This is a genomic window from Neobacillus sp. B4I6 (assembly GCF_050434045.1).
Taxonomy (GTDB): Bacteria; Bacillota; Bacilli; order Bacillales; family Cytobacillaceae; genus Neobacillus.
This window is the reverse complement of record NZ_JBNPWB010000002.1, coordinates 2,825,740-3,287,112: the sequence shown is the minus strand read 5'-3', so window position 1 is coordinate 3,287,112 and position 461,373 is coordinate 2,825,740. Positions and strand designations below refer to the sequence as shown.

Here is a 461,373-nt window from a genome sequence, read left to right as displayed (position 1 = left end):
AGTAATGCTGCTGCGAGTTCAACACGAACGGCACCATAATAAAAGCAGTTTTACAGCAAATGAGTACCATAAACAATTTGGGCTCACTTTAGAAAGAGAAAAAATGATGAAGTCGGGCAGTATCATTATGCATCCTGCTCCAGTAAATAGAAATGTAGAAATAGCTGATAGTCTTGTGGAGTGCAAGCGGTCAAGAATTTTTAAGCAAATGGAAAACGGTGTATATGTAAGAATGGCAGCAATTAAGAGATCAATTGAAAGTCTTGAAGGAGGAAAAAATTATGAACATTCTTATTCAGAACGCATGCTACATAGCCTCTAATGGGGAAACAAAACAAGCTGATATATTGGTAGAAAATGGTGTTATTGCAAAAATTGAAACGAACATTGATGCGATTGTGGATCGGATAGTGGATGCAGCTGGGAAGTTAGTTTCACCAGGATTTATTGATCTACATGTTCATCTTCGCGAGCCTGGCGGAGAAAAAAAGGAAACCATCGCTACAGGGACACTTGCCGCAGCAAGGGGCGGGTTTACAACAATAGCAGCGATGCCAAATACAAGACCGGTGCCTGACACCAAGGAACAAATGGAATGGCTGCAAAACAGAATCAGCGAAACAGCAAAGGTAAGGGTTTTGCCATATGCATCAATTACGACTAGACAGCTTGGCCAGGAACTAACTGATTTTGAGGCATTAAAAGAAGCGGGAGCGTTTGCCTTTACCGATGATGGTGTCGGAGTTCAGTCGGCTGAGAGGATGCTAGCAGCCATGCGGAAAGCAGCAGCCAATAATATGGCAATCGTTGCACACTGCGAAGAAAACACGCTAATTAATAAAGGCTGTGTCCATGAAGGTTCTTTCTCAGAGAAACATGGCTTGAATGGTATTCCTTCCATCTGTGAATCAGTTCAGATTGCAAGAGATGTCCTCTTAGCTGAGGCCACAGGCTGTCATTATCATGTCTGCCATATTAGTACTAAGGAATCGGTTCGGGTGGTAAGAGATGCAAAACGAGCAGGCATTAATGTAACGGCAGAAGTATCACCGCATCATTTATTATTATCTGAAGATGATATTCCAGGGCTTGATACGAATTTCAAGATGAATCCACCGCTTCGTGGTGCAGATGACAGAACGGCCCTAATCGAAGGACTTCTAGATGGAACGATTGATTTTATTGCAACCGATCATGCGCCGCATACAGCAGAAGAAAAAAGTGAAGGAATGGTTCTCGCTCCATTCGGAATTGTTGGACTAGAAACTGCGTTCCCACTGCTGTATACACATTTTGTATTAAAAAATATCATCTCGCTTAACCAATTAATTGAATTTTTAACAATAAAACCAGCGGAAGCATTCGGGCTTTCATATGGAAGAATAGAAGTAGGCGCACCAGGAGATTTAGTAATCTTGAACCTCGATGAAGAATATGAAATTAAACCAGAAGAATTCTTATCAAAAGGAAAAAATACTCCATTTGGCGGCTGGAATTGTAAAGGCTGGCCTGATATGACCATAGCTGGAGGGCAAATTGCTTGGGAAAAGGGATGTGTACTAGCATGAAAAAACAGCTTATCTTAGAAGACGGTACAATTTTTATCGGTAAAGGATTTGGCAGTGATACTGAAACGATCGGTGAAGTGGTGTTTAACACAGGGATGACTGGCTATCAAGAAATCCTTTCTGATCCATCCTATTGTGGACAAATTGTAACACTAACCTATCCGCTTATTGGTAACTATGGGATTAATCGTGATGATTTCGAATCAATCAATCCGGCTGTGAAGGGATTCGTTGTTAAAGAAGCGGCTGAATTCCCGTCCAATTGGAGAAGTGAATATACGTTGAATGAATATTTTGAAATGAAAAAAATCCCGGGAATTGCAGGGATTGATACACGAAAATTGACAAGAATTATCCGCCAATACGGAACACTAAAGGGAGCAATTTGCAGTATTGAAAAAGATGCAAATCAGGTTCTACAAAAATTGCGTGGAACATCGCTTCCAATCGATCAGGTACGTCAGGTATCAACTAAAAATGCCTATCCTAGTCCTGGACGCGGGAAAAGGGTTGTACTTGTTGATTTTGGAATGAAGCATGGAATTTTACGTGAATTAAATCAGCGCGGCTGTGATGTGATCGTTGTACCATATCACACTACGGCTGAAGAAATTCTTCAATTAAGTCCAGACGGAATTATGCTGTCAAATGGACCTGGGGATCCAAAGGATGTACCAGAAGCAATCGATATGTTAAAAGGAGTATTAGGCAGAGTTCCATTATTCGGAATTTGTCTTGGCCATCAGTTATTTGCCCTGGCCTGCGGGGCGAACACCGAAAAAATGAAGTTTGGTCATCGCGGTTCCAATCAACCTGTCAAAGACTTAACTACAGGGAAAGTTGCGATTACCGCACAAAACCATGGATATACAGTTGAAGAAGAGTCAATTAAAAACACAAGATTACAAATTACTCATATTGCCATAAATGATGGAACGGTTGAGGGACTAAAACACCTAGATTATCCGGCATTTACTGTTCAGTATCATCCGGAAGCATCTCCAGGACCTGAAGATGCAAACGGCTTATTTGACCAGTTTCTTGCCCTAATGGAAGAGAACAAACAGGAGGTTACAGCAAATGCCTAAACGTACAGATATCAACTCCATTTTAGTAATTGGTTCGGGTCCAATCGTCATTGGGCAGGCTGCAGAATTCGACTATGCCGGTACTCAGGCATGTATCGCTCTAAAAGAAGAAGGCTATCGTGTTATTCTAGTAAACTCTAATCCTGCAACCATAATGACAGATACAGAAATTGCTGATGCTGTTTATATCGAGCCATTAACAGTAGAGTTTGTCAGCAGAATTATTCGTAAAGAACGTCCAGACTCCCTTCTAGCTACTCTCGGCGGACAAACAGGTCTTAATCTGGCTGTTGAGTTGTCTGAATCCGGAGTTTTAGCTGAGTGCGAGGTTGAAATTCTTGGTACTAAACTTTCCGCGATCAAACAAGCAGAAGATCGGGACCTATTCCGCAGCTTAATGAATGAGTTAAACGAACCGGTACCTGATAGTGCAATCATTCATGAATTAGCTGAAGCTAAGGCTTTTGTTGAACAGATTGGTTTCCCTGTGATTGTCCGTCCTGCCTATACTCTAGGAGGAACGGGAGGCGGCATCTGTCATAATCCAGAAGAACTTGAGGAAATCATTGCAAGCGGACTAAAGCATAGTCCTGTGAATCAATGTTTGCTCGAAAAAAGTATTGCTGGTTTCAAAGAAATTGAATACGAAGTTATGCGTGATGGAAACGACAATGCAATTGTCGTTTGTAACATGGAAAATATTGATCCGGTGGGTGTTCATACTGGGGACTCCATTGTGGTTGCACCAAGTCAGACCCTAAGTGATCGAGAATATCAACTGCTAAGGAATGTATCACTAAAAATCATTCGTGCTTTAGGAATTGAAGGGGGCTGTAACGTTCAGCTGGCCTTAGATCCAGATAGCTACAATTACTATATAATCGAAGTAAATCCACGTGTTAGCCGTTCTTCGGCATTAGCATCAAAAGCCACTGGTTATCCAATTGCCAAGCTTGCTGCAAAAATTGCCGTTGGCTTAACGCTGGATGAAATGTTGAACCCGGTTACTGGGAAAACGTACGCAAGTTTTGAACCAGCTCTCGATTATATTGTAACAAAAATCCCTAGATGGCCTTTTGATAAATTTGAATCAGGGAATCGTTCACTAGGGACGCAAATGAAAGCAACCGGGGAAATTATGGCGATTGGCCGGACGTTTGAAGAATCCCTATTAAAAGCCATTCGTTCCCTTGAGGCGGGCGTCTTCCATTTTGAATTAAATGGTGCGGAGGAAATTGATAATGAATTACTCGAGAAGCGGATTCGAAAAGCAGGAGATGAGCGTCTCTTCTACATTGCAGAAGCGTTAAAACGAGGACTAACTATAGAAACCTTGCATCAATGGAGTAAAATTGATTTATTTTTCTTGAAGAAAATGGAAGGAATTATATGTCTGGAAGCAAAAATTGCTTCTAATCCTTTTGATAACGAAATCCTTTTTGAAGCAAAGCAAAAAGGTTTTACTGATAAAAAAATCGCTGAACTTTGGAATAGTACTGAAAAAGAGATTTTTAACCTGCGCAAGAGCCTAGGGATTATCCCTGTTTATAAAATGGTTGATACTTGTGCAGCAGAATTTGAATCGGAAACACCTTATTACTATGGTACGTATGAAGAGGAAAACGAGTCGGTCGTAACGGACAGAAAAAGTGTGATTGTTCTCGGGTCGGGACCTATCCGTATTGGTCAAGGAATTGAGTTTGACTATGCTACTGTTCATTCGGTTAAAGCCATTAAGGAAGCAGGATATGAAGCAATTATTATTAATAATAACCCTGAAACGGTATCCACCGATTTCAGTATTTCCGATAAGCTTTACTTCGAGCCGCTGACGATTGAAGATGTCATGAGTATTATTGAGTTAGAAAATCCAATTGGGGTTGTGGTCCAATTTGGCGGGCAAACAGCTATCAACCTTGCCGCAGATCTTGCTGAAAATGGGGTCAAAATCCTTGGAACAAGCCTTGAAGATATAGACCGTGCTGAAAATAGAGATAAGTTTGAACATGCTCTTCAACAATTAAATATTCCGCAGCCGTTAGGGAAAACAGCCTTATCAGTGGAAGAAGCGGTGGTGATTGCCAACGAAATCGCCTATCCTGTTCTAGTCCGCCCATCCTATGTTCTTGGGGGAAGGGCAATGGAAATTGTCTACCATGAAGAGGAATTGCTTCACTACATGAAAAATGCTGTAAAAATTAATCCAGATCATCCAGTGTTGATTGACCGCTATTTAACAGGAAAAGAAATCGAAGTAGATGCCATCTGTGATGGAGAAAATGTACTAATACCTGGAATTATGGAACATATCGAGCGAGCGGGGGTCCATTCTGGTGATTCGATTGCTGTTTATCCGCCGCAAACTCTTACTGAGACAGTAAAACAAACACTTGTGGAGTATACAGAGAAATTAGCAAAGGGCTTAAACATTATCGGATTATTAAATATCCAGTACGTTCTGGCAGGGGATCAAGTCTATGTGCTTGAGGTCAATCCGCGTTCAAGCCGTACGGTTCCATTCTTAAGTAAAATAACGAATCTTCCAATGGCGAAAATAGCCACTAAAGCAATTTTGGGCGTATCGATTGTTGATCAAGGGTACATTCCTGGTCTTGCCACTGAAAAAGAAGGGGTTTTCGTAAAGGTTCCTGTTTTCTCCTTTGCTAAGCTCAAAAGTGTGGATATAACCCTCGGACCGGAAATGAAATCGACAGGGGAAGTAATGGGTAAGGATGTAACGCTTGAAAAAGCTCTTTATAAAGGATTAGTTGCTTCAGGTATGAATATCCAAAAGTTTGGGACGGTATTGTTTACTGTAGCAGATAAAGATAAACAGGAAGCCTTAAAGCTGGCGAAGCGATTTTCCGCTAACGGCTATCGTTTAATGGCAACGAGCGGTACAGCAGCTGTTTTAGAGGCGGCTGGACTAAGAGTCAAAGAGGTCGGAAAGATTGGTTCGGAAGGAAAGACTCTTTTGGATGTCATTCAACATGGCGAAGCGCAATTTATAATTAATACACTGACCAAAGGTAAACAACCGCAACGCGACGGGTTTAGAATTCGCCGGGAAGCCGTTGAAAATGGAGTTCCGTGTTTAACTTCATTAGACACAGCAGATGCTATCCTAAAAGTGATTGAGTCGATGAACTTCTCGGCTGAAGCGATGGATTCAGTGAAAAAGGAGGCTGTCTTTGCTTGATTAGAAAAGAGTTATGCAAAATCAGCAGCCAAAAAGAAATTGCTGCAGACATATATGAGCTTACTGTAAAGGGAGAATTGGTCGGACAAATTAGTGCCCCGGGTCAATTCGTGCATATTAGGGTCTCAAATGGGTGGGACCCGCTTTTACGAAGGCCCATTAGTATCTCTTCCTTCGATAAAAAACAAAAGAGCATGACCATGATCTATCGCAAGGAAGGTAGAGGAACAACAATGCTAGCAGAATTGGGTCCAGGGAAGCAACTTGACATCCTTGGACCGCTCGGCAATGGCTTTCCTGTCGATGAGGTCAGCAGAGGTGAGACAGCCTTGCTTGTTGGCGGTGGAATCGGTGTTCCGCCACTATATGAACTTTCTAACCAATTAGTCGAAAAAGGTGTAAAGGTTATCCATGTCCTAGGCTTTCAAACGGAAACGGCGGTTTTTTACGAAAAGGAATTTTTAGAAAATGGCGAAACCTATGTGACTACTGTTGACGGTTCCTATGGAAGGAAAGGATTTGTAACAGATGTCATGAAGGATTTACGATTTGATTGTATTTATACATGCGGACCAACACCAATGTTAAAGGCGATTGAACAAAGTTATTCGGATAAAAAAATGTTTTTATCATTAGAAGAACGAATGGGCTGCGGAATTGGGGCATGCTTTGCCTGCGTGTGTAAAAGTAAAGAAGACCCAACCGGAGTTGCCTATAAAAAGGTATGCAGCGATGGGCCCGTTTTTCGCGCCGGGGAGGTATTGATATGAGCTGTTTGAACATCGAATTACCGGGTTTAACACTGAAAAATCCTATCATGCCTGCCTCGGGATGTTTTGGATTTGGACGGGAGTACAGCCAATTTTATGATTTGAGTGTATTGGGCGCGATTATGATTAAAGCCACAACAGTAGAACCGCGGTTCGGAAATTTAACCCCTAGGGTAGCAGAAACAACATCAGGGATGTTAAATGCAATCGGATTGCAAAATCCAGGCCTTGAAAAAGTACTAGGCGCGGAGCTGCCTTGGCTCTCCCAGTACGATGTCCCGATTATCGCAAATGTTGCAGGTTCACTCGAAGAGGATTATGTGGAGGTTGCTCGCCGTATTTCAAAAGCACCAAATGTGCATGCATTAGAACTAAATATCTCTTGTCCAAATGTGAAAACGGGAGGAATTGCATTTGGTACAATACCTGAAGTAGCTAAGCAATTAACCCGGAAGGTAAAGGAAGTTTCCGAAGTGCCGGTGTATGTGAAATTGTCACCGAATGTTACTAATATTGTGGATATGGCGAAAGCGGTGGAAGCTGGGGGCGCCGATGGTTTAACCATGATAAATACACTTGTTGGGATGAGGCTTGATTTAAAAACGGGCAAACCGATTTTAGCCAATCGTACAGGCGGCTTATCAGGTCCTGCTATTAAACCTGTTGCCATACGGATGATTTATGAAGTCAGTCAGGCTGTATCCATTCCGATTATTGGCATGGGTGGAATTGAGTCGGCTGCCGATGTAATTGAGTATTTCTATGCAGGCGCTAGTGCCGTAGCAGTTGGAACTGCAAATTTTGTGGATCCCTTCGTATGTCCGACCATTATTGAGGAATTACCAGCTTTACTAGAAAAATTAGGCTTTGAACACATCAGTGAATGTACAGGAAGGAGCTGGAAAGAAGATGGACAACTCACTTATCATCGCGCTTGATTTTGCTAATGGCAGCGAAGTGAATCGTTTTTTGCAGCCTTTTGAAGGCAAGGAGCTTTTTGTGAAAGTTGGTATGGAGTTATTTTATCAAGAAGGCCCTTCAATCGTTCATCAATTAAAAGAAAAAGGTCATCATATTTTTCTGGATTTAAAGCTTCATGATATTCCGAACACTGTGAAAAGTGCGATGAAGGGGCTTGCCCGATTGGAATGTGACTTAGTTAATGTTCATGCTGCCGGGGGAAAAGAGATGATGGCAGCTGCACTTGAAGGACTGGAGGCAGGGACTTCTGCAGGACGGAAACGACCTGATTGCATCGCGGTAACACAGTTGACGAGTACATCAGAAGAGCAAATGAATAAAGAACAGCTCATTCCTGTTTCATTGGAAGAATCCGTTTTACATTATGCGTTACTTACAAAAGAAGCTGGCCTGGACGGTATCGTCTGCTCTGCATGGGAAGCTGCTTTTATTAGGGAGAAAGCTGGGCAATCGTTTTTGACCGTATGCCCAGGAATTCGCATGGAGTCTGATCAGGTTGGGGATCAAAAGCGAGTGGCTACACCGGAATTTGCGAGAAATTCGGGGGTAAGTTCTATTGTTGTAGGGCGTTCAATTACTCGGTCAGTTGACCCAGTGAAAAGCTATGAAAAATGGATGGAAGCATGGAAGGGGATACGACAATGAAACACGTGATTGCTGAAAGATTATTAGAAATTAATGCGGTTGCCTTAAAGCCACAGGATCCATTTACTTGGACATCAGGGCTCCGGTCACCAATCTATTGTGATAATCGGTTAACACTCTCATTCCCGGCCGTTAGAAGAGAAATTGCTGCTGGCTTGCAAAAACTCATCCTTGAGAATTTTTCAGAAGCTGAAGTTATTGCTGGTACGGCGACAGCTGGGATCCCACATGCAGCGTGGGTGAGTGAGCTAATGGATTTACCAATGTGCTATGTTCGTTCAAAGGCAAAGGGGCATGGCAAAGGAAATCAGATTGAAGGCAAGGTTGAATCAGGTCAAAAAGTTGTCGTTGTTGAGGATTTAATTTCAACAGGGGGCAGTGTGATTACGGCAGTTCAAGCATTACGGGAAGCAGGCTGTGAAGTGCTTGGAGTTGTCTCCATTTTTACATATGGGCTGGAAAAGGGAAGAGAACTGCTTCAGGAAAACGGGATTAAGAGTATTTCTTTGACTGATTTTCCGACATTAATAGAAGTAGCGATTTCAAAAGGCAACGTTACGGCAGAGGATCAGAAAAGTCTGCTTTTATGGAGGAAAGATCCATCTGAATGGAGCAAACAGTTCGTTGAAACAGATTCGCTGATATAATCGAAAATACGCTGATAAAATGAATTTAACGCTGATAAATCATGTGATTTCGCTGATAAACAGGTAATATCCGCTGATAAATAGAAAAAGAGGGCATCCAAGTTCTACTGGGTGCCCTCTTTTCCTTCTATTTCTTCAATTTCAGCACCAATTCTTCATCCGGCGTTACATAAACCGTCTGTTGATTGTCATAAATCACAAATCCAGGCTTTGCACCGCTAGGTTTTTTAACAAACCGGACCTTCGTAAAGTCGACAGGAACAGAGCTTGAATTCCTCGCTTTACTATAATAAGAGGCTAAAACGGCAGCCTCACGAATCGTCTCATCAGATGGTTCCTTGCTGCGTATCACCACGTGTGAGCCGGGAATATCTTTCGTATGGAGCCAAATCTCATCCCTTGCTGCCAGCTTATTTGTTAAATAGTCATTTTGTTTATTATTTTTTCCAACGATGATATCCGTCCCATCTGTAGATAAGAAGTGATCTAAAATTGGTTTAACATTCTGAGCCTTTTTCAATTTCTTTTTCTGCCGCTCGCGGATATAGCCACCCTCAACTAATTCTTCACGAATCTCTTGAATATCCTTTGGAGAGGCAGCTTGTACCTGCTGTAGTAAATTATCAAAATAAGCTACTTCGACTTGTGCCTTTTCAATTTGATCAACGACAATTTCAACTGCATTTTTTGCCTTTTGGTATTTTGAAAAATACTTTTGGGCATTTTCAGATGGTGTCTTTCTGGGGTCAAGCGGAATTAAAATCGTTCCACCAGATTCATCATAATAATCGAGAACTTCAATATCACGCATCCCTTTCTTAGCAGCATATAAATTGGCAGTTAACAACTCGCCAGAGCGTTGATATTGATCAGCCTTTTCTGCTTCTTTCAGAGTAGCCTTCAGTTTGTTAATTTTCTTTTCATTCTTTTCTTTTTCATTTTGAATAAATCGTTCAATATCATTTCCTTGCTGCTTTACCCGGTCTCTTTCCGCTTTGCCAAAATAAAAACGGTCAAGCAATTCACTTAGTGTAGGGAAGGTCTTTATTTCTCCTTTTAGATGCTCAAGGGGAAATAAGTAAAAAGCGTCCTTACCGCCCGACGATATAATCGAAGGAGAAATCTCACCGGTTTCCACCTTTTTAATCATACGAATAAACGTTCCCGGTATTGTAGAACGATTGGCTAGACCACTTTGGAATATAACTTCCTTGGCAAAAAGGGGAGAGATCCCTGCAAATTGCTCAACTAATTGGCGGTCGAGTTTTCCTGCATTGTAATCAATTTTTCTTAATAGTTCATCTTCGCTCGAATGAAACGGATTTTGCTTATGCTGTTCTGGTGGAAATACATAAGGTTGTCCTGGCAAAATGGCCCTGTGGCTATTAACGGCAAAGGAAACATGTTTGATACTATCAAGAATGACATTTCGTGTTTTATCTACCAGTACGATATTGCTATGCCTGCCCATAATTTCAATAATTAATTGTTTATAGCTAATATCACCAATCTCATTTCTGCCCTTTATTTCAAGTACTATCATCCGGTCTGTTTCTACTTGATATATATCCTCTAAAATATACCCCTCAATATGTTTCCTAAGCAGCATACAGAACATCGGGGCTTCACTAGGATTATCGTATGCCTCATTCGTGAATTGGACCCGCGCATAGCTAGGGTGTGCTGATAAAAGCAGCTTTTGATTAACTCCATTCGCACGAATCGTGAGAATTACTTCATTTTTATAGGGTTGGTGAACCTTATTGATCCGTCCGCCCTTCAAGGAACGAACAAGTTCATCGACCATTGCTTTTGTAAATAAACCATCAAATGACATGGAAAACATCCTTTACTACATTCATATGAATTAATTATAGCTTACTAAAAATATACTGTCTTATTTTTACTCTGTTAAACGTGCCCGTTGATTTCCGCTCCAATCAATAGGGTTCCATTTATTCTCTAATTTATCTTTCACTATATCATAGCATTTTTTTGGACGACCCTGAATAAGCTTTCTTTAGAGCAGGTATTTATAGGTATTTAAAGGGGGAAGTGAGATGGTCGGATGAAATTCCATGAAATGCAGATAGAACAAGTAGAAAAGTCTCTAGAAACCGACTTTTCTTCTGGATTATCACAGGAAGAAGTAAAAAAGAGAATTAATTTGCACGGACTAAATGAGTTGGACGAAGGAGAAAAGCAATCAGCTTTACTCTTATTTTTTAGTCAATTTAAGGATTTTATGGTCTTAGTTCTTCTCGCAGCTACCTTAATCTCCGGATTGCTTGGCGAATATATTGATGCCATTGCTATTATTGCCATCGTCATTATCAATGGCTTTCTTGGTTTTTTTCAAGAAAGGCGGGCAGAGAAATCTCTACAGGCATTAAAGGCATTATCTGCACCACAAGTCTCTGTGCTCCGGGATGGTCAGTGGATCAAAATTCCTTCGAAAGAAATTGTGGTAGGGGATATTTTGAAGTTTGTTAGTGGGGACCGTATCGGTGCCGACGTCCGTGTGATTGAGTCAAAAAGTTTAGAAATTGAAGAATCAGCGCTTACAGGAGAATCCGTCCCTGTTTCCAAGCATATAGAAATCCTGACTAACCCTAACCCTGGCATAGGAGATATGGAGAATATCGCATTTATGGGTACGATGATTACGAGGGGAAGCGGGATAGGAGTCGTCATTGCAACAGGTATGAAAACAGCAATGGGACAAATTGCAGATTTGCTTCAAAATGCAGAGGCGCAAGATACTCCATTGCAACGCCGCTTAGAGCAGCTGGGAAAAATACTAATTACAGTAGCCTTACTATTAACTGTTCTGGTTGTAGTGGTTGGAGTTTTGCGAGGCCACGACATTTATGAGATGTTTTTAGCAGGTGTTTCTCTTGCAGTTGCGGCCATACCTGAAGGGCTGCCGGCAATCGTGACAGTGGCATTATCCCTCGGTGTGCAAAAAATGATTAAGAAAAATGCCATTGTCAGGAAATTGCCCGCGGTAGAAACACTTGGCTGTGCTTCGGTCATATGTTCAGATAAAACGGGAACAATGACACAAAACAAAATGACGGTTACCCATTTATGGAGTGGGGGTCAAACTTGGACAGTTGATGGGGTAGGGTATCAGCCGCGAGGGAATTTCTATAGAAATGAACGCAATATTAATCCTAAAGATGAAAAGGCATTGCAGCAAATGCTGATTTTTGGGATGTTATGTAATCATTCAGATTTAGTCATTAAGGATGATGATTATATTCTTGACGGAGACCCAACCGAAGGGGCACTGTTGGTAAGTGCAATGAAAGCAGGTTTTGATCGTCCCAAATTATTAGATGAGTTTACGATCATAAATGAATTCCCGTTTGACTCAACCAGAAAAATGATGAGTATTCACGTTAAAGACAAGCAGGGACGGCATTTTATAGTCACAAAAGGGGCACCGGACGTCATTTTAGATATTAGTGAATCCGTTCTTTGGGACGAGAGAACACAATTTTTAAATAAAGAGACACAAGTGAAGGTTCAGGAGGCAATAAATGGACTCGCATCACAGGCACTTCGAACGATCGCGATTGCCTTTAAACCAATACAGGCTAATACGATTATTTTAAGTGAACGAGAAGCTGAGAAAAATTTAACGCTTATTGGTATTCAAGGAATGATTGACCCGCCGAGACCTGAAGTGAAAAAGGCTGTAAAGGAATGTAAAGAAGCAGGTATTAAAACTGTCATGATTACGGGTGACCATGTCATCACTGCAAAAGCGATTGCCTCCCAACTTGGAATTATAACGAATAAAAGCAAGGTCATTGATGGGAATGCATTATCTGAAATGACAGTCGAAGAGCTTGAAGAAATAGTCGATGATGTTTCAGTTTTTGCTAGGGTTTCACCAGAGCATAAACTGAAAATTGTCAAAGCATTACAAAATCGCGGACATATTGTCGCTATGACGGGTGATGGTGTGAACGATGCGCCAGCTATTAAAGCCGCTGATATTGGAGTCGCTATGGGGATTACCGGGACAGATGTCGCCAAAGAAGCTTCCTCTCTTATCTTGTTGGACGATAACTTTGCCACGATTAAGGCTGCGATAGTGGAAGGCAGAAATATCTATGAAAATATTCGTAAATTTGTTCGATACTTGTTGGCTTCTAATGTTGGTGAAATTTTGGTCATGTTGTTTGCGATGATTTTAGCGCTGCCTCTGCCGCTTATTCCTATCCAAATCCTCTGGGTGAATTTGGTTACTGATGGGTTGCCGGCTATGGCACTAGGGCTCGATCGACCTGAAGAAAATGTAATGAAACGTAAACCCCGCAGTCCAAATGAAGGTGTTTTCTCGCGAGGTCTGGGCTGGAAGGTTGTGTCACGTGGCTTCCTAATAGGGCTGGTAACATTACTATCCTTTATGATTGTTTACAATAACGATCCTGCCAAGTTGCAATATGCACAAACTGTTGCCTTTGCAACACTTGTCATGGCTCAGCTGATTCATGTGTTTGATTGCCGCAGTGAGAAATCAGTGCTCTCGAGAAATCCTTTCGGAAATCAGTACCTTGTTTGGGCCGTTTTATCTTCACTTGCATTGATGTTTGTCGTTATTTATTACCCGCCATTACAGCCTATTTTTCACACACTGCCGGTAGCAGCTAAGGATTGGCTGTTGATTGTTGGTTTATCATCGATACCAACTTTTTTACTAGCCGGGTCATTTTTGTTAAGAAAAACAAAATAAAGTGTGTTATAATCCAAAAGGTAATAGATTCCACTCTATTACCTTTTGTCTTTTTTGAAAAATATAGCTAGCCGATCAATTTTTCAGAAGATTGGATGTGCACAAAAATGGTTATAAGTATGACAGGCTTTGGAAGAGCTAAAACAGAATCAGATTGCTTCTCTGTCAATGTGGAAGTAAAAACAGTGAACCACCGTTTCTGTGAAATGAATATCCGCATGCCAAGGCAGCTTTTAAAAATAGAAGATAGAATGAAAAAGAAACTTAATCAGTATATCCGCCGTGGAAGGGTAGAAGTTTATGTTAGCTTAGAGGGTGAAGGCGTCGTAACCCGCAAAGTCATCGTGGATTGGAAACTGCTAGATGAGTATTATCAATTTATCAAACAGGCTCGTGAAAAATATGATGTTGAAGGAACGTTAACACTTCAGAATTTGCTAAGTAGAAGTGAACTTTTACATATTGAAGAAAGTGAAGCTGGCAATGAAGAACTTGATAATCTAGTTCTGGCTGCAACAGAAGAAGCTGCCAGGTTTTTAACACAAATGCGGATGGCAGAAGGTGAAGAATTAAAAAAGGATTTGCTCGCCATTTTATCTCAATTAGAATCACATGTTTTTGAACTCCAGAAATTTGCTCCACTAGTTGTTCAATCCTTTAAAGAGCGTTTAACAAAAAGAATGGAAGAGTTTGTTAATGGGCAATTGGACGAAACGAGGATCTTGACGGAAGTCGCCGTTTTTGCTGATAAAGCAGATATAAATGAAGAAGTCACACGATTAAAAAGCCATTTTCAACAATTCTTGCAAACCCTTGAGAGCATGGAACCAATTGGAAGAAAATTGGATTTTATCGTCCAGGAAATGAATAGAGAAGCAAATACCATTGGTTCAAAAGCAAACGATTCAAACATTGCTAAAAAGGTTGTAGATATTAAAAGTCTACTTGAGAAGCTAAAAGAACAGGTTCAAAATATCGAGTGAACCTTGTTTAGAAACTGTTTGAGACGGTCAAAATATATTATTAATGATTGGATGAGTACCATGTCGATAAAATTAATTAATATTGGATTTGGAAATATCGTTTCTGCCAATCGAATTATTTCAATTGTCAGCCCTGAATCTGCTCCAATAAAAAGAATTATTCAAGATGCCCGGGACCGGGGAGCATTAATTGATGCCACATACGGTAGGCGGACACGAGCGGTGATTGTTATGGATAGTGATCATGTTATTCTATCAGCTGTACAACCTGAAACGGTAGCGCACCGCTTAGCTGATCGTGATGAAATAATTGATGAAGGGTAGGATTTATGAAATGCAGGAAAAAGGATTGCTGATTGTACTTTCTGGGCCCTCCGGGGTTGGAAAAGGAACGGTTCGGAAAGAAATTTTTTCCCATCCGGATACAGCTTTTGAATACTCCATTTCAATGACAACCCGCTCACCTCGAGATGGGGAGATTGATGGAGTGGATTACTTTTTTAAGTCAAGAGAAGAGTTTGAACAATTAATTGAACAGGGCAAACTGTTAGAGTATGCCGAATTTGTCGGGAATTATTATGGTACCCCTGTTGACTATGTTCGTTCCACTCTGGATGCTGGAAAAGACGTCTTCTTAGAGATTGAAGTAAAGGGTGCCCGTCAGGTACGAGAAAAGTTCCCTGAAGGTTTATTTATTTTCCTTATGCCGCCAAGTTTATCTGAACTAAAGAATCGGATTGTAACAAGAGGAACGGAAACAGATGACATCATACAAAACCGCCTGCTTTCAGCTCGCGAAGAAATTGAAATGATGGAATTATATGATTATGTTGTTGAAAATGATCAAGTGGAGCGCGCCTGTGAACGCGTGAAATCCATTGTTACTGCGGAGCATTGCCGCAGAGAACGTGTTGAACACCGCTATAAAAAATTGCTGGAGGTTGAATTATAATGTTATATCCTTCTATTGATTCGCTGCTTGAGAAAATTGATTCGAAATACTCGCTTGTTTCCGTAGCTGCGAAGCGCGCTCGCGTGATGTCCCAGGTAAGAGATGAAAGATTGCCAAAATACGTTTCCCATAAACATGTTGGAAAAGCACTAGAGGAAATATACAGCGGTGAACTAACCTACCGAATTTCTAATAAAGCAGACACATCTGCTGAGTAGTCTTAAATAGTTATTGATTGACAGTAAATTTCTGAGAGAAGGCCTGACAAAAGGGGAAATCCTTACATGTCAGCCTTTTTTATTTTGGTTATCCTCGTTATGTAGAATTTGTCGAATTACGAGTGGAAAAAGGTGAAAAATTGCATTTATTCTAGCATAATAAAGAAAGAGTGAAATGAACGAGAAACGGGGGAATCCAATAATGGTACAGGATAAAAAAATATTATTATGTGTTACAGGCGGAATCGCCGTATATAAGGCAGCGGCACTAACAAGTAAGCTTGTTCAGGCTGGTGCTCATGTAAAAGTCATTTTAAGTGAATCTGCACAGAAATTTGTTACCCCATTAACTTTTCAGGCGTTATCCCGTAATGAAGTATATGTTGATACCTTTGACGAAAAAAATCCGCGTGTCATTGCCCATATTGATTTAGCTGATTGGGCGGATTTAATCCTTGTTGCTCCTGCTACAGCAAATACGATGGGAAAAATAGCTGGTGGAATAGCCGATAATATGATAACAACGGTCCTGCTTGCAGCAACCTCACCAGTCTGGATTGCCCCTGCGATGAATGTGCATATGTACGACCATCCTGCTGTGAAAAAGAACCTCTCAATATTGGCTGAGTACGGATATCAATTTATTGAACCAAGTGAAGGTTATCTTGCCTGTGGATATGTAGGAAAGGGCCGTTTGGAAGAGCCGGAAAAAATCGTCCAGCTCGTACAACAATTTTTTACCGATCAATTCCAACAAACCTTAAGAGGAAAAACAGTTGTGGTTACAGCGGGGCCAACACGGGAGAAGATTGATCCTGTTCGTTTTATTTCCAATCATTCAACAGGGAAAATGGGTTATGCCCTTGCAGTTGAGGCAAAAAAACAAGGTGCCCATGTTGTATTAGTTTCGGGACCGGTTGGGTTGCCGGCTCCATTAGGTATGGAAGTGGTGAAGGTCGAGAGCGCTGAAGAAATGTTCAATGCTGTGTTGAAGTATTATGACTCTGCGGATGTAGTCATTAAAACAGCCGCCGTTGCCGATTACCGTCCAAAAATTACATTTGATCATAAGGTAAAGAAACAAGCCGGTGACTCGAGTATAGAGTTGGAACGAACGAAAGATATCCTGCTTGAGTTGGGTAAGAGAAAGAAGAACCAAGTGCTTGTAGGCTTTGCAGCTGAAACTGAAAATGTTGAAGAATATGCAAGGAAAAAATTAAATGCGAAAAATGCGGATATGATCGTTGCAAACAATGTGAAAGCGGAAGGGGCAGGGTTTGGGACAGATACAAATATTGTCACACTTTTCAAACGGTCTGGCTCAAATATAGATTTACCGATTATGTCAAAAAGTGATGTAGCAAAAAGGATTATCAAAGAAATTACTTCCTTATTGAAGGATATGGATGAAAATGGAAATAGCTAGTGTGATTGTGGATGTACCGGCAAAACAAACGGATAGAGCGTTCGATTATTTAATTCCAGAGCAGTGGTGGGGAACAATCCAGCCGGGAATGAGGGTAATCGTTCCGTTTGGTCCGAGAAAAATCCAAGGATTTGTCACATCGCTTAAAACACAATCTGAATTTAAAAAATTAAGAGAAATTATCGAGCCCATGGATCTTGAGCCAATCTTAAACAAGGATTTACTTGACCTGGGTGACTGGCTAACTGAGAATACACTTTGTTTTAAAATCTTTGCTTTTCAGGTTATGCTTCCAGCCGCGTTAAAAGCTAAATACGAAAAAAAAGTGAAGATTACTGCAGGGGTGGAGGCTGCTGATTTATCAGAACCCCTTCAAACTCTTTTTGAAAACAATCCAATGATTGACTGGGAAGATGCTTTGAATAATGGAGTGGTTCCCTTATTACAAAAGGAAGCAGCAAAAGGTAAACTTGAAGTCCTTTACATCGTTAAGGAGAAGGTCAAAAAGAAACAGCGTAAGTTTGTCCGCCCACTTGTATCTCTTTCTGAATTGAAAGATGAAGTAGTACGATTTCCAGCAAAAGCTGAAAAGCAAAAACTAGTATTGAGCTATTTTATCAATCATTTCGAACCAGTCGAATTGAGGCAGCTTGTCGCTGAATTAAGTACGACATCTTCAACTGTTAAGGCACTTGTAGAAAAGAAACTTCTTACTGAGTATGAAATGGAAGTTTACCGCGATCCGTTTGAACATAGGACCTTTAAACGAACAAAGCCCTTACCATTAACAAATTCCCAACAGACCGTGATTGGGCCGATTCTAAACGCGATTGAATCAAATCGACATGAGGTATTCTTGCTCTATGGTGTAACAGGAAGCGGAAAAACCGAAATTTACCTCCAATCCATTCAAGAAGTTATTGAAAGAGGACAGGAAGCAATAGTGCTTGTACCAGAAATATCGCTCACTCCCCAAATGGTGAATCGTTTTAAAGGGAGATTTGGGGACTTAGTGGCTGTTTTGCACAGCGGTTTGTCAGCTGGAGAAAAATATGATGAGTGGCGGAAGATTCAACGTAAAGAAGTAAAAGTAGCTGTAGGAGCAAGATCAGCGATTTTTGCCCCATTTGAGAACTTAGGAATTATTATTATTGATGAAGAGCACGAAACAAGTTATAAGCAGGAGGATATGCCTCGATATCATGCTAGGGATGTTGCAATTGAAAGAGCTAAAACGTATAACTGTCCAGTTGTGCTCGGAAGCGCTACCCCATCACTCGAGTCGTTTGCCAGGGCTCAAAAGAAGGTGTATCATCTATTATCGCTCCCTAACCGGATGAATAATCAAACCCTGCCCTCAGTAGAGATCATTGATATGCGTGAGGAGCTTCGTGACGGAAATCGGTCAATGTTTTCACGTAAGCTTTTTGATATGCTAAAGGACCGAATAGAAAAAAAACAACAATCGGTTTTATTTTTAAATAAACGGGGTCATTCGTCATTTGTAATGTGCCGGGACTGCGGTTATGTGATGAACTGCCCAAACTGCGACATATCGCTTACCTACCACCGAGTAAATGAACAAATGAAATGCCATTATTGCGGGTATGAAAGCCATGTTCCTAAGCAATGCCCGGAGTGTTCCAGTGATTATATTCGGTATTTTGGGACTGGTACTCAAAAGGTAGAGGACGAGCTTGGTAAAATTCTCCCAGAAGCAAGGGTTATTCGGATGGATGTTGATACAACTGGTCGAAAGGGCTCACATGAACGATTATTAACTGACTTTCAGAATGGCAAAGCAGATATTCTCCTCGGGACTCAAATGATTGCAAAAGGGCTGGATTTCCCAAATATCACCCTAGTTGGTGTGCTTTCGGCTGATACGATGCTGCATTTACCTGATTTCCGTGCGTCTGAAAAAACCTTTCAATTATTAACACAGGTAAGCGGAAGAGCGGGACGTCATCAATTGCCGGGGGAGGTCATCATTCAGACCTACACCCCTGAACACTATAGTGTCGAACTTGCGGGAACACAGGATTATGATCTCTTTTACCAAAGAGAAATGATGATTCGAAAAACCCATCATTATCCACCCTTCTATTATCTGTCCCTCATAACAGTCAGTCATGACCAATTGATGACTGTCGTTACAGCGACAGAGAAAATTGTTAATTATGTACGTTCACAGGTTTCAAAGGATGCCGTCGTTTTAGGACCTGCAGCCTCGCCGATTCCTAGGATTAATAATAGATATCGCTATCAATGTCTGATAAAATACAAGCGGGAACCGAACTTGACAAAAATGTTAAAAACCATCTTGGATCAACACCAGAAAGATACTAAAAGCGGCTTATTGGTTTCAATAGATGTAAATCCATTTATATTAATGTAAGTTAGCCAAAGGTAACCTGGTCATCAAAGGTTATTATTTCGCATTTTTGGTGAAAATGTAAGCAATTAATAAATTTAAAACGCCTATATAAGAATGGAATTATTGGGGGAAATAATTTGCCTATACTCAAAGTAATAAATTACCCTGCTGAGATACTTGAGCAGACTTGCAAGCCAGTGATTAAGTTTGATAAAAAGCTTGCAAAAATACTTGATAATATGTATGACACGATGATTGAATTTGATGGGGTGGGACTAGCTGCTCCTCAAATTGGATTGGACGCACGCATCGCAATTGTTGATATCGATGATGAATTAGGGACAATCGAAATGATTAACCCAGAAATATTAGAAACATCCGGTGAACAAACTGGACCAGAAGGTTGTTTAAGTTTCCCTGGATTATTCGGTGAAGTGACAAGGCCCAATTTTGTTAAAATTGAAGCATTTGACCGTAAAGGCAGAAAATACACATTAGAAGCAGAAGAATTCCTAGCAAGGGCGATTCAACATGAAATCGATCATCTGGACGGGATTTTATTTACATCTAAAGTGACGAGATATCTCGAGGAAGATGAGTTAAAAGGAGTAGAAGTTGAATGACGAAAATTGTTTTTATGGGTACTCCAGATTTTTCTGTGCCAATCTTACAACAACTGATTAAAGATGGATATGATGTCATTGGAGTAGTTACACAACCAGATCGACCGGTGGGAAGAAAAAAGATTTTAACACCTCCCCCGGTTAAGGTAGAAGCCTTGAAACATTCTATTCCTGTCTTTCAACCAGAAAAAATCCGTCAAGAAGAAGAACTTGAAAAAATCCTTTCCTTGAATCCAGATTTAATTGTTACTGCTGCGTTTGGGCAAATCCTACCCAATAAGCTGTTAGAAGCGCCTAAATACGGTTGTATAAATGTTCATGCATCCCTGCTCCCAGAACTTCGTGGTGGTGCTCCTATTCATTATGCCATTATGCAAGGAAAACAAAAAACAGGTGTTACCATCATGTATATGGTTGAAAAATTAGATGCTGGGGATATTTTAACAAGTATTGAAGTCCCAATTGCTGTAGAGGACAATGTTGGTACATTGCACATTAAATTAAGTACAGCCGGGGCTAAATTGTTGGCAGAAACCTTGCCGCTTCTTTTGGAAGGCCGTCTGACGCCTAAGCCTCAAAACAATGAAGAAGCCACATTTGCTGCCAATATTAAGCGAGAACAAGAAAAAATTAATTGGACAAAATCAGGTGAAGAAATCTTTAATCATATCCGTGCTCTAAATCCATGGCCAGTTGCGTTTACAACCCTGAATGGCCAGGTCTTAAAAATTTGGCGGGCAGAAAAGGTATCTGGACAGAATGTGGAAGTACCTGGAACAATTATTAATATAGAATCGGATGGCTTTTCGGTATCAACCGGTAATGAAACAGCAATCAAAATCATTGAACTTCAGCCCTCTGGAAAAACAAAAATGATGAGTGAACAATTTTTACGGGGTTCAAAAATTTCAATAGGCACCAAGCTGGGAGAATAAAATGACATCAACAATAAATAATGTACGGGCAATCGCAATGGATAGTTTAGTTGCTATTGAGAAAAACCAATCTTACAGCAATTTACTTCTTAATAATACAATTGAAAAACACGAATTGTCTCCTAAGGACGTCGGACTGCTAACGGAATTGACGTATGGAACCTTACAAAGAAGAATGGCACTTGACTATTATTTAGAGCCTTTTGTCAAAGATAATAAAAAGTTAGCCAATTGGGTTCATCATTTACTTAGACTAACGCTTTATCAAATGATTTATCTCGATCGAATTCCGGACAGAGCAGCGATCTACGAAGCAGTAGAAATTGCCAAAAGTCGTGGTCATAAGGGGATAGCAAGTTTGGTAAATGGAGTATTGCGGAGTATTCAAAGAGAAGGGCTCCCATCCATGGAGGAAATCACGGACCCAAACAAAAGACTATCACTTGAAACTAGCCACCCAGAATGGCTAATTACCCGATGGGTAAACCAATTTGGCTATGAAAAAACAAAAGAAATGTGTGAAGTAAATCTAACAGCACCATTGCAAACAGCTAGAGTTAATCTCACGAAAATTTCAAGAGATGAATGTGTTGCAATCTTAGAAGAAGATGGTTTTCAAATCGAGAAAAGTCCAATTATTCCTGAGGCGATCAGATCGTTAAAGGGGAATTTAGCGTCTACTATTGCTTTTAAATATGGAATGTTTACTATTCAAGATGAAAGCTCAATGCTCGCCGCCTATGCATTAGGAGCAAAGCAAAACGAATTTATCCTTGATGCTTGTGCAGCACCAGGTGGTAAAAGTACACATATCGCTGAAAAAATGGATAATACGGGAGAAGTTGTATCGGTTGATCTCCATCAGCACAAAGTCAGATTAATCAATGATAATGCCAAGCGACTAGGGTTAGAAAATATAAAAACAAGCGTTTCTGATTCCAGACAAATACAGGAAAAATTCAACAAAGAATCATTTGATCGTATCCTTCTGGATGCTCCGTGCTCGGGTCTTGGAGTAATGAGGAGAAAGCCTGATATGAAATACACAAAAACAGAGAAGGATATTGAGAGGTTAAGTACGATCCAGCAAGACTTATTAATGTCCGTATCCCCTTTATTGAAAAAGGATGGCATCCTTGTCTATAGTACTTGTACAGTAGATAAAGAGGAAAATGAATACACGGTTAAGACATTCCTAAAGAATAACCCTGAATTCGAAGGAGATTTATCATTTAAAAACAGGATGCCTGAAGCTATCCAACCATTGATTACAGGTTTTGATGTACAGATATTCCCACAAGATCTTGGGTCAGATGGGTTCTATATTGCAGTTTTAAGGAAGAAGGTGTAACAGTTGGAACAATTAAATACAACTGAGACAAACACAGCTAAGGAAATTAAGAAGAAATCAATTTATTCATTACAGCTTAACGAATTAAAGAATTGGCTGACTGAAAATGCTGAAAAGGCATTCCGTGCCGAACAAATCTATGAATGGCTTTATAAAAAACGAATTACATCATTTGAGGATATGAGTAATGTATCAAAGGGCTTAAGAGATAAGCTTGCTGGCCATTTTGAATTAACAACATTAAATACGGCGATTCAACAAACATCATCTGATGGAACCATAAAATTCCTTTTTGAACTTCAAGATGGGTACTCCATTGAAACGGTGCTAATGCGTCATGATTATGGAAACTCCGTTTGTGTTACGACACAGGTAGGCTGCCGAATAGGGTGTACTTTTTGTGCCTCTACATTAGGCGGCTTAAAAAGACACTTAGAGGCAGGAGAGATTGTCGCACAAGTTGTAAAAGTTCAGCAAACACTTGATGAAACAGATGAGCGTGTAAATTCAGTTGTTATCATGGGAATTGGTGAGCCATTTGATAATTATGATAATATGTTATCATTTTTAAAAATAATCAATCATGAAAAGGCTCTTAATATCGGAGCACGTCATATAACCGTATCAACAAGTGGTATCGTTCCGAAAATTTATCAATTTGCAGATGAAAATACACAAATTAATTTTGCTATTTCTCTACACGCTCCCAATACCGAATTACGTTCAAGGCTAATGCCTATTAATAAGGCTTATAAACTAGATGACTTAATGGAAGCAGTAAGGTATTATATCGATAAGACAGGTCGTAGAATAAGCTTTGAATATGGACTTTTTGGCGGTGTAAACGATTCAGTCGAGCATGCTGAAGAGTTAGCTATATTATTAAAAGGATTAAAATGTCATGTGAATCTAATTCCTGTAAACTATGTTCCTGAAAGAGATTATGTACGGACTCCACGAGACAAAATTTTTGCTTTTGAAAAAACATTGAAAAACCGAGGTATTAATGTAACCATTCGCAGGGAGCAAGGTTCAGATATCGCTGCAGCATGCGGGCAACTTCGTGCAAAGGAGCGGAAAGAGGAGACGAGGTGACAAAAGTGAAGGCTGTTTTTAAAACGGACCAGGGTAGAGTACGCCAGAATAATGAGGATAGTGGTGGTACTTTTGTTAATCGGGATGGACACCGACTTGCCATCGTAGCAGATGGCATGGGCGGTCACCTTGCCGGTGATGTTGCTAGTAGTATGAGCGTTACGCATCTTCAAGAAATGTGGGAGAAATCTGAAGGAATTCATACAGCAGATCAAGCCGAAGCATGGCTGAAAACCCATGTTCTCCAGGTTAATCAATTATTGTTTGACCATTCAAGAAGTCACGTGGAATGCGAAGGTATGGGTACTACTATAGAGGCAGTGATTGCTTCTGAAAATTTTACAACGATTGCACATGTGGGGGATAGTCGTTGTTATATCTTAAATGATACTGGCTTCCAGCAGCTAACTGAGGACCATACACTTGTGAATGAGTTAGTCCGAACTGGACAAATCACAAAAGAGGATGCAGAACATCATCCCAGGAAAAATTGGATATTAAGAGCGTTAGGAACAGAACAGGATGTAAAGATCGATATAAAAACGATAATGTTCGAAGAAGGAGATTTTCTCCTTTTATGTTCTGATGGGTTGTCAAATAAAGTCAACGAACAGGAAATGGTAAGTATTCTTCAAAATGAAGAATCACTTGAACAAAAGGCTTCCACATTAATTAATATTGCAAATGATAACGGTGGAGAAGACAATATTACCCTGATCATATTAGAATATGCTAATGATTTTGAATTGGGTGATGAGCAGTGATTATTGGGAAAAGAATAAGCGGCCGCTATAAAATTCTTAAAATGATTGGCGGAGGCGGAATGGCCAATGTCTATTTAGCACATGATATGATACTGGACAGAGAAGTTGCCGTGAAAATGCTCCGCCTTGATTTTGCCAATGATGAAGAATTTATTCGACGCTTTCATAGAGAAGCACAATCTGCCACAAGTCTTACCCATCCCAATATCGTTAGTATTTATGATGTGGGTGAAGAGGATTCTCTTTACTATATTGTTATGGAATATGTGAATGGGCAAACATTAAAGCAATACATAAACCAGCATTCATCACTCCGTGTAGAAAAAGCATTAGACATAATGATGCAATTAACATCTGCAATTTCCCATGCCCATCAAAATCATATTATTCATCGTGATATAAAGCCGCATAACATTCTAATTGATCCTAATGGCAGTGTGAAAATTACTGATTTTGGGATAGCCATGGCCTTAAGTGCGACAAGCATTACCCAAACAAATTCTGTGTTGGGTTCTGTCCACTATTTATCACCGGAACAAGCTCGTGGGGGAATGGCTAATCGGAAATCAGATATTTATTCACTTGGGATTGTCATGTTCGAAATTTTAACAGGCAGGCTTCCATTCTCAGGGGAATCAGCCGTTTCGATTGCATTGAAACATCTACAGTCAGAAACACCTTCTGTTAGAAGGTGGAATTCAACTATACCGCAAAGTGTAGAGAATATAGTCCTAAAAGCAACGGCAAAGGATCCATTCCATCGTTATAACAGTGTCGATGAAATGGAGGAGGATTTAAGGACGGCACTAAATCCAGAAAGAATGGATGAACCGAAGTTTATTATTCCAATTGATGATGAGGCAACAAAAGCCATTCCAATCATAACAGATGACCGTCCACATAAAAACCTTGATGAAACATTAGTGCATAGTAATGATAAAATATTGCCTGCCAAAAAGGATACACCTAATAAGGAGAAAACTAGTAAGAAAAAGCGGAAAAAATGGCCGATGATCTTAATTTCGACTTTCCTTATACTTTCCATTCTCGGACTATTAACAGTTACATTTTTACCTGATTTATTGTCTGCTAAGGACGTCAAAATACCTGACGTAAGTGGGATGGATGTTGATGATGCGATTTCTGAGCTTCAGCTCAGCGGAATAGTGGTTGACAAACAGGTTGAAATTCCTGATGATCTGGTGGCTGAAGGAAAGGTTATCAAGACCGACCCCGAAATTGGCAGTACAGTCAAGGAGAACGCAAAAGTTAATTTATATATAAGTACTGGTAAAGAAAAAATTGAGCTATCTAATTATGTTGGCCGGATATATGATGATATTTTCCGTTTATTAGAAGACAGGGGTTTTAAAGATATTTTGAAAACTGAGAAAATACGATGAGAGTGAACCAGGAACCATTATTAGCCAAAACCCTTCAGGAGGTGAAGAAATTATTCCTGAAGATACTGTATTAGAATTTGAAGTCAGTAAAGGACCTGAAATAATTGTCCTAAGGGACCTAACCGAATACAATTTAAAAGGGGCCGAGGATTATGCCTTATTAGTAGGGCTGACTTTAAATGTCTCAGAAGAAAAATATGATGAAAAAATTCCTGCGGGCATGGTAATTTCACAAACACCAAAGGCTGGAACAGAACTGAAAAAAGGCGATAAGGTATCAGTCATTATTTCAAAAGGAAAAGAAGAAAAACCGCCCAAAACGGTAGTTAAAGATATAACAATTGATTATGAACCGACTGTCCCAGTGCCAGTGCCAGGAGATCCTGTTCAAAAACAAGAGGTTTTAATCTACATCGAAGATATGAATCATAGTATGACGGAACCTGCCGAATCATTTTTTATAACTGAAACGACAAAAAAACAAATAGAACTTACTATTCCATATGGCGGAAAAGCGGGCTATAAGATTATTCGTGACAGCAAGGTGATAGCAGAGGACGTAATTAACTATCCAGAAACAGAGTGATTAATATTACTATGCTCTTTTATCCAATCAGTTAACAGAATTTTGAATGATAAGTTGATGTTTTGCGAAATGAATGACAAGGAGTGTGGCTATGCCTGAAGGGAAAATTGTTAAAGCATTAAGCGGTTTCTATTATGTTCTTGATGATGACAAGTTGATCCAATGCCGTGGTAGAGGGATATTTAGAAAGAATAAAATTACCCCCCTCGTTGGAGACGAAGTTGTTTTTCAAGCAGAAAATGACTTGGAAGGCTACATTATGGAAGTGAAGACACGAAAGAACGAATTGATTCGTCCCCCCATAGCGAATGTAGATCAAGCGATCCTTGTGTTTTCGGCTGTTGAACCAGATTTCAGTACCGTTCTTTTAGATCGTTTCCTTGTGCTAGTTGAATTTAATCGGATTGAACCGCTTATTTGTATCACTAAAATGGACCTCACAAACGATGAGCAGCAAAAGAAGATTAAGATTTATGCAGAGCAGTATTCGTCTGCAGGGTATAAAGTAATCCTAACTTCTTCCGAAACCGAAGCAGGGGTTGAACTGTTAAGTCCACACATTGATAATAAAATATCTGTTTTTGCTGGTCAGTCAGGTGTAGGAAAATCATCTTTGCTAAATGTCCTTAGACCTGATCTTGATTTGAAAACAAATGATATTTCGTCGCATCTTGGCCGTGGAAAACACACGACAAGACATGTGGAGTTAATAAAGATTGGAAATGGATTAATAGCTGATACACCAGGCTTCAGTTCATTAGAATTTACCAATATTGAAGCCGAAGATTTGACTTCATGTTTTCCTGAAATGCAAAGAGCAAGTGAGAATTGTAAATTCCGAGGATGCTTGCATGGGACCGAACCGAAATGCGGTGTGAAACATGCAGTTGAATCAGGTGAAATCCCTAAGTACCGATATGAACATTATCTGGATTTCCTACAGGAGATAAAAGATAGAAAGCCGAGGTATTAAAGATGGTAAAAATAGCACCTTCGATTCTTTCCGCCGATTTTTCGAAATTAGGTGAAGAGATTATTGCTGTTGAAAAAGGTGGAGCAGACTATATTCATGTCGATGTCATGGATGGTCACTTTGTACCAAATATTACGATTGGTCCGCTCATTGTTGAGGCCATTCGTCCGATTACGAAGCTGCCACTTGATGTACACCTAATGATTGAAAACCCTGATCAATATATTGAGGCATTTGCCAAAGCTGGAGCCGATTTTATTACCGTACATGTGGAAGCATGTCGTCATCTTCACCGCACAGTCCAAAATATTAAATCCTTTGGTATCAAGGCGGGTGTTGTTTTAAACCCAGCAACCCCCGTGGAATCCATTCAGCACATAATTGGAGACATTGATATGGTATTATTAATGTCGGTTAATCCAGGGTTCGGTGGGCAAAAATTCATACCAGAGGTACTTCCGAAAATAAGAAAAGTTAAAGAAATGGCAGAACAAAAAGGCTTAGACATTGAGATTGAAATTGACGGCGGTGTTAATTCAGAAACGGCAAAGCTATGCATGGAAGCCGGCGCAAATGTACTTGTTGCAGGTTCGGCTATTTATAATGAAGAAGATTATGCCAAGGCAATTTCGCAAATAAGAGGTTAATGATAAGAGCCAGCTTTAGCGCTGGCTTTTTGCATATGGAAAAGGAGTTAGTTTTATGATTATTAATATTCTAGCCGGAGGACCTGAAAGCCTATTACCTGATTTAACAGAGTATCTAGAGAAAGATGCAGTTTGGGTCGGAGTTGACCGAGGTGTCTATCATTTGTTAAAAAGAAATATAACTCCGGTCATTGCCTTTGGTGATTTCGATTCAGTATCATCTGAGGAATTAATGTTTATTGAAGAACGTGTAGTAGAATTGAAGAAGTATAAGCCGGAAAAAGATGAAACAGACATGGAGTTAGCCCTCAATTGGGCACTTGATCAGAATCCAAGTATGATCCGTATGTTCGGTGCAACTGGGGGGAGACTTGATCATTTATTTGCCAATGTGCACTTATTGCTGAATCAGTTCAAAGCCAAAAAATCGGCTGATATCTGCTTGATTGACCGCTATAACATCATTTTTATTAAAGAACCTGGGCACTATACAATTGAAAAAATAAACAAAAAAAAATATATTTCCTTTGTTCCTTTAACACTTAATGTCCGCAATCTCACCTTAGAAGGCTTTAAATTCCCTTTGGAAAATCGTCATATTTCAATGGGCTCAACACTATGTATTAGTAATGAACTTATTAGTGAATATGGTACTTTTTCATTTTCTGAAGGCATATTAATAGTGATAAGAAGTCACGATTAATATGCAAAACAATTTGGTACTGATTTCGTTCGTTTGAATAAAATGGTAGGGCGTTCGAAAAAAGTTGAGATGAATAAGCTGGGGAGATTTGTGAGGAGGGACAGTATGAAATTCTATACGATTAAACTGCCGAGATTTTTAGGCGGACTTGTCCGTGCGATGATTGGGGCGTTTAAAAAGAACGAATAGCATGGGTTTTTATCTAGATATTCTTTTCATTAACGAATGGCACCCGTTTAATTTGGGTGCTTTTTATTTGGTTAAATAGGGTTGTAGAGTAATTGTACTTTTTGTATATAAAGAAAAGACATCCTCAACGGATGCCTTTTCCATATTAAACGCGTTCTACTTTACCTGATTTTAACGCTCTTGCAGAAACCCAAACACGTTTAGGCTTTCCATCAACAAGAATACGTACTTTTTGTAGGTTAGCACCCCATGTACGCTTATTTGCGTTCATAGCGTGAGAACGTGCGTTACCAGTTGTTGTTTTCTTTCCAGTTACAACACATTGACGTGGCATAATGATTTCCCTCCTTAACTACCAAAAGCTTTATACAGCTATCTTTAAGATCCTCATCTGAAAAAAGAAAATTGATTGAACAAATTTTCTAGACTTGAGATACCTTAATAATTTATCATACAACTTATTTGATTGCAATAGTTACCTTTCAAGAAAAAAGCCTTGACATCCCTATTAATTAAATGCACTTATATTAAACAGGCAGGAATAACTTTCAATATTGCATTGACTATAGTAAAATGACTGTAGTCAAGGAGCAATTTTTTCAAGAGGGGGAACGATTCATGTCCATTGAATTAAAAACAAAGTTCGGACAAATTGATATTTCAAACGAAGTAATCGCGACCATCGCTGGAGGAGCGGCAATCGAATGCTATGGAATTGTCGGTATGGCCTCAAAGAATCAAATTAAAGACGGAATTACGGAAATACTACGAAGAGAAAATTTCACTCGAGGCGTGATCGTCCGCCAAGAAAATGAGGCATTACATATTGATATGTACATTATTGTTAGCTATGGAACGAAAATTTCCGAAATTGCCCACAACGTGCAATCAAAGGTTAAATACACCCTCGATAAGACTGTTGGACTTGCCGTTGACTCGGTGAATATTTACGTTCAGGGAGTTCGAGTGACGAACCCTTAAGTTTGTGTAATGAACCTCAAGTAGAGGAGGAAAGTTTGTGTCAATAACAGCTTTAGATGGAAAACGTTTTGCCGAGATGGTGATTCAAGGTGCAAATCATTTGGCTGCAAATGCAAAAATGGTTGATGCACTAAACGTTTTTCCCGTGCCCGATGGTGATACTGGAACAAACATGAATTTATCAATGACATCAGGGGCGAAAGAAGTAAAAAATAATGTTCAAGAACATATTGGTAAAGTTGGAGTAGCCCTTTCTAAAGGATTGCTGATGGGGGCTCGCGGAAATTCAGGAGTGATCCTTTCACAGTTGTTCCGTGGTTTTTCTAAGGCAGTAGAAATGAAAGCGCAAATTTCAGGGAATGATTTTGCCCATGCCCTCGAGGCTGGAGTAGAAACTGCGTATAAAGCAGTAATGAAGCCTGTTGAAGGAACCATTTTAACTGTAGCAAAGGATTCAGCTAAAAAGGGCGTACAAGCTGCCCAGAATTCAAATGATATTATTGTAATTATGGAAGAAGTTTTACAAGAAGCAAAAGCTTCATTAAAGCGCACTCCTGATCTGCTTCCAGTGTTAAAGGAAGTCGGTGTTGTCGATAGTGGCGGACAAGGTCTTGTGTTTGTTTACGAAGGATTTCTTGCGGTATTAAGAGGCGAAAAACTTCCCGATACCCCTTCTGCATCTCTTTCTATGGATGAATTGGTTAATACTGAACACCACAAAAATGTCCAAGGACATATTAACACGGCAGATATTGAATTTGGATACTGCACCGAATTTATGGTTCGCTTTGAACAGGAAAAGACAGCCAAGCATCCTTTCAGTGAAGGGGTTTTCCGAACTGACCTCAGCAAATTAGGTGATTCTTTATTAGTCATAGCGGATGAAGACGTTGTAAAAGTCCATATACATTCCGAACAACCTGGCGAAGTATTAAGCTACGGACAAAAGTACGGAAATTTAATAAATATGAAGATTGAAAACATGCGTCAACAACATACCAATATAGTTGGTGAAACACATATTGCACCCGTTGCTGTACAACAGAAGCCTCCAAAAGAGCAGCAAGAATACGGAATTGTAGCGGTTTCCATGGGAGCAGGAATTGCAGATTTATTTAGAAGTATTGGCGCCCATGCCGTAATAGAAGGCGGGCAAACGATGAATCCAAGTACGGAGGATATCGTGAAAGCTGTTAAGGAAGTTAATGCTAAAAAGGTATTTATTTTACCTAATAATAAAAACATTATTATGGCAGCCCAGCAGGCAGCCGATGTGGCAGAAGAAGATATTTATGTCATACCATCTAAAACTGTCCCTCAAGGACTTTCGGCCCTTTTAGCTTTTAATCCGTCAGCGGAACTTCACGCCAATGAGTCTGCAATGAATGATGCCCTAAAACACGTAAAGACTGGTCAAATAACCTTCGCTGTACGAGATACCCAGATTGATGGTTTAGAAATCGAGAAAGATGATTTTATGGGTATTGCTGAGGGGAAAATTGTGGTAAAGAACAAGAACAAAGGAAAAGTAGCTGAAGAATTACTTTCACAAATGCTCGCAGACGATTCAGAAATCTTGACCATCATTTATGGGGAAGACGTTAGCGAAGAAGAAGTAAATCAGCTGACACAGTTTGTGGAAGAGACTTATGAAGATGTAGAAGTAGAAATCCATAACGGCGGGCAGCCGTTGTATTCATTTATCTTTTCAATTGAATAATGAACCGCTAAAATAGAAGGGGAGTTCCCTTCTTTTTTTTGTAAAAAAGAAGTTAGAAAAAGTAAATTTAAAAAAAATCAATAGATATGGCTTAGTGGGGGAGTCGGGTAATAGTGAATCCACATCTTAATCAATCAATAACTGTCATTAAGGGAATTGGTGAAGAGACTGCTGAGATTTTTTCAGAAATGAAAATCTTTACGATACAAGATTTATTGGAATATTTTCCTTATCGTTATGAAGATTACCGCCTTCGTGAAATAACAGAGGTACAGCATGATGAGAAAGTAACAGTGGAAGGGAAGGTTCATAGCGAGCCTTCTCTTGTCTATTATGGAAGGAAGAAATCCAAACTAATGATCCGACTTTTCGTTGGTTCTCATTTAATCAAAGTAGTCTTTTTTAACCAACCCTATTTGAAAAATAAAATCATTATTAATGAAACGATAACGGTCACAGGAAAATGGGATGCCCATCGGCAAACGATCACTGCAAATGAAATGCAGTCAGGCACAAACGCCAAGACAAAGGATTTTGAGCCTGTGTACTCATTAAGAGGGAAATTAACAACAAAGGGAATACGAAAATTTATCAGCATTGCTTTCCAGCAATATGGACATTTTATTGAAGAAACACTGCCAGCAGCATTCATAAAAAAGTATCGCCTTCTTGATAGACAGGGGGCAATAGAAGCAATGCACTTTCCGAGCAGCCAAGAGGCTGTGAAACAGGCACGAAGGCGCATTGTTTATGAAGAATTTCTTATGTTTCAACTAAAAATGCAGGCCTTAAGGAAATTTGAACGGGAACATTCCCCAGGAATTTGCCAAAACTATAACGTTACTCAGGTAAAGGGTTTTATCAATAGTCTTCCATTTCCGTTAACAAATGCTCAATCACGGGTTGTCAATGAATTGTTAGCGGAACTAAAATCACCCCTACGCATGAATCGATTGTTGCAAGGGGATGTTGGTTCGGGGAAAACTGTAGTGGCTGCAATTGGTTTATATGCCAGTGTAACAGCAGGTTACCAAGGTGCTCTAATGGTACCAACAGAAATTTTAGCAGAGCAACATGCGCAAAGCTTAAAAAGCATGCTAGAACCTTTTGATGTCAGATGCGAGCTTTTAACGAGTTCTATTAAGGGTAAACGGAGAAAGGAAATCCTTCATGAACTGGCAGAAGGAAATGTTGATCTATTAATTGGTACGCACGCTCTCATACAGGATGAGGTCACATTCAAAAGACTCGGTTTTGTCATTACCGATGAACAGCATCGCTTTGGGGTCGAGCAGCGAAGAGTGCTCAGGGAAAAAGGCGAGAATCCTGACGTTCTTTTTATGACTGCGACACCGATTCCACGAACACTTGCAATCACGGTGTTTGGTGAAATGGATGTTTCTATTATTGACGAGATGCCAGCTGGCCGAAAATCAATTGAAACTTACTGGGCAAAGCCGGAAATGCTTGAGCGTGTACTTGCCTTTGTTGAAAAAGAATTACAAAAAGGACACCAAGCCTATGTAATTTGCCCGCTTATTGAAGAATCAGAAAAGCTTGATGTCCAAAACGCAATCGATGTATTTAATACTTTAAGCCAATACTTTCAAAACCGTTATAAAGCAGGTCTTATGCACGGGCGTTTAAGTTCGGAAGAAAAAGACTCCGTAATGAAGTCGTTTAGTACCAACGAAGTACAGGTGCTTGTCTCAACTACAGTTGTTGAGGTTGGTGTTAATGTTCCAAATGCGACCATGATGGTTATTTATGATGCTGAAAGATTTGGCCTGTCTCAGCTTCACCAGCTTCGTGGACGTGTTGGACGTGGCAGCGATCAATCCTACTGTATTTTGCTTGCCAGTCCTAAATCAGAAGTGGGCCAAGAAAGAATGCGGATCATGACAGAAACAAACGATGGATTTGTTCTAAGTGAAAAGGATTTAGAACTCAGAGGTCCTGGCGACTTTTTTGGCAGAAAACAAAGCGGTGTTCCTGAATTTAAGGTTGCAGATATGGTTCATGATTATCGGGCACTAGAAACAGCGAGAAGTGATGCGATGATGCTTATCCAATCAAAAACCTTCTGGACTGCGGAAGAATATCAATTTTTAAGAAAAATGCTTGAAGAATCAGGTGTATTAGAAGGGGAAAAGCTTGATTAATAAAGTTTTTTTCCCTTTAAATGAATTCCAGAATAAAAAAAGCAGATGCTATGTATAAAAAACAAACTCTTGCAATCTGCTAATTCAAATTTTATACTACTATTAGTACCTAGTCATAAGATCTCGGACGGTGTAAAAATTCATGAGAAAAAGTAAAAAAGAGCGCCAGCAATTGTTAACCTCGACAATAAAAGATAATCCATTTATTACTGATGAAGATTTAGCTGAAAAATTCCAAGTAAGTGTACAAACAATCCGTCTTGATCGGTTAGAATTATCAATCCCGGAACTACGGGAACGAATTAAGACTGTTGCTGAAAAACGATTTGATGATGAGGTCCGCTCCCTACCGCTTGAAGAAGTCATTGGTGAAATTATTCATATAGAATTAGATCAAAATGCCATTTCGATTTTTGATGTAAAAAAAGAACATGTGTTTATTCGTAATAACATTGCCCGTGGTCATCATGTATTCGCACAGGCAAATTCCCTAGCAGTAGCTGTCATTAACGATGAATTGGCGTTGACAGCAAAGGCGAATATTCAATTTAAGCGTTTAGTAAAATTAAATGAGCGTGTCATAGCCAAGGCAAGAGTAACAAAAATCGATGGGAACTTAGGCAGAACAAGTGTCGAAGTGACAAGTTTTGTAAATAATGAACTTGTTTTTACCGGAGAATTTGAAATGTACCGTTCGAAAAATCGGTAAAGGATGAGGAAAAAAATGAACCTAGCAATTGATGCAATGGGCGGCGACAATGCTCCAAAGGAAATCGTTTTAGGCGCACTAAAAGCTGTACAAGCATTTTCTGATATACATATTACCCTTGTCGGGGATGAAAATAAAATTAAAGAAACGTTAACTGATCATGAACGGATTTCTGTTATACATACAACCGAAGTGATTCTCGGAACAGACGAGCCTGTAAAAGCAGTTCGCCGCAAAAAGAATGCTTCCATGGTGCTAGCGGCCCAGCAGGTAACAGATGGATTGGCAGATGCATGTATCTCTGCAGGAAATACAGGTGCCTTAGTCGCGGCAGGCCTTTTTGTGGTTGGCAGGGTAACTGGGATTCACCGCCCGGCCTTAGCACCAACGCTTCCGACCATTGGCGGCGAAGGCTTCCTTTTACTAGATGTCGGGGCCAATGCTGAGGCCAAACCAGAGCATCTATTGCAATATGCATTGATGGGTTCCATTTATAGTGCAAAAGTAAGAGGAATTACACAACCAAGAGTGGGTCTATTAAATATTGGCACAGAGGAAAAGAAAGGGAATGAACTTACCAAGCAGGCCTTTGAACTATTAAAAACGGCTAATATCAATTTTGTCGGTAATGTGGAAGCAAGGGATTTACTTGATGGTGCAGCTGATGTAGTTGTTACCGATGGATTTACGGGTAACATGGTGTTAAAGACGATTGAAGGAACGGCACTGTCCATGTTTAAAATGTTAAAAACGGCTTTAATGAGCAGTTTTACAAGTAAGCTAGCTGCCGCTGTGTTAAAACCGAATCTTAAAACTTTAAAGAATACAATGGATTATTCCGAATATGGCGGTGCTGCACTGTTTGGTTTAAATGCACCTGTAATTAAGGCTCACGGATCTTCGAATGGGCAAGCTATTTTTAGCGCCATCCGGCAAACGAGGGAAATGGTAAGTAACGATGTTGTTGGATTAATTAAAATGTCAACAGAAGAAGCGAGTATTGCCAAAGTAGAACGGTAAAGGAGTATTGAAATGAAGAAAATAGCATTTGTGTTTCCAGGGCAAGGGTCACAAGCCGTCGGGATGGGGAAAGAGTTAGCAGAGAAACACTCCGAGGTAATGGATTATTTTAAGAGAGCAGATGAAAAGCTTAACACTCAACTGAGTAAACTTATATTTGAGGGACCAAAAGAAGAATTGACAATTACCTATAATACACAGCCAGCCCTTTTAACAACAAGTATTGCTATATTGGAATACTTCCAAAAATCTGGGATTAAAGCTGATTTTGTTGCTGGACACAGTTTAGGTGAATATACGGCCCTTGTTGCAGCGGGCACCTTTACTTTCGAAGAAGGGGTGTATGCTGTTAGAAAACGAGGCGAATTTATGGAAAGTGCTGTACCTAACGGGGAAGGATCGATGGCTGCTGTGCTGGGTCTTGATCGCACTCCGCTATCAAATGTGACGGCAGAAATCAGTGATGCTGGTTTTCCTGTGTCCTTAGCAAATTTAAACTGCCCAGGTCAGATTGTAATTTCAGGTTCGAAAAAAGGGGTAGAACTTGCAGCCGTGAAAGCGAAAGAAGCAGGGGCAAAAAGAGTGCTTCCATTAGAAGTAAGCGGTCCTTTTCATTCCGTGTTAATGAAGCCAGCAGCAGTTCAATTGCGTGAAGTATTGGATGAAATTGAAATGAGGGATGCTAGGGTCCCAATCGTAGTAAACGTTTCTGCTGAACCAATCAGTTCTGCCTCAGAAATTAAGGATAAGTTAATTGAACAACTTTATTCCCCGGTACAATGGGAAGACTCCGTTCGAAAAATGATTGATTTGGGTGTCGATACATTCATTGAAGTGGGTTCTGGGAAAGTTCTATCAGGCTTAATCAAAAAAATTGATAAAACAGTGTCAACGTATTCTGTATCGGACGAGGAAAGCGCACAAGCTGTAATAGATGCGTTAAAGGAGGAAAGACTATGAATCTTGAAGGAAAAGCAGCCCTTGTAACAGGTGCATCAAGAGGTATTGGCAGAGAAATCGCTCTTGAACTTGCACGACAAGGAGCAAATGTAGCGGTTAATTTTTCCGGCAGTGAAGCCAAAGCAAATGAGGTTGTTGATGAAATAAAGGCACTTGGGAGAGAGGCATTCGCTGTAAAATGTGATGTTTCAAACTCAGGAGAAGTCGCAGAAATGGTTAAGGGAACGATAGACCGCTTTGGGAAACTTGACATTCTCGTCAATAATGCGGGTATTACCAGAGATAATTTATTAATGAGAATGAAAGAAGAAGAATGGGACGACGTAATTAATATCAATCTTAAAGGTGTCTTCCTTTGTACAAAAGCAGTAACAAGACAAATGATGAAGCAACGGGTAGGACGCATCATTAATATTGCATCGATTGTTGGTGTAAGTGGGAATCCAGGACAGGCAAACTACGTGGCGGCAAAAGCTGGGGTCATTGGTTTAACAAAAACAACGGCTAAAGAGCTGGCATCTCGCAATATTACCGTAAATGCCATTGCACCAGGCTTCATCACAACGGATATGACCGAAAAATTACCTGAAGATGTAAAAACAGAAATGTTAAAACTGATTCCTTTAGCAAGATTAGGAGAGCCTAAAGACATCGCCAAAATCACCGCATTCCTTGCTTCTGATGATTCTGCCTATATCACAGGGCAGACACTTCATATTGATGGCGGCATGGTAATGTAATTTTAATAAAAACAAGGTGTATTATTTTGTTGAAATACTCTATAATAGCTTGAGGGGAGGTGAACAGGCATGGCAGAGGTATTAGAACGTGTAACAAAAATCATCGTTGACCGCTTAGGCGTGGATGAATCTCAAGTTAAACTTGAAGCTTCATTCAAAGATGATCTTGGAGCTGATTCCCTTGACGTAGTTGAACTAGTTATGGAATTAGAAGATGAGTTCGATATGGAAATTTCTGACGATGATGCTGAAAAAATTAGCACAGTTGGTGACGCTGTTAATTACATACAAAGCACGAAGTAATCGTTGGATTTATTCACAAAAGCTCCGTTTTCAAACGGAGCTTTATTCTGTAAAATAGAACTTGGCTTCCAACTGTGATGCCAAGTTTCTTTGCGTTTTGCTAAATACTTTTTTTAAACTTATACTTGAGTGGTGTGTAAATTATTTAATGCAAGGTGGAGACGTTTTATATGCGCAGAAATAATAATGAAAAAGATTTAAATAATCGCGCAAAAGAAAATCTATTTAAGGGTTTTCAAAATACGATTGGTATTACGATTGAAAACGAGAAATTATTAAAACAAGCTTTTACTCATTCATCTTATGTGAATGAGCATCGAAGAAAGCCTTTTGAAGATAATGAGAGGCTTGAGTTTTTAGGAGATGCCGTTCTTGAGTTAACTGTTTCACAATTCCTATACAAAAAATATCCTACGATGACAGAGGGAGAATTGACGAAACTTCGGGCTGCAATTGTTTGCGAGCCATCTCTTGTGTCATTTGCCAACGAACTGAACTTCGGAAAATTAGTTTTGTTGGGTAAAGGGGAAGAGATGACAGGCGGAAGGGAGCGTCCCGCCTTACTAGCAGATGTTTTTGAAGCGTTCATTGGAGCTCTTTATTTGGACCAAGGAATTGAAACAGTCATTAAATTTCTCGAGAAAATAGTTTTTCCTAAAATTAATGCCGGTGCTTTTTCTCATGTGATGGATTATAAAAGCCAGTTACAGGAACTCATTCAACGGGATGGGGCAGGCGCTATTGAATATCGTGTTCTTCAAGAAATTGGGCCTGCTCATAATAAAGAATTTGTATCGAAAGTTTCGTTGAATGGCAAGGAATTAGGTGTAGGTACGGGAAAATCAAAGAAGGAAGCCGAACAACATGCCGCCCAAATGGCTCTCGACATATTAAAGGAAAAAACAACTTAGAAATGACAAAATGTTTGCAAGTAGTCCAGCTTGTATGCATAGGGAGGATTTAGAAATGTTTTTAAAACGGTTGGACATTATTGGCTTTAAGTCCTTCGCTGATCGTATTGGAGTTGATTTTGTTCCAGGCGTAACGGCTGTGGTAGGTCCAAATGGCAGTGGGAAAAGTAATATTACCGATGCTATTCGTTGGGTATTGGGTGAACAGTCGGCCAAATCGCTTAGAGGCAGTAAAATGGAGGATATTATTTTTGGGGGTAGCGATACCAGAAAACCCCTAAATTTTGCTGAAGTAACATTAACCTTGGATAATCAGGATCAAGGCGTGTCACTTGATTATAACGAAGTAAGTGTCACAAGGAGAGTATCCCGTTCAGGTGATAGTGAATTCTTGATAAATAAGCAACAGTGTCGTCTTAAAGATATTATCGACTTATTCATGGATTCTGGGCTGGGGAGAGAAGCATTTTCGATAATTAGCCAAGGAAAAGTGGAAGAAATCTTAAATAGTAAAGCAGAAGAACGAAGAACCATATTTGATGAGGCAGCTGGAGTACTAAAGTATAAACATCGAAAGAAAAAAGCAGAAGTAAAACTGTTTGAAACACAAGACAATTTAAACCGTGTAAATGATATTTTACACGAACTTGAAAGCCAAGTAGAACCATTAAAAATTCAGGCCTCGATGGCAAAAGATTTTCTGGAGAAGAAAGAGGAACTAGAAAAATTTGAAGTTGCCTTAACAGTGTATGAAATTGAAGATCTTCATCAAAAATGGGAGGGCCTTTCCAAGCTGTTGAACGAACATCAGGAGGAAGAACTTAAAATCTCTTCTGAATTGCAAGTAAAGGAAGCAAAAATAGTTGAAAAAAGAGATCAAATGACAGCATTTGATGAGTCAATCACCGACCTGCAGAATGTTCTTCTTCATGCTACGGAGGAGTTAGAAAAACTGGAAGGCCGAAAAGAAGTCTTAAAAGAACGAAAGAAAAATGCTTCACAAAATAAAGAACAGCTTCAAACGAACATTTCGGAACTAAATGAAAAAATTAGCCAGCTAAAAATGAATCGCGACATCCTTTCAATGTCTGCCGAGGATCTTGGAAAGCAGGTCACCGAATTACAAACTCAATTAAGGGGAAAACAGGCGAAACTGCAGTTATTCACCGAAAATATTGAAGATAAAATAGAGAGTTTAAAAAGTGAATATATCGAATGGCTAAACGATCAAGCGAGCGCAAAAAATGAAATGAAATACATTGAACAGCAGCTGGAACAGCAGGAAAGAAGAAGTTCACGACTTGATGTTGAGAATGACAAGTTTATTGAGGAACGGCAAATCGCCAAGGATAAAAAAGCTGCGATCCAATCAGCATTAGACGAAGTACAACAAAAAATAGAAGATCAAGTAGGAGCTTTTCGAGAAAAGCAGCGTAAGCTTGAGACAACAAGAAATAATTATCAAAAACAAGAAAAGACACTGTATCAGGCATACCAAATTCTCCAACAGGCAAAGTCAAGAAAAGAAATGCTCGAAGAAATGGAAGAAGATTATTCAGGCTTTTTTCAGGGAGTAAAAGAAATTCTTAAAGCACGTGGGAAAAACTTAAAGGGAATTGAGGGAGCGGTTGCCGAGCTTGTGACTGTTCCGAAACAGTATGAAACTGCATTAGAAACATCCTTTGGCGGGGCTTTGCAGCATATCGTCGTTGATAATGAACAAAATGGGCGGACAGCAATCCAATATTTGAAACAGAATTCTTTTGGCCGTGCAACCTTCTTACCGTTAAATGTCATTAAGGGAAGACCGTTGTCTTCCGCGCAAATAGCTTCCATCCAAAATCATCCATCCTTTGTTGGAACAGCCGTAAGTCTTGTTAAATTTGATCAAAAGTACTCGGAGGTTATGAGCAGTCTGCTTGGGAATGTTGTCATTACAAAAGACTTAAAAGGCGCCAATGAATTAGCGAAAATTCTTCAATACCGCGGCCGTTTGGTAACGATCGATGGTGATATCGTTAATCCTGGCGGTTCAATGACAGGTGGTGCCATTAAACAAAAAAACTCATCCTTATTAACTCGTAAAGGAGAACTTGAGGAATTAAAAGAGAAGTTAGTTGTGATGGAAGAAAAAACGATCCATCTAGAACAACTTGTAAAGTCATTAAAAGAAGATGTTCATCGAATAGAAAAGCAACTTGAAGAAATGCGCAAAGATGGCGAAGAGTTGAGATTAAATGAACTTTCTTTGAAGGGTGACCTTCGGCAAGCAGAGCTCGAAGAAAAAAATATCAATGAACGCTTAGCTATTTATGACCTTGAAAAAGGGCAATTTTCTGATGAGAAAACAACCTTAACAAATAGAAAAAAAGAATTAGCCATTGCAATGGAGACATACAAAACAACGATAGATAAGCTTGAGGCGCAAATAGCGAAGCTTACCGAACAAAAGTCGAGTGATTTGACTTCGAAAGAGACTCTAACTATTGAAATAAATGATTTAAAAGTAGCGTTTGCTTCTAAAAATGAACAGTATATGAGCACAAAAGAACGGTTGACACTTCTGCTAACAGATTTAGAAGAGAGTGAACAAAAGCATGCTCTTTATACTGAAGATCTTAATCTGTTAAGTTCGGAAATGACAAACAGTTCATCAGGTGAAGAACAGTTAGAAACAGCTGCAATTAGAAAACAACAGGATAAAGAAGCTGCATTACAGTTAATTACGGTTAGAAGAGAAGAACGTTTGTCCTTAAAGTCCGCCTTAGAAGACTTAGAAGTGGAAGTTAAAGAACTAAAAAGACTCCACCGAGGAATGATTGTCGTTTTAAAAGACGAGGAAGTAAAAATCAACCGCTTGGATGTCGATCTTGAAAACCGTTTTGCACGGTTAAGAGAAGAATATCTTTTATCGTTTGAAGGTGCAAAGGAACAATATCCATTAACGATATCGATTGAAGAAGCGAGAAAAAAGGTCAAACTTATCAAACTGGCCATTGAAGAACTTGGTAATGTCAACATTGGTGCGATTGAAGAGTATGAGCGTGTCTCTGAACGGTATGAGTTCCTGAATGAACAGAAGAATGATCTCCAGGAAGCTAAAGAAACCCTTTATAAGGTTATTGACGAAATGGATGAAGAAATGAAAAAACGCTTTGAACAGACCTTTAATGGAATTCGTGAACATTTTGAGCCGGTATTTAGAACCCTTTTTGGTGGGGGGAGAGCCGACCTCGTTCTAACTGTCCCAGGTGATTTGTTAAATACAGGTGTCGAAATTGTTGCGCAGCCACCGGGTAAAAAACTGCAAAATTTAGGTTTATTATCAGGTGGTGAACGTGCATTAACTGCGATTGCGCTACTTTTTTCTATTTTAAAGGTACGGCCCGTTCCGTTCTGTATCCTTGATGAGGTAGAAGCAGCATTGGATGAAGCCAATGTCCAACGCTTCAGCCAATACTTAAAACGATATAGTAAGGAGACGCAATTTATTGTGATTACCCACCGCAAAGGAACAATGGAGGAAGCAGATGTGCTTTACGGGGTAACTATGCAAGAATCAGGTGTTTCAAAGCTTGTATCTGTTCGCTTAGAGGAAACAAAAGAGCTTGTTGAATCTTAAAATTAGGAAGTGAAAAAATGAGTTTTTTTAAAAAATTAAAAGAAAAAATCACAAAATCCACGGATACGGTGACAGAGAAGTTTAAGGAAGGTCTTACAAAAACAAGGGATAATTTCTCAGGAAAAGTAAATGACCTTGTTGCCAGGTACCGTAAAGTAGATGAAGACTTTTTTGAAGAATTAGAAGAAATCATGATCCAGGCTGATGTAGGCTTTGATACAGTGATGAAACTGATTGAAGAGTTGAAAATGGAAGTTAAACGCCGGAACATCCAAGACCCACAGGAAGTACAAAGTGTAATATCCGAAAAGTTGGTTGATATCTACAATGCGGGTGAAGAACAATCCTCAAAATTAAATATTCAAGAGGATGGGCTGACAGTCATTCTATTTGTTGGAGTTAATGGGGTTGGAAAAACAACAACGATCGGTAAGCTTGGGTACAAGTTTAAGAATGAAGGAAAGAAAGTACTATTAGCAGCAGGTGATACTTTCCGTGCTGGTGCGATTGAACAACTTGAAGTCTGGGGAGAAAGAGTCGGCGTCGATGTTATTAAGCAATCGGAAGGGTCTGACCCTGCCGCGGTTATGTACGATGCCATACAGGCAGCTAAATCTCGTAAAACAGATATTTTGTTATGTGATACCGCTGGCCGCTTGCAAAACAAAGTGAATTTAATGAAGGAGCTTGAAAAGGTAAAACGTGTGATAGAAAAAGAAATTCCTGGTGCCCCACATGAAGTAATTTTAGTCCTTGACGCAACAACTGGTCAAAACGCCCTGATCCAGGCAAAAACCTTTAAAGAAGTGACAAACGTTAGTGGAATTGTTCTTTCAAAATTAGACGGAACGGCAAAAGGCGGAATCGTCCTTGCTATCCGCAATGAATTAAAAATTCCTGTGAAATTTGTTGGTCTCGGCGAAAAAATGGATGACCTTCAAGAATTTGAAGCGGAAAAATATGTGTATGGTTTATTTGCAGATGAAGTGGAAAAAGCAGATTAATGGATGTAAAGGTATTATCTTGACAGATAATCTCTGACCTTGTAAACTACTTATGTAAAGGCTTTTCACTTAACATGCGCATTGGAGGGGATTGCATGCTTGAAAAGACGACACGAATGAACTATCTTTATGACTTTTACCATTCGTTGTTAACCCCAAAGCAGCAAAGCTATATGTCTCTCTATTATCTAGATGATTACTCTTTAGGAGAAATTGCCGAAGAGTATGATGTAAGCCGCCAAGCCGTTTATGATAATATCAAGCGGACGGAGGCAATGCTCGAGGAATATGAGGAAAAGTTGCTATTATTTCAGAAATTTCAAGAGCGCAGCAAACTTTTAAGAAATGTAAAAGAATTGCTCAATGAGGATCACCCTTCAAAGCAGGCAATGTTAGAAGCTGTTGCCGAGTTGGAGAATTTAGATTAGGAGGCGGCATGAATGGCATTTGAAGGATTAGCCGACCGACTGCAAAATACAATTCAAAAAATCCGTGGAAAAGGGAAAGTTTCAGAAGCGGATGTAAAAGAAATGATGCGTGAAGTACGTCTAGCTTTACTAGAAGCAGACGTAAACTTCAAGGTTGTTAAAGATTTTGTGAAAAAGGTCAGTGAACGTGCCGTTGGGCAGGAAGTACTGAAAAGCTTAACACCTGGACAACAAATTATTAAAATCGTTAATGAAGAATTGACGGAATTGATGGGTGGAGAACAAAGCAAAATCGCGGTGTCAAATCGTCCGCCAACGGTCATTATGATGGTCGGTTTACAGGGTGCTGGTAAAACAACAACATCCGGAAAGCTTGCCAACTTGCTTCGCAAAAAGTATAACCGTATGCCATTGCTTGTTGCTGCAGATATTTATCGGCCTGCTGCGATCAAGCAACTTGAAACACTAGGAAAGCAATTAGACATGCCAGTTTTCTCACTTGGTGATCAAGTAAGCCCTGTCGAAATTGCAAGGCAAGCCATTGCAAAAGCAAAAGAAGAGCATCATGACTATGTCCTTATTGATACCGCCGGCCGACTTCATGTTGATGAAGCATTAATGGGTGAGTTAAAGGACATTAAGGAACTGACTAAACCTGATGAAATCTTCCTAGTCGTTGATGCCATGACTGGTCAAGATGCAGTCAATGTGGCCCAAAGCTTTAACGAACAGCTCGGATTAACTGGGGTTGTGTTAACAAAGCTGGATGGTGATACCAGAGGCGGGGCGGCACTTTCAATCCGGGCAGTAACGCAAACACCAATTAAATTTGTCGGTTTAGGCGAGAAGTTAGATGCACTTGAACCTTTTCACCCTGAACGTATGGCATCTAGAATCCTTGGTATGGGTGACGTGCTGACATTGATTGAGAAGGCACAAGCCAATGTTGATGAAGAAAAGGCTAAAGAGTTGGAACAAAAAATGCGGACAGCTACGTTTACGCTGGAGGATTTTTTGGATCAGCTTGGACAGGTTCGTAATTTAGGTCCGCTTGATGAACTATTAAAGATGATGCCTGGTGCAAACAAGATTAAAGGGTTAAATAATCTTCAAATCGATGAAAAGCAAATTGCTCATGTTGAGGCAATCATCCGTTCAATGACGACTCTTGAAAAAAATAATCCAGAAATCTTGAACGCCAAACGGAAAAACCGAATTGCCAAAGGCAGCGGTCGTTCTGTAACTGAAGTAAACCGTTTGTTAAAACAGTTTGAAGATATGAAAAAAATGATGAAACAAATGACTGGAATGCAGCAAAAAGGTAAGAAAAAAGGTGGATTTAAACTTCCTTTCAAGCCGTTTTAAGCTGTATAAAATTGGTAATACTGTATGTAAAGAAAAAACACTTTACAAACTATAAAAGAATTGATATTATACTATCTTGTGTGAAACTATTCGGAGGTGCTTATTTAAAATGGCAGTAAAAATTCGTTTAAAACGTATGGGAGCAAACAAAACTCCTTTCTATCGTATCGTAGTAGCAGATTCTCGTTCACCACGTGATGGACGTTACATTGAGATTGTAGGAACTTACAATCCAGTTACACAACCAGCTAAGGTTGACATCAACGAAGAATTAGCTCTTAAATGGTTACAAGACGGTGCTAAACCATCTGATACAGTACGTAACCTTTTCTCTAATCAAGGCATCATGGAAAAATTCCATAATGCAAAATTAAGTAAGTAACTCAGGGACGACGATGAAACAATTAGTCGAAACGATTGTTAAGCCCCTAGTTGATTTTCCAGAAGACGTTCGTGTGGATGTCGTGGAAGATGACAACCGTGTAACCTATCAGTTATTTGTTAATAAAACAGATATGGGAAAAGTTATCGGTAAGCAGGGGCGCGTTGCAAAGGCCATTAGAACTGTTGTTTATGCAGCAGGATCATCACAACAAAAGAAAATTTTTCTAGAAATTGGTGAATAGCTTTTTGCATCTAGATAAAAGGGAGGAATTATTTCCTCCCTTTTTTGCTATAAGAAAAGCAGAAGCGCCCGTTTAGCGAAGTCTCACTAGCCGACGGGCGCTGGCTAGACAGTTCTCAAAGTTCAATGAACGAGGGAGGCATTTCTTTGCAAATCATTCAAACTGTTGTGGTAAAACAAATTCTAACGGAAAATAGTAAGAAAAAATTAGCTGACCATTACGAGGCACAAAAGCTGCAGTATCAAAGGGAGATTAGTCAGCTTCAATTTGAGTTGAAGCGCTTGGAAAAAAACAAGGGATATTCACCTGGAGCATTAAAGAATCATTTTGAAAAAGAAATCAATAAACGTTTGGAAAAAGAAAAGCTAATTGAGTTTCAAATCGAACAATTACATATGCTGCCATTAGGCAGTGAGTTAAAGGAAAAGGAAGTACAAGCCCTCGTTGAAATTAAGATAGGTGACATATGGGACGGGCGGATTGGGCAACCTACAATTATCATAAAAGACGGAATAATAGAAGATATACGCTAGAGGTGTAAAGCTATGGAAAAATGGTTTAATGTCGGAAAAATTGTAAACACACAGGGGCTAAAGGGGGAAGTCCGAGTTATATCAAAGACTGACTTCCCTGAGAAACGCTATAAGGCAGGAAATGTATTATATTTGTTTATGCCTAATTCTAGTTCGCCGATTGAACTAACAGTTAAAAGCCGCCGAACCCATAAAAATTTTGAATTACTTACATTTGAAGGTTATAACAATATCAATGAAGTAGAAAAGTTTAGGGATGGAATTCTAAAAGTACCTGAAACACAGCTTGGTGCATTAAATGAGGATGAATTTTATTACCATGAGATTATTGGATGCCTTGTTGCTACAACAAAAGGCGAGGAGCTTGGAAAAGTTTCTGAAATTCTATCTCCTGGTGCCAATGACGTGTGGGTGGTTAAAGGTAAAGGCGGCAAAGAAATACTAATCCCTTATATCCATGATGTGGTCAAGAAAGTAGATGTGAAAGAAAAAGTCATACTAATCGATCCAATCGAAGGATTACTTTCATGATGCAAATAGATATTCTCACCTTATTTCCGGAGATGTTTACCGGGGTACTGGGACAATCGATTTTGCAAAAGGCTGCTGAGAAATCTGCGGTCAACTATAACGTCGTCAATTTTCGCGGGTTTGCTGATAATAAACATTCAACTGTAGATGATTATCCCTACGGCGGCGGAGCTGGTATGGTATTAAAACCGCAGCCCATTTTTGATGCTGTAACAGCCCTCAAGGAAAAAGCAAAAGGTACGAATCCACGGGTGATTCTTCTTTGTCCGCAGGGTGAACGATATGAGCAGCGGAAAGCGGAGGAATTGGCAAAGGAAGAGCATTTGATTTTTATCTGTGGGCATTACGAGGGTTATGATGAACGAATTCGTGAGCATGTAGTAACAGATGAAATCTCAATTGGTGATTATGTCTTAACTGGCGGTGAACTTGGTGCGATGGTTATCGTTGATAGTGTAGTCCGACTCTTACCAGAAGTGCTGGGAAATCAAGAATCTCATATGAAGGACTCTTTCAGCACAGGACTGCTTGAGCATCCTCACTACACAAGACCTGCTGATTTCCGGGGACTAAAGGTTCCAGAAGTTCTATTATCAGGTAATCATAAATTAATAGAAGAATGGCGTAATAAAGAAGCGTTACGGCGAACAATTTTAAGACGTCCAGACCTACTTGAGAAAATAGAATTGACGAATGAACAGGAAAAATGGCTTAAAGAAGTAAAAAAAGAATACGAGTAGTATTGCGCGAGTTTACCGATTATGGTATGATACTACTTGTGACTTGAGCTGATATGAATCAGATTGTGGTCTTATAACGATGTTCCGCTGCAATATAATTAAGAGTTTGATGTGCATGAGCGTCTGTTGGAAGGAGTTGAAAACGATGCAAAAATTGATTGAAGAAATTACAAAAGAACAACTTCGTACTGATCTTCCTGCTTTCCGTCCTGGTGACACTGTGCGTGTACACGTTAAGGTTGTCGAGGGTACTCGTGAGCGTATTCAGTTATTTGAAGGTGTTGTAATTAAGCGTCGTGGTGGTGGAATTAGCGAAACTTTTACAGTTCGTAAAATTTCTTACGGAGTAGGCGTTGAGCGTACTTTCCCAGTACACACACCAAAAATTGCGAAGCTAGAAGTACTTCGTCGCGGTAAAGTTCGCCGTGCTAAGCTTTACTACTTGCGTAACCTTCGTGGTAAAAAAGCAAGAATTAAAGAGATTCGATAATATGAAAAGAAAAAGAGCTTGCTCGGGAGCAGGCTCTTTTTTTTATATAATCGATTTGATGCCCTTGTAATATTAAATTATGAGTTTATAAATTGGTGCTGATTTTTTAACAAATTATTAAAGTTTGATTAAAAATATGATCCCATCGTGTTAAAATTATTGAAATTATGTAAAATAAATTTTATAAAACATTTTTTTACGGAGAATGGCGGGGATTGTTATGACAAAAAAGAAAAATGAACTCTGGGAATGGACAAAGGCCCTTTTGATTGCTGTCATATTAGCTGCAGTTATCCGGTACTTCCTTTTTGCTCCAATCGTTGTCGATGGTTTATCGATGATGCCGACATTGAAGGATCAGGATCGAATGATTGTAAATAAGTTTAGTTATAATATTGGTGAGCCAAAGCGATTTGATATCATTGTCTTTCATGCACCAGAACAAAAGGATTACATAAAGCGCGTGATTGGATTGCCTGGCGACACAATTGAGTATAAAGATGATACATTATATGTTAATGGAAAAGCGTATAAAGAGCCATATTTGGATAAATATAAAAAAGAAGTAGAGGATGGACCGTTAACAGATCCATTTACCTTGGAAGAAAAAATAGGACGTAAAACAGTTCCGGAAGGTGAATTGTTTGTTATGGGCGACAATCGCCGCTTCAGTAAAGATAGTCGGCATATTGGGACCATTTCCTATGATAAAATTATCGGTAAAACCAGTTTCGTTTACTGGCCGTTAAATGATGCACATATCGTAACAGTGAAATAGAATTGTACTATCTAGCTTCAGCGCCTAGCCCCTCGATGGTCTACAGCCAATCCGTCATGAAGGTTAAAAAGCAACCTTCCTGCCAGCTTGTCTTATGCTTGTCGGGGCTGGTCAAGGCGCTTACGCTTTTAAGGGAGGTGGCCAAGCATGACGATCCAATGGTTTCCAGGCCATATGGCTAAGGCTCGCAGAGAGGTCACGGAAAAGTTAAAATTAGTAGATATTATTTTTGAATTAGTGGATGCGAGGATTCCCTATTCCTCGAGAAATCCGATGATAGATGAAATCATTCAGCATAAGCCAAGGCTTGTCTTATTAAATAAGGCTGACATGGCTGATAAAGAAGCAACAAGGGAATGGATTGAGTTTTTTGCGAATAAAGGTATTAAGGCACTCGCAATAAATTCTCATGCGGGAGAAGGCATGAGAGACATTGCCAATGCTTCAAAGGAAATATTGAAGGAAAAGTTTGACCGTTTAAGAGCTAGAGGTGTCAATAATCCAAGAGCGATCCGAGCGATGATAGTTGGAATTCCTAACGCTGGTAAATCGACGTTAATCAATCGATTGGCAAAGAAAAATATCGCTAAAACAGGAAATACGCCTGGTGTAACAAAGGCCCAACAATGGATTAAAGTGGGGAAGGAAATGGAACTGCTTGATACCCCCGGGATTTTATGGCCAAAATTTGAAGACCAAGAAGTCGGCAAAAAACTTGCCGTTACAGGCGCAATCAAAGATACGTTATTAAATCTTCAGGATCTTACTGTCTATACTCTTAAGTATTTAGAACGAGCATATCCAGATCGTTTAAAAGAACGGTACAATCTTGATACCCTTCCTGAGGATGTTGTAGAGATGTTTGACAAAATAGGAGTACTGCGTGGATGTCTTATGGCTGGTGGTATCGTTGATTATGATAAGGTTTCAGAATTGGTCATCAAGGAAATTAGATCAGAAAAGTTTGGTCGGATTACATTTGAACGACCGACTGATTTTTTGGTTGAATAAAGAAAAATATAGCTTAAGCTCTCCTAGGCGGAGAGTCTTTTTTATGTAATAATTTACCACTATTTATTGTAGGCAATTTAGCCGTATATCTTGTAAAATAAATTGAGTGAAAGTAAAGGAGCGTTCTAAATGAAATATCGATCTGCATTTGATATTATTGGTCCCGTCATGATCGGACCATCTAGCTCTCATACCGCAGGCGCAGCGCGAATTGGCAGGGTAGCAAGAACCTTATTTGGTCAGCTGCCAAAGAAAGCCATCATCTCATTGTACGGTTCATTTGCAAAAACCTATAAGGGACATGGAACAGACTTTGCCATAGTGGCAGGGCTGTTAGATTTTGATACTTTTGATGGACGGATGCCACAATCCTTAGAAATAGCAAAACAAATGGGTTTAGAGGTGATCTTTTGTATTGAAGAGGCTGTGATGGATCATCCCAATACCGTAAAAATTAATTTATATAATGATGATAACGAACTCGAATTAGTTGGGATTTCAATTGGCGGGGGTACGATTGAGATAACAGAGTTAAATTCCTTTCCGTTGAAGCTTTCCGGTGAACATCCCGCAATCTTGGTTGTTCATCAAGATCGATTTGGTATTATCTCAGCAGTAACAAGTGTGTTATCAAAAAATCAAATAAATATTGGTCATATGGAAGTTTCTCGATTAGAAAAAGGAGAAATGGCTTTAATGGTTATTGAAGTTGATCAGAAAATTGATGAATTAGTGATAGAGGAACTACATCAACTTTCAAGTGTATCGCAAATTATTCGTATGGTGGAATAGACCATTAATTAGCCAGCGGGAGGTGTCATTATGTTTAGAAATGTAGCAGAACTTGTTCAGATGGCAGAGAGTAATCAAGTAAAAATAGCGGAAATTATGATCCGGCAAGAAATAGAAGTTTCTGGCCTTTCTAGAGAAGATATTATTGCTAAAATGGATAAGAACTTAACGATTATGGAACAAGCAGTGGAAAGAGGACTTAACGGTGTGTACTCACATACAGGCCTTACCGGTGGAGACGCAGTATTGCTCCAAAACTATATTAAAAGTGGCAAGGCGCTGGGGGGGACCATTTTATTAGATGCCGTCAGTAAAGCGGTGGCGACCAATGAAGTGAACGCTGCAATGGGCGTAATTTGTGCAACGCCAACAGCTGGTTCAGCAGGTGTCGTACCAGGTACATTATTTGCAGTAAAAGAAAAATTAAATCCAACCCGACAAGAAATGATTGAATTTTTATTTACCTCAGCGGCTTTCGGATTTGTTGTCGCAAATAATGCCTCTATTTCTGGTGCGGCAGGGGGATGTCAAGCAGAGGTAGGCTCTGCAAGTGGTATGGCTGCAGCTTCGATTGTAGAATTGGCTGGTGGGTCACCTAAGCAAGCTGCAGAAGCGATGGCAATCACATTGAAGAATATGCTTGGATTAGTTTGTGATCCTGTAGCAGGCTTAGTTGAAGTTCCTTGTGTGAAAAGAAATGCAATGGGTGCATCCAATGCCATCACGGCAGCAGATATGGCACTTGCTGGCATTACAAGCAGAATCCCCTGCGATGAAGTCATTCATGCGATGTTCTTAATTGGCCAATCCATGCCATCTGCCTTAAGGGAAACAGCGGAAGGTGGTCTTGCAGCGACACCGACAGGAAGAAGACTTGAACAAGAAATTTTTGGCACAAGCAAAACATTCAAACTAAAAGACTTAGTTATATCCTAACGGAATGAAATAACACCCAAGTTCATCTCGAATATTGGGTGTTATTTTGTTGTTTTTTAACATAATGACCAAGATAACAATTACAATGGGTGATAAGATGAAACAATTAACAATCGCAGAAATTGAACGACAATTGGAAAATATATTAGTAGAAACTGATCCATTCTTGTTGGGTATTCTTCAAGATGAGCGGAAGGGTGTCCAACAGCTGGTACATAGATGGAGTAAGAAATTTGCGGAGAATCATCGACTAAAAGAAAAGTTTGTTGAAATGAATGTCTATGAGCATAAATGGCGCAAAAGAGGATATGAGAAGATTGCCGGTATCGATGAAGTGGGTAGAGGGCCTCTTGCAGGTCCGGTAGTTGCAGCAGCTGTCATTTTGCCAAAAGACTTTTACTTAGCAGGGATAGACGACTCTAAGAAGCTATCTGAAAAAAAACGCTTGGAATTCGATTCGATTATTAGAAAAGAAGCGATTGCCTTCAGTATTGCAATGATCCATGCCAAGGAAATAGATGAAATTAATATTTATGAAGCTACAAAAAAAGCTATGAAAGCTGCCATCTCATCCTTAGATCCAAAGCCGGATTTATTGCTTATTGACGCCATGAAGCTGGAAACCCCCTTTACCTCTGAATCTATTATTAAGGGTGATTCAAAAAGTATCTCTATCGCCGCCGCTTCGATTATAGCGAAAGTAGCAAGAGATGATTTGATGAAGGAAATTTCACAGACCTATCCAGTCTATGGATTTCAACAGAACATGGGCTACGGAACAAAGGAACATATCGAAGCCATCCAAAAACACGGAATAACTTCTTATCACAGAAAAAGTTTCGCACCTGTAAAGGATTTTGTTTAATTATCAAACACAATAATAAAAAACAGGCAATGCCTGTTCAGGCTGTCGAGAAACTTTCGACAGCCTCTTATTTTCTACAATAACTTTAACCATTCACCGCGTTAATTTGTTATAATATTATTAATATATAGGCTTTGCAACATGTCTGTTGATTTGCGCTCCAGGCACTTCGCTTTCCGCGGGCGTGCCGGGGAGCCTCCTCGGCGCTGAAGCGCCTGCGGGGTCTCCCCTGCCCCGTACTCCCGCAGGAGTCTGCGTGCCTTCCGCGCAAATCAACAGAGCTGTAAAATCAATAATACACTGCTCTTAACACAACCAAACAATAAAAAATCAAGTGGTGAAATCTATGTTTAAACCAAGAGTATCTACCCAAAGTGAATATGAATTTGTTTCTATTGATGAATTGGTTCCTGACAATCACCTTCTTCGTTTAATCGATAAATATATTGATCTTTCATTCCTTCTTGAAATGTACGTCCTTATTATAGTGATGATAACGGACGCCCTTCCGATCCCACTATTCTATTTAAAATGATGTTTATTGGTTATATTTATGGCATCCGATCCGAGCGACAATTACAAAGAGAAATTGAAATGAATGTTGCCTACCGCTGGTTTTTAGGCCTGAAATTTAAGGATCCTGTTCCACCACTCAACGATTAGTTGGAATCGCCAACATCGTTTTAAAGGTACCGATATCTTTCAGGAAATATTTGATGAGATTGTTCTCCAGGTAATGAATCACAAAATGGTAGGTGGTCGTGTCTTATTTTCGGATCATTGCAACACAATTAGCAAGGCTAGAAAAAGTGTGTTGCAATTCTTTAGGTTGATTACCTCCCTGTTGATTTCCGCGGAAGGCACGCAGACTCCTGCGGGAGGACGGGGCTGGGGAGACCCCGCAGGCGCTAGCGCCAAGGAGGCTCCCCGGACCACCCGCGGAAAGCGAAGTGCCTGGAGCGGAAATCAACAGGCCCATTAGCAGGTACAATGAATAATTAAATGCTGAGAATAAAAAATTGCCGAGAAAAATACCCTTTCTCGACAATCTGAACAGGCAGTGCCTGTTTTTTTATTATTGTAGAAAACAAATTATACCAAATAAGGTGTGGATTTCCTTGATTTATCCAAAAAAACGATTGATTATTCTGAATATTTTTAAGATGTATATAATTTTTTAGCATAATGGTAGACAAGGTAACTGTCATTATATAAAATGAAAACGGAGTCAGTTTTTAGAAGAGTTTGAATAGGAGGATGGGAAATGAATATCCATGAGTATCAAGGGAAAGAGATCCTCAGAAAATACGGGGTAGCAGTTCCGAATGGAAAAGTAGCATTCACTGTAGAAGAAGCAGTGGAAGCAGCGAAAGAACTAGGCACACAGGTTTGTGTGGTAAAAGCACAAATCCATGCTGGCGGACGGGGGAAAGCCGGTGGTGTTAAAGTTGCAAAAAACCTTGAAGAGGTTCGTACATATGCAAGCGAAATCCTCGGCAAAACACTTGTAACACACCAAACAGGTCCTGAAGGAAAAGAAGTCAAGCGCTTGCTTATTGAAGAAGGCTGTGACATCAAAAAAGAATATTATGTTGGTTTAGTATTAGACCGTGCTACTTCACGTGTTGTCCTAATGGCATCTGAAGAAGGCGGAACGGAAATTGAAGAGGTTGCTGAAAAGACTCCAGAGAAAATTTTCAAAGAAGAAATTGATCCGGTCGTCGGATTACAGCCATTCCAAGCTCGCCGAATTGCGTTCAATATTAATATTCCAAAAGAATTAATTAATCAAGCTGTAAAATTTATGACCGCTTTGTATAATGCTTATATCGAGAAAGATTGCTCGATTGCAGAAATTAATCCGCTCGTTGTTACAGGTGACGGTAAGGTAATGGCTCTTGATGCAAAATTGAACTTTGACTCAAATGCCCTATATCGTCAGAAAGATGTACTAGAGTACCGTGACCTTGAAGAAGAGGATGCAAAGGAAATTGAAGCATCTAAATATGATTTAAGCTACGTTGCTTTAGATGGAAACATTGGCTGTATGGTTAATGGTGCAGGACTTGCCATGTCAACGATGGATATAATTAAACATTACGGCGGCGATCCCGCAAACTTCCTTGATGTTGGGGGCGGCGCGACAGCTGAAAAGGTTACAGAGGCATTCAAAATTATCCTTTCTGATCCAAACGTAAAAGGTATTTTCGTCAATATCTTTGGTGGAATCATGAAGTGTGATGTTATTGCTGAGGGTGTAGTAGAAGCAGCTAAGCAGGTTGGACTTAGTGTTCCACTTGTTGTTCGCTTAGAGGGAACAAATGTTGACTTAGGTAAGAAAATCCTATCAGAGTCAAGTGTAGACATTATTGCTGCTGAATCCATGGCTGACGGCGCACAAAAAATCGTTTCATTAGTGAAATAGGATCGAAGAAAGGGGAATTAACGTGAGCGTTTTTATTAATAAAGATACAAAGGTTATTGTTCAAGGGATTACAGGATCAACAGCCCTGTTTCATACAAAGCAAATGCTTGAATATGGTACACAGATTGTTGGCGGTACCTCTCCAGGAAAAGGCGGGTTGGAAGTAGAAGGAGTTCCTGTTTTTAACACGGTTAAAGATGCTGTTAACGCAACTGGTGCAACTGCATCCGTTATTTACGTACCGGCACCATTTGCTGCAGATGCGATTATCGAAGCGGTTGATGCAGAATTGGATCTTGCTATCTGTATCACTGAACATATTCCGGTATTGGATATGGTTAAAGTTAAGCGTTATATGGAAGGTAAAAAGACTCGCTTAGTCGGTCCAAACTGTCCTGGTGTTATTACAGCTGATGAGTGTAAAATCGGCATCATGCCTGGTTATATCCATACAAAAGGCCATGTAGGTGTTGTATCACGCTCTGGAACATTAACATACGAAGCGGTTCACCAATTAACACAAGCCGGATTAGGCCAAACTACTGCTGTTGGTATCGGCGGCGACCCTGTTAACGGAACAAACTTCATCGATGTATTAAAAGCATTTAATGAAGATCCTGAAACATATGCTGTAATTATGATTGGTGAAATCGGCGGTACTGCCGAAGAAGAAGCAGCTGAGTGGGTTAAAGCAAACATGACCAAGCCTGTTGTTGGCTTCATCGGTGGACGTACAGCGCCTCCAGGAAAACGTATGGGACACGCAGGTGCGATTATTTCAGGTGGTAAAGGTACTGCAGATGAAAAAATCCGCGTTATGAACGAATGCGGTATTAAAGTAGCTGACACTCCATCTGTGATGGGTGACACATTAATTGAAGTATTAAAAGAACAAGGTTTGTACGAAAAGTGTAAAACCCACTAATAATTGTGCAACTAGATAATTTCAGATAGTCCCTCAAAAACGAGGGGCTATTTATTCTAATTTTATATCTATAGGGAGGAAAATATTTAAATGGATGAATTCAAAGAAAAACTTATTTCCTTGTTGCATTACCCCAATATCTCCTGGGACACCGTTTTACAAATGCTAAAAAAAGACCCGACACTACAGAACTTATATCAGTTACAAAAGCAATCCCCTCAGCAAACATGCTTATTTCCACCCACTACCAATAACCCTTCAGAAAAGTCTTCTAGCGTACCTCTTCATCCTGACATTATTCGCGATCAAATTCGTCAATACAAAACAAATGAGATTACAGTCATTACTATTTTAGATAAGGAATATCCACCATTATTAAAAGAAATATATCAGCCGCCATGGGCACTATTTACTAAGGGGGATCTCTCGCTACTTGAAACAGACCCCAAACTTGCGGTTGTTGGTTCACGGCAAGCGACTCAATATGGGAAAAATGCAATTCGGTTGATTTTTCCAGGTTTAATTGACAAAGGTGTTCTAATTGTTAGCGGCTTAGCACGGGGAATTGATGCCATCGCACATGAATATGCAATAAAAAATGGAGGAAAAACAATAGCTGTGATTGCTGGTGGTTTCTATCATATCTATCCAAAGGAAAATACGAGCTTAGCCCTAGAAATGATGAAAAACCAGCTAGTTCTTTCGGAATACCCTCCAGATACTAAGCCGCTTAGATGGCATTTTCCATCTAGAAATCGAATTATTAGCGGTTTGTCAAAAGGGACATTTATTATAGAAGCAAAACGAAAAAGCGGATCACTCATCACGGCGAATTTTGCAGTAAATGAAGGAAGAGATGTATTTTCCTTGCCTGGAAGCATTTTTAATCCATATTCTATCGGGGCCAATGAATTAATTCAACAAGGAGCTAAACTTGTAACCGGTGCAGAGGATATTTTAGAGGAAATTAGATAAGACTCTTATCTAAAGAAATTTTGCTTAAAAATCGTTAATTTTGAAGGTTTTTATGAATAAACGGAGAATTTAGCTAAAAAAGGTTGCATTATTTTCTAATTTGTTATACATTTTCCAACAGATGTTCGAAAAAAAGAATATTTGGAAATGGAATAAATAATATTCATATTAATATATAAAGAAAAACTTGGGATAGGGCAGTTTTGTAAAGTATTTTCTCCGGTCTAATTAGGTAAAACTGGAATTTAGGAAAGCTTCTCAAATGATTAGCACCTTAGAAACAGCATTTGCCAGATTCGGGGCGCTTCTACACTTTCCCTCTTAAGGAGGATTTTTAAATGGCAGATTTTCTTGTAATCGTTGAATCGCCAGCAAAAGCGAAAACGATCGAACGATATTTAGGGAATAAATATAAAGTAAAAGCATCAATGGGACATATTCGCGATTTGCCACGGAGCCAAATGGGGGTCAATGTAGAAAATAGCTATGAACCAAAATATATTACAATCCGCGGAAAAGGTCCTGTTTTAAAAGACTTAAAAACAGCGGCAAAAAAAGCAAAAAAAATCTATCTGGCAGCTGACCCGGATCGCGAAGGGGAAGCAATTGCATGGCATTTAGCCCATAGTTTATCTGTCGATATTAATTCAGATTGCCGGGTGGTTTTTAATGAAATCACAAAAGATGCAATAAAAGAGTCGTTTAAACATCCTCGGCCAATTAATATGGATTTGGTGGATGCTCAGCAGGCTCGTAGGATTCTTGACCGTCTTGTTGGGTATAATATCAGCCCGTTGCTCTGGAAGAAGGTAAAGAAAGGTTTAAGTGCAGGCCGGGTTCAATCTGTTGCCGTCCATTTAATTATTGTTAGGGAAAAGGAAATCAAAGCCTTTGTCCCTGAAGAATATTGGACGATTGATGGAGAATTTTTAAAGGGGAAAGACCATTTTAGTGCCCAATATTTTTCTTTAGCTGACAAACGAAAATTTGAACTGAAATCTGAACAAGATGTCCAAACCATTTTAAAACAAATGGATGATAATAAATTCAAAGTTGTATCTGTTACCAAAAAAGAAAGAAAGAGGAACCCAGCACCGCCCTTCATAACATCATCATTGCAACAAGAAGCAGCCAGAAAACTTAACTTCCGAGCAAAGAAAACGATGATGCTCGCACAGCAGCTTTATGAAGGGATTGAGCTTGGCAAAGAGGGTACGGTTGGTCTCATTACATATATGAGAACGGATTCAACACGGATTTCTGAAGTCGCTCAAACAGAGGCGGCTAATTACATCCGCTCAGAATATGGTGAAGATTATTTAAAAGATGAACAAAGAAAAGAGAAAAAGCAATCGAATGCCCAAGATGCACATGAAGGGATTCGACCAACCAGTACTTTAAGGGATCCCAATAGTTTAAAAACATTTTTATCAAGAGACCAACTCCGATTATATAAATTAATCTGGGATCGGTTTTTAGCTAGTCAAATGGCTCAGGCCGTCATGGATACAATGAGCGTAGATTTACAAAATGGCAATGTCCTTTTCCGAGCAAATGGCTCAAAAATTAAGTTTCCTGGTTTCATGAAGCTTTATGTTGAGGGATCAGATGACCAAGTGGATGAAAAAGACAGAATGCTTCCTGACCTTAAGGAAGGGGATGAAGTGTTTAAAAAGGATATCGAGCCAAAGCAGCATTTCACTCAGCCACCGCCAAGGTACACGGAGGCAAGACTTGTTAAGACACTTGAAGAGCTTGGTATTGGTCGCCCGTCTACATACGCACCAACCCTTGACACGATTCAAAAGCGGGGCTATGTGGCACTCGATAATAAAAGATTTATTCCAACCGAGCTCGGTGAAATTATCGATGAGTTGATTTTAGAGTTTTTTCCAGATATTCTAGATGTCGAATTTACAGCGAAAATGGAACAGGGCTTAGATAATATCGAAGATGGAAAAGTACCTTGGGTCAATATTATCGATGAGTTTTATCAAGATTTTGAAATTCATTTAAAAAAAGCAGAAGAAGAAATGCAGTCTGTTGAAATCAAAGATGAACCAGCTGGTGAAGACTGTGAGAATTGTGGAAACCCTATGGTTTTTAAAATGGGTCGCTACGGAAAATTTATGGCTTGCAGCAATTTTCCAGATTGCCGAAATACAAAACCGATTGTTAAAGAAATCGGTGTTACCTGCCCTAATTGCAAAGAAGGACAGATCATTGAGCGTAAAAGTAAGAAAAAGCGACTCTTTTACGGTTGCACACAATACCCTGAATGTGAGTTTATCTCTTGGGATAAACCATTACCAAGGGAATGCCCAAAATGTGAAGGGCTGCTTGTTGAAAAGAAATTAAAAAAAGGTGTTCAAGTTCAATGCGTTAATTGTGATTACAAGGAAGAACCGCAAAGTTAAAGTGAGAGTGGGCATAGTCCACTCTCTTCGTTATTTGCATAAAACTTTTTTCTTTTTCATTCGTATAGTACAATGCAAGATGGACTTAAAAGTGGGAAAAGTATTGATAGGTACGTGCACTACCTTTTATTTACATAAAACCATGGTATCTATTAGGAGGATTCTAAATGAAAGATGTCACAATTAACGTAATCGGTGCGGGATTAGCTGGAAGTGAAGCCGCATGGCAGATTGCGAAGCGTGGAGTAAAAGTTCGCTTATATGAGATGCGACCAGTGAAGCAAACACCTGCACACCATACAGATAAATTTGCAGAATTAGTTTGTAGTAATTCATTACGTGCCAACACACTAACAAATGCAGTAGGGGTGTTAAAGGAAGAAATGCGAAAGCTTGATTCCGTTATTATCGCTGCAGCGGATGCTTGTTCTGTTCCAGCAGGCGGTGCGTTAGCTGTTGATCGTCATGAATTTGCCGCCAAAGTAACAAATTTGGTTAAAAACCATGAAAATGTTACGGTTATTAATGAAGAAGTAACTGAAATTCCAGAGGGAACAACAATCATTGCAACGGGGCCGCTGACAAGTCCAGACCTTTCAGAGCAACTCAAAGGGCTAACCGGTGAGGATTACCTTTATTTTTATGATGCTGCAGCACCGATACTTGAAAAGGAAAGCATAGACCTAGAGAAAGTTTATTTAAAATCCCGCTATGATAAAGGGGAAGCTGCCTATCTTAACTGTCCAATGACTGAAGAAGAATTTAACCGTTTCTATGAAGCGCTTATATCCGCTGAAACTGTTCCAGTAAAGGAATTTGAAAAGGAAGTCTTTTTCGAAGGGTGCATGCCAATTGAAGTGATGGCGTCACGGGGAAAGAAAACAATGCTTTTCGGTCCGTTAAAACCAGTTGGTTTAGAGGATCCCAAAACAGGAAAACGTCCTTTTGCCGTAGTACAACTCCGTCAAGATGATGCCGCGGGCACACTTTTTAATATTGTCGGTTTTCAGACACATTTAAAGTGGGGTGCGCAAAAGGAAGTTATACAATTAATACCGGGGTTAGAAAATGCAGAAATTATTCGATATGGTGTGATGCACCGGAATACATTTATCAATTCTCCCAAGGTTCTAAAAGCAACTTACCAATTCCGTAATCGTGAAGATTTATTTTTTGCTGGTCAAATGACTGGCGTTGAAGGATACGTAGAATCTGCTGCTAGCGGTTTAGTTGCTGGTATAAATGCAACGCGTTTAATACAAGGAATGGAGCCACTTGAATTTCCTGAAGAGACCGCGATTGGAAGCATGGCCCGATATATTACTACGACGAACGCTAAAAATTTTCAGCCAATGAATGCTAACTTTGGTTTATTTCCAGAGCTGCCGGTAAGAATTAAAGGAAAGCAGGAGAGGAATTTAGAACACGCAAATAGAGCGTTAGAAACAATTCAGAACTTTGTGAAAGTTTTGTAAAGTTTATTGCAAGGGGATACGAAGTATGTTACGATTTAGTAGCCCTTGCGAGATGAATATTATGACAAATATGAATGTTTTTTTAAAGTTAATTATTGGGTATTTACAAATAGATTTTAATTACTCAAAATATACACTTGAATCCTAATCAACATGACATCAGTAAAATTTCTTATCTTCATGGTTGAAATAACCCATAAAGTAATGAGGTCAAATATTCCAGTTAACATAGTCAGTTTTCATAACTTTCATGTAAATGGTAGTTCACCTGTTACATACTTATCTGCGAAGTAATGTGAATAGAAATCACTCCAAAGGGAGGCTCATCTTAATGAACCAATTTCATGCGACAACGATTTTTGCAATTCATCATAATGGTGAATATTCTATGTCAGGTGATGGACAAGTGACATTTGGTAATGCGGTAGTGATGAAGCACACAGCAAGAAAAGTAAGAAAGATATTTAATGGAAAGGTATTAGCAGGTTTTGCAGGTTCTGTTGCAGATGCTTTTACTCTTTTCGAACTGTTCGAGGGAAAATTAGAAGAATTTAACGGAAACCTTCAAAGAGCTGCTGTTGAGCTTGCCAAAGAGTGGCGAAGTGACAAAGTGCTCAGGAAGCTTGAAGCGATGCTAATTGTTATGAATCGTGAATATTTACTGCTTGTTTCAGGAACGGGAGAAGTAATTGAACCTGACGATGGAATTCTTGCGATTGGTTCAGGTGGAAATTATGCATTATCTGCTGGACGTGCTCTAAAGAAATACTCAGGAGACTATTTATCTGCAAAGGAAATAGCAAAAGCTTCTTTAGAAATAGCAGCTGAAATATGTGTCTATACGAACCATAACATTATTGTTGAAGAGCTATAACGGGAAGGAGACTAATTATCATGGGAAAAACAACTAATTTAACCCCTCGTCAAATTGTTGAAAAACTTGATCAATATATTATTGGACAAAAGGATGCTAAGAAAGCGGTTGCTGTTGCCTTAAGAAATCGCTACAGAAGAGGATTGTTAAATGAAAAACTTAGGGATGAAATTATCCCCAAAAATATATTGATGATAGGTCCGACTGGAGTTGGGAAAACGGAAATTGCCAGAAGGATTGCCAAAATTGTGGGTGCCCCTTTTATTAAGGTGGAAGCTACTAAGTTTACTGAAGTAGGCTATGTTGGGCGAGATGTAGAATCCATGGTTAGAGATCTTGCTGAAACCTCTGTTCGTTTAGTAAAAGAGGAACGGATGCAAAGTGTGAAGGAACGTGCAGAAGAGAATGCCAACAGCAGGCTAGTTGATTTGCTTGTGCCATCAGCCAAAAAAACGAGTAACTATAAAAACCCGCTAGAAATGTTATTTGGAGGCGGGAATACATCAACTGAACCAGAAACACATCAAGAGGATTATTCGATTACTGAAAAACGAAAAATTGTCAAAGAGAAATTAGCACTTGGTCAACTAGAGGAAGAAATCGTTACGGTTGAAGTAGATGAGCAAGCTCCATCCATGTTTGATATGCTGCAAGGCTCAGGGATTGAACAAATGGGAATGAATATGCAGGATGCCCTAAGCAGCTTTATGCCAAAAAAACGCAAAAAGCGAAAATTGACTGTCCGTGAAGCTCGCAAGGTGCTGACAAGTGAAGAGGCTTCTAAGCTTATTGATATGGATGAAGTAAATTCTGAGGCCGTTTATCGTGCGGAACAAGCTGGTATTATTTTTATCGATGAAATTGATAAAATCGCTAGTAAAAATTCGGGAGGCTCTTCTGCAGATGTATCCAGAGAAGGGGTCCAAAGAGATATTTTGCCTATAGTTGAAGGTTCAACAGTAGTGACCAAATATGGGTCAGTAAAAACAGACCATGTATTATTTATTGCTGCTGGAGCATTTCACATGGCGAAACCTTCCGATTTAATTCCAGAACTTCAAGGGCGTTTCCCAATTCGTGTAGAACTAACAAAGCTAACTGTGGAAGATTTCTTCAGAATCTTAATCGAACCAGATAATGCCCTTATTAAGCAATATCAGGCATTATTGGAAACAGAAGGTATACAAATTGAATTTTCTGACGATGCTATTCGTAGAATTGCCGAAGTTGCATTTGAGGTGAATCAAAATACAGACAATATTGGTGCAAGACGTCTTCATACGATTCTCGAAAAGCTTTTAGAAGACTTATCTTTTGAAGCTCCAGAAATTTCGATGGAGAAGATAACAATTACACCACAGTATGTCGACGATAAACTTGGTGCTATTTCGAAAAATAAAGATTTAAGTCAGTTTATCTTATAAAAATGAACGTCTGATCATCCCATGTATGAAGAAATGTTCATTTTTTAAATACCCTAAAATGTAGTATTTGAAGATTAATTAATAATTTAATAATGGTTGTAGTTATTAGGAGGAAGAAACAGATGGATTTACTTACAAAAACGAGAAAAATTAATGTTTTATTACAAAAAGCAGCAGGAAAGCCAGTTAACTTTAAGGAAATGTCGGTCACTTTAAGTGAAACGATTGAAGCAAATGTGTATATTGTTAGCCGTCGTGGTAAACTTTTAGGGTTCTCTATTCATCAGCAAATTGAAAATGAAAGAATGAAAAAGATGTTTGAGGATCGTCAATTCCCTGAGGAATATACAAATGGTTTATTTAATATTCAAGAAACCTCATCAAATCTTGATATTGAAAGCCAATATACTGCTTTTCCAATAGAAAACAGAGATTTATTTAAAGAAGGTTTAACTACGATTGTTCCAATTATTGGCGGCGGGGAACGCCTTGGCACGTTAATTCTTGCAAGATTACAAGAAAAGTTCCACGATGATGATCTAATCCTTGCAGAATATGGTGCAACAGTTGTAGGTATGGAGATTTTACGAGAAAAGTCTGAAGAAATTGAAGAAGAAGCTAGAAGCAAAGCAGTGGTTCAAATGGCTATTAGTTCATTATCATATAGTGAACTTGAAGCGATTGAACATATCTTTGAAGAATTAAATGGCCGTGAAGGCTTATTGGTTGCTTCGAAAATAGCTGATCGTGTTGGTATTACTCGTTCTGTTATCGTTAATGCACTAAGAAAACTTGAAAGTGCGGGGGTAATTGAATCACGTTCCCTAGGGATGAAAGGAACATATATCAAAGTTTTAAATGATAAGTTTCTGATGGAACTTGATAAATTAAGATCAAATTAATCATAACTAATCCCCAGCTAACTGGGGATTTTGTTTTTTTATTAAACTAATGCTTGATTGTTATTATTACATATGCTATATTATTTCATGGTGTTAATACACACGCTCATTGATTTAATCAGATGGTGCTGTTCATAACAGTTTCTGTTTAAAGATGAGGTGAGCGGAGGAAAACAAACCATTAGGAGGAAAAATCATGTCAGTCATTTCTATGAAGCAATTGCTTGAAGCTGGTGTACACTTCGGACACCAAACTCGCCGTTGGAACCCTAAAATGAAGAAATATATCTTCACAGAGCGTAACGGTATCTATATCATTGACCTTCAAAAAACAGTTAAAAAAGTTGAAGAAGCTTATAACTGGGTAAAGGAACTTGCTGGTAACGGCGGAACAGTTCTTTTTGTTGGTACAAAAAAACAAGCTCAAGATTCTGTTAAAGAAGAAGCGGGCCGTTCTGGTATGTACTATGTTAACCAACGTTGGTTAGGTGGTACTTTAACAAACTTTGAAACAATTCAAAAGCGTATTGGCCGCTTAAAAGATATCGAAAGAATGTCTGAAGACGGAACTTTTGAAGTATTACCTAAAAAAGAGGTTGTTCAATTAAAGAAACAACAAGAGCGTCTAGAGAAATTCTTAGGCGGCATCAAAGATATGAAACAACTTCCAGATGCACTTTTCATTATTGACCCTCGTAAAGAGCGTATCGCGGTTGCAGAAGCTAAGAAATTGAACATTCCTATCGTAGGTATTGTTGATACAAACTGTGATCCAGACGAAATCGATGTAGTTATTCCTGCGAATGACGATGCGATTCGTGCGGTTAAGCTTTTAACAGGTAAAATGGCAGATGCTATCCTTGAAGCTAAACAAGGTGAAGAAGTACAAGTTCAGGCTTAATTAAATCAAAAGGTGATAAGAGGGAGACCCTTTATCACCTTTTTTTAAAGAAGGTTTTTATTGGAAAGTTTTAGAATAGCTGTCATTGGCTAAGATATGGATACATAGTAAAATAAAGGAGGAATTTACATTATGGCAATTACTGCTCAAATGGTTAAAGAACTACGTGAAAAAACTGGTGCAGGTATGTTGGATTGTAAAAAAGCACTAACTGAAACTGATGGAGATATGGACAAAGCAATTGATTTCTTACGTGAAAAAGGGATTGCATCTGCTGCTAAGAAGGGTGACCGTATTGCTGCAGAAGGTTTAACTTATGTTGTAACTGAAGGTAACGATGCAGTTATTCTAGAAGTAAACTCTGAAACTGACTTTGTTGCGAAAAATGAAGCGTTCCAAGCTCTTGTAAAAGATCTAGCTGCACATCTTCTAAAGAACAAGCCTGCAACTGTTGAAGAAGCATCTGCTCAAACGATGGAAAATGGTGCAACTGTTGCAGATCATATCAATGCTTCTATTGCTAAGATTGGTGAAAAATTAACACTTCGCCGCTTTTCTGTTACATCAAAAACAGACAATGATGCATTTGGAGCATATATTCATATGGGTGGCCGCATTTCTGTCCTATCAGTACTTGAAGGCACAACAGATGCGGATGCTGCGAAGGATGTTTCAATGCATATTGCTGCACTAAAACCAAAATATGTTTCTCGTGACGAAGTTTCTCAAGAAGAAGTTGAGCATGAGCGTCAAGTATTAACACAACAAGCACTTAACGAAGGCAAGCCTGCAAAAATCGTTGAAAAAATGGTTGAAGGCCGTCTTGGAAAATATTTTGAAGATGTTTGTGTACTTGATCAAACTTTCGTTAAAAACCCTGATCAAAAAGTACGTCAGTTTGTTGAATCTAAGGGTGCTACAGTCCGTGAGTTCGTCCGTTACGAAGTCGGAGAAGGTATCGAAAAACGTGAAGATAACTTTGCTGAAGAAGTTATGAATCAAATTAAAAAATAATCAAAAACTATTCTCTAGCATAAAAACAAAATAGTTTTAAGGGAATGTTAATGAAATAGGTTTTTAAATAGGGGACACGGTGTGTTCCCTTTTTTAAAAAGAATTAATTACATAATGGAGGTTTATATGAGCGGTCCTAAGTACAAACGCGTAGTATTAAAGTTGAGCGGAGAAGCACTTGCAGGTGAATCGAGCTTTGGAATTAAACCTTCTGTGATCAAATCGATTGCCATTCAAGTTAAAGAAATAGCAGAGCTTGGTGTAGAAGTTGCTGTCGTTGTCGGTGGCGGTAACATTTGGCGCGGAAAAATTGGCAGTGAAATGGGTATGGACCGGGCAACTGCAGATTATATGGGGATGCTTGCAACGGTTATGAATTCTTTAGCACTGCAAGATAGTTTGGAGCACTTAGGAATTGAATCACGGGTGCAAACCTCTATTGAAATGCGCCAGGTGGCTGAGCCTTATATTCGACGCCGTGCAATTAGGCATTTAGAAAAAAAACGGGTAGTCATTTTTGCGGCGGGTACAGGAAATCCATATTTCTCAACGGATACAACCGCTGCACTCCGAGCAGCGGAAATCGATGCTGAAGTAATCTTAATGGCAAAGAATAATGTCGATGGAGTGTATTCTGCAGACCCTCGATTAGATGCAAATGCTACTAAATATGAAGATTTGTCTTTCTTAGATGTTCTTAAAGAAGGATTAGCAGTTATGGACTCTACTGCCTCCTCCTTATGCATGGACAATGATATCCCATTGATTGTTTTCTCGATTATGGAGCAGGGGAATATTAAACGAGCCGTTATGGGGGAAAAAATAGGAACAATTGTTAGGGGGAAACATTAATGCCAAAACAAGTCATCTCTACCATTAAAGATCGTATGACAAAAGCGATTCAGTCATATTCGCGTGAGCTTGCCAGCATCCGTGCGGGGAGAGCAAGCGCTTCGTTATTGGACAGAATTACAATTGATTATTATGGTGCACCAACACCTGTAAACCAAATGGCTGGAATTTCAACACCTGAAGCTAGGCTTATTGTTATTCAACCATATGATAAATCCACCCTTGGGGATATTGAAAAAGCAATTCTTAAATCTGATTTAGGATTAAATCCTACCAACGACGGTATGGTAATCCGCCTTGCTATTCCACAATTGACTGAGGAGCGCCGCAAGGAGTTAGTAAAATTGGTCAAAAAGGAATCAGAAGAAGCGAAGGTAGCTATCCGTAATATCCGTCGAGATGGTAATGACGAATTAAAGAAGCTAGAGAAGAATGGTGAAATTACTGAGGATAGTCTTCGCGGTCATTCGGAGGATATCCAAAAACTTACCGACGAATTTATTAGTAAAGTTGATCAAATTACAAAAGACAAAGAAAAGGAAATTTTGGAAGTTTAATTAATAAATAAGAACCCTCTGTTTAGGGGGTTTTTCACTATTTTATTATGTATTTTGGGGATATTTGATTGTTCCCTGAAAGTTGTCTGAACATTATTCTTAATCTCTGTTTTTTTACATAAGTTAAATATTAGAGATATCTTTTTGCTTTTTTGGTATGATAAAAACATGCTACCCCGAAATGTCCATTACATAACAACACACATGCTTCAATGGAATTGATATATGATTTAATTTTCGGAGGAAATGATTAACTAATTGGAGGAGCAATGTTATGTTTAATAAATTAAGGCTTGGGAAGAACCGAAATAACACTTCCACACTCCGAAATAAAATAGAGGAAATAAAAAAATCGCCTGTTCCTGAGCATGTGGCAATTATTATGGATGGCAACGGACGTTGGGCTAAGAAACGGGCATTACCACGTATTGCTGGTCACCATGAGGGCATGAAGGTTGTTCGGAAAACAACGAAATTAGCAAATGAGCTTGGCGTTAAAACCTTAACATTGTATGCTTTTTCAACTGAGAATTGGAAAAGGCCAAAAAATGAAGTCGAATATATTATGAGTTTGCCTGATGAATTTTTAGGAACATTTTTGCCGGATTTAATTGAGGAAAATGTTCAAGTGAAAATGATGGGCTATAAAAATCAACTTCCAGTACATACACTGCGTGCAATAGAAAAAGCTATAGAAGAAACAAAAAATAATGATGGATTAGTATTAAACTTTGCATTAAATTACGGGAGCAGGGCTGAGATTCTTGATGCTGTGAAGCAAGTCTTAAATGACAGCAAAAGTGGTAAACTAAACGAGACGGAGTTAGACGAAAAGGTCTTTTCTTCCTACTTAATGACTGCTAATTTTACAGACCCAGATCTTTTAATCCGTACTAGTGGTGAAATCCGCTTGAGTAACTTTATGCTTTGGCAGTTGGCTTACTCAGAGTTTTGGTTTACAGATGTCTTATGGCCAGACTTTAATGAAGAACATTTACTTGAAGCAATTGAAACGTTCCAGAATCGGCAGCGTCGGTTTGGTGGCATATAGAACAACAAAGGTGTTGAAATATTAGATGAAGCAAAGAATCATAACAGGAGTCATTGCAGCTGCACTATTTTTACCAATTGTCTATTATGGTGGATTTCCACTTGTAATATTAACCTACTTTTTAGCGACAATCGGATTGTATGAGTTATTAAAAATGAAAAAACTTACTATTTTTTCGGTTAATGGTGTGTTAGCACTTTTATTTCTGTGGGTGTTGCTCTTTCCTGAAAAATATTATCCCATATTCGATTCCTTTTATTATTCAAAAATAGAGATATGTATTGCATTAATTCTTTTGTTATTAACTTACACCGTTATTACCAAAAATCAATTTACATTTGAAGACGTTTCTTTTTCTATCCTATCAGCCATTTATGTAGGTATTGGCTTTTACTTTTTCTTTGAAACGAGGCAGGATGGGGGACTTGTCTATATTTTGTATTCTTTATTTATGATTTGGGCTACTGATTCAGGTGCTTATTTTATTGGAAAAGCTCTTGGTAAAACAAAGCTATGGCCCGAAATTAGCCCGAATAAGACAGTTGAAGGGTCGATTGGCGGAATCGCCTGTGCAGTTGTTGTGGCTGTCATATTTGTACTCCTCTCAAACATTAACGTCGGTCTTTTAACTTTAATGGGAATTACAATCGTCCTTTCCGTTTTTGGACAAATTGGTGACTTAGTTGAATCAGCCTTTAAGCGTCATTTTAATGTCAAAGATTCTGGTACAATCTTGCCAGGTCATGGTGGAATTCTTGATCGATTTGACAGCCTATTATTTGTTTGGCCCTTGTTACATTTTTTTCACCTTTGGTTATAGAGCGCGTGCGCTTCACATTTAGGAGTTGACTTTTTATTGAAAACCATTAGCTTATTGGGTGCAACCGGATCGATAGGAACCCAAACCTTAGATATTATCCGTGAGCATCCATCTGAATTTACATTAGCAGCCTTTTCTGTGGGTAAAAATATCGAGTTGGCTCGAAAAATGATTGTTGAATTTCAGCCTGAGCTTGTTTCTGTACAAGACTATCATGACTGTAATACATTAAAAGCAGAATTTCCTAATATTAAATTCACTTTTGGTCAGGAAGGACTAATCGAGACAGCAGTTTATGAAAAAGCCGATATTCTTGTTAACGCAGTTCTTGGAAGTGTGGGGTTAAACCCGACTTTACAAGCGATTGAATGTGGGAAGATAATCGCTATTGCCAATAAAGAAACACTGGTTACTGCAGGTCATTTAGTTATGGATGCGGCTAAAAGAAATAATGTACCACTCCTTCCGGTCGATAGTGAACATTCTGCCATTTTTCAAGCCTTGCAGGGGGAAAAGGAGAAAAACATTGAAAGATTAATTCTAACTGCTTCCGGCGGGAGCTTTCGTGACCTCTCTAGGCAAGAATTGAAAAATGTTACCGTGGAGCAAGCACTAAACCATCCAAATTGGTCGATGGGGGCAAAAATCACAATTGATTCGGCATCAATGATGAACAAAGGTTTAGAAGTAATTGAAGCTCATTGGCTTTTCAATATGCCATATGAAAAAATTGATGTACTGCTTCATAAAGAAAGCATCATCCATTCAATGATTGAGTTTCACGATAGCAGTATCATTGCTCAGCTTGGAACACCAGATATGAGAGTGCCGATTCAATATGCACTCACCTATCCTGATCGTTTGCCATTGCCTTCATCAAAACGTTTGGATCTGGCAAGGATTGGGAAATTGCATTTCGAGGAAATGGATGCCGCGAGATTCCGCTGTCTTGGTTTTGCTTATGAGGCTGGGAAAAAAGGTGGATCGATGCCAACGGTATTGAATGCAGCGAATGAAGTGGCCGTGGCAGCTTTTCTAGAAGGGAAAATTCGGTTCTTGCAGATTGAAGATTTGATTGAGAAAGCCCTAACCGCCCACCAAATCACGGAACACCCTAGCCTAACTTCAATCCAAGAGATAGACAAAGAAACAAGAGAATATGTTCATTCACTCCTGTAAGAAAAACGGAAGCGCAAGTAAAAGAATCTCTCTTATCCTGAAAAAAAAGGTGGTTTTATTTTGACTACAGTTATTGCCTTTATAGTGATTTTTGGCGCACTCGTATTCTTTCATGAATTAGGTCATTTGATTTTCGCAAAAAGGGCTGGTATTTTATGCCGTGAATTTGCAATTGGTTTTGGCCCAAAAGTATTTTCCCATAAAAGAGCGGAGACAACCTATACCATTCGGTTACTTCCGATTGGTGGATTTGTGCGCATGGCTGGAGAAGACCCGGAAATGATTGAAATAAAGCCTGGTTATCGTATTGGCTTGTTGTTTGATAAGGATGAAAAAGTAAATAAAATCATCTTAAATAATAAAGAGAAGTTTCCTAATTGTCGGATCGTTGAAGTGGAATATGCTGATATCGAAAAGGATTTAGTTATTAAAGGATTTCCTGAAGATGAAGATGAAGTATTAAAAACCTTTATCATTGACCCAAAAGCAGTCATCGTGGAAAATGGAATCGAGTCACAGATTGCTCCAATTGACCGTCAATTCGGATCAAAAACATTAGGACAAAGAACGATGGCTATTTTTGCTGGTCCGATGATGAATTTTGTACTTGCATTCATTTTATTTATTATTATTGCTTTTATACAGGGGGTACCTACGAATGAACCTAAGCTAGGTGAAATAACTCCTGATGGGGCAGCGATGGCTGCTGGTCTTAAAAAAGGTGATCTCATCCAGACGATTAATGGTTCAGAAATTTCGAGTTGGTCTGATGTAGTGGAGGTCATTCGGAAAAATCCAAATGAAAAGCTCGAATTTTCTATTCGCCGTGACAAAAAGGATTTAGATATCACGGTAACCCCAATTGAAAAAACGGTTGAAGGAAAGAAAATTGGGCTTATTGGTGTTTATAGTCCTGTTGAAAAGTCTCCTATTCAAGCAATTAAGGCAGGTTTCACAGAAACCTATTTTTGGACGAAACAGATTTTTGTAATGGTTGGTAAATTAGTCACTGGCCAATTTTCAATTGATGCACTTTCTGGTCCTGTTGGTATTTACCAAGCAACAGATTCTGTAGCTAAATCGGGTATTTATTATTTAATGAAATGGGCAGGGATTTTAAGCATTAACTTAGGTATTATGAACTTATTACCTATTCCCGCTCTTGACGGTGGAAGATTAATGTTTTTTGCTGTCGAAGCTGTTAGAGGCAAGCCGATAGACCGTCAAAAGGAAGGTATGGTTCATTTTATAGGATTCGCCCTCTTAATGCTGCTCATGCTTGTTGTAACTTGGAATGACATTCAAAGGTTTTTCTTGTAGTATGTAATCTTTAATTTATTTTGGGGGCCGTTAAATACGGTCCCTATTCTATTTTTAAAGAAAACTAATTAACTAAAATGGAGAAATTTTTCTGTCGAATAAAGCCGAATCATTTTGAGTCATATGATATAATTACTTTTTGACGAGATAAAAAAAGCGATATTTAATAGATGGGAGAGAGAACGATGAGCGAACATGCCCTAGGCAAAAAAGAGCGATTCCAACTCTTGCTCCAGCAGCTGCAATTGATCGAGGATGCTGTTGTAGTGCATTTCAACAATGCGCAAATTGAAAGGTTATTAGTTGAAAAAAAAGCTAGAAAGTGGCATTTTCAATTTTTATTCGAAAATATACTTCCCTATAATGTTTATGTAATGTTTACGTCACAGCTTGAACGGACATTTTCAAACATTGCAACGATTTCCTTCCATATAAATGTAACAAATCAAATTATTTCACCGGAATTATTACGAGATTATTGGAGTTATAGCATTCAGCAAATTGATGGAATTGCTCCGCCGCTTTTAAAACTATTACATGAACAACTTCCCGAAGTGAACGGTAATAAGCTTACAATTTCAGTTCGTAATGATACTGAGGGACAAGCACTAAAGCGGAAATATGGCGAGACGATCGCTAAAATCTATCAATCATTTGGATTTCCCAATTTATCGATTGAGACAGTAATAAAAAGTAACGAGAAAAATGAAGAATATCAACAATTTCTTCTTGCAAAGCAAAAGGAAGATCAAGAACGCGGACTTCAAGCAATGGTTGAATTGCAGAGAAAAGAAGCTGAAAAGGATCAGGCATCTGGTGATCTTCCATCTGGACCGCTTACTATTGGTCTTACCATTAAGGATAATAATGACTTCCGAAGTCTGATTGATATTGTTGATGAAGAAAGACGAATAGCTGTAGAAGGGTTTATCTTTGATGCGGAAATACGTGAACTCAGGAGCGGCCGTTCCCTGCTGACCTTCAAAATAACTGATTACACAAGCTCTATTATGGTAAAAATGTTTTCACGCGATAAAGAGGATGCAGCCCTGTTCCAGCTTGTCAAAAAAGGAATGTGGGTAAAAGTTCGAGGCAGCATTCAGAATGATACCTTTGTTCGTGACCTCGTGATGATTGGAAATGATATTAATGAAATTAAGCCTGTTGGCCGAAAGGATACTGCACCCGAAGATCAGAAACGTGTAGAACTCCATCTTCATACACCGATGAGTCAAATGGATGCAGTCACACCTGTTAGCACACTGATTGCACAGGCAAAAAAATGGGGACATAAAGCAATTGCAGTAACCGATCACGCGGTTGCACAATCATTTCCTGAAGCGTATGGTGCTGGGAAGAAAAATGATATTAAAATTCTCTATGGGGTTGAAGTAAATTTAGTGGATGATGGGGTGCCAATTGCCTATAATGACGCACATCGTCAACTAGCTGAGGATACCTATGTTGTATTTGACGTTGAAACTACGGGACTATCAGCGGTGTACAATACAATTATTGAGCTTGCTGCTGTGAAAATACATGACGGGGAAATCATTGACCGCTTCGAATCCTTTGCCAATCCTCATCACCGTTTATCGGCAACAACAATCAACCTCACTGGAATTACCGATGATATGGTCCAAACCGCTCCAGAAATTGAGGAAGTTCTACGGAATTTTAGTGATTGGGCTGGTGATGCTGTTCTTGTAGCCCATAATGCTTCCTTTGATATGGGTTTCCTCAATGTCGGATATAGAAAAATAGGCTTTGAAAAGGCTAGGAATCCTGTTATTGATACACTTGAACTTGGAAGATTTCTCTATCCAGAGATGAAAAACCATCGTTTAAATACACTAACTAAGAAGTTTGATATTGAATTAACCCAACATCACCGCGCCATTTATGATGCAGAGGCAACCGGTTATCTACTTTTGAAAATGTTAAAGGATTCCCTCGAAAAAGGAATTGAATACCATGACCAGTTTAATGATAATATGGGGAAAGGAAATGCCTACCAACGGGCACGTCCCTATCACTGTACACTTTTAGCCCAAACACAAGCGGGATTAAAAAACCTTTTTAAACTCGTATCTATATCACACCTTGAATATTTTTATCGAGTTCCTAGATTACCAAGATCTGTTTTGCAAAAATACAGGGAAGGGATTTTAGTTGGCTCCGGTTGTAATAAAGGTGAGGTATTTGAAGGGATGATGCAAAAATCCCCAGAGGAAGTGGAAGGTGCTGCCCGTTTTTATGATTATCTTGAAGTCATGCCGAAAGAAGTAAATGCACCGTTGATTGAAATGGAATTGGTGAGCGATGAAAAAGCAATGGAGGATATTATTGCGAAAATCATTACGCTTGGTGATAAATTAGGATTGCCAGTTGTTGCAACTGGAAATGTCCATTATCTTAATGAAAATGATAAAATTTATCGAAAAATATTAATTAATTCCCAGGGAGGAGCTAACCCGCTAAATCGCCATGAACTTCCCGATGTTCACTTTAGGACAACCAATGAAATGCTTGATGCTTTTTCATTTTTAGGAAAAGAGAAAGCAAAAGAAATTGTTGTAACTAACACGAATAAAATTGCGGATATGATTGAAGTCATTAAACCAATTAAAGACGATTTGTATACACCGAAAATTGAAGGCGCCGATGAAGAAATGCGTGAAATGAGTTATTCAATGGCGCGGAGAATTTACGGTGACACCTTGCCGGAAATTGTGGAAGCCAGGTTAGAAAAGGAATTGAAAAGTATTATTGGGCATGGATTTGCTGTTATTTATTTAATTTCTCATAAGCTTGTTAAAAAGTCCTTGGATGATGGTTACCTTGTAGGCTCAAGGGGGTCTGTTGGTTCATCACTTGTAGCAACAATGACAGAAATTACCGAGGTAAATCCACTACCACCGCATTATGTGTGCCCAACCTGTAAACATTCAGAGTTTTTTAATGATGGTTCTGTCGGTTCAGGTTTTGATTTACCTGATAAGGATTGCCCGCAATGTGGCGGGAAATACCATAAGGACGGACACGATATTCCGTTTGAAACGTTCCTTGGTTTCAAAGGGGACAAAGTTCCCGATATCGATTTAAACTTTTCTGGTGAATACCAGCCGAGGGCCCATAATTATACAAAGGTCCTGTTTGGTGAGGATAATGTATTCCGCGCTGGGACGATTGGTACAGTCGCAGACAAGACCGCTTTTGGATATGTTAAAGCATATCAACAGGATAACAATCTACAACTGCGTGGTGCCGAAGTAGAACGCCTTGCTTCAGGCTGTACGGGTGTTAAAAGAACAACGGGTCAACATCCAGGTGGTATTATTGTTATACCTGATTACATGGATGTTTATGATTTTTCACCGATTCAATTCCCGGCAGATGATAGAAATTCAGAATGGAAAACAACACATTTCGATTTCCATTCCATCCATGATAATGTCTTGAAGCTAGATATCCTCGGACATGATGACCCGACCGTGATTAGGATGCTTCAGGACCTGAGCGGAATGGATCCGAAAACAATCCCTACAGATGATCCTGAAGTCATGAAAATCTTTAGCGGGACCGAGTCATTAGGCGTAACAGAAAAGCAGATCATGTGTAAAACTGGAACACTTGGTATTCCAGAGTTTGGAACTCGATTCGTTCGGCAAATGCTTGAGGATACGAAACCAACAACGTTCTCTGAACTTGTTCAAATATCGGGGTTATCACATGGTACCGATGTATGGCTTGGGAATGCCCAAGAATTAATCCATAATAAAACATGTAATCTTAGTGAAGTTATTGGCTGTCGTGATGATATCATGGTTTACCTTATTTATCAGGGACTGGACCCATCCTTTGCTTTTAAAATTATGGAATCAGTTCGTAAGGGTAAAGGCTTAAGTGAAGAAATGGAAGCAGAGATGCGGAAAAACGAAGTTCCAGAATGGTATATCGACTCTTGTAAGAAGATTAAATACATGTTCCCAAAGGCCCATGCTGCTGCATATGTACTTATGGCAGTTAGAATTGCATATTTCAAGGTACATCTGCCGCTCCTTTATTACGCCGCTTATTTTACTGTCCGCGCGGAAGACTTTGACATTGAAGCAATGTCGCGCGGTTCAGAATCGATACGTGCAAAAATAGAAGAAATAAATGCAAAAGGCCTAGAAGCATCTAACAAAGAAAAAAACTTATTAACGGTTTTGGAACTAGCACTTGAAATGACTGAAAGGGGCTTTGTTTTCCAGAACTACGATTTATATAAATCTTCATCATCCGAATTCATCATTGAAGGCAATACCTTAATACCGCCGTTTAATTCGATTCCAGGCTTAGGAACGAATGCGGCCTATAATATTGTCAAGGCAAGGGAATCAGGAGAATTTTTATCCAAAGAAGATTTACAGCAACGAGGAAAGGTATCTAAGACTATCCTTGAATATTTAGACAAGCAAGGGTGCCTATCATCCCTTCCAGAGCAAAACCAGCTTTCTCTGTTTTAACTTGGATTATCATCTAGCTCCAGCGCCTAGGGGCTCGAGTCATAAGCCAATCTCTTCGGAAGGCAAAAAGCGCCTTCTGTCAGCGCTTGTCTTATGCTGGTCGCCCCTGATCAAGGCGCTTCCGCTTTTGGGCGCTATTTGCATTAAAATGTTGGTTATGGTATAGTTTTATTGGAAATACTAAGAAATACTCTCGTGATCAAGAGTGGGGAAACCCGCTCTTTCGTTTTTGTATAAATCTTTTTTCTTAGTAACTTGATAAAACTCTCCGTGAACTACATACAATATGGGTGAAATTTTCGGAAAAGGAGGTAAAGGCATGAGCAAGGTAACGGAAGTTGTAGAAGAGCTGGCTACGCCTATTTTTCAAGAGCTTGGTTTGGAATTAGTGGAAATTGAGTATGTGAAGGAAGGAAAAAGCTGGTTTCTTCGCGTATATATCGATAAAGACAACGGTGTTGATATTGAGGATTGCGGACTCGTTAGCGAAAAACTCAGCGAAAAACTCGATGAGCTTGATCCGATTCCCCATAACTATTTTCTTGAAGTTTCTTCACCTGGAGCAGAGCGTCCATTGAAAAAAGATAAAGATTTCCAAAAGGCAATAGGTAAAAGTGTCTTTATCAAAACTTATGAACCGATTGATGGGGAGAAAAGCTTCGAAGGGACATTATTAGAATTTGATGGTCAACATTTAAAAATCGAAATGAAGCTTAAAACCCGGAAGAAGACAATTGAAATTCCCTATGAAAAAGTAGCCAACGCGCGATTAGCTGTTACTTTTTCGTAATGAAATTATAGATGAAGGATAGGGGGATACAAAAAGATGAGCAGCGAATTATTAGATGCTCTTACAATACTGGAAAGAGAAAAAGGTATTTCCAGAGATGTTTTAATTGAAGCGATCGAAGCAGCTCTTGTTTCGGCATATCGCCGAAATTTTAATCAAGCCCAGAATGTTCGGATTGATTTAAATTTACAGACAGGATCAATGCGCGTTTTTGCTAGAAAAGAAGTGGTCGATCAAGTATTTGACCCTCGTCTCGAAATTTCCTTAGAGGATGCGAGACAAATCACACCGAATTACCAAGTTGAAGATATTGTTGAAATGGAAGTTACACCCAAGGACTTTGGGCGGATTGCAGCTCAAACTGCCAAGCAAGTGGTTACTCAACGTGTAAGAGAAGCAGAACGCGGAATTATTTATTCGGAATTTATTGACCGTGAAGAAGATATTATGACTGGTATTGTTCAAAGACTCGATTCTAAATTTATTTATGTAAGTCTCGGGAAAATCGAGGCATTATTACCTGTAAACGAGCAAATGCCAAATGAACGTTATAAGCCTCATGATCGAATTAAAGTATTTATTACAAAAGTTGAAAAGACCACCAAGGGGCCGCAAATATTCGTATCTCGAACACATCCTGGTCTCTTAAAACGTTTGTTTGAAATTGAAGTTCCTGAAATTTATGATGGAACCGTTGAAATTAAGTCAGTTGCCCGTGAGGCAGGGGATCGCTCGAAGATTTCTGTCCACTCGGATAATAATGAGGTAGATCCAGTTGGGTCTTGTGTTGGACCTAAGGGTGCGAGGGTTCAAGCGGTTGTTAATGAATTAAAGGGTGAAAAAATCGATATTGTTAAGTGGTCAGCGGACCCAGTAGTGTTTGTGGCAAACTCACTTAGTCCCTCAAAAGTATTAGATGTTATGGTTAACGAGAATGAAAAAGCAACAACAGTTGTAGTTCCTGATTATCAGCTTTCATTAGCAATCGGGAAACGAGGACAAAATGCCCGCCTAGCAGCAAAACTAACAGGCTGGAAAATTGATATTAAATCAGAAACTGAAGCACGTGAGAATGGAATTTATCCACGTGAAGAAACCATTAGGCTTTTTGATGATCAAGTTGATACTGATTTCGATTATGAAGAAGAGTTGGACTAAAAAGTGAGGTGAATGATGAATGAACAATCAGAAAAAAGTTCCTATGCGCAAGTGTGTTGCAACCGGTGATATGAAACCGAAAAAAGAACTTGTTCGCATCGTTCGCTCAAAGGAAGGGGAGGTATCCATCGACCTGACGGGGAAGAAATCCGGAAGGGGTGCTTACCTTTCAAGGGACAAGGAAGCTGTCTTACTAGCCAAGAAAAAAAATACCCTATCTAATCACTTACAGGTTTCTATAAATGATTCGTTATACGAAGAGCTACTTGAGCTTATAGAGAAGGAGAATTGACAATCCAAATGAAACAAAATCAATGGATGTCATTGCTTGGCTTGGCCAATCGAGCACGCAAAATCATATCAGGTGAGGAGCTTACCGTGAAGCAGATTCAAAGCGGAAAGGCGCATCTCATTTTATTATCCGCAGATGCTTCTGCAAATACGACAAAAAAGATTACTGATAAGTGTAATTCGTATGAGGTTCCATATAAAATTGTGGAAAATCGTCATCTTCTTGGTCAAGCAATTGGCAAGGAAGCCCGCGTTGTTGTAGCTGTTCTGGATGATGGATTTGCCAAAAAAATGGTAACGTTGCTCGATTAAATCTAGCGGGGGTGAAAAGATGAGTAAAATACGTGTATATGAGTATGCAAAAAAACACAACATTTCAAGTAAAGATATCATCACAAAACTAAAAGAAATGAATATAGAGGTCTCCAATCATATGGCAACAATAGAAGAAGCAGAAGTTAAAAAGCTTGACGAAACATTCAGTAAAAAGGATAACAAGGCGCCACAGCAAAACACAGAGAATAAACAAAATGGACAGCAGCAACAACGAACAAACTCTCGTCCAACTCAAGCGCAGCGCCAAAACCAAAGACCTGCACAGTCAACGCAAAGGCCGCAAGTTCAGACGAAAACTCCTAAAGCATTTGAAGAAGCTGCTGATAAAAATGCCGCTCCTAGCAAGGTAAAAGTTGTTTCTCCTCCAAAGACGGTCGAAGGCAAAAAGCAAAACCAGGAAAATCAATCCAAAGAAAATAAGGTTTTCAGCAATGCTGATAAAGCTAAAGCCAAGCCTTATAATAACAATCAAAATCGTAATAATAATAATAAAAATAAGAAAAAAACACATACACCAGTTCAACAAGCCCAGCCACAGAAGAAAAAAGAGAAGGAGCTTCCAGCGAAAATTACTTTCAGTGAATCTCTAACTGTAGGCGAATTAGCAAAGAAGATTTACCGTGAGCCTTCAGAGATTATTAAAAAGCTCTTTTTACTAGGTGTCATGGCCACAATTAATCAAGTCTTAGATAAAGATGCGATTGAATTGATTGCAAGCGAATATGGGGTTGAAGTGGAAGAAGAAATTAAAGTTGATACAACAGATCTTGAAGTGTACTTTACTGAGGATTCAGAGGATTCTCAAGTGGAAAGACCTTCTGTTGTAACAATAATGGGTCACGTTGACCACGGTAAAACAACCTTGTTAGATTCCATCCGTAACACAAAGGTTACAGAAGGTGAAGCGGGGGGAATTACCCAGCATATTGGTGCCTATCAAGTGGTTGAAAACGGGAAAAAGATTACCTTCCTTGATACACCAGGACACGCTGCCTTTACGACAATGCGTGCACGTGGTGCTAAAATAACTGATATTACCATCCTAGTAGTAGCTGCAGATGATGGTGTAATGCCGCAAACAGTTGAAGCAATCAATCATGCAAAAGCTGCAGAGGTTCCAATTATTGTAGCAGTTAATAAAATGGATAAAGAAGCTGCAAATGCTGACCGTGTAATGCAAGAATTAACTGAACATGGATTAGTATCAGAAGCATGGGGTGGAGATACTATCTTTGTACCACTTTCTGCAAAAACGGGAGAAGGCATTGACACCCTTCTAGAAATGATATTACTCGTTAGTGAAGTTGAAGAATATAAAGCGAATCCAAATCGTAAAGCCGTTGGTACTGTTATCGAAGCACAATTAGATAAAGGGCGTGGATCCGTTGCAACCTTACTTGTCCAAAACGGTACACTAAAAATTGGTGATCCAATTGTTGTTGGTCATACCTTTGGTCGTGTCCGTGCAATGGTGAATGACAAAGGACGCCGTGTCAAAGAGGCAGGTCCGTCAACTCCTGTTGAAATAACTGGACTTAATGACGTGCCACAAGCTGGAGATCGTTTCGTTGTGTTTGAAGACGAAAAAACTGCACGTCAAGTTGGAGAATCACGAGCTCAAACAGCACTGGTAGCCCAACGTGGTGAAAAATCCATTGTTAGTCTAGAAACGCTTTTTGATCAATTAAAGCAAGGTGAAATGAAGGATTTAAACATCATTCTTAAAGCGGATGTTCAAGGGTCTGCTGAAGCCGTTGCCGCTTCTCTTCAAAAAATAGATGTTGAAGGTGTTAACATCAAAATTATTCATAGCGGTGCTGGAGCAATTAATGAGTCGGATATTAGTCTTGCTGCTGCGTCTAATGCCATCGTCATCGGTTTTAACGTTCGCCCTGATGTAAATGCGAAACGTGCAGCAGAAGCGGAGAAAGTTGACGTTCGTCTTCACCGTATAATTTATAAAGTGATTGAAGAGATTGAAGCAGCAATGAAAGGTATGCTTGATCCTGAATTCCAAGAAAAAATAATTGGTCAAGCAGAAATCCGTCAAACCTTTAAAGTTTCAAAGGTAGGAACAATTGCTGGTTCATATGTAACGGATGGTAAAATTACTCGCGACAGCGGTATTCGTTTAATTCGTAACGGTGTTGTCACTTTTGAAGGTAATATTGATGCGTTAAAACGATTTAAAGATGATGTAAAAGAAGTTGCCCAAGGTTACGAATGTGGTATTACAATTAAAAACTTTAATGATGTTAAAGAAGGGGACATCATTGAAGCATACGTAATGGAAGAAATTGAACGTAAATGATCATCGGTGTGGCCGAATGTGAATGTATGATCTATGATGCTCATTCTTTAAAAGAGAAACGGGCTGTCCTTCAACGAATCCTTACACGCTTAAAACAGAAATTTAATGTTTCTGTATCAGAAGTTGGCTTTCAGGATATGTGGCAACGAACGAAAATTGCCATAGTTGTCGTAACTTCCACGCGTGTATCGACGGAACATGAGTTGCAAAATGCTTTGAAATTAATCGACTCATTTCCAGAAATAGAGAGAACGATCACCGAGATTGAATGGCTTTAAGTTAAGAGGTGAATGTGATGAGCCACAGAGCAAATCGTGTTGGAGAACAAATGAAAAAAGAACTAGGTGACATCATCGGTCGCAAAATCAAAGATCCACGTATTGGTTTTGTGACGGTTACCGACGTTGAAGTAACAGGAGATTTACAACAGGCGAAAGTGTATATTTCCGTATTAGGTGATGAAGAGCAAAGGGAAAATACCTTAAAAGGGCTGGCCAAAGCAAAAGGTTTTATTCGGACCGAAATTGGCCACCGTATTCGCCTTCGTAAAACACCTGAAATCATCTTTGAATGGGATGAATCTATCGATTACGGGAATCGAATTGATACACTTCTTCATCAACTGCATAAGGATGAAAAGCCTTTAGAAAAAAGTGAAGAAGAATAATTGGATAGACATTGTCTATCCTTTTTTTTCGATAATTTTTTGATTGGAGGATTTTAATTGGAAGGAATATTACCGTTATATAAGCCTGCGGGTTTGACATCCCATGATTGTGTGTTTAGATTGCGAAAGATTTTAAAAACAAAAAAGGTAGGGCATACGGGTACTCTTGATCCAGACGTAACAGGAGTGCTTCCAATTTGTATAGGGAAAGCAACAAAAGTTGCTGAATACATAACCGATGCGGGTAAATCGTATGAGGGAGAAGTAACAATTGGTTTTTCGACTACTACTGAAGATGCTTCTGGTGAAATTGTGGAGCAGAAACCAGTGGATCGGACCATTCGACGAGAAGAGATTCTCCAAGTTTTTCATTCAATAACCGGTGAAATTGAACAAACACCTCCTATGTTCTCGGCAGTAAAAGTTGGAGGGGTCCGTCTATATGAATATGCACGGAAGGGTATAGAAGTCGAACGTCCCACTAGAAAGGTAACGATTTATTCCATCGAATTATTAGATGACCGTGATGAATTTATCGGTGAAACTGTACAGTTTAGGTTTAAGGTCAGTTGCAGTAAAGGGACCTACATCCGGACTTTAGCGGTAATGATTGGTGAAATTCTGGGCTTCCCTGCACATATGTCCTTTTTACAAAGAGTTCAATCTGCTGCTTTTTCATTGGAGGATTGTTTGACGTTTGATGAAATTGAAAAACATATGGAGGCTGGGACAATTTCAAGTGTATTAAGGCCTTTAGAAACAGCACTTTCTCATTTGCCGAAATTCCTAATTAATGATAAAGTAGCAGAGAAAGTGAAAAATGGCGCATTATTACAAATGCCAGAGCATTTAAAAACTAGTAACGGACCGATTGTCACTGAAACTGCTGATGGACTAGCTCTTGCTATTTATTCAAAACATCCAAGCAAGCCAGACCTCTTTAAACCAGTTAAAGTGTTACGTAATGATTTAGAAGAAAAAGGTACGGTATAGAAAAGGTGAGTTTCATTGGAAGTAATTAAGCTTAGATTTCCATACGATATAACAAATGTTGAATTTCCGCCCCTAGCAATGGCTATGGGCTACTTTGATGGAGTGCACCGTGGTCATCAACAGGTAATTCTTGAGGCAAAAAGGCATGCTGAAGAAAAAGGTATTTGCAGTGCGGTCATGACATTTGACCCCCATCCTTCGGTAGTGTTAGGGAAAATGGAACAGCAGATACAGTATATTACTCCATTATCTGAAAAAATAAAAATTATCGAAGAACTTGGTATTGATTATTTATTTATCATTAACTTTACTACTGAATTTGCCAATTTGCTTCCTCAGGAATTCATTGATCAATATGTTATTCGACTAAACGTAATGCACGTAGTTGCTGGTTTTGATTTTACCTATGGGCGTATGGGAAAGGGGACGATGGAAACATTGCCCTTCCATTCAAGAGATCAATTTTCTTATTCGGTCGTTCCAAAGTTTACTCAAGGTGATCAAAAGGTTAGTTCAACTAGAATTAGAAACTTGCTTAAAGAAGGAAAAACAGACGCGCTTTTATCACTTCTTGGACGATCTTATACAACATCGGGCAAAGTCATTCATGGTGATAAACGAGGCAGGACGATTGGCTTTCCAACGGCGAATGTTGACTTAAATGACGATTACATGATCCCGCCGACCGGCGTATATGCAGTAAGAATGAAAGTTGAAACCCAATGGTACAATGGAGTCTGTAATATTGGTTATAAACCAACATTTAATAAGGAAGCCTTACATCCTTCTGTTGAAGTTCATTTATTTGACTTTAATAAAGATATCTATGGTGAAGAAGTGGTCATTGAGTGGCATCTTCCCTTACGTAAGGAACAAAAATTTTCAGGGATTGAAGAGCTCGTTGCACAAATTGAAAGAGATAAGCAAAATTCACTAGAGTATTTTAAAAAACAAGACAATCTTCCACATTCTCACTTATAAAAGGCGTTTTTCCTACAATAAACTTCGTTATAGCCTTGCTTTTTGATGTGAAAAGTTGTATTCTTATTAACGTATTAAAAATAACCTCTACTTGGCAAGACGAATCACCAACGCTTGCTCGGTACCAGGGGATTTGTAAAATTTAGGAGGTGAATCCGGATGGCAATCACTCAAGAACGTAAAAATGAACTTATCAATGAGTTTAAAACTCATGAAAGCGACACTGGATCTGCAGAAGTTCAAATCGCTGTCCTTACAGAATCAATCAACAATTTGAATGAGCACTTACGTACTCATAAAAAAGATCACCACTCACGTCGCGGTCTTTTGAAAATGGTTGGTAAACGTCGTAATCTTTTAACATTCCTACGTAACAAAGATGTTCAACGTTACCGTGTGTTAATTAATAAGCTTGGTCTACGTCGTTAGTTTACAGAAGCGGGATTATTCCCGCTTTTTTATTAGCTTTAAAAAGAGGAAAAGAAAATAAAGAATTTTTTATACATATTTTTAAGTCATGACTTTTTTGTGCATACTATTAAGGTGATTTCGCATTTAAACTATAGCTTTCTAAGCTTTTTAATAATAGTTAGATTTAGAATGATGAGTACAGCGGAAGTGAAAATTTTCGCATCATCCTCCTAAGTGATTTAGATAGAGAGGGGTAAAAATATGGAACAATTGAAACATGAATATTCCATGGTTTGGGCAGGCCGTAAATTAACTGTCGAAATTGGACAATTAGCAAAGCAAGCAAACGGTGCAGTCTTGGTACGCTATGGAGATACAGCAGTATTGAGTACGGCAACAGCCTCAAAGGAACCAAAAAACTTAGACTTTTTTCCATTAACAGTTAACTATGAGGAACGTTTATATGCTGTCGGAAAAATCCCAGGCGGCTTTATTAAACGTGAGGGTCGCCCGAGTGAAAAGGCAATTTTGGCAAGCAGACTAATTGACAGACCGATTCGTCCGCTATTTGCTGATGGCTTTCGTAATGATGTACAAGTTATTAGTATTGTCATGAGTGTGGATCAGGATTGTTCTACCGAAATGGCTGCAATGTTCGGATCTTCGTTAGCACTTAGTACATCAGATATTCCTTTTGAAGGACCGATTGCTGGTGTTATCGTAGGACGGGTTAACAATGAATTTGTTATTAACCCAACTGTAGAACAAGCTGAAAAAAGTGATATCCATTTAACTGTTGCAGGTACTAAAGATGCAATCAACATGGTAGAAGCAGGTGCGTTAGAGGTTCCTGAAGAAACTATGCTAGAAGCAATTATGTATGGCCATGATGAGATTAAACGGTTAATTGAGTTCCAAGAGAAAATTGTCGTTGAAATTGGCAAACCAAAAAGAGAAATCAATCTTTACGAAATAGATAAGGAACTTGAGGCAGAAGTAAGGGAAATATGCGAAGCTGATATGGTAAAAGCCATTCAGGTCCAAGAAAAGCATGCCCGTGAAGATGCCATTAAAGAAGTAAAAAACCAAGTGATTGCCAAATTTGTGGAACAAGAAGCTACAGATGAAGATATGAAGCAAGTAAAGCAAATATTGGACAAGATTGTAAAAGGTGAAGTTCGCCGATTAATAACAGTGGAGAAGATTCGTCCTGATGGCCGAAAAATTGATGAAATCCGTCCGCTTTCTTCACAAATAAGTATTTTACCACGTACCCACGGTTCTGGACTTTTCACACGTGGACAAACTCAGGCCCTAAGCATTTGTACTCTCGGCGCAATGGGTGATGTACAAATTCTTGATGGTCTTGGAATTGAGGAAGAAAAGCGCTTTATGCATCATTATAACTTCCCTCAATTCAGTGTTGGTGAAACTGGCCCAATCCGAGGACCTGGTCGTCGTGAAATTGGTCACGGTGCCCTTGGTGAACGTGCCCTTGAACCAATTATTCCATCTGAAAAGGATTTCCCATATACCATTCGACTTGTATCTGAGGTACTTGAATCTAACGGTTCCACTTCGCAGGCAAGTATTTGTGCTAGTACATTAGCGATGATGGATGCAGGTGTTCCGATTAAGGCTCCTGTAGCAGGAATTGCAATGGGACTTGTAAAATCTGGAGAACATTATACTGTTTTGTCTGATATTCAAGGAATGGAAGACCATCTTGGAGATATGGATTTTAAAGTAGCAGGTACTGCTAAAGGGGTTACTGCACTTCAAATGGATATAAAGATTGAAGGTCTTTCTCGTGAAATATTAGAAGAAGCCCTCCAGCAGGCAAAAGTTGGCCGAATGCACATCTTAGATTCAATGCTTGCTACCATTACGGAACCAAGAGGAGAACTTTCTCAGTTTGCACCTAAGATTTTAACCATGTCAATTAACCCAGATAAGATCAGGGACGTTATCGGACCGAGCGGTAAACAAATCAATAAGATTATTGAGGAAACTGGCGTTAAGATTGATATCGAGCAGGATGGTACCGTATTTATTGCCTCTACAAATCAAGAAATGAACCAAAAGGCAAAGAAAATCATCGAAGATATTGTTCGTGAAGTTCAAGTAGGCGAAATGTATCTTGGTAAGGTAAAACGAATTGAAAAATTTGGAGCCTTCCTGGAAATCTTTGCGGGTAAAGATGGTCTCGTTCATATATCTGAACTTGCCGAAGAACGAGTAGGTAAAGTAGAGGATGTTGTTAAGATCGGGGACGAACTTCTAGTGAAAGTAACCGAAATTGATAAACAGGGCCGTGTAAACCTTTCACGTAAAGCTATTTTAAAGGAACAGCGTGAAAAGGCTGAAAATCAATAACAAGAGACTCGGGACATTTAATCTGAGACGATAAGGAAGTCAGGGGACAAACCCTGGCTTTTTTCCGTGTATGATTTTTAATAATTCTCTCTATATTCTTTAGAATCAGCGGCGAACAGTATCCTGAAGTTCTACCTTGTCCCTCCTATACATAATCTGTATGGAAAGGGGGAAAGTTAATTGAAAAAGGTATTTATCCTCATTGGTATTTGTTTAGCAGTTTGGATCGCCGTGGGTAATCCTTTTATAAAAAAGGAATCAGCAGTGCCAACAGCAAAAAAGTCAGACCCTCTTTATCAAAGTATTGTTAAAAATGCCCCTACATATGAAATACCGCCTATAGATGCGACTATTGATAGGGTCTGGAAGGCAATTCCGGGCTATAATGGGCGAGAGGTTAACATTGCAGCTTCCTATAAGCATATGAAAGACAAAGGTGTTTTTAATGAAAAGAACCTTGTCTTTACCCAGAAAAAGCCAAAGGTTCACCTTGAAGATTTGCCGCCAGCTCCAATTTATAAAGGTAACCCTAATAAACCAATGGTAACGTTTATTATTAATGTAGCGTGGGGGAATGAATATTTATCGGAGATGCTTGCTACTCTTAAAAGACATAATATAAAGGTTAGTTTTTTTTTAGAAGGAAATTGGGTCAAAAAAAATCCCGATCTTGCTAAAATGATTGTCAGTTCTGGTCATGAAGTGGGGAATCATTCCTATTCTCATCCTGATATGAAACAATTGACGGCTGGAAAAGCAAGGGAACAAATGGTGAAAACGAATGAAATTATAGAAGCGGCTACAGGGGAGAAATGTGTTTGGTTTGCTCCGCCTAGTGGCAGTTTTCGGGATGAGACAATAAAAGTTGCCAACGAATTAAAAATGATGACGGTTATGTGGACCGTTGATACGGTTGACTGGAGAAAACCATCACCAGATGTACTTATAAATCGTGTAATGACAAAAATTAATAATGGCTCAATGGTCCTTATGCATCCAACAGAAGCCACTGCGAAATCGCTCGATCGTTTAATCACGCAGATCAATCAAAAAAACCTTGAAATTGGAACAGTTTCTGAGTTAATGAGCGAAGAAAGAGTTGAGTAATAATCACAGTAAGATATACTGGGAATTGGAGAAAAAACATTTTACTAAGTATAATAATAGATGGAGTATAAGCAGCTTCTGTATATAGACTGGAGGAAGTCGATGATTAATAAATATACTTGCCAAAATGGAGTTAGAATTGTTTTAGAAAATATCCCTACTGTACGTTCAGTTGCAATAGGAGTATGGATTGGTACGGGTTCAAGAGATGAGAACCCACAAAACAATGGTATTTCGCATTTTCTGGAACATATGTTCTTTAAGGGTACTACCACAAGGTCTGCTAAGGAAATTGCCGAATCCTTTGATAGTATTGGCGGACAGGTGAATGCGTTTACTTCAAAGGAGTATACCTGCTATTATGCAAAAGTCCTTGATACACATTCCCAATTTGCACTAGATGTGTTAGCTGATATGTTCTTTAACTCCACTTTTGTGGAAGAGGAACTAAACAAAGAGAGAAATGTAGTCTTAGAAGAAATAAAAATGTACGAAGATACTCCAGACGATATTGTTCATGATTTACTTAGTAGAGCAGTGTATGGAGATCATCCACTAGGATATCCAATACTAGGTACAGAGGAAATACTTAATACGTTTACTGGCCAAACGTTAAAGGAATATATTCATGAAAGGTATACTCCTGAAAATGTTGTTATCTCAATCGCAGGTAATGTATCTGAAACATTTATTAAAGAAGTCGAAAAGTATTTTGGATCCTATAAAGGTGCTAACAACCAAGCAATTGAAAATATACCTACCTTCCATTCGAATCGAATTTCGCGCAAGAAAGATACAGAACAGGCCCATTTATGTATTGGTTTTGAAGGATTAAAGGTTGGGCATGAAGACATCTACAGCTTAATTACATTAAATAATATATTGGGCGGCAGCATGAGCTCGAGATTATTTCAGGAAGTCCGTGAGCAAAGGGGATTAGCCTATTCAGTTTTCTCTTACCATTCAGCTTATCAAGATAGTGGAATTGTGACGCTTTACGGTGGAACAGGTTCTAAACAGCTGAATGTACTATTTGAAACCATCCAAGAAACACTTAATAAATTAAAGCAAGAAGGGATTACTGAAAGGGAATTAACTAATAGTAAAGAGCAGCTTAAGGGCAGCTTGATGCTAAGTCTTGAAAGTACAAATAGCAGGATGAGTCGTAATGGTAAAAATGAACTTTTATTAAAACGTCATCGTTCACTGGATGAAATTATTGATCAGATTGATGGAGTTACCAAAAAAAGTGTGGACGAAATGACAAAGGCCGTTTTTACAGACAACTATTCCGTGACTTTAATTAGTCCAGACGGAGAATTTCCGAATACATTATCGTAAATAAAAAGAGGTAATCCATGCTGATGGATTACCTCTTTTTTGTTGTCCTAGATACTAAAGATCCACTTAACAGCGCTTGTGCTTTTCTTAGTCTAAATAGGGACTTCCATTTATAAACTATTAATAAGGGGCAAATGAAGGGGGGATCTTGTATTGAGGTTAAGTGAATTAAGTGGAAAGGAAATTGTTGACGTAAAAAAGGCAGAACGGCTAGGTGTACTTGGACAAACGGATTTAGAGATTAATGAAGGCACCGGACAAATTCAAGCACTGCTAATACCTTCAATTAAATGGTTTGGCTTACGAAAACAAGGGGAAGAAATCAGAGTTCCTTGGCAGCACATTAAAAAGATAGGATCAGATATGATAATAATCGATGTACCGGATGAAGATTAATACCACTTCAGCAAAAAAAGCCCAAGCGAGTATCAACTTGCTTGGGCTTTTTTATTTAGTATGTATGGAAAACTCACCGAATGAAGTTAACCTACATAAGATGGTGAAGTGATATATAGAAAAGGAATTCTTAGTAGGATTTTTAAAAAGAAGAAGGTGAATGTTTTCATGCTGACAGGGATGCAGATTGCCGTGATTGGCGGGGATGCCAGACAGCTGGAAATCATCCGTAAGTTAACTGAATTAGATGCGAGATTATCGCTTATTGGTTTTGAACAGCTTGATCATGCTTTTACAGGTGCAGTCAAGGAAAAGCTGGATGAGGTGGACTTTTCAACAGTGGATACCCTGATCTTGCCAGTGCCTGGTACAAATTTAGAAGGGCAGGTAGAAACAATCTTTTCAAATGAAAAGGTTATTTTGACAGGGGATTTACTCTCCAAGACTCCAGAACATTGTACGATTTATTCAGGAATCAGCAATGCTTATTTAAATGGGATTACCAAGCAAGCTAAACGGACTCTTATTCAGTTATTTGAAAGGGATGATGTAGCCATCTATAATTCAATCCCTACAGTAGAAGGGACGATTATGATGGCGATCCAACACACTGATTTTACAATACATGGGTCGAATATTACGGTTCTAGGGTTAGGCAGAGTTGGTATGAGTGTGGCGAGAACATTTGCAGCCCTTGGAGCCAAAGTTAAGGTAGGGGCTAGGAAAAGTGAACATTTGGCAAGAATCACTGAAATGGGCTTAACACCGTTTCATTTGAAGGATTTGGAAAATGAAGTAAAGAATACTGATATATTAATTAACACAGCACCACATTTAATCGTAACAGCGATGGTTATTTCTAAAATGCCATCACATACGCTCATTATTGACCTTGCATCAAAGCCGGGAGGAACTGATTTTAGATATGCGGAGAAAAGGGGAATAAAAGCATTGCTTGCCCCGGGATTGCCAGGGATTGTTGCACCAAAAACAGCCGGCCAAATTCTGGCAAATGTTCTTGCTCAACTGCTCCAAGATGATTTACGAAAGCGAAAGGGGAAAGTGAAATGAGTTTAAAGGGTAAAAGAATTGGCTTTGGCTTAACTGGCTCTCATTGTACGTACGATGCAGTATTCCCTGAAATAGAAAAATTAGTTCAAGCCGGTGCTGAAGTAATGCCAGTGGTAACTTTTACAGTTAAAAATACAGACACCCGGTTTGGTAAAGGCGAGGATTGGATCCAGCGAATTGAAGATTTAACAGGAAATAAAGTCATAGATTCGATCGTCAAAGCCGAGCCTCTAGGACCCAAAATCCCTCTTGATTGTATGGTCATTGCTCCATTAACCGGTGTATCAATGAGTAAATTTGCCAACGCAATGAACGATAGTCCAGTATTAATGGCTGCGAAAGCAACATTGAGAAATTTAAAGCCTGTTGTACTCGGAATTTCGACTAACGATGCACTTGGATTAAATGGAGTAAACTTAATGAGGCTAATGGCAACAAAGAATATTTATTTTATTCCCTATGGCCAGGATGACCCAATAAAAAAGCCAAATTCAATGGTAGCAAGAATGACGTTACTCACAGAAACAGTCGAAGCTGCGATCGAAGGGAAACAAATTCAACCAGTGTTAGTAGAAAGATATAAAGATTCTGACTAATTATCCCCCCTCATTCATCAAAAAAGGTTATTTCTTTAAAGGAATATGGTAAAATAAATTATTCTATCATCAGTGGGGAGTTTCATTACCCACTGATGAGATAATAAAAAATATGAATAACATGCTGGCAGCTATATAAAGGCCAATTCCTTTTTGAAATATAATGACCAGCTAGTATGGAAGGGGAACCTGTAATGAATCAACAAAATGGATATCACGTTGCTGTTGTTGGAGCAACAGGAGCAGTAGGACAACAAATGATTCACACTTTAATAAAAGAGAACTTCCCAATCAGAAAACTTACTTTATTATCATCCGCACGTTCAGCTGGTAAAAAAGTGGAGGTTAATGGTCAGGAATATATCATTGAAGAAGCAAAGCCTGAGAGTTTTGAAGGGGTCGAGATTGCCTTATTCAGTGCGGGCGGGAGTGTATCAAAGGAACTTGGTCCAGAAGCTGTTAAACGTGGTGCTATCGTGGTGGACAACACTAGCGCTTTTAGAATGGATGAGAATACACCATTAGTCGTTCCTGAGGTGAACGAAGCGGACCTTCACCATCAAAATGGTATTATTGCTAATCCCAATTGTTCTACCATCCAAATGGTTGTAGCACTTGAGCCAATCCGTCAACAATTTGGTTTGAAAAAAGTTATTGTTTCAACATATCAAGCTGTTTCAGGATCTGGTGCCGCTGCTGTCGAGGAGTTAATGGAACAAACTCGTTCAATCTTAAACGGTGAAGTATATGAGCCTAAGATTTTACCTGTCAAATCAGATAAAAATCACTATCAAATTGCTTTTAATGCAATTCCACAAATTGATAAGTTTCAAGACAATGGATATACATTTGAAGAAATGAAAATGATTAATGAAACAAAAAAAATCATGCACTTACCAGAATTACAGGTTTCCGCTACTTGTGTAAGACTACCAGTAGCAGTAGGTCATTCTGAATCTGTTTATTTTGAAATTGAAGCGGATGACATAAGTGCGAATGACATTAAAGCATTATTAAAAGATGCCCCCGGTGTTATTTTGCAGGATGATCCGGAAAATCAACTATATCCTATGCCTGCGAATTGCGTTGGGAAAAATGATGTATTTGTTGGACGGATTAGAAAAGACATTGATGAGCCTCGTGGTTTCCATATGTGGGTGGTTTCTGATAACTTACTCAAAGGAGCAGCTTGGAATTCTGTTCAAATCGCAGAAAGTTTAGTTAAATTAGGTATTGTAAAATAAAGTTACATCAAAAAGGCAGGTTTTGGTGTCACCATGAAAATTATTGTTCAAAAATTTGGCGGTACATCTGTAAGAGATGAAAAAGGTAGGAAATATGCGGAAGGCCATATCGAGAAAGCTTTAGCTGATGGCTATAAAGTGGTTGTAGTTGTCAGTGCGATGGGAAGAAAAGGTGACCCTTATGCTACGGACACATTACTTTCATTAATCGATGGGAACTTAAGCAAAATCTCAAAACGGGAACACGACTTATTATTGTCCTGCGGTGAGATTATTTCTAGTGTCGTTTTTGTAAATATGTTATTGGAAAAGGGTATTAATGCTGTTGCATTAACGGGCGCTCAAGCAGGCTTCCGAACAAACAACGACCACACAAATGCAAAAATCAATGAAATGAAATGTGACAGGTTGCTAAGTGAGTTGGAGAAAAATGATGTTGTTGTGGTTGCCGGTTTTCAAGGAGCTGCAAAAAATGGCGATATTACCACAATTGGTCGTGGCGGAAGTGATACCTCAGCTGCAGCTTTAGGTGCTGCCCTTAATGCAGAATGGATAGATATTTTTACTGATGTGGAAGGAATTATGACAGCCGATCCACGCATTGCAGAAAATGCACGGCCACTTCCCATAGTAACTTACACAGAAGTGTGTAATATGGCTTATCAGGGTGCAAAGGTCATTCATCCAAGAGCAGTTGAAATCGCAATGCAGGCAAAAGTACCAATTAGGATTCGCTCAACCTACTCAGATAATTTAGGAACCTTGGTAACCTCATTAAATAAAAATAATCGTGGCAGTGACATAAAGGAACGAGTTGTAACTGGAATCGCTCACGTTTCAAATGTTACGCAAATAAAGGTATTCGCTAAAAAGGATCAATATTACTTGCAAGCAGAAGTATTTAAGGCGATGGCCAATGAAGGAATCAGTGTAGATTTTATCAATATTTCGCCAAACGGAGTAATCTATACAGTAACAGAGGAAATGACCGATCGAGCAATACAGGTTTTAAACAAATTAGGTCATGATCCTGTCGTAGAGCGTCATTGTGCAAAAGTTTCTGTTGTTGGTGCAGGGATTGCCGGAGTTCCTGGAGTTACTTCGAAAATCGTAACGGCCTTATCGGATCATGGAATTCGGATACTACAATCTGCAGATAGTCATACTACGATTTGGGTACTTGTAAAGCAGGAGGACTTGGTTAAATCCGTAAATGCCCTTCATGATGCTTTTCAATTAGAAGAAGAATCATTTGAATTTAATCTTTCAGATTTATAGATGATTCCACCAATTCAATGGTAAATCCTTATAAATGAATTCGAAAGAGAAAATGAGTGTTTTTAGTATGCTGGATTGTATTGAGAGGAGTAAGAATATGGTTCATTTTGGGCGAGTATCGACGGCAATGGTTACCCCTTTTGATAAAAAAGGACATATTGATTTTGCCAAGACCACGCAATTAGTGAATTTTTTAATTGAAAATGGAACAGAGTCACTTGTGGTTGCTGGAACCACTGGTGAATCCCCAACGTTAACTAAGGAAGAAAAGTTGGCATTATTTGATCATGTTGTAAAAACGGTAAAAAAGCGGATTCCCGTAATAGCAGGAACAGGAAGCAATAATACTTATGCATCTGTTGAATTGACAAAAAAAGCTGAGCAACTTGGCGTGGATGCTATAATGGTTGTCGCACCCTATTATAATAAACCAAATCAGGAAGGTCTATATCAGCATTTTAAAGCCGTTGCAGAAGCTACATCCCTGCCGGTTATGGTCTACAACATCCCTGGCCGGTCTGCAGTTAACATCCTTCCCGAGACGATCATTAGACTTTCTAAATTAGCTAATATTGTTGCAGTCAAAGAGGCAAGCGGGGATTTAAATGCAATGACACACATCATTGCCAATACGGATGATGATTTTGTTTTATATAGTGGGGACGATAGCCTGACAATCCCTGTTCTTTCCATTGGCGGTGCAGGCGTTGTTTCGGTTGCTTCACATGTGATTGGAAATCAATTGCAAGAAATGGTAAAGGCATTCTTTAATGGTGAGAATGAAAAGGCTGCAAAGTTGCATCAGCATCTCCTCCCTTTCATGCAAGGTTTATTTACTGCTCCTAGTCCTGCGCCTGTTAAAACAGCCTTACAGGTAGCTGGATTAGACGTTGGATCAGTGAGGCTTCCTCTCGTAGGGCTAACAGAACAAGAACGTGCAGCGTTAATTACTTTATTAAATAAGTTATAATGACTACCTAAAGCCAACCGAAGGATCATTCGGTTGGCTTATTTTTTGTTTAGAATTAGCATAATTATTATAAATGTTGGAAAGGTTTTCAGAAATCTAGTATAATAACTCTAACTGATCTCGATCGGAAATTAAAAAGCGGAAGCGCATGTTAACGGCGTATACTCGTTTCAACTTAGGAGGATTTACAATTTGGTACAGAAAATAAATAATTCCATTAAGTTAATTACACTTGGTGGTATAGGAGAAATCGGAAAGAATATGTATCTTGTTGAGGTGGACAAGGACATATTTATCATAGATGCCGGCTTAATGTTCCCCGAGGAAGAAATGCTTGGCATAGATATAGTAATTCCGGATATTACATACTTAAAAGAAAATAAAGACCGGGTAAAAGCAATTTTCTTAACTCATGGCCATGAAGATCATATAGGGGCTTTATCGTATGTACTTCGTCAATTAGATGTCCCTGTCTATGGAACCAAGCTAACACTTGCCCTTGCAAATGCTAAACTTAGAGAACAAGATTATTTTGGTAAAACAAATTTTATTGAGGTGGATTCGGATACGATTATTAACTTGGATGCTGTTGATGTAAGCTTCTTTAAAACCAATCATAGTATCCCTGATTCTGTTGGTGTTTGTATACATACCTCTGAAGGGATTATCGTTTATACTGGTGATTTTAAATTTGATCAAGCGGCTACAAAGCTTTATAAACCAGAAATTGGGAAGATGGCATCCATCGGAGAACAAGGGGTATTATGTTTGTTGTCTGATAGTACAGAAGCAGAAAAGCCGGGGTACACCGCATCTGAAGCAATTGTTGAGCGTGAAATGTCAAATGCTTTCTATAATGCACCGGGGAGGATTATTGCTGCTTGTTTTGCTTCAGATATAAATAGAATCCAGCATATTTTTAATGCAGCAAATGAGAATGGACGAAAAGTCGCAGTGGTAGGGAAAAGTCTTGAAAGAATTTATCATATTGCCCTTGATTTAGGATATTTAGAAGTAGCAGAGGATTTAATCATTCCTATTAGTGAGATAAAAAATTATCAAGACCGAGAAATAGTCGTATTAATGACTGGAAGTCAGGGTGAACCTATAGAGGCATTACAGAAAATGGCAAAGCAAATTGATAAAGTGGTTAATATTCAAAAGGGAGATACCGTTTTAATCGCTGCTTCACCTCTTAGGGGTAGTGAAGTATTTTTATTCAAGACTGTTGATATGCTCTTTAGAGCCGGGGCAAATGTTATATCAGGTAAAAGAACCATCCATGTATCAAGTCATGGAAGCCAAGAAGAATTAAAATTTATGATTAACTTGATGAAGCCGAAATATTTAATACCTGTTCACGGTGAATACCGGATGCTAAAGGCTCACCGAAAATTGGCTATGGAATGTGGACTTACCGATGAACAAATCTTAATTCCAGACCGTGGTGATATCCTTGAAATGAAAGAAGGGAAGCTTGCCCTTGCTGGAAAGGTTCCATCTGGGAATATACTAATTGATGGAATTGGTGTTGGTGATGTTGGAAATATAGTCCTTCGCGACCGAAGACTTTTATCGCAGGATGGAATTCTTATTGTGGTAGTGACCTTAACAAAACAAGATCGGAAAATAGCTGCAGGACCGGAGATTATCTCAAGAGGCTTTGTTTATGTTCGTGAATCCGAAAAATTGATGGATGATTCAACAAATCTAGTTCGAGACATTGTAGAAAGAAATATTGCAAAAGATTCTTTTGAATGGTCAAGTTTAAAGCAGGATATTAGAGAAGAATTAAACCGAAATTTATATGAAAAAACAAAAAGAAGACCAATGATTCTTCCAATAATTATGGAAATCTAAAAAAGCTAAACCTATATCATAAATGGAATATTACTCTTAATAAAAAGCACTGGGGATCCAGTGCTTTTTATTTTAAGCATGAAATTACCTCCTACAGGTAAATACTAAACTATATCATGCTTGAAGGGAGTATTAGGATGAATAACGACATACAAAAAAATGAATCTGAAAACCAAGAAGGCGGGGAGCCTCAAAAAGAGGAAAAACCTTCTTCTGCATTGATAGAAAAGATTCAGCAGCTAGGACAAACCAATGTTCCACAGCTTTCAACTGATTCTAAAATTCATTGTCTGACCATTATTGGTCAAGTTGAAGGACATCTAGCACTGCCGCCACAAAATAAAACAACAAAATATGAACATTTATTACCTCAACTCGTTGCAATAGAACAAAATCCAAAAATTGAGGGGGTCCTTATTATTTTAAATACGGTTGGTGGCGATGTCGAGGCGGGTCTTGCAATATCCGAAATGCTAGCGACCCTATCGAAGCCGACCGTTTCAATTGTATTAGGAGGAGGGCATTCAATAGGGGTCCCAATTGCTGTTTCCTGTAACTACTCCTTTATTGCGGAAACCGCAACAATGACGATCCATCCGATCCGATTAACTGGCCTGGTGATTGGCGTTCCAGCAACCTTTGAATATATAGATAAAATGCAAGAGCGGGTTGTCAATTTTGTAACAAAGCATTCCAAAATTACTGAAGAAACATTTAAAGATTTAATGTTTGCTAAAGGTAATTTAACCAGAGATATAGGGACAAATGTCATTGGTGTTGATGCCGTAAAAACAGGTCTCATCGATGAAGTTGGCGGACTTGGGCAGGCAATGAAAAAGTTAAATGAATTGATAGATCTTCATAAAGAAAAGAATGAAGTGTTGATTCAATGATTCTTTATACGATGATGCCACCAGAACTCATTTTTCCATATGAGGCCAGTTCACCTAGCAATCAACAAATGGCAAGCTATCAAGGAATTCCACTCCTAGTCGAGTCTCTAGATGGGCAAAATGTTCAAGTTATCCGAATTCTGAGCACGGATCCACAGCATTATATGGATAATCAAATATGCCCTGGCGCAAAAATTTCTTTCGCGAGCCTGGAAGGATTGTCCGCATTGCAATAGTAGATTATGGTATAATCAGGGTAAGATACAAGAGCAGCCTGAATGGCTGCTTTCTTCCTTTTAACTCCTTTTACTAAAGGATGTAATATAAAAAAGGATTAAATATACCATAATGAAACAACAAGGTGATTAGATGGCAAAGAAAAAAAGAAGACAACCAAAAAAGAGAGATAACCATTTGAAAAAGACCGTTCAATTTGAATTATCCGCACTGGCTCTTTTAGCTATTGCGATCATATCAATAGCTAAGCTTGGTGCAGTTGGGAAGGCAACCGTTATCTTCTTCCGTTTTTGGATGGGAGAATGGTATATGCTCAGTTTAATTGGGCTTGTTGTGTTAAGCGTTTATTTGATGTGGAAACGGACTATTCCTTTTTTCTTCCATATTAAATTGGTTGGAAGTTATTTTATTACTTCTGCTATTCTGCTTTTAAGCCATGTCACCCTATTTCATTTGCTAACAAATGATGGGAAATTTAAAGATCCTAGTGTAATCAGTAATACATGGGAATTGTTTATGATGGAACTTAGAGGTGAAACAAGCACCACCGATCTTGGCGGGGGAATGCTTGGGGCAGTTTTATTTGCCTTATTCCATTATTTATTCGCTGAAACAGGTACGAAAATTATTGCATTTATTTTCATTTTAATTGGAATTATCTTACTTACCGGTAAATCATTTGGAGATTTCATCGGGAAAATCATGATTGTGATGGTTGATTTTTCAAAAAGTCAATGGGATGCCTTTAAAACGGATATGACAGATTGGAAACAAAAACAACGAGAGCGAAAAGCAGAAAGAATCACACAAAAAAGAAAAGAGCAGGAAAATCGTGAACAAAATCAGCCTGTCTTAACTGCAGAAACTCAACCACTCCAAGAGGAAATTAGACCATCTGAGCCAATTATATCAAGTTTTGCCGATAAGGCATATGTGGAAGAAGAGGCCAAGGATAAGAATCACCGAGAAGATACAAAGGATGGAAAAGGAACTTCTGAAGAAAATGAGGATAGTATCCCGCCAATCACCTTTACGGAAGTAGAGAATATTGCCTATGAGCTGCCACCACTTCGATTGCTCAATTTGCCAAAGAAAACAGATCAGAGTGGAGAATATGAACAAATTCATGCAAATGCGGCAAAGCTAGAGAGGACATTTCAAAGCTTTGGCGTGAAAGCACGAGTAACACAGGTCCATTTAGGACCAGCTGTAACAAAATATGAAGTTCATCCTGACGTAGGTGTAAAGGTAAGTAAAATTGTCAGTTTAAGTGATGACTTAGCCTTAGCACTAGCTGCTAAGGGGATAAGAATTGAAGCGCCGATTCCTGGTAAATCCGCCATTGGTATTGAAGTTCCTAACTCTGAGGTCGCTGTAGTTTCGCTTCGCGAGGTATTAGAAGCAACACAAAATGACAAGCCTGACTCCAAGCTTTTAATTGGCTTAGGCCGGGACATTACAGGTGAAGCTGTTTTAGCTGAATTAAATAAAATGCCCCATTTACTTGTTGCAGGTGCAACTGGAAGCGGAAAAAGTGTTTGTATAAATGGCATTATCACGAGTATTTTAATGCGAGCAAAGCCCCATGAAGTGAAACTAATGATGATTGACCCGAAAATGGTTGAACTCAATGTTTATAATGGAATCCCTCATTTGCTAGCACCTGTTGTAACGGATGCAAAAAAAGCATCACAAGCTTTGAAAAAAGTGGTAAATGAAATGGAAAGACGGTACGAATTGTTTTCTTACACGGGTACACGTAATATTGAGGGCTATAATGACCACGTAAGAAAGCATAATTTAGAGGAAAATGATAAACAGCCACTACTGCCCTTTATTGTGGTAATTGTTGATGAGTTGGCTGATTTGATGATGGTTGCCTCGTCGGATGTAGAAGATTCGATTACTCGCCTTGCTCAAATGGCGAGAGCAGCGGGAATTCACTTAATCATTGCCACGCAACGGCCATCCGTTGATGTAATTACTGGGGTAATAAAGGCAAATATTCCTTCCAGAATTGCCTTTGCAGTGTCAAGTGCAACCGATTCAAGGACAATTTTAGATATGGGTGGTGCGGAAAAACTTTTGGGAAGAGGGGATATGTTGTTCCTTCCAGTTGGAGAATCCAAACCAGTTCGTGTTCAAGGTGCGTTTCTGTCAGACCAAGAAGTCGAGGACACGGTTGAATTTGTTATTTCCCAACAGAAAGCACAATACCAAGATGAGATGATCCCAGATGACATTCCTGAAGTAACAGGTGCGGTCGATGATGATATATATAATGATGCAGTTGAGTTAATTATTGAAATGCAAACAGCATCTGTTTCCATGTTACAAAGACGGTTCCGTATTGGCTACACAAGAGCTGCAAGGCTAATTGATGAAATGGAAGCACGCGGTATCGTTGGTCCATATGAGGGCAGTAAGCCACGTGCTGTTTTACAGCCAAAACCTAAAGATAAAGAAGAACAAAGTTCATAATTGAATAAGAAGTTAGAATATAAAAGTATTAATGAAAGTCCCGAACAGGTTAATTAACTTCTATTACACAGCCTTTATTATGTTGAAGTATACAACTATAATAAAGGCTTTTTTCATACTATGAATAAATAATGAATCAAATAAAATAATAAAATAGTAGGAGGAATCAACATTATAGAACTTGATACTAAATTCTCATCATAATAATTATAATACCTGTATATATCCCCTGAAATTCTAAATAGAAAATGGGTGAAAATTCCTAGTTATATTTGTGACATTACCTCTCAGTCTTTTTCGACAAATTTTTTAATAGCTATTTATTTATCCCAAAAAAAGTGTTAATATAAATTTCGATTAGTAGAAATGATATCAGATGTCTGATGTCTAAGGAATAAGGCTGGAGGAAACAGCATGTCAATAAAATCAGATAACCGGCATTTATACTTACAAGTAATCGATCGGTTAAAGCAAGATATCGCTGATGGGGTATATAAAGAAAAAGAAAAATTACCTTCTGAGTTTGATCTTGCTAAACAGCTTGGTGTAAGCAGGGCCACCCTTCGAGAAGCATTGCGAATACTTGAAGAAGAAAACGTTATCATAAGACGCCACGGTGTTGGAACCTTTGTTAATGTTAAACCATTGTTTACTTCAGGGATTGAACAACTTAGTAGTGTCACTGCCATGATAAAGCAAGCTGGAATGATACCAGGAACAATTTTCCTTAGTTCATCAACGCAAGGTCCGACCGAAGAGGATGTTCGTCGTTTCTCTTGTTCTACAAGTGAGGAGATTTTCGTGATGGAGAGGGTAAGAACCGCAAATGGAGAACCGGTCGTCTACTGTGTCGACAAGGTACCAGAACGCATATTGCCAGAAACATTTTCCCATACAGAAGAATCCATCTTCAGTATTTTGGAAGATAAGGCAAACCGAAGGATTACATACGCGGTTGCTCAAATCGAGCCAATCGGCTATCATGAAAAAATTTCCCCAATTCTAGAATGCGAACCAGAAACTGCTTTGCTAGTTTTAAAACAGATGCATTTCGATGAAATGGATGAACCAATCCTATTTTCGGTAAACTATTTTAAAGCGGACAAGTTTAGTTTTCATGTTTTAAGGAAAAGAATTTAATTTTTTATTCTTTTTGAAAACGCAACCAGTCCTGCTATAAAAGCATTTTTACTAAATCAAACAATATTCATAGGGGGTCAATACCATGAAAAAGCGTAAAATTGGAATGGCTTTATCACTAGTTCTAGCTGCCGGTACACTTTTGGGGGCATGTGGAAAAAATGATGATACAAGTAAAGAACCAGCTACAGGTGGAGAAAAAGCAAATAAATTCTCTGTAGCAATGGTTACTGATATTGGTGGTGTTGATGACAAATCATTCAACCAATCTGCATGGGAAGGTCTTCAAAAATTCGGTAAAGACAATGGCTTAACAAAAGGTAAAGGTGGATATGATTACCTTCAATCAAAATCTGATGCTGATTATTCTACTAACTTAAATACTCTTGCACGTCAAGATTTTGATTTAGTTTACGGAATTGGTTTCTTAATGCAAGCTGCTGTAGAAGAAATTGCGAAACAACAAAAAGATTCACACTTTGCAATTATTGATGCTGAAGTTAAACAACCAAACGTTGCAAGTGTTCTTTTCAAAGAGCAAGAAGCAGCATTCCTTGCTGGTGTAGCAGCTGCTCTTCAAACAAAATCTAACCATATTGGATTTATCGGTGGGATGGAAATCCCAGTTATCGAACGTTTCGAAGCTGGCTTCTTAGCAGGCGTTAAAGCTGCAAAACCTGAAGTGAAAGTGGATGTTCAGTATGCAGGTGCATTTGATAAAGCAGAATTAGGTCAAAATATCTCATCTAAAATGTATTCTTCAGGTGCGGACGTAGTGTTCCATGCTGCTGGTGGTACTGGGAACGGTCTATTCAAAGAAGCAACTGACAGAAAAGCAAAAGATCCTAGTAAAGAAATTTGGGCTATCGGTGTAGACCGTGACCAAAACGACATGGGTCCAGATATTGTTCTTACATCTGCACTAAAACGTGTTGACGTAGCGGTACAGGATTTATCTAAAAAAGCAATGGATGGCAATTTCCCTGGTGGAGAAGTTGCATTATACGGTTTAGCTGAAGATGGAGTGGGCGTAGCGCCAATCAACGCAAAAGCAGATAAAAAAGATGCGATTGAAGCTGCAGTAAAAGAATGGGTTGAAAAGATTAAATCAGGTGCAGTTAAAGTTCCAGGAACTCGTGCTGAATTAAAGACTTTCAGTGTAAAATAATTTTTGTGAGGAATAAGCGGGATTTACATAGTGCTCGCTTATTCCTTTCTAATGAATCCTAACTGAAGAGTAGAATAATATTCTACTTTTCATTTAAGATTTAAGTGGGGAGGAATTCCCTGTTTTTTTAAAATCCGGAAAGGTCTGACCTCTTACTACTGTTGGTCAATTTTTCCTTTTACCTTATCACAGGGAGTGAGAAAAGATGGAATATGTAATTGAAATGCTTAACATCCGTAAAGAGTTTAATGGCTTCGTTGCGAATGATAACATAACCCTTCAATTAAAAAAGGGTGAAATCCATGCCTTGCTTGGAGAAAATGGTGCAGGAAAATCTACCTTGATGAATGTTCTCTTTGGATTATATCAGCCAGAACAAGGTGAAATCCGTGTTAAAGGGAAGCCGGTTAACATTGCAAACCCTAATATCGCTAATGATCTTGGAATTGGAATGGTCCATCAGCACTTTATGTTGGTTGATACCTTCACTGTCACTGAAAATATTATCCTTGGTAGAGAAATAACCTCAGCTGGTCGAATTGATCTTAAAAAGGCTGAACAACAAGTTCGTGAAATTTCAGAGCGCTATGGTCTAGCGGTTGACCCGCAAGCGAAAATATCCGATATTTCAGTGGGGATGCAGCAACGGGTTGAAATCTTAAAAACACTCTATCGTGGGGCAGAAATTCTTATTTTTGATGAACCTACAGCCGTATTAACACCACAAGAGATTAAAGAATTAATCCATATTATGAAAACGCTTATTAAAGAAGGCAAATCTATTATTCTAATTACCCATAAACTTAAAGAGATTATGGAAGTTTCTGACCGTTGTACCGTTATTCGTAAAGGTAAGGGGATTGGAACTGTAACCATAAGCGAAACAAACCCTAATGAACTTGCGAGCCTAATGGTTGGACGTGAGGTTGTCTTTAAAACGGATAAAAAGGAAGCATCCCCAAAACAAGAAGTACTTGAAATCAAGGATTTGGTTGTTAAAGACCCTCGTGGTGTTATGGTTGTTAATGGTCTTAATCTTTCTATCCGTGCTGGGGAGATTGTCGGAATCGCTGGAGTCGATGGAAATGGACAATCTGAATTTATTGAAGCAATTACAGGATTACGTAAAGCTGAAAGTGGCAGTGTAAAATTAAATGGCAAAGAATTGATCAATCATACTCCAAGGCAAATTACTGAATCTGGCGTAGGTCATATTCCTCAGGATCGTCACAAGCACGGGTTAGTATTGAATTTCCCAATTGGAGAGAACATGGTTTTACAAACGTATAATAAAAAGCCATTCTCAAAGAACGGAATCTTAAACTTTAGTGAAATATATAAAAAGGCTAAATCGCTAATAAGTGAGTTTGATGTTCGTACACCAAGTGAATACACGTTGGCACGCGCCCTTTCTGGTGGTAATCAACAAAAGGCGATTATTGGACGTGAAATAGACCGTAACCCTGACCTACTCATTGCGGCACAGCCAACTCGCGGTTTGGATGTTGGGGCAATTGAATTCATTCATAAGCGCTTAATCGAGCAGCGCGATAATGGGAAAGGTGTCTTGCTTGTATCCTTTGAATTGGATGAAATTATGAATGTTAGTGACCGTATTGCGGTTATTTATGAGGGGAAAATCGTGGCTGTTGTTAATCCAAAGGAAACTACTGAGCAGGAACTCGGATTGTTGATGGCTGGATCGAATAGAAAGGAAGCGGGTGAACAAAACTATGTTTAATCGGTTTAAAAGTATTTTAACACCAATTATTGCTGTTTTACTAGGCATCATTGTTGGAACAATTATCATGTTATTTAGTGGGTACAATCCAATTGCGGCCTTTACGGCACTTTGGAATGGCGCATTTGGAGATATCTATTATATCGGGGAAGTAGTAAGACAGTTTACTCCATATATTTTAGCCGGATTAGCTGTTGCTTTTGCTTTCCGAGTGGGCTTATTTAATATCGGGGTTGAGGGGCAATTCTTAGTAGGCTGGCTTGCAGCGGTTTGGGTAGGGGTTGCTTTTGACCTGCCGCGTATTATTCATTTACCACTTGCTATCTTAGCGTCCATAGTGGCAGGTGCGCTTTGGGCATTTATTCCTGGTCTATTAAAAGCACGTTTTCGTGTGCATGAAGTAATTGTAACCATTATGATGAACTATGTAGCCTTACATGTATCGAATTATCTTATTCGTAATGTAATCACAAATCATGGGGACAATTCAGGTCCTATTCATAAATCAGCAACATTAAGATCTGGCTGGTTGGAAAGTCTAACTGACTATTCAAGACTTCACTGGGGTATTATTCTTGCTATTATTTCTTGTTTTATAATGTGGTTCTTATTAGAAAGAACAACAAGAGGGTTTGAATTAAGGTCAGTAGGTTTTAATCAACATGCCGCACAATATGCGGGCATGAATGTTAATAGAAATATTATCCTTTCAATGGTTATTTCCGGAGCCTTTGCTGGATTAGCTGGTGCTATGGAAGGACTAGGAACATTCGAATATGCCGCTGTAAAGGGTGGATTCTCAGGCGTTGGTTTCGACGGAATTGCTGTTGCATTACTAGGTGGTAATACTGCTCTAGGTGTATTTTTCTCAGCGATACTATTTGGTGTTCTAAAAGTAGGAGCACTAAACATGCCGCTTGAAGCTGGAGTACCAAATGAATTAGTTGATATCATTATTGCGTTAATCGTATTCTTTGTTGCATCAAGCTATATAATAAGAGTATTTCTTGACCGATTCAGTAAGAAGGAGGTGAAGTAAGTTGAGTTTAATGGATATTTTAATCATTCTTATTCCATCCACTTTATTATGGGCTGCTCCTCTTGTCTTCACTGCATTAGGCGGTATTTTCTCGGAGCGTTCTGGGGTAGTTAATATTGGACTTGAAGGTTTAATGGTAATTGGGGCATTTTCGGCGATCGTATTTAACTTAACTACATTTGATACATTTGGCAGTGCTACACCTTGGATAGCATTATTAATAGCAATGGCTGCAGGAGCAATCTTTTCCTTATTACACGCGGTTGCGGCAATTACCTTCCGGGCGGACCATACGGTTTCCGGTGTGGCAATAAACTTACTCGCAACAGGACTTACCCTTTTTCTTGTAAAGCTCATTTATGATAAAGGTGAAACTGGAATTATCAGTAAGGGGTTTAGCAAAATTGATATTCCTGTTTTAAAGGATATTCCTGTAATCGGTAAAATCTTCTTCCAAAATACGTATTGGACATCGTTTCTAGCAATTTTGGTTGCCATTTTAGTATGGTTTATTGTTACCAAAACACCATTTGGTCTCCGCCTTCGCTCAGTCGGTGAACATCCGATGGCGGCAGACACAATGGGTATAAATGTCACCAAAATGCGTTATTTGGGTGTCATCCTTTCCGGAGCTCTTGGTGGTCTCGGTGGTGGAGTTTATGCACAATCTATTACGTCTAACTTCAGCCACTCGACAATCAGTGGTCAAGGTTTCATGGCGTTAGCCGCAATGATTTTCGGTAAATGGCATCCACTTGGTGCATTAGGTGCTGCAATCTTCTTCGGTTTCGCGCAAAGTATCAGTATCATTGGATCAAGTTTACCTTTCTTAAAGGAAATTCCAAATGTATACTTGTTAATTGCTCCATATGTGTTAACCATTTTAGCTTTAACTGGATTCATCGGTCGTGCCGATGCACCAAAAGCTAGTGGAACCCACTACATCAAAGGTAATCGATAATAGGTTGAAAAAAGAACCCCTGATTTTCTTTCAGAGGTTCTTTTTTGTGAAACAAAGAGTATTTGCTTGTAATGATCAAGCATGTCAAATTATAGTAATAAGTAGTATAGGTTTTATTACAAAGGAAAAGATATAAAGAAAAATGTTTACATATTGTTAAGTATGATCTTTGAACAGTTAAGGAGGAATGTAAATGGCCACTGCTACAGAAAAAATAACACAACTTAATGGGTATAAACTACACTTTATACCAACAGAAAAATATAAAACGAATACATTGATTTGGAAGATGAAAGCACCATTAACAAAGGAGGATGTCACCAAACGCGCTCTTCTTCCTCAAGTATTGCAAAGCAGCACTAAAAAGTATCCTACAACCACGGCACTTCGGTCGTATCTCGATGAGTTATATGGTGCCACCTTTTTTGTAGACCTCTCGAAAAAAGGTGAAAACCATATAATGAGTTTCTCCATCGAAATTGCCAATGAAAAATTCTTAAATGATCCTAGCCCATTATTAAAAAAAGGGTTTGAATTGTTAGCCGAAATATTAACCAATCCAAATATTCATGGTAATGCATTTGACCATGATACTGTAGAAAAAGAGAAGCGGACACAAAAACAAAGGATCCAATCAGTTTTTGACGATAAAATGCGCTACTCGAATGTCCGACTAATACAAGAAATGTGTAAAGGTGAACCTTATGCCTTAGAGGTAAATGGAGATGCGGCAGATGTGGAAGCCATTACACCTGAGAATCTATATGAATATTATAAAAACGCTTTTTTAAATGATGAAATGGATTTATATATCATCGGGGATGTAAACGAAGAAGAGGTAAAGAATTATGCTGCTGAACTTTTACATTTTGAGGGCAGAAAACCGAAAAAGTTAGTACCACAGGAAATAAACCGAAAAAGTCAGGTACAGGAAATAAAAGAAGAACAAGATGTAAAACAAGGTAAATTAAATATTGGTTATCGGACAAATATCGTCTATGGAGACCCAGAATATTTTGCCTTGCAGGTGTTTAACGGCATTTTTGGGGGGTTCTCGCATTCCAAATTATTTATTAATGTACGGGAAAAAGCAAGCCTTGCTTATTATGCGGCGAGCCGTCTTGAAAGTCACAAAGGCTTGATGATGGTTATGTCAGGCATTGATTTAAAGAATTATGACCAGGCAGTTGGAATTATTCATGATCAATTAGAGGCAATGAAAAATGGTGATTTCACAGACCAAGAACTCGTACAAACCAAGGCAGTGATTCAAAATCAAATTCTTGAGACGATAGACACATCAAGAGGACTTACGGAAATTCTATATCATAACGTCGTGGCCGATGCAAATATTAATTTGGATACATGGCTTCAAGAAATGCAAAAAGTAACGAAAGAAGAAATTGTAGAAGTTGCAAAAAAAATCGTAATTGATACCATATACTTCTTAACTGGAACGGAGGCGGGCAAATAGATGGAGAAAATAACTTTTGACCAGCTTCAGGAAGAGCTTTATCATGAAAAACTAGCAAATGGACTAAATGTATATATCTTGCCTAAAAAGGGTTTTAATAAAACCTTTGCTACCTTTACGACGAAATATGGTTCTGTTGATAATACATTTGTTCCATTAGGAAAAGAGGAGTATGTTAAAGTACCAGACGGCATAGCTCACTTTTTAGAACATAAGCTTTTTGAAAAGGAAGACGGTGATGTTTTCCAGCAATTTAGCCGTCAAGGGGCATCCGCAAATGCTTTTACCTCCTTTACACGGACTGCTTATTTATTTTCAAGCACCTCTGATGTTGAAAAGAACCTTGAAACACTCGTTGATTTTGTTCAGGATCCTTATTTTTCAGAAAAAACGGTCGAAAAAGAAAAAGGGATTATTGGGCAAGAAATCACAATGTATGATGATAATGCAGATTGGCGCTTATACTTTGGATTAATCCAAAATCTATATCAGAATCATCCAGTTAAGATTGATATAGCAGGTACAATTGAGTCTATTTCACATATTACAAAAGATTGGCTATATGAATGCTATAACACCTTCTATCACCCGAGCAACATGCTGTTATTTATTGTTGGCCCAGTGGACCCCAACAGTTTCATGAACCAAGTGAAAGAAAATCAAGCAAAAAAAGAATACAAGGATATGCCTGAAATCAAGCGCAAATTTGAAACAGAACCACCACAAGCAGCCGAAAAGAAACAAGTACTTGAAATGAATGTTCAAACGTCAAAATGCTTACTAGGTATTAAAGCACTTCATGTCGACCAAACAGGCGATGAATTGCTTAAAAATGAATTAACAATGAATGTTTTACTGGATCTATTGTTTGGAAAAAGCTCAGAAAATTATAATCAGTTGTATAATGAAGGTTTAATTGATGAAACCTTTTCCTTTGATTACACGCAGGAACAAGGCTTTGGGTTTGCGATGATTGGCGGGGATACAGGTGAACCTGATAAGCTGGCTGAAACACTAGAAAAAATGCTTTTGAAGGCTAAAAGCCAAATGATCTTTGATGAAGAGCAATTGGAAAGAGCGAAAAGAAAGAAGATAGGTGCATTTCTACGAGCGATCAATTCACCTGAATATATCGCAAATCAATTTACTCGCTATGCATTTAATGATATGAATCTTTTTGATGTTGTTCCAACACTTGAAAAAATCACCTTAAACGATGTGCAATCACTAGCATCTCAGGTGATCTCGGAAGAACGCTTTTCAGTTTGCCAAGTAGTTCCAAAGAAAAAATAGAAAAGTGAGGCGTCGTAACACGGCGCTTTTTCTTCGTATAAAAGTTTTTTTATTAGAGAGAGAGTGAAGAAATGAAATATGCACTGATCACTGGGGCAAGTGGTGGAATAGGACAAGCCATTGCGCTTAAACTCGCTGAAAAAGGCTATCATTTGTATCTGCATTATAATAAAAATGAACAAACGATTCGAGACCTAATCGAAAAACTGCAGCCATACGGTGGAGAGTATATTCCTATCCAAGCAGACTTTGGCGGTCCTAATGGATATAAGAAAGTCTACTCTGAGGTTTTTTCGCTAGACGCCATCATCCATTGCGGTGGAATCAGTCAATATGGACTTCTTATTGATTTGCAACAGTCTGAAGCAGAGGCATTAATGAATGTTCACGTACTAAATCCATTAATGCTGACCAAAGAGCTCCTGCCGAAATTACTTGTTAAAGGGAAAGGGAACATTGTCGTGATTACATCCATTTGGGGTCAAACAGGTGCGGCCTGTGAAGTGGCCTATTCTACCGCAAAGGGTGCACAAATTGCCTTTGTAAAGGCATTAAGTAAAGAATTAGCAATGAATGGCATTCGCGTTAATGCGATCGCCCCTGGTGCGATCGAGACACCAATGATGGAAAGTTTTTCACAAGAAGAGGTGGACCAGATTTCTTATGAGATACCTATGGGAAGACTTGGTCAGCCCGAAGAAATAGCAAGGAGTGTCGCTTTTTTGCTCTCAGATGAATCTTCCTATATGACAGGCCAAGTCCTTGCGTTAAATGGTGGCTGGTATACATAAAATTCACAAGTTATTCATGTATAGTTCCTTTCACTTCATCGCAAAATAAACTTGTACTAATTTAAAGGAGGGAAAACAATGTCTGTTTTAGATAACTGGAAACAGTGGGAGGACTTTCTTGCTGATCGTCTTCACCATGCACAAAATGAAGGTATGAGTGAGGGAGCAATTAATAATCTTGCCTTTCAAATTGGTGATTATTTATCAAGCCAAGTAGAGCCAAAAAACGAACAAGAAAGAATTCTTTCTGATCTTTGGTCTGTTGCTGATAAAGAAGAACAACAAGCTATTGCAAATATCATGGTTAAATTGATTCAAAATAATGGCGCCCGCTAAAAGAGAGGAGGTTTCTCCTCTCTTTTTGTATGTATAAATATATAAACTCCATTAAAGAAACGAATATCTGTGTTTTTACTTTCATCTTCATCCAAAATCATTTATTATAGGGGTTAGATGCTGAAATGCAGAAAAGTGTCGAAACTTCTTTATAGGAGGTTTATATCGTGAAAAAAGAATGGTATTTAGAATATGAGATTCAAAAGAACCGTCCAGGGCTATTGGGTGACATTTCATCCCTATTGGGTATGCTTTCTATTAATATTGTGACGATTAATGGTGTGGATGAAGGAAGACGTGGTTTGCTCATTTTAGCAAAAGACGATGATCAAATTAAACGACTAGAGTCAATTTTACATACTATGGACACAATAAAACTAATTAAACTTAGGGAACCAAAACTGCGTGACAGGCTTGCAGTTAGACATGGCCGATATATTCAAAGAGATGCTGATGATAAAAAAACCTTCCGCTTTGTAAGGAATGAACTTGGCTTATTAGTTGATTTTATGGCAGAATTATTTAAGCAGGAGGGACATAAACTGATTGGTATTCGTGGAATGCCACGGGTAGGTAAAACAGAATCGTTAGTTGCAGCGAGTGTTTGTGCAAATAAACGTTGGTTATTTGTTTCATCGACACTGTTAAAACAAACAATCCGCAATCAATTAATTGAAGATGAGTACAACGAAAATAATCTATTTATTCTTGATGGAATAGTATCAACAAAACGAGCAAATGAACGTCATTGGCAGCTTGTCCGAGAAATCATGCGTCTGCCGTCAGTAAAAGTAATCGAGCACCCTGATGTCTTTGTACAAAACTCAGAATACACACTCGATGATTTTGATTATATTATCGAGCTTAGGAATGACGCGGAAGAAGAGATTACATATGAAGTCGTTGACCAGCATAACATGTTCTCCGGATCAGATTTTGGTGATTTTGATTTCTAATAAATTGGAAGGTGTTAACAGTTGACTGAATTAGGGAATCGACTAAAAGAAGCCCGATTAGCTAAAGGATTTAGCTTGGATGATGTCCAATCCATGACCAAAATTCAAAAGCGTTATTTAATTGGTATTGAAGAAGGTAATTATGCGAGCATGCCTGGAAATTTCTACGTGCGTGCATTTATTAAACAGTATGCTGAGGCTTTAAGCCTCAATCCTGATGAAATCTTTGAAACCTATAAAGGCGAAATTCCTGCTACCTATAATGATGATTTACCCCAGCAATTGTCTAGAGTGAAAACACACAAAACAATTACTGAAGGTAATTCCAAAATATTTGATATTCTGCCAAAGGTATTAATCGGTGTTTTTGTAATTGGTGCTGCAAGCCTTTTATATTACTTTATATCAAATCATGCTGGTGGAAATTCCAATGAATCAATTAGTAAGCAGAATGAACCCGTTAAAATTGTTACATCGAAGAATCTTGAAAAAGTAAAAGCTGATGATAAAGATAATCAGAAAGTAAATGAGGAACAGAAGGATAATACAGTACAGGAAGAGGAACAAACAACGGTAGAAGAAACACCTAAACAAGAAATTACAGCAGTTCAAAGCAGCGGCAGGAATTCAACCTATGAATTAAAAAATGCAGATAAATTTATTGTGAAGTTGGTTTCTAAAGGTCAAACCTGGGTTAGTATTAAAAATGGAAAAGGGAAATCCTTTTTTCAAGGGCTTCTAAAAACAGGTACAACTGAGAGCCAGACAGAAGATTTATCAGCAGAAAGTATGGCTGTGATCAGGGTTGGAAATGCTGCTGACACTGAAATTTATGTGAATGACCAAAAGCTCGAGTATGCAGTCCCAGCGACTGCGAATGTTCAGAACATAACGATTCAATATGTTCTGAAAGACGAATAGTCATCTGTAGATGACTATTTTTCACTTTTAATAAATAAACGGAGGAAAACTATGAATATTCCGAATAGAATAACGGTATCAAGAATATTATTAATTCCAATATTTTTGATTATTATGCTTGCTCCTTTTAAATGGGGCGACATGCAACTTCTTGGGACCGTACTTCCAGTTACCCATTTTGTCGGTGCATTGATCTTCATTTTAGCCTCTGTAACTGACTGGGTTGACGGCCATTATGCCCGTAAATATAACCTTGTCACCAATATGGGGAAATTTCTTGACCCATTAGCTGACAAATTACTCGTATCGGCTGCACTTATTGTTTTAGTTGAACTGAATGATGTTTATGCACCTTCATGGTTAGTCATTATTATTATTAGCAGGGAGTTTGCAGTAACAGGTTTACGCCTCTTGCTTGCAGGGGAAGGCGAAGTTGTTGCGGCTAATATGCTCGGCAAAATTAAAACATGGGCGCAAATTGTCGCGATATCATCGCTTTTATTACATAATATAATTTTTGCAATGATACCATTCCGTTTTGATATAGTGTCATTATGGGTGGCTTTAATTTTTACTATCTGGTCTGGCTGGGATTACTTTGCAAAAAATAGTCATGTCCTAAAAAATTCAAAGTAAACTTAATTCTATTATGTTGTAAAGGAAGATGAATTGCTATGAATGCTGAGATTATTGCAGTTGGTTCGGAGTTATTGCTCGGTCAAATTGTTAATACGAATGCGAGATTTTTGTCTCAGCAATTAGCTGGGCTTGGTATTAATGTCTATTTTCATACAGTTGTCGGTGATAATCCTGACAGGCTAAAGTCTGCAATTGAAATAGCCCAAAAGCGTGCAGAGATTATAATATTTTCTGGCGGGCTTGGGCCTACAAAGGATGATTTGACGAAGGAAACGATTGCTCGTCAGCTTGGTAAAGAACTCGTTATCGATGAAACGGCGTTAGCATCGATTGAACTTTTTTTTAAGCGGACCAATCGTGTAATGACAGAAAATAACCGAAAGCAGGCACTCGTATTAGCAGGATCTCACATTCTCCCAAATGATCATGGGATGGCGCCTGGCATGGTTGTAGAATCCGGCGGTCATACGTATATGCTGCTGCCTGGCCCGCCAAAGGAAATGGAACCGATGTTTCTCCGGTATGGGACCCAGGCTCTTTCTACAAGAAACAAGTCTAACGAGAGAATTGTCTCAAGGGTGTTAAGGTTTTTTGGGATTGGAGAAGCAGCTCTGGAAACAGAAATTATTGATTTAATTGATGCGCAAAGCAATCCAACGATAGCTCCGCTGGCAGGAGATGGGGAGGTTACTTTACGACTGACAGCCAAACATGTGGACGAAAATGCAGCACAGGCTATGCTGGATGAACTAGAAAAGACGATAAATCAGCGTCTTGGTGCATTTTTATATGGCTATGATAATACGTCGCTTTTGATAGAAGTAATGAAATCTTTAAAAGAAAGAAACTTAACTATTACTGCCGCTGAGAGTTTAACAGGAGGACTATTCCAGCAAGAGTTAACATCAATTTCAGGTGCAAGTTCAGTGTTTTACGGTGGTATAGTTTGTTATTCAAATGAAGTGAAACGACAGCTATTAGATGTACAGGAAGAAACGCTTAAAACACATGGTGCGGTAAGTGAACAATGTGCTAGAGAGCTGGCCGAAAATGCTTCAAAGGTATTTAAAACCGATATTGGGATTAGTTTTACGGGTGTTGCTGGTCCTGAAGAACTTGAAGGCAAGCCAGTTGGTACAATTTATATAGGCATTGCAATTAAGGGAAAGCCGACAATTGTAGAAAAGATTACCCTTGGCGGAACAAGGGAAGCGAACCGGAGCCGTGCAGTGAAATTTGGCTGCTATTTTCTCCTTCGAATTTTAAAAGAGTCACAGAATGCTAATTAGCGTTCTGTGACTTTTTTGGATAAACAAGAATTGGGAAAAAGGTCTGACAATTGACGAAATTATCCTTTTCGGACTACTAAAAATGCAAAATGATACAAAAGGGTGGGGGATTTTCCTTTTTTTACAACGATTTTGTTTTGAAAATAAACGAATGAATGTTCGTTTTTTTACTCGACAAATATCCGAAAAGCGGTTATATTATTAGTAGGAATTAATTTAATAGATTATAGCAATTTGCTTGTGTTTATATAAGGGAGGAAAAGATTCGTGAGTAATGATCGTAAAGCGGCCTTAGAAATGGCGTTAAAGCAAATAGAAAAGCAATTTGGTAAAGGTTCTGTCATGAAAATGGGAGAGAAAACAGATACGAGGATTTTAACGAGTCCGAGTGGCTCGTTAGCACTTGATGCAGCACTTGGAGTGGGTGGATATCCTAGAGGGCGTATTATCGAAGTTTATGGTCCTGAGAGCTCAGGTAAAACTACGGTTGCTTTGCATGCGATTGCTGAAGTCCAAGCAAATGGCGGACAAGCAGCATTTATAGATGCTGAACATGCCCTTGACCCAGCGTATGCCCAAAAATTAGGTGTTAACATTGATGAGTTATTGCTATCACAGCCAGATACGGGTGAACAAGCGCTTGAAATCGCAGAAGCACTAGTACGAAGTGGTGCAATTGATATTATTGTAGTCGACTCTGTAGCAGCATTAGTTCCAAAAGCGGAAATTGAAGGCGAAATGGGAGATTCTCACATGGGCTTACAGGCTCGTTTGATGTCGCAAGCCCTACGTAAATTATCTGGAGCCATCAATAAATCGAAGACCATCGCCATCTTTATTAACCAAGTGCGCGAAAAAATTGGCGTTATGTTTGGAAACCCCGAGACAACACCAGGTGGACGTGCATTGAAATTCTATTCCACCGTCCGTATTGAAGTTCGTCGTGCAGAGGCGTTAAAGCAGGGAAATGATATTGTAGGTAATAAGACGAAGATAAAAATAGTTAAGAATAAAGTCGCTCCTCCTTTCCGTACGGCTGAAGTAGATATCATGTATGGTGAAGGAATTTCTAAAGAAGGCGAAATCATTGATCTAGGCGCAGAATTAGATATCGTTGAAAAGAGCGGGTCATGGTACTCCTATAATTCTGAAAGATTAGGTCAAGGCCGTGAAAATGCAAAGCTATACTTGAAGGAAAATCCAGATGTTCGCCTCGAAATTCAAGGGAAAATCCGTGAACATTATGGTTTAGATGGTGAAAAATTTGTCACTGAGAAAGACGATGATGAACAATTTGAATTAATAGACTAATGTAGATGAGCAAAGCTATTTATGGTTTTGCTCTTTTTTTACATAATGTTATTTTTATACCAAGTTTTATTTGTTAAAATCCAATGGATTTTAGCATTTAGGATGAATAAATGATGTCCTATTCTAAATATTTCAAAAAGCCAATAGGACTAAGCCTTGACAATGAATATTCCCACCTTTACAATTAACATGTATATTTTACATTTTTGGTATTATTACAATTCGAAAAAAGCCTTGGTGCTTGCTGTATGTTGAGTCTAAACAATGTACATGCCGACACTTAAAAAATGTAACAAAAGTTCATAGCAAGAGGAGGTGTAACGATGGAACCAATTACAATCATCTCCATTTTGCTTGGCCTTATCGTCGGTGCCGTTGTTGGCTATTTTGTTCATAAATCCATTGCTGATGCAAAAGTAGCAGGTGCAAAGAATGCTGCAGAGCAGATTCTTGAAGATGCTAAACGTGATGCTGATTCATTGAAAAAGGAAGCTTTGCTAGAAGCAAAGGATGAAATTCACAAGCTTCGGACTGAAGCAGAGCGTGAGGTTCGTGAACGAAGAAATGAAATGCAAAAACAAGAAAACCGTTTACTGCAAAGAGAAGAGAATTTAGATCGAAAAGAGGAAACGTTAAACAAGCGTGAAAATCTTTTAGAAAAGAAGGATGATTCTCTAAACCAAAGACAACAGCATATTGAAGAGATGGAAAGCAAAGTGGACGAGTTAGTACGAAAACAACAAACTGAACTCGAACGAATATCGAGCTTAACGCGCGAGGAAGCAAAAACAATCATTATTGATCGAATGGAGCAGGAACTTACCCATGACACTGCGATAATGATCAAGGAGAGCGAAAATCGTGCAAAAGAGGAAGCCGACAAGAAAGCAAAGGAAATACTTTCGTTAGCAATCCAGCGTTGCGCTGCTGACCATGTTGCGGAAACGACTGTCTCTGTCGTCAACCTGCCAAATGACGAAATGAAGGGCCGTATTATTGGCCGTGAAGGAAGAAATATTCGTACGCTTGAAACGTTAACAGGAATTGATTTAATCATTGATGATACTCCTGAAGCTGTCATTCTATCAGGTTTTGATCCTATTCGTCGCGAAACGGCTCGCTTAGCACTGGAGAAATTGGTCCAAGACGGGCGTATCCATCCGGCACGAATTGAGGAAATGGTAGAAAAATCACGTCGTGAAGTAGATGAGTATATCCGTGAAGTGGGTGAACAAACCACCTTTGAAGTGGGTGTTCATGGACTTCATCCAGATCTGATCAAAATTCTTGGTCGCTTAAAATTCCGTACTAGTTACGGGCAAAACGTATTAAAGCATTCTATGGAAGTTGCTCAACTGTCTGGTTTACTTGCCGCTGAACTTGGCCAAGATGAAACTTTGGCACGTCGTGCGGGCTTGCTTCATGATATTGGGAAAGCCATCGACCATGAAGTAGAAGGCAGCCATGTTGAAATTGGTGTTGAACTTGCAACCAAATACAAGGAACATCCGGTAGTAATTAATAGTATTGCTTCCCATCATGGGGATACAGAGGCAACATCTATCATAGCCGTTTTAGTTGCAGCAGCAGATGCCTTATCAGCTGCAAGACCAGGTGCACGTAGTGAGACGCTTGAAAACTATATTCGCCGTCTTGAAAAGTTAGAGGAGATTTCGGAATCCTATGAAGGTGTAGAGAAATCCTTTGCCATTCAAGCAGGTCGAGAGGTACGTATTATAGTTAGACCGGATTCAGTTGATGATCTTGCTGCTCATCGATTAGCACGCGATATTCGTAAGCGCATTGAAGAAGAGCTTGATTATCCAGGTCATATTAAAGTGACAGTTATTCGTGAGACACGGGCTGTTGAATATGCAAAATAAAGCGGTGCGCATGCACCGCTTTATTTTTTGCAGCACCTTATCCGATTAAATAAAGTCTGAATGTGATACAATTTATACAATAACAATTTTTTTAACGAAAGGAACAAAAATGAATCTACTTTTTATCGGTGATGTCGTCGGTTCACCAGGCCGGGATATGGTAAAGGAATATTTGCCAAAATTAAAAGAAAAATATCGTCCTCATTTTACTATTATCAATGGGGAGAATGCTGCAGGAGGCAAGGGGATTACTGAAAAAATCTATCGTGAATTCTTGGGGTATGGGGCACAGGCAGTAACACTAGGTAATCACTCATGGGATAATCGTGAAATTTTTGAATTTATAGGTACTGCAAAAAATATGGTTAGACCAGCAAATTTTCCAGAAGGAACACCAGGGAAAGGTATGGCATTTTTTAAAGTCAATGATTTAGAAGTTGCCGTTATTAATCTGCAGGGTCGAACCTTTATGGCTCCATTGGATTGTCCTTTTAAGAAAGCTGACGAATTAGTTGAAATAGCCAGGGAGAGAACCCCATATATTTTTGTTGATTTTCATGCAGAAGTAACAAGTGAGAAACAGGCAATGGGTTGGTATTTAGATGGAAGGGTCTCTGCCGTTGTGGGGACACATACACATGTTCAAACGGCCGATAACCGGGTTTTACCGGGAGGCACAGGATATTTATCTGATGTAGGGATGACAGGGCCCTATGATGGCATTTTAGGGGTGGAGAGAGAAGCAGTCCTTAAAAGGTTCCTAACCAGCCTGCCAGTCCGGTTTGAAGTGGCAACCGCAGGAAGAAATCAGTTAAGTGCAGTTATGATTGAATTAGATCGTAAAACAGGCTTAACAAAAAAGATACAGCCCATTTTAATAAATGATGACCATCCGTTTTACTCTTAAGAGCAAATTTCATTTGCTCTTATTTTTTTGTTACTAAATATCTTTGAACAGTGTCTAGCTCAAGCGCCCAGCAGCTAGTGGACTTCGCTCTTTTCCCTACGATAAGTCAACATCGAATCGCTTCGCTCTCCGTGTTTCCTTTATCTCAGTCAAAGCGCTCCAGTCCATACGCTGCTAACCGGGCGCCTCCGCTTTTCTAATTTTTTTGTCCAAGCCGGAATATGTTTTTTGACAAATGAATATAGTAGCAGTGGAATGTTATAACCTGATTTGTTCATGAAACTGCTCATGCGGGATCGGGATTTTCTAAGGAGGAGCTAGAAATGGATATATTAAAAGTTTCAGCAAAATCTAATCCTAATTCTGTAGCTGGTGCGCTTGCCGGGGTTCTGCGTGAAAGAGGTGCAGCGGAAATACAGGCAATTGGGGCGGGTGCATTGAATCAAGCCGTAAAGGCAGTAGCGATTGCTCGAGGATTTGTAGCACCTAGCGGAGTTGATTTAATCTGTATCCCTGCGTTTACCGATATTTTAATTGACGGGGAAGAACGCACAGCTATCAAACTAATTGTAGAACCACGTTGAAAGAGATAGACTATTTATAGGAGACCAAACAAAAGGACATTTACCTTTACCTTTACCTTTACCTTTACCTGCTTGTTTTACAAGCAGGTATTTTTTAGGTTATATTTCTCACTAATTGGTATTAAATGATATTGACTTATTAAAGTATTATTCTACCATAACCTTTAATAATTTTTAAAATTCAAATCATGAATGTGCATAGCTTGAATTAATATTGCAAAACGCCGTATAATGCGGATAAATCATGTCTTTTTATTTGTTATCTTGTAGAAAGCAAGTATATTTCAAATAATAAAAAAATATTCATATTTTAGACATTATTTCGCTTTAAAGGGTTGCAATTTTTAGTTCATAGGTCTAGAATTGTAAGCGTTTAGTACATAACCTTTCTACTTTTTATTAGTCTTTTTATATAAAATGGGCTAATTTCTAGTGATTTACTCGGAATAGTGCTAAACTAATAAATGGATCATCAAAACTACTTATTTTTACATATCCAAAGGGGTGTAAGTCATGATCAATCAACTTTCATGGAAAGTTGGAGGACAACAAGGGGAAGGTATTGAAAGTACTGGGGAAATCTTTGCTATTGCACTGAATCGCCTGGGATATTACTTGTATGGTTATCGTCACTTTTCTTCACGTATTAAAGGTGGTCATACCAACAATAAAATCAGAGTTAGTACTACAGAAGTTCGTTCTATTTCTGATGACTTAGATATCCTTGTAGCATTTGACCAGGAAACTATTGATGTAAACTACAAAGAATTACACAGTAATGGAGTAATCCTTGCTGATGCAAAATTCAATCCAAAGAAGCCGGAAGATACTGAAGCTACATTGTATGCGGTTCCATTTACTGAAATTGCGACAGAGCTCGGAACTTCTCTAATGAAAAACATGGTTGCAATTGGTGCAACTTCTGCTGTATTAGACTTAGATATTCATGTGTTTGAAGTAGTAGTTCGCGAGATTTTTGGTAAAAAAGGCGACCAAGTAGTTGCAAAAAATATGGATGCGATCAAAGCTGGCTTTGATAAAATGAAGGAAAATCTTGCAGCTGGCATCCAAACAATGGAGCTTGAAAAGGCTGATGGCAAAAAACGGATGTTCATGATTGGAAATGACGCTATTGCTCTTGGAGCTATTGCAGGCGGATGCCGTTTTATGGCGGCCTACCCAATTACACCAGCTTCTGAAATAATGGAATATTTGATTAAAAAGCTACCTGCACTAGGTGGTACAGTTATTCAAACCGAAGATGAAATTGCTGCATGTACAATGGCAATTGGAGCAAACTACGGCGGTGTTCGTACAATAACTGCTTCAGCAGGTCCAGGATTATCTTTAAAAATGGAAGCAATTGGCCTTTCAGGTATTACTGAAACGCCACTAGTAATTGTTGACACTCAACGAGGCGGTCCATCAACAGGATTACCAACAAAACAAGAACAATCAGACCTTATGGCGATGATTTATGGAACACATGGTGAAATCCCGAAAATTGTAATGGCTCCAAGCACTGTTGAAGAAGCATTCTATGATACAGCTGAAGCATTCAATTTAGCAGAAGAATATCAATGTCCAGTCATTATTTTATCTGACCTACAATTATCCTTGGGTAAACAAACGGTTGAACCATTAAATTATGACAAGGTTGAAATCAGACGTGGAAAATTGGTAACAGAAGACATACCTGCTAACGAAAACAATGCATATTTTAAACGCTATGAAGTAACAGAGGACGGGATTTCCCCACGTGTAATCCCTGGTATGAAAAATGGTATTCATCACGTAACAGGTGTCGAGCATGATGAGACTGGTAAACCATCGGAATCTGCTCCAAATCGAATTGCGCAAATGGATAAGCGTTTCCGTAAGGTCGAAAATATCCGCTTTAATACACCAGTATATAAAAATGTTAAGCACGAAGATGCTGATGTACTATTTGTAGGCTTTAACTCGACTCGTGGTGTTATTGAAGAAGCAATGACTCGTTTAGAGAAAGACGGCTTAAAAGTAAATCATGCCCATATTCGTTTGATCCATCCGTTCCCAACTGACGAAGTTCTTCCGCTTGTTCGTTCTGCGAAGAAAGTTGTTGTAGTGGAAAACAATGCAACTGGACAATTAGCCAATATTATGAAAATGAATGTTGGACATGCTGAAAAAATTACTAAGCATCTTAAATATGATGGTAATCCGTTCCTACCACACGAAGTATATACAAAATGTAAGGAGTTGTTCTAAATGGCCACTTTTAAAGACTTTCGTAACAATGTAAAACCGAACTGGTGCCCTGGCTGTGGCGACTTCTCCGTACAAGCGGCTATGCAACGTGCGGCAGCAAATGTAGGCTTAGAGCCAGAAAACTTAGCTGTAATTTCTGGAATCGGCTGTTCAGGACGTATTTCCGGTTATATTAATTCATATGGCTTCCATGGAATTCATGGTCGTTCACTTCCAATCGCACAAGGTGTTAAAATGGCTAATCGTGATTTAACTGTTATCGCCTCTGGTGGTGACGGTGACGGTTATGCGATCGGGATGGGGCATACGATTCATGCCATTCGTCGTAATCTTGATATAACTTATATCGTTATGGATAACCAAATATATGGTTTGACTAAAGGTCAAACTTCTCCACGTTCAGCTACTGGCTTTAAAACAAAGTCAACTCCGATGGGGTCGATTGAGCAATCAATTTCTCCTATGGAAATGGCGTTGACTGTAGGAGCAACATTTGTTGCACAAAGTTTCTCTACAGATCTAAAAGATTTAACTGCCTTAATTGAAGCCGGTTTAAAACACAAAGGATTTTCTTTAATCAATGTTTTCAGCCCTTGTGTTACCTATAATAAGGTGAACACCTATGATTGGTTTAAAGAAAATCTAACAAAACTTAGTGATATAGAGGGTTATGACCCTTCAAATCGCGAAGATGCGATGCAGACATTAATGAAGCATAATGGTCTTGTTACAGGACTTATTTATCAAAATACTGAGCGTAAGTCTTATCAAGAACTGATCACTGGCTACTCTGAAGCACCGTTAGCAAAAGCTGACCTTAATCTTGACCAAAATTATTTTGATAAATTAGTTTCTGAATTTATCTAATGATAGTAACAAAATCCCGTGACTTGACGTCACGGGATTTTCTATTGTTTTCAATCAAGTTAACCTTTATACTATAATAATGTGCGGCGAAAGTCTGGAGTCTTCATTCATCTTTTGCACAGATTAAAATCTTAAAAATTTAATAGATGAATTACGTAATATGAAAAGAAAGGGGCATTTGAACAAATGAATGAAAAACAACGTTTAGAAGGTCAGAAAGTCGAGTCTGTTAATTCTTCGGACAAAAAATCCGCCAAGGATTACAGCAAGTACTTTGAACAAGTAATTACTGCACCTTCTTTAACAGAAGCGAAGAAACGCGGAAAAGAAGAAGTAAAGTACCATAATGATTTTTCTATCTCTGAAGAATTTCGTGGAATGGGCGAGGGGCGGAAATTTTATATCCGTACTTATGGCTGCCAAATGAACGAACATGATACTGAAGTTATGGCTGGGATTTTCTTAGCATTAGGCTATGAACCAACCGACAACACGGAGGATGCAAATGTCATTCTTTTAAATACATGTGCTATCAGAGAGAACGCAGAAAATAAAGTGTTCGGTGAACTGGGCCATTTAAAGTCCTTGAAATTGGAAAAGCCTGATTTACTTATCGGTGTTTGTGGGTGTATGTCTCAGGAGGAATCTGTAGTTAATAAGATTCTCAAAACCTACCATCAGGTCGATATGATTTTTGGTACCCATAATATTCATCGTTTACCAAATATATTGCATGAAGCATATATGTCAAAAGAAATGGTTGTTGAAGTATGGTCAAAAGAAGGCGACGTGATTGAAAACCTTCCAAAAGTACGCCGTGGAAATATTAAAGCATGGGTTAACATCATGTACGGCTGCGATAAATTCTGTACTTATTGCATCGTCCCTTTCACCCGTGGAAAGGAACGAAGCCGTCGTCCAGAAGAAATTATCCAAGAAGTACGTCATCTAGCTGCACAAGGCTACCAAGAAGTTACTTTGCTTGGTCAAAACGTAAATGCCTATGGGAAAGATTTAGAGGACGGAACTTATGGACTTGGTGAACTGATGGATGAATTGCGAAAAATTGATATTCCAAGGATTCGTTTTACAACAAGCCACCCGCGTGACTTTGATGATCGCCTAATTGAGGTCCTTGCCAAAGGCGGCAATTTAATGGATCATATCCATTTGCCAGTGCAGTCAGGTTCAACCGATGTGTTAAAAATCATGGCTCGTAAATATACAAGAGAACAATATTTAGAGCTTGTTAAAAAAATCAAAGCGGCCATTCCGAATGTTGCTTTAACAACGGATATTATCGTTGGTTATCCGAACGAAACAGACGAACAGTTTGAAGAAACGATGTCCCTCTATCGTGAAGTTGGTTATGAATTAGCATATACATTTATTTATTCTCCGCGTGAAGGTACTCCAGCTGCAAAAATGGAGGATAACGTTCCGATGGAAGTAAAGAAAGCACGCTTACAACGCTTAAATGCTCTTGTGAATGAGCTTTCATTAGAAGCTATGAAAAAACATGAAGGCCAAATCCTTGAAGTTCTTGTTGAAGGGGAAAGTAAGAACAATCCTGATGTTCTTGCAGGCTACACCTCTAGGAGTAAGCTTGTAAACTTTGTTGCACCAAAATCAGTGATTGGCAAGATTGTAAAAGTAAAAATTACACAAGCAAAAACATGGTCATTAAACGGAGAAATGGTGGAAGAACTAGAACCAGCAGAGGTGAAGTAAAGTGGCGAAATATACAAAAGACGATATCGTTGCACGTGCAACTGATTTAGCACGGATGATTGCAGAAACAGAAGAAGTTGACTTTTTTAAACGAGCAGAGGCTCAATTAAATGAAAATAAGAAAGTTCATACCTTAATAGCGGACATTAAGGGATTGCAAAAGCAGGCTGTAAACCTTCAGCATTATGGAAAACCAGAAGCACTAAAAAAGGTAGAAGATAAAATTGCTTCAATTGAGCAAGAGTTGGATGAAATACCTGTGGTCCAGGATTTCAAACAATCACAATTAGAAGTGAATGAATTGCTACAAATCATTGCCTCAACCATTTCGAATACTGTAACCGATGAAATTATCATTTCAACGGGCGGCGATGTATTGTTAGGAGAAACTGGATCTAGCATGCAAAATGGCGGCGGGGCTTGTGAAGGTCACGACGATTGCGATCACGATCATTAATACTCTAGCCAGGCTTTTAACAAAGCCTGGCTTTATTTTTTTGGCTCTGATAAACTTGGCTGTTGATTTCCGCTCCAATCAACTTGGTTATAAAATCAATAATAACCTTTAATACAGCCTATTTTTAATAAATCTAATCCACCTTTATATTCCCCTGATTCCTGCCATTTTATTAACCTTCGTTTTAAGTACAGGCCAGGAAGGCACACACCTTTAAATCCCGCATAAAATGAACTATGACTAAACTTTTATCCAGTACTCATCAAAATAAAAATCACACTAGTCTTATATCATGCATACGATGAAATGAAAATGAATGAGGAGGGTTCGCGCGAAATGGGAGACTATAGAGAGATAATTACCAAGGCCGTAGTAGCGAAAGGACGTAAATTCACCCAGTCCAATCATACGATTAGCCCGGCGCATAGTCCAACAAGTATACTTGGCTGTTGGATCATCAACCATAAATACAATGCGAAAAAGGTTGGCAAGACTGTAGAGATACATGGCTCTTACGACATCAATGTTTGGTATTCATTTAATGATAATACCAAAACAGAAGTTGTTACAGAACGTGTCCAATATACAGATGTCATTAAGTTAAAGTATCGTGACCATGACTGCCTCGATGACAATGAAATAAGTGCTCGAGTGCTGCAGCAGCCTAATTGCTGTGAAGCGGTCATTTCCCCTAATGGTAACAGAATCATCGTCCATGTCGAAAGGGAATTCCTTGTAGAGGTGATTGGCGAGACTAAGGTTTGTGTTCGCGTCAGTTCTGAAGGCTGCAAGGACAATGACGATGAGTGGGGAATGGACGTAGACGATGAAGAATTCGAGGAGTTAAATCCTGATTTCTTAGTCGGCTCAGAAGAAGAATAAAACTAACTAGGAGGTTTTTACTTCCTAGTTTTTTTCTTTTTTCGTAAAAAGGATGGAAAAGTTCTGATTTTAGAATGATTAGATGCAAAAATCAGCAAGCTATTTTAAGGAGGTGTTACTATGGAACCGAGACAGCCTGGAAATAAAAATATGCCTGATTTTGAACAATTAAATGACAGAATTATCGCTGAAAGCTCTCCTTCGCCAATGTTAGTTATTAAAACAAATCTTGACCCAAAAGATGCTTCAGAAAATAATCCGTATTATCATAATACGGAAGTAAAAAACGCTAAAGCAATGAAGGAATACTTTCAGGAATAAGAAAAGCCAGGATATTAAACCTGGCTTTTCATCCATTCTGGTTTTAATAATGATAATACAAACGTATCATGAAATTGCTCATTTTGATTGATATACCCTCGTAGTAATCCTTCCTTCGAGAAGCCTAGCTTAATTAGTAAATTTAAGGATGACACATTTTCAGGGTAAACTATAGCTCCAATTCGAAATAAATCCAATTGATTAAAACTAAAGCGGATCACTTCTTTAATCGCCTCTGAACCATAGCCCATCCTCCAATAGTCGGGATGCAGCTCATAACCAATTTCTGCACGCTTATTTTTTAGATGTAAACCATTAAGACCAACAGTGCCGATGATCTTTTGATTTTCCTTTAATTTGATACCCCAGCGGATCCCACGTTTATCAACCAGGTTCTTATGAAACATATCAATTAATCTTGAAGCTTCGACAGGTAAAGTAAAACGATTTGTTCCATAAAAACGGGTCACTTCTTCTAATGATAAAATCTCGTATAGATAATCAACATGCTGATGTGTTAATTCAATTAATTTAAGTCTTTTCGTATTTAAAATGGGAAAAGTCATGGCAACCCTCTCTATTTATCCCTTTACCCGTATACTCAACAAGAGTGGTAAAAGGGGATTTCCAAATGAATACTAAATTTTTCTATTAACTAATAGTGTATAATGGCTTATAAGAAATTTCCATTAAATTTTGAATAAATTTATTGAACATTTTATCTTACATAATGGTAAGATGTGTGGAGAAAATCATTTCTTAGATTGACCCTATTTAAAAAATGAATGCCTAATAGATTAGAAGGTGTGCAAATGCAAAAAGCAGAGTATATAAATTTAATAGAAACAGAATTATTACCAAGAATACAATTAACGTCTGACAGTCCGTTTGACCCTATCATTGTAAAAAATATGTCACCGTTATGGAAAACGATCGGGCGCGGCAATTATGCTGGGGTCTTTACACTTGATGCTCATCCAGAGTGGGTGGTAAAAGTTTATGGTCGAAGCCCCGAGGAGCTTAAAAAAGAAATTGATGTTTACAAGAGGTTAGGAAACCATAAAAGTTATTCCACACTTTATGATTATGGTGAAAATTATTTAATCCTAAAAAAGCTTAACGGTATTACCTTGTTTGATGCTGTGGTAAAGGGAGTTCCAATCCCTGAAGCTGTCATAAAGGATATTGATTCAGGTTTGGATTATGCGAGGTCAGTTGGATTAAATCCCTATGATGTTCACGGCAAGAATGTCGTCATGTTTGAGGGGAGAGGTTATATTGTTGATATTTCTGATTTTTATAAACAAGGGTACTGCAAAAAATGGAAAGATTTAAAAAAAGCTTATTACAAGATTTATTTACCATATATATATAAATATCATCCGCCTATCCCATTTTTTATCGTCGATGCGGTGCGAAAAGGATATCGGATGTATCGTCGTTTGAAAAAAAAGGCAATAAAGAAAAATAAAAATTAGCGAGGTGAAATTATGGATGATCGTCAATTTCGAAACGCAATGGGAAAGTTTGCAACAGGGGTAACGGTGGTCGCAACGGAAGTGGCTGGAAATGTCCATGGAATGACTGCGAATGCATTCATGTCTGTTTCTCTAAATCCAAAACTTGTCGTAATCTCAATTGCTGAAAAAGCACAAATGCTTGAAAAAGTAAAACAAAGTAAAAGCTTTTCAGTCAATATACTTGCGGCAAATCAACAAGAATTATCAATGATTTTCGCGGGACAGTCGAAAAATCAACAAGAAATTGTGTTTGACCGCCTCGAGGGTATACCTGTTTTACCAGGAGCAACTGCTCAAATTGTTTGCGAAGTATCAGCGGAGCATGATGAAGGTGATCACACACTTTTTATTGGCAGAGTAACCAATCTTAAAGTTGAAGATTCTGAGCCATTAATCTATTTTAGTGGAAAATACCGATTGTTAGCAGAGGAGTAATTGGTGGGTTAAGCAGATTGGTTAGTTTTTTACTAATTTTTGAAAAGATTATATAAAATAGACTCGATAAGCAAAGATTATCAGTAAAATTTTACTTGATAACGATATGTAAAAAATGCCCTGAAATTTTCAGGGCATTTTTTAGTGTTTTCGCGAAATAACGACTCTAATTCTAAAAATAAATAATATTTAGAATATATTGACAAGTATTTATTAGGTATGTAGAATTACAGTTAGTAAAAGAAAGCGCTTTTTTTACCGTTTTATACAATTAAAAAAGTAATTAACGTAAAATTAAAATTTTAGTTCTGTTGTTTTGATGGCCAACAAAACAACCTGCTCGGAATTTTTGTTTTATTTTGAAAACGGATTCATTATCTATTTCAAAACATTTATGAAATGATATGGGAGGTTTAACAATGGCAGTAAAGACCATCAGCAGAAATTTTCTTAAGTTTTTGGTTGTTATTCTTGCTTTCCAAGATGTTGCTGCAGGGGTAGCAGGGTCAATAATGGCTGACATCATTAAGGCATTTCCACAATATGACCCCACAATTGTTATGTTAGTTGCTACTTTTCCAGGATTAATACAAATTGTTCCTGCTCTCTTTTATGGTAAACTTTCCAAAATGTTCAAGAAGCGAACACTATTGTTTGTCGGCTTAAGCCTTTTCATCATCGGGGGTATCCTTCCAACCTTTATTGATAACCTCTGGGTGATTATTGCAATGAGGGGGATTTTAGGTTTAGGTGTCGGGATTACCATGCCGTTGTCAGTAGATGTAATTACAGATTTCTTTGAAGGCAGAGATAGAGATTTCTTGATTGGATTTGGTACCTCAACAATTGCGTGTATCGGAGCTATTTTCTTCCAATTAGTTGGAGGGATCTTAGCGGATGCTTATGGTTGGCATTATGGTTTCCTAACCTACTTGTTCCCTATTTGGATTCTTGCGATTACAATCCTTTACCTACCCGAGCCTGAGAAGAAACAGGTATCTAAAGTCGATAGTAATCAGGCAGTCGTAAAGATTAAATTGCCAAAAGCAATCTATTGGGTAAGTCTCGGACAGGTCTTTTATTCAGCGCTTATTTTTGGCTATGTAGTAAATATTTCAGTTGTCATCCAAGCGGATAAATTAGGTAATGCCACAGAAGCTGGTTTGGCTATATCCATCTTTACCTTTGGTACTTTAATAGCTGGTTTCCTTTTTGGGAAGATAAAACACAAACTTCCAACCATGTATTTACCGCTTGCTGTTTTAATGACCGGTGTTGGAATGGCCATCTGTTACTACTCTCCAACTCTAACAATGATCTTAATTGGAAGTGTATTCGGTGGTTTTGCAATGGGAATTGGCATTCCAGGAGTATTTACTAGGGTTTCTGAGTTAACTCCAGTCGGTGCTCCTTCTAGTGTAGGTTTAGTTGTTGCAGGGCAAGGTATTGGAGGGATTTTAGGGCCTTTTGGATTTCAAGTGATTCAAAATATATTTAACCAAGATATAGGTAGATTCCCATTAGCAGTTAGTGCGATTGGATTAGTTCTGTTAGCTCTCATTTGGGCCATTTCGGTAATGAAACCGAAAAGGGATATTGAGGCTACTTTAAGTCAATAACAATCAAAAAGCTAAAATGGTGAGTGCAGAATTCATCATTTTAGCTTTTTATATGATAAAAATTACTACATGAGAGGGGACGTATGATGGGGAATTCATTACAAAGATTACAAAATAAAGTTGCGATTGTAACGGGCAGTACCTCCGGAATTGGCGAAGCAACTGCTAAATTATTTGCTGCTGAGGGTGCAAAAGTTGTAGTGGTTGGAAGAAGAAGGGAAAACGGAGAAAGAATCGTTGATTCTATCAATAGCCAGGGAGGAGAGGCGATTTTCGTACAGACAGATATGACGAACGAAGAACAAATTATAAATTTAGTAGATAGTACATTAAAGGAATTTGGTCAAATTGATATTCTTATCAATAATGCAGGGAGAATAATTGAAAAGCCATTCATTGAATTAACAAACAGTGATTGGTATGAATTCGTTGCACTTGATGCGTTTTCTTATTTTCGTGCCATGCAGTTGGTCCTCCCACATATGGAAAAACAGTCTTCTGGAAACATTGTTAATGTGACCTCTTTAGCTGCGGTCAGTGTCATGCCTACCCATGCCCTGTATAGTTTTGTTAAAGCAGGAATTACCCATATGTCAAAGGTAGTAGCTGCTGAATATGCCGGAAAAGGGATTAGGGTGAATTGCTTATTGCCGGGTGTGGTCTATACGGAAATGATTGCCGATAACCCAAATACCCCACATATGGAAAAAATCATCCCAATGGGCAGAATGTCCACACCAGAAGAACAAGCAAAAACAATTTTGTTCATGGTTTCTGATGAATCATCCTATATGACTGGTACCTCCATCGTATCTGATGGCGGTGTAAGGGGAATATAGAGCTCAATCTATCAAGCAAAGGGGGATTTAAAATGCTGTTAAAAGATAAAATAGCCGTCATAACTGGTGGAGCTAAAGGTATGGGAGAAGCAACATCAAAAAAATTCGCCGAGCAAGGCGCGACTGTAGTCATTGCCGATTTGGATTTTGATGCTGCCCGTATTGTTGCGGATAACATCCAAACAGGCGGCGGACAAGCGCGTGCCTATAATCAGGTCGATGTCACTAATCAATTGACGATTAAAGCAACAGTGGATCAGGCGATGAAGGAATTTGGGAGAATTGATATTTTAGTAAATTGTGCAGGAGGTACCTTTGGTGCCAACGGAAGCAGTGAAAATATAAATATGAATGATTGGGACAGAACTATGAAGTTAAATCTTAATGGTACCCTTAATCCAATCATGGAAATTTTACCGTACATGAAAAAACAAAAATCCGGTAAAATCGTTAATTTCTCTTCAATTGGGGCTTTTAACGCCTATACCGTTGTCCTTCATTACCATGCTGCTAAAGGAGCAGTCGAGAGTCTCACCCATAATCTTGCCTTTGAACTTGCACCGCTCGGAATTCATGCAAACGTCATCTCACCTGGTCCCATCATGACTCCTTTTTGGGACGAATTAATGCCGACTGGTCCTGAACGAGATCAATTTACAGAGGCTCTTGCCAATAAAGAAGTTCCAATGCAGAGAATGGGGACGGCTGAGGATATTGCAGGAGTCTGTTTGTTTCTAGCTTCTGGCTTATCGGATTATGTGACAGGGCAGAAGATAAATGTTGGCGGCGGCATGGGTAACATCATATCCCATAATTCTACCTTCCTATCATCTGATGAAAATAAACAGGTTAATAAATGATAGATTTGGTTATTAGTTGAAAAGCATCTCTATATTTGTCACTATGAAAGATTTGAGGAGGAGGAGATACATTGGATAAAGGTTTAAAAGTACTTAATAAGTTACCATTTCAAAAGCTGACTGCGGTAGCTTCTGCATTATCACTACTTTCAGGGTGTTCCTATAAAAATATTACTGGTCAGGAAGTAAAAGCAGAGGTTTTAAAGCAGAAAACAAATGAACAAAAACAAAAAAGCCAGCAAAAAGAAGGTGAGGACTCACCCAAACCAAATATTGTGTATATTGTCTTAGACGATTCTGGTTTTTCTGATATTGGAAGCTATGGATCCGAAGTCAAAACGCCTAACTTAGATTGGTTAGCGGAAAACGGACTTCGTTATAACAATTCGCATGTAACGCCGGTGTGTTCACCAACCCGTGCAGCTTTACTTACAGGACGGAATCCACATGATATAGGAATGTCAACAGTAGCCAATTTTGATATGGGCCCTGAATATGAAAACAAACGTGGCAGAATCTATCCGGAAGCGGGAACAATTGCTGAAGTTCTTAGCGAAAATAGCTACAATAATTACGCATTAGGGAAATGGCACTTATCCCCTTCCCACCAAGTAACTCCTGCTGGTCCTTATGAAAATTGGCCGCTAGGCAAAGGCTTTGATCGCTTCTACGGTTTTCTTGAGGACTCTGGTGATCAATATAGACCAGAATTAATACAGGATAACAGTCCGGTTGATGTACCTAAGAAGGAAAACTATCATTTCTCTGAGGATATAGTGGATCGAGCCAATCAATATGTAACCGACCAATCTTCAGTGAATCCAGAAAAACCATTTTTCCTATACTTATCTTTTGGTGCACAGCACCAACCAGTTCAAGTTCCAAAGAAATATATCGATATGTATAAAGGGGTATATGACAAAGGCTGGGATAAAATCCGGGAAGAAAGGTTTAATAAGCAGAAACAATTAGGGATTATTCCAAAAGACACTAAATTACCTGGACTTAACCCAGGAGTTAAGCCGTGGGAGCAACTTACTAATGATGAGAAAAAGGCGTTTATCCGTTTCCAAGAAACATACGCAGGCTTTTTGACGCATACCGATGAGCAAATTGGCCGCTTTATTGAGAAATTACGCTCCGTCGGGGAATTGGAAAATACAATGATTGTCTTCTTATCAGACAACGGTACCAGCTCCATGGGGAAAAATACCGGATCGATTAATCATACACTCCCATATAACGATGTACCTGAAAAATTAGAAGATGTTGTTAAGCATATCGACGATATAGGAAGTGAACGAGCTGGAGCAGAATCTCCGACTGGCTGGGCTCAGGTCAGTAATACCCCTTTTAAATTCTATAAAGCTACAACCTTTGAAGCAGGAATTCATACACCGCTGATTGTTTATTATCCAAAGGTGATTAAAGATAAAGGAGCGATTCGTAATCAGTATATACATGTAAGTGATATCACTCCCACTGTTTATGATGTATTAGGAATTGATATACCTAAGGAGATAAAGGGAGTAAAGCAAATGGGCCTTCAAGGCAAGAGTTTTGCCGATTCATTTAAAAGTTCCAAATCATTAGGAAAGGAAACACAGTATTTTGAAAATAACGGACAGCGGGCCATATATCATGACGGTTGGAAAGCGTTAACACTCCATAAGAAAGGAGACCCTTATGAAAAGGATATCTGGCAGCTTTACCATGTAGCAGAAGACTTTTCTGAAACAAATGACCTTGCGGCAAAATTCCCAGAAAAGGTAAATGAACTGAAGAAGTTATGGGAGGAGGAAGCAAGGAAATATGGAGTATATCCAATGACAGATATCGCTGGAGAAGGATTTTTAACTATCCCTGCGGATTCCATCCGTGCAAGAAATACCTTTACATTTTACCCTGGAATGTCCCGTTTATCAGAGTCAGCTTCACCATTCATTATTAACCGTACCTATTCCATCACGGTCCCAATTGAACGTGACAGCGCAACCGATGATGGCGTCCTCGTTGCTTTAGGAGGTTATGAGAGTGGTTATACATTATATATAAAAAATAACAAGCTAGTTTATGAATACAACATGGGAAATGCTGTTTATCGAATTGAATCGAAAGAAGATGTGCCTGTAGGAAAATCAGCAATCCGGTTTGAGTTTAGTAAAACTGAAGCCAACAAAGGTATTGGAAGTCTATATATTAATGGACAGAAAGTCGGAGAAGGTAGTATTGACAAAACACATCAATATAAAATTGCATTCGAAGGATTGGATATCGGTAAGGATACACTCTATTCTGTAAGCCCAGCCTACCAAAATGAAGGAACGTTCGAATTTTCAGGAGAGATTGAAAAAGTCGTCTATGAATTGAAGTAGAAAAATGAAATGAGATTAAGTAAATGAAGAAAGAAATATAAGCCAGTGCCAAGGGGTTACTGGCTTATATTCTAAGAAACGAAGGAGAATAAAAATGGAGAAAACCTATGAACAAACAAAAGGATTTCATATTCTAGCCAAACCATCAGGTCCAATTTGTAATCTTGATTGCCATTATTGTTTTTATACAGAGAAAGAAGCTTTCTTTTCCGAAAAAAGTCGTTTTCGGATGTCAGATGAAACGTTAGAGGAGTTTATTCAGCAATACATAAAATCGCAAGATGTTAATGAAATTCCGTTCGTTTGGCAGGGGGGGGAACCCACCTTAATGGGTCTTGATTTTTATAAGAAAGTGATTGAATTGCAAAAGAAGTATGGTAGCGGGAAAAGAATCACCAACTCTCTGCAAACGAATGGTACACTTTTAAATGAAGAGTGGTGTCAATTTCTGGCAAAACATAAATTCCTTGTAGGCCTTAGTCTTGATGGTCCGGAATACATTCATAATGAATATAGAGTTGACCGTGGAGGGAAACCAACATTCCATAAGGTTCAGAAAGCTTTGCGTCTATTAAAAAAATATAAGGTGAATTTTAATGTGTTAGTCTGTGTGACAAAGTATTCTTCTAAGTATCCTCTTGAAATCTATCATTTCTTTAAAGAGGAAGGAGTAGAGTTCATTCAATTCATTCCTATTGTAGAACGAATGCCGGATATGGAAGCCAAAAAAATTGGGCTTCGACATGCCACACCACCTTCCGTAAATCAGGAAGAAGCACAGCAAGCTGTTTCCACTTGGACGGTAGAAGCAGAGAAGTATGGTGACTTTCTTATCACTATTTTTGAAGAGTGGGTAAGAAAGGATGTAGGAAAAATTCTTGTAATGAATTTTGAACAAGCTCTTACCTCTTGGCTTGGACTCCCATCAACAACTTGTATATTTGCAGAAACTTGTGGAAGGGCTGCGATGGTTGAACACAATGGAGATGTGTATTCGTGTGATCATTTTATGTATCCTGAATACCAACTGGGGAATATTTTCGACAATACATTTGTTGAAATGATTGAATCTAACAAACAAAGAGCATTTGGGGAAAATAAAAAATCCTCTCTTCCGAATTACTGCAAAACATGTGAAGTACGTTTTGCGTGCAACGGAGAGTGTCCAAAACACCGCTTTCTTCAAACTCTTGATGGTGAGCCAGGATTAAACTATTTGTGTGCTGGATATAAAAAATATTTTAACCATATTCATCGATATATGAAAGTAATGGTTCAACTGATTGAAAACGGCTTACCAGCGTCTGAAATAATGGAAGTTATTAAAAGACCTCTAATCATAAAAGGGTGATACTTAAATAATTCCCTCGGTGATTATAAAACTATTTAGATTTTAAAAAAAGTATTCAGAATTTATTGACAAAGTCAAATGAACAAAGGTAAAATTATAGTTAGTTAAAGAAAACGCTTTTATTACCAATTTAACCACTATAAATGTAGTGGATACCCAATACTAGAATTTCAGCGAAGAGAATCAATGAAACTTTAAAATTATTTTTACAAAGTGAGGGTAACGAATATGACAGCAGTTGAAACAAAAAAGGTTCAAACAGGAAATTATCAAACCTTTATCCATGAAGGTGGTGACAACTCCTCTGAAACAATCATCTTTCTTCATGGAAGCGGACCAGGGGTAAGTGCTAAATCAAACTGGCAGCACATATTACCACATTTTAATGAGAAATTTCACGTAGTGGCACTTGATATTTTCGGTTTTGGCAATACCGATCATCCTGAGGCCTATCCGAAAAATGGTGTAGAGTGGATGAATGAGCGGATCAAACAGGTATTGCTGTTAATGGATAATTTAGGGGTTGAAAAGGCCAACTTAGTTGGGAATTCCCTCGGTGGTGTCATTGCCCTTCATCTGCTCATGTATGCACCGGATCGATTTGATAAAGTAGTATTGATGGGGGCTGGCGGCGGTTTAACAGAACCAACTCCAGAACTTGCAAAACTAGCAAACTTCCATAAAGACCCAGATCCAGTTGCATTCAAAAATTTATTAAGCTGGTTCTTATTTGATAAAAGGATCCTTGAAGATGAATTGGAGAACATTGTGTCTGAGCGATTAGAGCTATTTTTAAAGCCCGAAGTTCGCAGATCATATGAGGAGAATTTCTCGAAATCACATTTGTCGGATATGCTTATCCCTCCTTCAGCACTGAAACAGATGGACCATTCTATTTTACTAATTCACGGACATGGGGACCGTTTTGTACCACTCCAAAGCAGCCTATATGTAATGGACTATTTGCCAAATGCACAGCTGCATGTCTTTAAGCGCTGTGGACATTGGGCGCAAGTCGAACAAAAAGAAAGATTTATCAAATTAACATCGGATTTTTTCAATGGTGACCTATAAACTAAAACTAACACACCCTTGATCGTCATTATAATAGATTAGGATAAAACTCTAGTATATCCTAAAGTGACAATAGACACTCGCTAGCGAATTAACATATTATAGGGGTAACTAATCCTAGAAAATAGCAGGTGTATAATATGAAAATTGATAAGGCTTATCGCTATATTAAAAGATTAATTATTGAAGGAATCTGGGAACCAGAAACCTCGATAAATGTGAATGAGATTACCGAAAAACTAAATATGAGCCGGACACCCGTCCACAAGGCATTATCAAAGCTTGAACAAGAAGGATTTCTCACAATTATTCCACAAGTTGGTGTCTTCGTAAAAAGACCTGACCCAGAAGAAGTTTTAGAACGATTATTGGTTTGTGCCAATTTAGATGCATTAATGACTGAGCAGGCTGCATTAAATCTGAACGAAGAAAAATTTTGTTTTTTGGAAGAAATCTTAACAAAAATGGATAATACCAGGATATCAGCTGATGAATACTCTAGCTTAAATATTGATTTTCATCGCACTATTTATGAAGCCTCCAAGTTAACTTATACCTTTAATCTCGCGAAGACACTTTGGGACTACCTGAATTTTGTAGGAAACCCGGAAGAATTATTCACGGATGAACGACGGAAACAGTCTCAAACGGAGCATTGGATCATTTTTTATAGTCTACGAGAAAAGGACAGTAAAATGGCCAAAAGATTAATGGAAAAACATATGCGTCGAGTAGCTAAGCTTGTAGGAGAAAAATATCAGGACATTGATTTAAACCAACGTGTATTTAACTAATTCCACGGCTAATGAAAGAAGGAACTACCACTATTATTGCGGGGGGTACTCGAATGGAACAAAGCGTGTTGGACACAAAGAAAGAATTGGTAGAAAAGGCCCGATCTCTGATTCCAAAATTACGTGAATATGGGGAAGAAATAGAAAAGACTAATTCCTTACCTAAAGCGATTATTGATGATTTGCAAAATGAAGGTACGTTAAAAGTATTACGTCCACATCTATTTGGCGGTTATCAAACGGATATGCGTACCTATACAGAGGTTGTTACTGAAATATCTCGTGGAAACGGGTCGGCAGGCTGGTTTGTCGCACTTAGTAATATTAGGGATTATATGATTTCATATACGTTTGGAGAAAAAGCATTAAGCGAAATTTACAAAAAAGGGGAAGATGTCGTATTAGCTGGGAACTTTAAACCAATTAAATGTGACATTAAAAAGGTAGATGGCGGCTATTATATCGAGGAAGCACAATGGCCATTCGTTTCAGGAAGTCCACATGCTGACTGGTGTTACTTTGGGTTTCCAATCTTCGATGAAAACGGGGGCGTAGAAATGGCCATTATGGTTATTCCTCGCAACGAATTAGAGGTCCTTGACGACTGGTATGTAATGGGCTTAAAGGGATCGGGCAGTAATAGCTGTCATATTAAAAATGTGTTTGTACCAGATCACCGTGTTTCATTAGATCGTCTCGCAAGTAAAGGCGAGTACCTCATTGAGCCGCTAAAAGAAGTGGCCTTATACAGGTCTTCCTTTGTACCTTCGCTAACCTTGTCGATTGTAGCACCTGCGTTGGGACTCGCAAAGGCCGCAATGGATTTATTTATGGAAAGGCTTCCAAAGGCAGGGATAGGAAATACCTTCTATAACAAACAAGCTGAAGCACCTATAACCCATCACCAGGTGGCCCAAGCGCAGCTGAAAATTGATTCAGCTGAGATGCATCTTTATCGTGCCGTAGACAAAATTGATTCCTATGCCGCACGTGGACAGGTAATGGATAAAAATGAAATTATCAAAGTCAAAGCAGACTTTGGTTATGTAAATCAATTATGTAAAGAAGCGATTGATCTGCTTGTTGCTGGAGTGGGATCTATGTTTACTTACGAAACAAATCCGATTCAAAGAGTCTATCGTGATTTCCTAACCATGCATTTACATGGGTTTATCACACCAACTAGTTTAATTGAAACGTATGGAAGAGTATTGTGCGGTCAAGAACCGAACACTTATTTTGTGTAACAAATCGAAATGAATGTAAGCGGTTACGTGTGGATTATTAAATTTAAGGAAAATAGGGAGGTATAAGCTATGAGTTTACCAGAAATCGCAAAATTAGGGCACGTTGCTTTAGTATCAACAGATCTTGAAAAATCACTATGGTTCTTTAAAGAACTAATTGGTCTTGAAGAAACAGAGGTAGTTAACGGAACACATTATCTACGTGCATGGGGTGATTTTGAACATCATACGCTTTCAATTACTGCAGGTGAGAAGTCGTATGTAGACCACATTGCCTGGCGGACAAAACGACCTGAAGATGTTGAAGGATTTGCCCAGCTGCTAAAGGAAGCAGGGACAGAAGTAAATTGGGTTGAAGCTGGTGTAGAAGCGGGCCAAGGCAGAGCGATTCGCTTTCAATTACCAAGTGAGCATCGCTTTGAAATTTATTATGACATGGAAAAAACATTAGCAGAGCCGTCCAAACGGTCGGTATTAAAGAATCAGACTTATAAATCATGGGCACGCGGCGTATCACCGCGAAGAATAGACCATGTCAATCTCCTATCATCATTAAAGGCAAATGTCATTTCTGATTATTTAATAGAAAAGCTAGGTTTTAAAATGAGGGAATGTGTTCAAGCTCCAGATGAATCTTTAATTGGTGCCTGGTTAAGTGTCACACCATTGGTGCATGATATCGCAGTAAGCCATGATCCATTTTCACCATCGACACATCAAATTCACCATTTGTCTTACTGGCTTGATAATGCCCAAGATCTTCTTCGGGCGGCAGATATCTTAGCTGAAAATGGGATAAAGTTTAAAGGTCCTGGTAAGCACGGTATTTCGCAAGCTATGTACATTTACGTTGTCGATCCAGGCAGCGGAGTCCGCTTGGAATTGTTCACCAATGGGTATTTAATCTTTGAACCAGACTGGGAGCCTATCGTATGGACTTTGGATGAAATGGATGTTGGTTTTACCTTCTGGGGTGACCAAACGGACACACTACCAGAAAACAATCCGACGATCGAAGCATAAGAGATTAATAGATAACTTAAGATAACATATTCGGAAAAGCAGAAAGGGGTCATAAGAATGGATGATCGATTATTTAGAACCGCAATGGGGAAATTTGCAACAGGTGTAACCGTTATTGCAACAGATGTCGAGGGTGATGTGCATGGAATGACTGCAAATGCCTTCATGTCCGTGTCACTAAGTCCAAAGCTAGTTGTAATCTCGATTGGGGAAAAAGCTAAAATCCTTGAGAAAATAAAACAAAGTCAAACATTTTCAGTCAATATTTTAGCTGCAGATCAACAGGAACTTTCAATGATTTTTGCTGGACAAATAAAAGAGCCACGGGAAGTCATTTTTGATCGTCTTGATGGGAAACCAGTATTAGCTGGTGCCGTCGCCCAAATTGCCTGTGAAGTATCTGCTGAGCACATCGAAGGAGATCATACCCTTTTTATCGGCAAGGTGACTGATATTAAGCATGAAGATGCTGAACCACTTCTTTTTTATAGCGGACGCTATCGTACTTTATTAGAGGAATCAACTGTTACATCGAATTAAAAAAATCACAACCATGCTTTAATAGCATCGACATAAAGGAGCAATGGTAATGGATATTCAAAAAGCTGCTACAGCACTAATGGAAGCGGAAAGTGAGAAACAGCCGATTGCTCCCTTTACTTCATCCACAGAAGAAATTTCTGTGGATGAAGCCTACCAAATTCAGCTGCATCAAATTCATCATAAAGTGAATAAAGGTGCAGTAATTGTTGGGAAAAAAATCGGTCTCACAAGTAAAGCGATGCAGGATATGTTTAATGTGAACGAGCCTGATTATGGGCACCTTCTTAATGACATGATCTATGAGGATGGAGAGACGATTGGACTAAATCAGTTCATCCAGCCAAAGATTGAATTCGAAATCGCCTTTGTCTTAAAAAAAGATTTAAGGGGTCCTGGAGTAACAATGAATGACGTCATCGAAGCTACAGATTACATTGTACCGGCACTAGAAATTATTGACAGTCGGATTAGAGACTGGCAAATTAAGTTCGAAGATACGGTAGCAGACAATGGCTCTTCAGCAGGGGCGGTTATCGGCAAAACAACTGCTAAGATAGATAGACTTGACCTCACCAAAATTGGCATGAATGTGTTTAGGAATAATGAATTTTTGGACTCTGCTGTAAGTGCGGCTGTAATGGGGAATCCTGCTCAAGCCGTTGCCTGGCTTGCTAATGCCCTAGGTAATTACTGTATCTCTCTATATGCTGGTGAAGTTATTCTTGCTGGAGCTCTTTCAAAGGCGATAGTCATAGAGGATGGGGATATATTCAGAGCAGAATTTGAACATATGGGTTCAGTATCAGCGAGTTTTAAAAAAAACCGTTGAAAATAAAAAAACACTAGTACAAATTATGTTTGAAGACTCCTTGTATATCGCTATGTGAGGAGTCTTTATTGTAAGAAAATAAATTTTCATAAAATGAGGGGGAGATAAAATGGGTATTAAAGTTGTTAGATTTGAACATAAACAAAAAGAGCAATGGGGAGTGGTATCAGGAGATCAAATCCTCCTTTTATCAGGTACATACCAAAGTTTTCCTGATTTTTTGGCGCATGGGAAAGAAGAAGCCCGAACCATCAAGGCACAAGATCATACAGAATCTGTTTCATTAAATGAAGTGACCATTTTGAGTCCAGTGACAAAGCCAGCACGAATCGTTTGTCAGGGAGTCAATTACTCAGAGCATCGTGCTGAGACGGGAATGGAAGCTGCACGAGCTCCATTTAATATGATTTTTAGCAAAGCTGACAGTTCCCTTTGCGGAGCCACTAGTGAAATTATAAGGCCGCGCGATGTTAAACTACTAGATTATGAATTGGAGCTTGGTCTCGTAATTGGAACAGAAATCACAGAGGCGTCAGATATAACTGACGAAAACCTTCATCAGTATATCGCCGGGCTCGTGATTGTTAATGATGTTTCTGCGCGGGATGTTCAGCTTTCAGAGGGGCAATGGTTGAAAGGTAAGAGCTACCGAACTTTTTGTCCAACAGGTCCTTATCTTTATTTGCTTGACAAGGAAGAGCTGCCATTGCTTCATGATCTTGAGTTAAATCTCTGGGTGAATGATGAATTAAGGCAATCTGCCAATTCAAATCAACTGCTTTACAAACCGGCAGAAACCCTTACAGAGCTCTCGGAAATTATGGATTTATCCCCAGGGGATCTGATTGTTACTGGAACTGCAGGCGGGGTTGCTCTAAATCTAACTCCGCAAGTATTGGAACTTTTATCAAACATGGCTATTCCTTATCAACAAAAGTTGGATTTACTTGAAGAAGGACAATTAATCAGCGGCAAATACCTGAAGGACGGCGATGTCATTCGCTGCCAAATTCGTAGTTCAAATGGATTAATCGATCTTGGCGAACAAATAAATAAAGTCGTTCCAAGTATAAAGAAAAGCCATGTAAACTCCTTTTAACCCTTAAATTGAGAGGGGGAATTAATATTGAGTAACTTAGCCCAATCATATAAACCTAGCTCCACAGAAGATGGAAATAAAAAAATCCTTTCAACTTCTGCTGCTTTTGGACTCCTAAGGAAAGGATTAATAGAGAATCTAGGGACTAAAAGAGCAAAAGGGTTTCTACTTCGTTATGGTTGGAATTTAGGTGTTAGTGATGCAGAAGAAGCAATGAAAACAAGTTCATCGATCAATGACCTTCTTAATCAAGCATCGATTCTTCATTTAAGCACGGGACATTTTAGAGACATGAAGTCCGAAAGAATAATCGAAATGAGTGATTCAGAAACCATTAAATCGATCCTTGGCAAAGGAAAATGGATTGACTCATTTGAAGCAATGGAGCATATCAAGCACCATGGCCAATCAGAAGCACCGGTATGTCATACCTTGACAGGATATGCAAGCGGTTATATGTCAACTGTCTGCAGGAAGAGTGTCATTGTTAAGGAAATTAGCTGTATTGCTATGGGAGATGCTGAATGCTGCTTCGAAGCAAGACTGCAAGAGGATTGGGGAAATGAAATTCAAGAGGAACTTAAATTCTATCATGAAAGTAATATCATTGATGAACTGGAGTATACTTATGAGCAATTGTTAGAGCAGAGGAATTTTATCGAAACCGTATCTAAATTTCATAAGAAATTAACGGAAAGTGTTTCGAATGGAAGCAATCTTCAGGATATTGCTGATAGCACGTTTAAATTATTGAGAATCCCAATTTCTATTGAAGATTTAAGCTTCCAAAAAATTGTTTACTCAGGGCTAAAAGATGAGCAATATATTAGTCTTAATAACAACCTAAAAGAGAATTTAATTCGAAAAAATAGAAATAATCACAACCTGCTGCCATTATTTAATGAAACGACTAGAATAAAGACAGAAAATCAGGAACGTTTGATTACCCCTATTATTGTCCAAAAAAAAGTAATCGGATATTGCACCTTTTTTTATATAAATGAACTAGGGAAAAGCGCGGAAACGGATGTTATGTTTATTGAGAGGGTTGCCAATGCCGCCTCATTGTACCTTTTAAACGAAAAAACAAGTTTTGAAGCAGTTGAAAAAATGAAGGGGTATTTTTTAGAACAAATCCTTAAGGGGCAATTTTCCTCCAATGAGGAAATTATCAAGCGTGGCCGGCATATGGGCCTTAACCTTGAGAACCCTTTTTATATTGCCGCTATTGATTATAAAGAAAAGGGAAAGACAACCCAGAATAGCTTTGATCACTATGACCAAATATTAGAGACCATTGCCAAGTATCTCGATATCCAAGGATATAAAGCGTTAATTGGTCAGTATGAGGGTCAGATTATAATGCTCATACCCGAAACAGCAAATATTATCGCTATAATGGAAAAAATCCTGAAACATATTGAAACAACGTATTCATCTTATCGATATAAAGTCGGGATAAGCGATAAATCCGAGGATATTGAGAGTATATTGGATTATTTCGAAGAGGCATTAATTGCCTTACGGATGTCCACAGATAAAAAAATAAATGGTTTTAAAGATCTAGGGATAGTTGGTGTCCTAATAAATTCAAAAAATGTAAGCGGGATTAAGAAAATTGCAAAACAAGAATTAGGACCACTATATAAATTAAATGATGTGAAACAAAAAGAGTTACTGAAAACACTCTATGTCTTTTTATCCAATGGTGGAAAACTTCAGCAGACGATGGATGATCTTTCCTTATCTATGAGTGGTCTAATGTATCGAATCAATAAGATTGAAACGCTCATCAATAAAGATTTGCGGGATTCTTCCCAAAGCTATCAGCTCTTGCTAATTCTTGACTCACTGATGGCATTGGGAGAGTTAAAAATATAAACAACTAAGGGCAGTCCTAATCGGATTGCTCTTATTTATGGAGTTCATCATTGGATAAAAACCAACAAAAACAACTTGAAAATAGCGTAAATTCCAACAGTTTTTACTCTAGATATAATATACAGAATTTTCTAAAATGTAAAAATGTAAGCACTTTCAAATACAAGCTATTTATAGGGAGGAATTTATTTGACTCAAGGACAGTCTATTAATCTAATTGAAAAAAGCACGGTGAAGAAGACAATGAAGAGAATTTTACCATTTATTTTGCTTTTGTATGTGGTTGCCTTCCTAGACCGAGTCAATATGGGTTATGCAGCCTTACAGATGAATGCGGATTTGTCATTAACAGCTGAAGTATTTGGCTTGTTGTCTGGTCTATTTTTTATCAGTTATTTCCTCTTTGAAGTTCCTAGTAATATGATTTTGAATAAGGTGGGGGCACGGTTGTGGATTGCCCGTATTATGATTACTTGGGGAATTGTCGTTGTGTTACAAGGCTTTATCCAATCAGCAACCCACTTATATATTTTACGCTTTTTACTGGGTGCAGCTGAAGCGGGATTTGTCCCAGGGATCATACTATATTTAACTTATTGGTTCAGGGCACGTGAACGCGGGAAAGCAACAGCGCTCTTTTTTGTTGCCTTGCCATTAAGTGCGTTGATCGGTGCTCCGTTGTCTACATGGATTATGGATACAATCACATGGAGTGGTTTAGCGGGTTGGAGATGGATGTTTATCTTAGAAGGCATACCAGCTGTTCTTTTAGGTATTGTCGTTATGTTTTATTTGACCAATAAACCTGCTAACGCAAAATGGTTAACGGCAGAAGAAAAAACCTGGATTGAGGGAGAATTAGCCAAGGAACGAAAATTAAGTGCCAAGTTAAATAAAACCTCCCACCTCGGCATGTTGAAAGAGTCAAAATTGTGGAAATTAGCTTTATTTAATATCGCTGGTTTTATCGCAGTAAATGCACTTTCCTATTGGATGCCAACCATTATTAAATCTTTGTCTTCATCTTCAACGACGAACTTACAAATTGGCTGGTTAGCGATGATTCCATCGATTGTTGCGATTCCGTCGATTCTTTTTACAGGATGGAATGCAGATCGAACGAACTCACACAAATTGCATTTAGGAGCAAGTGTGTTTATTGCCATGGTTGGATTCATTGGCTGTGCATTTGTATCAAGCGTTCCACTTATGGTTTTAATGCTCTCCATTACTTCCGCTGGCTTATATGGTATATCAGGTACTTTTTATGCATATATCACTTTCTTCTTCTCAGAATCTACTGCACCTGTTGGCATTGCTTTAGTAAGCACTCTTTCCTCATTAGGCGGTTTCGTTGGTCCATATATAATGGGTGTTTTCAATTTTAATCAAGCGATGTTTATCATAGCTGGATTCCTGCTTATCAGTTTAATCACACTCACAACACTTAAATTAGCGAAGAAAGATCAGAATGAAATGGAAGACAAAATAGTGGTAGAAATATAATTAAAAAACCAATAAAAACTATCTAAAAATAGTAGGAAGTTAGATGATTTTTTCTCTAGATTAAAATTATTGAATTTTCTAAAATTTAGATAGGGTTAAAATATAAAAAGATGAAAAGGGTTACATTCTATTGGATGTTCCCATGATTGTTTTTTTACAGAAGGAGGAGAATTTCATAATGGCAAACATTACTCAACAATTAGTTAAAACGGATAACTTTGAAACATTTGTAAATCGCTCGGGTGAGGGGAATTCTGAAACTATATTATTCTTACATGGCTCAGGACCAGGTGTTTTCGCATGGGCTAACTGGCGATACGCATTAAATGCATGCGGTGAAACATATGACTGTATTGCTCCAGACCTGCTTGGCTTCGGACAGAGTGGACATCCTGAGTCAACTCCAAAGAACAGACAGGGATGGATGGACCTTTGGGTAAATCAGCTGATTGAACTGCTGGATCGCTACGGGATACAAAAGGCTCACGTGGTTGGGAATTCGTTAGGCTGTTCCATTGCATTGGAACTATTACTAGAATATCCTGAACGTTTTGGCCGGGTTGTCTTAATGGGACCTGGAGGGACACCGAATACAAAGCTAAGTTCTGAACTAGCTCGGGCAAAGGGCTTCTATGACAATCCATCCGAAAAGAAAATGCGTCAAATTATGGGCTGGTTCGTGTATGATGTGGAAAAACTTGCCCCAGAAATTGACTCACTTGCTGCTACTCGATATGAGACAGCGATGCGTCCGGAAATACATCTTTCCAACGAATCCATCTTTGCAACAGCAGCTGTCCCTGTGCCAGTAACAGCACTTAAACGGATCCAAAACCCAATCTTACTTGTTCATGGACGTGATGACATGGTTTGCTCAGTTGAATCTAGCTATTACCTACTCTCACATCTCCAGAATGTTCAATTGCATGTATACGGTCAATGCGGCCACTGGACGCAAATAGAGAACCAAGAAAGTTTTAATAATTTAATTCAAAACTATTTCTCTAGCACAATCTAAAAAACATTAGGAGCGGAGGTATAAAGATGACTTTACCAGAGATTGCAAAGTTAGGACATGTAGCACTCGTCACACCGGATTTGGAAAAATCATTATGGTTTTTCAGGGATGTCATTGGATTAGAAGTAACAGAAGAAAAAAACGGAACCTATTACTTACGTGCATGGGGCGACTTTGAACATCATTCCCTCTCATTAACTGCAGGAGAGAAAGGGTACGTTGATCATATTGGATGGAGAACGAAACGACCGGAAGATGTGGAAGGATTTGCCCAGCTGCTTGAAAAAGCCGGAACAGAGGTTAACTGGATTGAAGCGGGCGAAGAAGCCGGACAAGGAAGGGCGATACGCTTTAAACTGCCAAGCCAGCATTCTTTTGAAATTTACTATGATGTAGAAAAACCTAAAGTAGATGAAAAAAGACGTTCTGTCTTAAAAAATCAAACGTACAAAGCATGGGCGCGCGGCTGCTCCCCAAGGCGATTTGACCATGTAAATATTGCTACTTCCATGGATGTCGGTGAAATACTCGATTACTTAGGCAGCCAATTAGGGTTTAAGCTACGTGAATATGTGAAATACCATAAAACAACAACTGTCGCAGGCTGGATGAGTGTTACTCCTTTAGTGCACGATATTGCAGTTATTTCAAGACCGCAAGCAGAAACACCGAACCAGCTTCATCACATTTCCTATTGGCACGATAATGCCCAAGATATCCTAAGGGCTGCTGATATTCTTGCAGAAGAAGGCATTAAATTCATTGGTCCTGGTAAACATGGGGTATCTCAAGCGTTTTATCTCTATGTATGTGACCCTGGCAGCGGCTGCCGTGTGGAATTATTTAGTGGATCCTATTTAATTTTTGAACCAGACTGGGAACCGGTCGAGTGGACGGAGGAAGAGCACTCGATTGCTAACACCTATTGGGGAGAAACCGTAAGCGATAAGGAACTGAATAAACCAACGATCGAAGCGTGATGTATAAGCTGACTCAGGAAATAGCTTGAGTCAGCTTTTTTGAAAGCGAGGGACAGTCTTATGAAGGAAAACAAAATCTATGAAACTGATATTGTTGTAGTAGGGGCAGGGAATGCCGCAATGTGTGCTGCAATAGCTGCACGGGAAAATGGTGTCAATGTCATTGTGCTTGAAAAAGCTCCAGAGGTTGAAAAAGGGGGCAATAGCACCTTTACCCATGGCTCTATTCGTTTTGCCTACAAGGATGTCAATGAGTTAAAGCAAATTATGCCTGACCTTACACAGGAAGATATAGACATGACAGATTTTGGTTCCTATACGGAAGAAGAATTTTTTGATGATATGTGCCGTATAACGGAATATCGTACCGACCCAGAGCTTGCTTCCCTCTTAACAAGTAAAAGCTTTGAAACGATGAAATGGATGCAGTCCCATAAAGTCAGGTGGGTGCCGATTTACGGTCGCCAAGCCTTTAAAGTGGATGGTATCTTTAAATTTTGGGGCGGAATGATTGTTGAATCTGTTGGTGGAGGTCCAGGGTTAGTCGGTGCACTACACGAGGAAGCTGAACATTTAGGTGTTCAAGTATTATTTAATGCGATGGCGACCGAACTCATTCACGATGATGATGGGGTGCATGGGGTCGTTTTTAAGCATAATGGACAAACAACAGAAGTCCATGCGAAAGCGGTTATCTTAGCATCTGGGGGTTTTCATGCCAACCCGGAAATGAGAACTCGATACTTAGGTCCCAATTGGGATTTAGCTAAAGCAAGAGGGAGCCGTTTTAATACCGGCGAGGGCATTCAAATGGCGCTAAATATTGGAGCTCTTGCAGCTGGAAACTGGTCAGGCTGTCATTCAGTTGGCGGAGATCGTTATTTACCTGAATTTACAGAAGGGTTCCAAAAACTCAGCTATCCGTTTGGAGTTCTAGTAAACGCCGAAGGAAAACGGTTTGTCGACGAAGGGGCTGACTTTCGCAATTATACCTATGCGAGATATGGGAAATTGATCCTCAAGCAGCCAGGACAATTTGCATGGCAGATATTCGATGCTAAAGTAGCCGGGCTTCTACGCGACGAATATCGGGGAAGAAAGGTAACAAAGGTGAAAGCGAATACCTTAGAAGAATTGGCTGATAAGCTTGACGGTGTGGATCAGGAAGGTTTTTTAAAGACGATAGAGGAATACAATGAGGCTGTCCGTAAAGATATACCATTCAACCCCAATATTAAGGATGGCCGTTGTACAGATGGGATAGTGGTAAGAAAATCCAATTGGGCAAATACCCTGGATCAAGGTCCATTTGAAGCATATGCCGTTACGTGCGGGATTACCTTTACTTTTGGCGGCTTGAAAATAAACACCAATACGGAAGTTCAAGACGTAGTATCACAATCGATTCCAGGGTTATATGCTGCTGGGGAACTGGTAGGCGGCCTATTCTACTTTAACTACCCTGGTGGTGCTGGATTAATGGCAGGGTCGGTTTTTGGCAAAATTGCCGGTGAAAATGCCTCACGCTTTATTTCCCAAGTGAAAGAAAAAGAGGAGATGTTTTGAAGGTATAAATAGGGGAGATATAAAAATATATAAAAAATTGAAAAACTAGGATTTTTTACTATTTAGGTAGATCAATTTATAGTCATTAAAATAAACGTGTTGATAAAATGAAAAAGGGGTGCAAAATATGGTTAGCAAAGTATTGGATGAAAACAAGGCTGATTTGAACCTGTTATTAAAAGGGGCAGAAAAGGTTGGGAAAATTGCCGAATCGGAAGCACTAGAAGCAGACCAAAACAAAACAGTTTCAAAAAATGTCATTGATGCGATAAAAGAGGCACGATTATCTAAGTTGTTACTGCCAAAAAAATATGGTGAGCCACAAGTAGATTTAAGAGAATATTCCCAGATTATTCGAACGGTTGGAAAATATAATACTTCTGCTGCTTGGTTAACCTTTCTATATTCCATTCATAATAGTTTAGTAGCATTTATGACGAAAGAGGGAGCAGAAGAAGTGATAAATCAAGGAGGATTAATTGCCGATATTTTTGCTCCTATAGGGAAAGTGGAAAAGGATGGGGACGGTTTTCGGATTACAGGTAAGTATAGTTTTGTAAGCGGAATCTTATATAGTGACTGGGTGGCTCTTGCAGTGAAAATGAAACTGGGTGACAGTGAAGAGACTGAACTATGCATGCTAAATATACCGATATCTGATGTGGAAATAGTAGAAAATTGGGATACGTTAGGACTAAGAGGTACGGGAAGCAACCAGGTCATTGTCGATAATGTCTATGTTCCAAAGCACCATCTAATACGGCTTACGGTTGCCGATCGTACTGGCAGACCGCCACAGGGTTATGATAAAGACTATCCTCTTTATGATGTTCCATTTTACTCATCCTTTTGTGTCGGATTCCCAATGGTTGCATTGGGTGGTGCTGAGCGCCTACTGCAGGAATATAAGAACCGTACGGAAAAGCGGGTACGAATGGGAGGAAACTCCGCTAAGGATTCCCGTCATCAGGGAGTATTGGCTGAATTAACAATAAAATATTATGAATCAGAAGGTCTACTAGACAAATATATTTCTTTATTGGAAAACTATGAAATGGGAAAAGAAGATAAGCGTGGTGAATTCGCTGCGATAAGGGCAAAAATCACAAAGAACGTAACGGATATTGCGGTAAAGGTTTTATTGACACTTGGCGGATTTTCCATGTTTAAAGGAGATCCAATTGAAATATTCGTACGCGATCTTTTGGCAGTATGCACCCATCGATCCAATCTTTATGAAGACTCGGTTGAAGCGTTTGGAAAGACACAATTTGGCTTTGATGCTTCGATTAATGGGTAATAAGGTAACAACATCATAAAAAAGTACCTAAAACTCTTTTTAGGTGCTTTTTTATGGATTTAAAATGTAAAAAAGTTATTAAATGTGTAAATTAAATACCTCTTTACATAAAAACCAATAAAAATTATCTAAAAACTACGTTAACTCAAACGATTTTTACTCTAGATTGAAGTTGCTGAATTTTCTAAAATTACCTTATGAAACAAACTACACTTAAAAAATAACTAAAATAGATGACCAAATTAAATTGGAAAGGAAGAGATGCAATGATGACGAGTACTATTTTGGATGTACAGACTGAACTGATAGATAAGGCACGATCGTTTGTACCAAGATTACGTGAACGGGCAAAAGAGACAGAGGAAATTCGGAGAATTCCAGATGCCACAATTAACGATTTAAAAGAGTCCGGCCTTTTCTATATCCTTCGTTCAAAACAATTTGGCGGCTACCAAACAAACATGAGAACGTATACGGATATTGTGACGGAAATCTCCCGTGGCTGCGGTTCAACTGGCTGGATTGTTGCCCTATGTTGTATTCGGGAATTGATGATATCGGAATCCTTTTCTGAAATGACGCATCAGGAAATTTACGGATCTGGTGATGATATTGTTTTTTCAGGTGTATTTGAACCAAGAAAGATTCAGGTGAAAAAAGTTGAAGGCGGTTACATCATTGAAGAAGGTTATTGGCCGTTTTGCTCTGGTTCCCTTCATGCGACATGGGGATACTTCGGAATGCCAATTGTCGATGAGGATGGAAACGTCGTTGATCAAGGCTTGATTACTTTACCAATGAGCCAAGTGGAAATTACGGACGATTGGCATGTAATGGGACTTTGCGGCACAGGAAGTAACAGTATAAATATGAAAGATGTTTTTGTTCCAGATCACCGGGTTGTATCCTTTACAGATGCCATTGCTGGAAAGTTTCAATCTGATCATTTTCGAGATATTCCACTCTATAATACAGCACTATTCCCTGCGCTGGCGATGTCAATCGGTGTTCCGGGCTTAGGAATGGCGAAGGCTGCTTTAGAATTATTCATGGAAAAATTGCCAAATCGAAGAGCGGCGAATTTGGGGGTTGAATACCTAAGTGATGCTGTTACCACTCATCATCAAGCTGCAGAAGCATCGCTAAAAATTGAAACCGCTGCCATGCACTTTTATCAAGTCGCTGACCGCCTTGATGCTTGCGCTGTAAGTGGGGAGTACATGAGTAAATTTGAAAGAGTCAAAGCATTGGCCAATATCGGCTATGCGGTGCAGTCTTGTAAGGAAGCCATCGATATCTTAATCCTTGCAACGGGGTCGGCCTATGTGGGCAATGGGAACCCGATGCAAAGAATCGGACGTGACTTTGCTGCCTTATACACCCACAGAACAGTTTCGCCAATTACATCCAAAGAAAACTTTGGCCGAGAATTATGTGGTCATTCAAGCAATACGAAAAATATTTAATAATGATTGAGGCTTAGGTTAAATGATTAGGAGGGAACTGCATGGAAACGATTTATTTGAACCCGGAAAATCTAGCGGACTATCAGCAAAAAGCAAGCCTCAGCGTCATGGCCCTAGGATTTTTTGATGGTATTCATAATGGACACCGTGAAGTGATTAAAACAGCTTTTCAGAAAGCAAAAGAAAGGAATCTTTCACTATCTGTGATGAGTTTCTTTCCACATCCGAAAACAGTTTTATCCAATGGAAAGACACATGTTGATTATCTGATGCCGCTTTCTGATAAGGAAAAAATATTCTGTGAACTGGGGGTCGACATATTTTATATCGTTGAATTCGATAGAGAATTTGCGTCGCTTTCCCCGGAAAAGTTTGCAGCTAAGTATTTAGTTGATCTTGGTGTCGTCCATGCAGTTGCCGGCTTTGATTATACCTATGGTTTTCGTGGAGTTGGAAATATGGACCGCTTGATAAGTGATTCAGGCGGGATCCTCGAAGTGACGAAGGTAGATAAAGTGGAATACCAGGGGGAGAAAATTAGTTCAACCTGCATTCGAGAAAAATTGGCAAGTGGAAATATTGAGGATCTATCAGCATTTTTAGGACGTCTCTATGAAGTGGCATGTGAATGGGACGGTACTTCACTAAGTGTAAGGCCTCATTATACATTGCCTGCTCCGGGAAAGTATGTAGTAACGGTAAGAGGAGCAAATCAATCACAAGTGCTAGAAATGATTGTTACAAAAGAAAAAGAATTGATTCCGCTAAAATCTTTTTCAGAGTTAGCCGCCAATAATAATGGTGTTCTTTCTATCATTTGGCACGAACAAATCCTCGGAAAAGTGAAAAATTCTTATCAAGAGCATGGGTGGATTCAAGGAGTTGTTCAAATCGGATAACCAGAAGTTTTAATAAAAGATAATTTTAAAAAAGGGGGGCTATAAAAAGTGAATAAAACGAAAGAGTTCCAAAAACTATTACACCAACCTGGTTCATTTATCTTACCAGGTGCTTATGATGCAATGTCTGCTAGATTAATAGAAGAAATCGGCTTTCAAGCGATATACGCCACTGGTGCTGGAATATCCAATGCTCAATTAGGGTGGGCGGATGTAGGCCTGACTTCCTTAAAAGAAGTGGTTGACATTGTAGCAAGGATGACGGATGTGACGACGATTCCGATTGTCGTCGATACCGATACAGGCTTTGGTAATGCGATTAATGTTATCCGTACTGTAAGAGAGTTTGAGAGAGCAGGTGTAGCAGCGATTCAAATGGAAGACCAGGTTTCACCTAAGAAATGCGGCCACTTCAATGGGAAAGATGTTATTTCAAAAGAAGAAATGGTCGGGAAAATCAAAGCTGCTGTTGACACTAGGAGAGATGAAAATCTAGCAATCATCGCCCGTACGGATGCATTAGCCGTAAATGGCATGGAAGATGCATTGGGCAGGGCAAATGCCTATGCGGAAGCTGGAGCCGACATTATTTTTGTTGAAGCGCCGACAACCCTTGAACAATTAAAGCAAATTACCGGCTCATTAAAAGGGATCCCACAGGTAATAAATCTGGTAGAAGGCGGTAAAACCCCGCTTATTTCTTTGAAAGAGGCCGAAGAGATTGGTTTTAAAATCATGCTTTGTGCAAATACTGTCCTCCGCTCTGCCATCAAAGGAATCACAGAGTCGTTAAGAATATTAAAAGCCGAAGGTTCACATGAAAATGTTCACGAGTTAATTTGTACGTGGGAAGAGCGACAATCACTCTTTAAACTCAATCAGATTAAAGAGTGGGAAAACAAGTATGGAGAAAATCAGACATTAATTAAAAAGTGATTTTACTTTTTTAATAAATTAAGAACTTTAAAGGAGGACTTAGTTGTGAGGAGAGAAGTAGATTACGACATCGTAGTCATTGGATGTGGAGTTGCCGGGACCTCAGCCGCATTATCTGCCGCTGAAACGGCTAAAAAGGAAAATAAGAACTTAAAAATAGCTATTCTAGAACGAGCTGATTATGACCATAGGGGTGGAAATTCTCGTTGGACTGCTTCCTATATGCGGATGAAAAATCTCGATGAAGTTGCTGATAACTTCGTAGAAGACATGCTGGCTTTTTCAGACAACTATTCCGATCGGGAGTACATAGAAACTCTCGCCAAAGATGCTGGCAGCACACTTCGCTGGGTCCAGGAAAAAGGGGTTGAGTTTGACTATCTGCCAACAATGTTTTTGACCGCATCAAGGCCACGTTTGCTTCCAGTAGGCGGCGGTCGTGCCATCGTTGACACACTATCCCGCCGTGCAGGTGGACTTGGCGTAGAGATTATTTACGAGGCAACTGCTTGGAAATTACATCTTGATGACGAGGGCGTAGTGAATGGACTAATGGTGCGTGTCAAAGGTGGAACCTCACTTCAATTAAAAGTGGGAGCTGTTGTGTTAGCGTCAGGTGGATTTCAGGGAAATCAGGAGATGATGGCACAATATGTTGGCAGAGATGCTCATAAAGTTCGGACAGTAGCCGAGGGTGGATTGTATAACAAAGGTGAAGGAATCCGGATGGCAATGGAGCTAGGGGCAAAAACGGCTGGTCAATTTGATTCTTTCCATGCTGAACCGGTCGACCCAAGAAGTAAACGGGAAGAGGCTGCTGTAATGACATACCCTTACTTTATTCTAGTCGATCAGAATGGAAATCGTTTCGTTGATGAGGGGAAAACAACAGTCGATGAGCAATATGAAGAGGTTGCACGGACAATATTCCACGATCTTCCTGGTCATATTGCCTATATGATCGGCGATCAAAAGATGTATGAAATTCCAAACTATGAACGAGCTGTGGAAACCGATAAACCGGCCATTGTTGCTGATACGATCGAAGAACTGGCGGAGAAGATTGGCGTGCCTGTCGGCCAATTAACGGCTACGGTTGAATCCTATAACGCTGCTGTTCAACCGGGTGAATTTCATTGGGATAAAAAAGATGGAAAACAGGCGATTGGAATTACGCCGCCAAAGTCCAATTGGGCGATTCCGATTAATAAGGCTCCGTTTATCGCCTATCCAATTATCTGCTCCAATGTTTTCACCAACGGTGGATTAGCTACCGATACGAATGGGCGTGTTCTGTCTCAAGATCATGATCCGATTCCAGGTTTATATGCAGTCGGTGAAACGGCTGGTCTTTATTACGGGAAATATCCAGGCGGGACATCTGTGCTAAGGGGTCTTGTATTTGGCCGCCGTGCCGGTGGTCATGCTGTTGCTTACGTAACTGATTCAAAGAAACTAGAGGTTTAAGTAGTATGGTTTTCTTGAGAAAGGGTGAGGTTTTTTGGAATTAAAAGACAAGGTGGCCTTAGTAACAGGGGGAGGCAGAGGGATCGGCAGAGAGACCTGTATTCTCCTAGCGAAACAAGGCGCTAAAGTTGCTGTTTTTTCCGACAATGAATCTGAAAGCAAAGAAACTGCTGCCTATATTTCTGAGGTGGTTGGGAGCGAAGCAATCGCCCTTACCGGGGATGTTCGTTCAGAAGAGGATATAAATCAAGCAGTCCAGACAACACAAGAAAGTTTGGGTTCGATTGATATATTAATCAATAATGCGGGTGTCATGCTCCTTAAGCCGTTCCATGAAATGACGGTTAAAGAATGGGACTTTGTACAAGATGTTAATATTCGTGGAGTCTATTTATGTACTCGGGCAGTCGTGCCGCAAATGATGGAGAAAAGACACGGTGTGATCATCAATCTATCGTCGATTTGGGGAACAAAAGGCGGTCCCGACAGAAGTGCCTACATTGCTTCCAAATACGCATGTCTCGGATTTTCCAAAGCACTGGGTGAAGAATTAAAGCCATACAAAATTAGAGTGAATGCGGTCTGTCCAGGTCCAGTAAATACAAAGATGATGGATGATTTTGATGTGAATAAAGACAATTGGCTGCATCCACGTGACCTTGCTAATGTCATCGTCGATTTATGTTTACCAAAAAGTGTCGCTGTCACTGCAACCGCTATTGAAGCATTTGGTTACGGACGACCTGTAAATTTATAAATATTTCTAAAAGTTGAAAGGGGAAATCATAATGGAAAAATTAATTCCAGCTATTGAATCAAAAAATATCAGTCTAGCACTTGCTAATAAAATGTTAGAGGCTGCACTTGTTAAGGGAAAAGAACTAGGTATACCGTTTAGCATCTCAATCGTTGATCGAGTGGGGAACCTAAAAGCGTTTGCTGCTATGGACGGTGCGCCAGTATTAAGTTTGGAAATTGCTCAAAATAAAGCATTTTCTGCTGCCACCTATAATAGAGCTACACACGAATGGTACGACAGACTGAAGGATGATCCACCATTGCTGCATGGGATTGTTCACACTCCAAGACTGATTATTTTTGGCGGCGGTTATCCAATCAAAATCAATAACGAACTGATTGGCGGTGTTGGGGTTAGTGGCGGACATTATACTCACGATATGCAGGTTTGCCAGGCAGCATTAGAAGTGCTAAATAACCTAGAGTAAGAGGGTGTTGATGGATGGAAACCTATGATTTGATTATTTTAGGCGGCGGACTAGCGGGGATGTGTGCTGCTGTTGATGCAGGTGAAGCGGGTGCACACGTCCTGCTCCTTGAGAAACAGGATGAACTGGGCGGAAGTACGGTTCTTAGCTCAGGGTATATGGCCTTTGCCGGAACAGATATGCAAGAGAACGCAGGTATCATCGATTCAACCGAGTCCTTATTGGAGGACATGATTGAGGTCGGTGGCGGCGTGAATGAACAGGCACTCGTTGATACCTATGGCCAGCACCAATTAGAGACATATAATTGGCTTATTGAGCACGGTTTTGAGTTCCGCTCACTCGAAGCTGTTAGCGGTCACAGTGTTCCCCGCGGTCATATTATTGACCCACACCAAGCGATTCAGACACTAAACCGAATGGTTAAGCAGATGTCAAACGTGACCATTCGATTTAATGCTCCGGCACGAAGACTATTGAAAAATGACGATGGTCGGATTGATCGTGTTTTATATGTGGCCGAAGGGGTAGAGCAATTTGTGCATGCCTCCAAAGGGGTAATCATTGCATCAGGAGGGTTTGCAAAAAGCGAGGATCTTTTAAGGCAGTTTGCTCCCCAATTAAAGGGAGCACTAAGGATTGGCGGCCGTGGAAATCATGGGGATGGAATACGGATGGCATGTGAAAATGGGGCCTGGTTAAAGGATTTACCATACCTGAATGGGACCTATGGATTTCATCCTACAGCTGCAGGACCAGTAAAGTCTCAGGGGTTAGCCTTCTACAAGGGTGCAATCATGGTCAACCAATTTGGTAAACGGTTCGTTAACGAGTCTATTTCTTATAAACTATTAGGAAAGGCCGCTTTCGAGCAGCCTGATCAAGTTAGTTTCCAGGTTTGGGACCAAACTGTTATGGACAAGAGTGTTCACGATGACCCTCTCTATGATTTGGAATTACTGAAGCGGCGCAGGCTTCTATATCAAGCGGACACATTGGAGGATTTGGCTGACTGTATTGATGTACCACTTGAAGTTTTGGAAGAAACGATCTCCAGATACAATCAAGGAATTGAGGATGGAGAAGATCCTGCATTCGGCAGGAAGTCATTAACACATAACTATGGAAAACCAACACCAATTGAGAAGGCACCATTCTATGCATTTGAGTCGACAGTCGCGATGCTGGCAACTTATGCAGGGCTGTCTGTGAACACAGCGGCACAAGTGGTGAATCCTTACGGTGAGCCCATTCCAGGATTGTTTGCAGCTGGTGAGGTGACTGGTGGATTCCACGGAGCAGGTTACATGACCGGTAGTTCTTTAGGGAAATGTGCGGTCTTTGGACGGATAGCAGTCCAAGAGGCATTGAAAGAGGTAACAGTAAAATAATTGAATTGCATGGGTGTGGAAAGGCTCAGAATAGGATTCGCTCATGGAATGGGTGAATTCGCCCATAAAACTAAAAAATTCGCTCATAAGATTGGTGAATTCGCCCATAAAATGGTTAAATTCGCTCATAAAATTGGATTCGCTGATAGAACTGTGAAATTCGCTGATAGAACCGGAGAATTCGCTGATTTAGCTTGAGAATTCGCTCATAGACTATTAAATTTCACTAACAAACGATGAACTTACGCAAAAATAAACATGGATACACTTTTTTGAAACAAATCTAATAACAAAAACGAACTTTTTATATATATTTTCGAAAAAAGCACAAAAAGGAGGTAAATTTTATGAAAATCTGGCATCAGAGCCTAACCACGATTGACCGGGTTCCTCAATACCGAGATGCAATCATGAACCATGTGCGGAAGATTGCACGACCAGACGTGGAGGTCGTTCTACATGGCATGTCTGAAGAGACATATCCCACACATTACCCCGGGCATTTTATTACTCATTCCTACCTGCAGAACCTGCACCGGGAGCAGTTCGTTCGTGCTGCATTAATGGCTGAAGCCGCAGGATACGATGCGATGTTTATTGGGACCATTCCTGACGTAGGCCTTTTGGAGGCACGCACGCTCGTTGATATACCCGTGGTTGGTTATGGGCAAGCCTCCTTCCATATGGCATCCATGCTTGGAGACCGTATCGGAGTAGTCAATTTTTTAACCCCATTGGCAGACGAACTTAGACAAAACGCCGCCCGGTACGGCCTCGGCGAAAAGCTCGGACCTATTGTTCCGCTGGAGTCAGGCTTTGATGATGTGCTCGCAGGCTTCAATAAACCTGAGCCAGTTATTGCGGCATTTCGAAGAGCAGCCGAGACTGCCATCTCTCAAGGAGCCGATGTGATTGTCCCAGGAGAGGGGCCGATGAACGTTTTCCTTGCAACCTTCGGGATTTCAAGGGTTGGTGACGTTCCTGTCGTTGACTCATTCGGTGCCGGAATCAAGATGTGCGAATCACTAGCGGACCTAAAAAGAGTATCAGGAGTTTATATGACCCGGCGCGGCTACTACAATTCAAAACCATCAGCAGAAGCGGTTGCAAGATTACGAGAAATGTACGGATTAGACCCATACCCAAATCCTAATAACCAGCGAGGGTTAGCAGTAAGGGCAGGAGAAGAAGTAAAAGGTTAACCAAATAAAAAGACAAGAGGTGAACTAGAGATGCATATCGTCGTATGCCTAAAGCATGTTCTTGATCCGGAAATTACTCCGCGTTATTTTCAAATTGACCCAGAGACCAATCGTCCGGTGAATGGAGATTCCGACATGGTTTTGGACTCTTTTGCCGAGAACGCGCTTGAACTGGCTATTCAACTTCGAGATAAAACACCGGGTGCTACGGTGACTGCCATCTGCCTGGGTGACGAATCATCGGAGGAGGTACTGCGCAGAGCCTTTGCATTCACGGCTAATGCTGCCGTACGAATTTGGGATTCGGAGTGGGAAAATCTCGACGGTCAGGCCGTTGGACATATCCTTGCGCAAACTATCAAAACCCTTGGTGGTGCGGAGCTTGTGCTGACCGGATATCAAGCAAGTGACATTGAGGAAGGTCTTGTGGGACCGGTCATGGCAGAAGAACTTGGGATTCCTTGTGTGACGCTTGTCTCCGAACTTGAACTGGATGAAGATAGTGTGAAGTCTACTTGCGAAGCAGAAGGAGGTTATACTGTGGCGAGTGTTCCGTTTCCAGCTGTTTTTACAATTATCAGTTCTGAGGCAAATGTCCCTCGCCTCCCTAAGGTTAAAGATATCCGACTTGCGAGGAGCAAGCCAATTACTCGATTTGAATCAGATGATATTGATTTAGATCATGTGCGGTGTCAGCCGGGCGTTAAATTGGAGCGGGCCTACGTCCTAAACAGAGATGTCAATTGTGAAATCCTTTCTGGCAGCGATGGCTCAGAGCTCGCAGCTGAATTGACTGACAAGCTCTTGGCACTGAAGATTTTATAGGAGGTAGCAAACATATGTCCAATATCCTTATCTTTACAAATCAGCAAGAAGAATCACTAAGCTCGGGTGCCAAGGAAGCACTGGCATTCGGCAGTCGTTTGGCAAGTGCTACCGCCGGAAGTGTGGAAGCCGTCTTGGTTGGACCCGCGACTGCGGCTGGTGCAAAGGAAGCAATTTCCTTTGGAGCAAGCAAAGTATATACCATTAATAATCCTCTACTTTCTGAATATCAAGTTGAACTGTACGTAGATAGCCTCTTTACAGTGTTCCAACAGTCTGGTGCTGATGTATTACTCCTTTCCTTTGATAGGATGGGAAAGGATCTAGCAGGTCGACTGGCCACACGCAATGGCGCATCTGCCATAACAGAGGTGACTGATTTTAGAACTGAAGGCGGAAAGCTGACATGGGTGCGCCCAATTTATGGTGATAAAGCATATGGGGAGTATTCAACTACACGACTTAAGGTGGTTGTTGGCATTCGCCAAAAGAGTCAGGAACTAGCTGTACCTGATTTAACGCGCATAGGTGAAATCATTTCTGTTGATTACTCCGTTCCAGAGGAAGTTGTTTTAACCAAATTGGTGGTGAAGATTCAGTCGGCCTTGTCAGATATCCGTCTTGAGGATGCTACAATTATTGTCTCCGGCGGTCGAGGTCTTGGCGGACCTGAAGGCTTTCAAGATTTGCAGTCCCTTGCAGAACTACTGGGCGGGACAGTCGGTGCTTCAAGGGCAGCATGTGACGCTGGATGGGTTCCTTCTAACCTGCAGGTAGGACAAACGGGGGCTGTTGTTGCTCCAGACCTTTATATTGCGGTCGGAATATCCGGTGCCAGCCAGCATCTAGCAGGCATTACCAGTGCGAAGACCGTTGTTGCGATCAACACAGATTCAGAAGCACCCATTTTTAAACGGGCCAATTTCGGTGTAATCGCTGACTACAAAACAGTGATACCAGCACTTACGGAAAAACTGAAAAAGGTCCTTGTTTAAGGATTACACATCTAAAAGATTCATAGTCCTATTTTAAGTCCTCATTTTGGTGGGACTTATTTTTTGTTTTCTGAAAATTTGGTACAATAGGGTTACCAAAATTTTATATTCAACCTACGAATGGATAGAAAGGAGTATTAATAATGGTTTTAAAGCTTGAAAATGTTTCTTTATTACGAGAAGGAAATTGGATTATACAAGATATAAATTGGAAGATTAATAGAGGAGAAAACTGGGTTTTATTTGGATTAAATGGCTCGGGTAAGACAGCCATATTAAATTTAATAAATGCCTATTATTTCCCGACAAAAGGAAAAGTAACTGTACTGGGGATGGAATTTGGGAAAACCTATCTAAGTGAGAAACTGCGTAAACAGATCGGATTTGTCTCTTCATCCCTTCAGGAAAAATTTCATCCAGGGGATAATGCGTTTGAGGTTGTCTTAAGCGGTGCCTTTGCATCTATCGGTCTTTACGAAACACCGACAGATGAAATGAGAAAAAAGGCTGTTGAACTATTGGAGACACTTGGTTGTATAAGGTATGCGAACCGAAATTACGAAAAATTATCACAAGGAGAAAAGCAGCGTGTCTTAATTGCTCGTGCGTTGATGGCTGAACCTTCTTTGCTCATTCTCGATGAACCTACGAATGGATTGGATTTTATCGCACGCGAACAACTGTTAGAATCGATTGAAAAAATTGCAAAAAATCCCGGTGCTCCGACATTGATTTATGTAACACATCATATCGAAGAGATTTTACCAGTTTTCACTAAAACCTTATTACTAAAAGAGGGACAAGTTTTTGCAGATGGAAAGACAAGTGAATTGATATCTAGTCAAAAACTAACGGCGTTTTTCAATCTTCCTGTTCAGGTGGAGTGGAAGAACAACAGACCGATGCTTTCTAGACTACAGGTTGATGAGAAAGATAAACTCAAGGCCTATTGATGATTGAAAAAGGCGCATGAATCATTTATGCGCCAACTTTGAGTAATTCGAAAAGCGGAGGTAACTACCTTTTCATTTTGAGTGAAACTGTATAAAACTTCACAGTTTTTATGAAGATTGTAGTATATAGTGAAAGGAAGCTGAGATATTAAAATCTATCTGACTGAGAGGTTTGCAAGATGAAACGATTTTCTGTCTTTATAATGAGTCTTATTATCCTATTTATCGCGGGCTGTGGGGCATCCAATAATTTAACTGTGAAACTTACCACGCCAAAAACATTTACCCCAGGAAAAATATTTGCGATGCAATTTACCGTAGTCGACAATAAGGGAAATCCGATTCAGGGTGCCGAAGTGAGTGCCAATTTAAATATGAAAAACATGGATCACGGGACAACTCCTGTCGCTGTGGAAGAAATAAGCGACGGCAAATATATAGGAACTGCTAATTTAGCGATGAACGGTGACTGGGTAGCCTCAATTAAAGTGGAACACGACGGGGAAATGGTTGAAGACGAAAAGCAATTCTCTGTCGAAGCAAAAATATTGGAGAATGCCCATAAAGTGACCCAGGAAGTTACCTTACCAGATTTTAAGTTAATCGACGAGAATGGGAATCCAGTCACAAAACAGGATCTAATCGGAAAAACCGTCGTAATGACCTTTACTTATGTGAATTGCGTGGACCCGAATGCATGTCCGGTATTGTTGGGGAACTTTAGCAACTTGCAGAAGGATTTGAAAGCGAAGGGAAACAATACAGATAATCTGTTACTCGTTTCCGTTTCCCTTGACCCTGAAAATGATACACCAGAAGCGATGAAGGAACACGCAAAGAAAATGAATTTCGATATGTCCTACTTAAAAATGCTGACAGGAGATGTGAATGAGATTCAAAACTTGGCAAACACGCTTGGTGAACATTTTGAAGCAAAGGGTGCAGAAGTTATACATGATAACAAAACCTTTATTTTTAACTCGAACGGAAAGTTGACGCATGAATTTACAGGCAGCATCATTGATCGAAATGAACTATACCAGATTGTCAAGAGTAAAAATAAGCCTGACTCCTACTAGTTCCTGAGAAGCTTTGTTATTTCCTGAGTGGGGATTTAACAAAGCTTCTTTTTAATAAGGCCAAAATGTATGCAAGGATAATAGGGTTAAAGATTTTTGAGAAAAGCATATTTTTAAGAAAAAAGTATTGAGAGTTATCGCAGGAAAATGTATGATATGGCAAAGATAAAGAACTTTCTGATCCAAAGTTAGTAAAAAAAAGCAGCTATTAGCTAAGAATTAGAAATGATGCAATATTTGAAACTCATGCTCAATGAATCTTCCAATCATTGAAATGTAAGGGCTTTTATAAAAAATAACACTAGTGATTTTAGTAAACAGAATACACAAGTTGATAGTTTTTTGAAAGGGGATTCATAATTGAAAAAGCTATTACAAATCTATGCCTTCTTATTTTTCGTCTACTTTCTTTACTTATATAACTATCATATTAATGAGTCGCATATATCCCAACTAACACAAGGAGAAGGACAGGAGGAATTTAGTGAGAAGTACGTAATGGTTACATTCCAGTCAGGAATTGATTATTGGAAGAGCTCTTTAAAAGGGTTTGAGGATGCAGCTCAGAAATTGAATGTATCAGTTGAATACCGGGGTGCAACGCAGCATGATATACATGAACAAATTACTGTGATGGAACAGGTGATTGCCAAAAAGCCTGCGGGAATTGCGATATCCGCTATCGACCCTGACGCATTAGCTAAAACTTTTGAAAAAGCGCGGGAGATGGGTATTCCTGTAGTTTTATTCGATTCAGGTGCTGCATCGGACAAGGTGTCTTCTTTTTTGGGGACCGATAATTATAAAGCTGGTATAACGGCTGCTCATAAGTTAGTTGAATTAATTGGTAGAAAAGGAAAAGTGGCTGTCATTACATCTCCCAATCAATTAAATCATCAGGAAAGAACAAAAGGATTTTTAGACACAATTAAGAAAGAAACCACTGGGGTAGAGGTGATAGCAGTAAAAGATGGAAAGGGGGATCAGCTTGTTTCAAGCAAGGTCGCAATGAACCTCTTAAAGAAGTATCCGGATTTGAAGGGTATTTTTGCTACTGAGGCCAATGGAGGGGTTGGGGTCGGTGAAGCCGTCAGTCTCCTCAAGAAGAATCAAAAAGTGAAAATAGTAAGTTTTGATACAGATAAACAAACTCTGGATCTGATTAAAGATGGTACCATATCTGCAACCTTGGCTCAAGGTACCTGGAGGATGGGTTTTTGGTCTTTACTGTTTTTATTTGATCTCCAACATAAAAATTCTCCAATTAAAAAAAGTGAATTTTCCGATAAACCTTCAATGACTTCATATGTTGATACAGGGATTTCTATTGTTACTAAAGAAAATTTAGAAAATTACTATGCAAAGTGAGCCGCCAAGAAAATGAGAGATTCGAAGAAATTGGACAAAAAAAATTTTTTAAAAATAAGCAACCTTCCAATCCGATTTAAGTTAATTGTTCTTTTAATGTTAATCAGTATTCTGCCATCTATTGGTCTAGGGTTTCTGACAGGATGGACAGTAGACCGCATTATAGAGAGACAAGTGAACCAAAATACACTGCAGTTAATTGGTCAAGTCAATAAAACACTGGATTTCTATGCCGGTAACATGCAAAATATGAGTTATTTGATAGCTTTTAACCCGGGAATTAAACAATTTTTGTACGAGAAAAAAAGCCAGCAAAGCCAAGGGGTAAAGGATGATTATGAGATACGAACATTTCTGCAAGGGCTTACAACATTGTATCCAGAAGTAGCAGGCATTCTTGTGGTAAACAGCAATGGTCAGTACATCAGTAACGACATGTATACCCGCTCGATGAAAAGCCTCACTGAAGAGTCGTGGTATCAAGCTGCTGTGAAAAGTGAAGGGATTTTCAAAATCTTAGGGCACCCATTCAGCAGAAACATAACTAGCCATATACATTACAAGGATGACGAAGTTGTATCAGTTGTACGAGCAATTTTAGACCCTGAAACCCAGCAAGTGAAGGGTGTAATATTAATTGATATGAAGCTCAGAGTGATATCGGAAGCGACAAAAGATGTTCGCTTAGGTAAAACAGGTTATTTAATGGTGATTGACGATAAAGGCGAAAATATCTACTCACCATCCGAGCCCTTTCTTAACGAGATTCCTATTGAGTGGCTCCATTCGAATGAATCCGGGAATTTCTCTAAACAAGTCAAAGGCAATAAGCTTCAATTCATATATAGAAAGTCTCCTTTTACTGGTTGGACAACTGTAGGTGTATTTTCTACAAAAGAATCAGTATTAGAGGTAAGGGAAATTCATTTTTATGTGATTAGTTTTGTCTTCTTCGTCTGTTTGTTTGGGCTTGGGGCCTCCTATTATATATCCTATTCTATATCAAGACCAATCAGGCAACTCATGTCGTTTATGCGTAAAGCGGAATCTGGAGATTTGTCTGTCCGTTACAAAGGAGAACGAATGGATGAAATCGGGTTACTTGGCCGCAGCTTTAATATGATGCTTGTACAAATAAATAAACTTATAACACTAAATGAGCTGCAAGAGCGTCAAAAACGTGATGCTGAACTACGAAGTCTACAGGCTCATATTAAACCTCATTTCCTATACAATACGCTAGACACAATTCATTGGCTGGCCCGAAAAAAAGGTGCTGTAGATGTTGCTGAGGTGGTAGAGTCATTATCAAGACTTTTCCGCATTGGGTTAAGTAAAGGTAACGATATAATTCCTCTAAAAGAAGAAATGGAACATATTAACAGTTATTTGAAAATCCAAAAAGCCAGATATCAAGATAAATTAAATTACACCTTAAATATTGCTTCCAATGTTGAAAAGATCAATGTATTAAAGCTTGTATTACAGCCAATCGTCGAAAACGCCATATATCATGGAATTAAAGAAAGGAGAGGGCCTGGTCATATTATCGTAAAAGCAGAAGAACATGAAAGAAATATAGTTTTCCATGTAATGGATGATGGGAAGGGAATTCCTCCTGAAAAGCTTGAAGCTCTAAGAAGTAAATTGGGAACGTTATTTTCTCAATCTCAGCAATATAAGGGAAGTGAGAATTTCGGGTATGGGATGCTTAATGTCCAAGCCAGAATTAAACTGACTTTTGGTGATGCCTATGGTATATCAATTGATAGTGAATTAGGTAAGGGTACAACAGTGAAGGTTGTCCTTCCTGCCATCAGAGAAAAATGAAGCGATGAAAGAGTTCGAAAGGGGAGCAAATTGTGTGCTAAATCATTGGAATGTATTGATTGCAGATGATGAGCCGATAATACGTGAAGGAATTCGTGAATCAGTAGATTGGCAAGAGCTTCATATGAAGGTTGTAGCAGAAGCGGAAGATGGAGAAGAAGCATTCGACCTTGCCATCGAATATTCAGTAGACATATTGCTGGTAGATTTGAATATGCCAATTATGGATGGTTTGACTTTAATTAAACATGTACGAGAGAGTTTGCCAAACTGTAAAATAATAATTATTTCAGGTCATGACGAATTTACATATGCCCAAGAAGCATTACGCTTAAATGTTAATGATTATATTCTCAAACCCGCAAATCCTGATCAATTACAAAACGTCCTACAGAGTATAAGAAAACAATTGGAAGAAAGAGAACAGCAAAGTGAGTACTTAGCATTAGCGAAAGACCAAATCATAAAAAATATCCCTCTCTTACAGCAAAATTTTTGTCAGGAATGGATAAAAGGGAATATGACAGAATCTGAAATTATTAAACAACTAAAATTCTTACATTTGCCTCTAGAATGCCCGAACCAGTTTGGTCTCATCCAATGTCATGAAATTTATATCAATAAACCTTTATTGAATGAAAATAATAAACAATTATTTAATTTTACTGAAGATATCGTTGCTGAAGCACTTGAACCCTTCCAAAAAGTTGTTTTTCGTGATCCTTCAGGGTTTATATCAGTTTGTATTTGGGGAAATGTACAAGAAAATCTCGAATTATTGTTGTCAAAGAAATTAAAAAATTATTTGAACACGACACCGAATATGCACTTTGAGCAAGTTACTGGGGAAACATTTGCGATTTCTGAAATTTATAAACACTGCGAAACAATGATGTTTGAAAATTTAAAGATCTCACCGATCGTCCGGCGTGCGAGATCCTATCTTAGTGAACATTTTTCAGAAACAGATTTGACATTGGAATCATTGGCACAGTATCTGCAAGTATCCCCTGTTTATCTAAGCAGAATTATGAAAAAGGAATTAGGTACTTCTTTTGTTAGTATGATTACAAATATGCGAATCAGCAAGGCTATTATGCTGCTAAACTCCACAGAACTTTCTATTCTTGAAATTGCCGGAAAAGTTGGATATGACACACAGCATTATTTTAGTACTGCATTTAAAAAAGTAATGGGTGTATCTCCCAACCAGTATCGAAAAGGTGCAGGTTTTTCAAGTTCGATTTCTAGTAAAGAATAGGAGTAATATGGTTTAATTAGCCAAATATGAATGTACTATGGGACAGTCCAAATAAATCATTTGGACTGTTCTATTTTGTTTACGGGGAATTTCGAACAAAAAGTGCTTTCAAACCTAGAGAGTGATTTTTGTTTTTTTTAAATGAAGTATTTTTTGAAAGCGCTTCAAGTTAAGTTGTATTTTTATAAAAATAGTTGTTTTATTGAAAAGACGAAAAAATGACAGGGTGATATATTCATAGCAAGTAATAAAACTTTAACTATGAAAAAACAAAAGGGGCGATTCAGATGAAAAAGTTGTTGTCAGTAATTATGTTAATAACCTTATTATTTTCGTTGGCAGCATGTGGAAGTAAAAGTACAAGTGGAGATAGTGGATTTGTAGGACTTGCGATGCCTACAAAGTCATCGGAAAGATGGGTAAGTGACGGTCAAAATATGAAAAAAGAATTTGAAAAGTTAGGCTATAAAGTGGACTTGCAATATGCAGAAGACGTAGTAGAGAATCAGGTATCTCAAATTGAGAATATGATTACCAAGGGTGTAAACGTTTTAGTAATTGCGTCAATTGACGGTGAAGCCTTAACAGATGTTTTAGCCAAAGCAAACAAGCAAGGGATTAAAGTCATTGCATATGATCGTTTAATTAAAAATAGTAAATATGTCAGCTATTATGCAACATTTGACAACTTTAAAGTCGGTGTTCAACAAGGCTCTTATATTGAAGAAAAATTAGGTTTAAAGGCAGGAAAGGGCCCATTTAATATCGAGTTGTTTGCAGGATCACCAGATGATAATAATGCCTATTTCTTCTTTGATGGGGCAATGTCCGTATTAAAGCCTTATATTGAATCGGGGAAATTAGTCGTAAAAAGCGGTCAAAAGTCATTTGAACAAGGTGCCACATTAAGATGGGACGGTGCAGTTGCACAAGCTAGGATGGATAATCTATTAAGTGCCCACTATACCACTGACAAGGTAGATGCCGTTTTATCACCTTATGATGGAATCAGTATCGGGATCATATCATCTTTAAAAGGTGTTGGTTATGGATCAGCTACTAAACCACTTCCTATTATTACTGGACAAGACGCTGAACTAGCTTCTATTAAATCAATAATAAAAGGTGAACAGACACAAACAGTGTTTAAAGACACAAGAGAATTGGCTAAAAAAGCTGTTTCTATGGCTGATGCCGTTTTAAAGGGCAAAAAAGCTGAAGTAAATGATACCAAAACGTACGACAATGGAAAAAAAGTCGTTCCTTCATATCTGCTAGAACCGGTCTCAGTTGATAAAGCAAACTATGAATCTGTCTTAGTTGATTCTGGATATTACAAAAAGGAAGAACTAAGTAAATAATTAGTGATTTAAATGATTTAGTGACAGTTGAAGAACCGTCACTAAATCATTTTATAAAATTGCGAGGTTGTGGTGAAACATGTCAAAGATAATTTTAGAAATGAGGAATATTACAAAAGAGTTTCCAGGCGTCAAAGCACTACAAAATGTAAATTTAAAGATAAAAGAGGGCGAAATTCACGCTTTATGTGGGAGAAAATGGGGCTGGGAAATCCACTTTAATGAAAGTATTGAGTGGTGTCTATCCACATGGTTCATATACTGGGGATATTCTGTTTGGTGGAAAAGTTTGTAAATTTAAGGACATCAAACAAAGTGAAGAATTAGGGATTGTTATTATTCATCAAGAGCTGGCATTGATTCCATACCTATCGATTGCTGAAAATATTTTCCTTGGTAACGAACAAGCGAAAAATGGAATTATCAATTGGAATGAAACAGTGTTAAGGACGAGAGAACTGCTGACAAAGGTAGGTTTAAACGAATCACCAAATACAAAAATCGCAGACTTGGGTGTAGGGAAACAACAATTAACGGAAATAGCGAAGGCACTATCTAAAAATGTAAAATTATTAATATTGGATGAACCTACTGCTGCATTAAATGAACACGATAGTGAAAACCTATTAAATCTTTTATTAGAGTTTAAAAAACAGGGCATGTCAGCCATTATTATATCGCATAAATTAAATGAAATTTCCAAAGTGGCGGATTCCATCACAATTTTGCGAGACGGCCAAACCGTAGAAACTCTAGATATGAAAGTAGACAAAATTTCAGAAGACCGAATTATCAAGGGTATGGTAGGAAGAGAATTAACGAATCGCTATCCAAAAAGGGATGCGAAAATTGGAAATACTATTTTTGAAGTGAAAAATTGGAATGTCTTTCACGAAATGCATACAAATCAAAAATTAATTGATAATGTGAATATTCATATTCGTAAAGGTGAGATTGTTGGTATTGCCGGCTTGATGGGGGCAGGAAGAACAGAGTTGGCAATGAGTATCTTTGGGAAATCGTATGGAAAGAAAATAACGGGACAAATATATAAAGATAGTAAAGAAATCCATTTGAATAATGTTAGTCAGGCAATCGAACATGGAATCGCTTATGTTTCTGAAGATCGAAAGGTTAACGGGTTAATCTTGATGGATGATATTAAACAAAACATTACATTAGCCAGCCTTAAAGAGATAACCAACAAATTTGTTATTAATAAGAACCAAGAAATTATTGAATCGGAAAAATTCCGTGAAAAATTAAAAATTAAAACTCCTAGTATTCATCAGAAAACTGGAAATCTGAGTGGTGGAAATCAACAAAAAGTTGTATTGAGTAAATGGATCTTTTCAGAACCTGATATCCTGATTTTAGATGAACCTACTCGAGGTATCGATGTAGGCGCAAAGTATGAAATTTACACAATCATTAATCAGTTGGCTACAGATGGAAAAGGGATTTTAGTCATTTCTTCAGAGCTGCCAGAAATTCTTGGGATTTGTGATCGAGTGTATGTAATGAATGAAGGCAGAATAACAGGAGAAGTTTTAAAAGTAGAAGCAACTCAAGAACGAATTATGAAATATATGACCAAAAGTATGGTTTAGGGGGTAGCAAAACATGCAATCGTTAACGCATAAAACGGCTGAGAACGAAAAAGTTGCAGTTCGTGAACCAAAAGTAAATCACATTTTACAACTTTTCAAAAATAATTTGAGACAATACAGTATGATTTTGGCACTAGTTTCAATTATGATTCTTTTTCAAGTTCTAACAGATGGTATTTTATTAAGACCATTAAATATTACAAACTTAATCTTGCAAAATAGCTATATTTTAGTATTGGCAATAGGTATGATTTTAGTTATTATTACCGGACATATTGATCTATCGGTTGGTTCAATAGCAGCCTTTGTCGGAGCTATATCTGCTATTTTAATGGTTAATTATGAAGTTCCAATCTCTGCCGCAATTATAATCTCATTATTAATTGGTGCACTTATTGGCGCTTGGCAAGGGTTTTGGGTGGCATATGTCAAAATTCCTGCGTTTATTGTTACTCTAGCAGGAATGCTTTTGTTTAGAGGATTGACCATGGTTGTGTTGGAGGGCAAATCAATCGCCCCATTTCCTGAAACATTTCAAAAAATTAGCTCGGGTTTCATTCCAGATGTGTTTGGTGGAGCGAACCTTCATATTTTAACTCTTGTCATTGGAGCTCTGCTATCTGTCATTCTTATCTTCAATGAATTGAAAATTAGAAAAGCTGAAATAAAATACAATTTAGATGTTTCACCTATAGGAATTTTCATTTTGAAGATTATTGCAATAGTTGCCTTAATTAATGTATTTGTGTATGTTCTTGCTACTTACGAAGGAATTCCTAATATTTTAGTTATCTTGGCTTTATTAATATTGGCTTATCAATTTATTACAACAAAAACAATTGCAGGACGTCACATTTACGCGATAGGTGGAAATGAAAAAGCAGCCAGTTTATCAGGGGTCAAAACAAAGCGGGTTACATTCTGGGTCTTTGTAAACATGGGAGTGTTATCGGCTCTATCTGGGCTTCTATTTGCAGCTCGATTAAATGCTGCAACACCTAGAGCTGGAAATCTTTTTGAACTTGATGCGATTGCAGCATGTTTTATTGGCGGGGCATCAGCATATGGTGGAGTAGGTACGGTTCCAGGGGCTATTATTGGTGGACTTGTTATGGGTGTCATGAATAACGGAATGTCCATCCTAGGTTTAGGAATAGATTGGCAGCAAGGTATTAAAGGGCTTGTATTATTAGCTGCAGTAGCTTTTGATATTTATAATAAAAACAAATCATCATAATATACCTTATTAAATAAGAGTAGACCGCTATCTTTAAATGTTGTTTCTGAATGAAGAAACTAAGCATTGCACAATTGCTGGAAACATTAAATAAAGCCATTGAGTTAAATTTACAACAAGACTTTATTGATTTAATAGTTTATGAGTTAGATAGAAAGCAATTTAAGATTAATTAACAAAAAAGTTGACTCCATAAAAGGGGTCAACTTTTTATCATAACATCTATAAAGTGCTGAGAATAGTTGGATTTATATTGTTTTTTTCCAAGCAATAACAAGTTCACAATCGTGATCCTTTACGCCATCAATCTCTATAAAACGAAGTGTTAGGAAAGATAAATGAAAATTCCCATTGATAAGTATTTCGATAAGCGAAATACCATGCTATACTAATAAAAGTCACCAACAAAAACATTTTGAGAAGGGTTGTCTATGGTAAATGTCGAGTAGTATGATAAAAGCTTTTATTAGTCTCTTTTTGGTTTCTGTTTTATGGGGGTGTAATTATCCGGTCAGTTCCTATTTACTGCAAGGATTTTCACCAGTTTTTTTATCAACCGTTCGAATTTGCTTTACCTCACTTTTTTTGATAATCGTTGCCATGATTCATAAAGGAATGAAGCGTCCCACCATTTCAGAGTGGAAATACCTCATTGGTGTTGGAATCTTTGGAACCCTGTTAAATCAAACCTTCTACTTTACGGGTCTCCATCATACAACACCAGCTAACGCCTCATTAATAATTTCCTTGGCACCGATAGCGACAATTCTATTGGAACGAATCATCTTTAAGGTCAAGTTTACCATTAAAAAATCGGCAGGAGCCATTATTAGTTTAATTGGTGTTTTTTCAATTATTGGTGTTGCAAATGGCGGTTTGGGAATCTCATGGGGAGATTTTAACATACTAATCGCCATGCTTTGCCTCTCGATTAGTATATTATTTATCCGAGGTTTATCAAAAACTATGAACACATTTATTATTACGATATACTCAACCGTACTAGGAAGTGTACTAATGATTCCTGCTGCCGGAGTCGAAAACTTTGTGAGCGGTTCTGTCATCAGCCATTCTCTTTTTATGTGGATTTTGTTAATTTTTGCTGGGATCATGGCGCAAGGTATTGCCGGGTTTTGGTGGAATAAAGGCGTAGCTAAAGTTGGTGCAGGTACAGCTTCAATGTTCATGAATATCCAGCCGTTTGTCGCCATCCTAGCCTCTCATTTTATTTTAGGGAATCATATCTTGCTGAATCAAATCATTGGCGGTATTTTGGTATTACTAGGCGTATTTATTGCAAATATGCCATCGGCTAAAACCATGGTTTCTACTGGGTCAAATAAAGCGGTAATGTAAAGAGTCCTCCCACTGATTGGTCTAGCTGATTACTAAATAATTTTTGAAGAGACCGTGGCAGACATACACGGTCTCTTTAATTTACAGGATTATCTTTAAAATGCTTGGGGGTAACTCCTGCAAATTTCTTAAACACTTTTATAAAATAGCTTTGATCCGTAAAGTTTAATAGAGTACAAATTTCGGATAGAGAATAGGAAGTTAATATTAATAAATTTTTTGCTTCATCTATTTTCACTTTTTGAATATATTCGCTCAAAGAAACTCCTGTTTCTTTTTTAAAAAGCGAGGATAAATAATTTGGAGTCAATTGTACCAGTTCTGATAATTGAGACAATGTAATGTTTTCATATACATGGTTAAAAATAAAATTCTGACAGAGTGAGATAGGTTTAGAATACTGTTCAATTTGGCTGGTGTGAACTCTTTCAGCAAAGTCAACAAATGCTTTTTCCATTAATTTCTTTACCTCATGAATATCCTGTAATTCTTCGAGTCTTTGAATATATAAATCACTTAAGGAATAGGCGATTTCTGGATATAAACCGCCTTCCATTGCAGCTCTAGTGGCTAAGGTAATGCCTGAAATGGTTAAATTCTTTTCACTTCTTAATTGACTATTCTTTGATAGGACTCCATATTCAAATTCCTCATTAGCGATGTTCAAATAGATTAACAGTTCCTCTTTTTTTCCTTTTGTTATTGCTCCAAAAAGTTTCTTTTCAATTAAATAATCATGATGGAATTTAGTATTTTGACGTCTTAAAGATATTTCCAAATCGGGACTTTCAGTAAGAACCTCCTGATCATCCATTATTTGATTTTGTTTGATAACATAGTCTGTATCAAGTAATTGATGATAGATCATATAGTGGACAAGGATACCGGCACGTGTCAAGTCATGTAGCTTCATAACTGGAAGTGATTGATAGTAAAGAATAATGAATTCTTGATCGATAAAAAATCCAAGGTCATGATTCATCCTTCTTATCATGTCTTCAGAGTAATTAGTAAAAACGGATGGACCTCCAATAATACTCCCTTGGAATGTATCGCCACCCTGTAAATTAACAATCAAGTAATTTTCAAGTAATTTAGTCGATTTGATTATCGGGTATTCTGATGAATCATCATTCTTCATTAGCTGACTTAAATAGTCTATTTTTGCATGGTATAGTGGGTTTTGTCTATAACCTGATGATGATTCAAAAAGTAATTCACCTTTTGAATCAAGTAGGAAAAAAGGAATTTTGAAAGTCTCATTCATATGCCTGCAAATATACTCTAAGTGGTCTCTATTAAGATATGGCATGCTTAGTTAGTTCCCCTTTTAAAGTAAACGAATTTCAATATTATTTCATTTAGTTAATAAGATAATACTATTTTTCGATAAATATTACCATAACTAACAGAGATAAATTAATACAATATAAAAATAGAAAGCGTTTTCTATTAACCATATTAGGAGGTTCACAATGCGAGATATCAAACAATTAATTTCACAAATGACATTAGAAGAAAAAGCGAGCCTATGCTCTGGATTAGATTTCTGGCATTTAAAAGGGATTGAACGACTAGGGATTCCATCTCTTATGGTGACAGACGGACCCCATGGTTTGCGTAAGCAGGGAGAGGGTTCAGACCATTTGGGGATTTATAACAGTGTTCCTGCCACTTGTTTTCCGTCAGCGGCCGGAATGGCCAGCTCTTGGAATCGCGAACTCATTGAAAAAGTAGGGATAGCTCTAGGAGAAGAATGCCAGGCAGAGGATGTAGCAGTTTTGCTTGGACCTGGAGTGAATATTAAGCGTTCACCGCTTTGTGGAAGAAACTTTGAGTATTTCTCTGAAGATCCTTATTTAGCTTCAGAAATGGCGGCGGGCCATGTAAAAGGGGTTCAAAGCCAGGGAGTCGGAACATCTTTGAAACACTTTGCAGCTAATAACCAGGAGCACCGCAGGATGTCAACGGATGCTGTTGTTGATGAAAGAACATTGCGCGAAATTTATTTGGCCAGCTTTGAAGGCGTGGTCAAACAGTCCCAGCCATGGACAGTTATGTGCTCCTACAACAAAGTAAACGGTGAATACGCATCTGAAAATGAATATTTGTTAAATGAGATTCTGAAAGATGAATGGGGCTTTGAAGGCTTTGTTGTTTCCGACTGGGGTGCGGTGAATGAACGTGCAGAAGGATTGGCAGCCGGATTGGAACTTGAAATGCCATCTAGTAATGGCATCGGTGACCAAAAGATTGTCGACGCTGTGAAGAGCGGTAAATTGTCTGAAGAAAAACTCAATAAAGCAGTTGATCGATTATTGCGGATTATTTTTATGGCCGTTGATCATAAAAAAGAAAATGCTGTCTATGACAAGGATGCCCATCACCAGCTTGCTAGAGAAATGGCAAGGGAAAGCATGGTGTTATTAAAAAATGAAGAAGCTATTCTTCCGCTGAAAAAAGAAGGAACCATTGCCGTTATTGGAGAATTTGCTAAAAAGCCAAGATATCAAGGCGGGGGAAGTTCTCATGTAAAACCGACAAAGCTTGAAAACATTGTGGAAGAAATCGAAAAAACTGCTGGTAAGCACACGAATGTGTTATATGCACAAGGATACAGTCTCGACTCTGACGAAATCGATGGAGCGCTAATTGCAAAAGCAAAAGAAGTGGCGGCTCAAGCAGATACGGTGATCCTTTTTGCCGGACTTCCTGATCGTTATGAATCGGAAGGCTATGACCGCGAACATTTGCGCATGCCGGAAAACCACCGTGTATTAGTCGAAGCAGTAGCGGAAGTGAACCGCAATATCATTGTCGTGTTAAGCAACGGCTCACCGATTGAAATGCCATGGATTGGAAATGTAAGAGGTATACTTGAATCTTATTTAGGCGGACAAGCACTTGGAGGTGCCATCGCAGATTTATTATTTGGCGATGCAAATCCGAGCGGAAAATTGGCAGAATCGTTCCCTAAACAATTAAGCGATAACCCTTCTTTCTTGAACTTCCCGGGAGAAGGCGACAAAGTGGAATACAAGGAAGGTATTTTTGTCGGTTATCGATACTATGATACGAAAAAAGTTGAACCTCTATTCCCGTTCGGATTTGGATTAAGCTACACTACCTTTGAATATAGCAATCTTTCAATCAGTCAAAAAGAGATTCAAGATACCGAAACTGTGGCAGTCAGTGTAATCGTTAAAAATACAGGTGATCGAGCTGGAAAAGAGATTGTGCAGCTTTATGTAAAAGATGTAAAGAGCAGTGTCAACAGACCTGAAAAAGAGCTGAAAGGCTTTGAAAAAGTAGACTTGCAGCCAGGTGAGGAAAAAACGGTTACGTTCTTATTAAATAAGCGGGCATTTGCTTACTATAATGTGGAAATGAAAGACTGGCATGTGGAAACAGGAGAGTTTGAAATTTTAGTAGGAGAATCGTCGCAAGAGATTGTCCTTAATGAAAGCATCGTTGTTCAATCAACAGTTTCCATTAGAAAGCAGGTTCATCGCAATACCCTAGTTGGTGATTTGCTTGCTGACCCGCTTTTAGGGACGTTGGCAACGGAACTAATAAATAAACACAATCCATTCCCAGATTTAGGTGCGAATGAAGGGGATGCTGCCGAAATGATGGAAGCCATGATGAAATATATGCCTCTCCGTGCATTAGTCAACTTCAGCATGGGTGCGTTTACAGAAGAAATGCTAACAAATCTGATGGATCAGTTAAATCGATTTTCCACTAATAATGAACCCAATCTTGTAAAAAAATAGGTAAATTAATACTTTTACCCCCTTCTCACAACTAGAGGAGGGGGTAAAAAAATATGATACATTTTAGAAGGATTTTCTTAATGGAGCAGCTATTTTATGGAGTGGTCTATTATGATTAAGCTAACCTTTGTCCAGTTTGTTAAATTCAATTGTCCTTCCAATCAAAGTTTTCAATAAAGCGTACAAATGCCTTAACAACATTCCATTCCAGAGATTCCTTATGATAATACATCCACGTTCTTCGCAATATAGGATTTCCTTCTTGATCAAGTAGGTGGATTTTATGTAAATCTTCTATACCGGTAAGAACCCTGCTAGACAGGATGCCATAGCCTAAACCATTTATAACCATTTCCTTACACGTATCAACTTGGTCAACTTCTATACTAATAAAGGGCGCTTGCGAATAATTTTCACCCCACCAATGATCAATTACTGATTTTAATAAATAATCTCCTCTATATTCGATTCTAGGAAGACGAGGGAGATCCGTTATATCAATCTCATCCATTGACGCAATGCATATGTCTTCCTCAAATAATTGGTGTTTTGATAATCCCCGCCAACCATAGTCCCCTCGAACAAAGCTGATATGAACATCCTTATTGTGTATAAGTTGTGTTACGTCTCTGCTCCACCCTGTAACCACTTTGAATTCCACATGTGGATATTGCATTTTAAATAATTTCAAAACATAGGGAAGTTCATAATTCGCGAAAAAATTGGATACTCCCAATTTCAACGTACCTACCACTTCGTCACTTTCATTATTACTCATATTTTGGACATTTTCTTTAATCTTTTCATAATGAGCAAGGGCCTCCTCAGCACAATGAACAAGATATTCTCCTTGTGGGGTAAAATGCACTCCTCTGCTTTCACGAGTTACGATTTTAACGCCTAGTTCTTCCTGCATATGCTTTAATCGAGTCGTTAACGCGGGTTGAGTAAGAAATAAGAGGCGAGCAGTTTTTGTTAGATTCTTTTGATGATAAAGCACCTTTAGTATTTCCCAGTCACGATAATCCATTTTTCCACCCATCTATCTGATATAAATATTTTTTATAGATTAATATAATTTTTTAGCATTTTATTTATTTCAATTATTACATTATCCTTAACCTAAAGCAATTGATAATTACTTCACTAAATAGTCCGAAACAAAACATATAAAGTAACACAACAATGGGGGAATTAGGAATGGGAGTACAAAAAAACGAACATAATCCATGGAGGAAATTTAATGGTCCAAACCTGGGCTATGTAATCGAACAATATGAGCGGTACACGAACGGGGAAGATACCATTGATCCAAAATTAAAAGAGCTTTTTATTAAATGGGGCTCCCCTTTGTCTTTTGAGTCAAGTCATACCGAAGAAACCCTCAATAATAAATCTGTCAATCCTGCTGATTCCATAAATATACAGAAAGTACTTAAAGTGGTAAAACTGCTTGAAGATATTCGTTCAAACGGTCATTTAGCGGCAAACATGAACCCATTAGAGGGGAATCCACAAAATCAAGAGTTGTTTAATCCAGAAAAACATGGGGTAAGTGAGCAAGACCTGAAAGCGATTTCATCCAAACTTGTTTGGGAGGAGGCACCAGCAGGTATTCAAACCGCATGGGATGCTATCAACCATTTAAAGCGTATTTATACCTCCACACTAGCCTATGAATTTAACCATGTGCAACATATGGATGAACGAGCATGGTTAACTCAAATGGTGGAGACAGGTTCCTTGCATCGTTCCTTATCTAAAGAAGAACAAACGAACTTGTTACAAAGTTTGACAGAGGTTGAAGGATTTGAACAATTTTTGCATAAAACCTTTGTCGGTCAAAAGAGATTTTCCATTGAAGGCGTTGACATGCTTGTCCCCATGCTGAATGAAGCTGTGCACGAAGGTGTCGGGGATGGAGCGCGTAATGTCGTGATTGGAATGGCGCATCGCGGCCGCCTAAGTGTCCTTGCGCATGTGTTAAACAAACCATACAGAAAAATGTTCTCTGAATTTCAGCACTCGTCTGCCAAACAACAGGGTCCGTCAGAAGATTTGGTCGACATTAGTGAGGGCTGGACTGGAGATGTGAAATACCATTTAGGCCGAAATCGATTCATGGAAGGCCCCGGAAACGTTCGCGCACGTATTACTTTAGCCAATAATCCGAGTCATCTTGAATTTGTCGATCCGGTAGTCGAAGGTTTTGCAAGAGCTGCCCAAGAAGAACGAAAGTCTGCCGGTTACCCTAAGCAGGATGTTAAGAGGGCGTTTGCGATTTTGGTCCATGGGGATGCAGCCTTTCCGGGCCAGGGGATTGTAGCGGAGACCTTGAATTTAAGCGGGTTAAAAGGATATCGAATAGGTGGAACCATCCACATCATTGCCAACAACATGGTCGGCTTTACGACAGATAGCCACGATTCTCGTTCAACGAGATATTCGAGTGACTTAGCAAAAGGATTTGAGATTCCGATTGTACATGTAAATGCGGACGATCCAGAAGCATGTCTGGCTGCAGTTCGTCTGGCCTATCAATACCGAACTCGGTTCCAAAAGGACTTTTTGATTGATTTAGTTGGGTACCGGCGATTTGGTCATAATGAAATGGACGATGCAGCGGTCACCCAGCCACAGGTTTACAAAAAAATCGCGAACCATCCAACGGTAAGAGCGGTTTATTCCAAACAGTTGCAAAATAGTGGCATTCTCAAACAAGAAGAAGTTGAGCACATTAACCGCAGCGTGCAAGAAATGTTGCAGGCTGAGTTTGAAAAAGCGTCCGAGAAGAAGCAGAGTGAACCCCTTGCAGAAGTAGAGGTTCCGAGGGTGATCGCCAAAGGAATTCCACCGGTGGAAACAAGCGTGCCCCTTGATACCCTTCGTGAATTAAACCAAGATTTGCTGAAATGGCCGGATGGTTTTCATGTTTATCCAAAATTAAAGCGGATTCTGGAGCGCCGCAATTCGGCACTAGAAGAGAACGGGAAAGTAGAATGGGCGGTAGCAGAAGTGCTGGCATTTGCATCGATGTTAAAAGATGGGACGCCGATTCGTCTAACCGGCCAAGATTCTGAGCGTGGAACGTTTGCGCAGCGGCACATTGTGCTCCACGACACGGAAACAAACGATACCTATTCACCACTGCACCAGCTTCCGCAAACACGAGCTTCGTTTGCGGTTCATAATAGCCCGCTGTCGGAAGCAGCGGTTGTAGGTTTTGAATATGGATATAATGTATTTGCTCCTGAAACACTTGTCATGTGGGAAGCACAATATGGCGACTTTGCCAACACAGCACAACCCCTCTATGATCAATTTGTTTCATCCGCAAGAGCAAAATGGGGGCAAAAATCAGGGCTTATCCTCCTGTTGCCTCACGGGTATGAAGGCCAAGGTCCGGAGCATTCCAGTGCCCGTCCGGAACGCTTTTTACAATTAGCAGCTGAAAACAACTGGACAGTCGCCAACTTGACAAGTGCGGCCCAATATTTTCATATTTTACGCCGTCAAGCATCCATCTTAGGAACAGAGTTTGTTCGGCCATTGGTGATTATGACGCCAAAGAGTCTGCTTCGTCACCCGTTGGTCGCTTCTCCAGGTACTGAGCTAAGCGAAGGCCATTTCCAAACAGTAGTGGAACAGCCTCAGCTCGGAAAAGAGATAGACAAGGTAAAGCGTTTAGTATTAACAACTGGTAAGATGGCCATCGATTTGGCTGTAGAAGTCGATGCAAAGAAAGAAGATCGAAACTTAGAAGAGTTACACATCGTTCGAATCGAACAATTGTATCCATTTCCTCAGGAAAAAGTAGAAGCAATCTTGAAGCGTTACCCAAACTTGAAGGAAATCATTTGGGTACAGGAAGAACCGAAAAATATGGGTGCGTGGCATTATATCGCCCCAATTCTCTTTGATCTTGCTTCCGGGAGCCTGACAGTTGGTTACATTGGACGTCAGGAGCGTTCAAGTACGGCAGGCGGCGATCCAATCGTTCATAAAAAGGAACAAGAGCGCATTATCCAACAGGCTTTGAACTATATAGAGTCTAGTAGATACTCAGAAACAAGAAAGTGATTTTAGTTCTAACTAACCATCATCACTCACAAATTACGATAGTTGAAATACAAGCATAATAGGAGACTTACCATCATACCTAGGAGGATACACCACATGATAGAAATAAAAGTACCAGAACTGGCAGAATCCATTACAGAAGGAACCATTTCACAATGGCTCATTAACATTGGTGATAAAGTGACCAAAGGAGATAGTGTTGTTGAACTGGAAACAGACAAAGTGAATATCGAATTAAATACCGAATACTCAGGTATAGTTTCAAAATTATTAAAAGAGACGGGCGATATCGTCGAAGTAGGCGATGTAATTGCGATTATCGAAGAGAATACGGATGCAGGAGCCACTCCAGGCACTCCAACTGTTCCAGTTGCAGCTCCGGAAAGACCGGCAGAAGAAACTTTTAATCAACAAAGCAACCAACCTGAGCCAGAACTTTCGAAAGCCCTACGTCCAATTGCTTCACCAGCAGCAAGAAAATTGGCAAGAGAACGGGGAATCGATTTACATCAAGTAAGCAGCCGTGATCCACTTGGCAGAATTAGAACAGAGGATGTAAAAGCATATACACATACACCTGCGGTTAAAGAAGAACCAAAGTTGGAAAAGACCAGCCCTAAACCTGTCGTACAACAAATAGATGAAGAGTTTGACAAACCAGTAGAACGTGTGAAAATGTCCCGCCGGCGTCAAACCATCGCTAAACGCTTAGTAGAAGTCCAGCATACAGCGGCAATGTTAACTACATTTAACGAAGTGGATATGTCTGCTGTCATGGATTTACGCACTAAGCGGAAAGATGCCTTTTTTGAAAAACATGGGGTTCGACTTGGGTTCATGTCGTTCTTTACAAAAGCCGTGGTTTCGGCTTTGAAGCAATTCCCGCTTTTAAATGCTGAAATTCAAGGCGATGAATTGATTTTGAAGAAGTTTTATGATATCGGAATTGCTGTGGCAGCACCAGAGGGGTTGGTCGTACCGGTTGTACGCAATGCGAACCAGAAAAACTTTGCCGAAATCGAACAAGAAATCAGTAATCTCGGTAAAAAAGCTCGTGATAATGCCCTTACTTTAAATGATTTGCAAGGTGGAACATTTACGATTACAAATGGCGGAGTTTTCGGTTCATTAATGTCAACGCCGATCTTGAATAGCCCGCAAGTGGGGATTCTCGGTATGCATAAGATCCAAATAAGGCCAGTAGCGATTGATCGTGAACGAATGGAAAACCGTCCGATGATGTATATTGCCCTTTCTTACGACCATCGAATTGTCGACGGAAAAGAAGCTGTTAGCTTCCTAGTTGCAGTGAAAGAATTGTTGGAGGATCCTACCTCTTTATTATTAGAAGGATAAATCTTATTGATTTGCTTGTTTAATTCTAAAAGACCAAACAAAAACAGACCTTTGAGGTCTGTCAGGCTGTCGAAAAACCTTCGACAGCCTTTTAATATATGTCAATTGCAGCAATAGTGGAGCAGGTTGGCTATGATGATATCTGTTATTTTTATCGGATTTTTAAAGGAAAGTATGGGCAGACCCCCAAAGGAATATAGAAAGCTAACACTTCGGGTATAAACAAAAGTATTTAAGTATCATCACATTTTGTGCTATTGCTTACGGGTTCCATTTCCTAGTTTGCTCGATATTAGAAAATAGGCCAGCTATACCTGTTTAAATAAGCAATTACCATTGCGCCACCTTAACGGTGGCGTTTTTTTTATATCAAAAAAATGTACGTATTAACCTCAACTTGTCCCTATCAAAATGAACGCCTTTTGCATTTACTAGTAGATTTTTATTTGAAAGGAATGAAATTGTGAAAATAACAATTATTCATTTTAGCAAAAACAACTGTAAATAAAATTCTATTTAAACAAAAGAAAAGGTATAATTTTCAAACTCAATATTATGTTGTGGGAGAATTCTATACCGAGGAGTTCGATCAGCAATAAATAACCAAGTTTGTTTTTCTAAATGAAAAGGAAGGAAAGGATTATATAATAGATGAACCCAATAATAGTGGACAATTTTTCTTATTTATATAATACATTATAGTGGCAAATAAGGAGATTATAGGGAATGACCTGTAAAAATACAAATTAGGAATAAAGTAGTTCTAACTTTACGCAATATTAGAATTTTTAGCGGAAATACTTCAATTTGTAAATCATTGGAATTGATCGTGATGCCCTCCAGATACTATAAAATAAATCCTCCTTTTACGAGGAAGAGAAGATCAACAGGCGTTAATCAAACGATTACGGGGTAGAGGGATAATGCGTATGGAAGAAAGGAGTGTAATGGTATGAAACGTCAACTCATTTTAGAAGATGGTACTGTATTTGTTGGAAAAGGATTTGGCAGTGAGAAGGAATTGATAGGTGAAGTTGTATTTAACACAGGGATGACCGGCTATCAGGAAATTTTGTCGGATCCTTCTTATTGTAGTCAAATTGTTACATTGACTTACCCGCTTATTGGTAACTATGGAATTAATCGTGATGATTTTGAATCGATTGAACCAACAATTAATGGTTTGATTGTAAAAGAATTTTGCGAAATACCGTCAAATTTCCGTAGTCAATTTCCACTTGATAAATATTTAAAAGACAAAGATATTCCAGGTTTAGCGGGAATTGATACAAGGAAGCTTACAAGAAAAATCCGCGAGCATGGGATTCTAAAAGGAAGAATCTGCAGCATGGATGTAATTGTTGAAGAAGTAGTGGCAGATTTAAAGAAAGCAGAATGGACGAGAGATCAGGTGAAACAAGTATCAACAAAACGTTCCTATCCGAGTCCTGGAAGAGGTTTTAAAGTCGTGCTAGTCGACTACGGAATGAAGCACGGTATTTTACGGGAGTTAACGCTGCGCAACTGTGATGTTATAGTCGTTCCGTATGATACAACGGCAGAAAAAATATTTAATCTAAATCCGGATGGCATCATGTTAAGTAATGGGCCTGGGGATCCGAAAGAAATAACAGAAGGAATTGAAATGATTAAAGGTGTGCTTGGGAAAATACCATTGTTCGGCATTTGCTTAGGTCATCAATTGGTCGCCCTTGCATGCGGAGCAGATACAGAAAGATTGAAGTTTGGCCACCGCGGGTCAAACCATCCTGTTAAAAATTTAGAATCAAATCGCGTTGAAATTACCTCGCAAAACCATGGGTATACAGTTTGTATGGATTCTTTAGAAGGAACTGATTTATCAGTAACACATATTGCATTAAATGACGGGACAGTTGAGGGGTTAAAGCATGACAAGTATCCAGCTTTTACTATCCAATACCATCCTGAGGCATCCCCGGGACCAGAAGACGCAAACTATTTATTTGACCGTTTCATTGAATTAATGGAAGCAAGGAAGAAGGAAGGGACGAACGATGACAAAACGCTTAGACATTGAAACAATTTTAGTAATTGGATCAGGACCAATTGTTATTGGACAAGCGGCAGAGTTTGATTATGCGGGCACGCAGGCATGTATCGCATTAAAAGAAGAAGGGTACAAAGTCATTCTTGTTAACTCAAACCCAGCGACAATTATGACCGATACGGAAATGGCAGATAAAGTATACATTGAGCCGTTAACTGTTGAGTTCGTAAGCTCCATCATATATAAAGAACGTCCGGATGCCATTTTACCGACACTAGGTGGACAAACAGGGTTAAATCTTACCGTAGAACTTGCCAAATCAGGTATTTTAGAAGAGCTGGGCGTTGAAATTTTAGGAACAAAATTAAGCGCGATTGAACAAGCAGAAGACCGAGATTTGTTCCGTTCATTAATGAACGAATTGAATGAACCAGTTCCGGATAGTGAAATTATTCATACGGTTGAAGAGGGATATGCATTCGTGGAACAAGTCGGCTATCCTGTTATTGTTCGTCCGGCCTATACACTTGGAGGAACGGGCGGCGGTATTTGCCACAATAAAGAGGAATTAATTGATACTGTAACGAGCGGCTTAAAATACAGTCCTGTTACCCAATGCCTGCTCGAGAAAAGTATTGCCGGGTTTAAAGAAATAGAGTACGAAGTAATGCGTGACAGCAACGACAATGCTATTGTTGTGTGCAACATGGAAAACATCGATCCTGTTGGTGTCCATACGGGTGATTCAATTGTTGTAGCACCGAGTCAAACTTTAAGCGACCGTGAGTATCAATTATTGCGTAATGCCTCTTTAAAGATTATTCGTGCACTGAAGATTGAGGGTGGATGCAATGTTCAGCTTGCTTTAGATCCCTTGAGCTTCCAATACTATGTTATTGAGGTAAACCCGCGAGTCAGCCGGTCATCCGCGCTAGCATCAAAAGCAACAGGGTACCCAATTGCGAAACTTTCGGCGAAAATTGCAGTAGGTTTGACGTTAGATGAAATGATGAATCCTGTAACAGAAAGAACATATGCATCGTTTGAACCTGCCCTAGATTATGTAGTAACAAAAATTCCGCGCTTTCCATTTGATAAATTCGAATCGGCCAATCGTAAGCTTGGTACACAAATGAAAGCGACAGGTGAAGTAATGGCAATCGGACGTACTCTCGAAGAGTCATTATTAAAAGCGGTTCGTTCACTTGAATTAAAAGTATATCATCTAAATTTAAAAGATGCCGATCAAATCAATGACGAATTGATTGAAAAACGTATTCGTGTTGCGGGTGACGAGCGCTTATTCTACATAGGTGAAGCACTCAGAAGAGGTATAACGATTGAACAAATTCATGAGTGGAGCCAAATTGATATTTTCTTTCTTGCGAAGTTTGACAATATAGTCAAATTTGAGAAGGTTATGGAAGAAAACAAAGACGATAGAGAGGTTTTGCTTGAAGCAAAGAAAATCGGTTTCTCAGATAAAACTATAGCAAAAATATGGGGTATGACAGAACTTGAAGTTTATGAATATCGGAAAGAGAATGGAATTATTCCTGTCTATAAAATGGTGGATACATGTGCAGCTGAATTTGAATCTGAAACGCCTTATTTTTACGGTACGTATGAAGATGAAAACGAATCAGTTGTGACTGAAAAGAAGAGTGTGATCGTACTTGGATCCGGACCAATTCGTATCGGACAAGGAGTGGAGTTCGATTATGCAACGGTTCACTCCGTCTGGGCTATTCGCGAAGCCGGTTACGAGGCAATTATTATTAATAATAACCCCGAAACTGTTTCAACCGATTTTAGTATTTCAGACAAGCTGTATTTTGAGCCATTAACGATCGAAGATGTTATGCATATTATTGATTTAGAAAAACCACTTGGTGTTGTTGTACAATTTGGAGGACAAACAGGGATTAACTTGGCTGGAGAATTGGCAAGCCGAGGTGTGAAAATTTTAGGAACATCGCTTGAGTGTCTTGAGGCAGCAGAAGACCGTGAAAAGTTCGAAAAAACATTGGCATCTCTGGATATTCCGCAGCCTTTAGGGAAAACAGCAAGATCTGTAGAAGAAGCGGTTAAAATTGCAGAGACAATTGGCTTCCCTGTACTTATTCGGCCTTCTTATGTACTAGGCGGAAGGGCAATGGAAATTGTATATCAAACAGAGGAATTACTTCATTACATGAAAAATGCGGTCCAAGTACATGAGGATCAGCCGGTATTGATTGACCGTTATTTAACAGGCCAGGAAATGGAAGTAGATGCTATCTCTGATGGGGAGAATGTATTCATTCCAGGTATTATGGAACATATTGAGCGTGCAGGTGTCCATTCAGGTGACTCGATCGGTGTGTATCCACCACAAAGCCTATCAGAAGAAACAAAGGCGACAATTATTGACTATACAACAAGAATTGCAAAAGGTTTTCAAATAGTAGGTTTACTTAATATTCAGTTCGTCTTATCAAAAGGTAAAGTGTATGTATTGGAAGTTAATCCGCGCGCGAGCCGTACAGTGCCATTCCTAAGCAAAATTACACGTGTTCCAATGGCGAATCTTGCTACCAAAATAATGTTAGGAAAAACGTTACCGGAGCTCGGGCTTCAATCAGGTATTCATCCTGAAGAGAACAATGTTTATGTGAAAGTCCCTGTATTCTCATTTGCAAAGCTAAGAAAAGTAGATATAACACTTGGACCCGAAATGAAATCAACCGGGGAAGTTATGGGACAAGATACAACGTTGGAAAAAGCACTGTATAAAGGATTTATTGCTGCCGGTACTTCAATCAAGCCCCACGGGTATGTATTGTTCACAGTTGCGGACAAAGATAAGGCGGAAGCTGCTGAACTAGCTAAACGTTTCTATAACATTGGGTATCGAATCCTGGCAACAGCAGGGACTGCTGCTGCATTTAAGCAAGAAGGAATTCCTGTAAATGTTGTGAATAAAATCGAATCCGAAGAGGAAAACTTGTTAGAGGTAATTCGTAATGGTAAAGCACAGCTTGTGGTCAATACACTAACAAAGGGAAAACAGCCTGCACGTGACGGATTTAAAATTCGCCGTGAAGCAGTTGAAAATGGTATTCCATGTTTAACCTCTCTTGATACAGTAGTTGCAATTTTTCGTGTACTTGAAACCATTCGTTTCCAAACAACACCAATGCGAAGTAAATAAGAGCTTGCTTGGTTTTATGATGAAGCTAAGACAATACACAATTGATTCCATTTTTTAACACTAGGACAAAGTTGCTCTAATAATCAGAGTATTACTAGATTTTTTTCAGGTCAAATTCAAAAAGTTATTGGTAGGATAGGGAGGGATAAATATGAATAAGTCGGAAGCTGTTACTAAAAAGGAACAGAAACAAGATAACATTAAAAAATACAGTGAAGTCAATGAATTCAACCATGAAAGCAATCAAGTTGCCAAAGCGCAAAAACAAATGTCTTCACAAGAGACAACTGGAGTATTAGATCAGGAATAGTTCCGGTGCCTGGCACGCCCCGAAATCTTGTTTCACAGGTGTTATTTAATTATTTAGGAACTATACCAAGTAATTAAAAGTTAAATCAGAAAAAAACCCTTGCAATGGCAAGGGTTTTTTAAATGTCCCAGAGAGGATTCGAACCTCCGACCTACAGTTTAGGAAACTATACGATATGTATTCGCTAGTGTCAACGTTATGTCATCGCATTGTCATTGCGCATGATTGACCGACAGTGTGAGCGTAGGTCCTACGGCTTTAAATTTAATAACCTACATACGCCATTTTGCCGAATAGTCAGCGGATTGTCAATACGTGTCGTTTTAAGAGGGAAATGTTTCTATTCATATGGAACGTTTGTTCGTGTATTATAAGTAAGAAGGAGATGACCGTTATGACGATAAAAGATCGCGGTTTAATTAAATGGAATGCAGCGTCCTTTATGCCGCAAGTATTCGAAGAGCAACGCGCCATGTTTAAGGACCAAGAGCGCCAGCCAAGGCCGCTATTAAGTGAATTCGATACAGAGGAGTTTGACCAGCGGATAGCTTACGCGATGGAGTATAAGCTAGCGGTGAGGCTATCCGTGTGGACTGACGGCTTTACTACGGAGATGACTGGCCGAATACATCAAGTAGACCCTATTACGTATCAGCTCCGAATTGAGGTAAAGCCTGGCGAATATGAACGGGTGGCTTTCGAGGATGTGTGCGGAGTAGTGGTCGTAGATTAGTCGGAAAGAAATAAAAAAAGAGCGCCATATAGACGCTTAAATGATTGAGGTGTACTGTATATTATGAAGGGTTGTCTTAGACGGCAATGGACAAGCACGGAGTATTTATAATTAAATTGGTCGGGACTAATGCCGACATTACCTAGCGTATTGCTAGGATAATAATAGAAGGAACACGGAATGATTACGATTTATAACGTAAGGTGACGTAATGTGGAAAATAATAACGGTAGGCGCTATTGATTTTGACTATCGTCATTATCCTGCATATTTTGTTTTATTTGTGAGTAAGCGAGATAAAGTAAAAAAGCGCCAGGAATCGAGACCATAATGAATACAAACCAAACCGTGTTTATAAAATGAGTGTATATCCACGAAGACATGAGAGCACCTCCTAATTGTAGAATGCCCGAAACGTCTTTATCTTACAATTTGATTAATTATCAGCAAGAAGCCGCTGGCAGACGGACCGCTTCGAACTCACGGGGTTGTCGAAACGTGGGAGGATCGGACGGATAACGGGCAGCTACTCGGAAACTGAACCGGCATTCATTATACATAAACGCTGGGAAATAACGGGGCAACTGGCGGAGTATAGGCGCCACCAACCGCGTCACTATGCGGATGTATAAGAACGTGCATAACGTTATTATCTACGTAATGATTGATCGTTGATATAACAGCGTTTGTATATCGACATTATTACACGATATGATTATTTTACGTAATAATGTTGAATACGTTATACATTCGTATACAATCGGAATGGTTAGGATTTACATATCCGATAAAACTAAGCTGAAAAGTCGGAATTACCCCAAGCCGCCAAGAAAAAAGGGTGGGTTTTGACGTTTTCAACCCGCGTGCAATTTTTCGAAATCAGGTAGTTAAACTCGAAGGAAGCACAGAGCCATTTGTCGAAGTATTAAAGACGAAGGAGTGTGCGATATGAAACAAGTAATAAAACGAGGCGATATATTTTGGGCGAAACTATCTCCGGTAGTAGGTTCGGAGCAAGGTGGGTTACGACCGGTTTTAATATTGCAGAACGATATTGGTAACAAATTTTCACCGACAGTCTTAGCTACAGTTTTAACGAAACAACAAAAGAAACGGCTGCCTACGCATGTATTTCTGGACAAACGAAAGTATAAATTAACGGAAGATTCGTGGGTGCTGTTAGAACAGATTCGGACGCTTGATAAATGGCGGATTCAAGCTAAGATTTCGAGACTCGACGACAAAAAATTAGACGAAGTAGACACTGCGTTAAAAATAAGTCTCGGAATTAAAGAAGACTTATATAAATACTACCGCCACATTGTAACCGGTGAAATAGTAAGGATTAAAGCGAAGGACATCCGTTAGGGTGTTTCTTTTTATTCGGGTTACAACTCGATATCCTTATCCTTCACGTCATATTCCTCGATAAATTCCACAACGCCAAGCAGACGCTTTATGGCGTAATCCTTGCCTGCAGACTCATCCGCAACCAATTCCGCAGTTAAATTAAGGACCTCCGACTTAATCCGCGAGATCGTTAGTTTCGCCTCTAATAGTTCGTTCATTTTACCACCTCCCTAAATACCAGTATTGTTTTCACAAACTGACGCAAATATGACGATTAACCACGCTGGATATTCTTTCTATATAATAAGATTTACATTTAAAATTGGGGGTGACGAGGTAAGCGAATGGAAATAAAAAAGACGAAGTTTGTTCAGAAGAGCCAGCTTACTAAATGTAAACCGGTTAAAAGGTCCAGAGTAATGAAGCTGCGGCAAGAAAAGTTTAAAGCGATAATCAAGGTCGGCAACACAACCGGTATCATCCATTCGGAGCTAATGCGACTAACATCGGACGAAAGACGCCAATGGTTCGAAAAAGAAGCCGAACGGGGCAATCCAGTTTTGCTGGAACTTCAGAGACTCGTTCGCGAATCGTATTTTAAACGGATGCAGAGAGGTAATGTAGAATGATGGAGAAAAAGAAAGATACTGAACCAAAAATAAAAATTGTAGAACGAGTTTTCTTAGGTAAATTTAAAATTGAGGATTATCTTCAAAAAGAAGTGGAGTTACTTTTAGAAAAATATAAGAACAATTAGACCTCTGGAATGGTTCCGGAGGTCTTAAACCTATATTTATACACGTACGACGCCGTACGGTTACAACTCAATAACCTCAACGCCAATCATTGCGAACCGGTCATACCGCCTATACTTTCGCAGGCAATAGTCCGCCTATGGACGCCAACGCGCTTTCACGTTAGCTTATGCGAAGGATTTCGAAATAATGCGTGTCCAGGGCGGTCATACCGGTTCATTCATCAACTTTTTTTCTTTCGTACAGCTCCTCGACACCCACGCCTAGCAAGTCCGCCAATATGTACGCCTTATCCATCGGTATTAAACTCCGTCCAGTTTCATAATTGCGGAGCTGTTTTACCGTTATTTCTAATTTATCTGCAACGAAAGCTTTTTTGTATCCGCTTTTTTGAATTAGGTCCTCTATGCGGCTTATCAACATTAGCATCACCTATATTCATTTTATATTTTTTCGGCGTGATTCATATAGGAAATTTAAGTGGCGAAAAAGGAAAATTTTTGTTCACTTTTAGTATTACCGGTCATACCATATAGTAATCAACCGAAAGGAGGAGCGATAGGTGAGCAAGAACAAGGTTATTAAATCGGTGTCCTTTAACGTGACCAACGAAGAGGATCGCCTGTATTTAGAACGCATTGAGAACGTCAATTTTAGCGGATATGTTAAGCGGCTGATCGAGAAGGATATTCGGCAGCGGAAGGTGATAAAGTCCGATAGAGCGCCCGTTGAAGCGCCGGCTGGTCATAACGCAATAATGACTAAAGGGACGCCGTTAATATTGAAAACGGAATAGCCTCTTCCCGACTCGCTATTTCGTAACACTGTAACACGGTTGACGTTGTCAAATGTCATGACGATCGGAAAGGAGGTTTGCGTTTTGATTGAAGGGAAAGGGTTAGGCGGAAAGAAAATAAACCGCGTCAACGTCTCGCTCACGAACAAGCAAGCGTTCAAGTTGAATCGGCTGGCCACCGCATGCAACATGAAGCCGACGACGCTAGCGGGCTTATTGATCGAAAAGGGGTTGAACGATGCCGGGCTTGTCTCGGAGCTGCAGCGCGAGCATTGTACGCAATCGGCCTACCGCATCGTTGTCATTAACAATAACGGTGAGCTGAACTTCGTATTGAGCGGAAGGGAGGACGTATAATGAGTTGGGTCAGCTTTATTTCGGGTGGTATGACCGTGATATTGGTGTATGCGTTTTATTCGGTGGGCAGCGAGGATAATGAAGAGTTAATAGCGGAGGAGGTGTTGGGCTCGGACGTTGTCGTAAACGATTCAACTGGTCGATATGTAACGCTGAGTTGTCAAACATGCCGTAAATTAAAAAGGCATCGCGAGGTACGGCCGAACGTTTTCCAATGTACGAAATGCAAGCGGCATGTCGATTTAAGTGCATGAAAGAAAAAAAGCCGCGGGTTTTTCCGCGGTTTCTTCGGTTGCTTTAAAAATTTAGTACTTAAGTACATGATTGAAGTCCAGTGCTTCGTTAGTGCAATAAAAAAGCCTTACTCCTAATTGAAGTAAAGCACCCGTTAGTCCAACAAGGATTACAATTTTTTTAATCTACAAATCTTGAGATAATCGAACCATATCCCTACATTGTATGCCGTTTTCGAAAATCTCTTCTGGATAGTGCCTAATGAAAAAGTCTATATCAACACCAGTAATTCTAAAACCACATTTTTGGTAAAGGGCTAATTGTCCAATACTTGAATTTCCAGTTCCGACTTCTATGGTTCTGTATCCTTTTGACTTTGCCACTTCAATTGCATTTATTACTAGTTGTTTCCCAAAGCCTTTACCGTGCTGGGTTTCTATTAATGCAATATTCATCAACTCTACCGTTTCAGGTCTTGTCGGCAGTAGTACATAAACCCCAATAACTTGAGCACCACTTTCGGCTACAAAGCATTCTCCTTTTTGCAGATATTCCTCAACGATTACTTTAGAAGGGTCAGCTAATAACAACAAATCCATTGGAGGCTCTTCATCTAAATTTAGTTTACGTGTAAACATTTTACTCTCCCGTATATAACTGTATTTTCTTTCATTTTACCATTTCTTGTTGAACTAACCTGCCAGTTAGTTGAGGAAGAAGCACATATGAAAAAGACTTAAATTATAAAATTACTTTTTATTTTTATCTTTATCATCAAAGGCAACTTCAATTATAAATAATAATAAAACGGCAACGATTTCTGTTCTCGATGGAATTGTAATACTATTCATAAATTCATCTAATGTATGTAATGCAAGCCAAGTAAATGTGCAATCAATAACCAGTCTTGTAATAAATAATTTATATTTACCTGATATATATTGGGATAATAGCTTGGTAAAAGCTATAGAGAATAAATCCACTATAAAACCAAAAAGAAAGAAAAACATCACAAAACCTATAAGGGAGTATGGCGATGTATATCGTACTCCAAATAAACTAAAAAAACCTACAATTCCAAAGAAAATACCCCCCATAACAAACGCAATGGATAGGACAACAAGGAGTGTTAATGCTGTAATAACTAACATCTTTTCAAATAAAGTAAAATCTCGAAATCGCCTTTTTTTATTTTTTTGACTCATTGTTTTATAACAATTCCTTCTTCGTAAAATTACAAATTTTTAACACTTATCGACCAATATTATAACATACCTTCTTTTACTAACCTGCTTACGTTAGTACAACAAGCAAAAAGATCGCCGCAGCGATCTCAATCTTTAGCTCTAGCACCCGTTAGTTGAAGAAGGAAGGTTTATAGAAACCATTCACCTTGGGCAATTTTTTCTACTTTTCCTCCTACATATACGATGATTTCCCCGTTATCTTCACTTGCTTTCAAAAACAATAAGGATGGTCTTTTTATTTCATATCCTTGTTCTACACGAATATTTATTTCACTTTTTTCAAAATACCGATATTTAACTAAGTAAGAAGCTAAACATCCATTAGCACTTCCAGTAGCTGCATCTTCAGGAACACCATAATAATCTGCAAAGTCTCGAACATTTAAATCATTTTCAGAATTATATGCTTCAGGAGAAAACACCATAATGGCTTTTGCATCAGTATCTTCAATTAATTCAAAGTATTTTTCTTTATTTACGCTTACTTTTTTAACTGCTTCTAAAGATGTTAAAGGTACAACAATCACTGGAAGTCCAGTTGAAACCTCTTGGATAGGAAATCTATCATCTATGTATTCTTTATCTATACTTAAAACATCAGAAACTTTATTTGCATCTAAAATCCGACCAAAAGTTGGTTTGTTTTGTTTCATCCATAGTAATTCTTGATTATCGAACGAGACGGGAATCTGTCCGCCTTTAAAATTTAATATAAGCTTATCGGATGGTTCGGTTAATACTTCGCTTTGAATGATATACGCGGTTCCTAAAGTTGGATGCCCAGCAAAAGGGACTTCTTCGTTAGGCGTAAAGATACGAACGTCGTAACCGCTAGCTTTTTCTTTGTCAGATAAAATAAAAGTAGTCTCTGAAAAATTAATTTCCTTAGCTATTTGTTGCATCTCATCATCGGAAATGTTTCCAGCATTTTTAAAAACAGCAAGTTGATTCCCTGTATATTTTCCTTGTGAAAAAACATCAACAATGGAATAATTTATTTTCCCCATAATTTCTCTCCTTATTTGCATTTTTTGTAATATTTTATATAAGATACCATACATTTCATTTAAATTTAAGTGAAAAACATTACGATAACGGCACTAACCTGCTCCGTTAGTGAAACAAGAAAAGCCGCTAATGGCAGCTGGATCTCTTGCAATCGTTAGAAGAGTTTTTATTGTTGATATGGATTTTTAAGTACCTTTTGCATAAATAGTTCTGGATTAACAATCTGTTCAAAACCGTATTGGTTATATAATGAATGTGCATCATTAGTAGCTAACATAAATCTACGAACTCCCTGTAATTCGGAATGATTTGTGATAATACCCATTAACCATTTTGATAACCCTAATTTCCGATAATCTGGCAATATAAACACATCACATAGATAGGCATAAGTTGCTAAATCAGAAATTACCCTTGCAAAACCAACTTGTTCAATAACGTCTTTACCTACTTCACCTTTATAAACTCCAAAACATAACGGAGAATTTTCAATTGCCTTTTGTACTATTTGCTTGGGTATCCCCTTTGACCAGTAGGCTTCTTGACTCAAGAAGGTATGTATTAATGTTAAATCTAAATACTCTTTATTTGTAGAAATTGAAAATCCTTTATTAATCCACATTTCCAAAATAAGTCCCCCTATTTTTTTGAATGTTCTGCAATAAATTAAACTACTGATTTAAATTTTGTTCAACTAAACTGCTCCTTTAGTTGAACAAGAAAAAAGCTTTACTCCTTATTGAAGTAAAGCACCCGATAGTTTAAGTACAATAATTCACAAACTTTCTTGTTAAATAAGAAAAAAGGGACCTTCTTCTTGAAGAAATGACCCTTTAGTTCAACACAATATTTAATAGTTTTTTTTATGATTGAATACAGACTCATACCATCTTTGATAAAGATAAATTATTGGTAAATGACTAATAATCGCAAAATAAAGCCCCAAATTACTCATATTGTTCAACTCATAAAGTCCAAATTCTTCAAAAATAAAGGGACTAATAATAAATGCTTGTATTGCATCCAAGATGAGATTAGCTCCGAAAAATAACCAAACGTTGGGATAAAAAAAATAAAATACAAGGATGGTAGTGACGGGAAGTAGTCCATATGTAAACGATGAAATATTTGTTAGAAAAAATAAATTATTTGTTACCGTCCACCAATTCCAAACTTCCGCCATTTGGAAATAAATTGTATTCAATAAAACAGTAAAAAACGCAACTGATAAAAAATTTCTTACCCTAATTGAATTTAGTGGTACAAGTAAAAACCAAGGTACTATAATTACAATCCAGGAAAGGACTTGACCCATTGATGAACCTCCAATAATTTTTTTTATCTTTTCCTAAATTGGGTAACTCTTATTCAACAATACTGCCCGTTAGCCATCCATGAAGCGCAAAAATCGGCGCTTCACCACAGAGAATGAAAATGGTTAGGAAGTGTCAATACTGATACTGACCTTAATCCAGTCAACCCTAATCCATAGACTCATTAATTATCGCTCTCCTCTTTTTTTTAACGATTGAGCAGGGTCTTCTTAAGTAATGTCATTTTCTAATCTTGAAGAAACTTATTTTCATGGTAGTTCGAACAAGCAAAAAAAGCTGCCGAAGCAGCTACCGTTCTTCAACTCTTGCACCCGTTAGTTCAAGAAGAAATTGCGACTTTATTACTGAGTTTCTCTTCTATCCGCCGTGTAGTCTAATACGAAATAAAGGATGTACATTGAAATAAAGTAAACCACCGCCGAATAGATTGTATTCCATTCACCATAATGTAAAACTCTAATATAAACTGCATACAACTCAAGTAATACAAGAATGCATGTCCATCCCAAGATATATATAAATTTCTTAATGGCATTAGATTTCAGGGGAAAATAATTAAAAATAATAACCAGTACAGCAATCTCACCAAGGGCTACAGCTAGGTACAACCACTCTATTTGTTCTTTATCAAAATACCAGTAAAGTTTGTACTTTAAATCAAGATACAAATCAGTTACAAAATTCATTAACAACGCAAACTGTATTGTAGCTAGTAACTCGTGCCTAGTTCTTTTTCTGGGCATTTTTAGGGCAACTAAAAGAACTAATATAACTGTCACTATAAATAGCTTCACCAAGAGTAACACCTCGTTTTTTTTAAAACAACAATATCAACCATATTATCATTATTTATTCGATGAATTATTCTTCTTTAGCTAACCTGCCTAGTTAGTTTAAGTGCAAATCTTCACAATCTTTATGTGACAACTATCCAGACGAGAATTTCCTTTTCTTTTTTATTGCGGAAAAGTGCCACGATTGTACAATTTATTAAGATATGCTAGGTATAAGGCGGAAAAAATGACTTGGTGAGTGCGGGACCTTTCGTGGAGAGTTAACGAACGGAAAATCGTTGACTTTGTGCGAAGTGTCGTAGCTGCCGGCCGATTAAATGAGACGGGGAAGCTCGTCTTTTTTTATTTGCGCATAAGTGCGCGACATTCCAAACTTGCACGTTTAATAAATAGTAAGGCGCATACGAAAAAATTTAAATGAAAAGTGCTCGACTTTTAATTCTTGTGCCTATTATTTAGTGTAAGGAGAAAAAGGCACCTAGATAATTTTGTGAAAATTGTGCGAGATTAAATGTCATACGTTTAGTTTTGTATAAGAGTTATTTTTCACGAAAGTGTCCGAAAATGAAAGGTCACGCGTCAAGTTTAGTAAGGGACGAAAAAGTTCATCGAAAACTGCGCGACACTCCAAACTCGCACTTATTATTAGGTAGGACAACAAAAAGTATCAGGGGTAATTTTACTGAAAATGTGCGCTGTTTTTATTTTTCGTTCGTATTATCAAATGAAGGTGTCCGAGGTTCAATAGTCGTGCGACATAGTTAGTAAGGGTGTCCGAAAGTGATAATGGCGATTGTATCATCTATTGAAGACAATTATTTTTTCGCTAAAGGTGCGCGAATTTGTAAAGTCGTGCGTCAAACAAATTGTAAGAGTTATTTTTTGCGGAAGTGTCCGAAAAGGAAAACTGGCGCGTCATGTTAAGTAAGGGACGAAAAGGTTTATCGAAAAGTGCGCGGTTTTTATTTTTCGTTCCTATTATTAAGTGAAGGTGCGCGAGAGTGGTAAGTCATGCGACATAAAAAGTGTAAGGGTTAAACGCGGGGGACCACACAAAAATCAATTTAAGGGAGCGATTAGTAATGAAAAAAAATATCAAGTTAAGTCAGAAAGTAAACAAAGTTGAACTTTGCCACGTAATTCCATTGTCGTCAGGGCATGGAGGAACAACTGCGGGAAATATGATTCCGTTAAGAGCCGACTTAATTAGGTCTAAAGGTTCCAAAAATATTTTTGAGTGGTTCAATGCTAATAAAAGTCGATTTGGGATGCCGCAAAAGAACTTCGACAGGATGGTAGAGTGGTTAGCGTCCGCTAACGCATTAACCGCTCATGAATATCGCAACTTCGTGTATTGGTGCCATGAAAATCAACGCGATATAGACGAAGTAAAGGCTGATCAACGCCATTCAGTCGAAATATGGCGTGAAGCAACCGGCATGCAATTTCCGTTGCCAGTGTATACAGAATCTTACTAATTTAAGTAATGCCCGGCACTCGTCGGGCTTTTTAATAAAAATTTACGGAGGGGATACGATGGAAAGGAAGGTATTTAACAAAACAACGCCAACGGAAGGAGGAGCGTTTTTCATACCGCTACCGAGCGACGCCAGGCATTATATTCATCACGATAAAATGAACGCAGACAAATTATTTCTATATGCGTTAATTATCGATTATTACAATCTGAAGGAAGGCTTCGCTTTTCCGTCTATCGAAACGCTATCTGTCAAATACGGGAAGGTGCCGGACACAACGAGCAAACATCTAGACGATTTAAAGGATGTTGGGCTGATCGATTTTCCGCCTGAAAAAGGATACTATGTGCCGCTCGTTCCGTTAATCGAGGAAGAATTCTATTTGGCGTTTCCACAGGCGTGGAAAAATTATCAGACGGCCATAAAACGAAGCGATACTCGACGTAAGGCTGCGGCAGAACGGATGCGAAATTGGAGGCAGGAAAGAGGTTACACGGATTAACATGGCGATGTTCACCTAATTAACAGGTGTAACAAGCGTGTCATTTAGGTGTTAACTAGATATAAATAACGAGACTTAAAGAACAAGACTTAAAAAGATTGCGACTCATTGCATTCGTCGCTACGTTTCAGTGATTGCGTATATGGTATTAGTTGAAGAAGTTCTTTTCTAAAAGAAAACAAGAGAGATGCGTTCACCTAAATGACGGTGTAACAAATAACAGGAGGGTAAAAGGAGGAGATAAAATGAAATCAAACGAAGCGGTTATTCTAAAGATTGATAATGCGGTAACTTGGGCGGAAGCCAAGACAGAACTTAACGCTACAATGCTTAAATTACGCACGCAATACGGATTCGCACCTGCAAAAGGTATATCCCTTGAGGAAATGGATCAGCGCTGTAAGAACCTTGTAGAAGCGACGGGAGCAGCCGTTAAAAAGTACGCTATTGCTACCGGAAAAGCGCCCGATAGAATGCCGAACACATCTCCATATAAAACTTCGAAAGATTTCTCGGCTAAAAAATATGAGGGCTTGCAGGCGTTTGCCAACGTGCCAGATGAACGGCTAAAGCGAGCACCACTGCATACGGCTGAGGCAATGGGTAACCTCTTAAACTATAACGCTGATTATCTATTAAAGGCGAAACATGAGGCGGCTGTTAGGGCGAGGACACGGAAAGAATGGCAGAAGGCAGAATATGAATATGTTGAAAAGTCCGCTTATAATTTGCGTGACCTGTATGACGATTTAATGGAGCGCATGGATGCAACGGAGAATTATATTAACCCTGAAGAGTATCGTGCCGAACGTTGTAAGTGGAGGCAGTGCGGTTATTATGCATGTGATAACTACTTCCCAACAGCTGAAGATCATATGCGGAGTCATGCGTTTAATCAATCGGGGTTAAAAGTTAGGCGAAAAGATTCGAAGTATTGCTGCGCTGACTGTCGCAAGGATCAAGAGAACGCGCTTGCACGCTTGAAGAAAACAGGCACTTTATTACCGGAATATGCCTACGAGTACATTCTCGACGATGCGCGAGAAACTAGGGCCGAAAAAGAAGTCGCAACAACGTCGGAAAGGATGTCGAAAATCGCTGATTTACCGTGAAAATACTCCCTAAACTAGCCAATTATTATACAAAGGGCGATAAGCCCAATTATTATTTTGAGTCAAACAGAATATAAGGGAGGTTTTCATATTGGATAAGAATAAGGCTCGTGCCATCCGCTTATTTATGAACGAAAGCATGATGGAATTTGCCGATAGACTTGGCGTCGCTGCGAGCACCATTAACGATATAGAGCACGGACATCGAGATATCACGGACCGTAATCTCGCAAAGTTGATTCGACTGGAGTTGCAAATGCCGCCAGCGTTTTCCGATTTTTACGAACGCTTCAAAAACAACACATAGATAAAACATTTTAATTACATGTCAAGTTTATCGTAATAGAAAGGCCGGTGTCAAGTATAAAAACGAAAAAGAAACGGTAATGTCGCTTATCAGTTACTTACATGCGCTAAGTGAAATCAGTAGAAACAGCGACGTTAAGGTTCACGGTGAGATTCGACGTGTGATTGCAAAGCTTGAACGGTTACTAAATAACTAAACGGGGGATTGAACGAATGAAAGATTTAAAAAAGGAATTGCGCCAGTGCAGAATTTGTAACGAGGTGAAGCAACTTGAAACTTTTGAGATTGATAAACGATGTAACGGGCTGTATTCCAACCGCTGCAAAAGTTGCAAAACGAAATCTACAGACAAAGGTAACCACGCTTTTTATAAACTGAAACAACGCGCTGAAAAGGCCGGCAGCAAGGTCGAATTAACTCTTGATGAAGTTAAGGCACTGTTTGGTGCGTTTAGTGGAGAATGTATTTATTGTGGCGCGCAAGAGGAGCCGGATGGTTCTGCGTTTCATTTGGAGCATGTAATTCCTCGAAGCCAAGGTGGCCGCGATCATATTAGCAATCTCGTTATATCATGCAAATCGTGTAATTCTAAGAAGGGCAACAGGCCGGTAATTGATTTCTATTTATCCGAGGAAAGTTTCACGGAAGAAAACTTCCATACGCTAGTGCAGTATATCGCCCTTTCATCAGAGCAGCCGGTTAAAGAATTATTCGATAGTTTAGTCACCGACCATGCCTTGTATTTGTTTCGAAAAGAGCACGAGGTAAAAGTAAAATGATTTACAGCGATAGGCAGGGCGCTATTTATAAGTTAAGTAACGATAAAAAATACGAAATGATTTGCGAAGTTTGGAAAGAAGGGCGGCTCATAGCTGCTCTTTTTAGTTCGACAAGGAGGAGCGACGATGGACGATGAATGACTTACAACGATTAATCAAAAACAAATGCGCCACATACGACGATAAAGGCAACTGTCATCTCGAAACTGGCGCCAATGGCGATCGGACTTGCGTTTATTTCCGCGAGGATGGTGGTCGGTGTTCCTATGCTGAGCAAAGCGTCATTCCGAACGATGCAAAGATTGAGTCGCTGTATTTGGCGGAGCGGGGCGTTAAGATGTCGGGCAATTTCTGCGAGGCATGCCTTCAGCCTATCGAACGAAAAAGCAACCGGCAGCGATTTTGTAAGAAATGCGGAGAGCTTGCCGAAAAAGAAAATCGGCGTCAAAGAGACCGCGAATATAAGGAAAGAAAACGACGGTTTAAGGACTAAAATACGTGCTTTGAGCGTCAAATTAGCCTATTCTGACTGCTTTACAAAGAAGGCGATATGATAAGCCTATGTTACGTCTAAGGCGTCGCTAAATGGTGGAAAAGGAGGGACCGACAGATGAATCGTAAATACTACCGCCTCTATTACAAACGATGGGACGGCAATATCGGAGCCGGTCTTGAAGAATACGTGCCTGGCGTTACTCAAGAAATAAAAATGTTTGCCAGCGTGTTTCTAAAACAAAATACATCCGATTACGAGTTAATTTGTAGCCTTATAGATTCATATGTTGCAACGGATGGACCCGTTAAATTAATGACAACGCAGTTAGTTGACAGATACACGCTCGACCATTTGCGCACAAAGTATCCGAATATAGTATTTCGCAGGATTCGCGGCAGTCAAATAGAGAACGTGAGGAATTTAACCGACGATGCACTTAGGCGCAGGTCGACGCTGGTTGAAAAAATGGAGGATGATTCGCATGAATAAACGAAAGGCAAGCCAATAAAAGCGATGGCAACGACCATCTATGACTTGCTACCTGCCGATGTGCAGACGGCATTGTATTACATGACCATTAAAACAAAGAACAAAAAAGGGGATCGATAACATGAGTAAAGTTCAAAAAGCAAAAGAATTAGTATTTAAAGCACAGGAGTTAAGAGGAAACCGCGCAGTATTTTTACGCGATATAGCTGGTCCACTTCGCAAACAGATTAGTCAAATTAATTTAGACAATAACCTATCTCCAAGTGGTCGAATTGCAAAAGTTAAAGAGCTAAAGGAAGCAGAAACAAAGAAATTTATGCAGCAGATTGCTTTACGCAAACAAGCTTATACTCAATATTTAACCAACGCTAAGAAACTAGCGAAGGAAACAATCGAGAAGAGCTTCGTATCAGCCGATGACGCAACTCGCGCGAAGTTTAACCGTGAGTTTGCGGAACTAAAGTTTAAGATGGCTTTAAAGGACGAGAAGGGTTCCTTCAACGAGATTCAATCCTTCGTCAATAAGACGCCAGATCCTGCGTATGCTTCCTTACTTTTGGAAAACTTTCACGAATTAGCCGGTAAGTTTAACACAGGCGAATTTAAGATCGGACTTTCGAAAACATACGATAGGCTCAAGGCTGACCACACTCCGGAGGAAGTAGCGGAAGCTTTCGACGTCATTGAAACGGTAGATGGCTCGATTAACAACAAGATGTTCACGATTTTACAGCCGGGTGATAACCCCGCCGCAAACGTTGAGTATTCTGTAATCGCGGAGTTATTCACGACTGATGCAGTGCGCTATTATCAAAATCCGGAAATTTATTTCGAAAAGAATGACGAACCAATGCCGATGTTCGTTGATCCTGAGGAAGTCGTTGAAAAGCAAAAAAGCAAAGTCGACCAGGCTTACGACAGTCTTGAGGCAATTATGGAGCAAAAATTTCGAGACGGTGAACTAAAATTAGGAGGTAATCAATAATGGCGATCGAAAGAAAAGTAGTTGAAGGTGTAGGAAATAATAATGCAATAGACGTAACAGGATGGGGATTTGCTCGCGTTCAAACTGACGGCAGCAGTATCGCGATTTCATTGCAAGGAACCGGAGGATACGAAAAAGACTATTGCGATGGGGACCGTGTAATTATACCGTCCGCAATTACTTCGCTTAATGTAATCGCCTTTACTAGTGAAGCGTGGAAACTACACATGCAAAAAACGATTCCTGCGGTGAACCAAACCGAAATTAAAATGTCGATTTCAGAGTCTCGTAAGCTAACAATCGAAGGCGACGACGATATTGTTTTCCGTGGTCAAGACGTCGATCCTGCTACCGTGAGTATTTCCGGAATTAAGGACGACATAGAAAATCTAAGCAAATTGTTTATGACTGCTTTAGCGACTAAGACGGTAACTGATGCGGCTAAATACGTAAAACTAAAAGCAGCAGTATTAGAACGTTATTAGAGCGCCAAGTGTAAAGCATTTTTTATTTTGCGTTGTCGTACCACTTGCGGTAAGTCATGGCTGTTAGTGGGAGCGAATGTGGTCCTCCTGATTGGCGCTCGATTTACGTCGGGCGTCCTATTAAAAAAACGGAACACACGAACGGGACCAATGCCTCCTTCCAATAGTCTCCTAATCCTCCATTCTATTAATCGTGGTAAAATTAAATGTGAGGTGGTTTAATTGTTCGTAAAACCAATGCTATTACAAAAATCGGACCAGCCGTTCGATGACTCCGACTACATTACGGAGCTCAAACTCGATGGGCTGAGATTAATATATTCCGTAGACCAAGCGGGCAAAGTTCGCTTATATTCAAGACATAACAACGAAACCACATCAAAATTCCCCGAGTTACACAACATTAATATTCCTCCTGGTACCGTTTTGGACGGTGAGTTAATCGTCACTGATTCCGCTGGCAAGCCTGATTTCGAAGCGATGATGAGCCGGTTCATGAGTTCGAAGGATAAATCGCCGGTCAGCTTCGTTGCCTTTGACGTGATCCAGCACGAAGGAGAGCGCGTCACAAAATTCCCGTTGCTCGAGCGTAAGGAAATACTTGCGGAGCTTGTTCCGAATGATTCCGCACTGTTTGCCAAGTCGCAGTTTATCGAAGGTCACGGTGAGGCTTATTTTGACGCGATTAAGGCGCAAGGACTCGAAGGAATAGTTTTAAAGCGCAAGGATTCGCGTTACGAAGTCGGCAAGAGATCGCACTCATGGCTGAAAATCATTAATTACCAGTACGCCGATGTTTTCGTGGTAGGTTATCGCAAGCAACCAAAAGATTTCGGTTGGCTACTTGCGAATGCTGAGGGGATGTATATGGGAGTGATGGAACTCGGAGTGCCTGCGCGTGAAAAGGCGAAAGTGTACCGAGCTCCTATCACAAAAGAAACCGATGATTTTGCGTATATAAATCCGATTGGCGTTCGAGTTAAGTACCGTAATTTAACAAAGGCGGGCTTATTACGTCTTCCTAGCTTTGTAGAGTGGGTTTAACGACCCACTCTTTTTTAAAGATCTGTTATACAATAACCTTGATAATTTACCAAAAGAAAAAGGACTTTTTTGAGGACTTCTTATTTAAAAAAAGCACCCGTTAGCTGAATAAGAAAACTCGAGAAAATTATTGGTATCAAAGGAGAAAACCTCCTTTATGTCGATAATAATAGATAAAGGGGATGACCCAATGAATAAAGTTGGTTTATTAAAAAATCTACGTAATGCAAGTCGAGGTAATTTTTTTTCAACAGAGATTCCTAAAGCTACAAAAGAAGATGAAAAAAAGATTGAAGAATGGGTTGGAGAATTAGAAAGTGAAGGAAAAATCAAGTTAAGAGAATGTGTACAGCGAGAATACTCGGTTTATTTACATGGAATAATTAAGTATGCGTCCGAATAATCGGGTGCTTTTTATTGGGGTGAAACGAAAGAGGATATATCAAACCAAGAAAGCCCAGAGTAATTACTTTAGCTAAAAAAGCCCCAGCAGGTACGCCAAGGCTTAATAAAATGGGCGGTTATGATAAGATTCATTAGGTCTTTCTTTCGCGTTGTATGTATAGTCACTCGATTTTCTTTCGAGGAAATGCGAGACGGTGACCGCCATCAGTCCGATTGGCACCGTGACTGCGAGAACAAAGGACGCGTAAAGCCAGCGATATGGGTGCGGTGATTCCTCCGCGACGAAATCAATAGCGCTAATGTCGACAATCTTTAGTGACGTAATAATATAAACAGCAATGATAATACCGGTTGCTATGGCGAAATAGCCTGCCAAACATAATGCGTTTCTCATACGAATCTCCTCCCAATCCTATTGGTTAAATCGAAGTTATAGCATTATATGTAAAATATAGTTATTTAAGTCTCTAAAGTAAAAAAAAATGGAATCAACATGCAGAATTAGAAGAGTACGAAGGTCATCTGGTATAGTAGGGAAAGTAAGACGGAGATATTTTCCGCGTTTTTTGAATAAGGCCGCCCAATAAGGACGGCTTTTTTATTACGTTCGAATGCCATTGCGCTTCATAATATTACGTACAGGCGAGAACTTATTATGTTGCTCGCGAATATGCTCGCTGTCCATTTGGACATATTTTCGCGTGGTTTGTATGTCCGCATGATCGAGTATCTTTTGAAGGGTGAATATATCTCCGCCATTTAATACATAATTCCGCGCAAATGTATGGCGGAACATATGCGGATGGAGCTTCGTTATGTTTAATTTTCGCTTTAATCGATTTAACCTACGACGGAAGGCACCATCAGTAAAATCCTCACCATAAGCGTTCATAAACAACTGAGCGTCCTCTCCGAAATATTGTTGCGTTTCATCAAGCAATTGTCGCATTCTCTTCGCGACCTCGCGGCTAATAGGTATCTCGCGAGACTTCCGATTCTTTGCAATCTGAGACGGCACAGTGACCGTTAAATCTTTGAAATCAATTTGAGTTGCGGTTAATGACAGTGCTTCACCGATTCGTAGGCCGGTATCCAATAACAATAGAATAAGAGTCTTATCGCGCCATTGTGCGAATTGCCGATCGTCATAAGAGGCGAGAATGGCATCGATTTGCTCGTCCGGAATACCTGGCACCTCTTCGCGGGCATCATCGCGGACTTGCGAGATATTCTGCATTGGATTGCTCGGAATCATTCCCTCGTTAAATAAAAAGCGAAAAAACGTACTCAAACCGCGAATTCGTATATTAATAGTATGCACCGATAAACCTTTACCTCTACGCTTCCGTTGAGGGTCCTCGGCATAAGGCGTCCTTTCAGTGCGAAGGTAATTAATATAATTGCGAATATTGTCCGCGGTAATATCATTAACATTCGTAATGTCCTCGTCTAACCATTGCCGAAAGTAACGGAAAATATCATTGTATCCAGTGATCGTTCCTTGCCGAACTCCTTCCGCTGTTTTAGCGCGAATAAAGATTTCGATGGCATCCTCAATGGTATATAAGACTTCCCGAGGCTTTCGGACTTGGGGCGATGCTGTTGCTCCTCTTTCGCCAATAAACTTACGTTTCATACGGTTTTATCTCCTTCTGTAATTCAGCCGCAAGTGTCCTACGTTCACCATTCGATGTCCTACAGCGTCAAAAACCACGTCCTACAGACTACAAAAAAAAACGCTATGTCACCGCATTGTCACCGTATTGATTGACGGATGACAAACCGCGATACATAGCGCTTTAATAACGAAGATGTCCCAGAGAGGATTCGAACCTCCGACCTACAGTTTAGGAAACTGTTGCTCTATCCTACTGAGCTACTGAGACAAATAAAATAGGAACGTTATTTATTATAATTTGTTAATTCTAAAAGGTCAATAAAAAGTTGAGATTATTGAATTGGCAGGTCTCTGGCAACTTCGCTTTTTTTCGCACCCTTTTCACGGAATATCAACCAAACGATTAAACTAAGCCCAATTAATAAACCTTCCAGCGATAAAATGTACCAAGGATAGGGTCCTAATACATCTAATAAACTTGCACTGTCAGGTTTATGACTTAAGAACATATAATTTCCGTCTACCAGCTTATTGATCAACATTATAATCGGCATGAGTACATTCAAAAAGATACATAATTTTAATACAGACCAAATCGTCGGTCGGTATCCCTTTGCCCATGTAAAATAAAGCGGCACCCAGATCTCCATCAAATGTGTATAAAAGAAATGGAAAAACCGAAAATGCGGGAAATTATAATTTAATGATGGTGTTAATAACGCCTGAGATGCGCCTAATAATGCAGTGAATAATAAAATCTCATAGATTATTTTTTTCTTAGTTACCAATAAAATGACGGTTAATATCAGACTGATGCTGCACAATTCTAATGGGATGGCGTGACTCACATCCCAACTTCCATTTAAAAGCATCCAGGTATGATAAGTCGTTTCCATGATGATTAGTGAAATAGCGACCCCGATTTCCGTTCGTCGCCATTCATTAGCCTTCAATTTATCTCTAAACAGGAATAGGCAGACTGAAACTAAGAGTAAGATAGAGATAATAACAAAGTGACTTGCAGAAAACATCTCAAAATCAAAGTTTTTGTTACTTCGGCCAAACACTCCCTCCATATTACCACCACCCCTGTAGACAATAATCAAAACAATTATCAATTGTAAATTAATGCTAGTTTTACCTTAATAATTATATTCTATGGGATATGCTTTTACTCCTCTTAAGAAATTTTAATTATTTCCTTTTTGATTACGATTAGGTTTTTTCTTCCTAATAAAGTCTTCTCGAATTATGGTATAATAATTTGTCGAAGAAAATCGAAAGTCTTTATATAGTGGAGGTCATTATGGCTGCATATACGCCGATGATACAGCAATACTTAACAGTTAAGGCAGATTACCAAGATGCCTTTTTATTTTTTCGTTTAGGCGATTTTTATGAAATGTTTTTTGACGATGCGATTAAAGCTTCGCAAGAATTAGAAATAACTTTAACGAGCAGACAAGGTGGCACGGATGACCGGATTCCGATGTGCGGCGTTCCCTACCATGCGGCACCGAACTATATTGAACAACTCATTTCAAAAGGCTACAAAGTGGCCATTTGTGAGCAAGTGGAAGACCCGAAACTGACCAAAGGGATGGTAAAAAGGGAAGTTGTCCAATTGATCACACCGGGAACAGTGATGGAGGGCAAGGGGTTAAATGATAAAGAGAATAACTATATTGCCTCGATCACAAGCTTTGATGACCAAACCTATGGTTTTGCCTACAATGATATCTCAACCGGTGAAAGCCGGGTTACGTTATTATCGAATAATTTTGACGAAGTTTTAAATGAGTTAGCCGTATTAAGTGCAAAGGAAGTCGTTGTCTCTAGCAGTTTTGACGGAGAATTACAAAAAAAACTTCGTGAACGCGATGTACTAGCGATTTCGTTTGAAGATAATAGTTCAATAGATATCAATTATTCGCATTTACTTCAAGATTTGAATCAAGAAAAATTAAAGCAATCCATCGCAAGACTTTTTAACTATTTATACCGGTCACAAAAAAGAAGTTTGGACCATCTTCAGCCAGTCACTACCTATCAAATCCATCAATATATGAAAATTGATTACTATTCAAAGCGCAATCTTGAACTTACGGAAACGATTCGTTCCAAAGGAAAGAAAGGTTCATTATTATGGCTCCTTGATGAGACGATGACCGCAATGGGCGGAAGAATGTTAAAACACTGGATCGACCGACCGTTAATCAATCAGAATGAAATTGAATTACGTCAAACCATCGTTGAAGTCCTGATGTCTTATTATTTTGAGCGTCAGGAACTTCGTGAAAAGCTGAAGGAAGTTTACGATTTAGAACGATTAGCGGGAAGAGTAGCCTTTGGCAATATTAATGCCCGTGATTTGGTTCAATTAAAACGTTCTTTAATGCAGGTCCCTTACTTGAAACAAATCCTTGCAGGCATGCAGAATGAAAAAGTGAGCCAAATTGCCGATCTTCTTGACCCGTGTGAAGAGATCACAGATCTATTGGAGCAGTCGATTGTTGAAAATCCACCGCTTTCCTTAAAAGAAGGCAATATGATTCGTGATGGATACAATGCTCAGCTCGATCAATATCGTGATGCCAGCCGGAACGGGAAAACGTGGATTGCCCAACTTGAACGTGAAGAGCGTGAGAAAACCGGTATTAAATCGTTGAAGGTTGGCTATAATCGTGTATTTGGTTACTATATTGAGATTACCCGGGCGAATCTGCATCTTTTAACAGAAGGTCAGTATGAACGGAAGCAAACCTTATCGAACGCAGAACGGTTTATTACTCCAGATTTAAAAGAAAAAGAAGCATTAATTTTACAGGCTGAAGAAAAATGCGGTGAGCTTGAATATGAGTTGTTTACCGAAATTCGCGAAATTGTGAAGGAACAAATCCCGCGCCTACAGGCCTTGGCAAAAGCGATTAGTGAGCTTGATGTCTTGCAGTGTTTTGCTCAAGTAAGTGAAGACCGGCACTATATAAAACCGCAGTTTTCTATGGAAGTCCGGGTCGTTGTAAAGGAAGGCCGCCATCCAGTCGTTGAAAAGGTATTAAACGCCCAGGAATATGTTCCGAATGATTGCTTCATGGACAGCGAGCGCGAAGTCTTGTTGATCACGGGTCCGAACATGTCAGGGAAAAGTACGTACATGCGCCAAATCGCGTTAATCTCGATATTAGCCCAAATTGGCTGTAATGTTCCGGCCACAGAAGCCATACTGCCGATATTTGACCAAATATTTACCCGCATCGGGGCCGCGGATGATTTGATCTCAGGACAAAGTACCTTTATGGTTGAAATGTTGGAAGCCAAAAATGCGATTTCAAATGCGACACAAAACAGCTTAATTTTGTTTGACGAAATCGGGCGCGGAACATCTACTTATGATGGAATGGCACTTGCTCAAGCCATCATTGAATATATTCATACCCGGATTGGGGCAAAGACTCTATTCTCCACCCATTATCATGAATTAACGGTTTTAGAGGAAGAACTGGATAAGTTAAAAAACATTCACGTCAGTGCGATTGAACATAATGGAAAAGTTGTTTTCCTTCATAAAATTAAAGAAGGACCGGCTGATAAGAGCTACGGGATTCATGTTGCCCAGCTTGCAGGGCTTCCGTCAGAATTAATCAGCCGTGCCAATGAAATATTAACCGCACTCGAGCAGTCTGATATCCAACCAGACACGCCAAAAAAAGATGTGGTAAAAGTAGCGGAAGTAGTGGAGGTACAAGAACAACCTGCCCAACTATCTTTCTTTGATGAACCAAAAGATGTGAAAAAGCAGGAACTCTCCTCGAAAGAGAAACGTGTAATCGAGAAAATGAAAGAATTAGATATATTGGATTTAACACCACTTCAGGCAATTAACATGTTGTACGAGCTCCAGAAAAAGTTAAAGTAGGGGGTGAATCCGATTGGGAAAAATTATTCAATTAGATGATGCATTATCTAATAAAATCGCGGCCGGGGAAGTAGTCGAACGGCCTGCCTCTGTTGTAAAAGAGCTGGTTGAAAATTCGATTGATGCTGGCAGCACCGTGATTGAAATTGAGGTAGAAGAAGCGGGCCTCGCCAAAATCCGCATTACCGATAATGGAAATGGCATCGAGGAAGAGGATGTTTTACTCGCCTTTCAACGTCATGCCACATCCAAAATCAAAAATGAAAATGATTTGTTCCGAATTCGGACTCTCGGGTTCCGTGGAGAAGCCCTGCCAAGTGTTGCCTCGGTTTCACGGCTCGAGATGAAGACTTCTACAGGAGAAGGTGCCGGAAATCGATTGGTGATTGAAGGCGGCAAAGTCGAAACGTTTGAAAAAGCTTCAAGCAGACGCGGGACTGATATCTCGATCACTGATTTATTTTTCAACACACCTGCCCGTTTAAAATATATGAAGACGATTCATACAGAGCTTGGAAATATCACGGATGTCGTGAATCGACTGGCCCTTTCTCATCCAGAGGTGGCTTTCCGCCTCATTCATAATGATCGCAAACTGCTGCAAACGAATGGTAATGGGGATGTTCGTCAGGTGCTGGCATCGATCTACGGTATGGGGATCGCCAAGCAATTAGTTCCAATCACCGGCCATTCGCTTGATTACAAAATTAGTGGATTTGCTTCGATGCCTGAGGTAACAAGAGCCTCAAGAAACTATATTTCGACGATGATTAATGGCCGATTCATTAAAAATTATCCATTAGCCAAGGCAATTCAGGAAGGCTATCATACCTTGCTTCCGATCGGCAGGTTCCCGATTGTGCTCCTTAATATTGAAATGGACCCTTTACTCGTTGATGTCAATGTTCACCCCTCGAAAATGGAGGTCCGCATTAGTAAAGAAGCGGAACTGAATGAGCTTGTCACTTCGATTATAAAAGAAGCGTTTAAATCAAAGATCCTTATCCCGACAGCATATACAGCGGTGAAAAAGGATGTACGGAAGGAAGAACAAACTTCTTTGGTTCTGGATGAAGGTACAAGACAGGCAAATGATGAGAAAGAGTTTGAATGGAAACAACCAGTTGCAGCTACAACTATTCAGGAGACCCGTCCATGGCTGGAAGTGCCTGTTGAGACACCTGTTAATAAATTACCGAGTTTCCAGCGTGATGAAGCGACGGGTGGAAGAGACAGTTGGCAATCTATTAATCCATTTAGTGACTCAGATGACGAACCTGATGATAGTAATCAAACGATTGAACCTAATGTGAATACTGTTGAGACAGGAAATGTTTCGGTAGAGAGCAGAGTTCCACGGCTATATCCGATTGGACAAATGCATGGAACTTACATTTTTGCTCAAAATGAAAATGGCCTTTATATCATTGATCAGCATGCGGCCCAGGAACGGTTGAAGTATGAGTATTTCCGGGAGAAAGTTGGGCAAGTCCAATCAGAACTGCAAGAAATGCTTGTGCCATTAACCTTTGAATACTCGACGGATGAATTTTTGAAAATAAATGAATACCAAATTGAGCTTGAAAAGGTCGGGGTTTTTCTTGAGGAATTTGGACTAAATAGTTTTATTGTCCGATCCCATCCGCAGTGGTTCCCAAAAGGGGAAGAAAAACAAATCATAGAAGACATGATTGAACAGCTTTTATTGATGAAAAAGGTGGATATTAAGAAACTACGTGAAGAAGCAGCGATTATGATGAGCTGCAAGGCATCCATAAAAGCCAATCGGCATTTGCGAAATGATGAGATTCAAGCACTCCTTGATGATTTGAGGAAAGCATCTGATCCATTTACTTGTCCGCACGGCAGACCGATTATTGTTCATTATTCGGTTTATGAGATGGAGAAAATGTTTAAACGGGTGATGTAACTAAGAAGAACGTTCCTATTTTATTAGGGTGCGTTCTTTTTTTTTGAGTGTTGGTTAAGTGATTTTATTGAAAAGATGGATGGCTCTACGTGCCCGAAACCGGGGGTAAACATTGAATGTGGTCACGTAGAGAGGTCCTACGTGCCCGAAACCGAGGATAACCAATGAACCCGGTCACGTAGAGAGGATCTAAATGCCCGAAACCGATGATAACCAATGAACCCGGTCACGTAGAGAGGTTCACGTGCCCGAAACCGAGGATAACCAATGAACCCGGTCACGTAGAGAGGATCTACGTGCCCGAAACCGAGGATAACCAATGAGCCCGGTCACGTAGAGAGGTCCTACGTGCCCGAAACCGAGGATAACCAATGAGCCCGGTCACGTAGAGAGGCCCTACGTGCCCGAAACCGAGGGGAAATAATGAATCGGGTAACGTAGACATGCTATTCATGACGACCCAAAAGAAAAAAAGCTGCAGAAAAGGATTTTTCTGCAACTTTGATATTACTATTAATTTGATTACTATTAATATGAGTGCAATCTCTGGAAATGATCTTGCCGCCCAAGTTGCTTATTTCACAGCTACTGGGAGCTTGCTCATATACATTAGGGCCTTTCCAGTTCCTATCGCTACCGATTCTAGAGGGTTTGGGGCAAGCTGGACAGGAACAACTATCTCTTCACTTAGCCATGCCTCCATCCCATTCAATAATGCTCCACCGCCGGTCAGAATTACGCCCCTGTCGACGATGTCTCCACTGAGCTCTGCTGGGCAATCCTCTAGGGTTGCACGAATGGCTTCTAAAATATGCAATAGTGCTTCCTTGATCGCCACACGAATTTCATAGGATGATAGTTTAATCGTTTTTGGCAGTCCAGTTAATAGGTCGCGACCCCGGACATCCATGAAACGTTCTTCATGGTCAATGAGAGCAAAACCAATTTCCATTTTGATGTTTTCCGCAGTTCTTTCACCAATTAGGATATTATATTCTTTCCGAACATGTTGAATAATATCTTCATCGAGGCGGTCACCACCAATTTTAATTGAATGGCATGCAACTACCCCGCCAAAGGAAATAATCGCTACCTCTGTATTGCCTCCGCCAATATCCACTACCACATTGGCAACTGGTTCATCGACAGGTAATCCAGCACCAATTGCGGCTGCAACTGGTTCCTCAATTAAGCTGATTTTTTTTGCCCCAGCCTGTCTTACTGCATCTTGGATCGCTCTTCTTTCCACACTTGTGGAACCAGATGGAATACTAACGACGACATTTGGTTTGCGAACAGCAAAACCAATCTTTTTGGATGCATTGCGCATAATGTGTTTTAGTAATTCAGTGGTTACATCATAATCTGCGATTACGCCATCCTTCATGGGACGAATGGCGACGATTTTTTCAGGTGTCTTTCCTATCATTTCCTTGGCTTCTGTACCAACAGCTACAACATTTTTTGTCACTGTATCAATCGCCACAACAGAAGGCTCATTAATAACGATTCCTTTATTTTTACTATAAACTAGTATATTTGCAGTTCCTAAATCAATACCTATATCAAAAGTAGATAACATATTCCTTCACCTAATTTCCCTATTTTTCATTCAAAATAAGCTACGAGTTAGTCTACCATAAATTTGGGGGTGGAAAGCCTTTTGTAAATGAACCGTTATCCTTTTGTAAATTTACAAGAAAATTATCCCTATTTAGGAATAAAAGTGGATAAAATAAATTTCATGTCCAATTAACGGCATAGAAATGAACTTTTATGTATATACTAGTTTGATGTTCTACTGCTTTTAAAAATTATGTTACGATAAAGGGGTGGAAGTGGAATCATAAACCTGCTTTCACTGAAAATGGGATAAGGCAGTGTGAAAATATTGGATTCAAAACAAAAATTATTAGTGATCATCGGACCAACCGCCGTCGGAAAAACAAAGTTAAGTATCGAAATGGCTAAACGCTACAATGGTGAAATTATCAGCGGAGATTCTATGCAAATCTATCGTGGCATGGATATTGGGACGGCAAAAATCAAAAAGGATGAAATGGAAGGTATTCCTCACTATCTGATTGATATTAAAGAGCCATTTGAAAATTTTTCCGTTGCTGAATTTCAACTCCTTGTTCGGGCTAAAATAGGTGAGATTGCTAAAAAGGGAAAGCTGCCCATTATTGTCGGTGGAACAGGGTTGTATATACAGTCCGTCATTTATGATTATCAATTTTCTGATGTACCAGGCGATGAGTCCTATCGTCTTAAGCTAGAGGAAAGAGTCAAGAAAATAGGGAATGAGGCACTTTATAAAGAATTGTTGGAGGTGGATCCAGGTAGTGCTTCACAAATCCATCAAAATAATGTAAGAAGAGTCATTCGCGCACTTGAAATCTTCCATCTTACAGGTAAGACGATGCAAGAATTCCAAAGCACACAACAACCAGATCTTTTGTACAATACAGCAATAGTTGGTTTATCGATGGAACGCGAGAAACTTTATGAGCGCATTAATTATCGAGTGGATTTAATGATGGAGGAAGGGCTTATCGAGGAAGTAAAAGGTTTGTATCAAAGGGGTTTGCGCGATTGTCAATCGATCCAAGCAATTGGCTACAAAGAAATGTATGCCTATTTAGAAGGTAGAGTACCTTTAGAAGAGGCTATAGAGAATTTAAAACAAAATTCAAGAAGATACGCAAAAAGGCAATTAACTTGGTTTCGGAACAAAATGGAGGTATCATGGTTTGATATGACCAATGTGGAGGACACCTCAAAAAAAATAACGGAAATTTCACGTTGTGTTGAAGGAAAGCTTAAAGTAAAATCGAATACATATTAGTAGAGATAAAAGAGGAGGAAATACAAATGAAAACAACAATCAATATTCAGGACCAATTTTTAAACCAGTGCCGCAAAGATAACATACATGTTACCGTCTTTTTACTTAACGGTTTTCAATTAAGAGGCCAAATTAAGGGCTTTGATAATTTTACAGTTCTTTTTGAATCAGAAGGAAAGCAACAATTAGTATATAAGCATGCTATTTCAACTTTTGCACCGCAAAGAAACGTGCAGCTTGAACTGGATAACCAATAAGTCATAGTTAGGAGCCCATTCATTGGGCTTTTTTTATTTATTATAAAAAACTTTTTTAATGAAATTCAGGGAGTTTGAATACATATAAAATGAAGGATTATGCTTTCCTTTGTGCAAATAATCAGTTCAGAATGTAAATTCTGAGTGGCCATAAAAACTCATCATATAAACTGTTGGTAAAAATGAGAGGTGAAAGCTTTGGACCAACCCATCAGAATGAAAAGTAACGGCCAAATAAGAGTAGTTCTCAATTCACAAATAGGGAAAACGATGACAAAAGAGTTACCTGACTTTCAGGTGGTTCCAAAGGACATTCCACCTGAGCATTCGGCTCTAAAGGAAATTGAAGAGGAGTTAGGGGCTCTTGTTGGCATGGAAGAAATGAAAAAGATGATAAAGGAAATTTATGCATGGATTTACGTGAATAAAAAACGTGAGGAAATGGGTTTAAAAGCAAGAAAACAAGCCCTCCATATGATGTTTAAAGGAAATCCTGGAACAGGTAAAACAACAGTCGCTAGATTAATAGGTAAGTTATTTCAAAAAATGAGCGTTTTAACAAAAGGACACTTAATAGAGGCAGAACGTGCGGACCTCGTGGGGGAGTATATTGGTCATACAGCACAGAAGACAAGGGATTTAATCAAGAAGGCCCAAGGGGGGATTTTGTTCATCGATGAGGCTTACTCATTGGGGCGCGGCGGTGAGAAGGATTTCGGCAAAGAAGCAATCGATACATTGGTTAAGCATATGGAAGATAAGCAGCATGAGTTTATTCTTATCCTTGCTGGATACTCCCGTGAAATGGAGTATTTCTTGACCCTTAATCCTGGACTCCATTCACGCTTTCCATTAGTTATTGATTTTCCTGACTACAATATAAATCAACTAATGGAAATTTCGGCGAGAATGTTAATCGAAAGAGAATACACGTTTAGCCATGAGGCGGAAAAAAAGTTAAAAGAACATTTAATATGGGTTAAAGCGGTATTAAGTCCAAATAGTTTTTCAAATGGAAGGTATGTACGAAATATCATTGAAAAATCGATCCGCGCCCAGGCCATGAGGCTGCTCATGTTAAATAGTTATGACAGGCATGAATTAATGACAATTAGAAGTAATGATCTTGTGTTTGAAGAAGATTAGAGACAAAAAAACGGCAGATTCTAAGCAATCTGCCGTTTCTATTTGGATTAGTTATTAATTGGCCTCAAATTTACGTATCGGCAGCTTCCAATCAAAGGTATAGGAAAGGACGCGTAAAACCGTCACAAGGAAAAAGAGAGAATACAATTCCCAAGAATGCGTCACGATCTTAAGTCCGATAAATAAGCCTGTCAATATCGCCCATATTGCATAGATTTCCGATCGTAGGACGATTGGTTTTCTTCCTGCCAATAAATCACGAATAATCCCGCCGCCGATTCCGGTTAGCACCGCTGCAACAATAACTGCACTAAGCGGATGATTCATTTTAACGGCGTAAAGAGCACCTTGGATGGCAAAGGCGGAAAGGCCAATTGCATCAAATAGGTTCCCCCATTTTTGCCAGTGTTTTAAGAGGTTGCTTGGAAATAAAAACACAGCTGTTATGGATAATAAGGCAATTTGAAAAAATAACCCTTGTTCCCAAAGTGCTGATACAGGTACACCGATTAATAGGTTTCGAACCGCCCCGCCGCCAAAAGCGGTGACAATACCTAAAATGTATACGCCAAAAATATCATATTCCTCTTCCATCGCAACAATGGCCCCACTAACGGCGAAGGCGATTGTTCCAATCATACTTAAAACTTCCCATGTCATCTATCCGAATTCTCCTTGAAATCTATATTTTATATAACACTATGAAAAAAGTAATAAAATTGTTATTTGAAAACAGTAAGATTATATCAAGATGTGGGGAAATTACAATAAGTTTTTTCTAATGTTGGGCAAATTAGAGTATACAACCTTTTTTTGTTATGATGGGAGATAGAAGATTACGGAAGGAACGATGCCTTATGGAACAAAAAGACACGAAAGAGAAGGCGATCCTCGTAGGCTGTCAAACCAATGGGGATACGGATTTGCGTTTTCATTATTCAATGGAAGAGTTAGGTGCACTAACAGAAACCGCTCAGGGTGAAGTATTGAAATCAGTCGTTCAAAAACGGGACCGGCGCCACCCAGCTACCTATATAGGTAAAGGGAAAGTGGAGGAACTTAATGTCCTGGTGGATGAACTGGAGGCAGATATAGTCATTTTTAATGACGAGCTATCACCCAGTCAAAAAAGAAATCTCTCTACGGAAATAAATGCCCGAATCATCGACAGAACCCAGCTCATCTTAGACATTTTTGCACAAAGGGCTCGCTCCAAAGAAGGGAAATTACAGGTTGAACTTGCCCAATTGCAATACATGCTTCCTCGTCTTGCGGGTCAGGGAACTGCATTATCCCGTTTGGGGGCTGGGATAGGAACAAGAGGTCCTGGTGAAACAAAGTTAGAATCAGACCGCCGGCATATCCGCCGCAGAATCGATGAAATTAAAACCCAACTTTCCGTCATCGTTCAGCACAGGGATCGATACAGAGAAAGAAGAAAGAAAAATAAAACCTTTCAGGTCGCTATTGTCGGTTATACCAATGCCGGTAAATCCAGTCTTTTCAATCGTTTATCCGAATCAGAGTCGTACGAGGAAAATCAATTGTTTGCCACCCTAGATCCAATGACACGAAAATTGATTTTACCAAGTGGTTTCCTAGCCTTGATTACCGATACGGTTGGGTTTATACAAGATTTACCGACAACACTTATTGCTGCATTTCGATCGACGCTTGAGGAAGTCAAGGAAGCTGATTTGCTTCTTCATGTGGTCGATATGTCCAACCCAGATTATTTCCATCACGAAAAAACAGTTAAAAAGTTGCTTGAAGACTTGGAAGTTAAAGATATCCCGCAAATAACAGTATATAATAAAAAAGATATACAGCATTCAGATTTTGTCCCAACCGCTGATACACCGACCGCGTTTATTAGCGCATTTGATGCAGAGGACCGTCAAGCCTTGAAACAGCAAATGGAGAAGGTAGTTATGGAAATGATGGATTCTTACGAAGTTCAGATTCCGTCCACAGAAGGAAAGCTGCTTTCTTTATTAAAAAATGAGACAATATTAAGAGAGCTTGTATTTGATGAAGAAGATCAATTCTATCGATGCAAAGGATATACACTTCAGGATCATCAAATTACAGGACAATTAAAGAAATTCACAATATAGATAGGAGTCACAACATGTTTCAACAGTTAAAAAATGGGGAAAAGCTTCAGCCGTTGGTAGAGGAAGTTGAACAACAAATCGCTAAAGTACATAAAGAAATAGACAATAGAATCGAATCAAATCAATTTCGGGTATTAAAAAGCTTTCAAAACAAAAGAGTGAGTGATTCACATTTTAATCCGTCGACAGGGTATGGCTATGACGATCATGGCAGGGATACACTAGAAATGGTCTATGCAGACGTCTTTGGGGGAGAAGCAGGACTTGTTCGTCCGCAAATAATCTCTGGCACACATGCCATTTCCATTGCCTTATTTGGAGTTCTTCGACCTGGGGATGAACTTCTATATATAACGGGCAAACCCTATGATACGCTTGAAGAAATTGTTGGACTTCGTGGGAACGGGGTTGGCTCATTAAAGGAATTTGGAATTTCCTATGATAGTGTAGCTCTGACGAATCAAGGTGGAATTGATTGGGAGGCTGTCTCAAAGAAAATAAAACCGAATACAAAAATGATTGGCATTCAGCGTTCCAAGGGCTATGCCACAAGACCATCTTTTACGATTGCAGAAATTGCAGAAATGATCACGTTTGTCAAAGAAATTAAACAGGATGTGGTCGTATTTGTAGATAATTGCTATGGGGAATTTGTTGAGGAGACCGAGCCTTGTCATGTCGGTGCGGACTTAATCGCAGGGTCACTAATCAAAAATCCAGGCGGAGGGATTGTGAAGACTGGCGGCTATATTGTTGGTAAAAAACAGTGGGTGGAGGCATGTTCGTATCGAATGACTTCACCAGGGATAGGAGCCGAAGCAGGAGCGTCCCTCTATAGTCTTCAAGAAATGTATCAAGGTTTTTTTCTTGCCCCCCATGTGGTTGGCCAGGCATTAAAAGGGGCCGTTTTCACAGCAGCGATGTTGGAGAAATTAGGCATGAATTCTTCTCCGAAATGGAATGCTAAAAGGACGGACTTAATTCAGTCTGTCCAGTTTGATGACCGAGATAAAATGATTGCTTTTTGTCAGGCCATTCAATTCGCATCACCGATTAATTCTTATGTCACACCCCATGCCAGTTATATGCCAGGGTATGAGGACGATGTAATTATGGCAGCAGGTACTTTTATTCAGGGGGCGAGCATTGAACTCACCGCAGATGGACCGATTAGACCACCATATGTTGCCTATGTACAAGGTGGTTTAACCTATGCACACGTAAAGATGGCTGTTTGTCTGGCCATAGACCACTTAACGGATAAAGGATTAATCGAATTGTTTTTGGAGAACAGCTAAGTGTCCAATTATTTTAAAAATTTTAATGTAAGAAAACCTAACATATCATTGACAACTTTTCTAACACAAAATATAATAGTATTATAATCAACCCGAGGGGAGGAGGAATTAGATGAGTGGAAAGGAAATTCGCCGTTCCATGCCACTGTTTCCAATCGGAACAGTCATGCAACTAACGGAACTCACAGCCAGGCAAATTCGTTACTACGAAGAACACCAATTGATTTCTCCAGCAAGAACCGAGGGGAATAGACGTTTATATTGTTTAAATGATATTGATAGGCTTCTAGAAATTAAGGATTTAATTGATCAAGGTGTCAATATGGCTGGCATTAAACAATTGTTCCTAGTAAAAGCGCAACAATCAAACATTCTTGAGCAACAAACAGAAAAGACTAAGCGCGAATTAACAGATGAACAGCTTAGAAAGCTGCTACGCAACGAAATGATGCATTTAGGTCGAAACAATCGATCCTCTTTACGTCAAGGAGATATGTCAAGATTCTTTCATTAATGTGGAAGTTTTCTTTTTAAAAAATAGGAGGTAAGGAAATGGCGAAGTATTCAAGAGAAGATATTAAAAGATTAGCGGTCGAAGAAAACGTGAAATTTATTCGTTTGCAATTCACAGACATCCTTGGAACTATCAAAAACGTGGAGATTCCAATAAGCCAATTAGAAAAAGCACTTGATAACAAAATGATGTTTGACGGTTCTTCAATTGAAGGTTTTGTACGTATTGAAGAATCTGATATGTTACTATATCCTGACCTTAACACATGGGTTGTATTCCCATGGACAGCAGAAAAAGGGAAAGTTGCCCGCTTAATTTGTGATATTTATACTCCAGAAGGAAAACCATTTGAAGGAGATCCTCGTAATAACTTAAGAAGAGTATTAAAAGAAATGGAAGAGTTAGGTTTCACTAACTTTAACCTTGGACCTGAGCCGGAATTCTTCTTATTTAAATTAGATGAAAAAGGCGAACCAAGTTTAGAGTTAAATGACCAAGGCGGATATTTTGACTTAGCACCAACAGATTTAGGTGAAAACTGTCGTCGTGATATCGTGCTTGAGTTAGAAGAAATGGGCTTTGAAATTGAAGCTTCTCACCATGAGGTAGCACCAGGTCAGCATGAAATTGACTTTAAATATGCAGATGCATTAACAGCATGTGACCAAATCCAAACGTTCAAGCTAGTTGTTAAAACAATTGCTCGTAAACACGGTTTGCACGCAACATTCATGCCAAAACCGTTATACGGAGTCAATGGATCTGGAATGCACATGAACCTTTCATTATTTACAAATGGAGAAAATGCATTCTATCAGCCAAGCGGCGACTTAGAAATGAGCGATACAGCTCGTCAATTTATTGCAGGTATCCTTAAGCACGCTCCAGCCTTTACAGCGGTAACAAACCCAACTGTAAACTCTTATAAGCGTCTTGTTCCAGGTTATGAAGCACCTTGCTACGTTGCTTGGTCAGCTAGAAACCGTTCACCATTAATTCGTATTCCTGCTTCTCGTGGATTAAGTACACGTGTTGAAGTAAGAAGTGTAGACCCATCTGCTAATCCATACCTTGCAATGGCTGTACTTCTTAAAGCTGGCTTAGACGGAATTAAAAATAAATTAACTCCGCCGGCACCAGTTGACAGAAACATCTATGTAATGAGCAAAGAAGAAAGAATCGAAGAAGGAATCATCGATCTTCCAGCAACATTAGCTCAAGCATTAGATCAACTGAAAGCTGATGAAGTGATTGTGTCTGGTCTTGGCGAGCACATTATGGAACACTTCCTTGAAGCTAAAGAAATCGAATGGGATATGTTCCGCACAGTCGTTCACCAATGGGAACGCGATCAATATATGAGCATGTATTAATATTATCTAAAGCCCTGGCGCCTGGCGTCAGGGTTTTTCTATGTCGCGCTTCTTTTCTTAGATTCTCTCAGTGAAAAATGCCATCCATTGGCTACCCGGTTTTTCCATTAAACAATTACGGTAGCCAATAAGCCTGATTGTCGACCCAAATTGCTCCTTCTCAACGACTTCGAACGTCAATAACTTCAATGGCTCTTTTTCCAATTAGGCATCCTAGATCATTCTAAATAAAATTAATAGGAATAGAATAGAAAAAGAGGTGCTTGATGTTCTTTAAAAATTCACAATTTTTACGGTTTACTTAATCCTAAATAATATATGCTTAAGTTGTAAACATTTGGGAGGTGCTCTAAATTGTATAAACTGCAAATTTGTAATGCTCTAACCCAAGAAATACTACGAGAAAAGACGTATAAGAAGCCTGATCTTATTTTAAGTTTGATAGAATCAGGAACAAAAGGTCAGGAATGTTTCCTATTTGATGAACAGCGCAAGACCTTGAAAGGAACGTATGTTACACATTCCAGTTTTAATGAAGGGGACACGAAAGTATATAAAGTGCTTTTTAAGGTAAAACTATCTGAAATACAAGCAAGAATAGCGAAATAGGCATTAAAGGAGTGGCTTATGGCTGCTCCTTTTTATTTTGAGTATTAATGCAGCTCTTCTGGCATAGAGACAACAGTACGAGACAGACCTCACTATTATTCTTCTGGAACGTCACGTAGGAATTCTTCTGGAAAGGTCACGTAGTTCGCCTCTAGGTGCCCCACCTCGTAGGAATTCTTCCGGAAAGGTCACGTAGTCCGCCTCTACGTGCCCACCTCGTAGGAATTCTTCCGGAAAGGTCACGTAGGCTGTCTCTACGTGCCCCACCTCGTAGGAATTCTTGCGGAAAGGTCACGTAGTTCGGCTCTACGTGCTCCAACTCGTAGAAGTTCTTCCGAAAAGGTCACGTAGTCCGCCTCTACGTGCCCCACCTCGTAGGAATTCTTGCGGAAAGGTCACGTAGTTCGCCTCTACGTGCCCCACCTCGTAGGAATTCTTCTACAACGGTCACGTAGCCCCACTCTATCCCGGATTCTGTAATTGCTTCAGCTTGAGGTTGATTAGCCACAACAAAAAAAGAGCCGGCACGTGTATGCCAACTCTCTTAAACTTAATGAATATGTCGGTAAACCCCAATGACTTTACCTAAAATCGAAACATTCCTTAAGATAATAGGGTCCATTGTAGAATTTTCCGGCTGCAGGCGTATGTAATCTTTTTCCTTGAAAAATCTTTTACAGGTGGCTTCATCTTCCTCGGTCATTGCTACAACAATATCCCCGTTATTAGCAGTTGGCTGCTGTTTCACAATTACATAATCCCCGTCTAGGATCCCAGCTTCTATCATACTCTCACCCATGATTTCTAACATGAAAACTTGTTCATCTGCAGGTGCAAGACTTTCTGGAAGCGGAAAATACTCTTCCACATTTTCAATCGCTGTAATCGGGAGTCCTGCCGTTACTTTCCCAACCACTGGAACATTGACAACTGTATTTCTTGGTATATGTGCAGCAACATCTGCTTCTAATATTTCAATTGCTCTTGGTTTTGTGGGATCCCGTCTAATAAGTCCTTTGCTTTCCAATCTTGCTAGATGTCCGTGAACAGTAGAACTGGATGCGAGTCCAACCGCTTCTCCAATTTCCCTTACTGAAGGGGGATATCCTTTACTCTTAACCTCACTTTTAATGAAGTCTAAGATATCTTGCTGCCTCTTTGATATTTTAGCCATGATAAAATCCACCTCGCCTGGTTAATGTTGTCTTTATTATAACATGTTCGTATTTTTTATACAAACATAAGTTCGAAAATACAGTTGACAACAAACAAACGTTCGATTTATAATAAAAATAATAAAACGAACATACATTCTTAAAGAGGTGTTATTTATGAAAAAATTATGGAACAAATACTCCTATGCTATTACTCTTATTATTTTAAGTTGTTCACTTTCAATCATATTATCATTCCAACATCATTCGAACGCGCAAGATGATTATTTAAAGGTTACAATCACTGAAGGAGATTCACTATGGGAAATCTCTGATCAATTTTCGGGTCAACATTCATTATCAAACAAGGAATTTGTTGCTTGGATAAAAAAGCATAATGAATTAGATGATGATCAAATTTTTCCAGGTGAAGAAATTATCATTCCGGTGAGTAAAGAAGTCTCATCTACAAATGAATTTGCTAGCGCCGTTGGTGAATAGAAAGGAACTTTTATGAAAGCAATTATATACTGCCGTGTCAGCACAAATAAGGAAACACAAGAATCTTCGTTAAAGCGCCAGGAAGAGGAATTAACGCAACTAGCTAACACCTATCACTTTGAGATTGATAGGGTAATTAAAGAAAAGGCTAGTGGTTATGATTTCAATCGTGAGGGGATATTTCAATTATTAGAACTAATTAGAGATAAGCAGGTACAAGCCCTCTTAATTCAGGATGAAACACGACTCGGTAGGGGGAATGCCAAAATTGCACTCTTGCATTGCATTTTAAAAGAAAATATTAAACTTTATAGTATCTCCCATAGTGGAGAATTACAGCTTTCAGAATCGGATTCCATGGTTTTGAACATCGTAAGTATGGTTGAAGAGTACCAACGTAAACTACATAATGCAAAAATCAAACGTGGAATGAAGCGAGCAGTTCAGAATGGTTATAAACCTGAAAAAAACTTAAAAAATCTTGGAGAAGCCTCCGGTCGTGAGAAAATTGAAGTTCCGATTGAAGAAATTGTCCGGTTAAGAAAAAATGGATTAATTTTTTCAGAAATAGCTGCTACACTTAGAGGTTTTGGCTATAACATTTCTAAAGCCACGGTTCATAGAAGATTCCAGGAATATATTGAATCACAAGAAGAGTAGACCTTTTGCCTTGTCATTAGGTTTTTTTTTTAGTAAAATCAGGTGTCATGTAAATAGTTTGAAAGGAAGGTCTTGGAATGCTTTCAAAAGAAAAGATGGCTAGAATTAATGAGCTGGCACGAAAAGCAAAAGCAACGGGATTGACTGAAACAGAAGCGAAAGAGCAAACTAAATTAAGAAGTGAATATTTGGCTACTTTTCGTTCGAATATGCTTGATACCCTTACTAACACCAAGTTTATTGATCCGGAAGGAAATGACGTTACACCGGAAAAAATCAAGGCTAGGAAAAAAAATACACTTCACTAAAAGTTCAGGAATACATTTTTTGTATTCCTATTTACATATACTGACTATTTTTGTGTAAAAATAAAAAAATAGTGACTTTTATTTCTTATTATTATGCTATTTGTTGAATAAAAAACGGTAGCGATATAAAATTGAAAATGTATTTAGTAACCTTGTGATTAGGAAAGGATGTAATTCATGTTTAATACTATTGATGATTTATCTGTAACCTCCATTCGAACGCTTTCCATTGATGCGATCGAAAAAGCAAACTCAGGACATCCAGGAATGCCGATGGGTGCAGCGCCAATGACCTATACTTTATGGACGCGTTTCTTGAACCAAAATCCAAAGAATCCACAGTGGTTTAACCGTGATCGTTTTGTCTTGTCAGCAGGTCATGGTTCAGCGTTGTTATACAGCATGCTTCACTTGTCTGGTTTCAACTTAACAATGGATGACTTAAAGCAATTCCGCCAATGGGGCTCTAAAACGCCTGGACACCCAGAGTATGGTCACACTGAGGGTGTAGAAGCAACTACTGGTCCACTTGGACAGGGGATTGCAATGGCAGTAGGAATGGCAATGGCAGAACGCCATGTTGCAAGTGTTTATAATAAAGATAAATATGAACTTGTGAACCATTTTACATACAGTATCTGTGGAGATGGAGATTTGATGGAGGGTGTATCTGCTGAGGCAGCGTCGCTAGCAGGACACTTGAAATTAGGGCGATTGGTAGTCCTTTATGATTCAAACGATATCTCACTTGATGGAGACCTTGATAAGTCGTTCTCAGAAAGTGTCAAAGATCGCTTCCTATCATACGGATGGCAATATGTTCGTGTCGAAGACGGCAATAATTTAGAAGAAATTGCAAAAGCTCTTGAAGAAGCTAAAAACGATCTAGACAGACCAACGATGATTGAAGTAAGGACAGTAATTGGATACGGTTCACCAAACCGTGCGGGAACTTCAGGTGTTCATGGCTCACCCCTTGGAGCAAATGAATTAAAACTTACTAAAGAAGCCTATAAATGGACTTTTGAAGAAGATTTCCATGTACCACAGGAAGTCTATGACAACTTCCAGAAGCTGATCGTTGAAAATGGCGAAAAAAAGGAAAAAGAGTGGAATGATCTTTTCGCTCAATATAAAAAAGAGTACCCTGAACTAGCTACTCAGCTTGAACAAGCATTAAATAATGAACTTCCTGCTGGTTGGGATAAAGAAATCCCTGTATATCCAGAAGGAAAAAGCCTTGCAAGCCGTGCCTCTTCAGGTGAAGTATTAAATGGTATTGCTAAGAATCTACCTATTTTTATCGGTGGATCAGCAGACCTTGCTGGTTCGAATAAAACGATGATTAAAGGTACGAAAGATTTTATGCCTGGTTCCTATGAAGGCCGTAATATCTGGTTTGGTGTTCGTGAATTTGCGATGGGTGCTGCAATGAACGGTATTGCTCTTCATGGCGGCGTAAAAGTATTTGGCGGAACATTCTTTGTCTTCTCTGACTACTTGCGTCCTGCCATTCGTCTAGCAGCGTTAATGGGATTACCTGTCACTTATGTCTTTACCCATGACAGTATTGCTGTTGGGGAAGATGGACCAACACATGAGCCAGTTGAACAGCTTGCAGCATTACGTGCCATGTCAGGATTATCAATCATTCGTCCTGCAGACGGTAATGAAACGGCAGCGGCTTGGAAACTTGCAGTTGAGTCTACCAACAAACCAACTGCACTTGTTTTAACTCGTCAAGATTTACCTACATTAAAAGGAACGGATATCAATGCGTACGAGGGAGTTTCTAAAGGGGCATATGTGGTGTCTCCTTCAGAAAGAGAAACTCCAGATGCGTTGTTATTAGCAACTGGATCAGAAGTAAGCCTTGCAGTGGAAGCTCAAAATGCGCTTGCTGGAGAAGGTGTTCATGTTTCGGTTGTAAGTATGCCTTCATGGGATCGATTCGAGCAGCAATCTCAAGAGTACAAAGACTCTGTTCTGCCAAGAAGTGTGAAAAAGCGCCTTGGAATTGAAGTGGGAGCATCATTTGGCTGGCACAAATACACTGGTGACGAAGGCGATGTTCTTGCTATTGATCATTTCGGAGCTTCAGCACCAGGAGAAAAGATTATGGAAGAATTCGGGTTCACTGTAAACAACGTAGTTGCACGTGTAAAAGCACTTCTGCAAAAATAAAATAATGAGATTTTAGGGAGAGCGGAAATCATCCGTTCTCCTTTTTTGATGGTATAAAGGGTCAAATTTCAACAATATTATGAACAAAGTTAATTTTTGCAGGAAAATTCAACAAATCTACCGAATTTATAGAAGAATAGTTTAGATTCCTGCTAATCGACAAAAATAGTGAAAGTTTTTGCCGCCGTAAGACATATGTTTCGTTAATCTTTTTTTATAATAGTAAAAAGGGTAATCAACGAAGGAGAGAACAGTGGTGAGAAAATATCAGCTATATTTAATAGAAGATGAATTTGCGACCCATTACTTCGGAAGAGAACGATTGTTTTTTCGGCTTTTTCAGGAACATCGAAAAGCAAACGGCGAACTTAAATTTATTACACAAAAACAAATTTCCTATATAACAAAAAAGGTTGAGGTTCTAAAGATCCATCAACTTATCCAAAAGCAGCTTGGAAAAATCAAGGGATTTAAAGCTGAGCATGGTGCATATTCAATTGAATTAAGCGGAAAACTAAGTACGGCAAAGTTAGAGGTTTTTCAAGACTTAATTACAATCGAGGCACAAGGCAGCTATGAAGCTGAGACGGCTTTTTTTGAAGTTCTAAGAAAATGTGAGACTTCCTTTTTGGCACTTGACCTTGAACATCAGCGATACGGTTGGTTAAAGCCGATAAAGGAAAGAAAATTTATCTAATTGCAGATATTGTCTAATCGTGTTTTATTTAGTACACTGTATGGTAGACAACATGAAGGAGGAAGTTGAATATGGTTTATTACATTCTAGTTGGTATACTAGCATTAGCAGCTGGTGTAGCACTAGGATTTTTCATTGCTCGTAAATATATGATGAGCTACTTAAAGAAAAATCCGCCAATCAATGAACAAATGTTAAAAATGATGATGATGCAAATGGGACAAAAACCATCACAAAAGAAGATCAACCAAATGATGGCTGCCATGAACAAACAACAATCAAAATAAAACGGACTAGCACTCATATAGATGGGTGCTTTTTCGTGCTGATAACAATATTCTAAATCTTTATTATTTTATAAAAATTTGGTAAAATTAAACCTCAGTCCGTTGGATTATTTTTCCGAATAACTTTAATTATCAAACGTATTCAATTTTTGGCAGATCGATTACTCGTGATTTGGGGGCGGTTTAATGAAAGTATTTTTAGAATTAGGCTGGTATTTTAAACAGGAGAAAAAAGCATATATATCCGGGATTTTCCTCCTAATGCTTGTAGCAATATTGCAACTGGTGCCGCCTAAGATCATAGGAATCATAGCTGACCAAGTTAAGAATGGGACAATGACAACGGGAATTCTCTTGCAGTGGATGGCCGTATTAGTTATTGTTGCCCTTGCAATGTATTTCCTTAGGTACTACTGGAGAATTATGATTTTTGGATCATCAGTTAAGTTAAGTAAGTTGCTTCGAAATCGGCTGTATCATCATTTTACAAATATGTCGCCATCATTTTACCAAAAACGTCGAATAGGGGATTTAATGGCACATGCCACCAACGATCTGTCAGCCATTCAACAAACAGCGGGCGTAGGCGTGCTAACCTTCGTTGATTCTCTTTCAACTGGCGGGTTTGTTATCTGTGCAATGGCATTTACGATTAGCTGGAAATTAACATTAATCTGTTTAATTCCGATGCCCTTTATGGTAATCCTTACAAGCTGGTTTGGGACAATGCTCCATCGAACCTTTTATCAGGCACAGGAAGCATTTTCGTCATTAAATGATAAAACTCAGGAAAGTATTACTGGGATTAAAGTGATTAAGACGTTTGGCCAGGAAAAGGAAGATATCGAGGATTTTCGGAAGCAATCAGAAGATGTCGTCCAAAAAAATATCACCGTCGCAAAAATTGATTCTCTCTTCGATCCTACGATTTCGATAATTGTAGGTATTTCCTTCTTCTTATCGATTGTGTTTGGTGCAAAATACGTGCTTAATGGGGAACTAACAATCGGGCAATTACTCTCGTTTACTACATATTTAGGTTTACTTATCTGGCCGATGCTTGCATTTGGCTGGTTATTTAACATTGTTGAGCGAGGCAGTGCTTCCTATGACCGAGTTTCCATGCTCCTTCAAGAAAAAGAAGATATAACCGATAAGGAAGGGGCCATAAACGTGGTGCCCGCAGGTGATATTGAATACAAACTTTCTAGCTTTACCTATCCTGGGGAAACCACACCGGTTTTAAAGGATATATATTTTTCGATATATACCGGCGAGACGGTAGGCATAGTTGGTAAAACCGGTGCTGGTAAAACCACTCTTTTAAAACTGCTCATTCGTGAGTTTGATAGTTATCAAGGTGAGATTAGATTTGGAGGGAAAACTCTGCAGGAATACAAGCTTGAAAAATTACGCGAGGCCATTGGTTATGTACCGCAAGATCATTTCTTGTTTTCAGCCTCTGTTAGTGAAAATATCTCCTTTACAAACCACGGGGCATCAATAGAGGAAGTCGAGAATGCCGCTAAGCTTGCAAATATCCATACTGATATCCTTCAATTTACTGAAGGGTATCAAACGGTTGTTGGAGAGCGTGGGGTATCCTTATCGGGCGGGCAGAAGCAAAGGATTTCGATTGCCCGGGCTATTTTAATGAAGCCAGAAGTGTTAGTACTCGATGATTCCTTATCTGCAGTAGATGCAAAAACAGAAGAAGCCATTCTTTCAGCATTAAAACAGAATAGGGAAGGAAAAACAACCATCATCACTTCACACCGATTAAGTGCCATTCAACATGCAAATCTCATTTTGGTTCTTGAGGATGGAAAGATTGTGGAAAGAGGTACACATGAAGTATTGATGGAATCGGGTGGATGGTATAAGGAAATGTATTTACGCCAGCAGCTAGAAGAGTTGGTTGAGCATGGAGGGCATTAAGATGGACGAAAAAATTCAGCTTACAGAACGTGAACAAAGAAATATTTTATTCCGTTTGCTTTCCTATACGAAGCCACATAAAAAAACGATTGTTTTAGCATTTATCTTCTTACTATTAACAACCATCGGTGATATTGTTTTACCGATTATCGTAAAAATATTTATCGATGATTATTTAACTCCTGGGAAGCTAGAGTTTCAGCCACTTCTGATCCTAGGTTCCACGTACATGTCAATCCAAATCATTAAAGCGATTGTCATGTTTTTTCAATTGGTTAAATTCCAGGAACTGGCTTTGAAAATTATCCAACAGCTGCGCATTGATGTTTTTTCTAAAGTACAGTCGCTCGGGCTAAAGTATTTTGATAAGACCCCAGCAGGAAGTATCGTTTCAAGGGTGACCAATGATACGGAAGCCATTAAAGACATGTTTGTTACCGTTATTGCAACGTTTATCCAAGGTGGATTTTTATTATTAGGTATTTTTATTGCGATGTTTATTCTGGACATCAGACTTGGCTTATTATGTGTCGTGATTCTTCCGTTATTATTGTTTGTCATGAACCTATACAGAAAATTAAGTTCACGATTTTACCTTGATATGCGCGAACGGCTGAGCCAATTGAATGCCAAGCTCAGTGAATCATTATCTGGAATGGGAATAATTCAAGTGTTTCGGCAGGAAAAAAGACTACGAGAAGAATTCGGAGCTATTAATGAACAACACTATCAGGCAGGAATGAAAAATATCAAAATAGATGGCCTCCTGTTAAGACCAGCGATTGATTTAATCTATATTTTGGGCTTAATCATTGTATTAAGTTATTTTGGAATAACGTCTTTTAACCATGTGGTGGAAATCGGCGTGTTATATGCCTTCATAAATTATTTGGATCGTTTTTTCGAACCGGTTAATCAGATGATGATGAGGCTTTCCTTGTACCAACAAGCGATTGTCGCTGGCTCGCGTGTTTTTAAACTGTTAGATGAGGAAGAATTAGCACCAATACAAAAAGAAGAGCAGACCAATTCCATTGAAAAAGGAATGATTGAGTTTAAGAATTTAAGTTTTTCCTATGATGGAAAACGAGATGTGCTAAAATCTATTTCCTTCATGGTAAATCCTGGTGAAACAGTCGCACTGGTTGGCCATACCGGAAGTGGAAAAAGCTCGATTATCAATTTGTTATTGCGTTTTTATGAGTATGAACGGGGGGACATTTTGATTGATGGTCAATCGATTCGGAACTTCACAAAGACAGAACTCAGGGAGAAAATGGGCTTAGTATTACAAGATCCATTCTTGTTCTACGGAACGGTGAAGGATAATATCCGCCTTCATTCGAATGACATGACGGATGAACAAGTCGAAGAAGCAGCAAAGTTTGTCCAAGCCCACACCTTTATTGAAAAGTTGGAGGATGGCTTTGAACATAAGGTTGTCGAGCGTGGTACCACATTTTCAAGTGGTCAAAGGCAACTACTCGCTTTTGCCCGAACGATCGCCGCTAATCCCAAAATATTGGTTCTCGACGAAGCGACCGCCAATATTGATACAGAAACAGAAGAAGCCATTCAAACCGCACTTGCCAAAATGCGAAAAGGGCGAACGACTATAGCCATTGCGCATCGCCTGTCAACCATTCAGGATGCTGATTTAATCTTAGTATTGCATCAGGGGGAAATTGTTGAAAGGGGAACCCATCAACAACTGCTTGCCCAGGGTGGCTTGTACCATAAAATGTTCCTTTTGCAAAACGGAGCGGTAGAACGTCTTGAGGATGTTGTGAATTAATGGAAAAAAGCCTGGCGATTTGCCAGGCTTTTTTCATTATATAGGTCTATTGTCTATTTCTAATGATGACGACATACAACGTCTTTCTTTTAACTAGCTGATGAAGGCATCTTGTTTATATATACTCTATGATATTCATTTAAGAGATGATCAAGTTCCTGGCTGTAGCGAATTGCAACGGAGGATGTCAAGCCGTTGGTGATGGCGACTTGAATTAATTCAGCTCGTTTTTTTTCAATTAATGTAACCAAATCATTTTTTGTCACGGCCGATGTCCTTTCCGGAGTAACTCCTAAATTATGGTGCAAATAGACTACTAATATATTAAAATGACATTGGTTTTACTAGTATAACCTATGATGTAAATTTTTTCAAAGACATTTGTAAATAAATATCCAACGAATTTATGCATATATTTTATGGAAGAGGCATTTCAGTGGAACAAAAAAAGGCGGCGACACAAAATATTCAAGTTAACCATTATCATTTATATCAAACATTTGTTAGAATATAAACGTATCGACTATAGTGGGAGTGTTAATATGTCAGATGTAAATATATTTTTAGCCTTAGGGGCAGGATTTTTAAGCTTTATTTCTCCTTGTTGTTTACCACTTTATCCTGCATTTCTCTCGTACATCACAGGTATGTCTGTTGGGGAGCTAAAAAGTGAAAACGCCATGCTTCAGAAGCGGAGTCTACTCCACACATTATTTTTCCTTTTAGGCTTTTCGATTATTTTTATTGCGATTGGATTTGGAACTTCGTTTCTAGGAAGCTTTTTCTTACAGTATAAAGATCTTATTCGTCAACTAGGCGGAATTTTTATTGTTTTCTTTGGTTTAGTGATCGTTGGGATTTTAAATCCGAAGTTTATGATGAAGGATCGCCGAATTGAATTTAAAAATCGTCCTTCAGGTTATTTTGGTTCTGTTTTAATTGGGATGGCATTTGCCGCGGGATGGACGCCTTGTACAGGTCCGATTCTTTCGTTTGTTATTTCCCTAGCAGCCACAAATCCAGGTTCAGGTATGATGTATATGATTGCCTATTGTCTAGGCTTTGCCATACCATTCTTTATTCTTTCGTTCTTCCTTGGGCGCATGACTTGGATTAAGAAGAACAGCGGAAAAATTGTTAAAATTGGTGGTTACATAATGATTGTAATGGGAGTTGTCCTATTCTTTGACTGGATGACTAAAATCATTACTATTTTTTCAGGAATGTTTGGTGGCTTTACGGGGTTCTAATGTAAACACGAAAATGATAAATATATAAAAATATTATATTTTTTGAAAGGGAACTTCCTTAGGAGGTTTTTTCCTTTTTTTGTATCGATCACCTGTGTGTTAGAATTGGGAACATTTTATCATGAGTTAATTTTTTTCAAATGAATTTATTTGCGATATAATGGGTTAGTAAATAAATTAGATAAGGAATGAATCTAATGAACATAGTTCTTGCTTCTTCAATTGGAGCGGTATTTATGGGCACCCTGGCCTTGGTAGTCCGGATGAAAGCCGCAAAGAAACCCACGAATGCTCGTAAAATAATTCTACCTCCATTTTTCATGTCGAGTGGGGCTTTAATGTATATAGATCCGCAATTTAGACTGACTGGAGCAGAAATGATCGAGGCAGCGATTGTGGGGATGCTATTCTCTATCTTACTTATTAAAACTTCAAAGTTTGAGATCCGCGATAACGATATTTATCTAAAGCGATCTAAGGCATTTTTCTTTATTTTGATTGGTCTATTAGTTGTTCGCCTTGTTATGAAGTCCGTTCTAAGTGCAACCATTGATTTTGGAGAATTAAGCGGCATGTTCTTCTTCCTTGCCTATTGTATGATTGTCCCATGGCGGATTGCGATGTATATGGACTACAAAAAGTTGTTTAGACAACTTCATGGTGATAAGCAATTATAATTATGTGAGAGACTGGTCCTTTATTGGGATCAGTTTTTCTTTTTAGGATTTGTTGGATAATGTTATTGAATTGTGGAGGGAATAGTTTGATAGGGACCGGGTATTGGCTATAGAATTCAGGGGAAATTAATGAAAAGTGTCTTCAATAAGGGCTATTGACCACAAAAGGCTGGAAAAAACAGTGAAAAGTGTCGCCAATAAGGCCTATTGGCGACAAAATTTAGGGGAAAACAATGAGAAGTGTCTCCAATAAAAGTTATTGGCGACAGAAATCAGAAAGAAGATGTGGAAAGAGTCGCCAATGAGGGCTGTTGACGACAAAAGTTAGGAAAAAACTATGAAAAATGTATCCAATTCCAATGGAATCCGTTGATGACAAAATAAAAAACCATCTATTAGCTAGACGGTTAAAATAGATGCTCAAAAGGAGCAACATCAATTCTATTTTCAAAAAGCTTTTTTCGTAAAAATTTATGATCCCTTTTTGGTGTGGCTTGAATATAGCCACGAATGACGAGGTCTTGAGTAATTTTTGATGCCTTTTCTCGAAGGGCGATTTCGCCAATTTTTCCGGCAATCTTATGTCTGGCAACATCACGGAATAATTCGGGAACAGGGCTTACTAAATCCTCTAGGAGTTCTTTCTCCTCGGGCCCCCACAAGTGCCGCGATTCATTTACATAATGTTCTTCCCAATCCATAACTGATTTGCCATCTTCTTTCGGCATCTTCTTCAAAAACTTTCGGAACATAAAAAATCCACCAATGGCAAATGACCCAACTAGGAAAAATACCCAGAACAGGATAAACCATAGAAACCAACCATGAAGCATATCTATTCACCTACAAGATAACTATTTTTCTTATTATTATAGTCTGTTTTTATGAATTAAGACAAGTATTGGACAAAATTGAATGAAATTACACTTAAGATTTTAATCAAGAATCTAATCATAGTGAATGCGCGAAACAGGTAATGGTTCTGTAGTTTCCTGATGAAAAGCTTGTCGAAAAAATGACAAGTACGCTGATTCTATTGATTATCACCATATTCCATAGTAATATAATAACAATAGATAGGGAAGCGAAGTAATTTGTTTTTTTCGCCAAATGACTGTGTTACTGTAGTCCAAACATCTTGATATTTTCCATCCATGGGGCTGAATGGGGTACTGGTGTCCTCCACAGTCTTCAAAACTGCTTGAGACCTGCGTGCCAGGTCTGGTGGGTTCGATTCCCACACAGTCCCGCCATTAAGTCAATTGTATCAAGGGTTTTCGCAACTTTATTTTGATCAAAGTTTTTACATTTGCCTTCACAGTCTAACGCCTATCTACTGGCAAGACTGTAGAGGGACTGTTGTCGAGACTGTAGAGAACGTTTCCCTCAACCTCCAAATAATTATTCATTGGAGGTTATTTTTATGCAAACAAAGGTAATGCCAAAAAAGGTTAAGCCAAAACTAGGGAAGATTAGAGAAGGTAGTAAAACGAAAAATAAGGCTGATTCAAATATCCTGACATTGGATGAGATGTTTCATAAATTTATGGCTGCTAAGAAAACAGAGGGACTAGCATCTAGGACACTTGATGAGTACTACAATAACTATGCCTATCTCAAGGAGTTTCTTGGCAATGATATGACGAACGAGAACGTCACTACAGAAGATTTCCAAGGATATATAGGGTATATGCTTCATGACAAAGAACTTTCTCCTATGACAGTTAATATTCGCATTCGTAATATGAGAGCATTCATTAGATACTGTCATAAGAAGGAATGGATTAATGAGCCTATCCACGAGGATTTCAAGCCAATCAAAACCCCTGAAGATACTTTAGAATCATTCACACCTGATGAAGTTATGAGGATGTTGGATGTCATTGACGATTCAACATACACTGGATTCAGAAATAAAGTAATCATTTATGTGCTTTTAGATACGCTTGTTCGAATCTCTGAACTTTGTGCAATGAAGCGGAGGAACGTAAACCTAGAGAAGGGTGAAATATTCCTTGAAGCCATGGACACAAAGACTAGAAAAGCTCGAATCGTGCCAATAACAGAACCTACAATAGAATTACTGAAAGAGTATATGGAGATTACCGATGATTTTGGGGATGAACATTTATTCTTAACTTATGATGGACACGAAATAAATCATGCTACAGTCAGAATTGACTTGAGAGACCTCGGAAGGGAAGCGGGGGTTAAAAAACGTGTCAGCCCCCATACATTCCGTCATACTGGAGCGTTATGGTATATAAAAAATGGTGGAGACCCATTTAGCCTACAAAAGACTTTAGGACATACAGATATGAGCATGACACGAAAATACATTCAGATGAGCAATATGGATGTCCAAGGACAACATAAAAAATTCTCACCTATCAATAATTTAGTATAAAATTGAAAATTGGGTTTGGGCAGTCACTTTCAGAGGCTGCTTTTTCTTTTGTCGGAAAGAATAGCAAAGTATGCGCTCGCTTGAAGTTACGAGCAGGCTTCGTTCTAACAGATTCAATTCATGATTATGTTGTGGTTTTATAAGGGGAATTTTAAGGCATTCACTTTTTTAGTGGCTGCCATTTTTCGCCTGGCAATTTTCTGATATTTGCTTTCCTTTTCCCCTTTCAATCCCTTAAAAATATTTGAATAAGGCTTTTTATTTTTGCTTTTTCTTCTTTTTTCAAAAGCCTGTCCTGAAAAAATATTGGATGATTGGATTCCAGTAAAAAATCAAGTGCGAACGGCTCCTGTTCTTGCTCTGCTAGTGACAATTCTATATCTTCTTGTCTATTTTTTTCGCTTTTTATTTTAATAAAATCAGATGCGTCAATATATCCTGCCGCTGCCATTAAATTTTCATATGGTTCATCTAAACCTTTTGCCAATCTTTCTATAATTTCTGGAGAAGGTCTATCCCGTTTGCCGCTTTCAAGATGTGAAATATACATAGCAGAAACACCAGATAATTCCCCAAGTTTATTCATTGAAAGGTTTTTTTCTTCTCTTTTCTTTTTGAGATAATCTGCAAAGTTTTTCATTAATAATCACTCTCCCTTTTAATTACAATTATAAACAATAATTTATATAGTGTAAACAATAGTTTGTATAAATTATTGTTTATAGTGGTATAATGTTTTTTATAAACTATAGTTTATGATAAAAAAGCGTAAAATGTTTTAAAAAATACACCAAGGAGGAATAAGCAAATGCTTAACATTTCTTTAGACGAAAATGAATTAAAGAAATTATATTTAGAAGAAGTCCGTAAACGTGTGGATGAAATTGAGGAACAGAAGTTGTTAATAGATGTCAATGAACTATGTAATATGCTTTCTTTAAGCAGACCAACTGTAGAAAAATTATTTATATACAATCCGAATTTTCCTTCATTGCGAGTGGGTAAGAAGTGGTTATTTCCTCGTAAAGAAGTAGAGGAATATATCAAACGTTGGTCAATTGATGTTAGAAAGAAAGGTGGTGTTGTAGAGTGCGATTAAATTTAGAAGAAAGAAAAGGAGCACTTCAACATGGAAACAGGTTTTTCCTTAACTGTTACTGCATATACTGACGGTTTTAATCATAAAGCCACTAAAGAAGACACGGAAAAAATAATGAGTTATATGAAAAAAGCGAACCTTTATTTTTCGGAACCTCGTTATAAATCTTTTAAAAATTTTCTTGCAATATTGGAAGAAGGAAAACCACATGTTTGTGCGAGCTGGTTTGGCTCATCCATTGTGCAAGGTGAGATTAAGAATTTTAGCTGCAACCTATTTTATTTTGATTTTGATGAAGGAATTACCGATTATGAAGAATTTGAAAGAAAAGCAAAAGAGCATTTTCATATTATACAAAGATCTTCTTCTTGGACAGAGCGAAAGCCAAAATACCACTGCTACAATATTTTGAATGAGTATATTTATGATTTGGAACACTGGAGGCAAGTTTATGAATCGTTATTTGAAATGTATGAAGAGGAATTTGGCTTAAAATTAGATGGTTCTATTCATCCAACAAAGCTATGTTATGCAGGTTTAAGCGACTATGTAATTCATAATGATTTACCGTTTTTAGAAGTAGCAGAGCCAGAGAAAAAAACAAAAGAGCCAAAAAAAAGTACTTTTATTCAAGCCAGCAGTAATAATCAGGAATTTGATTTTCGTCTTTTTAAAGAATGCATTGTCAAATTAACAGAAACAGAAATTTTGCTTACATATAAGCATTGGATAAGATTCATTCTTGTTTTATGTAATTTGTTTCAAAAAGGAATGATTACCGAGGAACAAGCGTTGGAAATCCTTTCGATTATCGATGATGGTAACGGTAAATCGCTTGAGAAATTCGAATATGAAAAAGAAAAATCGACTGATTGGACATTTGGAACCATCGTTTATTACTGTAAAAATGCGGGTATTTATGAGATTCAAAATGTGACAAAGGCATATTTTGAATTTATTCCTCCACCTTTTTATATCGTGGGAGATGCTTTATGTAAAATAATTGTGAAGAAGGGGAAGGAAGGCGAAAGTGTAGAAGAATTAATCACGGTATCTCGTATGGCTCCTCATATTTTAAGAAAGCTGTCCAATGTTGAAAACAATACTGTGAATTATGAAATTGCTTGGAAAGACAATGGAAAGGAAATAAAAGAAGTTGTTCCTGCTGCTGTGCTTTCCACAAAAAAAGAGCTGCTTACATTAGCAGCAAGTGGATTTTCTTGTAATGATGGAAATTGCAAAGATTTAATCAAATATTTAGATGAATATCAGGCATATAACCAAGTAAATCAGGCTTATATGGTGGAACGGTTAGGTCATATCGAAGGTGAATTTATCCATCCTTTCCGATCGCAAGGTGTGGTAATCGTTCCAAGTGATTTTGGCGAGAAACAATTACTTGAAGCATTTCAAGTAAAAGGAACCGTGGAAACATGGGTTAATGAAGTGTTTAACCGAATTAAGGCTTATCCAAAAGCATTATTCCTAGTTTTAGCATCATTCGCATCTGTCATACTGCATGACTTGAAATTAACACCTTTCATTGTAGACCTATCAGGAAGCACTTCACAAGGCAAGAGTACAGCTTTACAAGTGACTAGAACTGTTTGGGGAAATGAAGGATTAATAAATGAGTGGAACGCTACTAAAGTGGCGATTGAGCGTAAAGCAGGCTTTTTGAACAGCTTTCCACTTTACATGGATGATACCAGAAAAGCCGATGAACGGATTTTGCAAAATTTGGTTTATCAATTTTCTGGCGGACGTGCAAAAGGTCGAGGAAGTGTAAGTGGTTCTCAAAAAGAATTGACTTGGAATAACATTCTGATTAGTACAGGAGAAGTGCCATTAACGGAACATGCAAGGAAAGCCGGAGGAGCGGCGGCAAGGGTTATTTCTTTAGTTGATGAACCTTTTGGTAAGGTAAAAGATAATTTTTTTTCTGAATTATATCAAGCACTAGAAGAAAATTACGGGGCAGTGGGGTTGGAATTTCTGAAGTATTGGAAGGATGCAAAAAATGATTTGCTACCGGAGTTTATAAACCTAACAAACCACTATATTCAAAAGGCAAAGGGTGATGAAGTTTTAACAAGGTTAAGTAGGAATTTTGCAGCTGTTCATTTTGCAGGCACAGTATTATCAAAATTGCTGAATATTCAAATGGATTTAACTTTGTTGAATCGGCTATTTGATGAAATGGCAGAAGAAAACAAAGCGATTGATAAGCCAAAGCAATTGCTGGAAGAAATTTTATTTAAGCTCGATTCAAATCGTAAATATATAGCAAATCATTACACGCCTGATACAGTTTGGGCGATTTACAAATATGATACAGTGTGCCTTACACCTGATTTTTTAAGACAAGAACTTGGAGCAGAAGAAAAAATGCTTCGGAAGGAATGGCAAAAACGTGGATTTACTCAAAAGCATCTCACTAAAGACGGGAAGGAAATTGATTATAAACAGGTAAAGCATAGGCATTGCAAATATAATGCTGTGATTGTAAATAAAGAATTTTATGAAAAAACAGGGCTTGATTTTGAAGAAGATTACGATCAAGAAGAAGATTCGGATCAGTAGCCTTGCATAATTGAAGGGTACAAGCTTGAAAGGGGGTGAAAATATGAGAGAAACAACCGAAGAAGAAAAAGAACTTTTTGAAGCGCTTGAAAGAAAATATGGCGGCAAAGTAACAGTGCAGCAATTTTTTGAAACGCTTGAAGAATTGGGCTTGATGCTAGAAGGAAAATAAAAAGGCGGTTTGCAGCATGAATTACAACATTATATCTAGTGGCAGCAAGGGCAATTGTGTGATTATCAATGATGTAATGGTTGATTGCGGCATCCCTTAATGGTAATAGAAAGTACTAAAGGTACCAAAACATTAATTATAAAAATAAATTTTGGTACCTGATAAAACATTGATATATCAAGGGTTATTATAACAAAGTACTAAGAGTACTAAAAGTACTAAGGAAAATAAATATACATATATAGGACATTTTTAATCCTTTATAAATATTTGTATATAAGTATGTGTTTTTTAAAAAAGTGGTACTAATAGTACTTTGGGTACTCAACAGGAAAAAACCTTGATATAGCAAGGTTTTGGCATATTACATAGAAAAAAATACGTAGTACCTTTTTGGTAACCAACGTACCCTTTGTTAGGAGGAACAGCAATGTACACTTTTAATTGTCATGTTTGCAATGATGAATATTCACTTAACCTTGACGATCACGAATATTATTCGATTGATGAATTAATTGAAATGGCATTACGAGTTTCAGCAATGGAACTGAAAAAACCATGGATTCAAAAAAATGGATTACTTTATTGTGGTTCTTGCAAGCATAAAGGCGCTAAGATATATGAATTTAAGCGGCCTACTCAAAGCCTTGGGAAAAGGTTATAAAAACAACCAAGTACATCTTTAAGTGTGATCTGAAGAAACATAGACACCAAGGGGAGGAAGTGTTCACTGCTCTGTAATTCCTTCTCTTGTTTTAACCTTTTTAGTATAAGTAAGGTACTTTGGTAGTTCAATTTATTCAAATAATTGCATTACCTTCTTGTCTCTTAAATCTGATTTTAGGGGTAATTCTTAATGCAAACAAAAGTATTTAGTATGCGTAAAAAGCCATTAAAATACACAAAATAAAATAAATGAAAATGACAAGAAGTGCGGTGAGAATAGTGAAAAAAGATGAGGAGATAATAGCTCTCATTGATCAAGGCAGAAGGGCTTATTATCGCCAATATCGGCAGAAACCAGAAAACAAGGCAAAAGCTAGACAATACCAGGACAACTTTTTTCTTAAAGTAGGTTTAGAGCAATTGAATTCTAAAGACGTTAAAGCGAGTAATAGTCATTGGGAAAGAAAAGCCCATGAGTGAACATGTTTATAAAATTGTAGGTTCTCCATCTAAGAAAATTACAGCATTGAAAACAAAATATAATTTTAAAGAGATGAAAAGGGCAAGGTGGAAACGTGAAAATAAATAATTTAAATGTGCTAGAAAAAGTTCAAGGATTTGTAAGACCTCCAGAAGAGAACCTGATCGGCTTTTCACTCAGTTATCAAGATGTCCAGGCGTTAAAAAGCTTAATCAGTCGTTGGAATTTATACGGAAAAGCAGATACTTATGCTGAAACCATACGGAAGGCGATCGATGAAAGGTATAGCCTTAAAGAAGTGACGCTGTCAAAGACAGGGCGGCATAATAACCAAGGCACGGTCTGGCTTGAGAAGGATGTACGGAAAGCTTTGATAAAAGAAGCAAATAAATTAGGATTGAATCCAGCTGATTATATTCGTGGAATCATTTATAGTCTTAACCAAAAGTTCACTCAAGAAGAAATAGCAGAGCGTGAACGCCAAAATAAACTCAGGCATGATAATAGAAAAATACCAGTACAACTACTACTGGATAAAGATTTACGTGAGAAGTTATATAAGCGTTTTGATAATGAGCTGAAGGACAAAGATTTGCGGGAGAAAGTGAAGAGAAGACCGTCACTTCAGAACGAAACTACAGTAGAAGATCGAATGCTACAAGAAGTTCTAACAAATCATTTATTAAAAATCTTGAACGAATAATTTTGTTCCTTATAAAGTCCTCCCGGGGATCGACCTTTTTAAAACAGCGTGGGATAACCGGCGCAAAGGGAAGCTTTTCTAAATACGCAGCATTTTTCAAAAAAAGTTGAGGTGACATTATGTGCAAGATTGTGAACCAAACCAAAGCAAATATGCAGCGGCTGGGAATCTACAGACCAGAATTTGACCAGACCATTCAAATTTATTCGGGCTTAATCGAGCAATATAATGATCTCTTAAGAGAAGTTAAAAAGTCCAGATTTAAAGTGAGTGAACCGACTACACGGAATAATGAAAGCATGAAAAAAAGTCCTCTCATAGGTGTTTTAGAAAGCTTGCGGAAAGATATTTTGACTTATTCAAATTGCTTGGGGTTAACTCCTGTTGGGTTAAAAAAGATAACTGATAGTATGAAGAATGAAAATAAGAAGTTAAGTAAATTGGAAGAGGCACTAAGTAATTTAAATTAAAGGAGGTGTGTAAAATGGTGTCTTACCAAGTTCATCGTTCAGCCGAATATCAGGATCAACGTGAATCACAGTTAAACGTCTTTAAAAAAACGAAAGGCATCCTACAAAAACGGCTGCAAAAGTTAAAAGTCCAGGCTTAAAAGCTACTGTTTAATTTCAAGTGCTTTTGATTTTTAATTGTAAACATACCTCCAATCTTTTGGCAGCTATTTTAAGTAGCTGCTCTTTTTAAGTTCACCTATTCCTGTAAGTGATGAACAAAAAAGGCCAGAATAGACCTTGAAAGCCGGATCATTTTGGAAACGAGTGCGATTGTGAGGAATAAAACATAAAGAGCAGCCGTGAAGGTTGCTCTTATTTTATATTAATGGTTCTTTTTTTTGTCCTTTTTTGGTGTTAGAGAAGATTCGGTGCTGGGACCTCTTCTCATTGCATCTGTAGTACGCTCTAAAATGTCAAGGCCAATGTCAAGGCCACCGCCGCCACCTCGGCCTCCTCCTCCTGTTTCGCCAGAAACACCTGTCTCTCGTCCAGGTCTCATACCGCTTTCAATTGGCATTATCGTTCACCTCCTATACATAATGTGTGGAGTTGGACGTAATAAAAAAGCTGGGAAAAACTTTTACAAATAATATTATATAAGCTCGAAGGACATTTATTTCTTTTTTGAAACAAAAGGACAGGGAGGGAGAAATAAATGATCCAGATCATCATCTTAATCGTCGAGCTTATCATTGCAATCATTAATTTGATGTGTCACATTTGCAGGTGCAATAAGTTCCAGTGACCCACCAGTGAAAATATGAAAAGACTGGGAATTTACCCAGCCTTATTGTTTATCAACTTTGATACAAACAGTTCCCCAGTGGCTCGTACCTATTGTACCGTCAGGACCTTGATCCCATATTACATTTTCAACAGTGTAGGCAGTCCGTTTGACATTATGTTCATCTAGGATGTCATAGATTACTTTCATTTGTATATCGTATAACGCCCACGGTGAAAATTGAATGTTATCAATCTTTATCCAACCGTTTTCAAATCGTGCGTTACCAAAGCCGTAAGCATTTGTATTTTCAATACTTGCTTTATTGATATCATTTACAATTGCATTGATTTCTTCTAAAGAAACGGTATCTACAGTTGGAGTCTCAATGTCAACCTCTGGTGGTGTGACCTCGGATTTGTGTGGGTTGTTTATACCATTCTCCCATCCGTAGTGGTTCCCGTTGTTTGTTCCAGCAGCAAACGCTTGTGTCCCCATTGATAAAGCCATTGCTCCAGCAAGAATAATTCCTGATAATTTTTTCATTATATGTTATTCCCCCTAAGAAGAAAGTAAGTCTTTGTTTTTTTATCTTAACAGGGGCTATATTACCATGAATGAAGTACTATATGTTTGGTATGTTTGTTACAAAATTTCCAGTTTGTGGGATATCGTTGTGGCAGCTTTTCTTATTTCACTAACGAAGCAGGTTAGTCAACAAGAAATGGTAAAATGAAAGCAAAATACAGTTATGTAGGGGAGAGTAATATGGTTATTCGCAAACTAAATATAGATGAAGAGCCCCCAATGGATTTGTTGTTATTAGCTGACCCTTCAAGAATGATCGTTGAGGAATATATGCAAAGGGGAGAATGCTTTGTAGCCGAAGCTGATGGTCAAATTATGGGGGCTTATGTACTTCTCCCGACACGACCTGAAACAGTGGAGTTGGTGAATATTGCAGTCATAGAAACCCAACACGGCAAAGGTATGGGGAAACAACTAGTAATGAATGCAATTCAAGTAGCTAAGTCCAAGGGATACAGAACCATAGAAGTGGGTACTGGAAATTCAAGCATCGGACAATTAGCCCTATACCAAAAATGTGGTTTTAGAATTACTGGAGTTGATATAGATTTCTTCATTAGGCACTATCCAGAAGAGATTTTCGAAAATGGTATACAGTGCAAGGATATGATTCGATTATCTCAAGATTTGTAGATTGCAAAAGGAAATCCTTAGTTTCACTAACGGGTGCGATGATTTAATAACAAACTTTACTTGGTGGTGGTTAGATTAGATAAAATGGAAATATATGAGGAATTGAAATCATTAAAAGAAAGTTTATACAACCCGTTTCCTTATAGAGATACTGATAAGATACAGGAGGATTTCAATAAGGAACTTTCCGAGGAGGATTGTCTGACAGGAAATTTAAACACATATTGGATGAATATTGCAGGAAGCCTAAGTTATGTCTTGAAAGGAAATTCAAAAAGTATTCCCCAAGGTCAAATAGAATGGCTTCATTTATCTTTCTTTGATATTTTTCATCAATATCGCTTTTTAGAAGAAAAAATGGCTAATTATCCAACATTTTATGAAGAGTATTTGAAGAATGAAAAGGCACGAAAATTATTATTAGATTATTTATCTTAACTAATCCTTGTTCAGCTAACGGATGCGTTAGGTGAATAAGAAAACAAAAGACCACTTAAATGTTGGTCTTAATTTTTGTTTACATACAGAACGTTCGTTCGTGTGTAATTATAACAAAGGAGATGATTCATTAATGACAATACGTGACCGTGGTAAATTGAAATGGCAGTCGGCTTCCTTTATACCGTTAGCATTCGAAATGACAAGCGAAATGTTCAAGGACCAATGGAAGGCTAAGCCAATATTAGACGAATATCAAGCGGAGGAGTTTGACCTGCGCATAGCATACGCAACAGAATACAATCATGCTGTAAAGCTGACGATATGGGCTGACGGATTTACTCACGACATTACTGGGTGTGTTCATTACGTTGATCCGATAACTCATGAGCTGCGGATAGAGGTGAAGCCTGGAGAATTTGAACGGGTGGCATTCGATAGTGTAGTGGGAGTGAAGGTTTTGATTGAACCAAAGAATTAGTGGAGATTCCAAATATTTTCTTTTAGGTAGATTGCGCTAAAGGGGGCGATACTTCAAGAAGGAGGTCGCCTTTTTTCTTTTTGCACAATTAAGATTGTAAACTATCGGGGCAGGTTAGCTAATTAAGGTTTGGTATAATTTCACTCCCTTTCGGAGATTAATGGTAAAAACCACAAAAGGTGAATTTAATGAATAACTATACGAATGATAACACCGCCAGACGTTATAAGGCTGATATTAGCATATTTGGCACGACCCTAATCCATTTACGAAACCCTTATATCGTTGCTTGGTGGTCAGCAGCTTTCCCAGGATTCGGACATATGATGCTGTGTAAATATCCAAGAGGATATGCATTATTTATCTGGGAAGTAGTTGTAAATATTAAAGCACATGTGAATCTTGCCATGATTTACTCATTTCAAGGAAATATATCGATGGCAAAGGAGGTGTTGGACACTAGATGGTTACTCATGTATATCCCCGTGTATCTATTTGCGATTTGGAATAGTTATCGGACAACGGTTGACTTGAACAAAATTTTTATTTTAGCTGACCTTGAAGACCACCGTTTCAACTCATTTAGTATAGGACCAACAGGAATTAATTATTTAGATAAGAGAAACCCTATAGCTTCTATTATGTGGTCACTATTTATTCCAGGGCTAGGGCATCTTTATATACATAGAATTTTGACAGCTATTTTTATTATCTTTTGGGTAGTAGTCTTTTTTTATCAATCCCATGCACTTGAAGCGGTTTCCCTTTTGTTCTTAGGAAAGGTCAAGGAGGCTTCCGCTGCTTTAAACCCGGAATGGCTGTTATTCCTTCCATCTCACTATGGATTTGCTGCTTTTGATTCCTATATGGATACGATTGAGAATAATAAACTGTATGAAAAAGAACAAAGAAGGTATTTAACGGAAAATTATCAAGATACAGGTTTCCAAATACTAAAAGGTCTAAAAGTGAAGTGAAGTGAAGTGATGTGTTTGCAACTTTTTTCAACTTTTGAAAATAACGCATTTTTAGAAATGGCAATTTCAACTTTAGAGAAAAAAGGGATTAAAAAGGAAAATATATTTGCTGTTCCACTGGATAATCGAGAAGAAGACCGTAAAATTTTTGATACCATACATCGCTCAGACGGTACAAGCCTTATTGATATCGGTATGGGGCTTGCCACAGCGTTTTCAGTTATTGGAGCAAGCATAGGATTTAAATTAGTTTGGGGTCCAATTTATTGGGGACTGATAGGTGCATCTGTGGGGTTTATTCTTGGCTTAACTATTCGGCTTTTTATGGAGTTAGTTATAAAAAAAAATAAAAGGGTTTTAAAAGGCAAACATTCTGAAATAATTTTAATTGTTGATTGTGAAGAAACGCAGGCTGAAATAATTGAGGATATACTTTGGAATCATTTTGCAATAGGTGTGGCAAAAGTAAAATGATAAATCAATATTTGTTGACCATGTATAAAACTAAAGATTGTGAAGGAAAACTAAAATAACCCTTATTTTAAAAAAGCTATCGACAGTCGCTATGCTCAGAAATAGAATATATTTTCCAACCTTCTTTTGTCTTTTCTAAGATTATTTCACCGCAAAAGGTTGTTTTCTCGTCATTATTATTTGTATGTATTAGCTTGTAATGGGCATATGAAATATAAGTCTTTATTGCCATAACATCAAACTCTAACAAATCTACATGACCAAAATTCCCAATATTCCCCCTTATAAAATCTTTATCGCCATAAGTTGCTTTAATAAAATAATCGTTTAAAGTTTGAATATAACCTTCGGCATCTTTTTCATTTATTGCAGTAATCATTGACTTAACAGTGGAGGATATCTCTTTTTCCTCGGACTTATCAAACCCTGTTAGCAATAAACTGCAACTAAAAAGCAGAATAATTAGAAGTTTCATCTTCATATAATTCACTCCAATATACGAAGCCTTTCCAGACCCTTGTATAATGGAGTTTTCTCAATTTAGAAGGGGTTTATGCTAGGTTTCCATATTTCAAAAAGTCGAAAATATTTGAAAAAAAAATAGCCGAGGTAATTTACCCCGGCTTAGGAATATTATGTTATAATCCCTTCTTCTAAGTTTCTCCATAGGTGATGGGCTTCCCTGGCAAGATGTTCTAATAAGTCTGGCGGTGCAGTTGTAATTGCCGCACACTGCTTGATTAAAGTATCTAATTCTAATTTAAATGCTTCTAAATCCTTAGCTTCTAAAATAACCATTTGCCTAAAAGCGTTTAAAGCTGGCAACAACTCAGTGCGTGGTTTTCGTACTATTGTTCTTAGGGCATTTGCTTGGAGAAAAAGTCGTTCAAACTTCTGTGTCATTCTTCTTACTCTTTCTTGTAGTTCATAATTTGTTGGATCTAAATAATGCTGTACAAAAGCAAGATGGTCAGCCATTTGTCTCAACCAAAACGTACTCTCATGTATGACTGCATCCGCTATTAAAACTTGACCGCCAGTTTGCATTAAACTTAGTACTTTCTGGGATTCTTCAGCTTCTCTTATCATATGATCCATAAGTGCTACTGGCGTTGAAACAATTACTGAACAGTGTAAAGCCTGATTCATTCCAGTGATAAGAAAATTACGAAATTCACTTATAGCTTGCTGAGATTCATTAATCAAAATACCAAGATCCCCCTGTTTTGCTTCCGCCCGCTGCCATATCCCTCCCAAACTCTGAACCATACTCTGGTTTGCACGGGCTAATTCTAATTCATGATGACTTATTTCTCTATCAAAAAATCGACCATGGTCAAAATTATTCCGTAACCAAAAGGCTACTATCCCAAAGGCATCCCTTTCGTAGTTATCCATATACCCCATAACCTCTACCTCCTAATTATAGGACCAATATTTTAAATAAAGTGCGTGACCGGTTTACTAAAACTTCATCAATGGATTATATTCGCATTTTGCGATCTTTATGTTGGGCTTCTCTAAAATTATTTTGGGCTTATAGAAAGCGAAAAATTGTTGGGGAAAATAATCAATCATTCGAGTTGGAGGCTTATAATTAATTGATTAGCCAACCTCACATACCACCGTACTAACGGTTCAGAATACGGCGGTTCAATCAGCCAAGGGAAGGAAAGAGGAGATATTTTAATCGTTGAATCAGAAGGAGAAATCTTGAAATACCTGGCAATTGTTGAAGGGTAATCAATTTTGTATATTACCAAACAATCAAAGTATGTGAAAAGATATACTTAAACTAAAGGGTGCGATTGCTCAACAAGAGTAGTCGCTTCTTATGCTAATGAGGTAAAATTCTTCAAAAATAGATGTAATTTAATGGTATTATATAGATGGAAAATTGGATAAAAACATCAGTTTTGAACACTTATGATAGTTCCAAAGCAGAAGTGTGAGGATGTGTTTAAAGGATTTTTCTTATAATACATTTAGAAATTTCTTTTCTAAGAGAAATAAAAATGCTCAGTAAATCAAAGTTGAAGATAGAAAACCTAGTAAAGTGAAATGAGGGGGAGAAGATGAAACTTAATAATTTGTACAATTTTAAAAATTCGGTGAAGCATTTTCTTGATGTTGATGCTCTTAAATTATCAACGGATATATCTTCAGTTGATATTGGTAAATTGATTTGGGTTGAACCTTTTAATTTTAGAGTTAAAAAGCAAGAAGATAGGTATCGCACCCTAAAAATGCCAAACATTTTAAATTTTGTAGTTGCTTATGAACATTTTAAGGATTTATCAAATTTTGACACCATTCAAAACTTAGATCCTTCACATAAACGCTTATCAGCAAACATTGATACTGGGGATTTTGTATCTGGAGAATACGAAAGGCAATTAGAGGAGGATTTTAATAAATTAAGCGTATATGACCAGCTGCTTAAAATGGATATAAAGGAATACTACGGAAGGATATATACCCATTTAATAAACTTTGAAGAACATGAAGAACGATTCCTATCCAATATGAATCAAGGAAAAACAAATGGCTTAATAATGGGGAATTACTTGTCATTATATTTCGCAGAAAGTAACTTGAAAAATATTAGTAATGACATTGAAGAAGAAATTAGAAGAGCAAGGATTGACTGCGAGTTCTCCTATTTCTCTGATGACTTTTACTTTTTCTGTAATAAGAATGATACTGATGAAGTAACAAGGATTTTTGATAAGGTGTTGGAAAAATATGAATTAGAAAGAAATGATGATAAAAAAGAGGTTTGGACATATGAATCTTTCAATAATTACAACTTAGTTGCAAGGTACTGGAAAAAATTAATTGCCCATTGTAATGTAAGATTCGACAAGGAAAAAGATAATAACAAGCTATATTTTATTAACCAACTTGTTTTTAGAGTGTCAAAATTGAATGATGATAAACTTAAGAAAGTCTTTATAAATAATTTTTTTAAGACAAAATATTTTAGAGAGTTAGACCTTGAGAAATATCAAGTTAAGGGTTATGATTACCACCAACTATGTTTTCTCTTTAACTTATCTCCTGAGACTATGTTGTATTCAATCGATAAATTTAATGATATGAGTAATTTTAATAACAATAACTTACATAAATTTTTCCATGTTAGATATAGAGAAGTACTTAAAACGCCATTTAATGAAGAGCAATTATATTTTTATTACGCAATAAAAATATTTGGTTTTACAGATATATTGATGGAAAATAAAAGTAGCGTAATCGATACAAACAATCAAATATTAATTTCATATTACCTAAAAGATGGGTACTTTGAAAAAGAAGAAATTGATAAATTAAAAGAAAATGTTAATGAACAATACTGGTTTCAAAATTATCATCTAATATTGTATTCTTCTGATTTATTAGATGACTTAGAAAACAGCATTGTTAAATATTTAATTCCTAAAAAGGTATTCAAGGAGAAAAAAGAGAATTCTCGGGAGAAAAAAAAGAACTCTTATATGGAGTTTTACAGGGAAAATATATCATCAGAGCTTCCCATAATCAGAGATATACCAGATGTTCTTGCTGAAATAGAAGAGTACTTAGCATTGAGAATAGAGGAAATGGAGGAGGGCTTTGAAGCTGAAGAAGCTGAAGATATGGATATATAAGTGATTTAGTCGGGTGACAGGAGAATAGTCTTTTAGAGTATATGTAAGTCAATTAACAGAGGTCATAGGGCCCACTTACTGCTGATTGGATAATATTTTAATTTGTAATAAGTAAATATTTATTCTAGAATGGAAACTGTAGAGGTTGGAGGAAAACGGTCTAAAAAACTATCAATAGACTGCCGAGACCCCTTGATATTATTGGGAAATCTTCAGCTGAATTGACCACTGGTCCCATACACAGTCTTCAAAACTGCTTGAGACCTGCGTGCCAGGTCTGGTGGGTTCGATTCCCACGCAGTCCCGCCAACAATTAATTCTCACCACCACAGTCTTTTGCTCATTTTGAACGAATCTGTGTGAAACAGAAAACATGATATTGTGTGCGTTAAGAGCCTTCAAATTATAAATTTGGAGGTTTTTTGTTTGAGAAAAGGTATTCGAGAACATGGAAGGGATTACCCTATTCAGCTAAAAAAGTCGGAAATTTGATATAAGAAGTCGTTTTTACAGTAGGAAAGGGCTTTCAGTTATTTTATAGTAATTAAACAGGTGTTTAGATAACTTTAAAGGGGAGGAAAAAGTAAAGAAAAAGTTAGAACGAGAAATTTATATTTTTAACCCTTCTGATTAATTCCCTTACTAAGATAGGAAGGGTTATTATTTGTTTTTGACACCCATAATTTACCCATAGTTGACGGTATTGCCTGTCCGGAAGTGGACGAGTATAATGTCCACGTATAATTCCGGAGAAAGGAAAAGACGCCTCCCATTATGTATAACTGCGCCAACAGTTATACGGGAGACGTCCCACAAAAAACACTATGGTCATTGTATCAGATTACAAACTTATTGAAAAGAACAATACGGGAGTTTTTAGTTAGGGGTGCGGGGAGGATTCCCTCTCCTTGTTGTGGAAAAAGCATGAGTGTAATTGGGACTAGAGATAGAAAATCAAAAGAAAGATCTGGGGAGACTAGAGTTTATAATATTCGCAGATTAAGATGTGGTAATTGCGGTAGTATTCATCATGAATTACCAGATTTTTTGGTTCCTTATAAGAGATACGAATCAAATTGCATAGAAATGGTTCTCTCGAACCCCTCTAATCACGATATACCTGCAGATGAATCAACTCTTTTTCGTTGGTCTGAGTGGTTTAAAAGTTTTGTTGATTATTGGCTGGGTTGCCTTGTTTCCATCATGCTTCAAACTAAACAGGAAAATATCCCTTTGAATTTGACGTCCGCAACTTCAGAGACCGCACTTCATAGATTAGGACAGTTGGTTGGGGATGCGCCAAGATGGCTGGCGCGAATTGTCCGACCTATTGTAAATATTAATTTTTGGGTACATACCCGTTCTGCATTTTTGTCCGCAGAGGGTTGATTTACACTCATGGTAGACACATTGAGAGGAGTGTTACCATGAGAGATCAGAAAAAAGCAGAAGAAATTGCAGTACAGAGGTTCCAGCTTATTGCACCCCTACTAGCAGAAGGTCTTGACGCTGGAAAAGCCAAGCAACTGAAGGAGCAAATTTGTAAGACCAGCGGTCTTTCTGAAAGGACAATAAGACGTTACCTGTCACAGTATCGTATCGAAGGTTTCGGAGGATTAAAACCTATTGGGAAAACAGCACAAACCAAACCAGAGGCTATTCCTCCACATTTATTAGAACAGGCTATTCTCCTTAGAAAGGAAGCTCCTAGTCGTAGCGTTGCTCAAATTATTCAGATACTTGAGTGGGAGGGCTTGGCAGAACCTGGTCAACTTAAACGTTCTACCCTTCAAGAGAAATTAACGGAAAAAGGATATAGTTCTCGTCAAATGAGGCTTTATTCTCAATCAGGAGTAGCTGCGAGACGATTTCAAAAAAGACATCGTAATCAGTTGTGGCAATCTGACATTAAGTATGGTCCGTATTTGCCCATTGGTCCCAATGGAACTAAAAAGCAGGTATTCCTTGTAGCTATTATAGATGACGCAACACGTTTTGTTTTACATGGTGCGTTTTATCCGACCCTTGATTCCAAAATTGTAGAAGATGCTTTTCGACAAGCTGTACAAAAATATGGTGTACCAGAATCTGTTTATTTCGATAATGGAAAGCAATATCGAAATAAGTGGATGTCGCGAACATGTTCTAAGCTTGGTACACGACTTATTTTTGCAAAACCCTATGCGCCTGAATCAAAAGGTAAAATTGAACGATTTAATAGAGTTATAGATTCTTTTCTTGGTGAAATTGCCCTTGAAAAGCCAAAAACATTGGACCGATTAAATGAACTGTTCCAATCTTGGCTTACCGAGTGTTACCAAGAAAAACCTCATTCAGCACTTGGCGAGAAAATTAGTCCGCAGTCGGCATTCCGTAGTGATCGCAAAGCAATTCAATTTATTGATCCTGATAAATTAGCTAATGCCTTTCTACATTGTGAGTCACGTAAGGTAGACAAATCTGGTTGTATAAGTTTTATGGATCAAAAGTATGAAGTTGGACTTACTTTTATGGGTCGTCAAGTTGACGTTGTGTACGATCCTTCGGACCTAGAGGAATTAACTATTGAGTATGAGGGGTACACCCCTTGGAGAGCGCGGAAGCTTGTCATCGGTGAAAAGGCAGGAAAACGACCAGCATTACCTTCGCATCTTCAACCACAAGAAGCAGATTCATCTAGATTATTAAAAGCAGCCGAACAGAAAAACCAAGAACGGCAAAAGGGTATGACTCCAGCTGTATCCTTCCGTGCAATTTGGAAGGAGGACGAAGAAAATGTTTGAAGAGGCTTATGGGATGGAAAACACTCCTTTTTCAAGGGATATACCAACCGATAAATTATACGATTCTCCTATGATGCATGAAATACTTGGCAGGCTTAAGTACTCGGCTGAGAGACAGCTTTTTGCTGTTTTAACAGGTGATTGTGGTACCGGTAAAACGACCACTATTCGAAAATTTGTGGATCGATTAGATAAAGGTAAATATCAAGTCCTCTATTTGTCCGATTCAAAATTAACTCCTCGACATTTTTATAAGGGATTACTTGAACAATTAGGCTCTGAAGCAAAGTTTTATAGAGGTGATGCCAAACGGCAACTCCATCGAGAGATAGAATTGATGAGAGGAATTCGCGGTATTCAGCCAGTGGTTGTGGTAGATGAAGCTCACCTCTTAGATCGTGAGATGCTTGAGGAGGTTAGGTTTCTGCTTAACTTCAAAATGGATGCACAAAGTCCAATGGCACTTATTCTTGTAGGGCAGAGTGAATTATGGGATCGACTTCGTCTTCAATCATTCTCAGCTATACGACAAAGAATTGATATCCAGTTCAAATTGGGGCATTACGATCGTGCTCAGGTTGGTGAGTATGTAGAAAAGCATTTAAAATTCGCAGGAGTGGACCAACATTTCTTTTCTGACGCTGCTTTGGATGAAATTCACCGCTTTTCTGGAGGAGCCGCAAGGCTCATAAATAAGTTATGTACTCATTGTTTAATTTATGGATCTCAGAATGGATTTAGGATTGTAGATGACCACATGGTTAAGAGGGTGATTGAGGGAGAATTTTCGTGATTCTCCCTTTTTTCAAAATTTCATTTGGACACTGAGCTCGTCAAACTATGGACATCTAATTTCGTCAATTTCTGGACTATATACCATATCAATAACAATTATTTTTAATCTTCACTAATACTTTCATGGATCTCTTTTTTTAAAAATACCTTCCAATTATTGTTGATTCATTATTTTTATATTTTCGCAATCTTTTTACAACGATAATGTATAATAGAAAATTATATTAATAAAGTTGTAAATCAGGAGGAACACATATGAAACCGCTTAAACCAATTTTTAATTCATTAATGTTTAAGCTCTTTTTGACTATTTTCCTCATAATCGGTCCATTAATCATCTTTCATATTATTAATAATTATTATGCTAATGAAGTAATTCGAAGCCAAGTGGCTCAATCTAACAAAAATATGCTGAATATTTATATGGATCAAATCGATAAGAGTTTGGAAGGTGTTGGAAATTATATATTTCAACTTTCCGCGAATACCGATTTATATTTCCTTCAATATCATGAAAACTTTGATCTTAACGACTACGAAGAGGCAAAAATAAGATTGTTTAATTCTATCAATAATCAATCTTATTTTTATACAGCAATTGACTCTATTTTTCTTTATTCATCATCCTATAAAGATTTCCTATATACTCAGAAAAATGATGAAGATTTTACAGACCGTATGAATGCAACGGATGAAATTCATGAATTGCTTGAGAAAAAGCCCGAAAATCTTCTTGAAGGCAAATGGAACTTATGGAAGGGAAAGAAAAATTATTATTTACTATACTATTTAAATATAGATGGAGTCTACGTAGGGGCTTGGGTAAATGTGAACAATTTGATTAAGCCTTTTAAGTATATTGATTTTGGAGAAACAGGTAGAGCCCTGCTTGCAACTTCCGAATTGCAGCCTATCACCAATAAAAAATTTATAGAAGATGAAAAAATAGACTTAACATTGAAGGGAAATAAGTTTGTAGTGTCTGGGGAAAATGACCGCTTTATGGTCATGAAGGAAAAATCATCAAGTGGTGATTTTTATCTTTTAGCATTGATACCAGAAAGTGAAATTTTAGAGAAACTTCCTTTTTTACAAAGAATTTCATCGGTTATTTCTATTGGAGCTGTTTTGTTCTTATTTCTATTTATCTTTATCATGAGAAAGGTTTTTCTTCAACCAATAAATCGTATTGTTTCAGCCATGAAAAAGCTTCGTGAGGGTGATATGGAAGTACGGCTTCCTATGAACCATAATTCTACGGAGTTTGAAGTGATGAATGGGTCCTTCAACCATATGATATCGGAGATAAAAGACTTAAAAATCAATGTTTACGAAGAAAAGTTAAATTTACAAAGGGCGGAACTAAAGCATTTACAATTACAAATTAACCCGCACTTTTTCCTTAACTCATTAAACATTATTTATAATCTTGCAACAGTTAAAGATTTTGCCATCATTCAAGAAATGTCCAAATGCCTAGCCAATTACTTTCGGTTTATGTTTCGTAGTAATTCGTATTTCGTTAGCTTAGAAGAAGAATTAAATCATACGGAGAATTATATAAAGATTCAACAACTTAGATTTCCAGAAGCTATCAATTATGATGTGGAAGTATCTTCAGAATTGATGAAATGCAATATACCGCCTTTGGTCATTCAAACGATTGTTGAAAATTCTATTAAACATGCTTTTAATATGGATGAACCGATTGAAATTAAAATAACTGTTAAAAAAGACAATGAAGACCCCGGTTTTATGGAAATTAAAATCCAGGATACTGGTGAAGGATTCCCTGAAGAGGTTTTATGGAGTTTAGAAAATGACGAATCACTTACAAACCAGAATGGGGAACGAATTGGACTTTGGAATGTTAAGCGACGGTTGAATTTGTTATATGAAGGGTATGCTCATATACACTTTTCAAACGAACAAGGAAAAGGTGCAACAGTCCGCATGAAGGTACCGATATAAAAATTCCAATAAAGGAAAGGGGTATGATGATGAATCAATTTCATGTACTTATCGTTGATGATGAAATTCATTCAATTAGAGGCGTTCAGGCGGGTGTTGATTGGAAAAAGCACCATATCTCTACTGTTTATACAGCCAATAACATGAGGCAGGCACAAGAGGTGTTTTTAAATAATAGGGTGGATCTTTTGCTTTGTGATATTGAAATGCCTAAAGGATCGGGAATTGACCTTTTAAAATGGGTCAGGGAACATTACCCAAGTACGGAAGCGATTTTTTTAACGTGTCATTCAGATTTCGGATATGCAAAGCAAGCATTGCAGTTGAAAAGTCTCAACTATTTACTCAAACCAGTCGATTATCAAGAGCTGGAAGGTGTTATTCACAATGCCTTGGAAAAAATTAAAAAGGATCAGGATACAAAACTGGTGGAGGAGTCTTACCATCAATTGAAGAAATCGCACCAATCTGTCATGAAGGAACGATTCTGGTTAGATCTCATTCACCAAGTTGTCCCTTCTACCATTGACAAGATTAATGAGCATAAGAAGTACCATCATTTATCGTATACGGAGTACACAACTTTTTTGCCCATTTTATTTCATGTTCAACGTTGGAAAAAGGAACTGTCGGTCCATGAAGAAAAATTAAGGGAGAATGGCCTTCAGAATGCAGTAAATGAAGAAATTTCCAAATCCAATATGGATGCCCATGTGGTAAATTTGGGAACTGGTTATATTTTGGTCATTTTGCCCCTAGTAAAAGCAACAAACATCGAGGAGCAAACATGTAATTTTAATGATTTTATTTCTCGATTTGCTCTATATTTCTCATGCGAACTTTGCTGTTATATTGGCAATCAGGTTCCTATCGAGGAGGTAGTAAGCATGGTTCACTTGTTGCAGGATCTTGATCGTAACAATGTAACCAAGAGTAACCAGACCATTGTGTATAATAATAAAAAAAAGGATTCATGCTCGATTCCGTTGCTACCTGTTTATTGGTCGAGTTTAATGAAAAGTGGTCCAAAGGAAAAATTGTTGGATGCAATTAATCAATATTTTAAGGATTGGAAAAAATCAGATGATGATATAACCGCACAATCACTTCATTTATTTTATCAGGATTTTTTGCAATTGGTTTTTTATGTGCTCCAAGTAAAAGGGATTCAGGCAAATCAGGTTTTTTCACAAAACTTGCTGACTGAAAAGCCTGTTAAAGTGTTGAAATCGTTGGATTTTCTACAAGATTGGGTTATTTATATTGCGGATGTAGCCATGAATCAGCTTCATGTTCCTCAAGAAAAAGGTTCTGTAGTTAACATTGTTAAACAATATATTCAAAACCATCTTGGTGAACAGAGGTTAACACGAGAAGAAATTGCAAATTATGTTTATCTCAATCCTGACTACTTAACAAGACTTTTTAAAAAACAAACAGGAGTATCTATATCCGAATACTTGCAACAGCAGCGTATTGAATATGCAAAAAAACTATTGGCTGGAACAAATTTACCTGTAAGTGAAGTGGCTTTATCTGCTGGATATTCGAATTTTTCCTATTTCTCTACTATTTTCAAAAAGGCAACTGAATTAAATCCAATGGAATATCGAAAAATGGCACTCTCCTTAGATAAGTCGTAATAACAAAAATAAAATGTCGTTTTTTTAGTAAGTGTATTTCTACCCATCCTCTATACTAAAACTAGATAGTTGACAACGCTTTCAAAAAGAGTTTTCAACAGATCAAAAAGAATAAGGGGGAAAGAAAGTTGAAGAGTATTAAGTCATTTACAAAGTTTTTAATGATTATTATGTCTGTGCTTTTGGTTTTGGCTGGGTGCAGTTCCAAGGAAAGCGGTACAAGTAAAAAGGACGGAACTAGCTCCAATAATAAGCCATATGAAATTACAATGGCTTATTTAACATTAAATACCAAAATAGATGAACTTCCATTGGTTCAAGAAGAAATTAATAAAATTACTAAAAAGAAGATTAATGCTACGGTAAAATTAGTCCCAATAAGTGGAGCTGCATGGCAACAGCAACAAAATTTAATGTTAACAAGCAACGAAAAGTTGGATTTAATCATGTCTTCATCATTCTATGGCTACAATACACAAGCAGCAAAAGGTCAATACCTTCCATTAGATGATTTGCTCCAATCACATGGTCAAGGAATTTTTAAAGTGGTTCCTAAACATCTTATAGAAGGTAATAAAGTTAACGGGGAAATATACGGTATTCCAAGTATACGAGACTGGGGTTCTTATTATGGCTTTGCTATGAGAAAGGATTTAGTCGACAAATATAAGATTGATCTTTCTCAAATCAAAACATTTACGGACTTGGAAGATGTCTTTAAAATGGTCAAAGAAAAAGAACCAACATTAACACCAGTAGTCAACACATCAATGGGAACATCGGTTGCCACCGCAATTACTGCTGGAAAATTTGATGTGCTAGGGGACAACCTTGGAGTGGTGTCATTTAAAGATAAGAAAATTGTAAATATGTTTAAAGACCCGCAATATGTAGAAGCTGTTAAATTAGCACGAAAGTGGTTCCAAGAGGGTTACATCATTAAGGATTCAGCCACATCAAAAGAATCTGCCGCCAATCTTGTAAAAGCAAATAAAGGATTTGGCTATTTCGCTAAAATGAAGCCAGGTTTTGATGTCCAGGAGAAGGGAATAACTGGCTATGAAATGGTTTCAGTAAAATTAACGGATGTTTATTCGTACACAGATGCAGCCACGGGCTTCAACATGTCTATTGCGAGAAACAGTCAAAATCCTGAAAAAGCGATGGAATTTATCAATTTACTATATACTGATAAAGACATTATGAATTTACTAGATCTTGGCGTGGAAGGTAAACATTATGTGAAAAATTCGGATGGAACCATTAAATTGCCGGAAGGCGTTAAGGAATCAAAATATGCATTTAACCAGTGGGAAATTGGAAATAACTTCTTGACTTTTCCTTGGGAAGGAAACCCTGCAAATTACTGGGATATAATGAAAGAACATAACGATTCAGCTATTTTTTCTCCAGCATTTGGCTTTACGTTCAATCCAGATCCAGTAAAAACTGAAATTGCTGCATCGACAAACGTATTAAATCAGTACAAGCTAGGGCTTGAATCAGGTACTCTAAATCCGGAGAAAAGTTTGTCGGAATTTAATAGTAAGCTTAAAGCATCAGGTCTGGGGAAAATTATTGCGGAAAAACAAAAACAATTTGACAAGTGGAAAGAGAAGTAAGGAGAGAAAAGAGAGCTAGTGGTGCTAGCTCTCTTTTTTTCACTGGCTTGTCTGTCTTGAGATGGATTTCACGTTCCCAATAGTCGGATAAACGAAAATAAGAAGTCGTATTATGGGTAGTTTCAATAGAACTAGTTTAATAAAATAAAATTATAGCAAGAAATGAAAGTTATTTGTAAGCGGAAACATTTTAATCAGCAAGGGGGAAAAAGGATGTCAGAAGTGACAGTAAAGAAAATGAAAGCAAGCATCCAGGCGATACCAGCTAAAAAGGTAAATAACAGGATGATCAAGTTTAAAAGATTTTTACCTCTTTTTATCATGATGGTACCTGGGTTAATTTATTTGCTGATCAACAATTATTTACCGATGTTCGGATTGGTCATTGCTTTTAAGGATGTTAACTATGCGAAAGGAATCTTCGCAAGTGATTGGATAGGCTTTAAAAACTTTGAGTACCTATTTAGTTCAAGAGATGCCTTTGTTATTACCCGAAATACCATTCTCTATAATGGAGGATTTATTATCTTAAATACGATACTGGCGATTGGAATAGCCATAATGCTCAATGAAATTAAAAATAAGCTCGCGAAAAGCTTTTATCAAAGTGTTATTCTATTGCCATTCTTGATCTCGATGGTTATTGTCAGTTATCTGGGATTTGCCTTTTTAAGTGAAGATGTGGGTTATCTGAATAAAACGATTCTGCCTTTACTTGGGCTGGATGGAGTTTCATGGTATAACGAAGCAAAATATTGGCCCTATATATTAACCTTCATCAATTTATGGAAGGGTGTCGGATTCCTATGTGTCATTTATTTGGCGGCTATTATCGGGATCGACCAGGAGTACTATGAAGCAGCCACTTTAGATGGGGCGAATAAATGGCATCAAATTATTCATATTACCATTCCATCGATTATGCCAGTCATTATCATGATGACATTACTGTCAATAGGACGAATTTTCTACTCTGATTTTGGTTTGTTTTATCAAGTACCAATGAACTCAGGGGCAATCTACGATACCACGAATGTTATTGACACTTATGTTTACCGAGGTTTAATGCAGCTTGGGGATATCGGGATGTCCGCTGCAGCCGGCCTATATCAATCCATCGTTGGATTTGTACTGGTCCTGATATCCAATTATCTCGTCCGCAGAAAAAGTAAAGACAATGCATTATTTTAAGCAGGAGGTAAGGAAGAATGTATAAATCTGATCGAATAACACAATGGGTTTCCCATATCTTTTTAATCGTACTTGCAGCAGGCAGCATTATTCCCTTTATAATTCTTTTATCTTCTTCTCTAACAGGTGAAAAGGTCATTTTGAAGGATGGTTATTCCTTTTTCCCTAGGGAATTTAGCTTTGCAGCTTATGAGTATTTGTTAAATAATTCTTCAAGTATTTTAAGGGCCTACGGTATTACAATTTTCGTAACTGTATTTGGAACGGTTGTTAGTTTGGCTATAACTGCGTTTTTGGCCTATGCACTTTCACGCCGAGATTTACCTTACAGAAATGTTTTTGCTTTCTTTGTATTCTTTACCTTATTATTCAACGGTGGACTTGTACCAACCTATCTGGTTTATACACAAATCTTTGATTTGAAAAATACGATTTGGGCTTTAATTGTACCTGGTCTGCTTATGAATGGTTTTAACGTATTATTAATGAGAACATTTTTTATAACTTCCATTCCAGAGCCTGTGATTGAATCAGCACGGATGGATGGAGCAGGTGAATTCAGGACCTTTTTCTCCATAGTCCTGCCTTTATCACTGCCTATTTTGGCAACGATTGGATTACTTCAAACCATTCATTATTGGAATGACTGGTTTAACGGTCTCATTTATATTACCGACCCACAACTATTCAGTATCCAAAACATTTTAAACAGGATGCTTGCGGATATTCAGTTTTTAGCGACCAGTGATTTGGGTTCAAACGCCAGTCAGGCAGCTTCGGAAATTCCTTCAACAGGTGTACGGATGGCGATTGCTGTTGTAGGGGTATTACCGATTTTAATTGCGTATCCATTTTTCCAAAAATACCTTGTAAAAGGAATTGCATTAGGCTCTGTAAAAGGATGATATATTTGTCTAAGAGTAGCCCTATCTTAGGGCTATTTTCCTCAATATGATTGAGTCATTGCAGCGATAAAGGAAGGAGTTATCCTTAATGGAAGGTTTTATGAAGGGCATTCATCGTGTTTCCGAGTGGGGTATGAGATTAATGTATGTAAACGTGATTTGGATTGTCTTCACGTTTCTTGGTCTAATTGTTCTAGGTTTTTTTCCTGCGACAGCAGCGATGTTCGCCGTTGTCCGAAAGTGGGTAATGAAGCAGGATATTCATGTATTTAAAACGTTTTGGACGGTTTATAAAAGTGAATTTCTAAAAAGTAATGGTGTCGGTTTAATTCTGATCGCGTTAGGAAGTTTCCTATACTCTAATATAAAGATAATAGAAGCCATATCGTTACCAATATTCAAATTACTTTATATTCCCAATGTTATTTTGATTTTTATTTTCTTCTTTACCTTATTTTATATTTTTCCCGTCCTTGTACATTTTCATGTGGGGGTAAAAGGAGTCATTAAAAATGCGGTTATCCTAATGACGACCAATCCAATCGCAACCTTTATAATGGCTGTGTTTACAGGGATTTTCTTTTTTATAACATTTAAGCTTCCTGGATTAATTCCATTTTTTAGTGGAAGTGTCCCTGCATTTTTACTTATGTCTTTATGCAATTATACATTCAAAAAATATCATCAAAAGTCGGATTTATGAAAATAGGTAGTCGTAATTGGAATAGTGGAAACAATGCGAGTGTCTTAAAATGAAATTAAAAGGTAGTTAACTTAGAACAAAAGTAATATTAACCGTCATATCAAATTATGAAAGCGTTAAACATTTATTAGGAGGATTCTATGAAAAGAAATATTAGACAATTAATTGAAAAAATGACACTTGAAGAAAAGGCGAGTCTTTGCTCAGGTTTAAATAATAAACTAAATGATGTATTAGATAATGTTTAAGAAGATTTAATCATACGAAACTATTAATTTACTATCAAATTTACTAAACAGATCTATGATTATAAAAAAGGAGAATGAAGATGTTATATCCTATCGTAACTGAAACACGCAGTATCATTGATTTAAACGGGATTTGGAATTTTAAGCTTGATTCGGGAAATGGTTTTCAGGAAAACTGGCAAAATTCCAAATTGACCGAAGCATTCAGCATGGCTGTTCCATCCTCTTTTAATGATATTGGAGTAAATTCAAATATACGCGATCATGTTGGATGGGTATGGTATGAACGGGAATTTTCTGTTCCGTCTATACTTCAATCTGAACGAGTGGTTTTGCGATTCGGTTCGGCCACTCATCTAGCTAAGGTTTATGTCAATGGAGAGCTTGTTGTCGAGCATAAAGGTGGCTTCTTACCGTTTGAGGCAGAATTAAATAAGTTTTTACAAAAAGGGAAGAATCGATTAACTGTTGCTGTTAACAACATTGTTGATTACTCGACATTACCAGTTGGCACAATAATAGAAAAGGATATTCCTGGTGTTGGCAAAGTAATACGCAATCAGCCAAATTTTGACTTTTTCAACTACGCCGGTTTGCACCGTCCAGTGAAAATTTATACAACACCGACTATTTATGTTAAGGATGTATCGATTGTAACGGATATAGAGGGCCAAGTTCACTATTCAATAGCGGCATCCGGCACAGTACAAGTAAAAGTAAAGACCATAGACGAATCTGGAATCGTAGTAGGTGAGGCTGAAGGAGTTGCTGGCACCATCAACATTCCAAATGTAAGACTATGGGAGCCATTAAATGCCTATTTGTATACACTTCAGGTAGAGCTGAAAAAAGATGGGGAAATGGTTGATATTTATGAACAGCCATTTGGTGTTAGAACAGTAGCGGTTAAAGATGGAAAGTTCCTTATTAATAATAAGCCATTTTATTTCAAAGGCTTTGGCAAGCACGAAGATACACCGATTCATGGAAGAGGCTTTGATGAGGCTGCTAATGTTATGGATTTCAACCTGATGAAATGGATGGGAGCTAACTCATTCCGTACAGCACATTACCCATATTCAGAAGAAATTATGCGCCTTGCTGACCGCGAAGGTTTTGTCGTCATTGATGAGGTACCTGCAGTTGGTTTGCACTTGAACATGTTGGTGGTTTTTTTGGGTGGACCCAAACGGGATACCTGGAAGGAGCTTAAAACCTTCGAACATCATCAGCAGGTGATCAAGGAACTAATCAATCGTGATAAAAACCATCCTTCTGTCGTATTGTGGAATATAGCCAATGAAGCTGCAACCGAAGAAGAGGGAGCATATGAATACTTTAAGCCGCTAGTCGAGCTTGCTAAAGAACTGGACCCGCAAAAACGTCCTGTTACCATTGTTACTGAAATTCAATCTTCACCTGAAAAGGATCAAATAGCGGAATTACTGGATATCCTTGCCTTTAACCGATACTACGGCTGGTATGTTGATGGGGGTGATTTAGTTTCAGCTAAAGAAAAGCTTCGAGCTGAGTTTAATGACTGGATTAAAAGGTGCCCGGCAAAACCATTTATGATGACAGAGTATGGCGCTGATACGGTAGCAGGATTACACGATGTAGAACCTGTCATGTTTACGGAAGAATATCAAGCAGCGTTTTATAGAGCAAACCATGAAGTGTTTGATGAATTTGATCATTTCGTTGGTGAACAGGTATGGAACTTTGCTGATTTTGCAACGGGCCAAGGAATTGTTCGGGTTCAAGGAAACAAAAAAGGCATTTTTACTCGCGACCGGAAACCAAAATATGCTGCACATGAGCTGAGAAAACGTTGGACAGAAATACCTGATTTTAACTATAAGGGATAAAACCAAGCCTATCATATGCTCATAAATAGTTGTTTAATATAAATATTTTGTTTGAATAGTGGTGAGCCTTATGGAAATTGGTGTTGCTGCTTATCTTAAGAAGATAAATAAAAGTTTGGTCTTAAGTAAAATTATTAAGCATGAGTTGATCTCTAGGGCAGAATTAGCAAATATCACAAAACTAACAAAGGCAAAGATTTCTTCACAGGCAGCGGAGTTATTTACCAATTACGTCACCTTCACTGGTGGCGTTTTTATTTATACAAAAATTAAAGAAAGCCCTATATTCAAGGGCCCAATTGTCGTGTAAAGTATCGATAATTAATTCTTAGAGTTTTCCTCAATTTTATGAATATACACGACACCGCTCGTTACAACTGAACCATTTGTTTCACCGCAATGGGGGCAATTTATATACTCACGCTCTTTGCCTCCAGGGACATTCATTTCCGTAACTTGGAAATAAAACTCTTTTTCACATTTTTTGCAGTTCATCAAAAGACATCCCTCCGTGTACTTTTATTAGTAACTCAAAGTATATATTCGCCAAGTTGTAAGCGTTTTCCTTCTTAATATTATTAATTGACGGAATTATAGAGGACATTACGAGTATACCTACCGGGGGTATATGAAGGTAGTTGGGATTCGAGGTGTAGCGATAGGGTTCCGATTCACTAGCACGAGGCGCCTGGCGTGGATGACCGTCTCGAACTCGAGGGGGTATCGTATGGACTTTCCTAATTAAGACATGTTTAGTGTAAAGTATTTTGTAAAGCACAAATTTCATAACTTAGGAGTTGGTAAAATGATTACATTTGAGAATGAGAGAGGTTTAGTTTTAAAGTAAAAAGAATCGCTACACGTATATTCACTAAAGGGCATAATATTAAAGAAAATTATAATTGTTTTATAAACCACACAATCATATAATTGTATGAAAAAGGATGCGTATTATGCCGATTAATTCGTTTGAAAACTATCCGATGAGCTGGAAGCCATCGATTGATAAAACTAAAAAGCCAATTTATCAAACACTCGCAGGGCAATTGGAACAGGATATTTTAAACGGAGTTTTATTACCAGGAACAAAACTACCCCCACAGCGAGAACTGGCCGATTATTTAGATTTAAATTTGAGTACCATTTCAAAAGCGTTAAAAGTGTGTGAGTTAAAGGGATTGTTAAGTGCCTCCGTGGGAAGTGGCACATTTGTATCGTATGATGCGTTATCGAATTCGTATTTACTTGAAGATACAAAGCCGAAGCATTTAATTGAAATGGGAGCGACACTACCAGATAATGCTTCATACGAGCCACTACTACTCCAGCTGAAAAATATGCTGCAAGAGACAGATTATGAAAAATGGTTTGGTTATGGTCGAGCGGGGGAAAGTCTCTGGCAAAAGGATGCAGCTATAAAGGTAATCCGAAGAGGTGGATTTGAAACAACCGTTGATCACATTTTATTTGCAAATGGTGGTCAAAATGCGATTGCTGCTACACTGGCAAGTCTTTGTAAGCCTGGAGATCGCATTGGTGCTGACCATCATACCTACCCTGGCTTAAAAACGATTGCAGCGATGCTTAGTGTGCAAATAGTACCGATAAAGTCAGAGAACAATGAAATGAGTCCAAATGCCTTTGAATATGCGTGTAAAAATGACAATATTAAAGGCATATATTTGATCCCAGATTATCATAATCCGACAGCTTGCTGTTTGTCTGTCGAGAATCGAAAAACGATTGCAGCAATTGCCAAAAAGTATAATCAGTTCATTATCGAAGATGCGACCTATCAACTCCTCAACGAAAAACCACTTCCAGCAGTCGCATCATATGCACCAGAACAAGGTATCTATATTGCGAGTTTATCGAAATCAATAGCACCGGGGTTACGCCTAGCCTATGTAGCAGTGCCGAGTCGATTCAAGGAGCCAATTTCAAAGGCACTTTATAATCTAAATATATCGGTTTCCCCATTATTAGCAGAATTGGCGGCACGTACAATTGTATCGAATCAATTTGAAAACATCATTAAGGTTCATCGGGAACAAACGATTCGTAGAAACCAAGTCGTAAATCAATATTTGTCAGACTATACCTGTTTAGGTACTGAAACAGGTATCTTTCGTTGGTTACTATTACCGGGCAAAATCACTGGTACGGAATTTGAAAGGGTAGCTGCACAAAATGGGGTACAAGTGTATGCGGCGGAACGATTTGTGGTTGGAAATAGTTGTCCAGAGCGGGCTGTAAGAGTTTCGATCTGTGCTCCACAATCACTCGAAGAGCTTGAGCAAGGATTGATAATCCTTAAACGTTTACTAAAAGAACTTACATAATATTATTTGCCATACAATTAATATTGTATGGATTTTTGTGTTTTTTGGGTCTTCCTTTTCTCGTGCACTGATTGCAAGCGTGATAAAACGAACAAAGACAATTCGACCCTTGATTACTTTTCTGGTTGTATCTGCGCCTAATCCTACCACACCTCCAAGGAAGGACAAATTTTATAAAAATATTGTAAGCGCTAACAGAAGGAGGGATTCTTCCTTCATCTTCGCTTTTTATCAAGAAGGTAAACTTGTGAAGGGGGACAGAGTGTTTTTTCCTGGCAAGGTTCGTCGAGGTGTTAACATTATCTGTTTACCATATAAAAAATAAAGTGAAATGCACAAAGTAATGAGGAGGAAAATGAAATGAGTAAAAAAATACACGTACAGTCCTAGGAGAAAGAAGACTTGAAGAGAGGTCTGTCAAGACTTCATATCCAGATGATAGCCATAGGGGGCTCAATTGGAACTGGTCTCTTCTATGGTTCTTCCTGGGCCATTAGCAGAGGGGGACCAGCAGTTCTGCTGACATATTTACTTGTTATTGGAAGTCTATAATAATGGTTATTTTAGCATAGATTATGTGAAGGAAATTGTTTGCCATGCAATTATAATATTGTACGGTTTTTTGATGCGTGTTAAAATGTTTTAAATCTAGTTGGAGAGTAATCAGAGTAAGGTCTAATAAAAAATAACTGAAAATTCAGGGTATTTTAGAGCATAGGTGGCTATTAAACTTTTTAAAATAATAGTTTAATGTAATCCATTAATAAAAATAAAAAAGGAATGATTATAAATGGAAAATAAATTTGCTGATAGAACTAATTTAGTAAAACCTTCTGAGACACGTGAAATATTAAAAGTAACAGAAAGACCAGAAGTTATCTCTTTTGCGGGAGGCCTGCCAGCTCCAGAGTTGTTTCCTGTAGAGGCTCTTAAGAATGCATGCAATGCTGTATTGAATGAAGAGGGTGCGGCTTCTCTTCAATATAGTACGACTGAAGGATTTATTCCTTTAAGAGTAGCTATTAGTCAAAGGATGAAAGTTATTGGGATCGACTCTCCTATTGAAAATGTTCTTATCACATCAGGGTCCCAGCAAGCAATCGACCTTACTGGAAGGATATTTATCAATGAGGGGGATACGATTATTTGTGAAAGCCCTACCTATCTTGCAGCCATTAATGCATTCAAGTCATACAATCCCAAATTTGTTGAAGTAGCTATGGATGATGATGGTATGGATATGGATCAGCTAGAGAAAACGCTGCAAGAGCATCCTAACACGAAATTTATCTATACGATTCCAGATTTCCAAAACCCTACAGGTCGCACATTAAAGCTAGAAAGACGAAAGAGAATAATAGAGCTCGCTAATCAATATGATGTACTGATTGTAGAGGATAATCCCTATGGAGCGATCAGATTTGCTGGAGAGGCACTCCCGCCTGTGAAATATTTTGACACTGAGGGTAGAGTAATTTATATCAGCACCTTTTCTAAGATTTTTACTCCCGGTCTTCGACTTGGGTGGATTTGTGCAGACGAATCTTTCATTGAAAAGTACGTTGCTTTTAAGCAAACAGCTGACTTACATACTGACAGCTTTGCTCAAAGAATTACAGCTAAGTATTTGGAACTTTACGATATCGATGAGCACATTAATAAAATCAAAGCTGTTTATAAAGAAAGATGCACAGTCATGTTATCTTGCATTGAAGAATTTTTCCCAAAGAATTTGTCTTACAGTAAACCAGAAGGTGGATTATTTATTTGGGTTGAGTTTCCTGAGTCTGTTGATTCTAGGGAATTATTCGCTGAATGTTTGGCAAATAATGTTGCGTTTGTTCCTGGTACCCCATTCTTTCCGAATGGAACAAAGAATAATGCTTTACGTTTAAATTACTCGAATATGCCTAAAGAGAAAATTAGGCAAGGTATGAAGCGTATGGGAGAAGTGCTACATCGTGAATTAGAAAAAGAAACAATTCTTTTATGATTCAGAGGTCACAGTCTGACCGAGGAAGACACATAGAAAAAAAGGTCTTGTGCCCCAATCATGAAAACACATTTTTTCAAATATGGAAAGCTCATTTAAAAGGGAGCAATATAAAAAGGAATAACCTTTCGAAAGTACATTTATACAACATAGACACAGTCAGAAGGAGGACAAAATATGTTAAAGTTCTGTAATTATTGTTGGTGCGGGTTTAAGTGGCCTACGTGCTGCATCACTACTTACTCAACAAGGGATTAAATGTAGGGTACTAGAGGCTAGAGATAGGATTGGTGGCAGGGTTTTGAGTACTTCTGATCCAAACAGACCTGACCTAGGCAAATTTGACCTTGGCCCCACGTGGTTTTGGCCACAGTATGAGAGCCATATTGCTAACCTTGTAAAAGAACTAAATTTAGAAACTTTCGAACAATATAAAAAAGGCGAAATACTTATTGAACGATTCCAAATCAAGCCACCAGAGCGATGTGTGCTGAAGGAAAATTCTGACGAAAGATGGGTCCGATTGACTGGAGGTGTGCAGTCTCTTATTGATGCTCTAGCAGAGACTATTCCCTCAGAAATAGTTGAGCTAGAAACGCGAGTTAAGAAAATTCAGCTGAATGAAGCTAGTGATATCACAGTTGAAGCAGAGCTTTCTGATGGAAAGAGAAAAAAATTCCTGCAGATGCTGTTATTTTGGCATTGCCACCTCGTCTTGTGGCACATTACATTGAATTTTCGCCTTCCCTCCCTCCAAATCTTATGACTGACATTGTAAACAAACCTACGTGGATGGCGGGACAGGCCAAGGTAGTTGCAGTCTATGATCGTCCCTTCTGGAGAGAATTGGGACTTTCTGGATATGTATTGAGTGCCGTTGGTCCCTTAGAAGAAATATATGATGCCTCTCCTAATAAAGGCCCTGGTGCATTATTTGGTTTCTTCGGAATGCCTCCAGAAGCACGTAAAAAAATGGGTCAAGATAAAATTTTAAAATTGGTTGTTGACCAGTTAGTTAAGCTCTTTGGAAGTGAGACTAAAAATTTAAAGGCTCTTCTTTATAAAGATTGGTCCAGCGATTCTGAAACCACTGTTGAGGAAGACTTAAGTCCTCTTAAAAATTACCAGAGCTATGGTCCACCACCAGTAGAAGGTGTATGGGAAAAGAAAATTATTTTTGCTGGTACAGAAACGAATTCAGAATATAGTGGACATCTTGAAGGTGCCCTTCAGTCCACTGAACAGGCAGTTTTTGAAATCATTCATTTAAATAACAAGCCTTTATGACTCGATTTTTGATGAGTATCGTATCTGAACTATAGTTTTGAATATTTCTGGAGGAAATCTTTAAAGGATTTAAATAATATAATAGAAGAAATTTATCCCGTTCCAAGGATAAATTGTAATGTTTATTTTATTCTTAGAAAGGAGTACTATAATGCAATTTTTCTTTGATCACCTTGTTTGGTTCTTTAAGAAACCAGAGAAAGCAATTTCACCGTTAAAACAAAGAGGGCTTCATGCGGTGAAGGGGGGCCGTCATGAATCTTGGGGAACATATAATACCCTAACCTATTTTGGCTTAAGTTATATTGAATTTTTAGGAATTGAAAATTTATCAATAGCTGAAAAACATGGTGAAAATCGATTGATTACGCAAATCGTTGAACAGCTAGCAAAAGAAAGTCGGGAAGGCCCTGCGAAAGTAGCGATCCAAACAAATCAAATTGAAGAACTATCAATAAAACTTAAAGCAGAAGGACTTACAGTATATGGGCCGCTTAATGGGGAGAGAGTCGTGCTGATGGTCAGGTAATCAGGTGGTCATTGTTATTCCCTGAATACGCGGAAAACAAGGTTTCTTTACCATTTTTTATTGAATGGGAAAAATCAGATGAAGAAAGGTATTCGGATTTAGAGGAACAAAGACTCATAGGGTCACAAATATTAGGTCAGCCAAAATTGGAAAGTGTTGGTTTTGTCGTAAATAATTTGGATAAAACATTAGAAATTTGGAGCAAATTGTTTAACCCTAAACTAGGCGAGGAATATATTGATACGGAAATCAATGCACGTTGTAGAATTTTAGAATTGAACAGAACTAATTTATTATTTTGTACACCAACTGGAGATGGTCCGGCTGCTAAGGTATTAAAAGAAAAAGGGGAGACCCCTTTTTTAGTAAACCTTACTGACACGAATCAAAGTCACTTTTTTGAAATGTTGGATGGTTATTGGAGGTTCCAGTAATATATTAAAACCATTATATAATAAATTACAGATTGAGATTGAATATGCTCCTTTTATATTGGCTTGCAAAATACCCGATACGGTTCACCGTAACGTATCTAAATCGATTTGGTGGGGAAGAGTAAGAGTCTCTTCCCACATCCTAACTATTATGTTTTAAGTGATTCTCTGGAATTCTCTGACGTGATGAAGGATAGCAGGGTTGAATAAGACGACATAAAAAAGATGATTTCATCATATTTATCATTAATGAGAGGTTAAAGAGGTGAATACATGTTACGCAATGTTGGCAGAAGACTCATCTGGTTTTTAATCGGAAGTACGATTTTTGCTACATTTATCGGATTTACCCTATTTAAGGCTGGCCTCATATCATTTCCAGGTATTCCTAAATCCCAAAGTGCAATGAATAATAAACATCGTAATCGAAATAGAAGAGTTGGTAGAATTCGAGTTACTTAGAGATATGATATCGTTAGCTTCAATAGTGTCTATGTAGTATTTCCTTGGAGTATAAAATGCTGCACATTTTTCTTACTGTAACATTATTTCGGAAAAAACAAGTCAAACTTTCGAAGACTGCCAGATTTTTAAAGTTCATAAGAGGTTTGGGCTTCTTGCATCGCAATGTGCGAAAAGCCCAAACCTTTAATATATTTGTATCTTTACTCCTGTGATACAAAACCGTGAGTAAGAAAGTAATAGGCACAGTTATTTGGAAAGCCTTCAAAACCGTATCCATGCTCGTTGTTCTTCCCGTGGTTTTTGTTTTTCCGTAGCCTAGTCTTCTTAAGGTGCTTCCCCGGCAGTCAAATCCAAAACGAATTCATTAGGGATGCAGCGTGACCCCCCAGATGAACTCTGAAGCAAATCACAAATCTTTGGTGGATGCGGCGATTGAGCCACAAATTCCAATAGATTCTTGTGCACTTTTTCATACGAATATTTTTGCAAGACCATATGCCAGCCATCCAGCTTCTTTTGATCAAAATGAAACTTTTCATAATAGACTTCAATTAGTTCCATTAAATTATAAATCTCTTTTTTATTCATCAAAGTTAAAATCCTCCTCAGACATTCTCTTCTTTCTTTCCTGTTGATTGAGATAAGATTCAAATTTTGTTCCAAACAACGTCTCCGGCCTTAGAAACCTATTCCAAGCAGGATCAGACTTCCATTCAGCTGTCTTTAAATCAATGACTCTTTTAAATTCCTCAAAGGTAAAACCTTCTCTATATCTCGCATGAATCATTTCCCTCGTTTTAATAGAACCTGGTTTAAAGTTCTTTCCTGTTATCTCATTCAAATAGTTGATAATTTCAGCATATGGTATCTCCTTTTTTACGGAAGAACTGACAGTTGTTCCCTCCGTATTCTTAACCTCTTCCTCCGGTGCATTCTCCTCAATAGGCTTAGCTGGACGTTCCAAAATGCTATCCTCTAGCTCTTTCACTTTTTCATAGTCAATGCTGTACCATTTTGTCTTATCTATTTTCATCTCATTCCAGTTATTTGATAGAAGTAATCCCATCATCTCCAACGAGCGAATCGTCCGCTTAATCGTACTCACTGACCAAAATGGTAGCTGCTTCTGCCACTCCTCATACGTGTTATACACCCAGGTTCTCTCCTCAATAACATGTTTGCTGATTCCAAGCCAATAATGAATTTGCTGCAGCACCACTGCCTCATTTACACCAATTTTAGCTGCCAAACTAGGAATAATCATCAATGGACTTTCAGTTATTAACAACCTGCTCATCTGAATCTCCCCTTATAGCACTTTTCATGAAGGAACCTTGAAACGGTCATAGGACGCCAACAACCAACCGATTGGTCCTTTCAAGTGTTATATATAGAAAAAAATGCAAAAAGGACACACTATTTATAAATATTTTTGCTTTGATGGAAATGGAAATGAAAGGGGTCATATTATTTTTTTCTCTGAAGTAATCTTTGAAGTAATCTATTGAAGTAATCTATGGTATTGCTCGGGTCAACGCGAGTATCTCTTTGTGTCAATCTGCACCTTTCAAAACGTCAGGATGAGCGAATCAACTTGTTCATTTTGCCCGGATGTAAAACTCAGGAAAGTGGTATTCTTTTTGAGATTATTGAACACAAGAAAATACAAGGCGGTAAAAACTTGATATAACAGCATTTCCGGAAAATATTACAAATTTGTGACAACATTGGTTTTTTTTTCAATTTTAAGTAATAGTTTAGTAGAATTGAAACATAATAATTAATACTACCAGTTTGTAAGCTTCTTACTAACAAGAGACATAATTATCTGCTGCTTAATTCACAAGAACAGGGAGGAGAAAAACGTATGGATGCTAATATTGGAAAGTGCCCGTTTCACGGCGGCGCTGCTAGTAACAATTCTAGGGGTACGTCTAATCGAGACTGGTGGCCAAACCAGTTGAACTTGAACATTCTCCATCAGCATGACAGAAAATCTAACCCTATGGGAGAAGACTTTGATTATGCAGAAGAATTTAAAAAGTTAGACTACTATGCCCTTAAACAGGATCTTCGCAATTTAATGACAAACAGTCAAGATTGGTGGCCAGCTGATTATGGACATTATGGTCCATTCTTTATCCGTATGGCTTGGCACTCCGCAGGTACATATCGTACTGGAGACGGCCGTGGTGGTGGTGGTACTGGCACACAGCGTTTTGCTCCACTTAACAGTTGGCCTGACAACGGTAACCTCGATAAAGCTCGTCGACTACTTTGGCCGATTAAGCAAAAGTATGGCAACAAGATTTCTTGGGCTGACTTATTTATTCTTACAGGTAATGTCGCTATTGAATCAATGGGTGGAAAGACATTTGGTTTTGGTGGAGGACGCGCAGATGTTTGGCATCCAGAAGAAGACATTAACTGGGGTACTGAATCAGAATGGTTAGGTGATAAGCGTTACACAGGTGATCGTGAGCTTGAGAACCCACTTGCAGCCGTTCAGATGGGCCTTATCTATGTTAACCCAGAAGGTCCAAATGGTAATCCAGATCCGATTGCAAGTGGTCGTGACATACGCGAAACCTTTGCACGTATGGGAATGAACGATGAAGAAACAGTAGCATTAATAGCCGGCGGCCATACTTTTGGTAAGGCACATGGTGCAGGAGATGCTGCTCATGTTGGTCCAGAACCGGAAGCTGCTCCAACTGAGGCACAGGGCTTAGGTTGGTTAAGCACACACGGCAGCGGTAAAGGGCGTGACACCATCACCAGCGGTATTGAAGGTGCTTGGACTGCTAATCCAACACAGTGGGATAATGGTTACTTTGATTTATTGTTTGGATATCAATGGTGGCTTACAAAGAGTCCTGCTGGTGCATATCAGTGGCTTGCTGTAAATCCTGATGAGAAGGATCTTGCACCGGATGCAGAAGATCCATCCGTTAGTGTTCCGACTATGATGACTACCGCTGATATGGCATTGCGATATGATCCAGAATACGAAAAGATATCTCGTCGTTTCCATAAGAATCCAGAAGAGTTTGCTGATGCATTTGCTCGTGCATGGTTTAAACTAACACACCGTGACATGGGGCCTCGTTCAAGATATCTAGGCCCAGAAGTTCCAAAAGAATTACTTATCTGGCAAGATCCTATACCGGCTGTTGAGTATGAATTAACAGATACAGAAGTTGAAAAGATCAAAGTTATGATCCTGGACTCAGGACTTACTATCAACGAACTAGTCACAACTGCATGGGCCTCAGCAAGTACCTACCGCGGCTCAGATATGCGTGGCGGTGCAAATGGTGCTCGTATCCGTCTTGCTCCACAGAAGGATTGGGAAGTAAATCAGCCTGAACAACTTACAAAAGTACTTACTGTACTAGAAAGCATTCAAAGTCATCTAGGAAAGAAAGTAAGCATGGCTGACTTGATTGTACTTGGTGGTAGTGCCGCAATAGAAAAAGCTGCAAAAGATGCAGGCTTTGATGTATCTGTTCCTTTCGCTCCAGGACGTGGCGATGCAACCCAAGAGCAAACTGAATTAGAAAGTTTTGCAGTGCTAGAACCTATCGCTGATGGTTTTCGCAACTATCAGAAGGACCAGTATCGTGTAAGTTCGGCAGAGCTGCTAGTTGACAAGGCACAACTTCTAGGCCTTACTGCACCAGAAATGACTGCTCTTATTGGCGGTATGCGTGTTTTGGGTACTAACTACGGTGGCACCAATCATGGGGTTTTCACTGATCGTGTAGGGACACTTACTAACGACTTTTTTGTTAACTTACTTGACATGGGGGTAGCGTGGACGCCTGTTGGCGGTGACGTATTTGAAGGACGTGATCGCAAGACAGGAGTAGTAGTACGTACAGCAACTAGTGTTGACCTAGTGTTTGGTTCAAACTCCGTTCTACGTGCCATAGCAGAGGTTTATGCTCAAGATGATAACAAAGAGAAGTTTGTGCGTGATTTTATAGCTGCCTGGGTCAAGATTATGAATGCTGATCGCTTCGACCTTAGGTTGAAGAAAGCTCAACTATTAGGCTTTTCAAAGTAACAAAGCCCGGGACTTTACGTAAAGGAAGAAGTAGCAAAGGTAAATTACAGAAATGAAAAATATAAAAAAAACTAATTAGAGTAAAAAAAATAGGCTCATTCCTTTGAACACAAAGGGTTGGGCCTGTTTGGAGATATTATTACGTTTGAACGGACTTTAACAGTAAGGGATGTTGAATTTTTTACAGAGATATCAGGTGATGAAGGAATACAACAAAAACCATCCTATATTGAATGGTTTTTATCTTTATCATAATTTGATGATGTACTTGAGTGTGTTAATATACGGTCTAATACTTTTTCAGTAAATGGCATAAAGTAATTAAGTATTAGCCCCCCTAAACAAACGGTTAATATAGTCCCAACGCCAATTGGTCCATTTAAAAACATTGCCATTATTAAGAATACGAGGTAAATGAACGTTTTCGAAAAAAATATATTTGTTCTAGTTAATTCTTGGATGATTAAGGTTAATCGGTCAACTGGAATCGGTGCAAAATTTGTGTGTAAATATGTTGCGGTTCCTAATCCTATAACAACTAAGCCGATTCCAAAACAAACAACTTTGCTGTACCATAGTTCAGGTGTTATCAAATTGTGCAATAAAAAAAGCCACATATCAATACCAATACCCGTTATAAATGCTGTTAACAACCCCAAAACTTCTGGTCTTTGTCTTTTTAAAAATGAATTACAACCTATCAATAGTAAAGCTATTATTATTTCCCAACTTCCCACAGTAAGCCCCACATTTATGGACAGTCCTACCAAAAGTGCATCAAAAGGCGAAGTTCCAAGGTCTGATTGAATAGTGAAAGAAATACCAAGGGTTAATATTAAAATTCCTAATACATAAAAAACATATTTCACTTTACTCGACCTCTTTATCAATATTTACTAGACAATTCTTTGAGCATTAGAATATGTGGGATACCATCTTCCATAAAGATATTAGATGAAGTACGATAACCAAGTTTTTTATAAAAACCTTCCGCCTGTGTTTGTCAATGTAATTTAACCTGCGAGGCTCCCCGTTCTTCCGCGATTTCTTCTAACGCTTTAATAATGATTTTTCCAAGTCCAAATTTACGATAAGGTTCGAGGATGCAGATTCTTTCCAATTTACCTACTCCATCAATAAACCTTATCCTTCCCGTTCCGACTGGTTGTTCATTGTAATGGACTAATATGTGTTCGCAAAGTCCATTCAGTGTATCAAATTGATCAAATTCATCTTCTAGTGGTACGCCTTGTTCTTTCACAAATACTTCTTTCCTTATTGCAAATGCTACCCTTAAATTTTCATCAATTGTTGCTCTTTTTGCATTCATTTTTATCAGTCCTTTTAAATTAAATTGTCTATCATCATTTTGTTGCAAATGCAATAAAATTAGGTTAAATTTAATTTATATCACTTTTATAGTAAATGCAACAAAAAGTATGGGTTAAGGAGTTAATTATGAAGGAAATTCTTCGTGAAATTGGAATGATAGCAAGGGCATTAGATTCTATAAGTAATATAGAGTTTAAAGAATATGACCTTACAAAGGGACAGTATTTGTACCTGGTGCGAATATGTGAAAACCCAGGAATCATTCAAGAAAAGTTAGCTGAGATGATAAAAGTAGATCGAACAACAGCAGCTCGTGCTATAAAAAAACTTGAAATTAATGGCTTTATTGAAAAGAAAGAAGATCAACATAACAAAAAAATAAAAAAACTCTTTCCAACAGAGAAAGGGAAAAATGTTTTTCCTTTTATAAAAAGAGAAAATGATTATTCCAATATCGTTGCATTAGAGGGATTTTCCGAAAGAGAAGTAGAAACCATTTTCAACCTTCTTCAAAGAGTAAGAAAAAATATAGAAAAAGACTGGGAATTTGTAAAAAAGGGAAACAAGAGAAATTATTGATTATATGAAGGAGCGACATATTTAAATGACTATAAATATAAAAAAGTGTACCGTTGAAGATTCACACAAACTTCAAGAAATTAGTTATGAAACATTTAATGAGACATTTAAGCATCAGAATTCACCCGAAAATATGAATGCCTATCTGGAAAGGGCATTTAACTTAAAACAATTAGAAAAAGAATTATCCAATATTTCTTCGCAATTCTTTTTTGTTTATTTTAATAATGATGTCGCTGGATATTTAAAGGTCAATACCAATGATGCTCAGTCTGAAGAAATGGGTGATGAATCACTTGAAATCGAGAGGATTTATATAAAGAACAAATTTCAAAAACATGGGCTTGGTAAATATCTGCTAAATAAAGCTATGGAAATTGCGATGGAACGTAATAAAAAGAAAATTTGGCTAGGCGTATGGGAAAAAAATGAAAATGCTATTACTTTTTATAAGAAAATGGGGTTTGTTCAAACTGGAGCCCACTCTTTTTATATGGGTGATGAAGAACAAATGGACTTTATAATGACCAAAACACTCATATAACTTTTTTTGAAAGGTGGATTATTATGTATATTCCAAAATTTTTTAAGGTCACAAATGTTGATGAAATTTGGGATTTTGTTCAAAAACACTCTTTTGGAACGATTGTCACAACAGAGCAAGGGAAACCAATTGCCACTCATTTGCCTTTGGGGTTAAATAAAAAAGGTGATGATTACTATATTACTGGGCATTTGGCTTATGGAAATCCTCAGTGGAGAACATTTGAAACCTGTGAAGATGGGCTTGTTATGTTTCAGGGACCGAACGCTTACATTTCTTCTTCTTGGTATGGTCATGAAGAAGTACCAACATGGAATTATCAAGCCGTCCATATATATGGTAAAGCAAGCATTTTAGAGAAAGATGAATTAATAGAAGAATTAACAATAATGCTGGAAAAATATAAAGAAAATCGTGAAAATCCAGTTTTATGGGATAAACTTTCTCCTGAACTATTAGAAAATCAACTGCAAGGTATTGTTGGTTTTAAGATTAAAGTTGAACAAATCCAGGCTGCATATAAATTAAGTCAGAACCGAAATGAAACGGATTATATTAACATCATTGATAAATTACAAAATGAAGGAAATCCAAATTCGAAACAAATGGCAGAACTGATGGAAAAGAGATTAAAAAATCACATATAAGCTCACTTTTATTCAACCCTTACCATTTTTTCCATCCTTTTTCGTGCCATCCACTTATTCCTTTAGGAAGCGGGTATAGCGAATCCATATAATAAAAGCCCGAAATCATAAGATTTCGGGCTTTTATTATATGAAAGAAGGTGATGGAAATGTCACTCGCTCACTTTGATGATATTTATCAAATCTGTTGTGGAATGGAAGTGGAAGAAACATTAAGGAAGGCAAAGCTTTCGAATGAACGGTTAAATCTCATGAAAGCTCATTTTCCAAATGACTTTCGATGGTGGGAAGAGGCAATTAGAGAGAGTTTAAACGAAAAAGAAAGAGAGGTATTTTATGTCTAAAAAGAATACTAGGTGATCATCCCCCGTTTGTTCCGAATCAAGGAATGATGGGGGATTATTTTTTTGTTTTTTCGCGACAATCCTTTATTTTCCAACCTATAAAGAAACTTAAACGGAAGATTATGATTTTACACCGATAAAAATACAGCCAACTCCGATGAAAATCCAGACTATTTTGGCAAATGAAATATTCCCCGTCAATCCCAGAACACCAATTGTAGTCGTTAAGATGAGAATAATAGGGCCAACGAGTGCTAGAGAACTATTAACTAAAAGGGCCTTTTCAACTGAATTAAACTTAATCATGAGTATAGCTGCAAGTATTTCAATACTTCCTGAAAGTACTCTTAATAAGGCCATTCCCAAAACGGCTATTTCAATAAAAATAAACATATTCTCCTCCTATGTAATACTGTTCATCCCTCATCCGTATATGTTTACTATGCGAATAGAGGGACAAGAACTTAACGAAATGCATATCCATGGGACGTCAAAAAAGACAAGATGAGGCCTATCCCTAGAGGGCATAAATCCCTTGGTATCCAAAATATATACCCAACACGATTAATGAAACTCAGGAAACAATAGAGATAGCGATTAGACTCTTGTACATTTTATGAGAAAAATTAAGACTCATGCCAAAAAACGAATAACGGCAACCAATACGCCATACATGAACTGAGGTAATATCAATTTTTCCCTTAAGAGTTTGTGGGCAATCTCTTACCATTGAAATCTTGTAACTGGAGAAAGCTATAAAAAATCTCATAACCTTATTAATGTAATTGTTAAAAAGGACACACCTGAAGAACAAATTTTGCATTTCGCACAAGAGCAAATTAAGAAACAATGGTTAAATTAAAAAAAAGCCCGTGATTCGGCTGGGGTTATTTGGAGAAAAACAGTTATTGATTAAATTATAAAACAGGTATTGACATTATCTTGAATTCAAGATATATTAATTAAAGATATTTAATTAGGAGGTGTGAATATGGAAAGGAAATGTACTAACCATCCATTTTTGCTACTAATGCAAACCTCAAAAGGCATTCAGGAACGAATAAGAGACGAAATGTCCAAAAATAATCTTAGTATTACCGAGTTTTCTGTTTTAGAGGTACTTTTCTACAAAGGGAAACAAACCATTCAGCAGATTAGAAATAGAATCCTGACCTCTAGCGGCTCGATGACGTATGTTATTGATAAACTTGAACAAAAAGGAATCATAAAAAGGAATGACTGTAGAGAAGACCGGCGGGTTATTCATGTAACCTTAACAGCTGAAGGAATGGAAATGATGGAAAACATCATGCCGAAGTATCAAGACATGGTTAATTCTATTTTTGAAGATTTAACAGAAGATGAGTCCGAGTTGATGGTCCATTGTTTAAAGAAAGTTAGAAACAGAGTGGAATAATATATTTTTTAAATTAATATCTCGAAGTCGAGATAAGTAGAAATAGGAGGTAATAAAATGATGAGTATTGGATTATTAATTATAAGGGTAGTCGTGGGTGTGTCATTCATGGCTCACGGTGCACAGAAATTATTTGGCTGGTTTGGCGGTTACGGCTTAAAGGGAACAGGAGGCTGGATGGAGTCGCTCGGTATGAAACCAGGTGTGATGATGGCCCTCATGGCAGGATTAGCAGAATTAATTGGGGGATTATTGTTTACATTAGGACTTCTTACTCCCCTTGCAGGAATCATGATTGCAGCTACAATGGTAATGGCAATTGTAAAGGTTCATGCTTCTAATGGCTATTGGGCAACACAAAATGGATACGAATATAATTTGACGTTGATAGCGGTTGTAATTGGTATAGCATTAATTGGACCTGGAAAATATGCATTGGATGCTTTTTTATTCTAAAATATCTCGAATTAGAGAATCCCGATTTTTAATAGTATCAATAATTTAATTATTGAATAGAGATCATAATTTTAAAAGGAGTGTTTCAAAATGAGTAAGAAAACAATGGGTATTCATCATATCACTGCAATTGTAGGACATCCACAGGAGAATGTTGATTTTTATGCAGGTGTTTTAGGATTACGCTTAGTGAAACAAACAGTAAACTTTGATGACCCTGGAACGTATCACCTTTATTTCGGTGATGAAGGAGGAAAACCAGGAACCATCATTACATTCTTCCCTTGGGCAGGAGCTCGTCAAGGAACCATTGGTGATGGTCAAGTAGGAGTTACCTCTTATGTTGTTCCAAAAGGTTCTATGGAATTTTGGGAGAACAGGCTAGAAAAGTTAAAGGTTTCATTTACGAAAATGGATCGATTCGGTGAGCAATATTTGGAATTTGATGATCCACATGGCCTTCACCTTGAAATTGTTGAAAGAGAAGAAGGAGAAGTTAATAATTGGAACTTTAGCGGGGTAACTCCAGAGGTCGCCATCAAAGGGTTTGGCGGAGCTACTCTATTATCAACACAGCCCAATAAAACGGCTGACTTGTTAGAAAATGTTATGGGACTTGAATTCGTAGGTAAAGAAGGAGATTTCGCCCGTTATCGTTCTTCAGCTGAGATCGGAAATGTTATTGACCTGAAATTAACTCCGATTGGACGCGGAAGAATGGGTGTGGGGACCGTACATCACATCGCTTGGCGGGCTAGTGATGACCAGGATCAATTGGAATGGCAAAAGTATGTTGCAGGAAATGGATATGGCGTCACCCCAGTACAAGATCGAAACTATTTTAATGCCATTTATTTCAGAGAACACGGAGAAATCTTATTTGAAATTGCAACAGATCCTCCAGGCTTCGCTCATGATGAGTCACAAGAAACCATGGGAGAAAAATTGATGTTGCCTGCACAGTATGAACCAAAAAGAGAACAAATTGAACGCGGATTACTGCCATTTGAAGTAAGAGAACTAGACTGATTATACGAAAAGGAATGATTTCTTTGCTTTCAATTGATCCAGCCTTAATGTCTGAAAGAGAAAATTATAAGTTTCTAATAGGAAGCATCATACCTAGACCTATTGCTTTCGTGACAACCATTTCAAAAGATGGCGTTTTAAATGGTGCACCATTTAGTTATTTTAATATCGTCTCATCCAATCCGCAGATGATTTCATTATCAATTCAACGTTCAGCGGGGAGTCAAAAGGATACAGCGAGAAACATCATCGAATCCAAGCAATTTGTGGTCCATATTGTTGACGAACATAATGTTGAAAAAATAAATAAGACGGCTGCAAGTCTTCCTTCTGATCAAAGTGAAGTTAAGTTAGCAAACTTGACTTCAGTAGATAGTGTAAAAATTTCGGTACCAGGTGTGAAGGAAGCAAAAATTCGAATGGAATGTTTATTAGAGCATTCCTTAGAATTGGGAAGTTCGGATAGTCCTGGATGTGATTTTATTATAGGAAGAGTGGTTCAATTTCATATTGAAGATGAAATTTATGAAAATGGAAGAATTGATGCTAGAGGTTTAGCTGCAGTAAGTCGATTAGCAGGGAATAATTACGCCAAAATCGGTGAGATTTTTGAAATAGAAAGGCCTAAATAACTTCTTACCCACCAGGCTTTTCAGTGGATGAACCAGTCGCTAAACTTGGGGAAAAACTAATGTTGCCATCTTGGCTAGAGTCAAAAAGAGAAGAATTAGAAGAAACCTTACCGCCTGTAGAGGTTCGAGTTCTGGAGGGAGATAAATAATGAAACATATATTCAATAAGGGGCAAAATCAAACAAAACCCACGTTGTTATTGCTTCATGGTACAGGAGGCAATGAATTAGACCTGCTGCCACTTGCAGGAATAATTGATGATGAGGCAAATGTACTAAGCGTTCGTGGGAATGTATTAGAAAATGGAATGCCTCGATTTTTTCGCAGATTAGCATTAGGGATATTTGATGAGGAAGATCTTATTTTTCGAACAAAAGAGTTAAACGAGTTTCTAGATGAGGCCTCCGAAAAGTATGATTTTGATCGAGATAATATTCTTGCGATAGGTTACTCAAATGGAGCTAATATTGCTGCGAGTTTATTATTTCACCATCAAAGTGCTTTAAAGGGTGCGATTCTTCATCATCCCATGGTGCCGCGAAAAGGAATTGAACTACCTGATTTAACTGGGAAAGCAGTATTTATTGCAGCAGGTACCAATGATCCAATCTGCTCGCCATTAGAATCTTCTGAATTACAATCTTTATTAGAAAAGGCAAATGCGAATGTAGAAATTCATTGGGAGAATAGAGGTCATCAATTAACCTCTCAAGAAGTTGAAGCCGCAGCTCAATGGTATCAAAAAGGTATAAACTAAAAGTAAAACTTTCTGTTGGTTTATTAGGAAATGGACAAATGGCGGGATATGAGTTGGATTTAGCATTTTTAGCAATGGCAGTTTATCTTGCAATCAATGGAAGCAAGATATTATCAGTTAGTGACTTGATTTTTCAAAAGGATTCAATTGAGTTAAAAAAAGCTGCTTAATATTGAAAGATAATTTTAAAAGAAAGCTAATCGGAACCTTTCGATTAGTTTTTTAATTACATAGAAAATACTTTTATACTTGAAGGAATAGTAAATACTTCCTAAAGAAATAATAGGTAGGAAATTATTTTTCTCTGCTTGTTTTGATGGGGTTTTACAGAACATTGTAAAACGGGAGCATATCAAATTTTGATTCACATCGGAGGATGTTTTTATGGAAAAGAAACTGTTGAATTTACTTACTGCTTTGTGTGTGGTTTCCTTGCCATTTTTATTTAAAGGATCTAAAATGCGAGAAAATCTTGTTGTTTTTTTCTCAAAAGGAGTCATTGCAACTCTAATTGATGCTTTTGTGGTAGGTACCAAAAGACTAGAATATCCAGTTCGTCCTTTTCCAAAAATTTTTAAGACAAACATCATTTATGACCTATTGTTTTTCCCGCTTTTAAGTGTTATATGGGTGAAACTGACTTATAACGATCATTTAGGCAAAATACTTTTGAAAAGTTTACTTTTTAGTGTTCCCATGAGTATCGGTCAATGGTGCTTTGAAAAGAATTCCAAGTTATTCAAATGGGAAAAATGGACAATATTTCATACCTTTACCAGTGTAAATTTTACTTTGTTTACGATAAGAGGTTTCGTTGGATTATTAAAAAAATTAGATAAGGTAAAGAGTGCTTAAGTTTTTAGAGCTAATACAATTCAAGAGATGGACGCTATTTTATTTGTAACTCCTGAATATAATCGTTCTGTACCAGCTGTAATAAAGAATTCTCTTGATGTAGGATCCCGTCCATATGGAGCAAGCGTATGGAACGGCAAACGGCAATGTTTCAGCATTATTTGATGAAAAGGGCAAAATTAAAGATAATGAAACGGTCCAAATCTTACAAACATTTGTCAATGTGTTTGTTGATTTGATTAAAAGATATCAAGCATAAGGAAATTCTAGGAAAGAAAGAGTTGGAGCATATAGCAGAAGAAATCCTGTTATATATTCCAACTTTTTGTTTTGAATGGAAGAAATAAAGCTCGATATTCATGACTAAGAAATTCAGATAAGGAGTGACGGAATTGATTCAAATTTGTCCTGCAGGTACACGATACACAGTAAAAAATGAATGGCTGGAGAGTAATTTAAGTTTTTCTTTTGGTGAGTATTATGACACTTCCAATATCCGATTTGGTCCACTGCGTGTGTTTAACGACGACACCGTCCAAGGTGGTCGCGGCTTTGGAATTCATCCGCATCGGGAAGCGGAAATTGTTTCTATCGTATTAAAGGGGCAGCTAAAACATGAAGACAACTTGGGGAACTCTGGAATTATCAGCTACGGAAATATACAGCGAATAAGTGCTGGAACGGGAGTGCTTCATTCTGAATTCAATGCTTCCAATGATGAAGAAGTCCGATTTTTACAGCTATGGTTTTCACCAAATGAAAAAAAGTTAACTCCATCCTATGAAGATATCTCATATGATGTTGAACAATTACAAAATAACTTATTACCTGTAATATCCCATAATGCCTCCGAGCGGGTGGCAGGAATTCATCAAGATTTAACCCTTTATTTATCAAAGTTGGATGGAAATAAGACATTGAACTTTCAACAGGAAGAAGGCAGAAAGATTTACATCTTTACTATAGAAGGAGAAATTTCAATTAATAAGGATTCCATTTTACAATCCCAGGATGCGGCACGGATCACAGACATCCATGAAATTACGATCCAGGCAAATCAAGATAGTTTCTTTTTATTAATTGATTTACCTGGGGGTGAATTTTAATGTTAATGATTCGTCACTCTATAGGCAGCCGATTGCTTTGTCAAACTACTAATTACCGTATTGAAAAGCAAGACGATCGTTGGCTGATCTCCTTATCTGTTGATGAAGAAACTGCTTCGACTGTTTTAGATTTTCAGGATGAGTTAAATATATTTGAAGCAAAGGAAAATGAAAAGACTTGGTATTACTCCTCTGATTCACAAATTAATTTTCAACCTAATGAAAAACAATTGGTGATCCTTGCAGATCATAAAACTGTCTATCCGACTCAATGATTAACTCTATTAAGTTGAGTAAATATAAAAAGTCTGATGGGATTTACAAGCTCCTTTATTTTTATTAGAAAGAAAGGATGTCTACAATGACAAACAATTTATATGAAAAAGGAAATTTTAAAAATCTTAGTAAACTTAAAGAATTAGCACCAGAACAGCTTGAAGCTTTTTCGGATTTTAATACGGCGGTCATGACAGATGGTGCACTGAGTAAAAAGGAAAAAGAAATCATAGCGGTTGCAATTGCCCATTTAACGGAATGCCCCTATTGTATTGATTCACATACACGACGTGCAAAAGCTGAAGGAGCATTACTTGAAGAATTAGTAGAAGCCATCTTTGTTGTAGCAGGAGTAGAAGCAGGTGGGGTAGTAACCCATAGTACTCATATACATAATGCGATGGATGCAGAAGCAGAGGATTCACTTTATAGACGTTCAAATCTAAAAAACCTTGGTCAATTAAATAAATTTTCTCCTGAAGGCTTTAAAGGTTATTCTACGTTTAATAGAACAGCAATGAAGAAAGGCAAATTGAGTGGAAAGTTTAAAGAGATTATTGCTGTGGCAGTTGCTCATGCCACGCAATGCCCATATTGTATAGATGTCCATACGAAAAATGCCATGAAGCTAGGATGTACAAATGAAGAGCTTGCAGAAGCAGTAATGGTTACTTCAGCATTACTTGCAGGAGGAGCTTATGCACATATCGCAAATTTGATACAAAGCTATGGTGATTAATAAAAAGGTATGATAAAAAAAGCCGACTCTCATTCCTGATTAATGGAAGGTGGAGTCGGCTTTTTTCCTTTATTTATGCTCAAGGTATTTTTTACTCATTGTTGGTTTAATCAATGCCTCTTTAGGTGCCATGTACAGAAATATTTGAAGGGCATGTCATATTTCGACCTTTCTACCACGGAGATAGCAGATAGGGCATATATATAGACTTCAATTGAATTGCTTAAACCACCCGCTGGCGATTACCCATGTAATCTCTAAAATTTTATGTATTTATCTAAATTTATTGTCGGATATGCAAATTAAAATGGAAGAAACTAATTTATATGAAATATTGAATTTTAAAAACAGGGGCGTAATAAATTATGATTGAAATGTGGACCATTCTTTTGGCAATTGCAGTTGGAGGAGCCTTTATAGCTGAAAAAATAAATCAGCCTTACCCAACCCTTCTTGTAATTGCAGGACTTTTCATAGGGGTGCTTAATATTCCGACTTTGGAAGGGATTAAGCATCATGTAACGAGTGATGCGTTTTTCCAAACTGCAATTATAACAATTTTCTTATCAGCATTGTTGGGAGAGGCTACCCTAAAAATGCCATTCAAAGAACTGACAAAGAACAAAACAACAATTTTATTATTATCTCTTCTTGGAACATTTCTTACCTTTTTATTAGTTTCAGCAGCCTCCGTATTCTTCTTACATTTATCCCTTCAAGAATCTCTTATATTCGGAGCTGTTATGTCAGCCACTGACCCCATTTCAGTTCTGACGATTTTTAAATCAATTAAAGTAAATGAAAAATTATCCATTATTGTCGAAGGGGAAAGTTTAGGGAATGATGGTGTGGCGGTTGTTCTTTTTAAGATTGCCCTTGTAACTACGTCTATAACAGCTACTGGTGTCTTTGAGGCTTCAACAGAGTTTCTAAGGGTTGTTTTGGGTGGAATAATTGTAGGTGCTGCATTTGGCTTTTTAGCTTCACGAATTACTCGTCTAATTGACCAGCATTTAATTGAGATTGGCTTATCCATTGTCCTCTTTTACGGAGCTTACGAACTAGGGGAACACTTTCATTTTTCAGGTGTTATTGCAGTAGTTGTTGCAGGTTTAATTTTTGGTAACTACGGAAAGAGAATTGGAATGTCTGAAAACACTCTTCGTGAAATGGATTCGTTTTGGGAAGCTATTGCATTTCTTTCTAATGCTTTGATTTTTTTTATGGTTGGATTAGAGATTGTTCGAATAGGTATTAATGGGAAATGGGCAGTTGTGATAGGAAGTATTGTAATTGTTGTTCTTTCACGAATTGTAGCTGTATTTGTGAGCTTAGCCTTTGAGGGAACAATTCCATTTTCGTGGAAGACTGTTATTGGTTGGGGAGGGCTAAAAGGTTCTTTATCCATTGCACTTGTTTTATCGATTACACCTAATTTTCAAGGAAAAGATTTGTTATTAGCAATGACCTTTGCAAATGTTCTGTTTTCCTTACTTGTGCAAGGAACAACTATTAAATTTCTTGTTAATAAATTAAAAATTTAGTTTATCCATAAATTCATTATCTAAATTAAAAAAAAGAAATAGCTTGCAATCAATTTCTGAAAGCAAAGCTTTGTTTTTTAAAAAAATCAACACATTTATTAAACAGAGCCTTTTTTAAATAAAACAACTTTCATTTACTGCTATTTCGGTCAACCATGTAATGCACGACAGGGGATTGATAATGTCTAGTTGCTTCTAAGGCGATAGGTGGCTTCTGACCAGTTTCTTTCTATACTTCCTTCAGAAACTCTACAAGTAAACTAATACCTTCAACAGTATATAATAAAATGTAATTAGAGGGTGAGGTATGCCGAGAGTAAAACACACAACTGATGACGTAGAATTATTGGGAAGAATGATGAGAGCGGAAGCAGAGGGTGAAGGCGAGCAAGGAATGTTAATGGTTGGAAATGTTGGTGTCAATCGTATTATGTGCAATTGTATGGTTTTTAAAGACATTAGAACAGTCCATAACATGGTCTATCAAATCCAAGGTGGAAACTATTCTTTTGAATGTATTCAGAAAGGCTATTTTTATCAGCGAGATAGATTACAAGAAAAAAGATTGGCAAAAAAAACTTTAGATTATTATCGGTTTCATCCTTCTCCTGGGTCCTCCTAAAGTATGATGGAATTAGGCAACAAATGATTCCTAATGTAAACCGTTTTTTAGATAAAAATGAAACAGCCTGAATTCGTGTCAATATAGAAATCAGGCTGATTTATAATGATTGTATAAGAATTTTTAGAGACTAAGAAACGTAAGCAATGATAAAAGAAATGATGTAATAATAATGGCTATAAGTGGACGAATTGCTTTGGTACGTAATTCTTTCAAGCTAATATTTAAACCTAATCCGGTCATGGACATTGTTAACATAAATGATGTACCGTATGCAATATTAGACATCAATGTTTTTGATACCACTACCTGATTACCAAGGATATAGCTTCCCACAAAACTCATAACGATAAAACCAATTAAAAACCATGGAAACTCGAATTTTGTCTCCCCTTCTATTTTTCCTTTCTTTTTCATCCAAAGCATAAGGATAAAGCAAACTGGAATTAATAGAAATACTCTTGCAAGTTTGGCAAGTAATGCTTGAGCAAGAGCATCCTGGCCTGCTGGGGCAGCAGCTAAAGCAACATGGCCGATCTCGTGTAGGCTGATTCCAACCCAATTTCCGTAGTTTATAGGACCAAAAGATAAATAAGGAAATATTAACGTATAGATTATTGAAAACACTGTGCCGACTAATGCGATGATGCCGACTCCCATAGCTGTATCCTCATCTTTTGCTTTTATAATTGGCGATACGGCCGCGATGGCAGCCGCACCACAAATGCCTGTGCCGAGACTTAATAATAAAGAAAGATTAAAATCGGCCTTCAGCCATTTTGCAAGGGTCATAAGGACAACGATTGAAAAAATGATCGTTATTGACCCTCTTAGTAATAGTGGAAATCCCTGATGAAATATCACAATCATATTAAGCTTTAATCCATAAAGTATGATAGCCAATCTCAATAATTTTTTTGATGAAAATTGAATACCAGTACGTAATTTTTCTGGATATCCAAAAACCTGTCTATAAACCACAGCTAGTAAAATAGCACACGCAAGAGGTCCAATATGATTTAGACCTGGAAGCGCTGCCAAAATAAAACCTAACACGGCTATAATCAATGTAAAACCAATTCCAGAAATCAAAGAAACATCTAGCTTTTTTGCCGCTTTTTTTTGCTGATTCGGACTGGGAATTATTAATACTTTTTGTTCCAATGTTTTTCAACCCCTTATTTGGATTCTATATAATTTATCGTAACTAATAATTTACAATAAGGAAAATAAATGATTATTATAGTTATAATAAGTAAATACGATAGTAAGAAGGAGAACAGATGGATCAACTATTATTTGTATTTATATCTGTAGCTGATAAAAGAAACTTTTCCAGAGCAGCGGAAGAGCTTCATATGACTCAGCCTGCAGTCAGCCAGCAAATTCAACAATTGGAAAAATATGTAGGTGCAAAACTACTTCTCCGAACAAATAAAAGTGTGCAGCTAACTAAAGCAGGAGAAATAGTCTATTTGCATGCTAAAGAAATAACGGGTTTATACAAACGAATGTCGAAGTTAGTGAATGAATTAAATAACGAGCCAACAGGACCATTAAAAATTGGCGCCAGCTATACCTTTGGAGAGTATGTATTACCACATATACTTGCAAGAATGAAAAACCTATTTCCTAATATCATCCCTTCGGTACAGATTGGCAATACAAGGGATATTGCTAAAGCAATTACAAGTCATGAGATAGATGTAGGAATTGTTGAGGGAGAAATTTCTCAACGAAATATATATATAAAATCCGTTTCCACCGACCAGATGTATATCGTAGCAGGGGGTAAATATCCAATTTATTTCAATAAGGAAGTTACACGGAGACAGGTAGAACAAGAGAATTGGATTGTCCGTGAAGAAGGTTCTGGGACAAGAGAGGCAACAGAAACATTATTTCAATCATTACAGATACGTCCTTCCAGGTTAATGGAGTTCGGCAGTACACAACTTATAAAAGAAGCAGTTGAAGCCGGACTTGGCATTAGTTACTTATCTGAACTTACTGTAAAAAAAGAAAGAATGCTTGGTACCATTCAAGTATTAAATGTTAAAGGGACACCGATAAAAAGAAATTTTTCAGTTATAACAGAATCTGTGGAATTGCATACGAAATCTATGAACTTATTTATTGAGTTAATAGAAAAATATCTAAAAAATCAATTATTACAATAGCTCTATTTTATAAATTAATCAAAAATATAAAAAAGACAAAGCTCTGAAGTGACCCCCATAACCGCACAGTGATTCCTCCACTCGTGCGGTTTTTTTTTTGGTTTGGCTTTTCGTTGGCAACATTTACATAGATATTTGTCAAAAAATTCGAATGTATGGACATCTCTTTTAATAAAGTAAAAGTAAACGGGCGAAAAAAGGCTTTTAGCCGGAAAACAGCCGGCAAGTTTCATATTACGTAAAGTAAAAAAATATGTGCTTTTTAAATAAAAGGGAGGGGTAAAATGCTGCATATTGTAGCCTGTATCAAGCAAGTGCCTGACACCAAAATTATCAAGATGAACCCAAAAACAAACACGATGGACCGCAGGACGGCGCCTGCGATATTGAATCCGTATGATGCACATGCAGTTGAAGAGGCGGTTCGTCTAAAGAATAGGTATGGGGGAATCGTATCTGTTGTAACAATGGGGCCGCCTCCAGCGGTTACCGCAATTAAAAAGTGTATTGAAATAGGCGCCGATGAGGGTTATTTAATCACGGACCGCCGGTTTGCGGGAGCTGATACATTGGCAACGAGCTATGCCGTGACAAAGGCGATTGAAAAAATAGGAAAACAACAGCCCGTAGATTTGATCATTTGCGGAAAAATGTCCATTGATGGAGATACCGGGCAAGTCGGACCCGGAATTGCACGAAGGCTCGATATTCCACCGCTGACTTCTGTGAACAAAGTAGTGGAAATTAATCAAGAAGATGGATATGCCATTGTCCATCGCAAGTTGGAGGATGGATATGAAGTCGTTCGATCCACATTGCCGTGTTTGTTTTCCGTTGAAAAAACAATCAATGAAGTGCCGTATTCTCCGTTTCCCAACATGATAAAAGCTGCCAGATATAAACCTCATATCTGGTCTGTTGATGACCTGGAAGAGGTTGATGTGAAGCAGCTTGGTTTGAAGGGATCTCCAACGATTGTTTCCAAAGTTTGGGCTCCACAAAAGCCGGCAGGGGGAACCTTCCTTGAAGGCAACCCAACGTCACAAGTAGAGCAATTGCTCTCAGTCCTTCTTGAAAAGAAAGAACTGTTTGAAACAAAGGAGGGAGTGTAATTGGATTTCCAAGATTATAAAGGTGTTTGGGTGTTCATTGAACAAAAAGATGGAGTGGTGGCTTCTGTATCCCTTGAACTATTGGGTGCCGGCAGAAAGTTGGCAAACAAACGGGGAGTGGAATTGGCCGGTATTCTAATCGGGGAAAATGTTAAACATTTAACGAAGACCGTTTTTGAATACGGAGCAGATACAGTGTATGTATATGATCAACCCATCTTTAAACATTACAGGACCGAGTCCTACATGAAGGCGCTGCTGGAATGCACGGAAAAATATAAACCAGAAATTATCCTCTACGGGGCCACCTCAACAGGAAAAGACCTGGCAAGTGCGGTAGCCACCGATATGCCGACAGGTTTAACGGCGGATACGACGGAGCTGGATGTTGAAGAGGAAACAGGGTTACTATTAGCGAGCAGGCCGGCTTTTGGCGGAAATATTATGGCAACCATTTTATGTAAAAAATATCGACCCCAAATGGCGACAGTACGCGCCAAAGTCATGAAAGCTCTTACTCCTCAATCAGGGAGGACGGGCAAGACGGTTGAAGAAACAATATCCCTAAAGGAAGAAGATATTCGGACAAAAGTCTTGGATATTGTAAAGGAAACTGTAAAGAAAGTAAGAATCGACGAAGCGGATATTATTGTTGCAGGCGGAAAAGGATTAGGGAGTTACGAGGGGTTTCAGTTAATACACCAATTAGCAGAAACTCTTGGAGGAGCGGTTGGTGCCAGCAGGGATGTGGTGGAAGCGGGTTGGATCGATCACCCTCATCAAGTAGGGCAAACCGGTGTGACGGTAACGCCAAAAATTTATTTTGCAATTGGAATTTCCGGTGCGATTCAACATATTGTGGGAATGAAAAATTCCGGTTTAATTATTGCCATTAATAAGGACAAAGAAGCCCCCATTTTTCAGAACTGTCATTATGGAATTGTTGGCGATGCCTTTGAGATTGTTCCTATACTAATCGAACAGTTTAAAAAGGCTTTATCCAGAGACAAGGTAAGCAATACCAGCGCAGGTTGATGTAATGATGCCGGGGCGAGAAACATAAAATAGAAATTCTCAAAAAGGTCGGAGACGTAAGTTCCCAGAATGAATTATTTGTTATTCACAATATCTCTATAATAAAGCCTCACGGTGAATTTTCACTCATGAGGCTTTTTCCTATATATGCCTATAATTGAAGCCTAATGAAATCTGAAATAGATGGATAAATAAAATAGCTAATTGGAAAGATAAAATAATTAAATGGGGATATTTTATGGTAAAAGCTGCATTTTGCCATCATTCTCTTTAATTCCATTCTTAAGTGCAGACAAAAAATAATTAATGATATTTGGCTGTTTACAATCCTTTTTAGCTACTGTTTTATACTATAGTTGAGTTCAAATACAAGTTGGTTAAACAATATCAGTAAACAGGAGATTTAAATGGAAGATACACTTATACCCATTCTGAGAACAGGTTTCAGCTTTTTGCTTTTAATACTTGTTACTCTGGTTATTGGAAAGCATATTAACTCTCATAAAAACCACTATAGCTTTGCCTTATCCGTTACAATTGGTTCCTTTATAGCGAACATGGGGTTTGATACGAATTTAAAGTTCAAAGAAATTCTAATTTCATTTCTTGTATTAGTTTTAATGTTTTATTTGTTCATGGTGTTATCTTCTAGGAGCCGAAGTTTTAGAAAATGGTTATCTGGTAAACCAACACTGCTAATAGAAAAAGGAAAATTACTAGACAATAATATGAAAAAGGTAAAATTCTCGATTGACGACCTTAATCAGCTTTTAAGGGAAAAGGATATCTTTAATATATTTGAAGTGGAATACGCATTACTAGAAGTGAGCGGGGAATTATCCATTCTTAAAAAGATACCGTTTCAAAATGTAATAAAAAAAGATTTAAATTTGCCCAATTCATCAGAGTCGCTGCCAGTTGAACTAATTATGGACGGGAAAATCATCGAAAAGAACGCTACCAGCATCTATAACCGTGAGTGGATTGAAGCTGAATTCAAAAGAAGAAATTTACGAATAGAAGAAATTTATTATGCTGTAGTTAATAGCGGTGGTTACCTTTTTGTAGACAAATATGAAGATAAAATAACTTCACCTACAGATGTTGAATAATTTGGAAAGGCTAAGTGAGAATAGGAAGGCAACCATTCGGTATATACGAACAAAAAATCCCCGGAATTTGTCAAAAGGGGATTTTTTGTTTGCATAGGAAAATCACAGTTAGTTAACAACTTCTAAAAAGGTCCAACTGGTATAATCGCTTTTTTATATTGATTTCCTATTATCCTTACTTAAATGAAAAAGCATATACATCTGCTTAGCGAGAAATTGCGGTGTATAAGGCAGGTCCTTACGCAACCAAGCTACGATCGTGCCGATAAGAGCTGAAGAACCATGCCAAATAGCAATATCCCTTTGGATATCGGTAGTAGCGAGCAAGGCGTCTATCTCCGTTCTCTCTGTTATTGATTTCGTAAGGATTTTTAATAACCGCTCTGTAAAGATTGGCGTTCGTGTGGAACTAAGAACCACTTTATAGAATTTAGCATTCTCGGCTATATGCTCAAGCAGGTTCACAAGCTTCAATGAATCAATTTCTTCAGCGGATTTCATGTTTGTTGTCGTACTCAGCATAATGCACTCAATATCCTCGGCCATTTCCTGTGCCATTTTCTCCATCAAGTCTTGTATATCATGATAATGCAGATAAAACGTAACACGGTTGATGGTTGCGCGTTCCGCAATCCGATTAACCGTTATTTTATTAATTTCCATCTCCTGCAGCAAATCTATAAAAGCGTCCTTGATTAATTGGCGCGTACGAAGTATACGAGGATCTACTCGTGGAGTTGCATTATCCTTCATGTTTAATCACCCTTCCCATTTGAAAATTTACAATTATTTTAGTTGTGTCTATTCTTTTCAGCATTAACAACAAAACTGAAAAGAATGATAACTAATCTACACTTCTTAAGAAATTGTCTGTTGTCAGAACCCACTATCTTATTATAATGTAATTTATATAATGTTAATTATTAAACACATTGTAAAAAAAGTCTATATTCAAGTTAGAAAGGATAGGAGAGAATTGAAAAATAATCCTAAAACTGTCACAAATTCGCCCCAAAAAGGACCTATTATGTTCATTATGATATTAGGGGCTTTCATTGCAACCTTAAACCAAACACTCATGAGCGTCGCTACTCCTGAATTAATGGTTGAATTTAAAATCACAGCTGCAACAGCCCAGTGGTTAACAACAGGTTACATGCTGGTAAACGGTGTCTTGATCCCCATTACCGCTTACTTAATGCAGCGGTTTACCACACGTCAGCTTTTTCAAGCGTCCATGTTTATCTTTCTAGCTGGGACCATCGTTTCTGCTATTGCAACGGGATTTCCTTTATTATTGACCGGACGCATGATTCAGGCGGCTGGTGCAGGAATCATCATGCCGCTGCTTACGAATGTCATTCTGACCATCTTTCCTCCGAACAAACGAGGAGCAGCCATGGGGATGGTCGGGCTTGCGATTATTTTCGCCCCAGCCATTGGTCCTACCATAGCCGGCTATATTATTGAAAACTACAAATGGGAAACAATGTTTTACGGAATGATTCCATTTGCTATCGTTGTTATTGTACTGGGATTCATTTTTCTCCGAAATGTATCTGATCGTATCAAGACAAAACTGGATATCCTAAGTGTTGTCCTCTCTACCATTGGTTTTGGTGCCCTACTATATGGTTTCAGCCGAGCTGGAAGCCTTGGATGGTCAGACATGGAGGTACTAAGTACGATCGCAGTAGGCATCTTGGCCCTAGCACTCTTTTCATGGAAGCAGATGAAATCGCAAAATCCGCTGCTTGACTTGCGTGCATTCAAGTATAATATGTTCTCCTTAACGACCATTATCAATATCGCGGTTACGATGGTGATGTATGCAGATATGATGCTGCTTCCGCTTTACCTTCAGAATATCCGTGGTTACACAGCCATTGAGTCCGGTCTTCTCCTTCTTCCAGGTGCGCTGATAATGGGCTTCCTTATGCCAGTTACAGGGAAGTTGTTCGATCGCTTTGGCGCAAAATGGCTAACTGTTATCGGAATGATTATTACCATTCTGACAACGATGGGCTTTACCAACTTGACAGATTCGACAAGCTATACCTTTTTGGTTCTGATGTCAACAGGGCGTCGCATTGGGATGGCCTTGATGATGATGCCTTTACAGACGGCTGGTTTGAATCAATTGCCACAAAAGTTAAGTGCTCACGGAACAGCCATAAGCAATACCATTCGGCAAGTGGCTGGTGCCGTCGGAACTTCACTTCTCGTTACCGTTATGTCAGACCGAACGAAATCACATCTGCAGGATATGGCTCCTAATGCAGCTGCTAAAGGCTTTACCCAAGGGCAGCTTATTAAGGAAGCCACCATTCAGGGTATTAATGACGCCTATCTTGTCATTATTGGGATCGGCATCATCGGATTACTACTTTCCTTCTTTATAAAGAAGGTAAAACAAGCTTCCGAAATAGAGCCCAAAGCAACTTTGGGAAAGGTACCACAAAGAAGCTTGGAAACTACCTAACTTAACCAACATCCATTGTATGGAGAAGTTTAATAGAGTATTAATTTAGTACATTTATAAATGTGTTAAAACCGTCGAGATTTATCTTGACGGTTTTTGTTTTTTTAGTTTATGAAACATTGTTCTTAAACTAAACCAGCAAATAGTTTGTCAACATTTTTAATAAAAAGATTAATAACCTCATACGTTTTTAATTTGTCATAATACTCGACGATATGATTGTGTCCGCTACGTCTGACGATTTAACAATATTAACTTCCAATAGATGTTAGTTTTACTTCTGTTGCCACTAAGTACATGCTCCTCCAATGAAATCCTATCAAAACAAATTATAAGTAAAATTTTAACAATAAATATCAATATATTATTTTGTTTTATATTTTTGTATAATACATAACAAGAGTCTATACATCGGGATAAAATGCGTATAACTGTTGGGAAAGCCCAGTAAATGTCACTGATAACATCCTTTTGAAAGGGTATTCATCATTGTAAATAAATTTTTTACTTCAAATTAACAGGAGGGATAGATCATTTATTGGTTTTTTAGAAACAAATCTTTATATTTTAAGCTTATTTGTATATTTATAACAATTATCTTACTATCTATAACCATCTCAACAGCACTACCAGCTCATCAATATTCAAAGCAGATTGAACAGCAAGCGAATGTTCATACGAGGAAAGATATTGAGCAAGTGAAAAAAAATATTGAGTCACATATTAAGGAATTAGAAAATATTACAGAGTATTTAAGCAGGACCGAAAATGTAAGCGATTTTTTGCTCGTTCAAAAGTCCGCTGCTGGTCTGCAATCTAAAATAAAAACGCAGATGAAAATGTATACGGATACACACCCAGAGATTGCAGGGGTTTTAATAGTTAACAAGTCCGACTTGTTAATAAGTAATGAAATGTCCAGAACGACAAGGGATCCTCTAACCAATGCGAGTTGGTATAAGCAAGCAGCTAATGCTCCTTCTGTGATTCATTTGGAAAGCAGGCCAATCGGCAGGAACCTCACCACAAGTCCAAAATACAGCGCGGATGAAGTGCTGTCAGTTACCAAAGCGGTCATAAATGAAAAAACAGGTGAGGTTTTGGGAGTTATTCTGATAGATTGGAAGCTTGATACAATTAATAATGAAATCCGGAACATGGGCTTTGGTGCGCATGGATTTGTATACGTTATAGATGAACAGTCTCGTATAGTGTATACCCCAGTTAATAAAATCGTTTATCGTATAAAGGATTCTTGGTTCAATAATAGAAAATCAGGAAGTTTTATTAAAAACATTCAAGATACTGATTTCCAGGTGATGTATGACTACTCTGAATATACTAGATGGAAGATTGTTGGAGTTTTCTCAATTAATGAAACCCTTGCTTTTATAAAGGATATGAGATGGACTGCTGGAATTATTGCAATGGTTGTGCTGATTCTGGCAATTTTTGCAGCCGCTTTTTTCACATCGTCGATTACAAGGCCTCTCAGTCAACTTAGCTCACTAATGAAAAAGGCAGCACAAGGAGACTTGGACAATAAATTTGAAAGTAAAAATGAAGATGAAATTAAGCAGCTTGGAGACAGTTTTAATAGCATGATTGAATCGATTAAAAACCTTCTCAATCTCATTAATTTGATAGAGAAACGAAAGCGTGAGGCAGAGTTAAAGGTTCTGCAAGAGCAAATTAAGCCTCATTTTCTTTACAACACATTTGATACCATTAAGTGGATGGCCATGGAATATCAAGCAAAGGACATTATGGACGTGATTGATGCGTTGACAAAACTTTTTCGGATTGGGTTGAGTAAGGGAAAAGAAAGTATAAAGGTATCAGAAGAGATTGAGCACATAAAAAGTTATCTGATTATTCAGATGACTAGATATGAGGATAAATTTGATTATGTTATCGATGTACAGGAGGAGGCTAAAGAACTTTTTGTTCTCAAACTCATCTTGCAGCCTTTAGTAGAAAACTCGATTTATCATGCGATTAAAACCAAGAGAGGTCGAGGAAAAATATTAATTCAAGTAAAGATCATTGATAACAAGCTATTTCTAAGTGTAACGGATGATGGAAATGGAATGAATCCAGAAATGATAACAAAATTAAATCAACGTCTGCAAAAAACAGGGATGATTGGCGGTGCAGATTCGGGTGGATATGGCATGTTGAATGTAAATGAAAGAATTAAGCTCTCTTTTGGAAATGACTATGGTTTAATCGTACACAGCATAGAAAATAATGGAACAACGGTAGAGATTTGGCACCCAATCGTCCGAGAGGGGTAAAGCTGATAGGTTTTTCTTTCATTTTATTAGGGGGAATGGAAATGTTGAAATTACTTATTGCTGATGATGAACCTAAAATCATTAGAGGGTTGAAAAAATCTCTGAATTGGGATGAATGGAATATACAAATTGCAGGTGAAGCTCAAGATGGGGAGACTGCATTTGAATTAGCCCTGGAGGTTAAGCCTGATATTCTTTTTTTGGATATCAATATGCCTTTCCTTAATGGATTGCAATTGATTGGAAAACTGAAAAAGGAGCTGCCTTCTTCCATTATTATCATAATCAGTGGACATGATGAATTTTCTTACGCACAAGAGGCCCTTCGATTAAATGTATTTGAATACTTACTAAAACCAGTTAATCCTAATGACCTGAAAAGAACTGTTACCAAAGCGGTCAACCATTTGAATGAATCTAGAAGAAGTAATCAATTGGTCCAATGGATGAATGAGCAATTGGAAGAGAATGTCGATTTGGTTAGAAACAGCTTTCTCTGCAAGTGGGTTAAAGGGCAGTTAAATGAAGAGGAAATTCATAAGCAGCTCCACTATTTTCGTCTGGATTGGGAAAAAGTTGGGATTTTTGTAATTAAGCCAAACAGGATAGCTGTAGAAGGAAATATCGGAGATGCTTGGGAAATGGACCTATTGTTTTTTAGCATGCAAAACATTATCGATGAATTACTCGATGCTTTCGAGCCACGTGTTGTTTTCCGGGATGAAAGCAATCATATCGTAGCAATGATACCTACGGAAGAGTTAGAGCCAATGGATCTGTTATGTGACCAATTTGAAGAGGTTATCGAAAAGTTGACAGGTAAAAAAATAATGATAACCAAAAAAGTTGTAGAAAAGCCACCAACCGAAATCCCAGATGTTTATAGTAATTTCATCAAAGAGCTTAACGAACAATCTATGATTATGCCAGTGGTTATTTTGGCTAAAAGATATATTGAGAGACATTACTACAAACAAGATTTAACCCTCCAGGAAGTAGCTCAAGAAGTTAATGTTAGTCCAAGTTATTTAAGCCGGCTTTTAAAGGAAGAATTAGGTTCTTCCTTTATCGATTACTTAACCCAAGTCAGGATTCAATATGCGATTAAATTTATGGAAAACCCATCATACAAAATTTATGAAATTGCGGATAAAGTCGGTTATAATACTCAGCATTATTTTAGTACAGCTTTTAAAAAGGTAATGGGTGTATCTCCTTCTAATTATGTTAAGGAGGTAGGGCATTAGTGAAAGCCGGGTTTCGGATTAAGAAAAGATATTGGATGACAATTTTAGTCTTAATAATCCTTGGATGGTTTGGCTTTAAAGCAGCGCATGCTTCTCACAAGTCGAATGAAGGGACAAAATTTGTTATAGGTGTGTCCCAGGCAAATTTAACTGAACCTTGGCGAGTCGCTATGAATAATGAAATTAAAAGTGAATCAGATCGATATAAAGATTTGCATGTGATTTATACTGATGCAGCTCATAGTATTGATAAACAGAAGCAAGATATTAATAAATTACTTGATTTTGGGATTGACTTGTTGATTATCTCCACTAATGATTCCAAAAGTTTAACACCTATAATCGCTAAGGTGCATAAAAAAATACCGGTTATCGTCTTAGGTCGAGCAATCGACGGGTATGATTATAGCTTATTTATTGGACCAGCCAATGAGGTCATTGGCAGAAACGCCGGGCAATTGGTGGCAGATCTGGCTGGAGATAAAAAAGTAAATTTAGTAGAAATACAAGGACTCTCCCAATCACCTCCAGTGATTGAAAGAAGTAAGGGCTTCAATGAAATAATCGAAAATCATCCTAATATTCACCAGGTGGATACGATAGTTGCAGATTGGAATCGAGATAAAGCCGAAGATGAGGTCATAGAGAGGCTAAAAAAGAACCGCAAAATCAATTTCGTCTTCGCACATAGTGATGCAATGGCTCTTGGGGTACATAGGGCATTAGAAAAAAAGGGAATTCAAGGAGTTAATATCATTGGCGTGGATGGACTAGAAGGTGATGATGGAGGACTTGATTTGGTTAGACGTAACATTTTGAAGGGGACCTTCGCCTATAGGACTGGTGGCAATGAATCAATTCAGTATGCGATGGATCTTTTACAAGGCAAATCTGGTATTCCCAAAAAAATACTTTTGCGTGTGAATAAAATTACGAAAGAAAATGTGGACCAATACGTACAAACAAAACAAAATACATTTGATGAACCTAAAAAACTAAAAAAACATATTGTTTTAGGATTTGTACAAGTGGGCAAAGAGAGCAGCTGGAGAGCGGCAAATTCCTCCTCGATTAAAAAAGCTGCCCAAGACTTTGACATTGATCTTAAATTTAAAAATGCGAATCAAAGTATAGATAATCAAATTGAAGCTATTCGAAACTTTATTAAGGAGCGGGTAGACGTTATTGCATTTTCGCCGGTTGTCCAAACCGGGTATGAAGAGGTTTTAAGGGAGGCTAAACGGGCCGGAATTCCTGTTATCTTGACGGATCGTGAATTGGACTTTAATGATGATTCACTTTGGCTGACTTCTATTGGCTCCGATTTTCAAGAGGAGGGTAGGAGAGCTGCGAGATGGCTTCTAGGATTTACCAAAGAAGTAAAGAAGGATATTAATATCGTAGAATTGCAGGGAACACAGGGGTCTTCACCAGCGGTTTATCGGAAAAGGGGATTTGAAGAACTGCTAAAAAGTAATACAAACTATCACATCATCGCTTCCCAATCAGCTGATTTTACGAAAGAGGCAGGTAAACGTGTCATGAAAGAGATGTTGGAAAGGTATGGGGATAAGATTCAGGTCGTTTACTCCCATAATGATGACATGGCACTGGGAGCGATTGAGGCAATTGAAGAGGCTGGGAAAAGGCCTGGGAAAGATATTTTGATTATTTCAGTAGATGCAACCAAAGAAGCATTTAATGCCCTATTTTCAGGTAAATTGAATTTGACGGTGGAGTGTAATCCATTATTAGGACCTGAATTAATGAAAGTGATATTAGATTATCAAGAAGGAAAAGAGATTCCAGTCAAAATCGTTACAAAGGAAGGGATTTTTAGTCAAGACAACGCCAAACGGGAATTCATTAATCGGGCATATTAATTCTTGAACTATACAAAGAACTCGAAAAATAACAAAAAAAGATATAAATCAAAAACCTTTGAAGTTTTCTATAAAATTAAAACATCTAGTGAATAGACCTTGAAACCACGTTAAAAGTGGTTTTAAGGTCTATTTTTCTTTTTTGTATACTTAGTTAAACTAGTAAGCAAAGTTTCTATTGATAAAATTTTGCTATAAAAATAATGTGTTGTATTTTATAAAATATCGTAGATTTTTATAAAGATTGTCTACAACTGATTTGATATACTCTCACATATGAAAGCGTTTAAATATTATTTTTTAAGGAGGTATTACACAACCCTATGAAAAAAGTAGTTTCGAAAATTATGTTATCAACACTACTATTATCATCCTTTTCAACTGCAGCCTATGCGGATAACCCTATCATTAAGGATAAGTTCACCGGAGACCCGGCTGCGCTCGTTCAGGGTGACAAGGTTTATCTCTATGCAGGACACGATGAAGCGAGTGCGGGTGGAAATTTTTATTACATGCCAGAATGGGTCATTTATTCTTCAACTGATATGGAGAATTGGAAACAAGAAGGTTCACTTAGCGTCAAGGATACCTTCTCATGGGCAAGGGAAGATGCCGCATGGGCGAGTCAAGTAATCGAGAGAGACGGTACCTTTTATTGGTATGTAGCCACTAATAATAAGGACGGTAGTGGATATTGTATTGGTGTAGCTACCTCCCAAAGTCCAACTGAAGGGTTTAAGGACGCACTTGGAAAGCCATTGATTACCAATCAAATGACGACCTCTAACATTTCATGGGATGATATTGATCCTACAGTATTGGTGGATGATAACGGACAGGGGTACCTATACTGGGGAAATTCGTATCCATACTATGCAAAGCTCAAACCGAACATGATCGAGCTAGACGGAGATATTCAAAAGGTTACCATCAATAACTTGAAAGGTGGTTTCACAGAAGCTCCGTGGATTCATAAACGGAATGGCAAATATTATTTATCATTTGCTCATAATTGGCCAGAAGGACTAGCTTATGCAATGAGTGAGAGCCCTACCGGTCCATGGGAATATAAGGGAATGCTTATGGATCCGTTCACCTCAGACCCTAATGATAAAAAGAATAGTAATACTAGTCATCAATCCATTATTGATTTCAAAGGAAAGTCGTACATTATTTATCATACCGCTGCTTTGCCAACTGGAAGTTCATACAGACGCTCAGTCTCAATTGATCGATTATACTACAATCCCGACGGCACAATAAAAAAAGTTGTCCCTACTTCCACAGGCTTGGATGGTGAAGGACAGAAGCTGCAGTCGTACAGTTTCCTAGACCGCTATATTAGGCACTATAACAATGATGCACGGATTGATCCTTTAGACGTATTAAATATTTCAAATTTTGATGCCAGATGGCAGATAGTCCCTGGACTAGCGAATTCAGGAGAGGAGTATGCTTCCATTCAGTCTGTGAATAAGCCAGGATTCTATTTAAGACATAGTAATAATGACCTCGCACTCGTAAAAAATGACGGTACTGATTTATTCAAAGCTGATGCCACATTTAAAAAGGTGCCTGGTTTTTCGGATCCAAACTGGGCTTCCTTTCAGTCATATAACTTCCCGAATTTATTTATTAAGCAAAAGGATTACTTATTGAAGTTAGAGCAAGTGAATACCGAAGGAGATAAAGAGAATGCAACTTTTAAGATGTCAGAAGCAAATGTAAAGGATGTCCAACTGAATATTGATAGTCTTACACTGCAACAAAATAATGAAAGCAGTTTGTCTGCTGTTGTATTACCAAGTAGTGTACTTAATCAAAAAGTGACTTTTACATCCAGTGATCCTAATGTCGTATCCATTTCTAATTCTACTTATAATCCTGAAGATGGAAAGACAACCGTTACAATTGCTGCGAAATCTCCGGGTAAGGCTGATATTATTGCTACAACCGACGAAGGACAATTCGCTGATTCGGCTACTATTACTGTAGAAAAACAGATGCCTACAACTATAAAGGATTTAAAAATATCTGTGAATAATAGAAAAGTTCTAATCGAAGGCTATTTGACCAAGAAAAAAGGGCTGGATGTAGCCGTTAGAGTTACAGCGCCAAATGGTAAATTGGATTATCTTGATCAAATTACCACGGAAGACGACGGTAAATTCAGTTATGTCTTTACACTTTCGAATCATGCAGCTGGTAAATATGATGTCAGTCTCGGTGCTGCAGACTTAAGTGAAATAGTGAATACCAGCTTCCAATATAAGACCGGACCACAAAATCAATGAATATCTTGAAATACTTAACTAGGTATCTAAGCACTAGTTTAGGAGAAACAATCTAATAATCTAAAAAGTCAATCTTATGTAAGAATCATAAGGAGGGATTAAATATGAAGTTAAAAAAAACAATTCATTGTGTACTGGCAGTTACACTTTTGTCGGTTCCAACAACGATTATTCCTTCGTGGGCAGCTACAATAACACCAGAAACAACAAGTACTGTTGACCAGGCAACTGGGAGTACTTCAGTAACGGAGGAAGGTCTCACAACTTGGTATAAATTCGATCAATTAAACGGGACATCAATAACTGATGCCTCTGGTCATGGCAAGGATGCCACCGTTATGAACGGGGCTTCCTTGGCTACAGTGGCAGGCAGGACCGGTATTGATCTTGAGCATACGAAAAGCCAATATGTCCAATTGCCAAAAGGTATTATGAGTACACTGGATGATTTCACCATCTCCACATGGATATATCTGGATTCAAAAACAGGAAATTGGACTCGAATTTTTGATTTTGGAACCGGAGCTAATGCAGGGAAAATTTTCCTTACAGAAAACCTGTATTTGGATGTAGTAGGACGAGTGGCAGATGCCACTCCGAGTGCCCCGAAGGTCAGTGAATGGACGCATATCGCTGTCAGCAAATCAGGAACAGCTTACACAATCTATGTTAATGGCAAGGTTGGTGCGACTGGAACTACAACCAAGAAACCATCTGATTTTGGAGAAACCGCCTATAACTATATTGGAAAATCGAATTGGCCTGATCCTTATTTTGACGGTAAAGTGAGTGATTTCCGCATCTATAATAGAGGATTGAGTGGAGAAGAAATCCAGCAGGTTGTCTCTGAATCTATGACGGATCAAGAAGCCGTTGGGAAAATTGCAGGAACATTGAGCGTCGATGATACTTCAAAAGTAATTCAAGATTTAAAATTACCTGTGATTGCTGACTATGGGGTATCGATCTCTTGGAAATCGGATTCTCCTTCTGTTATTTCCGATACCGGTGTAGTGACAAGACCTGCAAAAGACCAAAAGGATGCAAGTGTTACCTTGACAGCGACAATTAGCCGGAATGGGTATTCAGAAACGAAAAACTTTACGGTCACAGTGCTGGCTGACAATATCGTATCTATTGAAGACGTAAATCTGAGAACAATGGTAGATTTCCCACCTAAGTTTCCTAAGAAGGTAACAGTACACTATTATGATGGTCATACCGAGCAACTTGATGTAGATTGGAACTCTATTTCAAATGATGATTTCTCACAGACTGGGAAACTTGAAGTCAAGGGCTCTGTCTATGGTACCAAAATTCAGCCTGTTGCCAATATAAGTATTACTAAGATTGCTAAAGTTGACGAGGTGAACGTTAAGACAAAACAGGGCACCGCGCCACAGATTCCATCTACTGTAGATGTACATTATAGTGACGGATCCACTGGAACACTTAATGTGGATTGGGCAGAAGTGAACAAACAAGATTATACTAAAACTGGAACCTTTACCGTTAAAGGGGAGGCAACAACCTATGAATATACTGACCCATTGATTGAGCAAAGAGCAGATCCTCACATTTTTAAGCATACTGATGGCTATTATTATTTCACAGCATCGGTTCCTGAATATAACCGCATAGTTTTGCGGAGAGCAAAAACTCTTCAGGGCCTTGCCACAGCAGAGGAAAAAGTAATTTGGACCAAACATGCTACAGGGGATATGGGAGCGCATATTTGGGCTCCTGAAATCCATTTTATCGATGGAAAATGGTACATTTACTTTGCAGCGGGAGCAGCGGAAGATATTTGGAAAATCCGTCCATATGTTCTCGAGTGCGGAGATGCGAATCCACTTACAGGAACATGGACAGAAAAAGGCATGATGCAGAAACCAGCAGGCAGTACGGCCTTCACCAATTTTTCCTTAGATTCCACCACATTCGAGAACAATGGCAAACGTTATTTCGCCTGGGCACAGAAGGATGGCGGAAATTCGAATCTTTATATCGCTGAAATGAGTAATCCATGGACAATTACAGGGAAACCGGTTATGATCTCCACTCCGGATTACGCTTGGGAAAGACAGGGATTTTGGGTCAATGAGGCACCGAGTGTATTAAAGCGGAATGGAAAAATATTCATGACTTTTTCTGCAAGCGCCACCGATGCTAACTATTGCTTGGGGTTATTGACCGCTTCGGATACTAGTGATCTATTAGATCCTAAGTCATGGAACAAATCGCCAGAACCAGTGTTGAAAAGCGATGAAACAACGGGCCTTTACGGACCGGGACATAATGCCTTTACTGTAGCGGAAGATGGGAAAACGGATATCCTGGTTTATCATGCCCGCTCCTACAAAGATATTCAAGGGGATCCCCTGTATGATCCAAACCGGCATACTAGGGTGAAGAGAATAACATGGAATGCTGATGGTACACCGAATTTCTCAAGTGTTCCTGTAGATGGAGCCGTACCTGGACCTGCTATTTCAGTAAAGGCGAATGTGACTGTCGATGACAATGCGGAATTTTCGGTCGTCACTGATTTTAGTTCAAAACAACTACATCCGAAGGAAAAATTAAGTGCTAAAGTTCAGGTTACGAGCAACAAGAGCACTGCTCAGTCTATTTTAGTGACAATGGCTCTGTACGACAGTGATAATCAACTGGTGGACATCCAGTCTCTGACCCAAAGCATCGCAGCTGGTTCTAAGTCTTCTTTCTCTTTGAGCATGAAGATGCCTGCCAAAGTGGATGGTCACAAAGTGAAGGTCTTTGTGTGGGAAGGAAAAGAAATTGAATCCTCTTCACTAAAGCCTGTATCGTCACCAAAAGTTTTGCAATAATAAAAAAATCAGGGCTAAGCTATGCTAGTCCTGATTTTTTTGTATGATAGGGTAGGCTCAATCTATCGCATAGGACATCAAACAAATTGAAGAATTAGGATTGTTAAAATAAGCCAGAATGATCATTAAATAGACCCCAAAAACTACTAAATAGTAGGTTTGAGGGTCTATTTTTTTATTTTTAAAAAAATAATCACTTAAATATTATATTTTCTAATGTAAAAAAGAAAGCGGAATATTATAAAAAAACGCATTTCATTGAAAATACATCACTAGAGTAATTATTTATAATAAACATAGATTCAAATTAATTAAGGGGGAAGTCATATGAAAAAATTTAAAAAATTGTTTACTGCATTAATTTCAACGGCAACTACGATCTCATTAATGACAGGATGTGCTGCCGGGAACAACCAACAGGCGAGTAGTGGTTCAAGTGGTGGGAAAGATGGGAAGATTGTCGTTGGTTTTTCACAAGTAGGAGCTGAAAGCGAGTGGAGAACAGCTAATACTAAGTCAGTCAAAGAAAGTGCAGAAAAAGACCCACAAATTGAATTAAAGTTCTCAGATGCCCAGCAAAAACAGGAAAACCAAATTAAAGCAATCCGTTCTTTTATTGCTCAGAAGGTGGATGTAATCGCTTTCTCTCCTGTTGTTCAAACAGGTTTTGATACAGTTCTTCAAGAAGCGAAAACAGCAGGTATTCCTGTTATATTAACTGACCGTGCTGTAGATGCCGATCCATCCCTTTATAAAACGATGATTGGATCAGATTTCGTTGAGGAAGGCAAGAAAGCGGCACAATGGATGTTGGACAATGTAAAAACGGATAAGCCGGTAAATATCGTTGAGCTCCAAGGAACGGTAGGTTCTGCTCCTGCCATTGACCGAAAAGCTGGTTTTGAAGAAATAATCAAAGATCATACCAATTATAAAATTATTAAATCTCAAACAGGTGACTTTACCCGTACTAAGGGTAAAGAAGTAATGGAAGCATTCTTAAAGTCTAATGGAAAAAATATCAATGTTGTATATTCTCACAATGACGATATGGCAATCGGTGCAATTCAAGCGATCGAAGAATATGGCTTAACTCCAGGGAAAGATATCAAAATCATTTCTGTTGATGGTGTAAAAGGTGCTTTTGAGGCGATGATGGCTGGCAAGTTAAATGCCTCTATTGAATGTAACCCATTATTAGGAGAACAGTTGATGCAAGCCATTAAGGATGTTAAAGCAGGTAAAGAATTACCAAAGTGGATTAAGACAGAAGAAGGCATCTTTGATACAACTAATGCAGCAAAGGAATTCCCTAATCGACAATATTAAAAGCTTTTTTAGATATAGGAGCTCTCTTATTAGGGAACTCCTATATTACTCATAAAATAAACAAAAGGAGCATTAAAACAATGTTCATACAAGAGAAACCAATTCTATACATGGAAGGTGTCACAAAGTCCTTTCCTGGAGTGAAGGCTTTGTCTGACGTTAACTTTACTCTTCGTAAAGGAGAAGTTCATGCTCTCATGGGTGAAAACGGTGCAGGTAAATCAACGTTAATTAAAGTGCTAACCGGAGTCCACAATTTAGATGGAGGTACCATCCTTTTCGACGAACAGAACATTGAGCCGAAATCTCCGCTAGATGCCCAAAATATTGGAATCAGCACCGTTTACCAGGAAGTGAATTTATGCCCTAATTTGACAGTAGCAGAAAATATTTTTATTGGCAGACCACCGAAAAAAGGCGGCAGAATCGATTGGAAGTTAATGAACCAAGAATCACAAGAAATCCTGAAGCGAGTAAATCTCGATATTGATCCGACTAAATTACTCTCTTCTTACTCTGTTGCCATTCAACAAATGATTGCGATTGCTCGCGCAGTTGATATTTCAGCAGGTGTATTAATCTTGGATGAACCGACCGCGAGTTTGGATGAAAACGAAGTAAAACAGTTGTTTAAGATCATGCGTAAGTTGCGTGATGAAGGAATGGGAATCGTATTTGTCACACATTTCTTAGATCAAGTTTATGAAATAACGGATCGTATCACAGTCCTTCGGAACGGTAAACTCATTGGCGAGTACAAAACGAGTGAATTATCTAGGATAGAATTAGTAACTAAAATGGTTGGTAGAGAAATCGATGAAAAAGAACACAGCAAACAAAACAAAAGTATAGTTTCTTCATTAAAGAAAAAGGAAGAACATTTCTTAAAAGCTGTCAGTCTAGGAAAAAAAGGTACGATAGAGCCATTTGATCTGGAAATGAAAAAAGGGGAAGTACTTGGTCTTGCTGGTTTACTTGGTTCCGGCAGGTCTGAAATTGCTAGACTGATATTTGGAATTGATAAAGCAGACGATGGTGTCATTTATATAGATGAAAAAAAGATTTCGGCCATGTATCCTAAAAAAGCTATACAACAAGGGATGGGATTTTGTCCGGAAGATCGTAAAAAAGAGGGCATCATTGGAGAATTAACTATCAGGGAAAACATGATTCTTGCTCTTCAGGCTAAAAGAGGCATATTCAATTATATCTCTAGAAAAGAACAAGAGGAAATCGCTAATAAATATATTAAAATGCTGCGAATAGCTACCCCATCTATGGAACAACAAATCAGAAATCTAAGTGGAGGTAATCAACAAAAAGTGATTCTTGGCAGATGGCTGGCAACCAATCCGAAATTGCTTATACTAGATGAACCTACTCGTGGAATTGATGTAGGAACTCGGACGGAAATTCAAAAATTAATACGAACACTTGCTAATGATGGTATGACGGTTTTGCTTATTTCCTCCGAATTGGAAGAATTAGTAGCTTGTTGCGATCGGGTAATTGTTTTGCGTGACCGTTCTCCGATTGGACAGCTTCGCGGAGAGAATATATCAGAAAGTATTATTATGAAAACTATAGCAGGAGCTGGCGCAAATGTTTCTTAATCAATGGAATAAACTGAGGCATTTAAAGGTATTTTGGCCTTTAATGGCCCTCTTAGCATTACTTATATTTAATTATTTTTTTATACCAGGTTTTTTTAACATCGAAATCAAGAATGGTCATTTATTTGGAACCATAATTGACATATTAAATCGGGCGGCTCCGCTTATTATTGTATCTATTGGTATGACCTTAGTTATTGCAACAGCTGGTGTGGATATCTCGGTTGGAGCTGTTGTGGCGATATCAGGTGCAATGGCAGCTTACCTGATCGGAGGAACTCTGGTTGTTAACAATGGAGTTCAAGAGTATGTAAGTGATACGCCTATGGCGCTAGCCATCCTTGCTGCCCTTGGTGCTTCCGTCCTTTGCGGAATGTGGAATGGCGCATTGGTGTCTAAAATAGGTGTTCAACCAATGGTAGCCACCCTTATCCTTATGACAGTTGGACGGGGAATTGCGCAGCTGTTCAGTGAAGGACAAATTATCACTGTCTACTATAAACCGTTTAGCTTTTTTGGTGGTGGATACTTTTTAGGAATACCGTTTGCTATTTTTGTTGCCGCTGTATTGGGGTTACTAGTTTACTTGCTTATGAGAAAAACCGCAATGGGATTGTTTTTAGAGTCGGTAGGAGGAAACATGGAATCCAGCCGATTTACTGGGATTAATTCGAAGAAGATCATCTTCTGGGCTTATGTAATCTGTGGTTTGTGCGCAGGGATCGCAGGAATCTTGATTAGTTCGAATGTGAAGAGTGCAGATGGAAATAACGCTGGATTATGGATGGAGTTAGATGCAATATTAGCAGTCGTCATTGGTGGTACTTCAATGAACGGTGGAAGGTTTTTCCTATCAGGTACCATTATCGGTGCTCTTTTCCTTCAAATGTTAAAAACAACAATTTATTCCACTGGAGTTCCTCCTGAAAGTATACTCGTGGTGGAAGCAATTGTAGTAATTATTGTATCGCTTGTACAATCGGAAAAATTCAGAAGCTTATTTATCTTAAAAATGGGCAGCAAGCGTAAGAAGGGAGTAATTCAATCCAATGAGAAACATGCTGCGAGTTAGTCAATTAAATATCACGTTAATTTCGACCATCATTCTATTTCTTTCCTTATTTAGTGTAGGTTCTTTTCGTTATACGGGCTTTTTATCATCGCAAGTCTTTCTGAATCTATTTATCGACAATGCTTTTTTAATCATCATTGCTACAGGATTAGTATTTGTCATATTATCTGGTGGAATCGATTTGTCAGTAGGATCGGTTGTTGCGCTAACCACTATGGTGTCCGCAAGTATGCTTCAGAAAGGTGCAAACCCGGTTATTGTTATGGTTGTAGTTCTTTTAATGGGAATCATATTTGGATTTGCACAAGGATACATCATTCAGCGTTTTCAATTGCATCCTTGGATTGTTACATTAGCAGGTTTGTTTTTGGCCAGAGGACTTTGTTATTTTATTAGCATTGAATCTATTACTATCACAGATCCTTTATTTACCAAGATATCTCACTATAAGATTATGCTGGGTGGCCAATATTTTATTTCCATTAGTGTATTGATTAGTATTGTGTTTGTATTGGCAGCCATGTATGTGGCTAAATATACAGAGTTTGGTCGGACTGTTTACGCCATTGGTGGAAACGAACAATCGGCTATGCTTATGGGACTGCCTGTTGTAAGAACTAAAATTCTTATATACGCTATCAGTGGCTTTAGTTCTGCCCTCGGAGGCTTGGTTTTCACCTTCTACATGTTGTCTGGATATGGGCTTCACGCATTAGGTCTAGAAATGGATGCCATTGCAGCATGTGTCATAGGTGGAATCCTTTTAACCGGCGGGTATGGATATGTTGTTGGTCCAATGTTTGGCGTGCTGAGTATGGGAGTAATTCAAACCATTATCATGTTTGAAGGTACACTCAGTTCATGGTGGACAAGAATTGTAATTGGAGTCTTATTGTTTGTTTTTATCGTACTTCAACGCATAATCGTCATTCAGAGTGAAAGAAACAAAACGATTATTAAAAGAAAAGAAAGAAAAGCACTCGCTACCTGAATCAACGATAGAGGGAAATCTGAAGTGAATTTACTATAATAAAACCATTTTGATCAGGAGGGGAAACATGAACAAGAGGAAAAGGCTTTCAACTTTTTTATTAACCTTCATGCTCTTTAATGCCGTATCAGGAATAGTTCCGAAATCCACATTTGCTGAGGAACCAAAAGAAGTAAAGTTAATTCTTGATTATGATATGAACAATATTGAAGGTACAACAGTTAAAGATAGCACTGGGAATTTTGATGGAAAGCTGGTGAATTTCCAAAACGCTGACCTTATTAAGGGGACAGATGCAGGAGTTATAAGCTTTAAAGGCGGTTCTACTAGTTCATATATTGAAATGCCTAAAGGTGTCTTAAATAATTTGGATAGTATCACCGTTTCTTCTTTGGTGAATTGGAAGGGTGTTAATGAAGCCGAATGGTTATATGCGTTAGGTCAGGACAGTAACAAATATTTGTTTACGACGCCGAAGCGTAACTCGGGTGACCGCTCTTCAAGAGCAGGACTCGGGATAACAAGCTGGATGAATGAAGCAGGTGTAAATGCGACAAATGGGCCATTAAAGTCGAGTGAATGGAAGTTGATAACTACTGTTATGTCAGGTGTAGAAAAAACGATAAAGCTGTACATTGATGGGGTTGAAGTGGGTACTGGTTCTACAAACGGTTATACATTAGCACAAATCAACAATGTTAATGGAAGAAGTGGTTTTATTGGGCGTTCATTTTATTCTTCTGACCCGTATTTTGGAGGAATGATCGCAGATTTTAAAGTGTTTGATGGAGCTTTGACAGCAACAGAAGTAAGTAAACTAAAAGAAGAAGCTGATAAAAAAATTGCTGCCATGGATGGACTACTGCTAAATCACGCTGCTGAAAAATTAGATTACTCCATTTTTATCAATCAGAACCAAAACAAAGACGAAATTAATTCGGATTTATCTTTCCCTAAAAATGGGGCATTTGGAACATCCATCACTTGGGAATCACAAAATCAAAACATTATTACAAATGATGGTAAAGTTAATAGACCTTCTTATGAAAATGGTGACCAATCGGTAGGAATTATAGCTACTATATTGGAAGGTACAAAGACTTTGACAAAAGAATTTACCGTTACTGTATTAAAGAAACCTCAAGATTCAGTGACCGTTCGAATGGATGCAGAGGATTTGAAAGTTCATAACATTAATGATGTTCGCGGCAATCTAACTTTACCGAAATCGGGAGCTAATGGTTCTATGATCACATGGAAATCAACTGACCCTTCCATCATTACACCAACTGGAGAAGTGAAACGTCCTGGAAATGGTGTAGGAGATAAAATGGTTAAATTGACAGCAACTCTCACATTACACAAGGAATCAATCACAAAAGCATTTTTAGCTAAAGTGAAAGAAATGCCGAAAAAGGAGAACTATGAAGGATACGTCTTCAGTTATTTTACAGGAGAAGGTTATTCGAATGGTGAACAAATTTATTTTGCCTTAAGTGAAGGAAACAATCCACTTAAATGGCAGGAGTTAAACAATGGGGCGCCAGCAATCACTTCTAATTTGGGTGAAAAAGGACTTAGAGATCCATTTATCATTCGTTCCCCTGAAGGTGATAAGTTCTATTTAATTTCCACAGATTTAAAAATTAATGGAGATTGGAATTGGGACAGATCCCAAAGGACAGGCAGCCGCTCTATAATGGTGTGGGAATCTACTGATTTAATTAATTGGTCAGAGCAAAGAATGGTAGAAGTATCTCCAAAAGAGGCTGGAAATACATGGGCTCCGGAAGTTACGTATGATGACACGACTGGTGAGTATATTGTGTTCTGGGCTTCCAAATTGTATGACAATGAAGCGCATAGCGGCTCTACTTACAACAAAATGATGTATAGCAAAACAAGAGATTTCCATACGTTTACGGAACCAAAAGTTTATATGGATTATGGATATTCAGTTATTGATACCACCATCATTAAGGATGACGGAAAAATCTATCGTTTTACAAAAGATGAAAGAAACAACACGACATCTTCACCAAACGGTAAATTTGTTTTTGGAGAAGTTGGGGATTCGGTTCTTGATCCTACTTTTGATCTTATTAAAGAAGGGATTGGAAAAGGATCAATCGGTGCAGGTGAAGGACCTACCATTTTTAAATCGAATACGGAAGAAAAGTGGTATATGTTTATTGATGAATTTGGCGGTAGAGGGTATGTTCCTTTTGAAACAACCAATTTACAGTCTGGTGAGTGGAAGATGTCAACAAACTATAGTTTACCAGCACGCCCTCGCCATGGAACCGTAATGCCGATTACAAAACGGGAACATGAAGCATTACTTGCAAATGTTCCAACAGTCAAGAAGCAAGAGCCCGTTCAACAAGTACCACGCGTTACTGTGGATAAGGAAAAATTGGAGTTAGCAGAAGGAAAAGCTGCACAGTTGACTGCAACAGTAACACCTGAGAGTGTTGTCAATAAAGATGTTCTATGGTCCAGTAATAATGAAGAAGTAGCAGTAGTGGATGAAACGGGTAAAGTTACTGCGAAAAAAGAAGGTACTGCAAAGATTAGTGTAACAACAGTCGATGGTGGTAATATGGCTGTTAGTGAGGTCATCGTAGAGAAACAGAAGGACTTAACACGTCCAGAAGGGCATTTTACGATTAATACTGGTGCGGAATTTACAAAAGATCCGAATGTGACTCTATTGCTTGAAGCAAAAGATGATTTAAGCGGAGTGAACCAGGTTCGCTTTTCCACGAATGCTAAGGACTGGACAGAGTGGGAAGCGTATAAGACAGTTAAAGAATTCACCTTGCCTTCAAGAGATGGGGAGAAAACAGTTTATGTTGAATTTAACGACCATGCTGGAAATGTAAGTGAAACGTATCAACAAAAAATAATACTTGATACGACTGCTCCTTTGATTCAATTTATCGGTAATGAAGGTACGTATCCTGTTGATGCAAAGATAGCGATTTCCTGTAGTATATCGGATGAAGGGTCAGGGGTTGATTCCTCTAATTGCCCTAGTACTGAAGGATATGCGTATAACTTCGGCATTGGTGTTCATACAATCTCAGCTTCGGCTACTGACAAGGCGGGGAATACAGCAGTAGCTGAAAATAAGTTTACCGTAACTGTTGATTTTGATAGTTTAAGCCGATTGACCCAATCTTTTGTAAGTAAGGATGGGGTGTCGCATTCACTTGTTGCAAAACTCCAGTCGGCAAAAGAAGCGGCCGCTAAAGGTAACAAACAGGCCGTAGACGGTAAACTTAAGGCGTACGTAAATGAATTGTCAGCCCAAAGCGGGAAAGCAATTACTGAACAACAGGCAAATATTTTGATTGATTTGATGGATAATCTCTTATTTAAATGAAAATACATCAGTTAGGAATTTTTTTATAGTGAACATGTAGTTAAATACGTTATGAATTAATGATTACGAGTGCCCATAAACAGGAAAACCAAATTAAATCAAGACATAATGAAAGGAGAAAAAGGAGGTACGGTACGTGTTACTGTTTAAATTGGTACAAACCGAAAAGAAAATAATGGAATACCAGCAGGCGATGTATGACTTAGCAAAAGTAAGTGGACTAAATGATCCGCATGTATTATCTATAAGTCAAAAGTTAGATAAAGAAATTCTGTTTTTTCAAAAAAATTCAATAAATATACCCAAAGTACCTAAATACAAACCAGTAGTCAGGTTTTAACAATTAGTAGGAAGCATTCTGTAAAATTACAGGGTTTAATAACTTTAATAATTATATATACTCATATACTGATTATTTAGTGATAGGATGACTCAGAAGGTAAAGTATTCTATTAGTGTTGATTACGGAACAGAAGAGTTAATGTGTAGTTAAAAAATTTTAATATAAATCCATAGTGATATTACCCCCTTTTAATTGGAGGGGATTTTTTTATGGCAAAAAAACAATGTGTGTTAATTTTATGATAATCGGTAAATAATTTACCGAAATTATATAAATCAAGTAAATTATTTATTGTTAATATTTAGTTTTATTTAACTAGTCCGCTAATGTATTTATTCACTAATCTTAATTTATAAACAACTTTAGACAAATAATAGAGAAGAATATATAATCATTATGAGGAAAAAACATGAAAAGAGGAGAAATAATGGATATAAAACGGCAAAATGTCGATTTTGGTAATTCGGTCTTTCAAACCCTTGTGGACGGTTATTATTTTGAAATTCCTACAAATGTAGTAGAAATAACGAGGGAAAAGGCAGACGGCCACTTTCCGTCTACCTTCCATGATCCCCAATCCCTTCTTCAAAGTTTACTCATTTCAACTACGATAGACGGTGTTGAGAAATATTATTTGGTGGGCGATTCAGCGGAAAAACAAGTGTTAGGAAACAGTCATATCAACAAACTTCATGATAAAACGGAATCTGAGATTCCCTATGTGATGTTCCTGGCGTCAGTTGCTTATTACAATGTATTAAAAGGAAACGACAAAGAAGATAAACGAGTGAACATTAATTATTTTTCTACTATGCTTCCAATTTGGTTGCTTAAGAAAACGAACAAGTTCAGTGATATGCAAAATAAAATGGCAAGCCGATTTGAAGGGGAGCACCAAGTAACGATTTTAACACCAGGATTTGAAAGAGTTGTATCCATTCATGTCGAAACAAGCAAATGCCGGATTGAAAGTGAAGTTGCTCGTTGGGCAATTAAAAAAGATTTTGATTTACAAGATCGAGAGGAAGCAAATTCATTTCTAAACTTTGAAACTCTAATTGTGGATTTAGGAGGAGGGACTGTTGATCTTGCGTTGCTTCAAGCAGGACTTCAAGCTCCTAAGAGCAGGGAATCATTAAATTGCTTCGCCGACATTTCGTATCTAAAACACATTGAGAAACTAAGAAGTGAAAAGTTACTGGAGTACTTTGATGATGTTCGTTCACTAGAAGAATTCATTATCAATAACATTGAAAAAACAAAAATGGAGCAGAGGGATGGAAATAGCGGTAAAAAGGTTGATCTCACTGAGCAAATCCATGAGTCATTAAGGGAGTACACGCAAATTTTAATAACGAAAATTGAAAACACATTCCCGTCACCTAAAGATAAGGTCTATAAATATGTTTATATTGGTGGAATTGCCGGCATCCTGAAACAATTCATCCAAGAATCGATCGATATAAGGTATGGAGTCGAAATTAGAGAGCAACATCATCTATTCCTTCAAGATACAAGAAAATTAAATTTATACGGTCTAGAAATAATAAGCAGGCATGAAACAAACGTAGTTTTCGCCTAAGAAGAGGGAGGAGAACATATGAGCAACAAAGATTATCTTCATGGGGAGAAGTCTGCTTTCGGATTAGACAATATGTATTCACATCTAGGTGCACAGATGATTGCACCATTTTACGCACTATCGAGCCTTTTTTTAACTGCTGTTAATCTCCAAACGGATGTGGGCAAATTAATGAATAAGGAATCAGGAAGTAAGGACCAACGTATAATGTTTACTTTAGAAACTTCGAAAATTTCTCCAAAGGTCCATTCAATTCTTGAGCAAAAGGCAAAAGAAAATGAGCTGGAGGATTATATAACGAAGCTTGTTGAGCAAGATGTAGAAAAATTGGACAAAGAAGAAGAGACCATAACTGTATTGGATACACTTCGTAAAGAATTTTTAGGTAAGATCAACCTACTTAAACAAGAATTCGCTTCACGTGTTGTTGTAGATCCTAATGAGATTGGATCCGGGCAAGCATACGAGCTGCGGAATTTTGTAAAGAAACTCGGTGAGCAAAAATTAGACAAGGAAGAATTCCAAACGTTGTTAAACTCCCTTCGAAGCGATTTATTAGATGAAATTAGCTTGCTTAAAAATGAGCTTGCTTTCCGTCCTGATGTTCCTTCCAATCCAAATAAGCAAAATCCTCCTGTAGAACCTGCGGAGGTAGTGACGGATATTAAAGAAGGACAATTACTCGAAAGTGATCGAGTAAAAGGGACTATTGAAGAAGTCATAGATATGGATTTTTAAATATGAAATAGCGGAGTGATGCTCTGCTACTTTAATAAAACGTCCAAGAGATTCCTCTTGGACGTTCGTTGTAAACGGAAGAAGGAACCAACTTCTGTACTCCACAAAAAGTTTGCAAATCCTAAAATCTTTGTTAATCTGACCGTTGTTCCAGCCAATCTCCTATTGTTGGATAAGTGACTTTTGTTGCTTTAGAGCCAAATGCTACAGATACTTGTCCGGTTGGAAGAGAAATATGCGTTTTATCTTTGCTGTATATTACTTTCATTAACGCTTCCACCAGGTGCGGCTGGGCAATATGATCTCTTTCAGCAGAAAAGTTAGGGTAAATATGTGAAGAAAAAGTATATACTTTATAAAATAACTAATTGACAAGCTTCTCATATAGGTGTAAATTACATATAGTGTTTTTTATTAATTAGGAGGCTTTTTATAATGGAATTAAACAATGAGTTCGTTACTAATTTTGGTGAATCTCTATTAAACATTTGGACAAACAGTTTGGACAAGGTGACCGATTCTCAAAAAGAAATAGAAAATCTTTTGCTTCAAGCATTTACAACACAAAAAGAATCATTGGAGAAAATTGCTGAAGGAATGGACTTTATCCAAGAACAACAGAAAAAATTAATTGCAGATGTTCGCGATTATGTAATGCAAAATGTTGAAACAGTTTACGGTGAACAAGCAAGCCAAACTTTCGAAAAGTGGTATGCTCAACTAGATGAAATAAATAACCGTGTTCAACAGTTAACCTCCACTCCATACAAAGAAAGTTTAAATTTATTAAATCAGTCACAAGGGCAGTTCCAACAATCGATTAAAAATAGTATCGAACAGCAAAGAAAGATTCGTGAAGAGGCTGTAAATCAATTTAAAACTGCACAAAAAGGATTTATGGATTTATTTGAATCCAACACAAAAGTGGCATTTAATTTGTTTAAGTAGAACAGCGAATTTTCGCTATTATATTTACAATGTACATATAATATATATATCCTACCACTGAAGGGGCAATGGTAGCCACCATTGTGGAACGTAATTAAAATATAGTTCAACAATTTGATTATTTTCAATGCTGGCCTTCTAATATCCTTATCTTGCTCTCATATTTTGGAATATTTAATACTTCTATCATTCTGGGAAAAGATACTAGTCAGATGACGTTAAATGATATTATTCAAGACTTTGTTCATGTTATTGAAACAAAAACGAAGGCGATAAATAGTTATAATGGAAAGAACGTCCTTCATATTAAGAATAATGCTTTATTTTGGAAGGTAAAGTCTGTATTTCGTTCTGCTATTTTTTATTAAATTCTATTAAATATGAGAAATTTTTTTGTTTTATAGACTAACAAAGATTTCCTTTTTGTTTAAATCACAATGATAAAGAAATTGGAGAAAATATACCTTAATCTTTATCAACGGGTGCAAAGAAAGGAGTTGCCATTTGGCAGCTCCTTGTTGTGTTAATAAGCAGTTTAGCTGAACCAGAATTTCGCATTATATTCGATCCTCTGTAGTGGAAATCTTGGCTGCAAGGATGGAAAACGGGTGCTTTGGTCTTAGAACAAAATGGACGAGTCTTTTGTGTTTTTATATACCAATTAATATTCTAAACAGGAATTTTCTATTATAACCGTAAACACAAAACTATAATTCTATAGGGTGTGGTTTGGGCGGGGATACTTTTTGTGGCAGGTCCGTATATAACAATTAGATCTCTGTTCGCAGGGGTTCTTGAAAAGAGTTGCCCATTTGTTAATACTATTTGAGTATATGGAGAAATATTTAATCGTAATTGTCCATCACTACTCTCCAACTCACTATTAAAATAATCTACTTTTACATTCTGATATGGGCTATCTTTTACCATGATAAGTGCTTGATATTGTGGAGGGTAAATAAGTAGAGCAGGTGCATTTCCGTCATAATATCCAGTCACGTGATCTCCTACTGCCACCATTACATGGTCAACAAAGTAAGTTGTGGGTGACACCACGAAATTTACTAATGCTCCCAATCCGTTTTCTACAGATATTAATTTATAACAGCCTTCACCTTCACCATTTTGACCTGTAAAAAAATCACTAATATAATAGTCATAGGAAGTTGAAAAAATTTACATTCAGTTTTCGGAAAATTATAAATATTGAATCAGACCTGTAGATAATAACCAAACTTTCGCACCTAGATGATCATATGACCTAACTTAAAGTAACATAAATTAACACTAGGAGGAGCTATTTTGTCATTAAGCCATGAGATTGTACATGCTATTCGTCAAAGACAGAAAAAAGGATTGCCAGAGGAAATTCGTGAAAAGGTGATTCTTCATATATGCGATACAATTGCCATTTCCTTAGCTTCTTATAAAGGAGCACCTATCGCTTTAAAATCTATAGCGGGTCTTTCTATTGGTGTAAAAGGTGGGGCGGGTCGAGTAATAGGAAGTGAGCATCGATTACCTCCAGCCTATGCTGCATTTGCTAATACGGCTTTAGCACATGCTTTAGACTATGATGATATTAATGATTTAGCTAGAATCCTTCCAACCCCTATTACATTAGCTGCCGCATTAGCAGCTGCTGACGCTGAGGATTCAAGGAGTACGGATCTTATTACTGTAGTTGCACTAGGAAACGAGTTATTGTGTCGACTGGGATATGCAATCGAACCCAGGGGTACTGGTACGGATTCCAAATGGTTCTTAAGTCAACTGTTTGGTTATTTAGGTGCAGCCATAACTGCTGGACTGGTCCTTGGATTAGATGATAATGAGTTAGTTAACGCCTTAGGACTGGCATATATGCAAGTAGCTGGCGGTAAGGAACCCGGTGTTGGTACTGGTTCCCAAGCTAGATCAATTTATCCGGCATTTTCATCAATGGGAGGTGTTCAAGCAGCATTATTAGCCCGAGAAGGGGTGACAGCACCTGCAAGTTGTCTGGATGGGAAGACGGGTCTCTTTCTAAATTATTTTGGGAAGAATTTAAATGAAAAACAACGAAGCGTATTATTGAACTCTGAAACATGGGCGTTTTCCGATACATCTATTAAACTTTATCCTAGCTGTCGTTACTCACATCCCTTTATTAAATCTGCCCTTGTACTTCGGACCCATTGTAGGCATGATGAAATTGACCAAATTGTGATAGGGGTAAATGAAACAGCGAATATGTTATGTCAACCACTTGCGGATCGTTGTCATCCTAAAACATTACAAGATGCTAAATTTAGTATTCCCTTTATTGTGGCATTTACATTTGTGCATGGGAGTGTTCACTTGAATAATTTGACGGAGAGGGCCCTTATGGATACCGAAGTGTTAGATTTATCTAATCGTATAAAAATTGAGCAAACACAGGCTGATACGCCTGGAATTCCTTTAGGTGATATTAAGATAGTAACCGCTAAAGGTACAAAAAGACATATAGAACGGATTTACCCTGAAACATCGTTTGATGAAGTTAAGAAGAAGTTTATCGAATGTTGTCAGTATGCAAACGTAGCCGATCCTGAAATGCTGTGGGATACGTTAATCAATAATCTAGATTTTGATGAAGTGAATAGATTACCAATGATTATTCATTAGTTCTTAAGGATCAGTCCCCCAAAGGAGTAAAGTATTACTCCTTTGGGGGACTGATCCTTTTTGTTGTCGTTGATTGACTCCAAATCTCTATGCAGACAACATTATATCAAGAAAATTTCAATTACCAACCATAACTCAACTAGTTTATAATAAAAGGATATCCAAATTGGGTAGTAGGAGTCTATTTCTATGACACTAAGAGATTAAAGTAGGTGAATTATTATCGATATCATTGAAACTAGGGTAAGAGGTTTTATTGCTGATATTCAACACCCAAAACAAAAAAAGAAAATAAATATAAACGATTTGGAAATTCAGTTGCGCAAGCTTTTGGATGATTATTTTGAAATGGACGGCTATTCGTTGTTTTATCGTGCCATTGAAACATTGCAAGCGGAAGGACAACTGATTCCTATACCAAATAATCAATACAATGGAAGAAGCCCAGCGCTTGCCTTATATTACTGGGTTAATTTAAAAGTTCAAACGCTCAAATGGGATCGTTTCGAGATGATGAAATTAGGTGATCAGTTTGATTTTTCCTTTTATGAACGGCATCCCGAATGGCAAACGAAAGACGAGTGGAATCGAATCCAACATGTTTATACTTTTCTCCAATCCAATCAGGAAAGGGAAAACGTGTCATTTGAAGAAAGAAGTCTGGAGCTCTTTGGTCATGAAAAATTCTTACTAGACAATGATAGCTATCCGGATGGAAAAGGGTTTTTAGCTAGAATTGGAGTATCTGAAGAGCAGCTTAAAATGGTGAATTACGGGGAGCCTTTTGTATTTTGGATGAAACAAGGGAAAGAAATAAAAGATATTCAGCGGATTCTGATCGTCGAAAATCTATCATTCTTTCATACTTCCATTAAGTTATTGGAAGCCAATCAACTCGATTATGAACCTGAACTAATCATATATGGTGAAGGGACTAAAATCGAACGGAGCTTTTCCTTTTTCTTCAGAATGTTTCCGCCCAAACCCTATTTTTTCTATTACGCAGGAGACCTTGATGCCGCGGGATACGGGATCCTCATTCGGCTTATCGAAAAATACTCGGATTGCTGTATTCAGCCTGCTTTAAAAATATATCGCAAAATGCTTCAATGTCTAGAACAAAGGAATGACCAGAAACAAGGCCAAACACAAAACATCAAATACCGTGATGCATTCTTTCAATGGTTTACGGAAGAGGAGCAAGCCTTATTAATGCAATTTTGGCAAGAAAATAAGCGAATCCCACAAGAAGTCTTAAACATAGAAACATGGAGGCGATGGATGTGAACGAATCATGGGAAGGATTCGCCCAGCGTATGCAACGATTAAATCCACTGTTTGAGCTTGGTAGGGGAATGGAAGTGGGTGAGCTTAAACCTCATATCCAAACCATTCTCATGCAAGTGCTCCTGACCATCTTTTATAGAGAATTAAATGATGATGATCATAGACGCAAGTCAGATATCAAGTATATGGTGGAAGATTCCATTAAGCAAATGAAGCTTTTAGCAGACGATAGGCAAATTGAACGGATAACAAGCGGGCTCCTGTATCAGGGGAAAGAAGAGTATAGTAAACCGTTTGAAGCCTTATATTACGATGAAATAAGACAATCCTGGGAGACTCAGGTCTTCCGATATGTCACAATGGATGAATTATATACGAATTTAGAGATGGGCGGATCCATTGTTTATAAACTCACGGATGTTGCTCAGGAAATGATTTTTATGAGCAGGGAAATGGCTGAGGAATTCTCGATAACGATTGAACAACTCTACAGTATGCAGCTGATTAAAAATGGAAATTTTAGAAAAGCTACTCGAAACCTCGATCACCTCATTTCACGAGTAAACCGCTTAATGGCAAAGGAATTCTCCTTTCAAAAGGAAATGATCAACAATCCCAAAATCTTATTGATGGAAGAGGAATGGCAAAGGGCTGACAATCGTGTGGAAATTGAAAAGCAATTTGAAGAAGAAAAAAACCACTTCCGTACCATCACTAGTATGATTGATAAAACAAAACGAAGGAATGAAGAAGATGATTATATTCAGAAAGAATTGATTCTTCTCCAAGAAAAAATTGGCCATACAAGGCAATTGCACGATCGTTTTGCTAAGCTGGTTATTCAAAATATTTCCTATGAAATGAAATTAAAAGTGGAAAACCCTTCCTTGTTTTGGGAAAACAGTTTGGTCTCCTTTCGAGAGCATATTTATGAAAATGGGTTCATGAAGAATGGAATTCAAACTTTTACGGAAATCGAAACGGTGCTTTCTCCTTTATTTTCACCGAAGAATGAATTTATTTTGCCTCTTGATTGGATTTGGGGTGAGCAAGAATTCGATGAAAAACAACTAACCGATGCCGTAATTGAAGAGGAGGCAGAAGAAAGCATTACGCGTCTGCGAGTGACGAACTGGGAATCTGTTATTAAGGCATGGAGTTATGTTTTTCAATTCTTACAAACAAACGGAGAGTTTTCGTTAGCTGATTTAGCAGAGATGCCATTAGAAGTACAGGATTTATGGTTTGAAGAATCTGAAACGATTGACTTGTGGATGATGTTCGATAAAAAGCCACTGAAGGTTCAAGTGCTGTATCGAAAGGAAGAAACATTAAGCGATGAGAGGGAAATTCTTCTTTATAAACTAATGAAGGAATATCCTCAATTTCAAACTTTTGAGGGCACAAAAATCTTTACCGAGTTTGATCATAAAGCGGAGCCTTTCTTATGGTATCAAACGAAAATGACCCCTTTTAAACTATGTGTACAGGAGGAGAAAGGATGAATGCAGAAACGATCAAAAGAGCATCTGCTGTCTATTTTACTCTATTAAAAGATAAAGTAATCGACGAGAATAGTGAACACTTCCAGACTTATTTCGATCCGGAGGTGCGACAGACGGTTCTTTTATTAGCAGACGAATCTGGTACATATATCATTGAATCGCCAAAACGCATCCAATTAGTTGTCCAGCCAACCGGTTCCGTCTATGCTACGAATTTTACCCATATGAAAGAAAAGCATCGGCAAATCGAAAATAAGAAACATTTTCATCTTATTAGCGTTGTCATTATGTCATTTTTAGCGGCCATCGATCGCAACCAGGCTGCAAAAATTCGCACGAAGCGGGAAGGGATTAGCTATTACGCATTAGAACGGCAAGTCAACGACCTAATGATTCAATGGGATAGTATTCTTAAAGCTAAACCGACCTTCGGAGAAGACGAACGAATTGATATGAAGGAAGTTGTAACCATCTGGAAATACATGGAGGTTGACACGGACGACTATGGAGTAAAAAAAGGCAATAGACGGACAAGAATCGGTTTAATTGCCGGCGCAATGCGTTTATTAGAGACGGAGGGGCTGATCGTCATTCTTGATCGGGACGATATAGCTAAGGTGATACCAAAACAAGAGCTTTTTGAGCGAATTGAATACCTGTATCACGATTATGACCGTTATGAATTTTTTAAAAAATTAATGACATCAAAGGAGGATGAGCATGCCGAAGATTCATCGAATTAGAATTGTTAACCTGAAGTATGATGGCATGCAAAAGCAATATAAAGATACCACTTTTAATTTTCATAATGATGAGACATCAACCAATGGCCTCATTGCGATGATGAATGGGGGTGGGAAAGGTGTGTTCCTTCAAACGATCTTCCAAATACTCAAACCTGGGACTTCGTGGGGGAAACAAAACAATCGTTATTATCAACAGTTCTTCTTTAATAATAAAGAACAATTTATTCCATATACATTTCATGTACTTATTCAATGGGAATTGGATGGAGCTGACCGCCGGCATCTGATTACGGGAGGAATGTTCTCAGCCGAACAACGGATCTCGATGAGTGAAGAAAGTGGAAATGAAAGTAAAACATTGGAACAGGAAGCAAAGATCCTCCCTACTATTACCTTTTATACGAGAGAATTTGAACGGAAAGAAGAGGCAGCGCTTGACCATATTCCACTCTACGATAATGATGAGGTTGCTGAAATCGAAAGTTTAAAGGACTATTTAAAATGGAATGGATATGACGTTTACCGAGATACGAAGAAGCACTATCGCATCCTTGATACATACGGAATTAACCGTAAAGACTGGGATATTATGAAAGATATTAACAAGGATGAGGGCGGCGTTGGGAAATACTTTGAGGGAGCGGAGGATGATCATTCCCTGTTCCAAAAACGAATTGTTCCAACTGTTAGTCAAGTCTTGCTCAGGACGGAACATCAAAAGAACGATCTTGTGGAGATTTTCAAGAGTCAGGCAAGTATCGCTAAGGACCTGCCTGTTCTCTTAAAAAGAGAGCAAGCCCATAAAGAGTTTTTAGAAAACATTGTCCCTTTTGAAGAGCATCTAGCTAAAGGTGTTGAACATAAAGAAATTGTTCAAGCAAGTATACAGGCAGGAAGACAACTGCTGGGTGCTTTAGAGCATTTGAAGCAAACGGAAGAGGAAATGCAGCTTACTTTAGAAAAAGACATGGAGAAATTAATCCTAAGGCAAGCAGAACTACGCTATCAAAAAGACAACCTGGAGTATGCAAAAGCTCACAGAGAAGTTATGGATTGGGAAAAGAAATTAGTGGAAGAAAGGAAGAAGCATACTTCCTTACAAGCCATCGTTCTAGAGAAACAGGAGCGAAAAGAAGCGTTAGTATTTCAGGCTTTATTGAAAGAGTGGAGTGAAAACGAACAAACCATTCGCTCTCTTTCCCAGCAGATAGCCACATTGGAACAAAATAGTGGCTTAGAGCAAGTGAATCAAAGAATGGAAGAAATCAAACAAGAAGCTAAAAAGCAATGGGAGCAGTCCTATTTATCCATACAAGAAGCGATTAAGCAGTATGTGGGATATCAAAAGTTCTTAAAGAAAAAAGGAACGGAGCTGTCGCAACAGGATAAACAAAAGACAAAAAAGATTGCTCAGCTTAGTACTGAAATTGATTTTCTTTACACGCAGATGCATGCTTTTGAGTCGAAAGAAGCGGCACTAATCCAAGCATTTGGCGACCGCTTAAGCTATGACTTAATGGGCTTAATCGAAAGTCTTTTTAAACAAATTGAAGACAAAAAGGCTAGACTAGTAGAGGTGCAAGCAAAAGATAAAGAATCTAGTGAACGGCAAAACCAACTTGCGACTTCACATGGTACCCTCGTCCAATCGATTCAGTTTTCAGAAGAAAAATGTGAAGAATTAAACCTAGCAAATGAAGAGCAAATGCAAAGAGAAGCAAAATTATTGGATAAACTTCATGGTTTATTAGATGATGCCACAGCGCCGTTTACTCACTCGCTCTTATCGAAGTATTCTATACAAATAGAAGAAATACTAAGCAATAATCGACAACAAGCTGAACAAATTAAAAAAGACCTATGGGAAACACAACTCGACCATTCCTTAAACGATGAGCCCTTTTGGGTCGCAAATAAAGATGTAAAAGAATTAAAGGAATGGATCGATGAGAAGACTGGCATTGATGTGTTTTATGGTACCCAATTTCTCCAATCCTTACGTGCTGAGGACCTAGCGAATAACCTTATGAAGTATCCACTCCTTCCATACGGTTTGGTCGTAAGCGGGCAGCAATGGCAAAAAATAAATCAGCAGGTTCTTTCCGGAAGAATGTTCAAAAGTCCTGTTCCGATTTTCTTGCGGGAGGAAATGAACAGCGAATATCATCAAACTTCCTTTGTGATCATTAACGGAACCGAGCAAGAGCTATTAACGGATAAAAACCAATTCACCAACTGGAAAATAAAGATTGCTAAACAAATAGAAGAAAAGAAAGATACACTCCTTGAAATTGAAAAAACAGAAACCTCCTTACGTCGTGTTTTAAAGGAAATCGATCGATTTTTATCAAGCGATCTTTCTATTGATATCGAAAAAGCTCTCAATCAGGAACAAAACGCGCTTCTTTCTAAGAAAAAAAATTTACAGGAAATCAAAGCACAAGAAGAAAAAGAAAAAGAATTGCAACTTCAGCTAAAAGAACAGCTGGAGAATACAAAAAGTAAAATAGAAAAGCTTACAAAAGATGTGGAAACATTAGAGGATTTTGATCAAGAAAAAACTCTTCATCAAGAAAATAAACGAGTGAAATTAGAGAAAGAGAAACAAAAGGAAGCCTTAGGTTCTCAGCAGCAAGAAATAGGAAAAGAGCTCCAAAATACAGTTGAACTGCAAAACCAGTGGAATCAAACGTATTTAGAATGGAAGCTGACATCCGAACAAACTATAAAGGAGATCAGGTTCTTTATAGAAGAAGCGGTTTTTCCTACTGATGAAAAAGCAGATCCATGTGATGAGGTCCCTCATCTTTCATCACATTTATTAGAAAAGATAAACGGAAGTATTGGAGAGCTAAAACAGCTCCAGAAATCAAAGGAAGAACAGGCTAAAGAATTACTCGTTATTCAAGCAAAAAAAGAAACCGAACAAAAGCAGCAAAAGAAATTAGAGAAAAAACTCAATGCTCATGATGAGGGTTGGAATAAAGCTCCAGAACCAGATGAACCTATCAGTATCTTAGAAAATATGCTGCAAACCGCACAGAAGGAAGCGAAGGCAGCGGAAAAAGAAGAACGTGTACAAGGAACTGCTGTAACCGTCGCGGAAACGTCCTTAAAGCATGCAACTGAACAACGTGAAAAGTCAGGAAAGAAAGTCGAGAAGCATGAAAAACAGCCTGAAGAATGGGCAGATCTTGACTTAGTGGTAAAAGAAGTAGAAATTAAAGACCAAACAAAGTTGACGAAAGAGGAAGTAAAGCAGGCTGAGAAACGCAAAAAAGAAACTGAAAATAATATTACTGGCTATGAAGGAGATTTATTAACCTTATCCGTAATCCTAAAGGAAGAAGCGGGAGTATTTACGAATGAGGATGTAGAAAAAATTAAGACTCAAGGCAAAGCATGTATCTTATCCTGGTGTGAAGATCATCAAGCAATACAGGAAGAGGGGCAAGAGAAGCATGCGAAAATCGATCAATCCCTGCGCAATTTAAAGCTCACGATAGAAGGAAAAGATTGGGAGATTCGCTTTAAAAATGAAATATTAACCACACTAGACCATATGGATACAAGGCATTATACACATATCCAGAGCATCGTTAAAAACATGAAGCGTTTTTCACAAAGTGGGTTGGAACAATTAGAACGCGACAAAGAAAGGGCAGAAAAGGCTCAAAACTTCTGGGCAAGCCGTGCCAGCATGAAAGTGATGAGCATTTCAGAGGCGATTCGTTCGATGGTTGCGAAAATGAAGCTGAAAAATGAACGAGGATCCTTTCCGCTCGTTCAGCTCAAAGAAGACATCTTACCTAAAAAGGCGGAAGATATCGAACCACTGCTAAAGCAGCATTTTGTAGCTGCTATTAACAAAATCACTAAACAATTTGATATGATTGATGATCATAATCGCGCCTTAGACGAAGAAATAAAACAACTGATAAGTGATGAGCAAATTTTATTTGTATCACTCCGAAATCGATATCCTGAGCTGCTCGTCTATAATATGCGAACGGATAATGCCTTTATGTACGGGAAACCTCAAAGAGAGCATTATTCAACCTGGCAGACTATTAATCAAGGTTCTAGGACGAAATCCGATGGCAGCGGCGGACAGAAGTTATCAGCTCGAATGGTGATGATGATGATGTTATTATCCGTTAAAAGCGAAACAGATCAAAGCTGGGTGCCTTTAGTTTGTGATAATCCGTTCGGACAAGCAGCATCGGCACACGTCCTTGACCCGATTTTCGCCGTGGCCGAAAAACTAAAGTTCCAATTCATTGTTGTCACTCCGCCCGAACTGGTGAAAACAGAAATCAGCCAAAGATTTGATTCCTATTATAAATTGGACTTCATTCGTGAAAAAGGAAAAGAAATTGTTTCGGACACGATTGTTCCAGCCTTTCGGATTTACCAGGGAGAGGCAGTCCTTCAATAAGGTAACACAATGATAGAATCGAGGATTAGGGGAAAAAATCTCACTTTCTGTATAGAAGGTGGGATTTTTATTTGTATTAGGGAAAACGTGTAATAAATAAGAAGACCACGGTGCAATACCGAGGTCATCAGTTAGCGGCATAGGCCCTTTTATTAAGCTGTGTCCATATTATGGGTATAATTCAGTTCTCATCGATCCTAGCGAGCAAAAATAATTAACCTCTTATTACTTTGATAAAAGTTTTAATTTAATAACTTCGTCGTATTTTGTACACGATACAAAGCATCCTCTTATTTTCTAGTAACAACGACAATAATGTAATTCTTTTTTATAAAGAAATAACACCTAAAATTAGTGCGGCTAATACCATCACCGTAGTGGTTCCTAGTGCCCATTTAATTAAGAATCTCTGTAAATCACTAAATTCAATTCCTACCATACCTATTAATAAATGTGCGGCTGCTACTAAAGGACTTAGAACGTGGACAGGCTGTCCCAATATGGCGGCACGGCCGATTTCGGCAGCGCTAATGCCATAAGACTCGGCGGCTTGGGCAATAATCGGAAGTACCCCAAAATAAAAGGCATTATTTGACATAAAAAAAGTAAAAGGAGCGCTTAAAAAAGCCACGATTACTGGTAAATGCTGCCCCAATGCTTCAGGAATCAATGACACTAAAGTAGTAGCCATGGCATCAATCATTTTCGTTCCTGACATAATACCTGTAAAAATACCAGCTGCAATAACAATGGAGACGACCGCTACTGCGTTGCTTGCGTGTGAAGAGATTCGTTCTTGTTGCTCTTTTATATTTGGATAATTAACTAATAAAGCAATAGCAAATGCAACCATAAATAAAATCATGAGTGGAATAACATCCATAATTAACAAAACTAAAAGAATGAGGGTTAAAGCAAAGTTAAACCATACCAGTTTTGGACGGCGATAGTTAAACTCCATTTTTGCATCCATTTCAGCCGTACTGGCCACTTCTCGAAATGCATCAATATCTATAACTCCAAGTCTCCTGCGTTCCATTTTTCCGAAAATAAAGGATATAACCAGAACCCATAAAAGCCCAAAGCCCATGACAGGAATGAGTGGCAGAAACAGCTCAGATGAGTCAAGTTTCAATGAAGTCATCGCCATTGCAGAAGCTCCACCCCAAGGAGTCATATTCATTACTCCCATTGAGGACATGGCTACTCCTGCAAGAATTAGAGGATTCATTCTTAGACGTTTATAAAGCGGAAGCAGGGAAGAAACCGTAATCATATAGGTTGTGGTTCCATCACCATCTAAAGCAACCATCATCGACAGGACAGCTGTACCTACAACAATTTTTAAAGGATCACCTTTGACGATTTTTAAAATTTTGGCAATAAGGGGTTCGAATAAACCAGTATCAATCATCAGTCCAAAGTACAAAATGGCGAAAAAGATCATAATGGCGGTAGGGGCAATAGCTTTTACCCCCTCAAACATCATCGTACCCAAATCATTCGCATAACCCCCTATTAGACCAAATAGGATGGGAATGAGCATGAGGGAGACAAGGGGTGTTAGCCGTTTTGACATAATTAAATACATAAAAACTGCAACCATAGAAAATCCCAAAAAAGATAGCATACGTTAAATCCTCCTTTGTTATTAATTGTGGGTTCAACAAATCTTAGTAAATAACAAATTATTTTTTACTTAAATTTTTTCATAGAGTAAAGTAAATTAATAACAAGACTAGAAGAGTGTACCCACTGTTCACTAATTGATAGCGCTTTCTAAGAAAGATTAACATGTTGATATTCAAAGGAATATATAAAACAAATAATTTTAATTTTTTCCATAAATATCTTTTTTTTTATTTTTTTCACGTAAAAATCTAAAATTTCTGCGAACTCACATAATAACAAACATTAAAATTGATAGAATTGAACCTAATATTAGAATAGTGCTATTATTGATATATAATATGAACAATCACATCTTCTGAGATATTTAGCGAGGGGAAACCAGTTGGGCAAAAAAATAAAAAAACCACGACTGTTAACACAAATGGTTGTATTTTTTTCCACTATTATTTTAATTACTATTGTTTCTGTAAGTGCTCTTTTTTCCATGATGATTGACGATATGATTAAAACTTCATTGGGTAACCAGGCTATGGCAGTAGCGAAGATGACGTCTCAAAAGGAACATATTATCGATGCATTTAAGGAGCCCAATCCTTCTTTAACTATACAGCCCATTGCAGAAGAAATACGGAAATCCACAGGAGCCGGCTATGTAGTAATTGGCAATAAAGAAAATATTCGGTACTCTCACCAGATAACAAAATATATAGGAAAGCCGATGGGTTCAAGCAACAAACTGGTATTTGAAAATAATGCCTCCATTATATATGAAGGAACTGGAATTTCAGGAAAGGCGATTAAGGCAAAAACCCCTATTTATAATAAGGACGGAGAAATAATTGGTGTATCGTCCGTTGGTTTCTTAACCTCAGAAGTAGAGGGAAAAGTACATAGCTACCGTCTTAAGTTACTTCAGTTTTCTATTTTTATTTTGTTATTTGGGATAACTGGGGCAGTTATTATATCAAAGAGGGTAAAGAAACTAATTTTTAACCTTGAGCCAGAAGAAATATCCTTTTTGTTTAAAGAAAAAGAAGCTACCTTAGAATCAATTAGAGATGCCACTGTTGCAGTCAACATAGACGGTGAAGTAACTTCCATCAATAAACGGGCAAGAGAGTTGTTGAAACACGATGAGATCGAGAAGGGGATGAGAATTAAGCATAGCCGTCTACACGCTCTAATAGAATCCGTAATGGGCAGTCAACAAAATATTATTAATCAAAAGGTAATTTTTGGTGACCAATTAAATTTGGTTGACGCATCACCGATTCTGGAGAAACAAAGAACACGAGGTGCCGTATTAACCATCCGGCCTGTTTCCGAAATAGAGGAAATTATAGATGAGATTTCAAAAGTACAAAACGTTTCTGACCATATCCGCGCGCAAAATCATGAATATTTAAATAGATTAAACACTATTTATGGATTGATTACCCTTGAACAGTATGACGAAGCAAGGGAACTTATTTCAGAAGAAGTCAAAGAACGTCAAGATATTGTGGTTTTTTTAACTTCTTCAGTTAAAGATCCTTTTATTGCGGCTTGTCTGCTTGGAAAAATAAATCGATCAAAGGAATTAAAAGTAGAACTTGAAATCGATAAAGACAGCAACCTGGAAGATATCCCCTCTACATTAAATACTAAATTATTTGTATCCATACTTGGTAATTTAATAGATAATGCCATGGAGGCAGCTGTTCGGGCTAATTCTAATGGCGCCTATGTAAAAGTTTCCTTCACAGATATTGGAAGCGATATCATTTTTGATATAGAAGACAACGGTAAAGGTATCCCTGAAGAATGGCAGGAGATGATTTTTATTCAAGGATTTACGACAAAAGAAGGAGAAAATCATGGACTAGGACTAGCCATTGTTAAAAATGCCTTAAAAAAACTGGATGGGGAGATTTTTATTTCTACAAGTGATTCAGGCGGAGCTCAATTTACAATCGTTTTACCAAAAGGCAGCTAAGAGAGGGGTATTAAGGATGACCAAGGAACTAATCAAAGTAATGATTATAGAAGATGATGAAACAGCGGCTAAAATTTATGAAAAATTTACTGATAAAGCAAAAGGATTTCAAGTAGTCGCCATTGCAAATACGGGGAAGCAGGCACTTGATATGTTGAATGTATTTACTCCCGATCTTATTTTGCTCGATGTCTTTCTTCCTGATATGAATGGGACAGATTTATTATGGGAGATTAGAAGAAAACTGAGAAGTATGGACGTAATTATGATAACAGCAGCTAATGATGTTGGCACTGTAAGCGAAGCAATCAGGGGAGGAGCATACAGTTACATCCTTAAACCCATTATGATAAACAAGTTTCTTGAAGTGCTGGAACAGTTCAAAGAGACTAGAGAAAAACTAGTCAAATTAACAATTGTTGAACAGGAAGATGTTAACGATTTTTTTAGAGTAAAACAACCACGGGAAGCGGTTTTAGCCCAGGAGGAACCACCTGAAATACTGCCTAAGGGAATTGATAAACATACATTAAAAAAAGTCAGGAAACAAATAAAGGATATAAATGAAAACATAAATGCAGATGATTTTTCAAAAATAATCGGAGCCAGTCATTCTACTGGCAGGAGATATCTTGAGTATTTAGTTGCAATTAATGAGATGGAAGTAGAAGTTATTTACGGAACCATAGGACGCCCTGAAAGGAGATATCGGAAGAAGTAATCTGGGCATTTTTTCTTAGAACAGTTCATTATTTTAGAAAGAATAAACCCGACTAAGATTGTGCACGCCTTAATCGGGTTATTTTTATTTTCATTTGCTTTTCTTGCCAAACTCCATGTTTTCAGCACAAGAAGTGAATGAGGAATTAAACATATTTCTTGCTGAATATTCAGCAAGCCAATCAGGTAATGTATTTCGTTGGTTAGATGCGCGTTCGTGTTCAATTCTCTCCCGTCCTTTCCTCATCCATTTTTGTAATGTTTCTGGAAAATTATTTTCTTCAAAAGAGAATACCGCAATTTCAGCAATCGCAGGTGGAAAAGGACTTTTTCGAATGTGGTTTTTCACCTTCGCCATTACCTTTTCATAATCCATTTCAGAACAAAATTGGAACCATTGCTGGACTGTCTCGTCCTTAAAAATGCAGTTGGGATAAACCGATTCAATAAGTATTAAAAGTTTGACTACCTCTTCCTTGGTCAATGCGATTCCTCCTCTAATATAATTTTCCCTTCATGAATCAGCCATTCCACCCGGTCAGACATGGATTCCTTTTTTGACTTTTTAGGCTGTTTGCCGCTTTTCTACGCTTCTAGTATTGACTTGATGGCCTTTTCGCAAAACAACGCGCTGTAAGTTATAATAAAAGTGGATGGTTAAATTTATGATAATTTGGATGGTAATTAATTATTATGAACATTGGGCTTTTTTAAAGTTCATAACAAACGATTAATAATATTAATAAAGAAACATAATAGTTAGACTACATTACATAATAAGGACTGAAATATATGGATTGGAAACCAGATCGCCAAGCCAAAAAAGCTATCTATAAACAACTTGCTGATTATATCGAAAATGGAATTGCAGATGGTACTTTTCCTCCAGATAAACCATTACCTTCTGAAAGAAATTTAGCTAAGGACCTTAACATAAATAGAAGTACAGTAGTTGCAGCATATGATGAATTGGAGTCCAATGGACTAATACAAAGGAATAGAGGAAGCGGGACGACCATAAGTAAAGATATCTGGGGAATTACCAAGAAACGTATACCGAACTGGAACAGGTATATTGAAGCAGGTTCGTTTTTACCTAACTTGCCTATAACACAGAGGATAAGGAAGGAAGCAGTAAAACAGAAGTTAATCAATCTAGCTAGCGGCGAACTGTCAGAGGATCTTTTTCCGCTTAAATACTTAAGTGAGATTACTTCTTCTAGATCGTTTATAGGAAGCTTAGGTTATGATCACCCGCAAGGAAACGCAATATTAAGAGAAACGATTGCAAAGCATGTTAAGCAATATAGAAAAATTGAAACAAATCCTTCATCCATTTTAATTACATCTGGGGCACAACAAGCATTGCACTTGGTGGTTCAATGCCTATTAAAACAAGGAGATGCAGTTGCATTGGAAGATCCCTCATATAACTATAATCTTCCGATTTTTAAATCAGCAGGACTGAGACCTTATTTCATACCTGTAAACCAAGATGGAATCAACCCAGATGACTTACTTTCATTACATAAAAAGCATCGAATCCGAATGATATTTTTGAATCCTGCTTTTCAAAATCCAACAGGAGCTTTACTTCAGGAAAAGCAACGGAAAGCGATCTTAGAAATTTCTTCAGAACATGGTATACCCGTGGTTGAGGATGATCCTTATAGTTTAACCTCGTTTACAGGGGAAAAGATTTCTACTCTAAAATCAATGGATATTAACGGAAATGTCTTATATATTAGCTCTTTAACAAAGATCGTTGCTTCTGGATTAAGAATTGGTTGGATTATAGGACCCACACCTGTTATTGAGAGATTATCCGATGCGAAGCAGCAAATTGATTTTGGTCATGCAAGTTTTACTCAGTGGATCGCAAATGATTTTTTAGAATCGGAAAATTTCCATTCTCATATCGAAAATTTAAACAAACAATTAGAAAAGAGAAGAGACCAAATTATTACTAGTCTTATATTTTATTTAAAGGATAAAGTTGATTTCTCCATCCCTCAGGGAGGAATTCATATATGGTGCAGGATAAAAAAAGAGGTGAATGAAATGCAATTACTGGAGGAATCAATCAGCAGAGGAGTTATTTATGTCCCAGGTTACACGATGGGGTCCAAAAAAGGTTTTGTTCGTTTTACATTTGCTAGGGAAAATGAAGAATTAATACATGAAGGAATTAAAAGGTTTGCGGAGGCACTAGGGTCTATTTAATACTTAAAGTTTGAAAGGATCATGTTCTTAGTATTACCCTAACATTCATTTCGGCAAATCCATTTCAGTTATGTTATAATACTATCAAATCAATGATAAGCGCTCGAATTTTAATTTTTTTATTTAATATATTTCTAGCAAATATATTTTGAAATTCACTTTTCAATTAATACCCAAGCAGCTGAAAGTCCATTCCTCTCAAGAAACCACGGTATAAGAGCGGTAATCAAATAATTTTATCAAGGAGTGAATTAAATGGTTATTCGAAGTAAAGCCGATGTTGAGCTCTTTTGTGAGAGGTTTGGTGATTTGGCCAGCTGGGATGGTTCGAAGCACTACATTGCCCTACAAGATGATCAAAACAACGGCACTGTTACATTTATGCGATATCCTGATGGCACGCTTACTGCACATAGGAAGTATCAAGCTTTTTGGGATATAAATGAGCTTCCGGTTGATAATAAAGATATATGGCGGTATAGAAAAGTGCTAAACAGTTACTTGAAAAATTTCAAAAGTTATTAAAGGCGACTCCAATTTCAGGGTCGCTTTCTTCGTTTTCTAGTATCAATATGTGATAAGCTCTCCTCCATTACACAATAACCCAAATTTAGATATTCAGCATAATTCTTATCCTTTCCATAGATAATATAACTAATTAATAAAAGGAGATGATGAGGATGAAAACTAAGGATGATTTTCTAACTGGAGCAAAAGTAACAAAAGATAATCAAATTTATGGAACACCTAATAGTAAAAGTAAAAATGGTACCGGTGACTCACCAAATGATAATACTGAAAAGAATAAAAAGGGACTTGATCGTTAAATAAACAGCCAAGATATTCTTGGCTGCTTTTTTTCACCATTAAAACGGATGGTAATTTCAATTTATTCCAAACACAAGTACCAGGAGATGGAAGCTATGTCTGCTTTTTGTCCGGAAATATGGCCGGAGGAACCGACCCCTGTTAACCTTGAAGATTGCCATGAATGCGGTCTTTATAAGCACGGATCACGTATGGTCTGGGGAGAAGGAAATCCAGAAGCGCCTATAATGGTTATACTAGATAACCCAGGAGCCAGAGAGGATCGAGAAGGGAATCTAATTGTTTGCGGAACAAGACAAACATTACAACAAGCTGCCAGAGAAGTTGGCTTGAAGACGGACGACCTTTACGTGACTTTTATCCTAAAAAGAAGACCGGTGCGTGCTTATGAAAAAGATCATGTGCGCCAAACCTGTATGGTTCATTTAGAACAACAGATACTACATAAAAAGCCCAATCTTATTCTATGCTTAGGAAATGTAGCCGTCCAATCCTTTTTTCAAAATTCTGAAGTTGATGTTAAGACATTGCGAGGTACTTGGCACAATGTTCATGGATATCAGACAGCGGTGGCTTACCATCCGTTGGCTGTAAGGCGGCGTCCTAACTTATGGTCTTTGTTTTTAAGTGATTGGGCGTTTGTTGCAGAGCGCTACCATAATTTGAATTTTTAGTAGATTTACTGAAAAAATGATGTACACTCTAAATAAAGAATTAACCAAAATTGAAAAGTTATAAATAAAAAAAAGGGAGTTCGGGAGAAAAATTTCCGAACTCTTTTTTTCTGTGAAATACGTTTATTACCTATGTTGTTTCCCAAGGAACTCCTATCAAATTTGGCATCATTCTTCTATTTAATCGAGGCTCTACACACAATAATGGATGAATAAAGAAGATTGCTTTTTGCCGATTTGCTTCTTAAAAAAAGGGATGAAAAATTAGTGAACTAGGAACAGGTTCTGCTATTATGAAAGCAGCATCTAGTTCCTTGAAAAAACTATCGTTTGAACTATACGGTAAAAATCCAAATATTATTTTTGCAGACTCAGATCTTGATGAAGGAGTTGAAACGACGATTAAATCAAGTTTCATTAACCAAGGTGCAGGGGATTCATTTACGGCAAGATTCGCACACATTGGGCAGGTAAGCGTCCATTTTTAAAAACGGAGAAAAGGAGATACCAATATTATGAGTCAATACAAGGATATTGCCAATTACCTTGTTTCAGCGGAGGAAGATCGGCGTGAAGTTCCGAAGGTAACAGTGAACATGAAGCCGGATTTATCGGTGGAGGAAGCGTATCTTGTTCAACAAGAAATCGTAAACCGCAAATTAAATGAAGGAAGAAGAATAGTTGGTCCTAAGATGGGCTTAACAAGCTTTGCCAAAATGAAGCAAATGGGCATTGAAGAGCCTATTTATGGATATGTGTTTGATTATATGTTGATAGAAAATGGCGGTAAAGTCCGTTTAAGTGATTTGATCCATCCGAAAGTGGAAGCAGAGATTGCATTTGTGATAGGAGAAGATATTGAAGGCCCAGGCATAACAGGCGCCCAGGTTCTCGTAAAAACGGAATACGTTCTTCCAGCGTTGGAAATTATCGACAGCCGTTATGAAAACTTCCTGTTTACTTTACCGGATGTGATTGCTGATAATGCCTCAACGTCACGAGTTGTGTTGGGCACCACCTTAAAAAAACCGGAACAATTTGAACTGGACCTTGTCGGAGCTACGCTTACGATTAATGGTGAAATCAAGGAATTGGGCGCAGGGGCTGCTGTCCTTGGCCACCCAGCCCACTCTGTGGCGATGCTTGCCAATATGCTGGCAAGAAAGGGTGAAAAGGTTCGTAAGGGTGACGTGATTATTACTGGCGGCATTACTGCTGCCGTTAAGTTGAACTTTGGCGATGTTGTCAGCGGGAAATTTGATGGTTTTGGCGAAGTGTCTTTTACCGTGACAGATTAATAATTGTAGAGAGCAGGGATTTTCATGCCTATTATTCATGTGCAAATGATGGAAGGTAGACCGAAAGAAAAAGTAGCTGAATTAATTCGCAATGTCACGACCACCGTATCTGAAACATTGGATTCACCGAAGGAGAATATAAGAGTTCTCGTAACCGAGATTCCTAAAACGCATTGGGGAAAAGCTGGGGAGCCGGTTGAAAAATAGAAAATGACTGAGCATGGTGGTAAAACCGTCATGCTTAAATTTAATACTATTCTGAAAGCGGTTCCTGGGGGAGGGGAAATGGCTTGTATTCGAAAATAAGAAAGATAATTAGAGTACAAAAAACCGACTTCCATTAGGAAATCGGTTTTTTACGTTATCAGTAAGTAACCTTTAGTTTGAAATTAAATTAAGGCAACACTAGTGTTATCTTTTATATGTTGATATATATTGATAGCTAAATGAATATTAAATAATGGTTGACTTTCATTCAAGTCCGTTAATAGAATTTCCTCAATTCGTTTTAAACGATAGCTTAAGGTATTTGTGTGAATATGTAAAGAATCAGCCGTTTTCTTTATGTTTTGATTTTGGTCTAAATAAACAATCAGAGTGCTTAACAGTTCGCCTTTTCTAGATTGTTCATATTCAATGAGGGGACCTAATACTTCATGGATAAAATCAATCAATTCTTCCTTTGAATTTTGTAAAATAAACCTCTGAACGCCAAGGTCTGTATAACTAAGAACTCTATGATCAAAACGATAGTTTTTGAGAAACTTTATGCACTTTGTCGCTTCTACAAATGACTCGTGGACAAAAATAAGCCCTTGCTTAATTCTTCCAATCCCAATTGATACGTCTATCTCTCTATATTTATTTTTAATCTCATGCTGTAAAATTTTTGCAAGTTCTTTTAATTCAGCAATAATATTGGACGAAGAAACTCTTGAATGCAAGGATAGAAGGGCAACGATTTGATTTTCATCCCTTACTGCCATTACTTGCGAGTTCCTCCCAAGTAATGTATTGGCCATATGGAGTAAATTCCTTATGAAGTGGTCGCCGATTACCTTTTGCTCGTTTAACTTATCCTCAAAATTAATAAGTATGGCAACATAGTTTCGGTTAGGGTCAAAATTTAAATTTTTTGCTTTCTGAATAAGTGCTTCATCGATCTGTCCTGAAAAAAGCTTGGTCACGAATTCCCCTCTTAAACGCTGCTGTGTTTCAAAAACGGCTTGCTCTTTTCCCAGTTCAAGTGAAATGACTGTACAAGCATGTTCAAGAGCAGCGATATCCACCTCATTCATTTTTTGTTTTGAAAGGATGATAAGCCCGCCTAGAGACTTTAATTTGGACCCAAGTGGCAATACAACTAATTGATACATTTCATCATTTAATGTTATTTCGGAAACGGTATGTGAGTTTTCAAGTGTTAGGATAATTTGTTTTGCATACGCTTTCATATACTCGGTCATTTCAATTGAAAAGGAAGAAGAGCAGGCAGAAGCCCTAAGTTCACCTATTTCATCAAAGAGAAACATATGTTGTCCTATTGTTTTATGTATAAAATTCATTATCGACTGAATTCCTTCTCCATTTACAACGAGATTGGCCAGGTTCCTATGTATTTCGATTGAATGGGAAAGCTTCTGAACCATTTTTTCCTTCTCATAATAAAGACTGGATTTTTCCAAGGCAACTGCTGCTTGGTGGCCAATCGCTTCTAATAGATTAATATCCTCTTGCTTAAACTGCAAAGATTGTTCAAAAGAGTCCAATGTAATCACGCCAATACATTTTCCGTTTTGTAAAATAGGTGAAGAAATGACAGATGTAAAATGAAAATTACTCGGAATAGACTGATCCAATAAATCTCTGTTATATGGCGTTAATGTTGACAGCGCCTGTTTAATTTCTACCTCATCCCAAAAAATGAGACATTTTTTTGCAGCAAAAGACATCCCAGTCATAGATTCACCGCTAACTAGTTTAATTTGCCTAAATATATGTGGATAAAATAATCCTTGAGCTGATTTTGCGATGAGTCGATTCTGGCTTTTGTCAAAAATCCATATAGAGCCTCCTCCTGCCGCTTCAACGACAGATATCGTTTCATTCATGATTGAATCAAAGATCGTATCAATATCTAAATTGGAATTGATAACGTTTGACACATGGATTAAGGACTTTAGTTGCCGATGAGTTAAGGTATCTTGCATCTGTCATCATCCTTTCTCTACGATTTTTTACATTTCATCCATTTTCCTGTTTTTGTGTAAAAGACACAAATTTTTCATAATAATATTCATGAAAATGTACATAGCATAATATTCATAATGATTATATTCTTATTATAAGAAAGTTATGAAAATAATGAAAGGAGTTCAGCGTAAAGATATGTAGTGGTGGCTTAATTTTTTTCGCTTAAAACAATCAGAATATTTAGAAAGGGGTTGTAGAAAAATGAATTTTGATTTAACGAAAGAACAAGAGATGATACGCAAGTTAATTCGAGATTTTGCTGATGCAGAAGTTGCACCTGGTGCAGATGAACGTGATCGAACGGGGGAATTCCCTAAGGAAATTTTTGCAAAATTAGCAGAGTTAGGGATCATGGGTCTGCCTTTTCCTGAACAATACGGTGGTGGTGAGGCTGACACGATCAGCTTTGCAATTGTCGTTGAAGAACTTAGTCGTGTTTGTGCATCAACAGGAATTACATATTCAGCACATATTTCATTGGGAGGAGCTCCACTTAATTTATTTGGTACACATGAGCAAAAAGAGAAATACTTAACACCAATTTGTACGGGAGAGTCTTTTGGAGCATTTGGATTGACTGAGCCGAATGCAGGCTCCGATGCAGGGGGAACCCAAACAACAGCAGTTCTTGATGGAGATGAGTGGGTCATTAACGGCTCAAAATGTTTTATTACAAATGCAAGCTATGCTAATCACCTTGCTGTGACAGCGGTAACAGACCGCTCAAAAGGAATCAACGGAATCAGCGCATTTATTGTTCCTACAAAAGCTCCAGGATTCACTGTAATCGACAACTACGAAAAAATGGGTCTGCATGCCTCAAATACTACAGAACTTATCTTAGAGAATGTAAGGGTTCCTAAAGAAAATCTGCTGGGAACAGATGGAAACGGTTACAAACAGTTTTTAGCTACGCTTGATGGCGGAAGAATTGGAATCGGTGCTATGGCTGTAGGTATTGCTCAAGGGGCCTATGAAAAAGCTCTTCAATATGCAAAAGAAAGAAAACAGTTTGGAAAGAGTTTAGCCAACTTCCAGGCAATCCAATTTAAATTAGCTGACATGGCAATGAATATTGAATTAGCCCGGAATATGGTTTTTAAAGCAGCTTGGTTAAAGGATCAAGGAAGAGCTTTTAAAAAGGAAGCGGCATTTGCGAAATTATTTGCTTCGGAAATATGCATGAGAGCATGTGATCAAGCCGTTCAAATTCATGGCGGATATGGATATATGAAGGAATATCAAGTGGAGCGATTCTTCCGTGATGCGAAACTCTTAGAAATTGGTGAAGGAACATCTGAAGTTCAACGAATGGTTATTGCCAAACAAATTGGATGTTAATAAATTTTTTATAGGATTGGCTGTGTTAAAGGTGATGGTTGATCTTAAAGACTACGTTGATTGGAGCGGAAATCAACAGCCTAGTAGAGACATAGTGATGAAATAAAAATTGTTAAAGGAGCCATTACATGGATATCAGTGGAATTTTACAAGTAGTTTCAAATAGCAAACTCATCTATCCAGAAGAAGAAAAAGTTCGTTCAACCTCCATTGGGAGCAGTGAAGCATATCATGAACTGCTTAAACAATCACAAGAAGATCCTGCTAAATTTTGGGATCGTGCAGCCCGTGAACTTGTTTGGTATGAACCATGGGATGAAACCATTAGTGGACAGCTCCCCGATTTTCGCTTTTTTGCCGGCGGCATTAGTAACCCAAGTGTAAATTTACTTGATCGGCATATCGAAAATGGGGCAGGAAACCGGACTGCTCTCATTTGGGAGGGTGAAAACGGGGACACCAAATTTTACACGTATAATATGCTTCTTGCTGAAGTAAATCGTTTTGCGAATGTTCTTAAATCATTTGGTGTAAAAAAAGGTGATTGTGTTGCTATTTTTCTTCCCAATCTGGCAGAAGCCTTTATTTCCGTTTTAGCTTGTTTTCGAATTGGTGCTATTTACAATACAATTTTCTCAGGATATTCGGAAAAATCATTGACAGACCGTCTCATCAATTTTGAGCCAAAAGTATTAATCACTGCGGATGCAACTGAACGTCGGGGTAAATTCATTCCTTTAAAAGAAAAAGTTGATCATGTTGTACCATTTATTCCATCGATCGAAGCAGTCATTGTTGTTGACCGATTAGGTTCAGAGGTTCAAATGAAAGATGGCCGGGATTACTGGTGGCATGAGCAGACAAAAGCGGCAAGTATCGTTTGTGAACCAGAGAGAATTGAAGCTAATGAGAGCGGTATTGTGTTTTATACAAGTGGTACGACAGGTAAACCAAAAGGCGTCGTGCATTCCGGCATGGCTTTTGTCACACAGAATTACACATATGCCAAGTATCATATGGATCACCATCAAGACGATGTTTTCTGGTGTACCGCGGATATCGGCTGGTTAACCATGCATATTTGGGGAATTACAGGTGCCTTAGCGAATGGTGTAACAACCGTTGTCTTTGAAGGGGCTGTTGATTATCCAGCAAAAGATCGTTTTTATCAAATCATTGAAAAATACAGGGTGAATAAACTGTTTACTGCCCCAACAGCATTAAGAATGTTAAAAAGTATGGGAGAAAAGGCATTAGAGAAATTTGATTTATCGTGCCTCGATGTCATTTCCCTTGTTGGAGAACCTTTCGATCCGGAAACCTGGCATTGGACATATGAAGTTTTAGGAAAGAAGAAGGTATATATTAATAATACTTGGGGCCAAACCGAAACAGCAGGATCGCCTATAGCTGGAGCAGCTTGGCTGACGCCGATGAAACCAGGTTCCTCAGGTACTGCCTTTTTAGGTGCGGTTATGGATATCGTTGATGTAGAAGGCAACCCAGTTAAACCTGGTGTCTTAGGAAATCTGGTTATTAGAAAACCATTTCCTATGCTATGTCGGACACTTTGGAAAGAACCAGAACGATATTACGCATCCTATTATAGCCAAGTGGATGGCTGCTATTATGCCAGCGATCTAGCTTTATTAGATGATGATGGATATTTATGGGTAGTTGGCCGTTCAGATGACGCATTTAATGTAGCAGGACACCGCTTAAGTACAATGGAGATGGAGAGTGCTGTACTTGAATGTGAGGGTGTTTCTGAAAGCGCCATCATTGGGATCCCAGATGAAATTAAAGGAGAAGTTCCGCTCGCATTTGTCCGTTTGGCCGATGGCTATGAAGGAACAGAGGAATTAAAACAACAAATAAATAATCACATCATTCAACAAATTGGTAAGATTGCAACCCCAAAATCAATTATTTTTACAGATATGTTGCCGAAAACAGTCAGCGGAAAAATCATGCGCCGTTTATTAAAGGAAATTGTTGTATCAGGAAAGGTTTCCGGCGACATTACAGGACTAGAAGACCCGACGACGGTTGCACAAATCCAAAAAATAGTTGCTGAAAGGTCATCAGTTAAATAGTTATTAATTAGAGACAGTCATTTGTCAGGAAAATCACCGGCAAATGACTGGTTCCATATTACTAGATTAAGAGTTAAAGATAAACGTAAAGAATGTTGCAAAATGAATAATTAGATTTTTACATATCTCCTTAATCATCACAGTTTAGGCATTTGTAATGCTGACGAGTTTTGAACCTTCTTAAATAGAAGATAGAAAGGGTGGAAAGGCATGTTCAAAAAAGTTTTAATTGCTAATCGTGGCGAAATTGCTGTCCGTGTAATCCGTACATGCAAAGCCTTAGGGATTACGACAATTGGAGTTTACTCAGAGGCTGATACGGATGCTCCCCATGTAAAAATGGCAGATGAGGCCTATTTAATCGGAGGTTCCCGTGTAGCAGAAAGCTATTTAAATATCAATAAAATTCTAGAGGTCGCTCAGGTTTCAGGAGCGGAGGCTATTCACCCGGGATATGGCTTGCTGTCTGAAAATACGGACTTTGCCCGCCGCTGTGAGGAAGCAGGACTTGTATTCATCGGGCCTTCTCCAGAGGTTATTTCTAAAATGGGAAGTAAGATTGAATCACGCAAAGCAATGGAGGGAGCAGGTGTTCCTGTCGTTCCAGGAATTACCTACCCACTGGCAGATGAAGAGGAAGCGGTAGAGGCGGCGGGCCGCATCGGCTATCCCGTTATGCTAAAAGCCTCCGCAGGGGGTGGCGGAATTGGAATGCAGGTGGTCCATAACGGGGATGAGATCCGAAAAGCATTTGCGGGGAACCAAAAGCGGGCTACTGATTTCTTTGGCGATGGAGCAATGTATATTGAAAAATTTGTTGAAAATCCAAGACATATTGAGATTCAAATCTTGGCAGACAGTTTTGGAAATACCGTTTACCTTTGGGAACGTGAATGTTCGATCCAACGCCGTCATCAAAAAGTCGTAGAGGAAGCCCCATCATCGTTTATTACTGAAAAAACTCGTACCAAGATGGGGGAGGCTGCAGTAAAAGCGGCCCAATCAATTGGGTATAAAAATGCAGGAACAATCGAGTTCTTAGTTGATGAAGAGCAAAACTTCTACTTTCTTGAAATGAATACTCGCTTACAAGTAGAGCATCCGGTTACGGAAGAAATTACAGGTTTGGATTTAGTTGAAAAACAATTACAAATTGCTGCAGGTGAAGCTCTGAAATTTTCTCAAGAAGACGTAAAACGTGAGGGTCATGCCATTGAGGTTAGAATCTATGCGGAAGATCCCAAAACATTTTTCCCTTCACCTGGAAAAATAACAAAATTAGAGTTGCCGAACGGTCCTGGAGTTCGACATGAATTAGCCATTCACGGTCAATCCGCAGTCACCCCTTTTTATGATCCAATGATTGCTAAGCTTGTCGTCAAAGGCTGCAATCGTGAAGAGGCAATAAATCGTCTGCAAGCTGCATTAGCTGATTATCATATTGAAGGTATTAAAACAAATATCCCAATGCTGCAAGAGGTTATTGCCCACTCGGCATTCCATTCAGGTGATACGACAACAGACTTTGTTAACAAGTATTTAAAAACTAAAAAAGAAAATAACGTAAAATAGGAGGAATTATCATGAGTGAAGTAATTGCAGTCATGGCAGGAAATGTATGGAAGGTATTAGTTAAAGCTGGAGACCAGGTAGAAGAGGGCCAAGATGTAGTGATTTTAGAATCGATGAAAATGGAAATTCCAATTGCAGCTGAATTCGATGGAACGGTGAAAGAAGTGAAAGTGAACGAAGGCGACTTTGTTAATGAAGGCGACGTCATTGTAGTAGTTGAATAAAGCCTGGATAAAGGTGGAAAGGAGATGAAACAATGAAGTGGCCGGAAGGTGTAACGATTAAAGAGGTTGGTCCTCGTGATGGATTGCAAAACGAAAAGGCATTTATATCAACAGAAGATAAAATTGCTTGGATTAATCAATTGTCAGATAGTGGACTAAAACATCTTGAGATTACCTCTTTTGTTAATCCCAAATGGATTCCTGCACTTTCAGATGCAGTTGCTGTTGCTACTGGCATTACCAAAGTGCCTGGTGTCACCTATACAGCACTCGTTCCTAACCTTCAAGGTTTGGAACGGGCATTTAAAGCGAACATTGATGAAGTAGCAGTGTTTATGTCAGCAAGCGAAACACATAACCTAAAAAATATCAATAAAACGATTGGCGAGACTTTCCCTGTGTTACGGGATTTGGTCAGAGAAACCATTTCAGCAGGAAAATTAAGCAGAGGTTATGTTTCGACAGTTTTTGGCTGTCCCTATGAAGGGGATGTTGATATCGATGCGGTCATAAGAGTGTCCGAAACATTATTTGAAATGGGTATTGCAGAGTTGTCTCTCGGGGACACAATCGGTGTGGCAAATCCAAAGCAAGTTCAAAATGTGTTGGAAGTTTTATTGAAAAGATTTCCAGCAGATAAATTAGCGATGCATTTTCATGATACACGTGGAACGGCTTTGGCCAACATCTTAGTATCGTTAGAAATGGGAATTACCATTTTTGATTCTTCGCTTGGCGGCCTAGGTGGTTGTCCTTATGCGCCTGGAGCATCCGGAAACGTGGCAACAGACGATTTACTCTATATGCTTCACGGGATGGGAATTCACACTGGTGCTGATCAACAAAAGCTGCTTCATGCATCCCAATTCATTCAGGAGAAACTTGGCAGACCTTTACCAAGTAAAAGTTTTCAAGCCGCGAGTTCCAAGCTGAGTGGAAAGCTTGGAAATGCTTTGTGAGAAAGGTGAGATCATGAGTAAAACAATATTAGTTAACAAGATGGAAAACGGAATCGTGATGATTACTTTAAATAGGCCGGAAGCTGCTAATGCTTTATCCTTACAGATGTTAGAGGGGCTCAAGGACGCCATTCTTACCAGTAAATATGATCGATTAGTCCGCTGTATCATCATTACAGGGGCTGGGGAGAAAGCTTTTTGTGCGGGAGCTGATTTAAAGGAACGAGCTGGAATGGATCCGGTTCAGGTGAGGAAGACGGTTTCTTTGATCCGTGAAACTATCAACTCTCTAGAATCATTACCCCAACCGGTCATAGCGGCAGTGAACGGCGTTGCTTTTGGGGGAGGAACTGAACTAGCGCTCGCTTGTGATATCCGTATTGCCTCTGAAACTGCGAAACTTGGACTGACGGAAACATCATTGGGAATTATTCCTGGTGCAGGAGGAACACAGCGTTTACCAAGATTAGTAGGAAAGGGACGTGCAAAAGAGCTGATTTTCACTGCAAGACGAATTGATGCAAAAGAAGCCCTTGAAATTGGATTAGTAGAGTATACGGTCCCTGTTGAAAGCTTAATTGATAAAGCATTAGAAATTGCAGGACAAATTGTTCAGAATGGCCCGATTGCCGTTGCACAAGCAAAGTTTGCAATCGATAAAGGCTATGATGTAGAAATAAACACCGGTCTGGCCATTGAGCAAAATGCCTATGAAGTGACGATGCCAACAAAAGATCGTTTAGAAGGATTACAGGCTTTTAAGGAGAAACGCGCCCCAATCTACAATGGTGAATAAGAAAACTAGATTAATAGGAGGAAAAATAATGACAGTGGATATGAAACCTCTACAACAAACACTGAATGATCGAGTCGAACAAATCAAAAAGGGCGGAGCTCCCAAATATCACGAAAAAAACCAAGAGCAGGGAAAACTGTTCGTCCGCGAGCGTTTATCATTATTATTCGATCCTGGCTTTGAACTGGAAGATGCGCTATTTGCAAACTGCATGGCGGGGGATCTTCCTGCAGATGGTGTTGTGACAGGGATGGGCAAGATTAATGGCCAGCTTGTCTGTGTGATGGCTAACGATTCAACGATCAAAGCCGGTTCTTGGGGAGCTCGGACGGTTGAGAAAATCATTCGAATCCAAGAAACAGCTGAAAAACTTCGAGTACCATTATTATACCTGGTAGATTCTGCTGGAGCGCGGATAACGGATCAGGTGGAAATGTTCCCTGGGCGTCGTGGGGCAGGAAGAATCTTTTACAATCAAGTAAAACTTTCAGGTAAAATTCCTCAGATTTGTATTCTGTTTGGACCATCTGCTGCTGGTGGAGCCTATATTCCAGCTTTTTGTGACATTGTTATTATGGTTGATAAAAATGCATCGATGTACCTGGGATCACCGAGAATGGCCGAAATGGTTATTGGTGAAAAAGTAACCTTGGAGGAAATGGGCGGCGCTCGCATGCACTGTTCTGTTTCAGGCTGTGGTGATGTTCTTGCAAAAAATGAAGAAGAAGCCATTTCAATGGCAAGAAACTATCTTTCTTATTTCCCTGCTAATTTTTCAGAGAAACCGCCAGTTCGTGAGTCTGTGGCTCCTAAACCATTGAAAAAACCATTAGAAGAGCTGATTCCGGCTAATCAAAATGCACCATTTAATATGCATGATCTAATAAACGGGATTATTGATGAAGACTCCTTCTTTGAGATCAAAAAACTTTTTGCTGGCGAACTTATTACAGGACTTGCCCGCATGGATGGAAAACCTGTCGGAATCATTGCCAATCAGCCGCGTGTTAAAGGCGGGGTATTATTCCACGATTCAGCAGATAAGGCCGCAAAATTTATTAATCTTTGTGATGCCTACCATATTCCCCTTTTGTTTTTAGTTGATGTGCCTGGATTTATGATAGGTACAAAGGTAGAACGGGCAGGAATCATTCGTCATGGTGCGAAAATGATTTCAGCAATGGCTGAAGCAAGTGTTCCAAAAATTTCTGTTATTGTACGTAAAGCATATGGAGCTGGTCTTTATGCAATGGCTGGCCCTGCATTTGAACCGGATGCTTGTCTTGCATTGCCTTCTGCTCAAATTGCGGTTATGGGACCAGAAGCAGCAGTTAATGCCGTTTATGCTAATAAAATTGCAGAGCTTCCTGAAGATGAGCGAACCGCATTCATAGAACAAAAACGTGAGGAATATAAAGAGGACATTGATATTTACCATTTAGCTTCCGAAATGGTGATTGACGGTATTATTCCAGCAAACTCATTGCGTAAAGAGCTTGTTAATCGTTTTGAGGCATACACTTCAAAATATCTCATTTTTTCAGAACGAAAACACTCTGTATATCCGGTCTAATTTTTAACAGTTAATTTCAAATGTAAGAGACTATATTTTAATAAGGAGGCAGACCTGTGAAGAATGGAAAAATTGTAAACTCATTTGTGGAAGCAATACAAGATATTTCAGATGGCGATACCATCATTGTTGGTGGTTTCGGACTGTGCGGAATCCCGGAAAAAGCAATTCTTGCCCTAAGAGATCAAGGAACGAAGGATTTAACAATCGTTAGTAATAACTGTGGCGTTGATGATTGGGGGCTTGGTCTGCTACTTGCAAATAAGCAAATTAAGAAAATGGTTTCATCGTATGTCGGTGAAAATAAAATTTTTGAAAAGCAGTTTTTAAGCGGTGAGCTTGAGGTCGAACTAGTCCCTCAAGGAACGCTTGCTGAACGAATTCGTGCCGGCGGCGCCGGAATACCTGGTTTTTATACGGCTACTGGGGTGGGAACTCCAATTGCAAAAGGAAAAGAGCACAAGGAGTTTAATGGAAGAACCTATTTATTAGAAGAGGGAATTGTCGGTGATTTTGCCCTGGTGAAAGCCTGGAAGGCCGACCCGCTTGGAAACCTTGTTTTCCGAAAAACATCACGCAACTTTAATCCATTGGCTGCAATGGCCGGGAAAATTACAATTGCAGAAGTCGAGGAAATCGTTGAGGTAGGAGATTTAAATCCAGAAGAAATCCATACGCCAGGAATCTACGTTCAACGTGTGCTGCTCGGAACTAACTATGAAAAACGGATAGAAAGACGTACAGTAGTACAAGCCTAATAGTTTAAAAGAGACAAGGAGTGAGTGGATTGAAGGATGCGCGATTAACCATTGTAAAACGTGCGGTTCAAGAAATTCAGGATGGAATGAACGTAAATTTAGGGATTGGGATCCCTACCCTTATTGCCAATGAAATTCCAAGCGAATACAACGTCTTGCTTCAATCAGAAAATGGCTTATTGGGCATTGGACCTTATCCGGTTGAAGGGACAGAAGACCCCGATTTAATAAATGCGGGAAAAGAAACGGTAACTGCTGTGCCTGGTGCTTCTTATTTCGACAGTGCAGAATCATTTGCAATGATTCGCGGTGGTCACATCGACCTTGCTATCTTAGGGGGAATGGAAGTTTCTCAAACAGGAGATTTGGCTAATTGGATGATTCCAGGGAAGATGGTCAAAGGAATGGGCGGAGCCATGGACTTAGTAAACGGCGCAAAACGTGTTGTGGTTATTATGGAACATGTTAATAAGCACGGAGAATCAAAGGTCAAAAAAGAGTGTACACTTCCCCTTACTGGAAAAGAAGTGGTCCACCGTTTAATAACAGATTTGGCTGTATTTGATTTCACTTCTGAAGGAATGGTTCTCGTGGAAACCCAAGACGGAGTATCGGTTGAGGAAGTTATTGAAAAAACAGAGGCCTCATTTAAAATTGGTGTCGAATTACTAGTTAAGTAAAAGGGGTTGAGCAAAATTTTATAGAAACAATTGAGGCAGTTTCCTACCGTTAGGATTATTATTTTATTGAACTTGATGACCAAGATTAAGTTGTTGAAGAGATATTTTTTAGAGCTGTCCTTAAGGCAGCTTTTTTTTGATGAAAGGATTAGGTTATAGATTAAAAATTTATACAAATGTTTAATTATTGGTTTTTTTGTCCATAGTTTTTAAGTAAATCATTTTTATGGAGGGTAATAAACGTGGGAGAATTTACAAAAGAAATAGTACCATTACCCGAGGAATTTTATGTTCAGCCCACGCTTGACCTGGCAAAGGCATTGCTTGGATGCCTCCTTGTAAAAGAAACGAATGAAGGAATGACAGCAGGATATATTGTAGAAACAGAGGCTTACATAGGTCCTGGTGACCGGGCTGCACATAGCTACAATAATAGAAGGACGGCAAGAACCGAGGTCATGTTCCAACGGTCCGGCCTGGCCTATACCTATGTTATGCATAGGCACTGCCTCTTCAATGTGGTTAGCGGCGGTGAAGAAAATCCTGAAGCCGTTTTGATTCGTGCCCTTGAACCGCGAGATGGTCTCGAGCTTATGAAAATAAGGAGGGGCATTGAAGAACTTTCAAAATTGACAAATGGCCCTGGCAAACTAACAAAATCATTGGGCATTACCATGGAGGACTATGGACGTCCCCTCAGTCCTCCACGATTATTTATTGCCAAAGGCTTTTGTCCAGAAAGCATATCAGTCGGAAAAAGGATAGGAATTGATAAATCTGGTGAAGCCCGTGATTATCCATGGCGATTTTGGGTTACTAATAATCAATATGTTTCACGGCATCAAAAGTCTGAGTATGTAATTGTCTGAACAGTAAAAAGGACTTAACTCGTTGGTTAAGTCCCTATAATAAATGGATTCGTTATTTTCCTTAGTAATTATTAGGCTTACAGCCAATAATTCATTCCTTTCCTAAAGTTTATTTATCGAAAAGGATTATCCATTTAATCCTTTTGTTTCGATTTTACTAGTATGAAGTTTTTTCCGAAAGGACAATCCTAATCAACACCTCCTCAACATTAAATTGGATGGGTTCTGATCACCTGGACCGATGAAATCTAATTCGGCAGGAGAAAATACTTTAACTTTTCTTTTAACGTCCTCCAAAGGAATTCGGATCGGCTCAAGAACTTCATGATCCTGAAAGACATTACCTCCCGTGATTATTCTCTTTTTCTTCCTCCTTACGAAGGCATTCCTATTTTTCTTGCTATCTTTGTTAACAGTGACACGCTCTTTCACTTTCTCATTAAGTATTAATAGTCCTTTCTCGGTTTGGAAAACTTCTTCTTCAATCGAAGCGACTATTCCGATTTCACGTTTGTTTACGACCAAGATGAAGTTATATCCGGTTTCAGTTTTCTTTTGTAAAATGTTAACTTCATCTGTGATAAACGTGACGAATTCTTCGGGTTCTTTCGTGTGTGAGTCTTGAGAGTTTTCTTTTTGCTTAATGACTCGATAATATGCTTTTGCTCCAATTCCTTCATCTGTAAAATCAAAAGGTTTTATACTCTGGGTGCGTACAAAGAATAATTGATTTACCTTCTCTTTACCGTTTAATTGGACACATAAAGCAACATCTTCTTTCATCACCGTTCCTTCTTCGTGAGAAAGCATAGGTACATTCATTTTCATCCCCGGAAATTGAACGAAGATGTAACTGAAGTTTTTCTTAGGCTGCACATTCGAAAGTCTCATAAACTCACAACCTTTCCGATTTGTTACAAGATTATTTTCCTTGTAGGTGTATAATTCAATATCGTTCTTCACATTCCTGTATGATTAGAAAGAGTTTTCATCGTCACTTTCTTATGAAATGCGATGGATCCTCCTAAATTATGAGTAAATCTCCTATCGAAACATGTAAATGATATAATTCTGCTTTCTAAAACGACAATTTACAGCCTATTATTGAGTATATTTTATAAATCCTGTTTCATCCTTTTTTTGGATTTTTTTTAGGTTGTGCACTATTTGGAAGGATATGGCTAAAAAAGTAAGGATGTCAGTGCTATTTTCTCGAGTTTGAATGACATTCCTGTATACAGCAAAATACACTGTTTTTTTGACTTTGTGTGACCTTGTATTCAATGATAAGATGAAACCTACGTAAAAGAACAATTCGCCCAGGGGAAAAAAACTGAAAGGAATGATTTGTTATCAATCATTTACAATTAAGTTATACGAGCGAAATGGAAAAAGCGATGCATAGTGCTCATGGTGTAGGTTATGAAGATTACAGAAGACATCATACAGTGAGAATGAGAGTCGAAAAACGCCGTAAAAAGGATTATATTAATTGTCGTAGAATGGTTGCTGATTTAGACCGGCTTGTTCATTTTAATAATCGATTAAAGGCATGAATCAAAGTGGAAACCAATGTGAATGCACACTGGTTTCCTTTTTTTGATTAAAAGCAAAAATAAATAAGAAAAATTCCTCATCCTTGTCTTATTTAAGGGTGGTTTTTTTCCCATTTATTAAACTTATAAATAGGTTAATCTTAACTGGACAAGAAAATTTAGGTCCAGTAGACTAAAAACTAATTCATAATAAATACCTTTATTATCATAAGAGGTCATACAAGCAACTTTAATTAGAGGGGTAAGTTTGCTCTGAAATAATTAGAAAGCAATAGTAAAATTTCCTGTCACCTAATCTACTATAGCGGAGGAATGAACATGTTAGAATTTGATACAAATATGGACCAACTGGCCAAGATTAAAGTCATTGGTGTTGGCGGCGGGGGAAATAACGCCGTGAATCGTATGATTGACGAAGGCGTTGAAGGTGTAGAATTTATTGCCGTTAATACAGATGCACAAGCTCTTAATCAATCAAAAGCAGCAGTCACGATGCAAATTGGTACAGCATTGACAAGAGGTTTGGGAGCAGGGGCTAATCCAGAAGTAGGTAAAAGAGCTGTGGAAGAGAGTAAACAGCAAATTAAAGAAGTGTTAGCAGGTGCAGACATGGTTTTCGTTACAGCCGGTATGGGCGGTGGTACCGGCACAGGTGCAGCGCCTGCCATTGCTGAAATTGCCCGCAATCTTGGTGCCCTGACAATTGGAGTTGTCACACGTCCGTTTAAATTTGAAGGCCGCAAGCGTGCATCTAACGCAGAAACTGGAATTAACGAAATGAGGGAAGCAGTAGACACTTTAATTATTATTCCCAACGATCGCTTATTAGAGATTGTAGATAAAAAAACACCCATGATTGAAGCTTTTCGTGAAGCCGATAATGTACTACGCCAGGGTGTTCAAGGGATTTCCGATTTAATTGCTGTGCCAGGGTTAATCAACCTTGATTTTGCTGACGTGAAAACGGTCATGTCCCATAAGGGAACTGCCTTAATGGGAATTGGTATTGCTAAAGGTAAAGATCGTGCAGTTGAGGCTGCGCAGAAAGCCTTAAATAGTCCCTTACTTGAAACTTCTATCAATGGAGCTCATGGTGTGATCATGAACATAACTGGTGGAAATAATTTAAGTCTTTTTGAAGTACAGGAGGCAGCCGATATAGTTGCTTCTGCTTCTCATGAGGAATTAAATATGATTTTTGGTTCGGTCATTAACGAAAACTTAGATGAAGAAATTATCGTAACTGTTATTGCCACTGGATTCACTGAGCAAGAGGAGATATTAGCACAACCGCTTTCCCAGCCATCAATGGAAGAAATGTCTAATCCATATCAAAGGGAAAAACGTACACAGCGTGAACCAATAAACCGAGGCGAACCAGTTCAAGATTATGAAAGACACTCAGAACAGTCAGAAGAATCTCTGAATATTCCAGCGTTCTTGCGCAATCGAAAAAAACGATTTTTATAAATTTAACATCTGCATTTTCAAATGTAGGTAGAGAAATACATAGTACTAAGACCCAAATTCATTAATCACAGAAACCCTGCCTGTTATAGGTTGTTTAAGAGGTTGCTAACATTAGCAACCTTTTTTAAATGTTTCGAAATATAGTACTGGCCAATATGGAGCCATCTTAGGGATCATGGGGATAGGGATGGGGACAGCCGTTGTTTTCTACTTGTTATCCTTCTTACTTAAGGAAACCGCACCGGTAAAAGTATCTTGTGATATTTCAGAAGATTCAGGAATTAATATATCTCTTTAAATTAAATAAAGGACGCTTTCATAATGTGTTGGAAAATACATTACGAAAGCGTCTTCGTGTTAACTTTAAAATAATTTCTACACTTGTTATTTTTTCAATGTAGTGGTTGAACTTCTAATCACAAGTTCAGGCTCGTATACGATGGATGGAGGAATGTTTTCCTTCTTTTCGACAGCAGCAACAATCCATTTTGCAGCATCAATCCCCATTTGCATTTTTGGATGGGTTACTGATGTTAGTTTTACATCTGATGCCTCTGCTAAAAAGGAGTCATCGTAGCCAACAATCGAAACATCCTCAGGAATACTTAATCCACGTTCTCTTAACATATTTAATATTTGTAAGGCCAGTTGGTCATTGTAACAAACAATTGCTGAAGGGATTGAATCTGCATTGAAAAATTTTTCTAATCGTTCTAATAATCTGCTATCTTTTTCTTCGGTGGTAAAGGTAATCACCATCTCCGGGAAAAATGTAATGCCATGCTCTCTGAAAGCGCGGATAAAGCCCTGCATACGATTTACCCCTTGGAGGTCATCCGTTTTAAAAAGTCCAACTATCTTTTCATGTCCTAATTTAATTAAATGTTCAGTAGCCGCAAATCCACCGTGTTCATCATTCACAATGATATGAGGAGGCATAAGCTGAGGATAGAATTGGTTAATCATTAAGTATGGGATATGGTTCTGTTCTAATTCCAGATAGTAATGAATGTTAGGATTGTAATTGCTGCTTTTAGTAGGCTCAACAATAAGACCGTCAATGTTCCTGCTTAACATCGTTTGTAAACATTGTTTTTCTTTCTCAACATCATTATCCGTACATGCAAAGGTTAAAGAATATCCCTCAGCTGTTAAATATGATTCAATTCCTTTGATAATGGAAGGGAAAATATAGTCAGAAATGTAGGTGGTTATAACTCCGATATTTTTTCCATTACTCGATTGATGCTGGATTTGAGGCTTTTCATTCTCCAACTTATTGGAACAAAAGGTTCCAGCACCTTGTTCTCTATATAGCCATCCCTCATGAACCAAATCCCCGATAGCTTGACGAATCGTATGTCTGCTTACACCAAACATTTTGACAAGTTCATTTTCAGAATAAATCTTATCCCCAGGTTTTACCTGACCGCTAGTTATCCATTCTGTTATCTTTTCCTTTACCATATTATATTTAGTTTGTTGAGCCAATTGGATTACACCACTTTCAACTTGGAAGCAAGTTTATTTACTTATGCGTACAACATGTTTAATAAAATAATATTAACAAAAAAACAAGAGATTGACCATGAGATAATTTACTAGCATTATACGTACAAGTCGCGACTGATCTATTATTTGTGATGCTTTTGGAATTTGTATATATCAAGCTTTTGAATAGGTATCCTCAGATTGCACAGTGTAAAGCTATATCGAAAATCATGTTATAATAAAGTCGAGCTATGTTCCGTAATAAGGCAATAATAAAAAAGAAAAGGAGTTAATAAAATGATTAAAGTTGTATGTAAAGCAAAACTAAAACCAGGTGTAAAGGTAGAAGAATATTTTCTATTGGCAAGAGAAGTTGTGTCAGAAACCAGAAAAGAAAAAGGCTGTATAACTTACACACTTCATCAAGATATCAATGATCCGACCATCCTAACTATGCTCGAAGAATGGATGGATGAAGAGGCTTTAAATCAACATAATAAAAGTGAACATGTTATGAAAATTGTTCCAGAGCTTAGAAAACTTCGAGAAAGTACAGAAATCAACCTTTATAGAGAAGTAAAATAACCCCCGATGGAAAGGAAAGTACTTACATATTCTTCCTGTCCCAGGCACCTTCCTCCCATGAGGATGGTGCCTGATTTAGAATAAATGTGAAAAAATATGCTTTCTAAAACGACAATTTATAGACTATTCGCTAAATTATGTATTAAAATGAATTTTATATATTATAGCTTCACGAAAATAATATAGGAAACCCTAGTTAGCAAATTTTATCGGATAGTAAAAACTTTTAATATAACCTTGGAGGATGCTATGAACTTTGTTAGTACACGCGGAAATGTAAATAAAATTGGTTTTATTGATACAGTCTTAATGGGATTAGCTAATGATGGGGGACTATTAGTCCCTGAGAAAATCCCACAAATTCCTGCAAATAAGTTAGAAGCAATGTCCCAGTTAACTTATCAGGAACTAGCATACGAAATCTTTTCCTATTATGTTGATGGTGAAATTCCAGACAATGAGCTAAAGGCTTTAATCGAGAAAAGCTATGCAACCTTTCGCCACCCAGAAGTAACACCTGTTCAAAAGCTGAAAGAAAACATGTATGTGCTAGAACTGTTCCATGGTCCGACCTTTGCTTTTAAAGATATTGCTCTGCAATTCTTAGGGAATTTATATTCCTATGTATCAAAGAAAACAGGTGAATCAATTCATATTCTCGGTGCTACTTCTGGGGATACGGGTGCATCAGCGATTGAGGGTGTCAGAGGAAAAGAAGGCATTCGCATTTGCATTTTGCACCCACATGGCAAAGTAAGTAAGGTACAAGAATTACAAATGACAACTGTTGATGACAAAAGTGTTTTGAATTTAGCCATCAAAGGGACGTTTGATGATGGTCAAAGAATCATCAAGGAATTGTTTGCAGATGTGGATTTTAAAAACAAATACCATATGCGTGCGATCAATTCCATTAACTTTGTTCGTATAATGGCGCAAACAGTTTATTATTTCTATGCGTATTTCCAAGTAACAAAAGAGACAGGTTCAGAGAGTGTTAACTTCAGTGTGCCGACTGGAAATTTTGGAGATATTTTTGCTGGTTATCTTGCAAAGAAAATGGGTCTACCGATTGGTAAACTAATCGTTGCGACCAACGAGAATAATATTTTAGAGGATTTTATCTCTGATGGAGTGTACAAGCCTGGTGAATTCAGGAGCACCTATAGCCCTTCTATGGATATCCAGGTAGCAAGCAATTTTGAGCGTTATTTGTACTACCTGCTTGGAGAAAATCCAGACGAAGTGTCTACCTTAATGGAGAAATTCAAGTCAGAAGGAAAAATTGTCGTGAACGAGGAGCAGCTCCGCCAGGTAAAAGAGGATTTTGCAGCACATGGAGTTGAAGGGGAAGAATGCTTACAAACAATTACGAAGTACCATGCTGAAACTAGTTATTTATTAGATCCACACACCGCTTGTGGGGTCGCTGCATACGAAAGTTGTAATAAACCTAGTGAGGTTTGTGTCACACTTGCAACTGCTCACCCAGCAAAATTTAATGAATCCATCGAACGTTGTGATATTAAGCAGACATTTCCTGAACAAATAAGTCAATTGTTTAATAAACCACAGCATCTAGAAGTTGTTGAGGCGGATAAAGATGAAATTGTACTTAAATTAGAAAAGCTTTTTAGTTTTTCTGCTAAGTAAATATTTAAATTAGGTTCATGGTATAGAATCAAGAACTATAGTTTACATTAATAGTCCACAAAGATGAAGAATGATAATGAAAAGGGATTTTTAATCGGCTGAATGGGTACTGGTGTCCTCCACAGTCTTCAAAACTGCTTGAGACCTGCGTGCCAGGTCTGGTGGGTTCGATTCCCACACAGTCCCGCCATTAAGTCAATTGTATCAAGGGTTTTCGCAACTTTATTTTGATAAAGGTTTTTATATATTCCCTCACAGTCTCACGCCTATCTACTGGCAAGGCTGTAGAGGGACTGTTACAGAGACTGTAGAGAACGTTTCCTTCAACCTCCAAATAATTATTCATTGGAGGTTATTTTTATGCAAACAAAGGTGATGCCAAAAAAGGTTAAGCCGAAACTAGGTAAGATTAGAGAAGGCAGCAAAAACAAAACTAAAGCTGATTCAAATATCCTGACATTGGATGAGATGTTTGATAAATTTATGACAGCTAAAAAAACAGAAGGATTAGCTTCTAGGACACTTGATGAGTACTACAATAACTATGCCTATCTCAAGCAGTTTTTTTGCAATGATATGACGAATGAGAACGTCACTACAGAGGATTTTCAAGGATATATAGGATTTATGCTCCATGATAAGGAGCTCGCACCTATGACAGTCAATATCCGTATTCGTAATATGAGAGCATTCATTAGATACTGTCATAAGAAGGGATGGATTAACGAGCCTATCCATGAGGATTTCAAGCCGATCAAGACACCTGAGGATACGCTAGAATCATTCACACCTGATGAAGTCATGAGGATATTGTCTGTCATTGACGATTCAACATACACCGGATTCCGAAATAAAGTAATCATTTATGTGCTTTTAGATACACTAGTTCGAATTTCTGAACTTTGTGCAATGAAGCGTAGGAACGTTAATTTAGAGAAGGGTGAAATATTCCTTGAAGCAATGGAAACAAAGACTAGAAAAGCACGAATCGTGCCCATAACAGGACCGACAATCGAATTGCTTAAAGAATATATGGAAATTACAGAGGATTTTGAGGATGAGCATTTATTCTTAACTTATGATGGACACGAAATAAATCATGCTACGGTCAGAATTGACTTGAGAGACCTCGGAAGGGAAGCAGGGGTTAAAAAACGTGTCAGTCCTCATACATTCCGTCATACTGGAGCGTTATGGTATATAAAAAATGGTGGAGACCCATTTAGCTTACAAAAGACTTTAGGGCATACAGATATGAGCATGACACGTAAATACATTCAGATGAGCAATATGGATGTACAAGGACAACACAAGAAATTCTCACCTATTAATAATATAATGAACGTGAATTAATCAAGCAATTGCAATTATTTTATTATTTTGAAATTTTAAGAAAGAACTTGAGAACTTACAGTAGCCGCTGTGGGTTCTTTTTCTTTTAGGGTAAAAAGCCATTTTTTAGCGAAATGTCTTTTTGTTTTGCTAGAAATTTGACCATGCTAGATTATAACTGAAAAAATATGGAGGCTCTTTTAAATGAATAAATTCAGTGAACGATTAACTAGCGAAGAAAAAGAAAAGCTGCTAGTAAGTGCGCAGCCATTATTAAAATTTATGAGGAAATTCTATCAGCAAAATCAGGATGTGCTTGATAAAACGGACGAATGGGAAGCCATTATTGGATTAAGTCTAGAAGAAATGGACGAGCTGGAATTATGGGAGGTAATACAACTCGTCCGTGAAAAAATGACACCAAGGGAAATTGAAATATTGGATAGCATTATCCCTCAACTATATATTATACCTAATAATAAACTGGCTAATGAATTGCCAAAACCGGATGTTCCGTACAATGAGCCTTTTAATATAAAAGTTAATAACGACAAGGAAAAACAAGTTCTAAATCCTACAATTATCAACTATGATGATGCAAATATACAAATTGCCGAAAAAGATAAACGGTTTACGAATTATGATCGTTGTGTACATAATGCAGTTTGCAGTATTTTTGAAGCTGGGAACACAAATTTTACTCCTGACCAAGTATATCGCTGCATGAACGGATTAGATGATTCTCAATATGTCAGTCCTCAATCCATAGAAATAATCACAGCTAGCCTAGATAAGTTAATGAGAACTTATCTCAAAGTGGATTATACCAATGAAGCGAGAATGTACAGAAGAAATCTTGTTGAAGAATATATTGTTGAAGGCTATATCTTGCCTGCTACGAAAATAACAGTCAAAGCTGGCGGACATAGAAGAATCGGTTATAAGTTTAATGGAAAGCCTTTATTATATGAGTATGCGCAAGTATCCAGACAAATTGCAACCGTACCAAGCAAATTATTAAAAACGAAAGATGTTATTCGAGCAAATCCAGAAGTAAACATAATTAAAGAATATCTTTTGCGCCGAATTGAGCAAATGAAAAAAGCTAAGGGCAAAAAACAAATAAACAGAATTTTGTTCGAAAAAATTTATTATGAAACAGGCGAATTAAAACCAAATAAGAAAAAAGCATTGAGAATTAGAAATACAGCAAAAACGTTGCTAACAAAATTCAGCGAAGAAAAATACATTAAAGGCTTTAAATTTTACGAAAAAGGAATAGAAATTTCTTTTTAGAATAATTACAGTTGCCTGCAATAACTGGGTACCTACCTGCAATAATTGGGTACCTACCTGCAATAACAGGGTACCAGTGCACTGTGGGAAAATGTCCTTCCGCCTTACTCTATCAAGGCTTCGAGCGATTAAAGAAAAATCCTATAAGTATTATAAGTTATATAGCAAAGGAACCGGCTCTGAATATCGCCGGTTCCTTTTTGGTTATGATTCATTTTGAAAGGAAGGTGGGAAATGATGAAAAAATGTTCTGATTGTAAAAAGTTGCAGAATGAAAACGAACAATTGAGAACCGAATTAAAAATGATTTATGAAATGTACTATGAACTCACAGACGAAAATTCAGGATTCATTAAACGGAGAAACATTTAATGAAAGAACAGACAAAAATGTAAAACAATAATTCCATTATTACCGTGATTATTTTCAAAAAAAGTGAGGTTTAAGCATTGAAACTAGAAGATTTGATAAAAGAAGTTGATATTTTGTTCTTAATTGAACAGAAGCTGATCGGTAAGCTTAAACGGGAAGGGAAAATATATCGAGTTAATCCGTGTCCAGTATGCGGACACAATGACCATTTCACCGTTTATCCTGAAACAAACAGTTATACAAGCTTCAGCAAATGTTGCAAAGGTGGCAGCGTTTATGATTATTTGCTGGAAGTAGAAAGATTGACGGAAGATGAAGCGTACAAGAAGTTGTTAAAATATTACGAATACCAAACAAAATGGGGAGGAAGTTCATATATAAGAACAAGAGATGAACCAAAAAATGAAAAAAAGACTCCTTCACAGTCAAAACCGGAAGGAGCAAAGAAAAAAGATAATCATACAAAATACATTAACCAATTATATAAAAATACAACAGAAGAAGGCAATCAGCACTTTATCAATCGTGGGATTCCTCATGAACTGATTGAAAAATACAAATTATGTATTGGACAAATAGATAATCGAGAATGCATGGTTTTGCCTGTATGGGAAAAAGGGAAGGTCGTTTATTATACGGTACGTTTTTTAGATGATAAGGGACCGAAATATAAAAATGCTTCAGGAACGGCGCAAATATTCAATGTAGATTATTTAAAAGACCCTGAAATATCAATCGTTTTCATTACAGAAGGGATATTTGATGCTTTATCAATGGAAGCAATGGGATACAAAGCAATTGCTATAGGCGGTGTTCAACATGCAGAAAAGCTGAAGGAAGCTATAAAAAAGGCAGATTGCAATGCTGTTTTCTTAACTGCTTTTGATAATGATGATGCAGGGCAGGAATGCAAAGTAAAATTTGCTTATAAGGCAATTGAGATACCAAAACAGTTTAAAGATATTAATGAATGGTATTGGCATAGCCTTCAGAACGCACAGGAAACCCAAAACACCGTTTTAGAGATTAAGAATAATATTGATGCTCAATTAGATACAGCAGGGCAGCCTGATGCTGTGAGTGATTATTTAGACAGTGCTTTTCATTCAGATATCAAAGAATTTTTAAGCTATAGGAGCAAAAAAACAGGATTCGATAATCTTGATTTTGAAATGAAAGGGTTGTTCCCAGGGCTTTACGTAATAGGTGGGATTTCGTCAGTAGGGAAAACAACCTTTACTCACCAATTATGCGATCAATTAGCGGATCAGGGGAACCATGTTATTTATTTCAGCTTGGAACAGAGTAAATTTGAAATGGTAAGCAAAAGCATAGCGAGGACAACAGCAATAATTAATTTGGACGATGCTGTTTCATCGGTTCAGATAAGAGGTGGCGATTCATCCATTGCCATTAAAGAAGCGATTAAAAAATATCGGAAAACAGCAAGAAATGTAAGCATAATAGAAGGCAATTTTAATACCGATGTTAAGGTGATTCGTGAATATGTTGATGCTTATCGAAAAGCTAATAAAGTGAATCCAGTTGTTGTAGTGGATTATTTGCAGATTATGCCTGCTATTGATCAAAGAATGAGCGATAAACAGCGGATCGATATGAATGTAACGGAATTGAAACGCATGAGCCGTGATTTTTCTTTAACCGTTTTTGTAATATCCAGTTTGAATCGTGGGAATTATTTGACCCCTATTGATTTTGAGAGCTTCAAGGAATCTGGTGGGATTGAATATACAGCCGATGTTGTCTGGGGTTTGCAGCTAGAAGCCATCAATGAACCAATATTCGATAAGGCTAACAACATAAAGGAAAAGCGTGAAAAAATTAAAGAGGCAAAAAATGCCGACCCTAGAGAAATTGAACTTGTGTGTTTAAAGAACCGAAACGGAAAGCCTTCTTTTGGTTGCAGCTTTCTATATTGGGCTAGATACGACTTTTTCGAGCCTAATTTTTATGCATTTGATAAGTTCTACAAAATAAAAACGATATAAAGATACCCTCTTTCAATAAAGAAAGCTTCCCAAGGATTCAGAGAATACAGGCAAAAGCTTTTTATTATATGAAACGGCGGAATCAGGAAAATGAATTGATTGAATTGTATAAAAACTAGATTTTATTAAAGGAGCGCTAAAAATGAAATGTGAATTTTGTTTTAATCATCAAGCAACTTGGGCTTTTTTAACTGAAAAAGACTTAAGGGATATTTGCAGCTTGTGCTTAGAAACTGAAATTGAGGAACGGGGTGGCGACCTTGATTGTTTAGAGTTTTATGAACTTTAATGAAAATTGAAAGAGATGATTTCAATGTATGATATTCGATTATGAGCAGCAAATAATTCTGCAGCAGGGTATCGACATCATTTCAGCTATAAAAATTAAAGAAGGTGAAAATGAATTGAATATAATAGCAATTGAAACAGAATACAAAGGCTTTAAATTCAGGTCAAGATTAGAAGCACGTTGGGCAGTATTTTTCGATGCAATGGACATTATATGGGAATATGGCGAACCTAAAAAAATAGGCAACAAACATATATATTTGCCTGATTTTTATCTGCCTGAAAAAAAATCGTGGATTGAAATAAGTGATAAGACACCTAAAGCTGAAGATTTAAGAAAATGTGAGGCTTTTGCCGAGCGACAATTAAAAAATAATGATATCGATTTTAGATTGTTAGTAGGAGATATCCCTAAAGCAACTTCTGATTTTGGGGTGATTGACCTGTTATTAAAAAACATGACCAAACCTATAAAAGCAGACAGGGAGGTCAGCATGTTCTTAAATAACCTTAAAGGCATTAAAGCATATAAGCTTTTGCCAGAAACTAAAGGGAGGATTTTTTACGGACTTTGGGATGATCAGCCTGAATTAGGATCAACGTTAATGAGAACAAATTGGATAATAGGTGATGACTATAGAAAGGTAGAAAGAGCATTAAATAAAGCACGGGAGGCACATTTTTGAACAAGGGGAATCATTTTTGATATCCCGCAAAGTACAAAATACTATAATTGAATCACGTATTATCGACTACCTTTTGAACCCCTAAATTTTAGCTAGGGGTTCTTTTTAATGATATACAAAAGTATATAGTATGCATAAAAATCACAAAAATTATGCAAAATAAAATAAACAAAAATGACTAGAAGTGCGGTGAAAAATTGTGAAAAAAGATGAGATTGCATCGCTCATTGATCAAGGCAGGCGGGCTTATTATCGCCGATATAGGGAGAAACCAGAAAACAAGGCAAAAGCTCGGAAATATCGAGACAACTTTTTTCTTAAACGGGGCTTGGAACAATTAAAATCTAAAGGAGATAAAGCAAGTGAAAGTAAATAATCTAAATGTTGCAGAACAACGTACAACTCGATACACGATTCCACCAGAAGAAAACTTGCTTCCAATATTTTTAGGAGCCGAAGATGTACAAGCATTAGGTAGATTAAGAAGCCGTTGGAATCTGGTTACTCATGAGGAAACGATTAAACGAGCAATAGACGAAAGGCATTGCCTTAAAGAATTGACTATATCAAAGATGAGCAGGCACGCTAATAAAGGCATGGTGTGGCTTGAAAAAGGTTTACGGAAAAAAGTAATAATGGAAGCTGCTGAATTAGGGATGGATGCAGCTGATTATGTTCGGGGTATCCTTTATAGCCTTGATCAAAAATTAATGCTTGATGCTATCGCAGAACGTGAACGCCAAAATAAAATCAGGCATGACAATCGAGTCCTTTCTTTTACAACATCAGTGAAGCCAGATGTTCGGGAAAAGCTTTATAAGAAGTATGGAAGATTGACTGATAAAGAATTAATGAAAGCAGTGCAAAAGAATGCTGGGGATTGGCTGACTGCGTTGAAATAGTCCCCCCAGGTCTTTAATTAAAATTAAGCTCATGGGAATACTGGCGTAAAGGGAACCATTTCTAATTGTGCAGCATTTCTCAAAAGAAGTTGGAGGTGACATTATGTGCAAGATTGAAAACCAGACCAAAGCAAATATGCAGCGACTGGGCATCTACAGACCGGAATTTGACCAGACCATTCAAATTTATTCGGGCTTAATCGAGCATTATAATGACATCTTAAGAGAACTAAAAAAGTTGAAATTTAAAGTAATTGAACCAACAACACGGAACAATGACAGCATGAAAAAAAGTCCTCTCATTGGCGTCTTAGAAACCCTACGAAAAGATATTTTGACTTATTCAAATTGCTTAGGGTTAACTCCTGTTGGGTTAAAAAAGATCACTGATAGTATGAAGAATGAACAAAAGAAATTAAGCAAATTGGAAGAGGCACTAAGTAATTTTAATTGAAGGAGGTGGACAAAATGGTGTCATATCAAGTTCATCGATCAGCAGAGTTTCTGGATCAACGTGAATCAAAATTAAAAGGCTTTGAAAAAACGAAAGGCATCCTGCAAAAACGGCTGCAAAAGTTAAAAGGCAAGGTTTAAAATCTTCTGCTTTATTTCAAGTGATTTTTGCTATTTTTACTTGCAAACAAACCCTCCAATCGTTAGCAGCTATAATATAATAGCTGCTCTTTTTATTGAACTAACGTAAGCAGGTTAGTTTAAAAACAAATGAGCTTGAGTTTATATAAAAAGTACATAAACTTATGCTACAATGAAGGGAAAATTGTTACATAAAAGGTCCAACCAAAAGGCTAGACCGGACCATATAAGAATAAATAAATGGAGGAGAATATGGAGTTAGACCAACGATATATTAAGCTAAAAGAATTTCAGGATTTGTTTGAAAATATATTTAGTAAAACTAAAACACAATATAATTTTTTCCCAAAGACAAAGTACAATCTTAGTGATGGACACATACTTATTCTCACCTATCTTTATAGAGTAAAGACATGTAAAGCATCAGATATTACTAAATACTTAGGAATTACTTCAGGTGGAGGAACGGTTCTTACTGACACATTACTTAGACATAATTTAATTAATCGTCTTAGATTAAAAGAAGACAGAAGAGTGGCTCAGATATCGTTAACGACTGAAGGGAAGGAGATTGTGGATCAAATTATCAAAAACAGAGCAACAGCATTTGTTGAACTTCTTCATGATTTGGAAGAAACAGAAATTGATCAAATGTTAAGCGTATTTCGTAAACTTAATAAGAAATTAAAATAATCACAAACCGCACTAGTTTATAATTGATAAAAGTTCTCATTGACTACTGACATATTCCTATGTTAACCTTACTTACAAATAATATATTATTTAGTAAGATAATTATTAAATAAGATAAAGGAGGGATAAAATTTATGTTTATCAATCAAGCACAGTTCGAAGGTGACAAGTTCAATGAGGATAAAATCATTGTAAAGATAAAAAACACTATAGACCAAACGAAAGATGTTCAAGGATTGTTAGCATTAGAATGCTGGAAGAAGGAAAGTAATGACCTTGTAGAATATGTACTTGTAACAAAGTGGACAACTAAAAAGGAATTTATTACATGGTTATCAAGAGAAGAACATGTTAACGAGCATAAGGAAATGAACAAACAAAAGAAACAAGGAATCAGCGAAAAATCAATATTGAAAAAGACCATTCTCCAATACGAGGCAGTAGAGGTTACTGAACTTTTAAAAAATTTGTAAGAAAGAGTATAGACTTTGGGGTAAGTTATGAAAATTAATATAAAATATAAACAAGCTATTTTTGCTTTATTAATGTCTTTTAGTATAAGTTTATGTATTTCATTTATTTTGGTATCTATAAACTTTGGATATAGTAGTCTTTTTTTACCTTTATGGCTAAAAATATGGGGGCAAGCATTTATTTGTGCTTTCTTTGGAGCTTACTTTTTCCCAAGAGTAATACAAAAAATTATGGTGAAAATTGTTTTTATAGAAAAACCTCCAAAAAGTACAAAACCGTTGCTTTAACTTGATTATAAAATTTATATAGTAAATAAAGGTAAAGGGGGCATTCCTTTAAGTTTGCAGTTTTCTTATTAGCAGTTACTTTTAAGATTAGAAATATTGTAGGATTCGCACTTTCATTTGAAATAATGTGAAATTTTTAGTGCGATTTATATGTGAAATTATTTACATAATTACTGGGAGGGATTTCTTATGTCAGTGAATTGGGTATCTGAAAGACAATACCAAGATATTATTTATCAGACATATAAGGGTATAGCAAAAATTTCAATTAATCGTCCACAGGTACATAATGCATTTACACCAAAAACTGTAATGGAATTAATTGATGCATTTTCCTATGCACGTGATGATGCAAATATTGGTGTTATCATTTTAACAGGAGAGGGAGAAAAAGCATTTTGTTCAGGCGGTGACCAAAAAGTCCGTGGACACGGAGGATATGTAGGGGAGGATAAAATTCCTCGCTTAAATGTATTAGATTTACAGCGTTTAATTCGCTTTATACCAAAACCGGTTATTGCAATGGTTGCTGGTTATGCAATTGGCGGCGGTCACGTACTTCAAGTTATATGTGACTTAACAATTGCTGCTGATAATGCCATTTTCGGTCAAACAGGACCGAAAGTAGGTAGTTTTGATGGAGGGTATGGTGCAAACTATTTAGCACGGATCGTTGGACATAAAAAAGCACGTGAAATCTGGTACTTATGCCGTCAATATAATGCACAAGAAGCTCTTGAAATGGGACTTGTCAATACAGTAGTACCGTTAGAACAATTAGAAGAAGAAACGATTAAATGGTGTGAGGAACTGTTAGAAAAAAGCCCGACAGCTCTTCGCTTCTTAAAAGCAGCTTTTAATGCTGATACAGACGGACTAGCAGGTATACAACAACTTGCTGGTGACGCTACACTTCTCTTCTACACAACGGATGAAGCAAAAGAGGGACGGGATGCATTCAAAGAAAAACGTAACCCAGACTTTAAGCAGTTTCCACGTTTCCCTTAAGGTTTCAAAAAATACTTAATGTAAAATCATTGGGTGTTTATTGTTTTACTTTGAAAAGTACATTATATCGTGATGGATAATCATATAATTATTTTCAGATGCCCTAACATCGAATAGTGTTTTAGTTTGTGAAAGATTCTACTTAAACTATAGGGTGCTTTAATTGAAGATGGAATCTAAAGACCGCTGTAAAGGTGGTCTTTAAATTTATTTACATATAGAACATTAGTTCGTATATAATGGTATCAAAGGAGATGATTCATAATGACAATACGTGACCGTGGTAAAATGAAATGGCAGTCGGCTTCTTTCATACCGCTAGCATTCGAAATGACCAGCGAAATGTTTAAGGATCAAGCTCGGACTGCTAAGCCAATATTAGACGAACATCAGACGGAAGAATTTGACCTGCGTATAGCATATGCCACAGAATACAACCATGCGGTAAAGCTTACCGTATGGGATGAGGGGTTTACTCACGACATTACAGGCCGTGTTCATTACTTCGATCCTATTACACATGAGCTGCGGATTGAGGTGAAGCCTGAACAATTTGAGCGGGTGACATACGATATTGTTGTCGGAGTCAAGGTTTTGAATTAAACGAACATCAAACATTGAGTCAGCCTTATATGGGTTGGCAATTTTTTTTATTAAGGACAGGTCGGTGTATTCACGTTCTAATTCTCGCCTTATTAAAGAAAAGCGGCAGGAGGGTTTAATTCCTATGCCGCTTTATTTGCTTACATCTTAATTCGAATTATGACCATATGGGCACTGTTCCAGGTTTTCGCTTGTAAAGCGTCTCGCGTGCAACCGTTGTTACAGGTATGTACAGATTTATATTTACGTGTTAGTCTTAATTAGGTAATTTCTTCCTTCTGAGTGATGGAAGAGGGAAGAGTCTCAAGGAGCGAATACTGGAAACGGCTGACGGAGCTCTGATCGTTCTGGATATGTGCTAGAAGCTTCACATTCCCACCGTCAGGCGATTTTGTGTTGCTTTCAAACCGCCCGAGATACCCCGTTTCCCGTAGCCCGTCTTTACTCTCAATTGTTGTTTATTATTTCTGGAGGTATTTTATGAGAAGAAGGTATTTAAGGGGTTCTGCTAATTCAAAAAAAGAAGATGCACCAAAATCCATTATATCAGATGCAACACTCGTCTTAGCATGTATTACAGGATTCGGTTATTGGGTCGCCTTCTCTTATGAAAAGGGGTATAAATCATATTACGAACTAAATGAGATATTTATTACTGACATTGGTATTAAGGAAATATTAATTTCTATAACTGCTATTTCCACATTACTTCTAGTTATCCAACAGGCTACTTATATTTATAAGCAATTAACACCCAATAAAAGCGTAAATCCCATCGTTTCCGCTTTTAGATATAAATTTGTACCAATTGCATTCCTGCTTTTTATTGCAGCTCTTATTATTCCAGGCAGTGTACATAATTTAATTTACTTAGTTATTGCATGGATTCTCATTGCAATTTGGCTTTTTTTATTTATCCCTTATGTTTACCATTGGAAAGTAAAAGGCTATAAAAATAAGATGGCACTCTCAGTTTCTAAAATAGATACTACTCCCTTAATTGAGAGGACAAAAAATATTTATAATATGAACAAACCTGCCTTTATTTTGTTAATAATTCTACTTGTTTTTTTATCATCAAATATTGCAAGTTTATATGGGGTTCGCCAAGCAAGTAACGAAGAAAATTACTTGGTTATACATCAGCATAATCATGATTACGCTGTACTTGATAATAATGATGGGAATTATATTCTCGCTCCACTAAATATTAAAAAAGCGATAATAAAGCCCAATTTTTTGATTATAGAAGGGAAATCAAATTTTACCAAACCTATTATTTTCAAATCAATGTATTTTAAAGATGGTTTAAAAGTAAAAAGATAATTGCCAATTGCCAATGATTAATTACGAAAGCCCCTCTTGAATCAGATGGGCTTTTTTATATTTACAGTAACTTTACAATTAGGCTCTCTTGAAATCAATTTAATTTTAAATTAATATATAAGCAAATAGTTATATGATGATTTGAAGGAGATATGTAATTCTTTTATGTCATCATTGACCAATATGAAAAGAACCTAAATAGACTTTATCCACGTAAAACAAATAAGTAAATTACTATTTACTTATATTAATTAAGAGGAGGTGGTTTTCGTGTTGAAATCGATGATTGATTTAGAGCGTTCTGCAAACATATTAAAACTATTAGGGGATAAAACAAGATTAAGCATAGTGGCTATTTTGAAACAACGTGAATGCTGTGTTTGTGAGTTTCTTGAAGTGTTCGAAATGAGTCAACCATCCATTAGTCAGCACCTTCGAAAATTAAAAGATGCTGGGATGGTTAGGGAAGAACGAAGAGGGCAGTGGATTTACTATTCCCTTAACCAACAAAGTGAGCTATATGGAATGATACAAGATATTTTAGAACATGTACCTGATCAAACAGAGAAAATCAAAATGATTGAAAACAGCAATCCCACACTCCGATGTGGTTGTTAGTTTTTATTTAATTAGGGAGTGAGAAAATGAGTAAGACAGAAAAGAAACGTCTATCGTTCCTGGATCGATACCTAACGCTTTGGATTTTTCTTGCTATGGCAATAGGAATTGGATTAGGATTTGTCTCTCCAGGATTTGTCGATAGTATGAACAGCTTGCAGATAGGAACAACATCGATTCCACTTGCAATTGGTTTGATTTTAATGATGTATCCTCCATTGGCGAAAGTTCGTTATGAGGAAATAGGGCGAGTATTTAAAGATGTAAAAGTATTAGTATTATCCCTTGTACAAAACTGGATCATTGGACCAGTTCTTATGTTTTTATTAGCAATTATTTTTCTTCCTGATAAACCAGAGTATATGGTTGGTCTCATAATGATTGGTTTAGCTCGTTGTATTGCGATGGTCATTGTATGGAATGATCTTGCAAAGGGGGATACGGAATATGCAGCAGGTTTAGTGGCATTCAATTCTATATTCCAAATGCTTTTCTTCTCCGTGTATGCGTATGTGTTTGTAACCATCATCCCTGAATGGATTGGAATTCAAGGGGCAGTTGTAAATATAACGATGATAGAAGTAGCTAAATCAGTTTTCATCTATCTTGGAATTCCTTTTATAGCTGGTATGATTACTCGTTTTACGTTGGTAAAGGCTAAAGGTAGACAATGGTATGAAAAAGTGTTTATACCTAAAATCAGTCCTATTACATTAATTGCTTTACTATTTACGATTATCCTTATGTTCTCGTTAAAAGGGGAGGCTATTGTAAGCTTGCCATTAGACGTAGTTCGTATTGCAATTCCTTTATTAATTTATTTTGTAATAATGTTCTTTGTTTCCTTTTTCATGGGAAAGAAAATTGGAGCAAACTATCCTGTAACAACAACCCTTGCTTTTACAGCAGGAAGTAATAACTTTGAATTAGCGATTGCTGTAGCTGTTGGAGTATTTGGTATCCATTCAGGCGCAGCGTTTGCAGCCGTTATCGGACCGCTTGTAGAAGTACCAGTTATGATTGCTTTAGTAAACGTGGCGTTATGGTTCAAAAGAAAATATTTTAAAGAACATGCAGCTTAAAACTAATAATGAAGGTGGAAACCAATATGGATAACAAAAAAACAATTTACTTCTTATGTACAGGGAACTCTTGCCGTAGCCAAATGGCAGAAGGTTTGGCTAAAAAGCATCTAAGTGATGAGTGGGAAGTTAAAAGTGCTGGGCTTGAAGCTCATGGATTAAACCCTAATGCCGTAAAAGCAATGAAAGAAGCAGGTATCGATATCTCAAACCAAACATCTGATGTTATCGACCCTGAAATTTTAAACAATGCTGATTTGGTTGTCACGCTATGCGGACATGCAGCAGATCACTGCCCAGTAACTCCTCCTCATGTAAAACGAGTGCACTGGGGTTTTGATGACCCTGCAAAGGCAGAAGGAACTGAAGAAGAAAAATGGGCATTCTTCCAACGTGTCCGAGATGAAATCGGAGATCGCATTAAGCGTTTTGCTGAAACTGGTGAATAACAGGATTGAGTAGCCAGGAGATTTTTACTCTCCTGGCTTTAATTATTAAGCAATTTTATTACTTTATTATAAAGAAGTGGATTAAAATAAATAGGTAAAACAAGCAGGAGGGAATGGACATGAAAATCACTGATGAAGCACGTGATGAATTTAAAAAAATGTTCAAAGAAGAGAACGCTAATAACATTCGTATCTTTTTTGATGGCTTTGGCTGAGGACAGCCGAGGATTGGACTGGCTCTGGATGAGCCAGCAGCAGACGATATTATCGTCACAATAAATGATATAAAAGTAGCAATCGACCCAATTATTGAACCAAACACAGAAGACCTTATCCTTGATCGTAGTGGAAATGGGTATGGGATTTCGATGATCGGTAATACGGGAAGATGCTGTTAAAAAGACCTTTACAGGTCTTTTTTTATTTTTTCTGTAGTTCATGAAATGCAGCCAAAAATTGTTGATACGTTTGTAAGCCGTATTCCTCAATGTTAGAATGAAAAAATAACTCCATAGCTATTTCTTTTGCTTGCTCAATCGTACAATTTCGTGAAAGTCTAATTAGGTTTAAATAAGATAAAAAATACTCCTTCTTTAATGCACCTGCATGATTCACGGTCATACAATTATCCCCCTAAAAAAGGGTCTCTTCCTAAAATGAGACCCTTCGTTAACTCATTAAAGTATTTCAAGAACAGCATTTAGTTGTATTTTTGCTTAGAGCCGTCGTTGAACAACACTCCACTTTTTCATCTTTTGGTTCATGTGTGCAACAAGAAGAAGCATTTTCACTGTTAACTTCAACATCTGCTTTTGTATAGAAAAACTCCCACTCGTTTCCATCAGGGTCAAGAATCCAAAATTTATCTTGTATGGCATAGCAGCATGTGGTGTTTATTTCTTCGTATTGTGTACGAATACCGTTTGCTTCGAGTCTATTCTTGTGAGCACTAACCTCATCTGTGCTTTCAACCTGAATACCAAAATGTCCTACTTGATTTCCACTTACTTCATCTCGAAGATTAAGGGTAAAGTTTAATCCTGGTGTTTGAAGAAGAAACTTTGCATAATCAGGCTTTAATTTAACTGGTTCAACTCCAAAAACTATACTATAGAACTTGATGGATTTTTCTAGGTTAGTAACATTAAGACCAACATGTGCATATTTCATTTAAATTTCCTCCTAAAAATTTATTTTGATTAATCATCAATAATATGATTGGGATTTATTCTTTAAACAACGGTTTAACAGGCGCAACAGCAGCAATTTGGTTGTACTCTTGATGACTTTCGACCTTCATTCCATTTCTTTACGACTTTTTCAAGGAATGTTTCCTTTTGGATGTCTCCAAATTTCCAAGCATTTTGGGCTTTCATTTCCGTTTCCTCCTGACGTATTTTCATGGTTTGATATACTCCATACTCGTTAAACACGATAAATCCCTCCTATTTATCAAAGAACTAAGAAATTAAAACAGGTAAGATTGAAAACTGGTAAAGTGGACAGTAAACGGTTCAAAGTGAAAATTTATTGACTACAAAATAATCCCTCCTTTCATTTACTTGCAATTTGCAAGTATTGATTTTTAATAAAAGAGCAAGTGATTCTTGCTCAAATTAATGGTTTACAACAAACAGTGGATTTTGACATTGCTTCGTTTAGTAATTTTACTGATTTAATAACCATTTCTCGTTCAAATTCGCTCATATGTGAAAATACTTCATTTAAGTATTGATTCATTTCCGCATTAATTTTAGCAGCAACATAATTTCCTTGTGTAGTTAAAGTAAGAATTGAAACACGTCTATCATCAGGAAGAGGCGATTTTTTAACCAGTTCCATCTTTACTAGTGTTTGTATTTGGCGACTAAATGTGGTTATATCCATCCCCAGAGTATCAGCAACCTGTTGCATTGAAGGTTTATCATTACGGAAAACTTCATAAAGGATATGACTCTGTACAAGGGATATTTCAGTTTCACCTATTTGACAACAGTTTTTATTTAAAAGACCAAATCGCCTTGTCATAACTTGGAACAATTCTCTCACGTTTTCCATTATTTTCACCTCTGATTTATTTATATACAAATTATTTGCAAATTGCAACCAATATTTCTTTAAAAATTGAAAATTTTTTATATAATGGTTGTAAGCCAATAAAAATCTAGGGGGTAAAGTAATGAAAGAGGAGTTTAGAACAAGACTAGCTTCAATAAATGATCTGGAGTCTATTTTAAGAATTTATAATCAAGGGATTGAAGATAGGATTGCTACGTTGGAGGAAGAACAAAAGGATATTGGATACATGACAGAATGGTTTAACAACCATAACGGGCGGTTTACGGTCATAGTAATCGAAAAAAACGGTGAAATAGTTGGATGGACTTCATTAAATCCTTATTCAAATCGTTGTGCCTATGCAGGAGTAGCCGATTTATCAATTTATATTAGAAGGGATAACAGAGGAAGAGGAGTTGGATCACTATTATTAAAGGAAATCGAGTGTGCTGCGATACTGAATCAATTTAATAAAATTGTTCTATTTACATTCCCTTTCAATAACCTGGGGCAGGGTCTTTATAGAAAAAATGGATATAGAGAAGTCGGGGTATTTAAGAACCAAGGGAAATTAGATGGACACTTTGTCGACGTAATGATTATGGAAAAGATACTTACTCCTTAATTCTTAGGATATTGGATAATATTTTTAATTGAACTAATTAAATATTTATTCTAGAATGGAGGCTGTAGAGGTTGAGGGAAAACGGTCTAAAAAACTATCAAGAGACTGCCGAGACCCCTTGATATAACTGGAAAAATCGGGGCTGAATGGGTACTGGTGTCCTCCACAGTCTTCAAAACTGCTTGAGACCTGCGTGCCAGGTCTGGTGGGTTCGATTCCCACACAGTCCCGCCAGGTCAAATCATCAATGTGGATGATGGTTATACGAGCTTTAAAAGCTGGTAGTAATATGCCGTAAGGGTGACTCATAAGCAAACTAATTAAGTTATTTGACGTGTCTTTAAGTAAAAATATTGTCAATAAGAGAATGGTGGCGTTGGAAAGAATTCCAGGCCACCATTTTTATATGACGGGCCTTAGCGTTCGTTAAAAAAGAGCTAATCGCGATATTGATTACTGTAGAAAAGTACCTTTAACACCCCTAATAGTCAAAAAATAGATCCATAATTAAATTTTATTCATTTTATTGTTTATATGCAATTGACGAAATGTGATCTATATGTGTAAAATACATATATAGTAATTTTGTTGAGGTGTAGTCATGACAAACTCTAAAAATAATGTTACTCCATCTAAGAACTTTATCCTTCCATTTATATTATTGCTTCTTAGTAGGATGTCACATCATGGCTATGAACTAAATCAAAAGCTTCAAGCTTTCGGTTTTCACACGCTTGACCAAGGAAATTTGTATCGTTTATTGAGACAACTAGAGAATGACAATCTTGTGCAATCTGAGTGGCATACAAATGGAAGCGGTCCTGCCAAAAGATGTTATTCAATAACTGATGTTGGTAAAGCGTACTTAAAGAGTCATGCTAGACAACTCGAGATATACCAATCTATGCTCGATCAATTTTTTAAAATGTATTCTAGTTTTCTTGAGCTCTACATACCTCCGTTTCATAGGGAGGATAAAATAGAGAAATTTACAAAGTAAATGAGGAGGAACGAAGATGGTCCAAAAGTTGATTCATCAAAAAGAAGAAGTCCTAAAAAAGGAAGTTAAAAAAGTGGAGGTTCCGAAAGTTGAGATTCCAAAAGTAGAGGAGCAAAATGAACCAAGCTATGTTACGGATTCATTTATTGAAACATTTTGGGATCAATTTGAAGGTGCCGTATCTCGTACAAGAGATTATAGAGAACAACGCCAAGACCTTTATTTAGAGGCTATAAAAGAAACAACAAAGTTCAATGGAGTATACCTCAAAACATTAAAGGGTCTTTTTGAGCAAGCAACAAAATTAAATGGCGATTTGCGTAAAGGGTTATTCCAAAACAACATTTTTAAAACAAATGAATCTACTCATGAAGTTACTGAATCTTTAACAAGTCATGTAAGTGAAGCAGCTAGTAAATTAGAGGAGCTTTATTTAACTCCAATTAACTCAGCCTTTGATTTATTTGAAAGAACTGAGAAGCTTTTTGAACAAAATAGCGAGGCATTCATTGAATATACAAATGAAGCACTGAATGCTTGGGAAGCTGTCACAGACAATTATTTAAAACAAGCTAGAAAAACTCATCAAAATATTGCCCATCAATTAGAAGATAGCGTGCGTGTACTTGTTGCTCCAAGTAAATAATGTACATATCTAAAGGAAAACACATTCTTAATCGGATGAGCCCTTCTTTGTTAATAAATATCCCATATTGCAAAAAAAAAGCAGCTTTACCTTCACGGCACGCTGCTTTTTTTATTTCTTGATTGCTGATGACATTTTATAACGGAGTATTCCCTCTTCATATTCTTACTTAAAGAAGGTATTTGAGTAAAGTGGAGTGAGACAAGTATGCATAACCTTAGCACTGAACAATTGCTAGAAGCATTTAATTCTGCTAGTAAGTTAAATCTTTGTAAAGACTTTATTCTGCTATTGGCTAATGAGTTAAACACACGATTTATTAATGAATCACCCATAAATGATTATAGAAAAATTTTAAATCAGTATATTAAATCAGATTAGAATTTGAATATAGTAAAATATTTTTTTTCGTAGATATGAGTAATGTTTATTAATCATAGATTACTTGCACCCTAAGAGGAATTTTTAGACTTTCAGTTAAATTTATTTATTCTTTATTAAGAGATCTTCCAAGAATAAGTTGGGTTTTGCCGTTTAGAATTAAAATTCAGCATTCTATTAAATGGAGGAAGTTATATGAATGAACAAGAAAAAACTATATTTATGAGTGAACAAGAAAAAACTTTACTATACAAAACTTCTATCATTTTAAGAAAAGATACAAGCAAGATGAGTTTAAACGATATTATAGAAGAACTTGTTCATGTTATAGAATCAAAACAAAAGACGCCAGATTGCCAAATCAAGAATAGAAATTGAGCAAGCGAGACTATTAACCTTACAATTGAAATGAAGCAATATTAGGTAATAACAGCCCTATCCATTTAAACTTGGATGGGTATTTTTCGTTATCTAGGATTTCGATTTCCGTAGTACACCCTAAAGGAAAAGGGAACCGGTCTTGGACTAATGATCTGTCATAAAATTATTAAGCAGCATCATGGCAGAATTAGCTATCAAAGTAAAGTGAATGAAGGTACGTTGATTGAGATTAGGTTACCGTTAGCGGTTTAGTTATAAATCCTGAAATTTGCCGTGAATAAATTATAACTTTTCTCATCAACTTAAGAATAACATTAGAGGAGGAGGTGTAATAAGTGTCGCGGAACTTTTATCAGTACTTCACCATAATTTCTTTAGGCATGGTCTTTTTACTAATGATGTCATCCTGCAGTTATTCACAAAGAAAAAATGGTAGTCTAAATAGTGCTCGAGAAAATACTTACAGTATCGAAAAGCCATCGCCAGAGAAAATGCAGGATTTTCATCCAGGTTATTCAGAAACAGTCGACCAGAGAGTTCAGGTACATAATATTAATAAAATTCCTCGTGAAGTTTTAGGCTTTTACACAGAACAGGAAGGCAGTTTTCCAGGTTCTCAACCTACATTTAACTCGCAATTCAACCATATAAGCATCATTGCACCCTTTTGGTACAAGCTTGATGATAAACGTCCAGGCAGTCTGATAGACTCCGTTACAGCTGCTCATAAGAAAAAGGTTATTCTAAGCGCTCATGAAAAACAGGTGAAGGTATATCTAGTTGTTCACAACCTCTTTTATGAAACCACGGAGAAGGGTAAGCAAGTAGCGAGTAATGTACTCGATAACGATAAAAGCCGGAGTGTTTTCATACAAAATTTACGAAATGAAATAAATCAGTTCAGTTATGACGGTATTAATATAGACATGGAAAATTTGTATTTGACAGACCGAGATTCTTTTAGCCTAATGATTAAAAAATTGTCTGATACACTGCATCGTGATGGAAAACTAGTGACGGTTTCCGTCCCGGCAAACACAGGTGATTCGCGTGCTAATCCCTGGTCACCGTGGTTTGATTACGCAAAACTTGGTCTATTTGCAGATCGGTTAATGATTATGACCTACGATGAACACAACGCAAACACAACACCCGGGTCAACGGCGTCGGTTGATTGGACAGAAGCAACGATTCGTTATGCTTTGAATAAAGGAGTCCCTAAATCAAAAATTTTACTCGGTATCGCTGGTTATGGATGGGACTGGGACAAAACAGCTAAAAAGGCTTTATATAGCTCCTATGCACTGTTAATGGAGCATAAAACAAAATATAAAGCTGAAATTTTGTGGGACCCTCGTACGCAAACACCTCATTACAATTATGTAGATGAAAAAAACCATATCCACGAGGCTTGGTTTGAGAATAGTGACAGTCTGAGGTCTAAACTAAACCTTGTAGAAAAATATAACTTACAAGGAATCGGGATTTGGCGACTCGGTTTAGAAGACCCTATGTATTGGAAAGCCATACTCGAGACACTAAAAGTAAAAAAATGATGATCTATGAATGAATTTTCCCTACAGAAAGTAAGACATATAAATAAGCAGATCCAATGAATCTGCTCAGATTGTCGAGAAAAGTTCATTTTCTCGGCAATGTTCATTTTAATTTCTCTTTCTAATTGTCTTTCTGAACGAATACCAAACGGGGCAGGGGAGACCCCGCAGAAGCGAAGCGACGAGGAGGCTCCCCGGCACGCCCGCGAACCGCACGCGCCTGGAGCGCAAATCAACAGACAAGTTGAAAATCCTAGATATTAAAATTATTTTAACTAAGGTCCTATATTACTATTAGAATAGTAGCTGAGGTAGAAAGAAATGGTAAATATGGCTTTAGAAGTTTTTTCGTAATCGGGATACTATAAAGATATAATTACAGCATATTAATGTACTTATGAATACTATTTATCCATATAAAGGTAGGATGTAAAAGGAAATAATGATACCACTGGATGAAGTAAGTTCTTAAAAGGGAGTTATAGTAAAATGCTTTATATAAGGAACATTGAAAAGATCATAAAAGATACATTAGATAAGCATCATTTAAATATTGACTATGAAATTAACAATAATCTCACTGTACCTATGAGTTATAACGTATCGACAAATACTATAAAATTTAATTATCTACAAGTTAACGGTTATATCAACAAAATTAGAATTAAAGAGATAGATGAAAACTTTGTTAGAATTATTCTTTATCATGTGATTGGGTATTACTTGGATTTTAAAAAAAACAAACATGATCTTAGGATTCTAATGTATGGTGAAGATGAAGAAATAGAGAAGCTTAAATCTGAAATTGAAACGAATGCTTGGGAATACGGGAGAACATTGGTACCGGAACAACTGTTACTGTCATATGATAAAGTACGTGAATTAGATAAAACTTTAATAAAGGGCCAATTAACCAATATGTAATCATCATTTTACTTATGGGGTTTTGTAAGGAAAACTTCTTTTTCGTCGTTAATCAACTATCTTAGCTTTTTAAAATATATTACTCGTGAGGTGGAAAAAATTGGAGGCGGATGCTGTTTTTGAAGGTGGTGGGGCTAGGGGAATTGCTTTTATTGGAGCGATTCAAGCAATGGAAGAGGAAAAAGTAGAATGGCAAAGATTAGCTGGAACATCAGCAGGAGCTGTAATCGCTGCTCTTTTGGCAAGCGGCTACAAAAGCTATGAAATTAGAGATCATTTGAGTAAACTAGATTTTTCAAAGCTACGAGGTAGAACGTACTTGAATCGAATTCCGATTTTTGGTACCTTATTAGAACTAATGATTCATCTTGGAATTTATAAAAACGATTACTTGGAAATCTGGATGGATTCACTTCTTTTAGAAAAAGGAATTAAGACATTTGCGGATCTACCAGAGGAAAAATTGAAGATAATCGCTTCTGATGTTACGAATGGCCAAATGCTTGTTTTGCCAGATGATTTGGATCGGTATGGGATGACTCCTGCTGATTTTAAGGTTTCAACCGCAGTTATGATGAGTGCCTCTCTCCCATTTTTCTTCCGTCCGGTTATTTGGAAATCAAAAGACCGTAAAAAGTCCTACATTTTAGATGGTGGTTTACTAAGTAACTTTCCAATATGGATATTTGATACGGAAAACCCTCGGTTTCCAACGTTCGGCTTCCGTTTTGTGAAAGATAAAGTTAACATAGATCCAGTAATACCAACGCCCCTCCACCTTTTTAAAAATATATTTAAAACGATGATTCAAGCCCATGATCTACGACATTTGAACAAAGAAACGATTGAACGTACCATTCAAATTCCAACTGGTGACATCAACGCTACTGATTTTGAATTGGATAAGGCTGAAATCGATTTTCTCTATATGTCAGGCTATTCTTCTACAAAAGAATTTTTATCGAAGTGGGATTTTGAACAATATAAGGTTAAAAGAATGCAAGGATTAAAGTATAAGTAGTTGAAAAGGCCATTTCTCGAACTTTATTTAGAAAATAGATTAAAAGTGAATGTAATCAGGTGCACAATAGCAAGAGCACCTAATAGATACGTACCGATATAGAGTAGTACTTCCATTAGTTTCCTCCTCAATTTTTTACACTTCCATACTTAAGTCATTATAAACAAGGTATATTGAAAAAGTTGTCGATATTCCTCATTTTAAATGAACTGTTAACTTCTTTTAATAAAAGAAAAAGATTTTCATTGTTTGACTTATGTTTGTAAAAAAAGCCATGCTATTCTAAGCACGGCTTTTCTCATTTCCACCATTTCCACCATTTCCTTTGCTCGGCGACTGCGATTTGCTTTCTGGTTTCTTCCTCAATCATTTTACTTCGTTCCTTCTCCAGTTGCTCCATACGTTCTACATACTTCAAAATTAGATTAATCTTCTCTTCTTGCCTAGCCTCCCGTACTGCCTTCTCCTTCAAATGTTTGATTAATTCTAAGTTTACTTGATCCAAATGTTCTATACGATCCAATAGCTCTTCAGTGTTAGTATTTTGCTCAATATCCCCGTCATTAGTTGTCTGTAACGGCACCACTTCCGTAAGGGTTACCGTTTTATATTCTTCAGAGGTCCATGTCATCACTGCCTCGGCTGAACGTTCCATCGTCATACCCTCTTGCTTACTGAATTCGATTAATTTGCGGAGAGTGATAACATCTTTATCTATATAGGTTCTATGTCCTCTATTATTACGCTGAACTTGATACCCATGTCCTTCTAAGAGAATGGCATACTTCCGTAATGTACTACCATCAATTCCAAGCAATTCCTGTACGTCACTAGGTGAATATATTATCGTCATAACACTACACCTCCAATTTAACACTTCTATAAAACGCTGAGAATTCCTTTTTTTATTAGAATTTTTTTCTGAATGAAGTATAGGTCATGCACAATATGGAAGGAATGTCTAAACCATATCAACGGGAACAACGTTTACAACGTGAACCAATAAACTATGGTGAATCGGTTCAAGATTATGACCGATACTCAGAACAGCTAGAAGAATCTCTGGATATTCCATACCGAATTGCTTGTGGATCTTTTAATTTGGATGATTATGATAAAAGTTCTAAATATATATAACCTTTTCTAAAAAAGTTAGAATTTAAAAAAAACGGAATAAAAAATACAATAAAAAGTGTAAAGATGATTTAAAAAATCTTATAGGGGGCAAAAGGAAATATAAATTTAAGAATGTTTACTTCAAAAATGTAACCGGTATCAATTTTTTTAATGATTAAAAAATAGGGGGACATGATCAATGAATGTTTGGCAACCAAATAGCCCATTAGGGGGATTACCATTTATTTAGAATGCAAGTTCAAAACGTGAATCAAGCTATGACCTAACAGGGGGAAATAGAGATTTTGTTGAAGTTGAACCTGGTACAACTGCAGTAATGGCTGATATCAAAGGAGCTGGGTGTATAAAACATATTTGGATGACAACAAGATGCTATGCTCCACAATATTTACGGAAACTTGTCCTAGAAATGTATTGGGATGGGGAGGAAAATCCAAGTGTAAGAGTTCCTTTTGGTGACTTTTTTGGAATAGGGCATGCAACCTGTAAGCACTATGTTTCCCTTCCTTTGAGTATGATCATGGGTGAGAAAAGAGGGACTAAATGACCATTTGCTGCATCAATGAACTGTTATTTTCCAATGCCATTTGCTGATGGTGCTAAAATTCAATTAATCAATGAAAGTGAAGAAAAAATAGAGAATTTGTTTTATTATGTAGATTATGAATCATATGACAGCAAGGAACAAATTCCGGATGATCTTGGAAGATTTCATGCCACCTGGAACCGTGAAAACCCTTGTGAAAAGGTAGTGTTTAACAGTGATATTGAAAACCCGGCACCATGGGACCTTCCAGGTAAAAATACAACGGGTGATGAAAACTATGTCATTCTAGATGCTGAGGGGAAAGGGCATTATGTTGGATGCGTATTAAACATTGATAATTTTGATGCCTCCAATCAAGAGTACACATGGCCAGGCGAAGGTGATGATATGTTCTTCATTGATGGAGAACAATGGCCGCCATCCCTCCATGGTACAGGGACAGAAGACTACTTTAATGCAGCATGGGGTTTCCCTAGTGGAGAATATGCCGGTCCTTATCATGGCGTATCTTTAGGAAGCGATGTACAAGAGCACTTTGGAAAATGGAGCCTATACCGTTTCCATATCGAAGATACAATCCGTTTTAACAAATCGATTCGCGCAACGATAGAGCATGGCCACGCAAATGATCAAGGAAATGATTATTCTAGTGTTGCTTATTGGTATCAACTGGAGCCTCATAAACCACTTCCGGAGCTTCCTCCAGTAAAAGAACGCCTTCCTAGAAGATGGCCAGAACATGGGTTGTGGGATCGATAATTTAAATCAAAAATTAAGGGGGCTGTAAAGGGTGAAGAAAAAAGGAATTCTAACGATTATTTCTCTACTTTTAGTATTATCTGTCTTTTTATCGGGATGTTCGGAAGAAAAAACAGGAAGTTCAGAAACAAAAGGTGACAATAAATCCATTACTGTTCTTGTTGAAGGGGGAAGCCCGGCATTTAAGGTAGCAAAAGAAACAGCAGCGGAATTTAAACAGAAAACAGGGTATGAAGTGAAAATTGAATCGGTTCCCTATACCGGAGTTTATGACAAATTAAAAGCTGAGGTAGCTTCACAGGCAGGAGCTTTCGACGTTGCAACCATTGATATTCTTTGGTTTCCTGCTCTTGCTGGTGGACTTTTACCCTTAGATGATCTAATCGTAGATGACGTTAAAAATGATTTATTTCCAGGTCTAGTAGAAGGCGGAAGCTATAATAATGAAGTTTATGGAATGCCTGTATGGACGAATGCAAAAAATTTAATCTATCGGAAAGATCTATTCGAAGATCCAAAGAATAAAGCTGATTTCAAAGCAAAATATGGCTATGATTTACATCCGCCAACAACATGGGATGAATATAGAGATACAGCAAAGTTTTTTACTAGAGATACCGATAATGATAAAAAAGTTGATATGTACGGAACAACGGTATTTGGTGCGAACAATGGGGATGCAGTAGCTAGCTGGCTTGATCATGCTGCTCAAGCAGGTGCGAAACCCTTGGTAGTTGGTGATAATGGCAAAGTTCTTGTAAACACGAAACCGTATGTTGATTCATTACAATTTTTAGTTGACCTTTTAAAGAAGGATCAATCGGTTCCAGCAGGAGCACTTGAAATGGCATCTGCTGAAACTTCTGAGCTATTTTGGAATGGAAAATCTGCAATGATGCTAGCATGGGGTCACTTTTATGTCCCTTCAAATGACCCAAAACAATCAAAGGTGGCAGGAAAAGTAGGAAGTGCCCCAATGATCGGTGGAGGAGCAGGAATAGGTGCAGTACCAGGTCCATGGTATCAGGTTATCCCAAGTTCTTCAAAAAAACAGGAGATCGCCAAAAAGTACCTGAACTTCATTTATGATAAGAATGAACTATTTATGAAATCATTGGGAGTAGCAGCCAGAAAATCTGTTTTTGAAAATTATAGCACGAAAAATGGTTATGAGCATTTGCAACCGCTTATGACAACATTAAGCGGACCACAAACTCAAAATCGACCTGCTATTAAGGAATGGCAGCAAATTGAAAGTGAAGCACTCATCCCAGCCGTGCAATATGCACTTTCAGGAGAAAAGACACCACAGGAGGCACTTGATTGGGCAGCGGGAGTAATAAAAGATCTATTGCCGCCACAATAAAATGAATATGTTTTGATAGAACCTTTTCATGGGCCCATTATTCCATGAAAAGGTTCTTATCCAAAAAATATAGTTTAAAAGATTAATAGAAAGGAGTGGATTTCATGAGAATGAAAAATGGGGCATTATCGACCATGTTTTTCTTTCCTGCAGGTATCTTTATGTTGGTGTTTCTGGTCTATCCAATATTACTTTTAATCAGAGATAGTTTTTATAAGATAGATTTAATAAATCCTTCATTAAGAGAATTTGTCGGCTTTGCTAACTATACAAGCTCGTTGACTTCCTCACGATTTTTAAAAGCACTTTGGAACACAGTGGTTTATATAGGAGTAGCGGTGTGTATCGAGTTTATCTTAGGTCTGATCCTTGCATTGCTCCTAAGTAATGCTTTCAAAGGAAGCCAATTTATTCGGACACTATTGTTAAGCCCACTAATGTTAGCACCTTTAGTAACAGGATTAATTTGGAAATTCATGCTTAATGATCAATTCGGCATCATCAACTGGGGGCTTTATAAACTAGGACTCCTCTCTGACCCACATCAAATACTCTGGTTATCCGACTCCCGTTTTGCACTTTATTCTACGATTATTGCAGATATTTGGTTAACAACACCTTTCATAATGCTCGTATTATTAGCAGGTATTAAAGGAATCCCCATTAGTTTATATGAATCTGCTGAAATAGATGGGGCTAATAAATGGCATAAGTTTCGTTACATTACATTTCCTTCGCTTATTCCGGTAGCAACAGTAGCATTACTAATTCGTATTATTGATGCTGCAAGAACCTTTGATATTGTTTGGGTGCTTACACAAGGGGGACCAGGTTTTTCTTCTGAAGTGCTAAGTACATATATGTATAAGACATTAACTCGTTATGGAGAAGTCGGGCAGTCTAGTGCAATGGCGGTAATCTTTATAATCATTTTATTAATCCTAAGTTCTTTCTTCATTACAAAAATGTGGTCTCCTAGGAAAAGACATGGATAAAGATAAGAGAGGTGAAAGATAGAATGGCCCATATGCCAATAAAAGAAACAATGGTAGGAAAACCGGTTTGGATCACTAATTTTTATTATAAACATAAAATATGGACGATGATTATATTTTTGGTCACATGTTTACTGGCTTTATTATTCTTAGGTCCGTATATCTATCTATTGTTAACGTCCTTAAAACCATCCGCCGAGGCAGTTACTGCACCACCGAGGTTATGGCCTTCGAAATTTTCGCTAGAAAATTATAAAAACATGCTAAATACCTTACCGATAGGGAAATATTTTTTGAATAGCTTAATTACTGCAGGCGCTAGTACCATTTTAAGTGTATTTTTTGGTGCAATGGCTGCATATGGAATCTCTAGGTTCTCTTCCATTACTGGAAATTACTTTTTGTTATTTACCTTAGTGATAAGAATGGTACCAATGATTAGTATTGCTATACCGATGTATATGATTATAAAAAGTATGGGCTTAATTGATACCCATTTGGCCTTAATATTGGTGTATACCAGCTTGAATGTACCGTTTGCCATTTGGTTATTAATTGGTTTTTTTGACTCGGTTCCTAAAGAATTTGATGAAGCGGCTAGGGTGGATGGATGCAGCTGGATCGGTTCCTTTATACGCATTATTCTTCCTGTTTCACTCCCTGGACTGGCCACAACAGCTATCTTTACCTTTATGTTGGCATGGAATGATTTCTTGTTCTCGTTACTTATGACCAGTACGAAAGCAAAAACGGCTACAGTAGGAATTTCAGAATTTTTAACAGCTTATAATCTTGATCTAGGGCCAATGACAGCTGCTGCCATCTCATTTAGTCTACCTGTAATGATATTTTCCTTTTTCGTTCAACGTTACATTGTAAGCGGTATGACATTAGGAGCTGTTAAAGAATAACTTTATTTATAATCGATAGTGGAATTCATATTCAAAGCTTAAAATTTTTTAGACTGGTGCGGGTGATGCTTTCTTAGGAGGGATTATTCATAAATTAATAGAATATAATGTATATCCTTCCTATTTGAAGTTTATTGGAGGTGGTTGGAATGGAAAAGTTTGCTAATGCTGTTGCTTCCATATCTGTCACAAGAAAAGGAGGTATTCCTAGCATGCCTAAACTTGAAGAAGTGTAGGATCTATTGTACCGCGAAGATGGAGGGAACGTAAAACTACTCACCCTGGATATCTATCAATTAAAGAGCATTTGGTCATAGGGATTTAGATCAACTTAAATCGAAATATGAGAAATTTAATGCGTTATCATGGACAAAATTTTTAAACTGGAGAAACCACATGCCTAAACTAATGAGACTTATCGACTCTCCAATCAAGCGTAAAATTATCTTATTAGCTTTGTTTTCAGCTCTAATACCTTTACTTGTTATTGGTCCTTTTACGTTCATTTATTTTAATAAAGTAATAGAAAATAAAGTATCTACAACCATTAATAACTTTTTAAATATAGTCGATTGGAATATAAATGCATTTGTAGGCAATGTAGAAAATGTATCTAATGGTATCTTTCTTTCAAATGAAATTCATGCATATTTAACTTATAAAAAAACAGATCCAAAGTTATACAGATTAGAGACTTCATCCCTAGAAAACCTAAATAATATAACGGTAGTAAACAATCCTTTTATTAATGCCATTTATGTTGGTAATGAAAATCACGGCTTTTTGAAAATAAACCGTGGGGAACGGAATATTAAAAATAACATCTATCAAACAATAAAAAAGTCCAATATCTATCCGCATTTGATTAATGGCCAATGGCAAGGTGAATGGTTAAATGGTAGTGATTTAAAACTTGTTAAAGATAGTAACCATTCTTTACTTTATGGTAGAAATATTAGAGACCTTGGAACGAAGGAACAAATGGGGTTAGTACTTATAGATCTTGATCAATCTTATTTCGAGAATATGTTTAAAAATAGTAATCCTCCTGGAGATATTTTGGTGTTAGATGGGGATAAAATTTTGTTCTCGAGTAGTGATCATAGTTTCTCTCCCTCTCAGGTAGCTAAAATAATTCAAGGGCGTGGTAAAAGCGGGACAATTAAAAAAGTGATGAATGGAACGCAATATTTCTTTAATTATCATACAAACAAGAAAACCAATTGGGATGTTGTAAGTATTATCCCATATAAAAATATTGTTCGTGAGGTAAATCAACTTCGATTAATAACGATCTCTTTATTAGTGCTAGCGCTCATATTGTCCTTGATCATAGCCTTATTTATAACTAGGAGAATTACAAAACATTTAAGTTTGCTGCGAATGGTTACTGAAAAAATGGAAAAGAGAGAGACTGTAGTAGGTATTCATTTTAATAATGAGGATGAAATTGGACAAATTGGGAACCGAATTGTTCATCTTTATAACTGGAATAATGATTTAACCAAAAGGTTATTTAAATCACAAATAAAGGAAAAAGAAGCAGAGCTATTAGCCTTGCAAAGCCACATTAATCCGCATTTTTTATATAATACTTTGAACACTATTTTTTGGATGGCGGAGAAGTTAAAAGCGAAGCAGATTGCAAAAATTGCAATTAATTTGTCAAAAATCTTTAAACTTACATTAAATGATGGAAATCATATTACCTTTGTTAAAAATGAAATGGAACAAGTTAAAAGTTATCTGGATATCCAAAATATTCGTTTCGACCATAAAATCATCTATACATTTAATATCGAACCTGAAATCATGGAAGAAAAAATCATTAAATTGCTGTTACAGCCCATTGTAGAAAACTCTGTCTACCATGGTTTAGAACAACAGGAAAGAGGAACCATCATGATTGAAGGCTATAAACAGCATGACGGTTTAGTTTTTAAGATTAGTGATACTGGAGAAGGTTTTGACATGAACGAGGTGGATATTAACACAAAGGGTTATGCTTTGAAAAATATAAATGAACGATTGAAACTTTTTTATGGAAAAGAATATGGATTAAAGATCGAGAGTGAAATAGGAAAGGGAACGACCGTTTATCTTAAGATTGGCCTGAATAATGACGGAATCATCCATGACAATTTTTAAGGGGTTTTCTATTATGTATAAACTTTTAATTGTTGATGATGAAAAAATTGTAATTGAAGGCTTGAAATCAGCAACTAACTGGAAGGAACATCACATTGAAATTGTAGGATCGGCTTCTGACGGAGAAGAAGCCTTTAAAGAAATTATTAACAAAAAGCCTGACATTGTTTTAGCCGATATAAGAATTCCAAAAATGAATGGATTGGATTTAATAAAAGAAACAAAGAATCTTAATCTAGAAACTGTTTTTATCATTATTAGTGGGTATTCAAAATTTGATTACGCCAAAAGGGCCATTCAACTCGAGGCAATTGACTATCTGGTCAAACCAATTGAGGTGGATGAAATTGTTTGTTCTATTAAAAAAGCCATTTTAAAACTTGAAAAAATAAAAAATGAAAAACAAACAACTGAACGGATTAATGAATATCAAATTGCATTAGAAGAAAAACGTGTTCTTGATTACATCTTAGGACATAGATTTGTTGACCCTGAAATAGACCAAAAATTAAATCGTTTTTCTTTTTTAAACATCGGATTGAAAGGGTTTACATGGGATGATTCAAAAGAGACTGAAAAACTTCAGGTCCCATTAGGTTGTATGAAAAATCTATTGGAAAACAGGGGAATTGAGAGTTTCATTTATACGATTGATAGTCAAATTGTAATCATGTTTTCCAATTCCAGTTTTGAGATTAGGAATGACTTGGTTCATGATCTTGTGTCATTGATTTTTCATGATATCAAATTAAAACCGATTGTTGGAATCAGCAATGTATATGAAAATATTTCGGAAATAAAGAAAGCATACAGTGAAGCAACAGAAGCATTGAAAAATGGAATTTTTTCAAACCAGTTAGTAACATATTATAAAGAATTAGAAACTTTTAATCATTCATTTGGAAACAGTATTATCGAAGAAATTAATCAATTTTTTAATGAAAAAAACCCAAATCTTCTTAGTAGAATGAATCTTTTCATGGCCAAAGTTTTTCTCGATTGTAAAAAGAGTAACCTGTCCCCGGAAAAATCAAAATATGTATGTTTTAAAATAGTTAATCATTTTTTGGAATATATCGAAAGTGAATATGAAGTAAATAAAAGTGGTGGCGAAAGATATTTATTATACGAAGAGTTAAATCTATTACAGTCTTTGGAAGAAATCAGAGATTGGCTTGAACAATTTATTGATCAATCAACTGAATTTTTAAAGGAGAACCACGTGTCCTATAATGAAAAACTAATCATCGACTTAAAAAGTTTCATAAATACTAATTATAAGGAACCCATCGTTTTAGATGACTTAGGTAAGTTGTTCCATAAGAACCCTGCGTACCTGTGCAGTTTGTTTTCTAAGGCAGTTGGTAACACCATCTTTGAATATATTACAAATGTTAGATTGAATAATGCCAAGAAATTACTAAGAAGCTCAAATTTAAAAGTATCAGAAATTTGTAAACAAGTAGGCTACGAAAATCAAAAATACTTTAATCAAGTATTCAAGAAAAATATTGGAACAACCCCAGGTTTCTACCGTTCACAACACATACTAAAGTAAATGTTGGTGGAGTGTTATTTGTGGAGTCCACCTATGAATGTGCTTAATTGTAAATAATTCAATAAAGCCATCGGAGGCGAAGGGAAAATGAATCGACGAAAGAAGAGATTACGAAACATCTTCACAAAAATGGCAGCAAGACTTATTTTTTAGTGAATTTTCCTTCTTTGTTCATAAGAACCAATTGAAAAGAATAAACATCAAAATAGTGTGGGTATTTTTTTCTAGGAGGAATAAACATGAATGATGTCCTTGAAAGAACAGCAAAATTTGAACACCGTTTTTGGCTCCAAATATTAGGTGATCATTCGAGGTTTATTTTCGAAGCTCTTGCACCTGTTCAAAAAGAGGAAATTGAGAAGGCATCATCTTTTATTCGAGTTTTTGACAAACTTCTGGAGCGTGCAAATTCCTCAGATTTAGTGCCATTCACAATTGAAGCTGAAACAGAGGTTATAAGATTACGGAAATTTAAATTGGACTTATTAAGTAAACATCTGATAGGGAAAATAAAAATTCACCTTTCGCCAACCTTTATTAATCATATGGTCAATGAATTAGAGGAATACTTAAGAATTTTAATACACCTAAAAGCAGGGGATGCTCCTCCTGTTTACCATGAACTACATCATCATCTTTTATGGTTATTAGATGCTGCAGGTCATTCAGAGGCAATTTCCTTTAATTTAGATAGTGTTGAAAAGAAACTCATTGAGAAAAGTAATACATTTAGGAAGAGTTTTGAAGATTTTTACTTGAAATCAGTTGAACTAGCAGGATATTTAAGAACTAATTTGACTTCGTTCCCTGCTTTATCAAAAATGAATTCAGACAGCCAGTTAGAAATAAAATTATTTCAAAATTTTCTACATGAAATAGAAGAACTCAGACTAAGTAAGCAAGCATTAGGAACATTCGCCCCCCTAATGGCGGATCATATGTATCGTGAAGAATGTTATTATCTTATGAAATTAGCAGAATCGGCAAATCTTGACTCACCCAATTGTGATCCTGCTAAACCTCGACTTAAGGAATAATTCAATGAGAAATAAAAGGGAAACACAACCACAACCACAACCAATGATCGGTCAAGCATGGACTGGTAGACATGTGATCTTGCTTCACTGTACAAACAATAATCAATTAATAAATCTTTATAAAAGTTTCCATGCTCCGTTTGAGCCTCCACGTCAAAATTGCGCAGAAACTTTGTCGCAATTACTGAGTATCGGATATCGTGTTATGGCGATTACGCCCATCTCAGCAAATCATATTCAATATTTTTTGGTACTAGGAGATTAAAGATGCAGAACCAACGATTGCGATAAAAATGAACCCAATCTTTTGCAGTGGGTTCATTTTTTGTTTCTCTATTAATCTAGATTCTCTGAAATTAATTATTGACAAAGTGATTGAATACTACTAAAATTAGAAATTATTTAACAATAATTTAGTTTGTGAGATAAGATGTAATAATGCATAACTTTTTTTAGCTGGGGATTTTGAACCATTTGTTCTTCAACATAAATTAAATACTAAGCAAGCTATGATTGCTATGGATCAAACTATAGCAGGAGCAGCTTCTGGAGAGACCGCAGGAAATCTGCGGCGCCGAAGGGTTCACAATCTCAGGCAAAAGGACAGAAGAGTACGAGTTTTATTTGTTATTCTGACAAAAGAGTAATGGATATTATTTGTTATTCTTATGACCGAAGAGATTGGAGAAATTCCAATCTCTTTTTTCATGGAGTTTAACCCTTTGTTCATGTCTTCACAAAGTGAACAAAGGAAATTATTACTAATGAGGGGGCAAATGAAGTGGCACAACAAGAATTAAAACGAGATTTAAAAAATCGGCACGTACAACTGATTGCGATTGGAGGTACGATTGGTACAGGTTTATTCCTAGGTTCAGGAAAAGCCATTCAGTTAGCAGGTCCATCTATCATTTTTGCCTACTTAATCGTGGGAATCGCATGTTTTTTTGTAATGAGGGCATTAGGAGAGCTTCTTTTATCAAATAAGGGCTATCAATCATTTACGGACTTCGCCGAGGATTATATTGGACCTTGGGCTGGTTATGTAACTGGATGGACGTATTGGTTTTGTTGGATTATGACAGCAATGGCTGATATTATTGCTGTTGGTGTATATGTGCAATATTGGTTCGATATCCCACAATGGGTACCTGCAATAGTCTGTTTAATTCTATTATTGGGACTAAATTTATTAACAGTAAAGCTATTTGGAGAATTAGAGTTTTGGTTTGCTTTAATCAAAGTGATCACCATTCTTGCTTTAATCATCATAGGAGTCATTTTGTTAATTATTGGATTTCAAACAGATTCAGGAACGGTTACAGTAAAAAATCTATGGAGCCATGGTGGTCTTTTCCCGAATGGAATATTAGGTTTCTTACTTTCTTTTCAAATGGTTGTATTTGCATTTGTAGGTGTTGAATTAGTAGGTGTATCAGCAGCCGAAACATCCAATCCACAAAAAAATATCCCATCTGCAATAAATAAAATACCTTTAAGAATACTGTTTTTCTATGTGGGAGCACTTATTATCCTTTTATGCATCAATCCATGGACGCAACTGAATGCAGCAAACAGTCCTTTTGTAAAAACGTTTAGTTTAGTTGGTATTCCGATTGCTGCAGGAATTATTAATTTTGTCGTCTTAACATCAGCTGCGTCTGCCTGTAACAGTGGATTGTTTTCAACGAGCCGCATATTATTTAATTTAAGTAATCATCAACAGGGACCAGCGAATTTTGCTAAATTAAATAAAAATCATGTACCGAGTAACGCATTATTTATATCTGCACTTGTTCTATCTGTCGGAGCTCTTTTAAGTAAGCTGATTCCAGAACAAGCCTTTGGGATCGTGACAACGATCAGTGCGATTTGTTTTATTTGGGTCTGGAGCATTATCTTAATTTGTCATCTGCGATATAAGAAATCACGCCCAGATTTACATGAAAAGTCGATTTTTAAAGCACCGTTTACACCATTTATTAATTATCTTGTTCTCACGTTATTTGCATTTATTCTCATTATTATGCTATTTGCAGAATCAACTCGTGTCGCTTTATTAATGACACCATTATGGTTCATTCTTTTATTCATAGTGTATTCATTTAAAAGGACAAAGGGAAAAAATATTAAAATATCTGCGTAAAGTAAAATTCTTGCAATATATTAAAAATATTGTCACTTGATTGGTATCATGATACTATTAGATGAAATTAAATTCCTTTAATTTGGTCCAGAGAGGCCAAAAAGGCAAAAATAAACTTCATATATACTAATTAAGTATATGAATGCCCTTTTGTCCTTTGGATGAAAGGGCATTTTATTTTTGCCCATTATCTTTTAATCAAAGTCCTGTGAGGCTTGAAAGGAGAACGACAAAAATGGATTATCGTAAAAAAACAGTAGTTGCATCAGTAGCAGGTTTAACATTAGAGGGCATGGATATCATGTTTATCTCCTTTGCGATGTCGATGATTATTGCAGAGTTTCATATTGACATGGTTGCTGGCGGTCTTATTTCTTCGATTACCAATTTAGGAATGCTCGCTGGAGGAATCATTTTCGGTATCTTAGCAGATAAATTTGGGAGAGTTAAAATATTTACCTATACGATTCTACTATTTGCTATCGGGACGGCGTTAACTGGTTTAGCCGTAAATATTGAACAAGTATACATCTTTAGGTTTATTGCTGGCTTAGGCGCAGGTGGGGAATACGGTATTGGTATGGCGCTTGTTGCTGAAGCATGGCCAAAGAATAAACAAGGACGCGCTTCTTCTTATGTTAGTATCGGTGCACAATACGGTGTGATTCTGGCTGCTCTTCTTAGTGCCATGATCCTGCCTGCTTGGGGATGGAGAGGATTGTTTTTCATCGGATTGGTTCCGGTTATATTCGCCTTTATCGTCCGAAAAAAATTAGACGAATCACCCGTGTGGCTGGCATCACAAAAGAAAAAACAACTTGTGCCAAAGCAAGGGAATTTAAAGCAATTGTTTGCTACTCCAAGAACTTCTGTTACGACTATTGCTTTAGCTATTATGGCAACGGTCCAAATTGCAGGTTATAATGGCTTGATGATTTGGCTGCCATCCATGCTTCAACAATCCCAGGGATTATCAGTTTCAAACTCGGCTCTTTGGACGATTAGTACAGCTGCGGGAATGATTGCAGGTATGTTAACTTTTGGACAGTTTATGGATCGACTTGGAATGAAGCAGTCATTCGGAATCTTCTTATTCGCTTCCGCAATCGCAGTCTTTTTATACTCCTTTGCGTCAGGAAGTGCGGGTCTTTTAATCGGCGGTGCGATTGTAGGATTCTTCTCGAATGGAATGTTTGCTGGTTACGGTGCATTAATAAGCAATTACTATCCAGTAGAAATTCGTAGCACAGCAACCAATACTATCTTTAACTTCGGTAGAGCATTAGGGGGATTATCTCCTATTTTAGTAGGATATATCCTGCAGCATGCTAATGTGACGATCGCAATGGGATATCTTGCTGTACTCTACTGTATCTCCTTTATAGCAATGGTTAGTTTGAAAAAAAGAAAAGATAATCAAGATCAAAACATTACTTTATCTAAAGCAGTGTGAATTGACTCTTATAGCTTCTTCATAAAATAATAAAATCTACACTAAATTGAGGCTACAAACCAAATTGGATTTGTGCCTTCTTTTTATGGAGATTGTTCGCTAATTTTTCCTGATTCTTTAATTCTAAGGACTCTTTTTCCTGATAAATGGTATTGTTGGTGTCATTATAACGTCCCCAAACATACACTCTTCTTAAAGATGGGTTGGAAATTAGACGTTGAGGAGAGGACAAATTGAAATTCGAGATGCAAAAAGCGAATATGTTGGCTGAAAATATCAAGGGTTTTATAAAATATGTTCAGAAAAGCCATGAAAATAAAAACAGCTTTAGGTATAATCCGGATAAATTGTTTCAAATAAAACTCCTAATTGAGGAGTTTAAGTTTCAAATAATAGCAGATGAACTTTTAAGAATAAATAAGTTTTCTTGGGATGAAAAGTACACGTATTATTTAGTTGATCAATTTATAGAAGGAATCAAGATTATTGATGAATACATCCATAATAACTACAATGATTTATTTCTCTTAACGGCTAGAGTTTACACATTAAAGGATCTCAGTCAAACATTTAGCAGGCAGGGAAAACTGTATCATTGGTCCTAAGACCTCCTTTTTTAACTAAGGCATTGGTATTAATAAAGCCAATGCCTTTTCATTTCGTCAAATAGGAATTAAATACGGAACCTACAAAGTAACCATACCTGCACAAAATACAGGAACAAAAGTGAAGGGTATATTGTATATACTCAGATTGTCAAGAAAGGGTATTTTTCTCGACAATTTTTTATTCTCAGCATTTAATTATTCATTGTACCTGCTAATGGGCCTGTTGATTTGCGCGGAAGGCACGCAGACTCCTGCGGGAGTACGGGGCAGGGGAGACCCCGCAGGCGCTTCAGCGCCGAGGAGGCTCCCCGGCACGCCCGCGGAAAGCGAAGTGCATGGAGCGCAAATCAACAGACATGTTGCAAAGCCTATATATTAATAATATTATAATAAATTAACGCGGTGAATGGTTAAAGTTATTGTAGAAAATAAGAGGCTGTCGAAAGTTTCTCGACAGCCTGGGTATATTGTATATACTATTATTATTTGATTATAAGAATTTTCAGGAAATAGGTTGACACCCTCTGACAAACCATGATATAAACACAATAAGAAAATTTTAGTACTTAAATGCATAAAAGTATGAAATAATAATGAGAAAAGCAGAATAAACAGGGGGAAATGACGATCATGGAAACTCGTAGTAAAATTTTAGACTGTACCATTCGTGATGGAGGATTAGTTAACAATTGGGATTTCAGTGTCGAATTTGTTCAAGACTTGTATAACGGCCTAAGTGAAGCTGGAGTTGAATACATGGAGATTGGCTACAAAAATTCTCCAAAGCTTCTTAAAGCGACTGAGCCCAATCCATGGCGATTTCTTGACGATAACTTCCTGAAAGAAATTATCCCTGTCAAAAAGTTCACGAAGCTATCGGCTTTAGTTGATATTGGCCGTGTAGATCCCAATGATATTCTACCTCGTGAACAAAGTGTTTTAGATATGATTCGAGTAGCGTGCTATATCCGTGAAGTAGATAAAGGCTTAGAACTTGTCCAAATGTTCCATGATTTGGGATATGAGACGTCACTGAACATTATGGCATTATCAAGTGTTCCTGAACAACAGCTGATTAAAGCTTTTGAATTGGTGAAGGAAAGCCCTGTAGATGTGGTCTATATCGTTGATTCCTTTGGAAGCTTAGACCCTGTAGATATCGAGCACCAAGTGAAAAAGTTCAAAGCGTTGATCCCTAACAAACAGCTTGGAATTCACACACATAACAATATGCAGTTAGCTTTTGCCAATACATTAACTGCGATGCGAAATGGGGTTACATATCTCGATTCGTCTGTATATGGCATGGGTCGGGCAGCAGGTAACTGTAACACAGAACTTCTTGTTAGCTACATCCAAAAATCAAGCTATGAGATTAAGCCGGTTCTTGGAGTCATTGAGAAGCACATGCTCGAAATGCGTGAAAAGTGGGAGTGGGGCTATATCATTCCTTATATGATTTCAGGTGTTCTTAATGAACATCCACGTGTTGCCATGGCTTACCGTGATAGCGCTGACCGCGATCAATTCGTGGATTTTTATGACAAGGTAACATCACCTGAAAGTACAGTGGCTACAACTTTAAAATAGGTTAAATTGCTTAAAGCACCTCTATATTTGAGGTGTTTTTTTATTAATTAAAATGGCTGTGTTAAAGGTCATTGTTGTTTTTATAGCCAAGTTGATTGGAGCGGAAAGCGAAGCGCCTGGAGCGGACATCAACAGCCAAGTTAAAAAAGAAAAGATTAATGAAGGTATTATTTACTATGCGCGGAATTATAATATGAAAGGAAATATTATACTTTTTGAGTCTAAAGATGTTATTTTATGATTATAAATAAATATATTTTGATAGTTTTTAAAGAAAAACGCTTGGATTTATCATCTCGGTTTGAATTATATTGCAAAACATGTATAAGACAACCTTAAGAAGAGGTAATGTACAGTATGGATGAGGAGTTAATAAAAAATGCCGATGCATGTTATCAGCTAGCTGAGCAGAAGGCTGCTCATTATTTTAAATCACTTAATAAACAGGTCATGCAAAAGACCTTTGTTCCAGTCCTAACAAAAGATATTCAATCTTGGAAACACAACCATATTCATCATCATTCAATCCTATCCTTTTTTTCGCGTGGAAAAGGAAAACCTAATACTCAAGGGTATCACAAGTATATCCAATGGCTCGATTACACCGGCAAACTTGATAATTACTTGGATCGTAGTATTTCCTATATTTTCATGCGGGACCTAGGCAAAGCCTTGGACTCAGCTGAGACACAGACCAGGATACGGCGTGTAGTTAACAGTTTAAAAAATAACCTGACACAGTCTTTTGCTACAAACAGCGGAGTCAAAACTGAGACGTTTAGCATGGCCGGGTTGTATCGAATCGCCCAGAAGGAAGGCATCGAGTCCACGATGATCTGGTTACTAAACAAATTAAAGACTGTATCATCCAATATTCCAATGGGAATGGATGCTGAGAATGCTCAGCGAAAGCTCATTAAAATTATTGCTGGGGTAATTATGCATGAGGTGGAAGAGATGGGCGATGAGGTATCGCCTGAAGAAAGAAGGCAGAAACTTGATGATGCTATTAGGCTAGGCTATTGCTATGGTTTGACCTATCCATTTATTGACGATCTTCTCGATGCCAAAGTCTTATCTGCCAAAGAGGAAAAACAATATTCCGATTTAATTCGTACCACCCTTATCACAGGAACTGTGCCGGAATTGGGTGAGTGGACGGGGAATAACGTAAACCTGATCCGATTTATTCATTCAGAACTCCGCGATGCCTTTGAGTATATTAAATCTCATTTGCGTCCAGAGACCAGCAAAAAATTTTTCGAGCAGGCCTATGTGTTTTTTAATTCACAGGAAGTGGACCGTGTAAAGGATCTATCCAACGCAAATTACACGAATGAAGAGTTATACATTCCGGTCATTTTAAAATCCTCTTCTTCCCGATTGATTGTCCGCTCAGTTATTAGTGCTCCGGAGGATGAAGGCTTTGACACCCGAACATTCTTTTATGGCATATACAACCAGCTTGCGGATGATTTTGCAGATATGTATGAAGACTTGAAGGAGGGCAGGGTAACCCCCTATACCTATTATCTGAAATATCATGATAAGCGAATCGATCTTATCAATCCCTTTGAATTATACTGGACGGTCATCTCCAATTTGATCCATAAGGTATATCACTCAGATAGCAAGGCCTGTGAGGTGATTCTCGATCGTGCAATAAACGGCCTGAAGCGATTTAAAGAACGAATGGGAACTAAAAAATACAACGAAGTTATGAAACTATTTTTTTCAGGAAATCCAAAATTTAATCGTGTGATTCAAAATATGGTTTGGAAAGCTGATGATGTCGATTTCTTTGATAAACTACTTCGTGACCATATGATTACAACTCTGAAAAATGAACGGAAAGAGCGGGAAGGGTTTTTAGACATTGTTGAAACTGTTCGTAAGGAGATCAACCACATCTTAAAAATCCCTAAAATCGAAGAAGTTGAGCAAATAATTGATGCTGCCAATTACAGTCTGGAAGGTGACGGGAAGCGATTGAGACCAATAATGACCTGGGTCATGGGCGTTAACGAATTTGGACTTAATCAATCTGCAATCGTGCCACTACTGAAATCATTGGAATATATGCATACCGCATCCTTAATCTTCGATGATTTGCCATCACAGGATAATTCTTTAACCCGTCGGGGCCGTCCAGCGCTACACTCGGTTTATAACATTGCCATCGCAGAATTAACTGGACTGTTTCTTACCCAAAAGGCCATTGAGGAACAAGCCTCTCTTGACCAATTCGATTCGAAAGCGGTGCTTAACTTGATCCAATACTCAGCTCAAATGACAGCGGTTATGTGTAAGGGACAGGCGATGGATTTGGATTCTAAAGGGAAACAATTGACACTGGAACAATTGAATTTGATGTGTTTTTATAAAACCGGAATAGCATTTGAAGCTTCCCTAATCATGCCTGCAATCCTTGCTCATGCAAAGGAGTACGAAATGGATGCTTTGAAAAAATTCGCCCAACATGCTGGTATTGCGTTTCAGATAAAAGATGACTTGCTTGATGTGGAAGGAGATCAGATCTTACTCGGAAAACCGATTGGCAAAGATGCTGAAAACAACAGCTCTACTTTTGTGTCAATCCTAGGTCAGGATGGTGCTAGAAAAGAGATGTGGGAACAGTACTGTCTAGCAATGGAAGCGTTGCAAGAGATGCCACGCAATATCACTTTTCTGAAGCATTTATTAAATTATATAGTTAACCGCGACCATTAATAGTTTGTCATATTGTTATATTTAGAAGATGTTTAAACCATTGTTTGTTTGACTTGACGTTTTGTCCTGGCAAATGCAATAAAATCACAAAGTTCCTCTTCAGTTAATGGTATATCATCGAGATAAATTAAACTGTTACCCGACTGTAAAATGCTGTTTAATTCAACCTGTATTTTTTCTTCGTCGACCCGATTTAAGAGAAAATCAACTGATGTATCAAATAATTCGGCCATTTGAGATAAAGCATGTAAAGAAGGCTCTCTATACCCTGATTCATAGCCTGCATAGGTACTTTTGGCAATGCCCAGCTGATCGGCTGTTTCCTGCATTGACCACTTTTTAAGTTTTCTAAGGTTTACTAATCGTTTTAACACTCTCGTTCCCTTCCCCCATGTTTGTTTGCTTGATTATATCATAGAAAAAATCGATTAAAAAGAAATATATACGCGATATGAAAACAATGATTGATTTTATTATCATAATAGCTTTATAATCAGTTATATTCATTCGCAAAACGCGTACGGTCAGAAATAAAAGTAAAGCGGGGGATAAGGATGAAAAAAATATTATTACTTGCAACAGGGGGAACAATCGCATCGGTGGAGGGCAATGAAGGTCTAGTTCCTGGAATGTCTCCTGATGAATTACTCCGATATTGCCTGAATGTATCTGAATCAATAGAGGTAACGTGCAAAATTCTTATGAATAGAGATAGTACAAATATGCAACCAGAACATTGGGTTATGATGGCAAATGCAATAGCCGATAATTACACTATGTATGATGGATTTGTCATTACTCATGGTACTGATACACTAGCTTATACTTCCTCAGCGTTATCCTATATGCTGCAGGGGTTACAAAAACCTGTTGTGGTAACTGGATCCCAAGTTCCAATTAGCTTTAGTCGAACCGATGCCGTAAAAAATGTTGCTGATTCGATTCGATTTGCTTGTGAAGATATTGGTGGGGTTTTTGTTGTCTTTGATGGACGAGTTATAATTGGAACCCGTGCAGTCAAAATTAGAACGAAAAGTTATGACGCTTTTGAAAGTATTAACCATCCTTATGTTGCATATATAACTGGGGACAATGTTAATTACTATTTCAAACCGGAGAAGATGCATCAAGAATTAAGTGTAGATACATGTATTTCTCCTGATGTATTTGTTTTAAAATTGTTTCCAGGAACGAAGCCTGAAGTATTTGACTTTGTGAAAACTTGCTATCGAGGCGTCATTATTGAAAGTTTTGGTAATGGGGGACTTCCATTTGAGGACCGTAACTTATTACCTAAGATTAAAGAATTAACTGAGGCTGGTATAACCGTTATCATTACTACTCAATGCTTAGAGGAAGGGGAAGACCTTTATCTCTATGAGGTTGGAAGGAAGGCAGCACAATATAATGTCACACTATCAGGTGATATGAACACCGAAGCTATTGTTTCTAAGCTTATGTGGGCGCTTGGAAAAACAAATGATTGTAAAGAAGTAAAGAGGATTATGGAAACTCCTATTTCCTGGGATTTAACAACTGATAACGAAAAAGTAGAATGAAGACCGTTTAATTATTTGAACGGTCTCATTGCTACGAATGGCTGTTTGTATGAATCAATTACGTCCTTTTATTAGAATAAACATCTCCAAAAAACAACTAGGAAATTGGTACTGAAAGCGTCCTGCTCACTCAAATTCTATTCTCTAGTGGACTTCTATTATAGTCTTTTTTATCCATTCACTTTATATATTTACTCCTATAGTATAAATAATAAATGCAAGGAAAGAAGGAAGATCGTGAACACGGATCAAGCTTTTGATTTGTTAATGGAAGCAGGAGTCACAGAAGATACTAGTATTCAAACGGTTAGACGGTGGCTCCGTGAAAGAAAGATTAGCTACGAGGGAACAGGACAACGGGATTCAGGATACATAATTGAGAATTCAGATCAAGTTTTTAACATGTTAAAGGATGCAGGTGTAACCGATAGCATCGCATTTCAAATTGTTCGTCGCTTGCTGCGTGAAGGTAAGATTCAAACCGTGGGGACTGGAAATCGGAAAACAAATAACCAGCAAAATGAAATTGATTCAAAGCAATTTATAATTAGTCCGTCAGATCAAGAAAAGGTCGTCCACCAATTGAAAATAAGAATAAAAGCACAGGATGAACATATAAAAGGGATTGAACATCTACATAAGACGTCTGTAACCAATTTAATTAAGCAAAGAGATATTTTAAATAAAGAAATTGCCAACCTAAAGAATGAGAAAAGTGAATTACAAAAGGAAACCAAGAAATTACTTAAAGAAAATATTGATTTAACTAATGAATTGTTAAAATTAAAAGAAGAACTTTTTAAAGGAAACAAAAGAGGTACTGATAAGACAAATGACGTTCCCCCTTCTTCACCTAACACGAATGATTATCGTCAAAAATTAGGTCTTTCAAAAATGGCGAGCGATAAAGAAGTTTTAACCAGATATAAAAAATTATTAAAAATAACTCACCCAGATCACGGCGGTAATGCAACAGCCTTTCATTTCATTAAAACCGATTATGATTATTTTAGAAATAGTATCAAATTGAAATAGATTGGGTTCGATTGTCAATAACTTCTATTGACGACCGAACCCAATCTTTTTTCATATCTTATGACGCCAATTCCCCTATTGACGACCTTTTTGTCCTTGCTATAAGTTTTAGAAACAAGAAAAATTAAATAAAAAATTTATTAAGAAGGAAGAATGATAAGAGGTCTTTTCGCTCATTAAGTATGATCTAACTAATATTATTAATATTAAAGTAATTAGCATTTGGGAGGAACATCATGAGGCAAAAGCTTAAGGAAAAAATGCTATGGGTATTCTTGTTTCTAGTAGTTCCCGTCTTAATTTTTGGAAATTTCTTTGCTAGAGCTACAAATAACGAAAACACACACAAACACATAATTACCGTTTATCTGGCCGGAGATTCGACTGTTTCTGATTATTCCATCTCGTTAGCACCCAGGGCAGGCTGGGGACAGGTTTTAAATCGGTTTTTCGATGATAAGATTGTCGTAAAAAATGAGGCCTCACCTGGCAGGAGTACAAAAAGTTTTATTGATGAAGGGGGACTCAAATCAATCTTAGATCAGATGGAGAAGGGGGATTATCTGTTTATTCAATTTGGTCATAATGATGAAAAAAAAGAGGATCCAACTCGATATACGGAGCCCTATTCAACCTATAAAAGCTATTTAAAACAATATATTGACGGTGCCCGCGCTAAACAAGCCATTCCTGTTCTAGTGACACCTGTTGAACGCCGGCATTTTTATGAAGATGGAAGTGCACGTGATACTCACGGGGAGTATCCTGCTGCCATGAAGGAACTTGGAATGGAAGAAAATGTACCTGTCATTGACCTTACTGCCAAAAGCAAGGCATTGTTCGAGAAGGTTGGACCAGAAGAAACGAAGAATATTTTCCTTTGGCTTGATGCCGGAGAGAATGTTAACTATCCAGATGGAGTTCAGGATAACACTCATTTCCAGGAGGCTGGTGCTGAGAAGACTGCCCGTCTTGTGCTTGAAGGCATCGAGGAATCAAAGCTAGTACCGCTTTGTAATCACATTTTGAAATAAGGAAGAAAAAATTAAGTGAGGAACTATCATGTGATAGTTTCAGATTGTCGAGAAAGGGTATTTTTCTCGGCAATTTTTTATTCTTAGCATTTAATTATTCATTGTACCTGCTAATGGGCCTGTTGATTTCCGCTCTAGGCACTTCGCTTTCCGCGGGCGGTCCGGGGAGCCTCCTCGGCGCTAGCGCCTGCGGGGTCTCCCCAGCCCCGTCCTCCCGCAGGAGTCTGCGTGCCTTCCGCGGAAATCAACAGGGAGGTAATCAACCTAAAGAATTGCAACACACTTTTTCTAGCCTTGCTAATTGTGTTGCAATCTTTTTCATATTTTGGCAGGCTGCCGTAAGGAGAGCCTGTTCGCTTGCTTTCTTCAATCCCCGTAACCGGCAATAGTGAAGCCCGTGCAGCTCTTTTGAGTCTGCGAAGCTTCGCTCAATTTTTTCCTTTCTAAATTTATAAAGCATTTTTCCAGATTTAGATAAGCGATTTTCCCTTACCTTTTCCTTGTGCTTATCCCAAACATGACGTGTCACTACTTTTACCTTATTTTTGGAGCGTGTACATTGGGAAAGAAGTGGGCAGTTCTCACATTTCTTCGAATCAGACTTATATTCTTTATAACCCTCACGGTTTGTTGTACTGTAGGGTAATTCTTGATTATTAGGACAAACGTATAGATCTCGTTTATTAGCGTTAGCCTTTAAATGAGTAGAATCCGAAAATAAGACACGACCACCTTCCATTTTGTGATTCATTGCCTGGAGAACAATCCCATCAAATATTTCCTGAAAGATATCGGTACCTTTAAAACGATGTTGGCGATTCCAACTAATCGTTGAGTGGTGTGGAACAGGATCCTTAAATTTCAGGCCTAAAAACAAGTGGTAGGCAACATTCATTTCAATTTCTCTTTGTAATTGTCGCTCGGATCGGATGCCATATATATAACCAATAAACATCATTTTAAATAGAATAGTGGGATCGGAAGGGCGTCCGTTATCATCACTATAATAAGGACGTACCTTTTCAAGAAGGAATGAAAGATCAATATATTTATCGATTAAACGAAGAAGGTGACTGTCAGGAACCAATTCATCAATAGAAACAAATTCATATTCACTTTGGGTAGATACTCTTGGTTTAAACATAGATTTCACCACTTAATTTTTTATTGTTTGGTTGTGTTAAGAGCAGTGTATTATTGATTTTACAGCTCTGTTGATTTGCGCGGAAGGCACGCAGACTCCTGCGGGAGTACGGGGCAGGAGAGACCCCGCAGGCGCTTCAGCGCCGAGGAGGCTCCCCGGCACGCCCGCGGAAAGCGAAGTGCCTGGAGCGCAAATCAGCAGACATGTTGCAAAGCCTATATATTAATAATATTATAATAAATTAACGCGGTGAATGGTTAAAGTTATTGTAGAAAATAAGAGGCTGTCGAAAGTTTCTTGACAGCCTGAAACTATCATGTGATAGTTTCTTTTTTTCTCAAATGGGAGGCCTTCCACAAAGAAATCTTCTAATATAAGATATAATGTACATTGTAGTTATCCATTCAGTTTAACAAAGAGGGGGAAAACAGCCTGAAAACAAGAAAAATATCACTCCAGACCAAAATATTTGGGCTGGTCCTATTACTGGGATTATTGTTGATCCTGCTGCTGACCACATTTTTCAGCTATATGGAAAGTAAACAAATAGAGGAAAATAAGGGAAGGCTGGCACTGGAAATCTCTCGAACGGTTTCATTCATACCGCCCATTATCACCGCCTTTCAAACAAGTGACCCATCGAAAACAATTCAGCCCATCGCCGAAAAGATTCGCACTGAAACTGGTGCTGAATTCGTTGTTATAGGAAACAAAAATGGAATAAGATATTCGCACCCTTTAAAATCTTTGATCGGGAAGAAAATGACAGGCGGAGATAACGAAAGGGCCATTAAAAATCAGGAATATTATGTATCTAAGGCAAAGGGGTCACTTGGACCTTCAATTAGAGGTAAATCTCCTATTTTCAACAAAAAGGGAGAGGTAATTGGAATCGTTTCTGTTGGATTTTTGCTTGAAGATATCCATCAGCAAATCTTGAAAACTGTCACCAAGGTACTTCTTGTTTCACTCTTTGCTGTTTTGATTTCACTGATCGGTAGTATCTTGCTAGGACGGAATATCCGTAAAGATACAATGGGGCTTGAACCTTATGAGATTGCCGCACTTTATAAAGAAAAGAACGCAGTACTTCATGGAGTAAAAGAGGGGATTTTAGCCATAGATAATGAGGGCTACATAACGATGATGAATCAACCCGCCAAAAGACTTTTACATATTAAGGGATCTGTCCGCCATCTAAAAGTAGATGGGTTGTTTCCTTCTGACTATTTATATGAGGTATTAAAATCTGGAAATCCACAAGTTGATAAAGAAATGGTCTGGAAAGATAAAACAGTGATCGTCAACTGTACGCCACTCTTTGAAGCGTCTGGGATAAGTGGAGTGGTTGCTTCGTTTCGTGATAAAACAGAAATTGAGCAAATGGTAAACACCCTATCAGAAGTAAATAGATATTCGGAAGATCTGCGTGCGCAAACACATGAATATTCCAATAAATTATATGTGTTATTAGGTCTTCTTCAGCTAGGAGAATATGAACAGGCAATCGATATGATTCAAACGGAAACACAGGTATTGCAATTTCAGAATTCTATTGTTTTTAACCATATTAAAGATACGAAAGTACAGGCCATCCTTTTAGGGAAACTTGGAAAAGCCTCAGAAAAGAAAGTAAAGTTTGAGGTTGTATCGGACAGCTATTTAGAGGCATTGCCATCCCATTTTAAGCTATCCAATCTAATAGTCATTCTTGGAAACTTAATAGACAATGCCTTCGAAGCTGTCTTTGGTTTCGATTCTCCGACAGTTAAATTTTTCGTTACTGATATAGGTAGCGATATCATTTTTGAGATTGCTGATAATGGGAAGGGACTTACTGAAAAAGAAATTCCGCTTCTATTTGACAGGGGCTATACTTCTAAAAAAGGAGCTGAGCCTAGGGGATTTGGCTTATCGAATGCTGAGGAGGCAGTGTTAGATATGAATGGGATGATTGAGGTGCAAAGTACCCCGGAAAGTGGGACTGTCTTTACAGTTTACCTTCCAAAGGAATACGAGAGGAGACAAACACTTGAATAGGATAAAAGTAGCCATAGCTGAAGATGATTTTCGAGTTGCCGATATCCATGAGAAATTTTTAACAAAGTTTAATGAAATTGATGTTGTTGGTAAATCATTGAATGGTGATCAGACCCTTCAAATTCTGATGGAGAAAACCCCTGATTTATTGATTCTCGATGTGTATATGCCTGATATGCTCGGATCCGATCTACTCCCAATTATCCGAGAGCGTTTTCCAAGGGTTAGTATAATTATGATCACAGCAGCGACCGATAAAGTTTTCCTAGAAAAAGCATTAAGCTACGGAGTAGAAAATTATTTGATTAAACCTGTAAATAAGGAAAGATTTGACGAAGTCATTTTAGAATATATAAAAAAACACTCGCTCCTAACTTCCAGACAAGATGTAGACCAGAATTATGTTGACCTCCTGTTTGGTAATAAAAAGATTGAAAAGGTGGGAAGGGGCACAGGATTACCTAAAGGAATTGATGAAATCACACTTGGAAAGGTGAAAAACGCACTTCAGATTAATAACCAAGGCCTTTCCGCTGAAGAAGTGGGAAAGGAAATTGGGGCATCCCGAATTACTGCACGCCGATATTTAGAATATCTATCCTCCATTAAGGAAGCAAAAGCGGAGGTGGTTTATGGTATTGTCGGGAGGCCGGAAAGAAAATATTATCCTGTTTAGTAAGGGTGCCTAAAGGCATCCTTTTTTAATGTGTAAACCATTAAAGGAAACTCCAGTAGTCAGAAAGGATTCTACCGTGAACAATATGAACAAAATATAGATTAATGTACGATAATAACTTTATTTTGGAAACGTTTTCACCTTAGAATATTTAGATTATTATTAATTTACTAACAAAAGGGGTGAAAGAGATGCTGGCAACTTTAGGATTTTTAATGATTATTATTTTTATGGTATTAATTATGACAAAACGCTTATCCGCAATGATTGCTCTAATGGTGATACCTGCTGTATTTGCATTGATAGGCGGATTCGGAAAAGAAATGGGACCAATGGCACTTGAAGGTATAAAAAGCGTGGCACCAACAGGAATCATGATTCTATTTGCGATTCTCTTCTTTGGAATCATGATAGATGCAGGGGTTTTTGATCCTATCATTTCGACAATCTTGAAATTCGTAAAAGGGGATCCCGTAAAAATAGCGATTGGAACAGCAGTTCTTGCGTTAATAATCTCTCTTGATGGTGACGGAACAACTACATATATGATCACCATTTCTGCCATGCTTCCTTTGTATAAACGTATTGGCATGAAACCATTGGTACTTGCAGGGATCGCTGTATCATCTTCAGGTGTTATGAACCTTCTTCCTTGGGGAGGACCAACAGCTAGAGCAATGACAGCATTACATCTAGAGATGGGAGATATTTTTACTCCCGTAATTCCTAGTATGGTTGGGGGAGTGTTGTTTGTATTATTTATGGCCTACTGTCTTGGTAGAAAAGAGCGTAAACGGATAGGTGTTATGGAAATTGATTATAGCACATTGTCTTTGATGGCAGCTACATCTGAGGCTGCTTTCCTTAAACGTCCCAAATTGATTCTTGTAAACTATCTGCTAACTATTCTGCTTTTAGTTGCACTAATCCAAGAAATGCTGCCTACAACGGTATTATTTATGATTGGATTTGCAATTGCGATCACCATCAATTATCCAAATCTAAATGAACAAAAAGAACGGATTATGCACTACGCTGATAATGCACTATCAGTTGTGTCAATGGTTTTTGCTGCAGGTATTTTTACAGGTATTCTTTCTGGGACAAAAATGGTTGATGCCATGGCAACTACGATGATCTCTCATATTCCAGATGCCTTGGGCTCCCATTTTGCTATTATTACTGCGATTATTAGTGCACCATTAACATTTTTTATGTCCAACGATGCATTTTATTACGGTGTTTTGCCATTACTTGCCAAAGCAGGAAGTGTATATGGAATTGATCCGGCTGCAATTGGACGAGCGTCACTCATGGGGATGCCAGTACATTTATTAAGTCCTCTCGTACCTTCGACTTACTTATTAGTCGGTATGGTTGGAGAAGAATTCGGTGACTTGCAGAGAGCATTCTTTAAATGGGCATGTGGATCCACAGCGGCTATGATTTTTGTTGCTATAATTTTGTCCATTTTTCCCTTTTAATTAAAATTTGCTGAATTCTCATGAAAATCATTTAATAATTTGACTGGAGATGAATGATTATGTGGATACTCACTGTCTATTCAGAAGGAAAAATCCCTGCGTTGTTTGAATATAATACAGAAAAAGAAGCTTTAGAAGCTTTTAATAAAGTAAAAGGTTGTAAGATTCTCTCAGAGGTTATTTACTATAACGATACTAAAATATCTTAAACTTTCAAGTATATAGGTACTATTAAACAGACTGTGTAACCTCTTTGCTTTGTTGGAAACTCCAACTAAGCAAGGAGGTTTCTTATGTATCAATATGCTGCAGTCTAGCAGTCCCGCTGCATTAGGTTTTAATTGGAGGGAAATTTTTGAGTGTTTTACTTCTTATCATATTAAATGTCATTCTACCTGTTTTTTGTCTTATTGGAATTGGTGCGTTTTTACATCGAAAAATTACATTTGATATGAATACATTATCAAAATTAAATAACTATTTGCTCATGCCTGCTGTAAGTTTTGTCAACATTTATCAGACTAAAATGGAGGGAGAAACAGTCTTAAATATTCTTACTTTCTTAGTAATCCAAAGTCTTTGTCTTATTTTCTTCAGTACCATCATATCTCGATTAGCCAAATTTGATAATAGACTATCTTCGACCTTCAAAAACAGTGTGATACTAAACAATTCTGGGAATTTTGGGTTACCTGTAAGTCAACTTGTATTTCAGCATAATCCACTTGGTTTATCCATCCAAGTGGTGGTAATGATTTATCAAAATCTTCTTACCAATACATATGGGTTGTTTAATTCAATAAGAGTAAATTACAAAGGTTTACAAGCAATGAAAGTATTTATGAAAAATCCAGTTGTTTATGCCTTTTTGTTAGGTTTGGTTTTTAATTCACTTTCTATCAAAATCCCAAAATACTTGTGGACTCCGATTGAAAATATTTCAAATGCCTTTGTGGCTGTGGCACTGGTTACGCTCGGTGCACAAAGTGCTTTTTTAAAAATAAATCGATTCTCCATCTCACTTATTCTAAGTCTCTTTGGCCGTTTAATACTTTCTCCCTCCATCGCGATGATCATTATATTACTTTTAAAATTGGATGGAACGACGGCACAGGCTTTATTTATTGCAAGCTCGTTCCCAACTTCAAGAAACAGTGCTCTTTTCGCTTTAGAATACGGAAATCACCCAGAATATGCAGCACAAGTGGTCTTATTGTCTACATTACTAAGCATGATTACTGTGACTACGGTTGTATATTTGTCGACAATATTATTTTAATCGTTCGAAGACTAGTGGAACAGAAGCAGGAACCCTTTATGGCGCCTGCTTCTTTTATCTATAGAGATAACATTAATACATCCAAGTTCGAAATGTCGATTGCACCAGAGTCTCGGATAGCTTTTAATTGATTAATATCTAGGATGTCAATTGTACGGGTTGATATTTGGATCCATTGTTGGCTTTTCCATTTATTCAGTATTTTATTAACCGTTATTCTAGAGGTACCTATGTAACGGGCAAATGACGTTTGGTTGATTGAAAAATTACCATTTTCGCTTACTAACTTTAATAGGAAGTGGGCCATTTGCTGCTCAACAGGCGAATTAAGAAAGGAAATAATTTCTGCAAGAATCCTAAATTTATAGATTAGTGAGTTGGTGAAAATACACGCTGCCTCAGGATGTTCCTCGCAAATCATGAATAAAGTCTCATCAGAAAAAAAATAGATCTCAGATGAACTACTCGAGGTGGCTGAGGTTAAATAGGGTTCATTTTTCACACCGTGCTCCCCAAATAGCATTCCTTCTGGTACATAATTCACCGTCCGTTCCACACCTTCTTGTGAGAGAAGGGTTATCTTTATCCCACCCTTAGATAAGTAGAAAAAACCCTTGCCTTCACTTCCCTGATGGTAAACAACTGAATTTTCCTCAATCTCTAGTTTTTTTCCATATTTTAAAAATGGGCTCCACGAATATCGAAGATTTTTCATATTATCACCTTACCAAGAAGCTTTTTTAATTCATCAGGTTTCTTTATTAAAAACTTCTTACCACGACTCTCAATAATTTCTTCAGCTTTCCATTGTTTTATAATCTTATATAAGGTGATTCTCGTTAAACCTGTGCATTTTGTAAGGTCTTGTTGTGTGAGAGGAACTTCGTAATTCTTAAATTCGTAACAAATATTTAGTAGTATCACCGACAGTTGCTGTTCTGGTGTGAGAGAGTCCAAATAAATTTTATCAGCTAATATGTGCATTTTATGAATAACGGTTTTGATAAAAATGTTAAGTATAGAAGGTTGAGCTTTAATTAATTTTTGAAAATGTTCACATGAGAAAAAATAGAGAATAGAGTCATTTACTGCCGTTGCGGTAGTAAAATGTGGCTGTCGGTCCATCGCTTGAACTCCTAATAGCTGCCCTGGAATAGTGATGTTTAACAAACGCTCTTTTCCAATCGAAGTGGTAGTCGTTACTTTAATTAATCCCTTTTGGATATAATAAAATCCATCCCCGAGCGTCCCTTGCTGGTAAATAGCTGATTTCTCTTTGAAGAATTGTCTAGTACCAAACTGCAAGCATGATTCCCAATTAATATCACTGTCAAACAAGATTGCCAACTAATCAACTCCTAAGTGAAATGTATGTAAAAAGACAATAAAACTGTAAATCTAGGAAATATGTAATTAATCAAATGCTATAAAATAGTGACACTAAATTGTTAACGCTTACATATGAATGCAAGGAAAAAGTTTATATGCGTTAACCACTTAACAACAGTGTAAAAGATTAAAGATAGAAAATCAATATTGGGTGGATGAAGTCTAGCATATATAAAAAGAAAAGCAACTCATATCATTTGTATTTAGAATGATGTGTGTTGCTTTATTTGTTTCAATAAAATGAAAATTTTATTTTTTTAGAAAAAATGTTAATCAGACTACAATGACTCAACAAAATCAATTTTATAATGAAAATATGAAATAGAAGGAGGATGTTTTATGGGAATTCGTACAGGAGCACAGTATATCGAGGCGTTAAAATCCCGAAATCCAGAAGTTTGGTTATCAGGAAAAAAAGTGAAAAATATCTTTGAAGAGCCTGTTTTTCATCAGCCAATTCTTCAAATTGCAAAACTATATGATATGCAGCATGACTCCAAGTATCAAGAGGACATAACTCATTTTTGTGAAGAAACGGGAGAAAGAATCTCGAATGCATTCTTGGTCCCAAAAAGCTATCAAGATTTAGAAGCACGGAGAAGAACGTTTGAAGAGTTTTCCAAAGCGACGTTTGGTTTAATGGGAAGGACTCCTGATTTCTTAAATGTGGTCGTTACATCCATGGCGAGTAATTCAGAGTTCTTGGACAAATACAATCCAGAATGGGGAAAAAACATTCGATCGTATTATAAGCATATTCGCGATAATGATTTATTTTTAACTCATGCAATTATTAATCCGCAAAATGACCGCAGTAAATCGTCACACGAACAACAGGATATGTTCACCCATTTAGGTGCTGTTAAAGAAACACCTGATGGCTTAATTGTAAGAGGAGCGAAAATGTTAGCTACCCTTGCACCGATTACTGACGAAGTAATTGTTTATTCTTTTCCTGGATTTAAGCCTGGTGATGAGCGCTATGCACTTGCGTTCGCACTACCACTTGATACTCCAGGTCTTCGCATTATCTGCCGTGAAGCAATGCAGGATGGGACGCGTTCTGTTTATGACCACCCATTAGCATCAAGATTCGAAGAAATGGATGCGGTCTTAGTCTTTAATGATGTTTTAGTACCTTGGGATCGTGTATTCCTGTATAACAATGTTGAAGCAGCAAATTTACTTTATCCGAAAACAGGAATCGCTCAGCAGCCAGCCCATCAGTCTGGTGTAAGAGGGTTAATCAAACTACAATTTGCAACCGAAGTGGCTTGTAAAATCGCCGACTCCATCGGTGTTGATGCCTACCTAAATGTACAAAATGATTTAGGAGAATTAGTCCAATCGGTTGAATCAATTAGGGCATTACTAAGAATTTCAGAGTATGAACATGAAGTAACTGCTACTGGGGAAGCGATGCCAGCCTATGCACCACTAGAAACAATTCGGGGATTGCTTCCAAAAATGTACCCACGTGCGATTGAAGTGATCCAAATCATTGGTGCAGGTGGCCTACTAATGTCTCCAACAGATGCCGATTTCGAGAATCCGGAATTAAGAGAGGATCTAGAGAAGTATTATCTTGGAAGAGAGGGAGTTTCAGCAGAAGAACGCGTTCATCTCTTTAAGCTAGCATGGGATTTATGTGGCGAGGCATTTGGACAAAGAGTTCTTCAATACGAACGCTATTATACTGGCGATCCAATTCGTAAAAGAGCGATTTTCTATAACAACCACAAAAAGCAGAATTCCTTTGAGCTGGCTGATGAAGCAATGAAAATATTTAATCGAAAAAATGAGGTTACAAGCTTATAAAAGTAAATCAAAAGTAAGAGGAGGTGTGAACGATGCAAACGCTAAAAGATGGAGTTTTGACATTATCTGGTTCGGTGATTGCCATTGGTGCTTTTGATGGAGTCCATAAAGGACATCAAGCCGTGATTAAGCAAGCTGTGGAAAAGAGTCGGGTTTATCAGGTTCCTAGCGTTGTATATACTTTCGACCCGCCTCCTCGAAATTTTTTTAAGGGAGTTCAAATTTTGTCACCAATTCAGGAAAAGGTCAGCAGGATAGCGAAGTTAGGTGTGGATTATATCATCGTTGCCAGCTTTGATGAATGGTATGCCACCCGTCCCCCTGAAGATTTTATTTGTGAATTATCTATGCTTAACCCGGTAGAGATTTCAGTTGGTTCTGATTTTCATTTTGGAAAAAACAGAGCTGGGGATGTAAATCTTTTAGAAAAGTATTTTCATATTAATATCACTCCCCCAGTTTATTGTAAGGGCGGAAAACTTATTTCATCGACAAGAATCCGTCAGTTAATTGCAGAGGGAGATTTCCAGCAGTCCTATTCATTACTTGGAATGTAAACTGGAATATAGTAAATGAGTTTATGTGATAACTACTCAGCATTAGAAGGGGGTTCACTCTATGAAGTTATTAGGAATTTCAGGCACAATTATTGGAGCAAAGACAAGTATTGTTGTTCAAAAGGTATTAGAGGAAGTCAAGAAACATAATCCAAACGTTGAAGTAGAATTGTTGGATTTAAGAGATTATGATGTGCAGTTCTGTGATGGACGAAATCCTTCAGCCTATACAGGTGACACGAAAAAAGTTCTCGATATTGTTAATTCTGCTGACTTCTATATTATCGGAACTCCGATTTTCCAGGGATCATTAGCAGGTCCACTCAAAAATTTATTTGATTTAATTAATCCACAGGATATTCGCAACAAAGTAATTGGTTTTGTTGCAACAGGTGGAACGTACCAGCATTTCCTTGTGATTGAAAATCAATTGAAGCCAATCGCAGGATTTTTCCGGGCTTTTGTGGCACCAGGTTATGTCTATGTCAATAATGATCATTTTAATAAAGAAAATGAAATTATCGATTCTGAGGTTCTTACTAGAATTACTGCGTTAGCCAAAGAAGTCGTCTTCATGCAGGAGGCATTAAAATCAACAGAGGAAAAATTTGCAACAATAAATGGATAAGCTTTTGTATTTAAAGTTGAGAGGAGAAGATTTTATGACAAACCCATTAAAACCAATTAACCTTTGGGGATTTATTGAAGAAAATAAGGATTTACTTAAGCCGCCAGTAAATAATAAAGTAGTTTGGAAGAATTCTGAACTAATGTTCATGGTCCTCGGAGGTCCAAACAAACGACGTGATTTTCATGTGGACCCATCTGAAGAGATATTTTATCAATTAAAAGGTGATTGCTACGTTGAAATTATTAATGGGGAAGGTAAAAGAGAAGTAATTACGGTGAGAGAAGGAGAAGTATTTCATCTCCCTCCAAATGTTCCCCACTCCCCACATCGGGTCGCTGATACAATTGGAATCGTTATTGAACGTGACAGAGCTGAAGGGGAATTAGAGGATTTTGTTTGGTTCTGTGATGAATGTGATCATGAAATGCACCGAGTTTCCGTCCAATTAACGAATATCGAAGTGCAGGTAAAAGAAGCAATTCATGGATTTAACAGTAATTTAGAATTGCGAACTTGTAAGAACTGTGGACACATCATGGCCGAAGAAGCGAGTGAATGGAAATGCGAGTAGATTTTCATACACATATCATTCCTGAAAATTTTCCAGACTTTACGAAAAAGTACCAAAACGATAAGTGGCCAGTACTCCAGCCTACTTGCTCTTGCGGTGCTAATATAATGGTGGCTGGGAAGGTTTTTCGAGAAGTGACCGACCAAGTTTGGAGTCCAGAAAAAAGGTTTCACGATATGGATGTAGAAAATGTAGATATACAAGTTTTATCGCCAATTCCTGTAACGTTTTCCTATTGGGCGCCTACAGAAGAAGCGGTAGTTATGGCTAGATTTCAAAATGATTTCATCGCTGAAACAGTAGCCCAGCATCCCACCAAGTTTATTGGTTTAGGGACGGTTCCGCTGCAAAATGTCGAAGAAGCGATTCGTGAACTAGACCGCTGTATACATCAACTTGGCTTAAAAGGGATTGAGATTGGCACAAACATTAATGGCAAAAATTTAGACGATGAATCATTAATTGATTTCTTTGCGATGTGTGAGAAATGGAATGTTCCAATATTTGTTCATCCATGGGAAACACTGGGTGGAGATCGTTTTTCCTCCCATAACTTAATGTATACGGTTGGAATGCCAAGTGAAACAGCATTGGCTGCAGCAAGTCTGATCCTAGGAGGTGTCATTGAGAAATTTCCAAAACTTAAAATTTGTTTTTCTCATGGAGGCGGGTCACTTCCTTACATTCTCCCTAGACTTGATCATGGTTGGAATGTTTGGCCGCATTTGCAGCTCACGGCGCATCCTCCAAGTTTTTATGCCAAGAAATTTTTCTATGATTCAATCGTAAATAACCCTGTAAATATTAAATTCTTAGTCGAAAAATTTGGTGCTGAACAAGTCATCATGGGATCGGATTACCCATTCTTACTACGGGAAACTCCACCAGGGAAGATTATTGATGACACCTTAACACTAAGCGAAGAACAGAAAAGAGCAATGTTAGGTGAAAATGCACTAAGATTTTTAAATATACCGGTTAATTTATTAATTTAATAGGAAATGAGATGAGAAGATGATAGACAAGGTGATCACCCCAGAGGAGAGATTAGAGGAACTTGGATTAAAGCTTCCAGCACTCCGGCCCGCATCTGGTAATTATGTAAGTTGTGTTCGGACAGGGAATCTTATTTTCACATCAGGACAAGGTACAGATGAATACCGTGGAAAACTTGGTGAAGATGTATCGATAGAAGTAGGCTATCAAGCAGCAAGACAATGTATGCTTAATCTATTAGCAGTAGTCAAAAATGAACTGGGTGACCTTAGCAAAGTGAAAAGGATTGTTAAAATCCTTGGTATGGTTAACAGCACGCACGATTTTAAAGACCATCCTAAAGTAATGAATGGATCCTCCGATTTGTTGGTAGAAGTGTTTGGTGAAAAGGGAAGGCATGCGAGATCAGCAGTAGGGATGTCCCAGCTGCCACACAATAACGCTGTTGAAGTTGAGATGATTGTAGAAGTTGAGGATGGTGATCTCGGTGAGTAAAGTCCTAGAAAAACAACTTCAAATTAACGATGCCAAGCTTTTTATTAATGGAGAATATGTAAGCGCTATTTCAGGAGAAACCTTTGGCACGACTAATCCAGCCACGAATCAAAAATTAGCTGCTGTCGCTAGTGCAAGTGAGCAAGATGTAGAAAGAGCGATTCAGGTCGCAAAGCGTACCTATGATAGTGGTATTTGGAGTAAAATGCCAGTCGAAGAAAGAGCAAAGATCTTGTGCAGAATGGCAGATCTTGTCATGGATCGTGTCGAAGAGTTAGCGCTAATTGAAACATTAGATGTGGGTAAGCCCATTAGAGAAAGCAGAGATTTTGATATCCCGCGTGCCGCATCAAACTTAAGATTCTTTGCAGAAATGGCAAAATACATTAATCACGAGCATTACGAACAATCCAAGCATATGAGCTATACCAAATATTCACCAGCAGGTGTCACAAGCTTGATCATTCCTTGGAATTTACCATTCATGCAAATGACTTGGAAAGTCTCAGCTGCGTTAGCTGCTGGTAATACGGTGATCGTTAAGCCTGCTTCCTATACACCACTCAGTGCGGTCATGTTGGGTGAAATTGCCAACGAAGCAGGATTACCGCCAGGCGTGTTGAATATACTAACAGGTCCAGGAGGAACAGTAGGAACGGCAATGACCACTCATCCATACGTTCGCAGGATTTCTTTTGTAGGGGAGAGTTCCACTGGTAAAACAGTTATGAGAAATGCAGCATCCCAGTTAATTCCGGTATCATTAGAATTAGGTGGTAAATCCGCCAATATCGTATTTGAGGATGCCGACTTAGATGAAGCAGTCGCAGGCTCAATTGAAGCAATTTTTAGAAATCAAGGGGAAATCTGCTTAGCCGGTTCTCGACTATTGGTGCAAGAATCGGTTTATGATAAATTCCTAGAAAAATTTGTTACTGCTGCTAAGAACATCAAAGTGGGCGATCCATTGGATGAAACTACGGATATGGGTGCACTTATATCAAAAGGTCACTTAGAAACGGTTGACAACTATGTGCAAATTGGAATTTCTGAAGGTGCGAAACTTGCTGCAGGCGGTAAGCGTGTGGCAGGATTGTCACAAGGAAACTTTTACGAGCCAACCGTGCTCTATGATGTAAATAACAAAATGAGAGTTGCACAGGAAGAAATCTTTGGCCCGGTATTAGTCGTCATTCCATTTAAAACGGAAGAGGAAGCGATTCAAATTGCCAACGATTCGATTTATGGTTTGGCAGGAGTCGTTTGGTCAAATGATTTAAGACGTGCACATCGAGTAGCTTCTCAAATCGATTCAGGCTTATTCTGGATCAATTGCTGGTACTATCGTGATTTAAGAACGCCATTTGGTGGTTCAAAGGCGAGTGGTATTGGTCGGGAAGGCGGACGTCATAGTTTTGAATTTTACACGGAGGCCAAGACGATTACAATGAAATTATAAGAATAAAAGTAAAGGGTGGCTGAATGGCCACTTTTTATCTATTAATATAGAAAAGGAAGGTGTAGGAAGAAATGGGATTATTAGTGGAAAAGATTGCAAAAGAATTAATCGACGCAGAAAATCATCAATATTCTGTCGCACCACTAACGGAGCGCTTTTCCGAGTTGGATGTAAGCGATGCCTATCAAATCCAACTCGAAATCATCGGTAAAAAGTTAGAAGAAGGACATAAAGTGATTGGGAAAAAGGTTGGACTAACAAGTAAAGCAATGCAGCAAATGCTTGGCGTCGATGAACCTGATTACGGCCACCTTTTAGATACTATGAAAATAGCCGATGAAGCAACGATAAAAATTGCTGATTTTATCAGTCCGAAGGTTGAGGCGGAAATTGGTTTTATTTTGGAAGAAGACTTAGTTGGTCCAAATGTGAATTATCTAGATGTGTTAATGGCAACAAAATATGTAGTTCCAACCATTGAGATTATTGACAGCCGTATTTCAGATTGGAAAATCAAGTTGGTTGATACGGTGGCAGATAATGGCTCGTCAGCAAGAGTAGTCGTTGGGAAAAAGCTGAGCAAGATTGCAGGCTTGGATTTGCGAGCCCAAGGAATGGTCCTTTATAAAAATGATGAGCTTATGGCTTCGGGAACTGGAACTGCTGCTCTAGGACACCCCGCCCAAGCCGTCGCATGGTTAGCCAATAAATTGCATGAATTTGGGATTACTCTTAAAGCAGGTGAGTTAATTCTTCCCGGAGCACTTTCTGGTGCGATTGCAGTAAAAGAAGGTGACACGATACTAGCAGATTTTGGCCCATTAGGTAATGTATCTGTAACATTTAAGTAAGTAAGTTTTTTCTCGAATAAAAATTATTAAAAGTGGAGGTTCCATTATGACAATATTGCAGGGAACAGAACAAGAAATCGTAGGCTACCTATTAGCTGCAGAAAAGGAAAAGCGGGAAGTCGAAAAAATCACCACTAGTTACCCTGACTTAACATTTGAGCATGCTTATGAAATACAACAAAAATTAATCGAGCAAAAAGAAACAGGAGGGACTTCGCCGAATTGGAGTGAAACTCGGTTTAACAAGTAAGGCAAAGCAAGAGATGATGGGTGTCCATGAAGCCATCTACGGGTATTTAATGGATGATATGCTTGCACCTGAATGGGAACCAGTCCAATTTAGCAGTTTTATTCATCCCAAAGCAGAACCGGAAATTGCTTTCTTGATTAATGAAGACATCCAAGGGACAAGCGTTACAGCCGAAGATATTTTAAAGGTGACGAAATATGTGGCACCAGCGATCGAAATTATTGATAGCCGTTATTTAGATTTCAAGTTTACTCTCGTAGACGTCGTTGCGGATAACTGTTCTTCCTCCAAATTTATAGTAGGGAACAAATGGGTATCGCCGGATGCTCTAAACCTGAAAGAAATTGGCGTATACATGTCTAAGAATTCAGAGGTTGCAACAACTGGGACCAGTGCAGCCGTATTAGGAGATCCAGCTGCTGCGGTTGCTTGGGCTGTAAACAAGCTCGGAGAAACTGGGCGGGGATTGAAGAAAGGTGATATCGTTCTTAGCGGTGCGATAACGGAAGCGATTAGCTTTCAACCCGATGATACGATTTTGGCACAATTTGCAGATCTAGGCAGTGTCTCATTCTCTTGCAAATCATAGTTCCCTTCATGCCCTAATTAAAATGACACAAGATTCGAGGAGGAATAATATGCTTTTCACTTTAGAGTATGCAAAACAATTGGATCAAGAAGATATACTTAACAGATTTCGAGAAGAATTTTACATAAAGCCGAATTCCATTTATATGGACGGGAATTCATTGGGGTTGCTTTCGAAAAGAGCAGAACGGACGCTGTTGGAGTCCTTAAATGATTGGAAAGAGCATGGAATTGATGGTTGGATGAGTGGGAACCACCCTTGGTTTTTTTTATCGGAAAAATTAGGAGAGATGATGGCTCCTTTAGTAGGTGGTTCAGCAAATGAAGTGATTGTAACCGGGTCCACAACCGTCAATTTGCATCAGTTAGTTGCTACTTTTTATAAGCCAGAAGGAACAAGGACTAAAATTTTGGCTGACGAATTAACCTTTCCATCAGATATTTATGCACTTCAAAGTCAGCTGCGTATTCATGGATTTGATCCCGATACACATCTTATTCGTGTAAAAAGTCGGGATGGTCGCTTTTTAGAGGAAGAAGATATTATCGAAGCGATGACTGATGAAATTGCGCTTATCATTTTGCCGACAGTACTCTATCGAAGCGGCCAAATCTTGGATATGAAGCGTCTGACAGCTGAAGCGAACAGAAGAGGGATATTAATCGGTTTTGATGGATGTCATTCGATCGGAGCAATTCCGCATTCGTTTAGTGAATGGGGTGTAGATTTTGCGTATTGGTGCAATTATAAACATTTAAATGGTGGTCCGGGTAGTGTTGGAGGTTTATATGTGAATTCTAAACACTTTGGCACAGCCCCTGGTCTTGCCGGCTGGTTTAGTTCCAAAAAAGAGAAACAATTTGACATGGAGCATTCTTTAACACCGGCTGATTCTGCAGGAGCCTATCAAATCGGGACACCACATGTGTTGAGTCTTGCCCCTTTACTTGGCGCGTTGGAGATTTTTGCAGAAGCAGGGATTGAAAAAATCCGCGCTAAGTCACTTAAAATTAATCAATTTCTAATGAACCTACTTGAACAAGAGTTATCTGATTTGGGATTAAAAATAGGAAACCCTGTCGAAGATGTCCGTCGGGGTGGTCATGTAAGTTTAGAGCATAAAGAAGCCGCACGTATTTGTAAAGCGTTGAAAGAAAATGGTGTCATACCTGATTTCCGTGCTCCAAACATCATTCGTCTTGCGCCAGTTGCCCTTTATACCTCGTATAAAGAGGTTTGGGAAGTGGTCCAAATTCTTAAGAAAATTATGACTGATAAGCAATATGAAAAGTTTAAGAATGAACGAGAAGTTGTTGCTTAACCTAATGGAACGAGGAGGAATTATATGGCGAACAATAAAACTCATTTGAAAAATGGAAATGGTTCAGAAAATGGGTTGAAGCGTGAATTAAAAACAAATCAACTTACAATGATAGCTATGGGATGTGCGATTGGAACGGGCCTTTTCCTAGGAAGTGGACTTGCCATTAGTACAGCTGGTCCTAGTGTATTAATCAGTTATGCCATTGGTGCTTTCATTGTCTTACTTTTAATGGGATGTTTATCAGAAATGACTGTTGCCCATCCAACATCAGGGTCGTTTGGTACTATTTCTGAGAAGTATATTAGCCCGTTCGCTGGTTATCTTGTCCGCTATTCCTATTGGATTGCAAACGTACTTGCTGTTGGGGTAGAGGTAAGTGCAATCGCGGTATATATGAAGTTCTGGTTTCCAGATGTGCCTGGGTTTGTCTGGATATTATTGTTCGCAGCTGTTTTGATTTATGTAAATGCAACAAGTGTAAATACATTTGCAACATTTGAGTATTGGTTTTCAATGATCAAAATTAGTGCCATCGTGGGATTTATTCTCCTTGGAGCCTACGTTTTCCTTGGAGGTTCGGCTAAGCCGGATATGGGACCTGAAAACTTTGTGAATGACGGAGGTTTCTTACCGTTCGGCATGTGGGGAATGTGGGTCGCTATCTTTATTTCACTTTTTAGCTTTTTGGGTACAGAATTGATCGCAGTTACTGCTGGGGAAGCGAAAGATCCAGATGTTGCCGTGCCGAAAGCTCTGAAAGCAACCGTCTTCCGTTTATCGACATTTTATATTATTACTCTTGGCATCATGTTAATGATTGTTCCGTGGAAAACAGCAGGAGTTGAGGAAAGTCCTTTCGTAAAAGTGATGGAACTCTTAAATATTCCAGGCGCTAGTGGAATTATGAATTTTATTATTTTAACAGCCGCTCTTTCGGCCATGAACAGTCAGCTTTATGCATCTACTAGAATGATGTTTTCATTATCTAGAGGAAATCATGCACCAGCCTTTTTAGGACATTTAAGTAAAAAAGGCGTTCCATTGAGTGCTCTTGCCATTTCTACATTGGGGATTTTTCTTGCAGCTGCAGTAAATGCATTATTTCCAGATTCTTCCTACGCTTTTATGATGGGAATTTCTATGTTTGGTGCCATCTTCACATGGTTTATGGTGTTTGTTTCCCATTTATTTTTTAGAAAAAAGTGGGAGAAGTCAGGCGGTCGTAAATTACCAGTAAGGATGATTGGTTTTCCTTATTTGACGATTGTTGGAGCAGTCCTTCTCCTTAGTTTAATGATCACCACTTGGTTTACAGGTTTTAAAATCATGCTACAATTCGGTGTTCCTTGGTTACTGTTTTTATCTGCAGCCTATTTTATTTTTAATAAAAGAAGAAACAATCCTGAAAAGAACGAGTCAGATGCTATTCTTAACAAAAAGGTAAATTAACGTGGTAAATTCTCATAAATAACTTAACTACAATAGAATGATGGAGGTCTAATACAATGAATTCACAAGAAAAAAACACAAATAATGGACTAGAGAAAACGATTCAAACAGATTTTCAAAAAGCGATGTCATACGGGGATTATCTCCATCTTGATAAAATCTTATCCAGTCAGCATCGGCAGTCAGATCACCATGATGAAATGTTATTTATCGTTATCCATCAAGCTAGTGAATTATGGATGAAGTTGATTATTCATGAATTGTCTGCGGCGATTGAGTATATTCAAAACAACGATTTGGAGCCATCATTCAAAATCCTGTCGCGTGTTTCAAGAATTCAGCAGCAATTAATTCAGTCATGGAGTGTTCTATCGACGCTGACGCCTTCTGAGTATTTGGAGTTTAGGGATAAATTGGGTCAATCGTCAGGATTCCAGTCTTATCAGAACCGTTTGATTGAATTTGCATTAGGAAATAAAAATGTTCATACACTAGCAGTCTATCAGCACCAAACAGAGTTATACGAAAAAATGCAGGACGCTCTTCATCAACCTAGTATTTATGATGCTGCAATAAATGCTCTTGTTGCACGTGGTTTACCTATTGATCATGAGGTTCGCCATCGGGATTTGTCCAAAAACTATGAGCCGAATGCTAGTGTCGAAGAAGCATGGCTAACAGTCTATCGAAATGTCGATCAATACTGGGATTTATACGAGTTGGCAGAGAAGTTAGTAGATATTGGCAATCAACAGCAATTATGGCGCTTTAATCATATGAGTACGGTGGAAAGAATCATTGGTCATAAGCAGGGGACCGGTGGGTCGTCTGGTGTGACCTATTTAAAAAGAGTCCTAGATCAGCAATTTTTCCCAGAGCTGTGGAGTTTAAGAACAAAGCTTTAGATTGAAAAGGATGGGGTACAATAGGCCGCAAAACCTTGTTTTGCGGTTTTCTTATAAGATTAATAGGTGTTTCTGATTCCCGTAAAGAGGGAAAAATCGGCACTAAACTACTTTTAGCCCAAATTGTAATATCTTTAACAAAATTGTAATTTGTACAAGCCCTTCCGACATAGGATACACGGATGAGTATTTATGTCGTATTGGAGGGGTTAGATTGCAAAAAAAGTGGTTAATTCTTTTTGTATTTGCTTTTTTTATGTTGTCTAGTTTTTTTGTTGGTGTCCCGACAGGTTCTGCAGCTTCCAGTGGAAAATTTATTATCATTAACAAGACTATCAATCGGCTCGCATACTTTGAAAATGGTAAGTTTATAAAACAGTTCAAAGTAGGAACAGGGAGAAAAAAATCGTATACACCAGAAGGCAGGTTCAAAATTGTAGTTAAGATTAAGAACAGGCCATACTATAAGGGGCATATACCCGGTGGAGACCCTCGAAATCCACTCGGTAACCGCTGGCTCGGTTTAAATGCTCGTGGAACTTGGGGGACAACATATGCGATTCATGGTAACAACAATCCAGCCTCCATTGGAGGGTACGTAAGCAGCGGCTGTATTCGGATGTATGATAATGAGGTAGAATGGCTATTTAATCAAGTTCCAAATGGTACCACAGTCATCATCACATCGTCAGGGAAATCTTTCAATGCAATTGCGACAGCCAATGGGTATAAAGTTAATGGCGGGTCTAGTGCACCATCTGTTCCTGTTAGTTCCAGTGGAGAAATCCTTAAAAAGGGCAGTCGGGGTCCTGCCGTCCAAGAGCTTCAGCGCAAGCTGACCTCACTTGGATACAGTACGAAAGGTGTAGATGGTGTCTTTGGAGCAAACACAGATAGTGCCGTCCGCAAATTTCAACAGGCCCGTAAATTAACAGTTGATGGGGTTGTGGGGCCAGCCACGAAAAAAGTGCTTGGAATTAAATAATAAATATAAACTAGTTGCTCCAATTGATGAGCAACTTTTTTTTGTATAACAATAAAAACAAAAACACTTTATTATTACCAAAAATAAAACGGATGAAAAAGAAGAAAATTACACAAATTTAATATAAAAACCTTTACATAGAGTAAGATTTTAAATTTTTGGAGGTAATGGTATGAGTCGATTGGACAGGCTCAAGATGGAGAAAGTGGAACCGAAACATTGGAGGCAGTTCAACGAGTTATTGCGTTATGTGTTCCAAGTGACCAAAAAAGACTTACAAACAGTGGGTTGGGAGGAACGTGAAATAGCATTAGCAAAACTGCCTGTTTTGGAACAGGCAGATGTGTTGGGTTGGTTTGATGGTGAAAAATTAATCTCCCAAGTAGCTGTCTATCCCTTTCAAATAAATATTTTTGGACGAACATTTGAGATGGGAGGCTTGACAGGTGTAGGCACCTATCCGGAATACGCAAATTTGGGATTAATGAATAAGTTGATTTGGCAAGCGCTTGCAGATATGAAAGAAAGAAAACAATCGATTTCCTATTTATATCCATATTCATTACCTTTTTATCGGAAAAGGGGTTGGGAGATCATTTCCGATAAGATGACCTTCGAAGTCAAAGACTATCAATTGCCTAAGGTAAAAAAAGTGTCAGGCTATGTTGATCGGCTAACTACCGATCATCCTGATATTAAAACGGTTTACAAACTCTTTTCTAGTAAACGACATGCCGCTATGATTCGAAATAATTTGGCCTGGGAGGAGTATTGGAGATGGGATTTGGAGGATTTAACAGCAGCTGTTTATTATGATAGTTCCCACCAGCCCCAAGGGTATTTGTTGTACTGGATTTCACATGATGTGCTTCATATAAAAGAAATGGTCTATATGAATGAAGAGGCACGGATTGGACTCTGGAATTTCATAAGTGCCCATTTTTCTATGGTTTCAAAAGTTTTAGGGGCCATCTATACGGATGAACCATTGGCATTTTGGCTGGAAGACGGGGATATTAAAGAAACAATCGCACCCTATTTTATGGCAAGAATTGTGGATGTTAAACAGTTTATAAATCAATACCCGTTTAGAGAACCAGGCATAGATATAAACCTGACGATTTTGCTTAATGATCCACTACTTGAGTGGAACCAGGGGTTATTCACACTCCATGTTTCCGCCACAGGTCAGGGAGAACTAACTCAAAGTGAGGATCAGCCTCTAGTGGCTGTTGATATCCAGACACTGACGACAATGTTACTCGGGTACAAACGACCATCCTATTTGGCAGCTATCGGCCGATTAACCAGCAATGACCAAACCGTGGAGATATTGGAAAATTTAATTGAACGACAGACTCCATATTTCTCAGATTATTTTTGAATTAGATAAAGAAACAGTTAATTTCCTCTTTCGAAAAAATAAGAAAGAGGATTTTTATTAATTAATTGTTAAAAATAAATATACCAACAAAGGGCAAATATAGTTTATTATTATGGAATAATATTTTTATCTTAAAGGAGATTTTTAATGAATTTTTCTGCCAAACAAATTGTCTTTATTAGTTTTATGCTTTTTTCAATGTTTTTCGGTGCAGGTAACCTTATATTTCCACCTTTTCTGGGGCAATCAGCGGGTACTCATCTTTGGACAGCTCTTGCTGGTTTTATAGTTTCAGCTGTTGGACTACCTATTTTAGGCGTTATAGTGGTTGCAAAGGCAGGAAGTTTTAACGAGCTAAACCAAAGGGTTCATCCTTTTTTTGCTTTCATTTTCCCATTTTTGATTTATATCGCTATCGGACCTGGACTAGCTATTCCTCGTGCAGGGAGTCTTGCGTTTGAAATGGGGTTAGCTCCTTTTTTGCCAGAACATTTAGTAGGCAACCCTGTTTCTTTGTTAGTGTATAGCATCATCTTTTTTGGATTAGTGGCATGGTTGTGTATGTTTCCGTCGAAACTTATTGACCTTTTCGGGAAATTATTGACCCCTATTCTTTTGGCTTTAATTACGATTATTTTTATAAAGAGCTTAATTGACCCAATAGGTTCATTTGCAGTACCGAAGGGAAATTATGAGACAAACCCTGTATTTCAAGGGGTGTTAGATGGTTATTTAACTATGGATGCACTGGCTGCTTTAGCTTTTGGTATCGTGATAGCAAACACATTAAAAGCACAAGGTGTCCACGACGACAAGAAAAGATCTTTATACATGATGTACGCAGGATTAGGTGCTGGATTGCTGCTAACCGTGATTTATCTAATATTGGGGTATTTAGGGGCGGCAAGTTCGTCATTAGGACAAACGGAAAATGGGGCACAAATATTGACCAATGTAATGACTCATTTATTTGGTCAAAGCGGCACCTTTATTTTAGGCATAGTCTTTACAATTGCATGTTTCTGCGTGTCAATTGGTTTAGTTACTTCCTGCAGTCAATTTTTCGCAAATGCCATACCAAAAATAGATTATAAGAAGTGGGTTATTATCTTATCTGTTCTGAGTACCGCCATTGCAAATTTAGGATTAACGCAAATATTACAGATTTCTGTTCCGATACTTGGGATGATCTACCCATTGGCGATCGTAATTATCTTTTTAGGGCTCATCGATGATTTTATCAAAAGATATCCGCAGATTTATATCTTTGTTGTAAGTTTTGTTGCCCTTTTTAGTATCATAGATACGATTAATAAAACTTTCCTTGCAAATAAATGGAGTGGGGTACTTGATATTCTTCCTTTTTACATGGAAGGACTTGGGTGGATTATTCCTGCCCTTATCGGTTTAGTTGTAGGCTTTCTTTTTGGAATGTTTAGGGGAACCTCTTCGGAAGATAGAATAAAACAATAACGGTTAAATCTTCTTCATAGGATGAACAAGAAAAAACACGGCAGTGAACTAGGGCACTGAAAAAGTCTCTTAAAATTAGGTTGTGTGTCTAAATTGGCTGTTGATTTCCGCTCCCGGCGGCTTCGCTTTCCGCGGGCGTGCCGGGGAGCCTCCTCGGCGCTTTAGCGCCTGCGGGGTCACCCCTGCCCCGTACTCCCGCAGGAGTCTTCGCCGCCTTCCGCTCCAATCAACAGGTTCTTATATTAGGCTTAAAGCTTAAATTTTAAAAAAGGTATAATGCCTCATTATTAAGGGGATTATACCTTTTTTGCTCTATAATTATAGTATCAATTTTAAACGGGTGGGTGCTATGATACAAAATCAACAAAAGGAACAGTTAAACCTTCTAAAAGAAACAGTTACCGACGATATCGAACATTTGCAGAGCTCTGAAGATAAGGATGCAAAAGTAGGTCATAAAACTGCTGATTCCTCATAACCCTTCTGTATCACAAGTTTTTCGCACTAAGGAAGATGAATTTGAATTTAATAAAGATGCTGGAATGTATGTTTGTAAAGCTGGACACTTGGCTGTAAGAAAAGCTCGACAAGGAAAAAAAGGGGTAGGTAAAAATCAAGTTGATACCTACTATTTTGACATAGAAAAATGTTAAACACTGCCCGTTTAAAGAGGGATGTTATAAGGAAGGGGCTAAAAGTAAAACTTATTCTGTAAGTACAAATCAAATGAACATACAGGACAAGCAAAATTTCAAGAAAGCGAGTATTTTAAAGAAAAATCTAGAGAGCGCTATTAAATAGAGGCTAAAAATAGTTAATTAAAACACAGACACGGGTACGATGTTGCAAAATCCTCGGTTCTAATTGGCATGGAATTGCAAGGTGCCATGGCTATATTTACGGTGAATTAAAAAAAGAATATTGGAACTTATTGATTAAGATGAGGGGCAAAATGCCTCCTTTAGACTAAAAAAGACGACTCAAAATTCAAATTTTGAATTTTAAAGTCGTCTTTTTTTGGTGATGCTATTTAGGTTTTTTAAAAACTGAAGGTTTTTCAGTGCCCTCCAGTGAACAGCCGTGTTTTTCTTATATTAAAAATCGGAAAAGAGCCGATTGAGGTTATTGACGACTGATAGTGAGGAAAAAGGAAGGTTACTATAGTCAATAGGGGTTATTGACGACCGAAAGTTAACCGGCACCCTTTTACAAAAATCTACGATTGTTTTTTATCAGTTTTCTTCTCACTAAGAGCACGATAAATTTGCGTATACATACTGCCTTGAACAATATTTTGTAGGAAAAAGTCTCCAATAAGCTTTAAGTATTCCTCATCCTCAAACATTTTTTTGTTTTGTAATTCCATTTCAGCTAAGCCTTCATATTTGGTAAGTAGTGCGTATGTATGATCCTCACCTGAAACGGGTGTTAAAATCTCCACATTTTGATCATAATTCTCATTTCTGAATGTTTTTAGTTCCTTTAAATTTTCAATACCTTCTTGGAATTTATCCTGTTTGATCTCAAATGTCTGATACACAAAAATTGCCACTGGCAGCATCCCCTAGTTTTAATTTTACAAACTTATCATTACATTTCCCTTAGATTCAAAATTTATTCTTCAATCAATGCTCTTTCATTAAAGCTGTAGGTTCCACGTTGGAAATGGAAATATTTCGTTCCATTTAAAAATCTCCTCTGGTGAATAATATCAATAGAAAACCTAGATATGAAAGGATTAGGTGGAAAAATGGAATCATACCAACCAGGACAAATCGTTCATATAATTATTCGGAACCCGCATGCACAGGATGTAGCCAATATCCAAGAAGCCGCAGTTGTGCAGAATCCTGAGAACCCTGATCAACTAGCACTTTTTGTCTACGAAACCTATTACCCCTTAACAGATGAAATTGCGGTTTATTTGTCGGCAAATGAGGCGGAATCTGCTTATCAGGAGGCGTTTGGAATGGCAGAGATGGGGGATTATTATGGTTAAGCCTTTTGTTCCTCAACTCGTTTACGTTGAACCAAGTGCACTGGAATATCCACTTGGGAAAGAGTTAATTGCCAAATTTGAACATATGGGCATTGAAATAAGGGAAACAACTTCACACAATCAAATAAGAAATTTACCTGGCGATAATGATTTTCAAAAATACCGCACCGCCAAATCCACGTTAGTCATTGGGGTAAGGAAAACATTAAAGTTTGATACCTCCAAACCATCTGCAGAATATGCCATCCCGTTTGTGACAGGATGTATGGGCCATTGCCATTATTGCTATTTACAGACAACTATGGGCAGTAAACCTTATATTCGTACCTATGTCAATCTTGAAGATATTTTTGAGGCTGCAGAGAATTACATGAAAGAACGTGCACCTAATCCAACCAGGTTTGAAGCCTCCTGTACATCCGATATCGTAGGCGTTGACCATTTGACCCATACATTAAAAAAGGCGATAGAGTTTTTCGGACAATCTGAATATGGCAAGCTCCGCTTTGTAACTAAATTTGCTCATGTGGACCATTTACTTGATGCTAAACACAATGGAAAAACTCGTTTTCGCTTTAGTGTCAATGACGATTATATTATCAAGAACTTTGAACCGGGAACATCAAGACTGCCCGATAGAATAGTGGCAGCAGGTAAAGTGGCAGGCGCTGGGTTTCCTTTAGGTTTCATTATTGCCCCGATATATCTACACGAGGGATGGAAGGAAGGATATAAAGAAATGTTAGAAAAGCTGGAGGCGGAACTTCCGGAGTCAGCTAAACAGGATTTAACCTTTGAAATGATTCAGCATCGTTTTACAAAACCAGCTAAGCGTGTGATTCAAAAAAATTACCCGATGACAAAACTTGAACTGGATGAGTCAAAAAGGAAATGGAAATGGGGACGTTACGGGATTGGTAAATTCGTCTATACGAATGAAGAGCAAGAAGATATAAAAGATACTCTTGGCAGATATATTAACACCTATTTTCCGCAAGCAAAAATAGAATATTTCACATAGAAAAAGAGGGATTCAATTTGAATCCCTCTTCATCTTATGATTCAGTTGCATCTCGATTAAACGATGTCACTTGTTTTTCGCCGCTTTCATTAAGTTCGCTATCTCGTTTTATACGACCTTTGCCAACAGCAAGAGCCACAAAAACCCCGACTGCGATAAAGATGAGCCCTGTCAAGAATACCGTAGAAAAAGAATCTGACCATGCTATTTGAATGGCATGAATAACGCTTTTCTGAATTTCTTCTGGCATTTTTAATAGACTCGGATTAAGCAGCAAACTAAATAGTGAATCCGTTTATTCTGAAAGAGCTTGTAATGCTTGGTGAGCTATTGGATTTTCAGCATCATTAGCTGCAGTAACCATTTTTCCTTTAAGCGTGTGATTCATAATAGAATTTAAAACGGTAATCCCAATTGTTCCACCTATGGAGCGAAAGAAGGTGGAAGCTGATGTAACAGTTCCCAGTTGGGATTTTGGAAATTCATTTTGAATAGCAATCATTAATGTTGGCATCACTAAGCCCATACCTAAGCCAAGAACCACCATATACGCATAAGCAGTAAATTCGTTTGAATCGATGCCCATTGTACTCATTAAAAAGAATCCTAAAGCACCAAGAAGCATACCTGAAGTTAATACTGTACGGAAAGTAAATCTCAATAACAACTGACCGCCAACAACACTGGCAGCGATCATGGCAATCATCATTGGAGTCATTGTAGATCCAGCCTGGGTTGGTGAAACGCCAAGAATACCTTGCATATACATAGGTACGAACATAATCGCACCAAACATCCCAAGACCAAGCAAAAATCCTAATGCATTCATTGTTGCAAAAATTCGATTTTTAAAGAATGAAAGGTCCAGTATAGGTTCAGCAGCTTTTCGCTCAATAAATCCGAATATGATAAGCAGTAAAATTGAACCACCGAAAATTAGGATGGATGTGGTTGAAGCCCATTCAAATTTATCCCCGCCGAATGTTAAACCAAGTAATAATAATACGATCGCAGGAATTAAGGTGATTATCCCTAAATAATCGATATTAACTTTGTCTTTTTTCTCAATTGATTCGTGCTTTAATCCCATAAAGATTAAAATAGCGGAAAGTAGTCCAAAGGGAACATTAATTAGGAAAATCCAGTGCCAACTAATGCTATCCACAATAAGTCCGCCTAAGAAAGGACCGATAACTGAACTTAACCCAAACAACCCACCAAAAATCCCTTGCCATTTAGCCCGTTGTTCAGCTGTAAAGATGTCCCCAATGATTGTCTGAGAAAGGGGCATAATCATCCCGCCGCCGATACCCTGAAGACCTCTATAGATGACTAGTTGTTCCATAGATGTTGCAGTGGCACAAAGACCTGAACCAATAATAAAGATAATGGTTCCAAGTAAATAGAGGAATCTTCTCCCGTAAAGGTCAGATAGTTTTCCAACTATCGGAACCACTGTTGTTGAAGTAATCATATAAGCTGTTGTAACCCACGCAAATATGGTAAAGCCATTTAACTCAGAGATGATTGTAGGCATTGCAGTTCCTACGATTGTTTGCTCTAGTGCACTGAAAAACATACCGATAATTAAACCGGTTATGACTAATTTTGTATTTATTCTTTTCTCTTCTATCGCCATAATTATTTCTCCTATCTCGATGTTATAAAAAGACTAATGACTATATCGTCATAAAATATACACTATAACTGGCCGGTCAGTCAATCATTTTCGCATCGAGAGGAAATATGTATCCATTTCCTCTATAACTCAAAACCATAAAAGGAAGCAATTTCGTTCCTGTATTTTTCAAGTGATGAAATTCCTTTAAAGTTTGAAAGCATTCCTTTTATTACTGGAATACGTGGGCTTTTCTTGGTGATTTCCTCTTCAAGGACCTCAATTGAGATTTCTAACGCTTCTTTATTTTCCATCTGCTCTATTTCAGTTCTCATTTTTTGAACGATCGTAATTACATTAGTAGTTTCAAAACAATGCTTGGAACTTTTTAATATTTTCCCGAGTTTCTGCTCAGTTATGAAGGGTTTATCTGTGGTAATCTCTTTTACAATACTATCCATCCTTTTCAATAAAAAGTGGGATAGTTCCTCAATCTCAAACTCCTTTGGTTCGAGTATTAATAACCCTAAATAGGATTTAAACAAACCCTCAAGAATTAACGCAAGATCAATTGAAAAAGTTTCCGTGTCCGGTCCATAAATAGAAACTAATCCTTTACGATATAATAAATGAGATTCAAAGCGCTTTTTGAAAAAAAGTTTCTTAATTTCTTCATTTCTTGGGATGGCTTGTTCTTTGGAGAGCATGATTAAAAACTCTTTATGTCCAATAAAGGTTCCGAAAAAAGCAGTGAGTTGCTTGATGAATTTTTCTCGGGGAGATAAACCCTGGTTTTCAAAATCTAACAGACTTGAATCGATGGTCTCGAATATATATTCCAATATTGCGTGTAATAAATCATCCTTTGACTTAAAATGTAGGTAGAAAGCTCCTTTAGAAATACCGCTTTCTGTTGCAATTTCTTGTATTGAAGTAGAGGAAAAACCTTTTTGAGCAAAAAGCTTCATCCCTGATTTTATGATTACTTTCTCCTTTTCCGTCAAAATAAACCCTCCATTAATTGATTTCCCTATTTTAAAAATTTATTATCATTGACTTATGACCGATTGGTCAGTATTATTATGTCTAATGTGACCGTATAGTCAATCCTATTCCAATCAAACCAAAATGTCAACAAGGCATAATAAGGAGAGAAGTATGAAAAAAATCATTAAGTTTTCATTGAAAAACAAATTTGCCGTATGGCTGTTAACCATTATTATTACAATTGCTGGATTGTATTCAGGAATGAACATGAAACTCGAAACTATTCCAAATATCAACACACCACTTGTTTCAATTTTGGCGGTATATCCAAGTGCGACGCCAGAACAAGTTGCTGAAAAAGTTACAGAACCAATTGAAAAACGAGTGAAGAATTTAGACGGGGTTTCTGTTGTTAGTTCCTCTTCGTTTCAAAATGCTTCATCTATACAAATAGAATACAATTTTGATAAAGATATGGAAAAAGCTCAAAATGAAGTAAAAGAAGCATTAAGCAATTTAGAACTTCCTGATGGAGTGGAGGCACCAAAAGTTTCCCGGATGAGTTTCTCAAGCTTTCCAGTCATGTCCTTAAGTATTACAAATTCAGAACAATCTTTGGCAGGATTAACAAAAACAGCTGAAGAGGAGATCATTCCAGAACTTGAGGGTGTTGAAGGAGTATCAACCGTTCAAATATCAGGGCAGCAAGTTGACGAAGTTCAATTGAAATTTGATGAAACTAAATTAAAGAAATATGGATTAACCGAAGAAACAATAAAGAATTTAATTAAAGCTACAGACGTTAAATTTCCATTAGGTTTATACACATTTAAAGATACGCAAAAGTCAGTTGTCATCGATGGTAATGTGACATCGATCGATGACCTAAAAGCAATAAAAATTCCCGTAGTTCCATCTACAGGTGCACCACAGCAAGGAATGACGGGTGGTCAACAAAGTCAGGTACAACAAGGTATGACAAGCGGCCAAGTTAGCCAAGGCAATCAAATAGCACAGGTTCCACCTTCGATTCCTACTGTAGACCTTAAAGATATAGCAACAATTGAAGTAGTAGGGAAAGCCGAATCTATTTCCAGGACAAATGGTGAGGAATCAATCGGTGTGCAAATTACTAGTGCACAAGATGCAAATACTGTAGATGTTGTTAACGCAGTAAAAGAAAAACTAAGTGGTTTTGAAGCTAAGATTGATGGGTTAAAAGTAACAACGATTTTTGATCAAGGGAAACCAATCGAAGAATCGGTTGCAACAATGTTAAATAAAGCGATATTTGGTGCAATCTTTGCCATGATTATCATATTGCTTTTCTTAAGAAATTTTCGGACAACAATTATTTCAGTCATTTCTATTCCTTTATCGATATTAATAGCTATTTTACTTCTTAAACAAATGGATATTACGCTAAATATGATGACACTCGGGGCAATGACAGTTGCGATCGGTCGAGTTATTGATGATTCAATTGTTGTCATCGAAAATATATTTAGACGAATGTCTCTTAAAAATGAAACGCTTAGTGGTAAGGAATTAATTGTGGCGGCCACTAGAGAAATGTTTATGCCGATCTTTTCTTCAACGATTGTAACAATTGCTGTATTCCTGCCATTAGGATTAGTAAAAGGTCCAGTAGGGGAGATGTTCTTACCATTTGCATTAACAATCGTCTTCGCATTAATGGCTTCTCTTTTAGTAGCCATTACAATTGTACCAATGATGGCTCATTCTTTATTTAAAAAAGGGATATCATTAAAACAAGAGCATGTTGCAAATAAACCTGGTAAATTAGCTTCTAATTATAAAAAGGTTCTTAATTTTTCGTTAAACCATAAAATTATTACCTTTGGGTTAGCTATCTTACTGTTAGTTGGCAGCTTGTTCCTTGTACCGGTCATTGGGGTAAGTTTCCTTCCTTCTGATGAACAGAAAATGGTTGTTGCCACATACAAACCGGCACCAGGCCAAACATTGGATGAAGTTGAGAGGATTGCAACAGAAGCAGAAGAATTTTTTGAGGAAAGAACAGGAGTAAAAACCATTCAGTTTTCTGTTGGCGGAGAAAATCCAATGAATCCAGGGCAAAGTAATTCTGCCATGTTTTTTGTTGAATATGACAAAGATACTAAAAACTTTTCACATGAAACCGAAAAGGTTATCAATGACCTAAAGAAACGAAAAGATAAAGGTGAATGGGCAAGCCAAGATTTTTCTGGCATGGGATCATCGAATGCTCTAACGTTTAACGTCTATGGTGACAATATGGATGAAATTGAACCAGTCGTGAACAATATATCGAAGATTTTTAAGAAAAACGAATCCCTTAGAAATGTGAAAACGAGTATCTCGGATACGTATGAAGAATACACATTAGTTCCTAATCAGGAAAAGTTAAGTCAATTAGGTCTTACTGCAGCACAGGTTGGAATGGGCCTAGCTGGAAATGGCCAACGTCAAGTATTGACAACGATTGAAAATAACGGCAAAGAAATGAATGTCTATCTAGAGGTTGAGAAAGATGAATATGAAGATATTAATGAATTGACAGATAAAACGCTTCAATCCCCTATGGGTATGACAGTTCCGATAAAGGATGTCGTCGACGTAAAAGTAGGAAACACTTCTGACACGATTACAAGGCGTGATGGCCGTATTTATGCAAGTGTAAGTGCAGAAATTACCACTAAAGATGTATCAAAAGTTTCGAAGGCAGTTCAAAAGAAAGTAGATACGTTAAAAATGCCATCGACCGTGGATATATCTGTCGGCGGTGTTTCAGAAGATATTGCTGAATCCTTTACACAGTTAGGCTTAGCAATGCTTGCAGCCATTGCAATTGTTTATCTAGTTCTCGTTATTACATTTGGTGGAGGTTTAGCACCACTAGCGATTCTATTCTCGTTGCCATTTACCATTATCGGTGGGTTATTAGGATTATTGATCGCTGGCGAAACCTTAAGTGTTTCAGCAATGATTGGCGCCTTGATGTTAATTGGGATTGTTGTAACGAATGCAATCGTATTAATTGATCGTGTCATTCATAAAGAAAATGATGGATTATCGACACGAGAAGCCCTTCTTGAGGCAGCCGGGACACGTGTTCGCCCAATTCTTATGACAGCAATTGCGACAATAGGTGCACTTATACCACTAGCAATCGGTATGGAGGGAAGTGGACTTATTTCAAAGGGATTGGGTGTCACTGTTATCGGTGGACTGACAAGTTCTACCCTGCTTACATTAGTAATTGTGCCAATTGTCTATGAAACACTAATGAAAATGAAGCGAAAAGAAAAGAAGCAAGTAGAGAAAGTTTTATAAGTAAGCAATGGTAAAACTTATTGTTGATTTTGGCACCCTGTTGATTGGAGTGGAAGGCGCGAAGACTCCTGCGGGAGAACGGGTCCGGGGAGACCCCGCAGGAGCGCAGCGACGAGGAGGCTCCCCGGACCGCCCGCGAACCGCACGCGCCTGGAACGGAAATTAACAGGCAAGTTTAACGGTACCTAAAAGTAAAATAAAATGAATAGAAACTGATTCTCCGTTAACGCATCATTAACGGTAGGGTCAGTTTCTTATTTTTTTACCGAGTCCTTGACATTTAAAAAAAAAGGAGTATAGTAATGTTCTTGTGTTGCCCAATTTGATTATTTTTAAAATATTCATGGATTGTTCATATTTAAATGCTAATATAGATGATAGACTATTTGGAAACAGTATCTACCCATTAAATTTAAAATAATGACTAAAATTATATAATAATAGACTACAAGGCAGGTGCTATATGAATAACGTATTTCAAAAAGGTCAAAGTATTTTTAATAAATATGTTGGCTTTTTCTTTTTGACTGTATTTTTCCTATGGATAAAGACATATATCGTTCAATTAACACAATTTGACTTAGGGATAGAAAATTCTCTTCAGAAGTTTCTATTATTTATCAATCCGCTCGGATCTGCCTTACTTTTCTTAGGACTTTCTTTCTTTTTAAAAGGGAGAAAAAAGTATATTGGGCTGATTGTCATCGATTTTCTTTTATCGATTTTATTATATGCGAATATCATATTTTACCGTTTCTTTAATGATTTTATTACTCTACCAACATTAACGCAGACACAAAATTTTGGCGATGTAAGCGGAAGTGTGACGTCCCTATTAAAACCATATGATTTCTTATTCTTCATTGATATCATTATTTTGGCTGCCTTACTTGTTTTACGTTTTGTGAAAATTGATGCTAATGACATGAATCGCGGAAAAGTCGCAGCATTATTCTCAATGGCTCTTGCGATTTCTAGTGCGAATCTAGCCCTAGCTGAAACAGACCGCCCTCAATTATTAACCAGAGGATTTGACCGTAATTATATTGTGAAGTATTTAGGTATGTACAATTACACCATTTATGATGCAGTTCAAAGTACGAAAGCATCAGCACAAAGGGTTATGGCGAGCAGTGATGATATTACTGAAGTCGTTAACTATACAAAATCGAATTATGCAAAGCCAAATCCAGCTTACTTTGGTGCTGGAAAAGGAATGAATGTAATCTATCTTCATCTTGAATCAATGCAAAACTTCCTTATTAATTACAAGTTGAATGGGGAAGAAGTAACACCATTTTTAAATTCATTAACGAAAGATCAAAATACGCTTTACTTTGATAATTTCTTCCATCAAACAGGTCAAGGTAAAACATCTGATGCTGAATTCATGTTAGAAAATTCATTATATGGATTACCACAAGGATCAGCATATACGACAAAAGGTTTAAACACATATGAAGCTGCTCCCGCAATACTAGGTCAGCAAGGCTATACGTCTGCTGTATTTCACGGGAATTCAGGAAGCTTCTGGAATCGTAATGAAATTTATAAATCATTTGGTTTTAACAAGTTCTTTGATTCAAACTACTATCAAATAGATTCTAAAGATCTAGCAGAGTATGGACTGATGGATAAGCCATTTTATGAACAATCGATTCCACTTTTGGAATCTTTACCAGAGCCATTCTATACAAAATTTATTACCGTATCGAATCATTATCCGTACCCGATTAATGAAGAAGACGCAACGATTGCACCAGGTACAACGGGTGATAAATCGGTTGATGGGTATTTTCAAACTGCACGATATGCGGACGAAGCATTGAAGCAATTCTTTGACTACTTGAAAAAATCAGGATTATATGATCATTCGATTATTGTCATGTACGGTGATCATTATGGAATTTCAGAAAATCATAATAAAGCAATGGCACAGGTAATGGGAAAAGAAATTACACCATTTGAAAATAGTGGATTACAGCGCGTGCCATTATTTATTCGTGTCCCAGGAATGGAAGGTGGAGTAAACCACGAATACGGTGGTCAAATCGATCTTCTTCCAACACTTCTTCACTTGCTTGGAACGGACACAAAAGAATATGTCCAATTTGGAACCGACCTATTATCTAAACAGCATGATGATGTAGTTCCTTTCAGAAATGGAGGCTTTGTAAGTTCAACTATCACCTCTATTGATGGTAAGTTCTATGATTCCAAAACGGGAATGAAATTAGATAAAGCTAAAACCGAAGAAGCTAAGAAAGATCAGAAAATCGTCGAATATAAATTAAAGCTATCAGATAAAGTTGTAAATGGAGATTTATTACGTTTCTACAAACCTGAAACGTTTATTCCTGTCGACCGATCAAAATATAACTATAATCCCACGACTGATGTGGAACCCAATAAGTAAGTAAAACAAAGAGGGCTGCCTAAGTAAATTTTCTTAGGCAGCCCTCTTTGTGTATTTCGTTTCTATTTCCTGAATCTTTTCCTGTAGATAGTGGAAGATAAGATCATGGACTACTAGTGAAAGGTGGGGGAAATAGTGGGGAAGATTTTTCATATTTACCAAACGGATTGGAGAAATATATTTAGAGTTCCAACTGTAGTTTTGTTAATTGGGGCACTAATGATTCTGCCTTCTGCCTATGCATGGGTTAATATCAAATCGATGTGGGACCCTTACGGCAATACATCGGGGATTCGGGTGGCTGTTAGCAACGAGGATGAAGGAGCGGAAATTCGTGGGAAGAAATTTAATGTTGGAAATGATACTGTAAAAAGCCTAAAAAAGAATCACCAGCTTGGTTGGGTTTTTGTGAAACGGATCGATGCACAGAGTGGCGTAGAGAAAGGGCATTACTATGCATATCTCATTATCCCAAAGGATTTTTCAAAGAAACTTACGAGTATTTTAGAAGTGAACCCCCAAAAACCAAACATAGAGTTCGCTGTTAACGAAAAAATCAATGCCGTGGCGCCGAAAATTGCAAACTCAGGGGCATCGAGTGTTACGGCGCAAATTAGTCAGGCGTTTATTAAAACGGTGGGGAATGAATTATTCTCTGTATTTTATAGAGCAGGTATTGAGCTTGAGCAAGCATTGCCTTCCATTCATAATGTTGAGAAACAAATCTTTGAATTGGAAAAAGCATTACCGCAGATTGAGGAAATGGGAAAACAGGCGATAGAACTGGAGGAGAGGCTGCCCGAAATACAAGCAAAGGGACAGAAAATTATTGAACTTGAACAAAGAATACCCGAAATCCAGCAGGCCGGCACCAGTATCTTAAAGGTTGAAGCTAGTTTGCCACTTTTAAAGGATGTCGGGGACAAAGTGATCGTATTACAGGGGAAACTTACTGATATGCAGCGTACCACCGATATCATTTCAGAAGTAGTCTCGAATTTAAATGAGATAGAAACGAAACTTAAACAAGCAATCGATAGCGTAAAGGATACAAAACAGGTGGATACTACAGCAAATCAAGAGCAATTAGACCAATTGTACGAGGAGTTAGTAAAAATCCATAGTAGCATCCATGAAACTCGGACTGGCATTCAACAGAAAGTGGACGAAGCAACCCGGGTTATAAATTCAGCAGCCTTATTTTTTAAAAATGATTTGCCCAGGGTTGAACAGAAACTACATAAGGCGGCTGATTTTGTGCGGAATGATTTGCCAAAAGTGGAGGAAGACATTCGAAGAGCAAGGAACCTTGTTCAAACAAGGCTTCCCGAACTTGTAAAAGTTGTTCATAAAGCAGCGGACTTAGCTCGAAATGACTTACCAGGATTTGAAACAAAAATTAGAAGCGCGGCCGATAAAATCCGTAAGTTTGAAGGCAGTGTGAATATAAATGATTTAATCCAATTTCTTAAACATGATCCTCAAAAAGAAAGTAACTTTTTATCGAGCCCAATCCTATTGAAAACGAAAAGGTTATTTCCTATCCCGAATTATGGATCGGCGATGACCCCCTTTTATACGATGCTGGCTCTATGGGTCGGAGCCACTCTCCTGATTGCTTCCTTAAAAGTAGATGTCGATGACCCTGAGAATAAATACAAAAGCTACCAAATCTATTTAGGGAGGCTGCTAACATTTGTGACGATCGGCATCTTCCAAGCAGCCATTGTAGCTCTGGGTGATTTGTTTTTAATTCACACGTATGCTGTGGACAAACTTTGGTTTGTACTTTTAAGCATTTTTATCAGTATCGTGTTTGTAACGATTACGTATTCCTTATGTTCGGTGTTCGGAAATATTGGAAAAGGTTTAGCAATCCTTTTCTTAGTCCTGCAAATATCTAGTTCGGGAGCGCCGTTTCCAGTTAGTTTGACCTCTTCCTTTTTTCAAAAATTAAACCCCTTTATGCCGTTTACGTATGCGGTAAGCATGCTCCGTGAAACGGTCGGTGGAATGATCAAAGAGGTGGTTTTTAAAGATATCCTTTCATTAATTGTCTTTGTATTCATTAGTTTTCTTGTAGCACTGATATTAAAAAAACCATTAAGCAAACGGATTCAACAAACAGCAGAAAAAGCAAGGACGACTAAGATTATTCCTTAGATAGGTTGTATATTTTTATAACTAAGTAAAACAATATTAGTTATGGAGGTGGGGCTTGTGGTAAGTGGCCAGCCAAATTTGATTAAGAATAGTCTTCTATCTTCCTCACTAATTGAAAACATTGCTTCTATTAAGAACATGTTCGAATCCTGTGAAGATATCGAATATAAACACATGGACATTTCAAATGTTGAAGGATGTTTAATCTACCATCCAGGAATGGTCGACCTTCAATTGTTAACCGAAATCGAAAGTCATGTCGTAACCATCAATGAACATCACACAGTCAGAACAAAGCAGACCACTCAAAATGTCATAAAAAAGAATTTTTTACCTGTTAGTGTAAAACAATCAAACAATATAGGTACGATTGTTGAGAAGTTGTTAATAGGAATTACAATATTATTGATTGATAATGAAGACCAGGCATATATGCTGCAAACGGCTAAATATACGGGCAGAGCCATAACGGAGGCTGTTACTGAACGAACTGTTCGCGGGCCGCGTGAGGGTTTTATCGAGGATTTAGACACAAACCTAGCGCTTGTACGTAAACGGATACGAACTCCACAATTAAAAGTAAAATTTCTAACCCTGGGTCGACAAACCAATACAAAAATAGGCATTTTATATATGGCTGGAATTGCTAGTGAGGAAATTGTCCAAGAAATAAAAGACCGGCTTTCCAAAATAGACATTGATGGAATATTAGAGAGTCAATATATTGAGTCTCTAATCCAAGATTCAAAGCGGTCTCCGTTCCCAACCATTTACAATACTGATCGTCCAGATAAAGTATGTGGGAGCTTACTTGATGGAAAGGTCGCCATTATCATTGATGGGTCTCCCTTTGTATTGACAGCACCTGCCCTTTTTGTGGAATTCCTCCACACCAGTCAGGATTATTACGATAGTTCGCTAGCTGCAACAATGGTTCGTTGGGTCCGATTTTTGGGGCTTTTTGTAACATTAATCCTTCCTGCTTTTTATGTAGCATTGACCACCTTTCATCCCGATTTATTACAAACAACACTTCTATTGAGAATTGCCGGGAGCCGTGAAGGTCTTCCATATCCCGTTTTAATTGAAGCGATCTTTATGGTCATGACTTACGAACTGATTCGGGAAGCTGGCTTGCGAATGCCTAAAACGTTTGGGAGTCCAATAATAATCACTCTTGCTTTAGTTATCGTTGGCCAAGCAGCCGTGCAGGCTGGAATTATTGGGCCAGTTTTAAGCATTGTTGTTTCGATCACAGCGTTAACATCATTTATTATGCCAAACTATGCGTTTCACCAAATAATTAGAATGTTAGGCATTCCCTTGCTTATTTTGGCTGGTTTTTTTGGATTCATGGGTATCATTATTGGTCTGATGTTCGGCTTAACCCATGTTATTAGTCTGCGTTCTTTCGGTGTTCCCTATTTTTCGCCAGTATCACCTGCATTCTATCAGGGCTGGAAGGATGTCTTTATTCGGGCTCCTTGGTGGGGAATGAAGTCGCGTATTCCAGGTATGAATATCAACAATTTCCACCGAAGTGGAGAGGCTTCTTCATCATCAGTAGGCAGTAAGGAGAAAAAGGATGAGTAATATCAGTAAGTTTAGATGTTTAATAATCATTGTTATTAATTCTTTTTTGCTTATTTCTTTAACAGGCTGCTGGAGCTCACATGAGGCAGAGGAAATTGCAGTCACTGATATCATGGGAATTGATATCAATGAAAAAGGAGAATATGAAATCACAGCATCCATTGTAAAGACTTACCAAATATTTTCGTTAACATCAAAAAATAATTCGGATGGAAAAGGTGAGAATTCTTTAATTATTTCTACAACCGGTAAAAGCATAGTCCAAGCTATTTCCAGATTATCTAGTTCAATCCCGAAAAGACTTTATTTTGGACACATGAATGTACTTGTTTTGGGAAACACTTTTGCTTCTAAGGAAAACTTGGAGCAAAGTTTAGATTATTTTAAAAGAGAAAATGATTTTCGTCCGAATTTGCAACTTTATGTAACAAAAGGGAAGGCAAAGGATATTATTACCACAAAACCAGAGTTAAAGCCAACACTTGGTTTGGAAATAAGAGGCATGTTTGCGACGAATCGGTATGCCACATCTTCAATGGTCAAAGACCTTAGTAAATTTTCAGAGGCATTAAGCAGTGTTTCAACGGAACCTTATACAGGGGTACTATCTACCTCAATTAAGAATGATGAATTAGCTAAAACAGGAAAAGTGGAACCCATTGCAAAAGAAAGTAGTAAAAGTCTGATTCCTCAGGAAAGTAGAGAGGCTTCACTAAGTTTAAACGAAACAGCTGTGTTTAAAAATGGGAAATTAGTTGGATACTTGAATAAAGAGGAGACGAATGGCCTATTGTGGCTTAAAGGAGACCTAGTTAAAGATGTGATCGTTGCTCCTTGTGGAGATGGGCCAAGTGAAGGGAACACTAGTCTCACCATAAGAAAGGTAAACACCTCAATTTCACCTGAAAAGAATGATTCGAAGATTGTTTTTCATGTTGATATTCATGCCGACGGTGAAATCAGTGAGATAACCTGTTCAACCCCTTCTATTTCAAGTAATTATTTAGCTAACCTAAATCGCCAGGTTGAAGGAATAGTAAGAAAAGAAATAGATGATTTGTTTAGAAAGATTAAATATGACTGGAATACAGATATCATTGGCTTTGGTGACCAATTTAAACGGAAATATCCTGAAGATTGGAGGGGAATGGCTTCGTCATGGAAAAAGGATGGTTTTAAAGATACAGACATCGATATAAACATAGATTTTTCCATAACAAGATTCGGCTTACAAAAAGGAACTACATCAGAATAGAGGGAAAAAATGAAAACGTTATTCTTCTTACTATTTATCATACTAGTAGGTATCACAACAGTTTTTCATCTATATACTTCCTGGAAAAAGAAAGAGAAAAAAGTGATGTTTATTCAAATGGGTATCCTGGGATTAGCAATTGTTTTAGGTGGTGTGTTGATATACGAATTCCAGCTTCCATCCTTATCAAAATTATTTAATACAATAAGCCCGTTTTAGTATGATTGGAGGGAATTTCCTATGATTGAAAAGGGAAGAATTAGTAATATTCAGGCTTCTATGTTAGCGATCACTTCTTTGACGATCATCGGGCATTTAATTATTTTGACGGTTGTGATGGCACATAGTAAGCAAGATGGGTGGATTGCAGGAATATTCGGAAGTGCACTGGGGCTCATTGGAATAGTCTCGTTGGTTAAGCTTTCTCAGCGATTTCCAGGCTTAACTTTAATTGAAATTCTTTTTCAGCATTTCTCTTGGATTGGGAAAATACTGGGATTCCTATATTTGTTTTATTTTTTTATCATGGCATGTTTGGCAACAAGACTCTACGCGGAGGCTTATAAAAGAATTATGATGGAAACACCAATGTGGGCATTTATTACGGTGATTCTTCTATTATCAATCTATATCGTTCATAAAGGTCTTGAAACATTAGGAAGATTGAACCAGGTGATGTTGCCGGTTTTGGTCATTTTCGCCATAGCTGTTGTAATCTTAACCATAAATGAAAAAAAGGATTATACCAACCTCCTGCCTTTTTTAGGTAACGGGTTATACCCCGTTTCTTTGGGCTCGCTTACCGTAATGGGGTGGTTTGGTGAATTTGCAATAATGGGAATGGTTTTACCGTATGTTCAAAATCCAAAAAAACTAATGAAAACAGGGATTTATAGCGCACTTTTAACATTGATCTTCTTTTTAGGGCCTATCACAGGGCCTATAGCACTATTTGGGCCAGAGGAAGCCGCGAAAATGGCTTTTCCTACTTTTTCGGAAGTAAGGTATATTGAAGCAGGCGATGTAATCAATCGCTTTGATGCCATTGCGATTCTCTTTTGGACGGTTGGATTAATGATACGTATTTCTTTATTCTTCTATGGGCTGTGCCTTGGGACCGCACAAATATTCAAAACCGATACATACAAACCTTTTATCATTCCATTCGGATGGTTAATCGGTGTAGGTGCCGTACTTTTCGCCAAGAACTATTCCGAAATAAATGAATTTCTGTTTCAGTCATATGTCCCCTTAAATATTCTAATGGGAGCGGCTCTACCACTTCTATTCCTATTCATTACAATGATGCTGAAAAAGAAAAAAACGGTATAAGAACTGGTCTTCAGTTCCTTGGATAGGACTAGGCAGACATTCGAATGAATGTCTGCCTCTTTTTAATTTTGGAACACTCTAGGATTTTTTAAATATTATAATAAATTATATTGACAATTCCTATGCGTATGGTAGGATTAATCTTAATTTAACAATTCAATGAGTTTTTTAAAGGGAGGCGAATCATCTGGAAGGTTCAGAATGGCAGGAAGTAAAGGAACATATTGAACGTATGCTGGACACATTAAAATATGGATCTATTACACTAGTAGTTCAGGATGGAAAAATAGTACAAATTGAGAAAAATGAAAAGGTTCGTCTTCAATCAAATAAAATTCGCTGACTAGAAAAACTTGAGGCGGTCTACACCTTTTTGGGTGGGAGACAGCTTTTGTATTTTGACAAAGGGGGTCCCTAGAGGATGACAAGAACAGTGACTTATAATAATTGGAGTGAAATCTCGGAAAACTTCTCTATTCAGGATGAGACAAAGGGTGCCAGGTCTGTTTTAGAGTGGGCATATAGCAATTATCCTGAAGGGAAAATTATCTATGCATCCAGTTTTGGTGCTGAAGCAATTGTATTAATCGATTTGATTTATCAGGTAAAAAAAGATGCTCAGATTGTTTTTTTAGATACAGGGCTCCACTTTCCTGAAACGTATGAAGTGATTGATAAGATTGAAGCTCGTTTTCCAGAGTTACAAATCGAGCGAAAAACCCCTGATTTGAGTTTAGACCAACAAGCAGCAGAATATGGCTCGGCATTATGGAAACGTGATCCAAACCAATGCTGCCAAATCAGAAAGGTCATCCCTCTGCGCGAGGCATTGACTCCAAAAGATGCATGGATTTCAGGTCTTCGGAGAGAACAGTCGCCAACAAGGAAGGATACGCAATTCGTTAACAAAGATGATAAATTTAAAAATATAAAAATCTGTCCATTAATTCATTGGACGTGGGATGAGGTTTGGGCGTACATCAGGGAAAGAGATCTCCCTTATAACCAATTGCATGATCAAAACTATCCAAGTATTGGCTGTTTCCCATGTACACAGGCCGTCGGAACAAATGGTGATTCCCGAGATGGGCGTTGGACGGGCAGCAGTAAAACGGAGTGCGGTTTGCACTCTAAGTAAAGGAGGTCATTCCTACGCTTACCATAATTGCGGTTTCAATAGGATTATTTTTTGCAGTAAATATTGGTGCTAGTGGCGCTGCAGCGTCGATGGGTATATCCTATGGAGCCGGTGTAATAGCAAAAAGAAAGGCATTGGCTCTTTGTGCCATTGCAGTTTTCCTAGGTGCTTGGCTAGGTGGAGAGGAAGTCGTAAAGACTATTGGGAGCGGGATTGTCCCTAGCAGTACATTTACGACGGCGATTGCCTTGATTGTGCTTGCCTCAGCAGCATTATCATTATTCCTTGCCAACATTTTTGGGATTCCTCTTTCGACCAGCGAAGTGGCAGTAGGATCAGTTATTGGAGCTGGTGTAGTCTATCAATCGGTTTTTGTAGGCAAGGTTTTGTGGATAGCAATGTTTTGGCTGCTTACTCCTTTTGCTGCATTTGTTATTGCCATTTTGGCTGCATCACTGTTGAGGCGACCATTCATTAAAACATGGATGGATAAGTCAAAAGCTGGTCCTATATTAGCAATCATTGTTGTACTTATGGGCTTGTTTGAAGCCTTCTCCGCTGGAATGAATAATGTAGCAAATGCAGTTGGACCACTTGTTGCCGCAGGATTAATGCATAAGGGAGATGCGGTCATCTGGGGCGGTCTAGCCGTTGCACTCGGTGCATTCTTTCTCGGAAACCGAGTGCTTGAAACCAATGGGAAAAAAATAACGACTCTCAGGATAGAAGAAGGTTGTGTAATTTCTGGTACTGGTGCAAGTATTGTTACTGCTGCCTCTCTTTTTGGAATTCCGGTCCCATTAACGCAAATTACCACTTCCTCCATAATCGGAATTGGTTATGCTAAATATGGGAAGGCAGTCCTAAAAAAGGATATCGTGGTTCAACTACTAACTGTTTGGATTGTTTCTCCTGTTTTATCGATGGTGCTTTCATACACCATTATTCAATTGGTGATTGAACAAAACTTCTATCCAATTATTGCAATGATAGGTGTTCTAATCTCCGTTTTTGGTGTGATGTTCCTAATGAAGAAAACACCTTCGAAGGTAGTAGTCCCAAATACAAAAGTAGCGAATAAATTAAAATTTGTAGAGAAAGGTTGATCAAAATGTCATACTTACCAAAACCTCATGGAGGAAAACTTATTCAAGCATTCGACCCCAATTACGATCTAACCACTATCGAAAAGGAAATTGAAATTGATGCGATTGCATTAAGTGACTTAGAATTAATTGGTATCGGATTATTCAGTCCTTTAAAGGGCTTTCTTGGACAAAAAGACTATGAATCTGTCGTGAGCAATATGCGTTTAGCAGACAATACCATCTGGTCTATCCCTGTAACCTTACCCGTATCTTACGGTGTTGCTGAAACACTTGTGGAAGGAGAAGAGTACAAACTTTCATTTAACAAGGAAGTCTATGGTGTTATTCGGGTTTCAGAATGGTATGAACCTGATTTAGACAAAGAAGCACTTGAAGTATATAAAACAGAAGAACTTGCCCACCCTGGTGTGAAACGTCTTTACGAAAGAGGACCTGTTTACGTTGCTGGGGAAGTTGTACTCGTAAAAAAAGCCGAAAAAGGAGTATTCGGTGATGTGTGGTTTGAACCGAAGGAAACACGGGCTATTTTTGAAGAAAAGGGCTGGAAGACTGTTGTAGGTTTCCAAACAAGAAATCCTATTCATCGTGCACATGAGTACATTCAAAAAGCTGCCCTTGAAACAGTCGATGGCTTGTTCGTCAACCCGCTTGTAGGCGAAACAAAGTCAGATGATGTCCCTGCGGATGTCCGTTTGAAAAGTTACCGCGTTTTACTTGAGAATTATTACCCTAGCGAACGAGTTCAACTTGGTGTGTATCCAGCAGCTATGCGATATGCAGGACCAAGGGAAGCCATTTTCCATGCACTTGCCCGTAAAAACTTTGGCTGCACTCATTTTATTGTTGGTCGTGACCACGCAGGAGTTGGAAACTATTACGGAACTTACGATGCCCAGCATATTTTCAGTAATTTCACAGAAGAAGAACTTGGTATCAAGCCTTTGTTCTTTGAACATAGCTTCTACTGCAATAAATGCGAAGGAATGGCTTCTGATAAAACTTGTCCGCATAGCAAGGAAGACAGAGTGATTCTTTCTGGAACAAAGGTAAGAGAGATGCTGCGAGCAGGAGTACTTCCACCGGCTACCTTCAGCCGCAAAGAAGTTGTTGAAGTGTTAATCGAGGGAATGAAAGAAAAAGCAACCGTGTAAGGAGGAAAAATAAATCAATGTCTAAACCAACGAATATTACTTGGCATGAAACATCTATTTCCAAAAAAAATCGGCGTGAAAAAAATGGTCACGGAAGCTGTGTACTCTGGTTTACGGGACTCTCAGGATCGGGAAAATCAACTATCGCAAATGCTGTATCGAACGAATTGTTCCGTCAGGGGATCAATGAATATGTCCTCGATGGTGATAATATTCGCCACGGTTTAAACAAGGATCTTGGTTTTTCCGATTATGACCGAACTGAAAATATCCGAAGAATTGGCGAAGTTGCCAAGTTGTTTGTCGACAGCGGCAAAGTGGTGACCACCGCCTTTATTTCACCATTTCGCTCTGATCGTGAGCAAGTGCGGGCTTTATTTGAAGACGGTGAATTTATTGAAGTTTTTGTCCAATGTCCAATCGAGGAATGTGAACGTCGCGATCCCAAGCAACTCTATGCGAAAGCGCGTCGTGGCGAAATTAAAGACTTCACGGGAATCGATTCACCTTATGAAGCGCCAGAACAACCGGAAATCACCCTCCGTTCTGATCAGGTAAGTGTGGAAGAGGCAGTGGAACAAGTCTTTGCTTATTTAAGAGAGAAAAAAATTATCTAAATGATGAATAAAGGAGCAGCGAGAATGAGAGGGATTCTTTACATTGGCCACGGCACACGCTCAAAAGAAGGAGCAGCAGAAGCAAATTCCTTCATACATAGAGTAATGGAACGAATTGATGTTTCCATTCAGGAAATGAGCTTTCTAGAGTTGACCGAACCAAGTATTGAGGAAGGCTTTCGGCGCTGTGTGATTAGGGGAGCGACGGAAATTACAGTCATTCCCCTGTTCTTGTTGTCAGCGGGTCACATTAAAGAAGATATTCCTCAAGCACTGACTTCTCTTCAGAAGCGGTTTCCGAATATCGAAGTGAAAATAAGGAATCCTTTTGGTGTCCAGGGGAGGATTCTCGATGGAATTGCTGAACTCGTTAGGAACACTGTCGTAGATTTATCTTCGGAGGATTCCATTTTAATTGTTGGAAGAGGAAGCAGTGACCTTAGCATTCACACTGCCTTCGCACAGATATCTGAAGGGATTCAGGAACGCCTTAGGACGAAACTTGTTTCTGTTTGTTATTTGGCTGCTACTGAGCCCAAGTTCCCAGTAGGTCTTGAGGTTATTTCCAAAAAATCAACTGGAAAAATAATCGTTGTTCCTTATTTATTATTTTCCGGTCTACTTTTAAAGGAAGTCGATCAAAAGGTCAGCATGAGACAAAATCTAGGTCAGCAAATTATCCACACAGGTTCGCTTTGCAAACATCGAGTCATTGAGGATATCATCATTGAGCGGGTTGCAGAATGTTAAAAATACTCTGATTATTGTAAATGCACATTAGCTAATAGTCCAATGGATTATTAGCTATTTCTTTGGAATCAAATTATATAAATGATCTCAAAACATGAACTGAAGTTCACTTTTTAATAGGATAAATGTTATAATAAAGGTGTAAATGTAAATATCTCTTACATAAATAAATCTATTAGAAGAGAGGCTAAAGCAGGGGATAATAAAATGGTAAAATCTAACGAAAAGATGTGATTATGTGACAGAACTTATGAATGAAAAAATTCAACACCGCAAGTTACCACTTCGAAAAGTTATTCTTCGAACCATCGCTATTACAATCGGAGCCATTCTTATGGCTACCGGGTTAGAAATTTTTCTAGTTCCTAACCATGTTATTGATGGCGGCATTACAGGTATTTCAATTATGCTTGCCCATATAATTGGATGGAAATTAGGGATCTTCATCTTCATATTAAACTTGCCTTTTGTTTATATGGGATATAAACAGTTGGGGAAAACCTTTGCATTTTCTACTGTTTATGGAATAATCGTTTTATCTATTTTTGTATCATTTTTCCACCCGATTCCAGCTTTTACTGATGATATTCTCCTTGCTACTGTTTTTGGAGGGATGATTCTGGGTATGGGTGTAGGAATCGTTATCCGAAATGGCGGAGCGTTAGACGGGACAGAAATATTGGCACTTGTGATCACTAAAAAGGTCCCATTTTCAGTTGGCCAGATCATCATGTTTATCAATATCTTTATCTTAGGAGCTGCCGGTTTTGTGTTTAGTTGGGACCGGGCAATGTACTCTTTGTTAGCCTATGTTATTGCATCTAAAGCGATAGATTCTGTTGTTGCAGGATTAGAAGAGTCCAAATCTGTTTGGATTATTAGTGATGAAGCAGAAGAAATTGGAAATGCTATCAATGCCAGACTGGGAAGAGGGGTAACTTACATTAAGGGTCAAGGTGCTTTTACTGGAGATAGCAAGAAGGTCATTTTCAGTATTATCACGAGGTTGGAAGAATCTAAATTAACCACAATTGTAGAGGATATTGATCCGACAGCCTTTTTAGCTATAGCAGACATTTCAGAAGTCCGCGGAGGCCGATTTAAGAAAAAGGATATTCACTAACAATAAATAAAAGGATCTGCAAATGAATCACAGATCCTTCAACTAGTATTAGTGGCCTAAACCAATATCATCTACATGCTTCACATGTTTATTATTAACCCAGATAAAAAGGACCGAAACGATGACAAACCCTGCTCCAACAAGAAATGGAACACTTGGATTATAAATTTCGGCAAGTTTTCCGGCAGTAAAGGGAGCAATCGCGCCTCCAATAAAACGGAGGAAGCTATAAGCAGCAGAGGCCGTTGATCGTTCAACGGGGGCAGCATTCATCACGGCTGTAGTGATGAGTGTATTGTTATTTCCTAATAACGCACCTGCTAGGATAACAGCGGCAATGATCACCCACTGGGTTGATGTCCATATACCCATTGAAACCAAAAGGAGAGCAAACAAGGTTAACATCATACACATCGATTTTATGGTTCCAAACCATCCGGAAAGTTTTGGAGCCATAAATACAGAGGTGACAGCCAGTAGGATACCCCAGCCAAGAAATACGAAGCCTAATCCGTGTTCATCCAAGCCCATAACGAAAGGTGCATATGCCAGCAAGGTGAAGAAGCCAAAATTGTAAAGGGCAGCTGCAATACCGAACACTAACAGTGAACGATGCTTTAAAGCGCGAAATGGATCTAATAATGAAGTGCGAGCTTTTACCGCATTTTGAGCAGTTGCTTTTGGCATTAGGATGAAAAGGCCAATAAAGGCAATAACCATCAAGGTGGCGACCCCAAGAAACGGGCCACGCCATGACATCGCGCCAAGCCAACCGCCAAGTAGCGGGCCAACTGAAATCCCTAGTCCGATTGCAGCTTCGTATAAAATGATTGCTTTTGCCGTTCCACTATTTGAGAGGGAAACGATCGCAGATAAAGCCGTTGCAACAAACAGTGCATTTCCAAGGCCCCAGCCGCCTCGAAGCCCAACGAGTGTCCAAATACCATTTGAAATACCGCCAAGTGCCGAAAATACCGCAATGATTACGATTCCAGAAAGTAACGTCCATTTGATGCCAAGCCTTGTTGAGATTACCCCAGTAATAAGCATGGCAACTGCCATAACGGCATTATAGCTAGTGAATAGTAAGGTTACTTCAGTTTGTGTGGCATTTAATTGTTCGGCGATTGCCGGTAAAATAGGATCAACAAGACCCAACCCCATGAACGCGATAATACTTGCAAAAAAAACAGCCCAAACTGCTTTTGGCTGGGTAAGTAAACCAACCTTTTTACCGATTTCCTCCGATTTGTGTGGCTGCATTGTTAATTTAGATTCTGGTCTTGGTGACATCTAATTTCCCCCTGTATTTTTGTTTCCATCCTTTTTAATTAGTTGTATGATGAAAGTATATAATTGTATTATACAATCAATTTCCACTGCGTCAATAGTGCTTTTGCAATGAATGTAAGGTTGAGATTACATATCATAGAGTACATATGTTATCATATTTGTTATATAGAAATAAGGTTGACAGTGAGGAAGGAAAGAAATGGATGAACATTCATTAGAAATGATCGAACTTGAACTAGCAATTCTGATTCGCCGAACTACTTCAATTTCGAACAATAAAAAATTCGGGAATCTTGATAGATCTGCCTATTTAATCCTTCGCCGCATCAAATCGAAGGGGGCAGTAGGGGTTAAAGTTTTGGCGGAGGAATTCAAGTTAGATATATCTACAGTCAGTAGACAGGCAGCAGCTTTAGAGCATAAAGGTTATTTGTATAGAATTCCCGATCCATTGGATGGGAGAGCTTACACTCTTCAGTTAACTGAACAGGGTACAAATGAATTATTCGATTATAAACAGGCACGTTTGAAGCGAATTACCGAACTATTAGAAGACTGGACTGATGAGGAACGCAAATTATTCGGGATACTTTTGGAAAAATTCAATCAGTCATTTAATACCTAAATTTTTATAACTGTTTTTTATAAAGGGTAGGAGAAGATAATTATGGACACTAAAAGAATTGAACAAGACTTCTTAGGAAAAAAAGAAATACCAACAGATGCTTACTATGGTATTCAAACACTTAGGGCAGTTGAAAATTTTCCAATTACAGGTTATCGAATTCATGAAGATTTAATAATAGCGATTGCGATGGTTAAAAAAGCGGCTGCAATTGCCAATATGAATACGAAGAGGCTGTATAGTGGACTTGGCAACGTTATTAGCCAAGCGGCTGATGAAATGATTGAAGGTAAATGGAACAATCAGTTTATCGTTGACCCGATCCAAGGTGGAGCAGGGACATCAATGAATATGAACGCTAATGAAGTGATTGCCAACCGTGCACTAGAATTACTTGGTCATGAAAAAGGTGCTTATATGCATTTAAGTCCCAATACACATGTTAATATGTCGCAATCAACGAATGATGTATTTCCTACAGCTATTCATATAGCAACACTCAGATTACTTGAAAAATTGCTAGCGACTATGCAGGATATGCTTAAGGTCTTTAAGGATAAAGCTAAGCAATTTGAAAACGTTATTAAAATGGGTCGGACCCATCTTCAGGATGCCGTTCCGATTCGATTAGGTCAGGAATTTGAGGCTTACTCTCGAGTGCTTGAACGGGATATTAAACGGGTCCATCTTTCACGGGGGAATTTATATGAAGTGAACATGGGAGCAACAGCAGTTGGAACAGGATTAAATGCAGACCCAAAATATATACTAGATGTGGTTAAACAGCTTACAGAAATCAGTGGATTACCGTTGGTCAATGCAGAACATTTGGTTGATGCTACGCAAAATACGGATGCTTATACCGAAGTTTCAGCAGCATTAAAGGTGTGTATGATGAACATGTCTAAAATCGCTAATGACCTTCGGTTAATGGCATCAGGTCCTCGTGCAGGCCTTGCTGAGATTTCCCTTCCAGCCCGTCAGCCAGGATCTTCGATCATGCCTGGAAAAGTAAACCCTGTTATGCCGGAACTGATTAATCAAATCGCCTTTCAGGTGATTGGAAACGACCATACCATTTGTCTAGCTTCAGAAGCAGGCCAGCTTGAATTGAACGTCATGGAACCTGTATTAGTCTTTAACCTACTTCAATCTATTAGTATTATGAACAACGGATTCCGATCGTTTACGGATCATTGTCTTGTAGGGATTGAAGCTAATGAGGCTCGCTTAAAAGAGAATGTTGAAAAAAGCGTAGGTATTATTACAGCGGTTAATCCACACCTTGGTTATGAAGTGGCAGCGAGAATCGCTAGAGAAGCAACTATAACTGGCAAGTCTGTTCGTGAATTATGCCTGAAATATGATGTCCTAAGCGAAGAAGAATTAGATCTTATTTTGAATATATATGAAATGACCAAACCGGGAATCGCAGGTGCTGCTCTTTTAGAAAAAGATTAAAGTTCTTTTTACAAAAATATTATTCTTTTAAATAAGGAGTGCCTGACACCGGAACATTTACGAATGGAGTGTCAGGCACCATTTTTTTTACTGTAATAAGTCGCTCAATGGAACCAGTTGGTACCCTTGGGCTCTTAGCCATGGGATTACTTGATTAACAGCATCCGGCGTATTTATTCCGCCGATATGCATGAGGATGATGTCACCGTTGCTTGCTCCAGTTTTAATCCGGGAGATGATTACCCCAGTAGCCGGCTGCTGCCAGTCTATCGTATCCAGTGACCACTGGATGCTGTACGGGTACCCAGCTTCGCCAGCTGTTTTAAGAGCGGATGAATTATATGATCCGAATGGAAAGCGAAAATACGGCTGGGGTGATTTTCCCGTTGCATTCTTGATTGCTTCTTCAGCTTTGATAATATCCTTTTTAAATGCACTAGCTGTCGTTTTTACTGCGTCCGGATGGGAATAAGAATGGTTACCTATATCATGTCCTTCATCGGCAATTCTTTTGGCGAGGTTTGGATATTTCACAACCCATTTACCAGTAAGGAAGAAGGTGGCTTTGACATTATGCTTTTTCAACACATCGAGTATCCCAATGCCCACTGCATCACTACCGGCATCAAAAGTTAATGCGATTTTTTTCTGCTGGAGGCTGCCGTTTGAAATAATCACAGATGAAGCTGTTGTAGGTGGGGGATCCTGCCTTGGTGGATCTGCAGGTTGTGCCGGCTCTACATTCTTCCCATAAAGCTTCAATATTTGACCCACATAGATGACATCGGAGGGGAGACGGTTCCATTGCTTTATTTTTTCTACAGTCACATTTGCTCGTTTGGCGATGGAGAATAAGGTATCGCCTTTAACGACCTTGTAGTCAACTGTTTCGTTATCACCCACAATAATTTGTGCGGGAGTAGTAGGGTTAGGTTGATTAGGTTCTTCTTTTGCAGGTTCTTCGGATGGAGGGTTTACAATGTCGGGTGGATTTTCATTTCCTGAATCGGTTCCATTATTTTGTCCGGAACCTGAGGGTATCTCTGTTTTAGGAGAATCAACTGTTTCTCCACTCCTAAGGGCAGGCAGGTTCCTATCGTGAAAAAACAACAGGAAAACAACGCATAGCAAACATATTGTTGCGAGAGTATAATAAATTCCTTTTCCTCTTGTTCGATGGGCATGTGAAATTACTCCTAAAACAAGAGATACTGAAAATAAAAGAATGCTAACAAGTATTAAGATTTCTGCCATGGTAATTCCCCCTTTATTTTCGTTCTGACCAGGGTGCAGAAATCGTTTAGTACAAGGAATAATTTGGTGCTGAAGTCGAAGAGGGGACTAAAGTGGTATTGATATATAATTGATTTCTGCTTTAATTATACCATATGAGGAAATGGGCTTAGATGCCACGCACCTTTAAAAAAAGCCTACGATTTATACAAACTTCATTTTGTTTATTATTTTTATATTATTATTTCCAACTTTTTTGCAGGAAATTGTAAATAAAAATGGAATAGAATAGGAGAGTCATATGAAACAAAATACATTGGGTATCGTCTAACTATTTATAGAAGGGCATAGAGCTATAAAAAAAGGGGTCAAGTAGGATAAAATGGCGAAGCAAAATTGGGTAATTTCACTTTTAGTAGCAGTTTGTTTAATAGGAACTGGATGTACGGAACAAACCGCAAAAGAAAAAGAGGCAAAGGCAGCAGAAATTCAACAAAAGATTGTAAAAGAGAAAAAATTACAAGAAGAAAAAAAACTGGCAGAAACAAAGAAACGTGAAGAAGAACGAAAACTGGAAGAAGCAAGGCCTGTATATGTAAATATTATTGATCCGAACACAAAAGACAAGGTAAAAACTTTTAATACGAAGGATTTAGGGTATATAACGAATCCTGAAAATTATAAAGTTGAAATTGCTAAATTGACTAGAGAATTAGCGCGGGGAACTGAATCGAGACCTGGGTACGACAAACGAATGGTTCTTGATAAACTGGATGGAAATGGTCAGGTGATCAAAGGAATACCTCAAACAATTCTTGATGAAGAAGAATTGGCTGAAAAGATTATGCTGGCTTCTGAAAAAGGCGGCGATGTAGAGATTCCTTTATATATTAATGCGAGTGGATATAAAAACGAAGACGCGGCCCATTTAGATGAAGTGGTAATTGCCTCATATACTACTTATTTTAATAGTGGTGTTGTGGGAAGAACGAAAAATATTGAACTATCGGCAGAAGCGATAAATAATGTCATCCTTGGAACGAATGATTATTTCTCATTCAATACGACTGTTGGCCCAAGTGATGCGGGGCACGGGTACCAAAAAGCAGCAGAGATTAATTACGGGAAATTAGTCGAAGGATATGGCGGAGGCATTTGCCAAACTTCTTCTACTTTGTATAATGCAATCGATCAACTAGCTGTAACTTATGTAGAAAAACATCATCATTCCTTAAAGGTCGGTTACGTGCCAAAAGGAAGAGATGCTACCGTATCCTATGGCGGCAAAGATTTTAGATTTCAAAATACATCTGGTGTACCTTTAATATTAAAGGCAATTGTAAGAAATGGGTCTCTAACAGTAGAGGTAAGGACATCAACAGCCTACCAAGACCAAGTAAAGAAGGGTATCTAGCTAGTAAGAATGTGAAGTTTGCCACATGAAAAGATGCCATTAAAGACAGACAGAATCCCTTCATTGAACCGAGAAAACGGGTTTGAGGAAGGGATTTTTTGTTTATTTTTAATTGATTACCGTTTTACGGTATTACCTCATTTCCTCCCAATCTGTATATTGACCACTGCCTTGACATCCCGGGCATTCAAACGAATTAAAGTATGCAAATTCATTATAAGGGTACACGGTATAGCCTCGACCATAACAATCAGGACATTTGCCCTGGTCTTTCATATTCGAGACATGATTCTGGTATTTAGTCTCTTTCCACTGGTTAAAAGAGTTGAGTAGTCCCATTTTATTCACCTCATCTTTTTTCTTCTTAGTATGGAGAAAAAATGGAATTATTATGCTTGTATTATTTTATTGCAAATAGGGAAACGATTGAAATATACAATTTTCCATTTATCAAACTTCAATACTTTTCTATAATAATTTTATGTAAATACAGTCATTTTTGTGAATGGTTTTACAATGGAAATAAAAAAAGTGGAAAGCATCATTGCTCTCCACCTTTATAAAATCATGTACATCCTATTTCCCAGAAATATTTAATTTCTTCATTCGATACTGTAAGCTTTGCCGACTTAGTCCAAGTAGTTGGGCTGACTTAGAAACATTAAAATTATTTTTAGTTAATACATGGTCAATATAAGATTTTTCAAATAACTCCATTTGTTGTTTTAAGGGAACAGCTATCTCTGCATTTTCTTTTATAAAGTTATCAACTGTAGAAAGAGGGATCATTCTTTCTTTCATCTGCATTTTGCTTCTATATTGGTAGGGTAAATGGGTGTACATGATCCATTCTTCATCGATCATAATATTCATAGCTGCTTCAATAATATGCTCAAGCTCACGAACATTGCCCAGCCAGTCATACTCAAAGAAAGACTGTTTAACTTCCTCTGACAAACCTTTTACATTCATCTGAAAAAGTTCATTGTATTTTTCAATAAAGTTTTGGACTAATAATGGTATATCTTCCTTGCGATCTTTTAAGGGTGGGACAAAAATAGTTACTACTCCAAGCCGATAATATAAATCTTTACGCATCCGATTATTGGCAATAGCATCGATCGGATCTTCATTCATATTGGCAATAACCCGTACATCAACAGGTGTATCCTTCGTATCACCTATTCGCCGAATGGTCTTTTCCTGAAGAACACGAAGTAACTTTGCCTGAAGATTTAAATTTAATGAATTAATCTCATCTAGCAAAAGTGTTCCACCATTGGCCTGTTCAAATAATCCGGGGGTATCGACAGCACCCGTGAAGGCACCACGCTTTGTCCCAAATAGGAGGCTTTCGATTAAATTATCAGGAAGGGCTGCACAGTTTTGAGAAATAAATGGTGCAGATAATCGCCCGCTCCCGTTGTGAATACTTTGGGCAAAAAGTTCTTTCCCGGTACCTGTATCTCCGACAATCAAAACATAGGAGGAAGTTCGGGTAGCACGTTTAGCAGATTCGATTACTTCCTTAATGGCACGGCTATTTCCGATGATTTTATCAAACGTGTATCGGGTTGATCCTTTATTCATATTGCCTTTAATTAATCGCTCTAGTTTTGTAACATCATTGGCAATTTCAACTGCTCCTTGGAGTTTTTCTTCCGAATAAATTGGGATAGTATTGTTTATTGTCGTAATTTCTCGACCTTTATTGTTAAAATAGGTTTGTTTTACGTTACTCGTTTTTTTTCCTTCGTGCAGCGCTTTTACAAGAGTACTAGATTGATCATCTTTAAACATAAACACATCTAATAGGTTTTTATCAATAACGTCATGAAGGTCCATCGATTCCATTTGCATCATTTTTTTATTATATATAATCGTTTTTCCCGTCTCATCTACGGCATGGACACCAACATCCACCTCGTCCAAAATCCGTTTATACATTCGATTTACATAAAGTAAGTAATTGGCGTTTTGTATAGTTTTCTCCATCGTGATTCATTCCCTTTGTTTTATCCCTTATGCACCTATTTAACCAAATAAAACGTAATAATGCAAAATATTTTTGCAGTTTCGTAGAAAAACCGTGAAAATTTGCAAAGAATATTGGCGTTTGTCAGATTAATTCTCAATTTGGTAACTTTTGTTAGATAAATATTCTTTCCTTTTTTGTGGAAAAATTATTTTGGCGGTATAGGTGCAAAATATTTATTAATCATGCAAAAATATTTTGCCTATTTGTTCAAAAAATGCTCACAAATCGGCATATTAATTTTGGCATGAAACTTGCATTTTAATATTTTGAAATATAGCGATAATTTAGAAATTATTAGCTAGTATTAGCTCTTGAAAATAGGCTACTATTTCCGTATAATTTCTAATGCAAAAGGTTTAATTTGTAGAGCTGCCAGTTTAGGTAGAAAATTATCCTATTATTTTGTGTTAATAAGGTTTGAAAGCGCATTCTTTAAGGGGAAAAGGGGGATATTTTATGAATTTGCAAGAAAATAATTCAAATCATGAATTAAAAAGAACGATGAAGTCGAGACATTTATTTATGATCTCTTTAGGTGGGGTAATTGGATCAGGTCTTTTCTTAGGTTCAGGCTACACGATTAGCCAAGCAGGACCAACGGGTGCTATTCTTTCTTATATTGTCGGCGGTTTGATCATGTTTTTAACCATGCTATGTCTCGGTGAATTATCTGTTGCCATGCCGGTATCTGGTTCATTTCAAACGTATACCACGAAATTTATTGGTCCTGGAACTGGATTTGCACTTGGATGGCTTTATTGGTTAGGCTGGTCTGTAACTGTAGCATTGGAGTTATTATCTGCAGGACAGCTCATGCAAAGATGGTTTCCTCACTCCCCTATTTGGATTTGGTGTGCGATTTTTGCTATTGTATTATTCTCACTGAATGCACTCTCAGCACGCGCGTTTGGCGAAACCGAATTTTGGTTTTCAAGTATTAAAATATTTGCTATTATCGCATTTATCGTTCTTGGTGGAGCGGCGATGTTTGGTTTAATTCACTTGAAAGGTGGACAACCAGCACCGTTTTTCTCTAATTTCACTGCACATGGTTTATTACCACATGGTTTTTCTGCCTTAATTATTACAATGATTGCAGTTAACTTTTCGTTTCAGGGCACAGAATTAATCGGGATTGCTGCAGGCGAAAGTGAAGAACCTGAAAAGACCATTCCGAAATCGATTAAACAAACAGTTTGGAGAACGCTATTTTTCTTCGTTTTAGCGATATTTGTATTAGCCAGTTTAATTCCTATGAAACAAGCTGGAGTCGTGGAAAGTCCATTTGTTGTCGTGTTTGATAGTATTGGAATCCCATATGCAGCAGACATTATGAACTTTGTTATTCTGACGGCGTTACTTTCTGTTGCAAACTCAGGACTGTATGCAGCAACACGAATGTTGTATGCCATGTCTAAAGAGAAAATGACTAGTCCTGCACTTGCAAATGTAAATAAACAAGGAGTACCAATCAACGCGCTTGTTTTGACGATCGGGATCGCTTTATTATCCTTACTGTCAGGCTTCTTTGCCGAAGAAACAGTATTTGTTTGGCTGCTTTCCGTCGCAGGATTAGGTGCCCAGGTCGGTTGGATTTCAATCACAGCTTCACAAATTGCCTTCCGTAGAAAATTCATCCGCGAAGGCGGAAATGTAAAGGATCTTAAATTCAAAACGCCACTTTTTCCAGCTCTGCCAATCATTGCCTTAACCTTAAACGTTATTGTATTGGCAAGTTTAGCGTTTGATTCAGAACAGCGTTTGGCTCTGTATCTTGGGGTTCCGTTTGTAGCAGCCTGTTATTTAATTTATCATTTTAGAATTAAAAAGAACCGCCAACAAGATGGTGAAAGTGAACAAGAATTACAACTGCATGAAAATAAAAAAATGATTATTTAGTTTACCATGTTAAAAACACTTGAAATTGAGCTGCACCTGAATTGTTGGACACTAATCTAACAATAAGGGGTGCAGTTTTTTTATGGTTAAATATAATGCTGAGGATAAATTAAAGCAATATTCAAATACTATTTATCGAGGTGATGAAGATGGGAAAATGGAATGAACAGGCGGCACCCAATAATAATTTGCCACCGAAGACAATCAAGCAAGGTGAATTAGTTGGGAACGAAGCAAAACATGAGTTTTCAGAGGAATTATCTGATGGTGGAGAACGTGACCAAAACATTAAGGTTCTGAGAAATAACGGAAGAGTAAAATAGGATTCATTTTAGGTAGTGGTGATTAAAAAATTACCACTATTTTTTTATAAGCTCTTTACAATACAATTCCTTTGTTATAGAATTTCTATGTACCTAATATATCTAGGTAGGTGATTAAATGTTTAACCGCGAATTAGTGAAAGGCAGTACTTCCTTAATCCTGCTTCAATTATTAAACGAACGGGATATGTATGGCTATGAATTAGTAAAAGAGCTTGAACAGCGCAGTGATAATGACTTAAGTGTTAAAGAAGGAACCTTGTATCCGGCACTTCACAAGCTTGAAAAGCAAGAGTACATTGAGTGTTATTGGCGGGAGCAGGAAAAGGGACCAGCACGAAAATATTACAAGATAACCACGGCTGGAAAGGAATTATTAGGTAAAAAAACACGTGAATGGCAGGACTTTGTTAAAGTGATGAACAAAGTGATAGGGAGATCGAAGCATGGAACGGCCGAAGAATAGGTTTCTTGAACAACTGGCAAAAGGGCTGGGAACTCAATTAGATAAAGAGGAGATTCTCCGTGAATATGCGTCACATATCGATGAAATTCTAATGGAATCGGAATGTCAGGATGAGGATACGGTTTTTGACCTGATTGTATCCCGGCTTGGCAGCCCTAAAGAAATTGCACAGGTGTGGAGAGAAGAGTTTTCTGTCACTCCAAGTAATATGAAATGGGTGTTTATCCTCTTAAATGTTCTTTTTTTTGGAGGAGGCAGTTTACTAACCTTGGCTCACAATATCTATCCGTGGGAATGGCTTTCGGTTACATGGAATCACTTAACCTCGATTCCAACCTTAATTGCTGTTTTGTATATGTTTTTTTGGGCCTTATTAGGATATGAAATCGGAAAGGGATTTGGGCATAATGGAAGAGTGCTCCTTAGAAAAACGTTTTTACTATCGCTTATTCCTAATTTGCTATTAATGATCCTAACAGTTTTTCATATTATTCCACATTCTTGGTTCGCCCCGTTATTAACCAAAACATTCATTATAGCTTGTATCATTTTTACCATCATCCTATACCCGGTCAGTTGGATTGGCTATCGATGGGGGAGAAAAGCGTCGATATAAGCAGTTTTTTTTTGCTTAACTACCTAGTAAAACTATATATATAGAATTTCTATACAAAAAGAGGGATGAAGATGGAAATGAAAATTACTAAATCTGATTGGATCTTTTTAGTCTTATGTTTATTGCTTGGAATTTTAGGTGAAGAAGCTTTCTTTCGCAGTGAGATAGGGATCTCCTATTTTGTGTTTATTTCAGTTTTTTACTCGGTGTTTATTTGGCGCTACCGACGCTTTCAATTTTCACATCAACGATTGGGTTATCTAATTCTTTGTTGTATTTGGCTGCTATCAGCCAGTTATTTTTTAAATAATAACGTGCTATTTTATGTTTTAAATATACTGGTGATCCCTGGGTTAGTTATCTTTCATTTAGTGTTAATCACCAGTCCGAATAATTTTCAATGGAATAAACTAACCTTGGTTACTTTTGTATTTACTAAGTTAATCCAAGCACTAAAATATAATGCTAGTTTCGCTGCCTTGTTTGGAAAGGGCTTTAAACAAGGTGTTAATAAGGACAAATTTTTAGTATGGAAAAAAATAATCCTTGGAATAGCGATTTCACTGCCAATCCTCTTTGTCGTATTGAATTTACTAATTTCGGCAGATTCTCAGTTTGAGCAATTAATAGGCGGCATTCCACAATGGTTCCAAGTCATTACTGTTGAACGTGTTATGAGACTAATTGTTATGCTAATCTTAACCGCCGCCTTCTTTGGATTTATGCAAATCCTATATAACAGACATATGAACGTAATCAAACAAAAGTCAAATGAGCAACGGATTCAGATGGATGGAATTATAACAATCACGGTTCTTGTCATCATCAATGCCGTTTATCTTTTGTTTACGGTCGTACAATTCAGGTATTTTTTCAGTGGAACATTACAAGCGGATTTTACCTTTGCTGAATATGCTAGAAAAGGATTTTTCGAGCTCTTATTTGTAACACTCATCAATTTATCGATTACGGTAATCGTGTTAACCTTTGTTAATCGTGCAACAAGTTTCATGCGGAGAGCGACGCAAATCATGCTGACCATCCTCGTCCTTTCGAGCTCTGTAATGCTCAGTTCCGCCTTCCTAAGGTTAAGTATGTATGAAGACGCGTACGGGTTTACGTTCACTAGGGTGCTGGTGCATTCGTTTATGATTTTCCTAGTTGTCATCTTTACGTATACACTAGTGAAGATTTGGGTGGAGAAGCTGTCGTTATTTCACTTTTATTTTATTACTTCATTAATCTACTATACAGCGATTACAGTTATTGACTTGGATAAAATCGTCGTGAAAGAAAATATGAACCGTTACGAGACCAGCGGGAAAATTGATGTTCATTACCTTAATAACTTGTCATATAGAGGGGTTTTAGGCTTAATAGACCTTTATGAAAAAGATAAGAATATACCTGAACTAAAAACAATATTACTAGAGCGAAAAAAGGAAGCACTTGCTGAAAGCTTGCCGTGGCAATCGTATAATCT

The 461,373-nt window shown here is 38.0% G+C and carries 430 protein-coding genes, 3 tRNA genes, 16 pseudogenes and 1 riboswitch (2 of these 450 cut by a window edge); of the genes and pseudogenes, 389 read left to right on the top strand and 60 right to left on the bottom strand.

What is annotated here, in order from left to right; translation table 11 throughout:
* From QF028_RS18265 to pyrE, 8 genes and pseudogenes are all read left to right on the top strand, one after another.
* Window positions 1-322: the end of an aspartate carbamoyltransferase catalytic subunit gene (locus tag QF028_RS18265; RefSeq protein WP_429472411.1), read on the top strand. 620 nt of this gene lie to the left of the window's left edge; the window shows 322 of its 942 coding nt (coding positions 621-942); the start codon falls outside the window, past its left edge; it ends in the stop codon at window positions 320-322.
* Window positions 282-1,568, top strand: a complete 1,287-nt coding sequence (locus tag QF028_RS18260; RefSeq protein ID WP_429467540.1) for a dihydroorotase — start codon at window positions 282-284, stop codon at window positions 1,566-1,568. Before QF028_RS18265 ends, QF028_RS18260 begins: the two co-directional genes overlap by 41 nt.
* Window positions 1,565-2,682: pseudogene (locus QF028_RS18255) on the top strand (carbamoyl phosphate synthase small subunit). The gene QF028_RS18260 and the pseudogene QF028_RS18255 overlap by 4 nt, the downstream one beginning before the upstream one ends.
* Window positions 2,649-5,855 carry a carbamoyl-phosphate synthase large subunit gene (carB, locus tag QF028_RS18250; RefSeq protein WP_429467538.1) on the top strand — a complete coding sequence of 1,069 codons (3,207 nt, stop codon included), beginning with the start codon at window positions 2,649-2,651 and terminating at the stop codon, window positions 5,853-5,855. Before QF028_RS18255 ends, carB (QF028_RS18250) begins: the two are co-directional and overlap by 34 nt.
* The gene (locus tag QF028_RS18245) at window positions 5,852-6,625 is read left to right on the top strand and encodes a dihydroorotate dehydrogenase electron transfer subunit (protein WP_429467536.1); all 774 of its coding nucleotides are present in this window, start codon (window positions 5,852-5,854) and stop codon (window positions 6,623-6,625) included. Before carB (QF028_RS18250) ends, QF028_RS18245 begins: the two co-directional genes overlap by 4 nt.
* Complete coding sequence (locus QF028_RS18240; protein ID WP_429467533.1) at window positions 6,622-7,563, top strand: dihydroorotate dehydrogenase; 942 nt, start codon at window positions 6,622-6,624, stop codon at window positions 7,561-7,563. The genes QF028_RS18245 and QF028_RS18240 overlap by 4 nt, the downstream gene beginning before the upstream one ends.
* Entirely contained in the window at window positions 7,535-8,251 is a 717-nt protein-coding gene (pyrF, locus tag QF028_RS18235; protein ID WP_168242735.1) for an orotidine-5'-phosphate decarboxylase, read from the top strand. The genes QF028_RS18240 and pyrF overlap by 29 nt, the downstream gene beginning before the upstream one ends.
* Window positions 8,248-8,898, top strand: a complete 651-nt coding sequence (pyrE, locus tag QF028_RS18230) for an orotate phosphoribosyltransferase (RefSeq protein WP_215000292.1) — start codon at window positions 8,248-8,250, stop codon at window positions 8,896-8,898. The genes pyrF and pyrE overlap by 4 nt, the downstream gene beginning before the upstream one ends.
* Window positions 8,899-9,025: 127 nt before the next feature.
* Here the strand turns inward: pyrE and QF028_RS18225 are convergent, their stop codons facing one another.
* Window positions 9,026-10,735: an Rqc2 family fibronectin-binding protein gene (locus QF028_RS18225; protein WP_429467529.1), complete on the bottom strand. Its 1,710-nt coding sequence runs from the start codon at window positions 10,733-10,735 to the stop codon at window positions 9,026-9,028.
* A 231-nt stretch (window positions 10,736-10,966) separates the two neighbouring features.
* Here QF028_RS18225 and QF028_RS18220 point away from each other — a divergent pair, with 231 nt between their 5' ends.
* From QF028_RS18220 to spoVM, 17 genes and pseudogenes are all read left to right on the top strand, one after another.
* Window positions 10,967-13,645, top strand: coding sequence for a calcium-translocating P-type ATPase, SERCA-type (locus QF028_RS18220; protein WP_429467527.1), 2,679 nt, complete (start codon window positions 10,967-10,969; stop codon window positions 13,643-13,645).
* Between the two features lie 107 nt (window positions 13,646-13,752).
* Window positions 13,753-14,628, top strand: a complete 876-nt coding sequence (locus tag QF028_RS18215; RefSeq protein WP_429467524.1) for a YicC/YloC family endoribonuclease — start codon at window positions 13,753-13,755, stop codon at window positions 14,626-14,628.
* 60 nt (window positions 14,629-14,688) lie between these two features.
* Window positions 14,689-14,952, top strand: a complete 264-nt coding sequence (gene remA, locus QF028_RS18210; RefSeq protein ID WP_026566410.1) for an extracellular matrix/biofilm regulator RemA — start codon at window positions 14,689-14,691, stop codon at window positions 14,950-14,952.
* Window positions 14,953-14,962: 10 nt separating this feature from the next.
* Entirely contained in the window at window positions 14,963-15,580 is a 618-nt protein-coding gene (gmk, locus tag QF028_RS18205) for a guanylate kinase (RefSeq protein ID WP_214731260.1), read from the top strand.
* Window positions 15,580-15,798, top strand: coding sequence for a DNA-directed RNA polymerase subunit omega (gene rpoZ, locus QF028_RS18200; protein WP_215000299.1), 219 nt, complete (start codon window positions 15,580-15,582; stop codon window positions 15,796-15,798). Before gmk ends, rpoZ begins: the two co-directional genes overlap by 1 nt.
* Window positions 15,799-16,000: 202 nt before the next feature.
* Window positions 16,001-17,224: a bifunctional phosphopantothenoylcysteine decarboxylase/phosphopantothenate--cysteine ligase CoaBC gene (gene coaBC, locus QF028_RS18195; RefSeq protein WP_429467521.1), complete on the top strand. Its 1,224-nt coding sequence runs from the start codon at window positions 16,001-16,003 to the stop codon at window positions 17,222-17,224.
* Complete coding sequence (priA, locus tag QF028_RS18190) at window positions 17,211-19,622, top strand: primosomal protein N' (RefSeq protein WP_429472409.1); 2,412 nt, start codon at window positions 17,211-17,213, stop codon at window positions 19,620-19,622. Before coaBC ends, priA begins: the two co-directional genes overlap by 14 nt.
* A gap of 116 nt (window positions 19,623-19,738) precedes the next feature.
* Entirely contained in the window at window positions 19,739-20,224 is a 486-nt protein-coding gene (gene def, locus QF028_RS18185; RefSeq protein ID WP_429467518.1) for a peptide deformylase, read from the top strand.
* Window positions 20,221-21,159 (top strand): methionyl-tRNA formyltransferase, encoded by a 939-nt coding sequence (gene fmt / locus QF028_RS18180; protein WP_429467515.1) that lies wholly within the window; start codon window positions 20,221-20,223, stop codon window positions 21,157-21,159. Before def ends, fmt begins: the two co-directional genes overlap by 4 nt.
* 1 nt (window position 21,160) lies before the next feature.
* Complete coding sequence (gene rsmB / locus QF028_RS18175; protein WP_429467513.1) at window positions 21,161-22,510, top strand: 16S rRNA (cytosine(967)-C(5))-methyltransferase RsmB; 1,350 nt, start codon at window positions 21,161-21,163, stop codon at window positions 22,508-22,510.
* Between the two features lie 3 nt (window positions 22,511-22,513).
* On the top strand, window positions 22,514-23,605 hold the full coding sequence (gene rlmN, locus QF028_RS18170; RefSeq protein WP_429467511.1) for a 23S rRNA (adenine(2503)-C(2))-methyltransferase RlmN: 1,092 nt from the start codon (window positions 22,514-22,516) through the stop codon (window positions 23,603-23,605).
* 5 nt (window positions 23,606-23,610) lie between these two features.
* Window positions 23,611-24,369, top strand: coding sequence for a Stp1/IreP family PP2C-type Ser/Thr phosphatase (locus QF028_RS18165; RefSeq protein WP_410888175.1), 759 nt, complete (start codon window positions 23,611-23,613; stop codon window positions 24,367-24,369).
* Window positions 24,366-26,358: pseudogene (gene pknB, locus QF028_RS18160) on the top strand (Stk1 family PASTA domain-containing Ser/Thr kinase). The gene QF028_RS18165 and the pseudogene pknB overlap by 4 nt, the downstream one beginning before the upstream one ends.
* A 91-nt stretch (window positions 26,359-26,449) precedes the next feature.
* Window positions 26,450-27,331, top strand: a complete 882-nt coding sequence (gene rsgA, locus QF028_RS18155) for a ribosome small subunit-dependent GTPase A (RefSeq protein WP_429467509.1) — start codon at window positions 26,450-26,452, stop codon at window positions 27,329-27,331.
* Between the two features lie 2 nt (window positions 27,332-27,333).
* Complete coding sequence (gene rpe, locus QF028_RS18150) at window positions 27,334-27,978, top strand: ribulose-phosphate 3-epimerase (protein ID WP_088086347.1); 645 nt, start codon at window positions 27,334-27,336, stop codon at window positions 27,976-27,978.
* A gap of 55 nt (window positions 27,979-28,033) precedes the next feature.
* On the top strand, window positions 28,034-28,681 hold the full coding sequence (locus QF028_RS18145; protein WP_429467506.1) for a thiamine diphosphokinase: 648 nt from the start codon (window positions 28,034-28,036) through the stop codon (window positions 28,679-28,681).
* Between the two features lie 105 nt (window positions 28,682-28,786).
* Window positions 28,787-28,870 carry a stage V sporulation protein SpoVM gene (spoVM, locus tag QF028_RS18140; RefSeq protein WP_007087787.1) on the top strand — a complete coding sequence of 28 codons (84 nt, stop codon included), beginning with the start codon at window positions 28,787-28,789 and terminating at the stop codon, window positions 28,868-28,870.
* 145 nt (window positions 28,871-29,015) lie between these two features.
* On the opposite strand, the gene rpmB is transcribed toward spoVM, so the two are convergent.
* Window positions 29,016-29,204: a 50S ribosomal protein L28 gene (gene rpmB, locus QF028_RS18135; protein ID WP_026566424.1), complete on the bottom strand. Its 189-nt coding sequence runs from the start codon at window positions 29,202-29,204 to the stop codon at window positions 29,016-29,018.
* Between the two features lie 284 nt (window positions 29,205-29,488).
* Here rpmB and QF028_RS18130 point away from each other — a divergent pair, with 284 nt between their 5' ends.
* The 88 genes and pseudogenes from QF028_RS18130 (at window position 29,489) to QF028_RS17695 (ending at window position 124,448) form a co-directional block, all read left to right on the top strand.
* Window positions 29,489-29,851 carry an Asp23/Gls24 family envelope stress response protein gene (locus QF028_RS18130; RefSeq protein WP_088086349.1) on the top strand — a complete coding sequence of 121 codons (363 nt, stop codon included), beginning with the start codon at window positions 29,489-29,491 and terminating at the stop codon, window positions 29,849-29,851.
* Window positions 29,852-29,888: 37 nt separating this feature from the next.
* On the top strand, window positions 29,889-31,571 hold the full coding sequence (locus tag QF028_RS18125) for a DAK2 domain-containing protein (RefSeq protein ID WP_429467503.1): 1,683 nt from the start codon (window positions 29,889-29,891) through the stop codon (window positions 31,569-31,571).
* Between the two features lie 113 nt (window positions 31,572-31,684).
* A complete protein-coding gene (recG, locus tag QF028_RS18120; protein WP_429467500.1) occupies window positions 31,685-33,733 on the top strand; it encodes an ATP-dependent DNA helicase RecG in 2,049 nt (682 codons plus the stop codon).
* A gap of 142 nt (window positions 33,734-33,875) precedes the next feature.
* Window positions 33,876-34,442 carry a transcription factor FapR gene (gene fapR / locus QF028_RS18115; protein WP_088086352.1) on the top strand — a complete coding sequence of 189 codons (567 nt, stop codon included), beginning with the start codon at window positions 33,876-33,878 and terminating at the stop codon, window positions 34,440-34,442.
* 15 nt (window positions 34,443-34,457) lie between these two features.
* On the top strand, window positions 34,458-35,462 hold the full coding sequence (plsX, locus tag QF028_RS18110; protein ID WP_429467497.1) for a phosphate acyltransferase PlsX: 1,005 nt from the start codon (window positions 34,458-34,460) through the stop codon (window positions 35,460-35,462).
* A gap of 12 nt (window positions 35,463-35,474) precedes the next feature.
* Window positions 35,475-36,422 (top strand): ACP S-malonyltransferase, encoded by a 948-nt coding sequence (fabD, locus tag QF028_RS18105; RefSeq protein WP_429467494.1) that lies wholly within the window; start codon window positions 35,475-35,477, stop codon window positions 36,420-36,422.
* Entirely contained in the window at window positions 36,419-37,162 is a 744-nt protein-coding gene (fabG, locus tag QF028_RS18100) for a 3-oxoacyl-[acyl-carrier-protein] reductase (protein WP_215000327.1), read from the top strand. Before fabD ends, fabG begins: the two co-directional genes overlap by 4 nt.
* Before the next feature lie 69 nt (window positions 37,163-37,231).
* Window positions 37,232-37,465, top strand: coding sequence for an acyl carrier protein (gene acpP / locus QF028_RS18095; RefSeq protein ID WP_026566432.1), 234 nt, complete (start codon window positions 37,232-37,234; stop codon window positions 37,463-37,465).
* 170 nt (window positions 37,466-37,635) lie between these two features.
* The gene (rnc, locus tag QF028_RS18090; RefSeq protein WP_215000329.1) at window positions 37,636-38,376 is read left to right on the top strand and encodes a ribonuclease III; all 741 of its coding nucleotides are present in this window, start codon (window positions 37,636-37,638) and stop codon (window positions 38,374-38,376) included.
* Window positions 38,377-38,431: 55 nt separating this feature from the next.
* Window positions 38,432-41,998 (top strand): chromosome segregation protein SMC, encoded by a 3,567-nt coding sequence (gene smc, locus QF028_RS18085; RefSeq protein WP_429467491.1) that lies wholly within the window; start codon window positions 38,432-38,434, stop codon window positions 41,996-41,998.
* Between the two features lie 17 nt (window positions 41,999-42,015).
* Window positions 42,016-43,002, top strand: a complete 987-nt coding sequence (ftsY, locus tag QF028_RS18080; protein WP_168242757.1) for a signal recognition particle-docking protein FtsY — start codon at window positions 42,016-42,018, stop codon at window positions 43,000-43,002.
* A 95-nt stretch (window positions 43,003-43,097) separates the two neighbouring features.
* Window positions 43,098-43,430 (top strand): putative DNA-binding protein, encoded by a 333-nt coding sequence (locus QF028_RS18075; protein ID WP_215000334.1) that lies wholly within the window; start codon window positions 43,098-43,100, stop codon window positions 43,428-43,430.
* A 12-nt stretch (window positions 43,431-43,442) separates the two neighbouring features.
* A complete protein-coding gene (gene ffh, locus QF028_RS18070) occupies window positions 43,443-44,795 on the top strand; it encodes a signal recognition particle protein (protein WP_429467488.1) in 1,353 nt (450 codons plus the stop codon).
* Between the two features lie 109 nt (window positions 44,796-44,904).
* Window positions 44,905-45,177, top strand: coding sequence for a 30S ribosomal protein S16 (gene rpsP / locus QF028_RS18065; RefSeq protein ID WP_215000338.1), 273 nt, complete (start codon window positions 44,905-44,907; stop codon window positions 45,175-45,177).
* 13 nt (window positions 45,178-45,190) lie between these two features.
* The gene (locus tag QF028_RS18060) at window positions 45,191-45,421 is read left to right on the top strand and encodes a KH domain-containing protein (protein WP_088086362.1); all 231 of its coding nucleotides are present in this window, start codon (window positions 45,191-45,193) and stop codon (window positions 45,419-45,421) included.
* 146 nt (window positions 45,422-45,567) lie between these two features.
* Window positions 45,568-45,954 (top strand): YlqD family protein, encoded by a 387-nt coding sequence (locus tag QF028_RS18055; RefSeq protein WP_429467486.1) that lies wholly within the window; start codon window positions 45,568-45,570, stop codon window positions 45,952-45,954.
* A gap of 12 nt (window positions 45,955-45,966) precedes the next feature.
* Entirely contained in the window at window positions 45,967-46,485 is a 519-nt protein-coding gene (gene rimM, locus QF028_RS18050) for a ribosome maturation factor RimM (protein ID WP_215010244.1), read from the top strand.
* Window positions 46,482-47,225: a tRNA (guanosine(37)-N1)-methyltransferase TrmD gene (gene trmD, locus QF028_RS18045; protein WP_429467482.1), complete on the top strand. Its 744-nt coding sequence runs from the start codon at window positions 46,482-46,484 to the stop codon at window positions 47,223-47,225. The genes rimM and trmD overlap by 4 nt, the downstream gene beginning before the upstream one ends.
* A 145-nt stretch (window positions 47,226-47,370) precedes the next feature.
* Window positions 47,371-47,715, top strand: coding sequence for a 50S ribosomal protein L19 (gene rplS / locus QF028_RS18040; RefSeq protein ID WP_026566443.1), 345 nt, complete (start codon window positions 47,371-47,373; stop codon window positions 47,713-47,715).
* Window positions 47,716-47,935: 220 nt separating this feature from the next.
* Window positions 47,936-48,493 (top strand): signal peptidase I, encoded by a 558-nt coding sequence (gene lepB / locus QF028_RS18035; RefSeq protein ID WP_088086366.1) that lies wholly within the window; start codon window positions 47,936-47,938, stop codon window positions 48,491-48,493.
* Window positions 48,494-48,640: 147 nt separating this feature from the next.
* Window positions 48,641-49,504, top strand: coding sequence for a ribosome biogenesis GTPase YlqF (ylqF, locus tag QF028_RS18030; RefSeq protein WP_215010243.1), 864 nt, complete (start codon window positions 48,641-48,643; stop codon window positions 49,502-49,504).
* Between the two features lie 129 nt (window positions 49,505-49,633).
* Window positions 49,634-50,296 (top strand): L-serine ammonia-lyase, iron-sulfur-dependent subunit beta, encoded by a 663-nt coding sequence (gene sdaAB / locus QF028_RS18025; protein ID WP_215000348.1) that lies wholly within the window; start codon window positions 49,634-49,636, stop codon window positions 50,294-50,296.
* Between the two features lie 30 nt (window positions 50,297-50,326).
* On the top strand, window positions 50,327-51,232 hold the full coding sequence (gene sdaAA / locus QF028_RS18020) for an L-serine ammonia-lyase, iron-sulfur-dependent, subunit alpha (protein WP_429467477.1): 906 nt from the start codon (window positions 50,327-50,329) through the stop codon (window positions 51,230-51,232).
* 97 nt (window positions 51,233-51,329) lie between these two features.
* The gene (locus tag QF028_RS18015) at window positions 51,330-52,097 is read left to right on the top strand and encodes a ribonuclease HII (protein ID WP_429472406.1); all 768 of its coding nucleotides are present in this window, start codon (window positions 51,330-51,332) and stop codon (window positions 52,095-52,097) included.
* A gap of 346 nt (window positions 52,098-52,443) precedes the next feature.
* Window positions 52,444-52,905, top strand: a pseudogene (locus QF028_RS18010) (transposase); the annotation flags it as partial.
* 456 nt (window positions 52,906-53,361) lie between these two features.
* Window positions 53,362-54,522: an ADP-forming succinate--CoA ligase subunit beta gene (sucC, locus tag QF028_RS18005; protein WP_410888819.1), complete on the top strand. Its 1,161-nt coding sequence runs from the start codon at window positions 53,362-53,364 to the stop codon at window positions 54,520-54,522.
* A gap of 22 nt (window positions 54,523-54,544) precedes the next feature.
* Complete coding sequence (sucD, locus tag QF028_RS18000) at window positions 54,545-55,447, top strand: succinate--CoA ligase subunit alpha (protein ID WP_429467474.1); 903 nt, start codon at window positions 54,545-54,547, stop codon at window positions 55,445-55,447.
* Between the two features lie 90 nt (window positions 55,448-55,537).
* Window positions 55,538-56,422, top strand: coding sequence for a DNA-processing protein DprA (dprA, locus tag QF028_RS17995; RefSeq protein ID WP_429467472.1), 885 nt, complete (start codon window positions 55,538-55,540; stop codon window positions 56,420-56,422).
* Window positions 56,423-56,760: 338 nt separating this feature from the next.
* A complete protein-coding gene (gene topA, locus QF028_RS17990) occupies window positions 56,761-58,839 on the top strand; it encodes a type I DNA topoisomerase (protein WP_429467469.1) in 2,079 nt (692 codons plus the stop codon).
* Between the two features lie 167 nt (window positions 58,840-59,006).
* A complete protein-coding gene (trmFO, locus tag QF028_RS17985) occupies window positions 59,007-60,314 on the top strand; it encodes an FADH(2)-oxidizing methylenetetrahydrofolate--tRNA-(uracil(54)-C(5))-methyltransferase TrmFO (protein WP_215000362.1) in 1,308 nt (435 codons plus the stop codon).
* A gap of 331 nt (window positions 60,315-60,645) precedes the next feature.
* Window positions 60,646-61,188 (top strand): ATP-dependent protease subunit HslV, encoded by a 543-nt coding sequence (gene hslV, locus QF028_RS17980; protein WP_429467466.1) that lies wholly within the window; start codon window positions 60,646-60,648, stop codon window positions 61,186-61,188.
* A 20-nt stretch (window positions 61,189-61,208) separates the two neighbouring features.
* On the top strand, window positions 61,209-62,612 hold the full coding sequence (gene hslU, locus QF028_RS17975; protein ID WP_214714564.1) for an HslU--HslV peptidase ATPase subunit: 1,404 nt from the start codon (window positions 61,209-61,211) through the stop codon (window positions 62,610-62,612).
* A 122-nt stretch (window positions 62,613-62,734) separates the two neighbouring features.
* Window positions 62,735-63,514 carry a GTP-sensing pleiotropic transcriptional regulator CodY gene (gene codY / locus QF028_RS17970; protein ID WP_168242771.1) on the top strand — a complete coding sequence of 260 codons (780 nt, stop codon included), beginning with the start codon at window positions 62,735-62,737 and terminating at the stop codon, window positions 63,512-63,514.
* Between the two features lie 196 nt (window positions 63,515-63,710).
* Window positions 63,711-64,415: a 30S ribosomal protein S2 gene (gene rpsB, locus QF028_RS17965; protein ID WP_088086379.1), complete on the top strand. Its 705-nt coding sequence runs from the start codon at window positions 63,711-63,713 to the stop codon at window positions 64,413-64,415.
* Between the two features lie 132 nt (window positions 64,416-64,547).
* Window positions 64,548-65,429 carry a translation elongation factor Ts gene (tsf, locus tag QF028_RS17960; protein ID WP_098933009.1) on the top strand — a complete coding sequence of 294 codons (882 nt, stop codon included), beginning with the start codon at window positions 64,548-64,550 and terminating at the stop codon, window positions 65,427-65,429.
* Window positions 65,430-65,555: 126 nt separating this feature from the next.
* Window positions 65,556-66,281 carry a UMP kinase gene (gene pyrH / locus QF028_RS17955; RefSeq protein WP_168242772.1) on the top strand — a complete coding sequence of 242 codons (726 nt, stop codon included), beginning with the start codon at window positions 65,556-65,558 and terminating at the stop codon, window positions 66,279-66,281.
* Window positions 66,281-66,838, top strand: a complete 558-nt coding sequence (frr, locus tag QF028_RS17950; protein WP_215000366.1) for a ribosome recycling factor — start codon at window positions 66,281-66,283, stop codon at window positions 66,836-66,838. Before pyrH ends, frr begins: the two co-directional genes overlap by 1 nt.
* Window positions 66,839-67,112: 274 nt before the next feature.
* Complete coding sequence (locus QF028_RS17945; RefSeq protein WP_429467459.1) at window positions 67,113-67,889, top strand: isoprenyl transferase; 777 nt, start codon at window positions 67,113-67,115, stop codon at window positions 67,887-67,889.
* Between the two features lie 25 nt (window positions 67,890-67,914).
* On the top strand, window positions 67,915-68,709 hold the full coding sequence (locus tag QF028_RS17940) for a phosphatidate cytidylyltransferase (protein ID WP_215000368.1): 795 nt from the start codon (window positions 67,915-67,917) through the stop codon (window positions 68,707-68,709).
* Window positions 68,710-68,745: 36 nt separating this feature from the next.
* Window positions 68,746-69,888: a 1-deoxy-D-xylulose-5-phosphate reductoisomerase gene (gene dxr / locus QF028_RS17935; protein ID WP_429467456.1), complete on the top strand. Its 1,143-nt coding sequence runs from the start codon at window positions 68,746-68,748 to the stop codon at window positions 69,886-69,888.
* Between the two features lie 60 nt (window positions 69,889-69,948).
* Window positions 69,949-71,208 carry an RIP metalloprotease RseP gene (rseP, locus tag QF028_RS17930; RefSeq protein ID WP_429467453.1) on the top strand — a complete coding sequence of 420 codons (1,260 nt, stop codon included), beginning with the start codon at window positions 69,949-69,951 and terminating at the stop codon, window positions 71,206-71,208.
* A 185-nt stretch (window positions 71,209-71,393) separates the two neighbouring features.
* A complete protein-coding gene (locus QF028_RS17925; protein ID WP_410888838.1) occupies window positions 71,394-75,719 on the top strand; it encodes a PolC-type DNA polymerase III in 4,326 nt (1,441 codons plus the stop codon).
* A 319-nt stretch (window positions 75,720-76,038) separates the two neighbouring features.
* Window positions 76,039-76,509: a ribosome maturation factor RimP gene (gene rimP, locus QF028_RS17920; RefSeq protein ID WP_429467450.1), complete on the top strand. Its 471-nt coding sequence runs from the start codon at window positions 76,039-76,041 to the stop codon at window positions 76,507-76,509.
* Window positions 76,510-76,545: 36 nt separating this feature from the next.
* The gene (gene nusA / locus QF028_RS17915) at window positions 76,546-77,667 is read left to right on the top strand and encodes a transcription termination factor NusA (RefSeq protein ID WP_215000376.1); all 1,122 of its coding nucleotides are present in this window, start codon (window positions 76,546-76,548) and stop codon (window positions 77,665-77,667) included.
* Between the two features lie 19 nt (window positions 77,668-77,686).
* On the top strand, window positions 77,687-77,959 hold the full coding sequence (rnpM, locus tag QF028_RS17910; protein ID WP_088086390.1) for an RNase P modulator RnpM: 273 nt from the start codon (window positions 77,687-77,689) through the stop codon (window positions 77,957-77,959).
* 8 nt (window positions 77,960-77,967) lie between these two features.
* Window positions 77,968-78,270, top strand: a complete 303-nt coding sequence (locus tag QF028_RS17905; protein ID WP_088086391.1) for a YlxQ family RNA-binding protein — start codon at window positions 77,968-77,970, stop codon at window positions 78,268-78,270.
* Window positions 78,271-78,289: 19 nt separating this feature from the next.
* On the top strand, window positions 78,290-80,605 hold the full coding sequence (gene infB, locus QF028_RS17900; protein WP_429467446.1) for a translation initiation factor IF-2: 2,316 nt from the start codon (window positions 78,290-78,292) through the stop codon (window positions 80,603-80,605).
* A complete protein-coding gene (locus QF028_RS17895) occupies window positions 80,602-80,883 on the top strand; it encodes a DUF503 domain-containing protein (RefSeq protein WP_088086393.1) in 282 nt (93 codons plus the stop codon). Before infB ends, QF028_RS17895 begins: the two co-directional genes overlap by 4 nt.
* A 17-nt stretch (window positions 80,884-80,900) precedes the next feature.
* Window positions 80,901-81,272 carry a 30S ribosome-binding factor RbfA gene (gene rbfA, locus QF028_RS17890; RefSeq protein WP_088086394.1) on the top strand — a complete coding sequence of 124 codons (372 nt, stop codon included), beginning with the start codon at window positions 80,901-80,903 and terminating at the stop codon, window positions 81,270-81,272.
* A gap of 57 nt (window positions 81,273-81,329) precedes the next feature.
* A complete protein-coding gene (truB, locus tag QF028_RS17885) occupies window positions 81,330-82,265 on the top strand; it encodes a tRNA pseudouridine(55) synthase TruB (protein WP_215000380.1) in 936 nt (311 codons plus the stop codon).
* 15 nt (window positions 82,266-82,280) lie between these two features.
* Window positions 82,281-83,246: a bifunctional riboflavin kinase/FAD synthetase gene (gene ribF / locus QF028_RS17880; protein WP_429467443.1), complete on the top strand. Its 966-nt coding sequence runs from the start codon at window positions 82,281-82,283 to the stop codon at window positions 83,244-83,246.
* 159 nt (window positions 83,247-83,405) lie between these two features.
* Window positions 83,406-83,675 carry a 30S ribosomal protein S15 gene (rpsO, locus tag QF028_RS17875; RefSeq protein ID WP_026566475.1) on the top strand — a complete coding sequence of 90 codons (270 nt, stop codon included), beginning with the start codon at window positions 83,406-83,408 and terminating at the stop codon, window positions 83,673-83,675.
* Between the two features lie 243 nt (window positions 83,676-83,918).
* Complete coding sequence (pnp, locus tag QF028_RS17870; protein WP_429467439.1) at window positions 83,919-86,033, top strand: polyribonucleotide nucleotidyltransferase; 2,115 nt, start codon at window positions 83,919-83,921, stop codon at window positions 86,031-86,033.
* 180 nt (window positions 86,034-86,213) lie between these two features.
* A complete protein-coding gene (locus tag QF028_RS17865; protein WP_429467436.1) occupies window positions 86,214-87,140 on the top strand; it encodes a polysaccharide deacetylase family protein in 927 nt (308 codons plus the stop codon).
* A gap of 102 nt (window positions 87,141-87,242) precedes the next feature.
* The gene (locus QF028_RS17860) at window positions 87,243-88,481 is read left to right on the top strand and encodes a M16 family metallopeptidase (protein ID WP_429467433.1); all 1,239 of its coding nucleotides are present in this window, start codon (window positions 87,243-87,245) and stop codon (window positions 88,479-88,481) included.
* 153 nt (window positions 88,482-88,634) lie between these two features.
* Window positions 88,635-88,877 (top strand): YlmC/YmxH family sporulation protein, encoded by a 243-nt coding sequence (locus tag QF028_RS17855; protein ID WP_429467432.1) that lies wholly within the window; start codon window positions 88,635-88,637, stop codon window positions 88,875-88,877.
* A 168-nt stretch (window positions 88,878-89,045) separates the two neighbouring features.
* On the top strand, window positions 89,046-89,948 hold the full coding sequence (dpaA, locus tag QF028_RS17850; RefSeq protein WP_168242784.1) for a dipicolinic acid synthetase subunit A: 903 nt from the start codon (window positions 89,046-89,048) through the stop codon (window positions 89,946-89,948).
* A complete protein-coding gene (gene dpaB / locus QF028_RS17845) occupies window positions 89,945-90,544 on the top strand; it encodes a dipicolinate synthase subunit B (protein WP_026566481.1) in 600 nt (199 codons plus the stop codon). Before dpaA ends, dpaB begins: the two co-directional genes overlap by 4 nt.
* Window positions 90,545-90,738: 194 nt before the next feature.
* Window positions 90,739-91,788 (top strand): aspartate-semialdehyde dehydrogenase, encoded by a 1,050-nt coding sequence (asd, locus tag QF028_RS17840; protein WP_429467427.1) that lies wholly within the window; start codon window positions 90,739-90,741, stop codon window positions 91,786-91,788.
* Between the two features lie 33 nt (window positions 91,789-91,821).
* Window positions 91,822-93,066 (top strand): aspartate kinase, encoded by a 1,245-nt coding sequence (gene dapG, locus QF028_RS17835; protein WP_410888852.1) that lies wholly within the window; start codon window positions 91,822-91,824, stop codon window positions 93,064-93,066.
* A gap of 97 nt (window positions 93,067-93,163) precedes the next feature.
* On the top strand, window positions 93,164-94,036 hold the full coding sequence (gene dapA, locus QF028_RS17830; RefSeq protein ID WP_429467425.1) for a 4-hydroxy-tetrahydrodipicolinate synthase: 873 nt from the start codon (window positions 93,164-93,166) through the stop codon (window positions 94,034-94,036).
* Window positions 94,037-94,228: 192 nt separating this feature from the next.
* Window positions 94,229-95,896 (top strand): ribonuclease J, encoded by a 1,668-nt coding sequence (locus tag QF028_RS17825; protein ID WP_429467422.1) that lies wholly within the window; start codon window positions 94,229-94,231, stop codon window positions 95,894-95,896.
* A 137-nt stretch (window positions 95,897-96,033) separates the two neighbouring features.
* Window positions 96,034-96,789, top strand: coding sequence for a ClpP family protease (locus QF028_RS17820; RefSeq protein WP_429467419.1), 756 nt, complete (start codon window positions 96,034-96,036; stop codon window positions 96,787-96,789).
* Window positions 96,786-97,025: a YlzJ-like family protein gene (locus tag QF028_RS17815; RefSeq protein WP_215000399.1), complete on the top strand. Its 240-nt coding sequence runs from the start codon at window positions 96,786-96,788 to the stop codon at window positions 97,023-97,025. The genes QF028_RS17820 and QF028_RS17815 overlap by 4 nt, the downstream gene beginning before the upstream one ends.
* 133 nt (window positions 97,026-97,158) lie before the next feature.
* On the top strand, window positions 97,159-99,507 hold the full coding sequence (locus QF028_RS17810) for a DNA translocase FtsK (protein ID WP_429467417.1): 2,349 nt from the start codon (window positions 97,159-97,161) through the stop codon (window positions 99,505-99,507).
* Between the two features lie 414 nt (window positions 99,508-99,921).
* Entirely contained in the window at window positions 99,922-100,647 is a 726-nt protein-coding gene (locus QF028_RS17805) for a GntR family transcriptional regulator (protein ID WP_429467415.1), read from the top strand.
* Between the two features lie 85 nt (window positions 100,648-100,732).
* Window positions 100,733-101,815 (top strand): BMP family lipoprotein, encoded by a 1,083-nt coding sequence (locus QF028_RS17800; RefSeq protein WP_429467413.1) that lies wholly within the window; start codon window positions 100,733-100,735, stop codon window positions 101,813-101,815.
* A gap of 205 nt (window positions 101,816-102,020) precedes the next feature.
* Entirely contained in the window at window positions 102,021-103,556 is a 1,536-nt protein-coding gene (locus QF028_RS17795) for an ABC transporter ATP-binding protein (protein ID WP_429467410.1), read from the top strand.
* Window positions 103,549-104,595 carry an ABC transporter permease gene (locus QF028_RS17790; RefSeq protein ID WP_429467408.1) on the top strand — a complete coding sequence of 349 codons (1,047 nt, stop codon included), beginning with the start codon at window positions 103,549-103,551 and terminating at the stop codon, window positions 104,593-104,595. The genes QF028_RS17795 and QF028_RS17790 overlap by 8 nt, the downstream gene beginning before the upstream one ends.
* A gap of 1 nt (window position 104,596) precedes the next feature.
* Entirely contained in the window at window positions 104,597-105,556 is a 960-nt protein-coding gene (locus QF028_RS17785; RefSeq protein ID WP_088086413.1) for an ABC transporter permease, read from the top strand.
* Between the two features lie 193 nt (window positions 105,557-105,749).
* Window positions 105,750-107,030: an EF-P 5-aminopentanol modification-associated protein YfmF gene (gene yfmF / locus QF028_RS17780; RefSeq protein WP_429467404.1), complete on the top strand. Its 1,281-nt coding sequence runs from the start codon at window positions 105,750-105,752 to the stop codon at window positions 107,028-107,030.
* Window positions 107,031-108,323, top strand: coding sequence for an EF-P 5-aminopentanol modification-associated protein YfmH (gene yfmH, locus QF028_RS17775; protein ID WP_168242799.1), 1,293 nt, complete (start codon window positions 107,031-107,033; stop codon window positions 108,321-108,323).
* A 71-nt stretch (window positions 108,324-108,394) separates the two neighbouring features.
* On the top strand, window positions 108,395-109,114 hold the full coding sequence (ymfI, locus tag QF028_RS17770) for an elongation factor P 5-aminopentanone reductase (RefSeq protein ID WP_429467402.1): 720 nt from the start codon (window positions 108,395-108,397) through the stop codon (window positions 109,112-109,114).
* Window positions 109,115-109,192: 78 nt separating this feature from the next.
* Entirely contained in the window at window positions 109,193-109,450 is a 258-nt protein-coding gene (locus QF028_RS17765) for a DUF3243 domain-containing protein (RefSeq protein ID WP_215000413.1), read from the top strand.
* A 164-nt stretch (window positions 109,451-109,614) separates the two neighbouring features.
* Entirely contained in the window at window positions 109,615-110,406 is a 792-nt protein-coding gene (locus QF028_RS17760) for a DUF3388 domain-containing protein (protein ID WP_088086418.1), read from the top strand.
* A gap of 21 nt (window positions 110,407-110,427) precedes the next feature.
* A complete protein-coding gene (locus QF028_RS17755) occupies window positions 110,428-111,327 on the top strand; it encodes a helix-turn-helix domain-containing protein (protein WP_410883348.1) in 900 nt (299 codons plus the stop codon).
* Window positions 111,328-111,378: 51 nt separating this feature from the next.
* The gene (gene pgsA, locus QF028_RS17750; RefSeq protein WP_215000417.1) at window positions 111,379-111,963 is read left to right on the top strand and encodes a CDP-diacylglycerol--glycerol-3-phosphate 3-phosphatidyltransferase; all 585 of its coding nucleotides are present in this window, start codon (window positions 111,379-111,381) and stop codon (window positions 111,961-111,963) included.
* 38 nt (window positions 111,964-112,001) lie between these two features.
* Window positions 112,002-113,255 carry a competence/damage-inducible protein A gene (locus QF028_RS17745; RefSeq protein WP_429467398.1) on the top strand — a complete coding sequence of 418 codons (1,254 nt, stop codon included), beginning with the start codon at window positions 112,002-112,004 and terminating at the stop codon, window positions 113,253-113,255.
* A 267-nt stretch (window positions 113,256-113,522) separates the two neighbouring features.
* On the top strand, window positions 113,523-114,566 hold the full coding sequence (gene recA, locus QF028_RS17740; RefSeq protein ID WP_088086422.1) for a recombinase RecA: 1,044 nt from the start codon (window positions 113,523-113,525) through the stop codon (window positions 114,564-114,566).
* A 323-nt stretch (window positions 114,567-114,889) separates the two neighbouring features.
* Complete coding sequence (rny, locus tag QF028_RS17735) at window positions 114,890-116,449, top strand: ribonuclease Y (protein ID WP_168242803.1); 1,560 nt, start codon at window positions 114,890-114,892, stop codon at window positions 116,447-116,449.
* Between the two features lie 109 nt (window positions 116,450-116,558).
* Window positions 116,559-117,356: a TIGR00282 family metallophosphoesterase gene (locus tag QF028_RS17730; protein ID WP_168242804.1), complete on the top strand. Its 798-nt coding sequence runs from the start codon at window positions 116,559-116,561 to the stop codon at window positions 117,354-117,356.
* A gap of 323 nt (window positions 117,357-117,679) precedes the next feature.
* On the top strand, window positions 117,680-117,940 hold the full coding sequence (spoVS, locus tag QF028_RS17725; protein WP_026566505.1) for a stage V sporulation protein SpoVS: 261 nt from the start codon (window positions 117,680-117,682) through the stop codon (window positions 117,938-117,940).
* Window positions 117,941-118,453: 513 nt separating this feature from the next.
* Window positions 118,454-120,190: a 2-oxoacid:acceptor oxidoreductase subunit alpha gene (locus QF028_RS17720; RefSeq protein ID WP_429467393.1), complete on the top strand. Its 1,737-nt coding sequence runs from the start codon at window positions 118,454-118,456 to the stop codon at window positions 120,188-120,190.
* Window positions 120,191-121,057 carry a 2-oxoacid:ferredoxin oxidoreductase subunit beta gene (locus QF028_RS17715; RefSeq protein ID WP_214714479.1) on the top strand — a complete coding sequence of 289 codons (867 nt, stop codon included), beginning with the start codon at window positions 120,191-120,193 and terminating at the stop codon, window positions 121,055-121,057. It abuts the gene before it with no gap.
* Between the two features lie 186 nt (window positions 121,058-121,243).
* Complete coding sequence (miaB, locus tag QF028_RS17710) at window positions 121,244-122,788, top strand: tRNA (N6-isopentenyl adenosine(37)-C2)-methylthiotransferase MiaB (protein ID WP_429467389.1); 1,545 nt, start codon at window positions 121,244-121,246, stop codon at window positions 122,786-122,788.
* Between the two features lies 1 nt (window position 122,789).
* Window positions 122,790-123,245 (top strand): RicAFT regulatory complex protein RicA family protein, encoded by a 456-nt coding sequence (locus tag QF028_RS17705; RefSeq protein ID WP_088086428.1) that lies wholly within the window; start codon window positions 122,790-122,792, stop codon window positions 123,243-123,245.
* Window positions 123,246-123,581: 336 nt separating this feature from the next.
* Complete coding sequence (locus tag QF028_RS17700) at window positions 123,582-124,127, top strand: outer spore coat protein CotE (RefSeq protein ID WP_088086429.1); 546 nt, start codon at window positions 123,582-123,584, stop codon at window positions 124,125-124,127.
* 120 nt (window positions 124,128-124,247) lie between these two features.
* Window positions 124,248-124,448, top strand: coding sequence for a hypothetical protein (locus QF028_RS17695; RefSeq protein ID WP_168242806.1), 201 nt, complete (start codon window positions 124,248-124,250; stop codon window positions 124,446-124,448).
* A 14-nt stretch (window positions 124,449-124,462) separates the two neighbouring features.
* On the opposite strand, the gene QF028_RS17690 is transcribed toward QF028_RS17695, so the two are convergent.
* Complete coding sequence (locus tag QF028_RS17690) at window positions 124,463-125,014, bottom strand: GNAT family N-acetyltransferase (protein WP_429467385.1); 552 nt, start codon at window positions 125,012-125,014, stop codon at window positions 124,463-124,465.
* Between the two features lie 246 nt (window positions 125,015-125,260).
* Here QF028_RS17690 and QF028_RS17685 point away from each other — a divergent pair, with 246 nt between their 5' ends.
* From QF028_RS17685 to QF028_RS17490, 40 genes and pseudogenes are all read left to right on the top strand, one after another.
* Window positions 125,261-125,926 (top strand): serine/threonine protein kinase, encoded by a 666-nt coding sequence (locus tag QF028_RS17685; protein ID WP_429467383.1) that lies wholly within the window; start codon window positions 125,261-125,263, stop codon window positions 125,924-125,926.
* 12 nt (window positions 125,927-125,938) lie between these two features.
* Entirely contained in the window at window positions 125,939-126,403 is a 465-nt protein-coding gene (locus QF028_RS17680) for a flavin reductase family protein (protein ID WP_429467380.1), read from the top strand.
* A gap of 419 nt (window positions 126,404-126,822) precedes the next feature.
* The gene (locus tag QF028_RS17675) at window positions 126,823-128,022 is read left to right on the top strand and encodes an MFS transporter (RefSeq protein WP_429467378.1); all 1,200 of its coding nucleotides are present in this window, start codon (window positions 126,823-126,825) and stop codon (window positions 128,020-128,022) included.
* 83 nt (window positions 128,023-128,105) lie between these two features.
* The gene (locus tag QF028_RS17670; protein ID WP_429467376.1) at window positions 128,106-128,861 is read left to right on the top strand and encodes an SDR family NAD(P)-dependent oxidoreductase; all 756 of its coding nucleotides are present in this window, start codon (window positions 128,106-128,108) and stop codon (window positions 128,859-128,861) included.
* 32 nt (window positions 128,862-128,893) lie between these two features.
* Window positions 128,894-129,721, top strand: coding sequence for an SDR family NAD(P)-dependent oxidoreductase (locus QF028_RS17665; RefSeq protein WP_429467374.1), 828 nt, complete (start codon window positions 128,894-128,896; stop codon window positions 129,719-129,721).
* A 71-nt stretch (window positions 129,722-129,792) separates the two neighbouring features.
* Window positions 129,793-132,096 carry an arylsulfatase gene (locus QF028_RS17660; RefSeq protein WP_429467371.1) on the top strand — a complete coding sequence of 768 codons (2,304 nt, stop codon included), beginning with the start codon at window positions 129,793-129,795 and terminating at the stop codon, window positions 132,094-132,096.
* 94 nt (window positions 132,097-132,190) lie between these two features.
* Complete coding sequence (locus QF028_RS17655) at window positions 132,191-133,447, top strand: anaerobic sulfatase maturase (RefSeq protein WP_429467368.1); 1,257 nt, start codon at window positions 132,191-132,193, stop codon at window positions 133,445-133,447.
* 228 nt (window positions 133,448-133,675) lie between these two features.
* On the top strand, window positions 133,676-134,521 hold the full coding sequence (locus QF028_RS17650; RefSeq protein WP_429467365.1) for an alpha/beta fold hydrolase: 846 nt from the start codon (window positions 133,676-133,678) through the stop codon (window positions 134,519-134,521).
* 140 nt (window positions 134,522-134,661) lie between these two features.
* Complete coding sequence (locus QF028_RS17645; RefSeq protein ID WP_410883370.1) at window positions 134,662-135,315, top strand: GntR family transcriptional regulator; 654 nt, start codon at window positions 134,662-134,664, stop codon at window positions 135,313-135,315.
* Window positions 135,316-135,368: 53 nt separating this feature from the next.
* Window positions 135,369-136,562: an acyl-CoA dehydrogenase family protein gene (locus tag QF028_RS17640; RefSeq protein ID WP_429467363.1), complete on the top strand. Its 1,194-nt coding sequence runs from the start codon at window positions 135,369-135,371 to the stop codon at window positions 136,560-136,562.
* A gap of 69 nt (window positions 136,563-136,631) precedes the next feature.
* Entirely contained in the window at window positions 136,632-137,585 is a 954-nt protein-coding gene (locus tag QF028_RS17635) for a VOC family protein (protein WP_429467361.1), read from the top strand.
* Window positions 137,586-137,642: 57 nt separating this feature from the next.
* A complete protein-coding gene (locus tag QF028_RS17630; RefSeq protein ID WP_429467358.1) occupies window positions 137,643-138,125 on the top strand; it encodes a flavin reductase family protein in 483 nt (160 codons plus the stop codon).
* 49 nt (window positions 138,126-138,174) lie between these two features.
* On the top strand, window positions 138,175-138,957 hold the full coding sequence (locus QF028_RS17625) for a 2-keto-4-pentenoate hydratase (RefSeq protein ID WP_429467355.1): 783 nt from the start codon (window positions 138,175-138,177) through the stop codon (window positions 138,955-138,957).
* Between the two features lie 109 nt (window positions 138,958-139,066).
* Window positions 139,067-140,056: a fumarylacetoacetate hydrolase family protein gene (locus QF028_RS17620; protein ID WP_429467353.1), complete on the top strand. Its 990-nt coding sequence runs from the start codon at window positions 139,067-139,069 to the stop codon at window positions 140,054-140,056.
* 27 nt (window positions 140,057-140,083) lie between these two features.
* Entirely contained in the window at window positions 140,084-141,937 is a 1,854-nt protein-coding gene (locus QF028_RS17615) for a XylR N-terminal domain-containing protein (RefSeq protein WP_429467350.1), read from the top strand.
* A gap of 189 nt (window positions 141,938-142,126) precedes the next feature.
* Window positions 142,127-143,443 (top strand): MFS transporter, encoded by a 1,317-nt coding sequence (locus QF028_RS17610; protein WP_429467348.1) that lies wholly within the window; start codon window positions 142,127-142,129, stop codon window positions 143,441-143,443.
* 178 nt (window positions 143,444-143,621) lie between these two features.
* Entirely contained in the window at window positions 143,622-144,461 is an 840-nt protein-coding gene (locus QF028_RS17605; RefSeq protein WP_429467345.1) for an alpha/beta fold hydrolase, read from the top strand.
* Window positions 144,462-144,487: 26 nt separating this feature from the next.
* A complete protein-coding gene (locus QF028_RS17600; protein WP_429467343.1) occupies window positions 144,488-145,441 on the top strand; it encodes a VOC family protein in 954 nt (317 codons plus the stop codon).
* A 60-nt stretch (window positions 145,442-145,501) separates the two neighbouring features.
* Window positions 145,502-147,007, top strand: coding sequence for an FAD-dependent tricarballylate dehydrogenase TcuA (gene tcuA, locus QF028_RS17595; protein ID WP_429467341.1), 1,506 nt, complete (start codon window positions 145,502-145,504; stop codon window positions 147,005-147,007).
* Window positions 147,008-147,134: 127 nt separating this feature from the next.
* The gene (locus tag QF028_RS17590) at window positions 147,135-148,307 is read left to right on the top strand and encodes an acyl-CoA dehydrogenase (protein ID WP_429467338.1); all 1,173 of its coding nucleotides are present in this window, start codon (window positions 147,135-147,137) and stop codon (window positions 148,305-148,307) included.
* A 266-nt stretch (window positions 148,308-148,573) separates the two neighbouring features.
* The gene (locus QF028_RS17585) at window positions 148,574-149,773 is read left to right on the top strand and encodes an acyl-CoA dehydrogenase family protein (RefSeq protein ID WP_429467335.1); all 1,200 of its coding nucleotides are present in this window, start codon (window positions 148,574-148,576) and stop codon (window positions 149,771-149,773) included.
* Between the two features lie 41 nt (window positions 149,774-149,814).
* Window positions 149,815-150,672, top strand: a complete 858-nt coding sequence (locus QF028_RS17580) for an adenylyltransferase/cytidyltransferase family protein (protein WP_429467333.1) — start codon at window positions 149,815-149,817, stop codon at window positions 150,670-150,672.
* A 48-nt stretch (window positions 150,673-150,720) separates the two neighbouring features.
* On the top strand, window positions 150,721-151,608 hold the full coding sequence (locus QF028_RS17575; RefSeq protein ID WP_429467330.1) for an isocitrate lyase/PEP mutase family protein: 888 nt from the start codon (window positions 150,721-150,723) through the stop codon (window positions 151,606-151,608).
* Between the two features lie 45 nt (window positions 151,609-151,653).
* Entirely contained in the window at window positions 151,654-153,075 is a 1,422-nt protein-coding gene (locus QF028_RS17570) for an FAD-binding protein (protein ID WP_429467327.1), read from the top strand.
* A 34-nt stretch (window positions 153,076-153,109) separates the two neighbouring features.
* Window positions 153,110-153,832: an SDR family NAD(P)-dependent oxidoreductase gene (locus QF028_RS17565; protein ID WP_429467325.1), complete on the top strand. Its 723-nt coding sequence runs from the start codon at window positions 153,110-153,112 to the stop codon at window positions 153,830-153,832.
* Between the two features lie 31 nt (window positions 153,833-153,863).
* Window positions 153,864-154,301 (top strand): GlcG/HbpS family heme-binding protein, encoded by a 438-nt coding sequence (locus QF028_RS17560; protein WP_215000475.1) that lies wholly within the window; start codon window positions 153,864-153,866, stop codon window positions 154,299-154,301.
* A gap of 14 nt (window positions 154,302-154,315) precedes the next feature.
* A complete protein-coding gene (locus QF028_RS17555; RefSeq protein ID WP_429467323.1) occupies window positions 154,316-155,692 on the top strand; it encodes an FAD-dependent oxidoreductase in 1,377 nt (458 codons plus the stop codon).
* 347 nt (window positions 155,693-156,039) lie between these two features.
* The gene (locus QF028_RS17550; RefSeq protein WP_429467321.1) at window positions 156,040-156,894 is read left to right on the top strand and encodes an aspartate/glutamate racemase family protein; all 855 of its coding nucleotides are present in this window, start codon (window positions 156,040-156,042) and stop codon (window positions 156,892-156,894) included.
* A 30-nt stretch (window positions 156,895-156,924) separates the two neighbouring features.
* Window positions 156,925-157,719 carry an electron transfer flavoprotein subunit beta/FixA family protein gene (locus QF028_RS17545; protein WP_429467319.1) on the top strand — a complete coding sequence of 265 codons (795 nt, stop codon included), beginning with the start codon at window positions 156,925-156,927 and terminating at the stop codon, window positions 157,717-157,719.
* Window positions 157,720-157,733: 14 nt separating this feature from the next.
* Entirely contained in the window at window positions 157,734-158,714 is a 981-nt protein-coding gene (locus QF028_RS17540) for an electron transfer flavoprotein subunit alpha/FixB family protein (RefSeq protein WP_429467316.1), read from the top strand.
* A 143-nt stretch (window positions 158,715-158,857) separates the two neighbouring features.
* Window positions 158,858-159,667, top strand: a complete 810-nt coding sequence (locus QF028_RS17535; RefSeq protein WP_410883729.1) for an ABC transporter ATP-binding protein — start codon at window positions 158,858-158,860, stop codon at window positions 159,665-159,667.
* A gap of 179 nt (window positions 159,668-159,846) precedes the next feature.
* A complete protein-coding gene (locus tag QF028_RS17530) occupies window positions 159,847-160,746 on the top strand; it encodes an SCO family protein (RefSeq protein WP_429467314.1) in 900 nt (299 codons plus the stop codon).
* 360 nt (window positions 160,747-161,106) lie between these two features.
* A complete protein-coding gene (locus tag QF028_RS17525; protein ID WP_429467312.1) occupies window positions 161,107-162,114 on the top strand; it encodes a substrate-binding domain-containing protein in 1,008 nt (335 codons plus the stop codon).
* A 12-nt stretch (window positions 162,115-162,126) separates the two neighbouring features.
* Window positions 162,127-163,944 carry a cache domain-containing sensor histidine kinase gene (locus QF028_RS17520; protein ID WP_429467309.1) on the top strand — a complete coding sequence of 606 codons (1,818 nt, stop codon included), beginning with the start codon at window positions 162,127-162,129 and terminating at the stop codon, window positions 163,942-163,944.
* Between the two features lie 34 nt (window positions 163,945-163,978).
* Window positions 163,979-165,205, top strand: a complete 1,227-nt coding sequence (locus tag QF028_RS17515; RefSeq protein ID WP_429467306.1) for a response regulator transcription factor — start codon at window positions 163,979-163,981, stop codon at window positions 165,203-165,205.
* Window positions 165,206-165,492: 287 nt separating this feature from the next.
* Window positions 165,493-166,566: a multiple monosaccharide ABC transporter substrate-binding protein gene (gene chvE / locus QF028_RS17510; protein WP_429467303.1), complete on the top strand. Its 1,074-nt coding sequence runs from the start codon at window positions 165,493-165,495 to the stop codon at window positions 166,564-166,566.
* Between the two features lie 79 nt (window positions 166,567-166,645).
* A pseudogene (gene mmsA, locus QF028_RS17505) lies at window positions 166,646-168,176 on the top strand (multiple monosaccharide ABC transporter ATP-binding protein).
* A gap of 121 nt (window positions 168,177-168,297) precedes the next feature.
* Window positions 168,298-169,413, top strand: coding sequence for a multiple monosaccharide ABC transporter permease (mmsB, locus tag QF028_RS17500; RefSeq protein WP_251028053.1), 1,116 nt, complete (start codon window positions 168,298-168,300; stop codon window positions 169,411-169,413).
* 50 nt (window positions 169,414-169,463) lie between these two features.
* Window positions 169,464-169,589 (top strand): sporulation histidine kinase inhibitor Sda, encoded by a 126-nt coding sequence (sda, locus tag QF028_RS17495; protein WP_142292227.1) that lies wholly within the window; start codon window positions 169,464-169,466, stop codon window positions 169,587-169,589.
* 262 nt (window positions 169,590-169,851) lie between these two features.
* Window positions 169,852-170,769 (top strand): DMT family transporter, encoded by a 918-nt coding sequence (locus tag QF028_RS17490; RefSeq protein ID WP_215000500.1) that lies wholly within the window; start codon window positions 169,852-169,854, stop codon window positions 170,767-170,769.
* Between the two features lie 76 nt (window positions 170,770-170,845).
* Here QF028_RS17490 and QF028_RS17485 read toward each other — a convergent pair whose 3' ends face one another.
* On the bottom strand, window positions 170,846-172,081 hold the full coding sequence (locus QF028_RS17485; protein WP_429467300.1) for a helix-turn-helix domain-containing protein: 1,236 nt from the start codon (window positions 172,079-172,081) through the stop codon (window positions 170,846-170,848).
* Between the two features lie 163 nt (window positions 172,082-172,244).
* On the opposite strand from QF028_RS17485, the gene QF028_RS17480 reads away from it, so the two are divergent.
* The gene (locus QF028_RS17480; protein ID WP_429467298.1) at window positions 172,245-174,545 is read left to right on the top strand and encodes a glycoside hydrolase family 3 C-terminal domain-containing protein; all 2,301 of its coding nucleotides are present in this window, start codon (window positions 172,245-172,247) and stop codon (window positions 174,543-174,545) included.
* 145 nt (window positions 174,546-174,690) lie between these two features.
* On the opposite strand, the gene QF028_RS17475 is transcribed toward QF028_RS17480, so the two are convergent.
* Window positions 174,691-175,575: a LysR family transcriptional regulator gene (locus QF028_RS17475; RefSeq protein ID WP_410883424.1), complete on the bottom strand. Its 885-nt coding sequence runs from the start codon at window positions 175,573-175,575 to the stop codon at window positions 174,691-174,693.
* Window positions 175,576-175,745: 170 nt separating this feature from the next.
* Between QF028_RS17475 and QF028_RS17470 the strand changes: the two genes are divergently transcribed.
* From QF028_RS17470 to QF028_RS17440, 7 genes are all read left to right on the top strand, one after another.
* Window positions 175,746-178,625, top strand: coding sequence for a 2-oxoglutarate dehydrogenase E1 component (locus QF028_RS17470; RefSeq protein WP_429467295.1), 2,880 nt, complete (start codon window positions 175,746-175,748; stop codon window positions 178,623-178,625).
* A 96-nt stretch (window positions 178,626-178,721) separates the two neighbouring features.
* Window positions 178,722-179,981: a 2-oxoglutarate dehydrogenase complex dihydrolipoyllysine-residue succinyltransferase gene (odhB, locus tag QF028_RS17465; RefSeq protein WP_429467293.1), complete on the top strand. Its 1,260-nt coding sequence runs from the start codon at window positions 178,722-178,724 to the stop codon at window positions 179,979-179,981.
* A gap of 98 nt (window positions 179,982-180,079) precedes the next feature.
* Window positions 180,080-180,181, top strand: a complete 102-nt coding sequence (locus QF028_RS17460; protein ID WP_429467290.1) for an AraC family transcriptional regulator — start codon at window positions 180,080-180,082, stop codon at window positions 180,179-180,181.
* A 752-nt stretch (window positions 180,182-180,933) separates the two neighbouring features.
* Entirely contained in the window at window positions 180,934-182,040 is a 1,107-nt protein-coding gene (locus QF028_RS17455; RefSeq protein WP_410883430.1) for a carbamoyl phosphate synthase small subunit, read from the top strand.
* A complete protein-coding gene (gene carB, locus QF028_RS17450; RefSeq protein WP_429467286.1) occupies window positions 182,018-185,203 on the top strand; it encodes a carbamoyl-phosphate synthase large subunit in 3,186 nt (1,061 codons plus the stop codon). Before QF028_RS17455 ends, carB (QF028_RS17450) begins: the two co-directional genes overlap by 23 nt.
* A gap of 151 nt (window positions 185,204-185,354) precedes the next feature.
* A complete protein-coding gene (locus QF028_RS17445; protein WP_214718423.1) occupies window positions 185,355-185,513 on the top strand; it encodes a hypothetical protein in 159 nt (52 codons plus the stop codon).
* A 394-nt stretch (window positions 185,514-185,907) separates the two neighbouring features.
* The gene (locus tag QF028_RS17440) at window positions 185,908-186,246 is read left to right on the top strand and encodes a YolD-like family protein (RefSeq protein WP_429467282.1); all 339 of its coding nucleotides are present in this window, start codon (window positions 185,908-185,910) and stop codon (window positions 186,244-186,246) included.
* A 236-nt stretch (window positions 186,247-186,482) separates the two neighbouring features.
* Here QF028_RS17440 and QF028_RS17435 read toward each other — a convergent pair whose 3' ends face one another.
* Complete coding sequence (locus tag QF028_RS17435; RefSeq protein ID WP_429467280.1) at window positions 186,483-186,629, bottom strand: hypothetical protein; 147 nt, start codon at window positions 186,627-186,629, stop codon at window positions 186,483-186,485.
* Window positions 186,630-187,194: 565 nt separating this feature from the next.
* On the opposite strand from QF028_RS17435, the gene QF028_RS17430 reads away from it, so the two are divergent.
* Window positions 187,195-187,614 carry a type II toxin-antitoxin system PemK/MazF family toxin gene (locus tag QF028_RS17430; RefSeq protein WP_429467277.1) on the top strand — a complete coding sequence of 140 codons (420 nt, stop codon included), beginning with the start codon at window positions 187,195-187,197 and terminating at the stop codon, window positions 187,612-187,614.
* A gap of 20 nt (window positions 187,615-187,634) precedes the next feature.
* Here the strand turns inward: QF028_RS17430 and QF028_RS17425 are convergent, their stop codons facing one another.
* Window positions 187,635-187,814, bottom strand: coding sequence for a hypothetical protein (locus QF028_RS17425; protein WP_429467274.1), 180 nt, complete (start codon window positions 187,812-187,814; stop codon window positions 187,635-187,637).
* A 407-nt stretch (window positions 187,815-188,221) separates the two neighbouring features.
* Between QF028_RS17425 and QF028_RS17420 the strand changes: the two genes are divergently transcribed.
* Complete coding sequence (locus QF028_RS17420; RefSeq protein WP_429467271.1) at window positions 188,222-188,353, top strand: hypothetical protein; 132 nt, start codon at window positions 188,222-188,224, stop codon at window positions 188,351-188,353.
* A 214-nt stretch (window positions 188,354-188,567) separates the two neighbouring features.
* Here the strand turns inward: QF028_RS17420 and QF028_RS17415 are convergent, their stop codons facing one another.
* Window positions 188,568-188,774 carry a helix-turn-helix transcriptional regulator gene (locus QF028_RS17415; protein WP_256358576.1) on the bottom strand — a complete coding sequence of 69 codons (207 nt, stop codon included), beginning with the start codon at window positions 188,772-188,774 and terminating at the stop codon, window positions 188,568-188,570.
* A 139-nt stretch (window positions 188,775-188,913) separates the two neighbouring features.
* Between QF028_RS17415 and QF028_RS17410 the strand changes: the two genes are divergently transcribed.
* The 3 genes from QF028_RS17410 (at window position 188,914) to QF028_RS17400 (ending at window position 189,758) form a co-directional block, all read left to right on the top strand.
* Complete coding sequence (locus QF028_RS17410; protein WP_429467268.1) at window positions 188,914-189,147, top strand: hypothetical protein; 234 nt, start codon at window positions 188,914-188,916, stop codon at window positions 189,145-189,147.
* Window positions 189,148-189,231: 84 nt separating this feature from the next.
* The gene (locus QF028_RS17405) at window positions 189,232-189,504 is read left to right on the top strand and encodes a hypothetical protein (protein WP_429467265.1); all 273 of its coding nucleotides are present in this window, start codon (window positions 189,232-189,234) and stop codon (window positions 189,502-189,504) included.
* On the top strand, window positions 189,504-189,758 hold the full coding sequence (locus tag QF028_RS17400; RefSeq protein ID WP_429467263.1) for a hypothetical protein: 255 nt from the start codon (window positions 189,504-189,506) through the stop codon (window positions 189,756-189,758). Before QF028_RS17405 ends, QF028_RS17400 begins: the two co-directional genes overlap by 1 nt.
* A gap of 165 nt (window positions 189,759-189,923) precedes the next feature.
* Here QF028_RS17400 and QF028_RS17395 read toward each other — a convergent pair whose 3' ends face one another.
* From QF028_RS17395 to QF028_RS17370, 6 genes are all read right to left on the bottom strand, one after another.
* Window positions 189,924-190,376, bottom strand: coding sequence for an N-acetyltransferase family protein (locus QF028_RS17395; RefSeq protein ID WP_429467261.1), 453 nt, complete (start codon window positions 190,374-190,376; stop codon window positions 189,924-189,926).
* A gap of 111 nt (window positions 190,377-190,487) precedes the next feature.
* Window positions 190,488-190,943, bottom strand: a complete 456-nt coding sequence (locus tag QF028_RS17390) for a YrvL family regulatory protein (protein WP_429467258.1) — start codon at window positions 190,941-190,943, stop codon at window positions 190,488-190,490.
* 170 nt (window positions 190,944-191,113) lie between these two features.
* Entirely contained in the window at window positions 191,114-191,992 is an 879-nt protein-coding gene (locus QF028_RS17385; RefSeq protein WP_429467256.1) for a PhzF family phenazine biosynthesis protein, read from the bottom strand.
* A 167-nt stretch (window positions 191,993-192,159) separates the two neighbouring features.
* Window positions 192,160-192,615 (bottom strand): GNAT family N-acetyltransferase, encoded by a 456-nt coding sequence (locus QF028_RS17380; RefSeq protein ID WP_429472403.1) that lies wholly within the window; start codon window positions 192,613-192,615, stop codon window positions 192,160-192,162.
* Window positions 192,616-192,843: 228 nt separating this feature from the next.
* Window positions 192,844-193,308, bottom strand: a complete 465-nt coding sequence (locus QF028_RS17375; RefSeq protein ID WP_429467254.1) for a hypothetical protein — start codon at window positions 193,306-193,308, stop codon at window positions 192,844-192,846.
* Between the two features lie 360 nt (window positions 193,309-193,668).
* Window positions 193,669-194,106, bottom strand: a complete 438-nt coding sequence (locus QF028_RS17370) for a CBO0543 family protein (protein ID WP_429467251.1) — start codon at window positions 194,104-194,106, stop codon at window positions 193,669-193,671.
* A 1,097-nt stretch (window positions 194,107-195,203) separates the two neighbouring features.
* On the opposite strand from QF028_RS17370, the gene QF028_RS17365 reads away from it, so the two are divergent.
* From QF028_RS17365 to QF028_RS17315, 11 genes are all read left to right on the top strand, one after another.
* Complete coding sequence (locus QF028_RS17365; RefSeq protein WP_429467249.1) at window positions 195,204-195,599, top strand: hypothetical protein; 396 nt, start codon at window positions 195,204-195,206, stop codon at window positions 195,597-195,599.
* Between the two features lie 58 nt (window positions 195,600-195,657).
* Window positions 195,658-196,101, top strand: a complete 444-nt coding sequence (locus tag QF028_RS17360; protein ID WP_429467247.1) for a helix-turn-helix domain-containing protein — start codon at window positions 195,658-195,660, stop codon at window positions 196,099-196,101.
* Between the two features lie 245 nt (window positions 196,102-196,346).
* On the top strand, window positions 196,347-197,213 hold the full coding sequence (locus tag QF028_RS17355; protein ID WP_429467245.1) for a hypothetical protein: 867 nt from the start codon (window positions 196,347-196,349) through the stop codon (window positions 197,211-197,213).
* Between the two features lie 91 nt (window positions 197,214-197,304).
* Window positions 197,305-197,520 carry a helix-turn-helix domain-containing protein gene (locus QF028_RS17350; protein WP_429467242.1) on the top strand — a complete coding sequence of 72 codons (216 nt, stop codon included), beginning with the start codon at window positions 197,305-197,307 and terminating at the stop codon, window positions 197,518-197,520.
* Window positions 197,521-197,732: 212 nt separating this feature from the next.
* On the top strand, window positions 197,733-198,299 hold the full coding sequence (locus QF028_RS17345; RefSeq protein ID WP_429467240.1) for an HNH endonuclease: 567 nt from the start codon (window positions 197,733-197,735) through the stop codon (window positions 198,297-198,299).
* 133 nt (window positions 198,300-198,432) lie between these two features.
* Window positions 198,433-198,792 carry a hypothetical protein gene (locus QF028_RS17340; protein WP_429467237.1) on the top strand — a complete coding sequence of 120 codons (360 nt, stop codon included), beginning with the start codon at window positions 198,433-198,435 and terminating at the stop codon, window positions 198,790-198,792.
* A 117-nt stretch (window positions 198,793-198,909) separates the two neighbouring features.
* On the top strand, window positions 198,910-199,284 hold the full coding sequence (locus QF028_RS17335; protein ID WP_429467234.1) for a hypothetical protein: 375 nt from the start codon (window positions 198,910-198,912) through the stop codon (window positions 199,282-199,284).
* A gap of 121 nt (window positions 199,285-199,405) precedes the next feature.
* Window positions 199,406-200,269 (top strand): hypothetical protein, encoded by an 864-nt coding sequence (locus tag QF028_RS17330; protein ID WP_429467232.1) that lies wholly within the window; start codon window positions 199,406-199,408, stop codon window positions 200,267-200,269.
* On the top strand, window positions 200,269-200,754 hold the full coding sequence (locus QF028_RS17325; protein WP_429467230.1) for a hypothetical protein: 486 nt from the start codon (window positions 200,269-200,271) through the stop codon (window positions 200,752-200,754). The genes QF028_RS17330 and QF028_RS17325 overlap by 1 nt, the downstream gene beginning before the upstream one ends.
* Window positions 200,755-200,976: 222 nt before the next feature.
* The gene (locus QF028_RS17320) at window positions 200,977-201,798 is read left to right on the top strand and encodes an ATP-dependent DNA ligase (RefSeq protein WP_429467227.1); all 822 of its coding nucleotides are present in this window, start codon (window positions 200,977-200,979) and stop codon (window positions 201,796-201,798) included.
* A gap of 190 nt (window positions 201,799-201,988) precedes the next feature.
* On the top strand, window positions 201,989-202,201 hold the full coding sequence (locus tag QF028_RS17315; protein ID WP_429467226.1) for a hypothetical protein: 213 nt from the start codon (window positions 201,989-201,991) through the stop codon (window positions 202,199-202,201).
* Window positions 202,202-202,303: 102 nt separating this feature from the next.
* Here QF028_RS17315 and QF028_RS17310 read toward each other — a convergent pair whose 3' ends face one another.
* From QF028_RS17310 to QF028_RS17295, 4 genes are all read right to left on the bottom strand, one after another.
* Entirely contained in the window at window positions 202,304-202,597 is a 294-nt protein-coding gene (locus QF028_RS17310; protein WP_429467224.1) for a hypothetical protein, read from the bottom strand.
* A gap of 207 nt (window positions 202,598-202,804) precedes the next feature.
* The gene (locus tag QF028_RS17305) at window positions 202,805-203,839 is read right to left on the bottom strand and encodes a tyrosine-type recombinase/integrase (protein WP_429467221.1); all 1,035 of its coding nucleotides are present in this window, start codon (window positions 203,837-203,839) and stop codon (window positions 202,805-202,807) included.
* Between the two features lie 176 nt (window positions 203,840-204,015).
* Window positions 204,016-204,089 (bottom strand) — tRNA-Arg (locus QF028_RS17300).
* A 64-nt stretch (window positions 204,090-204,153) separates the two neighbouring features.
* Window positions 204,154-204,897: a TIGR02206 family membrane protein gene (locus QF028_RS17295; protein ID WP_429467219.1), complete on the bottom strand. Its 744-nt coding sequence runs from the start codon at window positions 204,895-204,897 to the stop codon at window positions 204,154-204,156.
* Window positions 204,898-205,127: 230 nt separating this feature from the next.
* On the opposite strand from QF028_RS17295, the gene mutS reads away from it, so the two are divergent.
* Window positions 205,128-207,737 (top strand): DNA mismatch repair protein MutS, encoded by a 2,610-nt coding sequence (gene mutS / locus QF028_RS17290; protein ID WP_429467216.1) that lies wholly within the window; start codon window positions 205,128-205,130, stop codon window positions 207,735-207,737.
* A gap of 13 nt (window positions 207,738-207,750) precedes the next feature.
* Window positions 207,751-209,667, top strand: coding sequence for a DNA mismatch repair endonuclease MutL (mutL, locus tag QF028_RS17285; protein WP_429467213.1), 1,917 nt, complete (start codon window positions 207,751-207,753; stop codon window positions 209,665-209,667).
* A 574-nt stretch (window positions 209,668-210,241) separates the two neighbouring features.
* Here mutL and mreBH read toward each other — a convergent pair.
* Window positions 210,242-211,249, bottom strand: coding sequence for a rod-share determining protein MreBH (gene mreBH / locus QF028_RS17280; protein ID WP_088086524.1), 1,008 nt, complete (start codon window positions 211,247-211,249; stop codon window positions 210,242-210,244).
* Window positions 211,250-211,558: 309 nt separating this feature from the next.
* Between mreBH and miaA the strand changes: the two genes are divergently transcribed.
* The 3 genes from miaA to spoVK all read left to right on the top strand — a co-directional run bounded on the left by miaA (window position 211,559) and on the right by spoVK (window position 213,918).
* A complete protein-coding gene (gene miaA / locus QF028_RS17275; RefSeq protein ID WP_429472401.1) occupies window positions 211,559-212,515 on the top strand; it encodes a tRNA (adenosine(37)-N6)-dimethylallyltransferase MiaA in 957 nt (318 codons plus the stop codon).
* Window positions 212,516-212,541: 26 nt separating this feature from the next.
* Complete coding sequence (gene hfq, locus QF028_RS17270) at window positions 212,542-212,772, top strand: RNA chaperone Hfq (RefSeq protein ID WP_088086525.1); 231 nt, start codon at window positions 212,542-212,544, stop codon at window positions 212,770-212,772.
* Between the two features lie 198 nt (window positions 212,773-212,970).
* Window positions 212,971-213,918, top strand: coding sequence for a stage V sporulation protein K (gene spoVK, locus QF028_RS17265; protein WP_088086526.1), 948 nt, complete (start codon window positions 212,971-212,973; stop codon window positions 213,916-213,918).
* A gap of 54 nt (window positions 213,919-213,972) precedes the next feature.
* Here spoVK and QF028_RS17260 read toward each other — a convergent pair whose 3' ends face one another.
* Window positions 213,973-214,578 (bottom strand): trimeric intracellular cation channel family protein, encoded by a 606-nt coding sequence (locus QF028_RS17260; RefSeq protein ID WP_429467208.1) that lies wholly within the window; start codon window positions 214,576-214,578, stop codon window positions 213,973-213,975.
* Window positions 214,579-214,775: 197 nt separating this feature from the next.
* Here QF028_RS17260 and hflX point away from each other — a divergent pair, with 197 nt between their 5' ends.
* The 4 genes from hflX to glnA all read left to right on the top strand — a co-directional run bounded on the left by hflX (window position 214,776) and on the right by glnA (window position 219,220).
* Window positions 214,776-216,035, top strand: a complete 1,260-nt coding sequence (gene hflX / locus QF028_RS17255; RefSeq protein WP_429467206.1) for a GTPase HflX — start codon at window positions 214,776-214,778, stop codon at window positions 216,033-216,035.
* Window positions 216,036-216,049: 14 nt separating this feature from the next.
* Window positions 216,050-217,333 carry an aminotransferase class I/II-fold pyridoxal phosphate-dependent enzyme gene (locus tag QF028_RS17250; protein WP_429467203.1) on the top strand — a complete coding sequence of 428 codons (1,284 nt, stop codon included), beginning with the start codon at window positions 216,050-216,052 and terminating at the stop codon, window positions 217,331-217,333.
* A 112-nt stretch (window positions 217,334-217,445) separates the two neighbouring features.
* Window positions 217,446-217,847 carry a MerR family transcriptional regulator gene (locus tag QF028_RS17245; RefSeq protein ID WP_215000541.1) on the top strand — a complete coding sequence of 134 codons (402 nt, stop codon included), beginning with the start codon at window positions 217,446-217,448 and terminating at the stop codon, window positions 217,845-217,847.
* A 38-nt stretch (window positions 217,848-217,885) separates the two neighbouring features.
* On the top strand, window positions 217,886-219,220 hold the full coding sequence (gene glnA, locus QF028_RS17240) for a type I glutamate--ammonia ligase (RefSeq protein WP_215000543.1): 1,335 nt from the start codon (window positions 217,886-217,888) through the stop codon (window positions 219,218-219,220).
* Between the two features lie 57 nt (window positions 219,221-219,277).
* Here the strand turns inward: glnA and QF028_RS17235 are convergent, their stop codons facing one another.
* The gene (locus QF028_RS17235; RefSeq protein ID WP_429467200.1) at window positions 219,278-219,424 is read right to left on the bottom strand and encodes a hypothetical protein; all 147 of its coding nucleotides are present in this window, start codon (window positions 219,422-219,424) and stop codon (window positions 219,278-219,280) included.
* Window positions 219,425-219,574: 150 nt separating this feature from the next.
* Here QF028_RS17235 and QF028_RS17230 point away from each other — a divergent pair, with 150 nt between their 5' ends.
* Window positions 219,575-219,829: a hypothetical protein gene (locus QF028_RS17230; protein WP_214716003.1), complete on the top strand. Its 255-nt coding sequence runs from the start codon at window positions 219,575-219,577 to the stop codon at window positions 219,827-219,829.
* A 550-nt stretch (window positions 219,830-220,379) separates the two neighbouring features.
* On the opposite strand, the gene lexA is transcribed toward QF028_RS17230, so the two are convergent.
* Window positions 220,380-221,003: a transcriptional repressor LexA gene (lexA, locus tag QF028_RS17225; protein WP_168242900.1), complete on the bottom strand. Its 624-nt coding sequence runs from the start codon at window positions 221,001-221,003 to the stop codon at window positions 220,380-220,382.
* A gap of 157 nt (window positions 221,004-221,160) precedes the next feature.
* Between lexA and yneA the strand changes: the two genes are divergently transcribed.
* The 8 genes from yneA (at window position 221,161) to QF028_RS17185 (ending at window position 229,353) form a co-directional block, all read left to right on the top strand.
* Entirely contained in the window at window positions 221,161-221,484 is a 324-nt protein-coding gene (gene yneA / locus QF028_RS17220; protein WP_429467197.1) for a cell division suppressor protein YneA, read from the top strand.
* A 12-nt stretch (window positions 221,485-221,496) separates the two neighbouring features.
* Window positions 221,497-222,144, top strand: a complete 648-nt coding sequence (locus QF028_RS17215) for a YneB family resolvase-like protein (protein ID WP_429467195.1) — start codon at window positions 221,497-221,499, stop codon at window positions 222,142-222,144.
* 77 nt (window positions 222,145-222,221) lie between these two features.
* Complete coding sequence (locus QF028_RS17210) at window positions 222,222-222,452, top strand: DUF896 domain-containing protein (protein WP_088086536.1); 231 nt, start codon at window positions 222,222-222,224, stop codon at window positions 222,450-222,452.
* Between the two features lie 177 nt (window positions 222,453-222,629).
* The gene (gene tkt / locus QF028_RS17205) at window positions 222,630-224,636 is read left to right on the top strand and encodes a transketolase (RefSeq protein ID WP_429467192.1); all 2,007 of its coding nucleotides are present in this window, start codon (window positions 222,630-222,632) and stop codon (window positions 224,634-224,636) included.
* A gap of 256 nt (window positions 224,637-224,892) precedes the next feature.
* Complete coding sequence (sirA, locus tag QF028_RS17200; RefSeq protein ID WP_215000553.1) at window positions 224,893-225,333, top strand: sporulation inhibitor of replication protein SirA; 441 nt, start codon at window positions 224,893-224,895, stop codon at window positions 225,331-225,333.
* Window positions 225,334-225,404: 71 nt separating this feature from the next.
* The gene (locus QF028_RS17195) at window positions 225,405-225,620 is read left to right on the top strand and encodes a YneF family protein (protein WP_215000555.1); all 216 of its coding nucleotides are present in this window, start codon (window positions 225,405-225,407) and stop codon (window positions 225,618-225,620) included.
* A 186-nt stretch (window positions 225,621-225,806) separates the two neighbouring features.
* A complete protein-coding gene (locus QF028_RS17190; protein WP_429467189.1) occupies window positions 225,807-227,558 on the top strand; it encodes an ABC transporter transmembrane domain-containing protein in 1,752 nt (583 codons plus the stop codon).
* A gap of 1 nt (window position 227,559) precedes the next feature.
* Window positions 227,560-229,353, top strand: a complete 1,794-nt coding sequence (locus QF028_RS17185; RefSeq protein ID WP_429467187.1) for an ABC transporter ATP-binding protein — start codon at window positions 227,560-227,562, stop codon at window positions 229,351-229,353.
* Window positions 229,354-229,442: 89 nt separating this feature from the next.
* Here QF028_RS17185 and QF028_RS17180 read toward each other — a convergent pair whose 3' ends face one another.
* A complete protein-coding gene (locus tag QF028_RS17180; protein WP_098932905.1) occupies window positions 229,443-229,619 on the bottom strand; it encodes an aspartyl-phosphate phosphatase Spo0E family protein in 177 nt (58 codons plus the stop codon).
* A gap of 276 nt (window positions 229,620-229,895) precedes the next feature.
* On the opposite strand from QF028_RS17180, the gene QF028_RS17175 reads away from it, so the two are divergent.
* Window positions 229,896-230,603: a cytochrome c biogenesis CcdA family protein gene (locus tag QF028_RS17175; protein WP_168242909.1), complete on the top strand. Its 708-nt coding sequence runs from the start codon at window positions 229,896-229,898 to the stop codon at window positions 230,601-230,603.
* Window positions 230,604-230,800: 197 nt separating this feature from the next.
* Entirely contained in the window at window positions 230,801-231,280 is a 480-nt protein-coding gene (locus QF028_RS17170; protein ID WP_369449406.1) for a CcdC family protein, read from the top strand.
* Between the two features lie 407 nt (window positions 231,281-231,687).
* Here QF028_RS17170 and QF028_RS17165 read toward each other — a convergent pair whose 3' ends face one another.
* On the bottom strand, window positions 231,688-232,113 hold the full coding sequence (locus tag QF028_RS17165; RefSeq protein ID WP_098932902.1) for a DUF2621 domain-containing protein: 426 nt from the start codon (window positions 232,111-232,113) through the stop codon (window positions 231,688-231,690).
* A gap of 323 nt (window positions 232,114-232,436) precedes the next feature.
* On the opposite strand from QF028_RS17165, the gene QF028_RS17160 reads away from it, so the two are divergent.
* Together QF028_RS17160 and QF028_RS17155 are read left to right on the top strand one after the other, a co-directional pair.
* A tRNA-Sec gene (locus tag QF028_RS17160) sits at window positions 232,437-232,533 on the top strand.
* 170 nt (window positions 232,534-232,703) lie between these two features.
* Window positions 232,704-233,687 (top strand): tyrosine-type recombinase/integrase, encoded by a 984-nt coding sequence (locus tag QF028_RS17155; RefSeq protein WP_429467184.1) that lies wholly within the window; start codon window positions 232,704-232,706, stop codon window positions 233,685-233,687.
* Window positions 233,688-233,913: 226 nt separating this feature from the next.
* On the opposite strand, the gene QF028_RS17150 is transcribed toward QF028_RS17155, so the two are convergent.
* A complete protein-coding gene (locus tag QF028_RS17150; protein WP_429467182.1) occupies window positions 233,914-234,327 on the bottom strand; it encodes a helix-turn-helix domain-containing protein in 414 nt (137 codons plus the stop codon).
* A 168-nt stretch (window positions 234,328-234,495) separates the two neighbouring features.
* Between QF028_RS17150 and QF028_RS17145 the strand changes: the two genes are divergently transcribed.
* The 8 genes from QF028_RS17145 to QF028_RS17110 all read left to right on the top strand — a co-directional run bounded on the left by QF028_RS17145 (window position 234,496) and on the right by QF028_RS17110 (window position 240,001).
* Window positions 234,496-234,786, top strand: a complete 291-nt coding sequence (locus tag QF028_RS17145; RefSeq protein ID WP_429467180.1) for a helix-turn-helix domain-containing protein — start codon at window positions 234,496-234,498, stop codon at window positions 234,784-234,786.
* Between the two features lie 30 nt (window positions 234,787-234,816).
* Window positions 234,817-237,369 (top strand): DUF927 domain-containing protein, encoded by a 2,553-nt coding sequence (locus tag QF028_RS17140; protein WP_429467178.1) that lies wholly within the window; start codon window positions 234,817-234,819, stop codon window positions 237,367-237,369.
* A gap of 43 nt (window positions 237,370-237,412) precedes the next feature.
* Window positions 237,413-237,541, top strand: coding sequence for a hypothetical protein (locus QF028_RS17135; protein WP_429467176.1), 129 nt, complete (start codon window positions 237,413-237,415; stop codon window positions 237,539-237,541).
* 430 nt (window positions 237,542-237,971) lie between these two features.
* On the top strand, window positions 237,972-238,205 hold the full coding sequence (locus QF028_RS17130; protein ID WP_429467174.1) for a hypothetical protein: 234 nt from the start codon (window positions 237,972-237,974) through the stop codon (window positions 238,203-238,205).
* Window positions 238,206-238,486: 281 nt separating this feature from the next.
* Window positions 238,487-238,687 (top strand): hypothetical protein, encoded by a 201-nt coding sequence (locus QF028_RS17125; protein WP_429467172.1) that lies wholly within the window; start codon window positions 238,487-238,489, stop codon window positions 238,685-238,687.
* 95 nt (window positions 238,688-238,782) lie between these two features.
* Complete coding sequence (locus tag QF028_RS17120; RefSeq protein ID WP_429467170.1) at window positions 238,783-239,391, top strand: hypothetical protein; 609 nt, start codon at window positions 238,783-238,785, stop codon at window positions 239,389-239,391.
* A 119-nt stretch (window positions 239,392-239,510) separates the two neighbouring features.
* Window positions 239,511-239,861, top strand: a complete 351-nt coding sequence (locus QF028_RS17115) for a P27 family phage terminase small subunit (protein ID WP_429467168.1) — start codon at window positions 239,511-239,513, stop codon at window positions 239,859-239,861.
* Window positions 239,862-239,875: 14 nt separating this feature from the next.
* Window positions 239,876-240,001, top strand: a complete 126-nt coding sequence (locus QF028_RS17110) for a hypothetical protein (protein ID WP_429467166.1) — start codon at window positions 239,876-239,878, stop codon at window positions 239,999-240,001.
* Between the two features lie 224 nt (window positions 240,002-240,225).
* Here QF028_RS17110 and QF028_RS17105 read toward each other — a convergent pair whose 3' ends face one another.
* Window positions 240,226-240,420, bottom strand: coding sequence for a hypothetical protein (locus tag QF028_RS17105; protein WP_429467164.1), 195 nt, complete (start codon window positions 240,418-240,420; stop codon window positions 240,226-240,228).
* Between the two features lie 270 nt (window positions 240,421-240,690).
* Window positions 240,691-241,173 carry a hypothetical protein gene (locus tag QF028_RS17100; RefSeq protein ID WP_429467162.1) on the bottom strand — a complete coding sequence of 161 codons (483 nt, stop codon included), beginning with the start codon at window positions 241,171-241,173 and terminating at the stop codon, window positions 240,691-240,693.
* A 67-nt stretch (window positions 241,174-241,240) separates the two neighbouring features.
* On the opposite strand from QF028_RS17100, the gene QF028_RS17095 reads away from it, so the two are divergent.
* From QF028_RS17095 to QF028_RS17070, 6 genes are all read left to right on the top strand, one after another.
* Window positions 241,241-241,363, top strand: coding sequence for a hypothetical protein (locus tag QF028_RS17095; RefSeq protein WP_429467160.1), 123 nt, complete (start codon window positions 241,241-241,243; stop codon window positions 241,361-241,363).
* 32 nt (window positions 241,364-241,395) lie between these two features.
* On the top strand, window positions 241,396-241,848 hold the full coding sequence (locus QF028_RS17090) for a GNAT family N-acetyltransferase (protein WP_429467158.1): 453 nt from the start codon (window positions 241,396-241,398) through the stop codon (window positions 241,846-241,848).
* 84 nt (window positions 241,849-241,932) lie between these two features.
* Window positions 241,933-242,286: a YxiJ family protein gene (locus QF028_RS17085; RefSeq protein ID WP_429467156.1), complete on the top strand. Its 354-nt coding sequence runs from the start codon at window positions 241,933-241,935 to the stop codon at window positions 242,284-242,286.
* A 31-nt stretch (window positions 242,287-242,317) separates the two neighbouring features.
* Entirely contained in the window at window positions 242,318-242,767 is a 450-nt protein-coding gene (locus QF028_RS17080; RefSeq protein ID WP_429467154.1) for a YolD-like family protein, read from the top strand.
* Between the two features lie 188 nt (window positions 242,768-242,955).
* On the top strand, window positions 242,956-243,744 hold the full coding sequence (locus QF028_RS17075; protein ID WP_429467152.1) for a hypothetical protein: 789 nt from the start codon (window positions 242,956-242,958) through the stop codon (window positions 243,742-243,744).
* Between the two features lie 15 nt (window positions 243,745-243,759).
* Entirely contained in the window at window positions 243,760-244,218 is a 459-nt protein-coding gene (locus tag QF028_RS17070) for a hypothetical protein (protein WP_429467150.1), read from the top strand.
* A gap of 76 nt (window positions 244,219-244,294) precedes the next feature.
* On the opposite strand, the gene QF028_RS17065 is transcribed toward QF028_RS17070, so the two are convergent.
* Complete coding sequence (locus QF028_RS17065) at window positions 244,295-244,699, bottom strand: hypothetical protein (protein ID WP_429467148.1); 405 nt, start codon at window positions 244,697-244,699, stop codon at window positions 244,295-244,297.
* Between the two features lie 152 nt (window positions 244,700-244,851).
* Entirely contained in the window at window positions 244,852-245,625 is a 774-nt protein-coding gene (locus tag QF028_RS17060; protein ID WP_429467146.1) for a DUF2935 domain-containing protein, read from the bottom strand.
* Window positions 245,626-246,293: 668 nt separating this feature from the next.
* Between QF028_RS17060 and QF028_RS17055 the strand changes: the two genes are divergently transcribed.
* From QF028_RS17055 to QF028_RS17000, 12 genes are all read left to right on the top strand, one after another.
* A complete protein-coding gene (locus tag QF028_RS17055) occupies window positions 246,294-247,868 on the top strand; it encodes a hypothetical protein (RefSeq protein ID WP_429467144.1) in 1,575 nt (524 codons plus the stop codon).
* Between the two features lie 774 nt (window positions 247,869-248,642).
* Entirely contained in the window at window positions 248,643-249,257 is a 615-nt protein-coding gene (locus QF028_RS17050; protein WP_429467142.1) for a DUF6431 domain-containing protein, read from the top strand.
* A 38-nt stretch (window positions 249,258-249,295) separates the two neighbouring features.
* Window positions 249,296-250,651, top strand: a complete 1,356-nt coding sequence (locus QF028_RS17045) for a DDE-type integrase/transposase/recombinase (protein WP_429467140.1) — start codon at window positions 249,296-249,298, stop codon at window positions 250,649-250,651.
* A complete protein-coding gene (locus tag QF028_RS17040) occupies window positions 250,644-251,444 on the top strand; it encodes an ExeA family protein (protein ID WP_429467138.1) in 801 nt (266 codons plus the stop codon). Before QF028_RS17045 ends, QF028_RS17040 begins: the two co-directional genes overlap by 8 nt.
* 257 nt (window positions 251,445-251,701) lie before the next feature.
* Window positions 251,702-253,417, top strand: a complete 1,716-nt coding sequence (locus QF028_RS17035; protein ID WP_429467136.1) for a sensor histidine kinase — start codon at window positions 251,702-251,704, stop codon at window positions 253,415-253,417.
* 23 nt (window positions 253,418-253,440) lie between these two features.
* Window positions 253,441-255,060, top strand: coding sequence for a response regulator transcription factor (locus QF028_RS17030; protein WP_429467134.1), 1,620 nt, complete (start codon window positions 253,441-253,443; stop codon window positions 255,058-255,060).
* Between the two features lie 128 nt (window positions 255,061-255,188).
* A complete protein-coding gene (locus QF028_RS17025) occupies window positions 255,189-256,682 on the top strand; it encodes an ABC transporter substrate-binding protein (RefSeq protein WP_429467132.1) in 1,494 nt (497 codons plus the stop codon).
* A gap of 285 nt (window positions 256,683-256,967) precedes the next feature.
* Entirely contained in the window at window positions 256,968-257,873 is a 906-nt protein-coding gene (locus QF028_RS17020; protein ID WP_374103847.1) for an ABC transporter permease, read from the top strand.
* A gap of 17 nt (window positions 257,874-257,890) precedes the next feature.
* The gene (locus QF028_RS17015; RefSeq protein WP_429467130.1) at window positions 257,891-258,778 is read left to right on the top strand and encodes a carbohydrate ABC transporter permease; all 888 of its coding nucleotides are present in this window, start codon (window positions 257,891-257,893) and stop codon (window positions 258,776-258,778) included.
* 88 nt (window positions 258,779-258,866) lie between these two features.
* Window positions 258,867-259,481 carry a YesL family protein gene (locus QF028_RS17010; protein WP_429467128.1) on the top strand — a complete coding sequence of 205 codons (615 nt, stop codon included), beginning with the start codon at window positions 258,867-258,869 and terminating at the stop codon, window positions 259,479-259,481.
* A 328-nt stretch (window positions 259,482-259,809) separates the two neighbouring features.
* A complete protein-coding gene (uidA, locus tag QF028_RS17005; protein WP_429467126.1) occupies window positions 259,810-261,597 on the top strand; it encodes a beta-glucuronidase in 1,788 nt (595 codons plus the stop codon).
* Window positions 261,598-261,667: 70 nt separating this feature from the next.
* Window positions 261,668-261,907: a hypothetical protein gene (locus tag QF028_RS17000; RefSeq protein ID WP_429467124.1), complete on the top strand. Its 240-nt coding sequence runs from the start codon at window positions 261,668-261,670 to the stop codon at window positions 261,905-261,907.
* Between the two features lie 11 nt (window positions 261,908-261,918).
* On the opposite strand, the gene QF028_RS16995 is transcribed toward QF028_RS17000, so the two are convergent.
* A complete protein-coding gene (locus QF028_RS16995; protein WP_214731345.1) occupies window positions 261,919-262,095 on the bottom strand; it encodes a hypothetical protein in 177 nt (58 codons plus the stop codon).
* A 455-nt stretch (window positions 262,096-262,550) separates the two neighbouring features.
* Here QF028_RS16995 and QF028_RS16990 point away from each other — a divergent pair, with 455 nt between their 5' ends.
* The 7 genes and pseudogenes from QF028_RS16990 (at window position 262,551) to QF028_RS16960 (ending at window position 268,644) form a co-directional block, all read left to right on the top strand.
* Window positions 262,551-263,939: a PLP-dependent aminotransferase family protein gene (locus QF028_RS16990; RefSeq protein WP_429467122.1), complete on the top strand. Its 1,389-nt coding sequence runs from the start codon at window positions 262,551-262,553 to the stop codon at window positions 263,937-263,939.
* A 435-nt stretch (window positions 263,940-264,374) separates the two neighbouring features.
* Window positions 264,375-264,491: a hypothetical protein gene (locus QF028_RS16985; RefSeq protein WP_429472398.1), complete on the top strand. Its 117-nt coding sequence runs from the start codon at window positions 264,375-264,377 to the stop codon at window positions 264,489-264,491.
* A gap of 238 nt (window positions 264,492-264,729) precedes the next feature.
* A complete protein-coding gene (locus tag QF028_RS16980) occupies window positions 264,730-265,932 on the top strand; it encodes a PLP-dependent aminotransferase family protein (protein WP_429467120.1) in 1,203 nt (400 codons plus the stop codon).
* Window positions 265,933-266,125: 193 nt separating this feature from the next.
* Window positions 266,126-267,219, top strand: a pseudogene (locus QF028_RS16975) (flavin monoamine oxidase family protein).
* A 151-nt stretch (window positions 267,220-267,370) separates the two neighbouring features.
* Window positions 267,371-267,748 (top strand): VOC family protein, encoded by a 378-nt coding sequence (locus QF028_RS16970; protein ID WP_429467118.1) that lies wholly within the window; start codon window positions 267,371-267,373, stop codon window positions 267,746-267,748.
* Between the two features lie 11 nt (window positions 267,749-267,759).
* The gene (locus tag QF028_RS16965) at window positions 267,760-268,182 is read left to right on the top strand and encodes a hypothetical protein (protein ID WP_429467116.1); all 423 of its coding nucleotides are present in this window, start codon (window positions 267,760-267,762) and stop codon (window positions 268,180-268,182) included.
* Between the two features lie 273 nt (window positions 268,183-268,455).
* Entirely contained in the window at window positions 268,456-268,644 is a 189-nt protein-coding gene (locus tag QF028_RS16960) for a hypothetical protein (RefSeq protein WP_429467114.1), read from the top strand.
* 327 nt (window positions 268,645-268,971) lie between these two features.
* Here the strand turns inward: QF028_RS16960 and QF028_RS16955 are convergent, their stop codons facing one another.
* Together QF028_RS16955 and QF028_RS16950 are read right to left on the bottom strand one after the other, a co-directional pair.
* Entirely contained in the window at window positions 268,972-269,238 is a 267-nt protein-coding gene (locus QF028_RS16955; RefSeq protein WP_429467112.1) for a hypothetical protein, read from the bottom strand.
* A complete protein-coding gene (locus QF028_RS16950) occupies window positions 269,228-269,944 on the bottom strand; it encodes a conserved phage C-terminal domain-containing protein (RefSeq protein ID WP_429467110.1) in 717 nt (238 codons plus the stop codon). Before QF028_RS16950 ends, QF028_RS16955 begins: the two co-directional genes overlap by 11 nt.
* A 570-nt stretch (window positions 269,945-270,514) precedes the next feature.
* On the opposite strand from QF028_RS16950, the gene katG reads away from it, so the two are divergent.
* Entirely contained in the window at window positions 270,515-272,716 is a 2,202-nt protein-coding gene (katG, locus tag QF028_RS16945) for a catalase/peroxidase HPI (protein ID WP_429467108.1), read from the top strand.
* A gap of 224 nt (window positions 272,717-272,940) precedes the next feature.
* On the opposite strand, the gene QF028_RS16940 is transcribed toward katG, so the two are convergent.
* Entirely contained in the window at window positions 272,941-273,585 is a 645-nt protein-coding gene (locus QF028_RS16940; RefSeq protein ID WP_429467106.1) for a YczE/YyaS/YitT family protein, read from the bottom strand.
* Window positions 273,586-273,602: 17 nt separating this feature from the next.
* Window positions 273,603-274,046, bottom strand: a pseudogene (locus QF028_RS16935) (GNAT family N-acetyltransferase).
* Between the two features lie 128 nt (window positions 274,047-274,174).
* Here QF028_RS16935 and QF028_RS16930 point away from each other — a divergent pair.
* The 4 genes from QF028_RS16930 (at window position 274,175) to QF028_RS16915 (ending at window position 276,162) form a co-directional block, all read left to right on the top strand.
* Window positions 274,175-274,627, top strand: coding sequence for a MarR family winged helix-turn-helix transcriptional regulator (locus QF028_RS16930; protein WP_215000600.1), 453 nt, complete (start codon window positions 274,175-274,177; stop codon window positions 274,625-274,627).
* 25 nt (window positions 274,628-274,652) lie between these two features.
* Complete coding sequence (locus tag QF028_RS16925; protein ID WP_429467104.1) at window positions 274,653-275,171, top strand: GNAT family N-acetyltransferase; 519 nt, start codon at window positions 274,653-274,655, stop codon at window positions 275,169-275,171.
* A 23-nt stretch (window positions 275,172-275,194) separates the two neighbouring features.
* The gene (locus tag QF028_RS16920; protein ID WP_429467102.1) at window positions 275,195-275,818 is read left to right on the top strand and encodes an FMN-binding negative transcriptional regulator; all 624 of its coding nucleotides are present in this window, start codon (window positions 275,195-275,197) and stop codon (window positions 275,816-275,818) included.
* A 149-nt stretch (window positions 275,819-275,967) separates the two neighbouring features.
* Window positions 275,968-276,162, top strand: coding sequence for a hypothetical protein (locus tag QF028_RS16915; protein ID WP_429467100.1), 195 nt, complete (start codon window positions 275,968-275,970; stop codon window positions 276,160-276,162).
* Between the two features lie 120 nt (window positions 276,163-276,282).
* Here the strand turns inward: QF028_RS16915 and QF028_RS16910 are convergent, their stop codons facing one another.
* Window positions 276,283-276,555: a YqhV family protein gene (locus tag QF028_RS16910; protein ID WP_168242978.1), complete on the bottom strand. Its 273-nt coding sequence runs from the start codon at window positions 276,553-276,555 to the stop codon at window positions 276,283-276,285.
* A gap of 382 nt (window positions 276,556-276,937) precedes the next feature.
* On the opposite strand from QF028_RS16910, the gene QF028_RS16905 reads away from it, so the two are divergent.
* From QF028_RS16905 to QF028_RS16835, 15 genes and pseudogenes are all read left to right on the top strand, one after another.
* Window positions 276,938-277,024, top strand: coding sequence for a BA3454 family stress response protein (locus tag QF028_RS16905; protein ID WP_429472396.1), 87 nt, complete (start codon window positions 276,938-276,940; stop codon window positions 277,022-277,024).
* Between the two features lie 129 nt (window positions 277,025-277,153).
* On the top strand, window positions 277,154-277,579 hold the full coding sequence (locus tag QF028_RS16900; RefSeq protein WP_429467098.1) for a MarR family winged helix-turn-helix transcriptional regulator: 426 nt from the start codon (window positions 277,154-277,156) through the stop codon (window positions 277,577-277,579).
* A 57-nt stretch (window positions 277,580-277,636) separates the two neighbouring features.
* On the top strand, window positions 277,637-278,035 hold the full coding sequence (locus QF028_RS16895; protein WP_168242983.1) for a DoxX family protein: 399 nt from the start codon (window positions 277,637-277,639) through the stop codon (window positions 278,033-278,035).
* Between the two features lie 90 nt (window positions 278,036-278,125).
* Entirely contained in the window at window positions 278,126-279,064 is a 939-nt protein-coding gene (locus tag QF028_RS16890) for a ring-cleaving dioxygenase (RefSeq protein ID WP_215000611.1), read from the top strand.
* 23 nt (window positions 279,065-279,087) lie between these two features.
* Entirely contained in the window at window positions 279,088-279,696 is a 609-nt protein-coding gene (locus QF028_RS16885; RefSeq protein WP_429467095.1) for a flavin reductase family protein, read from the top strand.
* Window positions 279,693-279,845, top strand: a pseudogene (locus QF028_RS16880) (ring-cleaving dioxygenase); the annotation flags it as partial. The gene QF028_RS16885 and the pseudogene QF028_RS16880, both read left to right, overlap by 4 nt.
* The gene (locus tag QF028_RS16875; RefSeq protein ID WP_429472394.1) at window positions 279,842-280,453 is read left to right on the top strand and encodes an alpha/beta hydrolase; all 612 of its coding nucleotides are present in this window, start codon (window positions 279,842-279,844) and stop codon (window positions 280,451-280,453) included. The pseudogene QF028_RS16880 and the gene QF028_RS16875, both read left to right, overlap by 4 nt.
* Window positions 280,429-280,623, top strand: a complete 195-nt coding sequence (locus QF028_RS16870) for a hypothetical protein (RefSeq protein WP_429467093.1) — start codon at window positions 280,429-280,431, stop codon at window positions 280,621-280,623. The genes QF028_RS16875 and QF028_RS16870 overlap by 25 nt, the downstream gene beginning before the upstream one ends.
* Before the next feature lie 214 nt (window positions 280,624-280,837).
* Window positions 280,838-281,308 (top strand): CBO0543 family protein, encoded by a 471-nt coding sequence (locus tag QF028_RS16865; RefSeq protein WP_429467091.1) that lies wholly within the window; start codon window positions 280,838-280,840, stop codon window positions 281,306-281,308.
* Between the two features lie 30 nt (window positions 281,309-281,338).
* A pseudogene (locus tag QF028_RS16860) lies at window positions 281,339-281,567 on the top strand (NAD(P)H-dependent oxidoreductase); the annotation flags it as partial.
* 133 nt (window positions 281,568-281,700) lie between these two features.
* Window positions 281,701-282,414 (top strand): pirin family protein, encoded by a 714-nt coding sequence (locus QF028_RS16855; RefSeq protein ID WP_429467089.1) that lies wholly within the window; start codon window positions 281,701-281,703, stop codon window positions 282,412-282,414.
* Entirely contained in the window at window positions 282,414-282,689 is a 276-nt protein-coding gene (locus QF028_RS16850) for a hypothetical protein (protein WP_168242991.1), read from the top strand. The genes QF028_RS16855 and QF028_RS16850 overlap by 1 nt, the downstream gene beginning before the upstream one ends.
* Before the next feature lie 86 nt (window positions 282,690-282,775).
* Window positions 282,776-283,429 (top strand): carboxymuconolactone decarboxylase family protein, encoded by a 654-nt coding sequence (locus QF028_RS16845; protein ID WP_429467086.1) that lies wholly within the window; start codon window positions 282,776-282,778, stop codon window positions 283,427-283,429.
* A 365-nt stretch (window positions 283,430-283,794) separates the two neighbouring features.
* Window positions 283,795-284,973: a cation:proton antiporter gene (locus QF028_RS16840; protein WP_429467084.1), complete on the top strand. Its 1,179-nt coding sequence runs from the start codon at window positions 283,795-283,797 to the stop codon at window positions 284,971-284,973.
* 307 nt (window positions 284,974-285,280) lie between these two features.
* Window positions 285,281-285,577 (top strand): annotated as a pseudogene (locus tag QF028_RS16835) (cell wall hydrolase); the annotation flags it as partial.
* A gap of 141 nt (window positions 285,578-285,718) precedes the next feature.
* Here the strand turns inward: QF028_RS16835 and QF028_RS16830 are convergent.
* Window positions 285,719-286,738, bottom strand: a complete 1,020-nt coding sequence (locus QF028_RS16830; protein WP_429472392.1) for a YeiH family protein — start codon at window positions 286,736-286,738, stop codon at window positions 285,719-285,721.
* Window positions 286,739-286,878: 140 nt separating this feature from the next.
* On the opposite strand from QF028_RS16830, the gene QF028_RS16825 reads away from it, so the two are divergent.
* The 4 genes from QF028_RS16825 (at window position 286,879) to QF028_RS16810 (ending at window position 291,034) form a co-directional block, all read left to right on the top strand.
* A complete protein-coding gene (locus tag QF028_RS16825; protein WP_429467082.1) occupies window positions 286,879-287,775 on the top strand; it encodes a LysR family transcriptional regulator in 897 nt (298 codons plus the stop codon).
* Window positions 287,776-288,059: 284 nt separating this feature from the next.
* Window positions 288,060-288,887, top strand: coding sequence for an electron transfer flavoprotein subunit beta/FixA family protein (locus QF028_RS16820; RefSeq protein ID WP_098932255.1), 828 nt, complete (start codon window positions 288,060-288,062; stop codon window positions 288,885-288,887).
* Window positions 288,888-289,922, top strand: coding sequence for an electron transfer flavoprotein subunit alpha/FixB family protein (locus tag QF028_RS16815; protein ID WP_429467080.1), 1,035 nt, complete (start codon window positions 288,888-288,890; stop codon window positions 289,920-289,922). It begins immediately after the preceding gene.
* Window positions 289,923-290,329: 407 nt separating this feature from the next.
* A complete protein-coding gene (locus QF028_RS16810) occupies window positions 290,330-291,034 on the top strand; it encodes a DUF421 domain-containing protein (protein WP_429467078.1) in 705 nt (234 codons plus the stop codon).
* A gap of 153 nt (window positions 291,035-291,187) precedes the next feature.
* Here QF028_RS16810 and QF028_RS16805 read toward each other — a convergent pair whose 3' ends face one another.
* Complete coding sequence (locus QF028_RS16805) at window positions 291,188-291,787, bottom strand: TetR-like C-terminal domain-containing protein (protein WP_429467076.1); 600 nt, start codon at window positions 291,785-291,787, stop codon at window positions 291,188-291,190.
* 274 nt (window positions 291,788-292,061) lie between these two features.
* Between QF028_RS16805 and QF028_RS16800 the strand changes: the two genes are divergently transcribed.
* From QF028_RS16800 to QF028_RS16735, 14 genes are all read left to right on the top strand, one after another.
* On the top strand, window positions 292,062-293,516 hold the full coding sequence (locus tag QF028_RS16800; protein WP_429467074.1) for a DHA2 family efflux MFS transporter permease subunit: 1,455 nt from the start codon (window positions 292,062-292,064) through the stop codon (window positions 293,514-293,516).
* Between the two features lie 530 nt (window positions 293,517-294,046).
* A complete protein-coding gene (locus tag QF028_RS16795) occupies window positions 294,047-295,813 on the top strand; it encodes a cache domain-containing sensor histidine kinase (RefSeq protein WP_429472390.1) in 1,767 nt (588 codons plus the stop codon).
* A gap of 41 nt (window positions 295,814-295,854) precedes the next feature.
* Entirely contained in the window at window positions 295,855-297,060 is a 1,206-nt protein-coding gene (locus tag QF028_RS16790; RefSeq protein ID WP_429467072.1) for a response regulator transcription factor, read from the top strand.
* The gene (locus QF028_RS16785; protein WP_429467070.1) at window positions 297,060-298,943 is read left to right on the top strand and encodes a substrate-binding domain-containing protein; all 1,884 of its coding nucleotides are present in this window, start codon (window positions 297,060-297,062) and stop codon (window positions 298,941-298,943) included. Before QF028_RS16790 ends, QF028_RS16785 begins: the two co-directional genes overlap by 1 nt.
* 323 nt (window positions 298,944-299,266) lie before the next feature.
* Window positions 299,267-301,237, top strand: coding sequence for a family 43 glycosylhydrolase (locus QF028_RS16780; protein WP_429467068.1), 1,971 nt, complete (start codon window positions 299,267-299,269; stop codon window positions 301,235-301,237).
* A 104-nt stretch (window positions 301,238-301,341) separates the two neighbouring features.
* Window positions 301,342-304,086 (top strand): family 43 glycosylhydrolase, encoded by a 2,745-nt coding sequence (locus tag QF028_RS16775; protein WP_429467066.1) that lies wholly within the window; start codon window positions 301,342-301,344, stop codon window positions 304,084-304,086.
* Window positions 304,087-304,413: 327 nt separating this feature from the next.
* Window positions 304,414-305,415, top strand: coding sequence for an ABC transporter substrate-binding protein (locus QF028_RS16770; protein WP_429467064.1), 1,002 nt, complete (start codon window positions 304,414-304,416; stop codon window positions 305,413-305,415).
* An 80-nt stretch (window positions 305,416-305,495) separates the two neighbouring features.
* Window positions 305,496-307,028, top strand: coding sequence for a sugar ABC transporter ATP-binding protein (locus tag QF028_RS16765; protein WP_429467062.1), 1,533 nt, complete (start codon window positions 305,496-305,498; stop codon window positions 307,026-307,028).
* Entirely contained in the window at window positions 307,018-308,100 is a 1,083-nt protein-coding gene (locus QF028_RS16760) for an ABC transporter permease (protein ID WP_429467060.1), read from the top strand. The genes QF028_RS16765 and QF028_RS16760 overlap by 11 nt, the downstream gene beginning before the upstream one ends.
* Window positions 308,078-309,091, top strand: a complete 1,014-nt coding sequence (gene yjfF / locus QF028_RS16755; protein ID WP_429467058.1) for a galactofuranose ABC transporter, permease protein YjfF — start codon at window positions 308,078-308,080, stop codon at window positions 309,089-309,091. Before QF028_RS16760 ends, yjfF begins: the two co-directional genes overlap by 23 nt.
* 67 nt (window positions 309,092-309,158) lie before the next feature.
* A complete protein-coding gene (locus QF028_RS16750) occupies window positions 309,159-312,479 on the top strand; it encodes an immunoglobulin-like domain-containing protein (RefSeq protein ID WP_429467056.1) in 3,321 nt (1,106 codons plus the stop codon).
* Between the two features lie 136 nt (window positions 312,480-312,615).
* The gene (locus QF028_RS16745) at window positions 312,616-312,819 is read left to right on the top strand and encodes an aspartyl-phosphate phosphatase Spo0E family protein (RefSeq protein WP_429467054.1); all 204 of its coding nucleotides are present in this window, start codon (window positions 312,616-312,618) and stop codon (window positions 312,817-312,819) included.
* Window positions 312,820-313,249: 430 nt separating this feature from the next.
* Window positions 313,250-314,404: a hypothetical protein gene (locus QF028_RS16740; RefSeq protein ID WP_429472388.1), complete on the top strand. Its 1,155-nt coding sequence runs from the start codon at window positions 313,250-313,252 to the stop codon at window positions 314,402-314,404.
* An 18-nt stretch (window positions 314,405-314,422) separates the two neighbouring features.
* A complete protein-coding gene (locus tag QF028_RS16735) occupies window positions 314,423-315,142 on the top strand; it encodes a hypothetical protein (RefSeq protein ID WP_429467052.1) in 720 nt (239 codons plus the stop codon).
* Window positions 315,143-315,275: 133 nt separating this feature from the next.
* On the opposite strand, the gene QF028_RS16730 is transcribed toward QF028_RS16735, so the two are convergent.
* Entirely contained in the window at window positions 315,276-315,410 is a 135-nt protein-coding gene (locus QF028_RS16730) for a hypothetical protein (protein WP_429467050.1), read from the bottom strand.
* A 167-nt stretch (window positions 315,411-315,577) separates the two neighbouring features.
* Here QF028_RS16730 and QF028_RS16725 point away from each other — a divergent pair, with 167 nt between their 5' ends.
* Window positions 315,578-316,090: a hypothetical protein gene (locus QF028_RS16725; protein WP_429467048.1), complete on the top strand. Its 513-nt coding sequence runs from the start codon at window positions 315,578-315,580 to the stop codon at window positions 316,088-316,090.
* A 687-nt stretch (window positions 316,091-316,777) separates the two neighbouring features.
* On the opposite strand, the gene QF028_RS16720 is transcribed toward QF028_RS16725, so the two are convergent.
* Window positions 316,778-317,266: a hypothetical protein gene (locus QF028_RS16720; protein WP_429472386.1), complete on the bottom strand. Its 489-nt coding sequence runs from the start codon at window positions 317,264-317,266 to the stop codon at window positions 316,778-316,780.
* A gap of 126 nt (window positions 317,267-317,392) precedes the next feature.
* Here QF028_RS16720 and QF028_RS16715 point away from each other — a divergent pair, with 126 nt between their 5' ends.
* From QF028_RS16715 to QF028_RS16695, 5 genes are all read left to right on the top strand, one after another.
* Window positions 317,393-318,739, top strand: coding sequence for an MmgE/PrpD family protein (locus QF028_RS16715; RefSeq protein WP_429467046.1), 1,347 nt, complete (start codon window positions 317,393-317,395; stop codon window positions 318,737-318,739).
* A gap of 318 nt (window positions 318,740-319,057) precedes the next feature.
* The gene (locus QF028_RS16710) at window positions 319,058-320,026 is read left to right on the top strand and encodes a Wadjet anti-phage system protein JetD domain-containing protein (protein ID WP_429467044.1); all 969 of its coding nucleotides are present in this window, start codon (window positions 319,058-319,060) and stop codon (window positions 320,024-320,026) included.
* Window positions 320,017-321,531: a hypothetical protein gene (locus QF028_RS16705; RefSeq protein ID WP_429467042.1), complete on the top strand. Its 1,515-nt coding sequence runs from the start codon at window positions 320,017-320,019 to the stop codon at window positions 321,529-321,531. Before QF028_RS16710 ends, QF028_RS16705 begins: the two co-directional genes overlap by 10 nt.
* Window positions 321,528-322,274, top strand: a complete 747-nt coding sequence (locus QF028_RS16700; protein WP_429467040.1) for a DUF6063 family protein — start codon at window positions 321,528-321,530, stop codon at window positions 322,272-322,274. Before QF028_RS16705 ends, QF028_RS16700 begins: the two co-directional genes overlap by 4 nt.
* Window positions 322,252-326,715: a hypothetical protein gene (locus tag QF028_RS16695; RefSeq protein WP_429467038.1), complete on the top strand. Its 4,464-nt coding sequence runs from the start codon at window positions 322,252-322,254 to the stop codon at window positions 326,713-326,715. The genes QF028_RS16700 and QF028_RS16695 overlap by 23 nt, the downstream gene beginning before the upstream one ends.
* 328 nt (window positions 326,716-327,043) lie before the next feature.
* Here QF028_RS16695 and QF028_RS16690 read toward each other — a convergent pair whose 3' ends face one another.
* Window positions 327,044-328,345, bottom strand: a complete 1,302-nt coding sequence (locus QF028_RS16690) for a CitMHS family transporter (RefSeq protein WP_429467036.1) — start codon at window positions 328,343-328,345, stop codon at window positions 327,044-327,046.
* Window positions 328,346-328,729: 384 nt separating this feature from the next.
* On the opposite strand from QF028_RS16690, the gene QF028_RS16685 reads away from it, so the two are divergent.
* The gene (locus tag QF028_RS16685; protein ID WP_410883644.1) at window positions 328,730-330,322 is read left to right on the top strand and encodes an ATP-binding protein; all 1,593 of its coding nucleotides are present in this window, start codon (window positions 328,730-328,732) and stop codon (window positions 330,320-330,322) included.
* Between the two features lie 16 nt (window positions 330,323-330,338).
* The gene (locus tag QF028_RS16680; RefSeq protein WP_410883646.1) at window positions 330,339-331,043 is read left to right on the top strand and encodes a response regulator; all 705 of its coding nucleotides are present in this window, start codon (window positions 330,339-330,341) and stop codon (window positions 331,041-331,043) included.
* Between the two features lie 90 nt (window positions 331,044-331,133).
* Here QF028_RS16680 and QF028_RS16675 read toward each other — a convergent pair whose 3' ends face one another.
* The gene (locus tag QF028_RS16675; protein WP_429467033.1) at window positions 331,134-331,526 is read right to left on the bottom strand and encodes a replicative helicase loader/inhibitor; all 393 of its coding nucleotides are present in this window, start codon (window positions 331,524-331,526) and stop codon (window positions 331,134-331,136) included.
* Window positions 331,527-331,834: 308 nt separating this feature from the next.
* On the opposite strand from QF028_RS16675, the gene QF028_RS16670 reads away from it, so the two are divergent.
* The 4 genes from QF028_RS16670 (at window position 331,835) to QF028_RS16655 (ending at window position 334,767) form a co-directional block, all read left to right on the top strand.
* Window positions 331,835-333,265 (top strand): PLP-dependent aminotransferase family protein, encoded by a 1,431-nt coding sequence (locus QF028_RS16670; protein WP_215003464.1) that lies wholly within the window; start codon window positions 331,835-331,837, stop codon window positions 333,263-333,265.
* Between the two features lie 255 nt (window positions 333,266-333,520).
* Window positions 333,521-333,790 (top strand): hypothetical protein, encoded by a 270-nt coding sequence (locus QF028_RS16665; protein ID WP_429467031.1) that lies wholly within the window; start codon window positions 333,521-333,523, stop codon window positions 333,788-333,790.
* A 155-nt stretch (window positions 333,791-333,945) separates the two neighbouring features.
* Window positions 333,946-334,092 carry a hypothetical protein gene (locus QF028_RS16660; protein WP_168243078.1) on the top strand — a complete coding sequence of 49 codons (147 nt, stop codon included), beginning with the start codon at window positions 333,946-333,948 and terminating at the stop codon, window positions 334,090-334,092.
* Window positions 334,093-334,188: 96 nt separating this feature from the next.
* Window positions 334,189-334,767, top strand: coding sequence for a uracil-DNA glycosylase (locus QF028_RS16655; RefSeq protein WP_429467028.1), 579 nt, complete (start codon window positions 334,189-334,191; stop codon window positions 334,765-334,767).
* Between the two features lie 133 nt (window positions 334,768-334,900).
* Here the strand turns inward: QF028_RS16655 and QF028_RS16650 are convergent.
* Window positions 334,901-335,028 (bottom strand): annotated as a pseudogene (locus tag QF028_RS16650) (amidohydrolase family protein); the annotation flags it as partial.
* Window positions 335,029-335,036: 8 nt separating this feature from the next.
* Between QF028_RS16650 and QF028_RS16645 the strand changes: the two are divergent.
* From QF028_RS16645 to QF028_RS16635, 3 genes and pseudogenes are all read left to right on the top strand, one after another.
* A pseudogene (locus tag QF028_RS16645) lies at window positions 335,037-335,195 on the top strand (aldehyde dehydrogenase family protein); the annotation flags it as partial.
* An 87-nt stretch (window positions 335,196-335,282) separates the two neighbouring features.
* Complete coding sequence (locus QF028_RS16640) at window positions 335,283-336,065, top strand: 2-keto-4-pentenoate hydratase (RefSeq protein WP_429467026.1); 783 nt, start codon at window positions 335,283-335,285, stop codon at window positions 336,063-336,065.
* A gap of 24 nt (window positions 336,066-336,089) precedes the next feature.
* Window positions 336,090-336,272: a 4-oxalocrotonate tautomerase gene (locus QF028_RS16635; protein ID WP_088086684.1), complete on the top strand. Its 183-nt coding sequence runs from the start codon at window positions 336,090-336,092 to the stop codon at window positions 336,270-336,272.
* A 182-nt stretch (window positions 336,273-336,454) separates the two neighbouring features.
* On the opposite strand, the gene QF028_RS16630 is transcribed toward QF028_RS16635, so the two are convergent.
* Window positions 336,455-338,275, bottom strand: coding sequence for a helix-turn-helix domain-containing protein (locus QF028_RS16630; RefSeq protein WP_429467024.1), 1,821 nt, complete (start codon window positions 338,273-338,275; stop codon window positions 336,455-336,457).
* A gap of 244 nt (window positions 338,276-338,519) precedes the next feature.
* Here QF028_RS16630 and QF028_RS16625 point away from each other — a divergent pair, with 244 nt between their 5' ends.
* From QF028_RS16625 to QF028_RS16580, 10 genes are all read left to right on the top strand, one after another.
* On the top strand, window positions 338,520-339,659 hold the full coding sequence (locus QF028_RS16625; RefSeq protein ID WP_410883661.1) for an acyl-CoA dehydrogenase: 1,140 nt from the start codon (window positions 338,520-338,522) through the stop codon (window positions 339,657-339,659).
* A gap of 128 nt (window positions 339,660-339,787) precedes the next feature.
* Entirely contained in the window at window positions 339,788-341,755 is a 1,968-nt protein-coding gene (locus QF028_RS16620) for an acetate--CoA ligase (protein ID WP_429467022.1), read from the top strand.
* A 210-nt stretch (window positions 341,756-341,965) separates the two neighbouring features.
* Window positions 341,966-343,327, top strand: coding sequence for an acetyl-CoA carboxylase biotin carboxylase subunit (locus QF028_RS16615; protein WP_429467020.1), 1,362 nt, complete (start codon window positions 341,966-341,968; stop codon window positions 343,325-343,327).
* 11 nt (window positions 343,328-343,338) lie between these two features.
* Window positions 343,339-343,551, top strand: coding sequence for an acetyl-CoA carboxylase biotin carboxyl carrier protein subunit (locus QF028_RS16610; protein ID WP_088086689.1), 213 nt, complete (start codon window positions 343,339-343,341; stop codon window positions 343,549-343,551).
* Between the two features lie 32 nt (window positions 343,552-343,583).
* The gene (locus QF028_RS16605; protein WP_429467018.1) at window positions 343,584-344,510 is read left to right on the top strand and encodes a hydroxymethylglutaryl-CoA lyase; all 927 of its coding nucleotides are present in this window, start codon (window positions 343,584-343,586) and stop codon (window positions 344,508-344,510) included.
* A gap of 13 nt (window positions 344,511-344,523) precedes the next feature.
* On the top strand, window positions 344,524-345,306 hold the full coding sequence (locus QF028_RS16600) for an enoyl-CoA hydratase (protein WP_429467016.1): 783 nt from the start codon (window positions 344,524-344,526) through the stop codon (window positions 345,304-345,306).
* Window positions 345,307-345,334: 28 nt separating this feature from the next.
* Window positions 345,335-346,879: an acyl-CoA carboxylase subunit beta gene (locus QF028_RS16595; RefSeq protein ID WP_429467014.1), complete on the top strand. Its 1,545-nt coding sequence runs from the start codon at window positions 345,335-345,337 to the stop codon at window positions 346,877-346,879.
* A 56-nt stretch (window positions 346,880-346,935) separates the two neighbouring features.
* Entirely contained in the window at window positions 346,936-347,637 is a 702-nt protein-coding gene (locus QF028_RS16590; RefSeq protein WP_215003444.1) for a CoA transferase subunit A, read from the top strand.
* A gap of 29 nt (window positions 347,638-347,666) precedes the next feature.
* Window positions 347,667-348,317 carry a CoA transferase subunit B gene (locus QF028_RS16585; protein WP_429467011.1) on the top strand — a complete coding sequence of 217 codons (651 nt, stop codon included), beginning with the start codon at window positions 347,667-347,669 and terminating at the stop codon, window positions 348,315-348,317.
* Window positions 348,318-348,559: 242 nt separating this feature from the next.
* The gene (locus QF028_RS16580) at window positions 348,560-349,186 is read left to right on the top strand and encodes a DNA-3-methyladenine glycosylase (protein WP_308162553.1); all 627 of its coding nucleotides are present in this window, start codon (window positions 348,560-348,562) and stop codon (window positions 349,184-349,186) included.
* Between the two features lie 192 nt (window positions 349,187-349,378).
* Here QF028_RS16580 and QF028_RS16575 read toward each other — a convergent pair whose 3' ends face one another.
* Window positions 349,379-350,077, bottom strand: coding sequence for a hypothetical protein (locus QF028_RS16575; RefSeq protein WP_429467009.1), 699 nt, complete (start codon window positions 350,075-350,077; stop codon window positions 349,379-349,381).
* Window positions 350,078-350,571: 494 nt separating this feature from the next.
* On the opposite strand from QF028_RS16575, the gene QF028_RS16570 reads away from it, so the two are divergent.
* Window positions 350,572-350,742 carry a hypothetical protein gene (locus QF028_RS16570; RefSeq protein ID WP_168243092.1) on the top strand — a complete coding sequence of 57 codons (171 nt, stop codon included), beginning with the start codon at window positions 350,572-350,574 and terminating at the stop codon, window positions 350,740-350,742.
* 318 nt (window positions 350,743-351,060) lie between these two features.
* Window positions 351,061-352,212, top strand: coding sequence for a cell division protein FtsZ (ftsZ, locus tag QF028_RS16565; RefSeq protein WP_215003436.1), 1,152 nt, complete (start codon window positions 351,061-351,063; stop codon window positions 352,210-352,212).
* Window positions 352,213-352,596: 384 nt separating this feature from the next.
* On the opposite strand, the gene QF028_RS16560 is transcribed toward ftsZ, so the two are convergent.
* Window positions 352,597-353,703 (bottom strand): GntR family transcriptional regulator, encoded by a 1,107-nt coding sequence (locus tag QF028_RS16560; protein WP_429467006.1) that lies wholly within the window; start codon window positions 353,701-353,703, stop codon window positions 352,597-352,599.
* Window positions 353,704-354,000: 297 nt separating this feature from the next.
* Here QF028_RS16560 and QF028_RS16555 point away from each other — a divergent pair, with 297 nt between their 5' ends.
* From QF028_RS16555 to arsC, 21 genes are all read left to right on the top strand, one after another.
* A complete protein-coding gene (locus QF028_RS16555; protein ID WP_215003434.1) occupies window positions 354,001-354,288 on the top strand; it encodes a putative quinol monooxygenase in 288 nt (95 codons plus the stop codon).
* A gap of 249 nt (window positions 354,289-354,537) precedes the next feature.
* Window positions 354,538-355,941, top strand: coding sequence for a threonine synthase (thrC, locus tag QF028_RS16550; protein ID WP_429467004.1), 1,404 nt, complete (start codon window positions 354,538-354,540; stop codon window positions 355,939-355,941).
* Between the two features lie 360 nt (window positions 355,942-356,301).
* Window positions 356,302-357,294, top strand: coding sequence for a tyrosine-type recombinase/integrase (locus QF028_RS16545; protein WP_429467002.1), 993 nt, complete (start codon window positions 356,302-356,304; stop codon window positions 357,292-357,294).
* Between the two features lie 183 nt (window positions 357,295-357,477).
* Window positions 357,478-358,569 carry a hypothetical protein gene (locus QF028_RS16540; RefSeq protein ID WP_429467000.1) on the top strand — a complete coding sequence of 364 codons (1,092 nt, stop codon included), beginning with the start codon at window positions 357,478-357,480 and terminating at the stop codon, window positions 358,567-358,569.
* A gap of 234 nt (window positions 358,570-358,803) precedes the next feature.
* Window positions 358,804-358,941 (top strand): hypothetical protein, encoded by a 138-nt coding sequence (locus QF028_RS16535; protein WP_429466998.1) that lies wholly within the window; start codon window positions 358,804-358,806, stop codon window positions 358,939-358,941.
* A 77-nt stretch (window positions 358,942-359,018) separates the two neighbouring features.
* A complete protein-coding gene (locus QF028_RS16530; RefSeq protein WP_429466996.1) occupies window positions 359,019-360,950 on the top strand; it encodes a DnaB-like helicase C-terminal domain-containing protein in 1,932 nt (643 codons plus the stop codon).
* Window positions 360,951-361,092: 142 nt separating this feature from the next.
* Window positions 361,093-361,239 (top strand): hypothetical protein, encoded by a 147-nt coding sequence (locus QF028_RS16525; protein ID WP_429466994.1) that lies wholly within the window; start codon window positions 361,093-361,095, stop codon window positions 361,237-361,239.
* 28 nt (window positions 361,240-361,267) lie between these two features.
* A complete protein-coding gene (locus QF028_RS16520) occupies window positions 361,268-361,924 on the top strand; it encodes a hypothetical protein (protein WP_429466992.1) in 657 nt (218 codons plus the stop codon).
* Between the two features lie 199 nt (window positions 361,925-362,123).
* The gene (locus QF028_RS16515; protein WP_429466990.1) at window positions 362,124-362,300 is read left to right on the top strand and encodes a hypothetical protein; all 177 of its coding nucleotides are present in this window, start codon (window positions 362,124-362,126) and stop codon (window positions 362,298-362,300) included.
* Complete coding sequence (locus QF028_RS16510) at window positions 362,287-362,826, top strand: hypothetical protein (protein WP_429466988.1); 540 nt, start codon at window positions 362,287-362,289, stop codon at window positions 362,824-362,826. The genes QF028_RS16515 and QF028_RS16510 overlap by 14 nt, the downstream gene beginning before the upstream one ends.
* A gap of 103 nt (window positions 362,827-362,929) precedes the next feature.
* Window positions 362,930-363,280 (top strand): P27 family phage terminase small subunit, encoded by a 351-nt coding sequence (locus tag QF028_RS16505; protein ID WP_429466986.1) that lies wholly within the window; start codon window positions 362,930-362,932, stop codon window positions 363,278-363,280.
* A 14-nt stretch (window positions 363,281-363,294) separates the two neighbouring features.
* The gene (locus QF028_RS16500; protein ID WP_429466984.1) at window positions 363,295-363,420 is read left to right on the top strand and encodes a hypothetical protein; all 126 of its coding nucleotides are present in this window, start codon (window positions 363,295-363,297) and stop codon (window positions 363,418-363,420) included.
* Between the two features lie 252 nt (window positions 363,421-363,672).
* The gene (locus QF028_RS16495; protein WP_429466982.1) at window positions 363,673-364,113 is read left to right on the top strand and encodes a MarR family winged helix-turn-helix transcriptional regulator; all 441 of its coding nucleotides are present in this window, start codon (window positions 363,673-363,675) and stop codon (window positions 364,111-364,113) included.
* Window positions 364,114-364,247: 134 nt separating this feature from the next.
* Entirely contained in the window at window positions 364,248-364,586 is a 339-nt protein-coding gene (locus QF028_RS16490; RefSeq protein WP_429466980.1) for an antibiotic biosynthesis monooxygenase family protein, read from the top strand.
* A 27-nt stretch (window positions 364,587-364,613) separates the two neighbouring features.
* A complete protein-coding gene (locus QF028_RS16485; RefSeq protein ID WP_429466978.1) occupies window positions 364,614-364,874 on the top strand; it encodes a DUF2798 domain-containing protein in 261 nt (86 codons plus the stop codon).
* Window positions 364,875-365,063: 189 nt separating this feature from the next.
* The gene (menB, locus tag QF028_RS16480) at window positions 365,064-365,882 is read left to right on the top strand and encodes a 1,4-dihydroxy-2-naphthoyl-CoA synthase (RefSeq protein ID WP_429466976.1); all 819 of its coding nucleotides are present in this window, start codon (window positions 365,064-365,066) and stop codon (window positions 365,880-365,882) included.
* A 264-nt stretch (window positions 365,883-366,146) separates the two neighbouring features.
* Window positions 366,147-366,485 (top strand): YolD-like family protein, encoded by a 339-nt coding sequence (locus tag QF028_RS16475; protein WP_429466974.1) that lies wholly within the window; start codon window positions 366,147-366,149, stop codon window positions 366,483-366,485.
* A gap of 480 nt (window positions 366,486-366,965) precedes the next feature.
* The gene (locus QF028_RS16470; protein ID WP_429466972.1) at window positions 366,966-367,811 is read left to right on the top strand and encodes a hypothetical protein; all 846 of its coding nucleotides are present in this window, start codon (window positions 366,966-366,968) and stop codon (window positions 367,809-367,811) included.
* A gap of 282 nt (window positions 367,812-368,093) precedes the next feature.
* Window positions 368,094-368,429, top strand: coding sequence for an ArsR/SmtB family transcription factor (locus tag QF028_RS16465; RefSeq protein ID WP_429472384.1), 336 nt, complete (start codon window positions 368,094-368,096; stop codon window positions 368,427-368,429).
* Between the two features lie 26 nt (window positions 368,430-368,455).
* On the top strand, window positions 368,456-369,511 hold the full coding sequence (arsB, locus tag QF028_RS16460; protein WP_429466970.1) for an ACR3 family arsenite efflux transporter: 1,056 nt from the start codon (window positions 368,456-368,458) through the stop codon (window positions 369,509-369,511).
* A 26-nt stretch (window positions 369,512-369,537) separates the two neighbouring features.
* Complete coding sequence (gene arsC, locus QF028_RS16455; RefSeq protein WP_429466968.1) at window positions 369,538-369,960, top strand: arsenate reductase (thioredoxin); 423 nt, start codon at window positions 369,538-369,540, stop codon at window positions 369,958-369,960.
* Window positions 369,961-370,380: 420 nt separating this feature from the next.
* Here the strand turns inward: arsC and QF028_RS16450 are convergent, their stop codons facing one another.
* The 4 genes from QF028_RS16450 to QF028_RS16435 form a co-directional block, all read right to left on the bottom strand.
* Window positions 370,381-370,581, bottom strand: a complete 201-nt coding sequence (locus tag QF028_RS16450) for a hypothetical protein (RefSeq protein ID WP_429466966.1) — start codon at window positions 370,579-370,581, stop codon at window positions 370,381-370,383.
* 66 nt (window positions 370,582-370,647) lie between these two features.
* The gene (locus QF028_RS16445; RefSeq protein WP_429466964.1) at window positions 370,648-371,130 is read right to left on the bottom strand and encodes an ArsI/CadI family heavy metal resistance metalloenzyme; all 483 of its coding nucleotides are present in this window, start codon (window positions 371,128-371,130) and stop codon (window positions 370,648-370,650) included.
* Between the two features lie 74 nt (window positions 371,131-371,204).
* A complete protein-coding gene (locus tag QF028_RS16440) occupies window positions 371,205-371,393 on the bottom strand; it encodes a hypothetical protein (protein ID WP_429466962.1) in 189 nt (62 codons plus the stop codon).
* 178 nt (window positions 371,394-371,571) lie between these two features.
* Window positions 371,572-372,018 carry a MarR family winged helix-turn-helix transcriptional regulator gene (locus tag QF028_RS16435; protein ID WP_429466960.1) on the bottom strand — a complete coding sequence of 149 codons (447 nt, stop codon included), beginning with the start codon at window positions 372,016-372,018 and terminating at the stop codon, window positions 371,572-371,574.
* Window positions 372,019-372,139: 121 nt separating this feature from the next.
* On the opposite strand from QF028_RS16435, the gene QF028_RS16430 reads away from it, so the two are divergent.
* The 10 genes and pseudogenes from QF028_RS16430 to QF028_RS16385 all read left to right on the top strand — a co-directional run bounded on the left by QF028_RS16430 (window position 372,140) and on the right by QF028_RS16385 (window position 378,552).
* Complete coding sequence (locus QF028_RS16430; protein ID WP_429466958.1) at window positions 372,140-372,643, top strand: arsinothricin resistance N-acetyltransferase ArsN1 family A; 504 nt, start codon at window positions 372,140-372,142, stop codon at window positions 372,641-372,643.
* A 138-nt stretch (window positions 372,644-372,781) separates the two neighbouring features.
* A tRNA-Sec gene (locus QF028_RS16425) sits at window positions 372,782-372,877 on the top strand.
* A gap of 367 nt (window positions 372,878-373,244) precedes the next feature.
* Window positions 373,245-373,643 (top strand): helix-turn-helix transcriptional regulator, encoded by a 399-nt coding sequence (locus QF028_RS16420; protein ID WP_429466956.1) that lies wholly within the window; start codon window positions 373,245-373,247, stop codon window positions 373,641-373,643.
* A 28-nt stretch (window positions 373,644-373,671) separates the two neighbouring features.
* Complete coding sequence (locus QF028_RS16415; protein ID WP_429466954.1) at window positions 373,672-374,289, top strand: hypothetical protein; 618 nt, start codon at window positions 373,672-373,674, stop codon at window positions 374,287-374,289.
* 207 nt (window positions 374,290-374,496) lie between these two features.
* The gene (sda, locus tag QF028_RS16410) at window positions 374,497-374,670 is read left to right on the top strand and encodes a sporulation histidine kinase inhibitor Sda (RefSeq protein ID WP_429466952.1); all 174 of its coding nucleotides are present in this window, start codon (window positions 374,497-374,499) and stop codon (window positions 374,668-374,670) included.
* Window positions 374,671-374,865: 195 nt separating this feature from the next.
* Complete coding sequence (locus tag QF028_RS16405) at window positions 374,866-375,048, top strand: hypothetical protein (protein WP_429466950.1); 183 nt, start codon at window positions 374,866-374,868, stop codon at window positions 375,046-375,048.
* Between the two features lie 114 nt (window positions 375,049-375,162).
* Window positions 375,163-375,303, top strand: a pseudogene (locus tag QF028_RS16400) (ATP-binding protein); the annotation flags it as partial.
* A gap of 83 nt (window positions 375,304-375,386) precedes the next feature.
* Entirely contained in the window at window positions 375,387-376,607 is a 1,221-nt protein-coding gene (locus tag QF028_RS16395; RefSeq protein WP_429466948.1) for a glycosyl hydrolase family 18 protein, read from the top strand.
* Window positions 376,608-377,096: 489 nt separating this feature from the next.
* Window positions 377,097-377,531, top strand: a complete 435-nt coding sequence (locus QF028_RS16390) for a hypothetical protein (RefSeq protein ID WP_410883700.1) — start codon at window positions 377,097-377,099, stop codon at window positions 377,529-377,531.
* Window positions 377,532-377,631: 100 nt separating this feature from the next.
* Complete coding sequence (locus QF028_RS16385; RefSeq protein WP_429466946.1) at window positions 377,632-378,552, top strand: patatin-like phospholipase family protein; 921 nt, start codon at window positions 377,632-377,634, stop codon at window positions 378,550-378,552.
* A 298-nt stretch (window positions 378,553-378,850) separates the two neighbouring features.
* On the opposite strand, the gene QF028_RS16380 is transcribed toward QF028_RS16385, so the two are convergent.
* A complete protein-coding gene (locus QF028_RS16380; RefSeq protein ID WP_429466944.1) occupies window positions 378,851-379,405 on the bottom strand; it encodes a MerR family transcriptional regulator in 555 nt (184 codons plus the stop codon).
* An 86-nt stretch (window positions 379,406-379,491) separates the two neighbouring features.
* Here QF028_RS16380 and QF028_RS16375 point away from each other — a divergent pair, with 86 nt between their 5' ends.
* From QF028_RS16375 to QF028_RS16315, 13 genes and pseudogenes are all read left to right on the top strand, one after another.
* Window positions 379,492-379,689, top strand: coding sequence for a hypothetical protein (locus QF028_RS16375; RefSeq protein ID WP_429466942.1), 198 nt, complete (start codon window positions 379,492-379,494; stop codon window positions 379,687-379,689).
* 316 nt (window positions 379,690-380,005) lie between these two features.
* Window positions 380,006-380,995: pseudogene (locus tag QF028_RS16370) on the top strand (glycoside hydrolase family 172 protein).
* Window positions 380,996-381,026: 31 nt separating this feature from the next.
* The gene (locus tag QF028_RS16365) at window positions 381,027-382,361 is read left to right on the top strand and encodes an ABC transporter substrate-binding protein (RefSeq protein WP_215003413.1); all 1,335 of its coding nucleotides are present in this window, start codon (window positions 381,027-381,029) and stop codon (window positions 382,359-382,361) included.
* A gap of 104 nt (window positions 382,362-382,465) precedes the next feature.
* On the top strand, window positions 382,466-383,356 hold the full coding sequence (locus QF028_RS16360) for a carbohydrate ABC transporter permease (RefSeq protein ID WP_251033046.1): 891 nt from the start codon (window positions 382,466-382,468) through the stop codon (window positions 383,354-383,356).
* A gap of 293 nt (window positions 383,357-383,649) precedes the next feature.
* The gene (locus QF028_RS16355; protein WP_251033045.1) at window positions 383,650-384,267 is read left to right on the top strand and encodes a carbohydrate ABC transporter permease; all 618 of its coding nucleotides are present in this window, start codon (window positions 383,650-383,652) and stop codon (window positions 384,265-384,267) included.
* Window positions 384,268-384,663: 396 nt separating this feature from the next.
* Window positions 384,664-386,415 (top strand): sensor histidine kinase, encoded by a 1,752-nt coding sequence (locus QF028_RS16350; protein ID WP_429466939.1) that lies wholly within the window; start codon window positions 384,664-384,666, stop codon window positions 386,413-386,415.
* Window positions 386,416-386,428: 13 nt separating this feature from the next.
* Entirely contained in the window at window positions 386,429-387,973 is a 1,545-nt protein-coding gene (locus tag QF028_RS16345) for a response regulator (protein ID WP_429466937.1), read from the top strand.
* Window positions 387,974-388,212: 239 nt separating this feature from the next.
* Entirely contained in the window at window positions 388,213-389,010 is a 798-nt protein-coding gene (locus QF028_RS16340) for a DUF2935 domain-containing protein (RefSeq protein WP_429466935.1), read from the top strand.
* A 536-nt stretch (window positions 389,011-389,546) separates the two neighbouring features.
* Window positions 389,547-389,627, top strand: a riboswitch (glycine riboswitch).
* Window positions 389,628-389,791: 164 nt separating this feature from the next.
* The gene (locus QF028_RS16335) at window positions 389,792-391,156 is read left to right on the top strand and encodes an amino acid permease (RefSeq protein WP_429466933.1); all 1,365 of its coding nucleotides are present in this window, start codon (window positions 389,792-389,794) and stop codon (window positions 391,154-391,156) included.
* A gap of 235 nt (window positions 391,157-391,391) precedes the next feature.
* Complete coding sequence (locus QF028_RS16330) at window positions 391,392-392,609, top strand: MFS transporter (RefSeq protein WP_429466931.1); 1,218 nt, start codon at window positions 391,392-391,394, stop codon at window positions 392,607-392,609.
* Between the two features lie 233 nt (window positions 392,610-392,842).
* Window positions 392,843-393,214, top strand: coding sequence for a hypothetical protein (locus QF028_RS16325; protein ID WP_429466929.1), 372 nt, complete (start codon window positions 392,843-392,845; stop codon window positions 393,212-393,214).
* A gap of 633 nt (window positions 393,215-393,847) precedes the next feature.
* Window positions 393,848-394,807 carry an aldolase catalytic domain-containing protein gene (locus QF028_RS16320; protein ID WP_168243114.1) on the top strand — a complete coding sequence of 320 codons (960 nt, stop codon included), beginning with the start codon at window positions 393,848-393,850 and terminating at the stop codon, window positions 394,805-394,807.
* Between the two features lie 348 nt (window positions 394,808-395,155).
* Window positions 395,156-397,537, top strand: a complete 2,382-nt coding sequence (locus QF028_RS16315; protein WP_429466926.1) for a polyprenyl synthetase family protein — start codon at window positions 395,156-395,158, stop codon at window positions 397,535-397,537.
* A gap of 32 nt (window positions 397,538-397,569) precedes the next feature.
* Here the strand turns inward: QF028_RS16315 and QF028_RS16310 are convergent, their stop codons facing one another.
* Window positions 397,570-397,911 carry a helix-turn-helix domain-containing protein gene (locus QF028_RS16310; RefSeq protein ID WP_410883718.1) on the bottom strand — a complete coding sequence of 114 codons (342 nt, stop codon included), beginning with the start codon at window positions 397,909-397,911 and terminating at the stop codon, window positions 397,570-397,572.
* A 180-nt stretch (window positions 397,912-398,091) separates the two neighbouring features.
* Between QF028_RS16310 and QF028_RS16305 the strand changes: the two genes are divergently transcribed.
* From QF028_RS16305 to QF028_RS16295, 3 genes are all read left to right on the top strand, one after another.
* Complete coding sequence (locus QF028_RS16305; protein WP_215003398.1) at window positions 398,092-399,096, top strand: asparaginase; 1,005 nt, start codon at window positions 398,092-398,094, stop codon at window positions 399,094-399,096.
* Between the two features lie 237 nt (window positions 399,097-399,333).
* Window positions 399,334-400,131 (top strand): hypothetical protein, encoded by a 798-nt coding sequence (locus tag QF028_RS16300; protein WP_429466924.1) that lies wholly within the window; start codon window positions 399,334-399,336, stop codon window positions 400,129-400,131.
* A 236-nt stretch (window positions 400,132-400,367) separates the two neighbouring features.
* Window positions 400,368-401,165 carry a rhamnogalacturonan acetylesterase gene (locus tag QF028_RS16295; RefSeq protein ID WP_429466922.1) on the top strand — a complete coding sequence of 266 codons (798 nt, stop codon included), beginning with the start codon at window positions 400,368-400,370 and terminating at the stop codon, window positions 401,163-401,165.
* Window positions 401,166-401,424: 259 nt separating this feature from the next.
* On the opposite strand, the gene QF028_RS16290 is transcribed toward QF028_RS16295, so the two are convergent.
* Complete coding sequence (locus QF028_RS16290; RefSeq protein ID WP_429466920.1) at window positions 401,425-402,309, bottom strand: transposase; 885 nt, start codon at window positions 402,307-402,309, stop codon at window positions 401,425-401,427.
* A gap of 432 nt (window positions 402,310-402,741) precedes the next feature.
* Between QF028_RS16290 and QF028_RS16285 the strand changes: the two genes are divergently transcribed.
* The 5 genes from QF028_RS16285 (at window position 402,742) to QF028_RS16265 (ending at window position 407,788) form a co-directional block, all read left to right on the top strand.
* Window positions 402,742-404,349 carry an ATP-binding protein gene (locus QF028_RS16285; RefSeq protein ID WP_429472382.1) on the top strand — a complete coding sequence of 536 codons (1,608 nt, stop codon included), beginning with the start codon at window positions 402,742-402,744 and terminating at the stop codon, window positions 404,347-404,349.
* Window positions 404,342-405,025 (top strand): response regulator, encoded by a 684-nt coding sequence (locus QF028_RS16280; RefSeq protein WP_429466918.1) that lies wholly within the window; start codon window positions 404,342-404,344, stop codon window positions 405,023-405,025. The genes QF028_RS16285 and QF028_RS16280 overlap by 8 nt, the downstream gene beginning before the upstream one ends.
* A gap of 191 nt (window positions 405,026-405,216) precedes the next feature.
* On the top strand, window positions 405,217-406,509 hold the full coding sequence (locus QF028_RS16275; RefSeq protein ID WP_429466916.1) for a CitMHS family transporter: 1,293 nt from the start codon (window positions 405,217-405,219) through the stop codon (window positions 406,507-406,509).
* Window positions 406,510-406,568: 59 nt separating this feature from the next.
* Window positions 406,569-406,718, top strand: a complete 150-nt coding sequence (locus QF028_RS16270) for a hypothetical protein (RefSeq protein WP_179195770.1) — start codon at window positions 406,569-406,571, stop codon at window positions 406,716-406,718.
* 146 nt (window positions 406,719-406,864) lie between these two features.
* Window positions 406,865-407,788 (top strand): AEC family transporter, encoded by a 924-nt coding sequence (locus tag QF028_RS16265; RefSeq protein WP_215003389.1) that lies wholly within the window; start codon window positions 406,865-406,867, stop codon window positions 407,786-407,788.
* Between the two features lie 58 nt (window positions 407,789-407,846).
* Here QF028_RS16265 and QF028_RS16260 read toward each other — a convergent pair whose 3' ends face one another.
* Together QF028_RS16260 and QF028_RS16255 are read right to left on the bottom strand one after the other, a co-directional pair.
* The gene (locus QF028_RS16260; protein ID WP_429466913.1) at window positions 407,847-408,503 is read right to left on the bottom strand and encodes a Crp/Fnr family transcriptional regulator; all 657 of its coding nucleotides are present in this window, start codon (window positions 408,501-408,503) and stop codon (window positions 407,847-407,849) included.
* On the bottom strand, window positions 408,500-409,135 hold the full coding sequence (locus QF028_RS16255; protein ID WP_410883297.1) for a Crp/Fnr family transcriptional regulator: 636 nt from the start codon (window positions 409,133-409,135) through the stop codon (window positions 408,500-408,502). Before QF028_RS16255 ends, QF028_RS16260 begins: the two co-directional genes overlap by 4 nt.
* 381 nt (window positions 409,136-409,516) lie before the next feature.
* Here QF028_RS16255 and QF028_RS16250 point away from each other — a divergent pair, with 381 nt between their 5' ends.
* The 16 genes and pseudogenes from QF028_RS16250 to QF028_RS16175 all read left to right on the top strand — a co-directional run.
* A complete protein-coding gene (locus QF028_RS16250; protein WP_429466911.1) occupies window positions 409,517-410,995 on the top strand; it encodes a 4-hydroxyphenylacetate 3-hydroxylase family protein in 1,479 nt (492 codons plus the stop codon).
* 32 nt (window positions 410,996-411,027) lie between these two features.
* Window positions 411,028-411,552 carry an FAD synthetase gene (locus QF028_RS16245; RefSeq protein WP_429466909.1) on the top strand — a complete coding sequence of 175 codons (525 nt, stop codon included), beginning with the start codon at window positions 411,028-411,030 and terminating at the stop codon, window positions 411,550-411,552.
* Window positions 411,553-411,613: 61 nt separating this feature from the next.
* Complete coding sequence (locus QF028_RS16240) at window positions 411,614-412,180, top strand: NADPH-dependent FMN reductase (RefSeq protein ID WP_429466907.1); 567 nt, start codon at window positions 411,614-411,616, stop codon at window positions 412,178-412,180.
* Window positions 412,181-412,214: 34 nt separating this feature from the next.
* The gene (locus tag QF028_RS16235) at window positions 412,215-412,754 is read left to right on the top strand and encodes a 3-hydroxyanthranilate 3,4-dioxygenase (RefSeq protein ID WP_215003378.1); all 540 of its coding nucleotides are present in this window, start codon (window positions 412,215-412,217) and stop codon (window positions 412,752-412,754) included.
* Entirely contained in the window at window positions 412,745-413,749 is a 1,005-nt protein-coding gene (locus tag QF028_RS16230) for an amidohydrolase family protein (RefSeq protein ID WP_429472380.1), read from the top strand. Before QF028_RS16235 ends, QF028_RS16230 begins: the two co-directional genes overlap by 10 nt.
* Window positions 413,750-413,771: 22 nt before the next feature.
* Window positions 413,772-414,245, top strand: coding sequence for a RidA family protein (locus QF028_RS16225; protein ID WP_168246059.1), 474 nt, complete (start codon window positions 413,772-413,774; stop codon window positions 414,243-414,245).
* A complete protein-coding gene (locus tag QF028_RS16220; RefSeq protein ID WP_429466904.1) occupies window positions 414,226-415,704 on the top strand; it encodes an aldehyde dehydrogenase in 1,479 nt (492 codons plus the stop codon). The genes QF028_RS16225 and QF028_RS16220 overlap by 20 nt, the downstream gene beginning before the upstream one ends.
* Window positions 415,705-415,775: 71 nt before the next feature.
* Window positions 415,776-416,555, top strand: coding sequence for a 2-keto-4-pentenoate hydratase (locus QF028_RS16215; RefSeq protein ID WP_429466902.1), 780 nt, complete (start codon window positions 415,776-415,778; stop codon window positions 416,553-416,555).
* 46 nt (window positions 416,556-416,601) lie between these two features.
* Window positions 416,602-417,394: pseudogene (locus tag QF028_RS16210) on the top strand (2-keto-4-pentenoate hydratase).
* 49 nt (window positions 417,395-417,443) lie between these two features.
* Window positions 417,444-418,715, top strand: a complete 1,272-nt coding sequence (gene kynU / locus QF028_RS16205; RefSeq protein ID WP_429466900.1) for a kynureninase — start codon at window positions 417,444-417,446, stop codon at window positions 418,713-418,715.
* 24 nt (window positions 418,716-418,739) lie between these two features.
* A complete protein-coding gene (locus QF028_RS16200; protein ID WP_429466898.1) occupies window positions 418,740-420,167 on the top strand; it encodes an amino acid permease in 1,428 nt (475 codons plus the stop codon).
* Between the two features lie 56 nt (window positions 420,168-420,223).
* Window positions 420,224-421,072, top strand: a complete 849-nt coding sequence (gene kynA, locus QF028_RS16195) for a tryptophan 2,3-dioxygenase (protein ID WP_410883277.1) — start codon at window positions 420,224-420,226, stop codon at window positions 421,070-421,072.
* A gap of 214 nt (window positions 421,073-421,286) precedes the next feature.
* Complete coding sequence (locus tag QF028_RS16190) at window positions 421,287-422,057, top strand: L,D-transpeptidase family protein (protein WP_429466896.1); 771 nt, start codon at window positions 421,287-421,289, stop codon at window positions 422,055-422,057.
* A gap of 172 nt (window positions 422,058-422,229) precedes the next feature.
* The gene (locus QF028_RS16185; protein WP_215003353.1) at window positions 422,230-423,441 is read left to right on the top strand and encodes a GNAT family N-acetyltransferase; all 1,212 of its coding nucleotides are present in this window, start codon (window positions 422,230-422,232) and stop codon (window positions 423,439-423,441) included.
* A 147-nt stretch (window positions 423,442-423,588) separates the two neighbouring features.
* Complete coding sequence (brnQ, locus tag QF028_RS16180) at window positions 423,589-424,914, top strand: branched-chain amino acid transport system II carrier protein (protein WP_429466893.1); 1,326 nt, start codon at window positions 423,589-423,591, stop codon at window positions 424,912-424,914.
* A 367-nt stretch (window positions 424,915-425,281) separates the two neighbouring features.
* A pseudogene (locus tag QF028_RS16175) lies at window positions 425,282-425,853 on the top strand (transposase); the annotation flags it as partial.
* Window positions 425,854-426,130: 277 nt separating this feature from the next.
* Here QF028_RS16175 and QF028_RS16170 read toward each other — a convergent pair.
* Window positions 426,131-426,475 (bottom strand): hypothetical protein, encoded by a 345-nt coding sequence (locus QF028_RS16170; RefSeq protein ID WP_374103871.1) that lies wholly within the window; start codon window positions 426,473-426,475, stop codon window positions 426,131-426,133.
* A gap of 189 nt (window positions 426,476-426,664) precedes the next feature.
* Between QF028_RS16170 and QF028_RS16165 the strand changes: the two genes are divergently transcribed.
* Together QF028_RS16165 and splB are read left to right on the top strand one after the other, a co-directional pair.
* The gene (locus QF028_RS16165) at window positions 426,665-426,913 is read left to right on the top strand and encodes a transcriptional regulator SplA domain-containing protein (protein ID WP_410883270.1); all 249 of its coding nucleotides are present in this window, start codon (window positions 426,665-426,667) and stop codon (window positions 426,911-426,913) included.
* Window positions 426,906-427,934, top strand: coding sequence for a spore photoproduct lyase (splB, locus tag QF028_RS16160; RefSeq protein ID WP_410883267.1), 1,029 nt, complete (start codon window positions 426,906-426,908; stop codon window positions 427,932-427,934). Before QF028_RS16165 ends, splB begins: the two co-directional genes overlap by 8 nt.
* A 34-nt stretch (window positions 427,935-427,968) precedes the next feature.
* Here the strand turns inward: splB and QF028_RS16155 are convergent.
* Together QF028_RS16155 and QF028_RS16150 are read right to left on the bottom strand one after the other, a co-directional pair.
* Window positions 427,969-429,573, bottom strand: a pseudogene (locus tag QF028_RS16155) (MDR family MFS transporter).
* Between the two features lie 122 nt (window positions 429,574-429,695).
* Complete coding sequence (locus QF028_RS16150; RefSeq protein ID WP_429466890.1) at window positions 429,696-430,556, bottom strand: TetR/AcrR family transcriptional regulator; 861 nt, start codon at window positions 430,554-430,556, stop codon at window positions 429,696-429,698.
* A 154-nt stretch (window positions 430,557-430,710) separates the two neighbouring features.
* Between QF028_RS16150 and QF028_RS16145 the strand changes: the two genes are divergently transcribed.
* From QF028_RS16145 to QF028_RS16080, 14 genes are all read left to right on the top strand, one after another.
* Entirely contained in the window at window positions 430,711-433,875 is a 3,165-nt protein-coding gene (locus tag QF028_RS16145; protein ID WP_429466888.1) for an efflux RND transporter permease subunit, read from the top strand.
* Between the two features lie 463 nt (window positions 433,876-434,338).
* Entirely contained in the window at window positions 434,339-436,291 is a 1,953-nt protein-coding gene (locus QF028_RS16140; protein ID WP_429466886.1) for an LTA synthase family protein, read from the top strand.
* Window positions 436,292-436,426: 135 nt separating this feature from the next.
* Window positions 436,427-438,454 carry a YhgE/Pip family protein gene (locus QF028_RS16135; protein ID WP_429466884.1) on the top strand — a complete coding sequence of 676 codons (2,028 nt, stop codon included), beginning with the start codon at window positions 436,427-436,429 and terminating at the stop codon, window positions 438,452-438,454.
* Window positions 438,455-438,511: 57 nt separating this feature from the next.
* A complete protein-coding gene (locus QF028_RS16130) occupies window positions 438,512-440,047 on the top strand; it encodes a spore germination protein (protein WP_429466882.1) in 1,536 nt (511 codons plus the stop codon).
* A complete protein-coding gene (locus QF028_RS16125) occupies window positions 440,040-441,302 on the top strand; it encodes a Ger(x)C family spore germination protein (protein ID WP_429466880.1) in 1,263 nt (420 codons plus the stop codon). Before QF028_RS16130 ends, QF028_RS16125 begins: the two co-directional genes overlap by 8 nt.
* A 9-nt stretch (window positions 441,303-441,311) precedes the next feature.
* The gene (locus tag QF028_RS16120; RefSeq protein ID WP_214712941.1) at window positions 441,312-441,521 is read left to right on the top strand and encodes a hypothetical protein; all 210 of its coding nucleotides are present in this window, start codon (window positions 441,312-441,314) and stop codon (window positions 441,519-441,521) included.
* Window positions 441,522-441,542: 21 nt separating this feature from the next.
* A complete protein-coding gene (locus tag QF028_RS16115) occupies window positions 441,543-442,634 on the top strand; it encodes a GerAB/ArcD/ProY family transporter (protein ID WP_429466878.1) in 1,092 nt (363 codons plus the stop codon).
* A gap of 187 nt (window positions 442,635-442,821) precedes the next feature.
* Entirely contained in the window at window positions 442,822-442,977 is a 156-nt protein-coding gene (locus tag QF028_RS16110) for a YezD family protein (RefSeq protein WP_285289242.1), read from the top strand.
* Window positions 442,978-443,055: 78 nt separating this feature from the next.
* Window positions 443,056-443,772, top strand: a complete 717-nt coding sequence (locus QF028_RS16105; protein WP_429466876.1) for a phosphoadenylyl-sulfate reductase — start codon at window positions 443,056-443,058, stop codon at window positions 443,770-443,772.
* A gap of 8 nt (window positions 443,773-443,780) precedes the next feature.
* Window positions 443,781-444,878, top strand: coding sequence for an inorganic phosphate transporter (locus QF028_RS16100; RefSeq protein ID WP_308161867.1), 1,098 nt, complete (start codon window positions 443,781-443,783; stop codon window positions 444,876-444,878).
* Between the two features lie 5 nt (window positions 444,879-444,883).
* Window positions 444,884-446,032 carry a sulfate adenylyltransferase gene (sat, locus tag QF028_RS16095; RefSeq protein ID WP_215003324.1) on the top strand — a complete coding sequence of 383 codons (1,149 nt, stop codon included), beginning with the start codon at window positions 444,884-444,886 and terminating at the stop codon, window positions 446,030-446,032.
* A 17-nt stretch (window positions 446,033-446,049) separates the two neighbouring features.
* Window positions 446,050-446,649 carry an adenylyl-sulfate kinase gene (gene cysC / locus QF028_RS16090; RefSeq protein WP_429466874.1) on the top strand — a complete coding sequence of 200 codons (600 nt, stop codon included), beginning with the start codon at window positions 446,050-446,052 and terminating at the stop codon, window positions 446,647-446,649.
* Between the two features lie 24 nt (window positions 446,650-446,673).
* Window positions 446,674-447,399: a sirohydrochlorin chelatase gene (locus QF028_RS16085; protein ID WP_429466872.1), complete on the top strand. Its 726-nt coding sequence runs from the start codon at window positions 446,674-446,676 to the stop codon at window positions 447,397-447,399.
* A gap of 238 nt (window positions 447,400-447,637) precedes the next feature.
* Window positions 447,638-448,522: a YitT family protein gene (locus QF028_RS16080; RefSeq protein WP_429466870.1), complete on the top strand. Its 885-nt coding sequence runs from the start codon at window positions 447,638-447,640 to the stop codon at window positions 448,520-448,522.
* 48 nt (window positions 448,523-448,570) lie between these two features.
* On the opposite strand, the gene QF028_RS16075 is transcribed toward QF028_RS16080, so the two are convergent.
* Complete coding sequence (locus tag QF028_RS16075) at window positions 448,571-449,785, bottom strand: MFS transporter (RefSeq protein ID WP_429472377.1); 1,215 nt, start codon at window positions 449,783-449,785, stop codon at window positions 448,571-448,573.
* 229 nt (window positions 449,786-450,014) lie between these two features.
* Here QF028_RS16075 and QF028_RS16070 point away from each other — a divergent pair, with 229 nt between their 5' ends.
* Both QF028_RS16070 and aspA read left to right on the top strand, forming a co-directional pair.
* Window positions 450,015-450,440, top strand: coding sequence for a MarR family winged helix-turn-helix transcriptional regulator (locus QF028_RS16070; RefSeq protein WP_215003315.1), 426 nt, complete (start codon window positions 450,015-450,017; stop codon window positions 450,438-450,440).
* Between the two features lie 42 nt (window positions 450,441-450,482).
* Window positions 450,483-451,901 (top strand): aspartate ammonia-lyase, encoded by a 1,419-nt coding sequence (gene aspA, locus QF028_RS16065; RefSeq protein ID WP_429466868.1) that lies wholly within the window; start codon window positions 450,483-450,485, stop codon window positions 451,899-451,901.
* Between the two features lie 87 nt (window positions 451,902-451,988).
* Here the strand turns inward: aspA and QF028_RS16060 are convergent, their stop codons facing one another.
* Entirely contained in the window at window positions 451,989-453,155 is a 1,167-nt protein-coding gene (locus tag QF028_RS16060) for a polysaccharide deacetylase family protein (protein WP_429466866.1), read from the bottom strand.
* 361 nt (window positions 453,156-453,516) lie between these two features.
* Between QF028_RS16060 and QF028_RS16055 the strand changes: the two genes are divergently transcribed.
* Entirely contained in the window at window positions 453,517-454,548 is a 1,032-nt protein-coding gene (locus QF028_RS16055) for a VanW family protein (RefSeq protein ID WP_429466864.1), read from the top strand.
* Between the two features lie 576 nt (window positions 454,549-455,124).
* Here QF028_RS16055 and QF028_RS16050 read toward each other — a convergent pair.
* Entirely contained in the window at window positions 455,125-456,543 is a 1,419-nt protein-coding gene (locus QF028_RS16050) for a sigma-54 interaction domain-containing protein (protein WP_410883241.1), read from the bottom strand.
* 499 nt (window positions 456,544-457,042) lie between these two features.
* On the opposite strand from QF028_RS16050, the gene QF028_RS16045 reads away from it, so the two are divergent.
* The 5 genes from QF028_RS16045 to QF028_RS16025 form a co-directional block, all read left to right on the top strand.
* Window positions 457,043-458,485 (top strand): amino acid permease, encoded by a 1,443-nt coding sequence (locus QF028_RS16045; RefSeq protein ID WP_429466861.1) that lies wholly within the window; start codon window positions 457,043-457,045, stop codon window positions 458,483-458,485.
* Window positions 458,486-458,634: 149 nt separating this feature from the next.
* Entirely contained in the window at window positions 458,635-458,808 is a 174-nt protein-coding gene (locus QF028_RS16040; protein ID WP_410883237.1) for a hypothetical protein, read from the top strand.
* A gap of 118 nt (window positions 458,809-458,926) precedes the next feature.
* On the top strand, window positions 458,927-459,274 hold the full coding sequence (locus QF028_RS16035) for a PadR family transcriptional regulator (protein ID WP_429466859.1): 348 nt from the start codon (window positions 458,927-458,929) through the stop codon (window positions 459,272-459,274).
* On the top strand, window positions 459,255-459,890 hold the full coding sequence (locus QF028_RS16030; RefSeq protein ID WP_214712893.1) for an HAAS signaling domain-containing protein: 636 nt from the start codon (window positions 459,255-459,257) through the stop codon (window positions 459,888-459,890). Before QF028_RS16035 ends, QF028_RS16030 begins: the two co-directional genes overlap by 20 nt.
* Before the next feature lie 71 nt (window positions 459,891-459,961).
* On the top strand, window positions 459,962-461,373 hold the 5' portion of the coding sequence (locus QF028_RS16025) for a DUF4153 domain-containing protein (RefSeq protein ID WP_429466857.1). 49 nt of this gene lie beyond the right edge of the window; 1,412 of the gene's 1,461 nt are visible here — the first part of the coding sequence; the start codon lies at window positions 459,962-459,964; its stop codon lies off the right edge, out of view.

Coding starts and splice junctions, on each gene's coding strand:
- QF028_RS18260 (WP_429467540.1), top strand. CDS start 282: ATGAACATTCTTATTCAGAACGCATGCTACATAGCCTCTAATGGGGAA.
- carB (WP_429467538.1), top strand. CDS start 2,649: ATGCCTAAACGTACAGATATCAACTCCATTTTAGTAATTGGTTCGGGT.
- QF028_RS18240 (WP_429467533.1), top strand. CDS start 6,622: ATGAGCTGTTTGAACATCGAATTACCGGGTTTAACACTGAAAAATCCT.
- pyrF (WP_168242735.1), top strand. CDS start 7,535: ATGGACAACTCACTTATCATCGCGCTTGATTTTGCTAATGGCAGCGAA.
- pyrE (WP_215000292.1), top strand. CDS start 8,248: ATGAAACACGTGATTGCTGAAAGATTATTAGAAATTAATGCGGTTGCC.
- QF028_RS18225 (WP_429467529.1), bottom strand. CDS start 10,735: ATGTCATTTGATGGTTTATTTACAAAAGCAATGGTCGATGAACTTGTT.
- QF028_RS18220 (WP_429467527.1), top strand. CDS start 10,967: ATGAAATTCCATGAAATGCAGATAGAACAAGTAGAAAAGTCTCTAGAA.
- QF028_RS18215 (WP_429467524.1), top strand. CDS start 13,753: ATGGTTATAAGTATGACAGGCTTTGGAAGAGCTAAAACAGAATCAGAT.
- remA (WP_026566410.1), top strand. CDS start 14,689: ATGTCGATAAAATTAATTAATATTGGATTTGGAAATATCGTTTCTGCC.
- gmk (WP_214731260.1), top strand. CDS start 14,963: ATGCAGGAAAAAGGATTGCTGATTGTACTTTCTGGGCCCTCCGGGGTT.
- rpoZ (WP_215000299.1), top strand. CDS start 15,580: ATGTTATATCCTTCTATTGATTCGCTGCTTGAGAAAATTGATTCGAAA.
- coaBC (WP_429467521.1), top strand. CDS start 16,001: ATGGTACAGGATAAAAAAATATTATTATGTGTTACAGGCGGAATCGCC.
- priA (WP_429472409.1), top strand. CDS start 17,211: ATGGAAATAGCTAGTGTGATTGTGGATGTACCGGCAAAACAAACGGAT.
- fmt (WP_429467515.1), top strand. CDS start 20,221: ATGACGAAAATTGTTTTTATGGGTACTCCAGATTTTTCTGTGCCAATC.
- rsmB (WP_429467513.1), top strand. CDS start 21,161: ATGACATCAACAATAAATAATGTACGGGCAATCGCAATGGATAGTTTA.
- rsgA (WP_429467509.1), top strand. CDS start 26,450: ATGCCTGAAGGGAAAATTGTTAAAGCATTAAGCGGTTTCTATTATGTT.
- rpe (WP_088086347.1), top strand. CDS start 27,334: ATGGTAAAAATAGCACCTTCGATTCTTTCCGCCGATTTTTCGAAATTA.
- QF028_RS18145 (WP_429467506.1), top strand. CDS start 28,034: ATGATTATTAATATTCTAGCCGGAGGACCTGAAAGCCTATTACCTGAT.
- spoVM (WP_007087787.1), top strand. CDS start 28,787: ATGAAATTCTATACGATTAAACTGCCGAGATTTTTAGGCGGACTTGTC.
- rpmB (WP_026566424.1), bottom strand. CDS start 29,204: ATGCCACGTCAATGTGTTGTAACTGGAAAGAAAACAACAACTGGTAAC.
- QF028_RS18130 (WP_088086349.1), top strand. CDS start 29,489: ATGTCCATTGAATTAAAAACAAAGTTCGGACAAATTGATATTTCAAAC.
- fapR (WP_088086352.1), top strand. CDS start 33,876: ATGAGAAAAAGTAAAAAAGAGCGCCAGCAATTGTTAACCTCGACAATA.
- plsX (WP_429467497.1), top strand. CDS start 34,458: ATGAACCTAGCAATTGATGCAATGGGCGGCGACAATGCTCCAAAGGAA.
- fabD (WP_429467494.1), top strand. CDS start 35,475: ATGAAGAAAATAGCATTTGTGTTTCCAGGGCAAGGGTCACAAGCCGTC.
- fabG (WP_215000327.1), top strand. CDS start 36,419: ATGAATCTTGAAGGAAAAGCAGCCCTTGTAACAGGTGCATCAAGAGGT.
- acpP (WP_026566432.1), top strand. CDS start 37,232: ATGGCAGAGGTATTAGAACGTGTAACAAAAATCATCGTTGACCGCTTA.
- rnc (WP_215000329.1), top strand. CDS start 37,636: ATGCGCAGAAATAATAATGAAAAAGATTTAAATAATCGCGCAAAAGAA.
- smc (WP_429467491.1), top strand. CDS start 38,432: ATGTTTTTAAAACGGTTGGACATTATTGGCTTTAAGTCCTTCGCTGAT.
- ftsY (WP_168242757.1), top strand. CDS start 42,016: ATGAGTTTTTTTAAAAAATTAAAAGAAAAAATCACAAAATCCACGGAT.
- QF028_RS18075 (WP_215000334.1), top strand. CDS start 43,098: ATGCTTGAAAAGACGACACGAATGAACTATCTTTATGACTTTTACCAT.
- ffh (WP_429467488.1), top strand. CDS start 43,443: ATGGCATTTGAAGGATTAGCCGACCGACTGCAAAATACAATTCAAAAA.
- rpsP (WP_215000338.1), top strand. CDS start 44,905: ATGGCAGTAAAAATTCGTTTAAAACGTATGGGAGCAAACAAAACTCCT.
- QF028_RS18060 (WP_088086362.1), top strand. CDS start 45,191: ATGAAACAATTAGTCGAAACGATTGTTAAGCCCCTAGTTGATTTTCCA.
- rimM (WP_215010244.1), top strand. CDS start 45,967: ATGGAAAAATGGTTTAATGTCGGAAAAATTGTAAACACACAGGGGCTA.
- trmD (WP_429467482.1), top strand. CDS start 46,482: ATGATGCAAATAGATATTCTCACCTTATTTCCGGAGATGTTTACCGGG.
- rplS (WP_026566443.1), top strand. CDS start 47,371: ATGCAAAAATTGATTGAAGAAATTACAAAAGAACAACTTCGTACTGAT.
- lepB (WP_088086366.1), top strand. CDS start 47,936: ATGACAAAAAAGAAAAATGAACTCTGGGAATGGACAAAGGCCCTTTTG.
- ylqF (WP_215010243.1), top strand. CDS start 48,641: ATGACGATCCAATGGTTTCCAGGCCATATGGCTAAGGCTCGCAGAGAG.
- sdaAB (WP_215000348.1), top strand. CDS start 49,634: ATGAAATATCGATCTGCATTTGATATTATTGGTCCCGTCATGATCGGA.
- sdaAA (WP_429467477.1), top strand. CDS start 50,327: ATGTTTAGAAATGTAGCAGAACTTGTTCAGATGGCAGAGAGTAATCAA.
- QF028_RS18015 (WP_429472406.1), top strand. CDS start 51,330: ATGAAACAATTAACAATCGCAGAAATTGAACGACAATTGGAAAATATA.
- sucC (WP_410888819.1), top strand. CDS start 53,362: ATGAATATCCATGAGTATCAAGGGAAAGAGATCCTCAGAAAATACGGG.
- dprA (WP_429467472.1), top strand. CDS start 55,538: ATGGATGAATTCAAAGAAAAACTTATTTCCTTGTTGCATTACCCCAAT.
- topA (WP_429467469.1), top strand. CDS start 56,761: ATGGCAGATTTTCTTGTAATCGTTGAATCGCCAGCAAAAGCGAAAACG.
- trmFO (WP_215000362.1), top strand. CDS start 59,007: ATGAAAGATGTCACAATTAACGTAATCGGTGCGGGATTAGCTGGAAGT.
- hslV (WP_429467466.1), top strand. CDS start 60,646: ATGAACCAATTTCATGCGACAACGATTTTTGCAATTCATCATAATGGT.
- hslU (WP_214714564.1), top strand. CDS start 61,209: ATGGGAAAAACAACTAATTTAACCCCTCGTCAAATTGTTGAAAAACTT.
- codY (WP_168242771.1), top strand. CDS start 62,735: ATGGATTTACTTACAAAAACGAGAAAAATTAATGTTTTATTACAAAAA.
- rpsB (WP_088086379.1), top strand. CDS start 63,711: ATGTCAGTCATTTCTATGAAGCAATTGCTTGAAGCTGGTGTACACTTC.
- tsf (WP_098933009.1), top strand. CDS start 64,548: ATGGCAATTACTGCTCAAATGGTTAAAGAACTACGTGAAAAAACTGGT.
- pyrH (WP_168242772.1), top strand. CDS start 65,556: ATGAGCGGTCCTAAGTACAAACGCGTAGTATTAAAGTTGAGCGGAGAA.
- frr (WP_215000366.1), top strand. CDS start 66,281: ATGCCAAAACAAGTCATCTCTACCATTAAAGATCGTATGACAAAAGCG.
- QF028_RS17945 (WP_429467459.1), top strand. CDS start 67,113: ATGTTTAATAAATTAAGGCTTGGGAAGAACCGAAATAACACTTCCACA.
- QF028_RS17940 (WP_215000368.1), top strand. CDS start 67,915: ATGAAGCAAAGAATCATAACAGGAGTCATTGCAGCTGCACTATTTTTA.
- QF028_RS17925 (WP_410888838.1), top strand. CDS start 71,394: ATGAGCGAACATGCCCTAGGCAAAAAAGAGCGATTCCAACTCTTGCTC.
- rimP (WP_429467450.1), top strand. CDS start 76,039: ATGAGCAAGGTAACGGAAGTTGTAGAAGAGCTGGCTACGCCTATTTTT.
- nusA (WP_215000376.1), top strand. CDS start 76,546: ATGAGCAGCGAATTATTAGATGCTCTTACAATACTGGAAAGAGAAAAA.
- rnpM (WP_088086390.1), top strand. CDS start 77,687: ATGAACAATCAGAAAAAAGTTCCTATGCGCAAGTGTGTTGCAACCGGT.
- QF028_RS17905 (WP_088086391.1), top strand. CDS start 77,968: ATGAAACAAAATCAATGGATGTCATTGCTTGGCTTGGCCAATCGAGCA.
- infB (WP_429467446.1), top strand. CDS start 78,290: ATGAGTAAAATACGTGTATATGAGTATGCAAAAAAACACAACATTTCA.
- QF028_RS17895 (WP_088086393.1), top strand. CDS start 80,602: ATGATCATCGGTGTGGCCGAATGTGAATGTATGATCTATGATGCTCAT.
- rbfA (WP_088086394.1), top strand. CDS start 80,901: ATGAGCCACAGAGCAAATCGTGTTGGAGAACAAATGAAAAAAGAACTA.
- rpsO (WP_026566475.1), top strand. CDS start 83,406: ATGGCAATCACTCAAGAACGTAAAAATGAACTTATCAATGAGTTTAAA.
- pnp (WP_429467439.1), top strand. CDS start 83,919: ATGGAACAATTGAAACATGAATATTCCATGGTTTGGGCAGGCCGTAAA.
- QF028_RS17860 (WP_429467433.1), top strand. CDS start 87,243: ATGATTAATAAATATACTTGCCAAAATGGAGTTAGAATTGTTTTAGAA.
- dpaA (WP_168242784.1), top strand. CDS start 89,046: ATGCTGACAGGGATGCAGATTGCCGTGATTGGCGGGGATGCCAGACAG.
- dpaB (WP_026566481.1), top strand. CDS start 89,945: ATGAGTTTAAAGGGTAAAAGAATTGGCTTTGGCTTAACTGGCTCTCAT.
- asd (WP_429467427.1), top strand. CDS start 90,739: ATGAATCAACAAAATGGATATCACGTTGCTGTTGTTGGAGCAACAGGA.
- dapG (WP_410888852.1), top strand. CDS start 91,822: ATGAAAATTATTGTTCAAAAATTTGGCGGTACATCTGTAAGAGATGAA.
- dapA (WP_429467425.1), top strand. CDS start 93,164: ATGGTTCATTTTGGGCGAGTATCGACGGCAATGGTTACCCCTTTTGAT.
- QF028_RS17820 (WP_429467419.1), top strand. CDS start 96,034: ATGAATAACGACATACAAAAAAATGAATCTGAAAACCAAGAAGGCGGG.
- QF028_RS17815 (WP_215000399.1), top strand. CDS start 96,786: ATGATTCTTTATACGATGATGCCACCAGAACTCATTTTTCCATATGAG.
- QF028_RS17810 (WP_429467417.1), top strand. CDS start 97,159: ATGGCAAAGAAAAAAAGAAGACAACCAAAAAAGAGAGATAACCATTTG.
- QF028_RS17805 (WP_429467415.1), top strand. CDS start 99,922: ATGTCAATAAAATCAGATAACCGGCATTTATACTTACAAGTAATCGAT.
- QF028_RS17800 (WP_429467413.1), top strand. CDS start 100,733: ATGAAAAAGCGTAAAATTGGAATGGCTTTATCACTAGTTCTAGCTGCC.
- QF028_RS17795 (WP_429467410.1), top strand. CDS start 102,021: ATGGAATATGTAATTGAAATGCTTAACATCCGTAAAGAGTTTAATGGC.
- QF028_RS17790 (WP_429467408.1), top strand. CDS start 103,549: ATGTTTAATCGGTTTAAAAGTATTTTAACACCAATTATTGCTGTTTTA.
- yfmF (WP_429467404.1), top strand. CDS start 105,750: ATGGCCACTGCTACAGAAAAAATAACACAACTTAATGGGTATAAACTA.
- yfmH (WP_168242799.1), top strand. CDS start 107,031: ATGGAGAAAATAACTTTTGACCAGCTTCAGGAAGAGCTTTATCATGAA.
- ymfI (WP_429467402.1), top strand. CDS start 108,395: ATGAAATATGCACTGATCACTGGGGCAAGTGGTGGAATAGGACAAGCC.
- QF028_RS17765 (WP_215000413.1), top strand. CDS start 109,193: ATGTCTGTTTTAGATAACTGGAAACAGTGGGAGGACTTTCTTGCTGAT.
- pgsA (WP_215000417.1), top strand. CDS start 111,379: ATGAATATTCCGAATAGAATAACGGTATCAAGAATATTATTAATTCCA.
- QF028_RS17745 (WP_429467398.1), top strand. CDS start 112,002: ATGAATGCTGAGATTATTGCAGTTGGTTCGGAGTTATTGCTCGGTCAA.
- rny (WP_168242803.1), top strand. CDS start 114,890: ATGGAACCAATTACAATCATCTCCATTTTGCTTGGCCTTATCGTCGGT.
- QF028_RS17730 (WP_168242804.1), top strand. CDS start 116,559: ATGAATCTACTTTTTATCGGTGATGTCGTCGGTTCACCAGGCCGGGAT.
- spoVS (WP_026566505.1), top strand. CDS start 117,680: ATGGATATATTAAAAGTTTCAGCAAAATCTAATCCTAATTCTGTAGCT.
- QF028_RS17720 (WP_429467393.1), top strand. CDS start 118,454: ATGATCAATCAACTTTCATGGAAAGTTGGAGGACAACAAGGGGAAGGT.
- QF028_RS17715 (WP_214714479.1), top strand. CDS start 120,191: ATGGCCACTTTTAAAGACTTTCGTAACAATGTAAAACCGAACTGGTGC.
- miaB (WP_429467389.1), top strand. CDS start 121,244: ATGAATGAAAAACAACGTTTAGAAGGTCAGAAAGTCGAGTCTGTTAAT.
- QF028_RS17700 (WP_088086429.1), top strand. CDS start 123,582: ATGGGAGACTATAGAGAGATAATTACCAAGGCCGTAGTAGCGAAAGGA.
- QF028_RS17695 (WP_168242806.1), top strand. CDS start 124,248: ATGGAACCGAGACAGCCTGGAAATAAAAATATGCCTGATTTTGAACAA.
- QF028_RS17690 (WP_429467385.1), bottom strand. CDS start 125,014: ATGACTTTTCCCATTTTAAATACGAAAAGACTTAAATTAATTGAATTA.
- QF028_RS17685 (WP_429467383.1), top strand. CDS start 125,261: ATGCAAAAAGCAGAGTATATAAATTTAATAGAAACAGAATTATTACCA.
- QF028_RS17680 (WP_429467380.1), top strand. CDS start 125,939: ATGGATGATCGTCAATTTCGAAACGCAATGGGAAAGTTTGCAACAGGG.
- QF028_RS17675 (WP_429467378.1), top strand. CDS start 126,823: ATGGCAGTAAAGACCATCAGCAGAAATTTTCTTAAGTTTTTGGTTGTT.
- QF028_RS17670 (WP_429467376.1), top strand. CDS start 128,106: ATGATGGGGAATTCATTACAAAGATTACAAAATAAAGTTGCGATTGTA.
- QF028_RS17665 (WP_429467374.1), top strand. CDS start 128,894: ATGCTGTTAAAAGATAAAATAGCCGTCATAACTGGTGGAGCTAAAGGT.
- QF028_RS17655 (WP_429467368.1), top strand. CDS start 132,191: ATGGAGAAAACCTATGAACAAACAAAAGGATTTCATATTCTAGCCAAA.
- QF028_RS17650 (WP_429467365.1), top strand. CDS start 133,676: ATGACAGCAGTTGAAACAAAAAAGGTTCAAACAGGAAATTATCAAACC.
- QF028_RS17645 (WP_410883370.1), top strand. CDS start 134,662: ATGAAAATTGATAAGGCTTATCGCTATATTAAAAGATTAATTATTGAA.
- QF028_RS17640 (WP_429467363.1), top strand. CDS start 135,369: ATGGAACAAAGCGTGTTGGACACAAAGAAAGAATTGGTAGAAAAGGCC.
- QF028_RS17635 (WP_429467361.1), top strand. CDS start 136,632: ATGAGTTTACCAGAAATCGCAAAATTAGGGCACGTTGCTTTAGTATCA.
- QF028_RS17630 (WP_429467358.1), top strand. CDS start 137,643: ATGGATGATCGATTATTTAGAACCGCAATGGGGAAATTTGCAACAGGT.
- QF028_RS17625 (WP_429467355.1), top strand. CDS start 138,175: ATGGATATTCAAAAAGCTGCTACAGCACTAATGGAAGCGGAAAGTGAG.
- QF028_RS17620 (WP_429467353.1), top strand. CDS start 139,067: ATGGGTATTAAAGTTGTTAGATTTGAACATAAACAAAAAGAGCAATGG.
- QF028_RS17605 (WP_429467345.1), top strand. CDS start 143,622: ATGGCAAACATTACTCAACAATTAGTTAAAACGGATAACTTTGAAACA.
- QF028_RS17600 (WP_429467343.1), top strand. CDS start 144,488: ATGACTTTACCAGAGATTGCAAAGTTAGGACATGTAGCACTCGTCACA.
- tcuA (WP_429467341.1), top strand. CDS start 145,502: ATGAAGGAAAACAAAATCTATGAAACTGATATTGTTGTAGTAGGGGCA.
- QF028_RS17590 (WP_429467338.1), top strand. CDS start 147,135: ATGGTTAGCAAAGTATTGGATGAAAACAAGGCTGATTTGAACCTGTTA.
- QF028_RS17585 (WP_429467335.1), top strand. CDS start 148,574: ATGATGACGAGTACTATTTTGGATGTACAGACTGAACTGATAGATAAG.
- QF028_RS17580 (WP_429467333.1), top strand. CDS start 149,815: ATGGAAACGATTTATTTGAACCCGGAAAATCTAGCGGACTATCAGCAA.
- QF028_RS17560 (WP_215000475.1), top strand. CDS start 153,864: ATGGAAAAATTAATTCCAGCTATTGAATCAAAAAATATCAGTCTAGCA.
- QF028_RS17555 (WP_429467323.1), top strand. CDS start 154,316: ATGGAAACCTATGATTTGATTATTTTAGGCGGCGGACTAGCGGGGATG.
- QF028_RS17550 (WP_429467321.1), top strand. CDS start 156,040: ATGAAAATCTGGCATCAGAGCCTAACCACGATTGACCGGGTTCCTCAA.
- QF028_RS17545 (WP_429467319.1), top strand. CDS start 156,925: ATGCATATCGTCGTATGCCTAAAGCATGTTCTTGATCCGGAAATTACT.
- QF028_RS17540 (WP_429467316.1), top strand. CDS start 157,734: ATGTCCAATATCCTTATCTTTACAAATCAGCAAGAAGAATCACTAAGC.
- QF028_RS17535 (WP_410883729.1), top strand. CDS start 158,858: ATGGTTTTAAAGCTTGAAAATGTTTCTTTATTACGAGAAGGAAATTGG.
- QF028_RS17530 (WP_429467314.1), top strand. CDS start 159,847: ATGAAACGATTTTCTGTCTTTATAATGAGTCTTATTATCCTATTTATC.
- QF028_RS17520 (WP_429467309.1), top strand. CDS start 162,127: ATGAGAGATTCGAAGAAATTGGACAAAAAAAATTTTTTAAAAATAAGC.
- chvE (WP_429467303.1), top strand. CDS start 165,493: ATGAAAAAGTTGTTGTCAGTAATTATGTTAATAACCTTATTATTTTCG.
- mmsB (WP_251028053.1), top strand. CDS start 168,298: ATGATTTTGGCACTAGTTTCAATTATGATTCTTTTTCAAGTTCTAACA.
- sda (WP_142292227.1), top strand. CDS start 169,464: ATGAAGAAACTAAGCATTGCACAATTGCTGGAAACATTAAATAAAGCC.
- QF028_RS17490 (WP_215000500.1), top strand. CDS start 169,852: ATGTCGAGTAGTATGATAAAAGCTTTTATTAGTCTCTTTTTGGTTTCT.
- QF028_RS17485 (WP_429467300.1), bottom strand. CDS start 172,081: ATGCCATATCTTAATAGAGACCACTTAGAGTATATTTGCAGGCATATG.
- QF028_RS17480 (WP_429467298.1), top strand. CDS start 172,245: ATGCGAGATATCAAACAATTAATTTCACAAATGACATTAGAAGAAAAA.
- QF028_RS17475 (WP_410883424.1), bottom strand. CDS start 175,575: ATGGATTATCGTGACTGGGAAATACTAAAGGTGCTTTATCATCAAAAG.
- QF028_RS17470 (WP_429467295.1), top strand. CDS start 175,746: ATGGGAGTACAAAAAAACGAACATAATCCATGGAGGAAATTTAATGGT.
- odhB (WP_429467293.1), top strand. CDS start 178,722: ATGATAGAAATAAAAGTACCAGAACTGGCAGAATCCATTACAGAAGGA.
- QF028_RS17460 (WP_429467290.1), top strand. CDS start 180,080: ATGTCAATTGCAGCAATAGTGGAGCAGGTTGGCTATGATGATATCTGT.
- QF028_RS17455 (WP_410883430.1), top strand. CDS start 180,934: ATGAAACGTCAACTCATTTTAGAAGATGGTACTGTATTTGTTGGAAAA.
- carB (WP_429467286.1), top strand. CDS start 182,018: ATGACAAAACGCTTAGACATTGAAACAATTTTAGTAATTGGATCAGGA.
- QF028_RS17445 (WP_214718423.1), top strand. CDS start 185,355: ATGAATAAGTCGGAAGCTGTTACTAAAAAGGAACAGAAACAAGATAAC.
- QF028_RS17440 (WP_429467282.1), top strand. CDS start 185,908: ATGACGATAAAAGATCGCGGTTTAATTAAATGGAATGCAGCGTCCTTT.
- QF028_RS17435 (WP_429467280.1), bottom strand. CDS start 186,629: ATGTCTTCGTGGATATACACTCATTTTATAAACACGGTTTGGTTTGTA.
- QF028_RS17430 (WP_429467277.1), top strand. CDS start 187,195: ATGAAACAAGTAATAAAACGAGGCGATATATTTTGGGCGAAACTATCT.
- QF028_RS17425 (WP_429467274.1), bottom strand. CDS start 187,814: ATGAACGAACTATTAGAGGCGAAACTAACGATCTCGCGGATTAAGTCG.
- QF028_RS17420 (WP_429467271.1), top strand. CDS start 188,222: ATGATGGAGAAAAAGAAAGATACTGAACCAAAAATAAAAATTGTAGAA.
- QF028_RS17415 (WP_256358576.1), bottom strand. CDS start 188,774: ATGTTGATAAGCCGCATAGAGGACCTAATTCAAAAAAGCGGATACAAA.
- QF028_RS17400 (WP_429467263.1), top strand. CDS start 189,504: ATGAGTTGGGTCAGCTTTATTTCGGGTGGTATGACCGTGATATTGGTG.
- QF028_RS17395 (WP_429467261.1), bottom strand. CDS start 190,376: ATGTTTACACGTAAACTAAATTTAGATGAAGAGCCTCCAATGGATTTG.
- QF028_RS17390 (WP_429467258.1), bottom strand. CDS start 190,943: ATGAGTCAAAAAAATAAAAAAAGGCGATTTCGAGATTTTACTTTATTT.
- QF028_RS17385 (WP_429467256.1), bottom strand. CDS start 191,992: ATGGGGAAAATAAATTATTCCATTGTTGATGTTTTTTCACAAGGAAAA.
- QF028_RS17380 (WP_429472403.1), bottom strand. CDS start 192,615: ATGTGGATTAATAAAGGATTTTCAATTTCTACAAATAAAGAGTATTTA.
- QF028_RS17375 (WP_429467254.1), bottom strand. CDS start 193,308: ATGGGTCAAGTCCTTTCCTGGATTGTAATTATAGTACCTTGGTTTTTA.
- QF028_RS17365 (WP_429467249.1), top strand. CDS start 195,204: ATGAAAAAAAATATCAAGTTAAGTCAGAAAGTAAACAAAGTTGAACTT.
- QF028_RS17360 (WP_429467247.1), top strand. CDS start 195,658: ATGGAAAGGAAGGTATTTAACAAAACAACGCCAACGGAAGGAGGAGCG.
- QF028_RS17355 (WP_429467245.1), top strand. CDS start 196,347: ATGAAATCAAACGAAGCGGTTATTCTAAAGATTGATAATGCGGTAACT.
- QF028_RS17345 (WP_429467240.1), top strand. CDS start 197,733: ATGAAAGATTTAAAAAAGGAATTGCGCCAGTGCAGAATTTGTAACGAG.
- QF028_RS17340 (WP_429467237.1), top strand. CDS start 198,433: ATGAATGACTTACAACGATTAATCAAAAACAAATGCGCCACATACGAC.
- QF028_RS17335 (WP_429467234.1), top strand. CDS start 198,910: ATGAATCGTAAATACTACCGCCTCTATTACAAACGATGGGACGGCAAT.
- QF028_RS17330 (WP_429467232.1), top strand. CDS start 199,406: ATGAGTAAAGTTCAAAAAGCAAAAGAATTAGTATTTAAAGCACAGGAG.
- QF028_RS17325 (WP_429467230.1), top strand. CDS start 200,269: ATGGCGATCGAAAGAAAAGTAGTTGAAGGTGTAGGAAATAATAATGCA.
- QF028_RS17315 (WP_429467226.1), top strand. CDS start 201,989: ATGAATAAAGTTGGTTTATTAAAAAATCTACGTAATGCAAGTCGAGGT.
- QF028_RS17310 (WP_429467224.1), bottom strand. CDS start 202,597: ATGAGAAACGCATTATGTTTGGCAGGCTATTTCGCCATAGCAACCGGT.
- QF028_RS17305 (WP_429467221.1), bottom strand. CDS start 203,839: ATGAAACGTAAGTTTATTGGCGAAAGAGGAGCAACAGCATCGCCCCAA.
- QF028_RS17295 (WP_429467219.1), bottom strand. CDS start 204,897: ATGGAGGGAGTGTTTGGCCGAAGTAACAAAAACTTTGATTTTGAGATG.
- mutS (WP_429467216.1), top strand. CDS start 205,128: ATGGCTGCATATACGCCGATGATACAGCAATACTTAACAGTTAAGGCA.
- mreBH (WP_088086524.1), bottom strand. CDS start 211,249: ATGTTATCTACTTTTGATATAGGTATTGATTTAGGAACTGCAAATATA.
- hfq (WP_088086525.1), top strand. CDS start 212,542: ATGAAAACAACAATCAATATTCAGGACCAATTTTTAAACCAGTGCCGC.
- QF028_RS17260 (WP_429467208.1), bottom strand. CDS start 214,578: ATGACATGGGAAGTTTTAAGTATGATTGGAACAATCGCCTTCGCCGTT.
- hflX (WP_429467206.1), top strand. CDS start 214,776: ATGGAACAAAAAGACACGAAAGAGAAGGCGATCCTCGTAGGCTGTCAA.
- QF028_RS17250 (WP_429467203.1), top strand. CDS start 216,050: ATGTTTCAACAGTTAAAAAATGGGGAAAAGCTTCAGCCGTTGGTAGAG.
- QF028_RS17245 (WP_215000541.1), top strand. CDS start 217,446: ATGAGTGGAAAGGAAATTCGCCGTTCCATGCCACTGTTTCCAATCGGA.
- glnA (WP_215000543.1), top strand. CDS start 217,886: ATGGCGAAGTATTCAAGAGAAGATATTAAAAGATTAGCGGTCGAAGAA.
- lexA (WP_168242900.1), bottom strand. CDS start 221,003: ATGGCTAAAATATCAAAGAGGCAGCAAGATATCTTAGACTTCATTAAA.
- yneA (WP_429467197.1), top strand. CDS start 221,161: ATGAAAAAATTATGGAACAAATACTCCTATGCTATTACTCTTATTATT.
- QF028_RS17215 (WP_429467195.1), top strand. CDS start 221,497: ATGAAAGCAATTATATACTGCCGTGTCAGCACAAATAAGGAAACACAA.
- QF028_RS17210 (WP_088086536.1), top strand. CDS start 222,222: ATGCTTTCAAAAGAAAAGATGGCTAGAATTAATGAGCTGGCACGAAAA.
- tkt (WP_429467192.1), top strand. CDS start 222,630: ATGTTTAATACTATTGATGATTTATCTGTAACCTCCATTCGAACGCTT.
- QF028_RS17195 (WP_215000555.1), top strand. CDS start 225,405: ATGGTTTATTACATTCTAGTTGGTATACTAGCATTAGCAGCTGGTGTA.
- QF028_RS17190 (WP_429467189.1), top strand. CDS start 225,807: ATGAAAGTATTTTTAGAATTAGGCTGGTATTTTAAACAGGAGAAAAAA.
- QF028_RS17185 (WP_429467187.1), top strand. CDS start 227,560: ATGGACGAAAAAATTCAGCTTACAGAACGTGAACAAAGAAATATTTTA.
- QF028_RS17175 (WP_168242909.1), top strand. CDS start 229,896: ATGTCAGATGTAAATATATTTTTAGCCTTAGGGGCAGGATTTTTAAGC.
- QF028_RS17170 (WP_369449406.1), top strand. CDS start 230,801: ATGAACATAGTTCTTGCTTCTTCAATTGGAGCGGTATTTATGGGCACC.
- QF028_RS17165 (WP_098932902.1), bottom strand. CDS start 232,113: ATGCTTCATGGTTGGTTTCTATGGTTTATCCTGTTCTGGGTATTTTTC.
- QF028_RS17155 (WP_429467184.1), top strand. CDS start 232,704: ATGCAAACAAAGGTAATGCCAAAAAAGGTTAAGCCAAAACTAGGGAAG.
- QF028_RS17150 (WP_429467182.1), bottom strand. CDS start 234,327: ATGAAAAACTTTGCAGATTATCTCAAAAAGAAAAGAGAAGAAAAAAAC.
- QF028_RS17145 (WP_429467180.1), top strand. CDS start 234,496: ATGCTTAACATTTCTTTAGACGAAAATGAATTAAAGAAATTATATTTA.
- QF028_RS17140 (WP_429467178.1), top strand. CDS start 234,817: ATGGAAACAGGTTTTTCCTTAACTGTTACTGCATATACTGACGGTTTT.
- QF028_RS17135 (WP_429467176.1), top strand. CDS start 237,413: ATGAGAGAAACAACCGAAGAAGAAAAAGAACTTTTTGAAGCGCTTGAA.
- QF028_RS17130 (WP_429467174.1), top strand. CDS start 237,972: ATGTACACTTTTAATTGTCATGTTTGCAATGATGAATATTCACTTAAC.
- QF028_RS17115 (WP_429467168.1), top strand. CDS start 239,511: ATGTGCAAGATTGTGAACCAAACCAAAGCAAATATGCAGCGGCTGGGA.
- QF028_RS17110 (WP_429467166.1), top strand. CDS start 239,876: ATGGTGTCTTACCAAGTTCATCGTTCAGCCGAATATCAGGATCAACGT.
- QF028_RS17105 (WP_429467164.1), bottom strand. CDS start 240,420: ATGCCAATTGAAAGCGGTATGAGACCTGGACGAGAGACAGGTGTTTCT.
- QF028_RS17100 (WP_429467162.1), bottom strand. CDS start 241,173: ATGAAAAAATTATCAGGAATTATTCTTGCTGGAGCAATGGCTTTATCA.
- QF028_RS17095 (WP_429467160.1), top strand. CDS start 241,241: ATGAATGAAGTACTATATGTTTGGTATGTTTGTTACAAAATTTCCAGT.
- QF028_RS17090 (WP_429467158.1), top strand. CDS start 241,396: ATGGTTATTCGCAAACTAAATATAGATGAAGAGCCCCCAATGGATTTG.
- QF028_RS17085 (WP_429467156.1), top strand. CDS start 241,933: ATGGAAATATATGAGGAATTGAAATCATTAAAAGAAAGTTTATACAAC.
- QF028_RS17075 (WP_429467152.1), top strand. CDS start 242,956: ATGAATAACTATACGAATGATAACACCGCCAGACGTTATAAGGCTGAT.
- QF028_RS17065 (WP_429467148.1), bottom strand. CDS start 244,699: ATGAAGATGAAACTTCTAATTATTCTGCTTTTTAGTTGCAGTTTATTG.
- QF028_RS17060 (WP_429467146.1), bottom strand. CDS start 245,625: ATGGGGTATATGGATAACTACGAAAGGGATGCCTTTGGGATAGTAGCC.
- QF028_RS17055 (WP_429467144.1), top strand. CDS start 246,294: ATGAAACTTAATAATTTGTACAATTTTAAAAATTCGGTGAAGCATTTT.
- QF028_RS17050 (WP_429467142.1), top strand. CDS start 248,643: ATGTATAACTGCGCCAACAGTTATACGGGAGACGTCCCACAAAAAACA.
- QF028_RS17045 (WP_429467140.1), top strand. CDS start 249,296: ATGAGAGATCAGAAAAAAGCAGAAGAAATTGCAGTACAGAGGTTCCAG.
- QF028_RS17040 (WP_429467138.1), top strand. CDS start 250,644: ATGTTTGAAGAGGCTTATGGGATGGAAAACACTCCTTTTTCAAGGGAT.
- QF028_RS17035 (WP_429467136.1), top strand. CDS start 251,702: ATGAAACCGCTTAAACCAATTTTTAATTCATTAATGTTTAAGCTCTTT.
- QF028_RS17030 (WP_429467134.1), top strand. CDS start 253,441: ATGATGATGAATCAATTTCATGTACTTATCGTTGATGATGAAATTCAT.
- QF028_RS17020 (WP_374103847.1), top strand. CDS start 256,968: ATGATCAAGTTTAAAAGATTTTTACCTCTTTTTATCATGATGGTACCT.
- QF028_RS17015 (WP_429467130.1), top strand. CDS start 257,891: ATGTATAAATCTGATCGAATAACACAATGGGTTTCCCATATCTTTTTA.
- QF028_RS17010 (WP_429467128.1), top strand. CDS start 258,867: ATGGAAGGTTTTATGAAGGGCATTCATCGTGTTTCCGAGTGGGGTATG.
- uidA (WP_429467126.1), top strand. CDS start 259,810: ATGTTATATCCTATCGTAACTGAAACACGCAGTATCATTGATTTAAAC.
- QF028_RS17000 (WP_429467124.1), top strand. CDS start 261,668: ATGGAAATTGGTGTTGCTGCTTATCTTAAGAAGATAAATAAAAGTTTG.
- QF028_RS16990 (WP_429467122.1), top strand. CDS start 262,551: ATGCCGATTAATTCGTTTGAAAACTATCCGATGAGCTGGAAGCCATCG.
- QF028_RS16985 (WP_429472398.1), top strand. CDS start 264,375: ATGATAGCCATAGGGGGCTCAATTGGAACTGGTCTCTTCTATGGTTCT.
- QF028_RS16980 (WP_429467120.1), top strand. CDS start 264,730: ATGGAAAATAAATTTGCTGATAGAACTAATTTAGTAAAACCTTCTGAG.
- QF028_RS16970 (WP_429467118.1), top strand. CDS start 267,371: ATGCAATTTTTCTTTGATCACCTTGTTTGGTTCTTTAAGAAACCAGAG.
- QF028_RS16960 (WP_429467114.1), top strand. CDS start 268,456: ATGTTACGCAATGTTGGCAGAAGACTCATCTGGTTTTTAATCGGAAGT.
- QF028_RS16950 (WP_429467110.1), bottom strand. CDS start 269,944: ATGAGCAGGTTGTTAATAACTGAAAGTCCATTGATGATTATTCCTAGT.
- katG (WP_429467108.1), top strand. CDS start 270,515: ATGGATGCTAATATTGGAAAGTGCCCGTTTCACGGCGGCGCTGCTAGT.
- QF028_RS16930 (WP_215000600.1), top strand. CDS start 274,175: ATGAAGGAAATTCTTCGTGAAATTGGAATGATAGCAAGGGCATTAGAT.
- QF028_RS16925 (WP_429467104.1), top strand. CDS start 274,653: ATGACTATAAATATAAAAAAGTGTACCGTTGAAGATTCACACAAACTT.
- QF028_RS16920 (WP_429467102.1), top strand. CDS start 275,195: ATGTATATTCCAAAATTTTTTAAGGTCACAAATGTTGATGAAATTTGG.
- QF028_RS16915 (WP_429467100.1), top strand. CDS start 275,968: ATGTCACTCGCTCACTTTGATGATATTTATCAAATCTGTTGTGGAATG.
- QF028_RS16910 (WP_168242978.1), bottom strand. CDS start 276,555: ATGTTTATTTTTATTGAAATAGCCGTTTTGGGAATGGCCTTATTAAGA.
- QF028_RS16900 (WP_429467098.1), top strand. CDS start 277,154: ATGGAAAGGAAATGTACTAACCATCCATTTTTGCTACTAATGCAAACC.
- QF028_RS16895 (WP_168242983.1), top strand. CDS start 277,637: ATGATGAGTATTGGATTATTAATTATAAGGGTAGTCGTGGGTGTGTCA.
- QF028_RS16890 (WP_215000611.1), top strand. CDS start 278,126: ATGAGTAAGAAAACAATGGGTATTCATCATATCACTGCAATTGTAGGA.
- QF028_RS16870 (WP_429467093.1), top strand. CDS start 280,429: ATGGTATCAAAAAGGTATAAACTAAAAGTAAAACTTTCTGTTGGTTTA.
- QF028_RS16865 (WP_429467091.1), top strand. CDS start 280,838: ATGGAAAAGAAACTGTTGAATTTACTTACTGCTTTGTGTGTGGTTTCC.
- QF028_RS16850 (WP_168242991.1), top strand. CDS start 282,414: ATGTTAATGATTCGTCACTCTATAGGCAGCCGATTGCTTTGTCAAACT.
- QF028_RS16845 (WP_429467086.1), top strand. CDS start 282,776: ATGACAAACAATTTATATGAAAAAGGAAATTTTAAAAATCTTAGTAAA.
- QF028_RS16840 (WP_429467084.1), top strand. CDS start 283,795: ATGATTGAAATGTGGACCATTCTTTTGGCAATTGCAGTTGGAGGAGCC.
- QF028_RS16825 (WP_429467082.1), top strand. CDS start 286,879: ATGGATCAACTATTATTTGTATTTATATCTGTAGCTGATAAAAGAAAC.
- QF028_RS16820 (WP_098932255.1), top strand. CDS start 288,060: ATGCTGCATATTGTAGCCTGTATCAAGCAAGTGCCTGACACCAAAATT.
- QF028_RS16810 (WP_429467078.1), top strand. CDS start 290,330: ATGGAAGATACACTTATACCCATTCTGAGAACAGGTTTCAGCTTTTTG.
- QF028_RS16805 (WP_429467076.1), bottom strand. CDS start 291,787: ATGAAGGATAATGCAACTCCACGAGTAGATCCTCGTATACTTCGTACG.
- QF028_RS16800 (WP_429467074.1), top strand. CDS start 292,062: ATGTTCATTATGATATTAGGGGCTTTCATTGCAACCTTAAACCAAACA.
- QF028_RS16790 (WP_429467072.1), top strand. CDS start 295,855: ATGTTGAAATTACTTATTGCTGATGATGAACCTAAAATCATTAGAGGG.
- QF028_RS16780 (WP_429467068.1), top strand. CDS start 299,267: ATGAAAAAAGTAGTTTCGAAAATTATGTTATCAACACTACTATTATCA.
- QF028_RS16775 (WP_429467066.1), top strand. CDS start 301,342: ATGAAGTTAAAAAAAACAATTCATTGTGTACTGGCAGTTACACTTTTG.
- QF028_RS16770 (WP_429467064.1), top strand. CDS start 304,414: ATGAAAAAATTTAAAAAATTGTTTACTGCATTAATTTCAACGGCAACT.
- QF028_RS16765 (WP_429467062.1), top strand. CDS start 305,496: ATGTTCATACAAGAGAAACCAATTCTATACATGGAAGGTGTCACAAAG.
- QF028_RS16760 (WP_429467060.1), top strand. CDS start 307,018: ATGTTTCTTAATCAATGGAATAAACTGAGGCATTTAAAGGTATTTTGG.
- yjfF (WP_429467058.1), top strand. CDS start 308,078: ATGAGAAACATGCTGCGAGTTAGTCAATTAAATATCACGTTAATTTCG.
- QF028_RS16750 (WP_429467056.1), top strand. CDS start 309,159: ATGAACAAGAGGAAAAGGCTTTCAACTTTTTTATTAACCTTCATGCTC.
- QF028_RS16740 (WP_429472388.1), top strand. CDS start 313,250: ATGGATATAAAACGGCAAAATGTCGATTTTGGTAATTCGGTCTTTCAA.
- QF028_RS16735 (WP_429467052.1), top strand. CDS start 314,423: ATGAGCAACAAAGATTATCTTCATGGGGAGAAGTCTGCTTTCGGATTA.
- QF028_RS16730 (WP_429467050.1), bottom strand. CDS start 315,410: ATGAAAGTAATATACAGCAAAGATAAAACGCATATTTCTCTTCCAACC.
- QF028_RS16725 (WP_429467048.1), top strand. CDS start 315,578: ATGGAATTAAACAATGAGTTCGTTACTAATTTTGGTGAATCTCTATTA.
- QF028_RS16705 (WP_429467042.1), top strand. CDS start 320,017: ATGGATGTGAACGAATCATGGGAAGGATTCGCCCAGCGTATGCAACGA.
- QF028_RS16700 (WP_429467040.1), top strand. CDS start 321,528: ATGAATGCAGAAACGATCAAAAGAGCATCTGCTGTCTATTTTACTCTA.
- QF028_RS16695 (WP_429467038.1), top strand. CDS start 322,252: ATGCCGAAGATTCATCGAATTAGAATTGTTAACCTGAAGTATGATGGC.
- QF028_RS16690 (WP_429467036.1), bottom strand. CDS start 328,345: ATGCTATCTTTTTTGGGATTTTCTATGGTTGCAGTTTTTATGTATTTA.
- QF028_RS16680 (WP_410883646.1), top strand. CDS start 330,339: ATGACCAAGGAACTAATCAAAGTAATGATTATAGAAGATGATGAAACA.
- QF028_RS16670 (WP_215003464.1), top strand. CDS start 331,835: ATGGATTGGAAACCAGATCGCCAAGCCAAAAAAGCTATCTATAAACAA.
- QF028_RS16665 (WP_429467031.1), top strand. CDS start 333,521: ATGGTTATTCGAAGTAAAGCCGATGTTGAGCTCTTTTGTGAGAGGTTT.
- QF028_RS16660 (WP_168243078.1), top strand. CDS start 333,946: ATGAAAACTAAGGATGATTTTCTAACTGGAGCAAAAGTAACAAAAGAT.
- QF028_RS16655 (WP_429467028.1), top strand. CDS start 334,189: ATGTCTGCTTTTTGTCCGGAAATATGGCCGGAGGAACCGACCCCTGTT.
- QF028_RS16640 (WP_429467026.1), top strand. CDS start 335,283: ATGAGTCAATACAAGGATATTGCCAATTACCTTGTTTCAGCGGAGGAA.
- QF028_RS16635 (WP_088086684.1), top strand. CDS start 336,090: ATGCCTATTATTCATGTGCAAATGATGGAAGGTAGACCGAAAGAAAAA.
- QF028_RS16630 (WP_429467024.1), bottom strand. CDS start 338,275: ATGCAAGATACCTTAACTCATCGGCAACTAAAGTCCTTAATCCATGTG.
- QF028_RS16625 (WP_410883661.1), top strand. CDS start 338,520: ATGAATTTTGATTTAACGAAAGAACAAGAGATGATACGCAAGTTAATT.
- QF028_RS16620 (WP_429467022.1), top strand. CDS start 339,788: ATGGATATCAGTGGAATTTTACAAGTAGTTTCAAATAGCAAACTCATC.
- QF028_RS16615 (WP_429467020.1), top strand. CDS start 341,966: ATGTTCAAAAAAGTTTTAATTGCTAATCGTGGCGAAATTGCTGTCCGT.
- QF028_RS16610 (WP_088086689.1), top strand. CDS start 343,339: ATGAGTGAAGTAATTGCAGTCATGGCAGGAAATGTATGGAAGGTATTA.
- QF028_RS16605 (WP_429467018.1), top strand. CDS start 343,584: ATGAAGTGGCCGGAAGGTGTAACGATTAAAGAGGTTGGTCCTCGTGAT.
- QF028_RS16600 (WP_429467016.1), top strand. CDS start 344,524: ATGAGTAAAACAATATTAGTTAACAAGATGGAAAACGGAATCGTGATG.
- QF028_RS16595 (WP_429467014.1), top strand. CDS start 345,335: ATGACAGTGGATATGAAACCTCTACAACAAACACTGAATGATCGAGTC.
- QF028_RS16575 (WP_429467009.1), bottom strand. CDS start 350,077: ATGAGACTTTCGAATGTGCAGCCTAAGAAAAACTTCAGTTACATCTTC.
- QF028_RS16570 (WP_168243092.1), top strand. CDS start 350,572: ATGGAAAAAGCGATGCATAGTGCTCATGGTGTAGGTTATGAAGATTAC.
- ftsZ (WP_215003436.1), top strand. CDS start 351,061: ATGTTAGAATTTGATACAAATATGGACCAACTGGCCAAGATTAAAGTC.
- QF028_RS16555 (WP_215003434.1), top strand. CDS start 354,001: ATGATTAAAGTTGTATGTAAAGCAAAACTAAAACCAGGTGTAAAGGTA.
- thrC (WP_429467004.1), top strand. CDS start 354,538: ATGAACTTTGTTAGTACACGCGGAAATGTAAATAAAATTGGTTTTATT.
- QF028_RS16545 (WP_429467002.1), top strand. CDS start 356,302: ATGCAAACAAAGGTGATGCCAAAAAAGGTTAAGCCGAAACTAGGTAAG.
- QF028_RS16540 (WP_429467000.1), top strand. CDS start 357,478: ATGAATAAATTCAGTGAACGATTAACTAGCGAAGAAAAAGAAAAGCTG.
- QF028_RS16535 (WP_429466998.1), top strand. CDS start 358,804: ATGATGAAAAAATGTTCTGATTGTAAAAAGTTGCAGAATGAAAACGAA.
- QF028_RS16525 (WP_429466994.1), top strand. CDS start 361,093: ATGAAATGTGAATTTTGTTTTAATCATCAAGCAACTTGGGCTTTTTTA.
- QF028_RS16520 (WP_429466992.1), top strand. CDS start 361,268: ATGATATTCGATTATGAGCAGCAAATAATTCTGCAGCAGGGTATCGAC.
- QF028_RS16505 (WP_429466986.1), top strand. CDS start 362,930: ATGTGCAAGATTGAAAACCAGACCAAAGCAAATATGCAGCGACTGGGC.
- QF028_RS16500 (WP_429466984.1), top strand. CDS start 363,295: ATGGTGTCATATCAAGTTCATCGATCAGCAGAGTTTCTGGATCAACGT.
- QF028_RS16495 (WP_429466982.1), top strand. CDS start 363,673: ATGGAGTTAGACCAACGATATATTAAGCTAAAAGAATTTCAGGATTTG.
- QF028_RS16490 (WP_429466980.1), top strand. CDS start 364,248: ATGTTTATCAATCAAGCACAGTTCGAAGGTGACAAGTTCAATGAGGAT.
- QF028_RS16485 (WP_429466978.1), top strand. CDS start 364,614: ATGAAAATTAATATAAAATATAAACAAGCTATTTTTGCTTTATTAATG.
- menB (WP_429466976.1), top strand. CDS start 365,064: ATGTCAGTGAATTGGGTATCTGAAAGACAATACCAAGATATTATTTAT.
- QF028_RS16475 (WP_429466974.1), top strand. CDS start 366,147: ATGACAATACGTGACCGTGGTAAAATGAAATGGCAGTCGGCTTCTTTC.
- QF028_RS16470 (WP_429466972.1), top strand. CDS start 366,966: ATGAGAAGAAGGTATTTAAGGGGTTCTGCTAATTCAAAAAAAGAAGAT.
- QF028_RS16465 (WP_429472384.1), top strand. CDS start 368,094: ATGATTGATTTAGAGCGTTCTGCAAACATATTAAAACTATTAGGGGAT.
- arsB (WP_429466970.1), top strand. CDS start 368,456: ATGAGTAAGACAGAAAAGAAACGTCTATCGTTCCTGGATCGATACCTA.
- arsC (WP_429466968.1), top strand. CDS start 369,538: ATGGATAACAAAAAAACAATTTACTTCTTATGTACAGGGAACTCTTGC.
- QF028_RS16450 (WP_429466966.1), bottom strand. CDS start 370,581: ATGACCGTGAATCATGCAGGTGCATTAAAGAAGGAGTATTTTTTATCT.
- QF028_RS16445 (WP_429466964.1), bottom strand. CDS start 371,130: ATGAAATATGCACATGTTGGTCTTAATGTTACTAACCTAGAAAAATCC.
- QF028_RS16435 (WP_429466960.1), bottom strand. CDS start 372,018: ATGGAAAACGTGAGAGAATTGTTCCAAGTTATGACAAGGCGATTTGGT.
- QF028_RS16430 (WP_429466958.1), top strand. CDS start 372,140: ATGAAAGAGGAGTTTAGAACAAGACTAGCTTCAATAAATGATCTGGAG.
- QF028_RS16420 (WP_429466956.1), top strand. CDS start 373,245: ATGACAAACTCTAAAAATAATGTTACTCCATCTAAGAACTTTATCCTT.
- sda (WP_429466952.1), top strand. CDS start 374,497: ATGCATAACCTTAGCACTGAACAATTGCTAGAAGCATTTAATTCTGCT.
- QF028_RS16405 (WP_429466950.1), top strand. CDS start 374,866: ATGAATGAACAAGAAAAAACTATATTTATGAGTGAACAAGAAAAAACT.
- QF028_RS16390 (WP_410883700.1), top strand. CDS start 377,097: ATGCTTTATATAAGGAACATTGAAAAGATCATAAAAGATACATTAGAT.
- QF028_RS16380 (WP_429466944.1), bottom strand. CDS start 379,405: ATGACGATAATATATTCACCTAGTGACGTACAGGAATTGCTTGGAATT.
- QF028_RS16375 (WP_429466942.1), top strand. CDS start 379,492: ATGCACAATATGGAAGGAATGTCTAAACCATATCAACGGGAACAACGT.
- QF028_RS16360 (WP_251033046.1), top strand. CDS start 382,466: ATGAGAATGAAAAATGGGGCATTATCGACCATGTTTTTCTTTCCTGCA.
- QF028_RS16350 (WP_429466939.1), top strand. CDS start 384,664: ATGCCTAAACTAATGAGACTTATCGACTCTCCAATCAAGCGTAAAATT.
- QF028_RS16345 (WP_429466937.1), top strand. CDS start 386,429: ATGTATAAACTTTTAATTGTTGATGATGAAAAAATTGTAATTGAAGGC.
- QF028_RS16340 (WP_429466935.1), top strand. CDS start 388,213: ATGAATGATGTCCTTGAAAGAACAGCAAAATTTGAACACCGTTTTTGG.
- QF028_RS16330 (WP_429466931.1), top strand. CDS start 391,392: ATGGATTATCGTAAAAAAACAGTAGTTGCATCAGTAGCAGGTTTAACA.
- QF028_RS16320 (WP_168243114.1), top strand. CDS start 393,848: ATGGAAACTCGTAGTAAAATTTTAGACTGTACCATTCGTGATGGAGGA.
- QF028_RS16315 (WP_429466926.1), top strand. CDS start 395,156: ATGTACAGTATGGATGAGGAGTTAATAAAAAATGCCGATGCATGTTAT.
- QF028_RS16305 (WP_215003398.1), top strand. CDS start 398,092: ATGAAAAAAATATTATTACTTGCAACAGGGGGAACAATCGCATCGGTG.
- QF028_RS16295 (WP_429466922.1), top strand. CDS start 400,368: ATGAGGCAAAAGCTTAAGGAAAAAATGCTATGGGTATTCTTGTTTCTA.
- QF028_RS16290 (WP_429466920.1), bottom strand. CDS start 402,309: ATGTTTAAACCAAGAGTATCTACCCAAAGTGAATATGAATTTGTTTCT.
- QF028_RS16275 (WP_429466916.1), top strand. CDS start 405,217: ATGCTGGCAACTTTAGGATTTTTAATGATTATTATTTTTATGGTATTA.
- QF028_RS16270 (WP_179195770.1), top strand. CDS start 406,569: ATGTGGATACTCACTGTCTATTCAGAAGGAAAAATCCCTGCGTTGTTT.
- QF028_RS16260 (WP_429466913.1), bottom strand. CDS start 408,503: ATGAAAAATCTTCGATATTCGTGGAGCCCATTTTTAAAATATGGAAAA.
- QF028_RS16250 (WP_429466911.1), top strand. CDS start 409,517: ATGGGAATTCGTACAGGAGCACAGTATATCGAGGCGTTAAAATCCCGA.
- QF028_RS16245 (WP_429466909.1), top strand. CDS start 411,028: ATGCAAACGCTAAAAGATGGAGTTTTGACATTATCTGGTTCGGTGATT.
- QF028_RS16240 (WP_429466907.1), top strand. CDS start 411,614: ATGAAGTTATTAGGAATTTCAGGCACAATTATTGGAGCAAAGACAAGT.
- QF028_RS16235 (WP_215003378.1), top strand. CDS start 412,215: ATGACAAACCCATTAAAACCAATTAACCTTTGGGGATTTATTGAAGAA.
- QF028_RS16230 (WP_429472380.1), top strand. CDS start 412,745: ATGCGAGTAGATTTTCATACACATATCATTCCTGAAAATTTTCCAGAC.
- QF028_RS16220 (WP_429466904.1), top strand. CDS start 414,226: ATGGTGATCTCGGTGAGTAAAGTCCTAGAAAAACAACTTCAAATTAAC.
- QF028_RS16215 (WP_429466902.1), top strand. CDS start 415,776: ATGGGATTATTAGTGGAAAAGATTGCAAAAGAATTAATCGACGCAGAA.
- kynU (WP_429466900.1), top strand. CDS start 417,444: ATGCTTTTCACTTTAGAGTATGCAAAACAATTGGATCAAGAAGATATA.
- QF028_RS16200 (WP_429466898.1), top strand. CDS start 418,740: ATGGCGAACAATAAAACTCATTTGAAAAATGGAAATGGTTCAGAAAAT.
- kynA (WP_410883277.1), top strand. CDS start 420,224: ATGAATTCACAAGAAAAAAACACAAATAATGGACTAGAGAAAACGATT.
- QF028_RS16185 (WP_215003353.1), top strand. CDS start 422,230: ATGAGTCGATTGGACAGGCTCAAGATGGAGAAAGTGGAACCGAAACAT.
- brnQ (WP_429466893.1), top strand. CDS start 423,589: ATGAATTTTTCTGCCAAACAAATTGTCTTTATTAGTTTTATGCTTTTT.
- QF028_RS16170 (WP_374103871.1), bottom strand. CDS start 426,475: ATGCTGCCAGTGGCAATTTTTGTGTATCAGACATTTGAGATCAAACAG.
- QF028_RS16165 (WP_410883270.1), top strand. CDS start 426,665: ATGGAATCATACCAACCAGGACAAATCGTTCATATAATTATTCGGAAC.
- splB (WP_410883267.1), top strand. CDS start 426,906: ATGGTTAAGCCTTTTGTTCCTCAACTCGTTTACGTTGAACCAAGTGCA.
- QF028_RS16145 (WP_429466888.1), top strand. CDS start 430,711: ATGAAAAAAATCATTAAGTTTTCATTGAAAAACAAATTTGCCGTATGG.
- QF028_RS16140 (WP_429466886.1), top strand. CDS start 434,339: ATGAATAACGTATTTCAAAAAGGTCAAAGTATTTTTAATAAATATGTT.
- QF028_RS16125 (WP_429466880.1), top strand. CDS start 440,040: ATGAGTAATATCAGTAAGTTTAGATGTTTAATAATCATTGTTATTAAT.
- QF028_RS16120 (WP_214712941.1), top strand. CDS start 441,312: ATGAAAACGTTATTCTTCTTACTATTTATCATACTAGTAGGTATCACA.
- QF028_RS16115 (WP_429466878.1), top strand. CDS start 441,543: ATGATTGAAAAGGGAAGAATTAGTAATATTCAGGCTTCTATGTTAGCG.
- QF028_RS16105 (WP_429466876.1), top strand. CDS start 443,056: ATGACAAGAACAGTGACTTATAATAATTGGAGTGAAATCTCGGAAAAC.
- sat (WP_215003324.1), top strand. CDS start 444,884: ATGTCATACTTACCAAAACCTCATGGAGGAAAACTTATTCAAGCATTC.
- cysC (WP_429466874.1), top strand. CDS start 446,050: ATGTCTAAACCAACGAATATTACTTGGCATGAAACATCTATTTCCAAA.
- QF028_RS16085 (WP_429466872.1), top strand. CDS start 446,674: ATGAGAGGGATTCTTTACATTGGCCACGGCACACGCTCAAAAGAAGGA.
- QF028_RS16075 (WP_429472377.1), bottom strand. CDS start 449,785: ATGCAGCCACACAAATCGGAGGAAATCGGTAAAAAGGTTGGTTTACTT.
- QF028_RS16070 (WP_215003315.1), top strand. CDS start 450,015: ATGGATGAACATTCATTAGAAATGATCGAACTTGAACTAGCAATTCTG.
- aspA (WP_429466868.1), top strand. CDS start 450,483: ATGGACACTAAAAGAATTGAACAAGACTTCTTAGGAAAAAAAGAAATA.
- QF028_RS16060 (WP_429466866.1), bottom strand. CDS start 453,155: ATGGCAGAAATCTTAATACTTGTTAGCATTCTTTTATTTTCAGTATCT.
- QF028_RS16055 (WP_429466864.1), top strand. CDS start 453,517: ATGGCGAAGCAAAATTGGGTAATTTCACTTTTAGTAGCAGTTTGTTTA.
- QF028_RS16050 (WP_410883241.1), bottom strand. CDS start 456,543: ATGGAGAAAACTATACAAAACGCCAATTACTTACTTTATGTAAATCGA.
- QF028_RS16045 (WP_429466861.1), top strand. CDS start 457,043: ATGAATTTGCAAGAAAATAATTCAAATCATGAATTAAAAAGAACGATG.
- QF028_RS16040 (WP_410883237.1), top strand. CDS start 458,635: ATGGGAAAATGGAATGAACAGGCGGCACCCAATAATAATTTGCCACCG.
- QF028_RS16035 (WP_429466859.1), top strand. CDS start 458,927: ATGTTTAACCGCGAATTAGTGAAAGGCAGTACTTCCTTAATCCTGCTT.
- QF028_RS16030 (WP_214712893.1), top strand. CDS start 459,255: ATGGAACGGCCGAAGAATAGGTTTCTTGAACAACTGGCAAAAGGGCTG.